General features: G+C 52.1%; 397 protein-coding genes, 9 tRNA genes, 3 rRNA genes, 1 other RNA gene, 12 pseudogenes and 1 other annotated feature (1 of these 423 cut by a window edge). Of the genes and pseudogenes, 162 read left to right on the top strand and 260 right to left on the bottom strand.

The features are described from left to right. Positions 1 to 1,073, bottom strand: the 5' portion of a protein-coding gene (gene lysP / locus SBG_RS10335; protein WP_000535002.1) for a lysine-specific permease. The gene continues 397 nt to the left of window position 1, outside the view; 1,073 of the gene's 1,470 nt are visible here — the first part of the coding sequence; it begins with the start codon at positions 1,071 to 1,073; its stop codon lies beyond the left edge, outside the window. Between the two features lie 188 nt (positions 1,074 to 1,261). Further along, positions 1,262 to 2,125: a DNA-binding transcriptional regulator YeiE gene (yieE, locus tag SBG_RS10340; RefSeq protein WP_000548309.1), complete on the bottom strand. Its 864-nt coding sequence runs from the start codon at positions 2,123 to 2,125 to the stop codon at positions 1,262 to 1,264. Positions 2,126 to 2,245: 120 nt separating this feature from the next. Between yieE and SBG_RS10345 the strand changes: the two genes are divergently transcribed. Continuing rightward, complete coding sequence (locus SBG_RS10345; RefSeq protein ID WP_000136266.1) at positions 2,246 to 3,295, top strand: YeiH family protein; 1,050 nt, start codon at positions 2,246 to 2,248, stop codon at positions 3,293 to 3,295. 79 nt (positions 3,296 to 3,374) lie between these two features. Then, the gene (nfo, locus tag SBG_RS10350; RefSeq protein WP_000873903.1) at positions 3,375 to 4,232 is read left to right on the top strand and encodes a deoxyribonuclease IV; all 858 of its coding nucleotides are present in this window, start codon (positions 3,375 to 3,377) and stop codon (positions 4,230 to 4,232) included. A gap of 62 nt (positions 4,233 to 4,294) precedes the next feature. Here the strand turns inward: nfo and fruA are convergent, their stop codons facing one another. From fruA to fruB, 3 genes are read right to left on the bottom strand one after another with little or no spacing between them, the layout of a single operon-like run. Beyond that, complete coding sequence (gene fruA, locus SBG_RS10355; RefSeq protein WP_000854420.1) at positions 4,295 to 5,983, bottom strand: PTS fructose transporter subunit IIBC; 1,689 nt, start codon at positions 5,981 to 5,983, stop codon at positions 4,295 to 4,297. Between the two features lie 16 nt (positions 5,984 to 5,999). Beyond that, positions 6,000 to 6,938, bottom strand: coding sequence for a 1-phosphofructokinase (gene fruK, locus SBG_RS10360; protein WP_000091251.1), 939 nt, complete (start codon positions 6,936 to 6,938; stop codon positions 6,000 to 6,002). Further along, positions 6,938 to 8,068, bottom strand: coding sequence for a fused PTS fructose transporter subunit IIA/HPr protein (gene fruB / locus SBG_RS10365; RefSeq protein WP_000487290.1), 1,131 nt, complete (start codon positions 8,066 to 8,068; stop codon positions 6,938 to 6,940). Before fruB ends, fruK begins: the two co-directional genes overlap by 1 nt. Before the next feature lie 369 nt (positions 8,069 to 8,437). Between fruB and setB the strand changes: the two genes are divergently transcribed. Beyond that, a complete protein-coding gene (gene setB, locus SBG_RS10370) occupies positions 8,438 to 9,619 on the top strand; it encodes a sugar efflux transporter SetB (protein WP_000551927.1) in 1,182 nt (393 codons plus the stop codon). Between the two features lie 244 nt (positions 9,620 to 9,863). Here setB and SBG_RS10375 read toward each other — a convergent pair whose 3' ends face one another. After that, a complete protein-coding gene (locus tag SBG_RS10375) occupies positions 9,864 to 10,118 on the bottom strand; it encodes a YkgJ family cysteine cluster protein (RefSeq protein ID WP_015702931.1) in 255 nt (84 codons plus the stop codon). A gap of 310 nt (positions 10,119 to 10,428) precedes the next feature. On the opposite strand from SBG_RS10375, the gene yeiP reads away from it, so the two are divergent. After that, positions 10,429 to 11,001: an elongation factor P-like protein YeiP gene (gene yeiP, locus SBG_RS10380; RefSeq protein WP_001136822.1), complete on the top strand. Its 573-nt coding sequence runs from the start codon at positions 10,429 to 10,431 to the stop codon at positions 10,999 to 11,001. A 70-nt stretch (positions 11,002 to 11,071) separates the two neighbouring features. Here the strand turns inward: yeiP and torD are convergent, their stop codons facing one another. The 3 genes from torD to torC are packed head-to-tail and all read right to left on the bottom strand — an operon-like array spanning position 11,072 to position 15,326. After that, positions 11,072 to 11,701: a molecular chaperone TorD gene (gene torD, locus SBG_RS10385; RefSeq protein ID WP_001164840.1), complete on the bottom strand. Its 630-nt coding sequence runs from the start codon at positions 11,699 to 11,701 to the stop codon at positions 11,072 to 11,074. After that, a complete protein-coding gene (gene torA / locus SBG_RS10390) occupies positions 11,691 to 14,183 on the bottom strand; it encodes a trimethylamine-N-oxide reductase TorA (RefSeq protein WP_000380891.1) in 2,493 nt (830 codons plus the stop codon). Before torA ends, torD begins: the two co-directional genes overlap by 11 nt. 9 nt (positions 14,184 to 14,192) lie before the next feature. Further along, the gene (torC, locus tag SBG_RS10395) at positions 14,193 to 15,326 is read right to left on the bottom strand and encodes a pentaheme c-type cytochrome TorC (protein WP_000118493.1); all 1,134 of its coding nucleotides are present in this window, start codon (positions 15,324 to 15,326) and stop codon (positions 14,193 to 14,195) included. Between the two features lie 166 nt (positions 15,327 to 15,492). On the opposite strand from torC, the gene pdxR reads away from it, so the two are divergent. The 9 genes from pdxR to yejF all read left to right on the top strand — a co-directional run bounded on the left by pdxR (position 15,493) and on the right by yejF (position 27,334). After that, on the top strand, positions 15,493 to 16,974 hold the full coding sequence (gene pdxR, locus SBG_RS10400) for a MocR-like pyridoxine biosynthesis transcription factor PdxR (RefSeq protein WP_000937176.1): 1,482 nt from the start codon (positions 15,493 to 15,495) through the stop codon (positions 16,972 to 16,974). Between the two features lie 119 nt (positions 16,975 to 17,093). Further along, positions 17,094 to 18,080: a CobW family GTP-binding protein gene (locus SBG_RS10405; protein ID WP_000169357.1), complete on the top strand. Its 987-nt coding sequence runs from the start codon at positions 17,094 to 17,096 to the stop codon at positions 18,078 to 18,080. A gap of 28 nt (positions 18,081 to 18,108) precedes the next feature. Continuing rightward, positions 18,109 to 18,828, top strand: coding sequence for a phosphatase PAP2 family protein (locus SBG_RS10410; protein WP_000178085.1), 720 nt, complete (start codon positions 18,109 to 18,111; stop codon positions 18,826 to 18,828). A 413-nt stretch (positions 18,829 to 19,241) separates the two neighbouring features. Further along, the gene (gene mepS, locus SBG_RS10415) at positions 19,242 to 19,814 is read left to right on the top strand and encodes a bifunctional murein DD-endopeptidase/murein LD-carboxypeptidase (RefSeq protein WP_000241016.1); all 573 of its coding nucleotides are present in this window, start codon (positions 19,242 to 19,244) and stop codon (positions 19,812 to 19,814) included. 330 nt (positions 19,815 to 20,144) lie between these two features. Next, positions 20,145 to 21,701, top strand: a complete 1,557-nt coding sequence (locus tag SBG_RS10420; RefSeq protein WP_000957769.1) for a cyclic di-GMP phosphodiesterase — start codon at positions 20,145 to 20,147, stop codon at positions 21,699 to 21,701. Between the two features lie 107 nt (positions 21,702 to 21,808). Continuing rightward, entirely contained in the window at positions 21,809 to 23,614 is a 1,806-nt protein-coding gene (locus SBG_RS10425; RefSeq protein ID WP_000561733.1) for an extracellular solute-binding protein, read from the top strand. Positions 23,615 to 23,623: 9 nt separating this feature from the next. Then, entirely contained in the window at positions 23,624 to 24,718 is a 1,095-nt protein-coding gene (locus SBG_RS10430; protein ID WP_000501628.1) for a microcin C ABC transporter permease YejB, read from the top strand. Beyond that, positions 24,718 to 25,743, top strand: coding sequence for an ABC transporter permease (locus SBG_RS10435; RefSeq protein ID WP_001137745.1), 1,026 nt, complete (start codon positions 24,718 to 24,720; stop codon positions 25,741 to 25,743). The genes SBG_RS10430 and SBG_RS10435 overlap by 1 nt, the downstream gene beginning before the upstream one ends. A 1-nt stretch (position 25,744) precedes the next feature. Beyond that, positions 25,745 to 27,334, top strand: a complete 1,590-nt coding sequence (gene yejF / locus SBG_RS10440; RefSeq protein ID WP_000203602.1) for a microcin C ABC transporter ATP-binding protein YejF — start codon at positions 25,745 to 25,747, stop codon at positions 27,332 to 27,334. Positions 27,335 to 27,337: 3 nt separating this feature from the next. Here the strand turns inward: yejF and SBG_RS10445 are convergent, their stop codons facing one another. The 3 genes from SBG_RS10445 to rsuA all read right to left on the bottom strand — a co-directional run bounded on the left by SBG_RS10445 (position 27,338) and on the right by rsuA (position 29,985). Further along, positions 27,338 to 27,682 (bottom strand): YejG family protein, encoded by a 345-nt coding sequence (locus SBG_RS10445; RefSeq protein WP_001094639.1) that lies wholly within the window; start codon positions 27,680 to 27,682, stop codon positions 27,338 to 27,340. Positions 27,683 to 28,071: 389 nt separating this feature from the next. After that, complete coding sequence (locus SBG_RS10450) at positions 28,072 to 29,262, bottom strand: Bcr/CflA family multidrug efflux MFS transporter (protein ID WP_000213350.1); 1,191 nt, start codon at positions 29,260 to 29,262, stop codon at positions 28,072 to 28,074. A gap of 27 nt (positions 29,263 to 29,289) precedes the next feature. After that, complete coding sequence (gene rsuA, locus SBG_RS10455; protein ID WP_001234845.1) at positions 29,290 to 29,985, bottom strand: 16S rRNA pseudouridine(516) synthase RsuA; 696 nt, start codon at positions 29,983 to 29,985, stop codon at positions 29,290 to 29,292. 151 nt (positions 29,986 to 30,136) lie between these two features. Between rsuA and SBG_RS10460 the strand changes: the two genes are divergently transcribed. Both SBG_RS10460 and rplY read left to right on the top strand, forming a co-directional pair. After that, the gene (locus SBG_RS10460; protein WP_000578105.1) at positions 30,137 to 31,897 is read left to right on the top strand and encodes a DEAD/DEAH box helicase; all 1,761 of its coding nucleotides are present in this window, start codon (positions 30,137 to 30,139) and stop codon (positions 31,895 to 31,897) included. 124 nt (positions 31,898 to 32,021) lie between these two features. Further along, entirely contained in the window at positions 32,022 to 32,306 is a 285-nt protein-coding gene (gene rplY, locus SBG_RS10465; RefSeq protein WP_000494190.1) for a 50S ribosomal protein L25, read from the top strand. 150 nt (positions 32,307 to 32,456) lie between these two features. On the opposite strand, the gene yejK is transcribed toward rplY, so the two are convergent. Next, entirely contained in the window at positions 32,457 to 33,464 is a 1,008-nt protein-coding gene (gene yejK, locus SBG_RS10470; protein WP_000050810.1) for a nucleoid-associated protein YejK, read from the bottom strand. 180 nt (positions 33,465 to 33,644) lie between these two features. Between yejK and SBG_RS10475 the strand changes: the two genes are divergently transcribed. The 5 genes from SBG_RS10475 to narP all read left to right on the top strand — a co-directional run bounded on the left by SBG_RS10475 (position 33,645) and on the right by narP (position 38,525). Further along, positions 33,645 to 33,872, top strand: coding sequence for a YejL family protein (locus SBG_RS10475; protein WP_001135903.1), 228 nt, complete (start codon positions 33,645 to 33,647; stop codon positions 33,870 to 33,872). Positions 33,873 to 33,904: 32 nt separating this feature from the next. After that, positions 33,905 to 35,665 carry an LPS biosynthesis-modulating metalloenzyme YejM gene (yejM, locus tag SBG_RS10480; RefSeq protein ID WP_000256148.1) on the top strand — a complete coding sequence of 587 codons (1,761 nt, stop codon included), beginning with the start codon at positions 33,905 to 33,907 and terminating at the stop codon, positions 35,663 to 35,665. Positions 35,666 to 35,738: 73 nt separating this feature from the next. Then, positions 35,739 to 35,815: transfer RNA gene (locus SBG_RS10485), tRNA-Pro, on the top strand. 535 nt (positions 35,816 to 36,350) lie between these two features. Then, entirely contained in the window at positions 36,351 to 37,016 is a 666-nt protein-coding gene (locus SBG_RS10490) for a T3SS effector NleG family protein (protein WP_000480170.1), read from the top strand. Between the two features lie 864 nt (positions 37,017 to 37,880). Next, a complete protein-coding gene (narP, locus tag SBG_RS10495; RefSeq protein WP_001115492.1) occupies positions 37,881 to 38,525 on the top strand; it encodes a nitrate/nitrite response regulator protein NarP in 645 nt (214 codons plus the stop codon). Between the two features lie 103 nt (positions 38,526 to 38,628). Here narP and SBG_RS10500 read toward each other — a convergent pair whose 3' ends face one another. From SBG_RS10500 to napF, 15 genes are all read right to left on the bottom strand, one after another. Next, positions 38,629 to 39,669 (bottom strand): cytochrome c-type biogenesis protein CcmH, encoded by a 1,041-nt coding sequence (locus SBG_RS10500; protein ID WP_001211605.1) that lies wholly within the window; start codon positions 39,667 to 39,669, stop codon positions 38,629 to 38,631. Continuing rightward, positions 39,666 to 40,223, bottom strand: coding sequence for a thiol:disulfide interchange protein DsbE (dsbE, locus tag SBG_RS10505; RefSeq protein WP_000828282.1), 558 nt, complete (start codon positions 40,221 to 40,223; stop codon positions 39,666 to 39,668). The genes SBG_RS10500 and dsbE overlap by 4 nt, the downstream gene beginning before the upstream one ends. After that, positions 40,220 to 42,151 carry a heme lyase CcmF/NrfE family subunit gene (locus SBG_RS10510; protein ID WP_000982402.1) on the bottom strand — a complete coding sequence of 644 codons (1,932 nt, stop codon included), beginning with the start codon at positions 42,149 to 42,151 and terminating at the stop codon, positions 40,220 to 40,222. Before SBG_RS10510 ends, dsbE begins: the two co-directional genes overlap by 4 nt. Continuing rightward, on the bottom strand, positions 42,148 to 42,627 hold the full coding sequence (ccmE, locus tag SBG_RS10515; protein ID WP_001026423.1) for a cytochrome c maturation protein CcmE: 480 nt from the start codon (positions 42,625 to 42,627) through the stop codon (positions 42,148 to 42,150). Before ccmE ends, SBG_RS10510 begins: the two co-directional genes overlap by 4 nt. Then, positions 42,624 to 42,836, bottom strand: coding sequence for a heme exporter protein CcmD (ccmD, locus tag SBG_RS10520; protein WP_000074115.1), 213 nt, complete (start codon positions 42,834 to 42,836; stop codon positions 42,624 to 42,626). The genes ccmE and ccmD overlap by 4 nt, the downstream gene beginning before the upstream one ends. Next, complete coding sequence (locus tag SBG_RS10525; RefSeq protein ID WP_000266014.1) at positions 42,833 to 43,570, bottom strand: heme ABC transporter permease; 738 nt, start codon at positions 43,568 to 43,570, stop codon at positions 42,833 to 42,835. The genes ccmD and SBG_RS10525 overlap by 4 nt, the downstream gene beginning before the upstream one ends. Positions 43,571 to 43,653: 83 nt before the next feature. Continuing rightward, on the bottom strand, positions 43,654 to 44,313 hold the full coding sequence (gene ccmB / locus SBG_RS10530) for a heme exporter protein CcmB (RefSeq protein WP_000990021.1): 660 nt from the start codon (positions 44,311 to 44,313) through the stop codon (positions 43,654 to 43,656). Beyond that, entirely contained in the window at positions 44,310 to 44,930 is a 621-nt protein-coding gene (ccmA, locus tag SBG_RS10535; RefSeq protein ID WP_000888553.1) for a cytochrome c biogenesis heme-transporting ATPase CcmA, read from the bottom strand. The genes ccmB and ccmA overlap by 4 nt, the downstream gene beginning before the upstream one ends. 20 nt (positions 44,931 to 44,950) lie before the next feature. Beyond that, positions 44,951 to 45,553 (bottom strand): cytochrome c-type protein NapC, encoded by a 603-nt coding sequence (gene napC, locus SBG_RS10540; RefSeq protein WP_000431771.1) that lies wholly within the window; start codon positions 45,551 to 45,553, stop codon positions 44,951 to 44,953. A 9-nt stretch (positions 45,554 to 45,562) separates the two neighbouring features. Further along, positions 45,563 to 46,012, bottom strand: coding sequence for a nitrate reductase cytochrome c-type subunit (napB, locus tag SBG_RS10545; protein ID WP_000835296.1), 450 nt, complete (start codon positions 46,010 to 46,012; stop codon positions 45,563 to 45,565). A 90-nt stretch (positions 46,013 to 46,102) separates the two neighbouring features. Beyond that, the gene (gene napH / locus SBG_RS10550; RefSeq protein WP_000013522.1) at positions 46,103 to 46,996 is read right to left on the bottom strand and encodes a quinol dehydrogenase ferredoxin subunit NapH; all 894 of its coding nucleotides are present in this window, start codon (positions 46,994 to 46,996) and stop codon (positions 46,103 to 46,105) included. Beyond that, positions 46,983 to 47,678, bottom strand: coding sequence for a ferredoxin-type protein NapG (napG, locus tag SBG_RS10555; RefSeq protein ID WP_000091675.1), 696 nt, complete (start codon positions 47,676 to 47,678; stop codon positions 46,983 to 46,985). Before napG ends, napH begins: the two co-directional genes overlap by 14 nt. Positions 47,679 to 47,684: 6 nt before the next feature. Further along, positions 47,685 to 50,171, bottom strand: coding sequence for a nitrate reductase catalytic subunit NapA (gene napA, locus SBG_RS10560; protein WP_000778086.1), 2,487 nt, complete (start codon positions 50,169 to 50,171; stop codon positions 47,685 to 47,687). Continuing rightward, complete coding sequence (gene napD / locus SBG_RS10565; RefSeq protein WP_000557369.1) at positions 50,168 to 50,431, bottom strand: chaperone NapD; 264 nt, start codon at positions 50,429 to 50,431, stop codon at positions 50,168 to 50,170. The genes napA and napD overlap by 4 nt, the downstream gene beginning before the upstream one ends. Continuing rightward, complete coding sequence (napF, locus tag SBG_RS10570) at positions 50,421 to 50,912, bottom strand: ferredoxin-type protein NapF (protein WP_000228077.1); 492 nt, start codon at positions 50,910 to 50,912, stop codon at positions 50,421 to 50,423. Before napF ends, napD begins: the two co-directional genes overlap by 11 nt. Positions 50,913 to 51,337: 425 nt before the next feature. Here napF and eco point away from each other — a divergent pair, with 425 nt between their 5' ends. Both eco and SBG_RS10580 read left to right on the top strand, forming a co-directional pair. After that, positions 51,338 to 51,832: a serine protease inhibitor ecotin gene (gene eco, locus SBG_RS10575; protein WP_024135067.1), complete on the top strand. Its 495-nt coding sequence runs from the start codon at positions 51,338 to 51,340 to the stop codon at positions 51,830 to 51,832. 184 nt (positions 51,833 to 52,016) lie between these two features. After that, positions 52,017 to 53,264, top strand: a complete 1,248-nt coding sequence (locus SBG_RS10580; RefSeq protein WP_015702934.1) for a SulP family inorganic anion transporter — start codon at positions 52,017 to 52,019, stop codon at positions 53,262 to 53,264. Positions 53,265 to 53,405: 141 nt separating this feature from the next. Here SBG_RS10580 and SBG_RS10585 read toward each other — a convergent pair whose 3' ends face one another. From SBG_RS10585 to SBG_RS10605, 5 genes are all read right to left on the bottom strand, one after another. Continuing rightward, a complete protein-coding gene (locus SBG_RS10585; protein WP_000421578.1) occupies positions 53,406 to 55,049 on the bottom strand; it encodes a multidrug ABC transporter permease/ATP-binding protein in 1,644 nt (547 codons plus the stop codon). A 75-nt stretch (positions 55,050 to 55,124) separates the two neighbouring features. Further along, positions 55,125 to 55,775, bottom strand: coding sequence for a DNA oxidative demethylase AlkB (gene alkB / locus SBG_RS10590; protein WP_000885004.1), 651 nt, complete (start codon positions 55,773 to 55,775; stop codon positions 55,125 to 55,127). 2 nt (positions 55,776 to 55,777) lie between these two features. After that, complete coding sequence (ada, locus tag SBG_RS10595; RefSeq protein ID WP_000976376.1) at positions 55,778 to 56,839, bottom strand: bifunctional DNA-binding transcriptional regulator/O6-methylguanine-DNA methyltransferase Ada; 1,062 nt, start codon at positions 56,837 to 56,839, stop codon at positions 55,778 to 55,780. 80 nt (positions 56,840 to 56,919) lie between these two features. Beyond that, positions 56,920 to 57,972, bottom strand: coding sequence for an FAD:protein FMN transferase ApbE (apbE, locus tag SBG_RS10600; protein WP_000426098.1), 1,053 nt, complete (start codon positions 57,970 to 57,972; stop codon positions 56,920 to 56,922). A gap of 115 nt (positions 57,973 to 58,087) precedes the next feature. Next, a complete protein-coding gene (locus SBG_RS10605) occupies positions 58,088 to 59,224 on the bottom strand; it encodes a porin OmpC (protein WP_000865516.1) in 1,137 nt (378 codons plus the stop codon). A 713-nt stretch (positions 59,225 to 59,937) separates the two neighbouring features. Between SBG_RS10605 and rcsD the strand changes: the two genes are divergently transcribed. Both rcsD and rcsB read left to right on the top strand, forming a co-directional pair. Continuing rightward, the gene (gene rcsD / locus SBG_RS10610; protein ID WP_000083211.1) at positions 59,938 to 62,607 is read left to right on the top strand and encodes a phosphotransferase RcsD; all 2,670 of its coding nucleotides are present in this window, start codon (positions 59,938 to 59,940) and stop codon (positions 62,605 to 62,607) included. Between the two features lie 16 nt (positions 62,608 to 62,623). Continuing rightward, entirely contained in the window at positions 62,624 to 63,274 is a 651-nt protein-coding gene (rcsB, locus tag SBG_RS10615) for a response regulator transcription factor RcsB (RefSeq protein ID WP_001061918.1), read from the top strand. Positions 63,275 to 63,377: 103 nt separating this feature from the next. Here rcsB and rcsC read toward each other — a convergent pair whose 3' ends face one another. Both rcsC and gyrA read right to left on the bottom strand, forming a co-directional pair. Beyond that, the gene (gene rcsC / locus SBG_RS10620) at positions 63,378 to 66,224 is read right to left on the bottom strand and encodes a two-component system sensor histidine kinase RcsC (RefSeq protein ID WP_000876067.1); all 2,847 of its coding nucleotides are present in this window, start codon (positions 66,222 to 66,224) and stop codon (positions 63,378 to 63,380) included. A 117-nt stretch (positions 66,225 to 66,341) separates the two neighbouring features. Further along, entirely contained in the window at positions 66,342 to 68,978 is a 2,637-nt protein-coding gene (gyrA, locus tag SBG_RS10625; RefSeq protein WP_001281277.1) for a DNA topoisomerase (ATP-hydrolyzing) subunit A, read from the bottom strand. A gap of 146 nt (positions 68,979 to 69,124) precedes the next feature. On the opposite strand from gyrA, the gene ubiG reads away from it, so the two are divergent. The 4 genes from ubiG (at position 69,125) to yfaE (ending at position 73,998) form a co-directional block, all read left to right on the top strand. Continuing rightward, positions 69,125 to 69,853: a bifunctional 2-polyprenyl-6-hydroxyphenol methylase/3-demethylubiquinol 3-O-methyltransferase UbiG gene (gene ubiG, locus SBG_RS10630; protein ID WP_000990740.1), complete on the top strand. Its 729-nt coding sequence runs from the start codon at positions 69,125 to 69,127 to the stop codon at positions 69,851 to 69,853. A gap of 356 nt (positions 69,854 to 70,209) precedes the next feature. Continuing rightward, positions 70,210 to 72,495, top strand: coding sequence for a class 1a ribonucleoside-diphosphate reductase subunit alpha (gene nrdA / locus SBG_RS10635; protein ID WP_001076505.1), 2,286 nt, complete (start codon positions 70,210 to 70,212; stop codon positions 72,493 to 72,495). Positions 72,496 to 72,613: 118 nt separating this feature from the next. After that, a complete protein-coding gene (gene nrdB, locus SBG_RS10640; RefSeq protein ID WP_000332021.1) occupies positions 72,614 to 73,744 on the top strand; it encodes a class Ia ribonucleoside-diphosphate reductase subunit beta in 1,131 nt (376 codons plus the stop codon). After that, positions 73,744 to 73,998, top strand: a complete 255-nt coding sequence (gene yfaE, locus SBG_RS10645; RefSeq protein ID WP_000533924.1) for a ferredoxin-like diferric-tyrosyl radical cofactor maintenance protein YfaE — start codon at positions 73,744 to 73,746, stop codon at positions 73,996 to 73,998. Before nrdB ends, yfaE begins: the two co-directional genes overlap by 1 nt. 3 nt (positions 73,999 to 74,001) lie before the next feature. Here yfaE and SBG_RS10650 read toward each other — a convergent pair whose 3' ends face one another. After that, entirely contained in the window at positions 74,002 to 75,192 is a 1,191-nt protein-coding gene (locus SBG_RS10650; RefSeq protein ID WP_000660254.1) for an MFS transporter, read from the bottom strand. A gap of 161 nt (positions 75,193 to 75,353) precedes the next feature. Between SBG_RS10650 and SBG_RS10655 the strand changes: the two genes are divergently transcribed. Further along, positions 75,354 to 76,232 (top strand): LysR family transcriptional regulator, encoded by an 879-nt coding sequence (locus SBG_RS10655; RefSeq protein WP_000176715.1) that lies wholly within the window; start codon positions 75,354 to 75,356, stop codon positions 76,230 to 76,232. Between the two features lie 116 nt (positions 76,233 to 76,348). Here SBG_RS10655 and glpQ read toward each other — a convergent pair whose 3' ends face one another. Both glpQ and glpT read right to left on the bottom strand, forming a co-directional pair. Continuing rightward, a complete protein-coding gene (glpQ, locus tag SBG_RS10660; RefSeq protein ID WP_000858956.1) occupies positions 76,349 to 77,419 on the bottom strand; it encodes a glycerophosphodiester phosphodiesterase in 1,071 nt (356 codons plus the stop codon). A gap of 4 nt (positions 77,420 to 77,423) precedes the next feature. Continuing rightward, a complete protein-coding gene (glpT, locus tag SBG_RS10665; protein WP_000948741.1) occupies positions 77,424 to 78,782 on the bottom strand; it encodes a glycerol-3-phosphate transporter in 1,359 nt (452 codons plus the stop codon). Between the two features lie 272 nt (positions 78,783 to 79,054). Here glpT and glpA point away from each other — a divergent pair, with 272 nt between their 5' ends. The 4 genes from glpA (at position 79,055) to SBG_RS10685 (ending at position 84,311) form a co-directional block, all read left to right on the top strand. After that, positions 79,055 to 80,683: an anaerobic glycerol-3-phosphate dehydrogenase subunit A gene (glpA, locus tag SBG_RS10670; RefSeq protein ID WP_000857212.1), complete on the top strand. Its 1,629-nt coding sequence runs from the start codon at positions 79,055 to 79,057 to the stop codon at positions 80,681 to 80,683. Then, positions 80,673 to 81,932 (top strand): glycerol-3-phosphate dehydrogenase subunit GlpB, encoded by a 1,260-nt coding sequence (glpB, locus tag SBG_RS10675; protein WP_000667164.1) that lies wholly within the window; start codon positions 80,673 to 80,675, stop codon positions 81,930 to 81,932. The genes glpA and glpB overlap by 11 nt, the downstream gene beginning before the upstream one ends. After that, positions 81,929 to 83,119, top strand: a complete 1,191-nt coding sequence (gene glpC, locus SBG_RS10680) for an anaerobic glycerol-3-phosphate dehydrogenase subunit GlpC (RefSeq protein ID WP_001285719.1) — start codon at positions 81,929 to 81,931, stop codon at positions 83,117 to 83,119. The genes glpB and glpC overlap by 4 nt, the downstream gene beginning before the upstream one ends. Positions 83,120 to 83,348: 229 nt before the next feature. Continuing rightward, on the top strand, positions 83,349 to 84,311 hold the full coding sequence (locus tag SBG_RS10685) for an Rpn family recombination-promoting nuclease/putative transposase (protein ID WP_001140150.1): 963 nt from the start codon (positions 83,349 to 83,351) through the stop codon (positions 84,309 to 84,311). Positions 84,312 to 84,451: 140 nt separating this feature from the next. On the opposite strand, the gene SBG_RS10690 is transcribed toward SBG_RS10685, so the two are convergent. After that, on the bottom strand, positions 84,452 to 85,648 hold the full coding sequence (locus SBG_RS10690) for a nicotinamide mononucleotide deamidase-related protein YfaY (protein ID WP_000935698.1): 1,197 nt from the start codon (positions 85,646 to 85,648) through the stop codon (positions 84,452 to 84,454). Positions 85,649 to 85,762: 114 nt separating this feature from the next. Beyond that, on the bottom strand, positions 85,763 to 86,305 hold the full coding sequence (locus SBG_RS10695; RefSeq protein ID WP_000748512.1) for a YfaZ family protein: 543 nt from the start codon (positions 86,303 to 86,305) through the stop codon (positions 85,763 to 85,765). A 277-nt stretch (positions 86,306 to 86,582) separates the two neighbouring features. Between SBG_RS10695 and nudI the strand changes: the two genes are divergently transcribed. After that, a complete protein-coding gene (gene nudI / locus SBG_RS10700; RefSeq protein WP_001249894.1) occupies positions 86,583 to 87,008 on the top strand; it encodes a nucleoside triphosphatase NudI in 426 nt (141 codons plus the stop codon). A gap of 37 nt (positions 87,009 to 87,045) precedes the next feature. Here nudI and pmrG read toward each other — a convergent pair whose 3' ends face one another. Further along, positions 87,046 to 87,660, bottom strand: a complete 615-nt coding sequence (gene pmrG / locus SBG_RS10705; protein WP_000879251.1) for a lipopolysaccharide core heptose(II)-phosphate phosphatase PmrG — start codon at positions 87,658 to 87,660, stop codon at positions 87,046 to 87,048. Positions 87,661 to 87,966: 306 nt separating this feature from the next. Here pmrG and arnB point away from each other — a divergent pair, with 306 nt between their 5' ends. The 7 genes from arnB to arnF are packed head-to-tail and all read left to right on the top strand — an operon-like array spanning position 87,967 to position 95,316. Then, on the top strand, positions 87,967 to 89,106 hold the full coding sequence (gene arnB / locus SBG_RS10710) for a UDP-4-amino-4-deoxy-L-arabinose aminotransferase (protein WP_001279298.1): 1,140 nt from the start codon (positions 87,967 to 87,969) through the stop codon (positions 89,104 to 89,106). A 2-nt stretch (positions 89,107 to 89,108) separates the two neighbouring features. Next, positions 89,109 to 90,092, top strand: coding sequence for an undecaprenyl-phosphate 4-deoxy-4-formamido-L-arabinose transferase (gene arnC / locus SBG_RS10715; RefSeq protein WP_000458884.1), 984 nt, complete (start codon positions 89,109 to 89,111; stop codon positions 90,090 to 90,092). Next, the gene (arnA, locus tag SBG_RS10720; RefSeq protein ID WP_000648756.1) at positions 90,089 to 92,071 is read left to right on the top strand and encodes a bifunctional UDP-4-amino-4-deoxy-L-arabinose formyltransferase/UDP-glucuronic acid oxidase ArnA; all 1,983 of its coding nucleotides are present in this window, start codon (positions 90,089 to 90,091) and stop codon (positions 92,069 to 92,071) included. The genes arnC and arnA overlap by 4 nt, the downstream gene beginning before the upstream one ends. Then, entirely contained in the window at positions 92,068 to 92,967 is a 900-nt protein-coding gene (gene arnD / locus SBG_RS10725) for a 4-deoxy-4-formamido-L-arabinose-phosphoundecaprenol deformylase (RefSeq protein ID WP_000169702.1), read from the top strand. Before arnA ends, arnD begins: the two co-directional genes overlap by 4 nt. Then, the gene (arnT, locus tag SBG_RS10730; protein WP_000978033.1) at positions 92,964 to 94,610 is read left to right on the top strand and encodes a lipid IV(A) 4-amino-4-deoxy-L-arabinosyltransferase; all 1,647 of its coding nucleotides are present in this window, start codon (positions 92,964 to 92,966) and stop codon (positions 94,608 to 94,610) included. Before arnD ends, arnT begins: the two co-directional genes overlap by 4 nt. Beyond that, positions 94,607 to 94,942, top strand: coding sequence for a 4-amino-4-deoxy-L-arabinose-phosphoundecaprenol flippase subunit ArnE (arnE, locus tag SBG_RS10735; RefSeq protein ID WP_000579107.1), 336 nt, complete (start codon positions 94,607 to 94,609; stop codon positions 94,940 to 94,942). Before arnT ends, arnE begins: the two co-directional genes overlap by 4 nt. Then, the gene (gene arnF, locus SBG_RS10740) at positions 94,942 to 95,316 is read left to right on the top strand and encodes a 4-amino-4-deoxy-L-arabinose-phosphoundecaprenol flippase subunit ArnF (protein ID WP_000511437.1); all 375 of its coding nucleotides are present in this window, start codon (positions 94,942 to 94,944) and stop codon (positions 95,314 to 95,316) included. Before arnE ends, arnF begins: the two co-directional genes overlap by 1 nt. 3 nt (positions 95,317 to 95,319) lie before the next feature. On the opposite strand, the gene pmrD is transcribed toward arnF, so the two are convergent. The 9 genes from pmrD to SBG_RS10785 form a co-directional block, all read right to left on the bottom strand. Continuing rightward, on the bottom strand, positions 95,320 to 95,568 hold the full coding sequence (gene pmrD, locus SBG_RS10745) for a signal transduction protein PmrD (RefSeq protein ID WP_000455129.1): 249 nt from the start codon (positions 95,566 to 95,568) through the stop codon (positions 95,320 to 95,322). Between the two features lie 97 nt (positions 95,569 to 95,665). Beyond that, positions 95,666 to 97,033, bottom strand: a complete 1,368-nt coding sequence (gene menE, locus SBG_RS10750) for an o-succinylbenzoate--CoA ligase (protein ID WP_000176299.1) — start codon at positions 97,031 to 97,033, stop codon at positions 95,666 to 95,668. Further along, complete coding sequence (gene menC, locus SBG_RS10755) at positions 97,030 to 97,992, bottom strand: o-succinylbenzoate synthase (protein ID WP_001255549.1); 963 nt, start codon at positions 97,990 to 97,992, stop codon at positions 97,030 to 97,032. Before menC ends, menE begins: the two co-directional genes overlap by 4 nt. Further along, complete coding sequence (gene menB / locus SBG_RS10760) at positions 97,992 to 98,849, bottom strand: 1,4-dihydroxy-2-naphthoyl-CoA synthase (protein ID WP_000640015.1); 858 nt, start codon at positions 98,847 to 98,849, stop codon at positions 97,992 to 97,994. The genes menC and menB overlap by 1 nt, the downstream gene beginning before the upstream one ends. A gap of 14 nt (positions 98,850 to 98,863) precedes the next feature. Beyond that, complete coding sequence (menH, locus tag SBG_RS10765; RefSeq protein ID WP_000600550.1) at positions 98,864 to 99,622, bottom strand: 2-succinyl-6-hydroxy-2,4-cyclohexadiene-1-carboxylate synthase; 759 nt, start codon at positions 99,620 to 99,622, stop codon at positions 98,864 to 98,866. Further along, entirely contained in the window at positions 99,619 to 101,289 is a 1,671-nt protein-coding gene (menD, locus tag SBG_RS10770) for a 2-succinyl-5-enolpyruvyl-6-hydroxy-3-cyclohexene-1-carboxylic-acid synthase (RefSeq protein WP_000116378.1), read from the bottom strand. Before menD ends, menH begins: the two co-directional genes overlap by 4 nt. Before the next feature lie 85 nt (positions 101,290 to 101,374). Continuing rightward, positions 101,375 to 102,670 carry an isochorismate synthase MenF gene (gene menF / locus SBG_RS10775; protein ID WP_000555665.1) on the bottom strand — a complete coding sequence of 432 codons (1,296 nt, stop codon included), beginning with the start codon at positions 102,668 to 102,670 and terminating at the stop codon, positions 101,375 to 101,377. Positions 102,671 to 102,772: 102 nt separating this feature from the next. After that, positions 102,773 to 103,078, bottom strand: coding sequence for a stress response protein ElaB (gene elaB, locus SBG_RS10780; RefSeq protein ID WP_020844804.1), 306 nt, complete (start codon positions 103,076 to 103,078; stop codon positions 102,773 to 102,775). Positions 103,079 to 103,132: 54 nt separating this feature from the next. Beyond that, on the bottom strand, positions 103,133 to 103,594 hold the full coding sequence (locus tag SBG_RS10785) for a GNAT family N-acetyltransferase (protein ID WP_000582215.1): 462 nt from the start codon (positions 103,592 to 103,594) through the stop codon (positions 103,133 to 103,135). Between the two features lie 61 nt (positions 103,595 to 103,655). On the opposite strand from SBG_RS10785, the gene rbn reads away from it, so the two are divergent. Further along, positions 103,656 to 104,573 carry a ribonuclease BN gene (rbn, locus tag SBG_RS10790; protein ID WP_000394339.1) on the top strand — a complete coding sequence of 306 codons (918 nt, stop codon included), beginning with the start codon at positions 103,656 to 103,658 and terminating at the stop codon, positions 104,571 to 104,573. Positions 104,574 to 104,638: 65 nt separating this feature from the next. Further along, positions 104,639 to 105,643, top strand: coding sequence for a chemotaxis protein (locus SBG_RS10795; protein WP_000368550.1), 1,005 nt, complete (start codon positions 104,639 to 104,641; stop codon positions 105,641 to 105,643). A gap of 109 nt (positions 105,644 to 105,752) precedes the next feature. Here the strand turns inward: SBG_RS10795 and nuoN are convergent, their stop codons facing one another. The 14 genes from nuoN to lrhA form a co-directional block, all read right to left on the bottom strand. Then, the gene (nuoN, locus tag SBG_RS10800) at positions 105,753 to 107,210 is read right to left on the bottom strand and encodes an NADH-quinone oxidoreductase subunit NuoN (protein ID WP_000156670.1); all 1,458 of its coding nucleotides are present in this window, start codon (positions 107,208 to 107,210) and stop codon (positions 105,753 to 105,755) included. Between the two features lie 6 nt (positions 107,211 to 107,216). Then, positions 107,217 to 108,746 carry an NADH-quinone oxidoreductase subunit M gene (gene nuoM / locus SBG_RS10805; RefSeq protein WP_015702938.1) on the bottom strand — a complete coding sequence of 510 codons (1,530 nt, stop codon included), beginning with the start codon at positions 108,744 to 108,746 and terminating at the stop codon, positions 107,217 to 107,219. A 194-nt stretch (positions 108,747 to 108,940) separates the two neighbouring features. Continuing rightward, positions 108,941 to 110,782, bottom strand: a complete 1,842-nt coding sequence (gene nuoL / locus SBG_RS10810; RefSeq protein ID WP_001056591.1) for an NADH-quinone oxidoreductase subunit L — start codon at positions 110,780 to 110,782, stop codon at positions 108,941 to 108,943. Then, positions 110,779 to 111,081, bottom strand: coding sequence for an NADH-quinone oxidoreductase subunit NuoK (nuoK, locus tag SBG_RS10815; protein WP_000612644.1), 303 nt, complete (start codon positions 111,079 to 111,081; stop codon positions 110,779 to 110,781). The genes nuoL and nuoK overlap by 4 nt, the downstream gene beginning before the upstream one ends. Then, positions 111,078 to 111,632 carry an NADH-quinone oxidoreductase subunit J gene (gene nuoJ / locus SBG_RS10820; protein ID WP_000393526.1) on the bottom strand — a complete coding sequence of 185 codons (555 nt, stop codon included), beginning with the start codon at positions 111,630 to 111,632 and terminating at the stop codon, positions 111,078 to 111,080. The genes nuoK and nuoJ overlap by 4 nt, the downstream gene beginning before the upstream one ends. A gap of 10 nt (positions 111,633 to 111,642) precedes the next feature. Continuing rightward, positions 111,643 to 112,185, bottom strand: coding sequence for an NADH-quinone oxidoreductase subunit NuoI (gene nuoI, locus SBG_RS10825; RefSeq protein WP_000172742.1), 543 nt, complete (start codon positions 112,183 to 112,185; stop codon positions 111,643 to 111,645). Positions 112,186 to 112,199: 14 nt separating this feature from the next. Next, complete coding sequence (gene nuoH, locus SBG_RS10830) at positions 112,200 to 113,177, bottom strand: NADH-quinone oxidoreductase subunit NuoH (RefSeq protein WP_000118515.1); 978 nt, start codon at positions 113,175 to 113,177, stop codon at positions 112,200 to 112,202. Beyond that, positions 113,174 to 115,900, bottom strand: a complete 2,727-nt coding sequence (nuoG, locus tag SBG_RS10835; protein WP_024135072.1) for an NADH-quinone oxidoreductase subunit NuoG — start codon at positions 115,898 to 115,900, stop codon at positions 113,174 to 113,176. The genes nuoH and nuoG overlap by 4 nt, the downstream gene beginning before the upstream one ends. Positions 115,901 to 115,930: 30 nt before the next feature. Next, positions 115,931 to 117,268: an NADH-quinone oxidoreductase subunit NuoF gene (gene nuoF / locus SBG_RS10840; RefSeq protein ID WP_000789510.1), complete on the bottom strand. Its 1,338-nt coding sequence runs from the start codon at positions 117,266 to 117,268 to the stop codon at positions 115,931 to 115,933. After that, positions 117,265 to 117,765 carry an NADH-quinone oxidoreductase subunit NuoE gene (gene nuoE, locus SBG_RS10845; protein WP_000545036.1) on the bottom strand — a complete coding sequence of 167 codons (501 nt, stop codon included), beginning with the start codon at positions 117,763 to 117,765 and terminating at the stop codon, positions 117,265 to 117,267. Before nuoE ends, nuoF begins: the two co-directional genes overlap by 4 nt. Before the next feature lie 2 nt (positions 117,766 to 117,767). After that, positions 117,768 to 119,570 (bottom strand): NADH-quinone oxidoreductase subunit C/D, encoded by a 1,803-nt coding sequence (gene nuoC, locus SBG_RS10850; RefSeq protein ID WP_000247863.1) that lies wholly within the window; start codon positions 119,568 to 119,570, stop codon positions 117,768 to 117,770. A gap of 86 nt (positions 119,571 to 119,656) precedes the next feature. Continuing rightward, the gene (gene nuoB, locus SBG_RS10855) at positions 119,657 to 120,319 is read right to left on the bottom strand and encodes an NADH-quinone oxidoreductase subunit NuoB (protein WP_000386729.1); all 663 of its coding nucleotides are present in this window, start codon (positions 120,317 to 120,319) and stop codon (positions 119,657 to 119,659) included. A gap of 15 nt (positions 120,320 to 120,334) precedes the next feature. Next, a complete protein-coding gene (nuoA, locus tag SBG_RS10860; RefSeq protein WP_000062993.1) occupies positions 120,335 to 120,778 on the bottom strand; it encodes an NADH-quinone oxidoreductase subunit NuoA in 444 nt (147 codons plus the stop codon). A gap of 627 nt (positions 120,779 to 121,405) precedes the next feature. Continuing rightward, positions 121,406 to 122,344, bottom strand: a complete 939-nt coding sequence (gene lrhA / locus SBG_RS10870; protein WP_000606284.1) for a transcriptional regulator LrhA — start codon at positions 122,342 to 122,344, stop codon at positions 121,406 to 121,408. A gap of 932 nt (positions 122,345 to 123,276) precedes the next feature. On the opposite strand from lrhA, the gene alaA reads away from it, so the two are divergent. Further along, complete coding sequence (gene alaA, locus SBG_RS10875) at positions 123,277 to 124,491, top strand: alanine transaminase AlaA (protein WP_000074538.1); 1,215 nt, start codon at positions 123,277 to 123,279, stop codon at positions 124,489 to 124,491. A 93-nt stretch (positions 124,492 to 124,584) separates the two neighbouring features. Then, positions 124,585 to 125,184 (top strand): 5'-deoxynucleotidase, encoded by a 600-nt coding sequence (yfbR, locus tag SBG_RS10880; RefSeq protein ID WP_000813870.1) that lies wholly within the window; start codon positions 124,585 to 124,587, stop codon positions 125,182 to 125,184. Positions 125,185 to 125,286: 102 nt separating this feature from the next. Here yfbR and SBG_RS10885 read toward each other — a convergent pair whose 3' ends face one another. From SBG_RS10885 to yfbV, 4 genes and pseudogenes are all read right to left on the bottom strand, one after another. After that, positions 125,287 to 127,113 (bottom strand): SLC13 family permease, encoded by a 1,827-nt coding sequence (locus tag SBG_RS10885; protein WP_001012862.1) that lies wholly within the window; start codon positions 127,111 to 127,113, stop codon positions 125,287 to 125,289. A gap of 76 nt (positions 127,114 to 127,189) precedes the next feature. Further along, positions 127,190 to 127,895, bottom strand: a pseudogene (locus SBG_RS10890) (sugar phosphatase). Then, the gene (locus SBG_RS10895) at positions 127,888 to 128,382 is read right to left on the bottom strand and encodes a YfbU family protein (RefSeq protein WP_000426136.1); all 495 of its coding nucleotides are present in this window, start codon (positions 128,380 to 128,382) and stop codon (positions 127,888 to 127,890) included. The pseudogene SBG_RS10890 and the gene SBG_RS10895 overlap by 8 nt, the downstream one beginning before the upstream one ends. A gap of 83 nt (positions 128,383 to 128,465) precedes the next feature. Continuing rightward, positions 128,466 to 128,921 carry a terminus macrodomain insulation protein YfbV gene (gene yfbV / locus SBG_RS10900; protein ID WP_015702940.1) on the bottom strand — a complete coding sequence of 152 codons (456 nt, stop codon included), beginning with the start codon at positions 128,919 to 128,921 and terminating at the stop codon, positions 128,466 to 128,468. Positions 128,922 to 129,260: 339 nt separating this feature from the next. Here yfbV and ackA point away from each other — a divergent pair, with 339 nt between their 5' ends. The 3 genes from ackA (at position 129,261) to yfcC (ending at position 134,411) form a co-directional block, all read left to right on the top strand. Continuing rightward, positions 129,261 to 130,463 carry an acetate kinase gene (gene ackA, locus SBG_RS10905; RefSeq protein ID WP_000095691.1) on the top strand — a complete coding sequence of 401 codons (1,203 nt, stop codon included), beginning with the start codon at positions 129,261 to 129,263 and terminating at the stop codon, positions 130,461 to 130,463. A gap of 75 nt (positions 130,464 to 130,538) precedes the next feature. After that, the gene (pta, locus tag SBG_RS10910) at positions 130,539 to 132,680 is read left to right on the top strand and encodes a phosphate acetyltransferase (RefSeq protein WP_000086685.1); all 2,142 of its coding nucleotides are present in this window, start codon (positions 130,539 to 130,541) and stop codon (positions 132,678 to 132,680) included. Between the two features lie 210 nt (positions 132,681 to 132,890). Continuing rightward, positions 132,891 to 134,411 carry a putative basic amino acid antiporter YfcC gene (gene yfcC, locus SBG_RS10915; protein ID WP_000111523.1) on the top strand — a complete coding sequence of 507 codons (1,521 nt, stop codon included), beginning with the start codon at positions 132,891 to 132,893 and terminating at the stop codon, positions 134,409 to 134,411. A gap of 100 nt (positions 134,412 to 134,511) precedes the next feature. Here the strand turns inward: yfcC and SBG_RS10920 are convergent, their stop codons facing one another. The 5 genes from SBG_RS10920 to SBG_RS10940 all read right to left on the bottom strand — a co-directional run bounded on the left by SBG_RS10920 (position 134,512) and on the right by SBG_RS10940 (position 138,492). Then, complete coding sequence (locus SBG_RS10920) at positions 134,512 to 135,465, bottom strand: transketolase family protein (RefSeq protein WP_000593021.1); 954 nt, start codon at positions 135,463 to 135,465, stop codon at positions 134,512 to 134,514. Further along, the gene (locus SBG_RS10925) at positions 135,458 to 136,288 is read right to left on the bottom strand and encodes a transketolase (RefSeq protein ID WP_001102819.1); all 831 of its coding nucleotides are present in this window, start codon (positions 136,286 to 136,288) and stop codon (positions 135,458 to 135,460) included. The genes SBG_RS10920 and SBG_RS10925 overlap by 8 nt, the downstream gene beginning before the upstream one ends. After that, positions 136,285 to 137,676: a PTS ascorbate transporter subunit IIC gene (locus SBG_RS10930; RefSeq protein ID WP_015702941.1), complete on the bottom strand. Its 1,392-nt coding sequence runs from the start codon at positions 137,674 to 137,676 to the stop codon at positions 136,285 to 136,287. Before SBG_RS10930 ends, SBG_RS10925 begins: the two co-directional genes overlap by 4 nt. Before the next feature lie 20 nt (positions 137,677 to 137,696). Then, on the bottom strand, positions 137,697 to 137,969 hold the full coding sequence (locus SBG_RS10935; protein ID WP_000699819.1) for a PTS sugar transporter subunit IIB: 273 nt from the start codon (positions 137,967 to 137,969) through the stop codon (positions 137,697 to 137,699). A 79-nt stretch (positions 137,970 to 138,048) separates the two neighbouring features. Further along, positions 138,049 to 138,492 (bottom strand): PTS sugar transporter subunit IIA, encoded by a 444-nt coding sequence (locus SBG_RS10940; protein WP_000900719.1) that lies wholly within the window; start codon positions 138,490 to 138,492, stop codon positions 138,049 to 138,051. 251 nt (positions 138,493 to 138,743) lie between these two features. Between SBG_RS10940 and SBG_RS10950 the strand changes: the two genes are divergently transcribed. Next, complete coding sequence (locus SBG_RS10950) at positions 138,744 to 139,763, top strand: LacI family DNA-binding transcriptional regulator (RefSeq protein ID WP_000026947.1); 1,020 nt, start codon at positions 138,744 to 138,746, stop codon at positions 139,761 to 139,763. 5 nt (positions 139,764 to 139,768) lie between these two features. Here SBG_RS10950 and yfcD read toward each other — a convergent pair whose 3' ends face one another. The 3 genes from yfcD to yfcF are packed head-to-tail and all read right to left on the bottom strand — an operon-like array spanning position 139,769 to position 141,631. After that, a complete protein-coding gene (gene yfcD / locus SBG_RS10955) occupies positions 139,769 to 140,323 on the bottom strand; it encodes an NUDIX hydrolase YfcD (protein ID WP_000230213.1) in 555 nt (184 codons plus the stop codon). A 56-nt stretch (positions 140,324 to 140,379) separates the two neighbouring features. Further along, entirely contained in the window at positions 140,380 to 140,931 is a 552-nt protein-coding gene (gene yfcE, locus SBG_RS10960; protein ID WP_000772463.1) for a phosphodiesterase, read from the bottom strand. Positions 140,932 to 140,986: 55 nt separating this feature from the next. After that, positions 140,987 to 141,631, bottom strand: a complete 645-nt coding sequence (gene yfcF / locus SBG_RS10965; RefSeq protein WP_000043016.1) for a glutathione transferase — start codon at positions 141,629 to 141,631, stop codon at positions 140,987 to 140,989. Positions 141,632 to 141,771: 140 nt separating this feature from the next. Here yfcF and yfcG point away from each other — a divergent pair, with 140 nt between their 5' ends. Both yfcG and SBG_RS10975 read left to right on the top strand, forming a co-directional pair. Continuing rightward, positions 141,772 to 142,419 (top strand): GSH-dependent disulfide bond oxidoreductase, encoded by a 648-nt coding sequence (yfcG, locus tag SBG_RS10970; RefSeq protein ID WP_000566565.1) that lies wholly within the window; start codon positions 141,772 to 141,774, stop codon positions 142,417 to 142,419. A 130-nt stretch (positions 142,420 to 142,549) separates the two neighbouring features. After that, positions 142,550 to 143,443, top strand: coding sequence for a TIGR01777 family oxidoreductase (locus SBG_RS10975; protein ID WP_001166267.1), 894 nt, complete (start codon positions 142,550 to 142,552; stop codon positions 143,441 to 143,443). Between the two features lie 61 nt (positions 143,444 to 143,504). On the opposite strand, the gene hisP is transcribed toward SBG_RS10975, so the two are convergent. The 7 genes and pseudogenes from hisP to SBG_RS21830 all read right to left on the bottom strand — a co-directional run. Next, entirely contained in the window at positions 143,505 to 144,278 is a 774-nt protein-coding gene (gene hisP / locus SBG_RS10980; protein ID WP_024135075.1) for a histidine ABC transporter ATP-binding protein HisP, read from the bottom strand. A 13-nt stretch (positions 144,279 to 144,291) separates the two neighbouring features. Continuing rightward, a complete protein-coding gene (gene hisM / locus SBG_RS10985; protein ID WP_000569773.1) occupies positions 144,292 to 144,999 on the bottom strand; it encodes a histidine ABC transporter permease HisM in 708 nt (235 codons plus the stop codon). After that, positions 144,996 to 145,682, bottom strand: a complete 687-nt coding sequence (locus SBG_RS10990; RefSeq protein ID WP_000965503.1) for a histidine ABC transporter permease HisQ — start codon at positions 145,680 to 145,682, stop codon at positions 144,996 to 144,998. The genes hisM and SBG_RS10990 overlap by 4 nt, the downstream gene beginning before the upstream one ends. 139 nt (positions 145,683 to 145,821) lie before the next feature. After that, positions 145,822 to 146,604, bottom strand: a complete 783-nt coding sequence (hisJ, locus tag SBG_RS10995; RefSeq protein WP_000731862.1) for a histidine ABC transporter substrate-binding protein HisJ — start codon at positions 146,602 to 146,604, stop codon at positions 145,822 to 145,824. A 237-nt stretch (positions 146,605 to 146,841) separates the two neighbouring features. Beyond that, the gene (gene argT / locus SBG_RS11000) at positions 146,842 to 147,624 is read right to left on the bottom strand and encodes a lysine/arginine/ornithine ABC transporter substrate-binding protein ArgT (RefSeq protein WP_000754417.1); all 783 of its coding nucleotides are present in this window, start codon (positions 147,622 to 147,624) and stop codon (positions 146,842 to 146,844) included. 284 nt (positions 147,625 to 147,908) lie between these two features. Beyond that, positions 147,909 to 148,478, bottom strand: coding sequence for a UbiX family flavin prenyltransferase (locus tag SBG_RS11005; protein ID WP_000825686.1), 570 nt, complete (start codon positions 148,476 to 148,478; stop codon positions 147,909 to 147,911). 44 nt (positions 148,479 to 148,522) lie between these two features. Next, positions 148,523 to 148,788 (bottom strand): annotated as a pseudogene (locus SBG_RS21830) (amino acid permease); the annotation flags it as partial. 1 nt (position 148,789) lies between these two features. Between SBG_RS21830 and SBG_RS21835 the strand changes: the two are divergent. After that, positions 148,790 to 148,912, top strand: a pseudogene (locus SBG_RS21835) (helix-turn-helix domain-containing protein); the annotation flags it as partial. A gap of 52 nt (positions 148,913 to 148,964) precedes the next feature. Here the strand turns inward: SBG_RS21835 and purF are convergent. The 10 genes from purF to pdxB form a co-directional block, all read right to left on the bottom strand. After that, positions 148,965 to 150,482, bottom strand: coding sequence for an amidophosphoribosyltransferase (gene purF / locus SBG_RS11010; RefSeq protein ID WP_000334203.1), 1,518 nt, complete (start codon positions 150,480 to 150,482; stop codon positions 148,965 to 148,967). Between the two features lie 34 nt (positions 150,483 to 150,516). After that, positions 150,517 to 151,005: a colicin V production protein gene (cvpA, locus tag SBG_RS11015; RefSeq protein WP_000262101.1), complete on the bottom strand. Its 489-nt coding sequence runs from the start codon at positions 151,003 to 151,005 to the stop codon at positions 150,517 to 150,519. A gap of 15 nt (positions 151,006 to 151,020) precedes the next feature. After that, on the bottom strand, positions 151,021 to 151,245 hold the full coding sequence (locus SBG_RS22615; protein WP_141024926.1) for a hypothetical protein: 225 nt from the start codon (positions 151,243 to 151,245) through the stop codon (positions 151,021 to 151,023). Between the two features lie 8 nt (positions 151,246 to 151,253). Continuing rightward, on the bottom strand, positions 151,254 to 151,928 hold the full coding sequence (dedD, locus tag SBG_RS11020; RefSeq protein WP_000157044.1) for a cell division protein DedD: 675 nt from the start codon (positions 151,926 to 151,928) through the stop codon (positions 151,254 to 151,256). Then, complete coding sequence (gene folC / locus SBG_RS11025) at positions 151,918 to 153,186, bottom strand: bifunctional tetrahydrofolate synthase/dihydrofolate synthase (protein ID WP_000792266.1); 1,269 nt, start codon at positions 153,184 to 153,186, stop codon at positions 151,918 to 151,920. The genes dedD and folC overlap by 11 nt, the downstream gene beginning before the upstream one ends. A 67-nt stretch (positions 153,187 to 153,253) precedes the next feature. Beyond that, entirely contained in the window at positions 153,254 to 154,168 is a 915-nt protein-coding gene (accD, locus tag SBG_RS11030) for an acetyl-CoA carboxylase, carboxyltransferase subunit beta (protein WP_000118388.1), read from the bottom strand. Positions 154,169 to 154,317: 149 nt separating this feature from the next. Continuing rightward, positions 154,318 to 154,977: a DedA family protein gene (locus SBG_RS11035; protein ID WP_000364313.1), complete on the bottom strand. Its 660-nt coding sequence runs from the start codon at positions 154,975 to 154,977 to the stop codon at positions 154,318 to 154,320. 48 nt (positions 154,978 to 155,025) lie between these two features. Continuing rightward, the gene (gene truA / locus SBG_RS11040; RefSeq protein WP_000016625.1) at positions 155,026 to 155,838 is read right to left on the bottom strand and encodes a tRNA pseudouridine(38-40) synthase TruA; all 813 of its coding nucleotides are present in this window, start codon (positions 155,836 to 155,838) and stop codon (positions 155,026 to 155,028) included. Continuing rightward, positions 155,838 to 156,851: an aspartate-semialdehyde dehydrogenase gene (locus SBG_RS11045; RefSeq protein ID WP_001289151.1), complete on the bottom strand. Its 1,014-nt coding sequence runs from the start codon at positions 156,849 to 156,851 to the stop codon at positions 155,838 to 155,840. The genes truA and SBG_RS11045 overlap by 1 nt, the downstream gene beginning before the upstream one ends. Before the next feature lie 60 nt (positions 156,852 to 156,911). Further along, positions 156,912 to 158,048, bottom strand: coding sequence for a 4-phosphoerythronate dehydrogenase PdxB (gene pdxB / locus SBG_RS11050; protein ID WP_000699172.1), 1,137 nt, complete (start codon positions 158,046 to 158,048; stop codon positions 156,912 to 156,914). A gap of 103 nt (positions 158,049 to 158,151) precedes the next feature. On the opposite strand from pdxB, the gene flk reads away from it, so the two are divergent. Next, positions 158,152 to 159,153: a flagella biosynthesis regulator Flk gene (flk, locus tag SBG_RS11055; protein ID WP_000553387.1), complete on the top strand. Its 1,002-nt coding sequence runs from the start codon at positions 158,152 to 158,154 to the stop codon at positions 159,151 to 159,153. Here flk and SBG_RS11060 read toward each other — a convergent pair. Both SBG_RS11060 and SBG_RS23170 read right to left on the bottom strand, forming a co-directional pair. Beyond that, positions 159,150 to 160,328: an MFS transporter gene (locus SBG_RS11060; protein ID WP_000123009.1), complete on the bottom strand. Its 1,179-nt coding sequence runs from the start codon at positions 160,326 to 160,328 to the stop codon at positions 159,150 to 159,152. The two genes, flk and SBG_RS11060, sit on opposite strands and share 4 nt — an antisense overlap. Before the next feature lie 179 nt (positions 160,329 to 160,507). Beyond that, a pseudogene (locus tag SBG_RS23170) lies at positions 160,508 to 160,759 on the bottom strand (hypothetical protein); the annotation flags it as partial. A 206-nt stretch (positions 160,760 to 160,965) separates the two neighbouring features. On the opposite strand from SBG_RS23170, the pseudogene SBG_RS11070 reads away from it, so the two are divergent. Both SBG_RS11070 and SBG_RS21840 read left to right on the top strand, forming a co-directional pair. Beyond that, positions 160,966 to 161,238, top strand: a pseudogene (locus SBG_RS11070) (CHAP domain-containing protein); the annotation flags it as partial. Further along, positions 161,238 to 161,473 (top strand): annotated as a pseudogene (locus SBG_RS21840) (DUF3828 domain-containing protein); the annotation flags it as partial. The pseudogenes SBG_RS11070 and SBG_RS21840, both read left to right, overlap by 1 nt. Before the next feature lie 69 nt (positions 161,474 to 161,542). Here the strand turns inward: SBG_RS21840 and fabB are convergent. Then, positions 161,543 to 162,763 (bottom strand): beta-ketoacyl-ACP synthase I, encoded by a 1,221-nt coding sequence (gene fabB, locus SBG_RS11080; protein WP_000817157.1) that lies wholly within the window; start codon positions 162,761 to 162,763, stop codon positions 161,543 to 161,545. Positions 162,764 to 162,921: 158 nt separating this feature from the next. Between fabB and mnmC the strand changes: the two genes are divergently transcribed. Beyond that, complete coding sequence (gene mnmC / locus SBG_RS11085) at positions 162,922 to 164,922, top strand: bifunctional tRNA (5-methylaminomethyl-2-thiouridine)(34)-methyltransferase MnmD/FAD-dependent 5-carboxymethylaminomethyl-2-thiouridine(34) oxidoreductase MnmC (RefSeq protein WP_000816106.1); 2,001 nt, start codon at positions 162,922 to 162,924, stop codon at positions 164,920 to 164,922. A gap of 47 nt (positions 164,923 to 164,969) precedes the next feature. Here mnmC and SBG_RS11090 read toward each other — a convergent pair whose 3' ends face one another. The 6 genes from SBG_RS11090 to prmB are packed head-to-tail and all read right to left on the bottom strand — an operon-like array spanning position 164,970 to position 169,517. After that, positions 164,970 to 165,245 (bottom strand): YfcL family protein, encoded by a 276-nt coding sequence (locus tag SBG_RS11090; RefSeq protein ID WP_000559752.1) that lies wholly within the window; start codon positions 165,243 to 165,245, stop codon positions 164,970 to 164,972. 32 nt (positions 165,246 to 165,277) lie between these two features. Continuing rightward, a complete protein-coding gene (locus SBG_RS11095; RefSeq protein ID WP_001066343.1) occupies positions 165,278 to 165,826 on the bottom strand; it encodes an elongation factor P hydroxylase in 549 nt (182 codons plus the stop codon). Next, positions 165,826 to 166,635 carry a sulfite exporter TauE/SafE family protein gene (locus tag SBG_RS11100; protein WP_000368533.1) on the bottom strand — a complete coding sequence of 270 codons (810 nt, stop codon included), beginning with the start codon at positions 166,633 to 166,635 and terminating at the stop codon, positions 165,826 to 165,828. Before SBG_RS11100 ends, SBG_RS11095 begins: the two co-directional genes overlap by 1 nt. Beyond that, a complete protein-coding gene (gene mepA, locus SBG_RS11105; protein WP_000753846.1) occupies positions 166,635 to 167,459 on the bottom strand; it encodes a penicillin-insensitive murein endopeptidase in 825 nt (274 codons plus the stop codon). Before mepA ends, SBG_RS11100 begins: the two co-directional genes overlap by 1 nt. Before the next feature lie 3 nt (positions 167,460 to 167,462). Beyond that, on the bottom strand, positions 167,463 to 168,548 hold the full coding sequence (aroC, locus tag SBG_RS11110; RefSeq protein WP_000918459.1) for a chorismate synthase: 1,086 nt from the start codon (positions 168,546 to 168,548) through the stop codon (positions 167,463 to 167,465). Between the two features lie 36 nt (positions 168,549 to 168,584). After that, positions 168,585 to 169,517, bottom strand: coding sequence for a 50S ribosomal protein L3 N(5)-glutamine methyltransferase (gene prmB / locus SBG_RS11115; protein WP_015702944.1), 933 nt, complete (start codon positions 169,515 to 169,517; stop codon positions 168,585 to 168,587). 165 nt (positions 169,518 to 169,682) lie between these two features. Here prmB and smrB point away from each other — a divergent pair, with 165 nt between their 5' ends. Both smrB and SBG_RS23350 read left to right on the top strand, forming a co-directional pair. Then, entirely contained in the window at positions 169,683 to 170,234 is a 552-nt protein-coding gene (smrB, locus tag SBG_RS11120; RefSeq protein WP_000725942.1) for an endonuclease SmrB, read from the top strand. Continuing rightward, positions 170,210 to 170,338: a hypothetical protein gene (locus tag SBG_RS23350; protein WP_020844842.1), complete on the top strand. Its 129-nt coding sequence runs from the start codon at positions 170,210 to 170,212 to the stop codon at positions 170,336 to 170,338. The genes smrB and SBG_RS23350 overlap by 25 nt, the downstream gene beginning before the upstream one ends. On the opposite strand, the gene sixA is transcribed toward SBG_RS23350, so the two are convergent. The 4 genes from sixA to SBG_RS11140 all read right to left on the bottom strand — a co-directional run bounded on the left by sixA (position 170,335) and on the right by SBG_RS11140 (position 174,946). Beyond that, the gene (gene sixA / locus SBG_RS11125; RefSeq protein WP_001195804.1) at positions 170,335 to 170,820 is read right to left on the bottom strand and encodes a phosphohistidine phosphatase SixA; all 486 of its coding nucleotides are present in this window, start codon (positions 170,818 to 170,820) and stop codon (positions 170,335 to 170,337) included. The genes SBG_RS23350 and sixA overlap by 4 nt on opposite strands. 208 nt (positions 170,821 to 171,028) lie before the next feature. Beyond that, complete coding sequence (fadJ, locus tag SBG_RS11130; protein ID WP_000211154.1) at positions 171,029 to 173,176, bottom strand: fatty acid oxidation complex subunit alpha FadJ; 2,148 nt, start codon at positions 173,174 to 173,176, stop codon at positions 171,029 to 171,031. Beyond that, complete coding sequence (gene fadI / locus SBG_RS11135) at positions 173,176 to 174,486, bottom strand: acetyl-CoA C-acyltransferase FadI (protein ID WP_001248138.1); 1,311 nt, start codon at positions 174,484 to 174,486, stop codon at positions 173,176 to 173,178. Before fadI ends, fadJ begins: the two co-directional genes overlap by 1 nt. 175 nt (positions 174,487 to 174,661) lie before the next feature. Further along, positions 174,662 to 174,946 carry a YfcZ/YiiS family protein gene (locus tag SBG_RS11140; RefSeq protein WP_000030905.1) on the bottom strand — a complete coding sequence of 95 codons (285 nt, stop codon included), beginning with the start codon at positions 174,944 to 174,946 and terminating at the stop codon, positions 174,662 to 174,664. Positions 174,947 to 175,316: 370 nt separating this feature from the next. Between SBG_RS11140 and fadL the strand changes: the two genes are divergently transcribed. After that, on the top strand, positions 175,317 to 176,624 hold the full coding sequence (fadL, locus tag SBG_RS11145) for a long-chain fatty acid transporter FadL (RefSeq protein ID WP_001664355.1): 1,308 nt from the start codon (positions 175,317 to 175,319) through the stop codon (positions 176,622 to 176,624). Between the two features lie 56 nt (positions 176,625 to 176,680). On the opposite strand, the gene mlaA is transcribed toward fadL, so the two are convergent. Beyond that, a complete protein-coding gene (gene mlaA / locus SBG_RS11150) occupies positions 176,681 to 177,436 on the bottom strand; it encodes a phospholipid-binding lipoprotein MlaA (protein WP_000776792.1) in 756 nt (251 codons plus the stop codon). A gap of 289 nt (positions 177,437 to 177,725) precedes the next feature. Here mlaA and SBG_RS11155 point away from each other — a divergent pair, with 289 nt between their 5' ends. The 14 genes and pseudogenes from SBG_RS11155 to SBG_RS21845 form a co-directional block, all read left to right on the top strand. Then, on the top strand, positions 177,726 to 178,667 hold the full coding sequence (locus tag SBG_RS11155; RefSeq protein ID WP_000377762.1) for a formate/nitrite transporter family protein: 942 nt from the start codon (positions 177,726 to 177,728) through the stop codon (positions 178,665 to 178,667). A gap of 75 nt (positions 178,668 to 178,742) precedes the next feature. Next, positions 178,743 to 178,817 (top strand) — tRNA-Arg (locus SBG_RS11160). Positions 178,818 to 178,982: 165 nt separating this feature from the next. Continuing rightward, on the top strand, positions 178,983 to 180,155 hold the full coding sequence (locus SBG_RS11165; protein ID WP_001229363.1) for a tyrosine-type recombinase/integrase: 1,173 nt from the start codon (positions 178,983 to 178,985) through the stop codon (positions 180,153 to 180,155). 27 nt (positions 180,156 to 180,182) lie between these two features. Continuing rightward, entirely contained in the window at positions 180,183 to 181,190 is a 1,008-nt protein-coding gene (locus SBG_RS11170) for a hypothetical protein (protein ID WP_000132670.1), read from the top strand. A gap of 92 nt (positions 181,191 to 181,282) precedes the next feature. Further along, positions 181,283 to 181,756: a host cell division inhibitor Icd-like protein gene (locus SBG_RS23175; RefSeq protein WP_000956739.1), complete on the top strand. Its 474-nt coding sequence runs from the start codon at positions 181,283 to 181,285 to the stop codon at positions 181,754 to 181,756. Further along, entirely contained in the window at positions 181,756 to 182,010 is a 255-nt protein-coding gene (locus tag SBG_RS11180; RefSeq protein WP_000741566.1) for a helix-turn-helix transcriptional regulator, read from the top strand. Before SBG_RS23175 ends, SBG_RS11180 begins: the two co-directional genes overlap by 1 nt. Beyond that, entirely contained in the window at positions 182,007 to 182,453 is a 447-nt protein-coding gene (locus SBG_RS11185) for a hypothetical protein (RefSeq protein ID WP_001065274.1), read from the top strand. The genes SBG_RS11180 and SBG_RS11185 overlap by 4 nt, the downstream gene beginning before the upstream one ends. Beyond that, positions 182,450 to 185,572: a DUF927 domain-containing protein gene (locus SBG_RS11190; RefSeq protein WP_001274943.1), complete on the top strand. Its 3,123-nt coding sequence runs from the start codon at positions 182,450 to 182,452 to the stop codon at positions 185,570 to 185,572. The genes SBG_RS11185 and SBG_RS11190 overlap by 4 nt, the downstream gene beginning before the upstream one ends. Before the next feature lie 727 nt (positions 185,573 to 186,299). After that, positions 186,300 to 186,533, top strand: a complete 234-nt coding sequence (locus SBG_RS11195; protein WP_000401815.1) for a hypothetical protein — start codon at positions 186,300 to 186,302, stop codon at positions 186,531 to 186,533. Between the two features lie 195 nt (positions 186,534 to 186,728). After that, on the top strand, positions 186,729 to 187,301 hold the full coding sequence (locus tag SBG_RS11200; RefSeq protein ID WP_000268496.1) for a recombinase family protein: 573 nt from the start codon (positions 186,729 to 186,731) through the stop codon (positions 187,299 to 187,301). 32 nt (positions 187,302 to 187,333) lie between these two features. After that, entirely contained in the window at positions 187,334 to 188,224 is an 891-nt protein-coding gene (locus SBG_RS11205) for a hypothetical protein (RefSeq protein ID WP_000954542.1), read from the top strand. Positions 188,225 to 188,245: 21 nt separating this feature from the next. After that, entirely contained in the window at positions 188,246 to 188,488 is a 243-nt protein-coding gene (locus SBG_RS11210; protein ID WP_015702947.1) for a DUF4160 domain-containing protein, read from the top strand. Next, complete coding sequence (locus SBG_RS11215) at positions 188,472 to 188,720, top strand: DUF2442 domain-containing protein (protein WP_000155975.1); 249 nt, start codon at positions 188,472 to 188,474, stop codon at positions 188,718 to 188,720. The genes SBG_RS11210 and SBG_RS11215 overlap by 17 nt, the downstream gene beginning before the upstream one ends. Positions 188,721 to 189,123: 403 nt before the next feature. After that, positions 189,124 to 189,770, top strand: a pseudogene (locus SBG_RS21845) (IS3 family transposase); the annotation flags it as partial. Positions 189,771 to 189,807: 37 nt separating this feature from the next. Here SBG_RS21845 and SBG_RS23470 read toward each other — a convergent pair. The 14 genes and pseudogenes from SBG_RS23470 to SBG_RS23180 form a co-directional block, all read right to left on the bottom strand. Continuing rightward, a complete protein-coding gene (locus SBG_RS23470) occupies positions 189,808 to 190,089 on the bottom strand; it encodes a hypothetical protein (protein WP_043942397.1) in 282 nt (93 codons plus the stop codon). Between the two features lie 61 nt (positions 190,090 to 190,150). After that, positions 190,151 to 190,705 (bottom strand): type 1 fimbrial protein, encoded by a 555-nt coding sequence (locus SBG_RS11235; protein ID WP_000619784.1) that lies wholly within the window; start codon positions 190,703 to 190,705, stop codon positions 190,151 to 190,153. Continuing rightward, a complete protein-coding gene (locus SBG_RS11240; protein ID WP_001115870.1) occupies positions 190,698 to 191,186 on the bottom strand; it encodes a fimbrial protein in 489 nt (162 codons plus the stop codon). Before SBG_RS11240 ends, SBG_RS11235 begins: the two co-directional genes overlap by 8 nt. Positions 191,187 to 191,210: 24 nt before the next feature. Beyond that, complete coding sequence (locus SBG_RS11245) at positions 191,211 to 191,714, bottom strand: fimbrial protein (protein WP_015702949.1); 504 nt, start codon at positions 191,712 to 191,714, stop codon at positions 191,211 to 191,213. Between the two features lie 9 nt (positions 191,715 to 191,723). Further along, positions 191,724 to 192,245 (bottom strand): fimbrial protein, encoded by a 522-nt coding sequence (locus tag SBG_RS11250; RefSeq protein WP_000789492.1) that lies wholly within the window; start codon positions 192,243 to 192,245, stop codon positions 191,724 to 191,726. Positions 192,246 to 192,259: 14 nt separating this feature from the next. After that, positions 192,260 to 192,739: a fimbrial protein gene (locus tag SBG_RS21850; protein ID WP_024135077.1), complete on the bottom strand. Its 480-nt coding sequence runs from the start codon at positions 192,737 to 192,739 to the stop codon at positions 192,260 to 192,262. Between the two features lie 9 nt (positions 192,740 to 192,748). After that, on the bottom strand, positions 192,749 to 193,282 hold the full coding sequence (locus tag SBG_RS11255) for a hypothetical protein (protein ID WP_001265512.1): 534 nt from the start codon (positions 193,280 to 193,282) through the stop codon (positions 192,749 to 192,751). A gap of 14 nt (positions 193,283 to 193,296) precedes the next feature. Further along, complete coding sequence (locus SBG_RS11260; RefSeq protein WP_015702951.1) at positions 193,297 to 194,361, bottom strand: hypothetical protein; 1,065 nt, start codon at positions 194,359 to 194,361, stop codon at positions 193,297 to 193,299. Beyond that, complete coding sequence (locus SBG_RS11265) at positions 194,358 to 195,053, bottom strand: fimbrial chaperone (protein WP_000495562.1); 696 nt, start codon at positions 195,051 to 195,053, stop codon at positions 194,358 to 194,360. The genes SBG_RS11260 and SBG_RS11265 overlap by 4 nt, the downstream gene beginning before the upstream one ends. Further along, positions 195,040 to 197,439 carry a PefC/AfrB family outer membrane usher protein gene (gene pefC / locus SBG_RS11270; protein ID WP_001183328.1) on the bottom strand — a complete coding sequence of 800 codons (2,400 nt, stop codon included), beginning with the start codon at positions 197,437 to 197,439 and terminating at the stop codon, positions 195,040 to 195,042. Before pefC ends, SBG_RS11265 begins: the two co-directional genes overlap by 14 nt. Before the next feature lie 37 nt (positions 197,440 to 197,476). Next, on the bottom strand, positions 197,477 to 198,019 hold the full coding sequence (locus SBG_RS11275; protein ID WP_001233234.1) for a fimbrial protein: 543 nt from the start codon (positions 198,017 to 198,019) through the stop codon (positions 197,477 to 197,479). 1,023 nt (positions 198,020 to 199,042) lie between these two features. Beyond that, complete coding sequence (locus SBG_RS11290) at positions 199,043 to 199,954, bottom strand: helix-turn-helix domain-containing protein (protein WP_001256593.1); 912 nt, start codon at positions 199,952 to 199,954, stop codon at positions 199,043 to 199,045. Between the two features lie 905 nt (positions 199,955 to 200,859). After that, on the bottom strand, positions 200,860 to 201,798 hold the full coding sequence (gene pgtE, locus SBG_RS11295; RefSeq protein ID WP_000745062.1) for an omptin family outer membrane protease PgtE: 939 nt from the start codon (positions 201,796 to 201,798) through the stop codon (positions 200,860 to 200,862). A 298-nt stretch (positions 201,799 to 202,096) separates the two neighbouring features. Next, a pseudogene (locus SBG_RS23180) lies at positions 202,097 to 202,394 on the bottom strand (two-component system response regulator PgtA); the annotation flags it as partial. A 50-nt stretch (positions 202,395 to 202,444) separates the two neighbouring features. On the opposite strand from SBG_RS23180, the pseudogene SBG_RS23185 reads away from it, so the two are divergent. Beyond that, positions 202,445 to 202,591, top strand: a pseudogene (locus SBG_RS23185) (MFS transporter); the annotation flags it as partial. A gap of 25 nt (positions 202,592 to 202,616) precedes the next feature. On the opposite strand, the gene SBG_RS11305 reads toward SBG_RS23185, so the two are convergent. Further along, a complete protein-coding gene (locus SBG_RS11305) occupies positions 202,617 to 202,859 on the bottom strand; it encodes a YfdY family protein (protein WP_000639888.1) in 243 nt (80 codons plus the stop codon). 434 nt (positions 202,860 to 203,293) lie between these two features. Between SBG_RS11305 and lpxP the strand changes: the two genes are divergently transcribed. Together lpxP and ypdK are read left to right on the top strand one after the other, a co-directional pair. After that, a complete protein-coding gene (gene lpxP / locus SBG_RS11315) occupies positions 203,294 to 204,214 on the top strand; it encodes a kdo(2)-lipid IV(A) palmitoleoyltransferase (RefSeq protein ID WP_000484422.1) in 921 nt (306 codons plus the stop codon). 530 nt (positions 204,215 to 204,744) lie between these two features. Next, positions 204,745 to 204,816, top strand: coding sequence for a membrane protein YpdK (gene ypdK / locus SBG_RS21855; protein WP_010723117.1), 72 nt, complete (start codon positions 204,745 to 204,747; stop codon positions 204,814 to 204,816). Positions 204,817 to 204,865: 49 nt separating this feature from the next. Here ypdK and alaC read toward each other — a convergent pair whose 3' ends face one another. Next, positions 204,866 to 206,104, bottom strand: coding sequence for an alanine transaminase (alaC, locus tag SBG_RS11320; protein ID WP_000763113.1), 1,239 nt, complete (start codon positions 206,102 to 206,104; stop codon positions 204,866 to 204,868). Positions 206,105 to 206,669: 565 nt separating this feature from the next. Between alaC and SBG_RS11325 the strand changes: the two genes are divergently transcribed. Continuing rightward, positions 206,670 to 207,524, top strand: coding sequence for an AraC family transcriptional regulator (locus tag SBG_RS11325; protein WP_000795147.1), 855 nt, complete (start codon positions 206,670 to 206,672; stop codon positions 207,522 to 207,524). Positions 207,525 to 207,626: 102 nt separating this feature from the next. On the opposite strand, the gene ptsP is transcribed toward SBG_RS11325, so the two are convergent. The 6 genes from ptsP to glk all read right to left on the bottom strand — a co-directional run bounded on the left by ptsP (position 207,627) and on the right by glk (position 215,132). Beyond that, positions 207,627 to 210,122, bottom strand: coding sequence for a phosphoenolpyruvate--protein phosphotransferase (gene ptsP / locus SBG_RS11330; RefSeq protein WP_000955499.1), 2,496 nt, complete (start codon positions 210,120 to 210,122; stop codon positions 207,627 to 207,629). 21 nt (positions 210,123 to 210,143) lie between these two features. Next, positions 210,144 to 211,184, bottom strand: coding sequence for an aminopeptidase (gene ypdE / locus SBG_RS11335; protein WP_000365991.1), 1,041 nt, complete (start codon positions 211,182 to 211,184; stop codon positions 210,144 to 210,146). Continuing rightward, a complete protein-coding gene (ypdF, locus tag SBG_RS11340; RefSeq protein ID WP_000173852.1) occupies positions 211,184 to 212,266 on the bottom strand; it encodes an aminopeptidase in 1,083 nt (360 codons plus the stop codon). Before ypdF ends, ypdE begins: the two co-directional genes overlap by 1 nt. A 16-nt stretch (positions 212,267 to 212,282) precedes the next feature. After that, on the bottom strand, positions 212,283 to 213,530 hold the full coding sequence (locus SBG_RS11345) for a PTS fructose transporter subunit IIC (RefSeq protein WP_000985299.1): 1,248 nt from the start codon (positions 213,528 to 213,530) through the stop codon (positions 212,283 to 212,285). A gap of 20 nt (positions 213,531 to 213,550) precedes the next feature. Then, complete coding sequence (locus SBG_RS11350) at positions 213,551 to 213,877, bottom strand: PTS fructose transporter subunit IIB (RefSeq protein ID WP_000162761.1); 327 nt, start codon at positions 213,875 to 213,877, stop codon at positions 213,551 to 213,553. Between the two features lie 289 nt (positions 213,878 to 214,166). Further along, entirely contained in the window at positions 214,167 to 215,132 is a 966-nt protein-coding gene (gene glk / locus SBG_RS11355) for a glucokinase (RefSeq protein ID WP_000170382.1), read from the bottom strand. A gap of 203 nt (positions 215,133 to 215,335) precedes the next feature. Between glk and SBG_RS11360 the strand changes: the two genes are divergently transcribed. Continuing rightward, positions 215,336 to 216,571 carry an ion channel protein gene (locus SBG_RS11360; protein ID WP_000903090.1) on the top strand — a complete coding sequence of 412 codons (1,236 nt, stop codon included), beginning with the start codon at positions 215,336 to 215,338 and terminating at the stop codon, positions 216,569 to 216,571. Positions 216,572 to 216,591: 20 nt separating this feature from the next. Here SBG_RS11360 and SBG_RS11365 read toward each other — a convergent pair whose 3' ends face one another. Next, entirely contained in the window at positions 216,592 to 218,244 is a 1,653-nt protein-coding gene (locus SBG_RS11365; RefSeq protein WP_001194433.1) for an alpha-keto acid decarboxylase family protein, read from the bottom strand. Positions 218,245 to 218,422: 178 nt separating this feature from the next. On the opposite strand from SBG_RS11365, the gene mgrA reads away from it, so the two are divergent. Beyond that, positions 218,423 to 219,421, top strand: coding sequence for an L-glyceraldehyde 3-phosphate reductase (mgrA, locus tag SBG_RS11370; protein WP_000262987.1), 999 nt, complete (start codon positions 218,423 to 218,425; stop codon positions 219,419 to 219,421). Between the two features lie 113 nt (positions 219,422 to 219,534). Then, positions 219,535 to 219,861, top strand: coding sequence for a DUF2502 domain-containing protein YpeC (ypeC, locus tag SBG_RS11375; protein ID WP_000490092.1), 327 nt, complete (start codon positions 219,535 to 219,537; stop codon positions 219,859 to 219,861). Between the two features lie 48 nt (positions 219,862 to 219,909). On the opposite strand, the gene SBG_RS11380 is transcribed toward ypeC, so the two are convergent. Continuing rightward, positions 219,910 to 221,151 carry an Nramp family divalent metal transporter gene (locus tag SBG_RS11380; protein ID WP_000131728.1) on the bottom strand — a complete coding sequence of 414 codons (1,242 nt, stop codon included), beginning with the start codon at positions 221,149 to 221,151 and terminating at the stop codon, positions 219,910 to 219,912. Next, the gene (locus SBG_RS23575) at positions 221,144 to 221,221 is read right to left on the bottom strand and encodes a hypothetical protein (protein WP_423825296.1); all 78 of its coding nucleotides are present in this window, start codon (positions 221,219 to 221,221) and stop codon (positions 221,144 to 221,146) included. Before SBG_RS23575 ends, SBG_RS11380 begins: the two co-directional genes overlap by 8 nt. A gap of 271 nt (positions 221,222 to 221,492) precedes the next feature. Here SBG_RS23575 and nupC point away from each other — a divergent pair, with 271 nt between their 5' ends. Continuing rightward, positions 221,493 to 222,695 (top strand): nucleoside permease NupC, encoded by a 1,203-nt coding sequence (nupC, locus tag SBG_RS11385; protein WP_000376354.1) that lies wholly within the window; start codon positions 221,493 to 221,495, stop codon positions 222,693 to 222,695. 80 nt (positions 222,696 to 222,775) lie between these two features. Here the strand turns inward: nupC and SBG_RS11390 are convergent, their stop codons facing one another. The 3 genes from SBG_RS11390 to SBG_RS11400 form a co-directional block, all read right to left on the bottom strand. Continuing rightward, the gene (locus tag SBG_RS11390) at positions 222,776 to 224,965 is read right to left on the bottom strand and encodes an EAL domain-containing protein (protein ID WP_001113011.1); all 2,190 of its coding nucleotides are present in this window, start codon (positions 224,963 to 224,965) and stop codon (positions 222,776 to 222,778) included. A 188-nt stretch (positions 224,966 to 225,153) separates the two neighbouring features. After that, positions 225,154 to 225,229 (bottom strand) — tRNA-Ala (locus SBG_RS11395). A gap of 41 nt (positions 225,230 to 225,270) precedes the next feature. Next, positions 225,271 to 225,346, bottom strand: a tRNA-Ala gene (locus tag SBG_RS11400). Between the two features lie 221 nt (positions 225,347 to 225,567). Between SBG_RS11400 and SBG_RS11405 the strand changes: the two genes are divergently transcribed. Continuing rightward, a complete protein-coding gene (locus SBG_RS11405) occupies positions 225,568 to 225,930 on the top strand; it encodes a MerR family transcriptional regulator (RefSeq protein WP_000472038.1) in 363 nt (120 codons plus the stop codon). Between the two features lies 1 nt (position 225,931). Next, positions 225,932 to 226,324 carry a MerR family transcriptional regulator gene (locus tag SBG_RS11410; protein WP_000826516.1) on the top strand — a complete coding sequence of 131 codons (393 nt, stop codon included), beginning with the start codon at positions 225,932 to 225,934 and terminating at the stop codon, positions 226,322 to 226,324. Positions 226,325 to 226,376: 52 nt separating this feature from the next. On the opposite strand, the gene gltX is transcribed toward SBG_RS11410, so the two are convergent. Next, complete coding sequence (gene gltX, locus SBG_RS11415) at positions 226,377 to 227,792, bottom strand: glutamate--tRNA ligase (RefSeq protein WP_000695612.1); 1,416 nt, start codon at positions 227,790 to 227,792, stop codon at positions 226,377 to 226,379. A gap of 258 nt (positions 227,793 to 228,050) precedes the next feature. Between gltX and SBG_RS11420 the strand changes: the two genes are divergently transcribed. The 4 genes from SBG_RS11420 (at position 228,051) to SBG_RS11435 (ending at position 228,444) form a co-directional block, all read left to right on the top strand. Beyond that, a tRNA-Val gene (locus SBG_RS11420) sits at positions 228,051 to 228,126 on the top strand. A gap of 45 nt (positions 228,127 to 228,171) precedes the next feature. Further along, positions 228,172 to 228,247, top strand: a tRNA-Val gene (locus SBG_RS11425). Between the two features lie 41 nt (positions 228,248 to 228,288). Continuing rightward, positions 228,289 to 228,364, top strand: a tRNA-Val gene (locus tag SBG_RS11430). Positions 228,365 to 228,368: 4 nt separating this feature from the next. Next, a tRNA-Lys gene (locus SBG_RS11435) sits at positions 228,369 to 228,444 on the top strand. Positions 228,445 to 229,038: 594 nt separating this feature from the next. On the opposite strand, the gene SBG_RS11440 is transcribed toward SBG_RS11435, so the two are convergent. Next, the gene (locus SBG_RS11440) at positions 229,039 to 229,965 is read right to left on the bottom strand and encodes a LysR family transcriptional regulator (protein ID WP_001109839.1); all 927 of its coding nucleotides are present in this window, start codon (positions 229,963 to 229,965) and stop codon (positions 229,039 to 229,041) included. A gap of 89 nt (positions 229,966 to 230,054) precedes the next feature. Here SBG_RS11440 and SBG_RS11445 point away from each other — a divergent pair, with 89 nt between their 5' ends. Continuing rightward, positions 230,055 to 231,050, top strand: a complete 996-nt coding sequence (locus SBG_RS11445) for a bile acid:sodium symporter family protein (protein WP_000765575.1) — start codon at positions 230,055 to 230,057, stop codon at positions 231,048 to 231,050. On the opposite strand, the gene SBG_RS11450 is transcribed toward SBG_RS11445, so the two are convergent. The 3 genes from SBG_RS11450 to zipA form a co-directional block, all read right to left on the bottom strand. Continuing rightward, positions 231,047 to 231,265, bottom strand: a complete 219-nt coding sequence (locus SBG_RS11450) for a DUF3820 family protein (protein WP_015702956.1) — start codon at positions 231,263 to 231,265, stop codon at positions 231,047 to 231,049. The genes SBG_RS11445 and SBG_RS11450 overlap by 4 nt on opposite strands. Position 231,266: 1 nt before the next feature. Continuing rightward, positions 231,267 to 233,282, bottom strand: coding sequence for an NAD-dependent DNA ligase LigA (gene ligA / locus SBG_RS11455; protein ID WP_000433260.1), 2,016 nt, complete (start codon positions 233,280 to 233,282; stop codon positions 231,267 to 231,269). 71 nt (positions 233,283 to 233,353) lie between these two features. Continuing rightward, positions 233,354 to 234,310: a cell division protein ZipA gene (gene zipA / locus SBG_RS11460; RefSeq protein ID WP_000983112.1), complete on the bottom strand. Its 957-nt coding sequence runs from the start codon at positions 234,308 to 234,310 to the stop codon at positions 233,354 to 233,356. A 229-nt stretch (positions 234,311 to 234,539) separates the two neighbouring features. Here zipA and cysZ point away from each other — a divergent pair, with 229 nt between their 5' ends. The 5 genes from cysZ (at position 234,540) to crr (ending at position 239,407) form a co-directional block, all read left to right on the top strand. Further along, entirely contained in the window at positions 234,540 to 235,304 is a 765-nt protein-coding gene (gene cysZ, locus SBG_RS11465) for a sulfate transporter CysZ (protein ID WP_015702958.1), read from the top strand. A 163-nt stretch (positions 235,305 to 235,467) separates the two neighbouring features. Continuing rightward, a complete protein-coding gene (gene cysK / locus SBG_RS11470) occupies positions 235,468 to 236,439 on the top strand; it encodes a cysteine synthase A (RefSeq protein ID WP_000036907.1) in 972 nt (323 codons plus the stop codon). Between the two features lie 383 nt (positions 236,440 to 236,822). Then, positions 236,823 to 237,080, top strand: coding sequence for a phosphocarrier protein Hpr (gene ptsH, locus SBG_RS11480; protein ID WP_000487600.1), 258 nt, complete (start codon positions 236,823 to 236,825; stop codon positions 237,078 to 237,080). Positions 237,081 to 237,129: 49 nt separating this feature from the next. Next, positions 237,130 to 238,857 (top strand): phosphoenolpyruvate-protein phosphotransferase PtsI, encoded by a 1,728-nt coding sequence (gene ptsI / locus SBG_RS11485; RefSeq protein WP_000623111.1) that lies wholly within the window; start codon positions 237,130 to 237,132, stop codon positions 238,855 to 238,857. 40 nt (positions 238,858 to 238,897) lie between these two features. Beyond that, a complete protein-coding gene (crr, locus tag SBG_RS11490; RefSeq protein ID WP_000522253.1) occupies positions 238,898 to 239,407 on the top strand; it encodes a PTS glucose transporter subunit IIA in 510 nt (169 codons plus the stop codon). Positions 239,408 to 239,536: 129 nt separating this feature from the next. On the opposite strand, the gene SBG_RS11495 is transcribed toward crr, so the two are convergent. Together SBG_RS11495 and pdxK are read right to left on the bottom strand one after the other, a co-directional pair. Beyond that, entirely contained in the window at positions 239,537 to 239,776 is a 240-nt protein-coding gene (locus SBG_RS11495) for a hypothetical protein (RefSeq protein WP_000844546.1), read from the bottom strand. Then, complete coding sequence (pdxK, locus tag SBG_RS11500) at positions 239,773 to 240,642, bottom strand: pyridoxine/pyridoxal/pyridoxamine kinase (RefSeq protein ID WP_000529625.1); 870 nt, start codon at positions 240,640 to 240,642, stop codon at positions 239,773 to 239,775. Before pdxK ends, SBG_RS11495 begins: the two co-directional genes overlap by 4 nt. An 82-nt stretch (positions 240,643 to 240,724) precedes the next feature. Here pdxK and ptsJ point away from each other — a divergent pair, with 82 nt between their 5' ends. Together ptsJ and SBG_RS11510 are read left to right on the top strand one after the other, a co-directional pair. Then, a complete protein-coding gene (gene ptsJ, locus SBG_RS11505; protein ID WP_000565131.1) occupies positions 240,725 to 242,017 on the top strand; it encodes a MocR-like B6 salvage transcription factor PtsJ in 1,293 nt (430 codons plus the stop codon). A 14-nt stretch (positions 242,018 to 242,031) separates the two neighbouring features. Next, a complete protein-coding gene (locus SBG_RS11510; protein WP_001263742.1) occupies positions 242,032 to 242,748 on the top strand; it encodes a type 1 glutamine amidotransferase in 717 nt (238 codons plus the stop codon). An 89-nt stretch (positions 242,749 to 242,837) separates the two neighbouring features. Here the strand turns inward: SBG_RS11510 and cysM are convergent, their stop codons facing one another. The 10 genes from cysM to SBG_RS11560 all read right to left on the bottom strand — a co-directional run bounded on the left by cysM (position 242,838) and on the right by SBG_RS11560 (position 251,248). Continuing rightward, positions 242,838 to 243,749 (bottom strand): cysteine synthase CysM, encoded by a 912-nt coding sequence (gene cysM, locus SBG_RS11515; RefSeq protein WP_000853550.1) that lies wholly within the window; start codon positions 243,747 to 243,749, stop codon positions 242,838 to 242,840. A gap of 50 nt (positions 243,750 to 243,799) precedes the next feature. Beyond that, the gene (gene cysA / locus SBG_RS11520; RefSeq protein ID WP_000021014.1) at positions 243,800 to 244,894 is read right to left on the bottom strand and encodes a sulfate/thiosulfate ABC transporter ATP-binding protein CysA; all 1,095 of its coding nucleotides are present in this window, start codon (positions 244,892 to 244,894) and stop codon (positions 243,800 to 243,802) included. Continuing rightward, the gene (gene cysW / locus SBG_RS11525) at positions 244,884 to 245,759 is read right to left on the bottom strand and encodes a sulfate/thiosulfate ABC transporter permease CysW (RefSeq protein WP_000763710.1); all 876 of its coding nucleotides are present in this window, start codon (positions 245,757 to 245,759) and stop codon (positions 244,884 to 244,886) included. Before cysW ends, cysA begins: the two co-directional genes overlap by 11 nt. Then, entirely contained in the window at positions 245,759 to 246,592 is an 834-nt protein-coding gene (gene cysT / locus SBG_RS11530; protein ID WP_000458397.1) for a sulfate/thiosulfate ABC transporter permease CysT, read from the bottom strand. Before cysT ends, cysW begins: the two co-directional genes overlap by 1 nt. Next, positions 246,592 to 247,608: a sulfate ABC transporter substrate-binding protein gene (locus SBG_RS11535; RefSeq protein ID WP_000290288.1), complete on the bottom strand. Its 1,017-nt coding sequence runs from the start codon at positions 247,606 to 247,608 to the stop codon at positions 246,592 to 246,594. Before SBG_RS11535 ends, cysT begins: the two co-directional genes overlap by 1 nt. A gap of 159 nt (positions 247,609 to 247,767) precedes the next feature. Further along, on the bottom strand, positions 247,768 to 248,559 hold the full coding sequence (gene ucpA / locus SBG_RS11540) for an SDR family oxidoreductase UcpA (protein ID WP_000517456.1): 792 nt from the start codon (positions 248,557 to 248,559) through the stop codon (positions 247,768 to 247,770). A gap of 198 nt (positions 248,560 to 248,757) precedes the next feature. Then, positions 248,758 to 249,657: a Dyp-type peroxidase gene (locus tag SBG_RS11545; RefSeq protein WP_000084580.1), complete on the bottom strand. Its 900-nt coding sequence runs from the start codon at positions 249,655 to 249,657 to the stop codon at positions 248,758 to 248,760. A 93-nt stretch (positions 249,658 to 249,750) separates the two neighbouring features. Further along, on the bottom strand, positions 249,751 to 250,326 hold the full coding sequence (locus SBG_RS11550; RefSeq protein ID WP_000838974.1) for an RpoE-regulated lipoprotein: 576 nt from the start codon (positions 250,324 to 250,326) through the stop codon (positions 249,751 to 249,753). 60 nt (positions 250,327 to 250,386) lie between these two features. After that, positions 250,387 to 250,836, bottom strand: coding sequence for a DUF2919 domain-containing protein (locus SBG_RS11555; protein ID WP_000842926.1), 450 nt, complete (start codon positions 250,834 to 250,836; stop codon positions 250,387 to 250,389). Continuing rightward, entirely contained in the window at positions 250,823 to 251,248 is a 426-nt protein-coding gene (locus tag SBG_RS11560) for a GNAT family acetyltransferase (RefSeq protein ID WP_000406009.1), read from the bottom strand. The genes SBG_RS11555 and SBG_RS11560 overlap by 14 nt, the downstream gene beginning before the upstream one ends. Before the next feature lie 212 nt (positions 251,249 to 251,460). Between SBG_RS11560 and amiA the strand changes: the two genes are divergently transcribed. Next, complete coding sequence (amiA, locus tag SBG_RS11565) at positions 251,461 to 252,330, top strand: N-acetylmuramoyl-L-alanine amidase AmiA (RefSeq protein WP_000102884.1); 870 nt, start codon at positions 251,461 to 251,463, stop codon at positions 252,328 to 252,330. A gap of 2 nt (positions 252,331 to 252,332) precedes the next feature. Then, complete coding sequence (gene hemF, locus SBG_RS11570) at positions 252,333 to 253,232, top strand: oxygen-dependent coproporphyrinogen oxidase (protein ID WP_000801392.1); 900 nt, start codon at positions 252,333 to 252,335, stop codon at positions 253,230 to 253,232. 83 nt (positions 253,233 to 253,315) lie between these two features. On the opposite strand, the gene maeB is transcribed toward hemF, so the two are convergent. Continuing rightward, a complete protein-coding gene (gene maeB, locus SBG_RS11575; RefSeq protein WP_000344304.1) occupies positions 253,316 to 255,595 on the bottom strand; it encodes an NADP-dependent oxaloacetate-decarboxylating malate dehydrogenase in 2,280 nt (759 codons plus the stop codon). Positions 255,596 to 255,866: 271 nt separating this feature from the next. Here maeB and tal point away from each other — a divergent pair, with 271 nt between their 5' ends. Together tal and tkt are read left to right on the top strand one after the other, a co-directional pair. Continuing rightward, positions 255,867 to 256,817 (top strand): transaldolase, encoded by a 951-nt coding sequence (tal, locus tag SBG_RS11580; protein WP_001072432.1) that lies wholly within the window; start codon positions 255,867 to 255,869, stop codon positions 256,815 to 256,817. A gap of 13 nt (positions 256,818 to 256,830) precedes the next feature. Beyond that, positions 256,831 to 258,831 (top strand): transketolase, encoded by a 2,001-nt coding sequence (gene tkt, locus SBG_RS11585; RefSeq protein ID WP_000087246.1) that lies wholly within the window; start codon positions 256,831 to 256,833, stop codon positions 258,829 to 258,831. A 62-nt stretch (positions 258,832 to 258,893) separates the two neighbouring features. Here tkt and SBG_RS11590 read toward each other — a convergent pair whose 3' ends face one another. The 3 genes from SBG_RS11590 to nudK all read right to left on the bottom strand — a co-directional run bounded on the left by SBG_RS11590 (position 258,894) and on the right by nudK (position 260,988). Beyond that, entirely contained in the window at positions 258,894 to 259,115 is a 222-nt protein-coding gene (locus SBG_RS11590; RefSeq protein WP_000700633.1) for a hypothetical protein, read from the bottom strand. Positions 259,116 to 259,243: 128 nt separating this feature from the next. Beyond that, the gene (locus tag SBG_RS11595; RefSeq protein WP_001270683.1) at positions 259,244 to 260,287 is read right to left on the bottom strand and encodes a DUF1176 domain-containing protein; all 1,044 of its coding nucleotides are present in this window, start codon (positions 260,285 to 260,287) and stop codon (positions 259,244 to 259,246) included. Positions 260,288 to 260,412: 125 nt separating this feature from the next. Further along, a complete protein-coding gene (gene nudK, locus SBG_RS11600) occupies positions 260,413 to 260,988 on the bottom strand; it encodes a GDP-mannose pyrophosphatase NudK (RefSeq protein ID WP_000081184.1) in 576 nt (191 codons plus the stop codon). Between the two features lie 209 nt (positions 260,989 to 261,197). Between nudK and pbp4b the strand changes: the two genes are divergently transcribed. Beyond that, on the top strand, positions 261,198 to 262,499 hold the full coding sequence (gene pbp4b / locus SBG_RS11605; RefSeq protein WP_000843106.1) for a penicillin binding protein PBP4B: 1,302 nt from the start codon (positions 261,198 to 261,200) through the stop codon (positions 262,497 to 262,499). A 34-nt stretch (positions 262,500 to 262,533) separates the two neighbouring features. Here pbp4b and SBG_RS11610 read toward each other — a convergent pair whose 3' ends face one another. The 5 genes from SBG_RS11610 to aegA all read right to left on the bottom strand — a co-directional run bounded on the left by SBG_RS11610 (position 262,534) and on the right by aegA (position 267,914). Next, entirely contained in the window at positions 262,534 to 262,971 is a 438-nt protein-coding gene (locus SBG_RS11610; RefSeq protein WP_024135082.1) for a hypothetical protein, read from the bottom strand. Next, complete coding sequence (locus tag SBG_RS22960; protein WP_015702959.1) at positions 262,943 to 264,811, bottom strand: PAAR domain-containing protein; 1,869 nt, start codon at positions 264,809 to 264,811, stop codon at positions 262,943 to 262,945. The genes SBG_RS11610 and SBG_RS22960 overlap by 29 nt, the downstream gene beginning before the upstream one ends. Positions 264,812 to 264,967: 156 nt before the next feature. Beyond that, a complete protein-coding gene (locus SBG_RS11620) occupies positions 264,968 to 265,255 on the bottom strand; it encodes a hypothetical protein (RefSeq protein ID WP_000458470.1) in 288 nt (95 codons plus the stop codon). Positions 265,256 to 265,609: 354 nt separating this feature from the next. Continuing rightward, positions 265,610 to 265,747 (bottom strand): hypothetical protein, encoded by a 138-nt coding sequence (locus SBG_RS22830; protein ID WP_020844897.1) that lies wholly within the window; start codon positions 265,745 to 265,747, stop codon positions 265,610 to 265,612. A 205-nt stretch (positions 265,748 to 265,952) separates the two neighbouring features. Beyond that, a complete protein-coding gene (aegA, locus tag SBG_RS11625) occupies positions 265,953 to 267,914 on the bottom strand; it encodes a formate-dependent uric acid utilization protein AegA (RefSeq protein WP_001078916.1) in 1,962 nt (653 codons plus the stop codon). A gap of 185 nt (positions 267,915 to 268,099) precedes the next feature. On the opposite strand from aegA, the gene narQ reads away from it, so the two are divergent. Together narQ and acrD are read left to right on the top strand one after the other, a co-directional pair. After that, the gene (gene narQ / locus SBG_RS11630; protein ID WP_000216807.1) at positions 268,100 to 269,800 is read left to right on the top strand and encodes a nitrate/nitrite two-component system sensor histidine kinase NarQ; all 1,701 of its coding nucleotides are present in this window, start codon (positions 268,100 to 268,102) and stop codon (positions 269,798 to 269,800) included. Positions 269,801 to 269,984: 184 nt separating this feature from the next. Next, positions 269,985 to 273,098, top strand: coding sequence for a multidrug efflux RND transporter permease AcrD (gene acrD / locus SBG_RS11635; protein ID WP_001263057.1), 3,114 nt, complete (start codon positions 269,985 to 269,987; stop codon positions 273,096 to 273,098). Between the two features lie 99 nt (positions 273,099 to 273,197). Here the strand turns inward: acrD and ypfM are convergent, their stop codons facing one another. Next, positions 273,198 to 273,257, bottom strand: coding sequence for a protein YpfM (ypfM, locus tag SBG_RS22630; protein WP_001386977.1), 60 nt, complete (start codon positions 273,255 to 273,257; stop codon positions 273,198 to 273,200). A gap of 412 nt (positions 273,258 to 273,669) precedes the next feature. On the opposite strand from ypfM, the gene SBG_RS11640 reads away from it, so the two are divergent. From SBG_RS11640 to SBG_RS11650, 3 genes are read left to right on the top strand one after another with little or no spacing between them, the layout of a single operon-like run. Then, positions 273,670 to 274,026, top strand: coding sequence for an ArsC family reductase (locus SBG_RS11640; protein WP_000631931.1), 357 nt, complete (start codon positions 273,670 to 273,672; stop codon positions 274,024 to 274,026). 3 nt (positions 274,027 to 274,029) lie between these two features. After that, entirely contained in the window at positions 274,030 to 275,157 is a 1,128-nt protein-coding gene (gene dapE, locus SBG_RS11645; RefSeq protein WP_001277819.1) for a succinyl-diaminopimelate desuccinylase, read from the top strand. 27 nt (positions 275,158 to 275,184) lie between these two features. Further along, the gene (locus SBG_RS11650; protein ID WP_000383839.1) at positions 275,185 to 275,385 is read left to right on the top strand and encodes a YpfN family protein; all 201 of its coding nucleotides are present in this window, start codon (positions 275,185 to 275,187) and stop codon (positions 275,383 to 275,385) included. A 26-nt stretch (positions 275,386 to 275,411) separates the two neighbouring features. Here SBG_RS11650 and tmcA read toward each other — a convergent pair whose 3' ends face one another. From tmcA to dapA, 5 genes are all read right to left on the bottom strand, one after another. Continuing rightward, complete coding sequence (gene tmcA, locus SBG_RS11655; RefSeq protein WP_000129600.1) at positions 275,412 to 277,430, bottom strand: tRNA cytosine(34) acetyltransferase TmcA; 2,019 nt, start codon at positions 277,428 to 277,430, stop codon at positions 275,412 to 275,414. 15 nt (positions 277,431 to 277,445) lie between these two features. Continuing rightward, entirely contained in the window at positions 277,446 to 278,309 is an 864-nt protein-coding gene (gene ypfJ / locus SBG_RS11660; protein ID WP_001267518.1) for a KPN_02809 family neutral zinc metallopeptidase, read from the bottom strand. Positions 278,310 to 278,439: 130 nt separating this feature from the next. Further along, complete coding sequence (purC, locus tag SBG_RS11665) at positions 278,440 to 279,153, bottom strand: phosphoribosylaminoimidazolesuccinocarboxamide synthase (protein WP_001171631.1); 714 nt, start codon at positions 279,151 to 279,153, stop codon at positions 278,440 to 278,442. A gap of 186 nt (positions 279,154 to 279,339) precedes the next feature. Continuing rightward, positions 279,340 to 280,374, bottom strand: a complete 1,035-nt coding sequence (gene bamC, locus SBG_RS11670) for an outer membrane protein assembly factor BamC (RefSeq protein ID WP_000331883.1) — start codon at positions 280,372 to 280,374, stop codon at positions 279,340 to 279,342. Between the two features lie 16 nt (positions 280,375 to 280,390). Then, positions 280,391 to 281,269, bottom strand: a complete 879-nt coding sequence (dapA, locus tag SBG_RS11675) for a 4-hydroxy-tetrahydrodipicolinate synthase (RefSeq protein WP_000494013.1) — start codon at positions 281,267 to 281,269, stop codon at positions 280,391 to 280,393. A gap of 145 nt (positions 281,270 to 281,414) precedes the next feature. On the opposite strand from dapA, the gene SBG_RS11680 reads away from it, so the two are divergent. Continuing rightward, on the top strand, positions 281,415 to 281,987 hold the full coding sequence (locus SBG_RS11680; protein ID WP_000189058.1) for a glycine cleavage system transcriptional repressor: 573 nt from the start codon (positions 281,415 to 281,417) through the stop codon (positions 281,985 to 281,987). Further along, entirely contained in the window at positions 281,987 to 282,457 is a 471-nt protein-coding gene (gene bcp / locus SBG_RS11685; protein WP_001068686.1) for a thioredoxin-dependent thiol peroxidase, read from the top strand. The genes SBG_RS11680 and bcp overlap by 1 nt, the downstream gene beginning before the upstream one ends. 48 nt (positions 282,458 to 282,505) lie before the next feature. On the opposite strand, the gene SBG_RS11690 is transcribed toward bcp, so the two are convergent. From SBG_RS11690 to SBG_RS11705, 4 genes are all read right to left on the bottom strand, one after another. Then, positions 282,506 to 283,645 carry a glycerate kinase gene (locus SBG_RS11690; RefSeq protein WP_000706366.1) on the bottom strand — a complete coding sequence of 380 codons (1,140 nt, stop codon included), beginning with the start codon at positions 283,643 to 283,645 and terminating at the stop codon, positions 282,506 to 282,508. 5 nt (positions 283,646 to 283,650) lie between these two features. Beyond that, on the bottom strand, positions 283,651 to 284,919 hold the full coding sequence (locus tag SBG_RS11695) for a GntP family permease (protein WP_000200853.1): 1,269 nt from the start codon (positions 284,917 to 284,919) through the stop codon (positions 283,651 to 283,653). Between the two features lie 67 nt (positions 284,920 to 284,986). Continuing rightward, positions 284,987 to 286,174: a sugar diacid recognition domain-containing protein gene (locus tag SBG_RS11700; RefSeq protein ID WP_001265349.1), complete on the bottom strand. Its 1,188-nt coding sequence runs from the start codon at positions 286,172 to 286,174 to the stop codon at positions 284,987 to 284,989. A 275-nt stretch (positions 286,175 to 286,449) separates the two neighbouring features. Then, positions 286,450 to 287,517 (bottom strand): AI-2E family transporter, encoded by a 1,068-nt coding sequence (locus SBG_RS11705; RefSeq protein WP_000892061.1) that lies wholly within the window; start codon positions 287,515 to 287,517, stop codon positions 286,450 to 286,452. 206 nt (positions 287,518 to 287,723) lie between these two features. Between SBG_RS11705 and bepA the strand changes: the two genes are divergently transcribed. Both bepA and arsC read left to right on the top strand, forming a co-directional pair. Then, a complete protein-coding gene (bepA, locus tag SBG_RS11710) occupies positions 287,724 to 289,187 on the top strand; it encodes a beta-barrel assembly-enhancing protease (protein ID WP_000489637.1) in 1,464 nt (487 codons plus the stop codon). Positions 289,188 to 289,225: 38 nt separating this feature from the next. After that, complete coding sequence (gene arsC, locus SBG_RS11715) at positions 289,226 to 289,585, top strand: arsenate reductase (glutaredoxin) (protein WP_000185575.1); 360 nt, start codon at positions 289,226 to 289,228, stop codon at positions 289,583 to 289,585. A 26-nt stretch (positions 289,586 to 289,611) separates the two neighbouring features. On the opposite strand, the gene SBG_RS11720 is transcribed toward arsC, so the two are convergent. From SBG_RS11720 to upp, 3 genes are all read right to left on the bottom strand, one after another. Continuing rightward, positions 289,612 to 290,313 (bottom strand): DnaA inactivator Hda, encoded by a 702-nt coding sequence (locus SBG_RS11720; RefSeq protein ID WP_212578730.1) that lies wholly within the window; start codon positions 290,311 to 290,313, stop codon positions 289,612 to 289,614. 94 nt (positions 290,314 to 290,407) lie between these two features. Next, a complete protein-coding gene (gene uraA, locus SBG_RS11725; protein ID WP_000198340.1) occupies positions 290,408 to 291,697 on the bottom strand; it encodes a uracil permease in 1,290 nt (429 codons plus the stop codon). 88 nt (positions 291,698 to 291,785) lie between these two features. Continuing rightward, a complete protein-coding gene (upp, locus tag SBG_RS11730; protein WP_000706207.1) occupies positions 291,786 to 292,412 on the bottom strand; it encodes a uracil phosphoribosyltransferase in 627 nt (208 codons plus the stop codon). Positions 292,413 to 292,821: 409 nt separating this feature from the next. On the opposite strand from upp, the gene purM reads away from it, so the two are divergent. The 4 genes from purM (at position 292,822) to ppx (ending at position 298,299) form a co-directional block, all read left to right on the top strand. Further along, a complete protein-coding gene (gene purM / locus SBG_RS11735) occupies positions 292,822 to 293,859 on the top strand; it encodes a phosphoribosylformylglycinamidine cyclo-ligase (RefSeq protein WP_000130474.1) in 1,038 nt (345 codons plus the stop codon). Then, positions 293,859 to 294,497 (top strand): phosphoribosylglycinamide formyltransferase, encoded by a 639-nt coding sequence (gene purN / locus SBG_RS11740; protein ID WP_001028595.1) that lies wholly within the window; start codon positions 293,859 to 293,861, stop codon positions 294,495 to 294,497. The genes purM and purN overlap by 1 nt, the downstream gene beginning before the upstream one ends. Before the next feature lie 189 nt (positions 294,498 to 294,686). Next, positions 294,687 to 296,753, top strand: coding sequence for a polyphosphate kinase 1 (gene ppk1, locus SBG_RS11745; protein WP_000529551.1), 2,067 nt, complete (start codon positions 294,687 to 294,689; stop codon positions 296,751 to 296,753). Positions 296,754 to 296,757: 4 nt separating this feature from the next. Beyond that, positions 296,758 to 298,299, top strand: coding sequence for an exopolyphosphatase (gene ppx, locus SBG_RS11750; protein WP_001123337.1), 1,542 nt, complete (start codon positions 296,758 to 296,760; stop codon positions 298,297 to 298,299). Positions 298,300 to 298,333: 34 nt separating this feature from the next. On the opposite strand, the gene SBG_RS11755 is transcribed toward ppx, so the two are convergent. Both SBG_RS11755 and SBG_RS11760 read right to left on the bottom strand, forming a co-directional pair. Continuing rightward, positions 298,334 to 300,547 carry a bifunctional diguanylate cyclase/phosphodiesterase gene (locus SBG_RS11755; RefSeq protein WP_000773664.1) on the bottom strand — a complete coding sequence of 738 codons (2,214 nt, stop codon included), beginning with the start codon at positions 300,545 to 300,547 and terminating at the stop codon, positions 298,334 to 298,336. Between the two features lie 96 nt (positions 300,548 to 300,643). After that, positions 300,644 to 300,781, bottom strand: coding sequence for a hypothetical protein (locus SBG_RS11760; protein ID WP_020844914.1), 138 nt, complete (start codon positions 300,779 to 300,781; stop codon positions 300,644 to 300,646). 179 nt (positions 300,782 to 300,960) lie between these two features. On the opposite strand from SBG_RS11760, the gene SBG_RS11765 reads away from it, so the two are divergent. The 3 genes from SBG_RS11765 (at position 300,961) to SBG_RS11775 (ending at position 302,472) form a co-directional block, all read left to right on the top strand. Continuing rightward, a complete protein-coding gene (locus SBG_RS11765) occupies positions 300,961 to 301,152 on the top strand; it encodes a YfgG family protein (protein WP_000075922.1) in 192 nt (63 codons plus the stop codon). A gap of 246 nt (positions 301,153 to 301,398) precedes the next feature. After that, complete coding sequence (locus SBG_RS11770) at positions 301,399 to 301,917, top strand: outer membrane lipoprotein (protein ID WP_085928824.1); 519 nt, start codon at positions 301,399 to 301,401, stop codon at positions 301,915 to 301,917. A gap of 15 nt (positions 301,918 to 301,932) precedes the next feature. After that, on the top strand, positions 301,933 to 302,472 hold the full coding sequence (locus SBG_RS11775; protein WP_000755799.1) for a DUF5384 family protein: 540 nt from the start codon (positions 301,933 to 301,935) through the stop codon (positions 302,470 to 302,472). Between the two features lie 325 nt (positions 302,473 to 302,797). Here the strand turns inward: SBG_RS11775 and guaA are convergent, their stop codons facing one another. Both guaA and guaB read right to left on the bottom strand, forming a co-directional pair. Continuing rightward, positions 302,798 to 304,375 carry a glutamine-hydrolyzing GMP synthase gene (gene guaA, locus SBG_RS11780; RefSeq protein WP_000131515.1) on the bottom strand — a complete coding sequence of 526 codons (1,578 nt, stop codon included), beginning with the start codon at positions 304,373 to 304,375 and terminating at the stop codon, positions 302,798 to 302,800. A gap of 69 nt (positions 304,376 to 304,444) precedes the next feature. Continuing rightward, on the bottom strand, positions 304,445 to 305,911 hold the full coding sequence (gene guaB, locus SBG_RS11785) for an IMP dehydrogenase (RefSeq protein WP_024135084.1): 1,467 nt from the start codon (positions 305,909 to 305,911) through the stop codon (positions 304,445 to 304,447). Positions 305,912 to 306,071: 160 nt separating this feature from the next. Here guaB and xseA point away from each other — a divergent pair, with 160 nt between their 5' ends. Next, the gene (gene xseA, locus SBG_RS11790; RefSeq protein WP_000953184.1) at positions 306,072 to 307,445 is read left to right on the top strand and encodes an exodeoxyribonuclease VII large subunit; all 1,374 of its coding nucleotides are present in this window, start codon (positions 306,072 to 306,074) and stop codon (positions 307,443 to 307,445) included. Positions 307,446 to 307,453: 8 nt separating this feature from the next. On the opposite strand, the gene SBG_RS11795 is transcribed toward xseA, so the two are convergent. The 18 genes from SBG_RS11795 to SBG_RS11880 form a co-directional block, all read right to left on the bottom strand. Then, positions 307,454 to 313,846: an adhesion domain-containing protein gene (locus tag SBG_RS11795; protein ID WP_000348781.1), complete on the bottom strand. Its 6,393-nt coding sequence runs from the start codon at positions 313,844 to 313,846 to the stop codon at positions 307,454 to 307,456. A gap of 115 nt (positions 313,847 to 313,961) precedes the next feature. Further along, entirely contained in the window at positions 313,962 to 314,924 is a 963-nt protein-coding gene (locus tag SBG_RS11800; RefSeq protein ID WP_000550451.1) for a SinI family autotransporter-associated protein, read from the bottom strand. A 38-nt stretch (positions 314,925 to 314,962) separates the two neighbouring features. After that, positions 314,963 to 317,158, bottom strand: coding sequence for an intimin-like inverse autotransporter SinH (gene sinH / locus SBG_RS11805; protein WP_000252247.1), 2,196 nt, complete (start codon positions 317,156 to 317,158; stop codon positions 314,963 to 314,965). A 329-nt stretch (positions 317,159 to 317,487) separates the two neighbouring features. Further along, a complete protein-coding gene (locus tag SBG_RS11810) occupies positions 317,488 to 317,709 on the bottom strand; it encodes a zinc ribbon domain-containing protein (RefSeq protein WP_000426038.1) in 222 nt (73 codons plus the stop codon). Between the two features lie 120 nt (positions 317,710 to 317,829). Further along, positions 317,830 to 319,302, bottom strand: a complete 1,473-nt coding sequence (der, locus tag SBG_RS11815; protein ID WP_015702964.1) for a ribosome biogenesis GTPase Der — start codon at positions 319,300 to 319,302, stop codon at positions 317,830 to 317,832. A 116-nt stretch (positions 319,303 to 319,418) separates the two neighbouring features. Beyond that, positions 319,419 to 320,597, bottom strand: coding sequence for an outer membrane protein assembly factor BamB (gene bamB / locus SBG_RS11820; RefSeq protein ID WP_001177064.1), 1,179 nt, complete (start codon positions 320,595 to 320,597; stop codon positions 319,419 to 319,421). Positions 320,598 to 320,607: 10 nt separating this feature from the next. Then, complete coding sequence (locus SBG_RS11825) at positions 320,608 to 321,228, bottom strand: YfgM family protein (protein ID WP_000409193.1); 621 nt, start codon at positions 321,226 to 321,228, stop codon at positions 320,608 to 320,610. 13 nt (positions 321,229 to 321,241) lie between these two features. Next, a complete protein-coding gene (gene hisS, locus SBG_RS11830) occupies positions 321,242 to 322,516 on the bottom strand; it encodes a histidine--tRNA ligase (protein ID WP_001107145.1) in 1,275 nt (424 codons plus the stop codon). A 110-nt stretch (positions 322,517 to 322,626) separates the two neighbouring features. Further along, positions 322,627 to 323,745, bottom strand: coding sequence for a flavodoxin-dependent (E)-4-hydroxy-3-methylbut-2-enyl-diphosphate synthase (ispG, locus tag SBG_RS11835; RefSeq protein ID WP_000551826.1), 1,119 nt, complete (start codon positions 323,743 to 323,745; stop codon positions 322,627 to 322,629). Positions 323,746 to 323,771: 26 nt separating this feature from the next. Next, the gene (rodZ, locus tag SBG_RS11840) at positions 323,772 to 324,776 is read right to left on the bottom strand and encodes a cytoskeleton protein RodZ (protein ID WP_001090887.1); all 1,005 of its coding nucleotides are present in this window, start codon (positions 324,774 to 324,776) and stop codon (positions 323,772 to 323,774) included. A gap of 292 nt (positions 324,777 to 325,068) precedes the next feature. Further along, positions 325,069 to 326,235 carry a bifunctional tRNA (adenosine(37)-C2)-methyltransferase TrmG/ribosomal RNA large subunit methyltransferase RlmN gene (locus tag SBG_RS11845; protein ID WP_000003209.1) on the bottom strand — a complete coding sequence of 389 codons (1,167 nt, stop codon included), beginning with the start codon at positions 326,233 to 326,235 and terminating at the stop codon, positions 325,069 to 325,071. A gap of 365 nt (positions 326,236 to 326,600) precedes the next feature. Next, complete coding sequence (ndk, locus tag SBG_RS11850) at positions 326,601 to 327,032, bottom strand: nucleoside-diphosphate kinase (RefSeq protein ID WP_000963844.1); 432 nt, start codon at positions 327,030 to 327,032, stop codon at positions 326,601 to 326,603. Between the two features lie 120 nt (positions 327,033 to 327,152). Beyond that, positions 327,153 to 328,016, bottom strand: coding sequence for a 4Fe-4S binding protein (locus tag SBG_RS11855; protein WP_000247799.1), 864 nt, complete (start codon positions 328,014 to 328,016; stop codon positions 327,153 to 327,155). After that, on the bottom strand, positions 328,016 to 328,825 hold the full coding sequence (locus SBG_RS11860; RefSeq protein WP_000544890.1) for a dimethyl sulfoxide reductase anchor subunit family protein: 810 nt from the start codon (positions 328,823 to 328,825) through the stop codon (positions 328,016 to 328,018). The genes SBG_RS11855 and SBG_RS11860 overlap by 1 nt, the downstream gene beginning before the upstream one ends. Beyond that, positions 328,818 to 329,447, bottom strand: coding sequence for a DMSO/selenate family reductase complex B subunit (locus SBG_RS11865; protein ID WP_000077447.1), 630 nt, complete (start codon positions 329,445 to 329,447; stop codon positions 328,818 to 328,820). Before SBG_RS11865 ends, SBG_RS11860 begins: the two co-directional genes overlap by 8 nt. Next, positions 329,444 to 331,822 (bottom strand): DMSO/selenate family reductase complex A subunit, encoded by a 2,379-nt coding sequence (locus SBG_RS11870; protein ID WP_024135086.1) that lies wholly within the window; start codon positions 331,820 to 331,822, stop codon positions 329,444 to 329,446. The genes SBG_RS11865 and SBG_RS11870 overlap by 4 nt, the downstream gene beginning before the upstream one ends. A gap of 155 nt (positions 331,823 to 331,977) precedes the next feature. Beyond that, positions 331,978 to 334,293 carry a peptidoglycan glycosyltransferase PbpC gene (gene pbpC, locus SBG_RS11875; protein ID WP_001014236.1) on the bottom strand — a complete coding sequence of 772 codons (2,316 nt, stop codon included), beginning with the start codon at positions 334,291 to 334,293 and terminating at the stop codon, positions 331,978 to 331,980. After that, positions 334,294 to 339,228: an alpha-2-macroglobulin family protein gene (locus SBG_RS11880; RefSeq protein WP_000681891.1), complete on the bottom strand. Its 4,935-nt coding sequence runs from the start codon at positions 339,226 to 339,228 to the stop codon at positions 334,294 to 334,296. A 208-nt stretch (positions 339,229 to 339,436) separates the two neighbouring features. Here SBG_RS11880 and sseA point away from each other — a divergent pair, with 208 nt between their 5' ends. Both sseA and timP read left to right on the top strand, forming a co-directional pair. Next, complete coding sequence (sseA, locus tag SBG_RS11885; protein ID WP_000205256.1) at positions 339,437 to 340,279, top strand: 3-mercaptopyruvate sulfurtransferase; 843 nt, start codon at positions 339,437 to 339,439, stop codon at positions 340,277 to 340,279. Positions 340,280 to 340,294: 15 nt separating this feature from the next. After that, a complete protein-coding gene (gene timP / locus SBG_RS23475) occupies positions 340,295 to 340,423 on the top strand; it encodes a small toxic inner membrane protein TimP (protein ID WP_370626422.1) in 129 nt (42 codons plus the stop codon). Between the two features lie 36 nt (positions 340,424 to 340,459). Here timP and sseB read toward each other — a convergent pair whose 3' ends face one another. From sseB to trmJ, 11 genes are all read right to left on the bottom strand, one after another. After that, the gene (gene sseB / locus SBG_RS11890; protein WP_024135087.1) at positions 340,460 to 341,236 is read right to left on the bottom strand and encodes an enhanced serine sensitivity protein SseB; all 777 of its coding nucleotides are present in this window, start codon (positions 341,234 to 341,236) and stop codon (positions 340,460 to 340,462) included. Positions 341,237 to 341,349: 113 nt separating this feature from the next. Next, on the bottom strand, positions 341,350 to 342,633 hold the full coding sequence (gene pepB / locus SBG_RS11895; RefSeq protein ID WP_000133550.1) for an aminopeptidase PepB: 1,284 nt from the start codon (positions 342,631 to 342,633) through the stop codon (positions 341,350 to 341,352). 53 nt (positions 342,634 to 342,686) lie between these two features. After that, on the bottom strand, positions 342,687 to 342,887 hold the full coding sequence (iscX, locus tag SBG_RS11900; protein ID WP_000523622.1) for a Fe-S cluster assembly protein IscX: 201 nt from the start codon (positions 342,885 to 342,887) through the stop codon (positions 342,687 to 342,689). Between the two features lie 11 nt (positions 342,888 to 342,898). Further along, positions 342,899 to 343,234, bottom strand: a complete 336-nt coding sequence (gene fdx / locus SBG_RS11905; RefSeq protein WP_001124466.1) for an ISC system 2Fe-2S type ferredoxin — start codon at positions 343,232 to 343,234, stop codon at positions 342,899 to 342,901. A 1-nt stretch (position 343,235) separates the two neighbouring features. After that, positions 343,236 to 345,086, bottom strand: a complete 1,851-nt coding sequence (hscA, locus tag SBG_RS11910) for a Fe-S protein assembly chaperone HscA (RefSeq protein ID WP_001196675.1) — start codon at positions 345,084 to 345,086, stop codon at positions 343,236 to 343,238. Positions 345,087 to 345,098: 12 nt separating this feature from the next. Next, entirely contained in the window at positions 345,099 to 345,614 is a 516-nt protein-coding gene (gene hscB, locus SBG_RS11915; RefSeq protein ID WP_000384426.1) for a co-chaperone HscB, read from the bottom strand. Between the two features lie 196 nt (positions 345,615 to 345,810). After that, positions 345,811 to 346,134 (bottom strand): iron-sulfur cluster assembly protein IscA, encoded by a 324-nt coding sequence (gene iscA / locus SBG_RS11920; protein WP_000028952.1) that lies wholly within the window; start codon positions 346,132 to 346,134, stop codon positions 345,811 to 345,813. 28 nt (positions 346,135 to 346,162) lie between these two features. Beyond that, positions 346,163 to 346,549: a Fe-S cluster assembly scaffold IscU gene (gene iscU / locus SBG_RS11925; RefSeq protein ID WP_000331704.1), complete on the bottom strand. Its 387-nt coding sequence runs from the start codon at positions 346,547 to 346,549 to the stop codon at positions 346,163 to 346,165. Between the two features lie 27 nt (positions 346,550 to 346,576). Continuing rightward, positions 346,577 to 347,791, bottom strand: a complete 1,215-nt coding sequence (gene iscS / locus SBG_RS11930) for a cysteine desulfurase (RefSeq protein ID WP_000775264.1) — start codon at positions 347,789 to 347,791, stop codon at positions 346,577 to 346,579. A gap of 180 nt (positions 347,792 to 347,971) precedes the next feature. Beyond that, positions 347,972 to 348,466, bottom strand: a complete 495-nt coding sequence (gene iscR / locus SBG_RS11935) for a Fe-S cluster assembly transcriptional regulator IscR (RefSeq protein ID WP_001241344.1) — start codon at positions 348,464 to 348,466, stop codon at positions 347,972 to 347,974. Positions 348,467 to 348,679: 213 nt separating this feature from the next. Then, positions 348,680 to 349,411 (bottom strand): tRNA (cytosine(32)/uridine(32)-2'-O)-methyltransferase TrmJ, encoded by a 732-nt coding sequence (gene trmJ, locus SBG_RS11940; protein WP_000940029.1) that lies wholly within the window; start codon positions 349,409 to 349,411, stop codon positions 348,680 to 348,682. 118 nt (positions 349,412 to 349,529) lie between these two features. On the opposite strand from trmJ, the gene suhB reads away from it, so the two are divergent. From suhB to asrC, 4 genes are all read left to right on the top strand, one after another. Then, positions 349,530 to 350,333, top strand: a complete 804-nt coding sequence (gene suhB, locus SBG_RS11945; protein ID WP_000553469.1) for an inositol-1-monophosphatase — start codon at positions 349,530 to 349,532, stop codon at positions 350,331 to 350,333. 500 nt (positions 350,334 to 350,833) lie between these two features. Continuing rightward, complete coding sequence (gene asrA / locus SBG_RS11950) at positions 350,834 to 351,877, top strand: anaerobic sulfite reductase subunit AsrA (protein WP_000985222.1); 1,044 nt, start codon at positions 350,834 to 350,836, stop codon at positions 351,875 to 351,877. A gap of 3 nt (positions 351,878 to 351,880) precedes the next feature. Then, on the top strand, positions 351,881 to 352,699 hold the full coding sequence (gene asrB, locus SBG_RS11955) for an anaerobic sulfite reductase subunit AsrB (RefSeq protein ID WP_000017591.1): 819 nt from the start codon (positions 351,881 to 351,883) through the stop codon (positions 352,697 to 352,699). A gap of 11 nt (positions 352,700 to 352,710) precedes the next feature. Continuing rightward, on the top strand, positions 352,711 to 353,724 hold the full coding sequence (gene asrC / locus SBG_RS11960) for a sulfite reductase subunit C (protein WP_000020691.1): 1,014 nt from the start codon (positions 352,711 to 352,713) through the stop codon (positions 353,722 to 353,724). On the opposite strand, the gene SBG_RS11965 is transcribed toward asrC, so the two are convergent. After that, entirely contained in the window at positions 353,725 to 354,711 is a 987-nt protein-coding gene (locus SBG_RS11965; protein WP_000111001.1) for a nickel/cobalt transporter, read from the bottom strand. Beyond that, positions 354,702 to 355,340: a DUF1007 family protein gene (locus tag SBG_RS11970; RefSeq protein ID WP_015702967.1), complete on the bottom strand. Its 639-nt coding sequence runs from the start codon at positions 355,338 to 355,340 to the stop codon at positions 354,702 to 354,704. Before SBG_RS11970 ends, SBG_RS11965 begins: the two co-directional genes overlap by 10 nt. 125 nt (positions 355,341 to 355,465) lie before the next feature. On the opposite strand from SBG_RS11970, the gene csiE reads away from it, so the two are divergent. Then, entirely contained in the window at positions 355,466 to 356,743 is a 1,278-nt protein-coding gene (csiE, locus tag SBG_RS11975; RefSeq protein ID WP_000982973.1) for a stationary phase inducible protein CsiE, read from the top strand. Here the strand turns inward: csiE and SBG_RS11980 are convergent. Both SBG_RS11980 and glyA read right to left on the bottom strand, forming a co-directional pair. Next, positions 356,738 to 357,877, bottom strand: coding sequence for a 3-phenylpropionate MFS transporter (locus SBG_RS11980; RefSeq protein WP_001173722.1), 1,140 nt, complete (start codon positions 357,875 to 357,877; stop codon positions 356,738 to 356,740). The genes csiE and SBG_RS11980 overlap by 6 nt on opposite strands. A 195-nt stretch (positions 357,878 to 358,072) precedes the next feature. Beyond that, positions 358,073 to 359,326, bottom strand: coding sequence for a serine hydroxymethyltransferase (glyA, locus tag SBG_RS11985; RefSeq protein ID WP_000919172.1), 1,254 nt, complete (start codon positions 359,324 to 359,326; stop codon positions 358,073 to 358,075). 324 nt (positions 359,327 to 359,650) lie between these two features. Between glyA and hmpA the strand changes: the two genes are divergently transcribed. The 5 genes from hmpA (at position 359,651) to SBG_RS12010 (ending at position 368,006) form a co-directional block, all read left to right on the top strand. Next, positions 359,651 to 360,841 (top strand): NO-inducible flavohemoprotein, encoded by a 1,191-nt coding sequence (gene hmpA, locus SBG_RS11990; protein WP_000883160.1) that lies wholly within the window; start codon positions 359,651 to 359,653, stop codon positions 360,839 to 360,841. Positions 360,842 to 361,023: 182 nt separating this feature from the next. Continuing rightward, on the top strand, positions 361,024 to 362,562 hold the full coding sequence (gene cadC / locus SBG_RS11995) for a lysine decarboxylation/transport transcriptional activator CadC (RefSeq protein WP_001187158.1): 1,539 nt from the start codon (positions 361,024 to 361,026) through the stop codon (positions 362,560 to 362,562). Between the two features lie 360 nt (positions 362,563 to 362,922). Next, the gene (cadB, locus tag SBG_RS12000; protein WP_000100011.1) at positions 362,923 to 364,254 is read left to right on the top strand and encodes a cadaverine/lysine antiporter; all 1,332 of its coding nucleotides are present in this window, start codon (positions 362,923 to 362,925) and stop codon (positions 364,252 to 364,254) included. Between the two features lie 82 nt (positions 364,255 to 364,336). Beyond that, positions 364,337 to 366,481, top strand: coding sequence for a lysine decarboxylase CadA (gene cadA, locus SBG_RS12005; RefSeq protein WP_001100654.1), 2,145 nt, complete (start codon positions 364,337 to 364,339; stop codon positions 366,479 to 366,481). Positions 366,482 to 366,536: 55 nt separating this feature from the next. Continuing rightward, the gene (locus SBG_RS12010; RefSeq protein WP_000856787.1) at positions 366,537 to 368,006 is read left to right on the top strand and encodes a POT-type proton-dependent oligopeptide transporter; all 1,470 of its coding nucleotides are present in this window, start codon (positions 366,537 to 366,539) and stop codon (positions 368,004 to 368,006) included. A 48-nt stretch (positions 368,007 to 368,054) separates the two neighbouring features. Here the strand turns inward: SBG_RS12010 and glnB are convergent, their stop codons facing one another. The 5 genes from glnB to purL all read right to left on the bottom strand — a co-directional run bounded on the left by glnB (position 368,055) and on the right by purL (position 376,402). Next, a complete protein-coding gene (glnB, locus tag SBG_RS12015) occupies positions 368,055 to 368,393 on the bottom strand; it encodes a nitrogen regulatory protein P-II (protein ID WP_000717694.1) in 339 nt (112 codons plus the stop codon). 76 nt (positions 368,394 to 368,469) lie between these two features. After that, positions 368,470 to 369,804: a two-component system response regulator GlrR gene (gene glrR, locus SBG_RS12020; RefSeq protein ID WP_024135089.1), complete on the bottom strand. Its 1,335-nt coding sequence runs from the start codon at positions 369,802 to 369,804 to the stop codon at positions 368,470 to 368,472. Further along, positions 369,804 to 370,568, bottom strand: a complete 765-nt coding sequence (gene qseG, locus SBG_RS12025; RefSeq protein ID WP_001054251.1) for a two-component system QseEF-associated lipoprotein QseG — start codon at positions 370,566 to 370,568, stop codon at positions 369,804 to 369,806. The genes glrR and qseG overlap by 1 nt, the downstream gene beginning before the upstream one ends. Before the next feature lies 1 nt (position 370,569). Then, entirely contained in the window at positions 370,570 to 372,000 is a 1,431-nt protein-coding gene (gene qseE / locus SBG_RS12030; RefSeq protein ID WP_162470501.1) for a two component system sensor histidine kinase QseE/GlrK, read from the bottom strand. A 514-nt stretch (positions 372,001 to 372,514) separates the two neighbouring features. After that, on the bottom strand, positions 372,515 to 376,402 hold the full coding sequence (gene purL, locus SBG_RS12035) for a phosphoribosylformylglycinamidine synthase (protein WP_000970023.1): 3,888 nt from the start codon (positions 376,400 to 376,402) through the stop codon (positions 372,515 to 372,517). 24 nt (positions 376,403 to 376,426) lie between these two features. Here purL and SBG_RS12040 point away from each other — a divergent pair, with 24 nt between their 5' ends. Together SBG_RS12040 and mltF are read left to right on the top strand one after the other, a co-directional pair. Further along, positions 376,427 to 376,657 carry a hypothetical protein gene (locus SBG_RS12040; RefSeq protein WP_024135092.1) on the top strand — a complete coding sequence of 77 codons (231 nt, stop codon included), beginning with the start codon at positions 376,427 to 376,429 and terminating at the stop codon, positions 376,655 to 376,657. Next, positions 376,658 to 378,202 carry a membrane-bound lytic murein transglycosylase MltF gene (gene mltF / locus SBG_RS12045; protein ID WP_000734256.1) on the top strand — a complete coding sequence of 515 codons (1,545 nt, stop codon included), beginning with the start codon at positions 376,658 to 376,660 and terminating at the stop codon, positions 378,200 to 378,202. 96 nt (positions 378,203 to 378,298) lie between these two features. Here the strand turns inward: mltF and tadA are convergent, their stop codons facing one another. Genes tadA through murQ form a run of 4 tightly spaced genes read right to left on the bottom strand, consistent with a single transcriptional unit; the run spans position 378,299 to position 381,761 of the window. Beyond that, positions 378,299 to 378,829 carry a tRNA adenosine(34) deaminase TadA gene (gene tadA / locus SBG_RS12050; protein ID WP_001134571.1) on the bottom strand — a complete coding sequence of 177 codons (531 nt, stop codon included), beginning with the start codon at positions 378,827 to 378,829 and terminating at the stop codon, positions 378,299 to 378,301. A gap of 24 nt (positions 378,830 to 378,853) precedes the next feature. Further along, the gene (gene yfhb / locus SBG_RS12055; protein ID WP_000146397.1) at positions 378,854 to 379,489 is read right to left on the bottom strand and encodes a phosphatidylglycerophosphatase C; all 636 of its coding nucleotides are present in this window, start codon (positions 379,487 to 379,489) and stop codon (positions 378,854 to 378,856) included. A gap of 3 nt (positions 379,490 to 379,492) precedes the next feature. Then, complete coding sequence (locus SBG_RS12060) at positions 379,493 to 380,857, bottom strand: PTS transporter subunit EIIC (RefSeq protein ID WP_000361645.1); 1,365 nt, start codon at positions 380,855 to 380,857, stop codon at positions 379,493 to 379,495. Between the two features lie 10 nt (positions 380,858 to 380,867). Continuing rightward, positions 380,868 to 381,761 (bottom strand): N-acetylmuramic acid 6-phosphate etherase, encoded by an 894-nt coding sequence (gene murQ, locus SBG_RS12065; protein ID WP_001048376.1) that lies wholly within the window; start codon positions 381,759 to 381,761, stop codon positions 380,868 to 380,870. 117 nt (positions 381,762 to 381,878) lie between these two features. Here murQ and SBG_RS12070 point away from each other — a divergent pair, with 117 nt between their 5' ends. Both SBG_RS12070 and SBG_RS12075 read left to right on the top strand, forming a co-directional pair. Then, a complete protein-coding gene (locus SBG_RS12070; protein ID WP_000995685.1) occupies positions 381,879 to 382,727 on the top strand; it encodes a MurR/RpiR family transcriptional regulator in 849 nt (282 codons plus the stop codon). A 55-nt stretch (positions 382,728 to 382,782) separates the two neighbouring features. After that, positions 382,783 to 383,052, top strand: coding sequence for a YfhL family 4Fe-4S dicluster ferredoxin (locus SBG_RS12075; RefSeq protein ID WP_001196289.1), 270 nt, complete (start codon positions 382,783 to 382,785; stop codon positions 383,050 to 383,052). A gap of 130 nt (positions 383,053 to 383,182) precedes the next feature. Here SBG_RS12075 and acpS read toward each other — a convergent pair whose 3' ends face one another. The 12 genes from acpS to rseD all read right to left on the bottom strand — a co-directional run bounded on the left by acpS (position 383,183) and on the right by rseD (position 392,999). Continuing rightward, positions 383,183 to 383,563: a holo-ACP synthase gene (acpS, locus tag SBG_RS12080; RefSeq protein ID WP_000986043.1), complete on the bottom strand. Its 381-nt coding sequence runs from the start codon at positions 383,561 to 383,563 to the stop codon at positions 383,183 to 383,185. Further along, entirely contained in the window at positions 383,563 to 384,294 is a 732-nt protein-coding gene (gene pdxJ, locus SBG_RS12085) for a pyridoxine 5'-phosphate synthase (protein ID WP_000818963.1), read from the bottom strand. Before pdxJ ends, acpS begins: the two co-directional genes overlap by 1 nt. An 11-nt stretch (positions 384,295 to 384,305) precedes the next feature. After that, the gene (recO, locus tag SBG_RS12090) at positions 384,306 to 385,034 is read right to left on the bottom strand and encodes a DNA repair protein RecO (protein ID WP_015702969.1); all 729 of its coding nucleotides are present in this window, start codon (positions 385,032 to 385,034) and stop codon (positions 384,306 to 384,308) included. 177 nt (positions 385,035 to 385,211) lie between these two features. Beyond that, positions 385,212 to 386,117, bottom strand: coding sequence for a GTPase Era (era, locus tag SBG_RS12095; RefSeq protein WP_000020756.1), 906 nt, complete (start codon positions 386,115 to 386,117; stop codon positions 385,212 to 385,214). Continuing rightward, entirely contained in the window at positions 386,114 to 386,794 is a 681-nt protein-coding gene (rnc, locus tag SBG_RS12100; RefSeq protein WP_001068341.1) for a ribonuclease III, read from the bottom strand. The genes era and rnc overlap by 4 nt, the downstream gene beginning before the upstream one ends. A gap of 272 nt (positions 386,795 to 387,066) precedes the next feature. After that, on the bottom strand, positions 387,067 to 388,041 hold the full coding sequence (gene lepB, locus SBG_RS12105) for a signal peptidase I (protein WP_000002565.1): 975 nt from the start codon (positions 388,039 to 388,041) through the stop codon (positions 387,067 to 387,069). A 16-nt stretch (positions 388,042 to 388,057) separates the two neighbouring features. Continuing rightward, positions 388,058 to 389,857, bottom strand: coding sequence for a translation elongation factor 4 (gene lepA / locus SBG_RS12110; protein WP_000790152.1), 1,800 nt, complete (start codon positions 389,855 to 389,857; stop codon positions 388,058 to 388,060). A 291-nt stretch (positions 389,858 to 390,148) separates the two neighbouring features. Continuing rightward, the gene (gene rseC / locus SBG_RS12115) at positions 390,149 to 390,628 is read right to left on the bottom strand and encodes a SoxR-reducing system protein RseC (protein WP_000589091.1); all 480 of its coding nucleotides are present in this window, start codon (positions 390,626 to 390,628) and stop codon (positions 390,149 to 390,151) included. Beyond that, positions 390,625 to 391,581: a sigma-E factor regulatory protein RseB gene (rseB, locus tag SBG_RS12120; protein WP_000812026.1), complete on the bottom strand. Its 957-nt coding sequence runs from the start codon at positions 391,579 to 391,581 to the stop codon at positions 390,625 to 390,627. The genes rseC and rseB overlap by 4 nt, the downstream gene beginning before the upstream one ends. Continuing rightward, complete coding sequence (gene rseA, locus SBG_RS12125) at positions 391,581 to 392,231, bottom strand: anti-sigma-E factor RseA (RefSeq protein ID WP_001168371.1); 651 nt, start codon at positions 392,229 to 392,231, stop codon at positions 391,581 to 391,583. Before rseA ends, rseB begins: the two co-directional genes overlap by 1 nt. A 31-nt stretch (positions 392,232 to 392,262) precedes the next feature. Further along, on the bottom strand, positions 392,263 to 392,838 hold the full coding sequence (gene rpoE, locus SBG_RS12130; RefSeq protein ID WP_000003307.1) for an RNA polymerase sigma factor RpoE: 576 nt from the start codon (positions 392,836 to 392,838) through the stop codon (positions 392,263 to 392,265). Then, positions 392,835 to 392,999: a rpoE leader peptide RseD gene (gene rseD / locus SBG_RS22635; RefSeq protein WP_014344135.1), complete on the bottom strand. Its 165-nt coding sequence runs from the start codon at positions 392,997 to 392,999 to the stop codon at positions 392,835 to 392,837. The genes rpoE and rseD overlap by 4 nt, the downstream gene beginning before the upstream one ends. 266 nt (positions 393,000 to 393,265) lie before the next feature. Between rseD and nadB the strand changes: the two genes are divergently transcribed. Continuing rightward, on the top strand, positions 393,266 to 394,885 hold the full coding sequence (gene nadB / locus SBG_RS12135) for an L-aspartate oxidase (protein ID WP_000213494.1): 1,620 nt from the start codon (positions 393,266 to 393,268) through the stop codon (positions 394,883 to 394,885). Here nadB and trmN read toward each other — a convergent pair. Beyond that, positions 394,870 to 395,607 (bottom strand): tRNA(1)(Val) (adenine(37)-N(6))-methyltransferase TrmN, encoded by a 738-nt coding sequence (trmN, locus tag SBG_RS12140; RefSeq protein WP_000083188.1) that lies wholly within the window; start codon positions 395,605 to 395,607, stop codon positions 394,870 to 394,872. The two genes, nadB and trmN, sit on opposite strands and share 16 nt — an antisense overlap. A gap of 129 nt (positions 395,608 to 395,736) precedes the next feature. On the opposite strand from trmN, the gene srmB reads away from it, so the two are divergent. Continuing rightward, positions 395,737 to 397,071: an ATP-dependent RNA helicase SrmB gene (srmB, locus tag SBG_RS12145; RefSeq protein WP_000219179.1), complete on the top strand. Its 1,335-nt coding sequence runs from the start codon at positions 395,737 to 395,739 to the stop codon at positions 397,069 to 397,071. A 17-nt stretch (positions 397,072 to 397,088) separates the two neighbouring features. Here srmB and SBG_RS12150 read toward each other — a convergent pair whose 3' ends face one another. After that, positions 397,089 to 397,988, bottom strand: a complete 900-nt coding sequence (locus SBG_RS12150; RefSeq protein ID WP_020844964.1) for a LysR family transcriptional regulator — start codon at positions 397,986 to 397,988, stop codon at positions 397,089 to 397,091. A 102-nt stretch (positions 397,989 to 398,090) separates the two neighbouring features. On the opposite strand from SBG_RS12150, the gene eamB reads away from it, so the two are divergent. Beyond that, positions 398,091 to 398,678: a cysteine/O-acetylserine transporter gene (gene eamB, locus SBG_RS12155; protein ID WP_000188409.1), complete on the top strand. Its 588-nt coding sequence runs from the start codon at positions 398,091 to 398,093 to the stop codon at positions 398,676 to 398,678. Positions 398,679 to 398,739: 61 nt separating this feature from the next. Here the strand turns inward: eamB and grcA are convergent, their stop codons facing one another. Next, on the bottom strand, positions 398,740 to 399,123 hold the full coding sequence (grcA, locus tag SBG_RS12160; protein ID WP_000627811.1) for an autonomous glycyl radical cofactor GrcA: 384 nt from the start codon (positions 399,121 to 399,123) through the stop codon (positions 398,740 to 398,742). A gap of 318 nt (positions 399,124 to 399,441) precedes the next feature. Here grcA and ung point away from each other — a divergent pair, with 318 nt between their 5' ends. Beyond that, positions 399,442 to 400,131, top strand: coding sequence for a uracil-DNA glycosylase (gene ung / locus SBG_RS12165; RefSeq protein ID WP_000179979.1), 690 nt, complete (start codon positions 399,442 to 399,444; stop codon positions 400,129 to 400,131). 105 nt (positions 400,132 to 400,236) lie between these two features. Here ung and SBG_RS12170 read toward each other — a convergent pair whose 3' ends face one another. Then, positions 400,237 to 401,274 carry a tRNA/rRNA methyltransferase gene (locus SBG_RS12170; RefSeq protein WP_000997356.1) on the bottom strand — a complete coding sequence of 346 codons (1,038 nt, stop codon included), beginning with the start codon at positions 401,272 to 401,274 and terminating at the stop codon, positions 400,237 to 400,239. 203 nt (positions 401,275 to 401,477) lie between these two features. Here SBG_RS12170 and trxC point away from each other — a divergent pair, with 203 nt between their 5' ends. The 5 genes from trxC to SBG_RS12195 all read left to right on the top strand — a co-directional run bounded on the left by trxC (position 401,478) and on the right by SBG_RS12195 (position 407,202). Further along, the gene (gene trxC / locus SBG_RS12175; protein WP_001098730.1) at positions 401,478 to 401,897 is read left to right on the top strand and encodes a thioredoxin TrxC; all 420 of its coding nucleotides are present in this window, start codon (positions 401,478 to 401,480) and stop codon (positions 401,895 to 401,897) included. 72 nt (positions 401,898 to 401,969) lie between these two features. Then, positions 401,970 to 402,668, top strand: coding sequence for a tRNA-uridine aminocarboxypropyltransferase (gene tapT, locus SBG_RS12180; protein WP_000131406.1), 699 nt, complete (start codon positions 401,970 to 401,972; stop codon positions 402,666 to 402,668). 35 nt (positions 402,669 to 402,703) lie between these two features. Next, entirely contained in the window at positions 402,704 to 405,364 is a 2,661-nt protein-coding gene (gene pat / locus SBG_RS12185) for a protein lysine acetyltransferase (RefSeq protein WP_000082661.1), read from the top strand. A 114-nt stretch (positions 405,365 to 405,478) separates the two neighbouring features. Further along, positions 405,479 to 406,834, top strand: a complete 1,356-nt coding sequence (pssA, locus tag SBG_RS12190; protein ID WP_000949280.1) for a CDP-diacylglycerol--serine O-phosphatidyltransferase — start codon at positions 405,479 to 405,481, stop codon at positions 406,832 to 406,834. A 44-nt stretch (positions 406,835 to 406,878) separates the two neighbouring features. Next, positions 406,879 to 407,202, top strand: a complete 324-nt coding sequence (locus SBG_RS12195; protein ID WP_001264479.1) for a YfiM family lipoprotein — start codon at positions 406,879 to 406,881, stop codon at positions 407,200 to 407,202. Here SBG_RS12195 and SBG_RS12200 read toward each other — a convergent pair. The 9 genes from SBG_RS12200 to rluD form a co-directional block, all read right to left on the bottom strand. Continuing rightward, positions 407,199 to 408,500: an MFS transporter gene (locus tag SBG_RS12200; RefSeq protein ID WP_000268376.1), complete on the bottom strand. Its 1,302-nt coding sequence runs from the start codon at positions 408,498 to 408,500 to the stop codon at positions 407,199 to 407,201. The two genes, SBG_RS12195 and SBG_RS12200, sit on opposite strands and share 4 nt — an antisense overlap. A gap of 103 nt (positions 408,501 to 408,603) precedes the next feature. After that, positions 408,604 to 409,059, bottom strand: a complete 456-nt coding sequence (locus tag SBG_RS12205) for a DUF4385 domain-containing protein (protein ID WP_000985646.1) — start codon at positions 409,057 to 409,059, stop codon at positions 408,604 to 408,606. Between the two features lie 252 nt (positions 409,060 to 409,311). Then, a 5S ribosomal RNA gene (gene rrf / locus SBG_RS12210) occupies positions 409,312 to 409,427 on the bottom strand. 198 nt (positions 409,428 to 409,625) lie between these two features. Continuing rightward, positions 409,626 to 412,532 (bottom strand): 23S ribosomal RNA (locus SBG_RS12215). Positions 412,533 to 412,714: 182 nt separating this feature from the next. After that, a tRNA-Glu gene (locus tag SBG_RS12220) sits at positions 412,715 to 412,790 on the bottom strand. 85 nt (positions 412,791 to 412,875) lie between these two features. Further along, positions 412,876 to 414,417, bottom strand: a 16S ribosomal RNA gene (locus tag SBG_RS12225). Together the 16S, 23S and 5S rRNA genes with 1 tRNA gene alongside form the textbook arrangement of a ribosomal RNA operon. 450 nt (positions 414,418 to 414,867) lie before the next feature. Next, a complete protein-coding gene (clpB, locus tag SBG_RS12230) occupies positions 414,868 to 417,441 on the bottom strand; it encodes an ATP-dependent chaperone ClpB (protein ID WP_001235097.1) in 2,574 nt (857 codons plus the stop codon). Positions 417,442 to 417,570: 129 nt separating this feature from the next. Continuing rightward, positions 417,571 to 418,302, bottom strand: coding sequence for a purine nucleoside phosphorylase YfiH (yfiH, locus tag SBG_RS12235; RefSeq protein WP_000202425.1), 732 nt, complete (start codon positions 418,300 to 418,302; stop codon positions 417,571 to 417,573). Then, positions 418,299 to 419,279 carry a 23S rRNA pseudouridine(1911/1915/1917) synthase RluD gene (gene rluD / locus SBG_RS12240; protein ID WP_000079125.1) on the bottom strand — a complete coding sequence of 327 codons (981 nt, stop codon included), beginning with the start codon at positions 419,277 to 419,279 and terminating at the stop codon, positions 418,299 to 418,301. The genes yfiH and rluD overlap by 4 nt, the downstream gene beginning before the upstream one ends. A 131-nt stretch (positions 419,280 to 419,410) precedes the next feature. On the opposite strand from rluD, the gene bamD reads away from it, so the two are divergent. The 3 genes from bamD (at position 419,411) to SBG_RS22640 (ending at position 421,107) form a co-directional block, all read left to right on the top strand. Continuing rightward, positions 419,411 to 420,148 (top strand): outer membrane protein assembly factor BamD, encoded by a 738-nt coding sequence (bamD, locus tag SBG_RS12245; RefSeq protein WP_000197658.1) that lies wholly within the window; start codon positions 419,411 to 419,413, stop codon positions 420,146 to 420,148. Positions 420,149 to 420,416: 268 nt separating this feature from the next. Continuing rightward, positions 420,417 to 420,755 (top strand): ribosome-associated translation inhibitor RaiA, encoded by a 339-nt coding sequence (gene raiA / locus SBG_RS12250; RefSeq protein ID WP_000178448.1) that lies wholly within the window; start codon positions 420,417 to 420,419, stop codon positions 420,753 to 420,755. A gap of 160 nt (positions 420,756 to 420,915) precedes the next feature. After that, the gene (locus tag SBG_RS22640; protein WP_020844974.1) at positions 420,916 to 421,107 is read left to right on the top strand and encodes a hypothetical protein; all 192 of its coding nucleotides are present in this window, start codon (positions 420,916 to 420,918) and stop codon (positions 421,105 to 421,107) included. Between the two features lie 150 nt (positions 421,108 to 421,257). Here the strand turns inward: SBG_RS22640 and SBG_RS12255 are convergent, their stop codons facing one another. From SBG_RS12255 to SBG_RS23485, 3 genes and pseudogenes are all read right to left on the bottom strand, one after another. Then, positions 421,258 to 421,911: an EspJ family T3SS effector ADP-ribosyltransferase gene (locus SBG_RS12255; protein WP_015702972.1), complete on the bottom strand. Its 654-nt coding sequence runs from the start codon at positions 421,909 to 421,911 to the stop codon at positions 421,258 to 421,260. A 222-nt stretch (positions 421,912 to 422,133) separates the two neighbouring features. Further along, positions 422,134 to 422,406: pseudogene (locus SBG_RS23480) on the bottom strand (IS3 family transposase); the annotation flags it as partial. Positions 422,407 to 422,416: 10 nt separating this feature from the next. Further along, positions 422,417 to 422,560, bottom strand: a pseudogene (locus SBG_RS23485) (IS3 family transposase); the annotation flags it as partial. A gap of 269 nt (positions 422,561 to 422,829) precedes the next feature. Here SBG_RS23485 and SBG_RS21910 point away from each other — a divergent pair. From SBG_RS21910 to pheA, 3 genes are all read left to right on the top strand, one after another. After that, entirely contained in the window at positions 422,830 to 423,258 is a 429-nt protein-coding gene (locus SBG_RS21910) for a subtilase family AB5 toxin binding subunit (RefSeq protein ID WP_015702973.1), read from the top strand. 321 nt (positions 423,259 to 423,579) lie between these two features. Next, positions 423,580 to 423,705 (top strand) — a sequence feature (Phe leader region). Then, a complete protein-coding gene (pheL, locus tag SBG_RS22965; protein ID WP_179124424.1) occupies positions 423,581 to 423,628 on the top strand; it encodes a pheA operon leader peptide PheL in 48 nt (15 codons plus the stop codon). It overlaps the preceding feature by 48 nt. 22 nt (positions 423,706 to 423,727) lie before the next feature. Continuing rightward, positions 423,728 to 424,888 carry a bifunctional chorismate mutase/prephenate dehydratase gene (gene pheA / locus SBG_RS12265; protein WP_000200073.1) on the top strand — a complete coding sequence of 387 codons (1,161 nt, stop codon included), beginning with the start codon at positions 423,728 to 423,730 and terminating at the stop codon, positions 424,886 to 424,888. Here pheA and SBG_RS12270 read toward each other — a convergent pair. Genes SBG_RS12270 through aroF form a run of 3 tightly spaced genes read right to left on the bottom strand, consistent with a single transcriptional unit; the run spans position 424,849 to position 428,018 of the window. Further along, a complete protein-coding gene (locus SBG_RS12270; RefSeq protein WP_000211000.1) occupies positions 424,849 to 425,757 on the bottom strand; it encodes an SMP-30/gluconolactonase/LRE family protein in 909 nt (302 codons plus the stop codon). The genes pheA and SBG_RS12270 overlap by 40 nt on opposite strands. A gap of 59 nt (positions 425,758 to 425,816) precedes the next feature. Beyond that, entirely contained in the window at positions 425,817 to 426,938 is a 1,122-nt protein-coding gene (gene tyrA / locus SBG_RS12275) for a bifunctional chorismate mutase/prephenate dehydrogenase (RefSeq protein WP_000225195.1), read from the bottom strand. A gap of 9 nt (positions 426,939 to 426,947) precedes the next feature. Beyond that, on the bottom strand, positions 426,948 to 428,018 hold the full coding sequence (gene aroF, locus SBG_RS12280) for a 3-deoxy-7-phosphoheptulonate synthase AroF (protein WP_001168064.1): 1,071 nt from the start codon (positions 428,016 to 428,018) through the stop codon (positions 426,948 to 426,950). A gap of 435 nt (positions 428,019 to 428,453) precedes the next feature. On the opposite strand from aroF, the pseudogene SBG_RS12285 reads away from it, so the two are divergent. The 3 genes and pseudogenes from SBG_RS12285 (at position 428,454) to SBG_RS12295 (ending at position 431,737) form a co-directional block, all read left to right on the top strand. Continuing rightward, positions 428,454 to 428,972 (top strand): annotated as a pseudogene (locus SBG_RS12285) (YfiR family protein). After that, on the top strand, positions 428,965 to 430,185 hold the full coding sequence (gene dgcN, locus SBG_RS12290; protein ID WP_001031456.1) for a diguanylate cyclase DgcN: 1,221 nt from the start codon (positions 428,965 to 428,967) through the stop codon (positions 430,183 to 430,185). Before SBG_RS12285 ends, dgcN begins: the two are co-directional and overlap by 8 nt. Positions 430,186 to 430,648: 463 nt before the next feature. Next, complete coding sequence (locus tag SBG_RS12295; protein ID WP_000714749.1) at positions 430,649 to 431,737, top strand: hypothetical protein; 1,089 nt, start codon at positions 430,649 to 430,651, stop codon at positions 431,735 to 431,737. Positions 431,738 to 431,868: 131 nt separating this feature from the next. Here the strand turns inward: SBG_RS12295 and tnpA are convergent, their stop codons facing one another. The 6 genes from tnpA to ffh form a co-directional block, all read right to left on the bottom strand. Beyond that, positions 431,869 to 432,327, bottom strand: coding sequence for an IS200/IS605-like element IS200F family transposase (tnpA, locus tag SBG_RS12300; protein ID WP_000502115.1), 459 nt, complete (start codon positions 432,325 to 432,327; stop codon positions 431,869 to 431,871). 212 nt (positions 432,328 to 432,539) lie between these two features. Beyond that, complete coding sequence (gene rplS, locus SBG_RS12305; RefSeq protein WP_000065256.1) at positions 432,540 to 432,887, bottom strand: 50S ribosomal protein L19; 348 nt, start codon at positions 432,885 to 432,887, stop codon at positions 432,540 to 432,542. Between the two features lie 41 nt (positions 432,888 to 432,928). Further along, complete coding sequence (gene trmD / locus SBG_RS12310; protein WP_000469808.1) at positions 432,929 to 433,696, bottom strand: tRNA (guanosine(37)-N1)-methyltransferase TrmD; 768 nt, start codon at positions 433,694 to 433,696, stop codon at positions 432,929 to 432,931. 44 nt (positions 433,697 to 433,740) lie between these two features. Then, complete coding sequence (rimM, locus tag SBG_RS12315) at positions 433,741 to 434,289, bottom strand: ribosome maturation factor RimM (protein WP_000043339.1); 549 nt, start codon at positions 434,287 to 434,289, stop codon at positions 433,741 to 433,743. An 18-nt stretch (positions 434,290 to 434,307) separates the two neighbouring features. Further along, positions 434,308 to 434,556, bottom strand: a complete 249-nt coding sequence (gene rpsP, locus SBG_RS12320) for a 30S ribosomal protein S16 (RefSeq protein WP_000256452.1) — start codon at positions 434,554 to 434,556, stop codon at positions 434,308 to 434,310. A 269-nt stretch (positions 434,557 to 434,825) separates the two neighbouring features. Next, complete coding sequence (gene ffh, locus SBG_RS12325) at positions 434,826 to 436,187, bottom strand: signal recognition particle protein (protein WP_000460058.1); 1,362 nt, start codon at positions 436,185 to 436,187, stop codon at positions 434,826 to 434,828. A 165-nt stretch (positions 436,188 to 436,352) separates the two neighbouring features. Between ffh and SBG_RS12330 the strand changes: the two genes are divergently transcribed. Continuing rightward, a complete protein-coding gene (locus SBG_RS12330; protein WP_015702975.1) occupies positions 436,353 to 437,144 on the top strand; it encodes a cytochrome C assembly family protein in 792 nt (263 codons plus the stop codon). A gap of 19 nt (positions 437,145 to 437,163) precedes the next feature. Further along, positions 437,164 to 438,450 (top strand): HlyC/CorC family transporter, encoded by a 1,287-nt coding sequence (locus SBG_RS12335; protein ID WP_138993401.1) that lies wholly within the window; start codon positions 437,164 to 437,166, stop codon positions 438,448 to 438,450. Between the two features lie 59 nt (positions 438,451 to 438,509). Here the strand turns inward: SBG_RS12335 and grpE are convergent, their stop codons facing one another. After that, positions 438,510 to 439,103, bottom strand: a complete 594-nt coding sequence (grpE, locus tag SBG_RS12340) for a nucleotide exchange factor GrpE (RefSeq protein WP_015702976.1) — start codon at positions 439,101 to 439,103, stop codon at positions 438,510 to 438,512. Between the two features lie 122 nt (positions 439,104 to 439,225). Here grpE and nadK point away from each other — a divergent pair, with 122 nt between their 5' ends. From nadK to bamE, 3 genes are all read left to right on the top strand, one after another. Then, a complete protein-coding gene (nadK, locus tag SBG_RS12345; protein WP_001059147.1) occupies positions 439,226 to 440,104 on the top strand; it encodes an NAD(+) kinase in 879 nt (292 codons plus the stop codon). Between the two features lie 85 nt (positions 440,105 to 440,189). Next, positions 440,190 to 441,851 carry a DNA repair protein RecN gene (recN, locus tag SBG_RS12350; RefSeq protein ID WP_000880957.1) on the top strand — a complete coding sequence of 554 codons (1,662 nt, stop codon included), beginning with the start codon at positions 440,190 to 440,192 and terminating at the stop codon, positions 441,849 to 441,851. Positions 441,852 to 442,000: 149 nt separating this feature from the next. Next, entirely contained in the window at positions 442,001 to 442,339 is a 339-nt protein-coding gene (bamE, locus tag SBG_RS12355) for an outer membrane protein assembly factor BamE (protein WP_001203441.1), read from the top strand. A gap of 166 nt (positions 442,340 to 442,505) precedes the next feature. Here bamE and SBG_RS12360 read toward each other — a convergent pair whose 3' ends face one another. Next, a complete protein-coding gene (locus tag SBG_RS12360) occupies positions 442,506 to 442,796 on the bottom strand; it encodes an RnfH family protein (protein WP_001112989.1) in 291 nt (96 codons plus the stop codon). Continuing rightward, positions 442,786 to 443,223: a type II toxin-antitoxin system RatA family toxin gene (locus SBG_RS12365; RefSeq protein WP_024135096.1), complete on the bottom strand. Its 438-nt coding sequence runs from the start codon at positions 443,221 to 443,223 to the stop codon at positions 442,786 to 442,788. The genes SBG_RS12360 and SBG_RS12365 overlap by 11 nt, the downstream gene beginning before the upstream one ends. 188 nt (positions 443,224 to 443,411) lie before the next feature. Between SBG_RS12365 and smpB the strand changes: the two genes are divergently transcribed. From smpB to ssrA, 6 genes are all read left to right on the top strand, one after another. Continuing rightward, positions 443,412 to 443,894 (top strand): SsrA-binding protein SmpB, encoded by a 483-nt coding sequence (smpB, locus tag SBG_RS12370; RefSeq protein WP_001518569.1) that lies wholly within the window; start codon positions 443,412 to 443,414, stop codon positions 443,892 to 443,894. 618 nt (positions 443,895 to 444,512) lie between these two features. Then, positions 444,513 to 455,984, top strand: coding sequence for a biofilm-associated protein BapA (gene bapA, locus SBG_RS12375; protein ID WP_001237703.1), 11,472 nt, complete (start codon positions 444,513 to 444,515; stop codon positions 455,982 to 455,984). Between the two features lie 65 nt (positions 455,985 to 456,049). Next, positions 456,050 to 457,459, top strand: a complete 1,410-nt coding sequence (locus SBG_RS12380; RefSeq protein ID WP_000533844.1) for a TolC family outer membrane protein — start codon at positions 456,050 to 456,052, stop codon at positions 457,457 to 457,459. Continuing rightward, positions 457,456 to 459,636 (top strand): type I secretion system permease/ATPase, encoded by a 2,181-nt coding sequence (locus SBG_RS12385; protein WP_000196144.1) that lies wholly within the window; start codon positions 457,456 to 457,458, stop codon positions 459,634 to 459,636. Before SBG_RS12380 ends, SBG_RS12385 begins: the two co-directional genes overlap by 4 nt. Positions 459,637 to 459,643: 7 nt before the next feature. Beyond that, positions 459,644 to 460,807: an HlyD family type I secretion periplasmic adaptor subunit gene (locus SBG_RS12390; protein WP_015702977.1), complete on the top strand. Its 1,164-nt coding sequence runs from the start codon at positions 459,644 to 459,646 to the stop codon at positions 460,805 to 460,807. A gap of 71 nt (positions 460,808 to 460,878) precedes the next feature. Continuing rightward, positions 460,879 to 461,241, top strand: a transfer-messenger RNA (tmRNA) gene (gene ssrA / locus SBG_RS21930). The last annotated feature ends 132 nt before the right edge of the window (positions 461,242 to 461,373 follow it).

Below are 461,373 nucleotides of genomic sequence, written 5' to 3' on the forward strand. Positions count from 1 at the left end.
AGACCAGCAATCACGGTGGTGGCATAAAGCGCGTTGCGTGGTACGCCGCCACGAGACAATTTAGCAAAAATACGCGGCGCTTTACCGTCACAAGCCAGGGTATACAGCATACGGGTGGAGGCATACATTCCGGAGTTTCCTGCAGACAGTACCGCCGTCAGGATAACCGCATTCATTACCGCCGCCGCAGACAGCAAGCCCGCATGCTGGAAAACTAAGGTAAACGGACTAACGCTAATGTCTTTGACATCGTTGCGCAGCAGGTTCGGATCGGTATAAGGGATGATCAAACTGATAATCAAAATCGCAAAGACATAAAACAGCAGGATACGCCAGAATACCTGACGCACCGCGCGCGGAATATTCTTCTCCGGATTTTCGGACTCTCCGGCAGCAATACCAATCAGCTCGGTTCCCTGGAAAGAGAAGCCCACGATCATCGCGACGCCAATCATTGCCGCAAAACCGCCAGCGAAAGGCGCATCGCCCGTCGTCCAGTTGCTCCAGCCCACCGGCTCCACGCCTTTAAAAATACCGATAATCATTGCTACGCCAACAATGATGAAGATGATAACGGTCGCCACTTTAATTAACGAGAACCAGTATTCCGCCTCGCCAAAACCACGCACAGAAATGTAGTTCAATAAGAAAATGACACAGAGGAATAGCGCACTCCAGATCCACCCCGGTGTGTCCGGAAACCACCAGCCCATGACCAGTTGCGCGGCAACCAGGTCTACAGCAATGGTTACCGCCCAGTTGTACCAGTAGTTCCAGCCCAGAGCAAAACCAAAACCTTCTTCCACGTAGTTCTGGCCATACGTCGCAAACGAGCCGGATACAGGCATATACGCCGCCAGCTCGCCAAGACTGGTCATCAGGAAGTAGACCATCAAACCAATCAGAATATAAGAAAACAGCGCGCCGCCCGGCCCCGCCTGAGAAATTGTCGCACCAGATGCAACGAAAAGACCTGTCCCGATAGAGCCACCAATGGCAATCATCGTCAGGTGACGCGCCTTTAATTCGCGACGTAGCGCGGGCGCTTCTGTGGTTTTAGTTTTGGAACCCATGTGAAAATGCTATCCATCCAAAAAATGAGGCGCGATTGTAACAGACGAAATGCTATCCTTCCGGCACAAATGCGCGGTTATAAGAGACCTTCATGACCGGCCATGGATTATAAGTAAAGCAGAGAATAACGTATACGCATGCGGATACTAAAATGCTGATACCGCCCGGGCTGCCCTCCTCTTCATCCTTATTCACAGTAACTCAAAAAACGTTGCAACGCGTTAGAAAGATGTTTCTGCCGGTGATGAACACGCCACAACGTGCGTACCAGGCGCGGTAACGGCACGGCGACTTCACTCAGGGTTCCCGCCTGGAGTTGTTCGGCAATCACCCGACGTGACAAACAGCTTATTCCCAGCCCATGACGCACAGCATGTTTAATCGCTTCTGAGTTCCCCAGCTCCATCGCCATATGAAAACGCGGCAAATGCGACAACAGCAAATAATCCACAATTTCCCGCGTACCGGAACCGCGCTCGCGTAAAATCCATGGGGACGCCGCCAGCTGTTCCAGCGTAACCGGTCCTTGTGTGAGCGGCGAGGATGGCGCGGCAAAAACGACCAACTCATCTTCCAGCCACGGCTCGGAGATAATCTCTGTACTGTGACATGGCCCTTCAATCAGCCCGATATCGACCCGAAAATCCAATACGGCGTTAATGACGTCCTGGCTATTCCCTACGCTTAACTCCAGCGGCAATGCCGGGTAATGCTGACGATAGCGCGCAATCATCGCGGGCAAAATATAATTGCCGATAGTGCTACTGGCATAAATCCGTATCGCGCCATTATCTTCACGAAACAACTGCTCAATTTCTACCGCCTGCTCCAGCAATGCCAGTGCGCGCGGATACAACAGGCGACCATGTTCATTGACGACCAGCCGTTTTCCCACCCGGTCAAATAACTGCACGCCAAGCTGACCTTCCAGATCGGTGAGCGCAGCGCTAACAGCAGACTGCGATAATGACAGCATAACCGACGCCTGGGTTGTAGAGCCGCTTTTCAGTACTTCAGCAAATACTTCAAGTTGTCGTAGCGTAATATGCATAGTCGTATCCTACCGGTAGCGTGTCGCTTACCACTTATAAAGATTAATTATAAATATATAATCAATTTTATTTTTAAACCAGATCGCCGTAACCTTATTGCCCATATACAGGAGAAGGTTATGACAGAAATCACCTTGCAGAATCGTCGTCGTACAGTGTGGCATTTTATACCCGGGCTCGCTCTGAGCGCCGTTATTACAGGAGTCGCCCTGTGGGGCGGCGCAATCCCTGCCGTAGCAGGTGCGGGATTTAGCGCCCTGACCCTGGCTATCCTGCTGGGTATGGTTATCGGCAATACCGTTTATCCTCATATATGGAAACAATGCGACGGCGGCGTGCTGTTTGCAAAACAACATTTGCTACGTTTAGGGATTATCCTTTACGGTTTTCGCCTGACCTTTTCACAAATTGCCGATGTGGGCATTAGCGGTATTGTGATTGATGTATTAACGCTTTCCAGCACATTCATGCTGGCCTGCTTCCTGGGCCAAAAAGTCTTTGGCCTGGACAGACACACCAGTTGGCTGATTGGCGCGGGCAGCAGTATCTGCGGCGCGGCAGCGGTGCTGGCGACAGAACCGGTCGTCAAAGCGGAAGCCAGTAAAGTTACTGTCGCCGTGGCGACCGTTGTTATCTTCGGTACCATTGCCATTTTCCTTTACCCGGCGATATACCCGCTTCTGGCGCACTGGTTTAGCCCGGAAACCTACGGCATCTATATTGGTTCAACCGTGCATGAAGTGGCACAAGTGGTCGCGGCAGGTCACGCCATTAGCCCGGATGCGGAAAATGCGGCAGTGATCGCTAAAATGCTGCGCGTCATGATGTTGGCACCGTTCCTGATTATTCTGGCGGCCCGCGTTAAACAGCTTTCCCCGGCGACCGGCGCGGAAAAAAGCAAAATTACTATTCCATGGTTTGCTATTTTCTTCATCGTGGTTGCGATTTTCAACTCTTTCCACCTGCTGCCGAAAAGCGTAGTGGATATGCTGGTCACGCTGGACACGGTACTGCTGGCAATGGCAATGGCGGCGCTGGGGCTGACCACTCACGTTAGCGCATTGAAAAAAGCGGGGGCGAAACCGCTGCTAATGGCGCTGGCATTATTCGCCTGGCTGATTATTGGCGGCGGAGCCATTAACGTACTGATCCATCGTCTCATCGCATAAACCATTACGTTTCACTCCTGTTAACCCGTTATCATAGCGTCAGCAATGAACCATATAGCGGGTTTAACAGGAGTTTTTTATGAAATATATCGGAGCGCACGTCAGCGCTGCTGGCGGTCTGGCTAATGCCCCTGCCCGCGCGGCTGAAATTGGCGCCACCGCCTTTGCACTTTTCACCAAAAACCAGCGTCAGTGGCGTGCAGCCCCCCTTACCCCTCAAGTTATTGATGATTTTAAAGCCGCCTGTGAGCAGTATCATTTCTCCGCAGCGCAAATTCTTCCTCACGATAGCTACTTGATTAATCTGGGCCATCCGGTCAGCGAAGCGCTGGAAAAATCACGCGATGCCTTCCTCGATGAAATGCAGCGCTGCGAACAGCTTGGTTTAACCTTGCTTAATTTTCATCCGGGTAGCCATCTGACACAAATTGCGCAGGAGGAGTGCCTGGCGCGGATCGCTGAATCTATCAATATTGCCCTCTCGCAGACCCGTGGCGTAACCGCTGTCATTGAAAACACAGCCGGTCAGGGTAGTAATCTGGGCTTCCAGTTTGAGCAATTAGCCGCCATTATCGACGGCGTAGAAGATAAGTCCCGCGTCGGCGTCTGTATTGATACCTGCCATGCCTTCGCCGCTGGATACGATCTGCGTACGCCGGAGGCCTGTGAAAAAACGTTCGCCGAGTTTGGGCAAATTGTCGGTTTTCAGTATTTACGCGGAATGCACCTTAACGATGCCAAAAGCGCCTTCGGTAGTCGCGTTGACCGCCATCACAGCCTGGGTGAAGGTAATATCGGCCATGAAGCGTTTCGCTGGATTATGCAGAATGCGCGTTTTGACGGTATTCCGCTGATACTGGAGACCATCAATCCTGATATCTGGGCCGAAGAGATTGCGTGGTTAAAAGCGCAACAACTTGCCGAAGCGACAGCCTGACACGGCCCCTTTCAGACAAGAAAAAAGGCAGAGCGTACTCTGCCTTTTTTAGTGTGGTTGTATTATGCCGCTTTTGCCGTAACTTCCGTTTCCGGACGTTTTACAAAGGCATAAGCCAGCCCTGCTACCAGCGTACCCGCCACAATCGCCAGCAGGTATCCCAATACCGGCGTAATTGCGCCTGGGATAAGCAGAACAAACAGACCGCCATGCGGCGCCATTAATTTTGCCCCTACCGCCATAGAAATGGCCCCGGTCAACGCGCCGCCAACGATACAGCACGGCAGTACACGCATCGGGTCACGGGCCGCAAACGGAATTGCGCCTTCGGTAATAAAGCACAGTCCCAGCACCAGCGCCGCTTTACCGCCTTCCTGCTGCGCCTTGTCGAATTTACGACGCGCCACCATTGTCGCCAGCCCCAGCGCTAACGGCGGAACCATACCTGCGGCCATAATCGCCGCCATCGGCGCGTAAGTTTGCGTACTCAGCAGACCAACGCCAAACGCATATGCCGCTTTGTTCACCGGGCCACCCATGTCGGTACACATCATTCCGCCCAGAATCGCGCCCAGCAGCACCGCATTTGCGGTTCCCATGGTTTGCAGCCAGTGCGTCAGTCCTTCCAGAATGCCGGCGACCGGTTTACCAATCAGATAAATCATCGCCAGGCCTACCACCAGGCTGGAAATTAACGGAATGATCAAAATTGGCTTCAGCGCTTCCATACTTTGCGGCAGTTTCAGTTTCGTGCTGATAAGCTTCGCCATATAACCGGCAAGAAAACCAGCAATGATCCCGCCAATAAAGCCGGAACCGGTACTCACCGCCAGCATACCGCCAATCAGACCCGGAGTGAGGCCTGGGCGATCCGCAATGGAGAAAGCGATATAGCCTGCCAGTACCGGCACCATCAGCGCAAACGCCGAACCGCCGCCAATCTGCATCAGCGCCGCCGCCAGCGTGCCCGGCTCCTTAAATGCTTCAATACCAAAGGCGAAGGAAAGCGCGATGCATAGCCCGCCGGCAACCACCATCGGCAACATGTAAGAAACACCTGTCAACAAATGGCGATACGCGCCAGCGCTCTCTTTCTTCCCTTCCGTCGCCGTCTGCGACGCCTTCCCTGCCGGCTGATACGGCGTTGCTTCCGCCACGGCTTTATCCAGTTCCTGCGCCGTCTTTTTCAACGCCAGACCCGTAGAGGTCCGGTACATCGGAAGGCCGGCGAACTTCGCCAGATCGACTTCAATATCTGCCGCTACAATCACCAAATCGGCTTCCGCCACCTCTTCTGGCGTGATGGCATTGCCCGCCCCCACGGAGCCGCGAGTTTCCACTTTTACCCACCAGCCACGTTTTTTCGCTTCGGTTTCAATTGCTTCAGCCGCCATGAAGGTATGCGCCACGCCAGTCGGACATGCCGTTACCGCCACCACGCGTTTTGGACCACCGCTCACTACAGGCACTGCCGTAGTAGGCGCGCTATAGGGTGTCGCATGGCTTTTGGCTTCGCTCAGAAACAGCTCCGGATGCGCAACGGCGCGGCCAATATCGCCCAGCCAGACCTTTTTGCCGTTCAGAGCATTGTCGCTCGGCAGAGATTCGCCCAGTACAATTGCCAGTTCAGCATCATTCGGATTATCGATAATTTCCAGATTCGCTTTATGCGCCGCCGCTCCAAGCAGGGTTTTCGCCATGTAAGCGCGAGCCTGGCCGAGATTAGCGTCAATTATCAGCAGCGTTTTCATTATGCCTCTCCTGCTGTCAGTTAAACGGTTGTAAGTCGACACGCGCCATCATTGCGGCCAACTGCGGACGATCGGTAATACCGACATTGCTCTGGCTGACCGCCAGCGCGGCAACCGCCGTCGCCAGACGCAGCGTATGTTCGCTGGATTCGCGCATCAGCAGTCCGTAAATCAGCCCGCCGACCATCGAGTCTCCCGCGCCGACAGTACTTACCACGTCAACTGCCGGTGGTTTGGCGATCCATTCTCCGGAGGCGTTTACCCATAGCGCCCCTTCCGCTCCCAGCGAAATGACCACATGGGCGATCCCCTGCTCGCGTAACGCGTGCGCCGCCTCAATCACGTCTTTCATTTCCGGTAACTTACGACCCGCCCAAATCTCCAGTTCGCGGCGATTCGGTTTCACCAGCCACGGCGCGGCTTTAAGACCAGCCACTAACGCTTCACGACTACTATCAAAGATAATGCATGGACACTGGCTGCGCAGACGCGTCATCCAGTCGGTGAATGCTTCCGGACTCACGCCAGCCGGTAAGCTGCCGCTGACGCAAACCATATCGAACTGCCCCAGCCAGCTCAGGGAGTCGTTCACAAACCGCTCCCAGTCTGCAGGGGTCACGTCAAAACCGGAGAAGTTAAAATCAGTCACTTCGCCATCTTTTTCCGTCAGTTTCACGTTGATGCGGGTCCGCCCCTGCACCACCTGAAAGCGGTTGGCGATACCCAACTCACTGAACAATTGCTGAAAACCATCCTGGTTATCTTTACCAAGGAAACCACCGACCGTGACGTCGATACCTAAGTCTTTCAGCACTTTAGCAACATTGATACCTTTGCCCGCTGCGTGCAGGCCTGTGGTCTTCACCAGGTTCACTTCGCCGCGTTCAATTTCAGGACAAAACCCGACCAAATCGTAAGCCGGATTAAGGGTAATAGTGGCAACACGTCTGCTCATTATGCGCCCTCCCCCAGACCGGCGGCGATCGCTTCGCCAATCGCTTTCAGCGCTTGTTCAGCATCTTCACCCTGCGCGGTAAAACGCAGACGATGGCCTTTCTTCACGCCTAACGCCACCACTTTCATCAGACTACGTCCATTTGCCGGTTTGCCGGTTCCATCAAGGTTTGTCACGGTAATTTCACTGTTAAATTGTTTAATCGTATTCACCAGCATGGTGCCCGGACGGGCATGAAGACCATGCTCATTGCGCACCACAAACTCCGCGCTCAGTACATCATCGGTCAACGCATCATCACTGGTCAGCAGCGCCAGCAGAGTGGCGGCGTCCGCGTTCAGCAAGCGGTCCGCTTTATTGTTCAGCAACAAATCGCCGAGACGCTTCAGCACAGCAATGGGTTGGTCGTCTTTCATCGCGACGGTCACCAATAGCGCCGCTTTTTCGCCCTCGGCATCAAATGCCTGAGACGCACGACTTACCGCGACAGCGCTGCGCAGATTGCCCTCTGCGCTGTCGTTCAGCCAGATCCCCTGCCCCAGATTCATCGGGCGCTCGTTAATCGTTTTTGCGACGAACGCCGCGTCAACAGCTCCCGTCTCCTTCAGACGCGCCGCATTCAGCGCCTGTAGGGTGACCAGCGAACTGGCGCTGACATCCAGCGTCATCGTCTCGTTATCGAGTTTTAACTGTTCGCTCTGCTTTTCCCCCATCAGCAGCGCCCGCAACTCTTCCGCCGTTGTTGCGGATTTCAACTGTTCAGCCACGGAATCATCGCTCAATACATGCGTCAGCTGACGCAGCAGACCGAGGTGTTCGTCTGAGCTGGCGGCAATACCGATTGCCACATAGGCTACCTGATCTTCTCCCCAGGTAATGCCCTGCGGGAATTGAAAAACCTGTACACCAGTTTTCAACACCTGATCGCGTGTATCCGTTGTGCCATGGGGAATAGCAATACCATTGCCAAGAAAGGTAGAGGTTTGCTGTTCACGGGCCAGCATACCGTTAACATAGCCGTCCGCTACATTCCCCGCCTGCACTAACGCGGCGGCAATTTGCCGAATGGCCTCTTCTTTATTTCCGGCCTGCTCGCCCGGATGAATGTCCTGAACAGATAACTGAAACATGAGTCTCCTCTCCTGCCGAATTGAAACGATTCAGCTAACATGAGAAAAAAGGCGCCAATCTGGCTTGTAACAAAAACAAGATAGCGCTGAAACGTTTCAAGAAGTCTGGATCTTTCTGCTTCATCACGCAAGAAAAGATACCGTTTTTATGATAATTTTTTGAGGTGAAGCACATTTTTTCCCCAACGAGAAATCAATAGCTGACGCAAAAATGGCTTCAGCTTTTCTCTTTCAGCTACCGTCAGCTTGATATTGTAACAACCTGAAATGCTATTTTGATTTTTCGTGTCGATCTTGATTCAGACATCTGTTTATTTACTGACGGGCAGCGTACACTCCGGCCTCTCTTCACATCACCGATACAGAAACATGCATAACAGTCCTGCCGCTGCAGCCCCGAAATCATTTGATCTGACGTCTGCCGCCTTTTTGATCGTGGCTTTTCTCACCGGCATTGCCGGTGCGTTACAGACGCCGACACTCAGTATTTTCCTGACGGATGAGGTTCACGCCCGCCCCGGCATGGTGGGATTCTTTTTTACCGGCAGCGCAGTCATCGGCATTATCGTGAGCCAGTTTCTGGCGGGACGCTCGGATAAAAAAGGCGATCGTAAAAAACTGATCGTTTTCTGTTGCGTACTGGGTATGCTGGCCTGTGTACTCTTTGCCTGGAATCGCAACTACTTTATTTTGCTGTTTATCGGGGTGCTACTCAGTAGCTTCGGCTCTACCGCCAACCCGCAGATGTTTGCACTCGCTCGTGAACATGCCGATCGCACAGGACGCGAAGCGGTCATGTTCAGTTCAATTCTGCGCGCCCAGGTGTCGTTAGCCTGGGTCATTGGACCACCGTTGGCTTATGCGCTGGCGATGGGTTTTAGCTTTACGGTAATGTATTTAAGCGCGGCGGTTGCTTTTATCGTCTGCGGCGCAATGGTGTGGTTCTTTTTACCGTCAATGCGCAAAGATACGCCACTGGCGATCGGCTCGCTGGAGGCGCCGCGCCGCAATCGACGCGATACGCTGTTGCTGTTTGTCATCTGTACGCTGATGTGGGGTACTAACAGCTTGTATATCATTAATATGCCGCTGTTTATCATCAATGAGTTACATCTGCCGGAAAAACTCGCTGGCGTGATGATGGGCACTGCCGCCGGGCTGGAAATTCCCACCATGCTAATTGCAGGCTACTTCGCAAAACGGCTGGGAAAACGCCTATTGATGCGCATTGCCGTTGTCGCCGGGCTGTGTTTTTATGCCGGGATGCTGTTGGCGCACACGCCGGCGGCATTGCTCGGCTTACAGTTGCTGAACGCGATTTACATCGGCATTCTCGGCGGGATTGGGATGCTCTATTTTCAGGATCTTATGCCTGGTCAGGCGGGGGCTGCCACGACTCTGTATACTAATACCATTCGTGTGGGCTGGATTATTGCTGGTTCACTGGCAGGCATTGCCGCTGAAATCTGGAATTACCATGCGGTCTTCTGGTTTGCGCTGGTGATGATTGTCGCGACGATGTTCTGCCTGGCACGAATTAAAGATGTTTAACTCGCGAGCCTACTACTTTTGCTATCCGGGAGATTTCAGCGCAGAGATTATCTCTGCGCAATGTTCCAGCGACTGCTCTTCATTGTTTTTTTGAAGACAGTATTCTAATAGTGACCTCTTACCGACTAAGAGCGTCGCGCTATTACGCTAAATTTACCGATACAAGAGGGCATCTGATAACAGGCTTTGTAAACTATTCAGGATAGAGCATGAGCCTAATCATGTTTAGCAAACGAGGCTGAGTTTATGGTGCAGTTTGCTGTTCGAGCTCCAGTAAATAGACCATCGCCTCTTCCCGGCTCGTTAAGCACATGTCGCTTGCCGGTTGCAGGCCGGAACAGACTTTCGGACGTAACGGCGAGCCAAAAATAAGGCACAAGTTATCATCCGAGAGCTGCACGCATCGGGTATTCATCGGTTTACCCTTCGGCATTCCGGGTATTGGCGACGAAATAGAAGGCGCGATACAGCACGCCCCACAACCGCTACGGCACTCCATCTTCGCACCTTTTTTATAACTCTATGAGATAAAATAAAAATTTATCCAGACCACATTCCGGACGTAAAATATGGACGTCATTATGATCAGGTCTGCACGCAGGTACTACGGGAGCAGGCTGGAAACAGAAAGGGCAGCACACTCCGGGCAACATGCCATAACGTATTCTTATCAGAACGCCGGAGATGAAGCGGGTGAACAATATCACTTTTTTTGCACCAGCAAAAGTGACAATTCCACTTGCCTGAACGGCCCGGCGCGAGTAGTTTGACGCGATATTTTAGATAATCTCTACAACAGGATCTCCGCGATGCCAAGAGCGAATGAAATCAAAAAGGGTATGGTACTGAACTACAACGGCAAATTGCTGATTGTGAAAGATATCGACATTCAGTCACCTACCGCCCGTGGCGCCGCCACGCTGTATAAAATGCGCTTCTCCGATGTCCGTACCGGTCTGAAAGTGGAAGAACGTTTCAAAGGCGACGATATCGTTGATACCGTTACCCTGAGCCGCCGCGGCGTTGACTTCTCCTATGTCGATGGCAACGAATATGTATTCATGGATAAAGAAGACTATACGCCATATACCTTCACCAAAGATCAGATTGAAGAAGAACTGCTGTTTATGCCCGAAGGTGGAATGCCGGATATGCAGGTTCTGACCTGGGACGGTCAGTTGCTGGCGCTCGAGCTTCCGCAGACTGTGGATCTGGAGATCGTCGAAACAGCACCGGGTATTAAAGGGGCGTCAGCCAGCGCGCGTAACAAACCGGCGACGCTGAGTACGGGTCTGGTTATTCAGGTTCCCGAATACCTGAGCGCCGGTGAGAAAATTCGCATTCATATTGAAGAGCGTCGCTATATGGGGCGTGCAGATTAAGTTTCGTGTTTTTCGAGAGTGCCTGGGCCACAAACTGTCAGGGACAGCGCTGGCTGTCCCTTTGCTATTTTTAGTGGTTTCGGCAGTACACGTTATCCATCAGCAGTGATTCCAGATACTGCGCGTCCTCGTGCATAAAATGCACTATCATCGCGACGGCCAGAACATAAAACCCCTCCGCTTCCCGTTGCTGGCAGCTCGCCATGAAAAGCGGTGCCCAACACAGAATATGGTGTTGCAAAAAATAGTATTGCGTCGCCACAGACGCTTCCCTGCTTATCTGTTCCGCCATTAATGCCAGTTGGATCGCAATGTGATCAGAGGCTTCATTCTCTCGCGGCGCCAGTGCTTGTTCCACCAGTAGCGCATTCATCTGCCGCCGCTCCTGAGCCGGCGTAGTATGAGGATAATGTCCGGCATACGGCGAGACACCCACTGGCGGTGCCAGCAAAAACAGCGAGGCGAAGTCCGCAGCCAGTTCCTGCTCCCTCGCCTCACGGTGCAACACACGCGTCAGGCTACGTTCAAATCGTTTAACGTCGGAAGCCAGACCAGGAATAGTGGAAAGCGAGGCAATCCAGGCCCGGCTTTCCCGGCCGCCAAGCGTAACTAACTGTGCCTCAGTCAGTTCCTGAAACAGCAATTGCGAAAACCACTGATATATCGCCGCACGCGGCGAAGTAACAGAACTATGCTGCATTTTCACCCTCCTCTTTTACCGTTTCCGGGCCGCCGAATCCCGTCACATCCGGTGCCTGTGACTGATAGCGTTCCACCTCCACCAGAACCGTGTGGGCAGAAGGCCCCTGCGCCAGTTGCGATGTGGCGATATCTGCGCTCAGTACATTAGGATCGCCATAAGTACACAGCGCTCCGGCCTTACCGCCTGTCTGTGGCGAGTACCATGCTCCTTCGTGAATACGAATCACGCCGGGAGCATAATCAGGGCTTATCACCACCCCCGCCAGCACCTGGCCGCGGTCATTAAAAACACGAGCGATGTCACCGGATTTCAGCCCACGCGCCCGGGCATCCTGCTCACACATATAAAGCGGCTCTCTTCCTGCGACGGCATAGCTTTTACGAAACGCTTCGCTGGAGCAAAGTTGCGAGTGAAGCCGTTTATCCGGATGGCAGGATTGCAGATGAAGCGGATATTTCGCCTTGCTGTGGATACGCTCGAACGGTTCCATCCAGACGGGGTGCCCCGGGCAGTCCGCGTAGCCAAACCCGGCGATAGTTTTACTGAAGATTTCGATTAATCCCGATGGCGTGCCCAGCGGGTTCAGGTCAGGTTGTTCGCGAAACTCGCTGTGACGCACCCACGGCTGTCCCGCCGGGTATTCAATATAGCCTTCGCCCTGCCAGAAGCTGGCAAAATCCGGCAGATTAACGCCCAGCGACGCCCCGGTTTTTACCCCTTCATCATAAATAGCATTGATCCATTGCATTTCATCGCGATTCTCACGATACGTCGCCTCGCGATCGAAGCGTTTGCACAACCCGGCGAAAATATCAAAATCATGCCGCGCCTCGAACTGCGGTTTGACCACCTGATGCAACGCTATCAGTCCTTTATTCGAATGCGTGCCAAACTGTTCAATATCGTTACGTTCAAAGCGTGTGGTGACAGGCAATACGATATCGGCGAAACGACAGGAAGCGGTCCACTGATGGTCCAGCACAACGACGGTTTCCAGCTTCTTCCAGGCTTCAATCATGCGGTTGCGATCCTGCTGCGCATGAAAAGGATTCGCCGCGCTATAAATCGCCATTTTGATATCCGGGTACGTTAATGCCTCACCGTTAAAAGCGATTTTTTTACCTAGCGCCAGCAGACAGTCGACAATTCGCGAGGTGGGAATATGTTCTGACGCGCCGCGGAAATCCGGCTTGTACTTTGCCGCTGGCGGCCTGGCGATACTGCCAAGCCCGGACAGTACAGGTCCGGTGGAGGTCACTGTCCCGCCGCCATTATAGTGCCAGCCAAATCCGACGCCGCCGCCGGGCAGACCAATTTGCCCAACCATGCTGGCGAGCACGACCATCATCCATGGATACTGCTCGCCGTGGTGCATCCGCTGTACACACCAGCCGCCCATAAACTGAGTGCGTCCTTTTACCAACAAACGGGCGAAGTTCTGAATGTTTTCCGCGCTCAGGCCGCAAATTTCCGCTGCCCACTGCGCATCTTTCGGCTGCTTGTCCGTCGTTCCCAGTAAATAAGGCAGAAATTGCTCAAACCCGACAGTGTAATCATTAATAAAATTCATGTCGTAGCGATGCTCAACATACAGGGTATGCGCTATACCCAACATCAGCGCGACATCGGTTTGTGGGCGCAACGACAACTGTTCACAGTTAAGGTAATTTTGCGTCTTGCTGCGCACCGGATCGACGCTAATCACACGCATTTTTCCTTGCGCCACCGCCTCTTTTATCTGCGCCCAGTAGCCGAACGCATCGTGATCGGGTACCAGAAACTCGATCTGCAAATTTTTGATCGGATCGCATCCCCACAGCACAATAGTCTGGCTATGTTCAATCACCAGCGGCAGCGACGTTTGTTGCTCATAGACCTCCAGCGAGCCGATGACATGCGGCAAAATAACCTGTGCCGCCGCGGCGGAGTAGTCGCCGATAGTGGTCACATAGCTGCCATGTAACCCCAGTCCCCGATCCATCGCCCCACCAGCCTTGTGATATTTTCCCACCATTTGCCAGTCAGCGAGGCCGGTAAATACCCCGGAAGAACCGTATGTTTTTTGTACCCGCTCCAGTTCTTCATAAAAAAGATCTAATGCCCGATCCCAACTGACGCGCACAAAACGGTTATCGCCCCGCTGGCGACGGTCGGATTTTTCACGCTGACGCAGCCAGTCAAGCCGGACCATCGGATAGCGAACGCGCGAAGGGTTATACACGACCTCCCGAACAGCACTAAGCATATCGCAGGGATAGTTATCATGTTTAAAAGGCCGGGTCTCAACCCACTCGCCATTCACCACTTTTGCTTCAAAAGCGCCAAAATGCGAGCCAGACTGAATCCATTGTTCAGCGTTTACACCGACAGCCCATGCTTTTTTCATCAGCGGGGACGGTGCCAGCGCGCTGGCGGCGCCGACCGCCAGCATAGCGATCAGAAAACGTCGACGCGACGCGTTAATCTCTTGGGTATCCATAAACTCTCCTCATTTTTTCTCGGATGCGGGCACATCGCTGGCATGGGTCTGGAGATATTTCAGCAACGTGCGCTCTTCCACCGGGCTAAGCCGGTAATAGGTGGACATGGCTTTCAATCCGGCTATCCAGCCGTTGGCGGTATAACGGGTCGGCGGCGGCGTGCTATGGCAGGCGCTACAGGTGGATTGCAGCATTTGGTCGGCGTACCGCCAAAGCGGATCGATGTTATTGATATATCCCGTTGCGGGACTCCACGCGGTGACGCTTACCTGCTGCCATTGCTGATGAGACTCAGGATCGACTTGCGTTTGTAATACGTTGACGTTATCCATCAGCGAAGCATCAAGCACAGCGGAAAACACGCGTTTGCCCCTGAACTGCGTGATCACCCGTCCACGGCCTTTGCTTTCCCGCCAGCCGGTCACTTCCACCAGAAGGTAATCTTTCTCTCTTTTCAGCACTTTCACCGGCGTGGCCGGGAACAGCATCGCTTTCCCGAAAGGTGCCCCTGGCGCGACGGTAAGCGCGTTTTCACTTAGCGTATACAGCACATCATTACCCGTCGGAGCTTCTCCCTGACGCAGCAACTGCTTATAGCGCTCGCGAAAGCCACTGCTCATATCCGGTTTGTGATGGGCGATGCCTTTGTGGCAATCAATACAATTGCTGTTTTTCGCCATGGCAGCAGACATTTGTGCCGCCGCGTTAGCAGATTGCTTGGCGTGATCCATCGCCTCATAGCGATGACAGGATTTACAGGTCGCTGAATTGCTGGCACTCATCCGCTGCCATTCGCGCTGCGCCAACTCCGCCCGCTTGCTGGCAAATTTTTCAGGGGTATCAATCGAAGGGGAAATAAAAGTGTGATAGAGATCATTTAGCGCTTCAGTTTTACGTAGCAGCGTCGGCATAATGCCAGGGGGAATATGGCAGTCCTTACATTCAGCACGCACGCCAGAAGCATTACGAAAATGCGTACTGCTGCGATATTCTTCTCCAACAGTACGCATTGCATGGCACGATAAACAAAACTCCGTCGTACTGGTATAGTGTACGCCCTGCCAGGTTCCCATTATCACAAGCGCCATCGCTACCGCGCCGCCAAATCCCCACCAGAGCGCGCTTTTTTTTATCCACGACATATCTGCCTCCGTTATTTTAATATCGGCACGCTAAGCGATATTAAAAAATGAAAATAGAGACACCCACGGTGAATGATAGGAACACGCTTCACTCTATGAGGCGTATCAAAATACCCGTCCAGAGTCATTTGTAATATATGGCTATCGCCAAAATAAGGAATTTCTTATGCTGCCATTATCGCTTAACAGGGAAAGCATCACGCCATTACAATTGCAAATATTTCAATACTATTTTCAGGCTATTCAGCAGGGGGGTTTACTTTGCGGCGATAAGCTTCCCTCTATTCGTGAACTGGCGCTCCGATTAAACGTAGCGAAAATAACGGTCGTGATGGCTTATGAAAAACTGACAGCGGCAGGATATATCAAAAGCCGACAGGGAGTTGGCTATGAAGTCATATTTACAGCCCCATTACGCAGTATCCCGCCATCCCCCCTTGCTGTTGCGGGTTCCCCGCCACCGCCCGTGCCAGACCCGGCGGGCACAGCCAGCGATGTGTATAGCGAGCAGGGACAGGAGATCTATTGTCGTATGGGTATTCCTGACCCAAATGCATTTCCATGGTCGAGCTGGCAGAAATGGAATAATGTACCGGCACTACAAAAAGAACAATTAATGACCAGATATCATTCACCAAATGGATTGTTTTCCCTGCGTGAACAAGTGGTTCGCTACCTTAATTTGTCCAGGGGCATAAATACGACGCCGGATAATATCATTATTACCAATGGTATTCAGGAGGGACTCGCCCTTCTCGGGCAAATTTTTATTCTGCACCAGGCACAACAGCGGCAAGAAAAATGTCATATTGTGACGGAGTCCCCTTGTTATTCCGGCGCCTGGTATCTTTTTAATTATTATGGCGCCGCCGTTACTCCTGTCTCGGTAGATCGACAAGGGATCTGTACCGATAAATTACCTGAATGTAACACTCACCTTTGTTATGTCACGCCAGCACACCAGTATCCGCTGGGCTACACACTTTCTCTGGCGCGGCGAGAGGCCTTGCTACGCTGGGCACTACGCGTTGGCGCTTATATTATCGAAGACGATTATGACGCGGTCTTCACTTATAGCGATAATCCATTGCCTGCGCTAAAGGCGATGGATTATCACGATCGCGTTATCTATACCGGCACATTTTCTAAAACGCTTGGGCCAGGGGTACGTCTGGGCTATCTCGTCTGTCCGGACGCACTGCTTCCCGCCCTGCAAAATATGAAAGCGTTGAGCAATAATGGCAGCCAGTGGCTGCTACAACAGTTTTTAGCGGAATTGATGCAAAACCAGGTGTTTTATACCCATATCAGTAAGCTTGCCTGCCAGTATGCCGCCCGCCAGGCGCTATTACGTACCGGCCTGGCAGCACTTTTTAGCGAAGGTGAACTCGGCGGCGTATCCGCAGGACTACATCTGTCATTGCGCATCCCGTGGCCCCCCTCACGCGTTGCACAACTACGCCAACGCTGTCTCCATGCGGGTATTCGCTTCGATACCATAACGGAGATAGAAAACGGGTCTGAAATCATCTGGCAGAAAGAGAACCGCGAGACGGTCATGCTGTTTGGCTTCGGCGGTCTGCCGATACAACAAATCCATAGGGTGCTGGCCGTCCTTGAGCGAGAAATAGAGACGTTAAAAAGTTAACATTTTCTGCGTTTAAGACGGAAGAGGGGCAAGTTCGCCGACTCGCCTCTTCTCTTTTTGGCATTTATTCGCCAGGATTATTTAAAGTCGTTATGTTGTAGCAATATCCTGGAGCTGACGTGACCAAAACCAATCTTATCACCGGATTTCTCGGTAGCGGGAAAACAACCTCTATCCTTCATTTATTAGCCCACAAAGATCCGGCTGAAAAGTGGGCCGTCCTGGTTAATGAATTTGGCGAAGTGGGTATTGACGGCGCGCTGCTTGCCGATAGCGGCGCCTTGCTAAAAGAGATCCCCGGCGGCTGCATGTGCTGCGTCAACGGATTACCCATGCAGGTTGGACTCAACACATTACTACGTCAGGGCAAGCCTGACCGGCTGTTGATTGAACCGACCGGACTGGGACATCCAAAACAAATTCTGGATTTATTGACTGCGCCGGTTTATGAACCGTGGATTGATTTACGCGCCACGGTCTGTATTCTGGATCCCCGCCTGCTGCTGGACGAACAGAGTCTTGCCAATGAAAACTTCCGCGATCAGCTCGCCTCAGCGGATATCATCATCGCCAATAAAACCGACCGCGCCACAGCGCAAAGCGATGCCGCGCTGCAACAGTGGTGGCGGCAGTACGGCGGTGATCGTCTGCTGGTCCGCGCCGAACATGGGCGAATAGACGGTAAACTTCTGGATTTGCCGCGACAGAATCTTGCGGAGCTCCCGACGAGCACCGCGCACGCTCACGCTCACGCCAGCAAAAAAGGGCTCGCCGCGCTCAATCTTCCCGCGCACCAACGCTGGCGACGCAGCCTCAATAATGGTCAGGGCCATCAGGCCTGCGGCTGGATTTTCGATGCCGATACCGTGTTTGACACCATTGGACTCCTCGAATGGGCGCGTCTGGCGCCAGTAGGGCGGGTGAAAGGCGTTATGCGTATAAAAGAGGGGCTGGTACGTATCAATCGCCAGGGCGAGGATCTGCACATCGAAACGCAGAGTGTCGCGCCACCGGACAGCCGGATTGAACTAATTTCAAGCACAGAAACCGACTGGAATGTGTTACAGACGGCCTTGTTGAAGCTTCGTTTAGCTACGCACGCGTAAGGTTGCCACCGTTTAAATCTATGGCGAAATGACGATGAAAACCCGCTACCCTTTGATACTTCTGCTTAATGCCGCCGGTCTGCTGCTATTTTTGTCATGGTATCTTCCCGTCAATCACGGTTTCTGGTTTCCCATTGATTCCAGTATATTCCATTTTTTTAATCAGAAATTGGTCGAAAGTCACACGTTCCTGTGGTGGGTCGCCATTACGAATAATCGGGCCTTTGACGGCTGTTCGCTGCTGGCGATGGGCGGTCTGATGTTCAGTTTCTGGCTAAAAGAAAATGCCCCTGGACGACGACGTATTGTGATAATCGGGCTGGTAATGCTGTTAACGGCGGTGGTGCTCAACCAGCTTGGTCAGGCGCTAATTCCTGTTAAACGCGCCAGCCCGACGCTCTCTTTTGAGCATATTTATCGCGTCAGCGAGTTATTGCACGTGCCGACTAAAGACGCGTCAAAAGATAGTTTTCCGGGCGATCACGGTATGATGCTACTGATATTTTCCGCCTTTATGCTGCGCTATTTCGGCAAAACGGCGGGGATCGTCGCCCTTATAATATTTGTGGTTTTCGCGTTTCCGCGCGTCATGATTGGTGCTCACTGGTTCACCGATATCGTCGTCGGTTCGCTCACGGTTATTTTAATTGGTCTCCCCTGGTGGCTCATGACGCCGCTCAGCGACCGAATGATAGCCCTTTTTGAGAATTACCTTCCCGGTAAAAATAAACAAGTTTTAAACAAATAAACCATATAATTAACATTACCTTCAGCGATAGTTATGCATCGCTGAAGGTCATTTATGATGACATTCTCCAGATCCATTATCTTTTGGTCATATTATTCTCATGGGAAATGAGCAACTTGCCTGCTTCTTGAGCAGTTTGTACTTAATTTAACCACTCCTGATGTCTCGATTTTCATATCATAAATTCTTATAAAAAATCACGCGAAATCGCTCGCAATGACAACAACGATCGGGTAATCTCAAACTCGTTTTGCCTCGCCGGAAAATTATTCTCATTGCGAATAAATTTGTGCGTTCTGCCACAGATTTACGCTCAAAGAATTGTCTCAAGGTGTACAGGTAATTAGTCTCATCACGTTTGGCATTTTTATAACGATATTTATCGTTAAGGACTTCAAGGGAAAACAAACAACATGGTCAAATCTCAACCGATTTTGAGATATATCTTGCGCGGGATCCCCGCGATTGCAGTTGCGGTTCTGCTTTCTGCATGTAGCACAACCACCAATACCGCAAAGAATGTGCATTCTGAGACGCATGCTGTGGGCAATAACGATAGCTCTTCACTGCAAGCTTCTCAGGATGAATTTGAAAATATGGTACGTAACCTCGACGTTAAGTCGCGGATTATGGATCAGTATGCTGACTGGAAAGGCGTGCGTTACCGCCTGGGGGGCAGCACCAAAAAAGGTATCGACTGTTCCAGCTTTGTACAGCGTACCTTCCGTGAACAGTTTGGTTTAGAGCTTCCGCGCTCAACTTATGAGCAGCAGGAAATGGGCAAAGCGGTTTCACGCAACAATTTGCGTACGGGCGATTTGGTCCTGTTCCGCGCGGGCTCCACCGGACGACATGTCGGTATTTACATCGGTAATAATCAGTTTGTCCACGCCTCAACCAGCAGCGGCGTCATTATCTCCAGCATGAACGAACCGTACTGGAAAAAGCGCTACAACGAAGCGCGACGCGTTCTGAGCCGCAGTTAATTTTTCGTCAGGTAGTACTTCCCTTGACTTACCTGGTGAGACGACGTAAAAAGCACTGCTTCGGCAGTGCATTGCTTATTATCTCTTCGGAATCCGTTTTGCCAAATCATTACGCGACGCATGGCGTCTTACCCGTTCTACCACACACGGGCGTAGGTTGGATAAGCGTAGCCCCACTGGCATTCAGGTCGTTGCCCCTCATCCACCGCTGCGGCAATACGTTCTCCTGCACACCACAGAAAAGCATGACTATACGAGGTAATCCAGGCTATAGTCTTATAAATCAGCCAGTTTAATCGGCATCCGCCCTTTCAGGTTATACCAGGAATTATGCTTACACGCGACTCCTCTTCCGGTCGGAAAATCCTGCTTACCTGTATTATTACGGGAATGGCGACGGCAATACTCATTGGTAGTCTGCAATTTTTCCTGTCGTGGCATAAGCGGGATGTTAAGTACGATACACTGCTCTCTGATGTACAACATTATCTGGGCAGTTACTTCGCTGACCTGAAAGCCACCACCGATCTCCTTCAACCGTTGACAATCAATAGCTGTCAGCAGGTCGGCGCGGAGCTCACTTCAAGAGCCGCATTTAGCCTCAATGTCCGCGCCTTCTTACTGATTAAAGATAAAAAAGTCTTCTGCTCTTCTGCCACTGGCGCTATGAATATGCCGCTTCAGCAACTGGTGCCGGATATCGATATTCGCAGAGACATTGATATGGCCATCCTGTCCGGCACGCCAATGATGCCCAACAAACCGGCAATGGTGATTTGGTATCGCAACCCATTATTAAAGGATAGCGGCGTATTTACATCGCTGAATATTAACCTGACGCCCTACTTACTCTATACCACTCGCCAGGAAGATTTTAACGGTATCGCGCTGATTGTCGGCAATACCGTGTTATCGACCTTTTCTTCACGCCTGCTGACCGTCGCGGAACTGCCCGACGCGCCATCACGCCAGGCGATTATTAGTGGCCTACCGCTAAAACTACAGCTTTATGCTGATAGCTGGACCTACAATGATTTGTGGTATGCGCTGATGCTGGGCTGCATCAGCGGCATCGTGGCGGGATTAATCTGTTACTTCATCTATGCTGTCCGTACGCGGCCAGGCAAAGAGATTCTGACGGCCATTAAGCATGAGCAGTTTTATGTCGTTTATCAGCCCGTCGTCGATACCCGCACGCTGAGCGTCACCGGGCTTGAAGTGTTACTGCGCTGGCGTCACCCTACCGCCGGAGAGATTCCGCCGGATGCTTTTATCCACTATGCCGAAGCGCAGCAGCTTATCGTACCGTTAACACAGCATCTGTTCGAGCTGATCGCCCGCGACGCCCCCACCCTACAGGAGGTGATGCCCGTCGGCGCTAAATTTGGTATTAACATCGCGCCAGAGCATCTGCACAGCGACAGTTTTAAAGAAGATATTCATCGGCTGAGGAACGCTCTGCCCGCGCACCACTTTCATATCGTGCTGGAAATCACTGAACGCGATATGCTTCATCAACAGGAAGCGGTAAAACTGTTCGAATGGCTGCATTGCGCCGGATTTGAGATTGCCGTGGATGATTTCGGTACAGGCCATAGCGCTCTGATCTATCTGGAACGATTTACTTTAGATTATCTGAAAATTGATCGCGGCTTTATCCAGGCGATCGGCACTGAAACCGTCACGTCGCCGGTTCTGGATGCTGTACTGACTCTTTCTCACCGCCTGAATATGCTAACGGTAGCCGAAGGGGTAGAAACGCCGGAACAGGCTCGCTGGCTACGCGAGCGTGGTGTTAATTACTTACAGGGGTACTGGATTAGTCGCCCTCTTCCGCTGAAAGATTTCGTTTTGTGGATGTCGGCGCCTTCTGTGCCTGAATGGTAACAACCTGACGGGTTTAATGGATTCACATCAGACGCAACGTCACTTATTATTCAGCGAGACGCCTGCCGGTTTGCAGCAGACGATACGATAAGGAAACGGCCTCCAAGATGATTGCGCGCGTACTGCTTCTGCTTGTCGCACTGGTTAGCGCTGGCGCCCAGGCGCAGGAAATTAAAGAAAGCGACGCTTTTGCCGTACTCGGCGAGCCTAAGTATGCTTTCAATTTCGAAAGCTTCGATTATGTGGATCCTGCCGCGCCAAAAGGTGGCCAAATAACGCTTTCCGCCATTGGCACGTTCGATAATTTCAATCGCTACTCGCTACGCGGTAATCCCGGCGTACGTACTGAAGCCCTCTACGATACGCTTTTTACCACCTCCGATGATGAACCCGGCAGTTATTACCCGCTGATTGCCGATCATGCCCGCTATGCCGCCGACTATTCCTGGGTGGAAATTACGATTAATCCCCGCGCCCGTTTTCACGATGGCACGCCCATTACCGCCCGCGATGTCGCCTTTACTTTTCATAAGTTTATGACAGAAGGCGTCCCGCAATTTCGCCTGGTCTATAAAGGCACCACCGTGAAGGCGATTGCACCTTTAACCGTAAGAATCGAGCTGGCGAAACCCGGGAAAGAGGATATGCTTAGTCTGTTTACATTACCGATTATGCCGGAAAAGTTCTGGAAATATCACAAACTCAGCGATCCACTTTCGACGCCCCCCTTAGCCAGTGGGCCATACCGGATTACCCAGTGGAAAATGGGTCAGTACATCGTTTATTCACGCGTTAAAAACTACTGGGCGGCTAATCTGCCGGTCAATCGTGGGCGCTTTAACTTCGACACTATCCGTTACGATTACTATCTTGATGACAACGTCGCCTTTGAAGCGTTTAAAGCTGGCGCATTTGATCTCCGTCTGGAAAACGATGCCAAAAACTGGGCGACACGCTATATCGGTAAAAACTTCGACAACCATTACATCATTAAAGAAGAGCAGAAAAACGAGTCGGCGCAGGACACGCGCTGGCTGGCATTTAACATTCAGCGCCCGGTGTTTAAAGACCGTCGCGTACGTGAAGCCGTCACCCTGGCTTTCGATTTTGAGTGGATGAATAAGGCGCTGTTCTACAATGCCTGGAGTCGAACCAACAGCTACTTCCAGAACACCGAGTATGCCGCCAGAAACTACCCTGACGCCGACGAACTGGTGTTACTCGCGCCGATGAAAAAAGATCTTCCTCCTGAAGTCTTCACTCAAATCTATCAACCGCCGGTATCTAACGGCGACGGTTACGATCGTGAAAATCTTCTCAAAGCGGACGCTTTGCTAACACAGGCCGGATGGGTGATCAACGGACAGCAACGGGTCAATCGCGTTACCGGTAAGCCCCTGACGTTTGAACTTCTCCTTCCCGCCAGCAGCAACAGTCAGTGGGTTCTGCCCTTCCAGCACAATCTTCAGCGTCTGGGCATTACGATGACTATCCGCCAGGTTGATAATTCTCAGCTCACCAATCGGATGCGTAGCCGCGACTATGACATGATGCCACGATTATGGCGAGCAATGCCCTGGCCCAGTTCCGATCTACAAATCTCATGGGCGTCGGAATACATTAACTCCAGTTATAACGCTCCCGGCGTACAAAGCCCGGTGGTTGATAAACTGATCGCGCAAATTATCGCGGCGCAGGGTGATAAAGCGAAACTGGTACCGCTGGGGCGGGCGCTGGATCGCGTACTGACCTGGAACTATTACATGCTGCCGATGTGGTATATGGCGCAAGACAGGCTCGCCTGGTGGGATAAATTCTCCCATCCGGCGATTCGTCCGGTATATACCCTCGGGTTAGATACCTGGTGGTATGATGTTAACAAAGCCGCCAAACTGCCAGCAGCCAGGAGGTAGCGAGAATCAATGGGCGCCTATCTTATTCGCCGTCTGTTACTGGTGATCCCTACGCTATGGGCCATTATTACCATTAACTTTTTTATCGTGCAGATCGCTCCCGGCGGCCCTGTCGATCAGGCGATTGCCGCGATTGAATTTGGTCAGGGCAGCGCGTTGCCAGGCGCTGGCGGCGAAGGCGTTCGCGCCAGCCATGCGCAAACCGGCGTCGGCAATATCAGCGACAGCCATTACCGCGGCGGTCGCGGGCTTGATCCGGAGGTGATCGCGGAGATCACCCATCGCTACGGCTTCGACAAACCGCTGCATGAGCGTTATTTCAAGATGCTACGGGACTATCTCTCTTTTGACTTCGGCGACAGTCTGTTTCGCAGCGCGTCCGTGCTAACGCTTATCAAAGATAGTCTTCCCGTCTCCGTTACCTTAGGTTTATGGAGTACGCTGATTATTTATCTGGTGTCAATCCCGCTGGGGATTCGCAAAGCCGTCCATAACGGTAGCCACTTTGATGTATGGAGCAGCGCGTTTATCATTATCGGTTATGCGATCCCTGCCTTCCTGTTCGCTATTTTATTAATCGTCTTTTTTGCCGGCGGCAGCTACTACGATATCTTCCCGCTGCGCGGTCTGGTGTCCGCCAACTTCGATACATTACCGTGGTACCAGAAAATCACCGACTATTTATGGCATATTACGCTACCGGTGCTGGCGACCGTCATTGGCGGTTTTGCCGCCCTGACAATGCTGACGAAAAATGCGTTTCTGGATGAAGTACGTAAACAGTATGTCGTTACCGCACGCGCCAAAGGTGTTAGCGAAAAGAACATTCTCTGGAAACACATTTTTCGTAACGCCATGCTGCTGGTTATCGCCGGTTTTCCCGCCACCTTTATCAGCATGTTTTTCACCGGTTCGCTGCTGATTGAAGTGATGTTTTCACTTAACGGACTGGGGCTCCTGGGCTACGAGGCCACCGTATCGCGCGACTATCCGGTGATGTTTGGTACGCTTTATATCTTTACCCTGATTGGCTTATTACTGAATATCCTGAGCGATATCAGCTATACGCTGGTCGATCCACGCATTGATTTTGAGGGACGATAATGCCGCGATTAAGCCCGGTCAATCAGGCCCGCTGGGCGCGTTTCCGCCATCATCGCCGGGGCTACTGGTCGCTATGGATTTTCCTGGCCGTGTTCAGCCTGAGCTTGTGCGCGGAACTGATTGCTAACGATAAACCGTTACTGGTGCGCTATGAAGGTCAGTGGTATTTTCCACTGGTGAAAAATTACAGTGAACGTGACTTCGGCGGCCCGCTGGCGACAAAAGCAGATTATAAGGATCCCTGGCTACAACAGCAGCTTGAGAATCGGGGGTGGGTATTGTGGGCGCCTGTTCGTTTTGGCGCTAATACCATTAACTTTTCCACCACGCAACCCTTCCCCTCTCCGCCTTCGGCGAGCAACTGGCTGGGCACCGATGCAAATGGCGGCGACGTTTTCGCCCGTATTCTGTACGGCACCCGTATTTCTATTTTATTCGGCCTGATGTTAACGATCTGCTCCAGCGTCATGGGTGTGCTGGCGGGCGCACTGCAGGGCTATTATGGCGGCAAAGTCGATTTATGGGGGCAACGTCTCATCGAAGTCTGGTCGGGGATGCCGACCCTGTTTCTGATCATTTTACTTTCCAGCGTGGTACAGCCTAACTTCTGGTGGCTGCTGGCCATTACCGTACTGTTTGGCTGGATGAGTCTGGTGGGCGTCGTACGCGCTGAGTTTTTACGTACCCGCAATTTTGACTATATCCGCGCCGCGCAGGCGCTTGGCGTCAGCGATCGCGACATTATCCTGCGTCATATGTTGCCTAACGCGATGGTCGCCACCCTGACATTTTTACCGTTCATTTTATGCAGTTCTATCACCACCCTGACATCGCTGGATTTCCTGGGTTTTGGCCTGCCGCTTGGCTCTCCTTCTCTTGGTGAACTGCTCTTACAGGGGAAAAATAATTTACAGGCGCCCTGGCTGGGAATTACTGCCTTTCTGTCCGTCGCCATTCTGTTATCGCTGCTGATTTTTATTGGCGAAGCGGTACGCGACGCCTTTGATCCTGCTAAGGCGGTATAAGATGACATCACCATTGCTTGCGATTGAAAATTTATCGATAGGCTTCCGTCAGCAACAGAACGTACGCCCTGTTGTTAACGCTATTTCACTCCAGGTAAACGCCGGGGAAACGCTGGCGTTGGTTGGCGAGTCAGGGTCAGGAAAAAGCGTCACGGCACTTTCCATTCTGCGTCTTTTGCCTACACCTCCGGCCGTTTATCTTTCCGGTGATATTCGCTTCCACGGCGAATCATTGCTTCATGCCAGCGAGCAGACGCTACGTGGCGTACGCGGGAATAAAATCGCCATGATTTTTCAGGAACCGATGGTTTCACTCAACCCGTTACATACGCTGGAAAAACAACTCTATGAGGTGCTGTCATTGCACCGGGGGATGCGTCGGGAGGCGGCAAAAGCCGAGATTATCAGTTGTCTGGATCGCGTCGGCATTCGCCAGGCAGCCCAACGGCTGCGTGATTATCCTCACCAGCTTTCCGGCGGCGAACGTCAGCGGGTCATGATTGCCATGGCGCTGTTAACGAGGCCAGAGCTGCTTATCGCTGATGAACCGACGACGGCCCTCGACGTCTCAGTGCAGGCGCAGATTTTACACCTGCTGCGGGACCTCCAGCGCGAGCTCAATATGGGATTACTGTTTATTACCCATAATCTCAGCATTGTAAAAAAACTGGCGGATTCGGTAGCCGTGATGCAACACGGACAGTGCGTAGAGTACCATCGCGCCAATACGCTACTATCCGCGCCAGCCCATCCGTACACACAAAAATTACTCAACAGCGAACCTGCAGGCGATCCGGTTCCGCTTCCCGCCGGACAGCCGCCGTTGCTGGAAGTGGACAGGCTACGTGTGGCCTTCCCGATCCGCAAAGGCATTCTGAAGCGTGTCGTGGACCATAATGTGGTAGTTAACAACGTCAGTTTTACCTTGCATCCCGGCGAAACGCTGGGGCTGGTCGGCGAATCAGGTTCGGGAAAAAGTACCACCGGTCTGGCATTATTACGGCTTATCCGCTCCGAAGGCCGCATCGTGTTTGACGGTCAGTCGCTGGATACGTTAAACCGCCGCCAACTGTTACCTGTTCGTCACCGTATCCAGGTCGTATTTCAGGACCCGAACTCTTCACTAAACCCGCGTTTAAATGTATTGCAAATTATCGAAGAAGGATTACTTGTCCACCAGCCTACGCTTTCCAGCGCACAGCGCGAACAGCAGGTGAAAGCCGTCATGATGGAAGTAGGACTCGATCCTGAAACACGACATCGTTATCCCGCGGAATTTTCCGGCGGCCAGCGTCAACGTATTGCCGTCGCCAGGGCGTTGATTTTAAAACCGTCGCTTATTATCCTCGACGAACCAACCTCATCGCTGGACAAAACGGTTCAGGCGCAGATTCTTGCACTCCTTAAGTCACTACAGCAAAAGCATCGTCTGGCCTATATCTTCATCAGCCACGATCTGCATGTTGTACGCGCGCTGTGCCATCAGGTTATCGTACTGCGGCAGGGAGAAGTGGTTGAACAGGGACAATGTGAGCGCGTGTTTACCGCACCTCAACAAGCGTATACGCGTCAGCTACTCGCGTTAAGCTGACGCTTAAAAAGGATTATTGTTAGAAAACGGTTCTGCTATCGCCACGCCAAAATTTTTCAGGCGACAGGTAGCGGCAAATTCATCCTGGCGATTGACAAACAGGCATGGCTCCCCTTCGCATTCCAGTACGGAGCAAGGAACTTCAATATCGCTTAGCGCCTGGCTGAGTTTGTGCATCACTGACCACGCGCTATCTCCTGCCGGGCTCAACAGTTTAAGCGCCACCAGACTGTTTTCGGTGCTCTGCCCATTTTGCGGAATCGGTTCAACTTTTGAACCTGCGAAACCTGCCGACCAGCGATAATTTTGCGGCAGGCGATGAACAATTGAGAGCTGTAATGTATTCACTTTCTTTCCCCGGAAGCACAATTACTTCACAATCTATTTACATTAATATTAACACATCATTGACAATCCGTCCTTAAACAGATTGTGAACGTCCGCATCCCCGTCTGCGGCTCTACCGTGGGCTGGGGTTAAAATATTTTTACCGGCGCGGCGATAGCGGCGGGCTATATGTACCCGTTTCTGCGATCTAACTCAACCTTTTTAACTACAATGATGTGACTTTTTACACAAATGGATTTTACATAAAATAAACATAAAGAAGGAAAATGATGAATTGGTAATTGATATACATCAACTATGAAAGCCGTTTGACCTGGCCTGCGTGTCGCTGACAGCGTCCCTCATTGGTATGCAGCGCGCTAAGTCGCCGTTGAGGGACACTGCGCCAGTTACCGTTTTTTAGGACGGCTGGCGTAAAGATAAAACAGAATGGAACCAGTGGCGCAAAGCGCAATCGACCAGATCATCGGCCATGCGCTGGTAAAGGTAGCTAACGACAGCAGTGCGCCGACGATAGCGCCAATGCCAAAGCGGAATGTGCCGGCCAGCGAAGACGCTGTCCCGGCCATATGCGGAAATTCATCCAGAATAACCGCCATCGCATTGGACGAAACCATCGACACACAACCGACAAACGCCGCAACGCCGACCACCAGCGCCCAGAATCCAACCCCCATCAGCGCACTGAAAACCATCCACGCCGCCATCGCAAACTGAATCCAAAGTCCGGCCCGAAACATCTTCAGCGCCCCTACCCGTCTAACAAAACGGCTGTTGATAATGGTCATCACAAACAGAAATACGATGTTCAGGGCGAAGTAGTAGCCGAAATCCTGTGGCGCAACATGATTAATTTCGATATAGACAAACGGCCCTGCGCTCAAAAAGGAGAACATACCGGCAAAGCTAAATCCGCTTGCCAGCATATAGCTCAGTACGCGCTTATGGCGAAATAACGCGGCGAAGTTACCTATCGTAGTACGAATATGAAAAGGTTGGCGCCGCTCCACGGGAAGCGTCTCTTTGATCAGTGTAAAAATCATGACGGATGCCAGAAGCGCCGCGATGGCCAGGATCCAGAAGATGTAATGCCAGCTCAGCCATACCAATACCCAGCCACCGACAATCGGCGCCATTAACGGCGCAATTGTCGTCACCAGCATGACAAACGACATCATGCGCGAAAACTCTTCCTTTGGATAAATATCCCGCATTAGCGCATTGATGACGACGCTTGCCGCTGCAGCCGCCAGACCGTGAAAGAAACGCATTACAATCAGCTGATCGATAGTCTGCGCCAACGCACAGGCGACCGCCGCCGCGGCAAACACCAGCGTTCCTCCCAGAATAACCGGCTTACGCCCAAGGCTATCCGCCATCGGACCATAGATAAGCTGGCCCAGCGCAAAGCCCAAAATATAAGTGCTGAGCGTCATCTGCGCGCTACCGGCAGGCACGCCGAATTGGGCGGAAATCACCGGCAGCGCCGGAAGATACATATCAATCGACAGCGGCATTAACATGGCCAACAGGCCAAGAATAAAGACAATGGCAAAGGAAGAGTGCTGCCGGGTGGTCACATCAAACTCCTGAATTTTATGAGATAGTTAGCCGACGCTGGCGATTTCTTCTTTAGTCAACGGACGATACTCGCCGGGAGCCAGATCCTCATCCAGAGTAATGGCGCCAATCCGTTCGCGGTGCAGTTCCACTACATGATTACCTACTGCGGCAAACATCCGCTTCACCTGGTGATAACGCCCTTCGCTAATGGTCAGACGGACTTGCACAGGCGTGATCACCTCCAGCGTAGCGGGCCTGGTAAGATCTTTTTCATTATGCAATTGCACGCCTTTAGCAAACTGCGCCGCCGTATCGTCTGCAACAGGAGATTCAAGAGTCACCAGATAAGTTTTTTCGCAGTGGTGGCGTGGCGACGTAATACGATGCGACCACTGGCCATCATCCGTCATTAACACCAGACCGGTAGTATCAATATCCAGACGTCCTGCCGCATGCAGCTTGTACGCCACTGGCTCATCCAGGAAGTACAGTACTGTGGGATGATCGGGGTCATCAGTCGAGCAGACGTACCCCTGCGGCTTATTAAGCATAAAATAGCGTGGGCCATGTTGCTGCACTAAAGGATTACCGTCATACGCTACCGCATGTTCCGGGAGCAGCTTGAAAGCTGAATTTTTAATGATTTCGCCATCAACGGTAACACGGTTACCACGAATTTCACGCCCGGCAATAGCGCGGCTGACGCCAAGCTGCTGAGCGATAAATTTATCAAGTCGCATGTGTGTGATTTAGCCTGTAATAATACGGAAATCGGGCATTCTACCCGAAAAAGGGAAGTTGCTATCCGTCCAGTATAGCGGGCTAACTATATCCCTCAAGGGAAATGATTCATGGCATACTATCCCCGGAACCGTTTAATGTTGTGAGACGATGATTTTTACACTCCGCCCCTACCAGCAAGAAGCCGTAGACGCCACGCTAAACCATTTTCGCCGCCACCGTACGCCCGCCGTCATTGTTCTGCCGACCGGCGCGGGTAAGAGTCTGGTGATCGCCGAACTGGCGCGACTGGCTCGAGGCCGCGTATTGGTACTGGCCCACGTGAAGGAACTGGTGGCGCAGAACCACGCTAAATATTGTGCGTTGGGTCTGGAGGCTGATATCTTCGCCGCTGGTCTCAAGCGAAAAGAGAGTCACGGCAAGGTGGTTTTTGGCAGCGTTCAGTCGGTAGCGCGTAATCTTGACGCCTTCCAGGAGGAGTTTTCGCTGTTGATTGTCGATGAATGCCACCGCATCGGTGACGATGCGGACAGTCAATATCAGCAAATCCTCACTCATCTGAGTAACGTTAATCCTCACTTACGGCTACTGGGGCTAACCGCCACGCCTTTTCGCCTCGGAAAAGGCTGGATTTATCAATTTCACTATCATGGTATGGTGCGCGGCGACGAAAAAGCCCTGTTTCGCGACTGCATTTATGAACTGCCGCTGCGTTATATGATTAAACACGGTTATCTGACGCCACCGGAACGTCTTGATATGCCCGTGGTACAATATGATTTCAGCCGCCTGCAGGCCCAAAGCAATGGACTGTTCAGCGAAGCCGACCTGAACCGCGAGCTGAAAAAGCAGCAGCGGATTACGCCGCACATCATCAGCCAAATTATGGAATTTGCGCAAACGCGCAAAGGCGTGATGATGTTCGCCGCTACGGTCGAACACGCCAAAGAGATTGTCGGTCTGCTTCCGGCAGACGACGCGGCGCTGATTACCGGCGATACGCCAGGGCCCGAGCGCGACGCGCTGATTGATGATTTTAAGGCGCAGCGTTATCGCTATCTGGTTAACGTCTCGGTGCTGACCACCGGTTTTGACGCCCCGCACGTTGATCTCATCGCGATTCTACGTCCCACCGAGTCAGTTAGTCTTTACCAACAAATTGTCGGGCGTGGTCTGCGCCTTGCGCCGGGAAAGACCGATTGCCTGATTCTGGATTATGCTGGCAACCCGCACGACCTGTATGCCCCGGAGGTCGGTAGCCCGAAGGGAAAAAGCGATAACGTCCCTGTCCAGGTATTTTGTCCGGCCTGCGGCTTTGCTAACACCTTCTGGGGGAAAACCACTGCCGACGGCACGCTGATTGAACACTTTGGCCGTCGCTGCCAGGGCTGGTTTGAGGATGATGACGGCCATCGCGAGCAGTGCGATTTTCGCTTTCGCTTCAAAAACTGCCCGCAGTGTAATGCCGAAAACGATATTGCCGCCCGACGCTGCCGGGAATGTGACGCCATTCTGGTTGACCCGGACGATATGTTAAAAGCGGCGCTCAGGCTCAAGGATGCGTTAGTCCTGCGCTGTAGCGGAATGACAATGCAGCATGGGCAGGATGAGAAAGGCGAATGGCTGAAAATCACTTACTATGACGAGGACGGCGCGGATGTCAGTGAGCGCTTCCGCTTGCACACGCCCGCCCAGCGTACCGCTTTCGAACAGCTATTTATTCGCCCACATACCCGCACGCCCGGCGTTTCTTTACGCTGGAAAGCCGCGGCGGATATTGTCGCGCAGCAGGCACTGTTGCGGCATCCCGATTTTGTGGTCGCGCGGATGAAAGGCCAGTACTGGCAGGTGCGTGAAAAAGTGTTCGATTATGAAGGCCGTTTCCGCCGGGCGTATGAATTACGCGGTTAATCGCACTTTTCATTGATGTGGCGATGATTTGAGTATAGAATCTCGCCCGCTTTTGCATACGCAAAGCAGATCACTTACCTGTTGCTGGGTCGCCTGTAGCAGGAATTATTAAAGAGAGATTTAAATGTTTACTATCAACGCAGAAGTACGTAAAGAGCAGGGTAAGGGTGCGAGCCGCCGCCTGCGCGCCGCTAACAAGTTCCCGGCAATCATCTACGGTGGCTCTGAAGCGCCGATTGCTATCGAACTGGATCACGATCAGGTTATGAACATGCAAGCTAAAGCTGAATTCTACAGCGAAGTTCTGACCATCGTTGTTGACGGTAAAGAAGTAAAAGTTAAAGCTCAGGCTGTACAGCGTCACGCTTACAAGCCGAAGCTGCAGCACATCGACTTCGTTCGCGCGTAATCGTCGACATGTTGCAAAAAAACCCCGCTCCGGCGGGGTTTTTTTGTGGTATTTTTGGCTCTGCCTCATGACAATTCGCAGGCCGGATAAGGTGTTTGCGCCGCCATCCGCCATTGTCTGATGACGCTACGCTTATCAGGCCTGTACCGATTATTTCCCGCCCGACGTGCGACGTTGCAACTGATCGCGCAAATTCGGCGGCGTCCCCTTGATCGTCAGCGTATCGGTCGCCGGATCCCAGAAAATCCGCTCGCCCAGCAGCATTGCATCAAAATTAATGGTTAACCCGCCGCCACTGCCCGCATATTTCGTTAGCTGGCGCAGCGTACTCCGATCCGCCGGGAAGCTCTCTTCCAGCTCATAGCCTTTTTCAGCGGTAAATTCGCTGAAGCTTACTTCACTGACGCCGGCAAGCTCCTTCGACAGCGATTCCAGTTCAATCTCTTCCCCGGCCTGCAATTGCTCGTTACAGTAGCTATAAACCTGCTGACGCACATTCTGGCGTTCTGCTTTATCCAGTTGCGCTTCGGCAGTGAAATCATCCACCGCCTGGAGCAAGCCGCGGTTTTGCGCTTTGGCGTTCAGTCCTTCGCTGGCGCCGAGAAAATCCATAAAGAAGTCAGCTACCTTGCGCCCTACCCGGCCTTTCAGGAATGTCAGATAACGGGTCGACTCCGGATTAGTTTCCCACTCAGTAAGATCAATACGCGCCACGATATCCGCATGGTTGATATCAAGATAATGCGTTGGGTTAATGTCCAGATTTTCGTTCACCCGCATACTACTCAGGTTGTTCAGTACCGCAACCAACAGATACTCCACTGCCAGATAGCGATAATGACAGAACAGTACAATGCCGCCATCCGCAAAAGGGTATTTTGCCAGTTCATCGCGCAGGCGTCCGGTCGCCGCCCGGCTAAAGGCAAGAAAATCTTCTTCTCCCTGACGTTGCAACCGCAGCGCTTGCGCCAGTTCACTCTCTTCGCTAAACAGGCCATACGCCTTATTCTTGGCGCTATAGACCCGATGCAGTTCAGCCACCATTTCGACAACGGTGGTTGTCGGCTCCAGCAATGAATCGCGCAAGACCAGCTCAAGATTTTGCTCATCGCGCTTGATAAGCTGGTGCAGGGCAATCTGGTTGATATCCAGACTCATGATAAACTCTCCTTTAAGACCGGGCAGTATTCAACCACCGCCTGCCAGAAGACGCAAGCCGATCGCCCTGTCATTTCAAGCGTAATCCGTAACGCGAATGATTTAGGGGATAAAAATGCAGAAAAAAAACTGTTGCTACGGTAATATGTTGCCCTTTCATGAACAAACAGATTTTGATTTATGCCACAACTCTCCCGCTATAGTGATGAACATGTTGAACAATTACTGAGCGAGCTGCTCAGCGTACTGGAAAAACATAAGGCGCCGACCGATCTTTCCCTGATGGTGCTGGGAAACATGGTCACCAACCTTATCAATACCAGCGTTGCGCCGGCTCAGCGTCAGGCGATTGCGAACTCTTTTGCCCGCGCGTTGCAGTCTTCGATTAGCGAAGACAAAGCGCACTAAGAAGCCGATTCCGGAGAAACAAGCGACAGGTTATGGTAACTCATCGTCAGCGCTACCGTGAAAAAGTCTCCCAGATGGTTAGCTGGGGGCACTGGTTCGCTCTGTTCAATATACTGTTGGCTACGTTGCTCGGCAGCCGTTACCTGTTTGTCGCTGACTGGCCGACAACGCTTGCGGGTCGTATTTACTCTTACCTGAGCATTGTTGGACACTTTAGCTTTCTGGTGTTCGCGACCTATTTACTGATTCTTTTTCCGCTCACGTTTATCGTGATGTCTCAGCGGCTGATGCGGTTTTTATCCGCTATTCTGGCGACAGCGGGTATGACGCTGCTGTTGATTGATAGCGAAGTCTTTACCCGTTTTCACCTGCATCTTAACCCCATTGTCTGGGAACTGGTCATCAACCCTGACCAGAACGAAATGGCGCGCGACTGGCAGATTATGTTTATTAGCGTGCCGGTTATCTTATTGATTGAGATGCTGTTTGCGACATGGAGTTGGCAAAAGCTGCGCAGTCTCACGCGCCGTCGCCATTTCGCAAGGCCGCTGGCGGCTTTCTTTTTCGTTTCCTTTATCGCGTCGCACATTATCTATATCTGGGCAGATGCTAATTTTTACCGTCCGATCACTATGCAACGGGCGAATCTGCCGCTTTCCTATCCGATGACAGCGCGGCGTTTTCTTGAAAAACACGGCCTGCTGGATGCGCAAGAATATCAGCGCCGCCTGGTAGAGCAAGGTAATCCGGAAGCGGTTTCCGTACAGTATCCACTCAGCGATTTGCGCTATCGCGACATGGGTACCGGCCAGAATGTATTACTCATTACCGTAGACGGCCTGAACTATTCTCGTTTTGAGCAGCAAATGCCTGAGCTCGCGACATTCGCCGGGCAAAACATCGAATTCACCCATCACATGAGTTCAGGGAATACGACCGACAACGGTATTTTCGGCCTGTTCTATGGCGTTTCGCCTGGCTATATGGATGGCATTTTATCCACCAGAACGCCTGCCGCGCTCATTACTGCATTGAATCAACAAGGCTACCAGCTAGGACTATTTTCTTCGGATGGTTTTACCAGCCCGCTTTACCGTCAGGCTTTACTGTCCGATTTTTCGATGCCGGCAGCACGAACGCAGTCTGATGCGCAAACAGCCAGCCAGTGGATAGACTGGCTTGGGCGCTATGCACAGGAAGATAACCGCTGGTTCTCATGGGTCTCGTTTAACGGTACTAACATTGACGACAGCAACCAGAAGAATTTTGTTAAACGCTATGCCAACGCTGCCAACGAGGTCGATGCGCAAATCAACCGGGTGCTGAATGCATTGCGTGAAGCCGGTAAATTCGATAATACCGTCGTGATTATTACGGCCGGCCACGGCATACCACTGACGCCAGAAGAGAACCGTTTCAACTGGTCGCGAGGGCATCTGCAAGTGCCGCTGGTGATACACTGGCCGGGGACGCCAGCGCAGCGTATTAACGTGCTTACCGACCATACTGATGTGATGACGACGTTAATGCAGCGCCTGCTGCACGTTAGCACGCCGGCAAACGAATATTCGCAGGGTCAGGATATCTTTACCGTTCCACGTCGCCATAATTGGGTAACGGCGGCAGATGGCAGTACGCTGGCAATTACAACGCCACAGATGACCCTGGTGCTCAATAATAACGGTAATTATCAGACATATGACTTACATGGTGAGAAGATTAAAGATCAGAAGCCGCAACTCAGTCTGCTATTGCAAGTGCTAACGGATGAGAAACGTTTTATCGCTAACTGATTAATTATAAATCAGTTAGCACCACTTCCCCTTGCATTCGCGATGGAAAACGGTAGTATTAGCACCCATAAGTCGGCACGTAGCGCAGCCTGGTAGCGCACCGTCATGGGGTGTCGGGGGTCGGAGGTTCAAATCCTCTCGTGCCGACCAAACTCGCTTAGAAAAACCAACCTCTTACGGTTGGTTTTTTTATGTCTGTTTTTTGTACGAGGAAGATTTGAGGAGCTATCGGGGAAAAAACCGACGCTATCCCTCCATTACAGTACATTCATTTTGCAGGCTATATCACCTGACTCCCGTCAATCTCCCCGGATTATGCATCGTTGATGATGTAAGTGATCACCCAAATACCAACGGCGTGGAACGAGGGATTCAGTGATGCATCAGCGATAACAATACACTGTTCAGAATACCATCACGTACAGGCGGGCACGATGCCCGTATAGAGAGCATTGGCAACGCGTGGTAAAGCATCGAATCTGGTAGCCCGGACAGCTCCCAACCTTGCAGTCATTTGTTGACATGGGGTGGGGTCCTGCCTACCACGCGTAAGATAATCTTCTAACATTATAAAATTCTAATGGAATTTGTCTTAATATACGCATGGATTATTGCTTTTAACAAATAAACGCTTTCAATATAGGCGCGCATTGATAGCAATAATTTTTTAAAGGAGTAGCAAAGTATGTTCTTAACCTTCCCTAATGTGGCTATAACGTCATATAACAGGATAGATAAACTCTCTGAAAATGATTTAGAGCTCATTCGTGACACTGTTACACAGAATGGCGGAAGAAAAGTACAGGTAGAAATACGTCAGGTATTATATGAAGTAAGTAATCGTCCTGTTGATGGCGATGGTCATACGTTCCAGGTTAGCACAGGTCGAGCCATGACTGTGGAGCGTAATATGGAATTAACAGGAAACGCCATAAGGCTGGAAAGACAATTGAATAATATGTGGGATTTTTCGCATAGAGATTTCACACCATTTTCAAATAGCCGTCAGGCGTTAGCTTCTCAAAGTTCACCAAGGGTACCTGCTTCTAATAAGCAGCAATTAGTGGACAAGGTTGATTTATGCAGCTTCCGACCATGTGTTGATGAACTTTCATGTTCGGAAGACAATTTAATGTGCCCTGTAATGTTAGCGGTTCCTGAAAAAGGGGTTTTTGTGAAAACGAGTTCGCAGTCAGATATATGTCAATTATTTGATGAAGCAGCGCTTATCCAGCTTATTATTGACGGTGCCGTACATCCTGTTAGCAGGGCTCCGCTATCAGCAGATATGATAATAAGTAAAGATGAATGTTGTTTTGATAGTACCAAAGGTAGTTTTATAATTCCATAATCTAAATATTGTCTTTATTAACATATTGACTGTAAAAAATCACATCTGCAATTAATATTTTTATAGATAGAACAGCTCTATTGGAGTTATGGATATATACTGCCCCTAACTCCAGACTACAAACCCGCTTTACTCAGTACTTCTGTGATCCCAACCTGGTAGCAGAAACGTAGCAACTATTAAAATTGCTGTAATAACCAGAATATATATTACCTTCCACATCAATCTCGATACTACCGTCTAATCTGCGCTGGCTGTAAAAATGCCCTTTCTGGTCGTCACTCAGTTCAATAATATCCTGGCGTTTAGCGCTATTTCCCCACTGGCTGAGCCAGCAAGACAGATGTTGCCACAGTCAGTGTTGATAACCATTTTTTCGCCATAATACCCCCCCTCTTCCACATCCAGTATGGGTGGTTAAATGCGCCCTTCGATTCCAGCCATGCGATAAAATCTGCCCTCGTCCACGAATTGCTGTCCCCGGCGACGGTCAAAACGGCGCCAAAACAGGAGAGAGAAAAAATATAACTTATTGATATATATTTTTAAATGAAACCCTTTTTATTTATACATACAATCGGGACGTTACGCCTGTCGCGCACGGCTTATGGTGATTTTTAATCAGTGTCATGGGGTCGGAGATTTACATCCTCTCGCGCCGACCAAAATTCCTTAGAAAAACTACCCCATTAGAGTGGGTTTTTCTATTCTTGCCATTCTTCTGGAATCCTTTCTCGCTTACAGGTTTTACTACTTACCCATGCACTAATTAGGGTAAAATTTACGCTCCCGGCAATGTGGTGAATCTGGACGATTTCCGCGCTGAAAACAATAATCATTCTAATAAAACTCAGGAGATATACTATGCCTGAAGTAACACCTTTTCAGGTGCTTATTGTGGACGATCATCCACTTATGCGGCGAGGTATTCGTCAATTACTGGAACTAGACCCGGCATTTCATGTCGTTGCCGAAGCAGGCGATGGGGCGAGCGCGATCGATCTGGCGAATCGCATTGAGCCTGATTTGATCCTGCTGGATCTGAATATGAAAGGTCTGAGCGGGCTGGATACCCTGAATGCGCTACGTCGTGATGGCGTGACGGCGCAAATTATTATTCTTACCGTTTCGGATTCCGCCAACGACATCTATGCTCTGATCGACGCCGGCGCTGACGGCTATCTACTCAAAGATAGCGATCCGGAAGTGCTGCTGGAAGCTATTCGCAAAGGCGCTAACGGCGGTAAAGTCTTTAGCGATCGGGTTAACGACTATCTGCGTGAACGCGAACGATTTGGCGTACAGGAAGATCCATTTATTCTCCTGACCGAACGAGAGCTGGATGTCCTGCATGAGCTGGCGCAGGGGCTTTCTAACAAACAGATTGCATCAGTACTGAATATTTCCGAACAGACGGTTAAGGTACATATCCGCAACCTGCTGCGCAAGCTCAACGTCCGCTCTCGCGTGGCAGCGACCATCCTGTTTTTACAGACGCGCGGCATGTAATAACAAAATATGCCTGATGGCGCTACGCTTATCGGGATGACAAGTCACGGGTATAGGCAGGCCGGATAAGAGGCTTTACGCCTCCCTCCGGCGCCTTCCACGCTTACCTGCCCTGCTGCGCCATCGCCTGCCGGATACTGCGCTCAATCACCGCGCGCCGGGTATCGCCTGCCGGCAGCAGTTTCAGCATCATCTTCCAGGCCGCCACCGCCTCGCCAAAGCGCTGCTGCTCAAAGGCGTTAAATGCATACAGGCTTAACACCCGCACGCTGGCGTGGTCACTTCTCACCAGCTGGCGCAGCAACTCCCCGCCGCGCCGGTTATCCTCCGGGTCGGACGACCGCGTCAGGGCTTCAGCATAGCCTGACGCCGCATCGCTGTTTTTCGGATCCAGGCGGTAGGCGTTCGCATAAGCCTCTGTGGCGGTACTGGCATTACCCAGTACCATACCGGTGCGCCCCAGCATGAGCCAGCCCTCAACGTTGCCGGCATCCTTTTGCAGGCGGGTCCGCAGCCCCAGCGCCAGCCGCGCCATCTCCTCTTCATCCAGCGGCTGCGCCTGCGGGTCCAGCGCCCGCGCCAGCAGCCCCGGCGTCTGCGCCGTTGCCTGCTGCCAGTTCCTGACCTGCTGATAGCTGCCGGTCAGGGAGTAACTGGTGGCGGCCACCCCCAGCGCGATAACCACGCCCGGAAGATACATCCCCACGCCTGCGCGTGGTCCCGCCGCAGGAATGCCGCCGGCAAAGACGTCCTGCCGGATACGTACCCGGCGTCGCGTCCGGGCGAAAATCACCCAGCCGCCAGCGCCCGTCGCCACCAGTGGCAATACCCATAACAGAACAGTCAGCGGAGTTAATGGCGGATCATAAGTAATGAAGTTGCCGTAGCGGGCCACCATATAATCGACAATTTCCTGCCTGCTCCTGCCTTCCTGCATCAGTTCATAGACTTTTTGCCGCAGGTCGGTCGCAATCATGGAATCAGAGTCCGCAATGCTGTTGTTCTGGCATTTCGGGCAGCGCAGCTGCTCCGTGAGCTGGCGGAACTGCTGCTCCTGCGCCTCGTCTTTAAACGGCATCACGTCGATGGTTGCCAGCGCTGACCCGGAGATAACCAGCATCAGCACGCCCAGTAAAAACCTCATTGCGCGGCCTCCCGGCTGTATTTATCCCACAGCGGTTTCAGTTCACTTTCCCATACCCGGGCGTTCAAATCGCCGGCATGGCGATAGCGGATAATCCCGTTGCCGTCGATGAGGAAGGTTTCCGGCGCGCCGTACACGCCCAGGTCCAGCCCCAGCATCCCGTCGCTGTCAGACAGGCTCAGCGCATACGGGTTACCTAACTCCTTTAACCAGACGATGGCCTTTTGCCGGTCATCCTTATAGTTAAGCCCGACCACCCGCACGCCCTGCGCTGCAAGCTGGTTAAGGTACTGGTGTTCAGCGCGGCAGGTGGGGCACCAGGTCGCCCAGACGTTAAGCAGCACCGGTTTCCCCTGCGTCAGCACCTCCGCCTGATAGTACCGGCCTGGTGTCTCCAGCGACTCCAGGCGGAACGCCGGCACCGGCCTGCCAACCAGCGCCGATTCGAGATGCGCCGGATCATCCCCCTCAGCGTTGCGCGCTAACTGCCACAGCAGCGCCGCGGCAATCAGCAGAAAAATCAGTAACGGCAATAACAGTACGTTGCGTTTCATACGGCCTCCGGCGACGGTTTACGGCGGCGGTAGCGCGGGTCCGCCAGGCACAGCAGCCCGCCCAGCGCCATCAGTATGCCACCAGCCCAAATCCAGCGAATAAACGGTTTGTAATACAGGCGTACGGCCCATGCGCCGTTATCCAGCTCCTCGCCGAGCGCGGCGTACAGGTCGCGGGTCAGCCCGCCGTCAATCGCCGCCTCGGTCATCACCATCCGGCTGGTGTTGTAGAGGCGTTTCTCCGCATGGAGCACCGCCTCCGGCTCCCCGTCGCGCGTCACCCCGATAATGGCCACCCCGCCGCGGTAGTTGGGCCCGGTGATGTCCCGCACCTCCCGGAAGGTGAACCGGTAGTGGTGGATATCCACGCTGTCGCCCGCCCGCATCCGCACGTCCCGCTCCACGCTGTAATTCTGGCTGAAGGCGATGCCGGTAATCGTCACCGCCAGCCCGAGGTGCGCCGCCACCATCCCCCAGTAGCTGAGGGGCGTTTTCGTGCCGCGGGACAGGCGCTGTACGGCTTCGGCCACCGCCAGCACAACAATCCAGCAGGCCATCGCCATCCCCACCGCCGTCATGGCGATGATGTTATCTTCCAGTAGCCATGGCAAAAGTACCGACAGCGCCAGGGTAGTGACAACGGCAGCCAGCAGCAGCGTTCTGATTTTACGTGGCCTGTCACGGCCCCAGCGCACCAGAGGCCCAATCCCCAGCAGCAGGGCAAACGGCGCCATCAGCCAGGTGAACATGGTATTGAAAAACGGTTCGCCAATCGAAATGCTGCCCAGCCCCAGCTGTTTGTGTACCAGCGGCAGCAGCGTGCCCAGCAGCACCACCAGCATGGCGGCCATCAGCAGCACGTTATTAGCCAGCAGCAGCGACTCCCGCGACCACAGGGCATTGTTTACCCGGGAACGCACCTTATGTCCGCGCGCGGCGAACAGCAGCAGCGAACCGCCTGTCACCAGCACCATAAAGGCGAGGATGAACATGCCGCGCGACGGGTCGGAGGCGAAGGCGTGGACCGACACCAGCACGCCCGAGCGCACCAGGAAGGTGCCCAGCAGACAGAGCGAGAAGGCGCAGATGGCCAGCAGCAGCGTCCACGCCTTAAAGCTGGCGCGCTGTTCGGTGACCGCCAGCGAGTGTATCAGCGCGGTGCCTGCCAGCCACGGCATAAAGGAGGCGTTTTCAACCGGGTCCCAGAACCACCAGCCGCCCCAGCCGAGCTCGTAATAGGCCCATGCGGAGCCGAGCACGATACCCAGCGTCAGGAAAATCCACGCCGCCAGCGTCCAGGGACGCGAGAAACGGGCAAAGGTGCTGTCCAGCCGCCCGCTCAGCAACGCGGCAATGGCAAAGGCAAAGGCCACCGAGAAGCCGACATAGCCCATATACAGCAGCGGCGGGTGGAAAATCAGCCCCGGATCCTGCAGCAGAGGATTCAGATCGCGCCCTTCCACCGGAAAGTCCGGCAACGTGCGGGCGAACGGGCTGGAGGTAAAGAGGATGAACAGCAGAAACCCGGCGCTCACCATCCCCATCACCGCCAGTACGCGGGCCACAATATCCGGCGGCATGGACTTGCTGAACAACGCCACCGCAAACGTCCAGCCGCTCATCAGCAAGACCCATAACAGCAGCGAACCTTCGTGCGCCCCCCAGGTGGCGGCCACCCGGTACCAGACAGGAAGCTGCGTGTTCGAGTTGCTGGCGACGTAGAGCACCGTGAAGTCGTTAACCACAAAGGCGTGTACCAGCACGGCAAACGCGCCCGCCACACAAAGAAACAGCAGCCAGGAAAACAGCCTGGCTGACGCCATCATGCGCGCATCGCCGCGCGCCACGCCCCATAACGGATACACGGACAGCAGTAACGCCACCCCGAGCGCCAGGCACAGCAGCCCGTTGCCGGCTTCAGGCATCATGATGATTTATCCTTATAAACGCCCTGCGGACGGCGGTGGTTTTCCTGCATCGCTTTTTCCACCTCGGGCGGGGTGTAGTTCTCGTCGTGTTTGGCGAGCACCTCCTGCGCCTGTATGTGGTTACCCTTCTCCAGTGTGCCCTGCACCACCACGCCCTGCCCTTCGCGGAACAGGTCCGGCAGAATGCCTTCATAGCTCACCGTCACCGCCCCTTCGGCGTCATAGATACTGAAATTCACCTTCAGCGAGTCCGGGTCGCGCCGGACGCTGCCGGGCATCACCATACCGCCGACGCGCAGGCGCTGGCCGGTTTCCGGCATCTGCTGCGTTTCGCGCTTACCGTAAAGGATTTCGCCCGGGGTATAAAACAGGTCGATGTTCGAACGCAGCGCGTACAGGATAAGCGCCAGGGTCAGAGCCAGGCCTGCCAGGATACCGCAGGCTATCCATAACCGGTTTTTACGTCGGATATTCACGCGGCCTCCCGTTGCGCCTGCGCCGCACGCATCCGGGCTTCCCGGGCGCGCTGCTGCGCCACGCCGCGTAAAATGGCGCGGTGCTGAAAAAAGGTATGCAGGACCAGCGCCGCCAGCGGGACCACGGTCATTGCCACGGCCAGCCAGACAAAAAAGGCGTACCCGCCCATGGCGAAAAACTCGCTCCACGATGAAAATGCCGGACTCACTGGCGCCCCCTTTTCAGTATCAGTTCGCTCACCCACGGGCGGCGTTTTTCCATCATTAAAATCAGGTTGCGCATACGCATCAGCGCAAGCGTCATGAACAGCAGCAGGCAGCCGGCTATCGCCCAGCGCAGCGGCGAGCGCATCGCCGGGTCGATGCTCTGCTGCATCCGCGTCGACCCCTGATGCAGCGTGTTCCACCACTCAACGGAGTAATGAATGACAGGCAGGTTCACCACGCCAATCAGCACCAGGATCCCCGCCGCACGCCCCGCCAGTTTGCGGTCATCAAAGGCCTGCCACAGGGCAATAACGCCGGCGTAGAGGAACAACAGCACCAGCTCCGAGGTCAGCCGCGCATCCCACACCCACCAGGTGCCCCACATTGGTTTTCCCCATGCGGAACCGGTAACCAGCGCGATAAAGGTAAACACGGCGCCAGCCGGCGCCATCGCCGCAACGGCAAGGCTGGCCATTTTCATCTGCCAGACCAGCCCGGTAAACGCGGCGACAGCCATCGAGGCGTAAATGCCCATCGACAGGATGGCCGCCGGAACGTGCAGGTAGATGATGCGGTAGCTTTGCCCCTGCTGATAATCCGCCGGCGCAAAGCCAAAGCCCCAGACCCAGCCGATGCCCAGCGCAACCGCGCCGGCCACCGCCAGCCAGGGGATGAGCCAGCCACAGATCTGATAGAGCCGGGGAGGCATCGCCAGTTGATGAAGTGTTTTCCACATAGTTCAGTCACCAGACTCCATTAATGAACATTCATTTTGCCGGAGGGGCGGCTTCGCCCTGCGGCCTGTAAATCCTGTGCACATTACTGCACGCTGACCCGTAACGCCGCCGCCGTGGCAAAGGGGCTTAACGTGGCGCTGCCTGCCAGCAGCGCCCCCAAAACCGCCAGGTAGCCGTCAGCGGGTAAATGCATCGACGCCGCCTCCATCGCCGCGGTGGCAAAAATCAGCACCGGGATGGCCAGCGGCAGGACCAGGACGCTCAGCAGCACACCGCCGCGTTTCAGCCCCACCGTCAGCCCGGCGCCCGGCGCGCCGAGGAAACTCAGCGTCGGGGTGCCGAGCAGCAGCGTCAGCGCCATCATTTTCCAGCCGCCGGTATCCATCCCCAGCAGCAGCGCCACCAGCGGGGAGAGCAGTATCAGCGGCAGGCCGGCCACCACCCAGTGCGCCAGCACCTTTGCCAGCACCACCGCCGGCAGCGGCAACGGCAGCAGCATCAGCTGCTCCAGGCTGCCGTCCTGCAGGTCGTCACGGAACAGGCGCTCCAGCGCCAGCAGGGAAGCCAGCAGCGCCGCCACCTGGATAATTCCCGGCGCAATCCGCGCCAGAAGCTGCGGCTCCGGGCCAACGCTCAGCGGAAACAGGGTGATGACAATCAGAAAGAACCACAGCGGATTGGCGATTTCGGCGCGGTGGCGAAACGCCACGCGCAGTTCGAGGCGGAAGATGCGCCACATCATTGCCCGGCCCCCTCAGTGGCCAGCGCAATACGGCGGATTTTATCCGCGGCAGCGTTTAACGGCTGGTGGGTGGTCAGCATGACGCTCCCGCCCTGCCCGACGTGCTGCGCCATCCGCCGGGTGAGCCGTTCCACGCCGTTAACATCGATGGCGGTGAAAGGTTCATCAAGGATCCAAAGCGTGGCACGGGTCAGCCAGAGACGGGCCAGCGCCACCCGGCGCTGCTGGCCGGCAGAAAGCTGATTCACGGGAATATCTTCGTATCCGGCGAGCCCGGCCTGCGCCAGCGCCTCCAGACACTGCGCCGTGTTGCCGTCGTGATGATAAAAGCGCAGGTTTTCCAGCGCGGAAAGCCGGGTTTTTATCCCCGGCTGGTGGCCAATCCACAGCAGGTTCTGGTGATAGCTGTCGCGCACACGGTGCAGGGGTTCGCCCTGCCAGTACACCCCGCCGCTGTCGGGGCGCGCCAGCCCGGCAAGCAGGCGCAGGAGGGTGGTTTTCCCGGCGCCGTTACCGCCGGTAATTTGCACCCACTCCCCGGCGCCCACGGTGAATGACAGCCCGCAAAACAGCGTCCTCTCGTCCCGCTCGCAGTGCAGTTCTCTGGCTTCAAGCATTCCCACTCATCAACGTCCTGTTAGAAACCGGGTTTAACATCACGCATATCCGGCAGTTTGTGCGCGATTCCTTTATGACAATCGATACAGGTCTGTCCGTCTTTTACCGCTTGATCGTGCATTTTCGCCGCAACGCCTTTTTGCGCCGTCAGATCCATAAAGTCGAAATTATGACAATTTCGGCATTCCTGAGAATTGTTGTCTTTCATACGCCGCCACTCATTTTGCGCCATCGTCAGACGATGATCTTCAAATTTCTGCGGTGTATCTATCAGTCCAAAGACCTTAGCGTACAGTTCCTTACTGGCTTTGATCTTACGGATCATCTTCGGCCCCCACTCATGCGGCACATGGCAATCAGGGCAAGTAGCGCGCACCCCGCTACGGTTGTTGTAGTGGACGGTTTCCATATATTCCTGATACACCGTGTTGCGCATTTCATGGCAGCTAATACAAAATTCTTCGGTGTTGGCCTTCTCCATTCCGGTGTTGAAGCCCCCCCAGAAGATAATTCCGCCAATAAAGCCGATTAACAGCAACGTCCCCAGCGCCAGTCGGCTGGGACTACGCCACCATCGCCAGATACGCTTTATCCAGCCGGGTTTATGGTTAGAATTTTCCATAATGACCTCTTATTTCCCGTAACCTTTCGAGGGGGTAAAGGTGTTATCAACAATCGGCGCAGCATCAGACTGCGGTACATGGCACTGCAGGCAGAAATAACGACGCGGCGCGACGTTGCTCGACACTTTACCGTCGCTGTCCATAAAGTGCGTTGGGCTGATGCGCGGCGCCCCGGTGGTTCGATAACTTTCCACGCCGTGGCACTGCAGGCAGCGGTTGGTATTGGTGGTCACCTGGTAGCCCTCGACGCTGTGCGGGATCATCGGCGGCTGGTTGACGTAATTCAGCGGCATACGCTCCTGCTCTTTCGGCATACGAATCGCCCCTTCCTGCGTCCCGGATACTTCCGGCGACTGGCTCAGATCCACTCCGTTTGCCGCCCAAACCGCACCACTTACCACCAGGGCAAGCGCGGCCATCCATTGACACAGCGCTTTCATCAGGTTATGGCTTTTCATTGTTTCGCTCCCGAACTCCATCGTATTTACACTTCATTCTTCGAGCTGCCTCTTTGTTGGCTGCGCTCCAAACCCCAGTCACATCGTTATCTATGCTCCTGGGGATTTCCTCGCTTGCCGCCGCGATGCATCACGAATGATTTTGTGTATCGTTATTGTAAAAACATCCTCAGAACAGACATCCACGCAACGGCCACAGATCATGCAGTCGCGGTGGATTACCTGCACCGGGCTTTGTTCATCCAGCACCGGCGCACGTAGCACATGCGGTTCCGGGCAAACATGAAAACAATCCATACAGCGATTACATTTCTCCCGTTTTTTTGCCGCTACGGTCAGTACGCCATGGCTTCCCAGCACACCATACAGCGCCCCCATCGGGCAAAGATGGCCGCACCAGCCGTGCTCAACGACTAATAAATCAAATAAAAACAAGGCAATAATCAGTAGCGCGCCGCTACTAAACCCCATAATCAAACTGCGGCCTAACAGCGACACGGGATTAACCCACTCCCACAACAGCGTGCCGGTCAATGCTGAACCGATTAACACCATCGCCAGAAGCACGTAACGTATATAGCGCGGAATCGTCGCAGACTGATTCAGGTCAAATTTCCTGCGCATCCAGTTCGCCAAATCGGTCACGGGATTCAGCGGACAAACCCAACTGCAAAATAATCGCTTTCCCGCCAGCGCATACAGCACAGTGATAATTACCGCCCCCGTCAGCGCCACGCTGGCGGGAAGATGGCCACTGGCGAGGCTTTCCAGGGTAATCAGCGGATCGGTCAGCGGAAGAGTATCGAACAGCAAACTACTGCTGTAGTTGCCATGTAATACCCAGAAGCCCAGCCACGGGCCGCTAAGAAACATCCCCAGCACCATAAACTGGCTAATACGACGTAAAACCAGCCAGCGGTGGCTGCGCCACCAGCCTTTTTTCACCTGAGCTTCACGTCCTGCGTCACGTTTACGATTTGCCATTGTTTCCCTCCAGCCAGCCGAAGCGATAATGGTGCCCTAACTCCCCTTTCGCCAATGACAATGGCAGCACTTTGATCGCCGGTTGCTCCAGTACGCAAACTTTTTCGCATTTGCCGCAGCCGGTACAGGCGTCGCTGTGTACGGTGGGCAAAAAACGCGCATGTTTACCGGTGCGCATGTTGCGGTCCAGCTCCAGCGTAATCGCCTCATCAATTTTCGGGCATTCGCGATAGCAAACGTCGCAACGCAACCCCTGAAAGTTGAGGCAGTTTTCCTGATCCAGCAGTACCGCCAGCCCCATGCGCGAGTCATCAATGGAGGCAATATCTTTATCCAGCGCCCCGCTGGGACAAACTTTGGCGCACGGAATGTCTTCACACATCTCACAAGGGATGTCGCGCGCGACAAAATAGGGCGTGCCAGCCGACAGCCCTGAAGCCAGCGTCGCCAGTTTTAGCGTGTCGTACGGACATGCCTGAACACACTGGCCGCAGCGCACACAGGCACTGGCGAAGGCGTTTTCATTCAGCGCGCCAGGCGGACGCAGCCGCACGCCCGTTGCGCGCGCGGTTTGCTGTTGTAAGCCCAGCGCCACGCCAACGGCCGCCAGCCCACCCGCGGTGCGCACAACATCGCGCAGAAAGCGGCGGCGGCCATTCTGGGGTTTCGCTGTACGGGACATAATGCGTTACACCTTCGCCAGTTTAACGGCGCACTTCTTGAAATCCGTCTCTTTAGAGAGCGGGTCCGTCGCGTCCAGTGTCAGGTTATTCACCAGCTGCGCGGCGTCAAAGAACGGCATATACACCAGTCCCTGCGGTGGACGGTTACGTCCGCGCGTCTCAACGATAGAGATCACTTCGCCACGGCGGGAAATCACCTTCACCTTGTCGCCACGGCGCAGATCACGGGCTTTTGCATCCAGCGGGTGGATAAAGACCACCGCTTCCGGGAAGGCACGGTGTAGTTCTGGCACACGGCGCGTCATACTGCCGGTATGCCAGTGCTCCAGTACGCGACCGGTAGACAGCCACAGATCGTACTCGTTATCCGGTGACTCCGCCGCGGGTTCAAACGGCAGCGCGAAGATCACCGCCTTGCCATCCGGTTTACCGTAGAATTTGTATCCTTCTCCCGCTTTTACGTACGGGTCGTTGCCTTCGCTGTAACGCCACTGCGTCTCTTTACCTTTGACGACCGGCCAGCGCAGACCACGCGCGTTGTGGTAATCGTCGAACGGCGCCAGATCGTGACCGTGGCCACGTCCAAACCAGGCGTATTCTTCAAACAGCCCTTTTTGCAGATAGAAGCCCAGTTCACGGGATTCATCGTTTAATTGCTCTTCTTTCAGCTCGCTTAGTGGAAATTTGCTGACCGCAGGCGTGGCGAACAGAACGTCATACAGCGTTTTACCGCGCAGTTCCGGCTTCTGCGCCAACAATTCTTCCGGCCAGACGTCTTCAGTTTTGAAGCGGCGTGAGAACTGCACCAGCTGCCAGAGATCGGATTTTGCCTCGCCCGGCGCTTTAATTTGCTGACGCCAGAACTGCGTACGGCGTTCGGCGTTGCCGTAAGCGCCTTCTTTCTCGACCCACATGGCGGTCGGCAGGATCAGATCCGCCGACAGCGCGCTAACGGTGGGGTATGGATCGGAGACAATGATAAAGTTACGTGGATCGCGCCAGCCCGGCATCCGATCTTCATTGATGTTCGGTCCGGCTTGCATGTTGTTGTTACACATTACCCAGTAGACGTTCAGCTTGCCGTCTTTCAGCGCACGATCCTGCGCCACGGCATGCAGGCCAACTTTCGCCGGAATCGTACCGGTTGGGATCTGCCAGTGTTTCTCGCAGATATCACGGTGTTTTTCATTGGTCACCACCATGTCCGCAGGCAGACGATGGGAGAAGGTTCCTACTTCACGCGCGGTACCGCAGGCGGAAGGCTGGCCGGTCAGCGAGAACGGCCCGCAGCCTGGCTGGGAGATTTTTCCGGTCAGCAGATGCAGGTTGTAGACCAGGTTATTCGCCCACACGCCGCGGGTATGCTGGTTAAAACCCATCGTCCAGTAGGAGAGCACTCTTTTCTTCGGATCGGCATACAGCTGCGCCAGTTGTTCAAGCTGATCTTTCGGTACGCCGGTCATTTCGGCAGTCTTGTCCAGGGTATATTCCGCCACGAACGCTTTATACTCGTCGAAGCTCATCGGCTCGGAAGCATCGGAGCCTGGATTCTTCGCCGCTTTTTCCAGCGGGTGCGTCGGACGCAGGCCATAGCCGATATCCGTCGCCCCTTTACGCAGATTAACGTGTTTATTAAAGAAGTCCTGATTCACCGCATTATTTTGAATAATATAGTTTGCGATATAGTTCAGGATTACCAGGTCGCTTTGCGGGGTAAAGACAATACCGTTGTCCGCCAGTTCAAAGCTACGGTGCTGGAAGGTGGAGAGTACCGCGACCTTCACATTCGGATCGGATAGGCGGCGGTTGGTGATGCGCGACCACAGAATCGGGTGCATTTCCGCCATGTTGGATCCCCACAGCACAAACGCATCGGCCTGCTCAATATCGTCATAGCAGCCCATCGGCTCATCCATACCGAAGGTACGCATAAAGCCCACTACCGCCGACGCCATACAGTGACGTGCATTCGGGTCGATGTTGTTAGAACGGAACCCGGCCTTGAACAGCTTGGCCGCCGCATAACCTTCCCAAATCGTCCACTGACCGGAACCAAACATACCGATCGCCTCTGGTCCCTTCTCTTTTAAAGAGGCTTTGAACTTTTCCTCCATCACATCAAAGGCCTGATCCCAGCTAACGGGGGTGAACTCGCCATCTTTGTGATACTTACCGTCTTTCATGCGTAGCATCGGCTGGGTCAGACGATCTTTTCCGTACATAATTTTGGGCAGGAAGTAGCCTTTAATGCAGTTCAGACCACGGTTGACTGGCGCATCGGGGTCGCCCTGACAGGCCACCACGCGGCCCTGCTGCGTGCCCACCAACACACCACAACCGGTTCCACAAAAACGGCACGGCGCTTTGTCCCACTTGATGGCTTCCTGCTGCCCTACAACGGCGCGGGCGACGCCCGGCACGCTCAGACCGGCAGCCGCCGCAGCGGCCGCAACAGCGTTAGCTTTCATAAAGCTACGACGACTGAGTTTCATGGTGTTTCCTCACCTTGTTCATCCTGCTGGTGATAAACCAGCGACACCGCCAGTACGCCTTCAACATTGCGTACTGACTCAATGGCTTGCATCAGCGCTTCGCCCTGATCTGCTTCCACCACCACAATCAGCTGACCGCTTTCAACATCGCTTAACGCGACTTCGCAACCTGGCAAGGTATTCAACTGTGTGCGAATGGCAGCAATATTCTGACTTTTGGCCTGCGCGACCAGGCTACAGACCTGCCAATTAGTGTGCATGGTTGTTCTCCGCATTGATGGCTGAAACTGGACAAATAGCCACACACGCCCCGCACCCATTACAGGCCTGTTGGTCAAGCTGCGGCTGGTAAATGCCGGATAACGTGGGACGAAAGGTAATAGCCATAGGCTCACAGCTGTCCTGGCAGCGATGGCACTCAACGGATTGCCTGGCGAGGCAGTTTTCTGCAAGCGTAAAAATCAGATCCCAGGCCCTGGTGTGGCGCGGAAGAAAAAGTGACTCGGTACAGGCCTGCGCGCAGGCATAGCAGAAACTGCACTCGCCCTGTTTAAAATTTACGCCCGGATATCCTCCTGGCCCTCGCTGCAGGATGTTGGACTCGCACGCCTGGATACAAGCGTCACAGCGGAGACAATGAGTGAGAAAATAGGAGGCTTCCCTGGCCCACGGCGGAAAGATCGCTTTACTGGCAGTGCGCCAGCTGCCGGTCAACATGCTTCGACGGGATAAATCAACCATGATAACGTCCTTCCGTAACGACACACTTCCACCGGAGGTGAACAACAATAAAAACCGCACAATCTATAAGTAGTTATTTTTGTAAATAAGATATTTCAGGATGTGTACAAGGTGCATACCCCGATAGAGGTAAATGCTGTTGCCGGATCAAAAGAGTGCCGGGTAAAGGTAAAAAAACGTGCTTTTTCTCACATTTCAATGAGTTATATACTGTTTTATATAACGAAAAAATCAATCAGTGCATAATATCATCATTGACATGAACATCAGAATATTCCGCTATTTATTTGGTTTTTGGTTTATTAATAAGCTCTCAAATATATAAAAATGCAGATTAATAGATAAAATGAATATGTTAATCTATGGTCTGAGCACCCAGATCAGCCGAACAGAAACAGCAGAAAGGAAATACTGTGAACAATAAGATAAAGACATTAGTCCCTGCCATCCTCTTCACCGCGCTCACCAGCCCCTCTGTCTGGGCCGCCAACCTTGCCAACACTCAACCGCTGGAGAAAATCGCCCCATATCCTCAGGCGGAAAAAGGAATGAAGCGGCAAGTCATTACGCTTACCCCTCAGCAGGATGAATCTACTCTCAAAGTGGAACTGTTAATTGGCCAGACTTTGAACGTAGATTGTAACCAGCATCGCCTCGGCGGTAAGCTGGAAACAAAAACGCTGGAAGGCTGGGGTTATGACTACTATGTTTTTGATAAGGTCACTTCTCCGGTATCGACCATGATGGCTTGTCCGGAGGGGAAAAAAGAGCAGAAATTCGTCACCGCCTGGCTGGGTGAAAACGGGATGCTGCGCTACAACAGTAAATTACCGATTGTGGTATATACCCCAGCGAATGTAGACGTGAAATACCGTATCTGGAAAGCGGACGATAACGTACAGAACGCCGTTGTGCGTTAATTTTCCGGTGCCCGGTCACGCTTATCGGGCATCTCCCTCCTGGCTTATCCCGTGATCCGGGGTTCTTTTTAAAACACGTCTGGAAACTCACTCTCGGGACAGGTACTATGCGGCCCTTTACTATTTGCCGCACGGACGCCAGTCAGGCTGCTGTAATCAGGCCTGATTTGACCTGAGAGTATTTATGTCTGTAACTTCTCCCCCCTCCACTGCCACTATGGAATATACCGTTAGTCATGTAGTACGTTCTCCACGCCTGTTGCTCCGTGAAACGCTGGCTGGCGTGATTACTGCGCTGGCGCTGATTCCGGAAGTCATCTCTTTTTCGGTGATTGCGGGTGTGGACCCTAAAGTCAGTCTGATCGCCTCCGTGGTACTGTGTCTGGCGATGTCTGTATTAGGCGGACGTCCGGCAATGGTCACTGCGGCGGCAGGCTCCGTGGCGTTGGTCATTGGTCCAATGGTCAGCCAGCATGGTGTACAGTATATTTTGCCAGCGGTAGTCATGGCGGGCGTTATCCAGATTCTGTTCGGCGTGCTGGGAATGGCGAGACTTATGCGCTTTATTCCTGCCGCCGTAATGACCGGGTTTGTTAACGCGCTCGGCATTTTGATTTTCTTCGCCCAGGTGCCACATTTCTGGAGTAAAAGCCCGTTAATCTGGGGGCTGTTTATCCTGACTCTGCTGATTGTTTTGTGGGCGCCGCGCGTGATTAAAAGCATTCCCGCACCGCTGATTGCCATCGTCCTGCTGACCATGTTTACCGTAACGACCGGACAGCTTTTGCCCACGGTGGGCGATGAGGGGCCGATGAACAGCAGTCTGCCAGGCCTGACGTTACTGTCCGTTCCGATAACCTGGCAAACACTGGCGATTATCTGGCCCTGCGCCTTGAGCATCGCCTTTGTTGGCCTGATGGAGTCGCTGCTAACGGCGAAGTTAGTGGACGATTTAACGGCGACGCCTTCAAATAAAAAACGGGAAAGCGCCGGGCTGGGCATCGCGAATATCCTGGCCGGGTTTTATGGCGGTATTGCTGGCTGTGCGATGATTGGCCAGACGATTGTCAACGTTGAGATGGGGAAAGGCCGCAGTCGCGTCTCGACGCTAACCGCCGGGGTCGTGTTGTTACTGCTGGTCACGGCGCTAAGCGAGGTGATGGCCAAGATCCCAATGACGGTGTTAGCGGGGATTATGGTGATTGTGGCGGTGAAAACCTTTAGCTGGCGCAGTCTTCAGCCCGCTACGCTGGCGCGTTTGCCGGTAACGGAAACGCTAGTAATGTTGACGACTGTGGCGGCAACGGTCTGTACGGCAAATCTGGCGATCGGCGTCGTTGCAGGGGTTATCGCTATGCTGCTGCTTCCGCGCCTGGCCAGACGGAAAAACGCGGCGGCAACAGAGGCACCTTCGCCAGCCCCGGAAAAATAAGTCAGGCGTTACGCGCTTATTTATGCAGGATGTCCGGCCTACAAAGCGTGTTTGCAGGCCGGACGCGACGCTCAAGAAAAAGTTGTAGACCTGATAAGCAGAGAAGCGCCATCAGGCAGTTCATGCAGTTCAATAACTATATTATGCAGTACGCGCTACCGCGTCGCGCGAGGCGGCGTCACGCTCATCGCCAGTGAGTTCGGTCAGTTGCCCACTACGCATCTCCAACAGGCGATCGGCGTGAATAAAATAGTGGTCGTCATGACTGATGGCAAAAATGGTTTTCCCCATTTTTTGCATCAGCGGCAGCAGTACCTGATAAAACTCCCGACGGAAGTGAGGATCCTGATCGGCTGCCCACTCGTCCAGCAAAATAATGTCGCGCTCTTCCGCCAGCGCCAACAGCAGCGCAATGCGCTTTTTTTGCCCTTTCGACAGTTTAAGATTTAAAATACGCCCGTCGTTTAGCTCCAGCTTGTGCGTCATTTTCAGGTGTTCAAGCCACTTATCGACCAGCGCGGGATTCGCGGGTTTCCCCTCCGGCCCCAGCAGGCGGTCGAATAACCAGACATCGGTAAACACGGCAGAGAAAAGTTGACGATACGCTTCCGGTTGCCCGGCAGCAATAGGCTTACCATCAAGTAAAATCTCTCCCGATTGCGGCTGGTACAAGCCGGTCAATAGCATGGCCAGCGTCGATTTCCCGCTACCGTTGCCACCAATTAAAAACAGCAATTCGCCGCGGTGAATCGTCAGGTTGATGGGCCCCACGGAAAACGCGTTATCCTGATAGTGAAAAACCACGTTGCGCAGCTCCAGCGTCTTCCAGTCCGGAAAGGCTTTCGGCTGCGGAAAATCAGGCTTATACGGGGCGAGCGCGAATTTATTCAGTTTATTAAACGCCACTTGCGCGGTCAGTAGCGTTGGCAATGCGCCCACCGCAGATAGCAGCGGCGTGCGCAGGAACAGCAACGTCAGCGAATAAGTCGCCGCGACGTTGGTATCCGCCCAGCCGAGACCATTCGCCATCCAGAAGACCAGGCCTATCGCCCCCAGCATCATGATATTCGACCAGTTAACGGCGCTCAGGTGAAAAGTATCGGCGCGGATAATGTGATGACGGTACTCTTTGGCGTCCGGGGTATAGCATTGCTGAAAAATCTGCTCCGCACGTTCGCGGTTTAGCGTCAGTTCCTTGCGTCCTTCCAGCACCGTCTGATAGTCGTTGTACAGCTTATCTTCGGTCTCGCGCAGGGTCGCCATATGCTGGTAGACCCGCGCCACCAGCATAAATCCGCCCCAGATAGTCACCGCCATCCAGATAGTCGTCACCAACAACATTTTTGTCGATAGCATCGCCAGATAGGCCGCCGAACCAAGAGTGAGGATAATACCCTGCACCAGTTCAGGCAGACGTACAAAAGCAATAGTTATATTACGGATATCGCTGGTCAAACCGGCCAGTAAAGAGGCGCTACCCAATTGCTCAATACGTTCAACGCGGGTATCCAGAATACGTTTGATAAATTCGCTGCGCAGACGGTAAACGAAATGGTGTCCCAGAGTGGTTAACGCCAGTTGGGAACCCAGCGTTACGGCCATTAATAACAGGAGCAGGCCAAGGAATTCCGGTAGTACCATGATTGTCGTGTCCACCGTTTCAATCAGGCGTTGATTGATAAACGCAATCAGGCCAATCCCCAGTGCCGCGCTGGCGAGGCTTAGCGCCATCACGCTAATAAATGGCCAGCGGTACTGCCGCCAGACAAGAATAAGAAGTTCCATGCAAACAACCCGGACAGATAATAACAGCCCGCAGTTTAACTAACTCCATCCGCACAGCAATAATAATTCTTATTTTTATTCTTTTTCAGCCGCCTGACGGAAGGTAAGATTGTAGCGAAATTCACCGGTCATGGGATGGAATCCCGCTTTAAGCGGCTGGATACCATGATAAAACAGCCGGGACTCTCCGCCCCAGACCACGATGTCGCCATGCTCCAGTAAGATCCGCCTCAGCGGATCGCTGCGACGCAGACCGCCAAACTGAAAAATGGCCGCTACTCCCAGCGAAACGGAGACGATAGGCGCACGCAAATCGGGCTCATCCTTATCCTGATGCAACGACAGTTTTGCGCCGGGCATATAGCGATTGATCAGGCAGGCGTCCGGTTGAAAGTTTTCATACCCTGCCGCGAGCGCCGCCTGACGGCATACGTCGGCAAACGATAGCGGTAACGCTGGCCAGGGCTTATCCGTTAGCGGATCGCACGCAGAATAGCAATAACCGTGACGATCGGTGGTCCAACCCAGCTCACCGCAGTTGGTCATCGCCACGGACATGGTATACCCGCCCGGCGTTACCATCTGACGAAATGGAGACTGGCTGGCGACACCCCCGATATCGTCTAACAGCGACTGCGCCGCGCGAAAAGCAAAACGGCGCAGCACCACCGCGCCGGGCGCCAGAGATTCTTGCCAGGGCTCTTCATCAGCAAACAGATCCAGCATCGCTACTCCTCTTTTTGCGATTCCCGCTTTAATAACTGCGCTTTTCGACTTGCCCCCCAGCGATAGCCCGAGAGCGAGCCGTCGCGGCGCACGACCCGATGACACGGGATGACTATTGCCAGTTTATTCGCACCGCATGCGCTGGCGACCGCACGCACTGCCGTAGGTTTACCGATAGTCCCGGCAAGCTGTTGATAACTGACGGTTTCACCACAGGGAATCGCACGTAACGCCTGCCAGACTTGTTGCTGAAATGCGGTTCCCTGGATATCCAGCGGCAGTGATAGCAGCACCTCGCGCGTGTTAATTGCAGCGACCACCTGTTGTACTCGCTGCTGAAAAGTCTCGTCGGCAGGTTCATGGCGGGCTGCCGGGAAAAGGGTATATAATTCCGCCAGCAGCACATCATCGCTATCGCCCGGAAAAATCGCGCAAATCCCCCGCTCGCTCTCCGCCACCAGACACCGTCCGTAAACCCAGTCGGTCAGCGCATAGCGAACAGAGACACTGTCGCCCCCTTTGCGAAACTGTTTTGCTGTCATGCCCAACGTCTGGTCGGCATGACGGTAGTAGCTACTGCTATCCGGGAAGCCAGCGCGGTAAATAGCCGCCGTGACCCGCTCTCCTTTCGCCAACGCTTCGCGCAACCGACGGGCTCGCCATGCCTGCTGCCACCCTTTCGGCGTCATTCCGGTGCTCGCTTTAAACAGACGGTGCAGATGAAACGGACTCATCGCCACCGCCTGTGCCAGAGACGCCAGCGTCACTGGCGTCTCCTGCTCAAGCAAACGGCAGGCGCAGGCAATCTTATCCACCCACCGTTGTTGCGCGCGCGCGTTATCTGGCTGGCAACGCTTGCAGGGGCGAAAACCAGCGGCCAGCGCCTGCGGCGCAGTGGCAAAAAAGCGGACATTTTTGCGTAACGCCCGTTTCGAGCGACAAGAAGGACGGCAAAAGATCCCCGTGGTCTGTACCGCAAAAACGAAACGGCCATCCGCGCTGGCATCGCGCGCCAGCACACGCTGCCAGCATTCATCATCGGTGAGTAACGGTTTTTTCATCATAGACTCCTTCATTAAGCATAGTGCTTGCTTCAATGCAGTGTGTCCGTAAATCAGCCCATAAAAACCCGCAATCTTGCGTTTTAATTCTCTTCGCTCACCAGGAACGTTTTGAACTGCGGCGACATCCAGGTTTTAAAGCCTTCGCCCTCTTTTATGATCATAAAAACCGCCAGCCCTTCCCGCCGTACCACCTCTTTCGCCTTTTCTGTACCAAGTACCATCAGCCCGGTATCCCAGCCATCCGCTTCCAGCGCCGTTGGCGCGATAACCGTCACCGATACCAAATGATGTTCGATGGGGCGCCCCGTTTGCGGATCGATAACATGTGATACACGTTTGCCATCCAGTTCATAATAGTTGCGGTAACTGCCGGAAGTACTGATACCATGTCCGTTAATATCCACAATCGCCTGTACCGCGTTTTCACGGTCGGTCGGCTTCTGAATCGCGACGCGCCACGGTTGCCCTTGCGCATTCATTCCACGACTACTTAATGCGCCGCCCACCGAGACCAGATAACGCGCAATGCCCTCCTTCTCCATCAAGCGCGCGAGATGGTCCGCGGCATAGCCCTCTCCGACTGTTGAAAGATCGACGTACAGCTCTGGCAAATCTTTTTGCAGGTACTGATGTTTAGCCCTGTCGATAACCTGTAAATGTTGCAGGCCCGTTTTCGCTTTTGCCGCATCGATTTGCGCTTGAGTGGGGATATGCAGCGGCTGCCGATCCGGCCCAAATCCCCACAAATTGACCAGCGGGCCTACGGTAATATCCATAGCGCCATCCGTCTTTGCGCCGATACGCAGCGCCGAGGTTACGATATCCGCCATAGCTTCGCTGACCGGCCAGGGTGCCAGGCTGCGTGAATGGTTAAAACGCATCAGCGCGGAGTCTTTTTTGTAAGTCGAGAGCAATTGATCGTCAGCATCAAGCTGGGTCTGGATTTTTGTCTGTAGCATTGCGGCGCGTTTCGCATCAATGCCAACCACGCTTACACGCCAGAAGGTGCCCATTGTTTTGCCTTCCAGTACCTGAGCGGCAGGCGTCGCTACTGCCGTTTTGGGTGCTTCATCGCAGCCCATGAATAAAAAAGTTATTGCCAGAAGCACAGCCCGGCAAAAAGTCATTTCCATCGGTGATTATCCTCATTCGAATGGAAACAAGCGTACACTAAAACCTCTTATTTGTACGCCGGAATAAGGCATGAAAAAAGGGCCCGCAGGCCCTTTAGCAACATCTTTTTGCTGATTAGAACTGGTAAACCAGACCCAGAGCGACGATGTCGTCAGTATTGATGCCCGCGTCGCGGGTAAAGTCGTTTTTATCCAGCAGGTTGATTTTGTAATCAACATAAGTGGACATGTTTTTGTTGAAGTAGTAAGTCGCGCCAACATCAACATATTTTACGATGTCCTGGTCGCCATAGCTGGCGCCGTAACCGTTGCTGATGTCCTTACCTTTAGATTGCAGGTAAGCCAGGGACGGACGCAGACCAAAGTCGAACTGGTACTGGGCAACCACTTCAAAGTTCTGCGCTTTGTTGGCAAAACCGTAAGAGGTGGACGGGCTGCTGCCGTTAGAGGTACCAAAACGGGTCGCGTTATAGGTCTGAGAGTACTGCGCCGCCAGGTAGATGTTGTTAGCGTCGTATTTCAGGCCGCCAGTGTAGACCGTGGCGCGATCGCCGTTACCATACAGGCGAGCGTTAGCAGTGTTGTTCTGATCGGCAGTACGTTTGGAGGTGGTGATCGCGCCGCCGACAGAGAAGCCTTCGCCGATTTCATAGGTCAGAGATCCACCGTAACCGTCGCCGTTCTGGTTCAGCAGGCTGCGACCGTTGGTGTTTTCACCGCTCACGCTGCCGTTTTTACCCTGATACTGCAAGGCGAAGTCCAGGCCATCAACCAGACCGAAGAAGTCGGTGTTACGGTAGGTAGCGTAGCCATTGCCACGCTGCTGCATGAAGTTGTCAGCGCCGTAGGTGTCACCGCCGAATTCCGGCAGAACGTCGGTCCAGGAGGTAACGTCATAAGTTACGCCGTAGTTACGACCATAATCGAAAGAGCCTGCATCAGCGAATTTCAGACCAGCAAACGCTACACGCGTCCAGGAGTCATTGTTGCCTTCAGTCTGGTTACCCTGAATCTGATATTCCCACTGGCCATAGCCGGTCAGCTGATCGTTAACCTGCGTTTCGCCTTTGAAGCCAATACGCATATAGGTCTGGTCGCCGTCGCTACCTTTATCGTCAGAGAAGTAGTGCAGACCATCGACTTTACCAAACAGGTCTAATTTGTTGCCGTCTTTGTTATAAATTTCAGCCGCATTCGCTGCGCCCGCCACCAGCAGAGCTGGTACCAGGAGGGACAGTACTTTAACTTTCATGTTATTAACCCTCTGTTATATGCCTTTATTGCTTTTTTATGCCACTGCTTACTGGTTAACCCTCATTAACCAATCGGCAAGTCCATTCTCCGCAAAAATACAGAATAATCCAACACGAATATGATACTAAAACTTTTAAGATGTTACATTTATCCATATAGATGTTTCAGGATATGAATTTTATGGAACTTTTTTAAAGCAAAAATCAAGCAAAAATAAGCACGAATAGATAAAATATATTTTCAATTCTTTTTAAATCAATCAGTTAAATCCATTAACTCCATAGCACTGAATGATAAAACAAAATCTTCATTCGCAACTAAAATAGCGCTTGCTATCATCATTAACTTTATTTATTACCGTCATTCATTTCTGAATGTCTGTTTACCCCTATTTCAACCGAATGCTTCGCATTCGGTTTTTTTTCGCCAAACTGACTGCGCAATTCTTCCCGCATAAAACTATCACGGTTATTCACTACCCGCGTTCTCTACCGCTTTTAGGCATTCTCAAAGCATTTCTTGATAGTTAGTGCTAATCATCGATAAGCAATCTTTATCTTTGTACGGACCGACAAATATTGTACGCTTTTCCTGCCGCGCCGACGGAGCGCGTTTAAGTTGCACTGCATGAGGTAAGAGTCTGGAAATTCATTCATTACCCTTTATACTGCCCTTTCACCTTCAGCGTTGTTTAACAGGTCTTAAACATAAATGAGTCAGTCTGACACAACGGTTTCTACCCGATTCTCCCTTCTCCCGGGAAGCATTACCCGTTTCTTCTTATTGCTGATCATTGTGCTGCTGGTAACCATGGGCGTTATGGTACAGAGTGCCGTCAATGCCTGGTTGAAAGACAAAAGCTATCAAATTGTTGATATTACCCACGCTATCCATAAACGTGTGGATACCTGGCGGTATGTGACCTGGCAAATTTATGACAACATTGCTGCGACCACTACGCCATCAACAGGCGAAGGGCTTCAGGAAACGCGCCTGAAGCAGGATGTGTACTATCTTGAAAAGCCCCGGCGTAAAACTGAAGCGCTGATTTTCGGCTCCCATGATAGTGCCACGCTGGAAATGACACAGCGTATGTCAACTTATCTGGATACGCTATGGGGCGCGGAAAACGTACCGTGGTCAATGTATTACCTCAACGGGCAGGATAACAGCCTGATTCTTATCTCCACGCTTCCGTTGAAGGATCTCTCTTCCGGCTTTAAAGAGTCTACCATCGGCACTATCGTCGACTCCCGCCGGGCAGAGATGCTGCAACAGGCGAATGCACTGGATGAGCGAGAAAGTTTCTCCTCCTTACGAAAACTGGCATGGCAGAACGGTCACTATTTTACGCTGCGCACAACCTTCAATCAGCCGGGGCATCTGGCAACCGTGGTGGCGTTTGATCTCCCTATTAATGATTTAATCCCGCCAGGAATGCCGCTGGACAGTTTTCGAATAGAGCCTGATGCAGCCCAGACAACAGGACGAAACAGTGAAAAGGAGTCGCCTGATAGTGTCAGTATTAGCTTTAACGGTTCAAAAATAGAGATTTCTTCAGCTCTGAACTCCACCGGAATGCGTCTGATCTGGCAGGTGCCGTTCGGAACGCTTTTACTTGATACGCTACAAAATATTTTGCTGCCTTTACTGCTGAACATCGGGTTGCTGGCGTTGGCGTTATTTGGTTATGCCACATTCCGCCATCAGCCAGGACGGTCAACGGAACCAGCATCCACCAGCGCGGCGAATAACGAATTACGTATATTACGGGCAATTAATGAAGAGATTGTTTCTCTGCTGCCGCTGGGTCTGCTGGTTTACGATCAGGAAGGTAACCGCACCGTCATTAGCAATAAAATCGCCGATCATTTATTGCCGCATCTGAACCTGCAAAATATCACCAGTATGGCCGAACAGCATCAGGGCGTGATTCAGGCGACGATTAACAACGAGTTGTATGAAATCCGTCTGTTCCGCAGCCAGGTCGCGCCCCGCACGCAAATTTTTATTATTCGCGATCAAGACCGGGAAGTGCTGGTGAACAAAAAACTTAAGCAGGCGCAGCGTCTGTATGAAAAGAACCAGCAAGGCCGCGCCGCCTTTATGCAAAATATCAGCAATACACTCAAAGAGCCCGTACGCCAACTGGCGGTTACTGCCGCAGCAGTCACAACACCCGAGAGCCTGAAGCTGGCGGATCAAGCGGATGTATTAGTCCGTATGATCGATGAAATCCAGCTGGCAAATATGCTGGAAAATGACGCATGGAAAAGCGAAGCCACTCTGTTCTCTCTCCAGGATCTTATTGACGAAGTCGTGCCAGAAGTGCTGCCTGCCATTAAGCGTAAGGGACTGCAATTGTTGATTAATAATCATTTGAGCGGCAACGATGCACGCTGGGGCGATCGCGATGCGCTACGCCGGATTTTGCTATTGTTAATTCAGTACGCTGTCACCACGACTTCTCTCGGTAAAATTACGCTTGAGGTTGAGCAGGACGAATCCATAGAGGAACGTTTGACTTTCCGCATTCTGGATACCGGCGAAGGCGTAACGTTGAACGAGATCGATAATCTGCATTTCCCGTATATGAATGAAACGCAGAGCGATCGTTACGGCAAAGCAAATCCACTCACTTTCTGGCTGTGCAATCAACTGGCGCGTAAACTGGGCGGTCATCTCAACATTAAAGCGCGTGAAACGCTGGGCACGCGTTATACCGTTCATGTCAAAATGCTTCCCCACGATCAGCACACCCAGGTTGAAGAACGCTTGCTGGATGATGTTAGCGTGATGGTCGACGTGACGTCCAATGAGGTGCGTGCGATTGTGCTGCGTCAGTTAGAAAACTGGGGCGCTACCTGCCTCACGCCCGACGAACGGCAGGTAAGTCAAGAATATGATCTCTTTTTAACGGATAATCCGTCTAATCTTACTGCCTCCGGCTTACTTTTAAGCGATGATGAGTCAGGCGTGCGAAAAATTGGCCCTGGTCAGTTGCGCGTCAACTTTAATATGAGTAATGCTATGCAGGAGGCTGTACTACAACTTATCGAAGAGCAACTGGCGCAGGAAGAAATTCCAGCCTCCCCGCTCGGCGGAGATGAAAATGCCGAACTTCATGCCAGCGGTTATTATGCACTATTTGTAGACACAGTACCGGAGGATGTTAAGAGGTTGTATACTGAAGCGGCAACCAGCGATTTCGCTGCGCTGGCCCAAACGGCCCACCGCCTGAAAGGGGTGTTTGCCATGCTTAATCTGGTACCCGGCAAGCAGTTATGTGAAACGCTGGAACATCTGATTCGCGAAAAAGATGCTCCAGGTATAGAAAAATATATCAGCGACATTGACGCCTACGTCAAAAGCTTGCTGTAGCAAGGTAGCCCAATACATGAACAATATGAACGTAATTATTGCCGATGACCACCCGATTGTACTGTTCGGTATTCGCAAATCACTTGAACAGATCGAGTGGGTGAATGTTGTCGGCGAATTTGAGGATTCCACAGCATTGATCAACAACCTGCCAAAATTAGATGCGCATGTGTTGATCACCGACCTCTCTATGCCGGGAGATAAATACGGTGATGGGATCACCTTGATCAAGTACATCAAGCGTCATTTTCCGAGCCTGTCGATCATTGTTTTGACCATGAATAACAACCCGGCGATCCTGAGCGCCGTGTTGGATCTGGATATTGAAGGGATCGTACTTAAGCAGGGGGCGCCAACCGATCTGCCGAAGGCGTTGGCCGCGCTGCAAAAAGGCAAAAAATTCACGCCGGAAAGCGTCTCTCGTCTGCTGGAAAAAATCAGCGCAGGCGGCTACGGCGACAAACGCCTGTCGCCGAAAGAGAGCGAAGTATTACGCCTGTTTGCCGAAGGTTTTCTGGTCACCGAAATCGCCAAGAAACTCAACCGCAGTATTAAAACCATCAGTAGCCAGAAGAAATCGGCGATGATGAAACTGGGCGTAGAAAACGATATTGCGCTGCTTAATTATCTCTCTTCCGTGACACTGAGTCCGAGCGACAAAGAGTAAATCTCTTTCACGTTACCCTGCCTGATGGCGCTACGCTTATCAGGCCTGCAAACCGACTCACCTTTTACAGGCCGGATAAGGCGACGCCGCCATCCGGCATTTTTTATGTCCGCGTTTTACGCACCCGCTCGGCATACACCGCCAGCGTCTGTTTTAACACATCCAGCGTTACGGGTTTAGACAAACAGCTGTCCATCCCGGACTCCAGGCAACGTTGTTTTTCTTCCGCCAACGCGTTCGCCGTCACCCCCACTACTGGTAGCGTCAGCCCTAGCTGGCGAATACGCTGCGTCAGACGATAACCATCCATATTGGGCATGTTGACGTCGCTTAATACAATATCGATAGCATTTTTACTCAGCACATTCAGAGCATCTACGCCATCATTGGCAGTCTTACATTGATACCCCAGCGACCCAAGCTGATCGGCCAACAGACGGCGATTGATCGGATGGTCGTCAACCACCAGAATCATCATATCGTCATTTGAATATGCGGTTTTATCGACTGCCGGTAAGGCGGTGGAAAGCGCTTCACTATCCAGTTCAATACTATAGATACGCGCCAGCAGCGCAGGCAACTCATGCACCGACGCCACGCTATGCACCCACTCGCCCGGCGCTCTTTCCAGCGGAATTCCAATATGGCGACGGCAAAAGACCACTGCCGCCCTCCCCTGCCAGGTATGTTCCAGCGCGTCATCGACAATCAGGATATCATCCGCTGTGGGCGCTTGTCCTTCGTAACGCTGTGTATGAATGCCGCTACGCGCCAGGCTGGTCTCAATAAATTGACATAGTGAAGTATTGCGCACCGCCAACCAACAGCAGGTTCCGGCGAGACCTTCCATACCTTTTTTCACTGGATACTGAGCGCCATAAAGCGGAATACGCAGCGTAAACTGGCTTCCCATTCCGGGTTCCGAGTCAACGGAAATATCGCCGTCCATCATGCTGATCAATTTTTCGCAAATCGCCAGGCCCAGGCCAGTGCCCTGAAAGTTACGCTGTACGCCGGTTCCCACCTGGAAGAAAGGATCGAACAGGCGGACGACCTCTTTCGCCGGGATCCCGACCCCGGTATCCCGCACACGAATGCTGAGATAATCGCCGTCACAGCGCACATGCAGTACAATACAGCCAATATCGGTAAATTTAATGGCGTTGCTCAACAGGTTTGAAATGACCTGCTGCAAACGCATCGGATCGCCATTCAGAGATACCGGCACATCAGGCTCAATAAAGCAATACAGACCGAGCTGCTTACGTACCACCAGCGGCAGGTAGTTGGCGGTGATATGATTCATCACTTCCCGCGGCGAAAATTCGCGTGGCTCAATCTTCAGTTGTTCCGACTCGATTTTCGAGAAGTCGAGAATGTCGCTGATAATTTTCAGCAACAGACTGGAGGAGTTATTCATCGCCGTGACCAGGCGATCCACCCCTTTTGGCAGTTCCTTAGTTTGCAGCAGATCGAGATTACCGATGATACCGTACAGCGGCGTACGTAATTCATGGCTGACGGTCGCAAGGAACATCGATTTCGACTGGCTTGCCTGCTCCGCCGCCTGGGCCATTTCCTGCAATGACTCTTCCATTTTGACGCGTGTGCTCACATCTACCAGCACGCAGATCGCGACGTTTTCATTACGATAGCGGGAATGTACGAAGCTGATTTGCAAATTGGTATTGTTGCTGGTCAATACATCCACAAAATTGACCTGCTGGCCACAAATAATTTGCGTCAGCCGCTGCCTGTCTTCATGCGTCAGCATATTCAGATACGTATGTGCCAACTCGTTACTCAAGATGTTGACGCCATCAATAGTCCGCAGAATACAGATCCCCACCGGCGCGGAGGCGACGATTTTACGGTTAAACTGTTCGTGTTCTTCCAGGCGCTGGGCATCGCTTTCCGCCGGAATAAAAATTCGCCGCTCATACATTCTCGCAAGCGTAAATAGCCCCGCCCCCACCAGCACGTTCAGCAGGATAGCATTCAGGATAAGGATACGAATCCGCTCCAGCACTAAATCCACCGGCACAGAATAGACAATACTGAGCGAAGATGGCGGCAAACTCTTTTTAAGTATCAGCTCGCGAAAACCCGGCGTATAACCAAACCAGGTGCGCTCCTGCATCCAGCGCGGCTCCGCTTTAATATTGCCATCAGGGCCGGTTAACGAAATCAGCGCATGACCGTTCTCATCAATAATGGTGACGCCCATCGGCAAACTTCCCGGCGTGAAAAAATTTTCCATGCGGATGGACTGCTCAACGCCCAGCAGCGCCTGCAGACGGTTGGCCAGATACACCGGCGTCAGCGCATAAAAATAGCCCACGCCCTGACGCGCCCCCTGGCTTATCCAGAAAAGGTTATTCCCGCTTTCTTCCTGCGGCGCGTTGCGGTATTTCATAATGCGCTCATGCAGTGCCTTCAGCGCGTCATCGCGCTCTACAGGCATTTCGCGCAGGCCGAAATTCGCCATACAGAGATTATCGCTGCCAATCAGGAAAACGCGATTAAGATCATACGCCGCGGAAAAGTTATCGCGCCAGTAGCGCATAAACCAGGCCAGCGACTCCAGCGATCCGCGCCAGGCGGAACCCATCGCTGCACAGTCAGAGTCGGCAAATAGCGGTTCAAAATCCGGCACCACCATTTTGTCATCACGCGCACGCGACGACATCACGCCGTTTTCCGCGGTTAAACGGTTCTCGGCGATATATTTGAGCTCTTTCATCACATCCGACGTACGCTGGATAAAACGCTGCGCCTGATCGGAGCTAAGGTTAAACTCCTGACGAATTTCAGACTCCCGCTGGTGCAGGGCATTGACGATGTAAAACACCGAAACAAAGGCGATTAAAAGCCAGATAAGTAACGCCAACGCTCTGAATAAGTAGCGAGAGACTTTCAGCGTGGTTCGAAAGGAAGCCAGGTATTTCAAAGGGGCGAAGCTCCGCCTCAGTATGTAAATAGAGTGTGACTAAGGTAGCGGTAAATGACGTAACCCGCAACGGCAAAGAAAAAGGGCCGGAGATCCGGCCCTCGCATAGCAATCACATTACTCGTCAGCGTCATCCGCAACGTCGTCATCGCTTTCCGCTTCCGGGGCAATATCCTCATCCCCTTCCGCTGCGCTGCCGTCGATAGCGTCGAGTTCTTCGTCGTCTACCGGTTCAGCAACGCGCTGCAGACCCACCACGTTTTCATCTTCCGCTGTACGAATAAGAATAACGCCCTGGGTATTACGCCCCACCACGCTGATCTCAGATACACGGGTACGCACCAACGTACCAGCATCGGTGATCATCATAATCTGGTCGCAATCATCTACCTGCACCGCGCCAACCACAGAACCATTGCGCTCGGTCACTTTAATAGAGATCACGCCCTGCGTCGCACGAGACTTAGTCGGGTACTCGTCCGCCGCCGTACGCTTACCGTAACCGTTTTGCGTTACGGTCAGAATGGCGCCTTCGCCGCGTGGGATAATCAGGGAAACCACTTTATCTTCCCCTGCCAGCTTGATGCCACGTACGCCAGTTGCGGTACGGCCCATCGCACGAACGGCGTCTTCTTTGAAGCGCACCACTTTACCGGCGGCAGAGAACAACATCACTTCGTCAGAACCGGACGTCAGGTCAACGCCAATCAGCTCGTCGCCGTCGTTCAGGTTCACCGCGATAATCCCGGCGGAACGTGGACGGCTGAACTCAGTCAGCGCGGTTTTCTTCACCGTACCACTGGCGGTCGCCATAAAGACGTTCACGCCCTCTTCGTACTCGCGTACTGGCAGGATGGCGGTGATACGTTCGTCAGCTTCCAGCGGCAACAGGTTAACGATCGGGCGACCACGTGCGCCGCGGCTCGCTTCCGGCAGTTGATAAACTTTCATCCAGTACAGACGACCGCGGCTGGAGAAGCAGAGGATCGTGTCATGGGTGTTGGCCACCAGCAGGCGGTCAATAAAGTCTTCTTCTTTAATACGCGCGGCGGATTTACCTTTCCCGCCACGGCGCTGAGCTTCGTAATCCGTCAGCGGTTGATACTTGACATACCCCTGGTGAGACAGAGTGACGACAACATCTTCCTGACTGATCAGATCTTCGATATTGATATCAGCGCTGTTAGCGGTGATTTCGGTACGACGCGCATCGCCGAACTGTTCACGCACCAGCTCCAGCTCTTCACGAATCACTTCCATCAGACGATCGGCGCTGCCCAGAATTTGCAGAAGTTCAGCGATCTGCTCCAGCAACTCTTTGTATTCGTCGAGCAGTTTTTCATGCTCAAGACCGGTCAGTTTCTGCAAACGCAGATCCAGAATCGCCTGCGCCTGCTGTTCAGTCAGATAGTACAGACCGTCGCGCACGCCAAATTCCGGCTCCAGCCATTCCGGGCGCGCGGCATCATCACCGGCACGTTCCAGCATCGCCGCAACGTTGCCTAACTGCCACGGTTGTGCGACCAACGCCGCTTTCGCTTCCGCCGGGGTCGGCGCACGACGAATCAGTTCGATGATCGGGTCGATATTAGCCAGCGCAACCGCCAGCGCTTCGAGGATATGTGCACGATCGCGCGCTTTACGCAGTTCGAAAATGGTACGACGCGTCACCACTTCACGACGGTGGCGAACGAACGCAGAAAGAATATCTTTCAGGTTCATGATCTTCGGCTGACCATGGTGCAATGCCACCATGTTAATACCAAAGGAAACTTGCAGTTGGGTCTGGGAGTAGAGATTGTTAAGCACCACTTCGCCCACGGCATCGCGTTTCACTTCAATCACGATGCGCATCCCGTCTTTGTCAGACTCATCACGCAGCGCACTGATGCCTTCAACGCGTTTTTCTTTCACCAGCTCAGCGATTTTCTCGATCAGGCGCGCTTTGTTCACCTGATACGGAATTTCATGCACGATGATGGTTTCACGGCCCGTTTTCGCATCCGCTTCCACTTCCGCGCGGGCGCGGATGTACACTTTGCCGCGACCGGTACGGTAAGCCTCTTCGATACCGCGACGACCGTTGATAATCGCCGCCGTCGGGAAATCTGGCCCTGGAATATATTCCATCAGCCCTTCAATGCTGATGTCTTCGTTATCAATATACGCCAGGCAGCCGTTGATCACTTCCGTCAGGTTGTGCGGCGGAATATTCGTCGCCATACCGACTGCGATACCGGAAGAACCGTTCACCAGCAGATTCGGAATTTTGGTCGGCATGACGTCCGGAATTTTTTCCGTACCGTCATAGTTATCCACGAAATCCACCGTCTCTTTTTCGAGATCGGCCATCAGTTCGTGGGCGATTTTCGCCAGACGGATCTCCGTATAACGCATTGCCGCCGCGGAGTCGCCGTCAATAGAACCGAAGTTACCCTGACCATCCACCAGCATGTAACGCAGCGAGAACGGCTGCGCCATACGAACGATGGTGTCATACACTGCGGAATCGCCGTGGGGATGGTATTTACCGATTACGTCACCAACGACACGGGCAGATTTTTTATAGGCTTTGTTCCAGTCATTGCCCAATACGTTCATGGCGTAAAGTACGCGACGGTGTACCGGCTTCAGGCCATCTCGGACATCCGGTAGCGCACGGCCAACAATGACCGACATCGCATAATCCAGATAAGAGCTCTTCAGCTCCTCCTCAATGTTGACCGGTGTAATTTCTCTCGCAAGGTCGCTCATCTAACCGCTATCCCTCTACTGTATCCCGGATTCAAAGGTCGCAAATTATAACACAACCGCGTTGATTGAGGTAAACCAATACCGTTTATTCGCCGGGAATGCCTGATATACTTATTCGTCTTGCTAAATAAGGAGTAGAAGCCCCTATGAATGCCGAAAAAGCGCCGGAACGCCATAACGTTGACCATGAAGAAATTGCCAAATTTGAAGCAGTCGCGTCGCGCTGGTGGGATCTGGAAGGCGAGTTTAAGCCGCTGCACCGAATTAACCCGCTGCGTCTGGGCTATATTGCCGAACGCTCCGGCGGCTTGTTCGGTAAAAAGGTGCTCGATGTCGGTTGTGGCGGCGGTATTCTGGCGGAGAGCATGGCACGAGAAGGCGCCACCGTTACCGGGCTGGATATGGGCTTTGAACCTTTGCAGGTCGCCAGACTACACGCACTGGAAAGCAGCATTGAGGTAGAGTATGTGCAGGAGACGGTTGAAGAGCACGCGGCGAAACACGCTCAGCAGTACGATATCGTCACCTGTATGGAAATGCTGGAGCACGTTCCCGATCCGCGATCGGTCGTCCACGCCTGCGCCCGTCTGGTTAAACCTGGCGGCGAGGTGTTCTTCTCAACGTTGAACCGCAATGGAAAATCCTGGCTGATGGCGGTCGTCGGTGCGGAATATATTCTGCGCATGGTGCCAAAAGGCACGCACGACGTAAAGAAATTCATTAAGCCTGCTGAACTGTTAAGCTGGGTAGATGAAACCGTCCTGAAGGAGCAACATATCACCGGGCTGCACTACAATCCGGTGACGAATACGTTCAAACTCGGTCCGGGAGTAGACGTTAACTACATGTTGCATACCCGCGCGCAAAAAGCGTGACACCAAAGAATTTTCCTATAAAAGGTTGCGTCAGATCAGCGGGCGCAATCTTTCACTTCGATGAAGAAATCAGCACTCGATCAAATTTTGATTTTTTTTTATGGAATGTTGACATCGCCTCTAGCCCTTATCAGACGCGCATTTAGCGATTCTTACTCTTTTGCAACCGCAATTTAACGCCAAAATCAACTCTTGTACTCAAAAGAATCCCTACTAGAATACTCACCATATAGCGTTTCACTTATCGATCACCCCCTATATATAGTATTTATCCACAGAGTTAGTCACAACGTGGCGTTGTGGATAAATGGGGGATATTTTTTCTTTCACGGACAGGTAAACAGGTAGAAAACCACATGAATCAGAGTCTGCTGGTGACAAAGCGTGACGGCCGTACTGAGCGTATCAATCTCGACAAAATTCATCGCGTTCTTGATTGGGCGGCAGAAGGACTGAATAACGTATCGGTTTCTCAGGTCGAGCTACGCTCGCATATTCAGTTTTATGATGGGATTAAGACCTCCGATATCCATGAAACTATTATTAAGGCTGCCGCAGACCTGATCTCTCGCGATGCCCCGGATTATCAATACCTGGCCGCGCGCCTGGCAATTTTCCACCTGCGTAAGAAAGCCTTCGGCCAGTTTGAGCCGCCAGCGCTCTATCAACATGTGGTAAAAATGGTTGAGCTTGGCAAATACGACAATCATCTGCTGGAAGACTACACGGAGGAAGAGTTCAAGCAGATGGATTCGTTTATCGTTCACGACCGCGATATGACCTTCTCCTACGCTGCCGTTAAGCAGCTGGAAGGTAAATATCTGGTGCAGAACCGCGTGACCGGCGAAATCTATGAAAGCGCCCAGTTCCTTTATATCCTGGTCGCCGCCTGCCTGTTTTCTAACTATCCGCGTGAAACACGTCTTGATTATGTAAAACGTTTTTACGATGCGGTCTCTACGTTCAAAATCTCACTGCCGACGCCTATTATGTCCGGCGTGCGTACTCCAACCCGTCAGTTTAGCTCCTGCGTACTGATCGAGTGCGGCGACAGCCTGGATTCCATCAACGCCACCTCCAGCGCTATTGTGAAATACGTTTCCCAGCGCGCGGGGATCGGTATCAACGCCGGTCGTATTCGCGCGCTGGGCAGCCCAATTCGCGGCGGCGAAGCGTTCCACACTGGTTGTATCCCGTTCTACAAGCACTTCCAGACGGCGGTGAAATCCTGCTCTCAGGGTGGCGTACGCGGCGGTGCAGCAACGCTGTTCTATCCGATGTGGCATCTGGAAGTGGAAAGTCTGCTGGTGCTGAAAAACAACCGTGGCGTGGAAGGCAACCGCGTACGTCACATGGATTACGGCGTACAGATCAACAAGCTGATGTACACCCGCCTGCTGAAGGGTGGCGATATTACGCTGTTCAGCCCGTCCGACGTCCCGGGGCTGTACGATGCATTTTTCGCCGACCAGGACGAATTTGAACGTCTGTATGTGAAATACGAAAACGACGACAGCATCCGCAAGCAGCGTGTGAAAGCCGTCGAACTGTTCTCGCTGATGATGCAGGAACGTGCCTCTACCGGCCGTATTTATATCCAGAACGTCGACCACTGCAATACTCACAGCCCGTTCGATCCGGTTGTCGCGCCAGTGCGTCAGTCTAATTTGTGCCTGGAGATCGCCCTGCCGACCAAACCGCTACACGATGTTAACGATGAAAACGGTGAAATTGCGTTGTGTACGCTGTCTGCCTTCAACCTGGGCGCCATTAAGACTCTGGATGAGCTGGAAGAGCTGGCCATTCTGGCAGTACGCGCTTTGGATGCTCTGCTCGATTATCAGGATTACCCGATTCCGGCCGCCAAACGCGGCGCAATGGGCCGTCGTACGCTGGGCATTGGCGTGATTAACTTCGCCTACTGGCTGGCGAAAAACGGTAAACGTTATTCCGACGGCAGCGCCAATAATCTGACGCATAAAACCTTCGAAGCCATTCAGTACTATCTGCTTAAAGCGTCCAACGAACTGGCGAAAGAGCAAGGCGCGTGCCCATGGTTCAACGAAACCACCTATGCAAAAGGCATTCTGCCGATCGACACCTACAAAAAAGATCTGGATGCGATCGTCAACGAACCACTGCACTATGACTGGGAACAACTGCGTGAATCAATCAAGACCCACGGTTTACGTAACTCGACGCTATCAGCGCTAATGCCGTCTGAAACGTCGTCCCAGATTTCCAACGCCACCAACGGGATCGAACCCCCGCGCGGCTACGTCAGCATCAAGGCGTCGAAAGACGGTATTCTGCGTCAGGTCGTGCCCGATTATGAGCATCTGAAGGACGCTTACGAACTGTTGTGGGAGATGCCGAACAACGACGGTTACCTGCAACTGGTGGGTATTATGCAGAAGTTTATCGACCAGTCGATTTCCGCCAATACCAACTACGATCCGTCGCGTTTCCCGTCAGGAAAAGTGCCGATGCAGCAGCTGCTGAAAGATTTGCTCACCGCGTATAAGTTTGGTGTGAAAACTCTGTACTATCAAAATACCCGCGATGGTGCGGAAGATGCGCAGGACGATCTGGCGCCTTCGATTCAGGACGATGGTTGCGAAAGCGGCGCTTGTAAGATTTGATGATCAATTGCCGGATGGCGCTTCGCTTATCCGGCCTGCAATACCGCGATGAATTTGTAGGCCGGATAAGCCGTTCACGCCGCCATCCGGCATTACACTCCAGACAGGATCCATTTCAATGGCATATACCACTTTTTCACAGACGAAAAACGATCAGCTCAAAGAGCCGATGTTCTTTGGCCAGCCGGTCAACGTGGCGCGCTACGACCAGCAGAAATATGACATCTTCGAAAAACTGATCGAAAAACAGCTCTCTTTCTTCTGGCGTCCGGAAGAGGTCGACGTCTCCCGCGACCGTATCGACTATCAGGCGTTGCCGGAGCACGAAAAGCATATCTTCATCAGCAACCTCAAGTACCAGACTCTTCTGGATTCCATCCAGGGGCGGAGTCCGAACGTGGCCTTGCTGCCGCTCATCTCCATCCCGGAGCTGGAGACGTGGGTAGAAACCTGGGCATTTTCCGAGACGATTCATTCGCGCTCTTATACGCATATCATTCGTAACATCGTCAACGATCCGGCGGTCGTTTTTGACGATATCGTGACCAATGCGCAAATTCAGAAGCGCGCCGAAGGCATCTCCGCCTACTACGATGAACTTATCGAGATGACCAGCTATTGGCATCTGCTCGGCGAAGGCACGCACACAGTGAACGGCAAAACGATTACCGTGAGCCTGCGCGAACTCAAGAAAAAGCTCTATCTGTGCCTGATGAGCGTCAATGCGCTTGAAGCCATTCGCTTTTATGTCAGCTTCGCCTGCTCTTTCGCATTTGCCGAGCGTGAACTGATGGAAGGCAATGCCAAAATCATTCGCCTGATCGCCCGTGACGAAGCTCTGCATCTGACTGGTACGCAACACATGTTGAACCTGTTGCGTAGCGGCGTGGACGATCCGGAGATGGCGGAAATTGCCGAAGAGTGTAAACAGGAATGTTATGACCTGTTTGTACAGGCAGCGCAGCAGGAAAAAGAGTGGGCAGACTATTTATTCCGGGATGGTTCGATGATCGGCCTGAATAAAGATATTCTGTGTCAATACGTTGAATATATCACCAATATTCGTATGCAGGCGGTAGGGCTGGATCTACCGTTCCAGACTCGCTCCAACCCGATCCCGTGGATCAATACCTGGCTGGTGTCCGATAACGTTCAGGTTGCGCCACAGGAAGTGGAAGTTAGCTCTTATCTGGTCGGACAAATCGATTCGGAAGTCGATACCGACGATCTGAGCAATTTCCAGCTCTGATGGGACGCGTCACGCTGCGCATCACTGGCACACAACTGCTGTGCCAGGATGAACACCCTTCTCTGCTGGCCGCGCTGGAATCGCATAACGTTAAGGTGGAGTATCAGTGCCGTGAGGGATATTGTGGTTCCTGTCGCACACGACTGGTCGCCGGACAGGTAGACTGGCTGACCGAGCCACTGGCCTTCATCCAGCCAGGGGAAATTTTGCCCTGCTGTTGCAGGGCAAAGGGTGATATCGAAATTGAAATGTAAGGGTTAGTGCACTTCGTGTGCGCTAACTAACGGCATCGTGCCGCGACGTTTCATCTGCACGATATACAACGCGCCGGCCAGCATGACCAGCACCGCCCCTACCAGATAAATCGCCCGATAGCCCACGCCTTCGACCATTAATCCCATCACGAATGCCCCCAGTGCCAGTCCTGCATCCATCGCATTAAAGAACAGCGAGTTCGCCACGCCGATTTTATGTGGTTCTACCGAGCTGATAATCTGTGTCTGGAAGATAGGTGTCACTGAACCGTAACCGATACCAATCAAGGCGCCGGACAGGATCATCATCACGCTGCCGTGGGTATACCCCAGCACGACCAGACCAACGGTAAAGGCCAGCAGGCAAGGATAGACTACGTATTTCGGCCCTTTTTTGTCACAGACGTTGCCAGTAAAGGCGCGGCAAATCATCAGAAAAATGGCGTAGCACAGCAGGAAGTTACTGGCGGCCGCCATGAGATCCAGTTCACGAGCGTACAACGCAAGAAATGCGGAAACCCCGGCATAAGAGAAGGTCATAAAGAAAGTCACCAACGCAAACGGCATTGCGGCTTTATCGAACATAGCAGAGAAACCGAGCTTCGGCTGCGAGCCATCAGCATGGCGAATTACCGGAGGGACAGCCACAATCAGGCAAAGCACAATTCCTAATAACGCCACGCCGGTACAGAGCCAGAATGCAGCAGCGAACGCGTTCCAGCGGGCCATATTAAGCCCAATCCACGGACCGACCACCATCGCAAGGCCCATCGCTAAAGAGAAAAAGCTGATGCCCTCTCCACGTCGGGAGGCCGGAATCAACCGCGCTGAAATTGTTCCTTTTACCGTGGTAATAACACCAAACGTAATTCCATGAAGCACGCGGATAAAGAGCAGCGACTCAATAGAATGGCAAACCGGATACAGCGCGGTAATCACCAAAAAGGCCAGAGAAGAGAGCACCAGAATCTTTTTATTTGAATATTTTCCCACCCACTGTCCAGCAAATGGCCGAATAACAATTGCCGCAACCAGGAAACAGGTCACTAGTAAGCCAGCCTTATCTGCAGTGGCGTGCAGGCGATCAGCGATATAGATCGGTAATAAGGTCAACAGTACATAAAAGACAAAAAAGATGATAAAGCTGACTATGGTTATTGCCCAAAAATCCTTCGTCCATAATTTTTCTTTCATTCTTAACGACCCGTTCAGATGGCGCACGCAGGCAACGCTCAGCTCAACTGAACACCTAACAGGTGCGTCAAAATGTGATGTATTCGATAGAACGGCAGTATAAACAAGCGCACTCTATTAGAGAAATTAATCGTTTTAATTATATTAATTAGGTTTTACTAATGACATTAACCCAAATCCACGCCCTGCTTGCCGTACTGGAGTACGGCGGATTTACCGAGGCCGGCAAACGGCTATACATGACGCAATCCGCGGTCAGTCAGGCTATCTCCGCGCTTGAGGAGGAACTCGGCGTTGATATATTGATTCGCGAGCGTCGTAAAGAGATTGAACTGACCGCCGCCGGTAGCCGCATCGTCAGGCACTTACGCGCGATCCAGCGCGATGTCAACGCGGTAAAAGAGATTGCCGAACAAGAAAAAAAGAACCCAACACGAACCCTACGGATTGGCTGTTTTCCCAGCGCCTGCGCCTGTATTTTGCCCGGTGTGATTCGTTATTTTGAAAGCCACCATCCACATGTAAAAATTATTCCCTATGAAGAGAACAGCACGGCGATTATTGATTCTCTACAGGATGAAAGTATTGATGCCGGTTTTGTTCATTTTCCAGTCAACGGTATGTATTGCGTCCCCATCTACCGGGATAAATTCACCGTAGTAGTGCCTGAAAATCATCCTCTGGCAAGCAATAATACAGTCACAGTCGAAGAACTAATGGGCGAGCCGCTTATTGTCAGTAAAGGTCGTTATGAACTAAGTATTATGGCGTTGTTTAAAGAAAAAAGTATTGAACCGATGGTGAAATATGAATTTAACCATCCAGATACCGCATTAAGTTTTATTCGACAGGGATTAGGTATTGCCCTATTGCCAGAATTAACATTAAAAGCCACGGCAGGAAAATTATGCTCCGTGGCGCTGGAACCCACCTTTTATCGACAAATTTCCCTGTTAGCAAAAGAACCACCAGTAGAAGGAAGCCCGCTATTTTTATTGCAGAAATGTATGGAAACCCTGACCGATGAGGGCTTGCTATAAAATAACATCGCCTGATGGCATTACGCTTACCAGGTCTACGCTGGCGAACGTTGCGCCAGGCCGGATGAGGCGTTTAATGCCGCCATCCGGCGCTTCACTCCTACTATGTCATACCCTTAGTCATTATTTTGCAGAAACATGACCGCTTTATCCGGGAAGTCGGTGAACAGCCCGTCGACCCCCGCTTTGTTATACAGGATATCGTACAGCTGATTGACGTCCGTGGCATAGTCCGGCAATTGATCGGCCCGCACAGTGTAAGGATGCACGACCATCTTATTCTGATGCGCGTCTTGCACCATTCCGGTCAGCTTGATATTCCCTTTGGTAGAACCTTCCGCGACCAACATATGATAATCCGGGCCAATGCCGTCCGCATATTCCGCCACCTGCTTCATAGCGCCCGGCTTAAACATCCAGTCGTAGTTGTAATTTACCCAACGACCGTCCGGCTGTTTCTGCTGTGTTTCATTCCAGTCGGTATACGCAATAAGTTGAACCAGATTGAGATCCATCCCCATTTTAGGTTCCAGTTCATTCTTAATTCGTTTCAGTTCAGCGACATCAAAACACTGCAAATAGACATTATCCTGTTTGCCGGTGTAACCATACTTCTTCAGCACTTCCAGCGTTTTCGCAGCAATATCTTTCCCTTCCTGATGATGGAACCACGGCGCTTTAATTTCCGGATAAATACCGATATTTTTACCGGTAGAGTGATTTAATCCCTGAACGAATTCAATTTCCTCTTCAAAGGTATGAATGCGGAAATCAGATTTCCCCATCGGGAAACGGCCCGGGTAAGTCTGGACTTTTTTGCCGTTTTCAATATCAAACCCTTCGGTAAACTTCAGGGATTTAATTTCATCCAGCGTAAAATCGATAGCGTAATAGCGCCCATCTTTACGCGCCCGATCCGGAAAACGGTCAGCGACGTCCGTCACCCGGTCAAGGTAATGGTCATGGAGGACGACCAGATGGTCGTCTTTTGTCATTACCAAATCCTGTTCAAGGTAATCTGCTCCTTGCGCATACGCCATCGCTTTCGCAGGTAGCGTATGCTCCGGTAGATAACCGCTGGCGCCACGGTGGGCAATGACGACTTTTTCAGCCGCCACGGCGCCGCTTCCGATTACCATTCCTGCCAACATCAACGCCACGCTCAGGTTTTTCAGTGTGGTTTTCATGTTATTAGCCTCCGTTGCGTTTTAACTGCAGCTCATCATGATGGCGTTTTTCGCCAATCATCACGACCACCAGCAGGATTACCGCCAGAATGCTGCCGCCAATCATCACCATAAAGCCGCCATCCCAACCGAAGAAATCAACGGTATAACCCACAATGGCGCTTGCAGCGACAGAACCGCCCAGATAGCCAAACAGACCGGTAAAGCCCGCCGCCGTACCCGCCGCTTTTTTCGGCGCCAGTTCCAGCGCATGAAGACCTATCAGCATCACCGGGCCGTAAATCAGGAAGCCGATAACGATCATACAAATCATATCAACGGTTGGGTTGCCAGCCGGGTTCATCCAGTAAACGATGGTCGCAATAGTCACCAGGGTCATAAAGAAGACGCCCGTCGCGCCACGGTTGCCACGGAATACTTTGTCTGACATCCAGCCACACAGCAGAGTGCCTGGAATACCGGCATATTCATAGAGGAAATATGCCCATGAGGATTTATCCAGAGCGAAGTGCTTCACTTCTTTCAGATAGGTCGGTGACCAGTCGAGGATACCGTAGCGCAGTAAGTAAACAAACACGTTCGCAATAGCGATATACCACAGTAATTTGTTCGGCAGTACGTACTGCATGAAGATTTGCTTCGCCGTAAGCTCTTCTTCTGCTTTTTCGTTGTAGTCGTCCGGATAGTCGTTTTTATACTCTTCGATAGGCGGCAAACCGCAGGATTGCGGTGTATCGCGCATCATCGCGAAAGCGAACAGCGCCACGACGATGGCGCCAAACGCCGGCATATAAAGCGCCGCTTTCCAGTCGTTAAACCAGGCCATCCCCAGCAGGAATAACAGTGGCGGGATCCCACCGCCGACGTTATGCGCACAGTTCCAGACCGATACAATCCCGCCGCGCTCTTTCTGCGACCACCAGTGTACCATCGTGCGGCCACACGGCGGCCACCCCATCCCCTGGAACCAACCGCAAAGGAATAGCAGCACAAACATCACGGCGATGCTGGACGTCGCCCACGGCACAAAGCCCATAAACAACATCACAGCGGCGGCCAGAATCAACCCTGCCGGTAAGAAAACGCGCGGATTCGAGCGATCGGACACCGAACCCATAATAAATTTCGAAAAACCATAAGCGATGGAAATTCCGGACAACGCAAAGCCCAGATCGCCGCGCGAAAAACCCTGTTCTACCAGATAGGGCATGGCGAGAGCAAAGTTCTTGCGCACCAGATAATACGCGGCATAGCCAAAGAATATCCCCAGGAAAATTTGCCAACGTAGCCGACGATAGGTCGGATCAATCTCCGCCGCTGGCAAGCGCGCTTTATGCGGCGCTGGTTTAAAAATACTCAACATATTGTAGCCTCCGTGGCCCGTCTTTTATTTAGAGGTAAACACCGCAGTTCGTTCAAACAATCCCGCTGCTCCCAGTGTGGCCGCGATGTTAAGTAAAGTTTTGTCTCATGAATGTGAATTAGAGCACATATTGTTACAGATTTATGAATAATGTTCAGAAAGGCGCACGAAATCACGTTTCATTTTCGAATAATGAGCGATTATGCGCGAAATCAAACATTCCATATGTTTTGTATGGCTAAATGATAAAAAACGAACTGTGAGGAAAAACAATGAAAACTCGTGACTCGCAAGCAAGTGACGTGATTATCATTGGCGGTGGAGCAACAGGCGCAGGGATCGCCCGTGACTGCGCGTTACGCGGTTTACGCGTCATCCTGGTGGAACGGCATGATATTGCGACCGGCGCGACCGGGCGTAATCACGGGTTGCTGCACAGTGGCGCTCGTTATGCAGTTACTGACGCGGAATCCGCCCGCGAGTGCATTAGCGAAAATCAGATCCTGAAACGAATCGCCCGTCATTGCGTCGAACCGACGGATGGTCTGTTTATCACATTACCAGAAGACGATCTTACGTTTCAGGCTACCTTTATTCGCGCCTGTGAAACGGCAGGCATTCGCGCTGAAGCTATCGATCCGCAACAGGCTCGCCTTATTGAGCCTTCCGTCAACCCTGCGCTTATCGGCGCGGTAAAAGTGCCGGACGGCACGGTGGACCCTTTCCGCCTCACCGCCGCCAATATGCTGGACGCCAGAGAACATAGCGCCATCGTGTTGACGGCGCATGAAGTGACCGGACTTATTCGCGAAGGCGCAACAATCTGTGGCGTTCATGTGCGCAACTCTCTCACTGGCGAAACCCAGACGTTCCATGCGCCAGTGGTGGTTAATGCGGCTGGTATCTGGGGTCAACGAATTGCTGAATATGCCGATTTAAACATTCGCATGTTCCCGGCAAAAGGGTCGTTGTTGATCATGGATCACCGAATCAATCAGCATGTGATTAACCGCTGCCGGAAGCCGTCGGATGCCGACATTCTGGTGCCCGGCGATACAATTTCGCTGATTGGCACCACGTCTACCCATATTGATTATAACGAGATAGACAGCAACCGCGTCACCGCCGAGGAAGTCGATATACTGTTACGTGAAGGGGAAAAACTGGCCCCCATCATGGCTAAGACGCGTATTCTGCGTGCTTATTCCGGCGTCCGCCCGCTGGTAGCCAGTGACGACGATCCCAGCGGCCGTAACGTCAGCCGCGGTATTGTCCTGTTCGACCACGCCGAGCGCGATGGACTTGAAGGCTTCATTACCATTACCGGCGGGAAGCTAATGACTTATCGCCTGATGGCAGAATGGGCTACCGACGCTGTATGCCGCAAGCTGGGCAATACCCGCCCCTGCACCACGGCGGATACGCCGCTGCCTGGCTCAAAAGAGTCTACAGAACGTACACTGAAACGTATTATCTCGCTTCCCGCGCCACTACGCGGATCGGCGGTTTATCGGCACGGCGATCGCACGCCGGAATGGCTAAGCGAAGGCCGCCAGCATCGTAGTCTGGTCTGTGAATGTGAGGCCGTCACGGCGGGTGAAGTACAGTATGCCGTCGAAAACTTAACCGTGAATAGCCTGCTGGATCTACGTCGTCGCACCCGCGTAGGCATGGGCACTTGCCAGGGCGAATTGTGCGCCTGCCGCGCCGCCGGGCTATTGCAGCGTTTTAATGTGACGACCGCCGCGCAATCTATTACACAACTCTCTGAATTCCTGAATGAACGCTGGAAGGGCGTGCAGCCGATCGCCTGGGGAGACGCGCTGCGCGAAAGTGAATTCACGCGCTGGGTTTACCAGGGATTATGCGGTCTGGAGAAGGAGCATCAGGATGAAATTTGATACGGTTATAATGGGTGGCGGCCTCGCCGGTTTGCTGTGCGGGTTGCAACTCCAGCAGCATGGATTACGCTGCGCTATCGTCACCCGCGGGCAAAGCGCGCTGCATTTTTCTTCCGGCTCTTTGGATCTCCTCAGCACGTTGCCTGACGGCCAACCGGTGACGGAAATTACCGCCGGGCTTGATGCGCTGCGCAGTCAGGCGCCGGAACATCCTTATTCGCGGTTAGGCACGCAAAAAGTCCTTACGCTGGCACAGCAGGCGCAAACGCTACTTAATGCCAGCGGCGCGCAGTTATACGGCGATGTTCAACAGGCGCATCAGCGCGTGACGCCGCTTGGCACATTGCGCTCAACCTGGCTTAGCTCGCCGGAAGTTCCGATCTGGCCGCTGTCAGCGCAACGAATTTGCGTCGTCGGTATTAGCGGGTTACTGGATTTCCAGGCGCACCTTGCGGCAGCGTCGCTACGCCAATACGCTCTCAACGTTGAAACCGCAGAAATCGACCTTCCGGAACTGGACGTACTGCGCGATAACCCAACAGAATTTCGGGCAGTCACTATTGCGCGCCTGCTCGATAATGAAGAAAAATGGCCGCTGCTTTACGACGCGCTGTCGCCGATAGCCGCAAACTGCGACATGATCATCATGCCCGCCTGTTTCGGGCTGGCGAACGATACGCTGTGGCGCTGGCTTAACGAGCGTCTGCCTAGCGCACTCACGCTATTGCCGACGCTGCCACCGTCGGTGCTCGGTATTCGTCTGCACAATCAGCTCCAGCGCCAGTTTGTCCGTCAGGGCGGTATCTGGATGCCCGGCGATGAAGTGAAGAAAGTCACCTGCCGCCACGGTATCGTGAGCGAAATATGGACCCGCAATCATGCCGATATCCCGCTGCGTCCGCGTTTTGCTGTACTCGCCAGCGGTAGCTTCTTTAGTGGTGGTCTGGTTGCAGAGCGAAAAGGGATCCTCGAACCGATTTTAGGACTGGACGTACAACAAACGGCTACCCGCGCCGAATGGTATCAACAAAATTTCTTCGACCCACAGCCATGGCAACAGTTTGGCGTTATGACGGATAACGCTTTCCGCCCTTCCCTTGCGGGCAACACGATAGAAAATCTGTATGCAATAGGATCTGTACTGGCGGGGTTCGATCCTATAGCCCAGGGATGCGGCGGCGGCGTCTGCGCAGTCAGCGCCCTTCAGGCCGCCCATCATATCGCCGAGCGTGCAGGAGAACAGCAATGAGCGACACACGTTTTGAAAGTTGTATTAAATGCACGGTGTGCACCACGGCGTGCCCGGTCAGCCGCGTTAATCCTGGCTACCCTGGCCCTAAACAGGCTGGACCGGATGGCGAACGCCTGCGTCTGAAAGACGGCGCACTGTATGACGAGGCGCTGAAATATTGCATTAACTGCAAACGGTGTGAGGTCGCCTGTCCGTCGGACGTGAAGATTGGCGATATTATCCAGCGCGCCCGCGCGAAATACGATACGACGCGCCCGTCATTGCGTAACTTTATTCTCAGCCATACCGATCTGATGGGCAGCGTTTCAACGCCGTTCGCGCCGGTGGTCAATACCGCCACCGCCTTAAAGCCAGTGCGCCAGTTGCTTGATTACGCGCTGAAAATCGATCATCGCCGCACCTTACCAAAATACGCTTTTGGCACGTTTCGTCGCTGGTATCGTAGCGTGGCGCAGCAGCAGGCCAGATACAAAGATCAGGTCGCCTTTTTCCACGGTTGCTTTGTGAATTACAACCATCCGCAGCTCGGTAAAGACCTTATTAAGGTACTGAACGCCATGGGTACTGGCGTACAACTCCTGCGTAAAGAGAAGTGTTGCGGCGTGCCGCTTATTGCCAACGGTTTTACGGATAAGGCCCGCAAACAGGCTATCAGCAATGTGGAATCGCTACGCGAAGCGATTGGCGTCAAAGGTATTCCGGTCATCGCCACCTCCTCCACCTGTACGTTTGCGTTGCGTGATGAATATCCTGAAGTACTGGACGTAGACAACACCGGGCTGCGCGAACATATCGAGCTGGCCACCCGCTGGCTGTGGCGCAAACTGGATACCGGCCAAACGCTACCGCTGAACCCTCTGCCGCTGAAAGTGGTTTACCATACGCCGTGTCATATGGAAAAAATGGGCTGGACGCTTTACACGCTTGAACTGTTGCGTCAAATCCCCGGGCTTGAGCTGACAGTGCTTGATTCACAGTGTTGCGGCATTGCCGGTACGTACGGCTTTAAAAAGGAAAACTATCCGGCATCTCAGTCCATCGGGGCACCGCTGTTCCGCCAGATCGAAGAAAGTGGCGCCGACCTGGTCGTCACCGATTGTGAAACCTGTAAGTGGCAAATTGAAATGTCCACAAGCAAACGCTGTGAACATCCAATTACTCTGCTGGCAAAAGCGCTGGGTTAAAGAATTTCCGGGTGGCGGCTTACACCTATCCGCTCTGTAAAGCCTACAGATGCTGATAAGGGTAAGCTGCACCCCGCTTTATTGCGTTTCCCCTTCCACAAAATTGCACCTGTTGCAATATGACGTATTTATTCCTCACTGCTCTTCGCAAAGAGAAAATTCTGCACATGCCATCGGCGTCTTAGACGCGTACCGTCATGCTAACTTATGCTGAAGGTGACGGATTACCATGGCCAAATCAACCACTTCAACACCCCACGATGCAATTTTTAAAAAAATGATGTCTTATCCTGAGATAGCTCGAGATTTTTTGGATATTCATCTTCCTGCGCCATTACGCGCCATTTGTGATTTAACTACGCTTAGCCTGGAGTCAACGTCTTTTATTGAAGAAGACCTTCGCGCCTATTATTCCGACATAGTGTGGTCGCTGAAAACCAGTAAAGGTGAAGGGTATATTTATTGCGTTATAGAGCATCAGAGTACGGCAGTGCCACATATGGCGTTCCGGCTGATGCGTTATGCCACCGCCGCAATGCAACACCATCTTGATGCAGGAAATAAAACATTGCCTTTAGTCATCCCGGTGCTCTTTTATCATGGTGAACAGAGCCCTTATCCATTTTCGCTTAACTGGCTGGATGAGTTTGACTATCCGCAACTCGCGCGGCAACTTTATTCGCAAACCTTTCCACTGGTAGACATTACGGTAATTCCAGACGATGACATCATGCAACATCAGCGCGTCGCACTGCTGGAACTGATGCAAAAACATATCCGTGATCGTGACTGGATGAGTATGGTTGACAAACTTACTTCCCTTTTAATTGCCGATATCGCTAATGACAGCCAACTGCAAACGCTGTTTAATTATCTGGTACAGTACGGCGATACTTCCCGGGTGAGCGAGTTTATCCGTGAAGTTGCTGAACGTTCCCCCCATCACAAGGAGAGCTTGATGACAATTGCTGAGAGGCTGCGACAGGAAGGCCATCACAATGGGCTACAGGAAGGATTACAACAAGGAATACAGCAAGGAATACAGCAAGGAATACAGCAAGGTCGGCACCAAGGAACGCAAGAAGAAGCGTTGCGAATCGCGCGCATGATGCTGGAAAAAGGAATCGATCGTGATGCGATTTTGGCCATTACCGGGTTTTCCGTCGAGGAAGCTATGGCGAACAGCCATTAATAAATAGCGCCAGCACGCAGGCCGGATAAGCGAAGTGAACTGAGATCCAAATGTTAGACACAATCTGACATCTGAGAGAGCCGTTCACATCACCTGTCCGGCCCAGTGTGTATTTTCTACCGCCAATAAGCGAAATATCACTATGCCGTCAGGGACTCGACCACGTCTATCCAGCCGTGTTCGCTGACAATATCCTCGCCATTAAGCCAGCGGCGCAGCATATTTAGCGCCATCATCGCGCAGACCTCCTGACGTATTGCCAGACTGTAGCGGTTGGCGCTAAAACGCACACGTAAAGCATACGTGCCATCCGGCGTCGCCAGCGCGAAATTAAGATGTTCATTTTCCAGCCCCGACACGGCCAGCGCCAGGCCGGCATAATGATTGCTGCGCCGTTCTGTTGTCCAGTGTGCCGTTTGCGCCAGCGTCTCCTCCTGAGAGGGAACCACTTCGCTGGCAAGAACAGGTGCTCCGGCGCGAGAAAGTTGCAGTGCCAGTAAGCCACTGGTGTACTGTTCACTCAACGTCACGCTCAGTTGCCTTTCCTGCAGGCAACGGGTGATTTGCGCCGGCAAGTCTTCCGTACCTTCAAAAATCATATTCTGCCCGGCCACCCGCCTGATCTCTGGCCACAACGCCAGCATAGCCTCCCGCTGCGTGGCTGGACCGGTCAACTTCAACTCAATGATCGGCATTGATGAGCGATATCCCATCGTCACGCCTGGCGGCAATGACAGCGAGTCCAGGGCCTGTGCCAGATCGCTTTCTGAACGTCCGAAAGTGGTTAAACGTAGACACAGCGGCGGCTGCGGCAGCGAAAAACGCGCGCGCAGCCGCGGCAAAATTTCATGCTCGACCATCACCTTAAATTCAGACGGCACGCCTGGAGTAAAAAATATCAGGCAGCGGTTTAGCTGCACGGCAAAACCGCAGGCGGTGCCAACCGGATTATGGATAAACTCTGCGCTGGCGGGCAGTTCAGCCTGTTTACGATTGCTCGGGGCCATCACGCGACCGCGTTCCTGAAAGTAACGTTCCATTTCGGTCAGCCACGCGTCGTGAAGTATCAATCCTTCGCCTTTTGCCGTTGCAGCAGCGAGCGCGCTTAAATCATCGCTTGTCGGCCCTAATCCACCATTAACAATCAAAACATCAGCATGTTGGCTACGTTCACGCAAGATTGCGACCAGATCGTTCAGGTTATCGCCTACTGTATTTCGCCGCGATAACGGAACGCCCTGATTAAAGAAAAAATCAGCCAGCCAGGCGGCATTGGTATCGACGATTTGTCCATGTAATACCTCATCCCCGGTGGACAGCATTTCCACATTTAGCATCGTGTTCTCCTGCTCTTATGATGAAAACACTATAACGCAAAGCCGGATATGACGTAGAAAGAAGAATAAAACAAAGAGAGGAATATGACGCGACGATTGTCGCGCCATTTATCATCAGAAGCTGGCGCTTACGCCAACGTAAGGGCCATCAGCAATCGCATTATCACGGTTACCGTCTTTACCCGCCAGGTTAAGGTAGCGATAACCGGCTTCAATGCTCAGCGGACGCATAATGGTGAAACGCGCGCCTGCATTAGCTTCTTCATAACTATCGATACCGCTGGACAGCGAATCAGGTGAATAATAATACTCGCCGAACAGACGGAAGCTGTTGCCGATTTTCCATTGTAACCCACCGCCGACAGCCGCCGCATAGCCTTCATCGCCGTCTTTCGGGTTGGTATAAATACCTTTACCGCCGACAGTCGCCAGCAGCGGTCCCACCGGAATGTTCAGCCCCAGGCCGACGCCCGCGGCATCGCCATCATCATCGTTATGCATCCAGTTGCCGCTTAGCGCCAGTCCGGTAGATTCGGTACCAAAACCCACGCCAATATTGGTGTAATCTTCGCCCGCCTGGCCGCTAATACTTATCGCGTGCGCCGATGCAGAAACAAACAGCATTCCGGCAAAACCTAATACTATACTTTTTTTCATTTTTACCCTTTCCAGCAAGCACATAAAGAAAAACGCCCCAAAACTGCAGAATTGTACTGCCAGACGCTGAGGAATCAATGTACTAAAAAACCATTACAAAAACATATTGTAACTAAATACTACTTACGTCAGGCGCCTCGTTACGCGATCGCATAACACCTCTTGTGAAGAAAAGACTCGCCACAATCACGCTCTGCGTTTTCGCTCCCATTTCTGGCAAAGAATTTCGCAGCGCGATTTGTTAAGCTTATAATTTATTTCTTTAAGGAACCGACTTATGCGTCAACGAACCATAGTTTGCCCATTAATTCAAAATGATGGCTGTTACCTGCTGTGCAAAATGGCCGACAACCGCGGTGTCTTTCCCGGTCAGTGGGCGCTAGCGGGCGGCGGTGTTGAACCCGGCGAGCGTATTGAAGAGGCTTTGCGGCGCGAAATTCGGGAAGAACTTGGCGAACAACTGATTTTAGACGATATCACACCGTGGACCTTCCGCGATGATATTCGTATTAAAACCTATGCTGACGGCAGCCAGGAAGAGATTTATATGATTTATCTGATCTTCGATTGTCTCTCCGCCAATCGCGATATCCGACTTAACGATGAGTTTCAGGACTATGCCTGGGTTAAGCCAGAAGAACTTGCCCTGTATGATTTAAACGTAGCGACACGCCACACCTTCGCGTTGAAAGGACTATTATAATGCTACGACAGCCGAATAAGGCTGTCTCTGTGCTTTATTAACCCCGCAGTTCCGGAACGAATTCGCCATCTAAAAAGAGTTTCCCGTTTTCCACATGCATCACAAGTGCATTCAGGTAGTCCGGTTCAAACTTTACGCCGCGTTTATTTTCTGCAATATAAGTCAAACAATGATTATGGGTAAAAATAACGATATTTTTATTCGGCGAGCTTTTCAATAACGTATTGATTGAAGCATAAATACCGCTGCCACAATCCATCATTTTTTTATCTACCGTAAGCGGTCTGCCTGCGGAAAACCAGGTCGCCGACTGGATGGTACGTACTGTATTACTGGAATAGAGATTATAATTTTGTATATCCGCGCTAAAGACTTTACCAAGCGCTCTGGCATCCTGCGCGCCATTAACTGTAATCCCCGTACTGTCTGACAGGCAGGTATTATCGGAACGATCACAACGCTCGGCATGGCGGAATAACACCACCACCTGATGCTGCTTCGCCAGCATTGCCAGTGTTTTACCATTAATCTGTGGCAGACCATTACCGCTCCAGGCATGTTGTGAGGTTAACCCGGCGAGAATAACCAACGCTCCTGCAAGGATCGCAAAGTAGCGTTTGTTTTTTATAAAACGTAGGGTAAATGCCAGCACATTAACCTCTCAGGCCTCAGGCGAACAGCGTAACTACCTTAATAGCAGTACGATTAAATGAAATTCCACAAGCAAAAACGTAAACCCGAAACATAAAAAGAGGTTCCGGGCGTGCATAAAATGCCTTAAACTTTTGGTGAAAGCAAAGCATAATTCCATTAAAGAGTATATTTTTACTTCATCTTAATTTCTTAATGTTAATTTAATCTTCATTCAGTAGGGTTTAGATAAATGCGTTAAAAAATAAGCCCTTTTCTATTCTCCGAATATTTGAAAAGCGGCTTTCAATGGCTGAAGGTAAAAATGATGTCGGACTTCTTGCCGTTCTCCCGCCCGGCGATGGGCGCGGAAGAACTCGCTGCAGTTAAGACCGTACTGGACTCCGGTTGGATAACAACCGGTCCTAAAAATCAGGAACTGGAAGCGGAATTTTGCCAGTTAACAGGCAACCAGTATGCTGTGGCCGTCTGTTCAGCCACCGCCGGGATGCACATTACGTTGATGGCGCTGGGCATTGGCGAAGGCGATGAAGTCATTACACCGTCAATGACGTGGGTTTCTACGCTAAATATGATTGTTTTACTCGGCGCGAAACCCGTCATGGTCGATGTTGATCGCGACACCTTAATGGTCACGCCAGAGCATATTGAAGCCGCTATAACGCCGCGAACAAAAGCGATCATCCCCGTCCATTACGCTGGCGCACCTGCCGATCTGGACGCTATTTATGCCCTTGGCGAGCGTTATGGTATTACGGTGATTGAAGATGCGGCGCATGCAACAGGAACCGGATACAAAGGCCGCCACGTAGGTGCCCGCGGTACCGCGATTTTTTCCTTCCACGCCATTAAAAATATTACCTGCGCCGAAGGCGGCATCGTTGTCACAGATAATGCGCAGTTGGCGGATAAACTGCGTAGTCTCAAGTTTCACGGACTTGGTGTGGATGCCTGGGATCGACAAAGCTGGGGGCGCACGCCGCAAGCGGAAGTTCTGGCGCCGGGCTACAAATATAATCTGACCGATCTCAACGCCGCTATCGCGCTTGCTCAATTACAAAAACGGGATGCCCTTAACGCTCGTCGCGCCGCCATTGCAGCCCAGTACCACCAGGCGATGACGGCCCTGCCCTTTCAACCCTTGAGCCTTCCGCCATGGGAACATATCCATGCCTGGCATCTGTTTATTATCCGGGTTGATGAAACACGCTGCGGCATCAATCGGGATGCTCTGATGGCATCGCTGAAAACAAAAGGCATTGGCACGGGTCTGCATTTCCGCGCCGCGCATACGCAAAAATATTATCGCGAACGTTTTACGACGCTCACGCTGCCCAATACTGAATGGAACAGCGAACGAATTTGCTCGCTGCCGCTCTTTCCCGACATGACCGGGAGTGACCTTGAACGGGTCATTACCGCACTTCATCAGATAGCCGGACAATAAGCATGTTTGACGCCGCACCAATAAAAAAAGTCTCGGTGGTAATTCCTGTCTATAACGAACAGGAAAGCCTACCGGAGCTGATAAAACGTACCACTGCCGCCTGCGAAAATCTGGGAAAAGCGTGGGAGCTGATATTGATAGACGACGGTAGCAGTGATAGATCGGCGGAGCTGTTGGTCAACGCGTCTAAAGAGGCCGGCAGCCATATCATCACTGTCTTACTCAATCGTAACTATGGTCAACATGCGGCGATCATGGCGGGGTTCAGTCATGTAAACGGCGATCTTATCATTACGCTTGATGCCGATCTGCAAAATCCGCCGGAGGAGATCCCACGTCTGGTAGCAAAGGCCGATGAAGGGTTCGACGTTGTGGGTACCGTGCGACAAAATCGACAGGACAGTCTGTTTCGCAAATCGGCGTCGAAAATTATTAATCTTCTGATCCAGCGCACAACGGGCAAAGCCATGGGCGATTACGGCTGTATGTTACGCGCCTATCGCCGTCATATTATTGATGCCATGTTGAGCTGCCATGAGCGAAGCACTTTTATCCCTATTCTGGCCAATATTTTCGCCCGTCGCGCTACCGAGATTCCCGTTCACCATGCCGAACGTGAATTTGGTGATTCCAAATACAGTTTTATGCGGCTCATTAACCTGATGTATGACCTGGTAACCTGCCTGACCACTACGCCTCTGCGTTTGTTAAGCCTGCTGGGCAGCGTCATCGCCATCGGCGGATTTAGCCTGTCAGTATTGCTCGTTGTACTTCGCCTGGCGCTGGGACCACAGTGGGCGGCGGAAGGTGTATTTATGCTCTTTGCCGTCCTGTTTACTTTTATTGGCGCGCAATTCATTGGTATGGGGCTACTGGGCGAATATATAGGCCGCATCTATAACGATGTCCGCGCCCGCCCCCGCTATTTTATTCAGCAAGTTATCTATCCGGAAAACACGCCATTCACTGAGGAAAATCACCAATGAAAGCCGTCATTTTTGCCTATCATGATATGGGATGTCAGGGCGTGCAGGCCGTACTGGATGCCGGATATGAGATTGCCGCGATTTTCACCCACGCCGACAACCCAGCGGAAAACGCTTTTTTTGGCTCCGTCTCCCGACAGGCGGCAGGACTGGGAATACCTGTTTATGCGCCGGATAATGTCAATCATCCTGTCTGGGTTGACCGTATCGCTGAGCTTGCCCCGGATATTATTTTTTCGTTCTATTATCGTCATCTGTTAAGCGAAGAAATTCTGCAACTCGCCCCGGCTGGCGCATTCAATCTACATGGTTCGCTATTGCCTAAATATCGTGGCCGCGCACCACTAAACTGGGTTCTGGTCAACGGCGAAAGCGAAACGGGCGTAACGCTACATCGTATGGTCAAACGTGCCGACGCCGGTGAAATTGTCGCCAACCAGCGCGTCGCTATTGCCCAGGACGACATGGCGATTACCCTGCATCATAAGCTGTGCCAGGCCGCGCGCCAGATGCTTGATCGCATTTTACCAGCCATGAAATGCGGTGATATATCTTCCGTTCCCCAGTGTGAATCTGACGCCACGTATTATGGCCGCCGCAGGCCGGAAGATGGTCTTATCGACTGGAATAAACCGGTTTCCACGGCGCATAACCTGGTGCGTGCGGTAGCCGCCCCCTGGCCCGGCGCCTTCAGCTATAGCGGCTCACAGAAATTTACTATCTGGTCCTCCCGTATATGTCCCGATGCTCCCGGCGCGCTTCCCGGTTCGGTGATTTCTGTCTCTCCGCTACGGATAGCCTGCGCAGATGGCGCACTGGAGATTATCACCGGTCAGGCCGGAGATGGCATTACGGTACAGGGTTCGCAGCTCGCGCAAACGCTGGGTCTGGTGGTGGGCGCGCGTTTAAACCGTCCGTCAGCAGCTGGCACTAAACGTCGCATTCGGGTTCTCATCCTCGGCGTTAACGGCTTTATCGGTAATCATCTGACCGAACGGCTGTTAAATGAAGAGAATTACGAGGTTTACGGTATGGATATCGGCAGTAACGCGATTGGCAGATTCCTGCTTCATCCGCGTTTTCATTTCGTGGAGGGCGATATTAGCATCCACTCGGAATGGATCGAATATCATGTCAAAAAATGCGATGTCGTACTGCCGCTGGTGGCGATTGCCACCCCGATTGAATACACGCGTAACCCGCTGCGCGTCTTTGAACTTGATTTCGAAGAGAACCTGCGGATTATTCGTTACTGCGTGAAATATCATAAACGTGTGGTTTTTCCATCCACCTCTGAAGTGTACGGCATGTGTACGGACACCTCTTTTGATGAAGATAAATCGAATCTGATCGTCGGACCGGTGAATAAACCGCGCTGGATTTACTCTGTTTCCAAACAGCTTCTCGACCGGGTAATTTGGGCCTATGGCGAAAAAGAGGGGCTACGTTTTACGCTTTTCCGTCCCTTTAACTGGATGGGGCCGCGGCTGGATAGCCTGAACGCGGCACGTATCGGCAGTTCACGCGCCATTACGCAATTGATCCTCAATCTGGTAGAAGGGACGCCGATCAAGCTTATCGACGGCGGTCAGCAGAAGCGCTGTTTCACCGATATTCGTGACGGGATCGAAGCATTATTCCGCATTATTGTGAATGATGGTGATCGGTGCGATGGCAAAATCATTAATATCGGTAATCCTGAAAACGAAGCCAGTATTCAGGAGCTGGCGACGCTGTTGCTCGACAGTTTTGATAAACATCCGCTGCGCCGTCATTTTCCGCCGTTTGCCGGTTTCCAGATCGTCGAAAGCGGTAGCTATTACGGCAAGGGGTATCAGGATGTCGCGCACCGGAAACCTAATATCAACAATGCCAGACGCTGTCTGGACTGGGAGCCGTCGATTACAATGCGCGATACGGTTGAAGAGACGCTGGATTTCTTTCTGCGCAGCGTCGAGATCGCGGATCGCGCATCATGACGAAAGTCGGTTTACGCATTGACGTGGATACCTTTAGGGGAACGCGTGAGGGCGTCCCCCGATTGCTGGCGACGTTACACCGCCACGGCGTTCAGGCCAGCTTTTTCTTCAGCGTCGGGCCGGACAATATGGGACGACATCTTTGGCGTCTGATCAGGCCGCAATTTTTATGGAAAATGCTACGTTCTAACGCCGCTTCGCTCTACGGCTGGGATATTTTGCTGGCGGGTACCGCATGGCCCGGAAAAAATATCGGCTACGCCAATGCCGATATTATTCGCGAAACAGCAACACACCATGAAACGGGACTACATGCCTGGGATCACTATGCGTGGCAGGCCCATAGCGGCCACTGGTGCATCCAGCAGCTTGAAAAAGATATCGCGCGCGGCATGACGGCGCTTGAAGCCATCACCGGAAAACCTGTCACCTGCTCAGCCGCGGCTGGCTGGCGCGCGGATGGGCGCGTTGTTCGCGCAAAAGAACCGTTCAACCTGCGGTATAACAGCGATTGCCGTGGGACTACCTTATTTCGGCCGGTACTGATGCCGAACCAGACAGGGACGCCGCAAATCCCCGTCACCTTACCTACATGGGATGAGGTTATCGGCCCCGCCGTACAGGCGCAGGCGTTCAATGCCTGGATTATCTCTCGCATGTTGCAGGATAAAGGCACGCCGGTCTACACCATCCATGCGGAAGTAGAAGGTATTGTTCATCAGCCACTGTTTGAAGATTTGCTCGTTCGCGCACGCGACGCCGGGGTCACCTTTTGTCCTCTGGGCGACCTGTTGCCGGCATCGCCCGATACCCTGCCGTTGGGGCAAATTGTACGTGGTCAGATCCCGGGCCGGGAAGGCTGGCTGGGGTGTCAGCAGCCAGTGAGCGCCTCATGATGAAATCGATACGCTATTATCTGGCTTTCGCCGCGTTTATCGCGCTCTACTATATTATTCCTGTCAACAGCCGCCTGCTCTGGCAGCCGGATGAAACGCGCTATGCTGAAATAAGCCGGGAGATGCTGGCATCTGGTGACTGGATCGTTCCACACTTTCTGGGATTACGTTATTTTGAAAAGCCGATAGCCGGTTACTGGATAAACAGTCTGGGTCAGTGGCTTTTTGGCGCCACTAATTTTGGCGTGCGGGCTGGCGCTATCTTAACGACATTGCTGACCGCAGTGCTGGTGGCGTGGCTGACGTTCCGCTTATGGCGGGATAAACGTACCGCATTGCTTGCCTCCGTTATCTTTCTAACTCTCTTTGCCGTTTATAGCATAGGGACGTATGCGGTGCTCGATCCGATGCTCGCACTTTGGCTTACCGCCGGTATGTGCTGTTTCTGGCAGGGGATACAGGCCAGGACCCGCACGGGTAAGATGGGAATGTTTTTGCTGCTGGGCGTCACCTGCGGGTTGGGCGTACTGACTAAAGGCTTCATCGCCCTGGCCGTACCGGTGGTGAGCGTACTGCCGTGGGTTGTTGTCCAGAAACGCTGGAAAGATTTTTTACTTTACGGCTGGCTGGCGGTATTGAGCTGTGTGGTGGTTGTTTTTCCCTGGGCACTTGCCATTGCCCGACGCGAAGCTGATTTCTGGCACTACTTTTTCTGGGTGGAACATATTCAGCGGTTCGCCATGAGCGATGCCCAGCATAAAGCCCCTTTCTGGTACTATCTGCCCGTACTTATCGTGGGGTGTTTACCCTGGTTAGGGTTATTGCCCGGCGCGCTTAAACTGGGCTGGCGCGATCGAAACAGCGCATTCTATTTGCTGGGATGGACGATTATGCCGATTTTCTTTTTCAGCATCGCGAAGGGGAAACTGCCCACCTATATTCTCTCCTGCTTCGCTCCAATAGCGATGCTGATGGCGCGTTTCGTCCTGTATAACGTGAAACAAGGGGTTGCTGCACTGCGTATCAACGGTGGACTCAATCTGGGGTTTGGCTTAATCGGGATCATCGCAACGTTTGTGGTCTCCTCATGGGGACCACTAAAATCGCCAGTCTGGACGCATATTGAAACGTACAAAGTTTTTTGTGCCTGGGGTGCCTTTACCGTTTGGGCGTTTGTGGGCTGGTATAGCCGCTTTAATAGCCAAAAATATCTATTACCCGCGCTTTGTCCGCTGGGGCTGGCGCTGCTGTTCGGCTTTTCCATTCCCGATAGGGTCATGGAATCCAAACAGCCGCAATTTTTTGTCGACATGACCTGGGCACCTTTGGCATCAAGCCGCTATATTCTTGCCGACAGCGTCGGCGTCGGAGCCGGACTCGCCTGGAGCCTGAAACGGGACGATATTATATTATATGGACACGCGGGAGAGCTCAGGTATGGTCTTAACTACCCGGATGTCCATAATAAATTCGTTAACGCCGGTGATTTTAAGCACTGGCTCAATCAGCACCGTCAGGAGGGCATTATTACCCTGGTACTCTCGCCGGACAAAGATGAAGACATTAGCACTCTTGCCATTCCCCCTGCGGACAATATTGATTATCTGGGGCGTCTGGTATTGATTCAGTATCGGCCTAAATGATCGGTATCGCTCTGGTGTTCGCCAGTCTGCTTAGCGTTGGCGGTCAGCTCTGCCAGAAGCAAGCAACGCGGCCACTGGCGGCGGCCATACGCCGTCGCCACCTGATATTGTGGCTGGGATTAGCTCTCGTATGCATGGGCGTCGCAATGGTGCTGTGGCTTCTGGTGTTGCAAACTTTGCCGGTGGGTATTGCCTATCCCATGTTAAGCCTGAATTTTGTCTGGGTCACGCTGGCGGCATGGAAAATCTGGCATGAACATGTTCCGCCCCGCCACTGGTTTGGCGTTGCCTTGATTATCAGCGGCATTATCATTCTGGGAAGCGCCGCATAGTGGGCATAATATGGGGACTGCTCAGCGTTGCGATTGCTTCTCTCGCCCAACTGAGCCTGGGGTTCGCCATGATGCGGTTGCCAGCCATAGCGCATCCGTTGGCGTTTATTTCCGGGTTGGGTGCTAATGCCGCAACCTCGGCGCTCTTCGCCGGTTTAACGGGATATCTCGTTTCCGTCTTCTGCTGGCATAAGACGTTGCATACCCTAGCACTCAGTAAAGCCTACGCGCTACTGAGTCTCAGCTACGTGCTTGTCTGGGTAGCCTCAATGCTGTTACCCGGCCTGCAAGGCGCTTTCAGCCTCAAAGCGATGCTCGGCGTATTGTGTATTATGGCAGGGGTCATGCTGATTTTCTTGCCCGCTAAATCATGATAGCTATCGTGTTAGCCGCTGCCATTCGTCGCAGGTATAACACCGCGCATCAAGGATTTTTAGCGTCTGGTGCTTTTTCCGATTGATACAATACTGCGCGTCTTTTAAAGGCGACAGGATATCGCCGGGACTCAGCAATATCATGGAGTTTGCCTCGGCGATCATTTTTAGCGAACCGCCGCTATCGCAAAGCACCAGGACATGACGCGCCATCTTTTTGACGTAATGCGATTTTTTAACCAACCATTCCATAGCGCCCCCGTTTCATGCTTAATGTCCATAGCACGTTACACATCAACGGATAAACAAAACGGCAATAGCAATGGAATGGTTGTATATTAACCCAACATTAATTTTTACAGGTTTCACATACCCATTGCTGAAGCGCGCGGCGCGCTATTTTTATCCCCCCGGTCTTCAGCTCTGACGGCAACGTCAGCCAGCGCACCGGCTGTTGAAAACGCGCCAGCTTATCGCTGACCCATTCGGCAAGGTTCACCTCCCCGGCTTGTGGGGCATATTCCACCACCGCAACAGGGCGGTGACCAAACTCTTTATCTTCCACCGGTACCACGAAGGCTTGCTGCACAAGCGGATGCGCGTTAATCACGCGTTCGACTTCCTCAGGCTGTATCCCCTCGCCGCCGCTGAAAAACAGATTATCCAGGCGCCCTGCTATGGTCAGCTTACCGTGGTTCAGTTCGCCACGATCGCGCGTGGCAAACCACCCTTCATGATTAACTAACGGAATGAGTTTGCCGTCACGCCAGTAGCCTTCAGCCATGCTGGCGGCACGCAGCCAGACTTCATTATTAACAATCCTGACCTCTCTGCCGGGCAGCGGCGCACCGACATCCTCCGATCCATCGGCCTCTTTGGCGCATACTGTAGAAGCGAACTCTGTGAGTCCATATCCGCACCAACAACGAATCCCCTGTCTACTGGCCTGGTCGGTTAGCTCAACCGGAATCACCGCCCCGCCCAGCAAGACGGCTTTCAACGTCACCACCGACTGGCTCATCAACAACCGCCACAATTGCGTCGGTACCAGAGAAGCATGGGTACACCCCGCCAGCATCTGCTCCAGAGGTTGCTTATCACGCACCGTCATTCGTGCCCCGGCGAAGAGCCAGCGCCACATAATGCCCTGTCCGGAAACGTGGAATAGTGGCAGCGACAGCAGCCAGTCATCCTGTGGGCCAAAAGGCATTAGCGAAAGCACGCCCTGCGCGCTGGCAAGATGCGCCTGGTACGTATGTACGGCGGCTTTTGGCAATCCAGTGGAGCCCGACGTCAGCGTCATAGAAACCAGACGCTGCGGTTGCCAGATCACGGCATACGCCCCGGTACGCTTCTGCATCTGCAACGCGCTTAACCCAGGAAACGCATCGTCGCCTTCCAGCATCAACGCAAAACGCAGCGTTAAATTCGGCGTCAGCGCCTCCAGCAGAGTCTGGGGCAACTGCGGGTTGATGGGCAGTACCCTCGCGCCGCACTGCATCAGGGCAAGCCATGCCAACAAGGTATGCGGATGATTCCTGGCGCGCAACAGGACGCCGTCGCCCTCGCGTACCCCCTGCGCGGCAAACCCGCCAGCCAGCGCATCAATACGTTCACAGAGCGCTCGCCAGCTTAGCACCTCATCGTTCAGCCGCAGTGCGGACGCAGGGCCGCGAACCTGACGCCAGTGGCGCCACGGCCAGTCCGTCAATGTCATAACAGTCGTTCCAGCTTATCACACATCAGACAGGGTAACGCGTTGCCGGGCCAGGCGCGAACTTGCTGAACCTGCATCAGATTCAATGTATCCAGTCCAGGCAGCGTGCCCGGCGTCAGCCAGGCGGCAATACGCGCCAATTGCGTCAGGCCGAGGCTCGACTCAATTGAAGAACTGATGACTGCCGTCAGGCCCAGCGCATGGGCGGCGGCGACTTGCTCACGCACTTTATCGATCGCGCCGGTCAACGTAGGCTTGATCACCACGGCGCTGACGCCCGTTTCGGCGTCGAAGACAAAGCCCGGCTCACGCAGGCTTTCATCCCAGGCAATCGCAATACCGGTTTCACGGGCAAATGCGCGGGAGTCATCGCGGGTCTTACAAGGCTCTTCGAGAAACGCGATACGCGAGCGGTGCGCTGGATTAACATATTTGGCAAACTGCTGCGCTTTCAACGGCGTCCAGGCGCGGTTAGCATCCAGACGCAGATGCAGATCCGGGATCACCTCCAGCAGCAAATTAACCACCATGCCGTCACGTACCGCTTCATAGAGACCCACTTTGACCTTAGCGATTTTCTCGCCGGGCATATCGGCAAGCCGCAGCACCAAATCGTCAGGATCGCCGGTACACAGCGGCGCAACGCGGTAATCCGCCGCCTCCGGCAACACGCCGGTCAGTTCCGCCAGCGCGCAGCTTGCGCCAAACGCGACCGAAGGCATCTCCGGTAACGTGTCGTTTCCCTGAAGCCAGTCACTTACCCATGCCAGCAGCGTTGTCTGCGCCTCTTCCCTGGTTTCCTGACTGAACCCAGGTAGCGGAGAGATTTCTCCCCATCCCTCACGCTCGCCGTCACGCAGACAGACGTACAGTCCGTCGCGGGTTTTTAACCGCCTGTCGCGCAGAACCACCCCCGCGTCCATGGGGATCTGCCAGCGGTATACCTGCGCGCTACGCATTATGGGTTCCGTTTGAATTTGCTGAAATCAGGCTGACGTTTCTGGTTAAAGGCGTTACGGCCTTCCTGTCCTTCTTCCGTCATGTAGAACAGCATAGTGGCATTGCCCGCCAGCTCCTGCAGCCCCGCCTGGCCATCGCAGTCGGCATTCAACGCGGCTTTCAGGCAACGCAGCGCCATCGGACTATTTTGCAGCATTTCACGGCACCAGCGAACCGTCTCTTTTTCGAGGTCGGCCAGCGGTACCACTGTATTCACCAGCCCCATATCCAGCGCCTGTTTTGCGTCGTACTGACGGCACAGGAACCAGATTTCACGTGCTTTTTTCTGCCCGACAATACGCGCCATGTAAGAGGCGCCCCAGCCGCCGTCAAAGGAACCGACTTTCGGTCCCGTCTGGCCGAAGATGGCATTTTCCGCCGCGATGGTCAGATCACACATCATATGCAGCACATGACCGCCGCCGATCGAGTAACCCGCGACCATCGCGACAACCGGTTTTGGACAGGTTCGAATCTGACGCTGGAAGTCCAGCACGTTCAGGTGATGCACGCCGGAATCATCCTGATATCCACCGTAATCGCCGCGTACCTTCTGGTCTCCGCCCGCACAAAACGCTTTCTCGCCTTCGCCGGTCAGAATAATAACGCCCACGTTGTCGTCGTAACGGGCATCCGCCAGCGCCTGAATCATCTCTTTAACGGTCAACGGACGGAATGCATTGCGCACCTGTGGACGGTTAATGGTGATTTTCGCAATACCGTCGGTGGATTTTTCATAACAAATGTCGGTGTAACCTTCCGAACAATCGTTCCATTCTACCGGTGCGTAAAGCATTGTTTCATCAGGATAGATCATAGTGTGTCCTTTAGTCAGAGACGCAGAATCTGAGCCAGACTGTCTACCACGCCAGCGGGATTTTCCCGATGCGCGTTGTGTCCGGCGTTACGAATAATATGGCCAGTCGCCGCTATTTCCTGCGCCAGGGCGCGGAATTTGCTGTCGCGTTCGCCACATAAATAATAAAACGGAAAGGTCAACGCGTTGAGCGCCTCACGCAAATCTGGCTGGACGGCAAGCGACGTCGCTTCCAGCATCGCCGCCAGCGTCTCGCCGTTATTCTGACTACGCAGCGCTGTTAACGCCAGCCGCTCCTGCGCCGTCAACGAGGCGAAAACCGGCTGTTTATACCAGTCGTGAAAAACTTCGCGCAATGGTTCACAACGAAAACGCGCTGCCCAATGCCCGTCGGCCTGGCGTCTTTCGGCACGCGCCTGTTCATTTTGCAACCCCGGATGCCCACCTTCGACCACCAGTCCGCACAGACCGGGGATTCCCTGGCAGGCCGCCATCATCGCCACCCGTCCGCCAAGAGAGTATCCCACTAACCAAAATTTAAGTATGTTGTAACTAAGCAAGGTCGTACGTAATAAAGTAATAACATCGGCAAATCCGCTGGCCGGGATTGCCGCAGACCCACCATGCCCCGGCAGGTCAATATAGAGCCGCGAACAGGAATGAAACTGTTCGCCCACTGGTTGCCATTCGCGGCAATCGCCAGAAAAACCGTGCAGAAAAACCAGCCAGGGCGCTCCGGGCTGCCCCTGCATTTTTTGCGCATGTAAAATCATAGATGGCTTACCTGCGCCAGCAACTGCTGTAACGTCTGCGCGCCGTCTGTATCATTGACCACCAGCTCAATCACCGTCGCTACCGGGGTTCGCCACGCATCAGACAATGCCGACTCCAGTTCTTCCCAGTTTTCCGGTCGATGATAGCGCAAATTAAACATCGCGGCCGCATGGTCAAAATGAACGTTCTGCGGCATCAGATAAAAACGTTCACGCTGGCTTTGTGGCGTCGGCAGCAGGGAGAAGATCTGCCCGCCGTTATTGTTGACCACAATCAACACAAACGGCGCAGACACCTCGCGTAGTAACGCCAGCGCGTTAAGATCGTACAGCGCGGATAAATCGCCCACAATGGCCAGCGTCGATTTAGCGCTGGCGCGCTGCACGCCTGCTGCCGTTGAGAGCAGGCCATCAATACCGCTCGCCCCGCGATTGCTGTATACCGGATACCCGACCGGAAGCTGCGACAGCGCGTCGATCAGACGTACCACCAGGCTGTTACCCACAAACAGTTGCCCCTGTTCCGGCAGATAGTCGCGGATACGGTGCGCCAGTTGCGCTTCGCCAAAGATGTCGCGCTGCGCGACTACCCGTTTCCATGCCTGTTCCGCCAGGTGTGGAATATCCACACACCACGGCTGACGTTTTTCCGCCGGATGCCATTCCAGCCAGTCGGCGATATTCGCCACCAGCCTGCGTCCACGATGGTGCGCCGGATCGAGACGGCCTTCGATATTATCGATTACCCAGTATTCTTCCGGCGCGCAGGTCGCCTGCCATTGCAATAATCGTTTTCCGGTCAGACCACTACCAAGCTGGACAACAATCTGCGCCTGTTGCAGCTCGGTCACCGCTTTAGCGTTGCCGAGCCACAGGTCAGCGCACGGCAGCGGCTGCCCGGTTTGCGATAATACGTCGCCAATTAATGGCCAGCCCAAAGTCTGCGCCCATAGCGCAACTTTTTTGCCCTCTTCCGCGCTCATGCGCCCGGCGACGACAACACCGCGTTTTTGCCGCCAGAAAAACCAGTCGCGTTGTTTGTCGCTTTCCAGCCGGCACGATTCGCGCAGCCAGGGTTTTTCATCCTGCCACCAGTCGCCGAGACGCTGCTGCCAGACCAGACCGGTATCATCCATATCGCCGTATAGCGGTTCGGCAAAAGGACAGTTAATGTGCAGCGCGCCCGCATGAAGCATGGCGAGCGCATTATCGATGGTCGACACCAGCCAGCGCGCCGGAATGTCCTGCGTGGGACGCGGCAATGACAAGGTTTGGGAGGGGTGCGAAGCAAACATGCCCACCTGGCGAATCGCCTGGTTGGCGCCGCAGTCAATCAGCTCCGGCGGACGATCAGCGGTAAGTAAAATGAGTTTCTCACCCGTTAGCCCCGCCTCAATTAACGCCGGATAGAGGTTCGCCACGGCGGTGCCTGAGGTCACAATAACGGCAACTGGTTGCTTGCTAACTTTCGCCAGCCCTAACGCCAGGTGTCCAAGCCCACGCTCATCAAAGTGCGTATGGTGAATAAAAGCTGGATTCTCTGCCGCCGCCAACGTGAGCGGCGTAGAACGGGAACCAGGGGCGATACAAACATGCCTGACGCCATGACGGGTTAAGGCTTCCAGGATGACCGCCGCCCAGCGCCGGTTAAATGCACTTACTGACATGAGTTTGTCCGGTATCAATCATTGGGACTAAGTATAAAGAGCTGCAAAAATGGATTATTGATATGGGTCGGGAATATGTGACTCATTACGCATCCATCTGCAATAATGTCCGTAACCCGGCCGCTTTATTATCTATTTCCTGCCATTCTTGTTCTGGATCGGAACCCCGGACGATTCCCGCACCGGCATATAATCGCACCACGTTCGCCGTCACTTTGGCTGAACGTAGCGTCACGCAAAACTCACTTTGCCGCGTAGAGAGATAGCCTGCCGACCCGGCATACCATTCGCGTTCAAACGGTTCATATTGTTCTATGAAACAACGTGCAGGTTCTCGAGGGAGTCCTGCGACCGCTGCGGTGGGCTGTAACTGATGCAGGCAGAGCGTGTCGTCCGCCTGATTAAGCGCCGTCCAGATGCAGCGGCGTAAATGCTGTACTTTACGCAGCCGGAGTACCTGTGGCGGCAACACATCCAGCGAATGAGTACAATTCTGCAGCCGCTGGCAAATGTCCTCAACAACCAGCATATTTTCTCGCTGGTTTTTATCGTCTTTCATTAACCATTCGCCAAGTTGCCAGGCTTTATGGTTATCCGGATGGTTCGCCACCGTCCCGGCCAGCGCTTCGGTGCGCAGCGCGGTTTCACGCCGCCGCCAGAGACGTTCCGGCGACGACCCCAGAAAAGCGGAGTCAGAGGAAAAGGCCATAAAAAAATGGTAACAGTTGAGATTTAAACGGCGGCTGGACGCCATCATCGCGCCGGCATTGACCGGACGGGAAAAGTGTAAGTCAGTGGCCCTTGCCAGCACGACTTTATCAAACGCCTCTTGCGCAATGGTATGGGTGGCCTGTTGAATCAGCTTCACCCAGCCGTCTTTATCCGGCCAGTGCCGCTCATCCGTTAAAGAGAGGCGTAGCGCCGGAAGGGGCTTAATGGCAACCAACGAAGTAAGAAACACTCTCGCCTGACGTGCATCATCACGTAGCGAAATATCGCTATAAAGATGTAATCGTAAGACCGCCGTCCCCCCATTTCGCCGCCACTCCAGCCGTGGCAACAATAAATAGCCCTCTTTCGGTTCAAACGCATTTAGCCCCCAAATACGCAGGTCGGGCTGTTGATGCTGACGTAAAAACTGTTGCGCCAGATCAAGTGATGAAAATACCGTGGCCGCCCCGAGAATGGCAGCCTCTTCGTCACCATTGCGCTGCTGCCAATAAAATTGGGGAAAGGATGACTGACTTGCCAGCCAGCTCAATGCATCAAAGGCATCGTTTAAAGGGAAAGGCGCATCGAAAACGCAAATGCCTGGCGCTGCCGGTATCTCTTGCGATAGCTGACGCGTCAGATTTTCCAGCGCAGTAGTAATTGAATGCACGCGGACCCTCCCTGTTAAAAACCCCACATTATACGGGGTACTGCCCTAAAAAAGCAGTACCTCGTTTAGGGAGGGTTGCGATTCTGTTCAGACAGCGGAAATTTAGCGTCGTGCCAGCAGCAATCCAAGTACCAGTCCTACCGCCGCGCCTACGCCAATACCCTGCCAGGGTTTTTCATGAACGTAGTCATCTGCTTTATAAACGGCCTGTTTTGCCCGGTAATAATAGCTGTCCGACGCATGGCTTACGCGGTTTTTCACCTCTTCCAGCGCCTTTTCCGCGCGTGCTTTCAGTTCAATGTATTTTTGATCGGCGGGATCGCCTGAGGAACGTAAAATCTCTTCCAGCGTTTCGCTGAGCAAAGTCAGATCATCATCAACGCGTGATTCACCAAATTGATATGACATTCTCATTCTCCGTTGTGTTAACACCTGCCCCTAACTATAGTCAACGGTTTCGGTTTATGCCTGATGAACCTCCCGCGCCATTCCCCGATGCGGAATGCCGTCTTCGTCATATACATCGGTGACCGGGATAAAACCAAAACGCGCATAAAAATGTTGCAGATGTGCCTGCGCGCCCAGATACAGCGGCTTATCCGGCCAATACTGCCTACAGGACTCCAGCGTTTTTGTCATTAGTTGTTGGCCCACTTGCGCCCCTCGCCAGGCGTCGCTGACTATCACCCGGCCAATGACAACCGGGTCTGACTCATTATCGCTTTTCAGAATCCTCGCATACGCTATCAATTCATCCTGATACCACCCCAGAATATGACGATTGTCACCGACCAAATCATCGCCATCCACATCCAGGTAAGGACAGCGCTGTTCTACCACAAAAACCGCACAGCGCAATTTAAGTAACGCATAAAGTTGAGGAACGGTAAGTTCGCTATGATGAAGATCCTGCCAGTGAATCATGATGCGCTCCTGTGTTGTGGTAACCTTGGGCTAAACAATAACCAAACGTGTTAAGGACAAGATGGAATTCATTTTTTTAGGCACGTCCGCAGGCGTTCCCACTCGTTCACGCAATGTAACGGCAATTTTATTACACCTGCAACATCCCACACAGCCAGGAGTATGGCTTTTTGATTGCGGCGAAGGGACACAGCATCAAATGCTTAATACCGCATTTCATCCCGGTAAGCTTGAGCGCATTTTTATTAGTCACCTTCACGGGGATCATGTGTTTGGTCTGCCGGGGCTGTTATGCAGCCGTTCGATGGCGGGCAATCCCCATCCGCTAACCGTGTACGGCCCTAAAGGCGTACGCGAGTTTATTGAAACCACGCTACGCCTTAGCGGTTCATGGACTGATTTTCCGTTGCACATAGAAGAGATTAGCGAGGGGGAGATCCTTGACGATGGCCTGCATAAAGTCACTGCATTCAGGCTGGCGCATCCACTGGAGTGCTACGGATATCGCATTGTTGAACATGACAAACCTGGTGCGCTGAATGCCAAAGCGTTAAAAGCCGCGGGTGTCACGCCCGGCCCACTGTTTCAAACGTTAAAAGCCGGGAAAACCGTCACACTTGCCGATGGGCGTCAGATCAACGGTGCCGATTATCTTGCTCCCGCCGTGGCCGGGAAATCAGTGGCGATTTTCGGCGATACCGCGCCCTGTGACGCCGCCCTCGCGCTGGCACAAGGTGTGGATGTAATGGTGCATGAAACAACGCTGGATGCCTCAATGGAAGCCAGGGCCAACAGTCGCGGACACAGCTCTACGCGTCAGGCGGCGACGCTGGCGCGGGAGGCCGCCGTCGGTCGACTGATCATGACCCACATTAGCTCACGCTATGACGATAAAGGCTGTCAGCGATTACTGGCGGAATGCCGCGCCATTTTCCCGGCGACAGAACTGGCTTACGATTTTTCTGTTTTCCCGGTTTAGCGCTCCATTTTTTGTCCTCTTTGCCGATAACACTAAAAAAGGCAGGCTTTCATAATGAGGTTAGGATGGACAATTTCCAGAAAGATATTGATGACAGGGCGAATTTAACCCTGTCAAACCGGTTTGAATTGCTGTTATTCCGTCTTGGGACATCGCTGCATGAACAGAAGTCAGAGCTGTTCGGCATTAATGTCTTTAAGCTGCGCGAAATCGTACCCATGCCCGCCTTTACACGCCCGGCAGGCATGAAGGCGCCACTGTTGGGCATGGTCAATATTCGCGATCAGGTCATTCCGGTGATTGATTTACCGGCGGTGGCTGGCTGCAAACCGGAGACCGGGCTGAATATTTTGCTGATCACCGAATATGCGCGCAGCGTACAGGCGTTTGCCGTCGAATCGGTAGAGAATATTATGCGTCTTGACTGGAAGCAGGTACATACCGCCGAGAAAGCCGTCAACGGGCGTTATATCACCAGCATTGCCTGCCTGGACGAAGACAAAGAGACCAATAATCTGGCGCTGGTGCTGGATGTCGAACAGATCCTCTATGATATTGTGCCTTCCAGCCACGATCTGCGTGCCACCAATCTGAAGACCAACAAATTTACGATTACCCCAGGTGCGGTAGCGATTGTAGCGGAAGACTCAAAAGTGGCGCGAGCCATGCTGGAAAAAGGACTGAACGCGATGGAGATTCCGCATCAGATGCATGTCACCGGCAAAGATGCCTGGGAAAAAATCCAGCAACTGGCGCAGGAAGCGGAAACCGAAGGTAAACCCATTAGCGAAAAAATCGCTCTGGTCCTGACGGATCTCGAAATGCCGGAGATGGATGGCTTTACGTTAACACGCAAAATTAAAACCGACGAACGGCTGAAGAAGATCCCGGTCGTCATTCATTCTTCCCTTTCCGGTAGCGCTAACGAAGATCACGTCCGCAAGGTGAAGGCCGACGGCTATGTGGCCAAGTTTGAAGTTAACGAGCTGTCATCGGTGATTCAGGAAGTGATGGAGCGCGCGGCGCAAAATATCAGCGGCCCGTTAGTGAGTCGGCAGTTGCCTGGTTAAGTTCTGCCGAATACCTGAGGATGCTCCACTTATCAGTCCTACAGAAGATCCTTATAACTCTCTTTATTAGCAATAAAAAAACCCGCTTCGTAAAGCGGGTTTTTGTCTTTTACATCAGCGGCATTGCCAACTGTACAATGCTGATGAGCGGCTGCGGCCAGACGCCCAGCACCAGCACCAGCAGCGCGGAAATCAACACCACAATACCGCCGGCACTGTACTGCCAGTTTGTCGGCGCATCGCGGTTCAGTTTCTGCGGGGCATGTAGGTAGAGGCTCACCGCTACGCGCAGGTAGTAGTACAGGCCAATCGCGGAACCCACTACCACAGCGGCAACCAACCACCACAGGCTAGCCTGGACGCCCACCGCCAGCACATAGAATTTGCCGATAAAGCCCAGCGTCATCGGGATACCGGCCAGCGACAGCATCATCACTGTCATTACCGCGGCCAGTACAGGACGGTGCCAGAACAAACCACGGTAAGAGAACAGCGAATCAGCATCCGGACCGCGGAACGGACTGGACATCAGGCTGACCACACCAAATGCGCCCAGACTGCTGAACAGATAACCGGCCAGATATACCCCTACCGCTTCCATCGACATCTCGCCGCTTTGCATGGCAATCAGCGCGACTAACAGATAGCCAAGATGAGAGATGGAGGAGTAACCGAGCAGACGTTTGATATTGGTCTGGCTCAGCGCCATCAGGTTACCGAAGAGGATAGAAGCAAAGGCGATGATGCCCAGCACCACACGTACCGCTTCGCTATCGCCCACTGGTGCATACAGGAACAGACGCATTACCACACTGAAGATGGCGATTTTACTTGCCGTCGCCAGGAAAGTGGAAACCGGCGCAGGCGCGCCCTGATAAACGTCCGGCGTCCACAGGTGGAACGGCACCAGAGAGAGTTTAAAGCCCAGCCCGACAATCATCAGGCCAAAGCCCGCCAGCAGCAACGGCTCGTGCAGCATACCATCGCCAAGGCTCTTACCGAGCGCTTCAAACGACAGATTGCCAGACTGCGCATAGACCAGCGCCATCCCGAACAGCAGGAAAGACGAGGCGGCAGCAGAGAGGATGGTGTATTTAATGCTGGCTTCCAGCGAACGTTTCTGACGGAAGGCGTAACCAATCAGGCCAAACAGCGGCAGCGAGATCAGTTCAATACCGAGGAACAGTGCCGCCAGATGATTAGCGTTCGCCAACAAAATGCCGCCCAGCGAGGCAATCAGTACCAGAAGATAGAACTCTTCCTGGTTATCGTTATAACCTTCCAGCCACGGGTAGGCAAAGGTACAGGTCGCGAGGCTCGCCAGCAGAACCAGTCCGGTATAGAGCATCGCGAAACCGTCAACGCGCATCAATGGCGTGACGTCCATGGCGCCAGCCTGGCCAACAAACCAAAGCGAAACCAGCGCAGCGTTAAGCCCAATGACCGACAGCGTGGCATTGAGGAAATGATTGCGTCGCCACGCAATGGAGAGCATCACAACCACCACCGTCAAGCCGACGATCAGCAGCGGTAGCAGCGCAATCAGGTGTTGTGGAGTTATTGTCATGGCGATTTACGGCCTTGTAGTAGTAACAGAATTAACAAACCACTGCTGGATGTTGCTCATCGCGGAATGCGAGGTATCCAGAATCGGCTGCGGATAGAAGCCAAGCAGTACCAGAAGCACGACCAGCAACAGGATGATAAACAGCTCACGCAGCGACATCCCTGGCAGTTCCTGACTGGCAATTTGGCTTTTCGCTTTACCAAAGTAAGCGCGATGCAGCATCGCCAGCGAGTAAACCGAGGCAAATACCAGCCCAAAGGTCGAGATCACGGTAATTGCCGGAACCACCTGGTAGCTGCCGAACAAGATCATGAATTCGCCGACGAAGTTACCGGTGCCCGGCATACCGAGCGTCGCCACAGCGAAGAACATTGACAGCGCAGGCAGCCATTTCATTTTGCCCCACAGACCGCCCATCATACGCATATCGCGGGTGTGCAGACGCTCGTACAATTGGCCGCACAGGATGAACAGACCCGCCGCGGACAGACCGTGCGCAATCATCTGGATCACCGCCCCCTGGTACGCCAGTTGGCTACCGGTGTAGATAGCAATCAGCACGAAGCCCATATGGGAAACGGAGGTATAAGCGATCAAACGCTTAATGTCGTACTGAGTGAAGGCCATCCACGCGCCATAGAAGATTCCGATCACACCCAGCCACATGGCGATGGGTGCGAACTCCGCCGATGCGTTGGGGAACAACGGCAGCGAGAAGCGCAGCAGACCGTAAGCGGCAGTTTTCAACAAGATACCGGCCAGGTCGACGGAACCTGCCGTCGGTGCCTGGGAGTGCGCGTCAGGCAGCCAGCCGTGTAGCGGAACCACCGGCATTTTCACCGCGAAGGCAATGAAGAAGCCCAGCATCAGCAGGTATTCCACGCCGTGAGACATCGGCGTATTCAAGAGCTCTTCGTAATTGAAGGTCCAGACGCCGGTCGCGTTGTAATGCACAAAAACCAGCGCCAGGATAGCAATCAGCATCACCAGACCGCTTGCCTGGGTATAAATGAAAAACTTGGTCGCCGCCGTGATACGCGTTTTACCATCGGACGCTTTATGCCCCCAGAGCGCGATCAGGAAGTACATCGGCACCAGCATCATTTCCCAGAAGAAAAAGAACAGGAACATGTCGATGGCAAGGAACACGCCGATCACGCCGCCCAGGATCCACATCAGGTTCAGATGAAAGAAACCCTGATATTTTTCAATTTCGCGCCAGGAGCAAAGCACCGCCAGCACACCCAGCAGACCGGTCAGCACCACCATCAGCAGCGACAGTCCGTCGAGCGCCAGATGGATAGAAATGCCAAAGCGCGGGATCCACGGCAGAACAAACTCAGATTGCCACTGTGGAATACCGGCAGATTGCGTCAGTGAATAGCCGCCCTGCAACCACAGCTGCAAGCCAAGCGCGAGCGTCAATCCCATGGTGATCAGGGCAATCCAGCGCGGTACCTTCACGCCAAAGCGTTCGGTCTGCCAGCACAGGAAGCCGCCGATAAAGGGGATTAGTATCAACCAAGGTAATAACATGGTGATCATTGTTCCTTGTTTTAGTCCGGGTCAGGCCGCTTTACTCATTAAACGCCTGTCCTTTTGGACCTGATTTTCAACGAATTTTACAAATTCTCTTTGAGTTCTGTCGGATGGCGCTAACGCTTACCCGACCTTCGGTCTTGTAAGCCCGGTAAGCGTTATCGCCACCGGGCAAAGACGTCATCTCAAACTCAACGCAGTACCATCAGCAGAGCCAGCACCACCACCGCGCCAATGCTCATTGATGCCACATACCAGCGCAGATAACCGTTCTCGCTCAGTACCAGGCCTTTGCCTGCATAGCGGGAAAGGAAAGCCGGAATGTTCATCAGCGCATTAAGCGGATCGCGTTTCAGCAACCAGGCGATACCGAGGAACGGTTTCACAAACACTTTGTCGTACAGCCAGTCAAAGCCCCAGGCGTTATACCACCAGGTCCCCAGCAAGCGGCCCGGCGCACTGTTGGCGATAGCGGTCACGAGCGTGCGTTTGCCCAGCCACAGCCATGCCGCAATCAGAATGCCCGCAATTGCCACCACGCCAGAAGTGATTTCCAGGGTCAGTACGCGACCATGCGCAAGTTCTGTTGTCTGCGGCAGTACACCCTGCAACGGCGGCACAATCAGTGCGCCAATAAAGGTGGACAGAATCATCAACACAATCAGCGGCAGATGGTGGGTAATCCCCTTCCCTGCATGAGCGTGAATTTGTTCTTTACCGTGGAAGACGATGAAAATCATCCGGAAGGTATACAGAGAGGTCATGAACGCGCCGACCAGCCCCGCCACCATCAGGTTGATATGACCATTCGCCATGGCGCCCGCCAGAATTTCATCCTTACTGAAGAAGCCAGCAGTGACGAGCGGTAGCGCCGACAACGCCGCGCCCCCCACCAGGAAGCAGGCATACACCAGCGGAATAGATTTGCGCAGGCCGCCCATCTTGAAGATGTTCTGTTCGTGATGGCAGGCGAGGATCACCGAGCCGGATGCCAGGAACAGCAACGCTTTAAAGAAGGCGTGGGTCATCAGGTGAAAAATCGCCGCGTCCCAGGCCTGTACGCCCAGCGCGAGGAACATGTAGCCTATCTGACTCATCGTTGAGTAAGCGAGCACGCGTTTGATGTCGGTCTGAACCAACGCGGCAAAACCGGCCATCACCAGGGTGATCGCCCCGATAATACCCACCAGATGGAGAATTTCCGGTGTCATCAGGAACAGGCCATGCGTGCGCGCAATGAGGTAGACGCCCGCGGTCACCATGGTGGCCGCGTGGATAAGCGCAGAGACAGGCGTCGGGCCGGCCATCGCGTCAGCAAGCCAGGTCTGCAACGGTAGCTGCGCAGACTTACCTACCGCACCGCCCAACAGCATCAGCGTCGCCCACATCAGCATGTTATTGCCGTCGGCAAAGTGCGCTGGCGCCAGTTCAACCATTTCGCGGAAGTTCAGGGTGCCCAGTTCGTTGTACAGAATGAACAGCGCGAAGGCGAGAAAGACGTCACCCACACGGGTGACGACAAACGCTTTCATTGCCGCTGCGCCATTCTTCGGATCGCTGTAATAGAAGCCAATCAGCAAGTAAGAGCACAGGCCCACGCCTTCCCAGCCGAGGTACATCAACAGCAGGTTATCCGACAGCACCAAAACTACCATGCTGGCGATAAACAAGTTGGTGTAAGCGAAGAAGCGGGAGTACCCCTCTTCGCCGCGCATGTACCAGGAAGCAAACATGTGGATCAGGAAGCCTACACCGGTCACCACGGAAAGCATGGTCAGCGACAGGCCGTCCAGCACCAGGTTGAAACCGATGTTGAAGTTTCCGACTGACATCCAGGTCCACAGCGGCTGGCTGAACGCCTGTTTGCCGTTCGCGAAGAAGTCCATCCCGACAAACGCGGTCACCAGCGCCGCCAGCCCAACAGACCCCACGCCCACGGTGGCGGAGAGGTTTTCAGACCAGCGACCGCGAGAGAACGCCAGTAATACAAAGCCAATCAATGGCAAAATAATGGTTAAGGCAAGCATGTTCATCCACGCATCTCACTTACTGAATCGATGTTCAGGTTCTGGCGACGGCGATGGAGTTGCAGCAACAGCGCAAGACCAATACTCGCTTCCGCCGCCGCAAGGCTGATAGCGAGAATATACATCACCTGACCATCCGTCTGGCCCCAGTAGCTTCCGGCGACCACAAAAGCCAGCGCAGAAGCGTTAATCATGATTTCCAGCCCAATCAGCATAAACAGCAGATTGCGGCGGATAACCAGACCGGTTAAGCCAAGGACAAATAAAATCGCAGCGAGGATCAGTCCATGTTGTAAGGGGATCATGCGTGCTCCTCCGTTTTTCTTTTCGCGCGGTCATCGGCGCGATTGCTCAGCACTTCGCCAGGACGCTCTTCACGCCCAACGTGGAAGGCGACAACCAGGCCTGCCAACAGCAGCATAGAGGCCAGCTCGACCGCCAGAACATACGGCCCGAACAGCGTAATACCGACCGCTTTCGCGCTAATCGGCGTGCCGTCGATTCCCTGATCGTTGACACCCAGAATGGCGTAAATAATCACCGCCAGCATGATGGCCGATAAAATCGACGGTCCAATCCACACCTGCGGTTTCAACCACTGGCGTTCCTGTTCGATTTCACTCCCACCGAGGTTAAGCATCATCACCACGAACACGAACAACACCATAATGGCGCCTGCGTAGACGATGATTTCCAGCGCACCAGCGAAGTAAGCGCCCAGCGAAAAGAACACCCCGGAAATCGCCAGCAGCGACGTTACCAGATACAACAGCGCATGCACCGGATTGGTATGGGTGATAACCCGCAGGGTTGCGAGGATGGCTATCAGGCCACAGATATAAAAAGCGAATTCCATTGCCCTCTCCTTACGGTAACAGGCTCTTGACGTCGATAGGCTTGGCTTCGTTCTCTGCTTCGCCCTTATCTTTGCCGTCGATTGCCATACCCGCCATCCGGTAGAAGTTATATTCCGGGTATTTGCCCGGACCGGAAATCAGCAGATCCTCTTTTTCGTACACCAAATCCTGACGTTTGTATTCACCCAGTTCAAAGTCCGGGGTCAACTGAATCGCCGTGGTCGGGCACGCCTCTTCGCACAGGCCGCAAAAAATGCAGCGCGAGAAGTTGATGCGGAAAAATTCCGGATACCAGCGGCCATCTTTGGTCTCAGCTTTTTGCAGAGAAATACAGCCAACCGGACACGCTACCGCACATAAGTTGCAGGCTACGCAGCGCTCTTCGCCGTCCGGGTCGCGCGTCAGCACGATACGGCCACGGTAACGGGGCGGCAGGTAGACCGGTTCTTCCGGATACATCTGCGTTTCGCGCTTGGCGAACGCATGTAGGCCGATCATCCAGATACTGCGTACCTGAGTGCCGAAACCTACTAATAATTCTTTTAAGGTCATGGTCTTTGTGTCCCTTATTGCGCCTGCCACAAGATGACAGCCGCCGTTACCAACAAGTTGATGAGCGTCAGCGGCAGGCAGACTTTCCAGCCGAAGGACATTACCTGGTCATAACGAGGACGCGGTAACGACGCACGAATCAAAATGAACATCATCATGAAGAACGCAGTTTTCAGAGCGAACCAGACGAAAGGCGGTAAGAACGGGCCATGCCAGCCACCGAAGAACAACGTAACCATCAGCGCGGAAACGGTGACGATACCGATGTACTCCCCCACGAAGAACAGACCGAATTTCATACCGGAATATTCGATGTGGTAACCATCCGCCAGTTCCTGCTCGGCTTCCGGCTGGTCAAACGGATGACGGTGACAGACCGCCACGCCTGCGATGGCAAAAGTGACAAAACCAAAGAATTGCGGAATGACGTTCCACAGATGCGCCTGGTTATTGACGATGTCGGTCATATTGAATGAACCGGCCTGCGCCACCACGCCCATCAGGGAAAGTCCGAGGAACACTTCGTAGCTCACCGTCTGGGCAGAGGCACGCATCGCCCCCAACAGAGAGTATTTGTTGTTGCTCGACCAACCGGCAAACAACACCGCATAAACCGCCAGACCGGCCATCATCAGGAAGAACAAAATCCCGATGTTCAGATCAGCAACGACCCAGTTGGGGCTAACCGGCACAATGGCGAAGGACAGCAACAACGAAGTAAAAGCGATCATCGGCGCCAGGGTAAAGATGACGCGATCCGAGAATTTCGGGATCCAGTCTTCTTTAAAGAACATTTTGATCATGTCCGCGACCAGCTGGAGCGAGCCGCCCCAACCCACGCGGTTTGGTCCATAACGGTTCTGGAACAGACCCAGCAGACGACGTTCGCCAAAGCTCATGAATGCCCCGCAGGTGACGACCACCAGCAGGATCACGACCGCTTTGAGAATGCTGAGCAGGATCTCAATCAGATCCGGTGTAATCCAACTCATTGTTGTGCCTCCCGCAGATCCTCAAGTCGCGCACCCGCCAGAACCGGCGCGATACCGGGCATACCCATCGGCAAACCGACCTGCCCTGCCGTTAACCCTTCTGAAATGTCGACCGGCAGCGTTACGGTATAACCGTCATAACTGAAGGAAACGTGCGTCCCCGCATTCACCCCCAGTTTCGCGGCATCCGCCGGGTTGAGTTTGATGTACGGTTGCGGCATACGACTCTGGAATACCGGCGAGCGCTGAGACAATTCATCACTGCCGAACAGATGATAGTAAGGCGCGATACGCCACTCCCCTTCCTGCGCCTGGAAGCTCGCCGGAACGCTGGTGAAATAATCCAGACCGTTTGCGGAGGCTTCAATCAGACGGACACCCGGATCGCCATGACGCAGTTTGCCACCAACTTCATCCTGGAACTTGTTCCACGCCTGCGGCGAGTTCCAGCCTGGCGCCCAGGCAAACGGAATTTGTGAACGCGGCGCCGACGGCTGGTTGTTACCTTCCATTGAGAAGGCGAACATGGTGTCTTTGTCCTGTGGCTGACGCGGTTCGTGCACGCTGATGTTGGCGCGCATCGCCGTGCGACCACTGTAGCGGTGCGGTTCACGCGCCAGTTTCTGGCCGCGAATACGGAATGTTGCATCCGGCGCCGCATCTTTAATGCCCGCAAACTCAGGCATTGCGGCAATCACCGCGTCGATAACATGGTCAAGTTGCGTCCAGTCTACTTCGCGGTTTTCGACAGTACTGTGCAGGGAATGCAGCCAGCGCCAGCTTTCCAGCATAATAGTGCTGCTGTCATAATAGGCTGGATCATAGACCTGGAAGAAACGCTGGGCGCGGCCTTCATTATTGATCACCGTACCGTCACTCTCGGCAAAGCTTGCCGCCGATAGCACCAGATGCGCGTTTTCCATGATCGCGGTACGCTGATGGTCAACCACCATTACCAGCGGCGCTTTAGAGAGCGCGGCATTAACGCGGGTAGCGGAAGCGTGACGATGCAGGTCATTTTCCAGTACCACGACGGCATCCGCACGCCCGGTTTCCAGCTCGGTCAGCGCATCGTCAAGCGAACCACCGCCCATCATGCCCAGCCCCATGCTATTTACGGAACGGGCAATCATAGTGATGCCAACGTCCGCGCCGCGACCTTTCAGCGCCTTCGCCACGTTAGCCGCTGCCTGAATCATCTCCAGGCTACCAGCGTTAGTGCCGGAAATAATCAGCGGTTTCTTCGCCCCGGCTAACGCCTGCACGATCACATCAATTTTGTTTTGCAGGTCGCTGCTGATACCGTCAACCGCCGGTGCCGTATTATCCAGCGCATGAGCAATCGCAAAACCTAAGCGCGCCTGATCTTCAACCGGCGCGCAGTAGGTCCACGCAGCGATGTCATCCAGACGGGTGTTATCCACGTTGGTGACAAATAACGGATGCTTCGCCCGCTGACCGATGTTAAGAATTGCCGCTATCTGCCAGTCAGCCACTTTCTGCGCCGCCGCCATTTCGCGCGCTTTGCCTTTTACCGCCTGGCGCACCGCCAGCGCAACGCGCGCCCCGGTTTGCGTCACGTCTTCACCCAATACCAGCACCGCATCGTAAGATTCAATCTCACGCAGCGCCGGCGTATGAATTCCCCCCTCGCGCAGTACTTTCAGCGACAGCTGCAGGCGTTCCTGCTCACCCTGGGCGATACCGGTATAGAAGTTTTCCGCCCCAACCAGCTCACGTAGAGCAAAGTTGCTTTCCACGCTGGCGCGCGGAGAACCGATGCCAATGACTTTCTTCGACTGACGCAGAATATCTGCCGCGCCCTGCATCGCCTGTTCAGCGTTCAGGGTGATGAAGTCATCGCCACGACGCTGTATCGGCTGACGTGGACGATCTTTCAGGTTCACATAGCCATAGCCGAAACGACCGCGGTCACAGAGGAAGTAGTGGTTTACCGTACCGTTATAGCGGTTTTCAATACGACGCAATTCACCATAGCGCTCGCCCGGGCTGATGTTACAGCCGATGGAACACTGTTGGCAGATGCTTGGCGCAAACTGCATATCCCATTTACGGTTATAGCGCTCGGAGTGCGTTTTATCGGTGAAGACACCGGTCGGACAAATTTCCACCAGGTTACCAGAGAATTCGCTCTCCAGCGTACCGTCTTCCGGACGCCCGAAGTAGACGTTGTCATGCGCGCCATAGACGCCCAGATCGGTGCCGTCGGCATAATCTTTGTAGTAACGCACACAGCGGTAACAGGCGATGCAGCGGTTCATTTCATGAGAGATGAACGGCCCCAGATCCTGATTGCGGTGGGTACGTTTGGTGAAACGGTAACGGCGGAAGCTGTGACCGGTCATGACGGTCATATCCTGAAGATGGCAGTTACCGCCCTCTTCACACACCGGACAGTCGTGCGGATGGTTAGTCATTAGCCACTCCACCACGCTTTCACGGAACTGTTTCGCTTCTTCGTCGTCAATAGAGATAAAGGTACCGTCGGTGGCCGGTGTCATACAGGACATCACCAGGCGACCACGCGTATCTTCCGCGTTTTGGTATTGCTTCACCGCACACTGGCGGCAAGCACCGACGCTTCCCAGCGCCGGGTGCCAGCAAAAATACGGAATATCAAGGCCGAGGGACAGACATGCCTGTAGCAGGTTGTCCGCGCCGTTGACCTCGTATTCTTTGCCGTCTACATGAATCGTAGCCATTAGCATGCTTCCAAATTAAAAATCGTTAACTCACCAGCGCTCTTTAAGCAGGTTCGGCTGAATCCCATTGATCACATGAGTATTGCTGAACGGCTGCCTGATGCCAGCTTCGAATTCTTCGCGGAAATACTTAATTGCGCTTTGCAGTGGCTCAACCGCGCCCGGCGCATGCGCACAGAAGGTTTTACCCGGTCCGAGGAAACGACACAGTTGCTCAAGTGTCTCGATATCCCCCGGCTGGCCTTCGCCGCGCTCCAGCGCGCGCAGAATTTTCACGCTCCACGGCAAACCATCGCGACACGGTGTACACCAGCCGCACGATTCACGGGCAAAGAACTCTTCCAGGTTACGCACCAGCGATACCATACCGATTTCGTGGTCAACGGCCATCGCCAGCGCGGTTCCCAGACGGCTACCCGCTTTACCAATGCTTTCAAATTCCATCGGCAAATCAAGGTGCGCTTCGGTCAGGAAGTCAGTGCCCGCACCGCCTGGCTGCCAGGCCTTGAATTTCAGGCCATCACGCATACCGCCCGCGTAATCTTCGAGGATCTCGCGCGCGGTAGTGCCAAACGGTAATTCCCACAGGCCCGGATTCTTCACGCGTCCCGAGAACCCCATCAGCTTGGTGCCCGCATCTTTGCTTTTCGAAATGTTCTGGTACCACTCTACGCCGTTGGCGAGGATTGCCGGGACGTTGCACAACGTTTCCACGTTGTTAACGCAGGTCGGTTTACCCCATACACCGGAAGTTGCCGGGAACGGTGGCTTAGAGCGCGGATTGGCGCGGCGGCCTTCGAGAGAGTTAATCAGCGCCGTTTCTTCGCCGCAGATGTAACGCCCAGCCCCGGTATGAACAAACAGTTCAAAATCAAAACCGGTGCCCATGATATTTTTGCCAAGCAAACCCGCTTCAGTCGCTTCGGCAATCGCGCGGCGCAGATGTACAGCCGCTTCGATATATTCGCCACGCAGGAAGATATAGCCGCGGTACGCTTTCAGCGCGAACGCGGAGATCAGCATCCCTTCCACCAGCAGGTGCGGCAGTTGTTCCATCAGCAGACGATCTTTATAAGTGCCCGGCTCCATTTCATCGGCATTACACAGCAGGTAACGGATGTTCATGGATTCGTCTTTCGGCATCAGACTCCACTTGAGACCGGTGGAAAAGCCCGCGCCGCCTCGCCCTTTCAGACCGGCGTCTTTCACCTGGCTGACAATCTCATCAGGTGACAGACCGGTTAAGGCTTTGCGCGCACCTTCATAGCCGTTTTTGCTACGATATTCGTCCAGCCATACCGGCTGTTTGTCATCGCGCAGACGCCAGGTTAGCGGATGAGTTTCGGGAGTACGGATAATATTTTTCATTTATACCGCTCCAGCAGTTCAGGAATCGCTTCCGGCGTCAAATGGCTGTGAGTGTCCTCATCAATCATCATATTCGGCCCTTTGTCGCAGTTGCCCAGACAACAGGTTGGCAATAACGTAAAGCGACCATCAAAGGTTGTCTGCCCCGGCTTGATATTGAGGTTTTTCTCCAGCGCGGCCTGAATCCCCTGATAGCCGGTGATATGGCACACCACACTGTCGCAGTAGCGAATCACGTGACGACCCACCGGTTGACGGAAGATCTGGCTGTAGAAGGTTGCGACCCCTTCGACGTCGCTCGCCGGGATACCCAGCACATCCGCGATCGCATAGATCGCGCCATCCGGCACCCAGCCACGCTGTTTTTGAACGATTTTCAGCGCTTCAATGGACGCCGCACGCGGGTCTTCGTAGTGGTGCTTCTCGTGCTCAATCGCCTCACGCTCTGCCGCACTCAGCTCAAAAGCCTCGATTTGTGGTTGTTGATTCTCGTGCATAATTAGCGGTCCACATCTGACATAACAAAATCGATACTACCCAGATAGACGATCAGGTCGGAAACCAGGCTACCGCGAATCGCCGACGGAATCTGCTGCAGATGCGCAAAGCTCGGCGTGCGCACACGGGTACGATAGCTCATGGTGCTACCGTCGCTGGTCAGGTAGTAACTGTTAATCCCCTTAGTCGCTTCCACCATCTGGAAAGACTCCTGTGCCGGCATCACCGGGCCCCAGGAAACCTGCAGGAAGTGGGTGATCAGGGTTTCGATATGTTGCAGCGTACGCTCTTTCGGCGGCGGCGTGGTCAGCGGGTGATCCGCTTTAAACGGCCCTTCCGGCATATTATCGAGGCACTGCTGGAGTATGCGCAGACTCTGACGCAGTTCTTCCACTTTTAGCATTACGCGGGTATAGCAGTCGGAAACGCCGCCGCCGACCGGGATTTCAAAGTCGAAGTTTTCATAGCCAGAATACGGACGCGCTTTACGCACATCGAAGTTGATACCCGTGGCACGCAGGCCAGCCCCGGTGGTGCCCCACTCCAGCGCTTCTTTTGCGCCGTAAGCGGCCACGCCCTGCGAACGTCCCTTCAGAATGGTGTTGCGCAGCGCGGCTTTCTCATAAGAATCCAGACGTTTCGGCATCCACTCCAGGAATTCACGCAGCAGACGATCCCAGCCACGCGGCAAATCGTGCGCCACGCCGCCAATGCGGAACCAGGCCGGGTGCATACGGAAACCGGTAATCGCTTCGACCAGATCGTAGATTTTCTGACGATCGGTAAAGGCGAAGAAGACCGGGGTCATGGCGCCAACGTCCTGAATGAACGTGGAGATATACAGCAGATGACTGTTAATGCGGAACAGTTCAGAAAGCATGACGCGAATCACGTTAACGCGGTCCGGCACGGTAATGCCGGCGAGTTTTTCTACTGCCAGCACATAAGGCATTTCGTTGACGCAGCCGCCGAGATATTCGATACGGTCGGTATACGGAATGTAGCTGTGCCAGGACTGACGCTCGCCCATCTTCTCGGCGCCACGATGGTGATAGCCGATGTCAGGCACGCAGTCGACGATCTCTTCGCCGTCAAGCTGAAGAATAATACGGAATGCACCGTGCGCAGACGGGTGGTTTGGACCGAGGTTAAGGAACATGAAGTCCTCGTTTTCGGTGCCGCGCTTCATGCCCCAGTCTTCCGGCTTGAAGGTTAATGCTTCCATTTCCAGATCCTGTTTGGCTTTGGTCAGCTCAAACGGGTCGAATTCGGTCGCGCGCGCCGGATAATCTTTACGCAGCGGATGGCCTTCCCAGGTTTGCGGCATCATGATGCGCGTCAGGTGCGGGTGGCCTTCGATATCAATACCAAACATTTCCCAGGTCTCACGCTCATACCAGTTAGCGTTCGGGAAAAGTTTGGTGAAGGTCGGCACGCGCAGGTCATTTTCAGACAGCGCCACCTTGAGCATGATATCGCGATTGCGCTCGATGGAAATCAGGTGATAGAAAACGGAAAAATCCGCGGCGGGTAATCCGTCACGGTGCGTACGCAGGCGTTCATCCATGCCGTGTAAGTCAAACAGCATGACATAAGGTTTCGGCAGTTTCTTTAAGAAATCGCCAACTTCCAGTAATTGTTCACGCTTGACCCAAACAACGGGTACGCCAGTGCGGGTCGCCTGAACAGTAAAGGCATCCGGCCCAAAACGGTTGCGCAGTTCGCCGATGACCGGATCATCAAGATGATCTCGGGTACTCCATGCAGCGTCTTGCGCGGTTAAGTCGGTCATATTGTTCACCATTGCAAATGGTCCGTGGTGGTCGGCAGTACTTCGCGCTATTGATATAGTGGTTAGCGAAGTGAAGTGCTGCTGCCGACAGGCGCAAATTAAATCTCGTCCGGGGTACGCAGGTTCGTGACGGCAATACGCTCGCCGCGTTTACGCTCGCGTTCTGACTGCATATTGGCGCGATACACGCCCTGATCGCCAACCACCCATGAAAGCGGACGGCGCTCTTTGCCAATCGACTCCTGCAGCAGCATCAGCGCCTGCATATACGCTTCCGGACGCGGCGGACAGCCAGGGATATACACATCCACCGGGATAAATTTATCAACGCCCTGTACAACCGAATAAATATCGTACATGCCGCCGGAGTTAGCGCAGGCGCCCATGGAAATGACCCATTTTGGCTCCAGCATCTGGTCATAGAGACGCTGAATAACCGGAGCCATTTTGGTAAAGCAGGTACCGGCTACCACCATCAGGTCAGCCTGACGTGGAGACGCACGCAGAACTTCCGCGCCGAAACGGGCGACATCATGCACTGCGGTAAAAGAGGTCACCATCTCTACATAGCAGCAAGAAAGGCCGAAGTTGTAGGGCCAAATCGAATTTTTACGGCCCCAGTTAACCATGTCATGCAGCTTGCCCATGAACACGTTTTTGTTAACTTCCTGCTCCAGGGGGTCAGTTACGATCTCCTGTTTTTGCAGGGGGTAACGGTCATTCTCACCGTTAGGATCTATGCGGGTGAGCGTATAATCCATCTTAATGCCTCGCGGTTAGCGTTGACGATTAGCGATACTGTTCGTTTCCGGGTTCATACGCTCGCGGCGTGAACGCGCGGGCGTCCAGTCCAACGCGCCAATACGCGCCAGATAAACCAGACCAGCCAGTAACACAAAAATAAAAATTGCAGCTTCCACAAAACCAACCCAACCGCTTTCGCGGATAGAAGTTGACCATGCGAACAGATACAGCGCTTCAACGTCGAAGATAACGAAGAACATGGCTACCAGATAAAACTTGGCAGACAGGCGTAAGCGGGCGGTGCCGACCGAGTCGATACCTGATTCAAACGGAACGTTTTTGTGCCTCGCGCGTGCGCGACCACCCAAAAACCAACCGCCTACCAGCATCAGACAACACAGGCCAATGGCAACGATAAGAAAGATAGCGAATGCCCAGTGATGAGCGATGACTTCAGTGGATGTTGACATACTCATTGCTTACTCATCAAAAGTAGCGCCAGTTTCTCTGCTCTTTACGGCAAATGGACGCCACATCGATTCATGGGGAGGAATAAAAAAAACCCTACAATTACTGTAGAAAATGATAAAAACAGCTAATTGATGTGGTTTTTTACTCCTTTCTATAACCTTTTGTCAACTTTAACAAAAGTTCCTTCACATTATTTTACATCAATTCATTATCATTAACATTAAATGCCATCCCGGGGAAAAATACACCTCCGACCAGGCGGAATTTTATGTTGTTGAATCGTGTCCGTTGTGAAGCAAAAGAAATAACACCCTCCTATTTTGACAGGAATTTGTGAAGATGCCTCCCCCTAAATAGGAGTATTTTCTTGATCTGTGACACGCTTTTGTTAATTCACCCCATAAAACAGCAACAATTTCTCTAGTTTTTTAACATGCAAATCCATAAAATGGATGTTCTGGCTATTTTTTACCCAGTTTAATAAGCGGCTCGCTACTCGCTGATTTGCCATATCTTTTACGATTTGTGCCATTAAGACGATAGCGATGGGCGTAAAAAAAGAGCCACTGAACGTTTTTTCATCGTCAGCGGCTCTTTTTTACATTTACTGTTTAGCACATTTTTGTAATGGACTATTCGAAACCGCCTTCCACCATCAGGGAATCATCTCCACCTTCCGCAGAATACGGGTTGTAATGCCATGGATTTTGGTAGCTTTCCATCGCGTGGAAAATCACCATCGCCAGTTCATTCTGGCTGTCAGGGTCGCGGCACAACAGATATTCCGTGTCTGGCAGAGGTGGTAACCCGTCTGCCGCGCCCAGCACGCGAAGGTCAGGACTCATCATCTCGACAGGCCGGGCCGTAACGCCCAGACCGGCTTTGACAGCCGCGCGAACCGCTGGCAATGTCGAGGCCACATAGGCCAGTCGCCATGCAACACCCGCAGCATTTAACGTTTCCAGTACCATATCGCGGAATGGACTGGGATCGTCCAGCAGTACTAATGGTATGGGTTCTCCCCTTTGCAAAACATATTCAGCCGCACAATACCAATGGGTAGGCGATGTCCGCAGATTCAGACAATCCAGCGAATGAGGTTGGTTAGTCGTCACCACCAAATCCACTTCCTGCGATTTAATCATGTCCACCATATAAGCGTTACGTTTTACCCGCACATCAAGCGCGAGTTTCGGATACACTGCGCTTATCCGGCTAAGTAAAAAAGGCAGGATAGTGTCTGCTGATTCATCAGACGCGCCGATGGTTAGCACCCCCTGAAGATTACTAAACATTAATGATGAACATGCTTCATCATTAAAACGTAGAATTTTTCTGGCATACCCCAGAAGCTGGATACCGTGTTCGGTCAAGAGTTTGTTACGCCCATGACGAGCGAACAATTCCTTTCCTACGAGTTGCTCAAGACGCTGCATTTGCTGACTCACCGCAGACTGAGTACGGCATACCGCAGCAGCCGCCGCGGCAAAGGTGTTCAGATCGGCAACAGCCACGAACGTTCTCAGCAGATCGAGGTCGAGATTAATGATCGGACGATTTGCATTTATCATAATTTTTCACTTACTGGCGGGTCATATCGGGCTGACCTGGTTAATGCTGTGCATACAGAAACAAGCAATTCCATTTGTAATGTGCATCCCTCGCAGTACCACCTGGTACCCCAGGTAAATGTGAGAATGTAATTGAAAAAACGGCCAAAACACTTCTCTCACACACCGATATAATACCGAATGCAACTTATCGGGATATATCGAAGAGAAGGTCTCATACCTTTAGGCGTCTACAGATTTCTGCTAATGATGGACGTGTAAATTTTGTAACGGCGTCAAATAGTTTACCGACACGTACTAATACAAAAAACAATATTCTGAACAATAGGTTATGTATAAACTCGCGTCATGAAAATTAGCAGATAACGCAGACTACGCCCCCGTTTCGGATCATTATCTTAACCTAAAACCGCTATATTTATAAGTATTATTACGAATAATCTTAACCCTCGATATGTTATACTAATCGGACCAGCGAGATATTATTACGATTTTAGTAAATGCTTTTTAAATATTAAATAATAATTAATTAAGATTTCCACCATTCATTAATTCTACTTAACAATAGTTTCACACCAGCCGTTGCCGGAAGGGTCTAACCTTATCATTTCCTCGCTAATACTCAGTATTTTCGAAATAGTCGACGCCACACTAATGACGAATGCTTATCTCTCATAAAACTAATAATTTTTAACAAAACAAAACACCACCAAAAAGGTGAATCATAAGAACAAAACGCCATGCAAATAAATAAAAATAGAAAATACATCTAAATAAATAGCATCACAAAGTTTTAAACAACAAAGAAGCGCATGAAAAATAAACGAAATCTTCTTCTGCCTACTCTTCAAAACTCCCCATCGTGGGAGTACATTGTTCCGTGCTGACTTCCACGGCAGGGAGTGGCAATAACAGCTAAAAGGTCAAGATTCATGTCCCCCATTGAAAAATCCAGCAAACTCGAAAATGTCTGTTATGACATACGTGGCCCCGTTCTGAAAGAAGCGAAACGCCTGGAAGAAGAAGGTAATAAAGTTCTTAAACTGAATATCGGCAACCCCGCCCCCTTCGGATTCGAAGCGCCGGACGAAATTCTGGTCGATGTCATTCGTAATCTGCCGACAGCGCAAGGCTATTGCGACTCGAAAGGGCTCTATTCCGCCCGTAAAGCAATTATGCAGCATTACCAGGCCCGGGGAATGCGCGATGTGACCGTGGAAGATATTTATATTGGTAATGGTGTTTCCGAACTGATCGTTCAGGCGATGCAAGCGTTGCTTAACAGCGGCGATGAAATGCTGGTTCCTGCGCCCGATTATCCGTTGTGGACAGCAGCGGTATCGCTCTCCGGCGGTAACGCAGTACACTATCTTTGTGATGAATCTTCCGACTGGTTCCCGGACCTTGACGATATCCGCGCCAAAATTACCCCGCGTACGCGTGGCATTGTGATTATTAATCCAAACAACCCTACCGGCGCCGTTTATTCTAAAGAATTGTTGATGGAAATTGTTAGCATTGCGCGCGAGCATAATCTCATCATCTTCGCCGATGAAATTTATGACAAGATCCTCTACGACGATGCCGAACATCACTCCATCGCCGCACTGGCGCCGGACCTGTTGACCGTCACCTTTAATGGTTTGTCTAAAACCTATCGTGTTGCCGGTTTTCGCCAGGGCTGGATGGTATTAAACGGGCCTAAAAAACATGCGAAGGGTTATATCGAAGGCCTGGAGATGTTGGCTTCAATGCGCCTGTGCGCCAATGTCCCGGCGCAACATGCCATTCAGACCGCGCTCGGCGGTTATCAAAGCATTAGTGAATTTATCCTGCCTGGTGGCCGTCTGTATGAACAGCGTAACCGCGCCTGGGAGTTGATTAACGATATTCCCGGCGTCTCCTGTGTAAAACCGCGCGGCGCGTTATACATGTTCCCGAAGATCGACGCTAAACGCTTTACTATCCATGATGACCAGAAGATGGTGCTGGATTTCCTGCTACAGGAAAAAGTGCTACTGGTGCAAGGCAGCGCCTTTAACTGGCCGTGGCCGGACCACTTCCGTATTGTGACACTACCGCGTGAAGATGACCTGGAGATGGCTATCAACCGCTTTGGGCGTTTTCTCTCAGGCTACCATCAATAATCTTAAATTCAGGCTGCTTCGGTAGCCTGAATTGCATCTTTGCCGCCCTCCCCGCACAATAAAGTCTGCCGCAGTGAAGATAAAAGGTAATTTATGAAGCAGAGCCATTTTTTCGCCCATCTCTCCCGCCTGAAACTGATTAACCGCTGGCCGCTGATGCGTAACGTGCGCACGGAAAACGTCTCCGAACATAGTTTGCAGGTAGCGATGGTCGCTCATGCTCTGGCGGCGATAAAAAACCGTAAATTCGGCGGACAGCTCAACGCTGAACGCATCGCGCTTCTGGCAATGTACCATGATGCTTCTGAAGTACTGACAGGCGATCTGCCGACGCCGGTAAAATATTTTAACTCCCAGATAGCCCAGGAATATAAAGCGATCGAAAAAATCGCCCAACAAAAGCTGGTTGATATGGTACCGGATGAACTGCGCGATATTTTTGCGCCGCTTATCGATGAGAATACCTGGAGCGAAGAAGAACAGTCGATTGTGAAACAGGCCGATGCGCTTTGTGCCTACCTGAAATGTCTGGAAGAGCTGGCAGCGGGAAATAATGAGTTTGGGCTTGCGAAAACACGGCTGGAAAAAACTCTGGAATTACGCCGCAGTCAGGAGATGGATTATTTTATGGCGGTGTTCGTACCAAGTTTCCATCTTTCTCTTGATGAGATTAGTCAGGACTCGCCGCTTTAGTTGCCGGATAGCGGCTGCGCCTCATCCGGCCTACTGTTTCCGACCGATACATTCCTGTAGGCCTGATAAGCATAGCGCCATCAGGCCGTTCACGGCGTAGCGTTAAAAGGGGAACAACACTGGTATCATCACAATACAAACCGCCATCACAATAAGCGTGAACGGCACCCCAAGCTTCACAAAGTCACTAAAACTATAATTTCCCGGCCCCAGAACCAGCGTATTGACTGGCGAAGACACTGGCGTCATAAAGGCGGCTGATGCCGCCATCGCCACCGCCATCGCAAACGGATAAGGCGATACGCCCATTGATTTCGCCGCCGCCAGCGCAATAGGCGCCATCAGTACCGCCGTTGCCGTATTGGAAATAAACAACCCGATAACGGCGCACAGCACAAACAGGCATCCCAGCATCATGTACGGCCCGTAGCCCCCGCCAATATCCATTAATCCTTTCACCACCAGCGAGACGCCGCCGGTTTTTTGCAGCGCCAGCGCAAATGGCATCATGCCGACAATCAAAATAATACTGGGCCAGTGGATCGCTTTGTAGGCGCTTTCAGCATCAATACAACGAAATTTTCCCATCAACAGGCAAGCAATAATTGCCGCAATCGGGTTGGGGATTTCGTCAGTCAGCATCAGCGCCACCATCAGTACCAGACAAAAAATGGCGTGCGGCGCCTGACTGTGTGCAGGAGAGGCTTCACTGACCTCAACCGGCATATTCAGCACCACAAAGTCGCGGCCTTTTTGCCCAAGCTGGCTGATCAGTTTCCAGTTACCCACCACCAGAATGATATCGCCCATCAGCAGCGGTTCATCGGCAAGTGAGCCCTCGAGCGCAACGCCGTCACGTTTCAGACCCACCACATTCAGCCCATAACGGGTACGGAAGGCGATTTCGCGCACCGACTTGCCTATCAATTCGGATTCCGGAATCAAAGAAATTTCCGCCATCCCGACATCCAGCGCCTGATCGGAAAAATATTCTCCCCGCAATACCATCGGTTCCAGCAGTTGCTCGCCGCAGAACTCCCTGAGGTCAACCTCCGCTGCCGACATATCAATCAGCAGCACGTCGCGAGCGCGAAACTCCGATACGCCGTTCACATTGACGATAACTCGTCGAAAGCGCCGCCAACGTTCAACGCCGATAACGTTCGCACCGTAACGTTCGCGAAGTTTAAGGTCGTCCAGTCGCTGCCCCACCATCGGCGAACCGGGACGAATCGCCAGACGGCGCGCGCGCCCCGTCAGACGGTACTCACGGATAAGATCGCGGAAAGTACGCCGCTTCCCTCCCTGCACGCCTGGCGTATCGCCTTTCAGCATAAAGCGCATGAGCAGCATATAAACTATACCGAGCGCCAGTACCACCAGTCCCAACGGCGTAACGCTAAAAAAGCTGAAACCGTGAAGCCCTTCACGCAGCAGCTCACTGTTAACCACCAGGTTCGGCGGGGTCGCCACCAGCGTCATCATTCCACTGATAAGCCCCGCAAAGCTAAGCGGCATCATCAGACGAGAAGGCGAGGTCTGCATATGCATAGAAACGCTCAGAACGACGGGGATGAAAATCGCCACCACGCCGGTTGAACTCATAAATGCACCAAGCCCGGCGACAGTAATCATGAGCAAAACCAGCATCTTGATTTCGCTGCTGCCCGCCATTTTAACCAGCCAGGTGCCAACCACCGTCGCGACACCGGTACGCACAAGACCATCACCGATAATAAATAAGGCAGCAATAAGAATGACGTTCGGATCGCTAAAGCCGGAAAAGGCTTCCGGAAGGGTCAAAGTGCCACTAAGGACAAAAGCGACAATGACGAATAAAGCAACCGCATCCATACGTACTTTGCCTGTCGCAAACAATACGACGGCAATCGCCAGTAAAGAGAGAACCCAAATCAATTCACCGTTCACAACATATCCTTGTCAGATGAGAAGATAACGTGATTCTGTCATAAATATGCCCCGCCAGGGCGGGGCAATATCATGATCAGGTCTTTCTTGACACGACCACATCGCCATTTGGCTGTTTAGCAACCGACAATTGCGTCAGGCTATCCAATGCAAAATCAACGTCCTTCAGGCGCGGCGTGTCGGCTGGCGCATTGACCGCAATGACATGACAACCGGCAGCCAGCCCCGACAGCACGCCTGCCGGGGCGTCCTCGACCACAGCGCACTCCCGGGGCGTCCTCGACCACAGCGCACTCCCGGGGCGCCAGGCCAAGTAACTGCGCGCCGAGCAAATACGCATCCGGCTCCGGTTTGCCACGTTTCACCCGCTCGGCGGTGACAAACACTTCAGGCGCCGGAAGGCCTGCAACCTGATGGCGCGCACGCGCAACCGGCATCGAACCGGAGGTGACAATGGCCCACGGTATTCCCGCTTTATTCAGGTGATTGAGTAAATCGATAGCCCCTGGCAACGCGGTGATCCCTGCAGTCTCAGTAGCTTCTATTTGCTCCAGGCGCGTAAACTCAGCAGCAATTTCCGCCTCCGGTTTCCCTGCCATAAAATGCCGCAGCGAGGTGATCGCCTGTTTGCCATGAATAAAGCCCAGCACCTCATCATGAGCAAGGTTAAAACGATCGGCCCAGTTACACCACGCGCGTTCAACGGCAGGCAATGAGTCAACCAGCGTACCATCCAGATCAAACAGAAAGCCTTTACACTGCACGCGGACCTCCTCAGGCATTAATGATTTGGTTAATTTCATTCGCACTCAGGTGGTACTGACGCGGGCAGGCGTGCCAGACCTTCAACATACGCTGATATTTTTCCCACATCGGCGTCTGGGCATTAAAGCCGTGCGTCCCGGCGTCAAAGTGGGTGTAACGCCCTTCGACATTCACCATAAAACGGACATAGCCCAGATAACGAGCCTCCGTCGCGGCATCAAATCCAAGGAAGGTAACGCGACGTTCGTCGATGGCTTGCGTATCTTTGAGGTTGGTCCAGGAGACGTGCAAAGCATGATACATCTCCATAATATCAATGATGGTACGACAGGTCTCTTCCGTCAGCTCGCCGAACTCGCGATCCAACTCACGCATCTGCAGGCCATAACCGCGTTCTATAATTGTCTGTAAGCGGCGGTAGCGCTCGGCGTTAGTGGGATCGAGCATTGTCATCATTTTGTACTGGTTAGACAAAATCAAACGTTGAGCGTTGGTCATTTCCATTTTGAACTCCTGTATCACGCCAGGGTGATGAAAAAAAAGAAGGCATTGGTATGCCTTCTTTTATATGCGTAATCCGGGGTCAATTACAAATCATCAAGGAAAGTTTTATCCAGTTGTTTGAAGGCGCGCTTAAGCGTGTCAGCTAATGCCTGATAATCCGGCTTGCCTTCTACTGGCGCCATCGCTTGTCCGGCCTCCTGCAATTTCCCCCGGACTTCATAAAACCAGTTGAGGATCGAAGGCGGCAATGGCGTCACAGAACGTTTCCCTAACCACCAGAGTCCCTGCATGGGTAAACTCAGCGCGAACAGTGCGGTCGCCACAGCCGGACCCAGCTGACCACCCAGAGCGATTTGCCAGCATAACGTAAAGACCGCGATAGGCGGCATAAACCGTATGGCATAGCGCGTCATACGAATAACGCGGTTTTCGACGAAAACGGGCGCCAGCCGCTTTTCCATCGGCCACGTCTTCGCGTAGTGCTGCCCCCGGCGAAATAAGCTAAAAAAATTTACGGAGCGATGATCCGGTGTCGACATGACCTACCTCAACTTCACATATAAAATTTAAAAAATTTGTGCAAAACAACAACTGAGAGGGACAACGTTCAAAACATTTTGTCTTCAAGACCCACTATCAGGTATCCTGTGTCGGCCTGTCAAAGGCCGGTAGTTTAAAATCGATGAGTCGTCAATATTACACATAGTATGCCATTGGCTGAAAAATACGCAAAATGGCATAGACTCAAAGGTATTTCTTCCATCATGCCAAAAAAGACTCCTGCGCATGATGTTAATCATAAATGTCAGGGCTATCATGCGCTACGCTCTATGGCTCATTGACGTTTTTTTAGCCACGTATCATAAATAGGTACTTCCATGTCGAGTAAGTTAGTACTGGTTCTGAACTGCGGTAGTTCTTCACTGAAATTTGCAATTATTGATGCAGTTAATGGTGATGAATACCTTTCTGGTTTAGCCGAATGTTTCCATCTGCCAGAAGCGCGTATCAAATGGAAAATGGACGGCAGTAAACAAGAAGCGGCTTTAGGTGCAGGCGCCGCTCACAGTGAAGCGCTGAACTTTATCGTTAACACTATTCTGGCACAAAAACCAGAACTGTCTGCGCAGTTAACTGCAATTGGTCACCGTATCGTACACGGCGGCGAGAAGTATACCAGTTCCGTCGTCATTGATGAGTCTGTTATTCAGGGCATCAAAGACTCCGCCTCTTTCGCACCGCTGCATAACCCGGCTCACCTGATTGGTATCGCCGAAGCGCTGAAATCCTTCCCGCAGCTGAAAGACAAAAACGTTGCCGTCTTTGATACCGCCTTCCATCAGACCATGCCGGAAGAGTCTTACCTGTATGCCCTGCCGTACAGCCTGTACAAAGAGCACGGCGTTCGCCGCTATGGCGCGCACGGTACCAGCCACTTCTATGTGACTCAGGAAGCGGCAAAAATGCTGAACAAACCGGTGGAAGAACTGAACATCATTACCTGCCACCTGGGCAACGGGGGCTCTGTTTCCGCTATCCGTAACGGTAAATGCGTCGATACCTCAATGGGTCTGACCCCGCTGGAAGGTCTGGTGATGGGTACCCGTTCCGGCGACATCGACCCGGCAATTATCTTCCACCTGCATGACACTCTGGGCATGAGCGTGGATCAGATCAACAAAATGCTGACCAAAGAATCCGGCCTGTTAGGTCTGACCGAAGTCACCAGCGACTGTCGTTATGTTGAAGACAACTACGCGACGAAGGAAGACGCGAAACGCGCGATGGACGTTTACTGCCACCGCCTGGCGAAATACATCGGTTCTTACACTGCGCTGATGGAGGGTCGCCTGGACGCAGTGGTGTTCACCGGTGGTATCGGTGAAAACGCCGCAATGGTTCGTGAACTGTCCCTGGGCAAACTGGGTGTGCTGGGCTTTGAAGTCGACCACGAACGTAACCTGGCCGCTCGTTTCGGCAAATCTGGTTTCATCAACAAAGAAGGTACCCGTCCGGCGGTGGTGATCCCAACCAACGAAGAACTGGTTATCGCGCAGGACGCGAGCCGTCTGACTGCCTGATTTCACACCGCCAGCTTCGCTGGCGGTGCTGTTTTGTAACCCGTCCCAAAAGACGGTAACGAAAGAGGATAAACCGTGTCCCGTATTATTATGCTGATCCCTACCGGAACCAGCGTCGGCCTGACCAGCGTCAGCCTCGGCGTCATCCGTGCTATGGAACGCAAAGGCGTTCGTCTGAGCGTCTTTAAACCTATCGCCCAACCGCGCGCTGGCGGCGATGCGCCTGACCAGACCACCACTATTGTTCGCGCAAACTCTAATTTGCCGGCGGCTGAACCGCTGAAAATGAGCCACGTTGAATCTCTGCTGTCCAGCAATCAGAAAGATGTGCTGATGGAAGAGATCATCGCCAACTACCATGCGAATACCAAAGACGCAGAAGTGGTGCTGGTTGAAGGTCTGGTTCCGACCCGTAAACACCAGTTCGCTCAGTCACTGAACTACGAAATCGCGAAAACGCTGAACGCGGAAATCGTTTTTGTCATGTCTCAGGGCACCGATACGCCAGAACAATTGAACGAGCGTATCGAACTGACGCGCAGCAGCTTCGGCGGCGCGAAAAACACCAATATTACTGGCGTCATTGTCAACAAACTGAATGCGCCGGTTGATGAACAAGGCCGTACTCGCCCGGATCTGTCAGAGATTTTTGACGACTCTTCCAAAGCGCAGGTCATCAAAATCGATCCTGCTAAACTGCAGGGATCCAGCCCGTTGCCGGTACTTGGCGCGGTGCCGTGGAGCTTCGATTTGATCGCTACCCGCGCTATCGATATGGCACGTCACCTGAACGCAACCATCATTAACGAAGGCGATATCAAAACCCGCCGCGTTAAATCCGTCACGTTCTGCGCGCGTAGCATTCCGCATATGTTGGAACACTTCCGTGCAGGGTCTCTGCTAGTGACCTCCGCAGACCGTCCGGACGTGCTGGTTGCTGCCTGTCTGGCCGCGATGAACGGCGTAGAAATCGGCGCCCTGCTGTTAACCGGCGGCTATGAAATGGACGCGCGTATTTCTAAACTGTGTGAGCGGGCTTTCGCCACCGGCCTGCCGGTATTTATGGTGAACACCAACACATGGCAGACCTCGCTAAGCCTGCAGAGCTTCAATCTGGAAGTCCCGGTTGATGACCACGAGCGCATTGAAAAAGTTCAGGAATACGTCGCGAATTACATTAACGCTGACTGGATCGAGTCGCTGACCGCGACCTCTGAGCGTAGCCGTCGCCTCTCTCCGCCAGCGTTCCGCTATCAGCTGACCGAGCTGGCGCGCAAAGCCGGCAAACGTGTGGTGCTGCCGGAAGGCGACGAACCGCGTACCGTGAAAGCGGCGGCCATTTGCGCTGAACGCGGTATCGCCACCTGCGTACTGTTAGGCAACCCGGATGAAATTAACCGCGTTGCGGCATCCCAGGGCGTTGAGCTGGGCGCGGGTATCGAAATTGTCGATCCGGAAGTGGTCCGTGAAAGCTACGTCGCCCGTCTGGTGGAATTGCGTAAGAGCAAAGGCATGACCGAACCCGTTGCCCGCGAACAGCTGGAAGACAACGTAGTACTCGGTACGCTAATGCTGGAGCAGGACGAAGTCGACGGTCTGGTTTCCGGTGCGGTTCACACTACTGCTAACACCATCCGTCCACCGCTGCAGCTGATCAAAACGGCGCCGGGCAGCTCTCTGGTTTCTTCTGTGTTCTTCATGCTGCTGCCGGAACAGGTTTACGTTTATGGCGACTGCGCGATCAACCCGGATCCGACCGCAGAACAACTGGCTGAAATCGCGATTCAGTCCGCAGACTCCGCTATTGCTTTCGGTATCGAACCGCGCGTAGCAATGCTCTCCTACTCCACCGGCACTTCTGGCGCAGGCAGCGACGTAGAGAAAGTCCGTGAAGCAACCCGTCTGGCGCAGGAAAAACGTCCTGACCTGATGATCGACGGTCCGTTGCAGTATGATGCCGCGGTGATGGCTGACGTGGCGAAGTCCAAAGCACCGAACTCACCGGTGGCTGGCCGCGCTACCGTGTTCATCTTCCCGGATCTGAACACCGGTAACACCACTTACAAAGCGGTACAGCGTTCTGCCGACCTGATCTCCATCGGGCCGATGCTACAGGGTATGCGCAAGCCGGTGAACGACCTGTCCCGTGGCGCGCTGGTTGACGATATCGTCTATACCATCGCCCTGACCGCGATTCAGGCTTCCCAACAGCAGTAACAGCAAATGCCGGATGGCGGCGTGAATGCTTTATCCGGCCTACAGGTACGATGCCAGTGTAGGCCGGACAGGAGGCATTAGCATCGCTATCCGGCATGCTATTATTTACCGCGCACTCTGAATTTTTTGCTTAGCTGCGCTGCATCAATGAATAACTATTCCCTTCTTCGCATACTTAGTCTCTTTGCTTTGCAACAGGGATAGTCTGTCATGTCTGTCATCACAGAATCAAAGCCAGCCAAAAAATGGGCGATGCCCGATACGCTGGTCATCATCTTTTTTGTCGCCATTTTAACCAGTATCGCCACCTGGGTAGTGCCCGTAGGGATGTTTGATAGCCAGGAGGTGCAATATCAGGTCGATGGCCAGACAAAAACCCGAAAAGTCGTCGATCCACATTCTTTCCGCATTGTAACCAATGAGGCCGGTGAAGCGCAGTATCACCGCGTACAATTTTTCACCACTGGCGATGAAAGACCGGGGCTGATGAATTTTCCCTTTGAAGGGTTAACGTCCGGCTCAAAATTCGGCACTGCCGTCGGTATCATCATGTTTATGCTGGTAATCGGCGGCGCATTCGGCATCGTCATGCGTACCGGTACTGTGGATAACGGTATTCTGGCGCTCATTCGCCACACGCGCGGTAACGAAGTCTTGTTTATTCCGGTGCTATTTATCCTCTTTTCGTTAGGGGGGGCAGTATTTGGCATGGGCGAAGAGGCGGTCGCCTTTGCGATTATCATTGCCCCACTCATGGTCAGGCTGGGCTATGACAGCATTACCACCGTTCTGGTGACCTATATCGCCACTCAAATTGGCTTTGCCAGTTCGTGGATGAACCCCTTCTGCGTGGTCGTCGCCCAGGGGATCGCTGGCGTGCCAGTGCTGTCCGGTTCCGGGCTACGTATTGGGGTCTGGGTTGTCGCCACACTGATTGGGCTGATTTTTACGCTGGTCTACGCTTCACGCGTGAAAAAGAATCCGCAGCTCTCCCGCGTTCACGAATCCGATCATTATTTCCGCGAACAGCAGGATGAAGTCGTGCAGCGCCCTTTCACTGTTGGTGACTGGCTGGTACTGCTGGTGCTGACCGGAGTAATGGTTTGGGTCATCTGGGGTGTAATCGTCCACGCCTGGTTTATTCCGGAGATCGCCAGCCAGTTTTTCACCATGGGCGTGGTGACAGGCCTTATCGGCGTCATCTTCCGCCTCAACGGGATGACGCTTAACGTGATGGCATCCTCATTTACCGAAGGAGCAAGAATGATGATCGCTCCGGCGTTACTGGTCGGTTTTGCTAAAGGCATTCTGCTACTGGCAGGCAACGGCGAAGCAGGGGAGCCCAGCGTACTCAATACACTGCTTAACAGTATCGCTCACGGTATAAGCGGGCTTAATAATGCCATCGCTGCCTGGTTTATGCTGCTTTTTCAGGCCGTATTTAATTTCTTTGTGACCTCCGGTTCGGGTCAGGCGGCATTGACCATGCCACTGCTGGCGCCGCTTGGCGATCTGGTCGGCGTTAACCGCCAGGTGACTGTTCTGGCCTTCCAGTTTGGTGATGGCTTCAGCCATATTATCTATCCGACCTCGGCCTCGCTGATGGCGACACTGGGCGTGTGCCGGGTCGACTTTCGCAATTGGCTGAAAGTGGGGGCATCACTCCTGGGGCTGCTGTTTATTATGTCCAGCATAGTGGTCATTGGCGCACAGATGATGGGATATCATTGATCTACAATGCCTGATGGAAACACCAGTGCGTCTTATCCGGCCTCGAAGGTTTTTCCCTGAGGGCCGGATAAGCATCAGCACCATCTGGCAATGGCTATATTTAACACATTGATTTCGCTGCCTCTACAATCGCATCTGCGGTGAGTCCATACTCCTGCTGTAAGAAATCCTGCGTTCCTACCTGCCCATAACGTTCTTTGACGCCGACACGACGCATCGGCACCGGGCAATTTTCGACCAGCACTTCCGCCACCGCAGACCCCAGCCCATTATGGATACTGTGGTTTTCACAAGTGACAATACGTTTGGTTTTTTCCGCGTAATTTTTCACTAACATGCGATCGATAGGCTTTAAGGTAAACATATCGATGACTGCGGCGCTGATGCCCTCCTGCTCCAGCTGGCGCGCCGCCTCCAGCGCCTCCGCCACCATAATGCCATTAGCGATAAGCGTAATATCATTCCCCTCGCGCAGTACGTTGCCTTTACCAATGGTGAAAGTAGAGCCCGGCGCATAGATACTCGGCGCCTGCTTACGAATGGTACGCAGCCAGTAAAAGCCGTCCAGGTCCATGAGCTGGCGCAAAATATCCGCGAACATCACCGCATCCGTTACCTCCAGTACTACGGAATGCGCCAGCCCGCGAATAATACCCATATCTTCAAAAGACATGTGAGTGCCGCCATTATGACAGGCCGTCACCCCGGCATCGGAGGCAATCACTTTGACGTTGTTACGCTGATAATCCAGCGCCATAAAGAGCTGATCAAAACAACGACGACTGGCAAAGGCGGTAAAGGTATGGACAAACGGCTTGCGTCCAGTCAACGCCAGTCCAGCCGCGGTGCCAATCACATTCGCTTCCATAATGCCGCAGTTAATGACATGCTGCGGGTAGTCACGCGCTACGCTGTCCATCGCCATTGAGCTCATTAAATCGGCCTCAAGTGCAATAATCGGGCTGCCAGCCTCAATCTGTCCGGCGACAAAACCAGCGTAAACTTTGCGCATTTCGATATCATCTTTAAGCCCTGCGGGCGCAAGCTTAATCATGCGTGACCTCCAGTTGCTGAATGGCCTCATTGAGCGTCTGCTTCATGTCAGCCGTCAGGCGTAAGTGGTGAGAATTCGTTAATTGTTCCAGGCACGGCACCCCCTGCCCTTTAATACTGTCGAGGATCACCACCCGTGGTCGAGCCCCGGCGGGCGGCACAGGCCCAACCACTTCCAGTAGCCCGGCGATATCATCGCCTTTGACAGTAGCGACATCGAAACCGAACGCGCGGAATTTCCCTTCCAGATCAAAAGGGTTAATAATGTCATCCAGTTCGCCGTCAAGTTGCTGCTTGTTCCAGTCGATGAAAACTGTCAGATTGTGTAGTCGGTGGTGGGCAATAAACTGGAATGCCTCCCAGCACTGCCCTTCATTCAATTCTCCATCGCCGACAATACAAAATACCCGATTGGGTCGCCCCGCCAGCTTATGCGACAGCGCCATACCTCCGGCGATAGAAATGCCCTGCCCCAGTGAGCCAGTTGTGGCGTCCACGCCGCGCGTTTTTAGTCGATCAGGATGGCTGGGCAGGCGCGTACCGTTCTGGTTAAGCGTGTTCAGCTCTTCCAGCGGAAAATAGCCTTTAATGGCCAGGGTACTGTACAAAGCGGGCCCCGCATGGCCTTTCGACAGTACGAAGTAATCGCGCTCCGGCCAGTCTGGATCGGCAGGATCGATTTTCATTACCCCGCCATACAGGACTGCCAGGGTCTCCACTACCGACATGCTGCCACCATAGTGCCCAAAGCCCAGATGAGTTAAGGATTTGAGCGTAGCGACGCGAATGTCGCGCGCCAGTTGGGTGATTTCTCTTACGTTCATTCTTTCGCTCCGCTGTTTTCCTGCGCATTGCCGTTGACTGATTTGTTTTTAGCAAACACGTTGTATGCCACCAGTAGCGCAAACAACGCCACCACCAGCCCCGTGATAGCCATCGGCGACAGATAACGCGCCAGGTTACCCAACAAAATACCGATCGCACCAAAGTCAGCATCCGAGAAGGTGGTATTGGCAAAACCGATCGCCCCCAGAACTGGCAGTAACAGCACTGGCAGGAAAGTGATCAACAAACCATTAGCAAACGCGCCAATCATCGCGCCGCGACGACCGCCAGTAGCATTGCCAAAGACGCCAGCGGTCGCGCCGGTAAAGAAGTGCGGCACTACGCCTGGCAGAATCAGTACCAGCTTCATCTGCCCAAGCAGGAATAACCCTACCAACCCGCCAAGGAAGCTAAACAAGAAGCCAATCAACACCGCGTTAGGGGCATAGGGATACACCACCGGACAGTCCAGAGCCGGACGTGCGTTTGGCACCAGCTTTTCAGAAAAGCCGGTAAAGGCCGGCACAATTTCCGCCAGAATCAGACGGACGCCTTGCAGAATGATGAATACGCCTGCAGCGAAAGTAATTGCCATGATGATGGCGTACACCAGATAGTTTTGCCCGCCGCTAAACGTCGCCTCCACATAGTCACGCCCTGCGCTAATGGCCATGATCAGATAGATAATCATCATGGTCAGCGAGATCGAGATAGAACTGTCGCGCAAAAAACTGAGATTCTTCGGCAGGTTCATCTCTTCTGTAGAACGGGAACCTTTACCACACAAGCTGCCAATCCAGCCGGAAAGCACATATCCCAGCGTGCCAAAGTGACCAAACGCAATATCGTCAGTGCCGGTAATCCGCTTCATGTAACGCTGAGCCAGGGCCGGGAAGAACGCCATGACTAACCCCAGGATCAGCGATCCGGTAAATACCAGTCCTACGCCCTCGAAACCCGCAACGGTCAGGATCACGCCAATCATACAGGCCATATAAAAAGTGTGATGCCCGGTCAAAAAGATATATTTAAGACGCGTAAAGCGTGCCACGACAATATTGGCTACCATGCCAAATGCCATAATTAATGCAGTAGAGGCACCATATTTCTCTAGCGCAATTGAGACTATCGCTTCATTATTGGGAATGATGCCCTGAATATTAAAGGCATGTTCAAACATACCGCCCAGCGGATTTAATGAGCCGACCAGTACGGTTGCGCCACCGCCAAGGACAATAAAGCCCAAAATAGTTTTAATCGTGCCTTTTACTACATCGGAAAAAGCTTTTTTCTGCGCCACTAAACCAATCAGGGCAATGAGGCCCACAAGGACCGATGGCACTTTTAAAATATCAACAACAAAATTCAGCGTTTCAAGGATAAACATATCCACCTCGCCAGCAAAAATTATTGTTTATCGAACCATGCGCGCAGTTGCGTTTCCAGTTCGTTGATGTCGATGATGTTATTGATCACCACCAATTGGCTTTCCGGTACGCTGGCGCTGGCAGCGATATCTTTTGCCATCACAAAAAGATCGGCAGCCCCGGGTACCGCCGACGAGAGATCGGAATGTTCCACCTCAGCATCAATATTGAGTTTTTTTAATACTTTTTTAATATTCATTTCTACCATAAAACTACTACCCAGGCCGGAACCGCAAATTGCCATGATTTTCATTATTGTCACCTTTTAAAAGTAGAGTTGGTCTGCATCACGCGTGGGCGTAATGTTTTGTACAGCAAAAAACAGAATAAGATCAGAAGCGGGCAATAATCGTTTTAATGTCCTCCACAGTTTTTGCCTGATGTAATTTTTCCATATCTGCATCACTGGAAAATAATTCTGCCAGCGCCGATATCATTTCGATATGGCTGTGTTTATCAGGAGCCGCCAGCATAATAATAACGTCAACCGGATCGAACTCTTCTGCGTCAAATGAAACACCGTGCTGTAGTTTCAATAACGACAAACCTAACCCTTTCGCCCCCTCTTCCGGTCTCGCATGGGGCATCGCTAATCCTGGCGCCAACACATAATACGGCCCAAGCTTTTGGTGCTGCTGAACAATAGCCGTGATGTACTCGGGTGCGATAATGCCCGCGTCCAGCAATGGCTTACCACATATTTCCAACGCCTGTGGCCACGTTTCCACACTCTCCTGAAGCGTGATGGTTGCGTCAGATAACCAGATTCCCAGCATGTTATTCGCCCCACTGTGTATCAAATTATGAACAAACTTTATTCAAGCCATTCGATATTAGCTGCGATCGTTATCACAAAGATAGCGCTACCAGAGACTATTACTCAGAATTGTGATAGCGCTATCAAATTAAAATCATCGTGTGAAATCACAGCAAAAAAGAGGATTTAAGGCGTATACTGCCCGTTATGCGAAGCAAAGAACGACAATAAAAAAGCATCTCAACATGTTGTAATGACGCAGGAATTTGTATGTCGATACCCCGTAAACGGCGCAGTACCGGTAAAGTCACTATCGCCGATGTAGCCCAACTTGCCGGTGTAGGCACGATGACCGTGTCGCGAGCCTTACGTACGCCGGAACAGGTTTCCGATAAACTCCGGGAAAAAATTGAAGCGGCAGTGCATGAGCTGGGTTATATGCCCAATCTCGCCGCCAGCGCGCTGGCGTCGGCCTCGTCGCACACCATCGCGATGGTCGTCCCAAATCTTGCAGAAGCGGGATGTTCTGAAATGTTCGCCGGCCTGCAACAGATCTTACAGCCCGCGGGCTATCAGATTATGCTGGCGGAGTCGCAGCATCGGGTAGAACAAGAGGAGAAGCTGCTCGAAACGCTGCTGGCGTCCAACATTGCCGCGGCGATTCTGCTTAGCGTCGAACATAGCGATACGGTGCGTCAGTGGCTGAAAAATGCCTCTATCCCGGTGATGGAGATGGGCGCGATTCGCAGCGATCCTATTGATATGAATATCGGTATTGATAACGTTGCGGCAATGTATGAGCTGACGGAAATGCTGATTCAGCGCGGTTACCAGAATATCGGACTGCTGTGCGCCAATCAGGAGCAGTGGATTTTTCAGCAACATCTGCACGGCTGGTACAAAGCGATGCTGCGCCACCACATGTCGCCCAACCGGGTCATTAACGCCGCCCTGCCGCCCAATTTTTCTACCGGCGCATCACAACTGCCGGAGTTTTTACTGGCGTGGCCAGAGTTGGATGCGCTGGTATGCGTATCAGATGAGCTGGCCTGCGGCGCGTTATACGAGTGCCAACGGCGGCGTATTAAAGTTCCGGACGAGTTGGCGGTTGTCGGATTTGGCGATAGCGATGTCAGCCGGGTATGTCAGCCGCCGCTAACGACAATGGCCGTACCGCATCGCAAAATTGGTAGCGAAGCCGGACGGGCGCTGCTGGAAAGGTTAAATCAGGGAAACTGGAGCGATCAAAAATCCATCGCTTCCAGTTTATGTATGCGGGAAAGTTGTTAAGACGCTTATTCTGTCTCTTCCGGTTTTTCCTGAAGCGCGGCTTCATTTTTGGCGTTGCGGGTCATCCACAACGCCAGCGCTTTCAGGGAGTCCGGGGTAAATTCATCACAGCGCGCAGTGATCTCTTCCGGAGTCAACCAGCAGACTTCGCTAACTTCATCTTCCTGAAGCGCAAAAGGCCCATGGGACACACAGCTAAACAACGCCCCCCAGACCCGGCAATGCTCGTCTTCAAAGTAAAACAGACCGTGTTCGGCAAACGGCACGCCTGCAATTCCCAACTCTTCTTCCGCTTCGCGGCGGGCAGATTCCAGTAGCGGTTCATCGGCCTGGACTACGCCGCCTGCGGTAGCATCTAACATACCGGGCAAAAAATCTTTTGTTTCGGTACGCCGCTGCACCAGAATTTTACCCATACCATCGTGAACAACGATATACGTCGCACGATGTCGTAAGCGTTGCGCACGCATCTGTTCCCGGCTGGACTGTGCAATGACTTCATTATCTTCATTCACAATATCCACCCATTCCGTACTTGCCAAACGACGCTGTTCCACCATCAGGAAACCTTCTTATTTCTGGCGCTCTTACGGCGCATTTACGTTTGTGGGGTAAATTACGAATTAATCGCGACCTGCGCAATGATACTTTGATCATTGAGTGCGATTACGCTCAACATATTATCATCCAGAATACCGTAGCTTGCCGCATATCCACCTTTCGGGATACTCACCGAACCGGGATTAAAGTGATATAGCCCTTCTTGCTGTTGCGCCACCGGCAAATGAGTATGACCGTAAACCAACACATCGCCGGTATTCAAAGCAGGCAGGTTTGTCGGCCCGAAGAGATGCCCATGCGTCAAAAAGAGCCGTCTCTCTTCCATCAATATTTGCTGCCACGGCGCCGTTATCGGGAAATGCAGCAACATCTGATCCACTTCGCTATCGCAGTTGCCGCGCACGGCAATAATCTGTGTCGCCACCGCGTTCAGGCGGTCAGCAACCTGGGCTGGCGCATAGCCTTCAGGTAACGCATTTCGCGGCCCGTGGTTAAGCACATCACCCAATATTACCAGCCAACGCGCGCCGCTTTGCCCAAACCGTTCAAGCACACGTTCCGTGGCGGGTAAAGAACCATGAATGTCCGATGCGAACATCAGTTTCATCGCTCACTCCTCGTTGTGAAAAACGACGTTATCATACTGGAATATGAATAGATTTTCAGCCTGAACGCTTCGCGGAAAGCGCAATAAAACGCTGTACGGAAGCACGTTGCCACTGGAATGCTGCATACTCCGTCAACGGCGCCGGCACGTCATCGCCATGCAGCGCCAGGCGATTGATCATCAAAGCCAAATCGGTATCGGCAATGCACCACTCGCCAAATAAATTTTGCATCCCTTGTCCCAATAGCGCTTCAGCTGTAGCAAACAATTTTGCCGCGCTGGCTTTTCCAGCCTCGCTTAGCGGCGCTTTTTTCGCCCCGGCAAATACCACGTCGGTAGACCGTTCTTCGCGAAGCGGCAGTAAATCGCTGCGTAGCCACGCCTGAATCTGTCGCGCGCGGGCCCGTTTTTGTAAATCGTGCGGATAGATACGCTCCCACTGTGGCGGTGCAAAACGCTCCTCCAGGTATTCCGCAATAGCAGACGATTCGCTCAGCTCAAAATCGTCTGTTTCCAGCACCGGTACGCGCTGCGTCAGCGCATATCCCCGCCAGGAAGGTTGCAGATGTTCTCCTTTACCCAAATCGCGGGTTTTCAGCGTAAAGGAAAGCCCTTTTTCTTGTAACGCCACCCAGGCGGACAATACGTAGGGAGAGAAAAAATTCGCATCAGACCACAGCACAATAACAGGCTTACTCATAATGTCCTCTTGAGAGCATATGGGGGCTTCCCAAAATATAGCGTCTTTCGCCTGCTGTCACCTGATGAAAACTCACACACATCGGGAGGCTTTCTATACTTAATTAAGCCCAGATTATTCACGGAAATGCAGGAGCCAAAATGATTGATCTTTACTACGCCCCTACGCCCAACGGGCATAAGATTACGCTGTTTCTGGAAGAGGCAGAGCTGGCGTATCGTTTGTTAAAAGTGGATATCAGTAAGGGCAACCAGTTTCGCCCTGACTTTTTGGCTATCTCTCCCAATAATAAAATTCCTGCCATCGTCGATCACACTCCGGCAGACGGTGGTCAACCGCTTAGCCTTTTTGAATCTGGTGAAATTCTTCTCTATCTGGCGGAAAAAAGCGGCAAACTGCTTAGCGGAGAGCTGCGTGAACGCCATACCACGCTGCAGTGGCTCTTCTGGCAGGTCAGCGGATTGGGACCGATGTTGGGCCAGAACCATCACTTTAATCACTTTGCGCCGCAAACTATTCCTTATGCGATTGAACGTTATCAGGTTGAAACACAACGCTTATATAACGTGTTGAATAAGCGGCTGGAAGCTTCTCCCTGGCTGGGCGGCGACCACTACAGTATTGCCGATATCGCCAGTTGGCCGTGGGTCAACGCCCACCAGCGTCAGCGAATCGACCTTGATACCTATCCGGCGGTGTATAACTGGTTTGAACGTATCCGCACGCGCCCTGCGACAGCGCGCGCCATGTTACAAGCGCAACTGCACTGTAACAGTACGAAAGAGTAACGCGGCCCTATTCTCATGTATGATGCGGAGGTTTATACAAGGAAAAACCAGCAATGGCGTTCTGACACGGTGACTGATATTAAAACCCTGGCATTAAGGGAGAGGAAATCCTCAATACTCTGGAGGTGATATGCAAATTCTGATTACCGGCGGTACGGGCCTGATTGGGCGTCATCTTATTCCTCGTCTGTTAACGCTGGGGCATCAGGTGATGGTCGTGACACGCAACCCTGATAAAGCGCGTCAGATCCTCGATTCCAGGGTCACATTATGGAGAGGGCTGGCGGATAAAACTCACTTCAATGAGATTGACGCTATCGTTAATCTGGCTGGTGAACCGATTGCAGATAAACGCTGGACGTCGCAGCAAAAAGAACAGTTATGCCAAAGCCGCTGGACTATCACGCAAAAGCTGGTGGATTTAATTCATGCCAGCGCAACACCGCCCGCGGTGTTGATATCCGGTTCCGCCACGGGCTATTACGGCGATTTAGGCGACGTTGTCGTCACGGAAGACGAACCGCCACACAATGAATTTACGCATAAACTTTGCGCTCGCTGGGAGCAGATTGCCTTGAGCGCGCAAAGTGAGCGGACCCGTGTCTGTCTGCTACGTACCGGCGTCGTGCTGGCTCCACAAGGTGGGATTCTGGGGAAAATGGTTCCGCCATTCCGCCTTGGCCTCGGCGGCCCTGTGGGTAATGGTCGGCAATACCTGGCCTGGATTCATATTGACGATATGGTCAACGGTATCCTGTGGCTGCTGGATAACGATCTTCGCGGTCCCTTCAATATGGTCTCGCCGTATCCCGTCCATAATGAGCATTTTGCTCATGCGCTGGGGCGCGTGCTGCGCCGCCCGGCGATTATCCGTATTCCGGCGACGGCAATCCGCGTATTGATGGGAGAGTCGTCAGTGCTGGTGCTGGGCGGACAGCGGGCGCTGCCGAAACGTCTTGAAGCGGCCGGATTCGCGTTTCGCTGGTATGACGTAGAAGAGGCACTGGCGGATGTGATTCGGTAATTGCCGAAGCGCCTAATCCAGCCTTTCCTCGCCCGGTAAGCGACGCGCCGCCGGGCCTCTTTTATTTCAACGAGCCTTTCAGGAATTGCTGTAAACGCGGGCTTTGCGGATTGCCGAACAGCTGCTCCGGATTGCCCTCTTCTTCAATTTTCCCCTGATGCAGAAAAATAACGTGCGAAGAAACATGGCGGGCAAAACCCATTTCATGCGTGACCACCACCATCGTTTTTCCCTCTTCCGCCAGTTGCTGCATAATGCGCAACACTTCACCGACCAGTTCAGGATCGAGCGCCGAAGTGGGTTCATCGAACAGTAAAACGTCAGGTTCCATCGCCAGCGCGCGCGCAATAGACACGCGTTGTTGTTGGCCGCCGGAAAGGTGAACAGGATATTTACCCTGGGCGCGTTCATCAATCCCCACCTTCGCCAGATATTTCAGCGCCCGCTCCCGCGATTCATGCTTGCTCAATCCCAGTACCTGAATCGGTGCCTCCATGACATTTTCCAGCACCGTCATATGGCTCCAGAGATTAAAGTGCTGAAACACCATCGTCAGGCGGGTACGTAACAGACGTAGCTGGTTTTTATCCGCCACTTTGAGCTGCCAGTCCTGGTCGCGCACCAGATTAATATTCTGGCCATTCACGATTATCGTGCCTTCGCTCGGTTTTTCGAGGAAGTTAATGCAGCGCAAAAAAGTGCTTTTACCGGAACCGGACGAGCCGATAATGCTAATCACATCTCCGGCGCGGGCCTGCAGCGATACCCCTTTCAGCACTTCATGACCGCCGTAGCGTTTGTGCAAATCGATAACGTGTAATTTATTTTCTGACATCATGTTACTCGAATTATTTAGAGGAAACGTGCTGCAACCAGCGTCTTTCCGCCCGACGGAACAGGCTTATCAGGACATACGAAATGAGTAAATACAACACGGCGGCAATGCCAAACGCGGTAAACGGCTGGTAAGTCGCAGAGTTGATATCACGGGCGATTTTCAACAAATCCGGCACCGTCGCGGTAAACGCCAGCGCCGTAGAGTGCAGCATTAAAATCACTTCGTTGCTGTAGGCAGGCAAGGCGATACGTAATGCCGACGGCAAGATAATGCAGCGATACATTTTAAACGATGAGAAACCGTACGCCCGCGCCGCTTCAATTTCACCATGCGGCACCGAGCGAATCGCGCCAGCGAAAATCTCCGTAGTGTATGCGCAGGTATTTAGCGTCAGCGCCAATACGGTACAATTCAGCCCGCTGCGAAAAAACGCATTAAGAAGGTCGGTACCTTTGACAATTTCCAGCGTATACATTCCCGAATAGAACACCAGCAGTTGTACGTACAGCGGCGTGCCGCGAAAAACATACGTAAACAGCCAGATGGGAAAACGGATGAATTTATTGCCGGACACGCGGCCCACTGCCAGAATCACCGCCAGAACGCCGCCCATCACCACCGATGAGATTAACAGCCACAACGTAATCGCCACGCCGGTAAAACGATAGCCATCCGTCCACAGCAGGGATTTCCAGTACTCCTGAATAATCTCAATCACAGATCGGCCCTCTTCACGCCCACGGAATAACGACGCTCAAGTAAGAGCAAAACGCCATTGGAGACGGTGGTAAATACCAGGTAGATGAGTCCGCACACGACAGCGAAATAGAAAGGCTCCCAGGTACTTTTACCGGCAAGCTGCGTGGCCTTGACAACATCTTCCAGGCCCAGCAGCGACACCAGTGCCGTCGCTTTGAGTATCACTTGCCAGTTATTGCCGATCCCCGGCAGGGCGTAACGCATCATTGCCGGAAACATAATCCGCCGGAACGTTTGCCCGCGGGTAAAACCAAATGCTGTCGCAGCTTCAATATGGCCTTTCGGCACCGCCATAAAGGCGCCGCGGAAGGTTTCCGTAAAATAGGCCCCGTAGATGAAACCGAGAGTGATAATACCGGCCACCATCGGATCTATATCAATCTGATTAAGACCCAACGAATCAGTTACTGCGTTAAGCGCAATTTGCAATCCGTAAAATATCAGCAGCATTAATACCAGATCCGGTATCCCACGAATCAGAGTGGTATACCCTTCAAAGATGAGCCCCGTCACCCGGCTTTGCGAAAGCTTCGCCCCCGCGCCGACAAGGCCGATAAGCACAGCCAGCACTACGGAACTGAGCGCCAGTTCCAGCGTGACGATAGCGCCCTGTAAAATTACGCCTGAAAACCCGTACAGCATGCACCCTGTCCTGTTATAAGTGGTGTGTAAGAAGCCTCTTTTGCATTTTTGCCTCGCATCATGCCGGATGGCGGCTTGCCTTATCCGGCCTCACTTCAGCGCGTCAAAAATCTACGGGCTTTATCTGCACCGGCGGTGATTAACCGCCATAAACATCAAAATCAAAATATTTTTTCGCCAGCTTTTCATAAGTGCCATCAGCGCGCATTTCCGCAAACGCTTTGTTCAGCGCTTCACGCAATTCATTATCTTCTTTGCGCAGCCCCATACCGGTTCCTACGCCGAATAGCTTCTCATCTTTCACCGACGGGCCGCCGAATTTATAGCCTTTACCGATAGGCTGTTTCAGAAAGCCTTCGCTGGCCGCAACCTCATCCTGAAACGCTGCATCAATGCGTCCAGCCGTCAGATCGGAATAAATATTGTCCTGCCCCTGGTAGGAGACGATCTCAATCCCTTTCGGCGCCCAGTGTTCGTTGCCGAAGGTTTCCTGCGTTGTCCCCTGCAGCACACCGACACGCTTGCCTTTCAGCGATGCGACGGTCGGCTGGATATCCGCGTTTTTCGCCACCACCAGACGTGAATCGGCGGCGTAAAGCTTGTCGGTAAACGCGATCTCTTGCTGGCGCTTTTCAGTAATGGACAGCGAGGACATGATGGCATCAATTTTCTTCGCTTTTAAAGAAGGAATCAGCGCATCCAGCGGATTTTCCACAAATGTACACTGTGTGTTGATACGTTTGCACAGTTCTTTGGCCAGATCGATGTCGAAGCCGACCAATTCACCCTGTGCATTTTTAGATTCAAACGGCGCGTAAGTCGGATCAGTACCGATACGAATCTTTTGCGGAATAGCGGCAAATGCTGCGGTAGCGCTGGAAAATGCCAGCACCAGAGAAAGAGATAACGCCAGTTTTTTCATAACTATCCTCAACAGACTGTCTTTATAAGAGATCTTTACAGACCCGATGCGGCTATCGTGCCATTAATCAGGCCGACAAGGCAAAGCATTCTACCTCACCAGCCGGTTTATTTTGCATAAATATCGCTTAACTATGCATTTATACCCGTATTCCGCAACGGCTTATGCACCTAAAAAGTGCAAAGCATCTATTTTGCACCGTGATAGCTCCCACACACAGTGCACTATCCCCTTATCTCAATCGCCATAAACATTAAAATCGAAGTACTTTTTGGCCATCTTGTCGTAAGTGCCGTCCTGGCGCAGATCGGCCAATGCTTTATCAAACGCGGCTTTTAGCCCGGTATCGTCTTTGCGCAACCCAACGCCCGTCCCGTCGCCAAAGTATTTTTTATCCTTAACAGAAGGACCGGCAAACGTATACTCTTTCCCCGCAGGCTGTTTCAAAAAGCCTTCGCTGGCGGCAACTTCATCTTGTAATGCGGCATCCAGGCGACCGGCGGCTAAATCGGAATAAATAAGGTCCTGATTGGCGTAAGCCACTACATCCACCCCTTTGCTGCGCCAGTTATCATTGGCGTAAGCCTCTTGCGTAGATCCCTGCAACACGCCGACATGCTTGCCTTTTAACGATTCCAGCGTCGGCTGAATGGGAGACCCTTTCGCCGCAATCAGGCGCGAATCCGCCGCATAAAGTTTGTCAGAGAAGGCGATTTCCTGCTGGCGTTTATCCGTGATGGAGAGCGATGAAATAATGGCGTCGATTTTTTTTGCTTTCAGTGAGGGAATCAGCGCATCAAAGTCGCTGGCGACCCAGGTACATTTCACTTGCATACGCTTACACATTTCATTACCGAGATCGATATCAAAGCCGATGAAGTCGCCTTTGGCATCTTTCGATGAGAAAGGTGCATAGGTGGTGTCCGTTCCAATGCGAATCGTTTGTGGAAGCGCGGCGTAACTGGCCGCTGTCGCGCCCAGACCTATCAGCAAAGACAAAGCGAGAACGGTCTTCTTCATACATCCCCCTCAAGTGGCATCATTTTCTTATGTTTTACGTGGTGGTGTGTTTGCAGGCTTTTTCATGCAGGTTTTATACCATTTTCACGTCAACGGAACGATTTGACGTTAAATTTGTTAATAAAACGTTGCAACATTGTCCTGATGTTGAAGATAGCAGGTATGACGGTTGAACCGCAGCGTTTCGGTAGCTTTTAACGAATTAAATGTTGAGGATATGATCACGGTTACAAAATTGCCCTGAAACAGGGCAACAGAGAGCATAGCATGCCAGACAGGTAATTCTATGCGCCTTGCCAGCGAGCGAATAGATCGTGAGGAAGAGGAATATCAAACTGATCCAGAACGCGGTTAACCGTTTGATTTATAATATCATCGAGTGTCCTGGGAAGATGATAAAAGGCCGGAACTGGCGGCATAATGACTGCGCCTATCTCGGCGGCCTGGGTCATTAAACGCAAATGCCCAATGTGCAGCGGCGTTTCCCGTACACACAGCACCAGAGGCCTCCGCTCTTTCAATATGACATCCGCCGCACGGGTAAGCAGTCCGTCAGTATAACTATGGACGATCCCCGAAAGCGTTTTAATCGAACAGGGCAGGATCACCATGCCCGCCGTCGGGTAAGAGCCCGATGAAATACTGGCGGCAATATCGCGCGCATCGTGCGTAACATCGGCCAGCGCCTGTACCTCGCGCAATGAAAAGTGGGTCTCCAGCGCTAAAGTCTGGCGGGCCGCCTGGCTCATCACCAGATGGGTTTCGACGTTTTCGACATCGCGCAAAATTTGTAATAAGCGCACGCCATAAATCGCGCCGCTGGCACCGCTAATCCCTACAATGAGTCGTTTCATATTCTCTTACCGTTTACGAGCGCCGTTCATCCCATCATGTCATATTATCGGCTCAAAGTGGGTCTGAAGAGATACCAGGAGACCAGAATCCCTGTCATAAAAGCCAGCTCAACCAACATTATCACTCCCCCCTGCTCACTAAACCAGGTCCGACCATAATGGCAAAGTTGGCGATAATGACAAATCGGGCCGTCCGGGGGAAAAGTGGCGATCGATAGCGTAGCAAATCAGTGGCGTACGTTCTATTACGCACCGATTGCCGGAAACGATACTGGCACCATCCTATGGTTATCCATGCCAGGCAGACCACCGCTCACTACGAAAGACATTTAATAGAAACCACGCTGGATACGCACCAGGGAAATATTGCCGCCGCTGCGCGCAGCCTTAACGTATCCCGCACCACATTACAATATAAAGTACAAAAATACGCGGCATGGTGCGTAATTGAAATCGGCCAGCGGCATCGCGCCGCTGGCAAAGCCATTAGCCTTCATTATGCATTTCCAGGTTTTCCATTTCGTTCTGGAACAGTACCGCTTTGGCGTCGTCATTACGTAATGAATCCAGGAAGTCGAGGTATTGCTGGTCTACGTCTTTGGTGACATATACTCCATTAAACACCGAACATTCAAACTGCTGGATATCCGGATTTTCCGCACGAACAGCGTCGATCAGATCGTTTAAATCCTGAAAGATAAGCCCGTCAGCGCCAATGATCTGACGAATCTCATCCACCTCGCGGCCATGCGCGATCAGTTCATTGGCGGTTGGCATATCAATGCCATAGACGTTCGGAAAACGAATTTCCGGCGCAGCAGACGCCAGATAAACCTTCTTCGCACCCGCTTCTCTGGCCATCTCAATAATCTGCTCTGACGTAGTGCCGCGAACAATAGAATCATCAACCAGCAGAACATTCTTATCACGGAACTCCGCACGATTGGCATTGAGCTTGCGGCGCACCGATTTCCGGCGTAACTGCTGACCCGGCATGATAAAAGTACGTCCTACGTAGCGATTTTTGACAAATCCCTGGCGGTACGGCTTGCCGAGAATGCGGGCGATTTCCAGTGCAATATCGCAGGAAGTTTCCGGGATAGGGATCACCACGTCGATGTCCAGATCTTCCCATTCACGAGCGATTTTCTCGCCCAGTTTGGTGCCCATGTTCACACGAGCGCTGTAGACGGAAATCTTGTCGATAAAGGAATCCGGACGGGCAAAGTAAACGTACTCGAACAGACATGGGTTACTGACCGGATTATCCGCGCACTGGCGCGTGAACAACTGACCTTTTTCGGTAATGTAGATAGCCTCGCCCGGCGCGACATCACGCAGAAACTCAAAGCCCAGGGTATCCAGCGCCACGCTTTCAGAGGCAACCATATACTCCGTACGACCATCGCCAACGTCACGCTTACCCAGCACTAATGGGCGAATACCGTGTGGATCGCGAAAAGCCACCATACCGTGGCCAATAATCATCGCCACGCACGCATAGGCGCCACGAATTTGACGGTTAGTCGCGGCAATCGCAGCAAAAATATTGTCGGCTTCCAGCGGATAGTGCCGGAAATTGTCAAGTTCGCTGGCGAAAATATTGAGCAGAATTTCGGAATCGGAAGTGGTGTTGATGTGACGGCGTTTCTCTTCAAACAGCTTTTTACGCAGCTCGTGAGCGTTCGTCAGATTGCCATTATGCGCCAACGTGATGCCATATGGCGAGTTGACGTAAAATGGCTGCGCTTCAGAAGCGCTGGAGCTACCTGCGGTAGGGTAACGCACGTGGCCGATCCCCATATTGCCCTGCAAACGCTGCATATGGCGAGCTTCAAAAATATCGTTCACCAGCCCGTTTGCTTTACGCAAGCGGAAGCAGTTATTCGCATCAATGGTGATGATACCGGCAGCATCCTGACCACGATGCTGGAGCACTGTTAACGCGTCATAAATCGACTGGTTGACCGGCATAACACCGGCGATACCGACAATACCGCACATACGTCATTTTCCTCGTTAAGCTACAACCCAACGCTTAAGCCCTGGGCAAGAAACTCGACGAGCTTTGCAGATAGTCAAAGAACCATCTGATGATGAAGCTGAACTGTGGGATAAGCTGTGACTTGCTCCAGTCTTCGCTTTTCGACAGGCCGGTAAAGGTATCAAGGAAGAACAAAATGGCGGCGACAATTAATGCTCCTCGCAACGCGCCGAAGCAGATCCCCAATACCCTGTCCGTACCCGACAGCCCGGTTTTTTCTACCAGCTGACCTATCACAAAATTCACGATAGCGCCGACGATAAGCGTCGCGATAAACAGTACCGCGATAGCAATCCCATTACGAACCAGTTCGTCTTCAAAGCCCGTAAACCAGACAGACAGGTAAGTGTAGTAGTGACTGGCGACAAAGAAAGCACACCCCCATGTCACCAGCGATAACGCTTCACGAACAAAGCCGCGGATCAGGCTAACCAGACAGGAAAAAGCAATCACCGCGATAATGGCGTAATCAATCCAGACCATAGATGTCCCACGATTTTACGCCCTGTCGTCCTGTTCGGGGCGCATTCTAACAGAAAAAGAAAACGTTTGCGTAGGGATTTCCTTCCCTCGCGTAAATAAAAATGGCGCTGAAAAAATATTCAACGCCATCACTTTTTTTACCTCATCAGGCATTGCCGGATGGCGGCGCAAACGCTTCACCCGACCTACAGAAGGTAAAACACAATGTGTAGATCTGATTAACGCAGCGCCATCAGACAAAACGCGCCTTAGTTCGGGGTATAACCCATCACCACGCCGCTTAGCCCGGAAATCTGCCTGAGCTCGCCAAGCGATCCTTTCATCTTATCTTTCGACGCATCCGGCCCGACGAGAATACGGGTTATTTTACCCTGTACTGGCGTTGAGGGGGAAGTATAAACCCGGAACCCGGCAGCACGAAGTTTGCCGACTATCTCATTGACCTTATCGGCATTTTTTAGCGCGCCCAACTGTACAACATAGGCTTTGCCGGTCGGCGCGGGCTTATCATCGACAACAGGTTTTGGTGCTGGCGTTGGCGTGGAAGCGGCGACAACCGGCTGTTGCGGCTTAGGCTGCGCCTGCGGTTTTTCAACCGGCTTCGGTTTAGGCGCCTCTACCGGCATAGGGTCGAGCTCAACATTGTTGGCCGTCATACGCGACGGGTCCAGCGACGGCGCCGCCGCATCTCCCGCCCGCACCTCTTCAGCCGCCCCTTCCGGCGGCTGGGTCGGCAGCGCCTGCGTTGCCGCGGGCATCATATCTGGTTCATCGCGATCGCCAGGTTTCGGCACCAAAGGAATCGCAGCAAATTCATCCTGATAATGTTTTTTCTGTCCGTCCAGCAGACCGGGAAGCACAATGACTCCCAGCGCGACCAACACAATCGTGCCGACTAAACGATTCTGAAACTTACTCGCCACCGATTCTCCCCGCGTCTATGACTTCCATTACATGTGCGACGGTGTGGAACGATCCGCACACCAGCACGGTATCTTCTGGCCGCGCCGCATCGATAGCGGCCAGCCATGCCTGCGCGACATTATCATAGACCTTCCCTTTTCCCAGATGTTCCAGAAGTTGTTCTGCCGTCGCGCCGCGTGGCCCTTCTAACGGAGCACAATACCAGTCGTCAACCACGCTTTTCAACCAGGCTAACGTTCCGGCGATATCTTTATCGTGCAGCATACCGATCACTGCAAGCACGCGTCCACTTTTTGGCAATGTTTTCAGACGCCCCGTCAGATATTCCGCCGCATGGGGATTGTGGGCGACATCAAAGATAACACGCGGCGACTCGCTCACGATTTGAAAACGTCCTGGCAAGGTAGCCTGCGCAATACCATCCCGGATTGCTTGCTCGTCAATAGTCAACCCGCTGGCGCGCAGCGCAGCCAGAGCCGTAGCGGCATTGGGCTGGGGAACCTGCGGCAGCGGCAATCCAATAAGCGTACCGCGGCTATCGGTAAAGGACCAATCGGTCGCTGACACCTCATAGCGCCAGTCAACGCCACGACGTCGCAGCAGCGCGCCGGTCTCCTGTGCGACATCCGCGATGGTCGCGGGCATTTCAGGTTCGCCGACAATCGCGGGTTTTTCCGCACGAAAAATACCGGCCTTCTCACGGCCAATACTTTCGCGATCCGGCCCCAGCCAGTCGGTATGGTCAAGCGCGATGCTGGTGATCACGGCTACATCCGCCTCCACCATGTTTGTGGCGTCCAGTCGTCCGCCCAGCCCCACTTCCAGAATCACTACGTCAAGATTAGCCTGCTTAAACAGCCACAGCGCCGACAGCGTGCCATATTCAAAATAGGTCAATGAAATATCGCCGCGCGCCGCTTCTATTTGCGCAAAGGACGCGGTATGCGCGGATTCCGCTAATTCCTGGCCCTGGATACGCACGCGCTCGGTATAACGAACCAGATGCGGCGAGCTATAGACGCCCACACGATATCCCGCCGCCATCAATACCGACTCCAGCGTCCGGCAGGTTGTGCCTTTACCGTTAGTGCCCGCAACGGTAAAAACGAACGGCGCAGGTTTAAGGACATCCAGACGTGCTGCTACCAGGCTTACGCGCTCAAGACCTAAATCGATACTCTTGCTGTGCAGGTTTTCCAGATAAGAAAGCCACGAGGCCAGAGGCGACGCAGCTTGAGGTATAGATTTATTTTTCATTGATTCCGCTGCTTCTTTACGGTGAAAAGCAAAAGGGCAGAGCCTGCGGCCCTGCCCTTTTCAGTTATCAGGCCTCAGACTCCTGATCCGGTGCCGGGGGCACCACCACGCCTTCACGCGGCGTATCCGGGTTTGGCGCAGGTAGATTCATCAGCTTCGCCAGAATGCTTGCCAGTTTCAGGCGCATTTCCGGGCGACGCACGATCATATCGATAGCCCCTTTTTCGATCAAAAACTCACTACGCTGGAATCCCGGCGGGAGTTTCTCACGGACAGTTTGTTCAATAACGCGCGGACCAGCAAAGCCAATCAGGGCTTTTGGTTCCGCGATATTGAGATCGCCCAGCATCGCAAAACTGGCGGAAACACCGCCCATGGTCGGATCGGTCAACACCGAAATATAGGGCAGACCACGCTCCTGCATTTTTGCCAGCGCCGCCGACGTTTTCGCCATCTGCATCAGCGACATCAGCGCTTCTTGCATACGTGCCCCGCCGGAAGCGGAAAAACACACTAACGGGCAGTTGTCTTCCAGTGCCTGTTCAACGGCACGGACAAAACGTGCGCCAACGACAGAGCCCATCGATCCGCCCATGAACGCGAATTCAAACGCGGCGGCGACAACCGGCATACCGTGAAGCGTTCCTTTCATGACCACCAGCGCGTCTTTCTCGCCGGTTTCTTTCTGTGCGGACGCCAGTCTGTCTTTATATTTTTTAGAATCGCGGAACTTGAGCACGTCTTTTGGCTCAAGCTCGCTGCCCAACTCGACAAGGGAACCTTCATCTAACAGGCTATGCAGGCGATTGCGCGCCGACATGCGCATATGATGGTCACACTTAGGACAGACCTCAAGATTACGTTCCAGCTCAGCGCGGTATAAAACCTGACCGCAGCTATCACACTTGGTCCACACCCCTTCAGGAATGCTTGCCTTGCGGGTGGGAGTAATGTTGCTTTTAATTCGTTCAATCCAGCTCATTGGTGACCTTTCTGCCTGAACCTTAGTCAGCTTTATTATAAGGGGCGCATAATGCCATTTTTGCCCCCAACAGACCATGAATGTTGCACATTAAAACATAACAGCCCGAAACTTTGGATAAAAAAGTGGTCGAACCGCTGAGTTACTTTCTATTTTGCGGCACGCGACGCTGCACGCTTATGCCGCACAATCTCAATGACGCCAGGTAATATAGAAACCACGATAATCCCGACAATCAGCAGCTTAAGGTTATCCTGAATCAACGGTATCGTACCGAAGAAATAACCGGCGTAGGTAAAGAGCAGTACCCACAACAACGCGCCAATCACGTTATAGGCGGCAAAATGACGATAGGACATGTGCCCCATCCCCGCGACAAATGGCGCAAAAGTTCTGACGATCGGCACAAAACGGGCAAGAATAATGGTTTTGCCGCCGTGCTTTTCATAGAACTGATGGGTTTTATCCAGGTAGCTGCGACGGAAAATTTTCGAATTCGGATTACTGAACAGTTTTTCACCAAATAGCCGCCCGATAGTATAATTCACGGCATCGCCCACAATCGCAGCAACCAACATTAACGCCACCATGATGTGCACGTTAAGATCGTTGGTTTCCAGCGACGCCAGCGCCCCCGCCACGAACAGCAGTGAGTCGCCCGGCAGGAACGGCGTGACCACCAGACCTGTTTCACAAAACAGAATCAAAAACAAAATGGCATATACCCAAACGCCGTACTCCGCGACCAGTTCCGCCAGATGCACGTCGATGTGCAGGATAAAATCAATAATAAAATAGATCAGGTCCATAGTTGCCTTTGCCTTTCTACCCGAAACGTTTCGGGTATGCGATTCGGATTAGTCCGCCAGAAATAGCGGGCCCATTGGCGGTTTTGGAAGGTCAAACCGGTCAGGGTAATCTACCGCAACCAAATATAATCCTTCCGCCTTCGCCGTTGCTGCTGCCAGCGTTCTGTCCTTCGCCACTAACAGCTCTGCGATCCAGCTCTCCGGCTGGTTGTGGGCGCCTACTTCCAGCAGGCTGCCGACAATATTCCTGACCATATGATGAACAAAGGCATTCGCTTTGATATCGACCACCACATACGGGCCGTGACGGGTTACGTTGATGTGCATCACATTACGCCACGGCGTGCGCGACTGGCACTGTACCGCGCGAAACGAGGTAAAATCATTTTCGCCAATCAAGCATTGTGCCGCGCGATGCATTCGCTCTGCATCCAGCGGCTCATAATAGTGCGTCACACCTTTCGCCAAAACCGCCGGACGCAGCCGATGATTGTAAATGATATAGCGATAACGGCGAGCCGTAGCGCTAAAGCGCGCGTGAAAATCTTCTGGTACAGTTTTCACCCAACGCACAGCAATGTCACCAGGCAAATTCGCATTTACGCCCAGCGTCCACGCCGCATCTTTACGCAAGGCGGTAGTTTCAAAATGGACAACCTGCCCGGTACCGTGAACGCCGGCATCGGTACGCCCGGCGCAAAACACGTTAATGGGTTCATTCGCGACCTGTGAGAGCGCCTTTTCCAGCTTTTCCTGCACACTACGCACTTCGTTCTGACGCTGCCAGCCATAATATTTACTGCCGTCGTACTCAATACCCAGCGCAATTTTATAGACCGGCGATGGTTGCTGTCCGGACATCAGTACAGATACTCCTGCACCAGCTTCTCCGCAATTTTAACGGCCATCAGCGCGCCGCCGAAACGAACGTTGTCCGCCACCGACCAGAACTGAATTTGTTCCGGCATACCGTAATCATTATGCACGCAGCCAATAGAAAGCTGTGGACTACCGGAAGCGTCGCCTACCTGCGTCGGGTAATCCGTTTCTTCTGACAGTACGATATCTTCGCCACGGGAAAATGCCTCTCGCGCCTCCTCCGCGGCCAGTGGACGAAGCGCTTCAAAGCTCACCATCTGCGCATGGCCATAAAACACGGGCGACTGCACGACACTGGCGGAGATCATCACGCCATCATCTTGCAAAATTTTACGTACTTCATCGACGATCCGACGCTCCTGGCGCACGCTTCCTTCACGATCTGGCAGCAACGGCAACATATTAAACGCCAGTTGGCGGCCAAAAAAATCATCTTCATCGATTGGAATACCATTAAGCAGCTTCGCACTTTGCCCGGCCAGCGCATCGACAGCTTTTTTCCCCTGCGCGGAGGCTGACAAAATACTGGTGACAGCGATGCGTGAAAGCCCCCCTTGATCGATCAACGGCTTGAGCGCCGCCAGCAGTTGGCAGGTCAGGCTATCGGCAACCGCAATGACATTACGGTTACGGTAATCCGCCAGTACATATGGGTTCACGTCCGGCACGACCAACGGTACATCAGGCTCCAGCGCGAACAGACCGCTGGAATCAATGACCAGGCAACCGGCGTTGGTCGCCTCTTCTACCCAGGCTGCTGATGCCTCTGCGCCCGCGACGAAAAATGCCAACTGTGCCTGCGTCCAGTCAAAGTCTGCCGCATCCTGCACAATGACCGACTTGCCACCAAAACGGAGGTGCTCGCCCGCGCTTTCATGACGCGCCAATGCATAAATTTCACCGACCGGGAACTGGCGTTCAGCCAGTGTTTCAAGCAGGGCTTCGCCTACGGCGCCCGTTGCGCCCAGAACGGCAATATTCCAGCCTTCAGACATGGTGGTTTACTCCAGAAAAGCGTAAGCTCCCCGCTCTGGCAGGGAGCGATAAAAAAGAGATTAACGAGCCGGGTGATGGACTGCGTTAAAACCGAGCTTTTGCAATAAAGCGGCTGCGCTGGCATCATCGCACATGACATACAGCGACGACCATTCGCGGCGCTCAAGATAGTTTTTACGCAACTTATCGAACTCGCCCGGTATTCCGGCGACCTTGCGCAGCGGCGCATCGTCGCGGCGCACATCATACACCAAATGCACCAGTCTTTTCAGCGTCGCTTGATCCAGCGGACCGTGGAGGGTGATACGGCCAAACTCAGGCGCTGGCAGTAACGTCTCAAGCGCGACACTCTGCTCGCGACCGATAAACGCGCTGTATGCCTCAAAGACCTGTGTAGTGCCACGCGCTTTGCCTTCCAGCGTATAGCCGGCAATATGCGATGTGCCAATATCCACGGCTTCCAGCAAAGCGACGTTAAGATCCGGTTCGCCCTCCCACACATCAAGCACCACACTAAGCGACTGCCCGGCATTAAGTCGCGCCAGCAACGCGGCGTTATCCACCACCGGGCCGCGGCAGGCGTTAATGAGGATAGCACCAGGTTTCAGCCGGCGGATCAACGTCTCATCGGCCAGATGCAGCGTTTTGTACGGGCCGTCTTTATAGAGCGGCGTGTGGAAAGTCAGGACATCCGCCTGCACCACCACCTCATCCAGCGTGCGAAAATCGCCCTCGTCCCCGCGATCGGCGCGTGGAGGATCGCACAGCAACGTACGGATACCCAATGCCTCAAGCCTCGCCTGCAGACGGCTTCCGACGTTACCCACGCCGATAATCCCAACGGTCCGATCGCGCAACGAAAAACTGTCACGCTCAGCCAGCATCAACAGCGCAGAAAACACATACTCCACCACCGCGATGGCATTACAGCCGGGCGCGGCTGAAAAACCGATTCCCGCCTGCTTTAACCATGCCTCATCCACATGATCGGTGCCTGCCGTAGCAGTACCGACGAAGTTAATCGGCTTGCCGCTCAGCAGCGATTCATTCACTTTCGTCACCGAACGCACCATTAACGCATCGGCATGATTCAATTCTTCAACGGGGATCGGACGCCCCGGCACCGCTTTAACCTCGCCCAGGCGGCTAAATAATTCGCGGGCATAAGGCATATTTTCATCAACGAGAATTTTCACGGCTGTCGTACCTGTTTGAGAACGAGAGTTAACCGGGCAAGTGTGCCATAATCTGGCCGCCAGGCATACATTGCTCAGATTTATGGTTAAAGGATAATTAATTATGCATCCCATCTCCGGCGCCCCCGCCCAGCCTCCAGGCGAAGGGCAAACTCCTCTTTCCACTGTGGGCGAGCAGCCGCTTTCCATGCAACAGCGTACGGTGCTGGAAAGACTGATCACGCGCCTGATTTCCCTGACCCAGCAACAAAGCGCGGAGGTGTGGGCCGGAATGAAACACGACCTGGGAATAAAAAATGATGCGCCGCTACTGTCGCGCCATTTCCCTGCCGCGGAGCAGAACCTCGCCCGGCGTCTGGGTGTAGCGCAGCAAAATCACGCGAACCGTCAGGTGCTCTCGCAACTCACAGAACTGCTTGGCGTAGGGAATAATCGTCAGGCCGTCAGCGATTTTATTCGTCAGCAATACGGTCAAACCGCCCTTAGTCAACTTACGCCCGACCAACTCAAAAATGTGCTGACGCTGCTGCAACAGGGACAGCTTTCCATTCCGCAGCCACAGCAACGTCCGGCAACGGACCGGCCATTACTGCCTGCTGAACACAATACGTTAAATCAGTTGGTGACGAAGCTGGCAGCTGCGACTGGCGAGTCAAGCAAACTTATCTGGCAATCGATGCTGGAGCTTTCCGGCGTGAAAAGCGGCGAACTGATTCCGGCAAAACAGTTTACGCACCTGGTGACATGGCTACAGGCGCGGCAGACGCTGTCGCTACAGCATACCCCCACTCTGCATACCCTTCAGGCTGCGTTAAAACAGCCACTTGAGCCGGACGAGTTCACGGCGATCAAAGAGTATGCGCTGCACACTTATCAAATTCAGCCGCAAACGGTGCTGACCACCGCTCAGGTACAGGATTTACTTAACCATATATTCCTGCGTCGCGTAGAGCGCGAAACCAATGCGCTGGAGCCGCTCTCTATACAGCCCATCTATCGCCCATTCGCACCGATGATAGAAACCGTGAAGAGCCTGTCAGCGCGGCCTGGCCTGCTGTTTATCGCGCTGATGATTGTGCTGGCGCTTTTCTGGCTGGTGTCTTAGCCGCGCCGGAAGGATAAAAGCGTCACCAGAATGCCCGCTACAGCGGAAATGGCTCCCGCGAGGAAGACGGAAGGATAGCCGCATGAGGTGGCCAGCATACCCGCCAGCGGGCCGGTCACGCCGTAGGAGATGTCCTGAAACGCGGCGTAACCGCCGAGCGCCGTGCCGCGAACCTGGGAAGGGACGCGCTTTACCACCTCTACGCCCAGCGCCGGGAAAATCAATGAACACCCGGCCCCGGTCAACGCCGCGCCTGACAGCGCTATCCAGGCGGTCGGCGCCAGCCACAAGAGCAGCAGCCCTGTCATCTCAACCAGTAAAGAGATAATTGCCACCTTTACACCGCCATAGCGGTCCGGCATCCAGCCAAACAGCACGCGTATCAGTACAAACGCGCCGCCAAAGGCCGTCAACGTAAAGCCCGCCATCGCCCAACCGTTACTGGCAAAATAAAGTGAAATAAAGGTGCCGATAACAGCAAACCCAACGCCCTGTAGCGCCAGACCCAGCCCGGGCTGCCAGATAAGCCCGACAACACTCCACAGTGATGGCCGCTCACCTGCATGAGCGGGCACTTTGCGCACCGTACCGTTAAAGGCCCATGCCAGCAACGGCAACGCCATGGTTGTTCCCGCCAGAGCAGCAAAACCGAAATGACTGTGAATCAATAATCCCAGCGGTGCTCCGGCGGCCAGCGCACCGTATATCGCCATTCCGTTCCACGACATCACCTTCCCGGAGCGTGCCGGCCCCACCAGCCCCAGCCCCCAGGTTAATGTGCCGGTCAGTAACTGACTTTCGCCGAAGCCGAGAATTAAACGCCCGATAATAAGTAACGCGAATTTTACCGGCGCGGAAACCGGCAATAGCGCAGCCAACAGCCAGGCGGCGCCCGCCAGCCCACAGGCAAGCATTCCCTGTAGCGCCGATCGTTTAGCGCCATATTGATCCGCCAGCCGTCCGGCATAGCCGCGCGTCAATACCGTCGCCAAAAACTGAATGCCCACGGCGATCCCAACCATCGTATTGCTATAGCCCAGTTCGTGATGGACAAAAAGCGGAATGACCGGTAACGGCAGGCCGACCGTCATATAAGTCAGAAAAACCGCAAAGGCGATGCGAAAAAGCGAAACATTCGCTGGCGAGCTGTTGGGTGTTTGGCTTGCTGCTGTCATGCATTACTCCAGAATGCAGAGTAAGGCGGGGAAATGCCACGCCCCCTCTACCTGAATGTCAGGGTTAAGGTGCGTTGGATAACGTTAAACGCGTACGCATTATCAGAAGGATAATGTAGAGCGTGAAGTCTGCCTGTGAGACGCGAAACTTGTCAACCCCGGAATTACAGGCCGTGGTATCAATAGGGCGACTTATCATCAAACAGAAAAGGGAAAACGGCTTTCATCCCTTTGACTTTAAACAATCCGGTCATTTGCTGACGCTGTTCTGGCATGAGTAGCCTGAACATCATATGCCAGATATCTCCAGGCTCTGCTTCCTGTGCAGACGCCACTTCTGTCTCTGACGGTTCCCCGTTTTCGCTCAGGTAATGACGGACATAGAGAGGGAAAACAGAGACAGGGAACTCCCCGGCCTTCGCGTTATGCCGATATACAGATGAAAAATGATGCTAACAGGGATAAGTAATCTTTAACTCTGAATAAATCAGCCTTAATTTATCAATCTCATTAATTAATAAATAATGTAGTTAATTTTATTGAGAATAGTAATAGCACTAGCTGTCATGCCCCTCAAACAAAAGACTGTTAAAGCAGTACGTAATTATTATTACGTGGTTTATTAACAGGAGCCATTATGAGCCGGGACAAAAGGACGGCCATTAATTATGCCAAAGCACACGCGGGCTCACATTCTCAAGGACGGTGTGCGGAGTTCACCCGAAAAGCAATTCAGGCGGACGGTATCACGCTGGGGCATACCTGGCATGACAAAGATTATGGCCCCATGTTAAGAAGCGCCGGATTCACCGCTATTGGCATCTATGAAACGCCGCGAGAGGGAGATGTGATCATTATTCAACCTTACGCTGGTGGAAACCCGAGCGGTCACATGGCGATATACGATGGTTACGGGTTGGAAAAGCGCGCCCTTTTCTCGGGGGCGAAAAAGTAGAGGTCCAACTGGGGACGGCGTCGACGCCCATTCGCCTGGAGGTTTATACGCGTCGGGAAGAGGGAGCTGGAAAATTTACCGCGTTCGGGATGCAGGCAATCGTTATGAACAGCCGATTTATGATGCAGGCGCAATTACTCAGGCAAAGGTCTGGTCAGCGAAAATCGCGCCAGAATATGAGAAGCATTAAAAAAGGGAACCAACAGGCTCCCTCGTAGATTAATCGGGTAATTATACCGCTATCCCGCGATATATCGCTTTACGCTTTTAGCTTACGCATGACCAGCGTCGCGTTAGTGCCGCCGAAACCGAAGCTGTTAGACATTACCGTGGTCAGTTCACGCTCGGTCGTTTCGGTTACGATATTCAAACCAACGGCCTGTTCATCCATCTCTTCAATGTTAATGCTCGGTGCGATAAAACCATGCTCCAGCATCAGCAGAGAATAGATAGCTTCCTGCACGCCTGCCGCGCCCAGCGAATGGCCAGTCATGGCCTTGGTCGCGGAGATGGCCGGGCTCTTATCACCAAACACTTCACGGATAGCACCCAGTTCTTTTACATCGCCTACTGGTGTGGACGTACCGTGGGAGTTGAGGTAATCGATCGGCGTATCAACGCCGTGCATGGCCATTTGCATACAGCGAACCGCGCCTTCGCCTGACGGAGCAACCATATCGGCGCCGTCAGACGTCGCACCATAGCCGACGATTTCCGCATAGATATGCGCACCGCGTGCCAGAGCGTGCTCCAGCTCTTCGACAACCACCATACCGCCACCGCCTGCAATCACAAACCCATCGCGGTGCGCATCATAGGTACGGGACGCTTTTTCAGGCGTATCGTTATATTTTGTGGACAGCGCGCCCATCGCGTCGAACTCACAGGCCATTTCCCAGCACAGCTCTTCGCCGCCGCCAGCAAAAACAATATCCTGCTTACCCAGTTGGATCTGCTCAACCGCATTGCCGATACAGTGTGCGGAGGTCGCGCAAGCGGAGCTAATGGAATAGTTCACACCATAAATTTTAAACGGCGTTGCGAGGCAGGCGGAAACACCGGATGCCATTGCTTTCGTAACCACGTAAGGTCCCACGGCTTTCAGACCACGCGGGCTACGCATGGCGTCTGCGCCAAAGACCTGGAATTTCGGGGAGCCGCCGCCGGAACCTGCAATCAGGCCGACACGCGGGTTATTCTGATAGACTTCCGGCGCCAGACCGGCGTCAGCCACTGCCTGCTCCATAGACAGATAAGCATAAATGGATGCGTCACTCATAAAGCGCACAACTTTGCGGTCAATGAGCCCAGTGGTATCCAGTTTTACGTTGCCCCATACCTGGCTACGCATGCCGGCGTCCTTCAGCTCCTGAGAGAAAGTGATCCCTGAACGTCCTTCACGCAGAGATGCCAGGACTTCCTGCTGGTTATTACCGATGCTGGAAACGATGCCCAGGCCAGTAATCACTGCACGTTTCATTCAATACCTCTGTAATTCGCACTATTTTAAGTTTCGATTGGCACAATAGCGTACACTTGTACGCCGAACAAGTCCGATCAGCCATTTAGTACGGAAATTTGCGCCGTCAGGCACACATCGTTAAGATCGCGATACCGCCTGTCAGACGAGTAACTTACGTGAAACAATACGCCATACAACCCGCCACACTCGAATTTAACGCTGAGGGTACACCTGTTTCCCGAGATTTTGATGATGTCTATTTTTCTAATGACAATGGACTCGAAGAGACACGCTACGTTTTTCTTGGCGGCAATCGTCTTGCGGAGCGATTTCCCGTACATTCACATCCATTATTTATAGTCGCGGAAAGCGGTTTTGGCACCGGGCTCAACTTCCTGACGCTGTGGCAGGCATTTGATAGCTTTCGGTCTGAGCATCCGCAGGCGACACTGCAAAGGCTGCATTTCGTCAGCTTTGAGAAATTTCCGTTAACGCGCGAGGACCTGGCGCTGGCGCACCAACACTGGCCGGAGCTCACCCCCTGGGCGGAGCAGTTACAGGCACAATGGCCGCAGCCGCTCCCAGGATGTCATCGGTTATTGTTAGATCAGGGCCGGGTGACGCTGGATTTATGGTTTGGCGATATTAATGAACTGATCGGCCAACTGGACGCCACGTTGAATCAGAAAGTAGATGCCTGGTTTCTCGACGGTTTCGCTCCGGCGAAAAACCCGGACATGTGGACGCAAAACCTGTTTAACGCGATGGCGCGACTGGCCCGGCCCGGCGCAACACTGGCGACGTTCACCTCGGCGGGTTTTGTACGCAGGGGATTACAGGAAGCTGGTTTTACCATGCAAAAACGCAAGGGCTTCGGGCGTAAACGCGAAATGCTTTGCGGCATGATGCAACACCCCCTCACGCCAACGCTTTCCACCCCCTGGTTTTACCGTAGCGGGAGCGAAAAACGTGAAACAGCAATCGTTGGCGGCGGCATCGCCAGCGCGCTGTTATCACTGGCGTTACTGCGTCGCGGCTGGCAGGTGACGCTTTATTGCGCGGACGACAACCCCGCCGGGGGCGCTTCCGGTAATCGGCAAGGTGCGCTTTATCCGCTCCTTAGCAAACATGACGCTGCTATTAATCGCTTTTTCCCGACCGCGTTCACTTTTGCCCGCCGACTGTATGACGTCCTGCCCGTCTCTTTTGATCATGACTGGTGCGGCGTGACGCAACTTGGATGGGATGAGAAAAGCCAGCAGAAAATTGCTCAGATGCTTTCACTGGCGCTACCCGATGGACTGGCCTCGGCGCTCAACGCCGAAGAGGTGGAACAGGCGGTTGGCGTTACCACACACTGCGGCGGTATTACCTATCCGGCAGGCGGCTGGCTGTGTCCGGCACAATTAACCCGCGCCGTCCTCGCCCTGGCGACCGAACAGGGTTTACAAACGCGCTTTCGGTATACGCTCACGTCTCTCGTTACGCAGGAGTCGCACTGGCAACTTCACTTTGCGTCAGGCGAAACGGCCAGCCATGATACCGTGGTTCTGGCGAATGGCCATCAGATTAACCGTTTTGATCAAACCCGGTCATTGCCGGTTTATGCGGTCAGCGGTCAGGTCAGTCATATTCCCACCACGCCCGCTCTCTCCGCGTTGCGTCAGGTATTGTGCTATGACGGCTATCTCACGCCGCAGAATCCCCATAATCATCAGCATTGCATTGGCGCCAGCTATCATCGGGGGGACGAAAGCGCCATCTGGCGTGCAGAAGATCAATACCAAAACCGACAGCGTCTGCTTGATTGTTTTCCGGATGCTGACTGGGCCAAAGAGGTTGACGTCAGCGATAACAGCGCCCGCTGCGGCGTGCGCTGCGCCACTCGCGATCATCTGCCGATGGTGGGGAATGTCCCGGATTACCAGGCTACGCTGACGCACTACGCCGATTTAGCAAATCATAAAACCTCGGCGGCGCCTGCTCCGGTATATGACGGGTTATTTATGCTCGGCGCGCTGGGATCACGTGGTTTGTGCTCGGCGCCATTATGTGCAGAGATTCTGGCGGCACAGATGAGCAATGAACCTATTCCTCTGGATGCCAGTACGCTGGCGGCGTTAAATCCCAATCGGTTATGGGTGAGGAAGCTACTGAAGGGTAAAATGGTGAAATAAGAGGGTAATGGCGGAAGGCGGCGAACGTCGCCTTCCGGCTTGCGGCATTATTGTTTTGCCCTGGCAAACAAATTGTCCCACATCGCTTTAACTAACGCCTGGTCGCGCGGCGACAGCTCGCCGGCGCCGATCGCTTTTTCCAGGCTTTGGCTCACATTGGCATAGACCGCCTCAACAGAGTGGTCATCAACGCTTTCCAGCTCGGCAATGGCTAACGTCAGGTGGCCACGCAGGTATCCACTGGCAAAAAGCTCATCATCACTGGCGTGCTCTACCATATCGTCAATTAATGCCAGAATGCGTGATTCAAACTCCGCGATCATCTTCTTTCCTCATTGTAAACGTGGCTCTGGCTTCAGTTGAGTGCTTCCGGCCACGGGAACTGTTCCGCCTTAAGTTCGGGCGTGTGATAATAATTCTGTAGCGCTTTGATGAAGCGGGCCGGGCGTTCAGGAATGCCCTGCTCCAGATACGCCATTACCTGCGCATGAACCCGGCGCTGAAACGCCACACGATCGGGCTCGAAATCCCCTTCCAGATTGTCGCAACTGACGTTAAAGGGATACCCCGCCGCCACGCAAAATAGCCAGTCTAGCGCCTGCGGCTTCACCTCAACATCTTCAAACCGACTCTGGGTCTGCGCATCGCGGCCATCCGGGCAATACCAGTAACCAAAGTCGACCAGCTCACGCCGCGCTTTTCCGGCGATACACCAGTGCGATATCTCATGAATCGCACTGGCATAAAAGCCATGAGCAAAGACAATGCGGTGATACGGCACCTGCGCGTCAGCAGGAAGATAGATCGGTTCGTCGTCGCCTTTAATCAGACGGGTATTAAATTCTTCAGCAAAGCAGCCGTTAAAAATCTCAATTAACTGTTCGTAGTGATGCGTATTGTTCATCAATTCATCCCCAACCAGTGGAGGATCTCCTGTCCGTGGCTATCATAAAGTAATTTAGCGCTCATCACCGCCGAGACAACGACAATCATCGGTCTGATGAGTTTTTGGCCTTTACTCAGTACCAGACGCGACCCCATTCGCGCCCCCAGAAACTGACCAACCAGCATCACGAAACCCGTCGCCCAGATCACTTTACCGCCGATAATGAATAACAGCAGGCCGCCAACGTTAGATGTAGCGTTAAGCACTTTGGCATGTGCCGTGGATTTCGCCAGGTTATAGCCACACAAGGTGACAAACGCCAGCGCGTAAAACGACCCGGCGGCAGGGCCGAAAAAGCCGTCGTAAAATCCGACGCATCCTCCGGCAATCAATGCGAAAGGTAATCCATACAGGCGGCGCTGGCGATCTTCCTCACCCAATTTCGGCATCAATAAAAAATAGAGGCCGATGCAAATCACCAGTATGGGCAGGATCTGGCGCAAAATATCCGCCTGAACGTGCTGCACCAGCAGCGCACCGCTCATCGAACCAATGAAAGTCATCAGGATATTGAGTTTTTGTTCGGCCAGGTTCACCACTTTGCGGCGAATAAAGTAGAGCGAAGATGAAAGGGAACCACCGCACGCCTGTAATTTATTGGTCGCCAGCGCGTTTGCCGGCGACATTCCGGCGGCCATCAGCGCAGGAATGGTAAGCAACCCTCCGCCCCCGGCGATAGAATCGATAAATCCTGCCAACACGGCGACAAAAAATAGCACAACCAGCAGCAGCGGGGAGACCATAAACAGATCAAGAAAATTGTCCATCAGAGTACATGCTCGTCCAGTAGCGCCTGACAGGAAGGCGGCAACGGCGGCGGTGTCTTCTTCTCAGGCTTTGTGGCGCCAGGTTTTGGTGGTTCGAACCAGCTTTGCAGTTCAGCGCCGCATCCATCACCTGGCGGGGGTAAAGGTTGATCTTCGCACTCCAGGCTATCGGCAGGACAGCGTAAACGCACATGCATATGTGCACGATGCTGGAACCAGGGGCGCACTTTGCGTAGCCAGTCGCGATCGCTTCCGGCATCAAGACAAAGCTGCTGTTTAATGGCAGGGTTGACGAAAATACGCGTAACGTCATTGTCCTCCGCCGCCAGTTTAATCAGACTGGCGATATCCGGCGACCAGCGAGACAGCACGACATGTTTACCATCACGGGACACCAGATCTAACGCCTGTGGGCGCAATAGCTGCGCCTGGCTCCAGCGCGTTTTCGGCAACTGCAAGAAAATATCCACATCCAGCCCGGTCTGATGACTGGCGTGCCCACCATTAAAACGGCCTCCGGCAGGCATCCCCATATCACCTATCAGGACGGTTCCAAGCCCCCGTTGATGCGCCTGATGGCTCAAGCGCTGGATAAACATCACTAAATCCGGGTGACCGAAATAACGGCGTTGATCGGTGCGCATCACCTGATAAGTGTCGGACTGTACCGGCAGCGTGTCGGCACCGATGATACATCCGTTGGCAAAGCTACCGATAGACTGCGCGCTACCGGGAACAGGATGGGTTATTTTCTGCCACGGCGTTGCCGCCAGGCTGGCGCTACTGACAAGCCATGCCAGCAGCGCAATCGTGGTTTTTTTCATCTCTTACCAGCGTGGAATCTCTGTCTTTACGTCCGCATTCTGTGCCCGATGGCGCAGCAGGTGATCCATCAGTACGATGGCCATCATGGCTTCTGCGATCGGTACCGCGCGGATCCCCACACATGGATCGTGACGCCCTTTGGTGATCATCTCGACTTCTTCACCCATCCGGTTAATCGTACGACCCGGCACGGTAATGCTGGACGTAGGTTTTAGCGCCATATGCGCTACAATATGTTGCCCACTACTGATGCCACCGAGGATGCCGCCCGCGTGGTTGCTCTGAAAACCCTGCGCCGTAATCTCATCACGATTCTGGCTGCCGCGTAGCGCCACCACGTTAAATCCTTCGCCGATCTCCACGCCTTTCACCGCATTGATACTCATCAACGCATGAGCGATATCCGCATCCAGCCGATCAAATACCGGCTCACCAAGCCCTGCCGGCACGCCGCTCGCCACCACCGTCACTTTCGCGCCAATAGAATCGCCCTCTTTTTTCAGCGCGCGCATCAGTTCGTCCAGCGCGTCGAGTTTATCCGGATCGGGACAAAAGAACGGATTAAGCTCAACCTGTTGCCAGTCTTTCATCTCCAGCGGAATGTCGCCCATCTGAGTCAGGCAGCCACGGACGTCGATACCACACTTTTTCGCCAGGTATTTTTTGGCGATCGCCCCCGCCGCTACGCGCATGGCGGTTTCACGTGCGGAAGAACGCCCGCCGCCGCGGTAATCGCGCAGGCCGTATTTCTGCTCATAGGTGTAATCCGCGTGCCCCGGACGAAAAACATCCTTAATCGCGCTATAGTCCTGCGAGCGTTGATCGGTATTTTCAATCAGCAAGCCAATGCTGGTACCGGTCGTTACGCCGTCAAACACGCCGGAAAGAATTTTTACCTGGTCCGGTTCGCGACGCTGGGTAGTATAGCGCGAGGTGCCGGGGCGACGTCTGTCGAGATCGTGCTGCAGATCGGCCTCTGTCAAAGGGATGCCCGGCGGTACGCCATCGACGATACACCCAAGCGCCAGCCCGTGTGATTCGCCGAAAGTCGTTACGCGAAAGAGTTGTCCAATTGTGTTTCCTGCCATCACGGCTCCGTTATCGTTGTTGTCGGTTTGCGTGTTTTAATCTTTATAAATGCTGAAATGTTCATGGGCCGCAAGTAACTGCGCTTTGGTCAACATAAAGACGCCATCGCCGCCGTTGTCAAATTCCAGCCAGGTGAACGGTACATCCGGATACTGCTCCATCAGATGTACCATGCTGTTTCCGACTTCACAAATCAGAACGCCGTCATCGGACAGATAATCTGGCGCGTTCCCCAGAATACGGCGGGTTAGTTTAAGACCATCACTCCCCGACGCCAGTCCCAACTCAGGTTCGTGGCGATATTCGTTCGGCAGATCGGACATATCTTCCGCGTCGACATAAGGCGGGTTAGTGACGATAAGGTCATACTGGACTTTCGGCAGATCACGGAACAGATCGGAGCGGATTGGCGTCACATGATGGATAAGACCGTGTTCTTCGATGTTATGTTCGGCAACGGCCAGCGCATCCGGCGAAATATCTACCGCATCTACCTCCGCATCCGGGAAGGCATAAGCACAGGCAATGGCGATACAACCGCTGCCGGTACACATATCCAGAACATATTTCGGCGGTTGATTAATAAGCCCGGCAAAGTGGTTATTAATAAGCTCGCCAATAGGCGAACGCGGCACCAGGACCCGCTCATCAACATAAAACTCATGGCCGCAGAACCAGGCTTTATTGGTCAGGTAAGCTACCGGGATACGATCGTTGATGCGACGAATAACCCGTTCGACAATACGATGTTTCTCGCTGGATGTCAGACGCGCGGTCCGCATATCTTCCGGAATATCCAGCGGCAAATAAAGAGACGGCAGCACCAGTTGCACCGCTTCATCCCACGGGTTATCGGTGCCATGTCCATACCAGATATTCGCCGCGCTAAAACGGCTTACCGCCCAGCGCAACATGTCCTGAATGGTATGCAGTTCATTCACTGCTTCATCGACGAAAATTTTATCCACGTATTCCTCCAGGCCATGCTCGCATTAAATTCGGCGGCTAGTTTGCCACGAAGACAGGGATAAATCAGCATTGACGCGGCGGGAGAATACGAAAAATCCGTTTTAGCCGTTCGGATATCCTCCGGGTCGGGTAAACTAAGGCAAAAAATCAGACGAGACACCCGAATGAAAAAGAAAGCATCGCTCAGCGAGGAGGATCAGGCGCTGTTCCGTCAGCTGATGGCTGGCACCCGACAGATTAAACAGGACACTATCGTCCATCGACCACAGCGCAAAAAAATCACGGAAGTGCCTGCCCGAAGGTTAATTCAGGAACAGGCGGACGCCAGCCACTATTTTTCCGATGAGTTCCAGCCGCTGTTAAATACAGAAGGGCCGGTAAAATATGTCCGTGAAGATGTCAGCCATTTTGAGCTAAAAAAAATGCGCCGCGGCGACTATTCGCCGGAGCTGTTTCTTGATTTGCACGGTTTAACGCAGATCCAGGCTAAGCAGGAACTGGGGGCGCTGATTGCCGCCTGCCGCCGGGAGCATATTTTCTGCGCCTGCGTCATGCATGGACACGGTAAACATATCCTGAAACAGCAGACACCATTATGGCTGGCGCAGCATCCGCATGTAATGGCTTTTCATCAGGCGCCAAAAGAGTACGGCGGCGACGCCGCGCTGCTGGTGTTGATTGAAGTAGAAGAGTGGCAACCACCCGAATTGCCCTGATGCGAGGTTGCCAGATGGCGGCGCAAGCGCTTTATCCGGCCTACGAAACATACAACGTTATCGCAGGCCTGATAAGCGAAGCGCCATCCGGCAGCAAAGATTAAATGGCTTTCGCCATTTTCAGATTGCAGGGGCTCATTTGCCAGTTGAATGTCCCTTTGCCACTTTCATCAAGCGTGACGTTAGCAATCGCGGACGTTGTGAACATTGGCGGCGTTTCGCCCGGACAAAGCTCAGATACCAGATATCCAACCAGGGGTAAGTGAGAGATCACCAGTACTGCGCCGATCTCTTCATTGGCCAGTGCCTGAAGATAGGCGCTGACCAGACCAACATCGCCGCAGGGGGTCAGCTCCGGCAGGACATCCACCTGAGCCGGCAGATTCATACAATCGCCGACCACATCTAATGTCTGTTCAGCCCGAAGAAACGGACTCACCAGAACACGTTCGATATCCACTTTTTGACCTTTCAGCCAGTTCGCCATCAGGCGAGACTCGTCACAACCACATGAGGTTAAGGGACGAACCGAATCACTGGCGGCATCGAGGGCTGCGTCGCCGTGACGCATGATAAAAACTTGCATATTGCACCGCTTTTGTTAACCAGTTTCACCAGCACGCTTACCACATACCCCTATTGGTTGCGGCAAAAATGCGGTGGCCGGCATTGTGCCTTATCCATTCACCGAATGAAACGCTGTTTTTTACCTCAATGGCGTAAGTATAGTCAATCCTTGATTATTATTTCGCCATTAAAGAAGCATTCAGTGCGGATTCATACTTTCTTTGACCTCATTTTCTCTGGTCAGTTTCCTCATTCGTCCAGAAATACTCCCTGCGCTCCGCCATGCGCACCAGTTGCTCACACGGCGCGTACCGGGGCCCGTATAACGTAGCCAGGCGCCGCAACGCCGCCACTACTTCACCCGCGCCAAGCGTATCCATATAACGGAACGGGCCGCCAAGAAACGGCGGAAAACCAATACCAAATACAGCGCCGATATCACCATCGCGCGCACTGCGAATCACCCTTTCGTCGAAACAGCGTGCCGCTTCATTGAGCATTAACATGACACAGCGCTCCGCCACCTGCTGTGCAGATAGTCGACTCTGCCCTTGCACGTTAATAAGCTTATAAATAGCAGGGTCAACCTGTTTTTTGCTTTTACGCCCTTTTTTGCCATAAAGATAGAAACCGCGACCATTTTTTCTACCTTTGCGATCGTCATTCAAAATTGAAGCAACAACATTTGCAGGCGCGCTAAAACGTTCTCCATACGCCGCCTCAAGCACAGGAATAATTTTAGTGCCCGTGTCGATTCCTACCTCATCCAAAAGTTGGATTGGCCCGACCGGAAAACCAAATTTTACCAGCGCGGTATCAATATGTTCGATACGTTCCCCTTCGGTGAGCATACGAATCGCCTCGTTGATGTACGGCGCCAATATTCGGTTAACATAAAAACCGGCTTTATCACTGACGACTATCGGGGTTTTACCCTGTTTTTTCGCCAGTTGAACGGTCGTAGCGATCGTCTGCGCGGAAGTAGACGCGTGGGGAATGACCTCAACCAGCGGCATTTTTTCAACCGGGCTAAAAAAGTGCAGTCCAATCACCTGCTGCGGTCTGGCCGCGTTTGCCGCAATATCGCTAATCGGCAAGGAAGACGTATTGGAGGCGAAAATAGTGTGAGGGGCGCAATGTTGTTCCACTTCCGCCACCATCTGTTGTTTTAACGCCAGATCTTCAAATACCGCTTCAATTACCACGTCGCGATGACTAAAACCGCGATAATCGGTCGAGCCTGAAATCAATGACAGTTGTTTATCACGTTGACTGGCTTTGATATGGCGTCGGCGTACTTTAGTTTCAAGTTGATCCCAGCTGTACTTCAGTGCATGGTTGATTCCCTTAGCATTTATATCCTTAATGCGTACTGGCAAGCCGCCTTTACAGGCGGTGACCCAGGCGATACCGCCGCCCATTAATCCGCCGCCCAATATGCCTACGCTATGCAGCGGGCCGGGCGGCGCATCGCTACCGGGATCTTTTTTCACCTGGGTGCTGGCAAAGAAAATAGCGCGCAGCGCCTGCGATTGAGGCGTCATCGCCAGCTCGCCGAAAGCGCGGGCTTCCGCGTCATAACCACTACTGCTTCCCTGCGCCAGTCCGGTTTCAATCACGTCAATGATTCGTTCTGTTGCAGGATAATTACCCTGCGTTTTTTGCGCTGTCTTTTTACGCACCAGGCGAAATAGCAGCGCGCGCCCCAACGGGCCCGCCAGGATACGCTCGCGTACGGGTAATCTCCGCTGCGCCAGACGTTCTTTTTTAGCCAGCTCAACCGCCGCTTCCAGTAAAATGGACTGTGGTACCACGTCATCAACCAGCCCGGTCTTCAGCGCCTGTCTGGCACGAAGCTGCTTCCCCGTCAGGATCATATCCAACGCGGTACTGATCCCCACCAGCCGTGGAAGTCGTTGCGTTCCCCCTGATCCGGGTAAAAGCCCTAACTGCACTTCCGGCAGGCCGAGAACGGTTTTAGCATCATCTGTACAGATACGCCGGTGACAGGCCAGCGCCATTTCGAGTCCGCCCCCCAGACAGGCTCCGTGAATGGCGGCGATGACCGGAACAGGCAATGCCTGAATCTCCGCCATCAGTTGCTGCCCTTGACGCGCCAGCGTTTCCGCCTCTTGCGCGCTTTGACAGGCATCTATCATGTTGATATCGGCACCAGCAATAAAGTTATCCGCCTTAGCCGAGATAAAAACGACGCCTTGTAACGTTTTATTTTCCCGGATCTGCTTCAGAAGGGCACGTACCTGAGCGGCAAACTCCGTTTTCAGGGTGTTCATCTTTTCCCCAGGGACATCTATAGCGACAACCGCGACATTATCCGGGCGCACGTTAAGCGTAAAAGCTGATGGAGTAGTCATTATTCCGCCTCCAGAACCATTGCCGCGCCAAGCCCACCAGCCGCGCAGGCCGTTACCAGGCCAAAACCGCCTCCCCGACGCCGTAATTCATGCAAGGTTTGAGTTATCATCCGCGCGCCCGTTGCGGCAAAAGGATGCCCATAGGCGATCGAGCCGCCGAGCACGTTGAATTTATTGTCATCTACCTCCCCGGTCGCATGTGCGCGCCCAAGCACGTCGCGGGCAAATCGCTCGCTGCCAAGCAGTTGCAAATTCGCCAGAGTCTGCGCAGCAAATGCTTCGTGCATATCAAAAAGCGTTAGATCGGCCATCGTCAGTCCGGCCCGTTCCAGCGCCAGCGGCGTTGACCAGGCCGGCCCCAACAGCATATCCTGCCAGACATCAATGGCAGTAAACGCATAACTGCGAAGATAGCCCAGCGGACGTAGCTCCAGCTCTTTGGCGCGCGATTCAGTCATCAGGATAACGGCAGCAGCGCCGTCGGTCAGCGGCGTACTATTGGCGGCCGTCACGGAACCATGTTTTCTGTCAAAAGCGGGACGTAGTTTGGCGTAGTCTGCCAGCGTGGAATTGCCGCGAATGTTGTTGTCTTCTGAAAAGGGATTTTTATACGGTGGCGCATAGGTCGTCATCACCTCTTCCGCCAGTTTGCCCTCCGCCCATGCCTGCGCGGCGCGCTGATGTGAACGATGCGCCAGCGCGTCCTGCTGCTCACGCGTAATACCATACGTTTTCGCCATCTGTTCGGCGGTATCGCCCATGCGCAAACCGGTAGAATATTCGGCAACAGCGGGAGGAACCGGCAACAGATCACGTAAGCGCAGGCGAGAGAAAAGCGTTAGCCGTTGACGAATCGTACGGGCTTTATTGACATCCACCAATACGCGCGCCAGGGTTTTACTCACGCCTATCGGCAGCACCGACGACGAGTCCGCGCCGCCGGCGATACCCGCGCGTATCGTGCCAGCCATCAGGCTTTCCGCCACATTCGCTACCGCCTGAAAACTGGTGGCGCAGGCGCGGCTTACGCTATAGGCATCGGTATGAACGTTCATCCCCGTACCCAGTACAATTTCACGCGCAATATTGGGCGCCTCCGGCATTTGTACAACCTGGCCGAAAACCAGTTGCTCGATCGTATCAGCGGGAATTTCACTACGCGCCAGCAACTCGCCGACGACCATCTTACCGAGATCAACCGCGGGAATACCATGAAATGCCGTCGCCTGCCGGGCAAAGGGGGTTCGCAATCCACTGACAATAGCAATGCGGTCGCCCTGACGGGTAACCAACGGTAAAGCCTGACGCATAGTACTCCCCTGTAAAAAAATATTTAGTGGTCTGACCTGATCACAGTCTTAACCAATTTTTTACATTTAGCCAAGCAGAGAGAAAAGAAAGTGGGAGCTATGGCACAGTGAAGGGAAGCGATAAAAAAGAAAACGCCCCCGCCAGACAATGACGGAGGCGTTGTGAATAAATGAATTAACGCAGACCAAGCTGGAAGATAAGCGTTTCTGCTTCACAAGCGAAAACAAAGTCAATATCCAGACGAACGCCACCAGACTCCTCAGTAAAGGTTGGCGTAATTTGGCAAGGTTCGGACTCCACGCTACGCGCTTTTTCCGTTAACGCCGCCAGCGTCTCTTCAGCTTCTGCGCGGGTAGCGAATACGCGGCTGTATGACGCGGTGCAATCGGAGTTGTCCATGATGGTTCCAACGTCCATACAGCAGCAAACCGGGGTTTCATCAGCACTGCATTTACTCATTGTAGATTTCCTCTGTATTTGCACCCAGGGTGCCAGATAAACGATGAGGGTATTTTACGCTCCCGGCATTCGCCTCTCCAGTCGTTAATGGTGGGAAACGCGTTAAGTGACCGAAATCACACTTAAAAATGATCTAAAACAAAAATCACGCGATCGGGTGACCGTTAAGCCCACCGATTTTGCCAACCAGATCTCGTTTCTAAGATCACAATTGAAAAAACTTATAAACATACTTGCAACATTCTAGCTGGTCAGACCTATACTCTCGCCACTGGTCTGATTTCTAAGTCGTACCGCAGACCCTACACTTCGCGCTCCTGTTACAGCATGTAACATAGTTTGTATAAAAATAATCAATGAGGTTATGGTCATGAGCCAGAAAACCCTGTTTACAAAGTCTGCTCTCGCAGTCGCAGTGGCAATCATCTCCACCCAGGCCTGGTCTGCAGGCTTTCAGTTAAACGAATTTTCTTCCTCTGGCCTTGGCCGGGCCTATTCGGGTGAAGGCGCAATCGCAGATGATGCGGGTAACGTTAGCCGCAACCCGGCGTTAATTACGATGTTTGACCGCCCGACATTTTCAGCGGGCGCGGTTTATATAGATCCTGATGTCAATATTAGCGGGACATCGCCATCTCGCCGGACGCTGGATGCAGATAATATCGCACCGACGGCATGGGTGCCGAACGTTCACTTTGTCGCCCCGATTAACGATCAGTTTGGCTGGGGGGCTTCGATTACCTCCAATTATGGTCTGGCGACAGAGTTTAACGACACATACGCAGGCGGCTCGGTTGGCGGTACGACCGATCTTCAAACCATGAACCTGAATTTAAGCGGCGCTTATCGCTTAAATGAGGCCTGGAGCTTCGGCCTCGGCTTTGATGCGGTATACGCGCGCGCGAAAATCGAACGTTATGCGGGCGATTTAGGCCAGTTGGTCGCGGCACAGAATCCGGCGCTGGCGCCCGTCGCCAGTCAGATTACCAGCGATACCAAAATCGCCCACCTGAACGGTAACCAGTGGGGCTTTGGCTGGAATGCCGGTATCCTTTATGAGCTGGATAAAAATAACCGCTACGCTCTGACCTATCGCTCGGAAGTCAAAATTGACTTTAAAGGTAATTACAGCAGCGATCTTCCCATCGGCATTAACCGATATAACCTGCCCATCCCAACGGCAACCGGCGGCGCGACGCAGTCGGGCTACCTGACACTAAACCTGCCGGAAATGTGGGAAGTGTCCGGTTATAACCGCGTGGCGCCGCAATGGGCCATCCACTATAGCCTGGCCTATACCAGCTGGAGTCAGTTCCAGGAATTGAAGGCAAAATCGACCGCAGGCGATACGCTCTTCGAGAAGCATGAAGGCTTTAAAGATGCTTACCGCATTGCGTTAGGGACCACCTATTACTACGATGATAACTGGACGTTCCGTACCGGTATCGCCTTCGATGACAGCCCGGTTCCGGCGCAAAACCGTTCTATCTCTATTCCCGATCAGGACCGTTTCTGGCTGAGCGCCGGTACGACTTACGCCTTTAATAAAGATGCGTCTGTCGACGTTGGGGTCTCTTATATGCATGGTCAGAGCGTGAAAATTAATGAAGGCCCCTATCAGTTTGAATCTGAAGGGAAGGCATGGCTGTTTGGGACTAACTTCAACTACGCGTTCTAATTCCTTCTTTGAAGGGATCAAAAAGGTGAGCATTGCGCTCACCTTTTTATTATCGTTTATTCAGAGTCGATTTCTTTGAGCTCGTCCTGAATCGCCTGCGCGTTCGGATTTTCCTGCGGCTTAAGTTTTCCGCCACTGGCAATAAAATCATGACGCTGGAAGTACGCCTCGCGCACCATAATATAAGGATCGGAAGACTGACGAAGGAGGCCGTCGGAATCCAGCAACTGCGCGCGGGTTTCTATCCCTTCGATAGTCCATTTCCCCACAGACATCGGCCAGGTCAGCCATGAGAGCACCGGATACAAGGTATCCACCATATCCCCACCATCTTCACGCAGCGTGAAACTGCCGTAGAACGGAAGTTGCACATAAGGTCCATAACCCACGCCATAATGGCCCAACGTACTGCCAAAACGATGCGGTTCAACGCGCTGCAGTTTCGGATTCGCCATTCCTGCTACATCAATAAAGCCGCCCATCCCTAATAAGGTATTGAGGAAGAAACGGGTGAAATGGACCATGCCCTGATAAGGATCGCCCTGCAGGAAATAGTTCACCATGATCGCAGGTTCTTCGAGGTTGCCGGTGAAATTGCTTAAACCGTTGCGTGCAGGCTGTGGAACATAATCACGCCAGGCAACGGCGACCGGCCGAACAACATACGGGTCCAGCACATTAAAGTTGAAGTTATACATGGTGCGGTTAAACCCTTCTAGCGGGTCTGAACGCCCCTGCTGTTCTGTACCGGAACTTGCACACCCGACCAGCAATGTGGTTCCCAGCGCCAGCGCCGACAGGCGAAGCTTCATAGATGTCTCCCTGTGAATTATGGCTATCGCTGATTGCCATCCATGACGGAACGCTACCGTATCCGCCTGTTTAGGTGTGAGCGATTTTAACAGCACGTCAAACGATGTCTATATGCGTGATCTCATTGCTCTGAGCATAGCCTGGTAACGCCAACAGCGTGACGGTGTCATTCTAACGAAACAGATAAAAACGGGCGTGATTATTTTTATTTTTTCGGAGAATGACCCCGCCTGGGTAAATCAAAAGCCGCTACGCTTTATCAATATATGTTAATCACAAGAGAGCATCATGGATAGCCTTAACGACGACAAAATTCACCAACACAGCAGCGATCTGGAAGTAGAAAGTGAAGAAAAACAAAGTGGAAAAAAAATAGAGGTGGATGAAGATCGTCTCCCCTCCCGCGCCATGGCGATTCATGAACATATTCGCCAGGATGGTGAAAAAGAGATGGAACGCGATGCGATGGCCTTGCTCTGGTCAGCCATTGCCGCAGGCCTTTCGATGGGGGCGTCACTGCTGGCAAAAGGGATTTTTCACGTGCAGCTTGAAGGCGTTCCCGGCGGTTTTTTGCTGGAAAATCTCGGTTACACCTTTGGCTTTATTATTGTCATCATGGCCCGCCAGCAATTATTTACTGAAAATACCGTTACCGCTGTACTTCCGGTAATGCAAAATCCCACACTGAGTAATATTGGATTGCTGATGCGCTTATGGGGTGTGGTCCTGTTAGGCAACCTGATTGGTACCGGGATTGCGGCCTGGGCGTTTGAATATATGCCCATATTTAATGAGGAAACCCGCGACGCCTTCGTCAAAATTGGTATGGAGGTCATGAAAAATAGCCCAACGGAGATGTTTGCTAACGCAATTATTTCAGGCTGGATCATCGCAACCATGGTGTGGATGTTTCCTGCTGCAGGCGGAGCAAAGATTGTGGTCATTATTTTGATGACCTGGCTTATCGCATTAGGCGATACCACCCATATCGTCGTAGGATCTGTTGAAATTTTGTATCTGGTTTTCAACGGCACGCTGCCCTGGAGCGACTTTCTCTGGCCCTTCGCCCTTCCCACACTTGCCGGAAATATCTGCGGCGGCACTTTTATTTTCGCCTTGATGAGCCACGCGCAGATCCGCAACGATATGAGCAATAAGCGTAAGGAAGAAGCGAGGCGGCGCGGTGAACGCCTGGAGCAGGAACGGAAAAAAGCGGAAAAGCAGGGCTGAGTGGCGACGGTTTAACCAGTCAGGTGGTGCCAGACTTACTCCGGGAAACAAAAAACGCTATACTGGCGCCGCGTTGTCCCCTTAGTTAAATGGATATAACGAGCCCCTCCTAAGGGCTAGTTGCAGGTTCGATTCCTGCAGGGGACACCATGACCGCTTTTACCCGCCTCTCACAAATCCCAGCAAACCCGCACCACACAAGGCTTTACAGCGTTTTTGATGTCTAACGATTTCCAGCGAATAGCACCTTAAGCCACGATCAAAAGTATCTCTTTTCGTTACTCTCATCCTGTTAGAACTTCGGGAGAGATACTTATGGCCTTAACTAATGTTCAGATTAAAAATGCAGCTCCCGGTGAGACGGACTACACCCTTTCAGATGGTTCCGGTTTGTTCATTATCATAAAACCTCAGGGTTCCAAGCTCTGGCGCTTTCGTTACCGTCGTGAAGGTAAGTTACGCCGTCTATCTTTGGGTGCCTACCCTGAGATATCCCTCTCGCAAGCGCGTATTAAAGCCGCTGAGGCTCGCGCAAAGCTGGCGCAAGGTATCAGCCCTGTAGACGAACGCCGGGAACAGAAAGAGGCCAGTAAGGTTATCAATTCCTTTGAGGGCGTTTGCCTTGAATGGCAGGCCACGCGAAAGGCTACATGGTCGGAAAGCTATGCTGACGATACAAAACGCCTGTTTGAGCGCAACGTGTTCCCAGTGCTGGGCGCACGCCCTATCGGGGATATTCAGCCGCTGGAACTGTTAGACCTGCTGCGTAAGATAGAAGATCGCGGCGCTAATGAACTCGCCACCAAAGTACGCCGCCGCTGTGGTGAGGTGTACGCCTACGCCATTGTGACCGGGAGAGCCAAGTATAATCCGGCACGCGACTTAGCCACCGCTATGCAACGCTTTCAGCGCGGGCATTATGCTTCTCTCGATACCGCCGATCTTCCTGCATTCCTCACAGCACTGGAGGCAACCACCGGGAACATTATGGTTAACCTTGCCGTTCGCCTGCTGATGCTTACCGGCTTACGCCCCGGCGAACTACGCAAAGGGGAATGGAAAGAGATTGATATAGATAACGCCCTGTGGGAGATCCCTGCCGAACGTATGAAGGCTCGCCGCCCTCACCTCGTGCCGCTGTCTAAACAGGCTATAGAACTGCTTCGCTCCGTTAAAGCCATCAGTGGTAATTACAGCCTGATGTTCCCCGGTAGAAATGACGTTACCCGCCCCATGTCTGATATGGCTATGAACCAGCTTATTAAGCGATGCGGTTACGGAGAAAAGCTCACCGGGCATGGATTCCGTCACATGATGAGCACCATTCTGCATGAGAAAGGCTTTAACAGCGCGTGGATAGAGCTACAGCTCGCTCACGTCGATAAAAATACCATTCGCGGCACGTACAACCGGGCGCAGTATCTGGAAGGCCGTAGAGAGATGATGCAGTGGTATGCAGATCACTTACAAAGCCTCAAAACCCAATAACCACCCTATTCCGTAACAGCGAATACTATGACCGATACATTAAAAACACTGAAAGAAACAGCGGAACAAAAAAAACTGGTGGCTGTAAACCTTCGCGTGCAAATGAGAGCTGCATATGCAGCAGCAGTACGTGCGCAAGAAGCATACAACACTGAAGAAAAGAGACTGAATGCAGGGAGCAAGGATAAATCAACCAACTCAGCCTACGCCGCCAATGTCGACGATGCTACGCATTCTCATGGCAATCAGATCTCCACACCCGAAGATTATCATAGAGACAGAATAGCCCAATCGGAGGTGAAAATTGCCAACCTTAAGTATGAGCTTTCGGAAGAAAAAGACAGGCTCGACGTATACAAACAAAATCTGCACGAATGCCAAAGCGGAGAGGACTTAAACAGACACGTTGAAAGAGATTGCCGTGCTGAGTTCTGGCTTGAACAGCTACAGACCAAATATCGCCATTATCCTGATTACGAAGTAGCTATGATTCTGGACGAGGCGGGATTCTCGTCTATCGACCTGTGCTGTCTGGTTGTCGATATGGCGAAGATAATCAAAGTTGAGAACAGGAAAAATATTGAAGCCATATTCAAGCTGGTGGACTGCAACGGTATGGTAACAACCCCCGGATTTGACCCCAAAAGCGCCGCAATTCTTCAGCAAATTTGGAACAGGCCATTTGATACCAATAGCCGAACCATCAAGCCTGTAAACATCCAAGATATGACAGACAGATTTGCACTTGAATTATCATTCCAAAAAACGCTAGACATCATCCGGCATTGCGCTACGGTAGAGCACATCAGGAGATCGACTAAAAATAAAACAGCAAAGCAAAATGAGAGGGATAGGCTAATTATTGAATTGTGGGAGGCACATCCAGAATTTCATAGTCCTATCAATTTGGAAGCATTTTGTAAATGCATACTTGTGATTGACTCCGGTGAAACTAAAGAATCAATACGAGATACCAATATTAAGGTAAGCTCATCAACGGTAAAACGTATCATAAATGCCATTAAAAACAGATGATTATACTTTTCACGCCAGTGGTGAAAACTGTTCCATAAAATAATAATTGAGAATATCCCCCATCGAATTGGAATTAGAAAGAGGGGTATTCAATGTTGACACTTCACCTGCGCTTAGCGCATCATAATCAAGCACCTGCAAAATCAGGTGTCGGGATTGGTCTCCCGGAAAATGTCAAAGGCGATAACACACGCGCCAAAGCGTGTTTTTTATTGTCTAATCATCAGCACGCCTTCAATGGTGGGCTGGTTGTGGAGCTTCTCACGAAGCGCCGGGATCCTTTGACACCGGTAAGACCAATCTGCAATCAGTTCACCACCAATCGATTGGTCTCGATTTGTGGTGATTTAAAATCACTGTCAAAGGAGATCGCCTCTATGGCTATCAACGCCCACTCACGCCTTAAAACCTTTATTTTTGCCGCCGTTGAGCGTGCAAACCTCAAATCAAGCCGCCCGGTAATGCTGCACATCACAGCCGCAACCGAACGCCTTGCCCGCCAGTCTGCAAGCCGCCAATACGTGCTCTCTTTCGCTGGTGTTATCCAGAACGGGGGGACTTTGTAATGGCTGCTACCGCTATCAACTTCAAACACAAACCTTTTGACCCCACTAAAAAACATATTCGCATTAACGAAGTTCGTGAAATGGTCTGGCGCTCTACTTCATGGATTTATGCCGAAATGAAAAAGGGCAACTTTCCGGCGTCGGTAAAGATTTCTCCTTGCCTGTGCGTATGGCGCACCGAGGACGTAGAAAACTACCTGATTGAAACAGCAAAGCGTATCGGTTCCGGCGTAGTAGAAGGGGCATCCAAATGAATAACCGCCCTTCTTCCGTATCAGCAAGCCCAAAAAAACATGCTCAAAACGGTAAAGCACCGGGGGTGGTTGTATCGCTGGTTGGTGAGTTCGTAGGTAAAACCTCCCCGGCCTCTGATGGTGTGACCCGCCGCTTTCGTGTGGATTCGTACTGTATCGCTGGTGGTTGTGCGGGCGAGACCATTACTCTGTACGCCAAAAATCTCCATGTTGCGGCGATTGATGCAGTCCCAGACGGAGTACCCGTTGAACTGCGTGAGGTGTATGTTGTGAACAAGGGGACGCACTCCTACGCATCAGCAAATTATAATTTCACCACTGATTACGAGCCAAAAACGGGAGAGAAGCGGAGTCAGAAAAAGAGTCGTCGCAACCAGCAAAAAAGAGCTGGCGTTACCATAAGAACTCCGAAAATCAAACCCGTTCGGGGGAAATGCAAATGAGCGCCCTCGATAACGTTAAGCACTGGATGAAAACCAACTACGCCGCCGCTTGCGCGGCGTTTTCAATCCCCTGCGAACAATCCACTAAAGAACATGAGTGCCCATTGTGCGGCAAAGCTAAGTTCCGGGTTCATATGACCGGCGCAGCCGCAGGCACTTACATTTGTACGTGCGGCGTTAAGGGCTACGGATTCGGCGTACTCGACTTAATTGCACGTAAAGAGCTAGGTGCACCATCTGATGAGCGTGTATCCGGATCGTTAATACGTCAGGCCGCTAAGCTGGTGGATGAGCGTATGGGATTAGGCTTCTTCTCTGCCGATGATAGCTATTCGCCCCCAACGGCCGAGGAGCGAGCCAAAAGAGAGCGGGAACAGAAAGAAGCCCTTGAACAGCGCCAGCGCGAATCCGCAGAACTGGAGAAGCAGCAAATTGCAGCCGCCACGCCGCGAGTTCGGGACGTTCTGGACAAAGCAAAACTATCGGAATGCGAGTACCTCAAGGATAAAGGCTTTGAAGATTGCGTTCTTCCCGTTACCGCGCGGGGTGATGGTGTAGTACGTCTGACGGACATTGATAATCGTGACCGTTCAGTGCAATACCTACCCGCACCAAACGCTGTAGATAATGAAGGACAGCCACGACACAAAAGCCTAATGAAGAATGCGCCAATTTCCGGTGCGTTTATCGACATACAGCCAAATGACAAAGCAAACACCCTCATCATTACCGAGGGATACGCCACAGGACGATCTGTGTCGATCTGTGCGCCATTTTCACGTGTAGTAGCTGCCATATCTGCTTCAAACCTTAAAAACGTCGCTACGGCCTTTATAGATCGTTTCCCGGCGCTTGAGATTGTTATAGCCGCAGATAACGACTACCACGCGCCCAGCGATGTAGACGCGAACGGCAAGCCAAAACCTAACACGGGACTAGTAAAAGCTAATGAAGCCGCTAAAGCCGTTGGTGGGCTGGTGGTTGCCCCGCTATGCCTTGGCAGAAAGAAACAGGATTGGGACGATGTACGCATGGAACTAGGGGTGGAACGGATGGCGGAGGAATTTAACCGCGCACTGGAGAAGGCCAAAAAAGAAAAAGCCTCCGGGCAAGAGGCTTTATCGGGTACAGCTCAAAATAACGGTGCAAATAGTAATCCATATCCATGGGATAGCAATACTTCAAATGTAACGACAGGAAAATCACCAGTAAGCCTTCCCGTTGCTAGTGTTCCGCGCATCCCTGCCACGGTAAACATTGCAAAATTCCGTATTCCCGATCACTACAAAAAATACTATTCCGACAAGGTTACGCCGCAAGACCAGCAACCAGACGGCACGGATTTCATCGTCGAACGTGAGGATAAATCAATCGCGCTGGTAGACCCGACAACCGGACGCGGTGAGGACGGACAATCCGGGGTATTTAAACACGCCAGAACCTCCGAGATTTTACGTGGAGTTAGGCCAGTGCTGAGGGGATACAAAGAGCATGAAGCGTATATCACCTTTGAAAATATCGGCAATTCTTCGCGCCGCGTTTCTTTGCCATGGTCAAGCGATGCTAAACGCCTCGCCGCCGCTTTAAGGTCGCTCGGCTCAGAAGTCGTTGTGGATGGGGCTTACATTGATTTCTATCGCAACGCTTATCTTGTTGAGCAAAATTTGCCATCCGCAATATATGGATCCGCTCCCGGATGGCATGAACACGATGGAGTAAAGTTTTATGTCTCACAAGCAGGCAAGACATATCTGTCTGAAAATGTACTGTTTGAGTTAGATAACCCTATCGATAGCAAATACAAATGCGTCCCCGCAGGAAATATTGAGGATTATCGGTCTAATGTCATTAATCTGACCAAAGACAATGCAGGCTTCGTATTTCAAATCCTGCTAGAGCTGGCGTCCGTTCTGTTTCCTGTCCGTAACGGCTCAATCAAGGCCGAGGGCATCACCGTAAATATTTACGGGCATTCCGGTAAAGGTAAAACACTGGCTATGAAGCTTGGCGCAAGCTTATGGGGCAACCCTGACCAGCTCACCGAAAGTGCGAACGCCACTTATACAGCGATAATTAACAGCGCGGTGAACTCCAGTGGCTCCGCGATGCGGATTGATGACCTGTCGGCAATGCCCAATCTTCGCGGGGCCGATTTTGAGAACCTTGTTTACTCAATTGCCAACGGTAAGGCCAAAGGCCGTAGCGGTCAGGACGGGAAAAATCTGCCAGTAACTTCGTTTAGTACCATTTGCCTGATGACTGCGGAAAAGACGATTGCTGACGAACTGTGGCAAAAAGAAAAACACCGCTTTAAAGCTGGCGCGGAAGGGCGTCTGATTGAGCAACCGTTTATTGAACCGCAAGACCTTAAAGGTTGTTGTGACATAAGGAGTTACGCCAGCACGCTAACGTCTGCAATGCTGTTATACAACGGCGTAGCGGGCGTGGAATGGCTAAATCATTTGAGCAAGCTTGGATGGGACGGCGTTCAAGCTAACTTAAAAACCTACTCAATGCAGTTTGAAGACTTGATGCGCGAGCAGTATTCCGAAGCAATGAACGCACGTGAGGGACATAAAGTCAGGGCGCATTCCCTGTACAGCGTAGTTTATGCGGCCGGGATTATGTCAGCAGGTATCACCGGTTACACCGAAGATGAAATTTTTGAAGCTGTACAGGAAAACATGATTGCAGAGATGGCAAGCAATGATGTAGGCCATGCGCGGGACATGGCCGCGGCTGTCGAGCTTTGGGACTATCTGACGGGCGCAATCAACCGCATGGGAGCTATAGCCAGAGAGGGCAATAAGGCCAACCTTCAGCGCGGCGGCGATGAGTCAGCAGGATGGCTTGATATGGTTGAATCTGGCGACGATGATGAATGCCGCCCGGTTTTCTATCTCAATAAGCGACAACTTAATAACGCGGCAAAAGAGGCTTGTGGTATGTCTGGTGGAGACCTGCTATCGATACTCACCAAGTACGGCTATCACGAAACACCAACGGATGCGCGTGGCGAAAGAGATGGAACAGTGCAGCGAAGAGTTAGAAGCGGATCAGCGACGACTAATGTAAGGGTGATAAAAATATCAGCCCCAGAGGAAATAACAGAGGCTTAACCCTCTATCTTGTCGGCTGACTCCCCCTAACAACCTCACCTCTATAAAACACCCAAAAGAAAAATACAGCCCTAACGGAATGGGGCTGAATTTTCGCGCTGCGCTACATCCATATCTGTTCGGTTCGCCAAAAAATATTTTTTCGGTCGCTTTGCATACAAAACAGCGAGCATATCTGTTCATTTAATATGCGCTTGTCTGCACAGGAGCTGTTTTGTCTGCATGATGTCTGCATAAAAAAAAGCTTAACATAATGTTATATATACATATTTAATACAATGCAGACATGCAGACAATGCAGACAATGCAGACATGCGTTTTTCCGTGTTTGAGAAAACTATCGCGACGTGCTCCATGTATTTTTAATACAGCGCCACACTATCGCTTGTACGTATATAGGTATTTTTTGTTGTCTGCATTGTCTGCATGTCTGCATGTAGAATTGAGTGTTATTCAAAAGATCTAATTGGAAATCAATTCTTGCAGACAAAAACGCCCGCTATGCAGACAAAACAGCTCCTGTGCAGACAAATGGCATACTGAGCCAATGCCTTACCCCCCCTTTTCCGTTCCCGCCACTGACTTAACGAATATTTGCGGCGCTGAGTTCCAACGCTGTGTGTGGGTAAAAGGGGAAGAACATAATCTTATTTTTACAAGGCTAATTGCTGAAGCGTAAGCACTGGTGCTAACCTGCCGATGCATAATTCAAAAAGGATCGGAACAAATGGAAATTGATGAGCAAGAGCAAATCGTAACCGAACAGCTTCAGGAACTGGCGTTACAAGAGATAGAGGGTGTTGCCGCAGGGCTTATCATTGCAGGAGAGTATTTAGATCACATTCTTCATAAAGATGACGCAGCCTCACTAGAGAAACAAAAAGCCATGTCTTCCATATTAGCGTGTTTTGCCCTGTTTGCTGGGCGCGATATTATGCGCAGCCTCGGAGCGTTTCGCTAAAGTTCTAAGCAAGACTAGCGTCCTTCTGAATTTTAATTAACAGCCGCTTTCTTCCTCAATTAAATCATGAGTTCGTAAAGGAACCCCTTTACGAACAGCATAATAAATCCATACCGCATCGTTCGTAAAGATTGATTTAGCATTTATGAACTCATATAATTTACGGAATGACTTTACGAACAAAAGGCAAATGAAATGGCTGTTATCTCTTACCTACGCGTATCCACTGACGAACAGAACGCAAAAAACCAGATTCAGCAAATAGAGGCGGCTGGTTACGCGGTAGAAGCAGACTTTCAATTTTGCGACGAAGGATTAAGCGGTAGCATTCCTGCCAGCAAGCGCCCCGCACTGAATGAAGCAATAAAAATGGCGCGTAAGGGGGATGTATTCGTGGTGGTTGCAATTGACCGCCTCGGTCGCGATGCCGTTGACGTGCTGACAACGGTCAAGACGCTGGCAGATAAAGGCGTGAAAGTCGTCAGCCTCCGGGAGGGGTTCGATCTCAGCACGCCAGCCGGAAAAATGATGCTTCACATGATGGCCGGTTTTGCTGAGATGGAAAAAAGTATCATCGCCGAACGCCGCGATGCGGGGATCGCTCGCGCAAAGTCTGAGGGCGTGCATTGTGGTCGGCCTCAATTCGAACACGGTGATTTAATCGCTTCTCTTTGGGCGGATGGCCTGAGTTATCCGCAAATCGTTTCCGAGCTGGCGTCCAAAGGCATTAAAGCCGGGAAAACTACCATTTACCGCTTTAAGAATTGAACGTCCTTTTCCGTCACCGCCAAGGAAGTACCATGCTGACTGATAGCCCCAAATATATGAGCGATACCAGATTCACAAAATCAACCACCGAAGCAGCGCAAAAACTCAAAGTCTCAATGCGGCAACTTCGCGAAATTCAGGAAAATGCACGAGCGTTTGCCGTCCGTGAGTTCGATGCGGCACCTAATAATGCGCTCGGTATCCGCGCCCACGCCATCAAAGCTTTTTTCAGTAACCGTAATACAGAAATGTTAGCGGAGTACCTTTCAGGGTTAGGATTCGTCAGGCAGAACCTTATAGCCGCTCGTGATGTGCTTAATGCTGAGGGTAAAAAGAAATATGAGGCATACATAAAAAACGCCGTAGAAACGCTACCAGCTCGATTTAGCGGGCTTAAGCCTTACTTTTTGAATATCCTTACCGACCTGATGTCTATCCCCTTCAGGAGAAGTGCAGAGAAGGACAGGCGCGAGATTTCTGACTCACTTTGCCTGATTGCTGACTTTATTGAAGAATACAGATACCGTGGCACTGACGAACGCTATAGAGAATACGCGCAGACAATCATCAACGGTATAGATACAGAACGATTACCAACGATGATCGCCGGGCTTATCATTCAGGAAGTGACGGCGCTGATAGATGCCGCTTGCATTACCAATGTGATGACCTTTGCGAATTCTGGTATAACACATGAAGAATTCTGGCGGTTTACAGACCCAGACGACTACGCCGAAGCCTATCCTGATGGCGAGATACCTGAAGATGCTTCGCCTCTTGAAACCCTTGATATTTATCCTTTACATGAAGGGATAGCACAGCAAAGCCTGTGGTACGGGCTTGATGATTATGTTGATGATTTCATTGTGTCGATAGCTGGTGGTCTGCTGTATGCGAAGCAGTCCCTGAATCGAATCAATTAACCAAATATTAAGAGCTTATTTATGCCTGTCATACTAAGATTTAAGGGGTATCGGTTCTTTTTCTATTCGAATGAGGGAGACCCCCGCGAACCGGCACACATTCACGTTCGCGGTACTGATGGTGAGGCAAAATTCTGGCTAACACCTGAAGTGCTGCTGGCGCGTAATGATGGTTTTAATGCTCGCGATCTGAAGGAACTGGTGGGCGTGGTTGAAGAAAATCGCAAACGACTAATGGAGGCGTGGAATGACTATTTCGCCTAAGAACGTAAAGTTCGACGAATACAATATGTGGGTAGAGTTAAGCGATGCCCGCACGCTGGGTGTTCCGTTGGCATGGTTTCCCAAATTAATGCACGCCAGCGCTGATGAGCGAAACGACTTTGAGTTAAGCCGCCGTGGTATTCACTGGGATAGCCTCAATGAGGATATTTCTATTGAAGGACTCCTGGCCGGGCGTGGCGATGTGACATTCAGGCCACACAGCGCCGCATAAAATTCCACTGGCGGTAATGCCCTTCCTTCCGTTACCGCCATTCTGCTTAATATCCCTCAATGTATCCCATTCAAACACACAACTCATAAATATCATTAGTAGTCATGATGTTACCTTGCTTAATCATTCCTGCAGGGGACACCATGACCGCTTTTACCCGCCTCTCACAAATCCCAGCAAACCCGCACCACACAAGGCCTTGCAGCGTTTTTGATGTCTAACGATTTCCAGCGAATAGCACCTATAAACACTACGATATGTTGGTACGTCGATGAACATATCGTCGCGGTACTCTCTTACCAGCCAGCAATGTGTATATTGCGGTCATAACACAAAAGTGATCTTACCCAGCAATAGTGGACATGCGACTAAGTGAGTAAACTCTCAACCAGAGGTGACTCACATGACAAAGCCTGTATCGACTACCAAAAAGCCACGCAAACAGCACACGCCTGAGTTTCGTCAGGAAGCACTGAAACTGTCTGAACACATTGGGGTGACCGCTGCCGTCCGCGAACTTAGCCTGTATGAATCACAGCTCTACAACTGGCGAAGCAAACAGCAAAATCAGCTCTCTTCTTCTGAACGCGAACAGGAAATGTCCGCTGAAATCGCCCGTCTGAAACGTTAACTGGCAGAACGGGAGGAGGAACTGGCCATTCTCCAAAAGGCCGCGACATACTTCGTGAAACGCCTGAAATGAGGTATGTCTTCATCGAAAAACATCAGGCTGAGTTCACTATCAAGGCTATGTGCCGTGTACTTCAGGTCGCCCGTAGTGGCTGGTACGTCTGGCATCAGCGTCGTCATCAGATAAACCGGCGTCAGCAGTTCCGCCTTGTCTGTGATAACGTCGTCCGGGAAGCATTCAGTAACGCAAAACAGCGCTATGGTGCGCCACGCCTGACGGATGAGCTTCGTGCTCAGGGGCGGGTGTATAACATAAAAACCGTGGCGGCCAGCTTGCATCGACAGGGACTGTGGGCAAAAGCCTCGCGCCGGTTCTGCCCGTTCAGTTACCGTGAGTATGGTCTGTCAGTATTAGAGGATCCTCGTCTTTCAGGGCACCAAATATTTATATGAAATATCATAAAGCAAGCGCTTTCCACTCCGTAGAATTTAGTTCAGTTGTACTAATAATTTTAACTAGTTTAGTAGTAGTGTAGTTTATGACATAATGACCTCCTCTAATTGGAGATAAGATATCAGTAGCGTTGACAGGGTGTGTTGATAATACCATGGCCATTATTTTCAGCAGTCTACTGTCAAGAGTAAGAAGATAATATCCTTCATCTATACATACTGATTGAGTGACTCGCCATTTTATATCATAGTTCTTACTCATAAATATACCACATATATAATCCATCTAAGTTTTGCTTTTCCTTCCCTGGCCGGGAATTATTTAATAACATTACACTTAAAACAAATTAGTAATACGTGATATTAACTGTCAAGTCAGCCTGATAACGTCCCGGTGCTAATGAGGTGGCACTTGGATTTAAGTTTAATGGGTAAACCTTTAGCGAACTGTCGTATACGCCCGATCGCACCTCTGCATCTTTCATCGCCAGCAAATCTGTAGTGTTAGATAAATCGATTATCCGCTCACCATTACGCTTCCATCGGATAAGAAGGGCGATGTTTGCCATAGTAGTATTTATTAAACCATTCGCTGCATTCTGAAAGCCAGGTTTGGCTGATGTAAATGAAATCGTTAACGCACCGAGCTTAGCACCTTTAGTGCAATCGATTATCAGTGGTACATCCGTGTAACTGATGCGGTCAATGATCTTCCCCTGGTCATTCATTAGCGGCAAATTATATGTCCCAGAAAAACCTGTTCCGCCATTAACAATACAATTGGCATGTGTAATTCTCATTTTCACCCCAATATTTGATGTCGTACCACCGGCAACCGCGGCTAGCGAATACATTGATAACAGTACAATCATTGAGCAAAACAAAAGCAGTTTTCTAATCATAGGTCAGCCTTAAAATAATGGATGTGTTAATTTTCCCTGCTGCTATTTCCTCTGCCTGGATGGGCAATAACTTAAACCTTAAATCAATGACTTTTTCACCATATGGATAATCCTGATTAAAATTCAGGACACCATAAAGCCCCATTTTCACTATACCGATACCAATACCATTCAACCCTGATTTCATTATTGACTTACCATAGTGAGTTTGACCTGACACGATTCCCAGCGTAGGAACGAACCTCATCTGAGTATTTGCCTCCGTCAAATCACAGTTGCGTGTAAAGTTAATTGATTTCTCTATATTACCAGCAACTATATCATGTGTAGTGATGGGACCAAAGTTGACCTCAGAAGAGATACTAATAGAGCAGGTCGCTTCTGTAATTGCGCCATTTATATTCACGACAGTATCCGTCGCCCTGGCATTTACGCTGTGAACAAAAAGTACCACGACAAAAAAACACATAATAAATGGCATTATTTAAACTCCCGTAAAATATAACTAATCGTAAGATAATCGAATAATTAGCGTTGTATCAATATTACCAATAGCAATATTTTCTGAAGGTATAGCTACAGGCTTTATTTTAAGCCGCAGAGCTTTCATACCGCCACCATTAGGTATTTCAGTGGCAGGCAAGGTATGTTCAGTATTGAATGATAAGTTTTGTAAACCCAACCACTGCAGTAAGGGCAATTTAAAACCGACCCCAGCCAGGCCTGATTGCATCGTTTTATTGTCACCCACAACGATCGCACGGGGAATAAACGAGAGTTTCATGTTCGTTGCCTTCCAGTCACAATCAATCTTCATATTGATATCTTTTTCCGGAACGGTGTTATTATTAATGTCTAACGCGGTGACAGAACCAAAATTCACTACTGTATCAGCCATAAAAGAGCAGGTCGATGACGTTATGGTTCCCTTAATTGGGACATTAACCATTGCCGTTGATGCCATTAAACAGGGAGAAAAGACTGACATTAATAGTAGGATTCTTTTCATATTTTAACCTTAATCATACTGAACGCTGATCGCCAGGCTGGTATTAACATTACCTGCCGCAATATCTTCGCCAGTAATATAGAAAGGTTTAAGCGCAATTTTGCCCCCTAAGCCATAAGGTGATGCCGTTGACGACGTATTTGCCCAGGTTTGCTGTACACCAAAAGGTGTATCAGTCAATGTGCCCGAAGTGGTGTTAGCAAACTGTAACTTAAATCCTAACCCCGTCTTACCTGAGCGCATCACACTGGCATTACCGGTAACGGTTCCGTCAGTAGGGGTGAATGTCACTTTGACCTGTTTAGCAATCCAGTCACAGTTCAGTGCAAGGCTAACTTCTTTGGCATTAATTTTGTTGTGGCCAATGTCCGCTGCGGTCAGAGTATTAAAGTTAATTTCTGTCGGTGTTGGTACAATGGTACAGGTTGCTCCTGTAACGTTGGCTTTAATCGCTACAGACGTATCTGCAGTTTTTGCATATACATTTGTTGCTGCACTCAACAAAACAACAGCTGGAATGATATTTTTCATATAACACCTTTAATTTAAATATAAGTTAACTGAATCGTCATAGAGGTATTGAAACCCCCTTTGGTTAAGGTACCGTTCGTACCCAGGACCATCCTGACGGATGTCGTTCCTGGCGATGGCCAAACTATTTTATTATTAAAATCGATATTATTACTCCCTAAACCAGGTAATGAAATTGTGTACATTACACTGGCGTTACTGGTTAATGCAGCATTATTTCTACCACTTACCGTGCCATTTCGCGGAACGAACATCAGCTCAACTCGTGAAACATTATGGCAAGAAGCAGTAATATCAAAAGCTCTGGTTCTTAAATTCTGGCTACCGTTTAAAAAATCATTTCTGTTGATATCTCCAAAATTAAGTTCTGTGGGAGCATTTAATGTACATGTGGGATTAATAAGATTTGCCCCCACGATTATGCTTAAACTACTATTCTTAGCTAATACACCATGACTACATAGCAGTAATATAAACATAATTGTTTTTAGCATCACTGTATCCTATGTATAGGTCAACTCAGCATTAAGCACTACGGATACTGTCCCTGAGGAGATTGTTCCGTTGCTGCTTTTTTTTACGAGTTTAAATTTTATTTTGTATCCAGAACCACTCAGGTTTTTTAAATTATAGTCGGCGTTGAATTGCATCCGGGCGTTATTAAAAAAAGGAAGAATAGCAACGTTATGCCCAGCATCTAAAAAATCACCTCCAGTACCCGCCGTACTCGCGGGGGAAGAGAAACGTAAATTCGCTGACTGTAAAGCACTAATCGCATTATTCCCGATTAACTCTGGCATGGAGGTATCAAGACGACATGTTAGCGTCAGATCGGATTCGATTTCAGGCCCCTCAGTAAGAGTTAAAGTTGTGATATTAACATTACCAAAACTTAAATTACTTCCCCTGCTGGATGCAATATTACATGTAAACTCGCGAAACTTAACAGAGAGATTAATCGTCGTACTTGTTATTTTAGCGGCTGCCTCAACAGTAACGAAGCATAGTAAAGACAAACAAACAAGCATTACGCGCATTACATCAACTCCGTTTAGTTATAGCTAATCTCAAAAGTTACCGCACCATTCCAGTCGGCACTATTTCCTTGAGACGTTCCGTACTTGTATGGATAAATAGGTATAGGAATATTATTTAATGTATTAATATTTAAAGCACTGCCCGTCTGGAACCTTAACCCCCAGCCATTTCCGATGCGCAAGCCAAAACTATTAGATGATGCAAGCCATTCATTATTTGCAGTTGTCGATGATACTGCATTCATTCTGGCAGAACCTGAAATAATAAATGATGGATAATTTGAAGTCATATTCCCGCCCCCAACTCCCAACCCACACTTCATTGACAAAACGATAGTCGCCAACGGCGTATTGAGATCTTTATGAATATTAACAACTCCTAAGTCAAGGTTACTTACATTACTTGTAACAGAGCATGTTACCGTATTTGTATATTTCAATGTAAAGCTGTTATTTATTATAGTAGGTGTAATATTCCTATTACCCATAGACTTTACTCCACCAGGGGTATAGACGACTGGGTTATTAAAGAGAGAAACAACTTCGTTTTTTGATGGCACATTCCCCGCCATTTTTTTGCTATATATAGCATATTTGTGTTTAATACTCTTTTGATTTGTCATAAATCCCCCCTCCATCACCTTACTGAATCCTGTGAAACTTATGTTTGGAAATCCCCATGAATTTCCATTTGCTGGTGAGAAAGAACTGGCGGTATTACCACTGTCTGGGGCTATATAAATCAATCCATTGCGATGATCCATTCTTCTGGAGTTTGTGTAGTTAAATTCGTTCAATGCTATAAACACTCTCCCGACATCTCCACCGTCGATATCATCCTCTCCCCAATATCCCCCCATCAAACTGTAGGGACAGGTAAACTCTATCGCTACTGAACCTATTCTCTCATTGTCCATAGTTTCCGTTGTAATGTTGCTCTGGAGGATATTTACCTCTATGGCTACGGAAGGTGGGAAGAAATAATTATTATTCATATTGCTGGAGCTTATACATCCTGCATATGCGGAAGGCAGTATTAATATTGATAAAAAAACACTTAATACAGATATGTTTCTCATTTGCTTACCTGATATTCATTATTTGCACCGTAATCGTCAATCGTATTTATTGTCACATTTCCGTTTAACGCGTTACTGATTTGCACGTTACTGAACGGTGCGAATTTGGCTAACTGTGGTCCTTCCTTCTTGTTGAGTTTCACTTCTGTGCCATTCACTTTTATACCGGTAATTGCAAAATAATAGGGAGTCGGATTCTCAAGAAAATATTTACCATTGTTTTTTAATAGCCTAATTTTTCTTTCCGCCTCTTTACGCCCATCAGCTAAGGTTTGTGGACGATAAATCAGCTTAACACGTGTGTTCAGCGCAATAGCCAAAACATTACCGCCTGCTTTAGGTGCCGGTGGAATTTCCTGAACGTTGAGCCACGTTAACGTTTCACGATCTTGCGGCAGGTCAGGGTTGATATCCAGAATCCTGATTGTCTGCTTACTTTTAGGGTCTACTTTAAAAAATGTCGGACTGGTTGTGAAATACACGTTTTTATCTTTTGCATTATCATTATCAATCCACACTTGTCCGGCATACTTTTGTTCACTTTCATTAGAAACCATCACCGACAAGCTTTTTTTGCCACCTTCATAAACATAGCGGGTACCATTCAGACTAAAAGCGGCATTACTGCTCAGACTAATGGAAATCATAGCAATAGTAATACAGGCTTTAATTTTGCTATTAACAGTAAACATCTTGGATTGTTCTCCTGGTTAGACTCAGTTTTTCTAAATTAATGACACACTGATCGAGTGTGATGTTTTTTAATTTGCTATCAACGTTAAGCAACAATACGCCACCATTACTGACAAAACCCACTTCCTTATCTGCCTCATCCTTTGCAACGGTTCCCATTGGAATAACGTATTTATTTTTTCCGAACACGCGTAATATATAGTGATGAACACGCCGATACTTTATCTTCCTGTAGATAATAGCTTTCTCTGTCGGTACAACATTAATCACATTACCCTGTATTTCAATATCTGTTGGTAAATTATCGACATCAATATTAATAGCATTTGCGGAATAGCTCGCCAGAGATATCACCGCTCTCCCACTACTGTCTGTCGGAAGACTGCCATTAATCACCGCGCCGCTGATCCCATCCATATCAATCACTGCCAGCGTACTACCACTGTTTTGTGATAACATTAGGCCGCCACCATAGACACCCAATATAGAACCGCTCAGTTGCAAGCTCAGGTTTTGGCTACTTGAACCTTTTGAATACATGCTGTTTAATTGGGCATAATCTGATGCGTAGCCAGTTGATAACGAAATATTATTCCCATTATTGTCTCTGTTCATACTAACATTGTAGCTCAGTCGATCGTTAAGATTTGCTGAACTACCTGCCATATAACTCATTCCACCTCCACGGGTATATGTCATCGAGGTATTACTGTAATGCATCACATCAAACGCACTAAATGGAATGTTAAAGGATAGACTGGTCATATATTCTCCACCGCCCTCCCCTTTCTTATTGTAATTTCCGATCAGCGATGCCGAAAACAGGCTAAATGATTTGCTGAACATGAAACTAACTCCGCTTTCCTGCGGCTTGTTCCAATATTGTTGTATCCATCCACTCATACTCAGATAGATATTTTGTTCCGGTATACGGTGAGCCAGGATCGCCTCATAGCGATTTTTCGATTTGAGCCCATTCGTGCTGTCACTCACATAATCATAATTAGCGTACTCTACATATCCGCGGTCTGTGAACCGATAGCCTATTAGCTGTAAATCCGTTGTATCAGTGAGTGAGCGAGCATATTTAACGGACGCACTGTAGCCTTGTTGTTCATTTTTCCGTTTAAAACTGGCTTTTGACAGGTTCAAACTGGTTGATAATGCCCCAAACCATCCGAGAGAATGTGTACTGCCAATACCTATATTTTGATAGTTCTGACTCAGCAATAATGCAGAGTTAAACGTTACATAGTTAAAGCCATAATCTAAGCTACCTAGCACAAAAGTACCGTCAGCGGAGCTTTTATTCGTGCCCGCTATTTTTTTACCCACGGCGAATCCGTAATCCATGGCACCAGGACGAAGGAGGGTACCCATCACGGTCACAGGAAAACGTTCCGTTCTTTTACTGCCATTTTCCTCTGTAATGGTCATCACCAGATCACCGCTGCTAATAGCCCCAAGATCGCTAATTTCAAATGGCCCCGGTGGCACTACAATAGATTCTAATACGCGCCCATTTTGTTCTACCGTTACTCTGGCATTACTGGTAGCAATCCCCTGCAGCTTAGGTGCGTAGGTTCTGCTTAACCATGACGACATGTTCGCATTCGAGGTTAATTGAATACCGCAAAAGCTAAATCCATTCATTAATGGACTATAGGTACTCTGTGTCTGCCCAATACTCAGATCGGCCTTAATCGATTCCAGCGCCCGCGTTAAACGTAGATCGTTGGTGTTAAAACCGCCTTCATTGGTTGCATTCGTAGTGAATGAAAATACCCATTTGCCAATATTCACATTACCATTCACGCCCAGATAGTTGGTACGTTGCTGTCCTGAGCTTTTGCTGGTATTCGCGTTGTACGCTAATTGAAAACCGGGAGCGCCATAATCCCAGGGACGCTGACTATGCTCCCCAGACAACAAGGCAGCCTGGGGAATATGAAATCTTAGCGTTTGCGTACCATTATCCAACTCAACTTTTGTGTTTTTATTATTGCTTAAGACATAACATCTTTTATTTACATTAAATTCCTGCTCATAAAAATCCTCCTTGATAAAAATGCCTTGGCTGGTTAGCCATTCTGTTGTCAGACAAAGGGCCTGCTTATCATTGTCGGTAACGGTAAGAAAACCGTTACCGATCTTTTCACCATTAAGCTCAACGTCAAGCAAATATTCACCAGGTACAAAGTTAACGTTTTTATCAAAGACTTCTGGTAATTTATCCTGTGCACCACCACGAATAAAACTCATGTTAAATTCGTCGTCGGCCATTACAGCACATACAGGCTGTAAAAATGTACCAATCAGTATTAATAATATTTTCTTTTTAAACATATTATATATTATTTCAACTGCAAAATAGACAGGCTGCATAAAATATGCAGCCCGGAGGCGCATGAGGATAATACGATTACTTATAGGCTACGGTATAGGATGCTGAAGTCGCAAAACTACCGGCGCTAACCTTACCACTCTTAACTGTTTTAACCAGCTGAGCTTCGTACTCAAAAGAGGTCAATGGCGAAGCTGGTGAACCAGTATTTGTATATGTAATAGTGCGGTGGGTGTCGGTCACCAGTTCGTCAGCGGTAGCAGCATTCTTAGCTTTCAACTGCAGCGATACGCCGGTTGCCGAACCACCACTATTTCCCAGTCCCGCCGCATCCATATTTGGTGCGCTCCAGCTTATATCCGCAGCCGTTTTAGCCAGACATCCGGCGGCAGTGGGGCCGGCTGGCGCCAGTGAAAATTGTACAGATTTAGCCGCTGATAAATCCGTACCCGGTGTACCCAAGTCGATTGTGCTTGCTACCCCACCGCCAACAACAGGACTAACCGTACAGGTGGCAGACGTGATAGTACCGGTAAAATTAATGGTGCCACTGTTTGCTGCTGCGACAGATGAAAATACTACCGCAGAAGCCAGTACACCCCAAATAAATACTTTTCTCATTTTAACTCCATTTTTTATATTACATCGCTGCCAGCAAATAAAATCTGGTGCCGTTAAGGAACACGACTATATTAACTTTTAAATGGAACTCAGCAATCCGCAAAACATATGATTGAGCCAAATATGAAATAAATATAATCTCTTAATAGTACGTTTTATTACAATAAAACGCTGTTACTTATAAATTAGCCAATAGTTCATCAAACACATCATCTTTTTTAAATAGGAGGTTGCCCCAAGAACCTTGGTATCCAGAGAGGTTGAGGTACAGCGATTAAGAAAAACTGCCAGTGCACGCCAACCGTTGTATTTGTTGTCAGCCAACAACTGCGGAAATAAAAACGATATGGTTAAGCAATGCAACCGGAAACTAATGGAAAGTCTGATGCGCGAAAAAAATGTACATCTGGCGAAGAAGGGAGAGGCAGGGAAAGAGTCCGACTCCCCCCTGCTTATTGCTCTCTCAGTCCTTACAAAAGGAAGGAAATTGTTGGTCTGGCCCCCAAATTTATCGGCTGGTCAATACATCGTAAACGTACAGCCCGATCAAGCCGCAGACTCATCCACCTGCGTCAATGAACTATAATGTGGCGATCATTTGGAGGAAGCTGCTTGCTGGACGTATGTCCGCCGCAAAATAAAAAGAGTGTATTTCCATCGTAGTGAGAAACAGTTTCAGTTTCATTTTCATTTTGCATTTCGTGAGCCACTTATTCTGCAAGCATTCCCTTTTAGTTACCCCAATGACGTTCAACTCGCCGACTGGCTTCATACTTCCTCATCAGGGCCAAGGCTGATTTATTATGCGGAAGACAGCTGGGCCTAAGCGGATAATAGCACCGAAGAAAATTTCCTGCGGATGGTCAGTCTGGAAATTGGCCGTTCTTCGATTCGGACATTATGGCCAACCTTATGCGCTCGTCGTCAATACGGTTCTCGCTGTACGCTTACGATGAAATCACTACAGATACATTTTCCGGGCGGAAATTACTGTCTAAATATTATATATATGTGACCATAACTTCAGTGATTAGTCAGTTTCATAAATGTATATGGTGTCATCTGAAAATATTTTCTGAATGTGGTGATAAAAAAAGAGGGGCGATTGTACCCGCACATCACGGCAACCTGGTTAATATTATGGTCTCCTGTACGCAATAATCTTGCAGCCCTGTGCATCCTGGCATTAAGATAGATTTCACTAAATGATGTTCCCTCTGCAGCGAGCTTACGCTTGAGCGTAGAGCGACTCATGTACAGGTTCATCGCAACATCATCAAGATTCCAGTGTCTGGAGGGGTCGCTGTTAATGATGTTAAATGTTTTCTCCCTTAAACTTGATTTTAACGTTCGGGACAGTATACCAATACCATCTTCATGAGTAGTAAAAGCAGAAAGCAGGAACATTAGCGTGAAATCCAGCGGAGAGCCTTCGGATTCTGAATGACAGCCAGTACAATCTCCACATTCACTGCGCTCTACTTTTCGAAGACAGTCAAACACATTGTCAAAGGCTTCATTCATTCCCGGGCTTAGTGGTGACGAAAGCATACGGGAACTAATGTCTTTTTTCATATTTAACATAGTTCCCGGTTTACTCTCAGAAAGAAACAATGAGTACATTTTACTCATTAGGTTATATGGAATATCAATTACCTTAAAATCCAGATGGTTATCAATCTCACTGCAACTTATACTTAAGGTTTGATTTTTCTCGATAAGAATAAGACATTCTCCGGAGCAATTCAGCACCTCATTCCAACTGGAAGCAATATTCAATGATCCTGCACTTAATTTGATAAGTGTAGTGTTAGTAACATAGATATGATTAAGTGAAACCCCGGTATCTGACTGACACAGAAGGACACTATTAATATTTTTTTGTTTACAATTTACCACGCCTGCACACTTCGTGTTATTAATAATGCTTCTCATAAAACAACCTTTTCTTTTGGTGCCGATTGACAGTATTACCTAAATTTTACTATTTTTAATCTTTTTTACGTAAAACAGTCCAATAGTGTTAAAATTCTAACCCATCCTAATATATTAGCGATCGATGATATTAATTACGGCGGTTATTAAATCACAAGGGGAGAATTAGAATATCATAGGCAAGAGTCAGATCACTACAACAATTGATAATAATAATCATACTTATATAGTTTCAGTAATGTCGTACTATCCTTATCACATCTGCATTTAATGTTAGAATATAACAATACAGGTAAAAAGCTCATGACACCGATTATTTTGCTGATTTATATAAATTTATTTATTCGCTTACGCTTCAATTATTGAAAAAGATTTCAGACCTAACATTTTATTTTACCGGAAGTTTTTACCGCTTTTTAAGCGAATGCTACTACTTTTATGTGTTGGTGAATTTTCAGTACTGAGAAAGTTCGTATCCCCCATATTAGCTTCGTCAATTACAGTCAGAGTGACAGGTCGTTGCTCCTGTGCCGAAGCATCGCTTCCCAGCCTCCTGCCGACCATTCTGGTCAGTGGTAAAAATGCACATAAGCAAGCGTCATTTCATACAGTGACATCCAACACCACCTCCTCTCACTTGCCCTGCGTTATAGTGTGAGGTATGGCGTGGCAGATAAAAAATAGTGGTATTAAATATGGTAAAAGTCTGATTAAAAATGATGACTGACGCGTTGCGCTGCCAGCTTTAAGTATGAATCACACGGCACCAAAACCTTTCCATTCCAGGTATGAAGTGATTAAATTTGAAGATTCTAATAGCCAGATGAAGTATCTTTTTCAGCGGATAATGATGAAGTAAGAAGAAGTCATCGTCCTTTTTCTGGCCGATGACTTCCTGTTGTATTCTAGAAGCGGTACTGAAGTCCCGCGGTAACCGTGTAGTTATTATTAGCGATACCTGCGGCATCACCACCAAAATACGCCGTATCACCGTTGGTTTTATCTATAATTTGCGTACCGCCCTTACCTTCTTCATATTTACTGTAAGCGAAATCGGCAAAGATTTTTGCATTACTGGTAATATAATACCCTGTATTGATAGAGGCACCATAATACCGTGAGTTTTCCGTTTTTTCACGAAAAGTAAGGTCGCGCATGTAGTGTTCGTCATTATCATGCGCCTGTACCCAATCACTGTATTTAAACAATATATTACACTCAAAATCATTAATACGATATTGCCCTGCCAGTCCAATATAGGGCATTTCAAAACGCTGACTATAGCCTATGCCGCGTTCGCCGCGAGGAAAGTTACCAATGTATTGACCATTATCATAACTATACGATCCACCTCTTGCCGTCCAGCTAAAACGGGTTTCCTGATAACCCACTGTGACACCCGCTTTATAGTTATCGCCCTGCCATAACCAGCCTTTTACGTTGAAATCGTATTCATTAGCATAATTGGCGCTGGTGTCCGGATGAATTGAACGATCGGTCCAGCCTGACTGCTCACTGCTCATCCAGTCGCGGTCAACCATATGACCCGACCCCGACGCCAGAGAAGTCCAACCGCGGGCATTCAGCGTCAAAAACGAATAGGGCTCCCATGAAACATCCCCCTGCAAAATGGCGATATTTTTTATTTTCCAGTCCAGTTGACTAATCTTCCGCCCGGTGTCGGTGTCATAAACCAGTTCCCTGGATTTGCCATTTAACACGCCCGCGGAAAGGGATGTCGTGACGCTATCAGGAGAGAAGTTCGGTATAAATAAGGTGGACGCCGCATAAGCCGATTCAGAAAATACGGCAATCATCATTACAGCAATAACCTGTTTTTTCATTTCTCTTGCCCTCATATTCAGATTTTATCTGGAGAGGTGATGACAATTTCATCCTGGCAAATTGACGGACAAGAGTACATTCATCCTAATGGGAAATATGTCTGATTTTTACCTTATATTTAAGTTGCGCAGCATAATTCTATGCTCAGGTTAATAATAAGGAGCCTATACTAAAGATAAAACAACTTGCCTGAACAATTCTTCAGCGTTATCAGACGAACGATATCACTGCCGATGGTCGCCAGTCAGATGTAAGGCACCAGAAGCCTCATAATTTTTAATGCTCTTTACTTAAACCCTATTTTTTCATGCGTAAGTAACGTTTTTTACGGCGGAATTGTAGATACTCCATCACTTCATTCATTCGTCCCGGATGAATATTTTATGCTTCGGTAATAAGTTGCCGCTCATATTCTTCAACGCGCTGCTTAATCTGGGTTGGCTCCTGAAGGAGCAACTGCGGGTTGACTATGTCCGCCAGCACAATGCACCAACAGCAAAAACTCCGCTGCATTGACCAGTTCGCGTATAGTGTTATGCCATGTGCACCGCATTATACCTTTCCGTACTTCCCCGCTCATTTCCGGTACTGGATGGAGTGCATAGCGTACCACCGGGCCTTTCGCGTTACGCCCCGGTGGTGGAAATTTTCTCGCCTATTGTCGATGCAGCTTTCGCCATACCGGGCAGCGAACACTGGCAAAGCGCCAGTTATATTGTTCTGGCCTGCGCCGCCGTCTTTTTTGCTTTAATTATTCTGGTATTGGGAAAGGAAGCGCCGACGCTGCCGGGCTTCCTGTTAACCAGCATGATGTGTACTAACGCTTGCCGTCCCCCACCATAAAGCGAATGATTAACCCACACGCTGGCGCAAGGAAGAGCAATAATCCACTAACGAATTCATCGCCATCCTGCAACCACACATTGAGTAAATAAATCAGTGCGGCAAGGATAACCATTCCCGTAAAAGATAAAACCGCAGAAAAAGCGCCCATCACCTGGCCGATATAGCCACTCACGGCAAGTATACTTATTGCAAGAAATGTCCATAAATAGATCATCTATAATACTCCTGTTGTAACAAGGCTTTCGTATTGCCTTACTGTCTTTCTCCTTTCACCTTTAAGATAAACCTTATTAATAAGTCATTTCTATAACATTTATCTCACATTTTGTTTTTCTTATCATTTTTCAATGACCTTCGTCTGAAATAAAATTAATACAGAAAAAACAATAAATTAAAAATAGATTTTGCGTTATTTTTATTGTCAGCGAAATATTTACGCTTCTTGATGAAGATTTTCTGGGCGCAAGTAAATATCTGATGGTACATTAAGCGGCCAGGCATTCATGCCCCTCGTGGTTTAGTACTGACTTAGCTTTACACTCTTTACGGGAACCATTGTCGTACATGATAACCTAACTATCAGAGTGTACCGCTGTGGATAATGACTCTTCTGCGATACATTGTTTTCGTATCTACAGAAGGTATTTTATGTTTCCTCAAAGCAAATTTTCATGCGCGTTTTTGCATCCGCGCTACTGGCTGACATGGTTTGGCGTCGGCGTCCTCTGGTTACTGGTGCAACTCCCCTATCCTGTTTTACGTTTTCTGGGCACCCGTACCGGTAAGTTGGCCCGCCCCTTCCTGAAACGGCGCGAATCGATCGCCCAGAAAAATATTGAGCTCTGTTTTCCAACGCTCTCCCGGGAAGAAAGAGAAACACTGATCGCCGAAAACTTCCATTCTCTTGGCATGGCATTGCTTGAAACAGGCATGGCCTGGTTCTGGCCAGATAACCGGGTCCGAAAATGGTTTGATGTAGACGGGCTGGATAACCTTACCCGCGCGCAGGCGCAAAATCGCGGCGTCATGGTGGTCGGCGTGCATTTTATGTCGCTGGAATTAGGAGGCCGGGTGATGGGTCTGTGTCAGCCGATGATGGCTACCTATCGTCCACATAACAATCCGCTCATGGAGTGGGTGCAAACGCGCGGCCGTATGCGTTCAAACAAAGCGATGATCGGCAGAAATAATCTGCGCGGCATCGTGGGAGCGCTGAAAAAAGGCGAAGCCGTTTGGTTTGCTCCCGATCAGGACTATGGCCCTAAAGGCAGCTCCTTTGCCCCCTTTTTCGCAGTTGAAAACGTCGCCACCACAAACGGTACCTATGTGCTATCCAGACTGTCTGGCGCCGCTATGTTGACCGTCACGATGGTGAGAAAAAGCGATAATACGGGCTATCGTTTATTTATTACGCCTGAAATGGAAGGTTACCCGGCCGATGAAAGCCAGGCCGCCGCTTACATGAATAAAATTATTGAGAAAGAGATCATGCGCGCGCCGGAGCAGTATCTCTGGATCCATCGCCGTTTCAAGACTCGCCCGCTGGGAGAAGCGTCGCTCTATATCTGAAAATAATGGCAAATTCGAGGATGCCTGATGGCGCAACGCGTATCAGGCCTGCATTCGTAAACGATACGGTAAGCCGGATAAGGTATTTATGCCGCCATCCGGCAAAATGAATCCAGGTTTGTCATCAACCTCAGGCTGAAAGGCCCTTTATTTTGCCCTGCTGTATTTTAGCGAGGTATTCATACCGTAACTCATTTATCTTCGCTTTCAGTACCCCCCTCCTGCTTAGTGTCTATTTTTAATACTTTATAGCGTCGCTCAATAACGATTCATCACTGTCAGAAATTAAACTGTCGCCGTTCCACGACACCTGTAAGTTACTAAAAGTAAATAAGAAAATGCCTCTTGTTTCACCTCATTTTTAGGCGTACATTAGCGCCGTCTGGAGCAATGAAGCACAGAATTCTGAGGTGATGCAGGCAATCGAAACACGAATAATTCTCAATTTCGTATTGTCCGGCATCAGCTCTCTATAATCAGGTAAGTGTAAGTTCATTTAGGCGTACGACAGGTACGCGGAGAGATGAAACGTGAAATATTTCTTTATGGGCATTTCATTTATGGTCATCGTTTGGGCCGGTACTTTCGCCCTGATGATTTAAACGTACAACGCAGAGAAAAACAGGAGCCCAGAGGCTCCTGTTTGCTTTTCTATTCCGCACGCGCTTCAGCGGGTCTGGAATGCGCCGGTAACAGGCCATCGGCACGAAACATCGCTTTAATTCCTCTGACGGCTTGCCGAATACGATCGCGATTCTCTATTAATGCAAAACGTACATGCGTGTCGCCATAGTCACCAAAGCCTATCCCTGGCGAAACGCATACCTTCGCCTCATTCAATAGCTTTTTAGCAAACTCAAGCGAGCCCATTGCCGCATATTGCGCAGGAATTTTCGCCCAGACATACATTGAGGCTTTCGGCATTTCAACCATCCAGCCCGCCTCATGCAGCCCTTTTACCAGCACATCACGGCGACGTTTATACTGTGCTGCGATATCGCGCACACATTGCTGATCGCCTTCCAGAGCAGCGATAGCCGCCACCTGAAGCGGGGTAAACGTACCATAATCGTGATAACTTTTGATTCGCGCCAGCGCGCTGACCAGGGTTTTATTTCCCACCATAAACCCGATACGCCAGCCTGCCATATTATAACTTTTCGACAGGGTGAAAAATTCGACCGCCACGTCACGCGCGCCGGGGACCTGCATAATCGATGGTGCTTTCCAGCCGTCGTATACGATGTCGGCATAAGCCAGATCGTGCACTACCAACACATCATAACGTTTAGCCAGAGCGACCACTTTTTCAAAAAATTCCAGCTCGACGCACTGGGCCGTTGGGTTAGACGGAAACCCAAGAATCATCATCTTCGGTTTCGGATAACTTTCGCGGATGGCACGCTCCAGCTCGTTGAAGAAATCAACGCCCTCCACTAAAGGAACCGAACGCACCTGCGCTCCGGCGATAACGGCGCCATAAATATGAATCGGGTAACTGGGATTCGGCACCAGTACTGTATCGCCATGATCCAGCGTCGCTAACATCAGATGCGCCAGCCCCTCTTTAGAGCCGATGGTCACAATCGCTTCGGTTTCCGGATCGATATCGACATCATAACGTTCCTGATACCAGTGAGAAATTGCGCGGCGTAAACGCGGTATCCCGCGAGACGTTGAATAACCATGCGTATCCGGACGCTGCGCGACGGTGCAAAGTTTTTCGACAATGTGAGGCGGGGTTGCGCCATCAGGATTACCCATACTGAAATCAATAATATCTTCACCGCGCCGACGCGCAGCCATTTTGAGTTCAGCGGTGATGTTAAAAACATAGGGTGGAAGGCGATCGATACGCGTAAAGCGACGTTCAGGGCGGAAGTCAGCCATATTATCCTCAGATTCACGTTAGCGCCCGGACCGTCCGAGCGACGCTGCCACGATGGTGGCTCCTTTAGAAAATAGCCTGAAAAATTTCTTTCTGTCGAGAGGGTAACAAAAATATTTTTGGTGACATAAAAGAGGAACAAGAGAAAAAAAACCTCATTTAGTCTGGTCAGATATAGCACGTGACGAAGCAATTCATTAACAAATCAACATCATAGATATTACCAAACGTCCTGTTACTCAGCGATAATTTCCTGTAAGTAAACCTTCTATTCACTCATCCCCTTTTGGTTTTGTGGTTTTTCCTCATTAGCCAATACCCACGTCAATATAAAGGGTATTCTTCAGGTACATTTTATTGAGAACGGCTCTCGGTTCAGACACTCTGACGTGATGAAACAGTAAATAAGGCAGTAAACCGGACACGGGCAGTAAAAAAAATCCCTATTTTTCTGCGTTGCCGTCACCGTTATGGTAGGGTTTAACACGCTGGCGTTTGACCTTTCGCCCGGCAAGAGTAAAGTGAGTTAATTCAGTCAGTTGATGTCGTTATGGCGCAGAAATGGCAATGAAAAACCCAGACTTACCGGCAGACCAACAATTTTTTGCCGATCTGTTCAGCGGTCTGGTATTTAATCCACAACGGTTAGGGCATGTGTGGTTTGCCAGTCAACCCTCCTCTCTACCCTCCGGTAGCTTATGCATCGACCTGCCCCGGTTGGATATCGTGCTGCGTGGAGAATATGGTAATCAACTGGAAAAAACGCAGCATCGGCTGGCAGAAGGCGAAATGTTGTTTATTCCCGCGCGTGCGGCCAACCTGCCGGTAAGCGAAAAGCCAGTGATGTTGCTCAGTCTGGTATTCGCGCCTTCCTGGCTGGGGTTATCATTTTACGAGAATCGTTCAGCGTCGCTTTTGCGTCCGGTACGCCGTATTGAATTACCACATTTACAACGTGGCGAAGGCGAGGCAATACTGACCGCGCTTACTCATCTAAGCCGGTCGCCTCAGGAGCAGAATATTATCCAACCGCTGGTGCTCAGCCTGCTGCATATGTGCCGGAACGTGGTGAATACACGCCCTGATACCTGCCGTCCACGCACCGAATTTCTCTATCATAGTATCTGTAATTGGGTACAAGATAATTACGCCCAGCCGTTAAGCAGAGAAAGCGTGGCGCAGTTTTTTAATATCACCGCCAACCATCTGTCTAAACTTTTTACACAGCATGGCACAATGAGCTTTGTAGAGTATGTACGCTGGGTACGAATGGCAAAGGCGCGCATTATGCTGCAAAAATACCACTTGCCGATTAACGAAGTGGCGCTGCGTTGCGGATATCAGGATAGCGATTATTTTTGCCGCCTTTTCCGGCGTCAGTTTGGCCTGACGCCGGGGGATTACAGCGCGCGGTTTCAGTAACAGGCCGCTCGCCGGATGGCGGCGTAAACGCCCTATCTGACCTACCATATTACCCAGGAACGTAAGCCTGATAGCACAGCACCATCAGGCTATTAATTCACGTCAGAACGTTAATTCCGCCTCCAGTAATGCCAGAATACTTTCGGCATCATCGGCGGCAAACAACGACTGACGGAAGCTTTTATTCACCAGCTTACGGGCGAGCTGCGAAAAAACCTTCACATGATTTATCCCTTCCTCCGCCCCGAGCGTCAGCATAATGACCAACTCCACGTCTCCCATCTCCGACTGCCAGTCTACAGGTTGTGTGAGGCGCGCAATGCTGATCGACGAGTGGCGGATCCATTGCGATTTCGTATGAGGAATAGCCACACCAAAACCGACAGCAGTAGTCACAATCTCCTCACGCTGCCAGACATCTTCTTCGAGTTCAAAGGGGTGTTCAGTACGCCCGTTAACGCCAAGGTTGCCGCACAGAAACTGGATAACCTGCTCTTTATTACTGAGCGACTCACCGACAACAATATTTTCCAGCGCCAACAGCGGACGCACCTCTTTTTCCGGCGCGAATTGATTCAGTAGCGCTTCTATCTCCTGGGCGCTGCGACACTCGCACGCCTGACGCGCCAGCGCCCGACATGCCTGGCTATTCAGATAGCGTAGCTGGCTTTTCACCGCCGGGATACGTGGACTGCTCATACTCAATTCATCCAGACCCAGCCCCAAAAGTAACGGCAAATAGCGACCTTCTCCCCCCAGTTCTCCGCAAATACCGACCCACTTCCCCCGTTCATGAGCAACATGGATAATCTGCTGCAGCATCCGTAAAAACGATGGTGTAATTGGATTATACAGCGGCGAGACCCGCGGATTATTACGATCAACCGCGTACAGATATTGCGTCATATCATTCGAACCGATGCTAAAAAAATCCACTTCATCACAGAAGTGGTCGATGATGTAACAAACCGACGGCACTTCAACCATAATCCCCAGTGGAATAGACTGCACATGGCGCAACCTTTCCTCTTTCAGCTCCTCAATCGCTTTTTTCAGTTCGCTTTTTACCCATAAAATCTGGTCAAGACTATGTACCATCGGAATCATCAACTGTGCATTGCCGGAAACAGCAGCCCGCAAAATAGCGCGAAGTTGAGTGCGAAAAAGTCCGGAAAATTCAGGGTAGATGCGCACCGCACGATAGCCAAGGAAAGGGTTTTCTTCCTGCGGGATATTGAGATAGCGGATATTTTTATCGCCGCCAATATCCATTGTACGGAAAATCACAGGTTTCTCGCCCGCCGCCAGCAATACCTGTTGGTAGGCTTCAAACTGCTCCTGCTCATCCGGCGCGCTGTCGCGATCCATAAACAACATTTCTGTACGAAACAGACCTATTCCTTCCGCACCGTTGGCAAAGGCGCCAGGCGCCTCCAAAGCAGTGCCAATATTCGCCGCGATATCGATACGCTGGTTATCCTGCGTACAGGCAAGCAGCGCCGCATCACGCGCCTGCCGTTGTTGCTGTTTATCCGCCAGTTTCTGCGCTACGGCGTAATAGCCGAGCACTGCTGCATTTGGGCTAATGGCCAGTACGCCGCACTGCGCATCCAGGACAGCAGGCCGGGTTGCATAGCGGCCAATGGACTCGGCAGACAGCCCGCTAAGCACCGGGATCGCGGAGGAGCGCGCCAGAATCAAGGTATGTGACGTCCGCCCGGTTTTTTCCAGGATCATGCCGGACAAGTACTGTAAATCAAGGCTTAAAAACTGGCTGGGCGTCAAGTCTTCCGCCACCAGAATAGTGGGACGTGTTAACACCAGCGCATTACGCGGCTGCCTTTCAGGCCAGGTAATATGCAGCAGTTGCTCGCTAATATCACGAATGTCGCTCACCCGCTCGCGCAGATAGTCACTTGCCGAGGCCGAAAGCTGGCTGCAAACCTGCTCCATATTGGCAATAATCGCCGCGCCCAGCGCCAGATGGCGTTCAACCATTAAGCGCCTGATATTCCCTACGAACTCATCGTCCTGAATCAGCGAAAGATGAGCGCTTAAAATGGTTTTACTCTCGCCGTCACGCTCGCGAAGCTGTTGATTAAGCTGTTCCGCCAGCGTCGCCAGACTATTTTCCAGCCGGGTAAGATCCTCCGCGCTTACAGGAATGGTGCGGTAGCCCTCCAGGTTATCGCTCTGCCACAGCGTCAGAATCCCTTCGCCAACGCCGCTTGCCAGTACTTCACCGTAAAGCAAATCCGGGTTCAGGCGAAGCAACGATCGGGGCAGCGGATGCGCCGCCAGTTCGGCGGGCCCAGGCTGTACGCTATCGCTGTCGATAAACTGGTGCGTAAGCCAGGCCTCCAGTGTTCGTTTAGCCTGTTCTTCGTCACGCCCACTGATGTGCAACGCACAACTGTCATTGAACAACGTACTCGTGCCGATAAGTGCCAACGAGCTTTTCGCGTCCGCCCGCGTGTTATGGCGATAATTAATAAAAGTAATATCGCTTTGCCACTGGCTACACTGCTCTTTCAACTCCCACGCGGGACGTGCATGAATACCATTAGGCAGCGGGCAGAGAAATTCAATCGTTAACATAACTACTCCTTTAGCGCAAAATCAGCATCTGAAATCCGTCAGGCGAGCCACTGTATCGCGCGTAAGATCGGTAATCAGCGCCGACAACAGCTGCTGTGTTTGCAGAATGTCGCGGCAGTCGGCAATCGAGGCGGCACAGTGTCCGTAGCGAGTGGCGGGGCCGAGCACCACTGTCGGGACGCCCGTTCCGCTTACATGTACCGCCCCGCCATCCGTGCCACCATTGCTGAACATATCCAGCTGTAGCGGTATCCCCGCCTGCGCCGCAACGTTCTCAATCCAGGCGGTCAGTTTTGGCGGCGCTATAAGCGATTTATCGCTGAGCACCAGCATTGGCCCCTTACCAATTTGCCGATGATTAGCCGCACCATAGTCAAAATTTTTCGCCCAACAGGCGGTATCCAGCACAATGGCTAAATCCGGCGCAACGGCGCGGGCCGCCGTTTGACCGCCGCGTAATCCCACCTCTTCGCTGGAACTGGCTGCCAGCCAGATCTCCGCCGGTAACTCCGCGTCATACCATTCACGCAGCAAGGCTATCAGCAGATAACACCCCAGTCGGTCATCAAAAGCTTTGCCCATCACCCGCTGATGCGGCAGCACCTGAAACGCGCTATCAAACGTCACACGATCACCAGGACGAACTCCCGCCTCTATCACCTCGTCACAGGAACGCGCGCCGATATCTACCCGCAATCCACTCACCTCATTACCGTTGCGATCGCCGTCAAGCAGGCCGGGGATTTTGCATTCCTCCCGCGTGGTGATACGGACCGGCTGGAGCTGCCGCGCCGCCATCCGTACATTGCCTACTGGCAGCACATCAATCGCCCCCGCGGTGGAAATACTGCGCACGATAAATCCCACTTCATCCATGTGCGCGCAGATCATGACTTTCGGACCATCCGAGACATTAAGCCGGATCAGTACCGATCCTAAGCCATCGAAGCGCACCTCTTTATGCAGGCGATCTGCTTCGTCAAGTAAGATCTGACGAACCTCCTGTTCTGACGCGGCGATCGCATCCGCCTCGCATAGCGCTTTTAATAGCGATAAATCCATCATGCGGCTCCTGTCAGTAATACGGTTTTTGGCATGGAATAGAGCACCTCCGCGCCTTCCGGCGTGACCAGCACAATATCTTCTATCCGTACCCCGCCCTGCTCCGGTAGATAAATGCCCGGTTCCACAGTCAGTAACATCCCTGACTCAAGCACCGTGTGGTCCTCAGGCGAAAAGCGTGGATCTTCATGTACCTCAATGCCGATAGAATGGCCTGTGTTATGGGCGAAAAACTCGCCATATCCCGCCCGGTCAATAACGTCGCGCGCGGCGGCATCCACCGCCAGACAGCGCACGCCGGGACGAATAGCCGCAATGGCGGCAAGCTGCGCCTCAAGGACAATGTGGTAAACGGAAAACAGCGGATGCTCCTGCGGGACGCTGGCGCCGGGTACCAAAAAGGTGCGGGTCATGTCGGAACAATATCCCTGATACACCGCGCCGAAATCGAGGGTTATCCATTCCCCCGCCGCCACGATTTTACGGCTGGCTTTACCGTGCGGCAGCGCGCCGCGCCAGCCGCTGGCGACAATCGTATCGAAAGAGGCTTTCTCTGCGCCGCGTTGACACATAAACCACTCCAGCTCAGCGGCAATCTCCCGCTCGCTTTGGCCTGGCGCGATAAAGCGGCGAATATGCTCCGCCCCCGCATCGGCAATGCGACACGCCTCACGGATGCAGTCGATTTCCGCCGCCGTTTTAATGTGCCGTAGAGCGTCAATGGAGACGCTGGTCATGGTCACCTGTAATTCCGTCTGCCAGAGACGCGCCGTCTCCCAACTGACCTGCGCGCCTTCAAACCCCATCGTTTGCAGATTTTCCGCAGCGATAATGTGGTTCACCAGCGACGTCAGCGTCTGTCCTCCACCAAGCAGATGGATGCAATATCCGTTTGTGCGCGCTTTTACATCAGCGTAATAACGAGCATCGACCAAAATATGTGCGTGGCGATGGCTGATCAGTACGAACCCTGACCCGCTGGAAATGCCAAGATGCGGCTGCTTGTTTGGGCGCGAGGAGATCAGTATCGCATCCAGTTGGCGCTCGCTAAGCCATTGGCGAAGCGAAGTCAATAGTGTCATGATATGGATCCTTTTTTCACAAGCTTTCGATCAGTAATTTGCCCCGGCGGTACATCAAGTGACGCAGGAAAACGACCATTAGCGCCGTAATAACCGCGCCCAATAAAATGCCCGCGATATAGACGCCGAGATGGCTTACCAGCGGCCACGCCCAGATAGCCGATTCAGGAAACCACTGCACTGCGCCCAGCCAGACGGCAACCGACGACCCCACGATAGCGCCAACCATATAAGACGGGATCGCGGTGATGGGGCTTTCCAGCGCAAATGGAATTGCCCCTTCACTGATCCCCATAAATGCCAGGAACATTGCTGTTTTGCCCTGCGGATAAAGCTGGGCGCTGAACAGACGTTTGCCGGTCAGACGGTGGTCGAGCAGCGTCGCCAGCCCCAGCCCAATCGGCGGGATTACGATTGCAATGGAACGCGCCGTCACCGGTAACACATGGTCAGTGGTAAAACTGAAGGCAACAAATCCTGCGGCTTTGTTAATAGGGCCGCCGAGGTCGATAGCGGTCGCGGCGGCGATCCCCATCGCGTACATTAATGCCCCTTTTTCACCTGCCGCGGTGAGCAGAGTGCGAATCCCGCCGTTGATCCAGCCACCAAAGGGCGTAATGACGTAGTACATCGCCAGCATGACAAAAATGGCGGAGAGGATCGGCAGTAAAAAGGTCGTCTTAAAGGCCAGCAGAAAGTCAGGCAACTGGATTTTTTGGTTCATCCACTTCACCAGGTATCCCGCGACAATAGAAATAATCAGCGCGCCGATAAACGTTGACGGAACCGGCGCGGTTGTTACCCAATGCAGGCTGGCCGGATCAAAGTTCAGCACCTGTGTTGGCTGAGTGGACATTAATCCACCGATAAAGCCGGCGGGAAACGCCAGTTTGCCGCCAATGGAATTAGCGACAAAGGCGGCAAACATCGGGATGGCGAAACCAAACAGCACACCACCGAAAGATTGTGACAACCAGGCGAACTTCAGTAAGGAGAGGTTAAAGCCAGTGAATTTGCCACTGTTCAGCGCCTCCATGATGCCAGCGTCGGCTGGGATTTCCAGCCAGCTATAAGCGATTAACTGCGAGAAAGCGAGGATCACCCCGCCCATGATTAACGTCGGCACCATGCGCGAAATACCGGACATGACGTGCTGTGGTAACTCGCCCCAGAAACTGTTGCGGGAGGCCTCGGCTTTTTTAATTGTCGCTGCCGCGCCGGATGCACCGGGCGCAATGGTCGCACTGCGTTTTTTAATGGCCATATCTGTATCCCTGTCGAGAATTACTGTTGATCGGCGGCAATCATCTCTTCTATTTCTTTGATAATGCCCGTTGCGTTTTTAATGGCATCCTGGAGCGTAATCTCATATACATCGCGCGATTCAAAACGCTCGTTATCTTCCGGCGTTACCGCCACGGAATGGATAATTAACGTTGCTTCAGCAATGTCCTGTGCCGTAAGACGGTTTTGAATACCATCGGCACCCTGAGTTTCGATTTTGACTTCATATCCCGCTTCCACAGCCGCCTCTTCCAGCGCCTGCGCCGCCATAAAGGTGTGGGCCAGCCCCATCGGACATGCACAGACAGCAATTAATTTTTTAGTCATAACGTTTTCCTCATAATAGTTAACGTGTGAAATTATGACGGCGAGAACCCAGGGATTGTTACCAGACGAATAATGCTTTCACTGGATAAATAATCCCGCTAAGCAAAAATGTGACGTATGTCGGCATGACGAGTGACGGGCGAAAAAAAACCGCGTGAGGCACGCGGTTAGAGACTGATAATAAATGTGGAAACCACCTGATGGCGCTGCGCTGACCAGGCTTACAGTAGGGATACTTTTCCAGGCTGGATAACGCTTTTACACCGCCATCCGGCAATGCTCATCTTACTTATAGAATATGGCCTAACGCCTGGCGCAGATGTGCCCCGGCTCCCAACAGGCCTGGGTTGTCATGTACAATCAAATAAACTGGAATAGTGTGTACATAATCTTTAAACCGGCCTTTATCTTCAAAACCACCGCGGAAACCAGACGCTTTAAAGAATTCCAGGAAACGCGGAACAATGCCGCCAGCAATATAAACGCCGCCGAATGTCCCCATCGTTAAGGCCAGATCGCCGCCAAATCGCCCTAAAATAACGCAAAAGAGCGACAAAGCACGGCGACAATCGATACAGCTATCGGCCAGGGCGCGCTCGGTAATATCTTTCGGACGCAGATTTTCCGGCAGACGGTCATCGGATTTCACAATCGCGCGGTAAAGATTCACCAGTCCCGGTCCGGAAAGAACACGTTCGGCGGAAACATGGCCAATTTCGGCGCGCAATATCTCCAGAATCATAGCCTCTTCTTCGCTGTTAGGCGCAAAATCGACATGTCCGCCTTCGCCTGGAAGGCTAATCCAGCGTCTGTCCACATGTACCAGATGCGCCACGCCCAGCCCGGTTCCCGCACCGTAGACCGCAATGGGTTTGCCGTCTACCGGTTCGCCGCCGCCGAACTGAATGACATGCTCTTTTTTCAGCATCGGGATCGCCATCGATACGGCGGTGAAATCGTTGATAATTTCCAGATGGCTAAAGCCGAGGTTTTTTTTCATTTCTGCAATAGAAAATGCCCAGGTATGGTTAGTCATCGCTACCCAGTCACCGGTAATCGGACAGGCAATAGCGATACAACCATCTTCCACACTGACGCTATGCTCATCGAGATAAACGCGCACCACGGCCTCAAGACTGGGATAATCCAGACCGGAATACGTTTTGGCCTGCGAGATTTCTCCACTGGCGATATCACACAGGGCAAGCCGTGCGTTAGTGCCGCCTACATCTCCTACTAAAGCATACTTTGTCATTCTTCTACTGCTCCGCTAAAGTCAAAATAAGTCTTTGTCACACTGTAAATTCATGGGGGCATAACAACAACGGCCATCAGGCTGACTGCCTATAAATATAGATCTTCATCACAAAATTACTTTCTTGTTTCAGCACCAATTGCAGCAATGTTGTTGGGCAGGCTGTGCAAAATAGGCATACGACCCCGTGTAAGGAAGAGATTATGCTCCATCCGCGTGCCCGAACGATGCTGTTACTGTCGCTCCCCGCACTGATTATTGGCGTAGCGTCAAGTTTACTTTTAATTGCCGCGATGAAAATCGCGTCAGTTTTTCAGCAATTTCTTTGGCAACGCCTGCCTGCCAGTATCGGCATCGCTTATGATTCGCCATTCTGGATGGTGGGTATACTTACGCTGACCGGGATCGTGGTTGGTTTGATTATCCGTTACAGTCCAGGCCATGCTGGCCCCGATCCGGCTATCGAACCACTAATCAGTATGCCTGTCTCGCCCTCGGCTCTGCCTGGATTGCTTCTCGCTTTAATCATTGGCCTTGCCGGTGGGGTCAGCCTGGGACCGGAGCATCCGATAATGACAGTGAATATTGCGTTGGCGGTCGCGTTTGGATCCCGTCTGTTCCCTCGCATCACGGCGTTAGACTGGACGATTCTGGCCTCGGCAGGCACCATCGGCGCGCTATTCGGCACGCCCGTCGCCGCCGCACTGATTTTCTCGCAAACGCTTAGCGGCGCTAACGATGTTCCCGTGTGGGATCGCCTGTTTGCGCCCTTAATGGCGGCAGCGGCGGGGTCATTAACCACCAGTCTGTTCTTCCAGCCGCATTTTTCGTTGCCCATTGCCCATTATACGCAGATGCGGCTGGTGGATATTGCCAGCGGTGCGATTGTCGCAACGATAGCCATTGCCGCAGGGATGGTCGCCGTCTGGTGCCTCCCACGTCTGCATGAGTTGCTGCATCGGCTGAAAAATCCGGTCCTTATTCTCGGCATAGGTGGTTTTATGCTGGGTATACTGGGCCTCATTGGCGGGCCGCTGACCTTGTTTAAAGGGCTGGACGAAATGCAACAAATGGCATTTAGCCAGACGCTGGGCGCGGGGGATTATTTTACCTTAGCCATCGTCAAACTGGCCGCGCTGGTTATCGCAGCCGCGAGCGGCTTTCGCGGCGGGCGCATTTTTCCGGCTGTGTTTATCGGCGCGGCGCTGGGGCTCATGCTCCATGCCCATGTCGACGCCGTTCCGGCGGCCATCACGGTTTCCTGCGCGATACTTGGGTTAGTACTGGTGGTAACGCGCGACGGCTGGCTCAGCCTGTTTATGGCGGCAGTCGTCGTACCGGATACCAACCTGTTGCCGCTGCTGTGTATCGTTATGCTCCCCGCATGGCTATTGCTGGCGGGTAAACCGTTACTGGCCGCCAACCATCACGAGCCTTAATCCGGGGCAACGGGGAAACATTATCCCCCGTTGCGCATTTCCAGTGCGCGGGTCACGGTACGCAATAGTTCAGGCAGGTCGGCTTTTGGCAGCATCACTTCAATCAATGACAAACGCTGCGGACGCGCCAGTCGTGCGAGTATTTCTTCCAGTTGAATAGCCTGCGTCACCCGCCAGCACTCCGCCTGTTGCGCCGCGCTTAGCGCCTGCGGTATCTGCGTCCAGTTCCAGCTCGCGATGTCGTTATATCGCTGAGCGGCGCCGTGAATGGCACGTTCTACGGTATAACCCTCATTGTTGAGCAGCAGGATGATCGGCGCCTGTTCGTCGCGTAACATCGAGCCCATTTCCTGAATCGTTAGCTGAGCCGCACCATCGCCAATAATCAATATCACCCGTCGATCAGGGCAGGCCGTTTGGGCGCCAAACGCAGCCGGCAAGGAATAGCCAATAGACCCCCACAGTGGCTGCACCAGAACTTCCGCGCCATCAGGCAGCGACAGCGCGGCGGCGCCAAAGGCAGCGGTGCCCTGATCGACCAGAATAATATCGCCGGGTTTGATAAATTGCTGTAAGGTTTGCCAGAAGTTTTCCTGGGTTAGTGCCCCCTTTTCAACCGGAATAGATTGCCCGGAGGAACGCGTCGGCGATGGGGCGAAGGCGCATTCAAGACACAGTTCACGCAATATAGATACCGCCAGCTCCATAGGGAGGGTGAACCAGGAATCGCCAATACGCGACGCGTAAGGCTGGATCTCCAACGTTCGCTCCGCTGGCAACTGTTGGGTAAACCCGGCAGTAAGCGTATCGACAAAACGGGTACCAACACAGATGACCATATCGGCATCTTCTATGGCCTGACGGACCTCTTTGCTGCTGGCGCCGGCGCTGTAGGTGCCGACAAAGTTCGGATGCTGCTCATTAAAAAGCCCCTTCCCCATCAGTAGCGTCGCATGGGCAATAGGCGTTTCCACCATCCAGCGTTGTAGCAGAGGTCGTAAGCCAAAACGCCGGGCGAGAAAGTCGGCCAATAGCGCAATGCGCCGGCTGTTCATCAGACACTGGCGAGCATGGTAACGAAATGCCGTCTCCACGCTGCTTTGCGCTTTATTCGCGGGTAACATCAGAGTTTCTGTGGGTGGAATGGCCGGTTTTTTCGCCACATCAGCGGGCAACAGGATGTAGCACGGTCTGTGGGCAGTAAGCATCTCACCCAATACACGGTCAATCTCGTAACAGGCATTCTGCTCATTTAAAACAGCGCTGGCGGCAGATATCGCCTGACTCATGCGATAAAAATGACGAAAGTCGCCATCGCCAAGCGTGTGATGCATCAGTTCACCGCGCTGCTGCGCATCGCTACAGGGCGCGCCGACGATATGCAATACGGGTACGTATTCCGCGTAACTGCCCGCGATACCGTTAATGGCGCTAAGCTCTCCGACGCCAAAGGTCGTTAGCAACGCGCCAGCACCCGACATACGGGCATAACCGTCAGCAGCGTAAGCAGCGTTCAGTTCATTGGCGCATCCCACCCAACGAAGGGTTGGGTGGTCAATAACATGGTCAAGAAACTGCAAATTATAATCGCCCGGCACGCCAAAAAGGTGGTCAATGCCGCATCCTGCCAGTCTGTCCAGCAAATAATCGGCCACAGTATAGGGGGTTTGCATGACAGCTTTCCTTCTGACGTTAATATTATGTTGAGTATTAAGGAACCGTTGTGGCTGTCCAGCATGACGGGTATGAAAGCCTGGAAAACAATGTTTACAGCCGCGAACCGTGAAATCCTGTTGCCTGCTGCTGAGTGTAACCGTATACACTATTTATTCATGCCATAGGGGGAATATTATGGTTTATCAGCCCGATGAGAATCGTTATCACACAATGGAATATCGTCGCTGCGGGCGCAGTGGCATCAAACTCCCCGCCATTTCGTTGGGGTTATGGCACAACTTCGGCGATGCAACACGGGCAGAAAACAGCCGCGCGCTGCTGCAACGCGCGTTCGATCTGGGCATTACCCACTTCGACCTCGCCAATAATTACGGTCCGCCGCCGGGATCTGCAGAATATAATTTTGGCCGCATTTTGCAGGAAGATTTTTTACCGTGGCGCGATGAGTTGATTATCTCCACCAAAGCGGGCTACACCATGTGGGATGGCCCTTATGGCGACTGGGGGTCACGGAAATATCTGATAGCCAGCCTCGATCAAAGTCTGAAACGTATGGGGCTGGAGTATGTCGATATCTTTTATCACCATCGCCCCGATCCCGAAACACCGCTGGAAGAGACCATGAAAGCGTTGGATCACCTTGTCCGTCAGGGCAAAGCATTGTACGTGGGGATTTCTAACTATCCTGCTGAACGAGCCAGACAGGCTATTGATATCCTGGAGGATCTCGGCACGCCTTGTCTGATTCATCAGCCTAAATATTCACTTTTTGAACGTTGGGTGGAAGATGAGCTCCTGGCATTGTTACAGGAAAAGGGCGTCGGCAGTATTGCGTTCTCGCCGCTGGCTGGCGGGCAACTCACTGACCGTTATCTGAATGGTATTCCACAAGATTCCCGCGCGGCAAGCGGAAGTCGTTTTCTTAAACCGGAACACATTACCGCCGACAAACTGGAAAAAGTCCGTCAATTGAATGATCTGGCTGCGCGGCGGGGACAAAAATTAGCCCAGATGGCGCTCGCCTGGGTACTACGTAACGATAATGTTACCTCGGTGCTGATTGGCGCCAGTAAACCGTCGCAAATTGAAGATGCGGTCGGTATGCTGGCGAACCGGCACTTTTCATCGACAGAATGCGCAGAAATTGACGCTATCCTGAACACGGAGCTTTAGCAAAAAATGCTCTCCTTCCTGATTTAAGAGTTAGGGCGATGAAACAAACCTTTACTGATTTGTAATATTGCATTAACAGGCCGGCGACGGCTCGATCGTGAAGGAGAGAAAGTATGTTCAGGTCACTGATTCTGGCGGCAGCCTTGCTGGCTTTTACACCGCTTGCCGCGAATGCGGGTGAAATCACCCTGTTACCCTCGATAAAATTACAAATTGGCGATCGCGATGATTACGGTAACTACTGGGATGGCGGTCGCTGGCGCGATCGTGACTACTGGCACAACCATTATGAATGGCGTAAAAATCGCTGGTGGCGCCATGACAACGGGTATCATCGCGGCTGGGATAAACGTAAAGCGTATGAACGCGGTTATCGGGAAGGCTGGCGCGATCGCAACGATCATCGCGGGCGAGGACGCGGGCATAAACATCACCACTAATCCCCGCAGAATGATAGCCCGATGACGCCACCGCATCGGGCCTGTCCGCTATGACAAGCCCATCACCGTTCCGACCAGTAACCAGAGGTTCAGGGCGACGACCAGCGCCACAATCATCCAGCCAATCTGTTTCACCCGGCGCGTATTCACCAGTTCCCCCATCAGTGCGCGGTTACTGGTGAAAATCAGTAACGGCACCAATGCCAGCGCAATGCCGAAACTCAACAGCACCTGGCTCATCACCAGTATTCGGGTAGGGTCCAGTCCCAGCAGAATCACAATAAATGATGGCAGCATGGTAATAGTGCGCCGCACCCACAGCGGGATATGAAAATGAACAAACCCCTGCATAACCACCTGCCCCGCCAGCGTGCCGACAACGGTAGAAGAAAGCCCGGCCGCCACCAGGCTAAGGCCAAATACCGTTGCCGCTGCATGGCTAAGCAAAGGTTCCAGCGTCAGGTATGCCTGATCGAGATCGGCGATGCCAGTGTGTCCGCTGAAATGAAACGCCGCGGCGGCGGTGGCCATCATTGCCAGATTAACAAAACCGGCAATAGTCATGGCAATAGCCACATCCCATTTTGTAGCTGAATAGCGCTGTTGCCGCGTTCCGCCATGCAGATGCTGCGTTAAGGAAGAGTGTAAATAAATGACATGCGGCATAATCGTCGCACCAAGCACGCCGGCGGCTAAGAATACCGCTTCCGAGTCAGGCAGCGCCGGAATAACCATCCCTTTGCCGAGTTGTGCTATATCAGGCTGAGAGAAAAACAGCTCCACAATGTAAGCGGCAGCGACAAAAAGTAGTAAGCCGCCAATCACTTTTTCAAGCGGCTTTTGACCATGACGCTGTAACATTAAAATCAGAAACGTCGCAATACCGGTCAATACCGCCCCCTGTAATAAAGAGACGCCAAGAATCAGCTTAAAACCAATTGCCGCGCCGATAAATTCCGCCAAGTCGGTGGCCATCGCGATGATTTCTGCCTGTACCCAGTAAAACCAGACTACCGGGCGCGGATAATGGTCGCGAATTTGCTCTGCCAGATTCTTACCGGTGGCGATTCCAAGCTTTGCTGAGAGGATTTGAATCAGCATTGCCATCAGGTTCGCCCACACCACGACCCAAAGCAGCTGATAGCCAAAGCTGGCGCCGGCCTGAATATTGGTTGCGAAGTTACCTGGGTCGATATAACCAATCGCGGCAATGAACGCAGGTCCCATTAATGCGAGCCTTAACTTGCGCGCCGCCCGTCCGCTGCTATTCTCTACGCGATTGTCAGTCATCTTGTGCCTCAAAAACATAGCATTTGCTATGTTTTATGCTATGTTCATTGATAATGATTATCAAGTGCATTTCAATGGATACGGGTGATTACATTAATAGTGTGAAACGATAGACCGATATCATGACGATCTGCATCGGAACAGTTGGATTAACATTACAAGATTAGCACACTGACATAACTTTTCATTTTCATATTCAGTATAGTAAAAGTGTATTACAGATCACTAATTTTGAATCTCGTCACAGCTCCTTATTATTGTGTGTGTTGGATCTCGTTTTCTTTACGGTTGTTACATAGAATGTGCACGAAAATTAAACCTGCCTCATATTTGGAGCAAATATGGACCGCGTCCTTCATTTTGTCCTGGCGCTTGCCGTTGTTGCGGTACTCGCACTGCTGGTTAGCAGCGACCGTAAAAAAATTCGCATTCGTTACGTCATTCAGTTACTCGTTATCGAAGTGTTACTGGCCTGGTTCTTCCTGAACTCTAATGTGGGTCTTGGCTTCGTGAAAGGTTTCTCCGAGATGTTTGAAAAACTCCTCGGATTTGCCAACGAAGGGACAAACTTCGTCTTCGGTAGTATGAACGATCAAGGTTTGGCGTTCTTCTTCCTGAAAGTTTTGTGTCCGATCGTTTTTATTTCCGCTCTGATCGGTATTCTCCAGCATATCCGCGTTCTGCCAGTGGTCATTCGCGCAATTGGTTTCCTGCTGTCCAAAGTTAACGGGATGGGTAAACTGGAATCCTTTAACGCCGTCAGCTCGCTGATCCTGGGCCAGTCCGAGAACTTTATCGCGTATAAAGATATTCTCGGTAAAATGTCCCGCAACCGTATGTACACCATGGCGGCTACCGCAATGTCTACCGTTTCCATGTCTATCGTGGGCGCATACATGACGATGCTGGATCCTAAGTATGTGGTGGCTGCACTGGTTCTGAACATGTTCAGCACCTTTATCGTTCTGTCGCTGATCAACCCGTACCGCGTGGATGCCAGCGAAGAAAATATCCAGATGTCGAACCTACACGAAGGCCAAAGCTTCTTCGAAATGCTGGGCGAATACATTCTGGCAGGTTTTAAAGTGGCCATTATCGTCGCGGCGATGCTTATCGGCTTTATCGCGCTGATCGCGGCGCTGAACGCTCTGTTCGCTACAGTGACTGGCTGGTTTGGCTACAGCATTTCCTTCCAGGGCATTCTGGGCTACATTTTCTACCCGGTGGCGTGGGTGATGGGCGTACCGTCCAGCGAAGCGCTACAGGTAGGAAGCATCATGGCGACTAAACTGGTTTCTAACGAATTCGTGGCGATGATGGATCTGCAGAAAATTGCCTCTACTCTTTCTCCGCGCGCAGAAGGCATTATCTCCGTCTTCCTGGTGTCCTTCGCGAACTTCTCTTCTATCGGGATTATCGCAGGTGCGATTAAAGGCCTGAACGAAGAACAGGGCAATGTGGTTTCCCGTTTTGGCCTGAAACTGGTTTATGGCTCCACGTTAGTGAGCGTCCTGTCCGCCTCTATCGCTGCGCTGGTACTGTAAAGCACTACGCTTATCAGGCCTCCAGATTCAGGCGTATCAATTCAGAAACCGGGGAGGTATCCCCGGTTTTTTTATACTACTTACTCACCTAGCGGGCGCGGACGGCCAATCAGGTATCCCTGCAAACTGTGGACGCCCAGTTGTAATAACAAGTCGCGCTGCGCCGGCGTCTCAACAAACTCGGCGACAACACTCAGCGATTTCGCTTTTGCTAAATCAGTGATTGATTTCACAATCATCGCATCCAGGGAGTCCGTCAGAATATCTTTTACGAAACAGCCGTCGATTTTAATAATATCGGCCTTAAGGCGTTTAAGGCGCTCATAGTTTGCATAACCGGTGCCGAAATCATCAATCGCGATTTTTAAGCCAAACTTACGCAATTGGTTGATATTATGCATACTGGCTTCTGAATGAGAAAACGCCTGTTCTTCGGTAATTTCTATGATGACCGAAGCAGGTGGAACGCCATAGCGTTTAAAGAGCTGAATAATGCGCGGCGCCGTCTCTTTTTGCAGCAGAGTCAGCGGCATCAGGTTAACCGAGAAACGCGCCCCCTGATCTGCCGAAGGATGTGCGGAGAGCCATTGCAAAAGCGCTTCCATCACCTGCATATCGAACCGCACGCTCAGGTTAAATTGGGCAATAAGCGGAATAAATTGGTTCGGCATCATCATGCCGTCGTCACATCTGAGCCGCGTCAAAATCTCGTCATACCCTTTCCCCTGCGCATCGCGGATAGGTTGCGCGTACAGCACAAGCGCGCCGCGCTCCAGCGCCTGACGGATTTTCTGTAACCGTAACACTCGCTCAGTAGTCTGACCTGAAGCAGCTTCAACGCTATGCGTCAGTGAAAGTACCCGATGGTGTGAACAGGATTGTTCCGCCAACCAGCTTAGCTGGCCCAGCAACGGTTGTAAGGTTTCCTGGCGGCCATCAAACGTTCCCCACGCCGCGCCATACTCCATTTCCAGACCGGTATTGTTCCAGTAAATTTTCCGGTTATTAAGCACATTGAGCATATGTTGCAGGCGGGCTTCGGTCTCCGGTCCGGTTAACACCAGCAGCAATTCACTACCCGGTAGATGAAAAATCTTCTCCTTTTCCAGTAGCAGCGGCTGTAACTCACGAAACACCGCGCGTTCACAATGAACACGCATCTGCATACCATAATGTCGACTCAGAAACTCCAGGTTTTCCATGCGTAAATAGCACACACTTTGCCCGGCCCCCTGCAAAAGAAACTGTTCCAGCGCACGTAAATTAGGCAGCCGTGTCAGCGGATCGGTCAGTGCCTGCGTGTGCCACTGCCGGTTCAACCATTCGCTGCGCTGGTTAATCCGCGCCATATACAACAAACAAATACTAAAAGAAATGAGAACCGAAAGAATAAATGCCAGCGAATATTCTGATCCTACGCCCTGCAGAAAATTGCGGTTATAGCTAAGCAGGAACAGCGCAGTGATAGCCCAGCTTAAATTCAGCAATGGATAACGGATTTTTCCCACGCCAAGTGTAAATCCGATAAACAATACCGGCACCAGGTAACCAGCAATATACTTCGTCTCGAAAGGCGTACACAGCACCGCTAACAGCGTTGCCAATGATCCAAACCAGAGAAACGTAAACAGACGCTTTTCTCTGGCGAGATAAGGGGAAACATTCCTGCGCCAGAAAATACGAATATAGTGCGGACTGGCCATCATTCGCATAGGATAATAAAAAAAGAAGGTAAAAATGAGCGCAGCAGAAATCAGACTCAGTGTATCGACAATAGAGAAAATAGCAGTGCCGGTACCAAAAAAAGTAGAGATCGTTACCGGAAAAGCGAGGTAGTGCCCCGCCAGATGCATACTGATTTTTATTCCGAATGGCGTCATCAGTCCTAACCAGAAGACGCGTAGCCAGATACCTTTATTGAGTATGCCATAGCGCCAGCGCGTCCCCAACAACCAGCGCACAATGGCGCAAACCACCAACACGGGAAACGTCTGGCAAAATAGCAGTACCATCGCCTGCGGCAGGGGTAAATGAAAATTCCACTCATTGGTCAACGTCATTGCGACTATCATCGGCGCGACGCCGCGGCGGCCAAATAAGAACAAAACGGCAAACATGACGCAAAGAGGTAGCCAGGCCAAAAAAATGTAGCTGGAATCAATAGTAGCGCGAGGAGAAATGGCACGGGAAACAAGAATAGCCGGAACGGTCAGGCATAAAGCCAGTAAAAATATTTTTATATTTTTTAGGAGATTATACTTATCCGGCATTACGTTAATGCTCACATCATTATATAAGGCACATGAATAATAAGTATATTCACATCATGAAGCAATCTAACAAAAGCTCATATTGACAGACAGAGTAGTACCAACAAACGAAAGTAAAGAACAGGCTGGAAGCAATAAAGTCAGTAGCATAAAGCAAAAACCCCCGCTTTGCAGCGAGGGTTTGAAAGTGGTGGAGCTAAGCGGGATCGAACCGCTGACCTCTTGCATGCCATGCAAGCGCTCTCCCAGCTGAGCTATAGCCCCACATTGCTTTACGTACAAACCAAATTTATTGGGAGTAAATTTGGTGGAGCTAAGCGGGATCGAACCGCTGACCTCTTGCATGCCATGCAAGCGCTCTCCCAGCTGAGCTATAGCCCCACTACGTAAAGCTTGTCGAGTTGACGGGCGGCATCATATGAATTCCCTTCGCATGTGTCAACGGCAAAATGAACTTGTCGAATTCAATCGCTGAAAAAGCATTCAAATAAAAGACAATGCGGCACAACTCGCATTCAGTAGTTAAACACGTCACGGTTTCGACTAAAATGGTGCTATAAAATAAACCCCTAATTAACCCCACGTCTATTCAGGGAATCGTTATGTTCAAGGAACGGATGACGCCAGAAGAACTCGCTAATCTCACCGGTTACAGCCGACAAACCATCAATAAATGGGTACGGAAAGAAGGCTGGGCGACGTCACCCAAACCCGGCGTCCAGGGCGGTAAAGCCCGCCTGGTTCATGTAAACGAACAGGTTCGTGAATATATCCGCAGCGCTGAGCGTTCGGTTGACCACCAGGCAGACACATTCACGCCTGCCGGCGACGCGTCACTTGAAGCGCTACTCATGACGCTCGCCAAAGAGATGACATTATCCGAGCAGAAACAGCTTACCTCTCTCCTCGTTCGTGAAGGGATTACAGGTTTGTTACAACGCTTAGGGATACGCGATAGCAAATAATATGAAAAGATTACGCAGTAAAATGACCACAGAAGAGCTGGCTGAATGCCTCGGCGTGGCCAGACAGACCGTCAATCGCTGGATCAGAGAACAACACTGGAAAACCGAAAAATTCCCGGGTGTTAAAGGCGGACGCGCAAGACTCATTCACATTGATGCCAGCGTGCGGGAGTTTATTCTGAACATTCCGGCTTTTCGCAAACTGCCTGCTTTTTATCAGGCTGAAGAGCCTTTTGCAGAATATGCGAACGCGGTACACAGCCACGCTTATCGGCAAATCATTGATGCTGTTGAAAACATGTCTGCTCAGGAACAGGAAAAACTGGCGCTATTTTTATCGCGGGAAGGCATTCGTGGTTTTCTGACGCGCTTAGGTATCAATGAGTCGGACTAAAAGGTAAAAACGGCAGGTGTTTTTCCTGCCGTGTCGTCTATTTCAGCTCTTGCTACTGCTGATGTTCACGCTCTGCAATAAAAGCCAGAGCTTTATTGATACGATCGATGCTGCGTGATTTGCCAATGGCATGTACGGTGACGTCCAGCGCCGGAGACTGCCCGGCGCCAGTGACGGCTACGCGCAACGGCATCCCCACTTTCCCCATACCGACTTCCAGCTCATCGGCAGTCGCCTGAATCGCATGGTGGATGTTTTCTGCGGTCCATTCGCCAATAGCGGCCAGTTTGTCACGCACCACCTCCAACGGCTGACGGGCCACCGGACGGAGATGTTTTTTCGCCGCATCAGCGTCAAACTCAGCAAAATCTTCATAGAAGTAGCGGCAGCTTTGCGCCATCTCTTTTAGCGTTTTGCAGCGTTCGCCCAGTAGTTTCACCAGTTCCGCAAGCTGCGGCCCATTCCGGGTATCAATATTTTCTTGCTCAATATGCCACTGCAGATGTGTCGCCACATATTCCGGCGCCAGCGTATTAATGTAGTGGTGGTTCAGCCACAGCAGTTTATCCGTGTTAAAGGCGCTGGCAGATTTACTTACAGCCCCCAAAGAGAACAGTTTAATCATCTCTTCACGGGTGAAGATCTCTTGATCGCCGCTGGACCAGCCCAGGCGAACCAGGTAGTTCAGCAATGCTTCCGGCAGATAACCATCGTCGCGATACTGCATTACACTAACCGCGCCGTGGCGTTTAGACAGTTTTTTACCGTCGTCGCCGTTAATCATCGACACATGCGCGTACAGCGGCACCGGCGCGTTCAGCGCTTTCAGGATATTGATCTGCCGCGGGGTGTTATTGATGTGGTCTTCACCACGAATCACGTGGGTGATTTCCATATCCCAGTCATCCACCACCACACAGAAATTGTAGGTCGGAGAACCGTCTGTACGGCGAATGATCAGATCGTCCAGCTCCTGGTTACTGAACTCAATCGGGCCACGGATCTGATCGTCAAAAATAACGGAACCGTCTTGCGGGTTGGCAAAACGCACCACGCACGGCTCATCGTCGGCATGATGTTCATGGCTATGACGGCAACGTCCGTCATAACGCGGTTTCTCGCCCTTCGCCATCTGCTCTTCACGCAGTTGCTCCAGACGCTCTTTAGAGCAATAACATTTATAGGCCGTTCCCGCTGCCAGCATCTCGTCAATAACCGCATTATAGCGATCAAAGCGTTTGGTCTGGAAATACGGGCCCTCGTCCCATTCCAGGTTCAGCCAGTTCATACCATCCATAATGGCTTCGATGGCTTCCGGCGTGGAACGCTCAAGATCGGTGTCTTCAATACGCAGCACGAACTCACCGCCGTGGTGACGTGCGAAAAGCCAGGAATAAAGAGCAGTACGCGCGCCGCCGACATGCAGATATCCTGTCGGGCTAGGCGCGAAGCGAGTTTTGATTTTCATGAAATGGCCTTACGTTTATAAAGATGCCGACAACCGGCAAATCCTGGAAAGATGAATAGCCTTGTATTCTATCACTGTGGCTTGATTCCTCAATGTTGATCCGGTCAGAACGCTGCGCTTTGCTATTTCCGTATAGAAATCATGCAGCGCGGGGCAATTCACGATCGTTTTGTTTAATTTTACGACGAACAAACAAAAACTTTAGAAAATGCGTTGACTCATTTTCAACTCTCCCTATAATGCGACTCCACACAGCGGGGGTGATTAGCTCAGCTGGGAGAGCACCTCCCTTACAAGGAGGGGGTCGGCGGTTCGATCCCGTCATCACCCACCAACTACTTTATGTAGTCTCCGCCGTGTAGATAAGAAATTGAGAAGTGGGTGATTAGCTCAGCTGGGAGAGCACCTCCCTTACAAGGAGGGGGTCGGCGGTTCGATCCCGTCATCACCCACCACTTTCTCGCCAGCTAAATTTCTTATTATGAAGTACCGAAGTGGGTGATTAGCTCAGCTGGGAGAGCACCTCCCTTACAAGGAGGGGGTCGGCGGTTCGATCCCGTCATCACCCACCACTTCGGGTCGTTAGCTCAGTTGGTAGAGCAGTTGACTTTTAATCAATTGGTCGCAGGTTCGAATCCTGCACGACCCACCAATGCAAAAAAGCGCCCTAAAGGCGCTTTTTTGCTATCTGCGATTTATAAGATTCGGACCTGCGGTAGGGTCGGGTCTCACGCAGTGAGACAACGGAGCCGTTTACGGCGACGGCCAGAAGGGCGAGCAAAGCGAGTCATCCTGCACAACCCACCAACACCTGTTCCCGGGGTATCTCAGGAAATCAGAGAAAGTAAGAAACTGTATCACTGTCAAAGCGATACGTTTTTTTCGTCCGTATATATTCCTTATTGTATCGGGGAAAGCCAGAGCAAAAGGGCCTGCGCTTCTGGTGGTGGAGATCCTGTAGGCCCATTTTCATTTTCTGGCTGAAAAAATCCCAAAATAAACAGAATATTGCACAACTACGTCAATATCGTTTTTAACTGACATTGAAGGCGTGTTTTATGGCCCTCCCCTCCCGTATTCAGAGACGCGTTATATAGCATTTTTTGAGGATGGCACGCAAACGCATGGGGAAACTGATAAAGAAATACAGAACTATTTACTACCAGGAAATGCGCTTATTGAGTCAACGCGGCGAAGCCGCCACCCGGCATAAATACCGTAGCAACGCTACCGGCTCACTTACAGTCTACATCTGATACAGCGGATCTTTCTCCCTTGCGGCGGTTAATTCGCTGGCCTGGGTACGTACTACATCCCATAATGCCTGCGCCGCCGTGGAGAGCGATCGGTTTTTTCGCCGCGCCAGCATGAGCTGTCTTTCAACGACGGGCGTCAGCCGTTTAACCAGCAAGTGGCTGCCTTGCGGGAGTGGTAACGCCAGCGCGGGCAGCACGCTGATGCCGATTCCCGCTTCCACCATTGGAAAGAGCGTAGCGGGATGGCCAATCTCCTGCACGATATCCGCCTCAATTGCAAAATGGGCAAGCGCCGCATCAATCAGTGGTCGGCTACCGGACGCATAATCCTGTAAGACCAGCCGCGCCTGTTTAAGATCCTGCCAGCTCACCCATTCCTGTCGCGCCAGCGGATGATCCTGGCGACACAATAGTAAAAAAGGCTCTGATAAGATGGCTTCACACTGTAAATCCACCGCTGCGCCGGGATCGATAACGATCCCAAAATCCACTTCCCCCTGACGGATACTCTCCAGTACCCACTGCTGCGGGCGATCGTGCAGTACAAAATCAATAGCGGGGTAGAGTAAGTCGCTTTGGGCAATGCACTGCGGAATAAGGTGCGCAGAAATGGTCTGGCTGGCGGCAACGCGCACGGTGCCGGTTAATTGTGTCCCTACTCTGCCTGCATCGCGCAGTATACTGTTCAGTTCATCAAGCACCCGCTCCAGACGCGTCGCCAGCTGTTGCCCCGCCTCGGTCAGCACCACCTCACGTGTGGTGCGATCCAGCAATCTGACGCCGGTTTGCCGCTCCAGCTCTTTTACGCTATGACTAACCGCAGACTGGCTCAGCCCAATCATATCCCCTGCCCGGCTAAAACTTTTTGCCCGGGCGACGGTAATAAAAATACGCAGTTGACGCAGTGAATAATTCATCGATTAGATTCATATATAGATGCAATAAATCAATTTTATTTCTCAAAATGAAAAACGCAAAATAGCTGCACCGACTTTCAGGAGTTTTTATGAAACTTTTTCGTATTCTTGACCCTTTTACTCTGACGCTTATTACGGTGGTATTGCTGGCCTCTTTTTTCCCGGCGGAAGGCGGCTTTGTGCCTGTCGTTGAAGGCATCACGACAGCAGCCATCGCCCTGCTGTTTTTTATGCATGGCGCAAAGCTGTCACGTGAGGCGATTATCGCTGGCGGCAGCCACTGGCGATTACATTTGTGGGTCATGTGCAGCACTTTTGTGCTCTTTCCTGTCCTCGGCGTGCTGTTTGCCTGGTGGGCGCCTGTCAATGTCGACCCGATGCTCTACAGCGGCTTCCTGTATCTGTGTATTTTGCCCGCCACCGTGCAGTCTGCGATTGCGTTTACCTCGCTTGCAGGCGGCAACGTCGCGGCTGCGGTGTGCTCAGCGTCTGCGTCCAGTCTGCTGGGCATTTTCCTGTCACCTCTACTGGTCGGTCTGGTAATGAATATTCACGGCGCACAGGGCAGCCTGGAAGAGGTAGGCAAAATTATGCTGCAACTGCTACTGCCTTTCGTGCTGGGACACCTGTCTCGTCCGTGGATCGGCAACTGGGTCGCGCGCAACAAAAAGTGGATAGCGAAAACGGATCAGACCTCTATTTTGCTGGTGGTCTACTCGGCGTTCAGCGAAGCGGTGGTTAATGGTATCTGGCACAAAGTCGGCTGGGGTTCTCTACTGTTTATTGTCGTGGTCAGCCTCGTACTGCTGGCGATCGTCATAGCCATTAACGTCTTTGTCGCCCGTCAATGCGGCTTCAATAAAGCCGACGAAATCACTATCGTCTTCTGTGGTTCGAAAAAGAGTCTGGCTAACGGGATTCCGATGGCCAATATTCTGTTTCCGACGTCAGTGCTGGGTATGATGGTATTACCGCTGATGATCTTCCACCAGATCCAACTGATGGTCTGCGCGGGGCTGGCGCGACGCTACAAACGCCAGACTGAAAAATTGGCACGGCAGGAAGGCCGTGCCGCGAAAGCTTAAATCGGGCGTTTCAGGGGCTGTACCAGTTGCGTCAGCCCCTCGGTTTTAATGAGCAGCGTAATTTGCATCAGTTCCCCGAGCTTACCCGCCGGAAATTGATCCTTACGGGCAAACCACAACAAATATTCTTCCGGAAGGTCGATCAATCGACGTCCCTGATATTTGCCGAACGGCATCAGCGTATTCGCGATGGCAATCAGTTGCTCTTTCTCCATATCAGACGCCCAGCAAACGGAGCATTTCCGCTTCATCAATGACATTGATGCCCAGTTCCTGCGCTTTAGCAAGTTTGGAACCCGCCGCTTCACCCGCAATCACCAGATCGGTTTTCTTCGATACGCTACCTGCCACTTTCGCGCCCAGTTCCACTAAACGCGCTTTAGCGTCATCACGGGACATCTGGCTTAAGCTACCGGTTAGCACCACAGTTTTACCGGCAAACGGACTGTCGATCTCTTGCGCATTAATCACTACCGGCGCTGGCCAGTGAACCCCTTCCGCCAGTAGCTGACCGATCACGTCACGATTGCTCTCTTCGGCAAAAAAGTTAAAGACGTGCGTAGCGACTACAATTCCTACATCAGGCACTTTTTGCAATTCGTCAATAGAGGCGGCCTGCAGCGCCTCCAGCGTACCGAAATACGCCGCCAGCCCTGCCGCCGTTGCTTCACCGACTTCTCGAATACCCAATGCATAAAGAAAGCGGGCAAAGGTCGTTTCTTTGGCTTTTTCCAACGCGTTAACGACATTTTGCGCAGACTTTGGCCCCATTCGGTCCAGGCCGGTCAGTTTACCCGCCGTGAGACGGAATAAATCCGCGGGTGTATGGACATACTCCCTTTCCACCAATTGGTCGATAATCTTATCTCCCATCCCGTCTACGTCCATCGCCCGGCGCGACACAAAGTGTTTGAGCGACTCTTTACGCTGCGCGCCACAAATCAGTCCGCCAGTACAACGGGTAACGGCCTCGCCTTCAACGCGTTCTACGTCAGACCCGCATACCGGACAATGCGCCGGAAACACAACCGGACGCGTCGCGTCAGGACGTTCCGAAAGGACTACGTTCACCACCTGGGGAATAACATCCCCAGCCCTACGGATAACCACCTTATCGCCGATGCGCAAGCCAAGACGCTCAATTTCATCGGCATTATGCAGCGTGGCGTTACTGACTAATACACCTGCTACCTGAACCGGTTCCAGACGCGCTACCGGCGTAATCGCCCCGGTGCGTCCAACCTGAAACTCAACCTCGCGTACAAAAGTCATCTGCTCCTGGGCTGGAAATTTAAACGCCACCGCCCAGCGCGGCGCGCGGGCCACAAAGCCAAGTTGTTCCTGCAAGACCAGCGAGTTGACTTTAATGACCACGCCGTCGATATCAAAGCCCAGCGTCGGGCGGTCTGCCTCGACTTTATGGTAAAAATCCAGCACCGCTTGCGGAGAATCGCACAGCGTCACGCGATCGCTGACCGGTAGTCCCCACGCTTTAAATTGCAGCAAACGCCCCAGATGCGTATCCGGCAACTCGCCGCCTTCAAGGATACCGACGCCGTAGCAGAAGAACGTCAGCGGTCGCTTCGCGGTAATGCGCGGGTCGAGTTGACGCAGTGAACCCGCCGCCGCGTTACGCGGGTTGGCAAACACTTTGCCGCCAGTACGACGCGCTTCGTCATTGATCTTTTCAAACCCGGCCTGCGGTAAAAATACCTCTCCGCGAACCTCAAGGCGCGCCGGAATGTTATCGCCGTGAAGTTTTAACGGAATAGCGCGAATCGTGCGCACGTTCGCGGTAATATCCTCACCGGTGGTACCATCGCCACGCGTCGCAGCCCTTACCAGAACGCCGTTTTCATACAGAATGCTAACCGCCAGACCATCCAGCTTCAGCTCACAGCACCAGGTCACTTTTTCCTTACTTTTTAAGCGATCCTGTACCCGTTTGTTAAACGCCAGAAAGCTCTCTTCATCAAACACGTTATCAAGCGACAGCATCGGCACTTCATGGCGAATCTGCCTGAATGCCGTCAGCGGCGCCGCGCCAACGCGTTGCGTGGGCGAATCCGCCGTAATCAGATCCGGACGCTGCGCCTCCAACTCCCGCAGCTCCCGCATCAGGCGGTCATATTCGGCGTCGGGAATCTCTGGTGCATCCATCACATGATACAGATACTCATGATGGCGAAGCGTGGTTCGCAGTTCTGTCAATTGTTGTTCGATTGGTTCCATATCACACCATCAATGATAAAAAACCCCCGACAGGCGGGGGTTACGTTAAAAATGTCACACCTGGGTTAACCTCAGGCGTTAGCGTCCATCACCTCGCGGATGCGGTCCTGATATTCGCGTAATTTCTGCGGCGTCATCATCCGACGCTGGTCATCCAGCACAACGCCGCCGACCTCATCCGCGATATGTTGCGCGGATTGCAGCATCAGCTTGAAGTTCTGCAGCGCATCGCCATAAGACGGCACCTGCATAAAAATGGTGACGCCAGGCGTAGTGAAGTCCGTCATTTCAGGATCGAACGTTCCCGGATTGACCATATTCGCGAGACTGAACAAGGCCGGGCCGCTGCCGTCCGGGCTTAAATGACGATGGAAGATGTTCATATCGCCAAATTTAAAACCAGATTGCTGAATACTGTTCAATAAAACTTCACCATTAAGTTCGCTGCCATGATGGGCCGCAACGTTCATAATGATGACCGCCTCTTTACGCTGCGGCTTTTCAACAACCGGCGTTTCTTCCCTCACCGGTTCTGTCTCAACGACAGGTTCCGCAGGCTGGAGGGTTTGCGCTGTTGCTGGCTGTACGGGCTGCGCGACAGGCTGCGGCGCTTGCGGCGGCTGTTGCACAGGCGACGCAGGCGGCTGGACCGGTTGCGGCTGCGGCACAGGCGGTGCAGGTTGCTGGACCGGCGCCGCTGGCGCTTGCGGCGGAGCTGCTGAACGCGGCTGCGCAGACGCATAAGGCGGCTGGTACTGGTGTTGCGGCGGCTGACGAGGGGCGTCATGCTCCTGCGGCTGGCCGGGGGCATGATTCACGCGGTGAACACGAACTTCACCTACGCCTTCGTCTTCTTCGACATCGTCGTCATACGAGTCGTCGTCGCGTTTTGATTTCATGCGTTTTAGTGGACGATCGCGGAACATAGAAGATCGTTCTTTACGGCTGGTCCAGAAACCATGTACCAGTAAAGCGATTATGGCGATCGCGCCAACAATGATTAATATCAGACGCAAATCCTGCATCATTATATTCTCTGTTGTTCTAACACCTTGCCACCACGGCAAACATTTACTCACTAAGAGTATTTGCCGATTACGTCAAGTGCAAGTGTACTGTTGGCTTTCGCCGCATAAAGATGAAGGAAAATGTGCTTTTTGCTGTTTTTTCGAACATTTCCGAACTATCCACCGTCTGATAACCGGGTAAGATATCTACGTTTACCCAGGGCTTTAAGAAAAGGAGTATGTCCTGAATATGGTTTCATCATCATCTACAACCGTACCACGCAGCGGCGTTTATTATTTCTCGCAAGGATGGAAACTGGTTACTCTACCAGGCATCCGTCGCTTTGTTATTTTACCTTTGCTGGTCAATATTGTGCTGATGGGCGGCGCATTCTGGTGGCTGTTTACACAGCTTGACGCCTGGATACCTGCGTTGATGCGGTATGTGCCAGACTGGCTGCAATGGCTAAGCTATCTGCTGTGGCCGATTGCCGTTATCTCTGTACTACTGGTCTTTGGTTACTTTTTCTCGACTCTCGCCAACTGGATTGCCGCACCGTTTAACGGCCTTTTAGCTGAACAACTTGAGGCGCGGTTAACCGGCGCCACGCCGCCAGATGCCGGTGTACTCGGCATCATGAAAGATATACCGCGTATTATGAAGCGTGAATGGCAAAAACTGGCGTGGTATCTACCGCGCGCTATTGTGCTGCTGATTCTCTATTTCATTCCTGGTATTGGCCAAACCATCGCGCCAGTGCTGTGGTTTTTGTTCAGCGCCTGGATGCTGGCGATCCAGTACTGCGATTATCCTTTCGATAACCATAAAGTCCCCTTTAAAGAGATGCGCGTCGCCCTGCGCGGACGCAAGGTTGCAAATATGCAGTTTGGTGCGCTCACCAGCCTCTTCACAATGATTCCAGTGCTTAACCTTTTCATTATGCCTGTCGCCGTTTGCGGCGCAACGGCAATGTGGGTGGATTGCTGGCGTGCTAAGCACGCGTTATGGAAATAAAGTAAAAATGTATAAATAAGGGATGGCTTATGCGGTCTCTTATTCCATACTGATAACCATTATTTCCCATCAGCATATAGATATGCGAATTCCTTACTTCCCCATATCTGGCTGGAAGGTATGCTGGGAAGGTATCCCAATTTCATACAGTTAAGGACAGGCCATGAGTAAGATTTATGAAGATAACTCGCTGACTATCGGTCATACGCCGCTGGTTCGACTGAACCGTATCGGTAACGGACGCATTCTGGCAAAGGTGGAATCACGCAACCCAAGCTTTAGCGTTAAGTGCCGTATCGGCGCCAATATGATTTGGGATGCGGAAAAACGCGGCGTACTGAAGCCCGGCGTGGAACTGGTAGAGCCAACCAGCGGTAACACCGGTATTGCGCTGGCATATGTGGCCGCCGCACGCGGTTATAAGCTCACCCTAACCATGCCGGAGACCATGAGCATCGAACGCCGCAAACTGCTTAAAGCACTGGGCGCGAATCTGGTGCTGACCGAAGGCGCAAAGGGGATGAAGGGCGCCATTCAGAAGGCCGAAGAAATTGTCGCCAGCGACCCGCAAAAATATCTCCTGCTTCAGCAGTTCAGCAACCCGGCCAACCCGGAAATCCACGAAAAAACCACCGGCCCGGAAATCTGGGAAGATACTGATGGCCAGGTTGACGTCTTTATCTCAGGTGTCGGCACTGGCGGTACGTTGACTGGCGTCACACGTTACATCAAAGGGACTAAGGGTAAAACGGATTTAATCACCGTTGCGGTCGAACCTACCGACTCTCCGGTTATCGCTCAGGCGCTGGCAGGCGTTGAGCTGAAGCCCGGCCCACACAAAATTCAGGGGATCGGTGCAGGCTTCATTCCTGGCAACCTGGACCTGAAGCTCATTGATAAAGTGGTGGGTATTACTAACGATGAGGCTATTTCTACCGCACGCCGCCTGATGGAAGAAGAAGGCATTCTGGCGGGAATCTCTTCCGGCGCGGCGGTGGCGGCAGCGCTTAAGCTGCAGGAAGATGAAAGCTTTACCAATAAGAACATTGTGGTTATCCTACCCTCATCAGGTGAGCGTTATCTGAGCACCGCGCTGTTCGCCGATCTCTTTACCGAGAAAGAACTGCAACAGTGATGCCAGAATGTTAAAACTGCGTAAAAAAGCACCTTTTCAGGTGCTTTTTTGTGGTCTGCTTCAAAGTTTCACCTCTCCTGGCATTGATTCACCCTGCCGGAACTGGTATTTAACCAGACTAATTATTTTGATGCGCGAAATTAATCGTTACAGGAAAAGCGTTAGCTGAATCGATTTTATGATTTGGTTCAAATCTTCCTTTCGCGGCATAATGTTTAATGACGAGCGAAACGTCAGCGGCCAGAAGTTGCCGGCAACGGATTGCGTAGAACACCTTTTGTGTCGCGTCCCGTTTACGTCGGCGCTAACAATACAGGCTAAAGTTGAGCCGCCAGGCTAGACTTTAGTTCCACAACACTAAACCTATAAGTTGGGGAAATACAATGTTCCAGCAAGAAGTTACCATTACCGCTCCGAACGGTCTGCACACCCGCCCTGCTGCTCAGTTTGTTAAAGAAGCAAAAGGCTTCACTTCTGAGATTACTGTGACTTCCAACGGCAAAAGCGCCAGCGCAAAAAGCCTGTTTAAACTGCAGACTCTGGGCCTGACTCAAGGCACCGTCGTCACCATCTCCGCAGAGGGTGAAGATGAGCAGAAAGCGGTTGAACATCTGGTCAAACTGATGGCGGAACTCGAATAAGTCTTTTTTCCGGGTTCTTTTAAAAATCAGTCACAAGTAAGGTAGGGTTATGATTTCAGGCATTTTAGCATCCCCGGGTATCGCTTTCGGCAAAGCACTATTGCTGAAAGAAGACGAAATCGTCATTGACCGGAAAAAAATTTCTGCCGACAAGGTTGATCAGGAAGTTGAACGTTTTCTGAGCGGTCGTGCCAAGGCATCTGCGCAACTGGAAGCGATCAAAACAAAAGCTGGTGAAACGTTCGGTGAAGAAAAAGAAGCCATTTTCGAAGGGCATATTATGCTGCTCGAAGATGAGGAGCTGGAGCAGGAAATCATAGCCCTGATTAAAGATAAGCATATGACGGCTGACGCAGCCGCGCATGAAGTTATCGAAGGTCAGGCCACTGCCCTGGAAGAACTGGATGACGAATACCTGAAAGAGCGTGCGGCTGACGTGCGCGATATCGGTAAGCGCCTGCTGCGCAACATCCTGGGTCTGGCAATTATCGACCTGAGTGCAATCCAGGACGAAGTCATCCTGGTAGCTGCTGATTTGACCCCGTCTGAAACCGCACAGTTAAACCTGCAGAAGGTGCTGGGCTTTATCACCGACGCGGGCGGCCGCACTTCCCATACCTCTATCATGGCGCGTTCCCTGGAACTGCCAGCGATCGTAGGGACAGGTAGCGTTACGTCTCAGGTGAAAAACGGCGACTTTATTATTCTGGATGCCGTAAACAATCAGGTTTACGTCAACCCGACCAACGAGGTAATCGACCAGCTGCGCGCCGTTCAGGAGCAGGTGGCAACCGAGAAAGCAGAACTTGCTAAACTGAAAGATTTGCCCGCTATTACGCTGGATGGACATCAGGTAGAAGTCTGCGCCAACATCGGTACCGTTCGTGACGTTGAAGGCGCTGAGCGCAACGGCGCGGAAGGTGTTGGTCTGTATCGTACTGAATTCCTGTTCATGGACCGCGACGCACTGCCGACAGAAGAAGAACAATTTGCGGCGTATAAAGCGGTGGCTGAAGCGTGCGGCTCGCAGGCGGTTATCGTGCGTACCATGGACATCGGCGGCGACAAAGAACTGCCGTACATGAACTTCCCGAAAGAAGAGAACCCGTTCCTGGGCTGGCGCGCCGTACGTATCGCTATGGATCGTAAAGAAATCCTGCGTGATCAGGTGCGCGCCATCCTGCGTGCGTCCGCTTTCGGTAAATTGCGCATCATGTTCCCAATGATCATCTCTGTTGAAGAAGTGCGCGCACTGCGCAAAGAGATTGAAATCTACAAGCAGGAACTGCGTGATGAAGGCAAAGCATTTGACGAGTCAATTGAAATTGGCGTGATGGTCGAAACTCCGGCTGCGGCGACCATTGCTCGTCATTTAGCCAAAGAAGTTGATTTCTTTAGTATCGGCACCAATGATTTAACGCAGTACACCCTGGCAGTTGACCGTGGTAATGATATGATTTCACATCTTTACCAGCCAATGTCACCGTCCGTACTGAACTTGATTAAGCAAGTTATTGATGCTTCTCACGCAGAAGGTAAATGGACTGGCATGTGTGGTGAGCTTGCAGGCGACGAACGTGCTACACTTCTGTTGCTGGGGATGGGTCTGGACGAATTCTCTATGAGCGCCATTTCTATCCCGCGCATTAAGAAGATTATCCGTAACACGAACTTCGAAGATGCGAAGGTGTTAGCAGAGCAGGCTCTTGCTCAACCGACAACGGACGAGTTAATGACGCTGGTTAACAAGTTCATTGAAGAAAAAACAATCTGCTAATCCACGAGATGCGGCCCAATTTACTGCTTAGGAGAAGATCATGGGTTTGTTCGATAAACTAAAATCTCTGGTTTCTGATGATAAGAAAGACACCGGAACTATTGAGATTGTTGCCCCGCTCTCTGGCGAGATCGTCAACATCGAAGACGTGCCGGATGTAGTTTTTGCTGAAAAAATCGTTGGTGATGGCATCGCTATCAAACCGACCGGTAATAAAATGGTAGCGCCTGTTGACGGTACCATCGGCAAAATCTTTGAAACCAACCATGCGTTCTCTATTGAATCTGATAGCGGCATTGAACTGTTCGTTCACTTCGGCATCGACACCGTTGAGCTGAAAGGCGAAGGCTTCAAACGTATCGCTGAAGAAGGCCAGCGCGTGAAAGTTGGCGATCCGGTCATTGAGTTCGATTTGCCGCTGCTGGAAGAAAAAGCCAAGTCTACCCTGACTCCGGTGGTTATCTCCAACATGGACGAAATTAAAGAACTGATCAAACTGTCCGGTAGCGTAACTGTGGGTGAAACCCCGGTTATCCGTATTAAGAAGTAATTTTTGCGTAGGCCGGATGAGGCGTTTATGCCGGCATCCGGCAATCGGGCAGTACCTTGCCGGATGATACTGCGTTTATCTGGCCTACAAGACGTAGGCCGGATAAGACGGTTATGCCGCCATCTGGCATTAAATTTGCGAAGTGAGTGGACGATAACACTTCTCCTGCATCAGGATTTTCATCCCTTCCGGCCCGCTCTCCAGCACGCGTCTTTCTGAATCGGACACCAATAGTTCACACTGATACCCACCCGCCATACCAAACATTGCTCGCGCCACGCAAATATCCTCCAGCGCATCCCGTCCGCTGGTTTCAAAATGCCCTACGATACGTCCCTGCTGACGAACCACCAACCGATAACTCTTCATCGCCGCCCCTCCTTTGCTGGTGGCAGAATTAACTCATCGCCCCCACATTGCTGTGTCCACATCATGACCTCCAGTACGCGTTGCGCAGCATCTTTTGCCGCGGTTATCAGTTTTTTACCCCGCACAAGACCACTGACCAGTTCGGCGCAAAAGAGATCTCCCGTCCCTTTTAACTCCGTCGCTACCCGCGGATGCGCAAAGACTTCCACGGCCTGCGCAGTCACGACAGCAACTGTTATTGTTTCCGGCGACTCACCTGGCGCGCTGGTAATAACGACCCATTTTAGCGTGTCGGAAAGCAACGATTGCGCCGCCGCTACCGCCTCTTCCAGCGTGCGGCACGGTTTGCCGCTTAGCATTTCCAGTTCGAACACGTTTGGTGTTACTCCCTGCGCCTGCGGCAGTAAATGCGTACGGTAGGCTTGTGGAATCTCTGCTTTCACATACATTCCGCTGTCGGTATCCCCCATCACCGGATCCACAAGAATACACACATCCGGATGCGAAGCCCGTACCGCCTTCAACCATTCCGAGAGCGTGACAATTTGCTCAGAGCTGCCCATATAACCGGTCGTTACCGCTTTTACTTCGCGTAATGCATCGCGCTCATTCAGCGCCGTAAGGTAGCCAGCAAACCACTCAACGGGAATAATGCCGCCATAAAACGTTTTATAGTGTGGTGTATTGCTAAACAGGACCGTCGGGACTGCCGTCACCCGTAACCCCTGGGCTTTAATCGCCGGGACGGCAATACTGTTACCGACGCTGCCATATACCACTTGTGACTGAACGGCGACAATGTCGGTCTGTAATGCCCGATGGTTATCGTCGAAGAGTACTGACTGGATATCACTCTCTTGCCCCATAAATTTTCCCTCTCGCTGGACAGCAGGCTATCGCCTCATTATTATCGTCATATGCTAAAATTCATTTTGTCATAGGTCAATAATGATCGACGGAAAAACCGCCAGCGAAATTTTTAACAGTATTCGTCAGCACATTATCGCAGGCACGTTACAGGCGGAAGATGCGCTTCCACCGGTGCGAGAGCTGGCGAGCGAACTAAATGTGAACCGCAATACCGTCGCCGCGGCCTACAAAAGGCTGATAACCGCGGGACTGGCGCAAAGTTTAGGCCGCAATGGCACAGTGATTAAAGGCAATCCGTCTCCCGTTGCTCTGGAAGGGGGCAATCCGGATACGCTGCTGCACGACCTTTCCGGCGGCAACCCCGACCCACAGCGTCTGCCAGACCTCAGCCGTTATTTTGCCCGGCTTAGCCGTACGCCGCATTTATACGGCGATGCGCCCGTTTCACCTGAACTTCACGCGTGGGCGCTACGCTGGTTACAGGAGGCCATGCCAGGCCCAGGTGAAATTGATATTACCAGCGGGGCGCTCGATGCTATTGAAAGACTGCTTTGGGCGCATTTGTTACCAGGCGACAGCGTAGCAGTGGAAGATCCCTGTTTTTTAAGCAGTATCAACATGCTGCGATATGCCGGTTTTAATGCCAGCCCGGTCAGCGTGGATAGCGAAGGTATGCAGCCTGAAAAACTGGAACAGGCGCTAAGTCAGGGTGCGCGGGCAGTTATCTTAACCCCACGAGCGCACAACCCGACCGGATGTAGCCTGAGCGCTCGCCGCGCTGCTACGTTGCAAAATATCCTGGCGCGTTATCCTCAGGTACTGGTGATTGTTGATGATCACTTTGCCCTGCTTTCTTCGTCGTCCTGGCAGCCAGTTATTGCGCAGACAACGCAGCACTGGGCGGTGATACGCTCTGTTTCCAAGACTCTTGGCCCCGATTTGCGTCTCGCCGTTGTCGCCAGCGATAGCGTGACGTCAGCAAAACTTCGGCTACGGCTAAATGCCGGTAGCCAGTGGGTTAGTCATCTTCTACAGGATCTGGTCTGCGCCTGCCTGACCGATCCTGATTATCAGCACAGGCTGGCGCAAACACGACAGTTTTATGCCGCCCGGCAACAAAAATTCGCCAGCGCCCTGCTGCAGCATGGTATCGCCATTTCCCCCGGCGACGGACTGAATGCCTGGCTCCCGCTGGAAGCCCATAGCCAGGCGACGGCTTTTACCCTGGCAAAAGCCGGCTGGCTGGTGCGTGAGGGAGAAGCCTTTGGCGTAAGCGGGCCATCTCACGGCCTGCGAATTACGCTGTCGACATTAAGCGACAGTGAAATCAACACGCTGGCGGCTGATATCTATCAGGCGCTACACCGATAACAGGAGTAAATGACATGCGAGTGCATTTTGTTGTCCATGAGTCGTTTGAATCCGCTGGCGCTTACCTGAAATGGGCTGAAGATCGCGGTTATGCCATTTCATGGTCGCGCGTCTATGACGGAGAAGCGTTGCCGGTCAATGCCGATGGGTTCGATATGCTTGTCGTATTTGGCGGTCCGCAGTCGCCGCGCACCACCCGCGAAGAGTGCCCCTATTTTGACTCTCGCGCCGAACAGCATTTAATTAATCAGGCTATCGTTGCCCGGCGAATCGTCGTCGGCATCTGTCTTGGTTCGCAGCTCATTGGCGAGGCGCTGGGCGCCAGAGTGTGTCAAAGCCCGGAAAAAGAGATTGGGCATTACCCTATTACGCTTACCGACGCAGGTCGGCGACATCCGTTAATCGCCCACTTTGGTTCCCCGTTAATCGTCGGCCACTGGCACAACGATATGCCGGGACTCACCGATCAGGCGATAGTATTAGCAGAAAGCGAAGGCTGTCCGCGCCAGATAGTGCAGTATGGCAACATTGTCTATGGCTTCCAGTGTCATATGGAATTTACCACAGAGGCGGTGGAAGAGTTAATCCAACATTCGCAACAGGAACTGGCCGATGCACAAGGGAAGCGTTTTATCCGCTCGGTCACCGAGATGCGCGCATGGAATTATCAGGAGATGAATGAAAAACTGTGGGGATTCCTTGATAAGCTAGTGGAAAAACGTAACGACTAAACATTGTAGGCCGGATAAGACGCGTTGCGTCGATCCGGCGATCGTACCGTACGTTTGCCTGATGGCGCTATGCTTATCAGGCCTACACGCTAAATCCCTGCCCCCTGGCTGAAATGCTCTTCGCCAAAAACGCCAGTGGAAAGATAGCGATCGCCGCGATCGCAGATCATTGCCACTACCACTGCGCCCGGATTAGCCTGCGCCACGTGAAGTGCACCAGCAACCGCGCCGCCGGAGCTGACACCGCAGAAAATACCTTCCCGCACAGCCAGTGCACGCATGGTGTTTTCAGCCTCCTGCTGGTAAATATCCAGTACCTCATCCACCAGGCTGGCGTTGAAAATCCCTGGCATATATTCCGCCGGCCAGCGGCGAATACCAGGAATACTGCTCCCTTCCTGCGGCTGTAAACCAACAATTGTCACCGCTTTTGCCTGCTCACGTAGAAAACGCGCCACCCCGGTAATGGTGCCAGTGGTGCCCATACTGGAGACAAAATGGCTGATCCGCCCGTCGGTTTGCTGCCAGATCTCAGGCCCGGTGGTAGTGTAGTGCGCGTAAGGGTTATCAGGATTATTGAACTGGTCGAGCAGTTTTCCTTCGCCGCGTTCAGACATCGACAGCGCCAGATCGCGTGCCCCTTCCATTCCCTGCGCTTTGCTCACCAGAATCAACTCTGCACCGTAGGCGCGCATGGCGGCGCGGCGTTCCTGGCTCATATTTTCAGGCATCAGCAGTTTCATACGGTAGCCTTTGAGCGCGGCTATCATCGCCAGCGCTATACCGGTATTACCACTGGTCGCCTCAATCAGAACGTCGCCGGGCTTAATCTCACCGCGTTTTTCCGCCTGCACAATCATCGACAACGCGGCCCTGTCTTTCACCGAACCCGCCGGATTATTGCCTTCCAGTTTGAGCCAAATTTCACTGCCGTTATCCGGCCCCAGACGTTGTAATTTGACCAGCGGCGTGTTGCCGATCGTTTGTTCTAATGTCTTCACTGTCTCTTTCCAACAAAATGCCTGATAGCGTTTCGCTTATCAGGCCTACATTACGCTATTTCCGCGAAAAGGGTATCATCATGACGCTCAATACGCTGGTCGCCGTTATACAAACGTGCGTTCTGCAAACCGACAAACAGCCGCGCGCCGCGCTGCGGCGCATCATCGCCCGTCATTACTACCGTCAGCGGCTCGTGATACCAGCCGAGAGGTTGCACCACTAATTGGGTGTAGTGCCCCTTCGGACTCGCTTCCAGCACCTGTACCGGCAACGGCGAATCAAGACTGGTGCGACGGCTGATATCCACTTCCCACGGACGCAGGAACAGATCGACCGGCCCCTGATACCCAGGCGTATAGCCTAACGGCCAGCGATGTGCGCCAACGTGGAACTGTCCGCCGCGAATCGTTCCTTTCAGGCGATTGACCTCGCCCATAAACTCCAGCACGAAGCGGGTGGCGGGCTCGCGCCATACCCGGTCCGGCGCATCGGCCTGCTCAATATTACCCTGACTCATCACCACCACGCGATCCGCTACTTCGGTCGCTTCTTCCTGATCGTGGGTGACAAAAACGCTGGTGAACTTCAGTTCTTCGTGCAACTGACGCAGCCAGCGGCGTAATTCTTTTCGAACCTGCGCATCCAGTGCACCAAACGGTTCATCCAGCAACAGGATCTGCGGTTCCACGGCCAGCGCCCGCGCCAGGGCAACACGTTGTTTCTGCCCACCGGAGAGCTGCGCCGGGAAACGATCTGCCATAGCGCTAAGCTGCACCATCTCCAGTAACTTCATCACTTTCGCTTTAATCGCTGCCGCGTTCGGACGCTCGCGCCGGGGCAGTACCGTCAGACCAAATGCAATATTGTCGAATACCGTCATATGGCGAAACAGGGCATAGTGCTGAAACACAAAGCCGACTTTACGTTCACGCGCATGAAGGCGGCTGACGTCGGTACCATGAAAGCGAATATGGCCGCTGGACTGATGCTCCAGCCCGGCAATAATACGCAGCAATGTGGTTTTACCCGATCCCGACGGCCCCAGTAGCGCGACCATTTGACCGGAAGGAATATCCAGAGAGATATCGTTCAACACCTGAGTGCGGCCAAAGGACTTCTTAATATTAGCAATCTCAATGCTCATGATTTACCTCCTGTCGCGCGCGTTTTTCCTGGTTTTCCAGACGCCATTGCAACATGCTCTTCAAAAACAGGGTAATAATCGCCATCAGCGTCAACAGCGCGGCGGCGGTAAAGGAGCCAACGGTGTTATAGTCCTGTTCCAGCAGTTCAATTTGTAACGGCAGCGACAGGGTTTCGCCGCGAATCGAGCCAGAAACCACCGACACCGCGCCAAACTCACCGATGGCGCGGGCGTTGGTCAGTACCACGCCATATAACAGCGCCCAGCGGATATTCGGCAGTGTTACCCGACGGAACATTTGCCAGCCCGAGGCGCCAAGTAAAACTGCCGCCTCATCTTCCTGGCTCCCCTGGCTTAGCATCACGGGCACCAGTTCGCGCACCACGAATGGACAGGTGACAAAAATTGTCACCAGCACCATGCCCGGCCAGGAGAACATAATTTGCAGATTATGCGCATCCAGCCAGCCGCCCAGCGGCCCGTTGGAACCGTAAAACAGCAGATAAACCAGCCCCGCCACTACCGGCGAAACGGCAAAGGGAATATCCAGCAGCGTCAGCAATAACTGACGTCCGGGAAAGTTAAACCGCGTCACCAGCCAGGCCAACAGAATACCGAACACCAGATTGACCGGCACCGCGATCAGCGCAATCAATACCGTCAGCCAGATGGCATGCAGCATGTCTGGATCGGCCAGATTCTGCAGAACCGGCATCAGACCCAGGCTAAACGCCTGGACAAAGATATAAACCATCGGCACCAGCAGGATAAATGCCGAAACCAGCATTCCGGTGCCAATCAAAAACCATTTCCCCCCGTTAAAACGGGGCACGTCATAGCGTTTCAAGTGCGTAATATCCGCCATTAGTGACCTACCACACGTCGGCCAAAGCGACTTTGCAGAGTGTTAATTGAGAACAGAAGCAGCAGCGAAGCCGCGAGGATCACCGAAGCAATCGCGCTGGCAGCGGGATAATCAAACTCCTGCAAGCGGACAAAAATCATCAGCGAGGTGACTTCCGTTTTCCACGCAATGTTGCCGGCAATAAAAATCACCGCGCCAAACTCGCCGAGGCTGCGGGTAAATGAGAGCGCGATGCCGGCGATCAATGCCGGTGATAACTCCGGCAATACCACTTTACGAAAGCTTTGCAGGCGGGTCGCGCCAAGGGTTTGTGCCGCTTCTTCATATTCCGGCCCCAACTCTTCCAGTACCGGCTGGACGGTGCGCACCACAAACGGAATACTGGTGAAAGCCATCGCCACCGCAATGCCGAGCCAGGTATAGGTCACTTTGATGTCAAACTGTGCGAGAAAGTGACCATAAAAACCGTTTACCGAAAACAGCGACGCCAGCGTCAAACCTGCCACCGCCGTTGGCAACGCAAAGGGCAGATCCATCAGCGCATCAAGCAGAGTACGTCCTGGAAAACGGTAACGGGTCAGGATCCACGCCATCAGCAGACCAAAAACACCGTTAAAAATCGACGCCACAAATGCCGCCAGCAGCGTCACTTTGTAGGCCGCCACCACCTGAGCATTGGTAATAACGTCCCAGTATTGCGCCCAGCTCATCTGTGCTAACTGCATCACCAACGCGCTAAGCGGCAGCAGCAATATCAGGCAGACAAACAGCAGGCTGGTGCCGAGGCTTAACGTAAAGCCCGGCAGCACCCGCCTGGAGGAAACGGCAAACATCACTTACGCCCCGCCGCCAGCAGTTTGTCCAGCTCGCCGCCGCTGGCAAAGTGAGTTTTCATCACCTCAGGCCAGGAGCCGAACTTGTCTTCTACACGAAACAGTTCAGTCCGCGGGAATTTATCCTGCTGCTTGTCCATCACCTGAGGATTATTCACACGGTAGTAATAATCGGTGATGATGGTTTGCGCCTGTGGGCTGTACAGGTAGTTGAGGTAGGCTTTCGCCGCTTTTTCCGTTCCGTTAGCCTTGACGTTTTTATCGACCCACGCCACCGGGAATTCCGCCAGGATATTGGTTTTCGGGATCACGACCTCAAATCCCTGCGCTTCGTACTGCTTACGGATGTTATTGACTTCCGATTCGAAGCTTATCAGCACATCGCCCAGCCCACGCTCAGCAAAGGTGGTCGTTGCCCCACGTCCGCCGGTATCAAATACCTCGACGTTTTTCAGAAACTGAGTCATGAACTGTTCTGTTTTCGCTTTATCGCCGCCGTCCGCTTTATCCGCCGCGCCCCACGCCGCCAGGTACGTATACCGGGCGTTACCGGATGTTTTTGGATTAGGGAAAATCAGCTTCACATCAGAACGCACGAGATCGTTCCAGTCATGTATATTTTTCGGATTCCCTTTACGTACCAGGAATCCCATCGTGGAATAGAACGGCGAGCTATTATTGGGCAAACGGCTTTGCCAGTTAGCCGGGAGCAGCTTACCCCTATCGTGAAGAATTTGTACATCCGCCACCTGGTTATAGGTGACAACATCAGCCTTCAGGCCCTGTAAAATAGCCAGCGCCTGTTTTGATGAACCTGCGTGAGACTGTTTTATCGTCAGTTTATCGCCCGCATTCTCTTTCGCCCACTGCTGCTCAAATGGCGGGTTAAGGGCGGCAAACAGCTCGCGGGAGACATCGTAAGAGCTGTTAAGCAGCTCCGTCGCCTGCGCCTGACCAACCAATAACAGCATTGCAGCCAGCGTCAGCGGGCTTTTTTTCAGTAAGTTAACGGCCATTGCACACTCTTATAAATTTAATGACTTTCTTAGGGTCATCATATTTATAACCAGTGCTAAAGGAGTAACGGTTTTATATACCGTTTGATGATTTGAAAGTTGAAAAGAGAATAAGGGGTATCTCCTCCCCACTCGGCGTGAGGAGGAGACTGGCATCAATCAGACGCCTACACTCACGCTTTCAGGCAGGGTACTACCGCCATCAATGACGTTTTGCGTTCCGGTAAGATAGCTGGACTCATCGGAGGCCAGAAATGCCGCCAGTTCCCCTACTTCCAGCGGGCAGGCAAGACGGCGTAGCGGAATAGCTTTTGCCATCTCAGTTAATACCGATTCCGGATCGTCAGGGTTAGACTGACGGGCGATACTTTCTGCCATTGGCGTTCTTACATAACCCGGACAAATAGCGTTGACGCGAACGCCGCACTGCGCATACTCGACCGCCAGCGACTTAGTTAAACCCACAATCGCGGCTTTCGACAGCGCATAGGCGGACTCCCCCGGATCGGCGACCATATCCCCGGTGACGGAAGACATCATCACAATACGACCATCTTTACGTTTGATCATCTCTGGCAGCACGGCTTTGGTGACGTTCCATACGCCTTTGATGTTGATATCTATGTGAAAATCGCGATCTTCATCACTCATTTCAAGGAAGTTGCCCAGACGACATACGCCCGCGTTATTCACCAGGATATCAATTTTCCCTTCGGTTTTTTTAGCGCGCGCAATCGCCGCCTGCACCGAAGCAAAATCTCTGACGTCAGCCTTCACGGCTGTACAGCGGTGACCGCGCCCGCCCAGTTCATCCGCCAGCTTTTCAATCTCATCGGCGATATCCAGCAAGATCAGGTTGGCGCCATGACGGGCAAACACTCTGGCGATCCCTTCGCCAATGCCCTGTGATGCGCCCGTAATCAGTGCCGTCTTGCCTGTGAGTTTACCCATTTCAATGTTCTCCTTTTGAATATGAAGCCTTACACTCCATTAACACTGAAAATACAGCAATAACAAATAAGTGCTGAGGAACCGGTCACTAATTCAGGTAAATCTTAAGTAAAAAAATCCCCGCTAAGACGGGGATGGGTTTTGATGCTTTTCTGCCTGGGGCGCTGCGTTTGCGCCGCCATCCGACAGGATTTTAGCTTACAGCGCTAACAGGCGATCCAACGACGGCGCAAAGTAATAGCCGCCAGTCACCGGTTTGGTGAACCGCAGCATTGCGTCACGTTTACCATCGGTATCGCCGAACATGCTCAGCAACTGTTGCTCAATGTTGTGCAAACGAGCACAGTAGGCACAGAAATAGAGGCCATGGGTGCCGCTGGCCGTTCCGTACGGCAGGCTCTGGCGCACAATCTTCAAACCTTTGCCGTCCTCTTTCAGATCGACACGGCTCAGGTGAGAAGTCGCCGGACGCGCATCGCCGTCGATCTCTTCGTTGGCCACTTTGGTACGGCCAATCATCATCTCCTGGTCATGAATGCTCATGCGGTTAAGCTGCTTGAGGTTGTGCTCCCAACGTTGAACGAACACATAACTCCCACCAGCATCCACGCCGTCTTTAATTACCGCCACTTCACGACGGGTTTCTTCGCCTGCCGGATTTTCCGTACCGTCAACAAAGCCGCTCAGATCGCGCTCTTCCACCCAGCGGAAACCATGCGTTTCTTCTTTAACGTCGATGCAATCACCAAAGGCTTCCATCGCCGCCTGGGCAACGGAGAAGTTGATGTCGTGACGCAGGGAGAGAATATGGATCAAAACGTCATACTGCGTTGCTGGTGCCAGTCCTTTCCCATAAGGGATGAAATCTTTCAGTTCTGTCGCCCCTGCGCCGCCGCTCAGCGCACGCCAGGTATCATGACCAAACGCAACTACTGCGCCTAAGTGTGCCTCAGGGAATTTCGCTTCGAAGGTGGCAAGTTTATCGGCAAAAACCTTACTGGCCGTCCGCAGGGCGTTCACATCCCCTTTGATATTGGCTTCAATCCAAATCGCCGCACGGCAATGTTCCGGCAAAATGCCACTCTGAACCTGAGACATAATTCCTCCTGAAAAAAAGATGCCACGACGTCGTGGCATTGATGGAAGTTATTTTACCTTGTTTTTAAGCGAAGCGGTTTGTCCGGACGCAAATTAACGACGCCAGATAATTTTGCTCACTTTCCAGTTTTTCAGGGTATCGTCAGACGGCATTAAGCCTTCAGGACCGCTCCACTCGCCGGAGAAAACATAGCTAATGTGCTGACTTCCCTCGGCTTTACATTCAACATTTGTATGGTTATCGCTGGAAACTGACTCGCAGTGACCAAAGGCCTTGCTGTAAAGGTCACTAAACGGTGTACCGATGTCGACACCCGCGGCGGAAGGGATATCGCTATCCAGCACATCAATACGGCTTATTGTTCCCTGCTCTCCGTTGATAACCATCGCTACCTTGTCGTCTTTCATCGCTTCGAAAAAACGCACCACATTGCCGTTATCGGTTTTCATCCCGCTACGCAGGCGATAATCACCGTCTAATGCGTCAGCGATAGCCTGTTCCTCCAGCGGCGTGGCGGCGGTCAGCTCACCTACGCCTTGTTCAGTGACTTTTGTCGAGGAACCAAACCAGTTCCATGGATTTGCGGCAGACCAGTTGACCGATGAGAGCGTCGAACAGCCGGTCAGAGCCAGTGGCAGCGCGAGTAAAGTCAAACGCAGCGATTTCATCTCACTTCCTTTCTTTAATCATCAACGTTGGTTGGAGTGCGGCGTCGGCAAAAAGTGCCGTTATTCTTTTCCGGCAACAAAACAAGCGCGGCAGCGACGGTGGGTGGCCAGCCAGATAAGCGCGGCGATATCCACCACGAACAGCGCGATCCCTGAACCACTCACCGCTTCACCCGTCAGCCATAACACGGGTTGCCAGCAGAGCAAAACCCATTGCGCCAGAATGAGCCATCCACGCAACATACGCCACAGAACAGGATATGCCTCCCGCCGCCCGCAGAGCAAAAACGCCGCTACCGCCGGAATGCCCGGCAGCAACCCCAGCCAAAAATGATTATGGTCGGGATAAAAAAAGTTTAACAGAGTATTACCCTGTTCACGTGAGGCACCGGCAATCACAAAGAGTATCCAGGCGCGCGCCTGAAGCAACAGCACACACCAGAAAAGAAACGGCAAGCGTAAACGCCCATGTGCATCATAATCGGCTGGATGAAACTCAGTACTCTTCATCTTCAATCAGACGCTTACCTAAGCTCAGGGCGTCTGAATGCTCATATCCCAGACGTTCATACATGCCGAGCACCACGTCGTTATCTTCCCGCACCATAATTTGAATTTTCGGGCAACCACGGGCAATGAGCTTTTTTTCCAGCCGGTTAAGCAGCGCATTAGCAATGCCACGCCCGCGGAACTCCGGGTGAACACCCAGGTAATACGCCGAACCGCGATGCCCGTCATAACCGCCCATCACCGTACCGACCACTTCGCCGCTCACTTCCGCCACGAGGAACAAACTGACGTCGTGATTCACTTTGCGCTCAATATCCATTTCAGGATCGTTCCATGGACGCAGCAGATCGCAACGCTCCCAGAGGGTGATCACCTCTTCGAAATCTTCCTGGCGAAAAACGCGTATTTCCATGGTCTTCGTTGCCTTTTTGGGTGGAAAAAACCAGATTATGGCGCAAACATCTGATTCAGCCAATATCTGACGCGATGTAGCGGAAAAAATGGCATAATGGCGACGCACCACGTATTGAAATGAAAAGTAAAACAATTCTCATCACGAACCGTCGTAACGGATGACGCGATACGATATAACATCTTGAACTTAATTTTCACAACTCAGGCCGTATGAGCACTTTTAAACTCCTAAAAACTCTCACATCGCGCCGCCAGGTACTCAAAACAGGTCTGGCGGCCCTGACGCTGTCAGGTATGTCACAGGCATTAGCCAAAGAAGAAGCGCTAAAAACCAACAATGGTCACAGCAAACCCAAAACTAAAAAAGCCGGCAGTAAACGGCTGGTAATGCTTGATCCCGGACACGGCGGTATCGATACCGGCGCGATTGGCCGCAACGGTTCTCAGGAAAAACATGTGGTGCTGGCCATCGCCAAAAACGTGCGTGCGATTTTGCGCAATCACGGAATCGATGCGCGTTTAACCAGGACCGGAGATACCTTTATTCCGCTGTACGATCGGGTGGAAATCGCCCACAAACACGGCGCAGATCTGTTTATGTCGATTCATGCCGATGGATTTACTAACCCGAAAGCGGCGGGCGCATCCGTTTTTGCCCTTTCCAACCGCGGAGCCAGTAGCGCTATGGCGAAGTATCTGTCTGAGCGTGAAAACCGCGCCGATGAAGTGGCCGGTAAAAAAACCACCGATCGCGATCACCTACTACAACAAGTCCTGTTCGATCTGGTACAGACCGATACCATTAAAAACAGTCTGACTCTGGGGTCGCATATTCTTAAAAAAATTAAGCCAGTGCATAAATTGCACAGCCGCACGACCGAACAAGCAGCCTTTGTAGTGCTAAAATCACCATCAATTCCGTCGGTATTGGTGGAAACGTCGTTCATTACTAACCCGGAAGAAGAACGGCTGCTGGGAACAACGGCATTTCGCCAGAAAATCGCTACGGCGATTGCCAACGGCATCATCAGCTATTTTCACTGGTTTGATAACCAGAAAGCGCATACGAAGAAACGGTAATCATGAAACCCGATGCACAGCACGTAAAACAGTTTCTGCTACGCCTGCAGGATGATATTTGCCAGCAGCTCTCTGCGGTTGATGGCGGCCGCTTTGTTGAGGATAGCTGGCAGCGTGAGGCCGGCGGCGGAGGGCGCAGCCGGGTTCTGCGTAACGGCGCTATTTTCGAACAGGCTGGGGTGAATTTTTCTCACGTTCACGGCGATGCCATGCCCGCGTCGGCCACTGCGCATCGCCCCGAGCTTGCCGGACGTAGCTTCGAGGCAATGGGCGTTTCGCTGGTGGTGCATCCTGAAACCCCCTACATCCCCACCAGTCATGCTAATGTGCGCTTTTTTATCGCCGAGAAACCAGGCGCTGATCCGGTGTGGTGGTTTGGCGGTGGGTTCGATTTAACGCCCTATTACGGTTTTGAAGAAGATGCCGTTCACTGGCATCGAACCGCCCGCTCTCTATGCCAGCCGTTTGGCGAAGATGTCTATCCACGTTACAAAAAGTGGTGCGATGATTATTTTTTCCTGAAGCATCGCAACGAGCAGCGTGGTATTGGCGGACTATTCTTTGACGATTTAAACACCCCGGACTTCGATCACTGTTTCGCCTTTATGAAGGCGGTGGGTAATGGTTACATCAAGGCGTATTTGCCGATTGTTGAACGCCGTAAAGCGATGCGCTGGGGTGAGCGCGAGCGCAGTTTCCAACTTTATCGGCGCGGCCGCTATGTGGAATTCAACCTGGTCTGGGACAGAGGCACACTGTTCGGTTTACAGACCGGTGGGCGTACCGAATCGATCCTGATGTCGATGCCGCCGCTGGTACGCTGGGAGTATGACTGGCAACCCGAGGCGGGCAGTCCGGAAGCAGCACTAAGTGAATTTATCCAGGTGCGCGATTGGGTGTAATTGCCTGATGGCGCTACGCGGTAGACCGGATAAGAGATAAAAAGGCGCGGGAGAAATCCGCGCCGAAATGAATTAAAGCGAAGTTACAGCGGATGCGTTTGCGCTTCCACGACCGCCAGCGCCACCATATTTACGATACGACGAACAGATGCAATCGGCGTTAATACGTGAACCGGTTTGGAAACGCCCATTAATACCGGGCCAACCGTTACCCCTTCGGAACTGGAAACGCGTAGTAAGTTGTAACTAATACGGGCCGCTTCCATATTTGGCATCACCAGAATATTGGCGCATCCTTTTAACGGACTGTCTGGCATACGATCATTGCGAATACTTTCGACCAGCGCTGCATCGCCATGCATCTCACCATCAATCATCAGATCCGGCGCGCGGGACTTAATCAGCGCCAGGGCATCGCGCATTTTGCTGGCAGATGGGCCGTTAGACGAACCAAAGTTGGAATGTGACAACAGCGCCACCTTCGGCTCAATACCAAAACGACGCACCGTTTCCGCCGCCATAACGGTAATTTCCGCCAGTTGTTCCGGCGTCGGGTCGTCATTAACGTAGGTATCGGCAATAAAGGTGTTACCGCTCGGCAGCAGCAACGCGTTCATTGCCCCTGCCGTATGAACGCCGTCACGATAGCCAAAGACTTGTTTCACCACGCTGAAATGCTCGTGATAATCGCCGATGGTACCGCAGATCATCGCATCGGCCTCGCCACGTTGTACCATGATAGCGCCAATGGCGGTATGGTTGCCGATCATCGCGCGCTGCGCCTGCTCCTGGGTGATCCCCCGGCGTTTCATAATCTGATAGTATTCGCTCCAGTACTCTTTAAAGCGCGGATCGGATTCATTATTAACGATCTCAAAATCCACCCCCGATCGGATCTGCAGTCCCAGTTTCTGGATGCGCATTTCGATTACGCTCGGACGACCGATGAGAATGGGTTTCGCCAGCCCCAGGGTAATCAATTCCTGAGTCGCGTGCAGAACACGCGCCTCTTCCCCTTCCGGCAGCACGACGCGCTTCGGCGCTTTGCGCGCCTGCGAGAAAATCGGCTTCATGAACAGGTTGGTTTTGTAGACAAACTCGGTCAGCTTATCTACATAGGCATCGAAGTCTTCGATAGGACGCGTCGCCACGCCGGAATCCATCGCCGCTTTCGCCACCGCCGGCGCAATCTTCACAATGAGGCGCGGGTCGAACGGTTTCGGAATAATGTACTCCGGGCCAAAACTCAGATCCTGATCGCCGTAGGCGGAGGCCACCACTTCGCTCTGCTCGGCGTGCGCCAGTTCGGCAATCGCATGCACCGCCGCCAGTTTCATCTCTTCGTTAATCGCCGTCGCCCCTACGTCAAGCGCACCACGGAAGATGAACGGGAAGCACAGCACGTTGTTGACCTGGTTGGGATAGTCAGAACGCCCGGTACAGATAATGGCATCGGAACGAACCTCTTTCGCCAGCGGCGGCAGAATTTCCGGCTCCGGGTTAGCCAGCGCCAGAATCATGGGCGCGCGCGCCATTTTTTTCACCATCTCCTGGGTAAGTACTTTCGGACCGGAACAACCCAGGAAGATATCCGCGCCGTCGATCACATCATCCAGCGTACGTTTACCGTTATCTTCGACCGCGTAGGCAGCTTTGGTTTCCGCCATGTTTGGCTCACGACCTTTGTAAATAACGCCTTTCGAATCGCAAACCACAATGTTGTGCTTCTGCATCCCCAGCGCCACCAGCAGGTTCATACAGGCGATAGCCGCCGCACCTGCTCCGGAAACCACCATCCGTACGTCGGAAATATTCTTTTCGACCACCCGCAAACCGTTAAGGATCGCCGCCGTACTGATAATCGCCGTCCCGTGCTGGTCGTCATGGAAAACCGGAATATTCATTCGTTCGCGCAGTTTCTGCTCAATATAGAAACATTCCGGCGCTTTAATGTCCTCCAGGTTGATACCGCCAAACGTCGGTTCCAGAGCCGCAACAACATCAATAAATTTATCCGGGTTAAGCTCGTCTACTTCGATATCGAAGACGTCAATCCCGGCGAATTTTTTAAACAGAACCCCCTTCCCTTCCATCACCGGCTTCCCGGCTAACGCGCCGATATTGCCTAATCCCAGAACTGCCGTTCCGTTGGAAACCACTGCCACCAGATTTCCACGCGCGGTGTATTTGTAGGCCGCCAATGGGTCTTTTTCGATTTCAAGACACGGCGCGGCAACACCCGGCGAATAGGCCAGCGCCAGATCGCGCTGGGTCGCTAACGGTTTGGTGGGTGAAACCTGGATTTTGCCTGGTACCGGAAATTCGTGGAAATCAAGGGCGCTTTGTTTTAACTGCTCATCCATCTTGTTGTTCCTTTCACGTATCGTTCAAAAAGTGACGCGGCCTGGTGCGCCGTACATTATTACCCTACGGCGCAACACAAACGTTGAAGGTCTGCAAACTCTCACAACGCGGCGCAAGAGTTTGTTATCAACTTATAACGACCATGTTACCTGCTTATACCAGCAATACCATGCCTGTCTGCTATGCTTTTTGGTTATGCAGGAGATGAATTTTTCAGAAGTGTGAATCAACACACTCATCTAACACTTTACTTTTCAAGGAGTATTTCCTATGAACCAGCTAGACGGCATCAAACAATTCACTACCGTCGTCGCCGACAGCGGCGATATTGAGTCCATTCGCCACTATCAGCCGCAGGACGCCACCACCAATCCCTCGTTACTGCTAAAAGCCGCCGGACTTGAGCAGTATGGCCATTTGATTGAGGATGCCATTGCCTGGGGGAAAAAACATGGCGGCACGCAGGAGCAGCAGGTCGCAGCAGCCTGTGACAAGCTGGCGGTCAATTTTGGTGCGGAAATTCTGAAAAGCATCCCTGGTCGCGTCTCGACGGAAGTGGACGCACGACTGTCGTTTGATAAGGCGAAAAGCATCGAAAAAGCCCGCCACCTGGTTGACCTTTACCAGCAACAAGGCATCGACAAATCACGCATTTTGATCAAGCTGGCCTCCACCTGGGAGGGCATTCGCGCCGCCGAAGAACTGGAAAAAGAAGGCATTCACTGCAACCTGACGCTGCTGTTCTCTTTTGCCCAGGCGCGCGCCTGCGCCGAAGCCGGGGTATACCTGATTTCGCCGTTTGTCGGGCGTATTTACGACTGGTATCAGGCCCGTAGCCCAATGGATCCCTACGTGGTGGATGAGGACCCCGGCGTGAAATCAGTGCGTAATATTTACGATTACTACAAGCAACACCGCTACGAAACCATTGTGATGGGCGCCAGCTTCCGCCGCACCGAGCAAATCCTCGCCCTGACCGGCTGCGATCGCCTGACCATCTCCCCTAACCTGCTCAAAGAGCTGCAAGAAAAAGAGGAGACCGTGATCCGTAAACTGGTGCCCTCATCACAGCTGTTCCACCGCCCTGAGCCAATGAGCGAAGCGGAATTCCGCTGGGAACATAATCAGGACGCGATGGCCGTCGAAAAACTGTCGGAAGGTATCCGTCTGTTCGCCATTGACCAGCGCAAGCTGGAAGACCTGCTCGCCGCCAAACTATAAAACGGAGTGATTTATGTCCCGTAAAGACCTTGCTAATGCGATTCGTGCCCTCAGCATGGACGCCGTCCAGAAAGCCAATTCCGGCCACCCCGGCGCGCCAATGGGCATGGCGGATATCGCCGAAGTGCTTTGGAATGACTTTCTGAAGCATAACCCAAACGACCCGACCTGGTATGACCGCGACCGTTTTATTCTGTCGAACGGTCACGCCTCAATGCTGCTCTACAGCCTGTTACACCTTACGGGTTACGATTTGCCGCTTGAGGAACTGAAAAACTTCCGCCAGCTACACTCTAAAACCCCCGGACACCCGGAGATTGGCTACACGCCAGGCGTCGAAACCACCACCGGCCCGTTGGGACAGGGGCTGGCGAATGCCGTAGGCCTGGCAATTGCCGAACGCACGCTGGCTGCCCAGTTTAACCAGCCGGAGCATGAGATTGTCGATCATTACACCTATGTGTTTATGGGCGACGGCTGTTTGATGGAAGGCATTTCTCACGAGGTGTGTTCTTTAGCCGGTACATTAGGACTCGGCAAGCTCATCGGCTTTTACGATCACAACGGTATTTCGATTGATGGCGAAACCGAAGGCTGGTTTACCGACGATACCGCCAAACGTTTTGAAGCCTACCACTGGCACGTCGTGCACGAGATAGACGGCCACGATCCGGAGGCGGTCAAACGGGCCATTCTCGAAGCCCAAAGCGTGAAAGATAAACCGTCGCTGATTATCTGCCGCACAGTGATTGGCTTTGGTTCGCCCAATAAAGCCGGCAAAGAAGAGTCTCACGGCGCAGCGCTTGGCGAAGAAGAGGTGGCGCTGACCCGCCAGAAGCTGGGCTGGCATCATCCGGCATTTGAAATCCCGAAAGACATTTATCGGGCGTGGGACGCTCGTGAAAAAGGCGAGAAAGCGCAGCAAGGCTGGAAGGAAAAATTTGCCGCTTATGAACAGGCTTATCCTGAGCTGGCAGCAGAATTTACCCGGCGGATGACCGGTGGCCTGCCGGAGAACTGGCAGCAGGCCACCGAAAAATATATTAACGACTTACAGGCTACCCCGGCGAAAATCGCCACTCGTAAAGCCTCACAAAATACACTGAACGCCTATGGTCCACTGCTGCCGGAACTGCTCGGCGGATCGGCGGATCTCGCGCCCAGCAACCTGACTATCTGGAAAGGGTCAACCTCACTGAAAGAGAACCCGGCAGGAAATTATATTCATTACGGCGTACGTGAGTTTGGTATGACTGCGATTGCCAACGGCATTGCCCACCACGGCGGCTTTGTCCCTTATACCGCTACCTTCCTGATGTTTGTAGAATATGCGCGCAACGCGGCGCGTATGGCGGCGCTGATGAAAGCGCGGCAGATTATGGTATATACCCACGACTCGATTGGTCTGGGAGAAGATGGTCCGACGCACCAGGCCGTGGAGCAACTGGCAAGTCTGCGCTTAACGCCTAACTTCAGCACCTGGCGGCCCTGCGATCAGGTGGAAGCGGCGGTGGGCTGGAAGCTGGCGATAGAGCGACATAATGGCCCGACCGCCCTGATTCTGTCTCGACAGAATCTGGCGCAGATTGAGCGTACGCCGCAGCAGGTTAAAGAGATTGCGCGTGGCGGCTACATTCTCAAAGACAGCGGCGGCAAACCGGATATTATTCTGATTGCCACCGGCTCAGAGATGGAGATTACGCTTCAGGCCGCTGAAAAACTGACTGGTGAAGGGCGAAACGTGCGCGTGGTGTCGCTCCCCTCAACCGATATTTTCGATGCTCAGGATGAGGCATACCGGGAATCGGTGCTACCCTCGCATGTCACCGCCCGCGTTGCGGTAGAAGCGGGTATAGCTGACTACTGGTATAAATATGTTGGCTTAAAAGGCGCCATTATTGGCATGACAGGATACGGAGAATCCGCCCCGGCAGATAAACTGTTCCCGTACTTTGGCTTTACCGTAGACAATATTGTCGAAAAAGCCCACCGGGTACTCAGCGTCAAAGGCTAAGGACGAGCATCAGAAAGCCGAATTTGTGCAGTCTGCAGACGTATTCTGTAGGCTGTGCAAAATTACGTTGTAGACTCAGATTTCCCGATGATGGTCTCGTCAATAGATTTATGGCACATCAGGCAAAATGCCTTTTTTTTATGCGCCTGCAATGTCGAATTCCATGCCTTTGGGCCTCCTTCTTTATTCACCTTTTCTCTTATCGCCGCCAAACGATCTATTTCATAATAAGCGCTCAGGCAGCCGCAATGGGGACATAATATAGGGCCATTATTTATTTTCATGCTATATCCTGCCGTAGTGAAGCTCACTGGTAAAGTAGCAATCTTACCGTAACGGAGCAATCTCTATACCATAAATGGAGCCTCAACAGGCGTATCCCCATTCCGAAAATAGCAATAATGACCGTGGTTCAACGCGTAATCCATAGCGTGGGCCAGGCATCCGGTCCGTGCCAGTTATCACAGCTCGGTTCTTCGGCATAACGTACCAGGCGAAAACGATCGCCATCAAAACGCCAGCGCGTCTGGATACCGCAGTCCGTTAATCCGCGCCCTTTTGCCAACGTCACCAACTCGCGTGTTTGCTGATCAAAAAAGGCGTTCATCAGTTCCATGTCATTATTTTCGACGCCGCGATTAAACGGTAGCCGCAGGCGTACGGCGCGCGAGGCAAGCGGTTTTTTACGCGAAACTATCCAGGCGAGATCGATAGTGTTATAGGCTCCGGCTTCGCAGTTAACAATCAATAACGCTTTGTCATCCGTCAGCGCACTGATCTGCACCTCGCGACGCATCGGATCGAGCGAACAACGAATCCCTTTTATCCGCCATGTCGCGTACTCCAGCAGATCATTACGTTCTGCCTCACTAAGCGGCGCAGGCGTTGGGTTGATGACGGCGATCCCCTTTAATGCCGGTGCCGGGGGAACACTTAGCGGCGGCTCGTTACCTTTTTCAATCCAGGCGGTTTCGCTCCCCACTCGCTTTTGCTGTGCGTCAATGAACAGCAATGCGGCTTTTAATCCCGCCAGCGAAAGCATCTGGGCGCCATTTTTTAAAGTGATGGCTTGCGCATCCTGAATAGTCTGTAAAAACGCGGTGATAGTGGCGGGATCGTCTGTCATGAGGTGCCAGGGCAACACATGCCAGTGAGGATTGCTTAAGAAAAGCGGCTTTCCATCCAACAATAAACGAGGCGCAATAGCGGCTTCATTAACGTCGGGCGGTGCCAGACCGCCGCGGTCGATACGCAACACCGCATCAGTACGCGCTCCAGCGCTACGGCTTAACGTCATCACCAGTCCATGATGTTCGCCGGTATTGCGCGCTACGCAAAAATTTTGGTTGTTGCAGGTGACCTGCCAGTCAGAAAAAGTCCGTTGTGCTGGCGCGGCCCACAATAGCTGGGTCGGTAACAGGCCAAGCAGACAAAAAAGAATAACGCGGTAGCGCATGAACAGTACAATCCCAGATTCAGAACAACACAGCTAAGGCGGTATCTTCCTTGCGCGCTTCAGGGTTCTCAATCAGATTTATCGGATTGGTCGTTTTTTGTGTAAAGAAATATATTTCTTTTTTTTCAGTCCATTAGATGAGAATTCTGTAAATAGTTAAGTAATAACACCGCCTTACCGTCCCGAATCTCACCTGACCTCACCATTTCCAGTGCCCTGGAAAACGGCAGTTCAAGCACTTCAATATCTTCGTCCTCTATACCACCGCCAGTACTGGCGCGCTGGCTATCACGGTATTCGGCAATAAAGAAATGAATCAGCTCCGTAACGCCGCCAGGCGACATATAAAGCTCAAATACTTTACGTACCTCACCGACTTCATACCCTGTCTCTTCAATGGCTTCTTTGCGAATACAGACCTCCGGCTCGTCGTTATCCAGCAAGCCAGCGCAGGTCTCAATTAACATGCCGTCGTCATTACCATTTACCCATGTCGCCACACGAAACTGACGAACCAGAACCACGGTTTTTTGGGTTGAGTTGTACAGCAAAATGGTGGCACCATTCCCGCGATCATAAACTTCACGCTTGTGACGGATGACCTCACCATTACGACGGGTCAGGTCATAAGTGATGTTACGTAGAGTAAAATAATTATCAGAAAGAATTTTGTCCTTAATAAGCGTAATATTTTGCGACATACCGGCTCCACGGTGTAAAAGAAGCATTAATAATACGCCGTGAAACCCGTTTTGTCTGCCGAAGAGGCTGGCCCTCTATACCGACTGAACAGATGTACAACCGTATTCTTTCTGTCCTTGCCCTTTCTGCGGATATTCTGCTGCTATAGATACCACAGCCCTTAATCGCGGCATGAACTAACGACTGAATTGAGACCGAGGAAAGAATGATGAAATCTACTATCGTTACGGTAGCGTTACTTACTTTTTCCATTTCAGCTTTTGCCGTTGAGTATCCGGTATTGACCACCGCCAGCCCTGACCTGGTGGGTTTTGATAGCCACAAACTTAACCGACTTGATGGCTGGATCCAAAATCAAATTGATGCCGGATATCCCAGTATTAATCTTCTGGTGATCAAAGATAATCATATCGTGATGCAAAAAGCCTGGGGCTATGCGAAAAAATATGAAGGATCGACTCTGTTAGCCGATCCCATTCTGGCAACCACAACTACGATGTATGACCTGGCGTCAAATACAAAAATGTATGCCACTAATTTTGCATTGCAAAAACTGGTGTATGAAGGAAAAATCAATGCCAATGATTTAGTATCAAAATACATACCCGGTTTTAAGGATGCGCCTGGTGATAAAATTAAGGGAAAAGACAGGCTCCGTATCATTGACATTCTTCATCATGAAGCTGGCTTTCCCGCCGACCCGCAATATCCCAATCCAAACGTAGCCGGTAAATTATTCTCACAAAATAAAAGCACCACGCTGGAGATGATTAAAAAGACTCCGCTGGAATATCACCCCGGGTCGAAGCATATCTATAGCGATGTGGATTATATGATTCTTGGTTTTATCATTGAATCAGTAACGGCAATGCCATTAGATCGCTATGTCGAAACAACGATTTATAAACCGCTCGGATTAAAACATACCGTCTTTAACCCGCTAATGAAAGGGTTCACGCCGCCACAAATCGCCGCAACGGAACTCAATGGCAACACACGTGACGGCGAGATCCATTTCCCTAATATTCGCACCAGTACAGTATGGGGGCAGGCACATGATGAAAAGGCCTGGTACTCGATGAGCGGCGTATCAGGACACGCCGGACTCTTTTCTAACACTCATGATATGGCTGTGTTAATGCAAGTCATGCTCAATGGCGGCGGATACGGTAATGTGAAGCTCTTCGATGAGAAAACGGTTGAACAGTTTACTCGCCGTTCGCCAGAAGAGGCTACCTTTGGCTTAGGGTGGCGCATAAACAGCAACGCCTCGATGACGCCAACGTTTGGGGTATTAGCCAGTCCAGAAACGTATGGTCATACCGGATGGACTGGAACGCTAACGTCTATCGATCCGGTTAACCATATGGCTATCGTGATTTTAGGTAACAGGCCACACTCGCCAGTGGCAGATCCTAAAGTGAATCCAAACGTTTTTGTCAGTGGGTTATTACCTGCGGCGACGTATGGCTGGATTGTTGATCAGATATATGGCGCATTGAAAAAATAAATATGCTAAAGCCCTCTAAGTGGAGGGCTTTTTATTAAAAACTAAAAATATCAGGACCAAAAAATATATTAAGAAATACAAAACAAGCAAATACCATAAAACCTAGCAACCAAAATACCGCTTCAACTTTAAAACCTATTGTTAATTCCCCCGGTAAGTTTCTGATAAAATTATATGCCTCGATACTCATATCATGATTTGTAACTCTATTATAGGGATAAATTAAGCTCCCCATAATAAAACCGATCTTTGCATGATATACAGCAGGTGAACCGATTAAACTAGCTCCTTTTGTCATTCTTGCTGTTTGAGGAAGACAACCAAATTTATTCTCATACAGTGATACTATTTTTTTATAATTTTCACTGTTAATAACATATGACATAAAAATTAGAATCAAAAGTATAAAAATAAGTAATGTAATTAAGATTACATTAACTTTTTCAAAATTTTCCATTAAATAATTTTTCATATATAAGCCTACCAGCCTCTTCATTGAAAGTGTCAGGATCATGTATGAACTCATCTGAATTTTCAATTTTGTTGTATATTACTTTCCCCAACGATTCACCTGCATTTTCTCCAAACCTTTCTACAATTTTTCCCCCGGCAATACCTGAACCAATACCCACGACTAAACACAACCCAGCACCAATACCTCCACCTTCTGATGTGAGTAGTCCCATTACCCACATACATGCGCTCCTTCCGATAGCCCCTCCAGCAATTCCTCCAAATGCACTCGCTGTTTGTTTACCACCAAATTTGCTGTATTCTATTATAGCCGCTTTTCTACATTCGCTCTCTCGGCCCTTTGCGCAAGCCTCATAGACGTTAGTTGTATAACTTGAAAAATCAAGTCCAATACCTACATAGCCTGTTGTTCTCATTACTTTCATCAGTTTGGCAGATTTTTCTATGTAACTTGCATAACCTTCAATATCTCTCACACCTGTTTGATCCCACTTATGCATAATGGATTTTGTAGATAAACCCAATGCTTGTTTTATTTGTTCGTATTGTTTTAAATTCAATTGTTCTTTTGAAAATTTATTCAAAATACCATCAAGCTGTTTAAACAATCTTTCTCGCTGACCAAAAAACTCCTCTCCAGAAATGCGTCCAGAATTTTGGCTATATGTTTTTTTATAAAGCTCCTGAATTTCATTTAGTATTTTATTTATCTCTTCATAATAACCTCCTCCAGCATCTTTTATATAACCAAAAATATCCCCACTTTGTCCTAAAGCATCACTGTATATATTAGATGAAAACATATCTATTGGGGTTCTGTTTTCATATAGTAATTTAGCTTCCTCATTAGTCAGTGGTTCAAGTGCTTTATCAATTTTGTCCCTTGCTGTTTGTATTTGCGCAATTTTTTCAGGTGACCTGGATAGTGGATCAGCAACAACTAAGATTGAACCTGGTTTTTTCTTTTTTTCCGGATTCAACTGATGATATAACTCTTTTACTCCTGATGGTGGATTAACCATTAACTCACATTCATATGATTTAGGTGTCGTCAATTCTGGTACTACACAAAAGCCCGGTTCAACTGATTGCCTGGACTCTGAAATTTGTCTTGTTGTGTGAGCCAGAGGTGTGGAATTTTGAGGCCTATTTGCTGCTTCATAGCGTGCTAAAATATAATTATCATATCTGTATGTAATATTCAAATGGGGTATAAATCGACATTGGCACGGACATGTACCTCTGCTATGTGCTGAACCAGCCAGTAAACAGATAATTTCAGTCTCATATTGAGACATATCATGTCCCATTATTAAGTAATGATCGTATAAATCTTTACTTATTCTTTCCCGGAATAGGAAATTAGAATTCCTATGAGAAAATATATCTTCGTTTTCATCGTTACCGATTATTTTTTTCCTGAGATTTATCGTCCCCCCCGCACTTCCGAGAAACCTACAATGTTCATTTATTTTTTCACCCCCCCGAAGATAATCGAGTTGACGCTTATACAAAGAAGTTTCTTCTTTGAGTCGCTTTATCCTTGATGATGGTGATTCTACTTTTCGCCCCTCCGAGTCAATATCACTATCCCAGGAACTTACGCTTGTTCGACGAAATAAATTTTTCCCTCTTTCAATCCATGAACCTTTCGGTACGCCACCTCTTATTTTATATGTTTTACCATTAACTCCGCATACATATTCATCCATTTCATATACTATTTCCATTCCTTCGATAGTATGGCATTCCTTACTCCTTTTTATAAAGCCGCCACAACTTGTTCGATCTCCTGGCGATAATAAAAATCCTTCAGAACGCTTATCAGAAAAGCGCATAATTTAAGTTCTCACATGTAATGTCAAAGTTTGATATCAAACTATTTTCATTGCTTTTATTGTGATGCTACTCTCAAACCTCAAAAAAAAATTTGAATCTTCATATTGAAGATTCAGGATGTAAATATCATGCAGGTGATTCATTTGCCTGGTGTGTTAAAGCTCTCGTTCCTTTTCAATTATCAATTGAATCTCAGCAATCCCATCATTTGTTAGCAGGTTCTGCATTGCTTTCTTCCATTTTATTGTTACCTCACGTTCTTCAATGATATAATAGGATCTATCATAATGTTTTTTACCTATATTTTTATTTGCATTCTGATTAACAATATCTTTCTCATTTTGAATGTTAGTTGTTGGATTATGAGGGATGTTGAATTCGATTCTATTTGCGACAGAAGCTCCTGGTGAATCATTGTCAGCAACTATTCCATAAGCGAACACTGCATAAAGTTTTTTCTTATCTTATCAGATTGTGCCAGAAAACCATTTTTAGCCCAACTTTGAAGTCATTGCGTGACTTGTGCGGGTGTGATTTCGTTTGCTGTTTCATTTCCAGTTTTCAACTTTCATTTGATTAGTTGATCCAGCAATGTTTTGTGCATCTATGTCCCTCTCTTTCTTTGTATGCGATAAAGGCTACAAATAACTCTCTTAATGTCCCATAGCGCATTTTTTTAACGAAATTTTCACTTCTTACTTTGTGCATCATCCCTGCTAGCTCGGCGTAACGCTGACTTGCCTGATCAAGTGTGTAGCGAGGCCAGTTTCCTCATGTTTTGAAGTTACGTTTACCCTCTAACTGGAGCCGATAGCGACCAGAAGGAAACATCTTGCTCCCTGGTCGCCCGGTTCCGCGAGTACCGTCGTTTCTGAAAACATAGTAAGATTGGTCGGTAGTTTAAGGTTTTTAATAACACTATCATTTAACCGCATGTTGATCTCCTTTGCATAATGATTGCATACAATCTGCATAACAGCGGGTGATGTTGTGAGTGCTGTTACTGTAAAATCGTATGCACGTATTTGAGATTTCACAACTGTTAAATAACCATAAAATCATAGAGTTATGGCTAATTTGCGATTAAATTATAGTCAATAATTTTGAACAATGTAGGCCTTAACCGGCCTACAGATACGATTATTTACCAAACCAGTCGAGCATCCCTTGCGCGGCATGTCGGCCTTCTGCCATCGCCGTCACCACCAGATCGGCGCCACGTACCGCATCGCCGCCGGCAAAAATTTTCGGGTTAGACGTCTGGTAACGAAACGCACTTTCAACACTGGCGGCAATACGTCCCCGGTTATCTACCTTCACGCCATGCGATTCCAGCCATGGCATATCGTGCGGATGAAAACCAAATGCCATAATGACCGCATCCGCCGGCATGACGAACTCGCTGCCAGCGACAGGAACCGGTCGCCGCCGCCCCTGGCTATCCGGTTCGCCAAGCCGCGTACGTAAAAAACGAATACCGCTGACACGCCCTTGCACATTTAGCATCAGTTCAACCGGCTGAACGTTAAATTCAAAGTGCGCGCCCTCTTCCCGCGCGTTTTTCACCTCTTTTTTCGCCCCCGGCATGTTGGCCTCATCGCGGCGATAAGCGCAGGTGACGTTTGCCGCACCTTGACGCAGCGCCGTACGTACACAATCCATTGCGGTATCACCGCCGCCCAGCACGACCACGTTAAGGCCCGCAGTATCGATAAACGGCGCCTCAGGCGATGCCGGAAGCCCCATTACCTGTTTGGTATTGGCGATAAGGAATGGCAACGCATCATACACGCCCGGCGCATCTTCATTCGGCAAATCAGCCTTCATAGATCGGTAGGTTCCCACACCGACAAACACGGCATCATAGCTCTCCAGCAGCGTCCCGAGCGAAATATCTTTCCCCACGTCGCAGTTGAGTTCGAAGTGAATCCCCATTGCGCTAAAAATCTCCCGACGACGCGCCAGCAGAGATTTATCCAGTTTGAAAGCCGGAATACCAAACGTCAGCAAACCGCCGATTTCCGGATGACGATCGTAGACGGTGGCGCTTACGCCATTACGCGCCAGTACGTCCGCGCAGGCCAGCCCCGCCGGCCCCGCACCGATAATCGCCACGCGCTTGTCAATCTTCTGTACAGCCGATAAGTCAGGACGCCAGCCTTTGCTCAGAGCACGATCGGAGATATAGCGTTCAATATTACCGATGGTCACTGCGCCATACTCATCACGGAGCGTACATGCGCCTTCGCATAGCCTGTCCTGTGGACAGACGCGCCCGGTAATTTCCGGCAGACAGTTAGTCTGGTGAGAAAGCTCCACCGCCGCATCAATATCACCGGCTTTCACCAGTTCGATCCACTGGGGAATATGATTATGCAACGGACAAGTCCATTCGCAGATACTATGTTCGCCGCACGTAAGGCAACGTGCCGCTTCATGCTCTGCCTGTACTGTGCGAAACGGCAAATAAATTTCGTCAAAGGTGATTTTACGCGCCTCAATCGCCAGCTTATCCGGTTCGCCGCGCGGCGGCGTTGCCTGCATACGCTCGGCTTTGCTTCTCTTCGCCGGACGGCGTTCCATATCAACGGTATGCCAGGGATGACTCTCCTGACGAGCGGAACGCAACCGCCGCGCTTTAGCAAGACGGGTTAACGACGCTTCAGTGACCAGTTGCAGCGCATCCGCCGGGCAATTCTCCACACAGGCGGGGCCATTTTCACGCCCCTGACATAGATCGCATTTATGCGCGCTGGCTTTAAGCTGATTCGGCGCAACAGGGGTTAATACTATCTGCATGGTACCGAACGGGCAGGCAATAACGCAGGATTTACAGCCGATACACTGCTGCGCATTGACCTGTATGCTGTCGTTAATATGACGGATGGCGCCGTTCGGACAGCTACGGGCACAGGGCGCATCTTCACAATGATGGCATGTTACCGCGCTGCGCTGATGCTGATGTTTGATGACGGTAATTCGGGGCTGATAGCGCTCTGGTGTCAGTACATGCCGCTCATCATTGTGGGCCATTACGCAGGCGACCTCGCAGGCGTGGCATCCCAGGCACTGCTGGCTATTGGCCATAATAAAACGATTCATGGCGTCCTTCTGTTTTGGTTACAAAAACCTTATTCTTTATACGAGCATTGTTATTAACTGACGAAGGCGGGGTCGGCAATGTTCATTTGCCCAGAAAGCACAACTATCTATCCAGAACCTGTGGCAGATCAATTTATTTCATAACCAATGAAATTGCGGTTCAGTTAATTGTGGGGAGTACCAGTGTGACGGTTAAACGCCCGGTCTCGGCCAGTCTGGCTAAGGCTTTTTTCTATATTGTGCTGTTGTCTATTTTGTCCACTGGTAGCGCATTACTGACGCTAACCAGCAGTTTACGGGATGCCGAGGCGATCAATATTGCCGGTTCGCTGCGGATGCAGAGCTATCGGCTGGGTTACGATCTGCAAAGTCGTAGCCCGCAGATTAATGCGCATCGTCAGCTTTTCCAGCACGCGCTAAATTCGCCAGTACTGCAAAATCTCAACGCCTGGTATGTGCCGCAGGCGGTAAAAAATCGCTATGCGCACCTGCACGCAAACTGGCTGGAGATGAATACTCGCCTACAGAACGGCGATATCACCTGGTATCAGGCGAATATCAACAGTTACGTCGATCAGATTGATCTCTTCGTTCTGGCGTTACAGCATTACGCTGAGCGTAAAGTCATGCTGGTCGTCGCCATTTCACTGGCGGGCGGTATCGGCATATTTACGTTGGTCTTTTTTACCCTACGGCGTATTCGCCAGCAGGTCGTTCGCCCGCTCAATCAACTGGTGACTGCCAGTCAACGTATTGAACACGGTCAGTTTGACCTACTGCCGCTGGATACCAGTTTACCCAATGAGCTGGGTTTACTGGCGAAGACGTTTAGCCAAATGTCGAGCGAGCTACATAAACTTTACCGTTCGCTGGAAGCCTCGGTGGAGGAAAAAACGCACGATCTTCATGAAGCTCACCGCCGTCTGGAGGTGTTATACCAGTGCTCTCAGGCGCTGAATACCAGCCAAATCGATGTCCACTGTTTTCGTCATATTCTGCAAATCGTCCGTGAACATGACGCTGCCTGGTACCTGGAGTTAACCGTGGGCGATAACTGGCGGATTAGCGAAGGCATGCAAAGCCCCGATCTGCCGGTGCAAATCCTGCCGGTTACGATGCAGGATACGGTCTATGGCGAACTTCGCTGGCAAAGCCCCAATACTCATGCCTCCACGCCGCTATTGAACAGCGTTTCCACGATGCTGGGCCGCGGTCTGTACTTTAATCAGGCGCAAAAACACTTCCAGCAGCTTTTATTAATGGAAGAACGCGCGACGATTGCTCGTGAACTGCACGACTCGTTGGCACAGGTACTTTCTTATTTACGCATTCAGTTAACCCTTTTAAAGCGCGCCATTCCAGAAGATAACGCCTGCGCGCAAAGCATCATGGCGGATTTCTCAAGAGCACTGAACGACGCCTACCGTCAACTTCGTGAGCTGCTCACTACGTTCCGTCTGACGCTGCAGCAAGCCGATTTGCCCTGCGCACTCCACGAAATGCTGGAAGACTTACAGAGCCAGACCCCGGCCAAACTCACGCTGGATTGCCGTTTACCCACGCTGGCGCTGGATGCGCAAATGCAAGTGCATTTATTACAAATTGTGCGTGAAGCGGTACTGAACGCGATTAAACACGCCAACGCAACAGAAATCGCAGTAAGTTGTGTCACTGCGCCTGATGGCGACCATACTGTTTATATTCGTGATAATGGCATTGGTATCGGCGAGCCGCATGAGCCTGTCGGGCATTATGGTCTGAACATTATGCGCGAGCGCGCGGAGCGGCTTGGCGGCACGCTAAATTTTTCGCAGCCTTCCGGCGGCGGCACGCTTGTCAGCATCAGTTTTCGCTCCTCAAGCGATGAGGAGAGTCAGTTAACGTAAAGAATGGCAAAGCGCCGGAAGGCCTGATATCAGGTTTTCCGGCGTTGACACAAAAAGTATGCTGTAAAAGCGCATGATAATTTACATTATCTCCTTTATTTCTCCACGTTTGGCTCGTAGCTTGCCGCTACAGTGAAGCAGGTCATACCTATAACGATACGTAGAAACACGAGGTTTCCCTTTAATGGCGAATTTTTTTATCGATCGCCCCATCTTTGCCTGGGTGCTGGCTATCCTGTTGTGTCTGACAGGAGCATTAGCCATTTTTTCATTACCCGTTGAACAATATCCCGATCTGGCACCGCCCAACGTACGTATTACCGCTAACTATCCGGGAGCGTCGGCGCAAACGCTGGAAAATACGGTAACGCAGGTTATTGAGCAGAATATGACAGGTCTCGATAATCTGATGTACATGTCATCACAAAGCAGCGGAACCGGACAGGCGACCATCACGCTGAGCTTTATTGCAGGTACTGACCCTGATGAGGCGGTTCAGCAGGTGCAAAACCAGCTGCAATCCGCAATGCGCAAACTGCCGCAAGCGGTCCAGGATCAGGGCGTGACGGTCCGTAAAACGGGCGATACCAACATTTTGACTATCGCCTTCGTTTCTACCGACGGCTCTATGGACAAGCAGGATATTGCCGACTACGTCGCCAGTAATATTCAGGACCCGCTCAGTCGCGTTAACGGCGTGGGCGATATTGACGCCTATGGTTCCCAGTACTCTATGCGTATCTGGCTCGATCCGGCCAAATTAAACAGTTTTCAGATGACCGCTAAAGACGTGACCGACGCGATCGAGTCGCAGAATGCGCAAATCGCCGTCGGGCAGCTTGGCGGTACGCCTTCGGTCGACAAGCAGGCGCTGAACGCCACCATTAATGCGCAGTCTCTGCTGCAAACGCCGCAACAATTTCGCGATATCACCCTGCGCGTTAATCAGGATGGTTCCGAGGTAAAACTGGGCGATGTCGCCACCGTGGAGCTGGGGGCGGAAAAATATGACTACCTCAGCCGTTTTAACGGCAATCCGGCCTCCGGCCTCGGCGTTAAGCTGGCCTCAGGCGCGAATGAAATGGCAACCGCGAAGCTGGTGCTGGATCGACTTAACGAGCTGGCGCAGTACTTCCCTCACGGTCTGGAATACAAAATCGCGTATGAAACCACCTCCTTTGTCAAAGCATCGATTATCGACGTGGTCAAAACATTGCTGGAAGCCATCGCGCTGGTTTTCCTGGTGATGTATCTGTTCCTGCAAAACTTCCGCGCCACGCTTATCCCAACCATCGCTGTACCCGTCGTATTGATGGGCACCTTCTCCGTGCTTTATGCGTTCGGCTACAGTATTAACACGTTAACGATGTTTGCCATGGTGCTGGCGATCGGGCTATTGGTCGATGACGCCATCGTGGTGGTGGAAAACGTCGAACGTATCATGAGCGAAGAAGGCCTCACGCCGCGTGAAGCGACGCGCAAGTCCATGGGGCAAATCCAGGGCGCGCTGGTCGGCATCGCGATGGTGCTTTCTGCGGTATTCGTGCCGATGGCGTTCTTTGGCGGCACAACCGGCGCTATTTATCGCCAGTTTTCTATTACCATTGTCTCAGCGATGGTGCTTTCCGTCCTGGTCGCTATGATTCTGACGCCGGCGCTGTGCTCAACGTTGTTAAAACCGCTGCATAAAGGCGAGCTGCACGGACAAACCGGTTTTTTCGGCTGGTTTAACCGTACCTTCAATCGTAATGCCGAACGCTATGAGAAAGGCGTGGCAAAAATTTTGCATCGTAGCCTGCGCTGGATCCTGATTTATGTTCTACTGCTCGGTGGCATGGTGTTCCTGTTTCTGCGCCTCCCTACCTCCTTCCTGCCGCAGGAAGACCGCGGCATGTTTACCACCTCCATCCAGCTACCGAGCGGTTCTACGCAGCAGCAGACGTTGAAAGTGGTTGAAAAAGTTGAAAACTATTATTTCACCCATGAGAAAGACAACATTATGTCGGTCTTCTCGACGGTAGGCTCCGGGCCTGGCGGGAATGGGCAAAACGTCGCGCGTATGTTTATCCGCTTAAAAGACTGGGATGCGCGCGATCCTACCACCGGTAGCTCGTTCGCCATTATTGAACGCGCGACAAAAGCATTTAATCAGATTAAAGAAGCTCGCGTCTTCGCCAGCAGTCCGCCGGCCATCAGCGGTCTGGGCAGCTCCGCCGGGTTTGATATGGAGTTGCAGGATCACGCCGGAGCAGGTCATGACGCACTGATGGCGGCACGAGACCAACTCATTGAACTTGCCGGGAAAAATAGCGCATTGACCCGCGTACGCCATAATGGTCTGGACGATAGCCCACAGTTACAAATTGATATCGATCAGCGTAAAGCACAGGCGCTTGGCGTATCGATTGACGATATCAACGACACCCTGCAAACGGCCTGGGGGTCGAGTTACGTCAACGACTTTATGGACCGGGGCCGCGTGAAAAAGGTTTATGTTCAGGCGGCGGCAAAATACCGTATGCTGCCGGATGACATTAACCTCTGGTACGTCCGCAATAAAGACGGCGGCATGGTGCCATTCTCTGCCTTCGCCACCTCGCGCTGGGAAACCGGATCACCACGTCTGGAGCGTTATAACGGCTATTCGGCGGTAGAAATTGTCGGGGAGGCCGCACCGGGCGTCAGTACCGGTACGGCTATGGACATTATGGAGTCGTTAGTACACCAGCTACCGGGCGGCTTTGGCCTGGAATGGACGGCCATGTCTTACCAGGAACGGCTCTCCGGCGCACAGGCGCCTGCACTGTACGCCATCTCGCTATTAGTGGTCTTCTTGTGTCTGGCGGCATTGTATGAAAGCTGGTCGGTGCCCTTCTCAGTAATGCTGGTTGTGCCGCTTGGCGTCATTGGCGCGCTGCTCGCCACCTGGATGCGTGGACTGGAAAACGATGTTTACTTCCAGGTGGGATTGTTGACCGTTATCGGCCTTTCAGCGAAAAACGCCATCCTGATTGTGGAATTCGCCAATGAAATGAATCAGAAGGGGCACGATCTTTTAGATGCCACGCTGCACGCCAGCCGTCAGCGACTGCGCCCGATACTGATGACATCTCTGGCGTTTATCTTCGGCGTATTGCCGATGGCGACCAGTAACGGCGCAGGATCGGGTAGCCAACATGCTGTGGGAACCGGCGTGATGGGGGGAATGATCTCCGCAACGGTACTGGCTATCTTCTTTGTACCGCTGTTCTTCGTGCTGGTGCGCCGCCGTTTCCCGCTGAAGCCGCGCCCGGAGTAAGAGAGTTGAATGCCTGGCTGGCAATATCAGGCACGAAAAAGGCGACTTTCGTTGAGTCGCCTTTTTTATCCCTATGGGATCGTAGTGCCTTCCAGACGTTTATTTACGAAGCATAACTTCGATAAAATCTTTCCAGTTCCCCAGTTCACGTTCAATCATATTAACCTCTCTTATTATTATGAGTATTCTACGTTGCTGGCAGTATAGAGAGAAGTTCATTTAACCGATTGTTGCGATATCCTCCGGTCATGCTGTTTATGATATTACTATGGCGCTGAAGCTATAAATTTTATGTGACTTACTGCAATATTTAGCAACATTAATACCTTTTCTACTACTCTTACAAATACGAATAAAAAACAGTCAGTTGCATGCTTGAGAAATGTGATTCATTCAATAAATCATAAATAGCTCTTTCTGGAACGTTTTAGAAACATTATTCACATTTACTGAACAATGTTATATTGAGCTCCAGCCAGTGTTGGGTAAATAACCATTCACGGCCATACTTAATTATCCCGCAGACGATACCATTGATTATTTATTCGAATTTTGCGTTAAAGGATTCAATATGATTACCCTCTATGGCATTAAAAATTGCGACACTATCAAAAAAGCGCGCCGCTGGCTGGAGGAGCAAGGCATTGATTATCGTTTTCACGACTACCGCCTGGATGGAATAGACCTCTCTCTGATTAACACCTTTATTGCCGAACTCGGCTGGCAGCCTTTACTGAATACACGCGGCACAACATGGCGCAAGCTGGATGAAGCCGCCCGCAGCAGGATTACCGATGCCGACTCCGCCGCCGCCTTACTGGTTGAACAGCCGGCAATCATTAAACGCCCATTGCTCTGTGCGCCCGGGAAGCCTATGCTGCTTGGTTTCAGTGAATCCCGTTATCAGCAGTTTTTTGATGAGGTGTAGTCTATGTCGTGCCCGGTTATTGAGCTGACACAGCAACTTATTCGTCGCCCCTCCCTGAGTCCGGATGACGCAGGCTGCCAGGCATTAATGATTGATCGCCTGCGTAAAATTGGTTTTACCATTGAGCACATGGATTTTGGCGACACGCAAAACTTTTGGGCATGGCGTGGACGTGGTGAAACACTGGCATTCGCCGGGCATACTGATGTCGTGCCAGCAGGCGATGTCGATCGCTGGATCAACCCACCGTTTGAGCCTACGATTCGCGATGGAATGCTGTTTGGTCGCGGCGCGGCGGATATGAAAGGTTCACTGGCGGCCATGGTGGTGGCAGCTGAGCGTTTTGTCGCGCAGCATCCTCATCACCGCGGTCGCCTGGCATTTTTGATTACTTCTGATGAAGAAGCCAGCGCGAAAAATGGCACTGTAAAGGTGGTTGAGGCGCTGATGGCCCGTAACGAGCGGCTGGATTACTGTCTGGTTGGCGAACCTTCCAGTACTGAAATTGTGGGCGATGTCGTCAAAAATGGGCGTCGTGGCTCACTTACCTGCAACCTCACTATTCATGGCGTTCAGGGACACGTCGCGTATCCGCATCTGGCGGACAACCCCGTTCATCGCGCCGCGCCTTTTCTCCATGAACTGGTCGCCATTGAATGGGATCGCGGCAATGACTTTTTCCCGGCCACCAGTATGCAGGTAGCCAATATCCAGGCAGGCACCGGCAGCAATAACGTCATTCCCGGTGAACTGTTCGTGCAGTTTAACTTTCGTTTCAGCACGGAACTGACCGATCAAATGATCAAAGATCAGGTCCATGCGCTGCTTGAGAAGTATCAGCTACGCTATACCGTAGACTGGTGGCTTTCCGGTCAGCCGTTCCTGACCGCGCGCGGCAAGCTGGTGGACGCGGTGGTGAATGCTATTGAGCACTATAATGAAATTAAACCGCAATTACTGACGACGGGCGGTACGTCTGACGGACGTTTTATCGCTCGTATGGGAGCACAGGTGGTAGAACTGGGGCCGGTAAACGCCACGATTCATAAAATTAATGAATGTGTGAATGCCGCCGATCTCCAGCTACTGGCCCGTATGTATCAACGTATTATGGAACAACTCGTCGCCTGATGAGCGTTCCTGTAAGAGGAAATAAGCATGGACTGGCTGGCAAAATATTGGTGGATTTTGGTTCTGGTATTTCTGGTAGGCGTACTGCTGAATGTGATCAAAGATCTCAAGCGTATCGACCATAAGAAATTCCTGGCCAATAAACCTGAGTTGCCCCCACATCGTGATTTTAATGATAAGTGGGATGATGAAGACGACTGGCCGAAGAAGGATCAGCCGAAAAAGTAAGCTGATAACATGCCGGAAAGACGCCGCTATCCGGCATGTTGCCTCCCGTCGGGCATAGCATCACGCAGACGTTGCGTTCGCCCGGCATCCAGTACAATCAACGCCTGCGCCGCCTGCGCGCGCTGCAACGCCAGCAGCGCTTTACGCCCTGTAATCTGAAGCCGGGCGCACAGTTCGGCATCACTGGCTTTTGCTTCCAGCCGCCCCCGCAGCGCCGGTAGCGGCAGTGTGCTGTATTGTAGCAAACGATGCAGGCAGCCTAACGATGTCAGTAGTGGGCGATGCGCAAAGGCAAAACCGACCAGTTCACGCCAGTCCTCATCATTCAGCGCCTCGTCGGTTAACGGTGCCAGCGGCATCGCCTCGCCGTTCCACTGCGCCAGAATGTCCGCATCGCGACGTAAACGTCGGTGTTCCTGCCAGGCCAGTCGTTTTCCCGCCTCGCTCAAGGGCAATAACGCCATCGCCGTATAGCAACCACTGCTCGCTTCCCGATGGTTACCCATCCGCACCAGCACAAAGCCGCAGCGTTGCCAGAAGCGCCACAACTCCGCTGTATAGCCGAAGCTAACGGAAAGATAATCACACTGCGCCGCCTGCAGGCAGGCACAGGCAATTAATTGCTGGCCAATGCCTTCGCGTTGGCGGGCGGGATGCACCGCAATACGGCTGACACGACGCCCGACAAGCGTCGCGGCTAAGGGGTCACTCCCATGCGCCGCCAGCGACTGTGCGACCAGATTCCCGCGCGGACGCCGAAAACCGCCCCAGATTGCCTGGCTGAGTTCGGCGGATAACCCCCCCTCTTCGACCAACCAGAGAGCGCCCGCAACACGGCTACTCACCGAAACCTGTAAGAAATGCTGCCCCGGCGCATCCATCATCCGACGCAAATCCAGCGGTGAAGTACGATAGTGCGCCCCCGACAGTAACTGATACACGGCCCTCGGCAAAGCAGGATTCTCCCGCCACGCCTGCTGATGAAACGCTGAAATTGACATCGTGCCATGCGGCGCCTGCGCAAGCGCTTCATCGTCGAATATCAGCGCCTCGCTGACGATATGTTCCAGCGGGCATCCCCGTGCCCAGCGGATGGGTTGGCTAAGCACAAAACGGTGAAGATAAGGGAAATGGGCGCAAAACTTGAGTAAAAAACCACGTCCGGTGCCTTCGTACCCCTGAACGGTTGTAGTCAATAATGTACGCGGAAAGCGCGAGACCAGTTTTAGCAGCATCGGCGCGGGTATTGCTGCCGCCTCGTCAACCACCAGCCAGTCAGCCGATGCATCGCTTGCCAGCAGCGCATCCGGCGCCATAAAACAGAATCGCGCGCCTGCATACGTTGCCAGTATGTCTGTTGCCGCTTTCGCTGGCGCAGTCACAATGGCTGTTCCCGTCATCTGTGAGATTAATTGCCCGGCCAGCGCGGATTTGCCGCGCCCACGAGCGGCTGTCACCGTCGCCACGCCGGGCGGCATCTCAAGCAGATGCGCCAAAATGGCAGCCTGCGCCGGCTGCGGCTCGCCGGTAGCGGGTCGCCAGCGTTCACGAGGGGAATAAGACGGCCAGTCGAACGGTTCATGCTGCCGCCAAATCAGCGTTTGCGGATCGCAACCGATCGTTCGTTTAAGATGCTGTACAAATTGCGGCGTGGGGATCGGCTGCGCACAGTCGCTCCAGCGCAATGAATCCCTGTCAGGGCTGTTTTCCCAGACCTCATACGGCGGCGTTAACAAAAGCAGCCAGCTGCCAGCCTGCAGGGTGCCACTCAGGGCGGCAAACGCCGCAGCGTCAAAGCCTTGTCTGGCGTCAAATATCGCATGGCGGAATTCACGCCCCAGCAGTGTTTGTAGTGCCTGCGGCGTACAGCGCGGTTCGGCGGGCGCGTCTGGCGAGACCCATAGCCAGTCACCGGGCAGCGCAGCGCGCATTGTTTCAGCCCGTTCCCGGCACCAGTTCGCGTCGCCACTGATAACCAGTAAACGACGAATACCTTCCTGTGTCATTTGCGACGTTAAGGTCTTTAACGCATCGATATCAGTCATCCCTGCTCCGATCTATCAAAAATTTTTGCCAAACGTATTACATTGCGCCGGATCGCCACTGTCAAATCCACGCTTAAACCAGCTATAGCGCTGTTCTGACGTGCCGTGAGTAAAGCTGTCCGGCACCACGCGTCCCTGTCCCTGCTGCTGTAAGCGATCGTCGCCAATGGCCTGCGCAGCGTTGAGCGCCTCTTCCAGGTCCCCCGCCTCCAGTACGCCTTGCTGCTGCATACTGTGTCCCCACACGCCGGCAAAGCAATCTGCTTGCAGCTCCATGCGCACTGAAAGACGGTTTGCCTCCGTTTGCGACGCATTTTGCTGTAGCTGGCGCACTTTAGGCTCGATACCTAACAATTTTTGTACATGATGACCGACTTCGTGGGCGATGACATAGCCCTGGGCAAAATCACCGTCCGCGCCCAGTTTATTTTTCATGTCATCATAAAAAGAGAGATCGATATAGACAGTTCCATCTGCCGGGCAGTAGAACGGCCCCATCACAGATTGTCCCGCGCCGCAACCGGTGCGCGTCATGCCGCGGTACATCACCAGTTTTGGCTGCTGGTAGCCACGCCCCATTTTTTCAAAGAGCTGCCCCCAGGTATCTTCAGTTGTCGCCAGGATCACCGAAGTAAATTTCGCGGCCTCGTCATCATTCGGGCTTATCGAGCGCGTTGACTGCTGCTGCGAAACCGGCTGGCCAGTTAACAGTCCCGTTAAATCCACTCCGTAGTATCCTGCCACCAGCACCACTATCAGCAAAATGATGCCACCTTTACCACTCGGGATACGGAAGCCAGGACCGCCCAGCGAAGGCCCGCCTGACTGATTACGTCTGTCTTCTACATTGTTACTTTCACGACGCCCTTGCCAGCGCATAATCACCTCATTCTTTATTTGTTATACAGATGATCGTAGGCGGTCAGGCGCAGGATTACCACAGGTAAACGTGATCAGAATGAGGAAAGGAGGAGACCGGAGAGCGGTTACCCCCCGGTCAGAAACAGAATTAATCTAATTTCACGCCCAGACGATGCGCGACGGCTTCATAGGCTTCTATCAGGCCGCCCAATTCCTGACGGAAACGGTCTTTGTCCATTTTATCCAGCGTCTCTTTATCCCACAGGCGGCTGCCGTCCGGCGAAAACTCATCGCCCAGCACCACTTCGCCTTTATACAGGCCAAACTCCAGCTTGAAATCCACCAGGATCAGACCTGCGTCATCAAACAGTTTTTTCAGTACGTCGTTGGCTTTGTAGGTTAATTCTTTCATCCGCGCCAGATTTTGCTGACTTACCCAGCCGAAGGTTTCACAGTAGGAGCCATTCACCATCGGGTCGTGCAGGGCATCATTTTTCAGAAACAGATCGAAGATCGGTGGGTTTAACTCCATACCTTCTTCTACCCCCAGACGCTTAACCAGCGACCCCGCCGCCCGGTTGCGTACCACGCATTCAACCGGCACCATTTCCAGCTTTTTCACCAGACACTCCGTATCAGACAGCAGACGTTCCATCTGGGTCGGGATACCCGCCTCTTCGAGTTTGGTCATAATGAAATGGTTGAACTTATTATTTACCATACCTTTGCGATCAAACTGTTCAATACGCGCGCCATCCCCTGCTGACGTATCATTGCGGAATTCGAGCACCAACAGGTCCGGGTTTTCCGTGCTGTATACGGTTTTCGCTTTACCACGATACAACTCAGCTTGCTTTTGCATCTTTAACACTCCTGGGTGTGAATTAATGATAAATATTCATTTCCTGATACGCCTTGCCGGAAGGAGCTGTGCTTATCCGACCTGTGATTCTGGCGTGAAATAACGGTAAAATCGCGTTTTTCCGCTGACGCACACGTTTGCGTATCCTATCAGAAAAAAGGGCCGGATTACTCCGGCCCTGATAAATTACTTGTTAAACGCCGCCTGGAAAACGGCAACCAGCGCATCGTTCTGGCTTTGCGTCAGGGTATGCCCCTTAGGATCGATAAATTGCAAACTGCTGCGATTATCTAAATCGCCGACCTGCAATTTATAGTCTCCGGACACCAGACCCGGGTCGCTCGCGCCCAGCTCCCGCCAGTCGCTGTCAGACAGCGGTTTGTAAGTTACCGCCATGCTGCCCTGCGAACGCGTACTGTCAGTGACTTTCATGCCCACTTTCTCCAGTGCGGCTGGCAGACGCTGCCATACCACATTGAACGGACCGCGAACGACCAGCATTGGTAAGCCGGTGTCATCAGCGGCGCTCTGTACGTCCATCGTTGCGGCGGAACGGCTTTGCGCGGCCTTCGCCGCATCCGTTGCGGTTTTATCCAGACCAGCGGAAATGACGTTCATCATTTCCGTGCTGTAACGCTGCAGCGACGCCGCATCGGCGACCGGCTTGCCAGCCTGTTCCAGATTAACCAGTTTTACTGTTACTGCCTGCTGGTAACCCTGCGGCTTCACCGAGATTTGATAACGTCCGCGATACTGTTCGTCTTCATCCAGACGGTTCCAGTTCACCCAATCGGTCGTCAGAGTCTGGCCGGCATCATCACGTTTTTCAATCGGATAATTTTTTTCCTGAATCACACTGACCACTTGCGGCCACAGCGTGTTGCCACGGCCATTTTCCACCAACAGAGTCGTGGTATCGCCAGAGAACTGGGTACGCGCACCGCTCACCAACGCTAACGGCTGCGCCGGTGGACGGATATCCAACGCCTTACCAACCGCGCCGCTCCCCTTCGTAACCGGGATAACGTAGTCGCCGGTCGTTATGGGCAGAATCATTCCTGCCGGGGCGTGAAGCTCAGCAAGCGGCGCGGCATCCAGATAGGATTCATCGCCGCTTACCTGGCGCTTGTAGCGCGAATCGGAACTACAGGCAGCGAGCAACAAAACAAGCGAAACACCCGCAACCTTCGCCAGGCGCGACTTTTGTACTGAGTAAGCCATCAAATCTCCCTAAACTTTACAGCAGGCCAGCATGCTGAAGCGCTGCTTTAACGATGTCACGACCCTTATCTGTGATAGGCGTCATTGGCAGGCGCAGCGTGTCGGTCGCCACAAGACCCAATGCCTTACATGCCCATTTCACCGGGATAGGATTGGGTTCGACAAATAATTTGTTGTGTAACGGCATCAGACGCTGATTGATGAGACGCGCCTCGGCAAATCGCCCTTCCGCCGCCAGTTTGCACATTTCAGCCATATCGCGTGCCGCTACGTTAGCCGTAACGGAAATCACGCCATGACCACCGAGTTGCATAAAGTCCAGCGCAGACGCATCATCGCCGCTCAGCAAAATAAAATCGTCTGAAACCAGCTCTTTGATCTGGTGAACACGACTTAAGTTCCCTGTCGCCTCTTTAATAGCGATAATATTTTTTATTTCCGCCAGACGACCCACGGTTTCCGGCAACATATCGCAACCGGTACGGGACGGCACATTATACAGAATTTGCGGCAAGTCAGTGTGTTCCGCGATGGCTTTGAAATGCTGGAACAAACCTTCCTGCGTAGGGCGATTGTAGTACGGCGTTACTGTCAGGCAGCCAACAACGCCGCTGTCATTAAAACGCTGCGTCAGGCTAATCGCTTCCGCGGTCGCATTCGCACCCGTGCCGGCGATAACCGGAATACGTCCGTCAGCCAGCTCCAGCGTCATCATAACGACGTCGCCATGTTCATCATGACTTAGCGTGGCGGACTCGCCGGTCGTACCAACCGAAACAATCGCCGAGGTACCGTTGGCGACATGATAATCAATCAGTTTTTTCAGGCTCGACCGGCAGACATTACCTTTTTCATCCATCGGTGTAACAAGCGCGACAATACTTCCCGTGAACATGGGCCATCCTCTGTGCAAACAAGTCCCTCAATGGTACGTTTGGTATGGCAATAAAAGCAAGCGACCAGAGCCGTTCTGATTGTTGTATGCAGGTTTTTTTTATGCTTTCCTTATGATTACCTCACCGCTCAAAGGAAGAACTGGTTTGACACCGTCATCACAACACTATCTGGTTATCACTGCTCTGGGTGCCGACAGGCCCGGTATTGTGAATACCATTACTCGCCACGTCAGTAGTTGCGGTTGTAATATCGAAGACAGCCGACTGGCGATGCTGGGCGATGAATTCACATTTATTATGTTGTTGTCCGGCACGTGGAACGCGATTACCCTGATTGAATCGACGCTGCCGCTGAAGGGCGCTGAACTGGATCTGCTGATTGTGATGAAACGGACATCCGACCGCCCCCGCCCGGCAATGCCTGCGACGGTATGGGTACAGGTTGAGGTCGCCGACTCCCCGCATTTAATTGAGCGATTCACTGCATTGTTTGATAGTCATGAAATGAATATTGCGGAGCTGGTCTCCCGTACGCAGCCGGCTGAAGACGATAAGGCCGCGCAGCTATTTATTCAGATCACCGCACATAGCCCGGCGTCGCAAAATTCCGCAAATATTGAGCAAGCCTTTAAAGCACTATGTACAGAACTCAATGCGCAAGGCAGTATAAACGTCGTCAATTACTCACAACATGATGAACAGGATGGAGTTAAGTAATGAATCCACTGAAAGCCGGTGATATCGCACCGAAATTTAGCTTGCCGGATCAAGACGGAGAACAAGTAAATTTGACCGACTTCCAGGGACAGCGCGTTCTGGTTTACTTCTACCCAAAAGCCATGACACCCGGCTGTACCGTGCAGGCCTGCGGCTTACGCGATAACATGGACGAACTTAAAAAAGCAGGCGTGGACGTGCTGGGTATCAGCACCGATAAACCTGAAAAACTCTCCCGTTTCGCTGAAAAAGAGCTGCTGAATTTTACCCTTTTGTCCGATGAAAACCATCAGGTGTGCGAACAATTCGGCGTCTGGGGTGAAAAATCATTTATGGGCAAAACCTATGACGGCATTCACCGTATTAGTTTTTTGATTGACGCTGACGGTAAAATTGAGCATGTCTTTAATGATTTTAAAACCAGCAATCACCACGATGTGGTGCTGAACTGGCTGAAAGAAAACGCGTAATAAGCCTCAGGCCGCGCTGATGTGCGGCCTGGAAAAGAGGAGATGCCGTCAGGCTTGCCGCGCCAGACGCCATATCGCCGCCACATTCCGCGCCGACAGGCTCAGGTTATATTCCGCCTCATGTAAGGCTTCCGGTAGCGTAACGATATGCGACAAGATAGATAACGCCGCATCGATCCCTTGTTGATACACAACATAATGATCATGTTGCAGTCCGCCAGCGAGCGCAATAACCGGTTTATGATACCGCTTAGCCACTCTGGCGACGCCAATCGGCGTCTTGCCGCAAATACTTTGACTGTCCAGACGCCCTTCCCCGGTAATCACCAGATCGGCATCTTTAACGGCCTGTTCAAGCTGTAGCGTTTCCACGACGATCTCTACACCAGCCCGTAATTCCGCATTGAGCAATCCTAAAAGCGCGGCGCCCATCCCGCCTGCCGCGCCTGCACCGGGAGCGTTAACCACTTCACGTCCCGTAGCCTGATAAATATGTCGGCCCCAGTTTTCCAGCGCCGCATCCAGCGTACGCACCATTTCAGCGGTCGCTCCTTTTTGGGGGCCAAAAACAGCCGACGCTCCCTGAGGTCCACACAGCGGATTGTTGACATCACACGCCACGGTTATCGCTACATTACGTAGTAACGGGTGACAACCGGCCAGATCGATAGAGGCCAACGCCGCCAGCGCCTCACCGCCCCTGGGAAGCAAGCGGCCCTCCTTATCGCGCAATATAACGCCAAGCGCCTGCATCATCCCCGCACCGCCGTCATTCGTCGCGCTGCCGCCAATCCCCAGAATAATATGCTTTACGCCATGCTCCAGCGCCGCGACGATTAACTCGCCGGTCCCATAGCTGGTAGTATGAAGCGGGTTGCGCAATTCAGGTGAAACATGATGCAACCCGGATGCCGCTGCCATTTCAATCACGGCAGTATCGCTATCGCCCAGCATTCCCCAACGTGCGGTCACTGGTTGCCCCAGTGGCCCTTGTACCCCCTGGTCGATATAGCGCCCGCCGCTGGCTTCCACCATTGATTGCACCGTTCCTTCCCCACCATCTGCCATAGGTACCTTGATGTAGTCGGCATCGGGATAAATTTCACGGAACCCTTTTTCTATCGCCTCGGCGACCGCCATTGCGGACAAACTTTCTTTAAATGAATCAGGAGCAATAACAATTTTCATAGGGATTATCCTGCAAAACCGAAGAAGCCGAACATCAGGGTAGAAATAAAGGTAATGGTTAAACCCACCAGCGTTTCATACGGCATTAGCTTTAACCGCTCATGAATTTGCATATTAACGCTGCCGCCCGTCGCATGGAAAAAGCTACCGTGTGGTAAATGGTCCAGCACCGTGGCGCCCGCGTGGATCATGGCGGCGCCCGCCAGGGCAGAAACGCCAAGTTCAAGCAATGTGGGAGAGAAAACGCCGGAGGCTACCGCCGTTCCCGCGGTGGTTGAGGCCGTCGCCATTGACATCATTGCGCCAGACACAGGCGCCAGCAGCCAGGAAGGTAATCCCGACGCAGTAAGGCCGTGAATCAGAACATCTTTAAGTTCGGAGTTAGCGATAATTCCGGCCAGCGTGCCGGTTCCCAACAACATAATAGCAACCGGGGCCATACGCATCAGACCGGCGACCATATACTGATTACAATGGCGCGCTCGTCCCATAAACAGCAGACCGACGAGCCCCCCAAGGGGTAGCGCTATTAACGGGTCAATGGAAATGCCGGCAAATGGGCGTAAAGAAAGCAGCAGAATAGCGACCAGCGGCGCGCTAATTGCTACCAGAAAGCCGGGCCTGGCGACGGTGTCATCATGGTGAGTGACTTCGTGTTCGGCAACGCCTACGCCTTTTTTATTCAACCGTTTCGCTAACAGATAGGCGATAATAAGACCAATGACGCCCGGAATAACGCCCGCCAGCATAATAGAGGTAAGAGGGACATGAAACGCATCGGAGGCAGCAATAGCATTCGGGTTGGGAGACATTACGTTACCCGCTTTACCTCCACCGATCATCGCCAGCAAAATAGCGCTTTTTGACAGCCCCGCATTACGCGCAATCGACAGCGCAATCGGCGCGACGGTAATCACCGCCACATCAATAAATACGCCGACGGCGGTCAGACATAGCGTTGCAATGGCTAATGCCAATAACGCCCGGGTCTCTCCCACCTTGCGAACAACCGTTTCGGCAATCGTATTCGCCGCGCCGGACTCTATCAATACGCCAGCCAGTACGCCTGCAGCCAGAATACGTAATACGGCATTAACGATGCCCTGCGCGCCTGACACCATCAGAGAAACGGTTTGCAGAAGATCGGCACCGCCAATCAAACCGCCGGCCAGTGCCCCCGCCATCATGCCGTAAGCCGGCGACACTTTTCTTAAAATTAATACGATGGCCACCACCAATGCGGCAATGGCTCCCAGCGTGGATATCGACGTCATATACTGCGCCTCCTTTAACATGGAGCGCGCAGTATGGAAAAACCAGCCTGGAAATCCGCTGGAGCTTTCAACAAATTTCGGTCCGGCCAGACTGAGGTAACTTGTCGGACGGTACAGATTCGGTTTGGAGTTCCATACCGATATAAAGCCAAAGTGTATTTTTTAACTCGTTGATTTTTATATGTGTAATATCTTCACAACGCTGTAAGCGGTAGCGCAATGTATTCACATGAATATGCAATGCTTTGGCCGTTTGCGTCAGGTCACAATTATGTTCAAACCAGGCCCGAAGGGTCTGTTGCAATACGCCTTTCGCATCATGTTGGACCAGTTGCAGCCACAAACGCGATAACTCCTGCACTTGCCAGCTTTCAGACAGCCCGCTTAGCAGCGCCGGAAGCGCGTAGTCATGATAAAAAATATACTGGCTGCGCAGCTTTTGTCTTTTCGCCATCGCTTGTGTGGCTCTGGCGGTAAGCAAAGAACGATGCAGTCCCGTCTCACCGGCAAAAAAACCGCCAACCAAAATACGGCTGAAACCTGATGACGCGGCCCATGATTTAAAAATCTGCAACTCCCCCATTTCCTGGCGGGTATTCCATTTCCCGTCCTTTAACGTGATAGGCTTGATAATGATTAATTCGTTAAATTCGGTAAACGTCACCAAATGGTTACGCGCATGGTTCTCGAAATAATCCATCACATTGCGCAGCGCTTCACGATCCGGCTGGGAAAGTTCAATGATGAGCACCACCCTGGGCACTGCCAAATCGATCCCCAGATAGGCCGCCATGGAACGCAACGATTCTGTCGAGTTTTCCCGTAAAATTAATTGGTTGATTAACTCTTCGCGATAACGTTTATCCCACTGTCTCTGTTCAATCAGCACCATATGCTCGATCACCAGTTCCGCTGCCATTTTGACCAGCTCCGCATAAGCGCGAACCTGCTCCGGCTCTCCGGTAATGCCGACCACACCAATGAGCTGTTCATGAAAGGAGATGGGAAGATTAATACCAGATCGCACGCCTTTGAGTTGATTTGCGGTAGCGGAGTCAATTTCTACTATACGGTTTTCCTTCAGCGCCAGAATCGCCCCTTCGTGACGCTGCTGAAGCCGTGAAGGTTCACCAGACGCGATAATGACGCCATGTTCATCCATAACGTTTACCGAGTAAGGAATAATTTTCATGGCACGCTGTACAATTTGCCGCGCGGTATACCCTTTCAAGTAATGTTTTCTCAACACACGCATTCCCTGTTTCGTTATTGCTTTACCTTAAAAAAGCAATCTCGCCTTAATGATGTCATTTCTTAACGAATTTCACAGAAGAATGCTTAGGCTAAGTCACCAAATTTTGGCGGCTTTACACGAAGAGATTTGTAGGTTTCAACAATAAAAATGCCGCAACACGGTGCGGCATTAAAAAAAGATCGGCTTTCTAAGCGCTTGTCCTGCATCGGGGATGCGCAAAATGACAACAGGGCACTATGATGCCGTTCACGCTTTACGACTTTCGTACCGGCGGCTCAGGATGAAGTGTCCGTCACCTGACTATCCGGCCAGGCGTGGACGACGGCTTTAATCAGCGTCGCCAATGGGATAGCGAAAAATACACCCCAGAACCCCCACAAACCGCCAAAAATCACCACCGACAGGATAATGACCAGCGGATGCAAATTCACCGCTTCGGAAAAGAGTACCGGTACCAGCAGATTGCCGTCCAGCGCCTGAATAATCAGATAAACGGCAAAGCAGCTCCAGAACTCCGTCCCCAGGCCAAACTGAAACAGCGCGACGCCCACCACCGGAATTGTCACCACAAAGGCGCCGATATACGGGATCAGGACCGAAAAGCCCACCAGTACCGCCAGCAGTAGCGAATAGTTGAGGCCAAACAACAAAAAGCCCAGCCAGGTTGCCACGCCCACCACCACCATCTCCAGCACTTTTCCGCGGATATAGTTGGTGATCTGCTGGTTCATCTCATTCCACACCTGCCCCGCCAGCCCACGGTTGCGCGGCAGCACGCGACGTACAGCGTTCAGCATCTGTTCTTTATCTTTTACCAGGAAAAAGACCATCAGCGGCACCAGAACCAGATAAACTGCCAGCGTCAGTAGCCCAACCAACGATGCCAATGAATACTTCACCACCGAATCGCCCATATTGAGCATTCGGGTTCGCATATTTTCCGCCATTGCATCAATAATGCCCGCATCCATTAGCGCCGGATAACGTCGCGGCAAGGTTGCGGCAAAGTCGGATAGTTTATTCAGCATACCGGGCATATCCCGAATCAGATAAATGCCCTGCTGCCAGGCAATCGGCATGACCACAAACGCCATTAATAACAGAATGCCGACAAAGAGGATAAGAACAATGGAGGTCGCCCAACGTCGGGAACAGCCGATCGCCTGCAAACGCGCCGTCGGCCACTCCAGAAGATAGGCCAGTACGATGGCGACCAGTAGCGGCGCCAACAGGCCGCTAAAGAAAAAGAGAATGCTAAAACCAGCCACCAGAATAACCAGCAAGGCAATCGCCTCCGGGTCGCTGAAGCGACGGCGATACCATTGCATTAACATTTCGAGCATAAAACCCTTCCCAGAACTCAACCGCGGGATTGTGATGCCGAATTGTATCGAAATGTCACAAAAAAGACTTCGCTTTTTATCGTTGATTCAGGAAACTAAAACAGTGCGTCTGTGCTCATCACAGTTACACTTCTGAAGTGTCGGAGCGTGGAACGATATTTCACGGTATTGGTCAAAGGGCTATCTCAAATAACAGGATAGAGGTTATGTTCAGGCAGTTGAAAAAAAACCTGGTAGCAACCCTCATTGCAGCATTGGCTCTCGGTCAGGTGGCACCATCATTTGCTGACCCTGCGGACACGCTGCCCGATATGGGAACCTCAGCAGGAAGCACGCTTTCTATTGCGCAAGAGATGCAAATGGGCGACTTTTATGTGCGCCAACTGCGTGGTAGCGCGCCATTAATCAACGATCCGCTACTGGTGCAATATATCAATGCGCTGGGTATGCGACTGGTCTCGCACGCCGACTCCGTCAAAACGCCTTTCCATTTCTTCTTGATCAATAATGACGAAATTAATGCCTTCGCGTTCTTTGGCGGCAATGTGGTGTTGCATTCGGCGCTTTTCCGCTACGCGGACAACGAAAGCCAACTGGCCTCGGTCATGGCGCATGAAATCTCCCACGTTACACAGCGCCATCTGGCGCGCGCGATGGAAGATCAAAAACGCAGCGCACCGCTCACCTGGGTGGGCGCGCTCGGTTCCATTCTGTTGGCAATGGCCAGCCCACAGGCCGGTATGGCGGCGCTGACCGGCACCCTGGCAGGAACGCGCCAGGGGATGATAAGTTTCACGCAACAAAACGAGCAAGAAGCCGACCGTATTGGAATTCAGGTGCTGCAACGCGCCGGATTTGACCCACAGGCGATGCCCTCTTTCCTCGAAAAGCTGCTCGACCAGGCGCGTTATTCCACGCGTCCGCCTGAAATCTTGCTCACTCACCCCTTACCGGAAAGCCGTCTTGCGGATGCCCGCAACCGCGCGAACCAGATGCGGCCTGTCGTGGTACAATCCTCTGCCGACTTTTATCTCGCCAAAGCGCGTACGCTGGGAATGTACAATTCTGGTCGTAATCAACTTACCAGCGACCTGTTGGAGCAGTGGTCTAAAGGCAACGTGCGTCAGCAACATGCAGCGCAATATGGCCGGGCGCTACAAGCCATGGAGGCGAGCAAGTACGATGAAGCGCGCAAAACCTTGCAGCCGCTATTAAGCGCAGAACCGAACAATGCCTGGTATCTTGACCTCGCCACCGATATTGACCTGGGGCAGAAGAGAGCCAACGACGCGATTAATCGCCTGAAAAATGCCCGCGATCTGCGCGTTAACCCGGTATTGCAGCTAAACCTCGCCAACGCGTACCTCCAGGGAGGCCAGCCGAAAGCGGCGGAAACCATTCTGAATCGCTATACCTTTAGCCATAAAGATGACGGCAACGGTTGGGATCTGCTGGCACAGGCGGAAGCCGCGCTGAACAACCGCGATCAGGAGCTGGCGGCGCGCGCCGAAGGTTATGCGCTGGCGGGACGGTTGGATCAGGCAATCTCATTGCTTAGCAGTGCCAGCTCACAGGCAAAACTGGGCAGCCAGCAACAGGCGCGTTACGATGCGCGCATAGACCAGTTGCGCCAGTTACAAGAGCGCTTCAAGCCATACACGAAAATGTAATGCCGTTTATTAGCCGGATAGCGTCATAAGGAGAACGCATGACCAATACGATTAAAATTTATCATAACCCACGTTGCTCGAAGAGCCGCGACACGCTGAACCTGCTGAAGTCGAATGGCGTGGAACCGGAAGTGGTGCTTTATCTGGATACGCCTGCCGATGCCGCCACAGTGCGTGAACTACTGCGTATGTTGGGCATGTCGAGCGCTCGAGAACTGATGCGCCAGAAAGAAGACCTTTATCAAACGCTTCACCTGGCGGACAGCCAGCTCAGCGAAGAGGCATTGATCCAGGCGCTGGTTGATCACCCCAGACTGATGGAGCGCCCCATTGTCGTGGCGAATGGTCAGGCACGCATCGGCCGACCGCCTGAGCAAGTGCTGGACATCCTCGGCTAATCTTTTAACGCCGCTGTCGCGGCGTATTACAGTTTCAGAATCTCTTTAACAAAAGGGATCGTCAGTTTCCGCTGGGCAGAGATCGAAGCGTGATCGAGCTGATCCAGCGTCATAAACAACGTACGCATTTCGCGATCGAGCCGTTTGAGCAAAAAACGTCCGACATCTTCCGGCAGTTCAAATCCTCGCAACCGGGCGCGCAACTGCAATGCCTGAAGTTTATCCTCATCCGAGAGAGGCTGGAGTTTATAGATTTGCCCCCAGTCCAGACGGGAAGCGAGATCCGGCAATCCCAGGTTTAACTGTCTGGGCGGGCGATCGCCGGTAATGAGTAACCGCGTTTTACCGGACTCCAGAATGCGGTTATAGAGATCAAAGATCGCCATCTCCCACAATTCATCGCCAGCGACACACTCAATGTTATCAATACACACCAGCGAGAGGTGTTCCATACCGTCGAGCACTTCTGGCACGAACCAGGTGCGTTTATCAAGCGGTACGTAGCCTACCGCATCTCCGCGCTGCGACAATTCCGCACAGGCGGCGTGCAGTAAATGGCTGCGGCCTGCGCCTTCACGCGCCCAAAGATAGATATATCCACTATGTTCCTGGCGCAACACGTTTTGTAACGCGGCCAGTAGAGAGGCGTTATCCCCCGGCCAGAAACTTGCGAAAGTTTCGTCGTCAGGAAGATACAGTGGCAAAGAGAGCTGTGCCGGTGTGTTCAGAGATACCTCAACCCAGGATTGCATAAAATCGCGCTGAGTTTACCACATAATTCCATCGAGATAGAACCGGGCAGCATCGCTGCCCGGCAACCCATTAGCGATGCGGCGGCTCCGCATCGTTTGCCTCCAGCACGACTTCTTCCGGGCGCAACAGACTTATCAGTTTAAAAATCAGGCTCAGGCCAATTCCGACGATAGTCGCCAGCGCCATCCCCTTCAATTCTGCCGCGCCGATATGCACTTTCGCGCCGCTCACGCCGATGATCAAAATCACTGAGGTAAGGATCAGGTTTTGTGCTTTGTTATAGTCAACTTTTGATTCGATCAATACGCGAATCCCCGACGCGCCGATGACGCCGTACAGCAGCAGCGAAACGCCGCCCATCACCGGTAACGGGATAATCTGAATCGCCGCCGCCAGTTTACCGACGCAGGAAAGCAGAATGGCGAAAATCGCCGCACCGCCGATAACCCAGGTACTGTAAACGCGAGTTATCGCCATGACGCCAATATTCTCACCATAGGTGGTGTTAGGCGTGGAGCCGAAGAAGCCGGAGATGATCGTCGACAATCCATTGGCGAACATGGAACGGTGCAAACCGGGATCGCGCACTAAATCTTTTTTGACGATATTCGCCGTCACGACCAGATGCCCGACATGTTCGGCAATTACCACCAGCGCCGCGGGCAGGATTGTCAGGATCGCAAACCATTCAAAACGCGGTGTATAGAAGGTCGGCAGCGCAAACCAGTGCGCCTGGGCAATCGGCGTGGTATCGACCACTCCCAGCGCGAACGACAGCGCATAGCCCGCCAGCACGCCAATCAAAATAGGAATGATCGCCAGGAAACCACGAAACAGTACGGAGCCAAACACCGTCACCGCCAGCGTAACCATGGAGATAATAATCGTTTTTGTGTCCGGCGACTGCCCTTGCGCAGGCAGCAATCCGGCCATCCCCGCCGCGACGCCTGCCAGCTCCAGACCAATGACGGCAACGATTGCCCCCATTGCCGCAGGCGGGAACATCACATCCAGCCAACCTGTGCCCGCTTTTTTAACGATGAAAGAGACCAGACAGAACAACACGCCGCACATAATAAAACCGCCCAGCGCCACTTCATAACCCAGCGGTAACAGCAGTAATACCGGCGAAATAAAGGCAAAGCTCGACCCCAGGTAAGCAGGAATTTTACCTTTGCAGATAAAGAGATACAGCAACGTTCCGATACCGTTAAAGAGCAGAACCGTCGCGGGGTTAATATGAAACAGAACCGGCACCAGCACGGTCGCGCCAAACATGGCGAAAAGGTGCTGCAAACTAAGCGGGATTGTTTGTAAAAGCGGCGGTCTTTCACTCACCCCGATAGCACGGCGCGTCATAGTATATTCCTCTGAGTGTGTTTGTTATGAGTTGTTTTATTCAAAAAAAAGCCGACTCTTAAAGTCGGCTTTTTATTTACTTATTCACTTATTTAGTACCAAAAATCTTATCGCCGGCATCGCCAAGCCCCGGAATAATGTATCCGTGTTCGTTCAGCCCCTTATCGATAGAAGCGGTGTACAGTTCAACGTCCGGGTGGGCTTTTTCCAGCGCCGCAATGCCTTCCGGGGCAGCCACCAGCACCAATACCTTAATACTGCTACAGCCCGCTTTTTTCAACAGGTCGATGGTCGCGATGACGGAACCGCCGGTTGCCAGCATCGGGTCGACGATCAACGCCATGCGTTCATCAATATTCGATACCAGCTTCTGGAAATAAGGCACCGGCTCAAGCGTCTCTTCGTTACGGTACATCCCTACCACGCTGATGCGCGCGCTCGGTACATTTTCCAGTACGCCTTCCATCATGCCCAGGCCCGCACGCAAGATCGGCACAACGGTAATTTTTTTGCCTTTAATCTGGTCGATTTCTACCGGGCCGTTCCAGCCTTCAATGGTGACTTTTTCCGTTTCCAGATCGGCTGTCGCTTCATACGTCAGCAGGCTGCCTACTTCTGAGGCGAGTTCACGAAAGCGTTTAGTGCTAATGTCGTTTTCACGCATCAGACCCAGCTTGTGTTTGACGAGTGGGTGTTTGACTTCCACGATCTTCATACTCTTCTCCTATCCTCAGATGACTGGCAACCACAAAAAAATCGCCGGATTATACCGCTTTTCCTCTCTGGCGCAACACCGCGTGTAGTTGATCTGGATCAACTAAAGCCGCTGATATCTGAAAAATGAGTATAAATCACTCTCGTTAAAACAGGCGACCTCCGCTGACAACGCATTGAATTTTTGAAGTTAAACTGATTATTTTGTCTGTCTGCCGTGTGAGGTAATCCGGGTAAGGGATACCCTTTTCTTTTTTTACACGCCGGGAGCATGTTCAGGCGATAACCAAATCCATGGCAAAAAATCCCCCGGGCATACAGGACGCAGACCACGCTCGCAAACGTTTGCTTTCCCTGTTAGAATTGCGCCGAATTTAACTTTTACCGCAAAAAACGTGGGGAACCAGGCAGTGACCGATAAAACCTCTCTTAGCTATAAAGATGCCGGCGTCGATATTGATGCGGGTAATGCTCTGGTTGATCGAATCAAAGGCGTAGTGAAGAAAACTCGCCGCCCGGAAGTTATGGGAGGTCTGGGCGGTTTCGGTGCTCTGTGCGCATTGCCGCAAAAATATCGTGAACCGGTACTGGTTTCCGGCACTGACGGCGTAGGCACCAAACTTCGCCTGGCGATGGATTTAAAGCGTCACGATGCTATCGGCATTGATCTGGTGGCAATGTGTGTAAACGATCTGGTCGTGCAGGGCGCAGAACCGCTGTTTTTCCTGGATTACTACGCTACCGGTAAGCTGGATGTCGATACCGCCGCCAGCGTGATCAACGGTATTGCCGAAGGCTGTCTGCAATCCGGTTGCGCGCTGGTAGGCGGTGAAACCGCGGAAATGCCGGGCATGTACCATGGCGAAGATTACGACGTGGCGGGTTTCTGCGTCGGCGTGGTAGAAAAATCAGAAATTATCGACGGTTCCCGGGTTGCCGACGGCGACGTGCTGATTGCACTCGGCTCCAGCGGCCCACACTCGAACGGCTATTCGCTGGTGCGTAAAATTATTGAGGTCAGCGGCTGCGATCCGCAAACCACGCAGCTGGAAGGAAAATCACTGGCCGATCATCTGCTTGCACCGACGCGTATCTACGTAAAATCAGTTCTGGAGCTGATTGAAAAAGTCGATGTACACGCTATTGCGCACCTCACCGGCGGCGGCTTCTGGGAAAATATCCCGCGCGTTCTGCCGGAGAATACCCAGGCAGTCATTGACGAATCCTCCTGGCAGTGGCCTGCCGTTTTTACCTGGCTGCAAACTGCCGGTAACGTCAGTCGACATGAAATGTACCGTACCTTTAACTGCGGCGTCGGCATGGTGATTGCGCTATCCGCTCCGGAAGCGGACAAAGCGCTTGCTCTGCTAAGCGAGAAAGGTGAAACCGCGTGGAAAATCGGTATCATCAAAACCTCTGATTCCGAACAGCGTGTGGTTATTGAATAATGAATATTGTGGTGCTGATTTCCGGCAACGGAAGCAATTTACAGGCGATTATTGATGCCTGCGAAGCAAAAAAAATTAAAGGCACCCTCCGGGCAGTATTCAGCAACAAGGCCGACGCGTTCGGCCTTGAGCGCGCCAGGGAAGCCGGAATTCCGGCGTATGCACTGACTGCCGATCGATTTGACAGCCGCGACGCCTTTGATCGCGAGCTGATTCGCGAAATCGACGCCTGGGCGCCCAACGTTGTTGTACTGGCCGGTTTTATGCGTATTCTGAGTCCCGCGTTTGTCGCGCATTACCACGGACGTCTGCTGAACATACACCCTTCCCTGCTGCCAAAATATCCGGGGTTGCATACTCATCGCCAGGCGCTGGTAAACGGCGATGAGGAACACGGTACGTCGGTGCATTTCGTCACAGACGAACTTGATGGCGGTCCGGTTATTCTCCAGGCGAAAGTGCCGGTTTTCGCCAACGACAGCGAAGATGATATCACCGCACGCGTACAGACTCAGGAACACGCGATTTATCCATTGGTGCTCAGCTGGTTTGTCGAGGGGCGGTTGAAGATGCGCGAGAACGCCGCCTGGCTGGACGGGCATCGTCTGCCGCCGCAGGGTTATGCGTCCGACGAATAATATGTCATCTGCCATTGCAGTGTCTGATTGCCGGATGGCGGCATAAATGCCTTATCCGGCCTACTCTTCTTCCCTCCTTTATGCTAACAGTTTATTGTCATACTTTTCTGGCGCAATTGGACATTAACGCGTAATGCTCGCCATAATAATCAGGCAGTGTCCCGTGAATAAAACGGAGTATAAGTAGTAATGGGTCAGGAAAAGCTATATATCGAGAAAGAGCTGAGCTGGTTAGCATTTAACGAACGCGTGTTACAGGAAGCAGCGGACAAATCCAACCCGTTGATTGAGAGAATGCGGTTCTTGGGCATCTATTCCAATAACCTCGACGAGTTCTACAAGGTTCGTTTCGCCGAGCTGAAGCGACGCATTATTATCAGCGAAGAGCAGGGCTCAAATTCACATTCACGCCATCTGTTAGGCAAAATTCAGTCCCGTGTTCTGAAAGCAGACCAGGAGTTCGACGGGCTGTACAATGAATTACTGCTGGAGATGGCGCGGAACCAAATTTTCCTGATCAACGAGCGTCAACTCTCGGTGAATCAGCAAAGCTGGCTGCGCCACTATTTTAAACACTATTTGCGCCAGCATATCACCCCAATACTCATTAATCGGGAAACGGACCTTGTTCAGTTTTTGAAAGATGATTACACCTATCTGGCAGTAGAGATTATCCGCGGCGACGCTATTAGCTATGCGTTGCTGGAGATACCGTCCGATAAAGTGCCGCGCTTCGTCAATCTGCCGCCGGAGACACCGCGCAGACGCAAGCCGATGATTCTTCTGGATAATATCCTCCGCTACTGCCTGGATGACATCTTCAAAGGGTTCTTCGACTATGATGTACTTAACGCCTATTCGATGAAAATGACCCGCGACGCCGAATATGACCTGGTGCATGAAATGGAATCCAGTCTGATGGAACTGATGTCTTCCAGCCTGAAGCAGCGTCTAACCGCCGAACCGGTGCGCTTTGTCTATCAGCGCGATATGCCCGCCGCCCTGGTTGACGTACTGCGGGAAAAACTGACTATTTCCCGCTATGACTCAATCGTGCCTGGCGGACGCTACCATAACTTCAAAGACTTTATTAACTTTCCGAATGTTGGTAAAGCCAATCTGGTCAACAAGCCGTTACCGCGATTACGCCATCTCTGGTTCGATAAAGAGAAGTTTCGCAACGGTTTCGATGCGATTCGCGAGCGTGATGTGCTGCTTTATTATCCGTATCATACGTTCGAGCATGTACTGGAGTTGCTGCGCCAGGCATCGTTTGACCCAAGTGTACTGGCGATCAAAATCAATATTTATCGCGTGGCGAAAGACTCGCGCATTATTGACTCTATGATCCATGCCGCCCACAACGGCAAAAAAGTCACCGTCGTGGTGGAATTGCAAGCGCGCTTCGACGAAGAAGCGAATATCCATTGGGCCAAGCGATTAACTGAAGCGGGCGTACATGTGATTTTCTCTGCGCCGGGGTTAAAAATTCACGCCAAGCTCTTTCTTATTTCACGCAAAGAGGGCGATGACGTAGTGCGTTATGCGCATATCGGCACCGGTAACTTCAACGAAAAAACGGCGCGGCTGTATACCGATTATTCGCTGCTGACTGCCGATGCGCGCATCACTAATGAAGTACGTCGGGTCTTTAATTTTATCGAAAACCCTTATCGTCCAGTCACGTTCGATTATCTGATGGTCTCTCCGCAAAACTCACGGCGTCTGCTTTATGAGATGATCGATCGTGAAATCGCCAATGCACAGCAAGGTTTGCCGTCAGGGATCACGTTAAAACTTAATAACCTGGTCGACAAAGGACTGGTCGACAGGCTATACGCCGCCTCAGGTTCAGGTGTGCCGGTCAATTTGCTGGTACGCGGCATGTGCTCTCTTATCCCATTACTGGAAGGCATTAGCGATAATATTCGCGCGATTAGTATTGTGGATCGCTATCTTGAACACGATCGGGTTTATATTTTTGAAAATGGCGGCGATAAGCAAGTTTGGCTCTCTTCAGCTGACTGGATGACGCGTAATATTGACTATCGCATCGAAGTCGCTACGCCTATCCTCGACCCGCGTCTTAAACAACGCGTGTTGGATATCATTGACATTTTGTTTAGCGACACGGTAAAAGCGCGTTTTATCGATAAAGAACTCAGCAATCGCTACGTACCGCGCGGCAATCGCCGCAAAGTCCGGGCGCAGCTGGCGATTTATGACTACATTAAATCACTCGAGCAACCAGACTAACGCTATGCCAATTTATGACAAATCCCCTCGCCCGCAGGAGTTCGCCGCGGTCGATCTCGGCTCAAACAGCTTTCATATGGTTATTGCCCGCGTGGTTGACGGCGCAATGCAGATTATTGGGCGATTAAAGCAGCGCGTCCATCTGGCGGATGGGCTGGGCGCCGATAACATGCTCAGCGAAGAAGCCATGGCGCGAGGGCTTAGCTGTCTGTCGCTATTTGCCGAACGCTTGCAAGGCTTTTCCCCTTCGAGTGTCTGTATTGTGGGTACCCACACGTTACGTCAGGCGCGAAATGCCGCGGATTTTCTCAAACGCGCGGAAAAGGTTATTCCCTATCCGATCGAGATTATTTCCGGCAACGAAGAGGCACGTCTGATTTTTATGGGCGTGGAGCATACGCAGCCGGAAAAAGGCCGCAAACTGGTGATCGATATCGGTGGCGGTTCAACTGAGCTGGTCATTGGTGAAAACTTCGAACCTAAGCTGGTTGAAAGTCGTCGTATGGGCTGCGTGAGCTTCGCGCAAATGTACTTTCCCGGCGGCGTTATCAATAAAGAAAACTTCCAGCGCGCCCGCATGGCGGCGGCTCAAAAACTGGAAACCTTAACCTGGCAGTATCGCATTCAGGGATGGAACGTAGCAATGGGTGCCTCCGGTACGATCAAGGCGGCTCATGAGGTACTGCTGGCACTGGGCGAGAAAGATGGTTTTATTACCCCGGAACGCCTCGACAAACTCAGGTCGGAGGTGCTGAAGCATCGTACCTTTAATGCATTAAGCCTGCCGGGCCTCTCTGAAGAACGAAAAGCGGTCTTTGTACCAGGCCTGGCAATTCTGTGCGGTGTCTTTGACGCGTTGGCTATCCGCGAACTCCGCCTTTCCGACGGCGCACTACGCGAAGGCGTGCTATATGAAATGGAGGGCCGCTTTCGCCATCAGGATGTCCGCAGCCGTACAGCGAAAAGTCTGGCAAATCAATATAACATCGACAGAGAACAGGCCCGGCGCGTGCTGGAAACCACTATGCAGATGTACGAACAGTGGCAGGCCCAGCAGCCTAAGCTGGCGCATCCGCAACTCGAAGCGTTGCTTCGCTGGGCGGCGATGCTGCATGAGGTCGGGTTGAATATTAATCACAGCGGCCTACATCGTCACTCGGCTTATATTCTGCAACACAGCGATTTGCCCGGTTTCAATCAGGAACAGCAGATGATGATGGCGACACTGGTACGTTATCACCGTAAAGCCATAAAGCTCGACGATTTACCCCGCTTTACGTTATTTAAAAAGAAACAATATCTGCCGTTAATTCAGTTGCTACGCCTGGGCGTACTGTTGAATAACCAGCGGCAGGCGACCACCACGCCGCCGACTCTGCAACTGATTACCGATGACAGCCACTGGACGTTACGTTTTCCGCATGACTGGTTCAACCAAAATGCGTTGGTACTGCTCGATCTGGAAAAAGAACAGCAGTACTGGGAAGCGGTCACTGGCTGGCAGCTCAACATTGAAGAAGAACGTTCGCCGGAGATTGCAGCGTAAAACCCCAATCAGACGCCGGGCTACGGCGTCTGCTTTACTGAATCCCGGATAATAGCTGTGGCTCGCCAATTAAATATCCCTGAAGATAATCGATCCCCAGGGCAAGCACCGCGCTACGTATTTCTTCGCTCTCGACATACTCCGCTACCACCTGCATTTTTTTCATTCGCGCTAAATGGCAAATGGAAGCCACAATCTGATAATCGAGACTGTTAGACACAATATTTCGGATAAAACTGCCATCAATTTTAAGAATATCAGCGTTAACGTTTTTCAGGCGCGCATAGCTGGCGTAGCCGGTGCCAAAATCATCAATCGCTATCTGACAACCAAATTGCTGTAACTGCCCCAGTGTCAGTTGCGCCTGCTCAGCACTGGTAAGAGCGTTGCTTTCCGTCACCTCAAAAACCAGTTGCCAGGGCTCAACCTGGTATTGGTTAAGTAACTGGCTGACTTCGGCAGGGAAACGGGCCCGGCATACCGACGTTGGCGACAGATTGATGGCAAAGCGATGTGCGGGCATATATTCCCGGCTGGCCGCCATAAACCGCAGGGTATTTTCAATAACCCAGAGATCGATAGCGGAGGACAAACCAAACTCATGCGCAACGGGCAAAAAACGCTCCGGATTAATGACGTCGCCGTTATCATCCTTGAGCCGCAGTAAAATTTCGTGGTAAACATCGCCACGCACACCGGAAATAGGCTGCGCCATCAGGAAAAAATGATCGTGCTCCAGCGCCTGTTGCAGGCGGTTCATCATCGCAATTTTTCCCTTCAAATCGCGTTGCAGGTGTACCGCGCCGCGCCGCTGTAAATCTTCCGGCGCATTAGTCGTTAGTGACAGATCGGAACTGGTGCTTAACTCGCCCAGCAAAAGATAAAGATGACTAACCGGGGAACGCACACAACAGTAGCTCACGCCGACGGGCGGCTGTAGCGGCATTCCGTCCCAGATAAAACGAAATTGCTTAATATGTTTATCCAGCGCTTCAATACGTTGCTGATGCGATTCGGTATTAAGGCGCAGCACCAAATCGTGCCCTGACATCTGATAGACACACTCATTCGAAGCCAGCATCGGCGTGATCCAGTGAGAAAGCTTCTGCTTATACTGAATGCGCAACATGACGCCATAATTTTTACCCAGTAACTCCAGCCCCGGTACGTGTAAAAAACAGATCGTGGACCAGGGCGTGTTTTTGAGCGCGCGGTTTAGTGCGCGTAAATTAGGAAGATGTACCACCGGGTCCAGATAGGCCAGTCGCCGCGCACGGCCGCTCACAACCCGCTGCCGCGTAGCCAGTACGGCCATATAATTGACAATAAAAGAAAAAACCAGATAGCTCGAAGAGGTAATCGCTAATTGCGTATCATAGCCTGAATACCAGGGCGTATAGCGCTGATAATAATGGATGGAGGTAATCAGTACGACAGCCCAGATGATTGAAATAAATTTATAGCCATAACGCATCGCGCCCCACAGCATGACCGGCAATAATAACGAAAGCATATAGTTAGTACTAAATATTGAGCTATTATCGGTCAATGGCATACACAGTATAAACATCAGCATAATCAATACGGCCAGCCAAATAACAATCTCCTTTTTGGTGACCTTACTGTCAATTTGCAACTTTAATTGCTGATAATACCCCCGCAGGTGCAGCGGATTACGGATAGTACGGATAATAAAATAGCACAGCGGCACACCGATAAGATTACCGACCAGTAATGCCTGGTAATTAATTAGCGTGTTGATATTAAAGGGCATTACTCCCATCAGGCTGACTTTACTTTCGTACATCCCAACAAAAACGGCAAACTGGTAGATAACCAGGAATAATGTTGCCGAGCAAAATACCTGCCAGAACATTCGTTGAAACATCAGATGGGCGTCGCCGTGAGAAACATTGTTACGCCGGGGGGAAAAGACGCGGTAGCCGCCCCAACTGAGCACGATGGTAATGATAAAATGCATCGCTACGGAGAGCGTTTCATATAATCCTGTTTGCGAGTATCTGCGCCAGAAAATAGCAGCCACAATGCCTGGCAGCGCTGCCCAACCGAAAAACAACATCAGGCTAAGCGTAAAAGCTAAAGGCAGATAAAACAGAACCACATTTCCGGTGCTGGTATGCGCATAAGTATTTGCGCTGCTTAAAACAGGTAATAGAATTGAGGGCAGCACGAGTGGGAGTCCCCACCATTTATCTCTGATATTTATATAAGTTTTATTTAGCTTCATAGATGCTCAGCAGAACCCCCCAATCCCAAAGGGGCGTTAACAGACAGGCATCCCACCTGACCTTAAATTGATGATGAGATATACATCACACTATAGTCATCGATTGTAATTATTAAATAAAAGTAACATTTGATTTAAGTCAATTATTACCCTTCTCTCGATGCCTTTATTCACCTTTTTATCCTTCGTTATCATTAATTTATTATTAATGTAAATACTAAAATTATTTTCCATAACAATATAAGATAAATTAACTGACGCAATTTTACATCATGAGGAATTGACCAGCGGTTCGCAGTATGCCTTAATGTAGATTGAACGCAGGCTCGTTACGTTCTTCGCCTTGAGAACATTCTCTGAAGATCCCAGCCTGATACCGCCCACGACGCTGGGCATACTTTAAGGAACCCTTTGTGAGTCAGGCCAACAGTATGCGAAAACGACATCGATTTAACAGTCGCATGACCCGTATCGTACTGCTTATCAGCTTTATCTTCTTCTTTGGACGTTTTGTCTACTCTTCTATCGGTGCCTGGCACCACCACCAGGATAAAAAAGAAGCGCAACAGTCAACGCTCTCTGTTGACACGCCAGTCCAGCGTTAAATGGCTTTCATCCGTTAAATAAAAGAGCGATCGTGGTACTATCGCACAGGCCTGCTATGTGTTATCCAGCCCTTCCTTCCTGTTCCCTGCTTGTCTTATTAACAGAATAAAAACAAAGCATAAAGCCAATTAATGCTTTGTTTTTTAATGAAAAAACACAATCAACTACAAGAAAGGATAGTTTACTTTTTTTAGGATTACTCTTAAATACATCCTTTTTTATGCTATTAATTTTTACAAGGATTAGTGATGTATTTTAAAAAAAATGCTTTGCCTCTGGTTATTATCGCCTCTTTTTCTCTTGCTGGATGCCAGTCCAATGCGGATGACTACGCCGCAGATGTTTATCAAACCGGGCAGTTAAACGCAAAACAAGAGACCAGGACGGTGAATATAATTTCTGTTTTGCCCGCTAAAGTCGCCGTAGATAATACGGCCAACAAAAAGGCTGCTCAGACCTTTGGCGCAATACTTGGCGCCGTGGCTGGTGGTGTTACCGGTCATAATGTCGGATCGGGCAGCGGTTTAGGTACAACCGCCGGGGCTGTGGGCGGTGGAGCCGTTGGCGCGGCAGCCGGTTCATTGGTGAAAGATAAAACGTTAGTTGAAGGCGTCTCTCTGACGTACAAAGAAGGAACGAAGATTTATACCTCCACCCAGGTGGGAAAATCTTGCCAGTTTACAACGGGTCTGGCCATCGTTATCTCTACTAAAGATAATGAAACGCGAATTCAGCCGAATACGAAATGCCCTGAAAAAAGCTAAATATCAGGAGATTTCATGAAGAAGGTTATTTTAGGCGCTATTTTATTCACGATAAGCGGGTCGGCGTTATCTTCTTCCTTACAGGATCAGCTCGCGGCGGTCGCCCAGGCTGAACAGCAGGGAAAAAATGAAGAAAACAGACAACGTGACTCTTTGCAAGCCAAACGAGACAGAGAGGCTCAGCAGGAACGACAAAGGCAAGCCAATGCAGCGGCGCTTGCTCAACAGCGAGCAAAAGCGGCAGAAGCTGAAAGAAAAGCACGGCGAGCAAAATTAGATGCAGAAGCCGCTCAGGATAAACAGCGCGATCAGAGCTACGAGGATGAGCTTCGTCAATTAGAAATTCAGAAGCAAAAACTGGCGCTGGCCAGAGAAGAAGCCAGGGTTAAACGAGAAAATGAATTTATCGATCAGGAGCTTAAAAGTCAGGCTGCCCGGACAGATGTGATTCAATCTCACGCTGACGCAAACAGGAATCTATCTGAAGGCAGCCGCGATCTGTTGCAAAGTGAAGGTAAAGCCCGTGAGGAGAAGGCCAGCGGTTGGTTTAACTGATTAATTATTTCTGACCTGTAAAAAAACCTCTGTGCGAGCAGAGGTTTCTGCCTGAAAATGGGAGGATATCGGTCCTGACAGCGTGCGGCATAACTCGTTTCAATAAATAATAAAGTCGACACTACACTGTAGTAACTTGCATTTTAAAATAAATGGAAGGCGCTAATAATGCCCTTATTATAATACCCGCCTGCATATTAACGCATAGTTATAATACCCCAACACTATTTTAGTCACGATTTTATTCCCGAAAACTTATTATTGAGATAAAAAAACCCGCTGAGAAGCGGGTTGTGTATCAACGTTCTAATTTAACAAGGGAAAATCATTCCCACTCAATGGTTGCCGGCGGCTTACCGCTGATGTCATACACCACGCGGGAAATGCCGTTGACTTCATTGATAATGCGGTTCGAAACGCGCCCCAGGAAGTCATAAGGCAGGTGTGCCCAGTGTGCGGTCATAAAGTCAATGGTTTCAACAGCACGTAGGGATACAACCCAGTCGTATTTACGCCCATCGCCCATCACGCCGACGGAACGTACCGGCAGGAAGACGGTGAATGCCTGGCTTACTTTGTCGTACAGATCGGCTTTGCGTAGCTCTTCAATGAAAATGGCATCAGCGCGACGCAGCAGGTCGCAGTACTCTTTCTTCACTTCTCCCAACACACGAACGCCCAGACCCGGTCCCGGGAATGGATGACGGTACAGCATGTCATACGGCAGGCCCAACTCCAGACCAATCTTACGCACTTCGTCTTTGAACAGCTCTTTCAGCGGCTCAACCAGCCCCATCTTCATCTCTTTCGGCAGTCCGCCGACGTTGTGGTGAGATTTGATGACGTGTGCTTTACCGGTGGCAGAAGCAGCAGATTCGATCACGTCAGGGTAGATAGTCCCCTGCGCCAGCCATTTCACATCTTCCAGTTTCAGCGCTTCTTCATCGAACACTTCGACGAACACACGACCGATGATCTTACGTTTCGCTTCCGGATCATTCTCTCCTGCCAGCGCAGACAGGAAGCGATCTTCTGCCGGAACGTGCACAATGTTCAGACCAAAGTGGTCGCCGAACATGTCCATCACCTGCTCCGCTTCGTTTAAACGCAGCAGACCGTTATCAACGAACACGCAGGTCAGGTTTTTGCCGATAGCACGGTGCAGCAGCATGGCGGTGACGGAGGAGTCAACGCCACCGGACAAGCCGAGAATAACGTTGTCTTCACCGACCTGCTCACGAATACGCGCTACCGCGTCGTCGATAATCTTCGCCGGCGTCCAGAGGGCTTCACACTGGCAGATATCGCGCACAAAACGCTCCAGCATACGCATTCCCTGGCGGGTATGGGTTACTTCCGGGTGGAACTGTACGCCATAGAAACGTTTTTCTTCATTCGCCATAATGGCAAACGGACAACTCTCGGTGCTGGCAACGGTAACGAAATCCGCCGGGATCGCCGTCACTTTATCGCCGTGGCTCATCCAGACATCCAGCAGAGGTTTGCCATCGGCAGTCAGGGAGTCTTCAATGCCGCGCACCAGCGCGCTGTCATTGACCACTTCAACCTGCGCATAGCCAAACTCACGCTCGTTAGAGCCTTCCACATGACCACCCAACTGCATAGCCATGGTCTGCATGCCGTAACATACGCCAAATACCGGCACGCCAGCTTCAAAAACATACTGTGGTGCGCGCGGGCTGTTTTCTTCAGTGGTGCTTTCCGGGCCGCCGGAAAGAATAATACCGCTTGGATTGAATTCGCGAATTTGTGCTTCCGTCACATCCCATGCCCACAGTTCGCAATAAACGCCCAGTTCACGCACGCGGCGTGCGACTAACTGTGTGTATTGCGATCCGAAATCAAGAATGAGAATGCGATGTTTATGAATATTGTCTGTCATTGACGCTAATTCCGAGGCAAGTGAAACAGATTAAATAAATCGCCCGACGCGAAGGTCGGGCGAAGAAAATCAGGAACCCAGACGGTAGTTCGGGGACTCTTTGGTAATGGTCACGTCGTGAACGTGGCTTTCCTGAATGCCCGCACCGCTGATACGTACGAACTCTGCTTTAGTACGAAGCTCGTCGATGGTAGCACAACCGGTCAGCCCCATACAGGAACGCAGGCCGCCCATCTGCTGGTGAATGATCTCTTTCAGGCGGCCTTTATAGGCCACGCGCCCTTCAATGCCTTCCGGGACCAGTTTGTCCGCGGCGTTATCGCTCTGGAAATAACGGTCAGAAGAACCTTTGGACATTGCGCCCAGCGAGCCCATCCCACGGTAAGATTTGTAAGAGCGTCCCTGATACAGTTCGATTTCGCCCGGAGATTCTTCGGTACCGGCCAGCATGGAACCCACCATTACCGCGCTGGCACCAGCAGCAATTGCTTTCGCGATATCGCCGGAGAAACGGATACCACCATCGGCGATAACCGGAATACCGGTGCCTTCCAGCGCTTCAACCGCATCAGAAACGGCGGTGATCTGCGGTACGCCGACGCCGGTTACAATACGCGTGGTACAGATGGAGCCCGGGCCGATACCCACTTTCACCGCGCTGCAACCCGCTTCCGCCAGCGCGCGTGCGCCTGCGCCCGTTGCGATATTGCCGCCGATGATTTGCAGATCCGGATATTTAGCGCGCGTTTCACGAATACGTTGCAGAACCCCTTCGGAATGACCATGAGATGAGTCAATCAACAGCACGTCCACACCTGCCGCCACCAGCGCGTCGACACGCTCCTCGTTACCCGCTCCTGCGCCAACTGCCGCGCCGACTCGCAACCGGCCCTGCTCATCTTTACAGGAATTGGGTTTACGTTCCGCTTTCTGGAAATCTTTTACAGTAATCATGCCGAGCAGATGAAAATTATCATCAACGACCAGCGCTTTTTCCACGCGCTTTTCGTGCATCTTTGCCAGAACCACTTCGCGGGCTTCGCCTTCGCGAACAGTCACCAGACGCGCTTTCGGCGTCATATATACGCTCACCGGCTGGCTCAGATCGGTGACAAAACGCACGTCACGACCGGTAATAATCCCGACCAGTTCATTATCTTCGGTCACTACCGGATAGCCAGCAAAGCCGTTACGTTCGGTCAGTTCTTTTACTTCACGCAGGGTGGTGGTCGGCAGCACGGTCTGCGGATCGGTGACGACGCCTGATTCATGTTTTTTCACCCGGCGAACTTCTTCCGCCTGACGCGCAATAGACATGTTTTTGTGGATAAAACCGATGCCGCCTTCCTGGGCCAGAGCAATAGCCAGGCGCGCTTCCGTCACGGTGTCCATCGCCGCAGAGAGCATAGGAATGTTCAGACGAATGGTTTTCGTTAACTGCGTGCTGAGATCGGCAGTATTCGGCAGAACGGTGGAATGAGCGGGAACGAGGAGGACGTCGTCAAACGTCAGGGCTTCTTTAGCGATACGTAGCATGGGCAATATCTCACCTGGGAGGTTAATAAATATTGCCGCGGCATTATACAGAACGTAATCGGTTGCATCTACATTTTTTTGCAAATAGTGCTTGCGATCCCCTGTGAGCAGGTTACTATCGATTGAATAACCTGCTGATTTAGAATTTGATCCCGCTCACATGTTATCCTCTCAGACCTCCTCAATTTTTACTGTAAGCCGCCTCAACCAGACGGTTCGTCTGCTGTTAGAACAGGAGATGGGACAGGTGTGGCTCAGCGGCGAGATCTCTAATTTTACACAGCCCGCGTCTGGCCATTGGTACTTCACTTTAAAAGACGATAACGCCCAGGTACGCTGCGCGATGTTTCGCAACAGCAATCGCCGGGTAACCTTTCGGCCACTGCATGGTCAGCAGGTACTGGTTCGCGCCAATATCACCTTATACGAACCGCGCGGCGACTATCAGATCATTGTTGAGAGTATGCAGCCGGCGGGTGAAGGTCTCTTACAGCAAAAATATGAGCAGCTAAAGGCCAAATTGCAGGCTGAGGGGCTGTTCGATCAGCAGTTCAAACAAGCTCTTCCCTCCCCAGCGCACTGCGTGGGGATTATCACCTCAAAAACCGGTGCGGCGTTGCACGATATTCTGCATGTGCTGAAACGGCGCGACCCTTCTCTGCCAGTGATGATTTACCCTACCGCCGTTCAGGGCGACGATGCGCCAGGACAGATTGTGCGCGCCATAGAACTGGCAAACCATCGCAATGAATGCGACGTATTAATTGTCGGTCGCGGCGGCGGTTCGCTGGAAGATTTATGGAGTTTTAACGACGAGCGCGTCGCCCGGGCGATTTTTGCAAGTGCCATCCCGGTGGTGAGTGCCGTCGGCCATGAAACTGATGTCACAATTGCCGATTTTGTCGCTGACCTGCGTGCGCCCACGCCGTCGGCAGCAGCGGAAATAGTCAGCCGCAACCAACAGGAGTTACTGCGCCAGATTCAGTCTACACAGCAACGTCTGGGGATGGCGATGGACTATTATCTCGCCAGCCGCAGCCGTCGCTTTACGCAGATTTTTCACCGCCTGCAACAACAGCATCCGCAGTTGCGTCTGGCACGTCAACAAACGGCACTGGAGAAACTGCAGCAGCGGATGCGTGTTGCACTGGATAGCCAGCTTAAACGGGCCGATCAGCGTCAGTTGCGATTAGTCCAGCGGCTGAGGCAGCATAACCCACAGCCGCGCATTCATCGTGCGCAAACCCGTATTCAGCAGCTTGAATATCGTCTGGCAGAAAATATCCGCGCGCGCTTAAGCGAACGGCGCGAACGCTTCGGCAATGCGGTTACCCATCTGGAAGCGGTCAGCCCACTGGCAACGCTGGCGCGCGGCTACAGCGTTACAGCCACCGCCGATGGCAATGTACTTAAACAGCGCAAGCAGGTTAACGCCGGCGATAGGCTCACCACCCGTCTGGCAGATGGCTGGATAGAAAGCGAGGTTACCGCTGTAACGCCGCTTAAAAAGACGCGCTCCCGTAAGGCGGGGTAAGCGCGCCTTTATCGTACACAAACCGCAAAACCGGGCGTTGTTTTACTATCAATAATGCAGCTATCATGCCCGGTAGTCTGATTAAATCCGCAATAATATTTACCGCTCGGCGATTGAGATAAATAGCTATAACTGGACGAGGTCGGCCACCCCGTATCACTGAAAATAGTATGTAACTCTTCCAGGTCTTTCAGCACCGGCGCTTTGGCAAGACTGCCGCACTGCGCCGCCAGATCCCATGTACTGGCATCAATAGTATGTGCCATCGACCAGACCTCATTATTCATGGTGATATGCAGCGGCGGCGTAATTCCCGCAGGCAATTCGGCTAATAAAAGCGGACGCTGTAGCGTCTTACCGTTGGCCTGCACGGTTTCCGGCATGTGTCCCCAATAGTTCGCCTTATCGCTATCGGGACTGGTCAGCACGGTAAAAATCGTATCCAGCGACGTCTGAATCGCTGTCTTGCTCGCGAGCTGCGCCGTTAACGTCGTTTTCAGCCCAATACTGTTATCCTGATGCAGTGCAAATGTCGCTGTGCCGTCTGCACCCGTGGTTGCACTTATTTTGCTGCCCTTAATGGCCATCGTACTGGTGACGCTGGACGGAGACTGCTCGATAAGCTTAAGGTCGTCCTCGTTGTTAGCGGTTACGACAATGCCGGACCGACTCAGAGCATCGCCACGCATTAACGTAAAGGATTGATTAGCCAAAGGCTTGCCTGACGCATCGGTAATCGTAACGGTCAACGGCATGGCAGCCCCTTTTTTCACTACTGCTGCCTTTTTCGTGGCGTCCATCGCTGTCGATGTCAGTGTAATCGTTGCAGGATCGGAAACATGTGGCTCCACTAAACAAACCTGCCGATAGTACGTCGTCGGTGAGGTAGTATTGTGCTTAGCACCATTGCTCAGATTGATAGTCTGGTAGGTAGACGTAACGGCATCTTCATCCGACGCCCACCAGTAGTTGTTCGTCCCGTCAATTGGCCAACCATAGGTTGTACCTAGCGCACCGTCTGGATTAGCGTCATACAGCGATTGCAGATCGCTATAACGAGGCTGATAATCGCTATCACAGCCCGTTTTGCCCGTTTTCTGCATATTGGTGGCGGTCACCGATGACCACGATTCGTTATTAATGCTATAGCTGCCGTTACCTGACGGTGCCTCCACAGCCAGTAGCGGACGGTGAAATTTCACGCCGCCATTCCCGGTGACCGTTTCCGGCATATGGCCCCACATCACGGCCTTGTCGCTGTCCGGACTGGTAAGAACGGTAAAGATGACATCCTTACTTATCAGCGACGAACTGTCATCTGTCAGGACGACGTTGAGGGGGGTTTTAAGGCCCACGGTGTTATCTTGCGACACGGTAAACGTTATCTTCCCCTGGGCGTCCGTTTGCGCGTAGAGATAGGATGTTAGATCCTTCAGGAGCGTCGATGACCCGGAGGGCTGAACGTTATTTAAGGTAATATCGTCCGCGCCGTTTGCGGTATACGTGTTCCCTTCACGCGTCTGCGCATTGCCTCGGGTAATCTTCACCGCCGCGTTGCTAACCGGCTTCCCGGTGCTGTCCGTTACCGTGATGGTCGCCGCTATCTGCTCACCTTTTTTCGCCACTGCCGCAGATTTACTGTCATCCCACGGCGTCAGGCTAAGCGCAATTTTATCTTTCGGGCGCGGCGCGGTCAGGCAAAGCTGATAATAAAAGTTACCGTTTGCCGATATGGAACTCGCGACACCGCTTTTCAAATTGATGTACTGCCAGTAAAGCGCCTGGCCTTTTAGTATCCGATCCGCAGCCCACCAGGTTTTAGCGACCGGTAAGCCAAGATCCGTCGTCACCGCTCCGCCAGGGTGCGCAGCGTATAGCGACTGATAATCCGCCATTGTTGCCATCTGTTCCCAGGAACATGCGCCGGAATCACTGGTATCAAAATAGTTGATGGTATACCAGGACTCGTTTGATTCCGTAGATGAATACACTTCACCTGAGTCGATACTCTTCTGCGGCAGTTCCTTATACAGCAGAGGCCGCTTAAATTCCGCGCCGTTCCCTGCGCTAAAGGTTTCCGGCATATGGCCCCACATATTCGCCTGGTCGCTGTCCGGACTGGTAATGGTGGTAAATATCACCGGTAGCGCCGACGTTACCGTGGGCGTTTTTGACAAACTCGCCGTCAACACGTTTTTAATCCCCGGCCCATTGGTTTCAGTGAGATCAAGTGTGTAGGTGCCATCAGCGCCGGTGACGCCGTAAACCGTAGTGGCAGAAGTGAACGAAATCGCTGAACCCGAAGCGGGCGTCAACGTCATGGCAGGCATTGACCATTTTGTATAGGTAGCGTTGCGCGCCGTTCCCGCGTCCCGCGTAAGCATAAACGGAACATTGCCGACCGGATTGCCCGCCGCATCGGTGGTGGTCACCGTCAGCGGTAGAGTTTCACTGTTTTTCACCTTCACAGCCTGTGCGACAGCATCCGTCGCCAGGGGCGAGGTCAGCGCAATTTGCATGGCCTGTACGGTTGGCGTTGCCCGACAAATTTGATACTGCATATCGCCAGGCGCACGGTTCGACAGGCTCCGATGCGCGCCATCGCCCAGGTCAACAGTCACATAGTTATAAGGCTCTGAGGTAGAGAACGCGCTGGCTGGCGTTCCGCTCCAGTAGCTGTGATTGACAGGCCAGCCCTGGGTCGTTTTTATCGCCTGCCCTGGGTATTTGCTGTAGAGCGAATCCAGGTCACTGGCCGTGGGATAGTAGCCGTTGCCGCAGGACTCTGGATTGGTTTTGTCGCTATTCGGCCCATAAAAACCCGCCCAGACCTCATTATCTTCGTTAAACGTGACGGCATTCGTCGTACTGCTTAGCTCGTTGTAGAGCAACGGACGCTGATATTGCGAGCCGTCTGCCGCCGTCAACGAAGGCGGCATATGCCCCCACATCTCTGCTTTATCGCTGTCCGGACTGGTAATAACGGTAAAAATGGTATCAATGCTGGCGCTGACGGCAGGATTATCATACAGCGTGGCGGTGAGAGCCGTCAGGGTGCCATGGGTGTCCGGGCGCGTAACGTTGATAATTATCGTACCGTCAGCGCCTGTCACCATTCCCATTTTCGTTGTATTCCAGGCCAGTGATTTTCCGTCAATAACGACCGGGGTAACAATGTTCTGCGCACCTTCTTTGGCGACGTATTTGTCACCATCACGGCCATAACCGTCGCCACGCGTTAACACGAAGGGCGCCTGGGGAACCGGTTTACCGCTGGCGTCTTTTACCGTTACTTTCAACTTCAGCGTATCGCCCTTTTTCACCTTTACTGCGTGAACCTTGCCATTGTCATACCACACAGATGCATCCACCGGTTCCAGGGTAATGGATGCCGCCGCAGGATTATCGCTGGCCAGACAGGTGACGTAATCAGAATCGCTGCTGCCACCAGCCACCTCATTGCCGTTAGCCAAAGAAAGCTGTTGCCAACTACTGGCGCTCTGGAACGTAGCCGACCAGTACTCCATCGACACCGGCCAGCCCTTGACGTTATGTATGTCACCACCACTGTTGGCGCTATACAACGCCGCAAGCTGATCGGCGCGCGGCAGACGATTTGCCGCACAGCCGCCCGCCGCCGTATTCCCTGCGGCATCGGCATGAATCACACGCGCCCAGTTTTCATTCGCCTCCTCCTGCAGACCGATAGCGGAGACTTCATCGGCCAGCTTCGGCCGCTCAAAGGTCAGATCACCAACGGTAATCGTCTCAGGCATATGGCCCCACATTCGCGCCGTCGCCACGTCCGGGCTGGTAGCGACGGTGAACTTCACGCTACGGGAGACTGGCCTGGTTATCAGCGAATTAACCGGCACAATGCTAAGCGGTGTCAGAACCCCCACGCCACGCGGCTGTTCAATGATAACTTCGGCGTTTCCCTGCGCATCCGTCATCCCTTTATAGGTCATTGAGGCTTCTCCGGCACCGTAAGCCACACCGTCAATAATCAGTTGCCCGTGGCTGGGATCGGTAAACCCGGTCGCCAGCCCGTCACGCCGTCTGGCGGGCGACAGGGTGATGGTGAATTCGGCATTCGGCACCGTCAGGTTGTTGAGCGCGTTGAACGAACGCACATTCATTTTGATTTGCTGACCGACTTCAGCCGCCATCGAATTGTCCTCTGCGGGATCGTCGTTAAAGTAGACGCTGAGCATCGCAACTTTCTCGTTCGCCGAGCAGGTCAGGTAGTTATCAGCCTGGGTAAACAGACCGTCATCACCGGTCGACAGGTTGACGTGCGCGGTCTGCGTCCCGTCACTATCTCCCGAAATATAAGACAGCTTCTGCGTCGGCCAGCCGTGCACCGTTTCCATCGCATTCTCTGAGTTTTCACTGTACAAATGGTCAAGCGACAGCTGATCCGGTACCTGTCCTGCGCCGCACTGGAGATTAGCAGCCTCTACAGAATTAAATGTTGCCCAGTCTTCGTTATTCTCGCTTTGTTGTCCGGTCTTGTGGCTGGCTTCAACCGCCAGCAGCGGGCGTTTATACAGGTTACCAGCGTCCACCACGCCCTGCATGTGACCGTACATGTTAGCGCCGTCCACGTCCGGGCTGGTTTCTACGGTAAAAATAACGCTGAATGGCAGCTCGGTTTTTTCGCCTTCATCATCCGTCATCACGATACGAATCGGCGTCTCCACGCCCATCCCGTTATCGTGCTTCAACGTCAGGTGCGCCTGACCGTTGCCATCGGTTATACCGGTGTAGTGTTCCGGCGAAGAGGCACGCATATCTGCACTTTCAATAGTGACGCGCAGATTATCCCAGACGTCTTCATGATTGCCCTTACGGTTAGTCGCCGGATCGACAAACAGCTCCATATAACGATAAGGCAGTGGTTTTTTCGTGTCCCGGTCGACCACGGTCATCACTAAGTCAATGGACTCCCCTACCTGTGCTTTATAGGGGCCAGCCGGAGAGAGCGAGATTTGCGGGTGCGCCGCTGGTAAGGCCTTATCCACACAGCTCACCAGAAAAGCTGAACTGTTGCTTTCCCGCTCGACCGTACCCGAACGGGTATGAACGGCATAGTGATACGTATCCAGCTGATCGTTGGTCGACGACCAGTACTCCGCATCGTTAGAGACCGGCCAGCCTGGATAGGTTGCCATCGTGCTCAACGCGTTACGCAGTGCCACCAGTTGTTCGGCGGCGGGCAAGATATCGCAGTGTTCATCTGCGCCGCTCCAGTTAAACTGCGCCCAGGTTTCGTTAACGTCGACCACCGTCCCGCTGGTTCCACGGGTTTCTGCCGCCAGCGCAGGCCGGGTGAACGTATAGGTTACGCCATCCACCACCGCGCTGGCATGTTCCGGCATATGGCCATACATATTCGCCTGCTCGCTGTCGGGGCTGGTCAGCACGGTAAAAATGACATCGGTACCGGCAACCAACTTCGGATAGTTTTCTGAACTGACGATAAGGTGTGTTTTGACACCGGGGCCCTCGGGTTGCGTCACGGCCACAGTTGCCTTGCCCTGTGCATCCGTTACTCCGCGATAAAGCGTCTGCGTGGTGGTCAACTCAGTATTGCCAACATGGACTGGCGCATTGTTATTCACCGCGCCTTTACGTGTCAGCGCATCCTCCCGGCGAATAACAAAAGGAGCATTGCCAACAGGCTGGCCATCGCAACCACGAGTGGTCACCGTCAGGGTAATGCTCTCTCCAACTTTCACTTTTGACGCCTTCAATGTGTCATCAACGTGATCGGCGCTTACCGCCACCGGATCGCCTTCGGCAGGTGCGATATCAATAACGATTTTTTGCTGTAGCAGCGGCAACGCATTTTTCGCTGGCGTGCCGGTAGCAGTCCAAAGATAGAGCGCAGGCGTGGGTGAGGCATCATCAGTCTCAATTTCCGGCCAGGCCACCAGATGGCGCCCGGCCAGATTCTGCGTACAAAATGACAGGTTCGGCGACGGTTGAGGAGAGAGCGGCGTGTCCGGAGTCTCCGCATCGGCCCACAGCAGCCCTACCGTCGGCGGCTGCTGGTTTTCCCAGCGCAGCGGCGTGGCCGTAAAAATATCGCCTTCCGTATCCAGTTCGTTAACGGCCTGCATCGCGCTGTCGGAGGCATCAACACTAAAATCGCGCGGCATTGCGGTATAGGCGACCAAATGCGTCTGCCCAGGCTGCAACAGCGTGCTTCCCTGATACACCGGCACCGCCGCACCGTCGGCTTGCGGTACGGTACCATTAACCGCCGCGGTAGACGAACTCAGCTCCTGCCAGGTTCCCCCCTTGCGGCTTGCAGAAGCAGGGGCTACACACATTCCCACCATCAGCAGTAAAGCCAGTGAAAAGCGGTATAAATTATTATGCAGTTTCCCATCCATGAGTCACATCCATCCGATTTTCGTCTTAATATTGCTTCAACACACTTTGCTTAACGACGGGCTAAGCAAAATGCACGGAAAATACCACTCCCCGCAGGGAGTGGTAAGGCCTGAGTTATTTGCGTTTGTAGTCGATAGACAAGCCAAAACCTTGTACGCCATCGGTACCGATGGTAACGCCGCCGTCTGCGCCTTCGAAAGCCGCCTTCGCTTCGGCGTTGGTAAGCGGAATAACGAGGTCGTGGTTGTTGTAACTTTCGTTGACAATACCGGCCTTCCCTGTATTGGCAATTGCGCTGCTGCCGGTAAATTTCCAGCGGTAGTCGTACTGGTCGGTAACATCCTCGCCAGTATCGTATTTGCTGTTGCCGTTTTTATCGCTCCACAGCAGAACTTTATAGGTGGTGTTTGTTTTAAGTTTGGTGTCAGTGCCCAACAGGTTAGTGGTAGTACCATCCTCGTAAATCGACACTTTCACGCTTTCGTTGACCACTGGACCTTCCGGAATATCATCGTCATCAGAGCCACCGCCTGCGTTGGTAGACAGGTCGTTCAGCAACAGTTCTGTCGCAACAGCAGGGTCACCGGTGGTGGTGGTCGGCGTGATTTTGATACCAATGTAACGATCGGCATCATCCGCCTGAATCTCATAGGTATCGCTCCCCCTGGTACCAATCTCTTTTGCATCACTGCCGTTCTGATCGCTGTAGCTCATCCACTGAATGGTACCTTTAGTTGCCGCGTTGCCCGCATCCAGGTCGCCTTCCGTATCGCCAATCGCCCAGTTGACCGTGACCTTATCGCCAATGTGAAACTGTTTTTCGCCATCGGTGCTGGCAGCGCGGCCACCGCGATCGACACTCACTGTGACGTGGTTTTTATCCGTGTCGGCAATTTTATTCTCGTCACGAGTGATCCAGGGCACCGTCCCCTGAATAGTGCCTGTTGTTTCACTGACACTTTGCCACTGTCCCGATTTCAGCTTCGCGTCCGCCGCTACCGCAGGCATGGTGCAGTACCCGGCGAAAGCTAACGCCAGTGCGACTTTGGTCAGTCGCTGCTTAGTTAACAAATGCATTAAGATTCTCCTTTTTCTTTACTCTTCAGCGACTGGCGCTATTTCTTTTGGCTATACGCCACGCGTATGCCATAGCCCTGCACGCCATCTTCTTCATTCGCGGCAAACTTCTGCGCCGCTTCCCGGTTGGTAACGGGCAGAACTAAATCTTCATTGCGGGTATTGGCCTGTGCGCCGGTATGCCCGTTAGTACTCTGCCCGGTAAACTCCCACTGGTAGTCGTATTGCGCCATCTCCTCAACGCTTAACTGCTCCGACATCTGAAACACGCCATCTTTGTTTTTGTCACGCCAGAGCAAGAAACGATAAGTGTTATTTACCGTCGGGTGTTTATCTTCTTTGCCGATGAGATTGACGGGATTTTTAGTCTTGACCTGATAAATCAAGGTATTGAGCGGTTCGAGCGCCTCACCGGTAAACGTCACGTCAACATAGTTACTGTCACCGTAAGCATCCTCTTTTGCTTTCCAGCGGAAAGTGCCCGGTAGCGTGCTGGAGAGTGTGACCGTCCCGGCCGCTTTATCGCGCTTCGCGATAAATACGCACGGCGCCTGCGTACTGCAAGGCGTCTGCGCCAGCGTCACTTTTTTATCGTTGCTGTCGTACAATTCCGGTGCCATGGTGTCATCCACCAGTTCATTACCATTACGATCTGTAGAATCGCCGAAAGCGTCCGTTAACAGCAGATCCATCACGACGCCATCTTCGCCGTCTGCCAGGGCGCTGGCAGTATGGCTGTGATCGGTACGATCGGGGTCGGCGATATTATCGACAATCAGCTCAATTTTGCGGTTCTGCTGAACGGTAATCTCTACGACACCAGAGTTCTGCTTGTTGCCTTTTTCATCTTCCAGTGTCATCCGCACTTTCCAGGTATTCAATGCGATACGCTGCGCGTCGGTGTCCGCATTGACCCACGCCGGTAATATCAAATTCCAGCGGTTATTATTACCTTCGGTTAACGCATCGGCTTTTACCACCGGCATTACCAGCGTACGGGCAGCGTTGTTTTTCGCCTGCCAGGAGGCAGAGACAATTTTGTAGTGATGATTGATCAGCGCATTGACGGTCCACTTACATTTTTCAAGACCGACTGCCGCCTCTGGCGTATCCTGGATGACGCACTCCGGGTGTTCATTGGTGGCGTCTGCTTTCAGCCACAGAGTGACATCTAATGGATCTTTCTCGCGGTATTCGAGCACGATAAAATTATTACGATCGACGAAATCAGTACGGCTGCCCATCAGGGAGTGCTGGATATTGACATTGTCCGGGTCGAGCTGCGCCGCAAGTGGCGTGCCTGGCTGATAAGTCACGGTCGCATTAACGCTAAAATCGTTACTATCGCCCGTACCGGCTTTGTAATCAGCCCCCAGCGTCAATAGTGGCACCGGCGTGTAATTGAGCCCTACAGTAACGGCATGAGGATCTTTTTGTAAGTTGTCCGTTCCGAACAGCGCCACCTCATCACCGTAGTACTGTTCGTAGACTAATTTAGCGCCAAGTTGCGGATAAAACGGTAGCCAGCTTTCTGCCCGGATATCCCAACCGCGTGCCGGTCGCTCTTCATAAAAATCGAAATCTTTGGAATCTTTCCAGTCAGAAAGAGGATGATAATAGTTGCCTGAGAATTTCAGGTAATTCGTCCAGGCTTCAGTTCCCAGACCGAGACGCCGATGACCACGGGTAAAATCGTAATCATAAAATAGATTGCCGCCCAGCAGCCAGTTGCCGACATTTTGCCGCAGGCCAAAACCCAGGTTACCGATGGATCTGTCTTCTTTACGCTGGGCCGAAATCTGACTAAAGAAAAGCGTGCTCTGATTGTCATACCAGGGGATAAAATAATCCAGCGAACTGCCGTCCAGATCGCCGCCTTCGCCGACAGATAAACTGGTACGAACTTTGCCATAAGGTGAAAGCATACCTTCGAGATATGATTGCGCAGAAGACGTTATTTTCCCCTGAATATAATTACGCGCCTCGGATTGCAACGCTTCCGGGGTTAAATTATCAAAACCCTGGGTGGCGGAATTAATAAAATAATCCGTCCCCTGTTCGTTAAGCGTTTTTCCTTTATTCTCCTGTTCTTCTTTTTTTACGGATTCACTGGCTAAATCAGGCAGGGAGGCTTGGCTTTCATCGTTTGCAGACACAGAAACAGCTGCACCAGAAGCCGCAACTGACGCTCCCGACACCAACAGTAAAACCAGAACGCGAATCCTTCGCACCATATAGTATCCCTGTCTGTAAACAATCACACCTCCATAAAGAAATATTATAGGGATGACGCACATGAATTATAGTCAACAAGCCTAAATATATTCCTAAAAAGAGCCAGTTAATATGAAACCATCTAATAGTATTGATATAATAAATAAGAAAGTCAGCCATTATTTATTTTAAATATTAATTCCAGGAAGCAATATAAAAAATATATAATAAAAAGTGGGTAAGTGGATAATACGCGGATGATTAATTGAGTATTACTGGAATAGCGAATAACTATTTTGTTATCGCCGGATAAGACATCTGTCTTTCTCCGGCGTAAGGTTGTCACAAGTTATGGATTGGTAATGATGAAACTAACCCGTTTTTTGGAAATTAAACCATGGCCGTTCTGGCAAAAGTAGTCGACCGCGCCGCAGGCTTTCAAAACCTGTAACGGCTGGCGACAGTCGGGACAGATCGCCTGTAATGCAAAATGTTTGTTACATGTTGCACAATGCGCGGTATCGCCATTACGCTCCAGCGCGTGATGACAAACGGGACAGCTCATTTCCATAACTCCCTCCTTAACCGGCTGGTGCATTTGCATTTTGAATAAAAATGCCTGATGGCGCTATGCTTTCAGGCTGGTCCCGCTAAGCATAACACCATCGGACCAGAAGGCGCTTTGTAGTGATTACTTACTTTTCTTGATGTGCTTCATCAGACGCTTACGCTTGCGCATCTGCGTTGGCGTCAGCGTGTTGCGCTTGTTCGCATACGGGTTTTCCCCTTCTTTGAACTGAATACGAATCGGCGTTCCCATTACTTCCAGCGATTTGCGGAAATAGTTCATCAGGTAGCGCTTGTAGGAATCTGGCAGATCTTTTACCTGATTGCCATGGATGACCACAATCGGCGGGTTATAACCGCCAGCATGGGCATATTTCAGCTTCACGCGGCGACCACGCACCAGCGGCGGCTGGTGATCTTCTACCGCCATCGTCATGATGCGGGTCAGCATCGCGGTGCTTACGCGACGGGTGGAACTGTCATATGCTTCACGTACCGATTCAAACAGGTTACCAACACCACTACCGTGCAGAGCAGAGATAAAGTGGACGCGGGCAAAATCGATAAAGCCCAGACGGAAATCCAGCGTCTCTTTTACCTGCTCTTTCACTTCCTGGCTCAGACCGTCCCATTTATTAACTACAATAACAAGTGAGCGCCCACTATTGAGGATAAAACCCAGCAGCGACAAATCCTGGTCAGAAATCCCCTCACGGGCGTCAATCACCAGCAGCACAACGTTAGCGTCTTCAATAGCCTGTAATGTTTTAATTACCGAGAACTTTTCTACCGCATCAGTGATTTTGCCGCGCTTACGCACTCCCGCCGTGTCAATCAGCACATACTCACGCTCGTCGCGCTCCATCGGGATATAGATGCTGTCACGCGTGGTGCCAGGCATGTCATACACCACCACGCGCTCTTCGCCAAGAATACGGTTAGTAAGCGTAGACTTACCGACGTTCGGGCGGCCAACAATCGCCAGCTTAATCGGCAGATCCTGTGGATTGAAATTATCTTCAGGTTCTTCTTCGCCGTTTTCTTCTGCCTCTAATTGCGCCCAATATGCCGCGTCTTCATCCACCTCTTCCTGCGGCGCGACGTCTTCCATCCACGGCAGAAGCACATGTTCCAGCAGACTCAATACGCCGCGGCCATGCGATGCGGCGATCGGGTAAATTTCGCCTAATCCCAGTGAATAAAAATCAACAACAGCCTGGTCCGGATCGAGGCCATCAGTTTTATTCGCCACAAGGAAGGTCGGTTTTTCACGGGAACGCAGATGTTTGGCAATTGCTTCATCTGCCGGCATCAGGCCAGCGCGCGCGTCCACCATAAACAGCACCACATCCGCTTCTTCAATCGCCAGCAGCGACTGTTCTGCCATCCGCGTTTCAACGCCATCTTCGGTGCCGTCGATACCGCCGGTGTCGATACAGATAAACTCGCGGCCTTCAATCTCCGCACGACCGTACTTACGGTCACGAGTCAGACCCGGGAAATCCGCAACCAGCGCATCTCGGGTGCGGGTCAGACGGTTAAATAGCGTGGATTTTCCGACGTTAGGGCGCCCGACAAGCGCGACCACAGGTACCATGTTTAAAGCCTCATTTAAAAAATCATCAGACAACGCGCGCCTTTTGCGCCGTTGTTAAAAACAGGAAAACGGCCCCTACACCAGGAGCCGTTTTTTAAAACACACAACCGTGACGATTAACGCGTCATCGCGTAGACCGTACCATCTTTGGCCTGGATGAACAGTTTACCATCCGCTACCGTCGGTTCGGTCAGGAAACCAGAGCTGTCTACTTTTTGTTGGGCAACAAAACGCCCGTCATCGACATTAATCCAGTGCAGATAACCTTCGCTATCGCCGACGACTAAGTCTCCATTATACAGTACCGGAGAAGTCAGCAAACGGTGCAGCAGATCGCTTTGCGTCCACAGCGTTACGCCACCGTCGGTGGTCAACGCCAGCACGCGATCGTTCTGATCAACCAGGTAGATACGGTCACCTTCGACGATAAAGTCATTGACCGAACCCAGCTCCCGTTTCCACATAATCTGACCGCTACGCAGATCCAGAGCCGTTAAATTACCATTGTAAGCCAACGCATAGACAACGCCATTCACTACTACCGGCGTAGTATCGACGTCACTCAGACGGTCAATTTCCGTTGGGCCAGTAGCCTGTGAGATACGCTGTTGCCAAATCATCTGCCCCTGCTGCATCAACACGGCACTGACGCGGCCATTATCCCCACCGACGATAGCCGCGCCGAACGCGGTAGCTGGCGCAGATTCGCCGCGCAGAGACAGCGAAGGCATATCCAGGTTCACGGTCCATTTAATCGCACCATCTGCCTGGTTTAGCGCCTGCAACTGACCGTTGCTGGTATGGATAAGTACAATGCCATCACTGACGACCGGGCGAGACAACGCTTCTCCAGCGACCTTCGTCTGCCATGCCGTCGTCCCGTCGCTGGTGTTCAGCGCATACACCTCGGCCTTTTCACTGCCAATATAGACGTGACCACCTGCGACCGTGACGCCGCCGGATAACAGCGCAGACGAACGGGAGAACCAGCCGTCTTTCTCGCCCAGGTTCACAGACCAGATCTCTTTGCCATCATCCGCATTGAGCGCTTTTACCACGCCGGCGCGATCGGCTGCATAGACCACATTATCTGCCATTACCGGATGGAGGTTAGAATAAAAGTCGCCAATTCCGTTACCGACAGAGGTGCTCCAGGCGGTCGTCGGAGTGAACTGATTTTCAACTTCCGGTAATGGTGACATCTTGACGACATCTTCTTCGCCGCTAAATAGTGAACAGCCACTGAGCAGGGTAACGGAAAGCAACCCTGGCAGAAGTAATTTACGCAATTGCATCGGGTCCCTCTCAGATGGACAAATTATTGATTTTCATCTGCATCATTTCACTCAACGCTGGAGAAGCGTCGCTATTAACGCCCGCTTCCCATGCGCTGCGCGCGCCTTTTTTATCACCCTTACTCAGTAACGCTTCGCCGCGCAAATCAGCGACAATTGCCGTCCACCCTTCGCCTTTAATGGCGTCCAGAGTTTTCAGCGCGGCGTCAGCTTGCTTGAGTTGTACCTGAACGCGAGCAAGACGCAGATTAATCACCGCTTTAAGATTCTCATCACTGGTGGCCGCCAGCCCTTGCTGCAACTGGGCTTCGGCTTTTTTCAGTTCATTCTTATCCACAAACTGCTGCGCCAGTTCCATAGACGCCAGCGCACCATAGGTATTTTTATTCTCAGCCGCGAATTTTTCAGCAGCAGGAATGCTATCCGGCTTATCGGCGCTTACCGCCGCCACCGCATTTTGGTATGCCAGAGAGGTTGTACGCGCGGACTCCGTCTGATGGCTGTTCCAGTAACGCCAGCCAATCAGCGCGCCAACCCCTAAAATCACGCCGACGACCAGGGCTTTGCCATTTTCAGCAAAGAAACGTTTAATCGCGTCTACCTGGTCGTGTTCGTTCTCGTAAATTTCCACGCTGTCCTTCTCCTTAGCCCAATAAAGTGCGCAAATGCGCGGCAACGCTGTCCTGCGCCACTGCCGTTTGCTCACCGGAGCGTAAATCCTTCACTACAACAGTCCCATCGGCGACCTCAGATTCGCCAAGAACCAGTGCAATACGGGCGCCCCACTTATCAGCGCGGGCAAACTGTTTTTTAAAGTTGCCGCCGCCGTGGTTCGTCATTAGCTTCACGCCAGGCATTTCATCACGCAACCGTTCTGCTAACGTCATTGCCGCAGACTGCGTTTGTGCGCCAGCAGCAACCAGGTATATATCGACAACAGGAGATGCAATAAATTCCGGATTAACTGCCTGAACCAACAAAACAAGTCGCTCCAGGCCCATCGCAAAACCCACTGCTGGCGTTGCGCGCCCCCCCAGTTGTTCCACCAGCCCGTCATAACGACCGCCGGCACAGACGGTGCCCTGTGACCCCAGACTGTTAGTAACCCATTCAAATACAGTACGATTGTAGTAGTCAAGACCGCGTACCAGACGCTGGTTGACAGTGTAGGCAATCCCTGCGGCCTCCAGCAGTTGGCAAAGGCCCGCAAAGTGCTCGCGTGAATCGTCGTCCAGATAGTCGCCCAAAGCAGGCGCGTCATTAAGCAACGCCTGTACGTCCGGATTTTTTGAATCCAGCACGCGCAGCGGATTGGTATACATACGGCGTTTACAGTCTTCGTCCAGAGTCTCTTTATGTTGTTCGAGGAACGCCACCAGAGCATCACGATAATTTGCTCGCGCTTCCAACGACCCAATAGAGTTCAGCTCCAGGCGAACATGTTCAGAGATACCCAGCGCACGCCACCAGCGCGCAGTCAGCATAATTAATTCCGCGTCAATATCCGGGCCTTGTAAGCCAAAGACTTCAGCGCCTAGCTGGTGGAACTGACGGTAACGACCTTTTTGCGGACGTTCGTGACGGAACATCGGCCCGATATACCACAAACGCTGTTCCTGATTGTACAGGAGACCATGTTCGATGCCGGCGCGTACACAGCCCGCCGTACCTTCAGGACGCAATGTCAGACTATCGCCGTTGCGATCCTCAAAGGTGTACATCTCTTTTTCAACCACGTCAGTAACTTCACCGATCGCACGTTTGAATAACGGGGTCTGCTCTACAATCGGCAAGCGGATTTCACTGTAACCGTAGCTGCCGAGCACGTTTTTGAGTGTGCCTTCAATGCGCTGCCAGATGGCGGTTTCGCCAGGCAGATAATCGTTCATGCCGCGAATGGCTTGAATGTTTTTTGCCACGTTTATTCTCTTTCTGAATATAAAAATGAACCCTCAGCGCTTCCCCAAACCATGCGGGAGCCATGCGGGTTCAATCATACACGGGAAGGCGGTTACTTCCCATCACGTTATTATTTTTCAACCTGCAGCACGTCAATCCGACGCATTTCATCAAGTTGGCTGGCTTTTGCGCGAATACGCGCTTCAAGCTGGGCAATCATATCGTCGTTGTCGAGGCGATCTTTACGTACGCCGTCTTCATACAGGCCGCTTTTCTTATTACCGCCCGTCACGCCCAGCGTCGATACCAGCGCTTCGCCCGGCCCGTTCACGACACAGCCAATGATCGAGACGTCCATCGGGGTGATGATATCTTCCAGACGCTGCTCCAGCGCGTTTACCGTGCCGATAACGTCAAATTCCTGGCGAGAGCAGGTCGGGCAGGCAATGAAGTTAATGCCGCGCGAACGAATGCGCAACGACTTCAGAATATCAAACCCCACTTTGATCTCTTCCACCGGGTCAGCAGCTAACGACACTCGCAACGTATCGCCGATACCTTCCGAGAGCAGAAGGCCCAGACCGATCGCAGATTTCACCGCCCCGCTCCGCGCGCCCCCTGCTTCAGTGATCCCCAGATGCAGCGGCTGATCGATCTGTTTAGCCAACAAACGATAAGATTCCACGGCAAGGAAGACATCAGATGCTTTTACGCTGACTTTGAACTGATCGAAGTTCAGGCGATCGAGATGATCCACATGACGCATGGCAGATTCCAGCAGCGCCTGCGGCGTAGGTTCCCCATACCTTTCTTGCAGATCTTTTTCCAGCGATCCGGCGTTAACGCCGATACGGATAGGAATATTTTTGTCGCGTGCGCAATCTACCACCATGCGGATGCGTTCTTCGTTACCAATGTTGCCGGGGTTGATGCGCAAACAGTCAACGCCGTATTCCGCCACTTTCAGCGCAATACGGTAGTCGAAGTGAATATCGGCGACCAATGGGACGCTCACCTGCTGTTTAATGAGCTTAAAGGCTTCGGCGGCGTCCATGGTTGGCACGGAAACACGCACAATATCCGCGCCTACGCGCTCAAGCGCTTTAATTTGACTCACTGTCGCTTCCACATCAGTGGTGCGCGTGTTAGTCATAGACTGTACGGCGATGGGGGCGCCATCACCGATCGGCACATTCCCAACGTAAATACGTGTCGATTTTCTACGTTGAATCGGAGCCTGGTTATGCATGTAAAATCTCCCGCGTTACCCGTCTGTTACTGTGCCGGTGTTGGTTCGGCATTGAGGGTCAGACGCGCAACCTGATTAGTTCTGATAAAGCGGCTCAGATCGACTGGTTTTCCTTGATACTGAATCTGCACCGCTGCCGGCGCGCCAATTTTAAGCTTATAAGGCGCCTGACCGGTAAGGTTTAAATTGCCATCTTTACGCTGCATACCGCTGAACAATTTTTTACCCGTGGCATCGGTCACCTCAAGCCAGCAGTCGGCGGTAAAATTCATCACCAGCGCGTTAGGATCGGCAGCAGGTGCCGCTACGCCAGCCTGATCGGTCGGCAGCGCGGATGGTGTCTCCGTTGCCGCTGAGGCGGCCGATGTGGCAGCCGTATCGACATTAGCCTGGGAAGGCGCGACGACAGTATTCTGCGACGCCGCCGGGGTTGATGTTGGCGCCGGTGGCGTCACCGCCGCCGTCGAATCCGCAGACGTCGCCGGAGCCGTTTGCGCAAGCGTCGTATCCTGACTTGCCGCGGCGCTGGCATCCAGCGGTACGCTTTGGCCGCTGTCTTTATCGGCATTCAGTTCAGCCGTGCTTTGATCGGCCATCGTGGTAATCTCTTCCTGCTGTGCCTTATGGTTTTGCCACCACCAGGCACCGGTCAACCCCACCACCACAAACAGTACCAGCCAGGTAAAAGACATTAACCAGCCGTCGCGTTTTTTACGGCGTTTACCTAACGAGAAACTCTGCATTGGAGCAACTTTCGCAGCGCGTAACGGAGCCTGTTTTTCCAGTCCCGGCAGCAGTTCCTCTTCAGGAACATGCACCAGCCGCGCATAAGAGCGGATATATCCGCGCAGAAAAGTTGAGGCAAGATCGGACGGCGCCTTATCTTCTTCAATATCGCGTACCGTAGAAACCTTCAGGCAAAGTCGCTCAGCGACAGCCTGCTGGCTGAGTCCGAGTTGTTCACGGGCATTGCGCAGACGAACGCCGGTGGTTTGTGCTTCATTTTGGTCGTGCGTGGCTTCAGTATTCATTCGCTACAGCTACAGGTACGTGTAAATTAGGATTCAGGCGCCGGCGAGCTATAATACCCGCCCACACCGCGAAAACATCAGGTTACTAACCTTAGTCAGACAGTATAAGCCTGTCGGACTGCAGATGACAAAACTGCTTAAGACATAAGGCTAACTTCTTGTTGCACCGCTACATACTGCCTTAAAGTCGACAAAAACGCACCGTTAATATTGACCAGACGAGTGCAACGCAAGACATTATTCAACTGGCATTGCGCCACGGTATAATGAACGTACCATAGCGCAACGGCCATCAGACAGCCCTGATATCGATGGCTTCTCCCTGCATACGCTTACGCAGAGTGCGCTTGGTACGGTCAATGACATCGCCTGCCAGCTGTCCGCACGCCGCATCGATATCATCGCCGCGCGTCTTACGCACGATAGTCGTGAAACCATAGCTCATCAACACCTTAGAAAAGCGATCGATACGGCTGTTGGAGCTGCGGCCATACGGCGCGCCAGGGAACGGGTTCCATGGAATCAGATTGATCTTACAAGGCGTATCTTTTAATAGCTCCGCCAGCTGGTGCGCGTGCTCGGTGCCGTCGTTAACGTGATCGAGCATCACATACTCAATCGTTACGCGCCCCTGGTTGGCATTGGATTTCTCCAGGTAGCGGCGAACCGCGCCGAGGAACGTGTCGATATTGTATTTTTTGTTGATCGGGACGATTTCATCACGAATCGCGTCATTTGGCGCGTGCAAAGAGATAGCCAGCGCAACGTCGATCATATCGCCCAGTTTATCCAGCGCAGGCACCACGCCGGACGTTGAGAGTGTTACACGGCGTTTGGACAGACCGAAACCGAAGTCATCAAGCATAATTTCCATCGCCGGAACAACGTTGGTCAGGTTAAGCAACGGTTCGCCCATTCCCATCATGACCACATTGGTGATCGGGCGCTGGCCGGTGACTTTAGCCGCGCCGACAATTTTTGCCGCACGCCAGACCTGACCGATAATTTCCGATACGCGCAGGTTGCGGTTAAATCCCTGCTGCGCGGTTGAACAAAACTTGCATTCCAGTGCGCATCCCACCTGTGAGGAGACGCACAACGTAGCGCGGTCATCCTCGGGAATGTATACCGTTTCAACACGCTGATCGCCAACGGCAATCGCCCACTTAATGGTACCGTCTGAGGAACGCTGCTCTTCCACTACCTCCGGCGCACGGATTTCCGCGACCTCTTTTAATTTGCCGCGCAGCACTTTATTGATGTCGGTCATCTCATCAAAATTATCGCAGCAATAGTGATACATCCATTTCATCACCTGATCGGCGCGGAAAGGTTTTTCACCTAAGTTTTTAAAAAACTCGCGCATCTGCTGACGATTCAAATCCAGCAGGTTGATTTTTGCTTCTTTATTAGGAACTACCGGGGTACTGCTTTCAGGTGTGACAATTTGTTCAGACATATTCTATTCCGGCCTCGTTATTACACGTTATGGCCCCTGGAGGGTTGAAAAAAGAAACGCCCCGGCTGAGCACGCTGCTCGTCCGGGGGCGCTGCATTGTACAAATTCTGGCGCAAGGATGCCACGCCTGCACGCGGCATTAGCGAAAATAATATTTGAATCGATAATTTATCTCCAAAGGATTTCGCGTTGCAAAAAGGCGGCAAGTTCGTGACAAATTCGTCGTGAACGAATTTGCACAGCCAAAGGCTGACCTTCGGTGAGAGACATGGATGTCTCTCATCAATCCCCGGGAGCATAGATAACTATGTGACCGGGGTGAACGAACGCAGCCAACGCATTTGCAGCGTGAAAGACGAAGGAGATTAACGGGTGCGCGGGCACACTTCGCCTTCACCAAAGAAAAAAGCGATTTCGCGTTGCGCCGACTCCAGCGAATCCGAACCGTGGGTACCGTTTTCAGTAAAGCTGTCAGCGTAGTCGGCGCGCAGCGTCCCCGCCAGTGCGTTCGCCGGATTAGTAGCGCCGAGCAGATCGCGGTGACGCTGTACTGCATTTTCACTTTCCAGCACAGATACCACGATAGGACCAGAGGTCATGAACTCCACCAGACCGTCAAAGAATGGCTTACCGTCATGCTCAGCATAGAAGCCGCGAGCCTGCTCAACGGTCAGGTGCAACATTTTAGTACCGACAATTTTGAACCCTGCTGCTTCAAAGCGCGCAAAGATACTGCCAATAACGTTTTTTGCCACCGCGTTAGGTTTAATGATGGAAAAAGTCCGTTCAATAGCCATGTTTACCTCTGAAATAAGTTCTGGTGTGATGTCAGGCGCGGATTATAAAGAGCATCCCATCAATTGCCTATGGATATAGGTAACATTTTTTTAAAATAAAATGAGCATTAGCAACAAAAGTTAAAGGCGCATACCAAACTCATGGTACTGACACAGTACGCAGTGCGTGTGTCCAGGCGTGAGAGCATTGAAAGTACGTTTGCAGCTTTCGCAGGTGAGCGTATGCGCCGCAATATGCCTCGTTTGCGCAGGTTCTGTTTCAAACCGTAGCTGCAGTGCCTGGTGCGGGCATACCGCCGCACAGACCCCACATCCCGTACAGCGTGCCGCCGCTATCGTCAGCGTATCGTCGGCAAACCGGAGAACGTTTTCCGGGCAGCTTCGCCAACAGGCGCCGCACATCCTACACTTCTCCGGACTGATGTCGGGTACGCATTCACTGAGTGTAGAAAACGCCTGCCTGAGACGCCGTTTACCTGGTTCGACGGCGCAAGGAGTAACGGCATCGCGCGGGACATGGAACAGTGTGCGCCGCGAAGCATTAATTTCAGCCCCAACACTATATTTAAAAGACCAGCACGGCTCTCCATAGCGGCGTAGCGCCAGATTGAGTCCCGCCAGCGCTATCAGCCACTGCGCCGACCGCTCTACCGCAATGTCAATAAAGTGAATGCCATATTGGTGATGCCAGAGGAGCAGTTCATCAACCTCTGGCGCCTGTAGCGAAAACGGCCCCACCAGCGTATCTCCCTGCACAAAGCGCTTAACCGGTTTGATACCCGTAATGGCGTCCACCGGACAGACAAACAGGCAGTGACCACATGCAATACAGCGTGTCGCATCAACACTGACCTGCCCTTGCATTAGTGAAAACGCCTGCGCCGGACAAACGTCGGCGCAGGCACGGCAGGAAGAGAAACGAAAGCGACGGCGGACGCAAGCTTGCGTCACGTCTACCGTCGGTTCGCTCGTCAGATTGACCATCAGCCAATACTAAAAAAGACGTAGCGCAGCACAATCTCGCCGATAAGCAGCAGTATGCCGCCCGCCACCAGAGTGCCTCTGACGTTTCGCAGTCCCCCAGCGGCAAAGCAGACCATGCCCGCGGCCGAGACGCACCAACCGAGAAGATACACGTCTCGCAACTGTGCCAGCATCTGTAGTGGGCGATGCGGGAACGTCACGCCCGCCGTATCCACCGCATTGATATACGCCAGCCATGCCGGCTGCATGATGAGACGCATCAGCACTAACAGGGCGACCGCCACCACGGCGCAGCGCATTGCGATACCAGCACTACGCAGGCAGGTCAATGCGATGATTACTGAACCGATAATGCCTACTGAGCCAAAGAAAAGCGCCAGCGTATTGCCATGCTGCCAGGTCACCACCGAGGCATGAATATAGATCTGCGCCATGCAGAATACATCCACCAGCCCAAGCGCTGCCGCCAGCATCAGCAGCGGCTGCCAACCCGGTTTGCGAAAGAACAGTAGCACAACGCCCAGTCCCAGCGCCGCCAGATAAAGGCTGGCAAAGACGATTTCTCGGCTCAGCCACGAACTGGCAATATGACGTAACGCGTTCAGTGCATTCAATGGATAGCCCATGTGCAGCGCTGAGGCGAGCAGGCCCACGCAGGCCATTAAGAATGCGCCCGCCATTACAGGTAGTGCGCCACGCCGGGGCTCTCGTCCGTCTACGGCGTACCGGCGCCCCAGGGCCAGCCACAGCGTCACGCCTACAGATCCCTGCAAACAGAGCGTAAAAATCAGCAGCGGTAATTCATGCATGGTGTTTACCCTCTTTTTCGGCACCCTGATGCGCTTTGACAACCAGGTTAGGCTTAGTAATTGATGAATCTGGCAGCCCGTTAACATCGCATACGCTGCCGTATTTCGCGCGCAGCTCATCAATAGGGCCAAACTTGATGGCCTCCAGCGGACAGGTCGCGACGCAGACGGGCTGTTCACCTTGCGTTTGCAAATCAACGCACATGTCGCATTTGGACATTTGTCCGGTCTTCTCATTAAGTTGCGGCGCGCCGTAGGGGCAAGACCAGGCGCAATAACCACAACCGACGCATTTGTCGGTGTCAACACGTACAATGCCATCGCCAGGACGTTTATGCATCGCGGTGGTCGGACAGTTTTTAGTGCAGATCGGGTCCGCACAGTGGTTGCAGGAAATGGAAAGCGTATAAGCAAATACATTGTTGCTGGCCCCGCCCTGCCCGGTCGGGATGAAACTCCCGCCGGTGACTTCGTACACGCGGCGGAAACGACGGCCCACCTCCAGATTATTTTTATCTTTACAGGCCACCTGGCAGGCTTTGCAGCCGGAGCAGCGCGAGGAGTCAATGAAAAATCCCAGTTGCTTATCGCTCACGGGCGGATAATGTGTAAACTGACTCATGCTTTTGCCACCTCCACCAGCATGGTTTGATGTGAATTTCCTTTCGCCAGTGCGGTGATGCGGGCCGAACTGAGCACGTTCGCACAGCCGCCTTTATCTACACCGTTCTCATCCGGCTGCCACCATGCACCAGCCTGCATCGCGACAACACCGGGAATCACGCGCGGAGTGACTTCCGCCGGGATTTCACATATCCCGCGTTGATTATGAATGCGCACCATATCGCCCTGCGTAATGCCACGCTTTTGTGCATCCTGCGGGTTAATCCACACTTTCTGCTGCTGAACTTCAATCAGCCACGGGTTAGCGTATTGCGTCGAGTTGGCGCGGTTTTTCCCTTTCCACGTAATTAACTGGAGCGGAAAGTCTTTTACCAGCGCATCTTCCGGTCCTTCATGGGCGGGAACGTAGTGCGATAGCGCCGGGATTTCCGGATGCTTCATGTCGTACAGGCGCTTCGAGAAGATCTCAATTTTTCCTGACGGCGTCGGGAAAGGATGATTTTCCGGATCGCGAATATTGTCTTCAAAAGCGACAAACGGCGCGCTTTTGAACAGATGCTGACGTGTCTTTTGCAGCGTCGCAAAATCCGGCAAATTCTCGTCCGGCATCGCCAGGCGAGTCTGTTCCCAGATGTGCTCAATCCACGCTTTTTCATCGCGTCCCTGGCTAAAGTCGTCCTCAATACCTAATTTCGCCGCCACCTCACGCAGCCAGTCATAGTCAGAACGACGTTCAAACTCAGGCTCGATCAGTTTTTCAGAGAGGATCAGGTAGTTTGCCGTCCCCCAGGTTTCGCCGATATTCCAGCGTTCCATGAAGCTGGTTTCCGGTAGCAGCAGATCGGCGTATTTCGCGCTCGGCGTCATAAACAGATCGCTGGCGACGATAAACTGGATTTTTGATTCATCCTCCAGCACGCGTACCGCCTGATGCAGATCGGGGTTCTGATTCGCCAGATAATTTCCAGCCAGCGAGAACAGAATACGAATATTGCTGTCCAGCTTATTGGCCTCTTTCAGTCCAACCTCCGGGGTCACCAGGCTGGCGTCGTCTGCGGCCTGCACCCAGTTCATCACTGAAATTTTGGCTTTCACCGGGTTATCCGGCATTTCCGGGCCGGCCGCGAATTTACGATTTGGGCAGCCGCCATAACCCGCCGCCCAGCCGCCCTTGACGCCCACATTACCGGTAATGGTCGCCAGCAGAGTCGAGCCCCGCGCCGTGCGTTCGCCACAATTATGGCGCTGGGGTCCCCAGCCCTGGATAAGCGCGGCAGGTTTGGTATTCGCGTAATCACGCGCCAGCTGGCGAATGGTTTGCGCCGGAACATGGGTAATCTTTTCTGCCCACTCGGGTGTCTTAACGACACCGTCTTTCGCGCCGGTCAAATAGGCTACCAGCGATTCGTTAGCTGGTACGCCTTCTGGCATTGAGGCTTCATCAAAACCTATCGCGTAGCGTTCAATAAACGCGCGATCGTGCAGATTCTCACTGATGATGACGTACATCATCGCGTCCATCAGGGCGTTGTCGGTAGTAGGCAACAGCGGGATCCACTGATCGGCAAGTGACGCAACCGTATCAGAATAGCGCGGATCGACCACAATAAACCGCGTACCATTCTGCTTCATCTGCTGGAAAAAATAGTTGGTATGACCAAAAATGGTCTCCGTCGGGTTATGGCCCCACAGAATCACCAGTTTGGTATCTAAAAGCGTATCCAGCGAACTGCCGCTGGCGGCGGTGCCGTACGTATACGGCGTCGCGGCCGCCGTGTTGCCCATACTCACAGAATGGTAGCTTTCCAGATAGCCGCCAGTCAGATTCAGCAGGCGACGCACCATTTTATCACCAGAAAACGTGCCGCCGGAAACAGCGGTACCAACATGCACATACCGTGAAGCCGGGCCATATTTTTCAGTAATGGATGTTAAATTATTGGCGATTAACGTTGTCGCTTCATCCCATGAAATTCGCTCAAATTTTCCTTCCCCGCGTTTTCCTACGCGCTTCATGGGATATTTAAGTCTGTCAGGATGATAAACAAATTTCCGGTATGCACGTCCACGAACACAGGCACGCATCACCGGCATTTGCGGGTCCAGCGCATTATCAGGCCGCGTTGAAATTCGTGTTACTATACCTTCACTGACATGCGCCCGAATATCGCATTTGCCCCCACAGTCAAATGTGCTGCATGTCTGTACAACGGTTTCTGTCGACATATTTTCAGCCGCAGGTGCCGTTCGCGCCCGTGCTGTAGCTGTGGAAGAGATAAATGGTAGCGCAATCATCGCGGAACTGGCCTGTATAAAATTACGCCGGGAAATAGCGGGCTGATCGCCATTTCCCTGGCTTTTTATTTTTTTCATGATCCGACTCTGTAAATAAAAACGCATTCTCGCGTTTTTAAGTGTTAGATCTCTTGATATTTATCAAGCTCCCTCATTAAGGGTAATTCCGGAAAAATTAATAATTCTCATTAACTTTAAATTAAATGAAATTCGTAATTTATTCTGAAGAGTTGTTAACGTATTAATTCAAAATTAACCGCAGCAACCTGACCTGACTCATCCATTACGACAAGTTGATAACGCCCCGGCGTATTTAATAATAAAGAAAGGCGATGATTTTCACTGTTAACAGGTTCGCCATTCAGAAACCACCAACGGCGCCCCTTACCGCCAGTCGTTGAGACCGGCAGCGTGGCGTTTTCCTGGCCTGGTAATTGCCTGATAACCGCGCCTTCCCTTACGCCTGACACGATTAACGGCGCAGCATCACTGCCCTGTAACGGCGGGCAGTGGGCTGATGCCTCAGGCAACAGGGCGCTACGTCTTTCCGCTGGCGGCAGCCAGAGCTCCAGCGGTTGCGGCCACACGATAAAAGTCTGCTCCCGCGCCTGCGGGCAGTCGGCAGCGACTCGCTGTCCTGTATCATCCAGCCAGACCGGGAAGCGAATACCGTTTATGCCTTCCTGCTCAGGCAACAGTAAGGTGGGCGGCTGACTGTCGTCCAGTAGCCAGGTCGTCAGCCGACGGCGACAATTGCTGTCGCCAGCGGGCAATGATTGTCCGCCCGGCCAACAAATCACGCCGCGGCTTACCGCTTGCGGACGCGGATCTTCCGGTAGGCGTCCCGTGTGCGCCAGCAGCAGGTTATTAACCTGGTTAAGCAGTGGTACCGCGCTGGCAAAACCAAACTGCCCCACAACGGGTGTGCCATCGGGTCTGCCTGTCCAGATACCGATAATATAGCGCGCGTTAACGCCAATGGCCCACGCATCACGATAGCCGTAGCTGGTGCCAGTTTTCCACGCCAGCGGCACAATGCGCGGCAATGCGTTATCCGGTAAGGGTTGCGCTTCATCCGCCATAATTCGTCGAATGATCCATGCAGCCCCCGGCGACATTAAGGGTCTTTCCAGGAGTGGATCACGCGGCTGCAAGCGCAATTTCGCCGCTTTTCCATGACGAGCGAATGCACTGTACGCCGCCACCATATCATCAAGTCGCGCGCCCGCGCCGCCCAGTATTAGCGAAAGATTCGGCGCCGCCCCAGCAGGCAAATATAGCGGCAGACCGATATTACGTAGTTTCGCCGCAAACCGTTTCGGCCCATAGGCTTCGAGTACCTGAACAGCAGGCAAATTCAGCGAGCGTACCAGCGCATCGCTCATGCTAACCGGCCCATGAAATCCGCTGTCGAAGTTTCCCGGACGATAATCTCCGGTACGGCGTGGAACATCCTGTAATAATGATGCGGGGTGGATCAGAGCGTCATCCAGCGCCAGGCCGTAAACAAATGGCTTGAGTACCGATCCCGGCGATCGGATCGCTGTTACCATATCGACATGGCCAAAACGGCTGTCGTCAATAAGGTCTACCGATCCTACCCAACCACGCACGCTCATGTCGGTATGATCGACCACGATCATTGCCAGAGAACTGCGTGCAGGTAACCGACCTTTCCACGTCCGCGCCAGATCTTCCAACCGGCGCTGCAACCCGGCGTCCAGCGTGGTCATAATCTTGTCGTTCTGGCTTTTCCCCAGCATCATGCGGGAAAAAAGCGGCGCCAGTTGCGGCATTTGACGGGGTGCCAGCCAGACCGGTTCTTCACGCGACTCGCGTACCGTTTCTGCAGACCAGACTCCCTGCGCCGCCATCCGATCCAGCACTTTATTTCGTGCCGCTTCGGCTCTTGCTGGCCAGCGGTCAGGGCGTAACCGGCTTGGCGCCTGCGGTAACACGGCCAGTAACGCCGCGTCAGCGTAGCTGAGGTGCGCTGGCGGCTTGCCGAAGTAGGCCCAGCTTGCGGCGCCAATGCCTTGTAGCGTGCCGCCGAACGGCGCGCGGTTAAGGTACAGAGTCAGGATATCGCGCTTTGACAAGTGCCATTCAAGCTGGAGGGCGCGCCATAGCTGGCGAACTTTGCCGCCGAAGGTGCGTGGATGCGGGTCCAGCAATCTCGCCACCTGCATGGTCAGCGTACTGCCGCCGGAAATGATGCGTCCGGCGGTGAGATCCTGCCATGCCGCGCGTGCAACGGAAAAAGGATTCACGCCGGGGTGTTTCCAGAACCAGCGATCCTCGTAATTGATCAACGCCTCAAGGTAACGGGGAGAGACTTCGTCAATCGTGACCGGATAACGCCAGATCCCCCCGGCGTCGGCAAAGCGCCAGAGCGGTGTACCGTCATGGGCTACCACCACCCGCGCCGGATTGACCTCATTGAGCGGCAGCGGCCAGAGGTTATCCGCTGCCCATAGCGCCAGAATAATAAAAAAGGGCGCAACCGCCAGCCACAGCCAGCGGCCACGTTGACCACGGGGACCGTTCATTTACGGCGTCACAATCAATAGCCCCTCGCTCGCGCCAGTCGCCCGCCACTGCGGAACGTACATCGACTCCACCTGAGGCTGCGAAAGCTGATACGTTCCCGGCGTTACCGCGCGCGCCAGGTAGACCAGCGTAACGGGCTGGCCTTCATTGACGGCGACGGCAGCTACAAAGCGATCGTCGCGGAATTCTATATGCTGAATATCCGCCTGCTGCATCTGATTAAGCAGATTTTGTACTTCGCTACCGCTTTCCGACAGGCTGGCGCTGCTGTCAGCCAGATTTTGATTTTCCAGCTCCAGCCCGGCAGGGAGTAGATCGACCACCAGCGCATCCGGTACATTACGATCGGCCAGCACCGTTAACCAGACCAGCACCAGATCGCCGCTATGCAACGAGGAGAGCGATTTGCGTTGTCCATCAGTCCCCAGTATTTGTCGTTCAATCTGCAAAACGTTGCTGGCAGGCTCAGGCGCGGAGGATGGATAACCGCTGCTATCCAGACGCAGCCATAGCGGCTGGCTGCCAGAGTTCGTCACCGTAAGGGCGGCCAGTTGGTCAGCATCCAGATTACGGGTGAGCGCCTTGTCGCCCGATAACGGCTGCGCCGCAAACGATGTCTGCGCCTGCCAGGCCCCCGCGCTGGCCTGTAGCGAATGCGCGGCGAGGAACAAAGCATTATTTTCCTGGGTGGAGAGCCAACGCTGACCGAAGGCCTGTTCGGAAAGCGAGCTTAATAGCGCGTTTTGCGCGTCCGGCCTGAGGTTATTCTCTTCCAGCAGCGATAGCATGAGGGCATTATCGCGTAAGGCGCTGCCGTAATCCGCCGTCCATTGACGCTCGTCCTGACGGGGCGTGTTCAGGGCCTGAGTGATGGCCTCTTCGCCACGCCTGGCGTCTCCCGACATTTTTAACGCAATACCCAATTGCATCAGCGGCAATCCTGATGCAGCCTGGCGATGTCGTTCCCAGATTTCACGCAGCGCGCCGAGCGGAGCTTTCTGCTGGCGCGCCAGCACCAGAGCGGCGTATGTCTGCGCGGCAAATTTACCGGCTTGTGTATTATCGCTATAACGAATCAACATCATGCCGGGATCTTGCAGATAACGCAGCAGTCGCGCATTACCCTCGTTAATCGCCTCCGGCGGAACACTGTACCCCTGTTCGCCCGCGCGAATCAGGAAATCCATCGCGTAGGCTGTCAGCCAATACTCTTCCGGCCCATTTTTATCCCATAGCGCAAAACCGCCGTCATCACGCTGCATCTGCAGTATCCGGGAAATGCCGATATCCACCGCGGCGCGACGTTTTTCATCGCTATCGCCGACAATTCCGAGCGTCTGCAACTGGGCTGCGTTGGTATAAAGCGCCGGGAATAATCCACTGACAGTTTGTTCCAGGCATCCGTACGGATACGCTTTCAGCTCGCGAATATAGCGCGCCAGATTTAATGGCGGTTTTCCACTCAACAACAGTTGTCCCTGTAGTGTGGCAGGCGAGAGGTTTGCCAGATGCTGCGCTGGCGCACGCCAGCTCTCTCCCGGCGCCAGCGCAACGCCGCTATTCACCGTTTGGGCAGGCCAGGCCGGACGCACGCCGATTTTCCACTGTTTATGCTGCGCGGCGAACGTTTCTCCTGGCAAATTCAGACCGGTAATGGTCGCCTGAAGTTCGCCTTCACCAAAACCGTCCAGCGCACGTACCGGAACAAATAACGTGGTGCGCACACCCGGCGCCAGCTTAACCGGCTGCGGCTGTTGGCTCAGCAGTTCCAACAGTCCACTGGCGGCGAGTGTAATATTGAGCGTCTGTGGACGATCGGTGAGGTTGGTGACGTCAAGAACCAGTCGCGAAACATCGCCTCCCGCCAGAAAACGCGGCATATTCAGCTCAGCAATCACCGGCGCGGCGACAACCACCTTGCTTTCACCGCTACCAAAATCTTCCGCTGTCCAGGCCTGCGCCATAACCCGTAGCTCACCGTTAAAGTCGCCAATCGGCAGCGTTACGACACCCTCGCCCTGGTCATTAAGTGTAACCGGTTGCGCCTGCTGCGCGATGATATTGATATGGTTTACCGGCGGTTTTCCACCGCGCTTAAGCGCGTCGCCGTCACCGCCAAAACGTAACGCCGCCAGACGGCCCTGCCCTTCAATGACCTGACCGTAAATATCATAGATATCCGCGCCATAACGTTTTTGTCCAAAGAATGCCTGCCACGGGTCCGGCGTGGCATAATCAGTGATATTTAATACGCCGCTATCGACTGCGGAGACCAGGACATTGATCTGTTTTGGCATGTCGCCGTGGTTAGCCCGGGCCTTCACCCTGACAGTGAGAGGCTGATTCGGACGCATTTTTGCCGGACTTTCCAGCGCCAGATCCAGACGGCGGTTTTCATCCCCCAGCGGTAGGTGCAGCAGCCCGACAGCGCGTTTTGGCGTCGCGGAACGGGATTTATCGCCAGGACGCACCACCAGCGCGCTGAGATAAAGATCGTGGCGATTCCAGGTTTTACCCACCGGAATCGTGAGATCCAGCCCCTGCGCCGGCACATCGATCTCCTGCCACCAGAGCGGACCATCGCTCGACTCCACCATGGCATAGCCTTTCCCGGCGACCGGCGCGGCGATATGCAATTTCATGGTGTCGCCTGGACGATAATTCGGTTTATCCAGTTTAAGGGTGACGCGATCCGGACGCACTGCGCCGCTACCGTCGCTGTTATCCTGCCAACGGTATCCCGCCCAGAAACGGACGCTGCTGACCGTCTCATTCGGCGCTTTGACCTCCAGACGGTAAGCGCCCCATTCCACCGGGAAGCTTATTTTGCCGATTTCATCCGCGTTCAGATCCAGCGTCTGTTCACCTTCCACCAGATCTTTTTGATCAAATTGCGATTGCCAACCCTCACTTTCTGACCAGTTCCAGTAATAGTCACGACGCTCGCGGATAAGCCGCACCTGCAGGCCGGACACCGCTTTTTTCTCGCCCTGCGCATTGATATAAATAATATCAAACGCAGCATTGCTGTCTTCGTCGACAATCGGTTGGTTGACGGTGGTGTCCGTACGGTAGTCGTATACCGCTTTAGCGGCAAATTGTGGACGGATCCCCGGTAAAGTATCGGCAGGCCAAATCGCCTGTTCTACGCGGCGGGTGACCGGGCGACCGCCAGATTCCAGCAGGCTGGCCTGTAAAATTACCTGCAACGGCGAATGCGTTTCCGACCATTGGCTTGCGGCGCTCACTTCACCACGTCCGCTTTTATCCAGCGTAAGCTGAACTTCATCCAGACTGCGTGAAAGGTTCTCTTCGGCAATATTGCCAAACTGGAAGCCTGGTAACGTCGCGACAGCATCGCGCAGCGGGCGCAGGAAAAGCTGCCCTTGAAGGGTATTGCCGTTAGCTGGCGCGCCATACAGGTAATAACCGACCACAGAGAATTTCACCGCATCCGCAGGCGTTAGCGGCGTTTTTTGCGCCGTCAGGTTGAGCGCCATCCGCTCCGGCATAAAATCTTCAACATGGAAATCCCACGTCCGCAGCACGTTATCGCCGGTATTGGCGCGGACATGCCACAAACCGGTCGGCGCGCTGCTATCCAGTGGATAATTCAAACGGTATAGCCCGTTTTCCGGCTGGCTGACGATGGTCCGCATCACTTGTCCATCTGGTTTTATCACCTCCAGCTTAACGGGCTGATCGGGCAGCGTTTTACCGTCGCTATCACGCAGTAATCCGTTAAGGATTACCGTTTCGCCGGGTCGGTAGAGATCACGCGGGCCGAACATAAAGAACTGTTTGCTATAACCCGGCGCGCCAGCGATATTAAATTCCGAAAGATCCAGCGCCGGAAGTTTGAGATCGAGCAGCGTAGTCTGCCCCTCTTTTCGCGCCAGTAATAACGCTGCCGCTTTATCCGTCTCCAGTTGCACATGGCCCTGAGCATCGCTTGTCGCTTGCGCCAGCGTCTGCCCTTTATCATTCAGAAGAACGATCTCAATTCCCGACTGCGCTGCGCCGTTTTCCAGACTTTGCGTAAAAACGTCCAGCCGGTTATGGTAGCGATGCGCCGACACACCGATATCACTAAGCGTAAACAGCGTGGCGGCATTGCTATAATTGTAGTGTCCGGCCTGATTCATTACCGCCACGTATACGCCCGCCTGTTGCAGCGGTTTAATCTTGCTGAGTGGTAACAGCAATTTCTCACGCGTATTGCGCGCCGGATTAAGATCAAAACGCCCGGTATAGACCAGATCCGCCATTTTCAGCAGATTGTCGGATTCCCAGTTAGACAGCGAGCTACGGTACTCCCACTGACTGACGAATGCCGCCAGCGATTCAGGTTTTACGCGAAAGAAGTTCACATCGACATGGTTGACGTTGAGCGCCATGATCGGCAGTCCTTCCACCATTTTTCCCGGCAACAGCGATCCCCGACTGGCAAAACCGACGCCTGGCTGAACATCACGTGTGGTAATCGTTTTTTCATATGGCTTACCAAAAGTGGCGTTATTCAGCGCCTTAATGCCGGGATCTACCGTGACTACCAGTACGCGCTCAGGTTCCAGATGACGTAACCTAAGCTCTTTTAAATTTGGCGCCAGTTCCCATGCACCGTCAACGCTGCCGCTTTTCTTATCGACAACATGAACTACACGGGAGAAATCTTGTTCGGGATCTAACGGAATAGAGAACGTCAGCACCAGCGTCGCCGCACCGTCGAGTTGCGCTTCGGAAGCGTCTAATAGCGTGAGCGCTTTCCCCTGGCTTTGCTGCGCCAGCTTTTGCAGCTGTACCGGATCTTGTGCCTGTGAGGTTTGCGCCGCGGCTGGCGCCTCATTTCTTGTCGTCGGGGCGGTTTTATCGTTGTTATCGCATCCCGCCAGCGCCAGCATGATCATGCAGGCCACTACGCGTAAATGTTTCATCTTTCATCCCTGGCCTTAATGGCCTGTCAGCAACCGTTGATGAGATATTATGCGCGAGAAATTTTATTGTGTAAGTCCGTATTGCAACTATGAAGAGAGATTTTTGCGCAGAAACGTGGGGTCACCAGCCAAATTAGTCTCCTTGACTTGTTCCTTTTCGGGAAACATCCGACAATTTGACCATAATCTGGTAACAATGGAGATCCCCATGACCACCGCCTTTTTTGTCGCCACCGACTGGCTTGCCGAACATATTGATGATCCGGAAATACAGATTCTTGATGCCCGTATGGCGCCTCCAGGACAGGAAGATCGTGATATGGCAGGCGAATATCGCGCCGGGCATATTCCCGGCGCTCTGTTTTTTGATATTGAAGCGCTTTCCGATCGCACATCGCCGCTACCGCATATGATGCCGCGCCCGGAAGCGTTTGCAGTGGCCATGCGTGAACTGGGCGTTCGCCAGGACAAACACCTGGTTATATATGATGAAGGCAATTTGTTCTCCGCTCCCCGGGCATGGTGGATGCTACGCACGTTCGGCGCTGAGAATATTTCCATTCTGGCAGGCGGACTGGCTGGCTGGCAGCGCGACGAATGGCTATTGCGCGAAGGCAATGAAGCGCATGAAGAAGGCGAGTTTGAAGCGAAATTCGCGCCGAAAGCCGTGGTACGGCTAACCGATGTATTGCTGGCAAGCCATGAAAAAACCGCGCAGATCGTCGACGCGCGCCCGGCGGCGCGTTTTAACGCGCAGGCTGATGAACCACGTCCGGGACTGAGACGCGGACACATTCCCGGCGCGCTCAACGTACCGTGGACGGAGCTGGTGTATGAGGGCGAATTAAAGACCACTGACGAACTGAATGAGGTTTTTTTCAGCCATGGCGTCAGTTTCGACAGACCCATTATCGCCAGCTGCGGTTCCGGCGTGACGGCTGCGGTGGTGGTGCTGGCGCTCGCCACGCTGGACGTGCCTGACGTCACACTTTACGACGGCGCGTGGAGCGAATGGGGCGCGCGTACTGATTTACTGGTTGAACCCGCTTAATATTTGCCATGCCGGATGGCGCTTACACGTATCCTACAATGCTTTTGTAACGTGCTTCTTGTTTCTGGCACGTTGTGTCTCCACGCAGACAGAAGCTATCAGGATAATTCTGCTCCCGTAACGCTCAACGTCGAGAGCAGGTAAGCCAGGAGGCCGCCCTGTTGGGCGGCTTTCTTTTCTTCAGATGATGCGGTTCTGTTTAAAATCGCGCAGAAACCCACCCCAGCGGCGCTCGTAGAACGGCGTGATATGCTCGGTGATAAAGTGGCTGATACCCTGCTCGCCCTTTCTCACCTGACAAATATCGATCGGTTCGTCACCCGGTAACGTGTCGGTCGCCACGCTGCCCGCCGCGTGAATGATCTCTTCAATATCGCCGTCAGCTTCAATACCAATTAGCAGGTTAGGTTCTGCCTCGGCGCGCTCTTTAATCGAACACAAAAACGCGCGTTTCACCGGTTTGATGGTTTTAAACAGAGTGGTAAGGGAGTCAATCATCTGCGCTGGCGGCTCAGCCACTTCGGATAAAATCAGCGACTCGCCCCCCTCCAGCACTTCCTGTGTATATAACGGGCTGCCTTCCTCACCAAGAAGCAAACGGATTTCACGCGGCATAAACTCTTTGCCGGTCGGCAGCTTAGCGTTGAGGAATAACGTTTCGCCAGGCGTCATTTCAAACAGCGTACGTACCGGCATCACCACAAATGCCTGTTCGTCTTCCACCGCCTGTTGCAGCGCCTCCAAAGAGGTAAAGAAGGGAATAACAGTCGTACCGTCTTCTTTTTCCCAGTGCTGCAAATCCAGCGCGCTGTCTTCCACTATCGCCTCGCCTTCGGCAGCACTGCCCGGCACCCAGACGGTAGACTCCAGTAAGATACGGAAAAATGCCGGACGATGCGCGGGTTCAGTCGCCGCTTTCTCCAACAGGGTTTCTAATTCGTTTTTAGTTTCGGACATAGGCATCACAAATTGATATACGTGTAACATGCAGGCCTGATAAGACACATCCGCGTCACCATCAGGCAAAATGCCGGGTAGCGCTTCGCTTACCCGGACAACAAGAACGCCATTCAGGCGGTCAGCAAATTAGCAATCGTGCGAACACCCAAACCGGTGGCACCAGCAGACCACTGTTCAACCGGCGCTTTGCGATAAGTGGCGGAACAGTCAATGTGCAACCAGCCTTCACGGTAGTTCTCGACAAAGTGCGACAGGAAACCGGCTGCGGTACTTGCCCCGGCAGGATAAGCCGCGCTACCAGTGTTGTTCAGTTCGGCAAAGTTAGAGGGGAGTTGATTACGGTGGAACTCCGCCAGCGGTAGACGCCAGAACGGTTCATTCTCTTGCGCCGCACTTGCCAGCAAACGCGCCGCCAACGCATCGTCAAAACTGAACAAAGCATGGTAGTCGTTACCCAGCGCCGTTTTCGCCGCGCCGGTTAACGTCGCCATGTCAATGATTAGCTGCGGGTGTTGCGCGCTGGCGTCAATCAAACCATCCGCCAGCACCAGCCGACCTTCCGCATCAGTATTCATTACTTCAACATTCTTACCATTACGGTAGTGAATAATATCGCCCAGCTTGAAAGCATTGCCGCTGATCAAATTGTCGGCGCAACACAGGAACAGTTTCACGCGTTTATTCAATCCACGGGTAATAGCAAATGCCAGCGCGCCCGTTACCGTCGCCGCGCCGCCCATATCGGATTTCATCGAGTCCATAAAGGCACTTTGTTTGATGCTGTAACCGCCAGAGTCAAAGGTGATGCCTTTGCCGACCAGACAAGCATAAACAGGCGCTTCTTTGTCGCCCGTCGGGTTGTAATCCAGCGCCAACAGTACCGGCGGACGCTCCGAACCACGGCCTACGGTGTGCAGCCCCATATAATTCTGCTCACGAAGGTCTTCACCTTTGGTGATGCGGTAAGTGACGCTATCGCACGCGACGCTACACAACAGATCCACAGCGCGCTGCGCCAATTGCTCCGGACCAAGCTCTTCCGCCGGGGCGTTAATGGTGTCGCGTACCCAGTCAATAATGGTCAGGCGGTTATCCAGTTCCTGGCGTTGGGCATCATCTAAATCCGGCCACATCACTGTACGGGTGCCTTTTGGCCCTTTGTAACCCGCCCAGAATGCCCAGCAACGCTCGGTATCCCACCCTTCGCCAGCCAGCGCGACGTGTTTTATTCCCAGACCGTCAATTTTACGCGCCGCGCGCTGGATTAACCCCGGATCGTCTTTACCGTTAAGATGCAGGGTAATACCATCGTTATTAATACTGTACGTTGCTGTGTCGCCCCAGCGCGCATCGGCTGGCTGGGTAGACAGGGTAATTTTCATCGCTTCTGTCATTTTATTTATCCTTATTAGCAAACGGGCCGCCGAATGGCAGCCCGTTATTTGACTTACTCTGCCTCATCCAACCAGACTAGCAGAATCGCCTCCAGAATTTTTTCATTGGATGCGTTAGGGTCGTCATCAAAGTCTTCCAGTTCGCAAATCCACTGATGCAGATCGGTGAAACGTACGGTTTTCGGATCGACATCAGGATATGCGTCATATAACGCTTCGCCGATCTCGCGGCTATCGGTCCACTTGAGTCCCATACTACCCTCTGTTAATGCTCGCGAGCATGGTTGATTGTGTAACGTGGAATTTCGATAACCAGATCGTCATCGGTAACGCGAGCCTGGCAGCTCAGGCGGCTTTCCGGCTCCAGCCCCCAGGCTTTATCCAGCATATCGTCTTCTTCTTCCGAGCTTTCCGGCAGGGAGTCGAAGCCTTCACGTACAATACAGTGACAGGTGGTGCAGGCGCATGATTTCTCACAGGCGTGTTCAATCTCGATCCCGTTGCGCAGAGCAACGTCAAGAATGGTTTCGCCGGTCTCAGCTTCCAGAACTGCGCCATCCGGACAAAGATCCTGATGAGGCAGAATAACAATCTTCGGCATGTTAAACCTCGTCTACGGAATGGCCTTTCAGCGCGCGACGAACCGACTGGTCCATGCGGCGAGCGGCAAATTCCTGGGTTTGTTTATCTACGTTTTTAATCGCTTGTTCTATGGCGTCAACATCATCACCCTGCGCAACCGCGTTCAAATGTGCGGTGGCATCATCAATGCATTGACGTTCTGCGGCGCTTAACAGCGCGGCGTCAGCAGCCAGCGCGCCGGCCAAACTTTCCAGCACGCGCGCAGCTTCGACTTTTTGCTCCGCCAGCATACGTGCTTTCACGTCCTGCTCGGCAAAACTCATGGAATCCTTGATCATCGAGGCGATTTCGCTATCGGTCAGGCCATAGGAAGGCTTAACCTGTATGGAGGCCTCAACACCGGTGGATTTCTCCATGGCGGTAACGCTCAACAGGCCGTCGGCATCCACCTGGAAGGTCACGCGAATATGCGCCCCGCCAGCTGGCAGCGCCGGAATACCGCGCAACGCAAAGCGCGCCAGAGAGCGGCAGTCCTGCACCAGTTCGCGTTCGCCCTGCATTACATGGATAGACATCGCGGTCTGGCCATCTTTGAAGGTGGTGAAATCCTGCGCGCGAGCCACCGGGATGGTAGTGTTGCGCGGAATGACTTTTTCCACCAGCCCACCCATCGTCTCCAGCCCAAGAGAGAGCGGAATCACGTCCAGCAGCAGCATTTCGCTGTCCGGCTTGTTGCCAACCAGAATATCGGCCTGAATGGCCGCACCGATGGCGACCACTTTATCCGGGTCAATGGCGGTTAGCGGCGTGCGACGAAAAAATTCGCCCACGCGCTCACGCACCAGCGGCACACGGGTCGAACCGCCAACCATGACCACTTCCAGAACCTCCTGCGCCTCAACGCCCGCATCTTTCAAAGCGCGGCGGCAGGCCAGCAGCGTACGCTTAACCAGCGCGGAGATCAGTTCGTTAAACTGGTCGCGGGTAATTTCCCCCTGCCAGCCTGCAACATTGACGTTGACCACATCGACATCACTTAGCGCAATTTTTGCCGCGATCGCCGCATCCAGCAGCTCGCGCTGAACGCGATTATCGCTACGATCGGCAATCCCCGCCTGCTCACGAATGTAGTCCGCCAGCAGATGGTCGAAGTCATCGCCGCCCAGCGCGGAATCGCCCCCCGTCGCCAGCACTTCAAAAACGCCACGGCTGAGACGTAAAATCGAAATATCGAAAGTACCGCCGCCAAGGTCATACACCGCAATAATGCCTTCCTGACCTGAGTCCAGGCCATAAGCAATGGCGGCTGCGGTAGGCTCATTGAGCAGACGCAGCACATGCAGCCCGGCCAGTCGCGCGGCGTCTTTCGTCCCCTGACGCTGGGCATCATCGAAATAGGCGGGAACGGTAATGACCACGCCATCCAGTTCGCCGGACAGCGATTCGCTCGCCCGCGCCGCCAGCGCCTTCAGAATATCCGCAGAAACGCGCACCGGATTGAGTAACCCTGCTGCCGTTTCAATCATCGGCAGTCCATTAACGCTTGCTTTAAACTGGTAAGGTAAATGCGGATAACGCGCCTGGATATCCGCCAACGAGCGTCCCATCATGCGTTTCACAGAGCTGATCGTGTTGGCGGTATCCTGCGCGGCATTGTCACGCGCAGCATAACCGACCATGTGGCCCTGCGGTTGATAGTGAACGACTGACGGCAACAGGTGACGCCCTTCGTGGTCAGGCAGCGTTTCCGCCTGGCCGCTGCGAACCGTCGCAACCAGTGAGTTGGTAGTGCCTAAGTCGATGCCCACCGCCAGACGGCGCTGATGCGGCGCAGCGCTCAGACCAGGCTCACTAATTTGTAATAAGGCCATGTTAGATTCCAGTTAAAAATCGAGCAGCTTTTCTTCGAGTTGTTCTGCACTGCTTCGCAGTTTATCGAGAAACCGCAGTTTGCGCACCGTATCGGCCGCCGCGTCCCAGGCCGCGTTGTCCAGTTGCTCCACCATCTGCTGATGGCGAGTATCAAACATCTTACGCACACGTTGGATAAAGCTTTCCAGGCGTACGTCGTCCTTTGTCTGTTCGATATCGTCCAGCTCTTCGCGAAGCGTAAGCTGCTCCATCAGAAACGCAGTGTCGCGCACCGTATGCTGCTCACTGGCCAAATCGAACCCGTGTAAGGAAAGCAGATATTCTGCACGTAATAACGGATGGCGCAACGTCTGCCAGGCCTGGTTGATCGTGGCGGATTGCTGGACAGCGGCAAGCTGCTGCGCCTGAGTGCCGCTGGCGAATTTATCAGGGTGATACTGGCGTTGCAGATCCTGAAAACGGAGGCTCAGCGCCTGCGTATCAAGTTGATAACGGGCCGGTAAGCCAAAGAGGGTGAAGTAATCCATAACATTCTCAGGAGTAGCCTGTCAAAACAAACCCCACACGCAGGCGACCACGGTGGGGTTATACCTTCTTACTTCGCGCCGCAGAGACGTGGTCTGCGCTGGCTCCCCCGGTCACTTACTTAAATAAGCGCCAGGGGACTCACTCGCTTGCCATCTTTCTGCACCACGAATTACCTGGTATAACAGCGGAACACGGTTACACGTGGAAGCTTTCGCCGCAACCACACTCATCTTTCACATTCGGGTTGGAGAACTTAAACCCTTCGTTCAGGCCTTCTTTTACGAAGTCCAGTTGTGTACCGTCCAGAAATTGCAGACTCTTGCCGTCAACCACTACCTTAACGCCTTTGTCTTCAAACACGGTGTCTTCCGCCGTCGGTTCGTCAACAAATTCCAGTACATATGCCATACCTGAACAGCCGGAGGTTCTCACGCCCAGACGCAGACCAAACCCTTTACCACGGTTGGCCAGGAAGGTATTGACTCGCGCTGCTGCACTGTCGCTAAGTGTAATCGACATAACAAAACCTCAAATTTAACGTTCTATTTTATTTCGCTTCGCGTTTGCTTTTGTAATCTGCAATAGCGGCTTTAATCGCGTCTTCCGCCAGAATCGAGCAGTGGATTTTCACCGGCGGCAGCTCAAGTTCATCTGCGATGTCGGTGTTTTTAATCGCCTGCGCTTCATCCAGCGATTTTCCTTTCACCCACTCCGTGACCAGAGAGCTGGAAGCGATGGCGGAGCCGCAACCGTAAGTCTTGAAGCGCGCGTCCTCAATGATACCTTCATCATTCACTTTAATCTGCAACTTCATGACGTCACCGCAGGCTGGGGCGCCAACCATGCCGCTTCCCACGTTATCGTCGTTATTGTCAAACGACCCTACGTTACGCGGATTCTCATAGTGATCGATTACTTTTTCGCTGTAAGCCATTATAAATTCTCCTGATTCCGATACCGATTAATGATGAGCCCATTCGATGCTGTTCAGATCCACGCCCTGCTTGTACATTTCCCACAGCGGAGAAAGGTCACGCAGACGACCAATGGATTTACGCACCAGCTCAATGGTGTAGTCGATCTCTTCTTCAGTGGTAAAACGACCTAAAGAGAAACGGATAGAGCTATGTGCCAGCTCGTCATTCATGCCCAGCGCGCGCAGCACGTAGGACGGTTCCAGACTGGCGGAGGTACAGGCAGATCCGGAAGAGACCGCCAGGTCTTTCAGCGCCATAATCAGCGACTCGCCTTCAACGTAGTTAAAGCTCACGTTGAGAATATTTGGCGCGCCCTGCTCAAGGTCGCCGTTCAGGTAAACTTCTTCGATATCCTTGATGCCGTTCCACAAACGATTACGCAGACCGCGCAGACGAGCCATTTCGGTCTCCATCTCTTCCTTCGCGATACGATAAGCTTCGCCCATGCCAACGATCTGGTGAACGGGCAGCGTACCAGAACGCATACCGCGTTCGTGACCGCCGCCGTGCATCTGCGCTTCAATACGAATACGCGGCTTACGACGCACATACAGCGCACCGATGCCTTTCGGGCCGTAAATTTTATGACCGGAAAAAGACATCAGATCCACTTTCAACTGGCTCAGGTCGATAGGCAGTTTCCCCACGCTCTGGGTGGCGTCAACGTGGTAGATGATACCGCGCGCGCGGCACATTTCGCCGATGGTCGCGATGTCCTGCACCACGCCAATCTCGTTATTCACGTGCATAATAGAAACGAGAATGGTGTCATCACGCATCGCCGCTTCAAGTTCGTTAAGATCGATAATCCCGTTACGTTGCGGCGCCAGGTAGGTCACTTCAAACCCTTCGCGCTCTAACTGACGGCAGGTGTCCAGTACCGCTTTGTGTTCGGTCTTGCTGGTGATGATGTGCTTGCCTTTTTTCTGATAAAAGTTGGCTGCGCCTTTAATCGCCAGGTTGTCGGACTCCGTCGCGCCGGACGTAAAAACGATTTCACGCGGGTCGGCGCCAACCAGCTCAGCTATCTGGTTACGGGCGATATCGACCGCTTCCTCAGCCTGCCAGCCGAAACGGTGTGAACGAGACGCCGGGTTCCCAAAGGTTCCGTCCAGGGTCAGAAACTGCATCATTTTCTCGGCAACACGCGGGTCCACCGGCGTGGTTGCGGAGTAGTCGAGATAAATCGGTAATTTCATTGCTCTTAAACTCCGTACATCACTCAATGCAAGGAATCAGGCAACCGGCTGGATGTACGACCGTGTTGACGGGACGTCCACGTCCCGGCCTGATTCTGAATTCTTTTTTACGCTTCCTCCTTCCGACGCTCTGTGTATTAACCGCATGAGGCTGCCAGAAGAAACGGCGTACTATTTTAATTAAGCGCGTAATTTAACGTCGATAGCGTCCTGCGTACGGCCATTGGCGCGTGGCGCATCATGCGTATGCTGACGGCCAGAGACATCCAGAACTTCCTGGTTATTCACCAACTCGCCTAACGTAATATTGTTGAGGAATCCGGTCAGACGATCGCTTAAATCACGCCACAGCGCATGGGTCAGGCACTTATCACCGCCCTGACACCCACCTTTTCCCTGGCAACGGGTCGCGTCAACGGATTCATCAACCGCGCTGATCACCTCGCCGACCGCGATACTACCGGCATCTTTGCCGAGCAGATAACCGCCGCCTGGCCCGCGTACACTGGAAACCAGACCGTTTTTACGTAAGCGAGAAAACAGCTGTTCCAGATAAGAAAGGGAAATACCCTGACGTTCAGAAATATCAGCCAACGGTACCGGGCCCGCTTCGGAGTTGAGCGCAACGTCCAACATTGCGGTCACGGCATAACGCCCTTTAGATGTCAGTCTCATGTCTTACTTAACCTCAAACTCGCCCCTGCCCGGGGTTTTTTATTGTAAATAGGGATGTTGCATAGCAGGGATAAGTCTGACATTCCTGAGTAATTTGGTCAACTATTTACTTGACTGTTTTAGTCAGGTATTTGACGTTCAGTGCCATTTTTGTTTTACCGGATAACGCTTCGCTTATGGGCCTACAATGAGCGCTATCAGTCATCACATTGACTACTTTCCTTTATTCTGCTGCTCAATCGACGCCAGCATTCCACGCAGAATATTCAACTCCTGGCTTTCCGGGCGCGCGCGCGTAAACAGGCGGCGTAATTTATTCATCACCTGCCCCGGATGGTTTTCGCGAATAAAACCGGTAGAGAGTAACGTTTGCTCCAGATGCCCATAAAAACGCTCCAGATCATCTACCAGCGGATATGGCGTCTCTTCATGCGCCGCCGCGTCGCCATTTTCCTGCGCGGCAAGCCAGGCCATACGAACTTCATATGCGATGACCTGTACCGCCATCGCCAGATTCAACGAACTGTATTCCGGATTAGCGGCGATGGCGACGTGATAATGGCATTTTTGCAACTCGTCATTAGTCAACCCGACACGCTCACGGCCAAAAACTAAGGCGACTGGCGTATTTGCCGCTTCTGCCACGCTTTTTAAACCGCACTCGCGCGGATCAAGCATTGGCCACGGCAGAGTACGGGAACGCGCGCTGGTACCAACCACCAGGCTACAGCCAGCCAGTGCCTCGTCGAGTGTATCGACGATCTGCGCGTTTCCAATCACATCGCTGGCGCCCGCCGCCAAAGCAATGGCCTGAGAGTCCGGTTTCACCAGCGGGTTCACCAGCCACAGATTGGTTAAGCCCATGGTTTTCATGGCCCGGGCCACCGAGCCCATATTGCCGGTGTGAGAAGTTTCTACCAGCACAATTCGAATGTTTTGCAGCATTGTCTTTCTTCAGCTAAAGATTATTCAGACATCTTACCATAAAACCAAGACAGATTCCGATCTCGCTGCTATACTCTGCGCCGTTTTCCCGTTCTTTAACATCCAGTGAGAGAGACCGATGCATCCGATGCTGACCATCGCCGTGCGCGCAGCGCGCAAGGCGGGTAATGTAATTGCCAAAAACTATGAAACTCCGGACGCTGTTGAAGCGAGCCAAAAAGGCAGTAACGATTTTGTGACTAACGTAGATAAAGCCGCTGAAGCGGTGATTATCGACACGATTCGTAAATCTTACCCGCAACATACTATTATCACCGAAGAAAGCGGTGAACACGTTGGCACAGATCAGGATGTTCAATGGGTTATCGATCCACTGGATGGCACCACCAATTTCATCAAACGCCTGCCGCACTTTGCAGTATCCATCGCAGTACGTATTAAAGGCCGTACTGAGGTTGCCGTGGTTTACGATCCGATGCGTAACGAACTGTTCACCGCCACCCGCGGTCAGGGCGCACAGTTGAACGGTTACCGCCTGCGCGGCAGCACTGCTCGCGATCTGGACGGTACCATCCTTGCCACCGGTTTCCCGTTTAAAGCCAAACAATACGCGACAACCTACATTAATGTTATCGGCAAACTGTTCACCGAATGCGCCGATTTCCGCCGCACCGGTTCCGCCGCGCTGGATCTGGCGTATGTGGCGGCAGGTCGCGTCGATGGTTTCTTTGAAATTGGCCTGCGTCCGTGGGATTTCGCCGCGGGCGAGCTGCTGGTTCGTGAAGCAGGCGGTATTGTCAGCGATTTTACCGGCGGGCATAACTACATGATGACCGGTAATATCGTGGCGGGTAACCCTCGCGTCGTTAAAGCCATGCTGGCGAACATGCGCGATGAACTGAGCGATGCGCTGAAGCGTTAATGTATGTTGGCGGGTGTGCTTTGCGCATCCGCCCTCCCTCTTTCAGGCCAAATGCCGAGACCGACGTCCACCGTTTGACTTCCCTCTGACACTTTCGCACTCGCCTCTCCGCGCTTTATTGCAGCACGCCCACTCCCGGTGAATACCTATAAACCTTTCCTGACAGGAGAGTGAAACAGGGAATGGCTTCGCCCTGGCGCTAAAACTAAAAAATTCGCTTTTCCTCCGCAAATGCAGTGATGCATTTAGCGGATATTATGCCATCCTGTACTGCGATACGGTGATTAAGTTTACTCAGCCCGCGCTGTTGTATGAATAGCGTGGTGCAGTCTATATGCATGTTTTATGATTAAGAATATATTTATTATACAGATATCAAGAACCATTTTTTCCCGTTAGCGAACATGACGCATTAGCGCTAGCGTAACAGTAATATTCTTCTGATTTTTATAACAATTTATTTTCATTTGTTTTTCCTGAATATTACTGTGGAGTATGTGATGGCTATCAAAATTACGCCAGAGGAGTTTAGTCTGCTTATCCAGCGATTAAGCAAAAAGTGGCGCGTGTTTGCCCCATCCGCAGAGTTTCGCGGCGGACGTTTTTCCGATACTGACAACATTATTTATCAACAAATTCGCAGTTGGCGCGATCTCATCTGGCGAGAGAAATCACACATGTCGCCGAATACTATTATCGCCCCTATCACCGAAACGCTCTTTTATTTTGATAAAGACACAATTCAAATTGCCGGGACGGATACCTCCCCAATATTAATCTTTGCCCGCGCCTGCGATATTCACGCTATGTCGCGACTGGATTATATGTATTTATCAAATGGGAATAACTCCGATTACAGTTATCAACTATTACGGAAACAGATTCGTTTCATCCTTATTGAATGCGAAGAAAGCTTCGAAAATTGTTTCTGCGTCTCAATGGGCACTAATAAAACCGAGCGCTATAGCGCCGCAATGCGCTTTAGCGAGGAGGGCGCGCTTGTCAGCATTCGCGATCCTTTTGTTGAGGCGGCGATTCAAGGGCTGGGGCAGAATATCGACTATGCTCCCTCTTTTGTCAGCGAAAATCGGGAAACCGTCATCACACCGGACAGTGTTTGCCAGGATCCGCAAAAAATTCGCGACATTCTCACTCGCCACCCACTATGGGACGCTTACGACAGCCGTTGTATCAGCTGTGGACGCTGCACCACCGGATGCCCAACCTGCACCTGCTATAGCGTCTTTGACGTCGCCTATGATGAAAATCCGCAGCGCGGCGAACGTCGTCGCCAGTGGGCCAGTTGCATGGTGCCAGGTTTTAGCGATATGGCCGGCGGTCATGGCTTTCGCGAAAAACCCGGCGAACGTCTGCGCTACCGCGCCCTACATAAGGTCAATGACTACAAAGCGCGCAACGGCATTGAGCATATGTGCGTTGGCTGCGGGCGCTGTGACGATCGTTGTCCGCAATACATCAAGTTCTCTCTCATTATTAACAAAATGACCGCCGCCGTTCGCCAGGCGCTGGCTGAGGAGGCATAACGCATGTCACATTGTTCCTGTCATGATAAACCGCAGCACAGCTTGCTTCCTGCGGCGTACCGCATCCTCAGCATTACCCGCCACACGCCGCAGGAGTGGAACTTCCGTGTGGCGGTTGATTTTCCCGCGCACTGGGGGCAATTTGTTGAAATTTCGTTGCCGCGCGTCGGCGAAGCGCCAATCTCTGTTTCCGACTACGGCGATGGCTGGATAGATCTGTTGATTCGTAACGTCGGAAAAGTGACCGGCGCCCTCTTTACTCTGAAGGAAGGCGATAACGTGTGGCTGCGCGGCTGCTATGGCAACGGTTATCCGGTTGATACGTTACGTCATAAACCCTTACTGGTTGTCGCAGGCGGCACCGGCGTCGCGCCAGTGAAAGGATTGATGCGCTATTTCGTTGAGAATCCGCAGGAAATTGGTCAGTTGGATATGATTCTCGGCTATAAAAACCACGACGGCGTGCTGTACAAAGAAGAGATGGCAGCATGGCATGGCAAACATAATCTGGTGCTCACGCTGGATGAAGGTGAGGCCGATGACCGCTTCCAGATTGGTCGGGTGACCGATCGCCTTGCCGAAATGGCACTTAGCGATATCGACACGATGCAGGCTATCGTCGTTGGCCCACCGATAATGATCGCCTTTACCGTAAAAATGTTGCTGCAAAAAGGGCTGAAACCAGAGCACATCTGGGTGGACTACGAACGCCGGATGGCCTGCTCCGTCGGGAAGTGCGGCCACTGCCGTATGGGCGAGGTCTATGTCTGTACCGACGGCCCTGTATTTAACTATGCCGTCGCGCAACATTTTGCCGATTGAGGAGAAACATCATGAGCATTGATATTGATATCATTAAAGCCCGTGCGAAAAACGAATATCGCCTGTCAAAAGTACGTGGCGAAGCCATGATCAGCGTCCGTATTCCTGGCGGTATTTTACCTGCGCATTTGCTGACGGTAGCGCGTGATATCGCCGAAACCTGGGGTAATGGGCAAATCCACCTCACTACCCGCCAGAAACTGGCTATGCCGGGCATCCGGTACGAAGATATCGACAGTGTCAACGCCGCGCTGGAACCGTTTCTTCGCGAAATTGAAATGGAACTGTGCGACGTTCAGGTTGAGGATACCAAAGCGGGATACCTCGCTATTGGCGGGCGAAATATTGTCGCCTGCCAGGGGAACCGCATCTGCCAGAAAGCCAACACCGATACCACCGGCCTGGCGCGCCGTCTTGAAAAACTGGTCTATCCCAGCCCTTATCATCTCAAAACGGTAATCGTCGGCTGTCCGAATGACTGCGCAAAAGCATCAATGGCCGATCTGGGGATTATTGGCGTGGCGAAAATACGCTTCACGGCCGAGCGCTGTATCGGCTGCGGCGCCTGCGTGAAGGCCTGTAGCCACCATGCCGTCGGCTGTCTGGCGCTGAAAAATGGCAAAGCGGTCAAAGAAGAATCTGCCTGTATCGGCTGCGGCGAATGCGTGCTGGCCTGCCCGACGCTGGCCTGGCAGCGTAAACCGGACCAGCTCTGGCAGGTGCGTCTGGGCGGACGCACCAGTAAAAAAACGCCGCGCGTTGGCAAACTCTTTCTTAACTGGGTGACCGAAGAGGTCATAAGCCAGGTGATCGTTAACCTGTATGAGTTTGAAAAAGAGATGCTCGGCGGAAAACCAATCTATCTGCATATGGGGCACCTGATTGACAAAGGCGGTTATCTGCGTTTTAAAGAACGGGTACTACGCGATGTTCAGCTTAACCCGGAAGCGATGGTTGCCGAGCGAATTTACTGGGCCGAAGACGAATCCGTCGCGCGGATGCATCTTAAACCCGCCGGACACTAATCAACCGCGAAATGGCCGCAGCCCTGCCACCGGCTGCGGCACACTAAACCACATGACCAGGGCGGCGATGAGCAGTACGACTCCACCGGCCAACGCCAGCGTTGACCAGCCCACCTGCCGCCATAATGCAGGCGCATTGTTTCCGCTACATCTCACCACCAGGGAGCGAAAACTCTGTATCAGCAGCGCCAGCGAAGTAATCGTCAGTGAGGTTCCTGCCGCCATCGCCAATACCGAGGCCATTCCCCAGCTAAAAACACCAATAACTTTACTGAATAACAGCACCATTATCGCGCCAGAACAGGGACGCATCCCCATAGACAGCACAATCATCAGTCGCGCGCGCCAGTCATCGCTACTGTGTAACTGTTCCCGGGTCGGGAAGTGCTGATGTCCGCAGCCACATTTTTTATGGGGAACAGGGTACGGCGTGAAGGTGATAACCTCAGGTTTACGTAGCAACGTGCGTAATTTTTTTGCTGCCCGCCAGCACAACAAAGCACCCAGTACGCCGACCAGCGCATAGCTACCCTTCTCGAGCCAGAAGCCGCTCAGATGCAACTGCCTTGCCGGAAGTTGTAATACCGTCAATACAACCACCACCAGCACGATAGCCACCAGCCCCTGCAATAACGCGGCGGCCAGAGTTAACGCAATGCTGGATTTCAGCTTCGAAGGATGCGTTGCCAGCCAGGTCGCAATCACCACTTTGCCATGTCCTGGCCCCAGAGCATGAAGTACGCCATAAATGAAACTCAGCAGGAGCAGCGAACCGCCCGCCCGATCGGGATGCATCGCTACCACTTTAAGCAATGCGCTCAACTGTTGATGTACCTCCCGCTGCCAAAGGGCGCTTTTTATTATCACCTGCGGCCAGGCCTGCCAAATCCACAGACCGCCAACCAGTATTAGCAGCAGTAATAGCGCCAGTGGCCACAAAGATAGCCAGCGGCGCACCGGAGCCTGTTGAGAAAAAATTACTGACATTGCAGCGTCACCCTTTGTGCAAATTGTTTACCTAAATCCATATCCTCTGGCGGCGCGTCCTCTTTATCCAGCGACCGGGCGAAACGTAATGTCTCTTCGCCGGGCACAGGCGTATGGACCTGAATCCGACACCTTTCGCGCAGCGGCTCCGGCATGGTGACATCATTGTCCTGGTCATAATACATATCGACATAATAAGAAGGATCAAATGTTGAAAAGGTATAGGTTTGCCCGCTTAACGCCTGCGGTTCAGCCAGCGGCAGCGTAAAAGTCAATACTGCCTGATGCGCCTCGCGTGTCATGCCGTATTCCGTCGGACGATTTTTAAATTTCACCTTTTGTCCGTTATGCCACACTTCGGTGAAATAGTACTGCCCCAGTACGTTAGCCATTACCTCCGCCGCCAGTTTTTTCCATATTTCCGATCCCGGTGCAGCGTTTCCGGCGTCATACAGCAGATCCGCTGATGTCAACTCGTCCATTGTCCAGCGCATTTTTAACGCCACGAATTGCTGATTTTCACTGACCACCTGCGTTTGCAGACGGATAAAGCTGTGCGGATGCGCCACCGCAGCAGAAGATAAAACGGCGAGAAAAAGCGTTAAGGCGCTGCGTTTCACTGGCTTCATCTGATCCTCACGATAAAAATTCTGTGACGCTCCCCAGCATTCCTGGCCTAAAAGCACGCTTATAACATTTTTCACTCGCAAACTTTAGCTATCCTTACCAGACAAACTAACGGGGGACCTGACAGATGATGCCGACAATTGCCTCACCATCTGTGCTTTCCGCTCCCCAGCGCCGTTGCCAGGTATTGCTGACGCTTTTCCAGCCAGGGCAAATCGCCACGGTGGAAGGTTTCAGCGCGCTTAATGGCGTTGATGATGATATTGCCCGTGAGGATATCACTGAAATCAGTCTGGAGATCCAGCGCTATCATCGCCTTGCCATCACAACATGCCAGAACGGTTGCTACCGGATCGAAGGTACAGCACTCGATCAACGCCTTTGCCTTTTACACTGGCTCAGGCGTGGCCTGCGTTTATGTCCAACCTTTGTCACGCAACAGTTTACGCCGGCATTAAAAAATGCGCTCAGGCAGCGCGGTATTGCACGCCCGCTGTATGACGATATCAATCTGCACGCACTCATCAACCTTTGCGCCCGGCGGCTGCAAAAACCTTTTGAAAACCGCGATGTGCAGTTCCTGCGTCTCTTTTTACAATATTGTCTGCTACAACACCATGCGGGTATCACCCCGGCATTTACCCCTGCACAGCAGATCTGGGCCCAGTCGTGTGCGGAATATCCGCTCGCACAGGAGATTGGCCGTCACTGGCAGCGCCATGTGATGCAGGCCGCGCCGCTGAATGAAGCGCTGTTTATGGCGTTACTATTTTCAATGATTCGTATCCCGGATCCGATTCGCGACACACATCAACGGGCGCAAAAGTTGCGACTGGAGGTTGCGCGACTGGTACTGCGCTTTAAAGAAACAGGAAATGTACGCTTCAGCGATGAACAAGGGCTTAACGATCAGCTGTATGTCCATCTCGCCCAGGCGCTGAACCGAAGTTTATTCACCATTGGCATTGATAATACGCTACCGGAGGAGTTCAACCGGCTTTATCCGCGTCTGGTACGCACTACGCGTGAGGCGCTCGCCGGGTTTGAAGCCGAATACGGCGTCCGCTTTTCTGACGAAGAAACGGGACTGGTGGCGGTAATTTTTGGTGCCTGGCTGATGCAGGATAACGATCTGCATGAAAAACAAATCGTATTATTAGCGGATAAAAATGACGCGCTGGAAACCTATATTGAGCAGCAACTGCGTGAGCTGACCCTGTTGCCGCTCAATATTAAACGGGTATCAACCCGGGCGTTTCAAAAAGAGGGATGTCCGCGCGGCGTAGCGCTCATTGTCACACCTTACGCTACGCCGCTACCGCTCTTCTCACCGCCATTGATTCATGCGGACCACGCTCTCACGGCGCACCAGCAGCAACAGATCCGCAAGATCCTGGAGTCATGAGGCCGCAATCACTTTGGGTCGCAGGAAGATTGCCGGCAATGCCACCAGCGCCATAATCCAGAATACGCCGCTGCCCAGATGTTGGTACAGAAAACCGGCAAATACCGTCATGATAGCAATACTGCCGCCCATCGCCACAGCGGAATAGACGGCTTGCAAACGAATCACTTCACTTCCCTGACGCGCAGCGATATAACGCATGGCGGCCAGGTGGCACACGGTAAACGTGCCACAGTGCAGGATTTGTATCACAATCAGCCACGGTAGCGCCGTACTCCAGCCCATTAGCCCCCAACGTACCACGCCACAGACGGCGGAAAGCAGCAGTAAGTCGCGGGCGCTAAATCGGCGGAATAACTTTTTGCTCAGGGCGAAGATGATCACCTCCGCCACCACGCCCAGTGACCATAAATAGCCGACCGCCGACGCTGAATAGCCTGCCCCTTGCCAGTATATAGCGCTAAAACCGTAGTAGGCAGCGTGCGCCCCTTGCAGCAAACAAACACAGGCGAGAAAACGCCAGCTTTGTGTCACCAGCATACGCCAGGCGGGAAAGCCTGCGCTTTCCTGCTGACGAGTTTCCCCCTGGGGCGGTACGCTGGGACGTAACAGCATACCCAGCAACATTGAGGCGACGCCGAGAGACAACAGCGTCAGAATCGCCTGGTAATCAAACAGGCTAACCAGCTTACCGGTAAGGGCCGAACCAATCACGAAAGCAACAGACCCCCACAGCCGCACCCGGCCATAATCAAGGGTGATTTGCTTTTGCCAGGTATTGGCCAGCGCATCAGTCAGCGGTACCAGGGGTGAAAAAAAGAGGTTAAAACCGACCATCACCACCATGAGCCACGCGACATACGTTCCCGCCCAGAATGCCAGCGCAAACACCAGCGTCAGCAACGCCAGGACACGCAACGCGAAAATCAACCGTGAGGGATCGCTCACGCGGGGAGCAATGAGCAGGCTACCGAGAAAACGCGCGACCAGACCCACGCCCAGCAGAAGGCCAATGGTTTCCGGCGTTAGCCCAAGACCTTTGAGCCAGACGCTCCAGAATGGCAGAAAAATACCGTAACTAAAGAAGTAGGTGAAATAACTGAGCGCCAGCCAGCGCGTGGAATGCAATGCCATGATTCCCTCCCGTTTGGAGGCGATAGTCTGGCGATAAACGATTGCGCTGGCAAGAGTAACATAAGATTCACAAGCGGAGGGAGAAGTTCAAACGGCAACGCCGCCGGATAATGGCTTCCGGCGGTGTCACGTTATGGCGCATAAGTAATGCCCGACAGACGCAGCGCCATCGGGCCATTTTCACAACACAAGCGCTTACGCGTAAACCGGGAAGCGTGCGCAGATATCCAGCACTTTCGCTTTCACGCGTTCAATGGTGGCGTCATCATTGATGTTGTCCAGCACGTCGCACATCCAGCCAGCCAGCTCTTTCACTTCCGCTTCTTTGAAGCCGCGACGAGTGACCGCCGGAGAACCGATACGGATACCGGAGGTTACGAACGGGCTCTTCGGATCGTTGGGCACGCTGTTTTTGTTCACGGTGATATTGGCACGGCCCAGGGCGGCGTCGGCTTCTTTACCGGTCAGGTTTTTATCCACCAGGTCCAGCAGGAACAGGTGGTTTTCAGTGCCGCCAGACACCACTTTGTAGCCGCGGTTCAGGAACACTTCCACCATCGCTTTGGCGTTTTTCGCAACCTGCTGCTGGTAAACTTTGAATTCCGGCTCCATCGCTTCTTTCAGCGCCACCGCTTTACCGGCGATCACGTGCATCAGCGGGCCGCCCTGCGCGCTTGGGAAGACGGCGGAGTTCAGTTTTTTGTACAGTTCTTCGTCGCCGCCCTTCGCCAGAATCAGGCCGCCGCGCGGACCCGCCAGGGTTTTATGGGTGGTGGTAGTGACCACATGCGCATGGGGAACTGGGTTCGGGTAAACGCCTGCGGCAATCAGGCCCGCCACGTGCGCCATGTCGACAAACAGGTATGCGCCGATGCTGTCAGCGATTTCACGCATTTTTGCCCAGTCAACCACGCCGGAGTAGGCAGAGAAGCCACCGATAATCATCTTCGGCTTGTGCTCTTTGGCCAGCTTCGCCATCTCGTCATAGTCAATTTTACCGGACTCATCAATACCGTAAGGTACGATGTTGTACAGTTTACCGGAGAAGTTAACCGGGGAGCCGTGAGTCAGGTGGCCGCCCTGCGCCAAATTCATACCCAAAACGGTATCGCCCGGTTGCAGTAGCGCGGTATAGACCGCAAAGTTAGCCTGAGAGCCAGAATGCGGCTGGACGTTAGCATAGTCGGCGCCGAACAGTTCTTTTGCGCGATCGATAGCCAGTTGCTCAACGATATCCACATATTCGCAACCACCGTAGTAGCGCTTACCCGGATACCCTTCAGCGTATTTGTTGGTCAGCTGAGACCCCTGCGCCTGCATCACGCGCGGGCTGGTGTAGTTTTCGGAGGCGATCAGTTCAATGTGCTCTTCCTGACGTACTTTTTCCTGCTCCATAGCCTGCCACAATTCGGCATCATAATCGGCAATGTTCATTTCACGCTTTAACATCCGCATCTCCTGACTCAGCTAACAATAAAATTTGTGCCTGAAACGGCAGTCCGTGGGACTTCGGCCAACAGTATAACCGAATCATTCTTCGATAACAGGTCTTGACAAAGGTTTTTACGCAAACGTTTACCTACGCGCCAAATCAGACTTTCTTGATACAAAGCCTTGTGAATTTCAATGGATTTCTTTTCAGCTTTGTGATGCAGATTTTTCACGTTGTTACGTTCGCAACGTAAAGCTATGAAGAACCATTTACAATGCAAGGGTATTTTTATAAGATGTATTTGATATACATCATTAGATTTTCACATAAAGGAAGCACGTATGCTTGACGCACAAACCATCGCTACAGTAAAGGCTACCATTCCCCTGCTGGTTGAAACGGGGCCGAAGCTTACCGCCCACTTTTACGACCGCATGTTTACGCATAACCCAGAGCTCAAAGAAATCTTTAATATGAGCAACCAGCGTAACGGCGATCAGCGAGAAGCCCTGTTTAACGCCATCGCAGCCTATGCCAGCAATATCGAAAATTTACCGGCGCTGCTGCCAGCGGTAGAAAAAATCGCGCAGAAGCACACCAGTTTCCAGATTAAGCCAGAGCAGTACACTATCGTTGGGACGCATCTGCTGGCGACACTGGACGAAATGTTCAGCCCGGGTCAGGAAGTGCTGGACGCGTGGGGCAAGGCTTATGGCGTACTGGCTAATGTCTTTATCAACCGGGAAGCCGAGATTTATCACGAAAATGCCAGTAAAGAGGGTGGCTGGGAAGGCACGCGTCCGTTCCGCATCGTCGCGAAAACCCCACGCAGCGCATTGATTACCAGCTTTGAGTTTGAGCCGGTCGACGGCGGTACGGTGGCGGAATACCGTCCCGGGCAGTATCTGGGCGTCTGGCTGAAGCCGGAAGGTTTTGCGCATCAGGAGATCCGCCAATATTCACTGACCCGTAAACCGGATGGCAAAGGTTATCGTATTGCCGTGAAGCGCGAAGACGGCGGCCAGGTATCAAACTGGTTGCACAACCATGCCAGCGTTGGTGATGTGGTGCATCTGGCCGCGCCAGCAGGCGATTTCTTTATGGATGTCGTTACCGATACCCCCGTGTCACTGATTTCCGCAGGCGTCGGCCAGACGCCAATGCTGGCGATGCTTGATACGCTGGCGAAAGCGCGCCATACCGCGCAGGTGAACTGGTTCCACGCGGCGGAAAATGGTGACGTTCATGCGTTTGCTGACGAAGTGAGCGAACTGGGTCGCACCCTGCCGCGTTTCACCGCACATACCTGGTATCGCGAGCCGACCGAGGCCGATCGCGCTCAGGGGGGATTTGACAGCGAAGGTCTGATGGATTTCAGCAAACTGGAAACAGCCATCAGCGATCCGACAATGCAGTTCTATCTTTGTGGTCCGGTGGGTTTTATGCAGTTTGCCGCAAAACAGTTGGTATCCCTTGGCGTGAATAACGAAAACATTCATTACGAATGCTTCGGCCCGCATAAAGTACTGTAATCGCAAAAAATCATCTGTAAACACGGGCGTTGTCGCCATGGCGAACGCCCGTTTACCTCTCAGTCCTCCGGCTTAATTGCGCTGCTTTTTACGCCCTTCTTTTACAAAAAAGGAGAATAAAAAAAGTCTGTGCAAATCGTGTTATTATTAACGTTTGACTTAGCTCGTTAGGGCATCTTTTTATGCAGCAACCTGTTGTACGCATTGGAGAGTGGCTGGTTACACCTTCTGTTAATCAAATCAGTCGTCAGGGACGCCAGATTACCCTTGAACCACGACTGATCGATCTTCTGATGTATTTTGCGCACCATCCGGATGAAGTGTTGAGCCGGGATAACATTATTGATCATGTCTGGATGCGCACCATCGTGACCAACCATGTTGTCACCCAAAGCATTTCTGAACTGCGCAAATCGTTAAGAGACGGCGGAGACAGCAATGCAGAATACATCGTTACCGTACCCAAACGCGGCTACAAGCTAACGGCACCTGTCATCTGGTGCGAAGAAAATAGCGATGAAATCGATAATTCATCGACATCGCCGCCAGTCGTAGCAACGTATACAGAACCGACGGACGTTGTGCCTGCCGCGACGCCTGCACAGCCCGCACTTCCACAAGTGTCCGCTAAAAAGACGAAGAAGCCGCGTATCGCCGCCTTCTGGACATGGTTTATGTTTCTGCTCTCGCTGGCGACTCTGGTCGTGTTTATCGTCATGTCGGTCGTGGACCATAATGCCGCGGTAACCAAAACGCGGTTATTGCTTAACCCACGAGATATAGATGTTCGTTTTGAAGGCGGTAATTCCTGTAATAACTGGGTCTCGCAGGAGTCTTACGCCATCGGTCTGGGCGGCTTAATTACCGACCTGCTGAACACCTACTCGACCTTTATGGTGCATGATAAAACTAATTACCGGGTCAATGAGCCAAGCAGTTCCGGTAAGACGTTAACCATTCAGTTTGTCAATCAGCGCCACTACCGGGCACAACAATGCTTTATGTCTGTGGTGTTAATCGATAACGCCGATGGCTCAACCATGCTGGATAAGCGCTATTTCGTGACCAATACTAACCAGTTGTCCATCCAGGATGATCTGTTCAACAGCCTCTCTTTCGTTTTAACCCAGCCCTGGCCTGATCGTATGCGGGAACAACTGGCCCTGTTCAGAACACCGCAGAATACTGCGCTAATGCATTTCTATGAAGCGCGTCAGCTTATCCTGAGTGGAGATGCACAGGCGCTAGGTAAAGCCAGCGATATTCTGAATGGCATTATTAAGGAAACGCCTGATTTCAACTATGCCTATGAATATAAAGTGCTGGTAGATGTATTACGGCAATCGCAACAGCCGTTTGATAAAGAGCAAGTGGCTGCGCTGAACGAAGAGTTTAAAAAAATAGATCAAATTCCTGGTGTGGAGAAAACGTCCGTTTATTATAAGATCAAGACCGTCGATCTGTTAGGCAAAGGTGATATTGATGCCGCGTATGAGGAAATTAATAAAAGTATTGAGCTTGAAATGTCATGGTTTAACTATGTCCTGTTAGGCAAAGTTTATGAGATGAAAGGTGAGAATCGTCTGGCGGCAGATGCCTATCTGACAGCATTTAATTTGCGCCCCGGAGAAAACACTCTGTACTGGATTGAGAATGGTGTATTTCAGACATCTGTTCAGAAAATCGTACCTTACCTGAATAGTTTTTTGGCTGAAGATTAACTTCGATGCTGAAACATGACAAATAAAAGCGAAAATATATTAAAATTTTCGCTTTTAAATTGTAAATCACATGTTGCCAAAAATAGATTATGTTAACTTTGGCAACATGCTAAACGCAAAGAATCGTAAATATAACCCTTTGTAATTAAAGAATGTTTATACTTTCATGATATTTTCCATGATATTTATATGTTAATTCGAAAATATCAATCTATCAATTTTCCGGTGTTTGTTTTTATTTCACTTTTTCTTTAGGACTTATCTCACTCAATTCATTAATCTTATCGACAGTTGAACGGGCACGCAGCATATATGAAGCATAAGCCCGGTTCTTAAAAATACAGCTCAGGAGAAATGAACATGAGTTCTGTCAAAAAGATCGGGCTATTTGCCTGTACTGGCGTCGTTGCCGGTAATATGATGGGGAGCGGGATTGCATTATTACCTGCCAACCTTGCCAGTATTGGTGGCATTGCCATCTGGGGCTGGGTAATTTCTATTATTGGGGCAATGTCGCTGGCTTATGTCTATGCGAGGCTGGCGACCAAAAACCCTCAGCAGGGTGGACCTATCGCCTATGCCGGGGAAATATCTCCGGCGTTTGGTTTCCAGACCGGGGTGCTTTATTATCATGCAAACTGGATTGGTAATTTAGCCATCGGTATTACCGCCGTTTCTTATCTTTCTACATTCTTCCCGGCATTAAATAATCCAATACCGGCAGGTATTGCCTGTATTGCCATCGTGTGGCTGTTTACCTTTATTAATATGCTGGGTGGAGCATGGGTCAGCCGCTTGACGACTATTGGTCTGTTCCTGGTTTTGATCCCGGTAGTATTGACCGCCGTGGCCGGCTGGCATTGGTTTGATATTGCCACCTACCACGCGAACTGGAATACCTCTACGACGACCGATTCTCACGCCATTGTCAAAAGTATTCTGCTCTGCCTGTGGGCGTTCGTTGGCGTTGAATCTGCTGCCGTCAGCACTGGCATGGTAAAAAACCCGAAACGTACCGTACCGCTGGCAACCATGCTGGGTACCGCACTGGCAGGCATCATTTATATCGCCGCAACTCAGGTTATCGCCGGGATGTTCCCTGCATCCGTTATGGCCTCTTCCGGCGCGCCGTTTGCTATCAGTACCTCCACTATTTTGGGTAACTGGGCCGCGCCGCTGGTTTCCGCCTTTACCGCTTTCGCCTGCCTGACGTCTCTGGGCTCGTGGATGATGCTGGTAGGCCAGGCTGGGGTTCGTGCCGCCAATGACGGTAACTTCCCGAAAATTTATGGCGAAATGGATAAAAACGGTATTCCGAAAAAAGGTCTGCTGTTAGCTGCGGTGAAAATGACTGCGCTGATGATTCTGATCACTATCATGAACTCCAGCGGCGGTAAAGCGTCCGACCTGTTCGGTGAACTGACCGGGATCGCCGTACTGCTTACCATGTTACCGTACTTCTACTCTTGTGTTGACCTGATTCGCTTCGAAGGGTTCAACATCCGTAACTCAGTAAGCCTGATCTGTTCTGTGCTGGGCTGCGCGTTTTGTTTCATCGCGCTGATGGGAGCAAGCTCTTTCGAACTCTCCGGCACCTTTATCGTCAGTCTGATCATCCTGATGTTCTATGGCCGCAAAATGCACCAGCGCCAGAACAACGACAGCGAAAACAATACGGCTGAAGCGCTTTAATCGCTAACTCCTTTTTCTTAAAGCCCCTTTCGTCACCTGCTATAGCGTAGCGGGAGGGGCCCACTTTACCAGGAACAAGACTATGAACGTTATTGCTATCATGAACCACATGGGCGTCTACTTTAAAGAAGAGCCTATTCGTGAACTGCATCGTGCACTGGAAGGTTTAAATTTCCGTATCGTCTATCCAAACGACCGGGAAGACCTGCTGAAGCTGATTGAAAATAACTCTCGCCTTTGCGGCGTCATTTTCGACTGGGACAAATATAACCTTGAGCTTTGCGAAGAGATTAGCAAGCTGAACGAATATATGCCGCTGTACGCCTTTGCCAACAGCTACTCTACTCTGGACGTCAGCCTCAACGATCTGAGAATGCAGGTTCGCTTCTTTGAATATGCTTTAGGCGCCGCGGCTGATATCGCAGCGAAAATTCGCCAGAATACCGATGAGTATATCGACAACATTCTGCCTCCTCTGACAAAAGCCCTGTTTAAATATGTACGTGAAGGAAAATACACCTTCTGTACGCCAGGCCACATGGGCGGGACCGCTTTCCAGAAAAGCCCGGTCGGCAGCATCTTTTATGATTTCTTCGGCCCGAACACGATGAAATCTGATATTTCGATTTCCGTTTCCGAACTCGGTTCGCTGCTGGACCACTCTGGCCCACATAAAGAAGCGGAAGAGTATATCGCTCGCGTCTTTAATGCCGAACGTAGCTATATGGTCACTAACGGCACCTCTACGGCGAACAAAATCGTTGGTATGTACTCCGCGCCGGCAGGCAGCACAGTGCTGATTGACCGTAACTGCCATAAATCGCTGACGCATCTGATGATGATGAGCGACATTACGCCGATTTATTTCCGCCCAACCCGTAATGCTTACGGTATTCTTGGCGGTATTCCACAAAGCGAGTTCCAGCACGCCACTATCGCTAAACGGGTCAAAGAGACGCCAAACGCAACCTGGCCAGTCCATGCTGTTATTACTAACTCAACCTATGACGGTCTGTTATATAACACTGATTACATCAAGAAAACGCTGGATGTGAAGTCCATTCATTTTGACTCCGCCTGGGTGCCTTACACCAATTTCTCCCCTATTTATCAGGGTAAATGCGGTATGAGCGGCGACCGTGTAGAAGGCAAAATCATTTATGAAACCCAGTCAACGCATAAACTGCTGGCGGCGTTTTCACAGGCATCCATGATTCATGTTAAAGGTGACATCAACGAAGAAACCTTTAACGAAGCCTACATGATGCATACCACGACCTCTCCGCACTACGGTATTGTAGCCTCGACGGAAACCGCAGCGGCGATGATGAAAGGCAATGCCGGTAAGCGTCTGATTAATGGTTCTATCGAACGTGCGATTAAGTTCCGTAAAGAAATTAAACGCCTGAAAAGCGAATCCGACGGCTGGTTCTTTGACGTATGGCAGCCGGAACATATCGATGGGGCTGAATGTTGGCCGCTGCGTTCAGACAGCGCATGGCACGGCTTCAAAAATATCGATAACGAACACATGTACCTCGACCCGATCAAAGTCACTATCCTGACCCCGGGGATGAAAAAAGACGGTACGATGGATGAATTCGGTATTCCGGCAAGTCTGGTCGCCAAATACCTTGATGAACGCGGCATCATCGTAGAAAAAACCGGCCCGTACAATCTGTTGTTCCTGTTCAGCATTGGTATCGATAAAACTAAAGCATTGAGCCTGCTGCGCGCGCTCACTGAATTTAAACGCGCCTTTGACCTGAACCTGCGCGTCAAAAACATTCTGCCGGCACTGTACCGCGAAGCGCCTGAGTTCTATGAAAATATGCGAATCCAGGAACTGGCGCAGAATATTCATAAACTGGTCGAACACCATAATCTGCCGGACTTAATGTACCGTGCGTTTGAAGTACTGCCGACAATGGTGATGACGCCGTATACCGCGTTCCAGAAAGAGCTGCATGGCGAAACGGAAGAGGTTTACCTTGAAGAGATGGTTGGACGCGTCAACGCCAACATGATCCTTCCTTACCCGCCGGGAGTACCGCTGGTGATGCCTGGTGAAATGATCACCGAGGAAAGCCGTCCGGTACTGGAATTCCTGCAAATGCTGTGCGAAATCGGCGCTCACTATCCGGGCTTCGAAACCGATATCCATGGCGCTTATCGTCAGGCGAACGGACGTTACACCGTTAAGGTGCTGAAAGAAAATACGAAATAAGCACCAAAGGGAAGTGGCTTGCCACTTCCCTTTTTTCACGCTGCAAGGAGACTTTATGAAAACACCCTCACAACCGCGCGCGATTTTTTATATCGTGGCGATTCAAATTTGGGAATACTTCAGCTTTTACGGCATGCGTGCCTTACTCATTCTTTATCTCACCCACCAGCTTGGTTTTAACGACAGTCACGCGATCAACCTCTTCAGTGCTTACGCATCCTTAGTTTACGTTACCCCTATTCTCGGCGGCTGGATTGCCGACCGCCTGCTTGGCAACCGCGTGGCGGTTATCACCGGCGCTTTATTAATGACGCTGGGTCACGTGGTATTAGGCTTAGAATCTGATTCAACCCTGAGTTTATATGCGGCGCTGGCCATTATTATCTGTGGCTACGGCTTATTTAAATCCAATATTAGCTGTCTGCTGGGCGAACTTTACGCACCTGATGACAACCGCCGCGACGGGGGATTCTCGCTGCTCTACGCCGCCGGGAATATTGGATCGATAGCCGCACCGATCGCCTGTGGTCTGGCGGCGCAGTGGTACGGCTGGCACGTTGGCTTTGCGCTGGCGGGCGTGGGGATGTTCATCGGCCTGCTCATCTTTTTAAGCGGTCATCGCCACTTTCAGCAGACGCGCGGCGTTAACCGCCCGGCGCTGCGGGCGGTTAAATTCGTCCTTCCAACCTGGGGTTGGCTGGTATTAATGCTGTGCATCGCGCCGGTGTTCTTCACACTTCTGCTGGAAAATAACTGGTCTGGCTATGTGCTGGCCATCGTCTGCGTCTTCGCGGCGCAACTCATCGCCCGTATTATGGTTAAATTTCCCGAACACCGTCGCGCCTTGTGGCAAATCGTTCTGTTAATGATCACCGGCACGCTCTTCTGGGTTCTGGCGCAGCAGGGCGGAAGTTCAATAAGCCTATTTATCGACCGTTTTGTTAACCGTCACTGGTTACACATGACCGTTCCCACTGCCCTGTTTCAGTCGGTCAATGCGATTGCGGTGATGGCGGCAGGCGTGATGCTGGCGTGGCTGAGCAGCCCGAAAGAGAGTGCCCGCCCGGTACTGCTCGTCTGGCTTAAATTTGCTGTTGGGCTGCTGTTAATGGGCGGGGGCTTTATGCTGCTGGCGCTAAACGCGCATCAGGCCCGGTTAGACGGGCAGGCATCAATGGGAATGATGATCGCAGGGCTGGCGCTGATGGGCTTTGCGGAGCTGTTTATTGATCCGGTCGCGATGGCGCAAATTACCCGCCTCAACCTGCCTGGCGTCACGGGCGTACTGACCGGTATTTATATGCTGGCCACCGGCGCGGTTGCTAACTGGCTGGCTGGCGTCGTCGCGCAACAAACAACAGAGTCACAAATTAGCGATACGGCAGTTGCCGCTTACGGACACTTTTTCTCGCAAATGGGAGAGTGGACGCTGAGTTGCGTGGCGCTGATTATAGCCGTTGTCGGCCTGAGATGGCTGTGTAATCGTACTACTGCACCAGCGCTACCGCAGGCGCGTCGCGATTAAGCGGTTGAACGCTGCCCACAAGGAAGAGACGGGCAGCGCATCGGCACATCAGATAGCCGCGTCGTCTTCTTCGCCAGTACGGATACGAATAACGCGGGCGACATCAAAGACAAAAATCTTACCGTCACCGATTTTCCCCGTCTGCGCGGTGCGAATGATGGTATCAACACAGGTATCCACGATGTCGTCAGGGACCACGATTTCAATTTTTACCTTCGGCAAAAAATCCACCATATATTCCGCGCCGCGATACAGCTCGGTATGGCCCTTTTGACGGCCAAAGCCTTTAACTTCAGTTACCGTCATCCCGGTAATACCTACCTCGGCCAGAGCTTCACGGACGTCGTCCAGCTTGAAGGGTTTAATAATCGCATCAATCTTTTTCATGCTATTCCTTGAAAAGGTCGCCTGTATTTTGATCGGTTAAACGTAACATATTTCGCACTACGTTACGGCATGGAAACTACTCTTTGAAATCATTCGCATCAAGTTCGTGACGGGAGAGTAGCTTGTAGAATTCTGTGCGGTTGCGCCCCGCCATTCTTGCCGCATGCGTCACATTACCTTTGGTAATTTGCAGCAACTTGCGCAGATAATTCAGTTCAAATTGATTCCGCGCTTCGGCAAAGGTTGGCAACGCGGTATTTTCCCCTTCCAGCGCTTGCTCAACCAGCGCATCGCTGATCACTGGCGAGGAGGTTAACGCCACACATTGTTCAATGACATTGACCAGTTGGCGCACATTACCCGGCCAGCTTGCCGTCATCAGCCGCTTCATCGCGTCGGTAGAAAAGGCGCGGACAAAGGGCTTATGTCGCTGTGCCGACTGCCTTAGCAGGTGATTAGCCAGTAGCGGAATATCCTCAGTACGCTCGGCCAGCGACGGAATCTTCAGGCTGACTACATTCAGACGGTAGTACAAATCTTCCCGAAATTCGCCCCGCGTCATCGCTTTCGGCAAATCGCGGTGCGTTGCAGAGATAATCCGCACGTCAATATCGATATCGCGATTACTGCCCAGGGGTCTGACTTTACGCTCCTGCAGCACCCGTAACAACTTCACCTGTAACGGCGCAGGCATATCGCCAATTTCATCCAGAAACAGCGTCCCGCCCTCTGCCGCCTGGAACAGCCCTTCGCGATTACTCACCGCCCCGGTAAAGGCGCCGCGCGCGTGGCCGAATAATTCAGACTCCAGCAACTGTTCCGGCAACGCGCCGCAGTTGATGGCGATAAACGGCTTGTTACTGCGCGGGCTGGCGTTATGAATGGCCTGGGCGAAAATTTCTTTCCCGGTACCGCTTTGGCCATGAATCAGCACGCTGACATCCGACTGTGCGACCATACGCGCCTGTTCAAGCAACCGCAGCATCAGTGGGCTGCGGGTAACGATAGATTTTCGCCAGCTATCGTCCGTCGCGGGAGCGGACTGTTCAAGCGCTTCATCTATCGCTTTATACAGCGCGTCTCTGTCAATCGGTTTCGTCAGAAAGCTGAATACGCCCTTCTGGGTGGCTGCCACCGCATCAGGGATGGAACCGTGCGCCGTCAGGATGATAACGGGCATTCCCGGCTGCACTTTCTGGATTTCCGTGAACAGTTGCATACCGTCCATTTCATCCATGCGCAGATCACTTATCACCAAATCCACTTTTTCCCGATTCAGTACCCGTAGCCCCTCCTGACCGTTTTCTGCGGTAACCACACTGTATCCTTCGCTGGTCAGGCGCATACCGAGTAATTTCAGTAATCCGGGATCATCATCCACCAACAGCAAGTGTGCTGGTTTACGGCTTATCATGGCGTTACCTCATCTTGTGACGGCGACGGCGCTGCGCCATCTCCGGAGATGGCGGGTTTATCATCCGTATGCGGCGTATCGGCATTGTAATTCCCTGCGGGTTTACGCGTAGACAGCTGCCGTTCAATATCGGTTAAATTCTCCAGTTTACGGGTGGTAAGATCGAGCTGCGTTTGCAGGGCCTGTTGCTGCTGGCGCAACGCATCCAGCTCACTATCTGACGTTTGCTGAAGTTTGCTATAGCGCTGACGTTCAGCAGAAAGTGCTAATTGCAGCGTCTGGCCGTCATGCCAGATTTGGTAGACAGGCCGCACCTGAGCGGGTATTTGCGCGCTTAATGCCTCCAGACGCGTCACCATCGCGCGGCGTTCCGGCGGCGTAATTTTTGCGTCCGCCAGTAAGATCCCACGTCTGAAGGCATTCTGCCAGCCATTGTCCGTTAGCGCGCGCGCCTCTGCACGCGACTGAACCGGCATCAGACGATCGGCACAATCAATCGCGCGTAACCAGTAAAGCGGATTCGTCTCCACCGCCTGTCCGCGTAGCGACCAAATATCCGCGCATGCCGTCGGGAGATAATCTGCCAGTTGATAATGAGGAAGTTTATCCTGCGCCGGGCCGCCGGGCCGTTGCTGTGCAGCATGAGGAACGCAGGCGGTCAGCGCCAGACACGATATGCTCGCCGGTATTCCCCAGCGGGAAAGGAATCGTTTAACAATCAGGAATAAAACGTGTGGCATACTCACCAGGCTTAAATTCATATTAGTGTTTGTCAGGTGCAGGGATCGGCAGTGAGATACGAAAACAGACTTCTTGCGCATTGTCATCTACCAGCCAGAGCTCTCCCTGCATTCGACGCATACAATCTCTGGCAATACTCAGCCCTAATCCACTGCCTTTTACCGCCCCTTTTCGCTGGTGGCTTCCCTGGAAAAAAGGTTCAAAGATCATTTCCCTTTCCGTTTGTGGAATCGGCTCGCCGCTATTAGTCACATCAATATAGACCGTGGAATCCTGACAGCGACTACGGATACAAATGTTACCGGATTCAGCGCCATAGTGCACCGCGTTGGAATAGAGATTGTCCAGTACGCTCATCAGCAGCATGGGCTCCGCCAGACAGCGCCCGGCCTCCAGGTCGACATCGGTATGCATCATTTTCGCGCGGGCAGGTAAACTGTGGGCGGCAACGACCATATCCACAAGCGGTGCAATTTCAACCGCCTCCAGCTTTGTGGGAGAGTCCACTAATTTCCGGTTGTAATCAAGTAATTGCTCAATCAATTTTTGTAAATTGCGGCTACTGTCATCCAGAATGCCGACCACCTCTTTTTGCTCCGGCGTCAACGGCCCAACCACCTGATCGGCCAGCAGCTCGGTTCCCTCGCGCATACTGGCTAGCGGGGTTTTCAGCTCATGGGACAGATGGCGTAAAAATTGATGCCGCTGAGACTCCAGCCACGCCAGACGCTCGCTCAGCCAGATAATGCGCTGCCCTACCGATCGCAATTCACGCGGGCCGGTAAAGGAGACGGTATTACCTAAAGAACGTCCTTCGCCGAGGCGATTGATCATCCGTTCAATCCCTTTCACCGGGCCGATAATCATACGGGTAAAAAGCAGCACCATTGCCAGGCTCACCAGAAATAACACCAGCGCCTGCCAACCGAAAAATTGCCCGCGCTCGGCGATCTCTTGTTGTAACTGCTGCCCGCGCGAATAAACAACGGTGCGCGTCGCCTGTACCATTTCCGTATTGGCGTTAGCAAAGGCTTCCAGACGCGCGGCAGCGGCGGCCTCCGGGCCGCTATCTTTACACTGCAATTGCGCCAGAGCGTTTAAATCCTGACGTAACGCCTGATACAGCTTATCATCTGGCAGCACACCGGCATGCGCATCCAGCATATCGCTGTAGCGCTTACGCTGGCTCTGGTACACCTTTGCCAGCGTCGGATCGTCAAGCACGCAATATTGTCGATAGCTTCGCTCCATCTCCAGCGCGACGTTAGTCATTGCCTCACTGCGTCGGGCGTCAATAAGTGTGCTGCGGTTAGTCACCGCAGCTTGATCGCTTAATGCGTTAAGGCTTTGCCATGCCTGCCAGGCCAGAACCAGCAGCGGCAGCAGGATCAGCAAAAAGGCCAGCATGACCAGTTGCCGTAGCGATCGGGGGAAAACGGACCAGCGCTTCAACGTGTCGCTCACCTAAAAGAACCATAAAAAGATGCTAACCGAGGGAAGCGTCAGATACAACAAAGCCGGGTTAAACCCGGCTTTGTTGTGGAATAAGGCGGTGCCTAACTCGACGTTTCGCCCGGAGGTTGATAAAGCGACGCTATTATCAGAAGTTGGACGGCAGGCACCTTGTTGTGCGTCATTCGAAGTTTATGTAGCGCGTCCCTAAGGGGCTGACATAAGAAGGTGAATGAGCCACTGATTACTATTATGCATTTATTGTGCCAACAAATGAAACATTTTAATAACTAATTGATTTGTTTTTATTTTATATGTTTTTCTGTATAACACCTTTATGAACAAAAATTCACCTTAACGTCGCCAAAAGGAGACACTTCATCACAACATCAAAAAAACAAATGGAAATCAACAGGTTAAATGTCTCTTTTTGGAGACACCCATAAACATACACTGTCGCAAATTGCAGACATAAAAAAACGCCCGTACATCGGGCGCTTCTTTAGATGAAATATTAACCCAGTTGCTTACGCGCGTTGCGGAAAATGCGCATCCACGGGCCATCCTCACCCCAGTTTTCCGGATGCCAGGAGTTAGCGACAGTGCGGAATACCCGTTCCGGGTGCGGCATCATAATCGTCACCCGACCGCTTTCTGTCGTCACCGCCGTGATGCCGTTCGGCGAACCGTTCGGGTTAGCCGGGTAACGTTCGGTCACGTAACCGAAATTGTCTACGTAGCGCAGGGCAACCAGGCCTTTGCTCTCAAGTGCTGCAAGATGCGCATCGTCACGGACTTCAACACGCCCTTCCCCATGGGACACCGCAATGGGCATCTGTGAACCTGCCATTCCTTGCAGCAGTAAAGATGGACTTTGTGTCACCTCTACCAGACTGAAGCGGGCTTCAAAACGGTCAGAATGGTTACGTACAAACCGTGGCCACAACTCGCTGCCCGGGATCAGCTCGCGCAGATTCGACATCATCTGGCAACCGTTGCACACGCCCAGCGCCAGCGTCTGCGGACGATGGAAGAAGGTTTCGAATTCGTCGCGCACGCGATGGTTAAACAGAATGGATTTCGCCCAGCCTTCGCCCGCGCCCAGCACGTCGCCGTAGGAAAAGCCACCGCAAGCCACCAACGCCTGGAAGTTCCCCAGACCGATACGACCGCCGAGCAGGTCGCTCATATGGACGTCAATGGCGTCAAAGCCCGCACGGTGAAACGCCGCCGCCATCTCCACGTGAGAGTTCACCCCCTGCTCGCGCAGTACAGCGACTTTCGGTCGTGCGCCAGTTGCGATGTACGGCGCGGCGATATCGTCATTTATATCAAATGACAACTTCACATTGAGGCCGGGATCGGCATCGTTAGCTTTCGCCTCGTGTTCCTGATCGGCACATTGCGGATTGTCGCGCAGACGCTGCATCTGCCAGGTGGTTTCCGCCCACCAGACACGCAGCGTGGTACGGCTTTCGGTGTATACCGTCTGATCATTAGCGGTAATCACAAAGCGATCGCCAGCCAGCGCCTGACCAAGGTAGTGGACGCAATCCGCAAGGCCGTACTGCGCCAACAGCGCTTCTACTGCTTCTCTGTCTTCAGCGCGTACCTGAATCACGCCGCCCAGTTCCTCGTTAAACAGCGCAGCCAGATGATCATCGCCCAACGCGGCGATATCGACCGCCACACCGCAGTGCCCGGCAAAGGCCATCTCGGCCAGCGTCACCAACAGACCGCCATCGGAACGGTCGTGCCAGGCTAACAATTTGCGCTGCGCCACCAGCGCCTGCATGGCGTCGTAGAAGCCTTTCAGTTGCGCGACGTCACGCACGTCTGCCGGCTTATCACCAAGCTGACGGTACACCTGCGCCAACGCTGTTGCGCCCAGTGCGTTATGCCCCTTGCCGAGATCGATCAGTATCAGGGCGTTATCTTCCGTTGAAAGCTGCGGCGTAATGGTATGACGCACATCTTCCACGCGGGCAAACGCGGAAATCACCAGCGACAGCGGCGAGGTCATTTCACGTTGCTCGTTACCTTCCTGCCAGCGGGTTTTCATCGACATCGAGTCTTTACCCACCGGGATAGTCAGCCCCAACTGCGGACACATCTCTTCACCGATGGCTTTCACCGCCTCATACAAACCGGCATCTTCGCCCGGATGACCAGCTGCCGCCATCCAGTTAGCGGAAAGTTTAATGCGCCTGATATCACCAATCTGAGTGGCAGCAATATTAGTCAGCGCTTCGCCGACAGCCAGACGGGCGGAAGCAGCAAAATCAAGCAAGGCGACTGGGGCACGCTCGCCAATCGACATTGCCTCGCCGTAGTAGCTGTCGAGGCTGGCGGTAGTGACCGCACAGTTAGCCACCGGAACCTGCCACGGGCCAACCATCTGATCACGCGCCACCATGCCGGTGACGGTACGGTCGCCAATAGTGACGAGGAAGGTTTTCTCCGCCACGGTTGGCAGATGCAACACGCGATTTACGGCGTCGGCAATGGTGATCTCCGCGCGGTTCAGCGCTTCGCCTTTTGCCTTCAATGTTTGCACGTCGCGGGTCATTTTTGGCGTTTTGCCCAGAAGAACATCCAGCGGCAGATCGATCGGCTGATTGTCGAAATGGTTATCATGCAACGAGAGATGCTGTTCTTCGGTAGCGTCGCCAATGACCGCATACGGCGCGCGTTCGCGCTTGCACAGTTCATCGAACAGCGGCAACTGATCGGCAGCAACTGCCAGTACATACCGCTCCTGCGATTCGTTACACCAGATTTCCAGCGGACTCATACCCGGCTCGTCGCTCAGAATGTCGCGCAGTTCGAACTTCCCGCCGCGCCCGCCGTCGCTCACCAATTCCGGCATCGCATTAGAGAGACCGCCCGCGCCCACGTCGTGAATAAACAGGATGGGGTTAGCGTCGCCCAGCTGCCAGCAGCGGTCGATCACTTCCTGGCAGCGGCGTTCCATTTCCGGGTTATCGCGCTGAACAGAGGCAAAATCAAGATCGGCATCGGACTGGCCGGACGCCATCGACGATGCCGCGCCACCGCCGAGGCCGATATTCATCGCCGGGCCGCCGAGGACAATCAGCTTCGCGCCCACGACGATCTCGCCTTTCTGCACGTGATCGGCGCGGATATTACCGATCCCGCCCGCCAGCATGACAGGCTTGTGATAACCGCGCAGCTCTTCACCGTTGTGGCTGTTCACTTTCTCTTCATAAGTACGGAAGTAGCCGGTCAATGCCGGGCGACCAAATTCGTTGTTAAACGCCGCGCCGCCCAGCGGACCTTCGGTCATGATATCCAGCGCGGTGACTATACGTTCCGGCTTGCCAAAATCCTCTTCCCACGGCTGTTCAAAGCCTGGGATGCGCAGGTTAGAAACCGAGAACCCCACCAGACCCGCTTTGGGCTTAGCGCCCCGCCCGGTGGCGCCTTCATCACGAATTTCGCCGCCGGAACCGGTCGCCGCCCCCGGCCACGGAGAGATGGCGGTGGGGTGGTTATGCGTTTCAACCTTCATCAGAATGTGCGCGGGCTCCTGATGAAAATCGTAACGGCCAGTATTGTGGTCGGCGAAGTAGCGCCCCACCGCAGATCCTTCCATCACTGCGGCATTATCTTTATAGGCGGAGAGCACATAATCCGGCGTGGTTTCGAAGGTGTTTTTTATCATTTTAAACAGCGATTTCGGCTGCGGTTTACCGTCGATAATCCAGTCGGCGTTAAAAATCTTGTGGCGACAGTGCTCAGAATTTGCCTGGGCAAACATATACAGTTCGATATCGTTCGGGTTGCGCCCCAGTTCGGTAAACGCCGCCTGTAGATAATCAATTTCATCCTCCGCCAGTGCCAGACCGAGACGCTGATTCGCATCAATCAGCGCCTGGCGGCCTTTCCCCAGCAGATCGACGCTGGAAACCGGCGTAGGCTGATGATGGATAAACAATTTTTCCGCATCGGTTAATGAAGAGAACACCGTCTCCATCATACGGTCGTGCAGTTCTGCGGCAACCTGTCGCCACTGTTCAGCCGTCAACGTAGAAGCCTCAATATAATACGCTACGCCGCGCTCCAGACGGTCAACCTGTTGCAAACCGCAGTTGTGGGCGATATCCGTTGCTTTTGAAGACCAGGGGGAGATGGTACCGGGACGCGGCGTGACCAGCAGGAGTTTTCCCGTCGGCGTATGACTGCTAAGCGCCGGGCCGTATTGCAACAGACGGATAAGCTGCGCCTGCTCGCGATCATTTAATGGGGCGTTCAGGTCAGCAAAATGGACATACTCAGCGTATATATTGTGGACCTGGAGGTTGGCAGCCTGAAAGCGCGCCAGCAGTTTATTGATACGGAATGCAGACAGTGCAGGCGAACCACGCAGAATTTCCATCATAAGTCTCTCGTCTTCTAAGCTTCGGTGTGCGCAAGGGGGGAAACGGGCGTCATTATAAAGAATCTGACGCGCCGACGAAACCGTTTGCGTCGAAATAAAATCACCGCGTTTTCTTATCATACGGTGCGGCTATCGTTGCGAATAAGTTGCCAACTGGCGCATTGTTACGCAAAATGCCGCTCATTAATGACTTATCGATTGCAGCAAAACATCTTTTTCAGCCCGAGGCAACGCACGATTCAGAGAATTAACTAATTGAAAAAATTAAAGATTAATTATCTGTTCATCGGCATATTGACGCTGCTGCTGGCAGCAGCCCTTTGGCCTTCTATCCCCTGGTTCGGCAAAACCGAAAATTCTGTCGCCGCGATTCAAGCCCGGGGGGTACTGCGCGTCAGTACGATCGACTCGCCATTAACCTATTCCGTCATCAACGGTAAAAAATATGGTCTGGACTATGAGCTGGCAAAACAGTTCGCCAACTATCTGGGGGTAAAACTGCAAGTGACGGTACGCCAGAATATCAGCCAGTTGTTTGACGATCTGGACAATGGCAACGCCGACTTGCTCGCGGCAGGGCTGGTCTACGACAGCGCGCGCGTTAAAAATTATCAGCCCGGTCCCATGTATTACTCGGTTTCGCAACAGCTCGTCTACCGGGTCGGACAATATCGCCCACGTTCGCTGGCGACCGTTAACGAAAATCAGCTTACCATTGCGCCAGGGCACGTCGTGGTCAATGATTTACAGCGTTTAAAAGAGACAAAATTTCCCGACCTCAGCTGGAAGGTGGATGATAAAAAAGGCTCGACGACGCTGCTGGAAGAGGTCATCAGCGGCAAACTGGATTATACCATTGCCGATTCAGTGGCGATCAGTCTGTTTCAACGCGTCCATCCCGAACTGGCCGTGGCGCTGGATGTCACGGATGAACAGCCTGTGACCTGGTTTAGCCGACTGGACGACGATAATACGCTCTCCGCCGCGCTGCTCGATTTTTTCAATTCGATCAATGAAGATGGTTCGCTGGCACGGGTAGAAGAGAAATACCTGGGGCACGGCGATGATTTCGATTACGTTGATACCCGCTCTTTTCTGCGGGCGGTGGATAACGTTCTGCCGGAGCTGGAGCCCTTATTTAAGAAGTACGCCAAAGCGATAGACTGGCGTTTGCTGGCGGCGATTTCTTATCAGGAATCACACTGGGACCCACTGGCAACATCACCCACTGGCGTGCGCGGCCTGATGATGTTGACGAAAAATACGGCCCAAAGTCTGGGGCTGACCGATCGTACCGACGCGGAACAAAGTATCAGCGGTGGCGCTCGCTATCTTGAAGATATGATGGCTAAAGTTCCTGAAACCGTTCCGGAAGACGAGCGTATCTGGTTTGCTTTAGCCGCCTACAATATGGGGTACGCGCATATGCTTGACGCCAGGGCGCTGACGGTAAAAACCAAAGGTAATCCGGATAGCTGGACCGATGTGAAGCAACGTTTGCCGCTATTAAGCCAAAAACCGTATTACAGTAAGTTAACCTACGGTTACGCGCGTGGGCATGAGGCTTATGCTTATGTGGAAAATATCCGTAAATACCAGATAAGCCTGGTGGGATATTTGCAGGAAAAAGAGAAACAGAAAGCAGAAGCGATGAAACTGGCGCAGAATTATCCGATCGTCTCCCCGGAAGAACTGGATAAAGCTCCCTTCCCCTTCCTGTCGTTTTTAACACAGTCATCGGGTTATCTGGCGCATTCACCGTCTTTACTGTTTACCTCACAGAAAAAAGAAGAAAAATAGCGGGTGGTCTTGCCGGAGACGACGTGCAATGTTTTATCCAGCCTACCGCCCGCAGGCCTGATAAGCGCAGCGCCACCAGGCATTGCGTCTTGTACATTACGCGCGTGCAGATTTCTTCAGAGCTTTAATTTCCTGACGACGCATCCGGAAAAAATCACTGAGCAGTGTCGCACATTCATCGCGCAGCACCCCTTCAATAATCTCGACCCGGTGATTCATTCCCGGATGGTGCAGCACATCAATTAGCGATCCGGCCGCACCAGTCTTTGCATCACGCGCACCAAAGACGACACGTCCAATACGGCTATGTATCATTGCGCCTGCGCACATCACACACGGTTCCAGAGTGACATACAGCGTGGCGTCCAGTAACCGGTAATTCTGCAGCACCAGGCCGCCCTGACGCAGCGCCATAATTTCGGCATGCGCAGTAGGATCGTGGCGGCTAATGGGCCGATTCCAGCCCTCTCCAATGACACAATGGTTATGCACCAATACTGCGCCAACCGGAACCTCACGCTCATCCCATGCACGTTTCGCCAGCGTCAGCGCGTGGCGCATCCAGTATTCGTGATTTAATTCAACATCAGACAAAGAGGTGACTCCGGTAATAAAAGCGGGCGGCATTATACACAGACGCTATGCTTTACACTATTCGAGCTGCTGCAACTCACCGTGTGGCGTCACCCGCCAGCGATGCTGGCAAAAATAGAGCAGCGGGTTATCCTGTTTACTGTCGCTGTAGCCACTATAAAGACGCAGCGGCGTACCAATTTTTCGCTCCAGTTGAGCAACTTTTTCATGGCCCAGACAGCGCACGGTCAATACCCAGCCGCCATATCCTCGCGCCATCTGGCTGGCAATAAGGTTCACGCGCGGCAGCCACGGCGTATCAAAATAGACCTGCTCCACCAGGGATTGTGGAGAGCCGGTAATCAGCCAGATATCCGCATCAGAGCTCAACAGATAGGTGGTCAGACGCTCCTGCACGACCGGAAACGCCGTAACGTTAGCGCGAAACCAGCGGACAAAATCTGCCTGATGCGCCTGTAATCGCGTTTCACTATGGCCGAAAGTACATCCCCACAACAACAGACTCATTGGCCAGCGGGCCGCACGGCCTTTTACCAGTAAACCGATACCGATAATGGGCAACAGCGGCAGTACGAGCAGCGCATTGAGCGGCTGGCGGCGCAACAAATAGCGCAGAAAACTGCCGAACATATCCTGTTGATGTAACGTTCCATCCAAATCAAAAAAGACGACACGACGCTCGTGGCTGGCCAAACCTTACTCCTCTGGATCGTTGAACCCCAGCAGCCAGGTAAAAATAAACCCGGCAATTACCGCTACTAAATAGCCTAACAGATAGAACACGACTTTTCCGGCAACAATTGTTAATGCCAGCGGTAAACCGGAAATGCCAAAGGTAATTACCGTCGCCACTTTCCAGTAGCTGATCAATGCTCCCCCTACCGCGCCGCCAAGACAAGCGCCAATAAATGGCTTACCCAAGGGTAAGGTCACGCCAAAAATCAGCGGCTCGCCAATACCCAGCAGCCCGACCGGAAGCGCGCCTTTAATCACCTTTTTGAGTCGCGCGTTGCGGGTTTTCATCAATACGGCAATAGCGGCGCCTATCTGACCAACGCCCGCCATCGCCAGGATGGGAAACAGCGCGTTATAGCCGTGCGCTTGCACCAGTTCCACATGAATAGGTACCAGTCCCTGATGTAATCCAGTCAGTACCAATGGCAGAAATGCTCCGGCTAACACCGCCCCCACCAGAAAACCGCCACGATCAATAGCCCAGGACGCGCCATGAGCGATCGCATCTGAGATCCAGCCCCCAAGCGGTTGCAGCGCGACAATCGCTATCGCCCCGGTGATCATGGTCGTCAACAAAGGGTTAAGAATTAACTCCAGCGACCCGGGCAGCAGTTTACGGAACTGACGCTCAATCCAGCACATTAACGCCACCACCAGCAGAACAGCGATAACGCCGCCCCGTCCCGGCTGGAGCACCTCGCCGAAGAGGGTAATCTGCGCCAATTGTGGGCTGGAGAGTATCCCCGCCATCACGCCGCCTAACGCCTGCGATCCGCCAAAGACTTTCGCGGTATTGACGCCGACCAGAATGTTCATGATAGCGAACACCGCGCTACCGAATATCCCCATCAGGCCCAGCAGATTAGGATAGTGGACGGCAACATCGCCGACGATATCCGGGCGTTTAAGAATGTTGATAATGCCGGTAATCAAACCGGATGCAATAAAAGCAGGGATAAGTGGGATAAAAACATTCGCCAGCTTACGCAACGCATCGCTCATTGGCGCTTTATACTTCGCTTTCGCTTCGGATTTGGTACGTTCTATCTCGTTGACATCCGGCATTTCGCCGCCTGCGGCAATCTGGACGCGCATCGCATCCACCACCTGGGCTGCTTTCCCTGGCCCCACGATCAGCTGATGTTGCGCCCCTTGCTTGATATATCCACTAACGCCGGGCAGCGTTTTTAAGCGTGGAATATCCAGTTGGCTATCGTCTTGCACCTCAACTCTGACACGTGTCATACAGTTTTCCAAGCGTTGAATGTTTTTCACTCCACCGATACCACGTAAAATATCGCTGGCGAACGCTGCCGTCTTATCCATACACACCTCTTTAGTGCTGTAACGCCGCTCTTAAAAATCCCTGATGAGCAGCGAGTTTTTCCCTTGCGGCTGCGGCATCCAGCCCCGTAAGCGCCATCAAAATGGCGGGCTTAACCTCAAAATCGGTCTGCTTCAGCAGAGTTTCCGCCTCCTCACGACCTATTCCCGTCGCTTCGACGACCATTCGACACGCGCGATCGATCAGCTTGATATTGGTGGCTTTCATATCCACCATCAGGTTTTGATAGACCTTGCCGAACTTCACCATGGCGCCGGTAGAGATCATATTGAGCACCATTTTCTGCGCCGTGCCGGATTTCAGCCGCGTGGAGCCAGTAAGCGCTTCCGGCCCGACGACCGGCGAAATAGCGATATCAGCTTCCCGGGCAACAGGAGAATCCGGATTGCAGGAAACGGCAACGGTGGTGCAACCTGATTGACGCGCATAGCGCAGACCGCCAATCACATAGGGCGTACGACCCGACGCCGCCAGCCCTACCACCAGATCCTGTCGTTGCAGGTTTAGCGCGATAAGATCGTCTTCGCCAGCCTGTAGGCTGTCTTCCGCACCTTCAACCGCCTTCAACAGCGCGCCTGGCCCGCCGGCAATCAGCCCGACGACCAGGCCGTGCGGGACACCAAACGTTGGTGGGCATTCAGAGGCATCCAGTACGCCAAGCCGACCGCTGGTGCCCGCCCCCATATAAATGATACGTCCACCAGACTTCAGCGCTTCCGCTGCGGCATCTACCGCACGCGCAATCTCCGGCAAAGTGGCTTTTACTGCTTCCGCTACCAGCGTATCCTGTTCATTAAAACGCTTAACTAATTCACAGGTGGATAGCGCATCCAGATCCATTGTTTGCGGGTTACGGGTTTCAGACACTAGCGCACCAAGATTCATTTTTTGTCCCTCTGGAATTTTTAATTCATAATAAGCGTCTATGATGGAATAGAATATTCCCCCAGGCGAGTGAAATTTTATTTTGTTGTCGCCATCACGTTTTCGCAGGAGTCGCCCATGAACTGTTTGATTCGTATTCGTCAGCGTTATCCGGATCTTGCGCAAAGCGACAAGAAACTGGCGGATTATCTCCTTGCGCAGCCGGACACAGCGCGCCATCTGAGCTCTCAGCAACTGGCGGCGGAATCGGGAGTCAGTCAGTCCAGCGTAGTAAAGTTTGCGCAAAAACTGGGATTTAAAGGTTTTCCGGCGTTGAAACTGGCCATCAGCGAAGCACTGGTCAGCAATCCGGACCCACATTCTGTGCCCGTTCATAATCAGATTCGCGGTGACGACCCGATGCGCCTGGTCGGGGAAAAATTAATTAAAGAGAATGTGGCGGCGATGCATGCCACGCTGGACGTTAACAGCGAAGAAAAGCTGTCTGAGAGTGTCGCAATGCTGCGCCACGCCCGGCGTATTGTTATTACAGGGATTGGCGCTTCGGGGCTGGTGGCGCAAAACTTTGCCTGGAAGCTGCTGAAGATTGGCATTAACGCGGTGGTTGAACGTGATATGCACGCGCTACTGGCGACGGTGCAGGCGCTGGCGCCAGAAGATCTGTTGCTGGCGATCTCTTATTCCGGGGAACGGCGGGAGCTGAATCTGGCGGCAGACGAAACATTACGTACAGGCGCGAAGATCCTGGCCATCACCGGTTTTTCACCCAACGCTCTACAACAACGCGCCACACGCTGCCTGTATACCATTGCTGAAGAGCAGGCTACGCGTAGCGCCGCCATCTCCTCCACACATGCGCAAATGATGCTGACCGATTTATTATTCATGGCTCTGGTGCAGCAGGATTTAGAGCGGGCACCGGATCGTATTCGCCATAGTGAGGCGCTGGTAAAAAAACTGGTTTGAGTAAAGAATGCGCGTATAATGCCCGCCCGGTTTATGATGTTTTGAGAGTTTCCTGATGGCCCTGTTAATCACCAAAAAATGTATCAATTGCGATATGTGCGAGCCTGAATGCCCCAATGAGGCGATTTCAATGGGCGACAGCATTTATGAGATTAACAGCGACAAGTGTACCGAATGCGTAGGCCATTACGAAACGCCGACATGCCAGAAAGTTTGCCCAATCCCCAATACGATTTTGCAGGATCCTGCCCATATCGAAACCGAAGAACAATTGTGGGATAAATTTGTTCTGATGCATCACGCGGATAAGCTGCAGACCGAATAAGGCTTTTCCGGTGCAACACAAGAGCCTGATGGCACTACGCTTATCAGGCCTACAAGATGTCGGCCCGTAGACCGGATAAGGCCTTTCCGCCGCCATCCGGCCAAACCAAACAACGCCTGAACAGGAAAAGCTAACTTTCCAGAATAACCGTGGCACAGGCATAGTGCCGTTCATCAGCCAGGGTGACATGCATATGCGCCACACCTAATTTTTCCGCCAGTGTTAGTGCCTCTCCCCACAACCGTAAACGTGGTTTTCCCAGCTCATCGTTAAATACTTCGAACTGATTAAACGCCAGACCATTACGGATACCGGTGCCAAAAGCTTTCGCTGCTGCTTCTTTCACCGCAAAACGCTTGGCGAGAAAACGTACCGGTTGCTGATGCGTCTCCCAGATAGCCCACTCGTTATCGCTGAGCACGCGCCTTGCCAGACGTTCCCCGGAACGGGAAATCACCGCCTCAATTCGGGCAATCTCTACAATATCCGTCCCCAAACCGAGAATCGCCATTAGCCGCGCGCTTCCAGCATCAGACGTTTCATTTCAGCCACTGCCTCTTGCAGGCCAGTCATCACCGCCCGACCAATAATGGCATGACCGATATTGAGTTCGTGCATTTGCGGCAACGCGGCAATGGCTTTTACGTTATGGTAGGTCAGGCCATGGCCAGCATTTACTTTTAGACCGAGGCTGGCGGCCAGGGCCGCGGCGCTGGCAATACGTGCCAGCTCTTCTGCCTGTTCCGCCTCGGTTTTTGCGTTGGCATAGCAGCCGGTATGAATTTCGATAAACGGCGCGCCCACTTCCGCCGCAGCGTTGATTTGCGCTTCATCGGCATCAATAAAGAGCGAAACCTGGATACCAGCCGCCGCCAGACGCGCGCAGGCATCACGCATTTTTTCGCGCTGCCCGGCCACATCCAGACCGCCTTCAGTGGTGACTTCCTGACGTTTTTCCGGCACCAGACAGCAGAAATACGGCTTTGTTTCTACGGCGATCGCCAGCATCTCTTCGGTCACCGCCATCTCCAGATTCATGCGCGTGTGCAGCGTCTGCCGCAGAATACGCACATCGCGGTCGGTAATATGACGACGATCTTCGCGCAGGTGAACGGTAATACCATCTGCTCCCGCCTGTTCAGCAATAAACGCCGCCTGTACCGGGTCCGGATAGTCGGTGCCGCGTGCGTTACGTAACGTGGCAATGTGGTCAATATTGACGCCTAACAGTAATTCAGCCATGACAATCCTCGTTAATCTTTCTTCGGTTTTACGGTGCGTTTGGGCATAAATTGCCGGAACAGTTCCCGGCTTTTTAACGGTTTTCCCCCAAGATACGGCTTTAACGCCATACGGGTAAAGCGTTTCGCAGCACGCAGGGTATCCACATCCGGAAACTCCCGCGCCTCCAGCGCCTTCAGGTGCCGGCCGGTAAAGGTATTGTTATCAATGACGACACTGGCAATAAAACCTTTTTCTTCGCGGTAACGATAGGTCATCGTGTCATCCACACGCTCACCGCTTCCCGCACAGTGGGTGAAATTGACGCCATAGCCCAGATGTCCCAGCAGCGCCAGTTCGAAACGTCGCAATGCCGGTTCAGGCGAGCCGGTCGTACCTGCCAGCGTCTGAATGCAGTTCAAATAATCAAAAAAGAGTTCGGAGAAGCGCGTTTCATATTCCAGCACGCGAGAGAGAAGTTCATTGATATACAGGCCGCTATAGAGCGTAATACCGCTTAACGGCAGCGCCAGAGAAACTGCCTCGGCGCTGCGCAGGGTTTTGACCTCGCCACGTCCGCTATAGCGTAACAATAACGGCGTAAAAGGCTGTAGCGCGCCTTTCAGGCTGGAACGTTTAGACCGTGCGCCTTTGGCGACAAGGCGCACGCGCCCCGACTCTTCCGTAAAGACGTCCAGCATCAGGCTGGTTTCGCTCCAGGGGCGACTATGCAGGACAAATGCGCGCTGCCACCCTTCCATCATACCCGGCACCTTTCAGGTTGCAGGTGCGCTGGCCGCCAGGCTACCCGGTGCTGCTGGCAGCGTTCAAATGTGTTCCGAACAAATTCGTCCTTCCAGAAAGCAATCTGAGCCAGTTTCTGAAAGTTCACGGTCGTGCCGCCTGCCTGCCCCCTGAAAGCCATAGAGTATGTACAATTACAGGTCGTCTACGTAACCGAGACTGCGCAGTGCGCGTTCGTCATCGGCCCAGCCGGATTTCACTTTTACCCACAGCTCCAGATGGACCGGCGCTTCAAACATCTCCTGCATGTCTTTGCGCGCTTCAATACCGATGGTTTTGATTTTGGCGCCTTTGTTGCCAATGACCATTTTCTTCTGCCCTTCGCGCTCGACGAGGATCAACCCGTTGATGTCATAGCCGCCACGCTCGTTGGTAATAAAACGCTCAATCTCAACGGTAACGGAATATGGCAGCTCCGCGCCGAGAAAACGCATCAGCTTTTCGCGGATGATCTCAGACGCCATAAAGCGCTGGGAGCGATCGGTAATGTAATCTTCCGGGAAGTGGTGAATAGCTTCCGGCAAATGTTTACGCACGATGTTGGCAATAGTATCGACGTTCATGCCGGTTTCTGCTGAGATCGGCACGATGTCGAGAAAATTCATCTGGCCAGACAGAAATTGCAAATGTGGTAACAACTCCGCTTTTTCTTGCACGTTATCTACTTTATTAACAGCAAGAATAACCGGCGCTTTGCCGTCGCGCAGTTTGTTCAGTACCATCTCATCATCAGGGGTCCAGCGGGTGCCTTCCACAACGAAAATCACCAACTCAACGTCGCCAATTGAACTACTTGCTGCTTTATTCATCAGGCGGTTGATGGCGCGCTTTTCTTCCATGTGCAAACCCGGCGTATCGACATAGATTGCCTGATACGGGCCTTCGGTATGAATACCGACAATGCGGTGACGTGTGGTCTGCGCTTTACGGGACGTAATTGAAATTTTCTGCCCGAGCAGCTTGTTAAGCAGAGTGGATTTGCCAACGTTGGGACGCCCGACGATGGCGATAAATCCGCAATAAGTTTTGTCGATGCTCATTCCAGCTCCAGTTTTTTCAGCGCCTGTTCGGCGGCAGCCTGCTCCGCCTTACGGCGGCTGGAACCCGTGCCAACCACCGGTTCACTGAGGCCACTGACCTGGCAGTGGATAGTAAACTCCTGATCGTGCGCCTCACCGCGTACCTGCACCACCAGATAAGACGGCAGCGGCAGATGGCGACCCTGCAAATACTCCTGCAAGCGCGTTTTCGGGTCTTTTTGTTTGTCGCCCGGACTGATTTCATCCAGACGGGTTTTATACCAGTTCAGGATAAGCTGCTCGACGGTCTGAATATTGCTATCAAGAAATACCCCGCCAATTAACGCTTCAACAGTATCCGCCAGAATAGACTCACGACGGAATCCGCCGCTTTTCAATTCGCCCGGTCCTAAACGCAGACACTCGCCTAAGTCAAATTCTCGGGCTAATTCTGCCAGCGTATTCCCACGCACCAGCGTAGCGCGCATACGGCTCATATCTCCCTCATCCACACGCGGAAAACGGTGATAAAGCGCGTTAGCGATAACGAAGCTCAAGATGGAGTCGCCTAAAAATTCCAGACGTTCGTTATGCTTACTGCTGGCGCTGCGGTGAGTTAATGCCTGCTGCAACAGCTCCTGATGATTAAAAGTGTAGCCCAGCTTCCGTTGAAGCCGATTAATTACGATGGGGTTCATGCGATACCAATAAATGAATGCGTCAACAATCCAGCACACGAAACAGACCTGATATACGTCATCTATTCTGCCGCATCGCCGCAGCGGGAAAATGATGTATATAACCAACGCGGTTTCGTGTGCCGTGGCGACCCAATGGCGCCAACCTAAAACTTCGGGGGAATATTCTATACACAACGACAGGGGATGTCGTTAGTCTAAGGGAATTTATCCAGGAAATAATTCACGCTGCCACCAAAAAGTCGGCAGCGTGAATGATCATTTCGCCACAGTTAGTGAATGCCGCCGATACGACTCAGGCGTACGCCTGTCGGCCACTCCCCTTCCTGCTTATCAAAACTCATCCAGATAGCAACTGCTTTACCAACCAGGTTCGCTTCCGGAACAAATCCCCAGTATCGGCTATCCGCGCTATTATCGCGGTTATCACCCATCATGAAATATTGTCCCGGCGGTACAACCCACGTCGCCAGCGGTTGCCCCGGCTGTTGATAATACATGCCTAACTGATCCTGAGCGATCGGCACCATCAGGATACGATGCGTCACATCACCCAGAGTCTCTTTACGTTCGGTCAGACGTATGCCGTTTTCTTTCGTCTCGTTTAACGGGACTTCAAAGAAACCACTGGTCGCTTCTCCGCCGTTACGACGGGCAAAAGTTTGCACAAAATCGCTCGGTTCAACATTAGAGTAGGTCACTGGCAGAGCATTTTCACACGCCTGCCCTGAACGACAACCAGGCTGAATGGTCACCTCTTTCGCAACCGGATCATAAGTGATCTTATCGCCCGGCAAGCCCACTGCGCGTTTGATGTAATCTAACTTAGGGTCTTCCGGGTATTTAAATACCACTATATCCCCGCGTTTTGGGTGACCGGTTTCAATCAGCGTTTTCTGGTAGATCGGATCTTTAATACCATAGGCAAATTTTTCCACCAGAATAAAATCGCCAATGAGCAATGTCGGCATCATCGAGCCTGACGGTATCTGAAAGGGTTCATAAATAAAAGAACGCACGATCAGCACGATCGCCAGCACCGGGAAAACAGATGCGCCCGTCTCCAGCCAGCCTGGCTTGGGCTCGACTTTTTCCAGCGTCGCTTTATCCAGGGCTTCTCCCGTCGCCGTTTGCGCAGCGGCCTGACGCGCCCGACGTTTTGGCGCGAAAACAAACTTATCTACGCACCATAAAATGCCCGTCACCAGTGTGGCTATCACCAGAATCAGGGCAAACATGTTCGCCATGCCAACTCCTTAGGGATTATTTATTGTCTTTACCGACATGCAGAATGGCGAGGAACGCTTCCTGAGGCAGCTCAACGTTACCGATTTGCTTCATGCGTTTCTTACCTTCTTTCTGTTTCTGCAGCAGTTTTTTCTTACGACTAATATCACCGCCATAGCACTTCGCCAGAACGTTTTTACGTAACTGTTTTACCGTCGAACGGGCAATAATATGCGTACCAATCGCCGCCTGAATCGCGATATCAAACTGCTGGCGCGGAATCAGATCTTTCATTTTATCAACCAGTTCACGGCCACGATTCTGAGCGTTATCACGGTGGGTAATCAGCGCCAGAGCGTCCACACGTTCATTGTTTATCAACACATCGACACGCACCATGTCAGATGCCTGGAAGCGCTTGAAGTTGTAATCCAAAGACGCATAGCCGCGCGACGTTGATTTCAGGCGATCAAAGAAATCAAGCACCACTTCCGCCATCGGGATTTCATAGGTCAGCGCGACCTGGTTGCCGTGGTACACCATATTAGTTTGTACGCCGCGTTTCTCAATACACAGAGTAATAACGTTGCCTAAATAAGCTTGCGGCAACAGCATATGACATTCGGCGATAGGCTCGCGCAATTCATAAATGTTATTCAGCGGCGGCAGCTTGGAGGGACTATCGACATAGACAATCTCTTTCGCCGTCGTTTCTACTTCATAAACTACAGTCGGCGCGGTGGTTATCAGATCCAGATCGTATTCGCGCTCAAGACGTTCCTGAATGATCTCCATGTGCAGCAGACCGAGGAATCCGCAGCGGAAGCCAAAACCCAGCGCCGAGGAACTTTCCGGCTCATAAAACAGTGAAGCATCATTCAGACTCAGCTTGCCGAGCGCGTCGCGGAAACTTTCATAATCGTCGGAGCTGACCGGGAACAGCCCTGCATAGACCTGCGGTTTCACTTTTTTAAATCCTGGCAGCGCTTTTTCTGCCGGATTACGCGCCTGAGTCAGGGTATCGCCAACCGGTGCGCCAAGAATGTCTTTAATCGCACAGACCAGCCAGCCTACCTCGCCACATTTAAGTTCGGTACGGTCAACCTGTTTCGGCGTGAAGATCCCCAGGCGGTCAGCGTTGTAGGTCTGCCCGGTGCTCATCACTTTAATTTTGTCGCCTTTACGCATCGTACCGTTTTTAATGCGCACCAGTGAGACCACGCCCAGGTAATTATCGAACCAGGAGTCAATAATCAGCGCCTGCAACGGTCCGTCCGGATCACCCTGCGGCGGCGGGATATCGCGCACCAGGCGTTCCAGGACATCGGTCACGCCAACACCGGTTTTAGCGGAGCAACGTACGGCATCCGTCGCATCAATGCCGACAATATCTTCAATTTCTTCGGCCACACGCTCCGGATCGGCAGCCGGCAAATCAATTTTGTTAAGCACCGGCACCACTTCAAGATCCATTTCCATCGCGGTGTAGCAGTTCGCCAATGTTTGCGCTTCTACGCCCTGCCCGGCATCAACGACCAGCAGAGCGCCCTCGCAGGCTGCCAACGAGCGGGAGACTTCATAGGAAAAGTCAACGTGACCCGGCGTGTCGATAAAGTTCAGTTGATAAGTTTCACCATCAGACGCTTTAAAATCCAGCGTCACACTCTGGGCTTTAATAGTGATGCCGCGCTCACGTTCAAGATCCATAGAATCAAGTACCTGAGCTTCCATTTCACGGTCAGACAGGCCACCGCAGATCTGGATAATACGGTCAGACAGCGTCGATTTACCGTGGTCAATGTGAGCAATGATCGAAAAGTTACGTATGTTCTTCATAGAGATAAATTATTATGCCTTACGCCTGGTTGACCAGACTTTAGAGGTCGCTGTTCTGAGCTTAACGTCTGTTTTAACTGAAACGCCGCATTCTACACTACAACGCTAAGGCGAGGAAATGTTCATAATGTAAGGAGAGCGGGAACTGGCAAGCGTCTCACTTTTTACGTAAGTCACTGTAACGCCGAAAAAGCCCCTGATAGCGCAAGCTTATCGGCCCGACATCTCCTGCATGGCAGGAAAAAATGACCTTAGCAGACCAGCTAAACGCAGCGCTATCCGGCACAGCGTCTACTGGCGCGTTTCGATTGATGTGGTTTCGACGCGAACAAGCTCGGACGGGAGGGCAACGCTTAAAATCACCGGTTGCCAGGTATCGCGCTCCGCCAGTTTCCGGGAATAGCCTCGGGCAAGCAAAAAACCGCCAACGCCACCTAAAACAGCGCCGCTTAATGCCGCAAGGTCAGATCCAAACAATACCTGGAAAAGCACTGCAAAGAGAAATAACCCCGCTAAAGGCGACATATAGACCAACAATGCCGACCCTAAGAGGCTTTTTTCGGCGATGCCAAGCTCAACTTTCTGCCCCGGCGACAGCGGCTCCACGCTTGGCACCACAATTGTATGAGTCGTTTGCGGCCCTAATTTATTCAGCACGCGGCTGCCGCATCCCGCCCGGGAGGCGCAGTTGCTGCACGATGTTTTAACATCACAACTCACGACCGCCTGGCCATTCCGCCAGGAGACGACCGTCGCCCACTCTTTAATCATTGTACTGCCCTGAACTTGATACTGTCTGCAATACGCTTCGCCGTTTGTGGCGGAAGCTCGCCGACAACGGTAATTTCCGCATTGTCGCGTACGCTGCTATACACTGTCCGGCGTCCGGTACGCAACATCTGATCGCTGCTGTTCTGCGTCGCCCGGTTAACGTTGACGGAAAAGCTGAACAGACCATCCGAATAAAGCCGCGATTCAATCGGTAAATTATCCATCGTTGGCAATGGACGACGACTGCTGGAAACCTCGCTAAAGCCTTGCGGCACCCAGGACGGACTCCAGTTAAATTTCATTTTCTCGCCGCCAGGAACGGAGAGCAGCGGTGGAAGGTTAGCCTTTGCCAGTGTTTGCATAGTGCTGCCGATATCCTGGCTCACCGTGAATGCGATAACGCGGAACTGCTCCAGCGTTTCTCCATCGCGGTCCAGCAAATCGACGCGCATCGGTAGTTTGGTGTCCATATCCATCCAGACAATATAGCTGTACCGCGTACCATCGCGTGCCACGACGCGGATCACTTCGCATAACCGGTCTGCGATACGGGTACGTCCGACCGAAATAAAGTCGTAGTAAGGCGCCAGACGTTTAAAGTCGGTGTAGATCAGGGAAGGCAGGGAATCAACAATATAATCACCGTTCAGGGTGAACGGCTCAAGGCCAGGTTCAAAATAGCTGATTTCATTACCACGCTGTACGACCTCCCGGCGAGGACCATCCAACTGCAGTAATTGCGCAAGCGGGCGGCTATCCAGGCGTGCGTGTCGATAACGCAGAGATTCAACGCCTTGTTTCGTGATGCTGACAAATGACAGCTCGTAATTCAGTGACTGGCTGGCGATGTTCATCTGCTGCAATAACGCCCCGGACGCAGGGTCGGCCGAGGCGTTTACGGAGAAGAACAGGCTACCCGCCACAAGGGACATGGCAAACCAAAGTTGCTTCATTACTGCGATTGCGTTCCTAAAGTTTGGATTCCTGGCACCTGTACCGCGGCTTGCTGGGTTTGCGCCTGCTCAAACTGAAGCTGTTCAGAGTGCAGTCGGCGTTGCAGTTCGTAGTCCTGCAACATGGCGTTGATGCGACGACGCTGCTCCTGTACCTGCTGTTGCTGACTGCCGACAGGCGTTGCTTCAGAAGGTACTCCCAGACTTACCGGGCTGGCTTTTCCCATCATCGGCAGGGTATTGAAAACCGGCGTTTCAGGTTGCTGGGATGTTTCAGATTGTCCATTATAGTGCTGGACGCCGACAATAACTGCAAGTGAAACGCACGCCGCCACCCCCATTTGGGTAAGCTGCGCCGCCCACGGACGTACTTTTTTCCAGAACGGCATTTTCTGCCACTGGTGCGGAGCGGGCTGGGCCTCAGGAATTAATGGCGCAACCTGACGTACTGGCTCGTTTTCAATAGCGGCCATCACGCGAGCAGATATATCGAAATGGAGAACGTCAGGCGTATCCCCTCGCATTGAATCGCGGATCAGGTGATAACCCTCCCACGTTTTCTGCATTTCCGGGTCGTGCGTAAGCGCTTTGAGCAGCTCACTGTCCAACGTTTCGCCATCCATCAAAGCGGAAAGTTTTTCTTTCTGCATGCCTAATACCTTTTCCAGTATCCCGCTATCGTCAACGCCTGATAAGCGGTTGAACTTTATTATCAATAGCTTCCCGCGCCCGGAAGATACGTGAACGCACCGTCCCCACCGGACAATCCATGATAGCCGCTATCTCTTCATAACTCAGGCCATCCAACTCCCGTAAGGTAATTGCCATACGTAAATCTTCCGGGAGGGATTCAATAGTTCGGAAAACTATCTGTCTCAGTTCTTCTGACAACATTAAGTTCTCAGGGTTCGAAATTTCTTTCAGCGCGCCGCCGCTTTCAAAGTTTTCTGCTTCAATCGCGTCTACATCACTGGAAGGCGGACGACGCCCCTGAGCAACCAGGTAGTTCTTCGCGGTATTAACCGCAATACGATACAACCAGGTATAAAAAGCGCTATCCCCCCGGAAAGAATCCAGCGCGCGATAGGCCTTAATAAAAGATTCTTGTACCACATCGGGAACGTCGCCCGATGGCACATAGCGGGAAACCAGACTCGCCACTTTATGCTGGTAGCGCACTACCAGTAAATTAAAGGCTTTCTGATCTCCCTTCTGGACCCGCTCAACCAGGACCTGGTCCGTTAACTGCTCGCTCATCCGAGGTAATGTCTCCCCAAACCAAATTTCCACGCGCTTTCGAAACGCCACTCCATAAGCCGCACTATGAGCAAGCAACAGGTTAGAGTGTCTATGTTTCGTAAAGTTCCGTTACGCATTTGTTTTTGTTTGTCATGTTGTAGACAGGTCTTATCTTCCATTATAAGTCTACAGATACTGAACAACGCACTATCTGCACAGAAATGCCCATTTCGTTGTTTGCAGAGTAACCCAACAGCATCTTTATTTCACTACAAAATCTGACGCTAACACCCTGCCCTACAAAATATTTTTTGCCGTTTATCTCCTATTCTGTTTTTATTTTATGTTTAATAAGCGCAACAAAAATGCAATCAGATCGTGCTTTTTACTCTCTGATAGTGCTAATCTGCCGCAACACTGTTTAGTAAATTAAACAAAGACTCTAATGACAACTTCCGAACTGTCCTGTGATGTGTTGATTATCGGCAGTGGCGCAGCCGGGCTCTCGCTGGCGCTGCGTCTGGCTGAACAACATAAGGTCATCGTCCTCAGTAAAGGGTCGGTGAATGAAGGTTCCACGTTTTATGCACAAGGCGGTATTGCCGCCGTGTTCGATGATACCGACAGTATTGCGTCTCATGTCGAAGATACACTGATTGCTGGCGCCGGGATTTGCGATCGCCATGCGGTGGAATTTGTCGCCAGCAACGCCCGTGCCTGCGTGCAGTGGCTTATCGATCAGGGCGTTTTGTTTGATACCTACGTCCAGCCAAACGGCGAGGAGAGCTATCATCTCACGCGTGAAGGTGGCCATAGCCATCGACGAATCCTTCATGCTGCCGACGCCACCGGAAAAGAAGTTGAGACCACTCTGGTCAGCCGGGCACAAAATCATCCTAATATTCAGGTGCTGGAACGCAGCAACGCCGTTGATTTAATTATCTCCGATAAAATTGGCCTGCCGGGGCCTCGCCGGGTCGTCGGCGCATGGAGTTGGAACCGCAATAAAGCGTTAGTTGAAACCTGTAATGCAAAGTCGGTGGTGCTGGCGACAGGCGGTGCATCAAAAGTTTATCAATATACGACTAATCCGGATATTTCCTCGGGTGACGGTATCGCCATGGCCTGGCGCGCTGGCTGTCGGGTCGCTAATCTGGAGTTTAACCAGTTTCATCCGACCGCACTTTATCATCCACAGGCGCGCAATTTTTTACTCACCGAAGCGCTACGCGGCGAAGGTGCGTATCTTAAACGCCCGGATGGAACACGGTTTATGCCGGACTTTGATGAACGCGGCGAACTGGCGCCGCGCGATATTGTCGCCCGCGCCATCGATCATGAGATGAAACGACTCGGCGCAGATTGCATGTTTCTTGATATTAGTCATAAGCCTGAATATTTTGTCCGCCAGCACTTCCCGATGATCTATGAAAAATTGCTCGGACTGGGCCTCGATCTAACGAAAGACCGGGTTCCCGTCGTTCCCGCAGCACACTATACCTGCGGCGGCGTAATGGTTGATGACTTTGGCCGTACTGACGTTGACGGGCTGTATGCTATTGGCGAAGTGAGCTATACCGGCCTGCACGGCGCTAACCGTATGGCGTCCAACTCGCTGCTGGAATGCCTGGTCTATAGTTGGTCAGCCGCAGAAGATATCGACAGACGTATGCCTTATACCCACGGCGTTGACGCCCTTCCCGCCTGGGATGAAAGTCAGGTGGAGAACGCGGACGAACAAGTGGTGATTCAACATAACTGGCATGAGCTGCGGCTGTTGATGTGGGACTATGTCGGGATTGTGCGCACCACCAAACGTCTGGAGCGCGCCCTGCGGCGCATCACTATGCTGCAACAGGAGATCGATGAGTACTATGCGAACTTTCGCGTATCGAATAACCTGCTGGAGTTGCGTAACCTGGTGCAGGTTGCAGAGCTTATCGTACGTTGTGCGATGATGCGTAAAGAGAGTCGCGGCCTGCATTACACCCTGGATTATCCGGATCTGCAGGCCGAATCCGGACCGTCAGTGCTCACGCCGTCAAACGTTCACATAAACAGATAAAATGCCTGGGTCAGCGCCGTGTAGCCTTCTGAGTATCGCTGGTCTGGCCCACGAATCACTACACGGTCGCTGTAGCACTCCCCTGCTTGCGGTGAAAAAGCTAACAGTACCCGGTGAGGCGGTCGGGCGTCGGTTTCCGCAACGTCAGTACGTAGCCGCAAATGCCACCCTATGTTAAGCGCTTGCTGCGTAAAAGCATTACCGATTTGTTCCGGCAACACCACGCAAAAAAAACCGTCTTCTGTAATACAATCCGCCGCAATAGCCAGTAATGTCTGGTGATCCAACGTAGCGGTATAGCGCGCCTGCTCCCGCTGCGGCGTAGCGCATTCCACGCCGGGTTCATAATACGGCGGGTTGCTAATAATAAGATCAAAACGCACTGTCTGACGAGGCGCCCAGCGCTGAATATCATCAGTATGCACCATTATTCGATGGGACCAGGGAGACCGGGTGACGTTTTCCTGCGCTTGCATTGCAGCCCCGGCATCCAGTTCCACGGCGTCAATAGGCACATTGTCATCTGTTCTCTGCGCCAGCATTAACGCCAGAAGACCGCTTCCAGTACCGATATCCAGAATTCGCTTTACATCCGCGACTGGCGCCCACGCCCCAAGTAAAATACCGTCAGTTCCTACTTTCATCGCACACCGATCGTGCGCAACAAAAAACTGCTTAAACGTAAATCCGTTACGACGGAGAACGGAGTCAGACTGAGACATGTAAAAACAACCTTGCAAAAAACGGCGACAGCGCCGGGTGAAAACAATACCTGAGAAGGGATATCCATACAAACAGATGAAGATTGCGGCCGTAACGTCTATAATCAGCGCCCCACACAGAGGTAGAACATGACTGTAACGACTTTTTCCGAACTTGAACTCGACGAAAGCCTGCTGGATGCCCTCCAGGATAAAGGATTCACTCGCCCGACCGCCATTCAGGCTGCCGCCATTCCGCCTGCGCTCGATGGCCGCGATGTACTCGGTTCTGCGCCGACAGGCACCGGTAAAACGGCGGCATATCTGCTGCCGGCGTTGCAGCACTTGCTCGACTTCCCGCGTAAAAAATCCGGGCCGCCGCGTATTCTGATCCTGACGCCAACCCGCGAGCTGGCAATGCAGGTGGCCGATCACGCCCGCGAACTGGCGAAGCATACCCATCTGGATATCGCCACCATTACTGGCGGCGTCGCGTACATGAACCATGCCGAAGTATTCAGCGAAAACCAGGATATCGTGGTCGCCACCACGGGCCGTCTGCTGCAATATATTAAAGAAGAGAACTTTGACTGCCGCGCGGTTGAAACACTGATCCTCGACGAGGCCGACCGGATGCTGGACATGGGCTTTGCTCAGGACATTGAACATATCGCCGGGGAAACCCGTTGGCGTAAGCAGACCATGCTGTTCTCCGCGACACTGGAAGGCGATGCGATCAAAGATTTTGCCGAGCGTCTGCTGAAAGATCCGGTCGAAGTTTCCGCCACCCCATCCATTCGTGAGCGTAAAAAGATTCATCAGTGGTATTACCGTGCGGATAACTACGAGCATAAGTTCGAACTGCTTAAGCACTTACTGAAGCAGGATGATGCCACCCGTACCATCGTGTTTGTGCGTAAGCGCGAGCGTGTCCATGAACTGGCTGAGCAACTGCGTCTGGCGGGGATCAACAACTGCTATCTCGAAGGCGAGATGGCGCAGATCAAACGCAACGAAGGCATTAAGCGTCTCACCGATGGCCGCGTTAACGTGCTGGTCGCGACCGACGTTGCCGCGCGCGGGATCGATATTCCTGACGTAAGCCACGTTATTAACTTCGACATGCCGCGCAGTGGCGATACCTACCTGCATCGCATTGGTCGTACAGGCCGTGCGGGGCGCAAAGGCACCGCTATTTCTCTGGTCGAAGCCCACGACCATCTCCTGCTGTTGAAGATTGGCCGCTACATCGAAGAGCCGCTGAAAGCGCGTGTTATTGACGAGCTACGCCCGATTACGCGTGCACCCAGTGAAAAGATGACCGGTAAACCATCGAAGAAAGTGCTGGCAAAACGCGCCGAGAAGAAAAAAGAGAAAGAAAAAGAGAAACCGCGCGTGAAGAAACGTCACCGCGATACTAAAAACATCGGTAAGCGCCGCAAGCCAAGCGGTACGCAGACGCTGGAGCAATCCAGCGAAGAGTAATAATAATGCCGGGTTCGTTAACCCGGCATTTTTTTATCTTCCACGGTAAAACACGCCTCCATACACTGCATAAATATCTGCATTGCCGGGCTGACCGCTTTCCCGGCATGATGGGCGCACAGCGCCATGATCGACGGCGGCGGCGCGCCAAACGGCAGCTCTTTCAACTGACCGGTACTAAGTTCTCGTTCAACGGTAAAACGTGGTAAAAAGCTGATGCCCAGGTTAGCAGCCACACACTGTTTAATGCTTTCAATACTCCACAGTTCAATCGTGTTTTCCAGCGTAATCCGCCTCTGCCGTAGCGTACTTTCAAACAGCTGGCGGAAGACACATTGCGGTTCATTGATGATGAAGCTGCAGGGGATATGCTGATCTGGCTGCGTAAAATCAGCATCCTGTAGCAGTGGAGAGGCCACCAGCGCCAGCGACTGCTCCCCCAGTTGCTGCATCGTGAGCGCATCATCATTACCTACGCGATAAAAAACGCCCAGATCGACCTCGTCATTCAGCAACGCATCACGTATCACATAGCAATTCAGCGACTGTAGCGACAATCTGACATTCGGCGCTCGCAGCTTAAAACGTTGTAAAACCTGCGGCATTTTGTACGCCAGTAAGGTTTCACCTGTCGCCACGCGCAGCTCTCCGCCTGGTTCCGCATCCTGTCTTGCGGCTTCACGAATCGACTCCATCACACGCGTCAGTTCATGGATATGCGGCATCAGCTTTTTCCCCTCAGTGGTCAGGCACATTCGGCGCCCTATTTTCTCGAACAGTTGCAGGGAAAACTCACGTTCAAGCTGTTGAATATGAAAAGTTACCGTCGACTGAGTACAGCACAGCTTTTGCGAAGCCCGCAGAAACGAGCCCTCTTCCACTACCGTTTTCAGCGTAATAAACCGACGCAGATCCATGACCACCAACCTATCGAAAATCTCGAATTCAGAATTAAAAAACATTCATTTTTTTAAATATTTCATATCGGGTACTGTCTGCTAAAACAGAGGAGATGACAAGTGACACCGATGCTTTTAAGCGCTTTCTGGACTTACACATTAATCACCGCCCTTACCCCCGGCCCTAACAATATTCTCGCGCTTAGCGCAGCAACTGCACATGGTTTTCGGCAGAGTATTCGTGTACTGGCAGGTATGAGTCTGGGATTTTTGGTCGTCATGCTGCTGTGCGCCGGGATCGCGTTTTCCCTTGCGGTTATCGATCCGGCAATCATTCATTTACTCAGTTGGGTGGGGGCTGCGTATATCCTGTGGCTGGCGTGGAAAATTGCCACCGGTCCAGCGGCGGATGAGAACGCCAGACCAAAACCGGTTGGCTTTTGGGTAAGCTTTGTCCTGCAGTTTGTGAACGTCAAAATTATTCTGTACGGCATTACCGCTCTGTCTACATTTGTTTTACCGCAAACGCAGGCGCTGAATTGGGTCATCGGCGTCAGTATATTGCTGGCATTGATCGGCACGTTCGGTAATGTGTGTTGGGCGCTGGCGGGACATCTGTTTCAGCGGGCGTTTCGCCATTATGGTCGCCAGTTAAATATCATTCTGGCGTTACTGCTGGTGTACTGCGCGGTGCGGATTTTTTACTGACACAAATAAAACAAAAGCGGAAAAGGCCCGGCCTCTTCCGCTTGTTATTACCGGATAAGCCTTACAGGCTTTCGGTAAAGGTACGAGCGATAACGTCGCGCTGCTGTTCCGGCGTCAGGGAGTTAAAACGCACCGCATACCCAGAAACACGAATAGTCAGCTGCGGGTATTTTTCCGGATGCTTAACCGCGTCTTCCAGAGTTTCACGACGCAGAACGTTAACGTTCAGATGCTGACCGCCTTCAACGCGTACTTCCGGTTTAACTTCCATCGGAATTTCACGGTATTCAATCTCGCCCAGTTTGCTGACAGCCACAACTTCATCTTCAGCAAAGCCGGATTTTGCAACGATGCAGCGCGCTTCGCCTTTTTCGCTGTCCAGCAGCCAGAAGGAATTCAGCAGGTCGTCGTTAGCGGCTTTAGTAATCTGGATACCTGTAATCATGTGATGCCTCCCCAGGCAAAATTATTTGATTTCGGTCGGCCTAATCCCGGCCAATTGGTAAAACCATTGTTGCTTGAGTGTATATATACCCCTCGACCACCCTTCATTCTTTGATTTAAATCAATAAAAACCACACCATAAAAAGGGTGATACGAGGAATATATTGTTTTACATCAACTTACACCATCCAATCCCATAAACTTTTTACATAAACTTTCAACTATCTTTTGTGGGTAACGTTGTTGATGGCACAGAGAATTTTGCACAGCAGAAAGAAGCAGTTAAGCTAAGGAGACTGGAAATTCGCAGGAGAGCGAGATGGCGACTGAGTTAACCTGGCACGATGTACTGGCTGATGAGAAACAGCAACCTTACTTTATCAATACGCTTCACACTGTTGCTGGCGAGCGTCAGTCGGGTATCACGGTCTACCCGCCGCAAAAAGATGTGTTTAACGCCTTTCGCTTCACGGAACTGGGCGACGTTAAGGTGGTGATCCTGGGACAAGATCCTTACCACGGCCCGGGTCAGGCACACGGTCTGGCGTTCTCCGTGCGTCCTGGGATCGCCCCCCCGCCGTCATTAGTGAATATGTACAAAGAGCTGGAAGCCTCCATTCCCGGCTTTGTTCGCCCCGCGCACGGTTATCTGGAAAGCTGGGCGCGCCAGGGCGTACTGTTACTGAATACGGTGCTCACGGTACGGGCAGGCCAGGCGCACTCTCATGCCAGCCTGGGGTGGGAAACCTTTACGGATAAAGTGATAAGCCTGATTAACCAACACCGCGAAGGGGTTGTCTTCTTGCTGTGGGGCTCGCACGCCCAGAAGAAAGGCGCGATTATTGATCCGCAGCGCCACCATATTCTGAAAGCCCCGCATCCCTCACCACTTTCTGCACACCGCGGATTTTTTGGTTGCAACCACTTTGTGTTAACGAATCAATGGCTGGAACAACACGGCGAGAAAACTATCGACTGGACGCCAGTATTACCGGCTGAGAGTGAATAACATTGGCGGCTCGCCATGTTAATGCCGAATGACGGCGCGAGACTGAGCGCTGAAAACGTGTCCCTACTTTGGCCCAGCGCGCGTTATGCGACCGGGCCGTATCCGTTACGCTTTATTCTGCCGCCACCACTCGGCGAGCAGCACGCCTGTCGCAACCGACACATTCAGGCTTTCCACGTTCCCTGTGCCGTTAATTTTCACGCACAGATCGCCGGGTTCGCGCGCCGCTTCCGGCAGGAAATCATATTCCCGGCCTAATACCAGTACCATTTTTTCCGGTAGCGTCGTGCTAAACAACGCCTGGCCGCGTTCGCTGGACGTCGTTACCACGGTGTACCCCGCCTGGCGAAAATCATCCAGTACATCGACAATATTTTCGCCAGTGATTGGCTGGACATGTTCCGCGCCGCCTTCCGCCGTACGAATCGCCGCGCCGGATTCCAGCAACGCTGCATCCTGTACCACCACACCCTTCACGCCGAAGTGCGCACAGCTACGCATCATGCCGCCAAGATTATGCGGGTTAGCGACATCTTCCAGCGCCAGCACGCAGTCTTTATCCGCCGCCTGACTGACCCATTGCTTAACTGTTGTGCCATTACGCTTTTTAATCAGGAAGCACACGCCGCCATGGTGCTCAGTACCGGAAGCTTTTGCCAGTTCGGTCTCATCGACAACATGGTAGGCTTTACGATTTGCTGCCATCCAACGCAGCGCCTCTTTAAAACGCGGCGTCACGCTCTGGATAAACCAGGCGCGCACAATGGCATCTGGACGACTCTGGAATAACGCCTGGCAAGCATTTTCGCCATAGACGCGGGTCTCTTCCGCCCGCTGGCGACGCAACACTTCAGGATCGATAAAACTTTTACCGCTAATACCACCGTGATCGGCTTTTTCCGGCGTCTCGTCTCCCGGCGCGCGGGATATTGTACGCCATGGCGAGGTTTCATGTTTACGGTCACGGCTCTGATTATTTCGCTCATCACGGGCGGGGCGACGTCCGCCATCAGTGCGAGACTTTGCCGGGCGGCCTCCCCCTTTCCCGGTACGTGGGTTATGGGTGCGTTTATCAGAGTCATCGTCACTACGGACATACATCACTTTAACTTTGCCGCTTTTATTTTTTAATTCATCGTTCATGCTTTTCTCCACCAGCGCTGCGCGAAGCGCGAAGATTACCCGATGTGCATCTGGTTAGCCATGATTTCGTTTAAAAGCCTGCGACTATTATAACCATTGAATAAAACACATTGTTGTTTAGCACCGACTCTTCGATAATATGTAACATTATAGAAACATCCTGCACTTGGTGGGATGCCTTCCGACGTATTCAGAGGTTAGCTATGAACACCGTTTGTACCCATTGCCAGGCCATCAACCGCATCCCTGACGATCGGCTTCAGGATGCGGCAAAATGTGGACGTTGCGGTCATGAGTTGTTTGACGGAGAAGTCATTAATGCAACCGGCGAAACGCTGGACAAACTGTTAAAAGACGATCTGCCCGTGGTGATCGACTTCTGGGCGCCATGGTGCGGCCCCTGTCGTAACTTTGCGCCTATTTTTGAGGATGTCGCTGAAGAACGCAGCGGTAAAGTCCGTTTTGTTAAAGTAAATACTGAGGCAGAGCGCGAACTTAGCGCCCGTTTCGGTATCCGTAGCATTCCGACGATTATGATCTTTAAGCACGGGCAAATGGTCGATATGCTCAATGGCGCAGTGCCTAAAGCCCCTTTTGACAGTTGGCTGAACGAATCGCTATAAACGCCACGGGGCATATCTTGTGCCCCGTTTTCACCTCTGCCACAATAGCGTTTTTCGCCACTCACGCTTTCTATGACCGATAACGCTGTCCTTCAACTACGCGCCGAACGACTTGCGCGCGCTACGCGTCCTTTTCTTGCCCGAGGTAATCGGGTTCGCCGCTGCCAGCGTTGCCTGCTGCCGCAAAAACTTTGCTTGTGTGATACGCTAACGCCTTCTCAGGCGAAAAGCCGTTTTTGTCTGGTGATGTTTGACACTGAACCGTTGAAACCCAGCAATACTGGCCGCCTGATAGCCGATATCTTGCCGGACACTGCCGCATTTCAGTGGTCGCGCACCGAGCCGCCGCAGGCGCTGCTGGAGTTAGTACAACATCCGGATTACCAGCCGATGGTGGTTTTTCCCGCCTCCTACGCAGACGAAACGCGAGATGTCATTTTTACTCCCCCCACAGGAAAACCGCCGCTGTTTATCATGCTCGATGGCACCTGGCCCGAAGCGCGAAAAATGTTTCGGAAAAGCCCTTATCTGGATAACCTGCCCGTGATCTCCGTCGACTTGTCACGTCTTTCTGCTTATCGGCTGCGTGAAATGCACGCCGAAGGACAATACTGTACCGCCGAAGTCGCAATCGCCCTGTTAGACATGGCGGGAGATACCGAGGCCGCAAGCGGCTTAGGCGAACATTTCACACGTTTTAAAACACGTTATCTGGCAGGAAAAACGCAACATCCGGGAAACATCACAGCAGAAAATAGAGAAAACGTTTAAAATCATCCGGTCACTTCTGCGTAAGGGAGACCGGTATGAGCCAGCAAGGACTGGAAGCACTGCTACGACCAAAATCGATCGCGGTGATTGGCGCTTCAATGAAAACCCACCGAGCGGGTTACCTGATGATGCGTAACTTGTTGGCGGGAGGATTCAATGGTCCCGTCCTGCCCGTGACGCCCGCCTGGAAAGCTGTTTTAGGCGTTATGGCCTGGCCGGATATCGCTAGCCTCCCTTTTACCCCCGATCTGGCTATTTTATGCACCAACGCCAGCCGTAATCTGGCGCTACTGGACGCGCTTGGCGCGAAAGGCTGTAAGACGTGCATTATTCTCTCAGCTCCCGCGTCTCAACATGCAGAACTTCTTGCCTGCGCCCGGCGTTATAAAATGCGTCTGCTGGGCCCAAACAGTCTTGGGCTCCTCGCGCCATGGCAAGGACTAAACGCCAGCTTTTCGCCGGTCCCGATTAAACAGGGCAAGCTCGCCTTTATTTCCCAGTCTGCCGCCGTATCCAATACTATTCTTGACTGGGCGCAACAGCGTGAAATGGGCTTTTCCTATTTTATCGCGCTGGGCGATAGTCTGGATATTGACGTCGATGAACTGCTGGACTACCTGGCGCGCGACGGCAAGACCAGCGCGATTTTGCTCTATCTGGAACAGTTAAGTGACGCCCGTCGTTTTGTTTCCGCTGCCCGTAGCGCTTCACGTAACAAACCGATTCTGGTAATTAAAAGCGGCCGAAGCCCGGCAGCCCAGCGTTTACTCAATACCAGCGCAGGGATGGACCCGGCATGGGATGCGGCAATACAGCGCGCAGGTCTGCTGCGAGTCCAGGATACGCACGAGCTTTTTTCCGCCGTCGAAACGCTCAGCCATATGCGTCCGCTACGCGGCGACAGATTGATGATCATCAGCAATGGCGCCGCGCCTGCTGCGCTGGCGTTGGATGAGCTATGGTCGCGCAATGGCAAACTGGCAACGTTAAGTGAAGAAACCTGTTTTCAGCTACGGCAGGCGCTTCCCGTTCATATTGATATCGCTAACCCATTGGATCTGCGTGATGATGCCAGCAGCGAACATTACGTTAAAGCTCTGGATATCCTGCTCGCCTGCCAGGATTTTGATGCGCTTATGGTCATTCACTCTCCCAGCGCTGCCGCGCCAGGGACAGAAAGCGCCCATGCGCTGATCGAAACCCTTAAACGCCATCCCAGAGGCAAATTCGTTACACTGCTAACAAACTGGTGCGGCGAGTTCTCGTCTCAGGAGGCAAGACGGCTGTTCAGCGAAGCTGGATTACCGACCTACCGCACGCCAGAAGGCACGATTACCGCGTTTATGCATATGGTGGAATATCGGCGTAACCAGAAGCAGTTGCGGGAAACGCCAGCGTTGCCGAGTAATCTGACGTCTAATACCTCAGACGCGCATAACTTGTTGCAACAAGCAATTGCGGAAGGCGCCACCTCACTGGATACCCATGAAGTACAGCCGATTTTACACGCCTATGGGCTGCATACACTCCCAACCTGGATTGCCAGCGACAGCGCTGAAGCGGTGCATATCGCCGAACAAATAGGTTATCCGGTAGCTCTCAAGCTACGTTCGCCCGACATTCCGCATAAATCTGAAGTCCAGGGGGTCATGCTTTACCTGCGGACCGCAAACGAGGTACAACAGGCCGCGAACGCTATTTTCGACCGTGTGAAGATGGCCTGGCCGCAGGCGCGTATCCATGGTTTGCTGGTACAAAGCATGGCTAACCGCGCCGGAGCGCAGGAGCTTCGCGTTGTGGTCGAGCACGATCCGGTGTTCGGCCCTTTAATTATGCTGGGTGAAGGTGGCGTGGAGTGGCGTCCGGAAGAGCAGGCCGTCGTCGCGCTGCCGCCACTCAACATGAATCTGGCACGCTACCTGGTGATTCAGGGCATAAAACAACGAAAAATTCGCGCCCGTAGCGCGCTGCGTCCTCTGGATATCGTCGGATTAAGCCAGCTACTGGTCCAGGTTTCAAACCTGATTGTCGATTGTCCGGAAATTCAGCGTCTGGATATCCATCCACTGTTGGCTTCCGCCAGTGAGTTTACCGCGCTGGATGTGACACTGGATATCGCTCCGTTTGACGGCGATAACGAAAGCCGACTTGCTGTACGCCCCTACCCTCACCAGCTTGAAGAGTGGGTAGAGATGAAAAATGGCGATCGCTGCTTGTTCCGTCCGATCCTGCCGGAAGATGAACCCCAACTACGACAATTCATCGCACAGGTCACCAAAGAAGATCTCTACTACCGTTATTTCAGCGAGATCAACGAATTCACCCATGAAGATTTAGCCAACATGACGCAGATCGACTACGATCGAGAAATGGCCTTTGTGGCCGTGAGGCGGATGGACAACGCTGAAGAGATCCTCGGCGTAACGCGCGCGATCTCCGATCCTGACAACGTAGATGCCGAATTTGCCGTATTGGTGCGTTCAGATCTCAAAGGGTTAGGTTTAGGACGCCGTTTAATGGAGAAATTGATTACCTATACTCGCGATCACGGATTGAGACGGCTGAACGGTATTACGATGCCCAACAATCGCGGCATGGTCGCGCTGGCCAGAAAATTAGGATTTCAGGTCGATATTCAGCTCGAAGAGGGTATCGTTGGATTAACGCTAAATCTGGCTCAATATGATGAATCGTGAGTAATGCACTGGAAATGTTGACCACTTTAACAGGGACTGGTGTTATTATTGCTCGCTTATGTCGTCTGCATAGCACAGAGGACCCTTCAATGAACAGAGAAGAAATGCACTGTGATGTTGTCAAAATTTAAGCGTAATAAACATCAACAACACCTTGCCCAACTCCCTAAGATTTCTCAGTCAGTTGATGATGTAGATTTCTTTTATACTCCCGCCGCTTTCCGGGAGACACTGCTGGAGAAAATCGCCAGCGCGACGCAGCGTATTTGTATCGTTGCCCTGTATCTGGAACAGGACGATGGGGGTAAAGGCATACTCGACGCGCTCTATGCGGCTAAACGGCAGCGTCCTGAGCTGGACGTACGGGTGCTGGTCGACTGGCATCGCGCACAGCGTGGGCGCATTGGCGCTGCGGCCTCTAATACTAACGCAGACTGGTATTGCCGACTGGCGCAGGAAAATCCAGGAATTGATGTCCCGGTCTACGGCGTACCGATCAATACGCGAGAAGCGCTTGGCGTACTGCATTTTAAAGGCTTTATCATTGATGATAGCGTCCTGTACAGCGGTGCCAGCCTGAACGATGTTTATCTGCATCAGCATGATAAATACCGTTACGACCGCTATCAGCTGATTCGTAATCCGCAAATGGCTGACATCATGTTTGACTGGGTTACGCGGAATCTGATGAAGGGTCGCGGCGTGAATCGTCTGGATAATACCCAACGACCGAAAAGCCCGGAGATTAAAAATGATATCCGCTTATACCGCCAGGAACTGCGCGATGCGTCATATCATTTTCAGGGCGACGCTAATGATGAACAACTCTCCGTTACGCCGCTGGTCGGGCTTGGTAAATCCAGTCTGCTGAACAAAACCATTTTCCATCTTATGCCCTGTGCAGAGCAGAAGCTTACCATTTGCACGCCTTACTTTAATCTGCCAGCGATACTGGTACGGAATATTATTCAGCTATTGCGCGACGGTAAGAAAGTCGAAATCATTGTTGGCGATAAAACCGCGAATGATTTTTATATTCCGGAAGATGAACCGTTCAAGATCATTGGCGCACTACCCTATCTCTATGAGATTAATCTGCGCCGCTTCCTGAGCCGTTTACAGTATTACGTCAATACCGATCAACTTGTGGTGCGTCTGTGGAAAGACGACGACAATACCTATCATCTGAAAGGGATGTGGGTAGATGATAAATGGATGCTGCTCACTGGCAACAATCTGAATCCCCGCGCCTGGCGTCTGGATCTGGAAAACGCCATTCTGATCCACGATCCTAAGCAGGAACTTGCCCCTCAGCGGGAAAAAGAGTTGGAGCTTATCCGGACGCACACGACTATTGTAAAACACTATCGCGACCTGCAGAGCATTGCCGACTATCCGGTAAAAGTGCGTAAATTGATTCGCCGTCTGCGCCGGATCCGCATCGACAGATTAATTAGCCGTATCCTGTAATCGAAGCCCCGTCCTGTACGGGGTTTTCTCTTAGGAGTGAACTGGTGCGCGTGTTGATTCCTTTTACGGTGTTGTTTCTCTCCGGCTGTAGCCACCTGGCTAACGACCGCTGGAGTGGTCAGGATAAAGCCCAGCATTTTATGGCATCAGCGATGTTATCAGCAGCGGGTAATGAGTATGCGCGCCAACAGGGAGAGAACTCCGACCGCAGCGCAGCGATAGGGCTGATGTTTTCTTTGAGTCTCGGAGCTTCAAAAGAATTCTGGGACAGCCGCCCGCAAGGAAGCGGCTGGAGCTGGAAAGATTTTGCCTGGGATGTCGCTGGCGCTACAGCCGGTTACGCTATCTGGCAGATAGCACAGCACTAAAGACGCAGACCCTTTCCTTTACGATGCAACATCAGTGAAACCAGGAAGGCCAGGATAGCCATCGCGGTTACATACCAGAAGAACGAGCTCTCCATACCGACAGATTTTAGCGACAATGCGACATATTCCGCTGAACCGCCGAATAACGCATTGGCAACTGCGTAAGATAAACCGACGCCCAGCGCACGAACTTGTGCCGGAAACATTTCCGCTTTCAGGATCCCGCTAATCGACGTGTAAAAGCTCACTATCAATAACGCACACATGACCAAAGCGAATGCGGCATAAGGCGACGTGACATTCTGCAATGCCGACAGAATCGGAACGGTAAAAAAGGTCGCGAGCGCACCAAAACATAGCATTGAGGTACGTCTGCCTATCTTATCGGATAACGCGCCAAAAAGCGGCTGCACTAACATAAAGACACACAGCGCGGCCGTCATAATGCCACTGGCGACATTGGCATGGATACCCGCCGTATTCACCAGATATTTCTGCATATAGGTTGTAAAGGTGTAAAAACACAGCGACCCCGCAGCGGTAAATCCGAGTACGATTAAAAAGGCTTTGCGATTACGCCACAGTCCTTTCAACGAACCGGCTTCTTTCAACGCACGAGTCTCATGTTTTGAGGTCTCATCCAACTGGCGACGTAACCATAACGCCACAATCGCCAGCACGGCACCCAACGCAAAGGGAATACGCCAGCCCCAGGCACGAAGCGCAGCGTCCTCCATAACTTGCTGCAAAACCACAACGACCAGCAGTGCCAGGAGTTGTCCACCGATCAGCGTGACATACTGAAACGAGGCGAAGAATCCTTTATGTCCTTCAAGCGCAACTTCACTCATATACGTTGCACTGGTTCCGTACTCACCACCCACCGAAAGTCCCTGAAAGAGGCGAGCAATAAGTAACAGCGCCGGAGCCCAGGTACCGATAGTATCGTAACCAGGTAGACAAGCAATCATTAGCGACCCCATGCACATCATGCACACCGAAATCAACATTGAGGCTTTACGACCACGCCGGTCGGCAATACGTCCAAATAACCAACCACCGATAGGCCGCATTAAAAAACCCGCTGCAAAAACACCTGCCGTTTGCAAAAGTTGAGTAGTAGTGTTACCGGAAGGAAAAAAGATATGAGCAAAATAGAGCGAGCAAAAGGAGTAAACATAGAAATCAAACCATTCCACTAAGTTCCCGGAAGATGCTCCTACGATAGCCCACACGCGACGTCGAACCTCCGGAACCTCAGCGTTGTTTTTATCTATGTGCTGAATAATTACTGCCATACTGTTCTCCTTATTACCAGGCTTGCTGAGCCTTTTATTTTGGAGATCCAGATTACGCGAGCCACAAAAGTAAATAAAGTGTTAATTATTTGTTTGATAATTTTTAACCCCAACGTGCCTGATGCTCGCGTTTTCTTTTTAAATAGTCTTCATCCTGACGAATTTTATCCCACCAACCTTTGAAAACAGTTGCTGCTGCTGCTTTGGTAGGATCATTACCTCGTGTATTCAAACTACCGTCTTCTGCATACTTTTTGCCGCCTTTATAGTTAGCGTAACGCCTGGCACGGGTATATCCCATCTGAATAAATTTACGCGCCATATCCATACCAACGAAATCATCCTGCTGGCGGTAAGTTTCAAACAGTTGGTAGATCTGTTCTGCTGATGTAACCGCAGATGCTTCATCTTTGTATCGCCAGAAAGGAAGAATTTCGCTTTTGTAGGGCTCAACCAGTAAAACCCCCTGTTCCCCCCGTCCAACCTGATACAATTCAGGATGCTGACGGAAGTCGATACTGGAGAAATCCTGTTGGTAGTTGAAAGGTTTAATAGCCAATGGAGATCCTCACCGCTTACATAAGCGAATTTAAGGATAGCTCATCATTGATAATGAGACAGTTTTTACCTGGTGGCACTAAAGTTACCGGCTTACAATAGCGTCGGTTTCGTAAGTCGGATAGGGAAAAGTCGCCATCCGGCAACGCCGGAAAGGTGCAGACAGACTGCCTGATGACGCTACGCTTACCTGGTCTGCGGGACACAGACGCAAAAAAGCCCATCCGTCAGGATGGGCTTCTTCTTGTTTGGTGCCTGGCAGTTCCCTACTCTCGCATGGGGAGACCCCACACTACCATCGGCGCTACGGCGTTTCACTTCTGAGTTCGGCATGGGGTCAGGTGGGACCACCGCGCTAGTGCCGCCAGGCAAATTCTTTGTGCTCTGAAAACGAATCTTTTCCACTGATACGGCGTTGGCTGCTCGTGCGGGCGTCAGTCACATACTTCTGTATGCTCCTTCCTTTCCTTCGCTTGCCGCCTTGTCTCAGCGTAAAATCTTTCGTTTTTGCAAATTCTGAATCAGGCTGAAAAATCTCTCAATCCGCCAAAACATCTTCGGCGTTGTAAGGTTAAGCCTCACGGTTCATTAGTACCGGTTAGCTCAACGCATCGCTGCGCTTACACACCCGGCCTATCAACGTCGTCGTCTTCAACGTTCCTTCAGGAGACTTAAAGTCTCAGGGAAGATTCATCTCGGGGCAAGTTTCGTGCTTAGATGCTTTCAGCACTTATCTCTTCCGCATTTAGCTACCGGGCAGTGCCATTGGCATGACAACCCGAACACCAGTGATGCGTCCACTCCGGTCCTCTCGTACTAGGAGCAGCCCCCCTCAATCTTCCAGCGCCCACGGCAGATAGGGACCGAACTGTCTCACGACGTTCTAAACCCAGCTCGCGTACCACTTTAAATGGCGAACAGCCATACCCTTGGGACCTACTTCAGCCCCAGGATGTGATGAGCCGACATCGAGGTGCCAAACACCGCCGTCGATATGAACTCTTGGGCGGTATCAGCCTGTTATCCCCGGAGTACCTTTTATCCGTTGAGCGATGGCCCTTCCATTCAGAACCACCGGATCACTATGACCTGCTTTCGCACCTGCTCGCGCCGTCACGCTCGCAGTCAAGCTGGCTTATGCCATTGCACTAACCTCCTGATGTCCGACCAGGATTAGCCAACCTTCGTGCTCCTCCGTTACTCTTTGGGAGGAGACCGCCCCAGTCAAACTACCCACCAGACACTGTCCGCAACCCCGGTCAGGGGCCCACGTTAGAACACCAGCCATTAAAGGGTGGTATTTCAAGGATGGCTCCACGCAGACTGGCGTCCACGCTTCAAAGCCTCCCACCTATCCTGCACATCAAGGACCAGTGTTCAGTGTCAAGCTATAGTAAAGGTTCACGGGGTCTTTCCGTCTTGCCGCGGGTACACTGCATCTTCACAGCGAGTTCAATTTCACTGAGTCTCGGGTGGAGACAGCCTGGCCATCATTACGCCATTCGTGCAGGTCGGAACTTACCCGACAAGGAATTTCGCTACCTTAGGACCGTTATAGTTACGGCCGCCGTTTACCGGGGCTTCGATCAGGAGCTTCGCGTTACCGCTGACCCCATCAATTAACCTTCCGGCACCGGGCAGGCGTCACACCGTATACGTCCACTTTCGTGTTTGCACAGTGCTGTGTTTTTAATAAACAGTTGCAGCCAGCTGGTATCTTCGACTGACTTCAGCTCCACGGGTAAACCGCTTCACCTACATGTCAGCGTGCCTTCTCCCGAAGTTACGGCACCATTTTGCCTAGTTCCTTCACCCGAGTTCTCTCAAGCGCCTTGGTATTCTCTACCTGACCACCTGTGTCGGTTTGGGGTACGATTTGATGTTACCTGACGCTTAGAGGCTTTTCCTGGAAGCAGGGCATTTGTTGCTTCAGCACCGTGGTGCCTCGTCGTCACGCCTCAGCCTTGATTTTCCGGATTTGCCTGGAAAACCAGCCTACACGCTTAAACCGGGACAACCGTCGCCCGGCCAACATAGCCTTCTCCGTCCCCCCTTCGCAGTAACACCAAGTACGGGAATATTAACCCGTTTCCCATCGACTACGCCTTTCGGCCTCGCCTTAGGGGTCGACTCACCCTGCCCCGATTAACGTTGGACAGGAACCCTTGGTCTTCCGGCGAGCGGGCTTTTCACCCGCTTTATCGTTACTTATGTCAGCATTCGCACTTCTGATACCTCCAGCATGCCTCACAGCACACCTTCAACGGCTTACAGAACGCTCCCCTACCCAACAACACTTGCGTGCCGCTGCCGCAGCTTCGGTGCATGGTTTAGCCCCGTTACATCTTCCGCGCAGGCCGACTCGACCAGTGAGCTATTACGCTTTCTTTAAATGATGGCTGCTTCTAAGCCAACATCCTGGCTGTCTGGGCCTTCCCACATCGTTTCCCACTTAACCATGACTTTGGGACCTTAGCTGGCGGTCTGGGTTGTTTCCCTCTTCACGACGGACGTTAGCACCCGCCGTGTGTCTCCCGTGATAACATTCTCCGGTATTCGCAGTTTGCATCGGGTTGGTAAGCCGGGATGGCCCCCTAGCCGAAACAGTGCTCTACCCCCGGAGATGAGTTCACGAGGCGCTACCTAAATAGCTTTCGGGGAGAACCAGCTATCTCCCGGTTTGATTGGCCTTTCACCCCCAGCCACAGGTCATCCGCTAATTTTTCAACATTAGTCGGTTCGGTCCTCCAGTTAGTGTTACCCAACCTTCAACCTGCCCATGGCTAGATCACCGGGTTTCGGGTCTATACCCTGCAACTTAACGCCCAATTAAGACTCGGTTTCCCTCCGGCTCCCCTATTCGGTTAACCTTGCTACAGAATATAAGTCGCTGACCCATTATACAAAAGGTACGCAGTCACACAGGTAAACCTGTGCTCCCACTGCTTGTACGTACACGGTTTCAGGTTCTTTTTCACTCCCCTCGCCGGGGTTCTTTTCGCCTTTCCCTCACGGTACTGGTTCACTATCGGTCAGTCAGGAGTATTTAGCCTTGGAGGATGGTCCCCCCATATTCAGACAGGATACCACGTGTCCCGCCCTACTCATCGAGCTCACACCAGGTGCATTTTCGTGTACGGGGCTCTCACCCTGTATCGCGCGCCTTTCCAGACGCTTCCACTAACACACCTGCTGATTCAGGCTCTGGGCTCCTCCCCGTTCGCTCGCCGCTACTGGGGGAATCTCGGTTGATTTCTTTTCCTCGGGGTACTTAGATGTTTCAGTTCCCCCGGTTCGCCTCATTAACCTATGGATTCAGTTAATGATAGTGTGACGAGTCACACTGGGTTTCCCCATTCGGACATCGCCGGGTCAAGGGTTCATATCACCTCGCCGGCGCTTTTCGCAGATTAGCACGTCCTTCATCGCCTCTGACTGCCAGGGCATCCACCGTGTACGCTTGGTCGCTTAACCTCACAACCCGAAGATGTTTCTCTTCGTGTTGCGATAATTGAGAGACTCACGAACAACTTTCGTTGTTCTGTGTTTCAATTTTCAGCTTGATCCAGATTTTTAAAGAGCAAATATCTCAAACGTGACTCGTAAGTCAGTTTTGAGATATTAAGGCCGGTGACTTTCACTCACAAACCAGCAAGTGGCGTCCCCTAGGGGATTCGAACCCCTGTTACCGCCGTGAAAGGGCGGTGTCCTGGGCCTCTAGACGAAGGGGACACTGAAGTCTCAATCGCAAGACGCCTTGCTTTTCACTTTTCATCAGACAATCTGTGTGAGCACTGCAAAGACCGTTTCTTTCAGGTAAGGAGGTGATCCAACCGCAGGTTCCCCTACGGTTACCTTGTTACGACTTCACCCCAGTCATGAATCACAAAGTGGTAAGCGCCCTCCCGGAGGTTAAGCTACCTACTTCTTTTGCAACCCACTCCCATGGTGTGACGGGCGGTGTGTACAAGGCCCGGGAACGTATTCACCGTGGCATTCTGATCCACGATTACTAGCGATTCCGACTTCATGGAGTCGAGTTGCAGACTCCAATCCGGACTACGACGCACTTTATGAGGTCCGCTTGCTCTCGCGAGGTCGCTTCTCTTTGTATGCGCCATTGTAGCACGTGTGTAGCCCTGGTCGTAAGGGCCATGATGACTTGACGTCATCCCCACCTTCCTCCAGTTTATCACTGGCAGTCTCCTTTGAGTTCCCGACCTAATCGCTGGCAACAAAGGATAAGGGTTGCGCTCGTTGCGGGACTTAACCCAACATTTCACAACACGAGCTGACGACAGCCATGCAGCACCTGTCTCACAGTTCCCGAAGGCACCCTCGTATCTCTACAAGGTTCTGTGGATGTCAAGACCAGGTAAGGTTCTTCGCGTTGCATCGAATTAAACCACATGCTCCACCGCTTGTGCGGGCCCCCGTCAATTCATTTGAGTTTTAACCTTGCGGCCGTACTCCCCAGGCGGTCGACTTAACGCGTTAGCTCCGGAAGCCACGCCTCAAGGGCACAACCTCCAAGTCGACATCGTTTACGGCGTGGACTACCAGGGTATCTAATCCTGTTTGCTCCCCACGCTTTCGCACCTGAGCGTCAGTCTTCGTCCAGGGGGCCGCCTTCGCCACCGGTATTCCTCCAGATCTCTACGCATTTCACCGCTACACCTGGAATTCTACCCCCCTCTACGAGACTCAAGCCTGCCAGTTTCGGATGCAGTTCCCAGGTTGAGCCCGGGGATTTCACATCCGACTTGACAGACCGCCTGCGTGCGCTTTACGCCCAGTAATTCCGATTAACGCTTGCACCCTCCGTATTACCGCGGCTGCTGGCACGGAGTTAGCCGGTGCTTCTTCTGCGGGTAACGTCAATCAACAAGGTTATTAACCTTGTCGCCTTCCTCCCCGCTGAAAGTACTTTACAACCCGAAGGCCTTCTTCATACACGCGGCATGGCTGCATCAGGCTTGCGCCCATTGTGCAATATTCCCCACTGCTGCCTCCCGTAGGAGTCTGGACCGTGTCTCAGTTCCAGTGTGGCTGGTCATCCTCTCAGACCAGCTAGGGATCGTCGCCTTGGTGGGCCGTTACCCCACCAACAAGCTAATCCCATCTGGGCACATCTGATGGCAAGAGGCCCGAAGGTCCCCCTCTTTGGTCTTGCGACGTTATGCGGTATTAGCCACCGTTTCCAGTAGTTATCCCCCTCCACCAGGCAGTTTCCCAGACATTACTCACCCGTCCGCCACTCGTCAGCAAAGCAGCAAGCTGCTTCCTGTTACCGTTCGACTTGCATGTGTTAGGCCTGCCGCCAGCGTTCAATCTGAGCCATGATCAAACTCTTCAATTTAAAAGTTTGATGCTCGTGAATTAAACTTCGTAATGAATTACGTGTTCACTCAGAGACTTGGTATTCATTTTTCGTCCGAGGACGTTAAGAATCCGTATCTTCGAGTGCCCACACAGATTGTCTGATAAATTGTTAAAGAGCAGTGCCGCTGCGCTTTTCTCAGCGGCGCGGGGTGTGCATATTACGCTTTCCCGCTTCAGAGTCAAGCGTTTGTTTTCGCTTTTCTCCGTGAGGTTCTGGTCTGAACCCCGCTGACCCGGCGGCCTGTGTGCCGTTGTTCCGTGTCAGTGGTGGCGCATTATAGGGAGTTATTTGGGTCTGACAAGGCTTAAATACAAAAAAAAGCTCAACCGCTCATTTTTCAGACAAAATATGCGCTGATAGTTTATTTCCGCCTGGATTTTAAACAAAAACGGGCCCTGGCGGGCCCGTTTTATTCAAATTTGCGACTTACTGCACTGCCACAATTCGATTATCGTTGGCTTCCAGACGAATAACTTTCCCTGGCACCAGCTCACCAGACAGGATTTGCTGTGCCAGTGGGTTTTCGATCTGTTGCTGGATAGCGCGTTTCAGTGGCCGCGCCCCGTAGACTGGATCGTAACCGTTAGCGCTCAGCAGTTTCAGCGCCTCGTCAGAAATGTGGATTTCATAACCGCGCTCTTCCAGACGTTTGTACAGACGTTGCAACTGGATCCGGGCAATAGAGGCAATGTGTTGTTCACCCAGCGGATGGAACACAACGACTTCATCTATACGGTTAATAAATTCCGGACGGAAGTTATGGCTCACCACGCCCAATACCATTTCTTTCATCCGACCATAATCCAGTTCGCCAAAGCGTTCCTGAATTAAATCAGAGCCGAGGTTAGACGTCATAATGACGACCGTATTACGGAAGTCGACCGTACGCCCCTGTCCGTCAGTCAGACGACCATCATCCAGCACCTGCAACAGGATGTTAAAGACATCCGGATGCGCTTTTTCAACTTCATCCAGCAGGATGACGGAGTAAGGCCGACGGCGCACCGCCTCCGTTAAATAACCGCCCTCTTCATAGCCGACATATCCCGGAGGCGCACCAACCAGACGAGACACGGAGTGTTTCTCCATAAATTCGGACATGTCGATACGCACCATGGCGTCATCGCTATCAAACATAAAGTTTGCCAATGCCTTACACAGCTCGGTTTTACCAACGCCAGTCGGCCCAAGGAACAGGAAAGAACCGATCGGTCGATTTGGATCTGCAAGACCAGCACGGCTACGACGGATGGCGTTTGATACCGCTTCTACCGCTTCGTTCTGACCAATCACCCGGCTATGTAATTCCTGCTCCATGCGCAACAGCTTTTCACGCTCGCCTTCCAGCATTCTGGAAACAGGAATGCCCGTCCAGCGCGCCAGCACTTCGGCAATTTCCGCATCCGTCACTTTATTACGCAGCAAACGCATGGTCTTCCCTTCGGACTGGGTTGCCGCTTCAAGCTGCTTTTCCAGCTCCGGGATTTTCCCGTATTGCAACTCAGACATCCGCGCCAGATCACCCACGCGACGCGCCTGTTCAATCGCAATTTTCGCCTGTTCCAGCTCGGCCTTAATTGTTTGTGTGCCGGAGAGCGAGGCTTTTTCCGCTTTCCACTCTTCTTCTAACTCAGAGTATTGACGTTCTTTGTCGTTCAGTTCTTCGTTCAGCATATCGAGACGTTTTTTACTCGCCTCGTCAGACTCTTTCATCAGCGCCTGCTGTTCCAGTTTGAGCTGGATAATGCGACGGTCAAGTCTGTCCAGTTCCTCCGGTTTGGAGTCAATCTGCATACGAATGCTGGATGCGGCTTCATCGATCAAGTCAATGGCTTTATCCGGCAGCTGGCGGTCAGCAATATAGCGATGCGATAAGGTTGCCGCCGCAACGATTGCCGGGTCCGTGATCTGCACATGGTGGTGTAGCTCATAGCGTTCTTTCAGACCGCGCAGGATGGCGATGGTATCTTCCACTGAGGGTTCGGCAACGAATACTTTCTGGAAACGGCGTTCCAGCGCAGCATCCTTCTCAATGTACTGACGATACTCATCAAGCGTTGTGGCGCCGACGCAGTGCAGTTCCCCGCGCGCCAGCGCCGGTTTCAGCATGTTGCCGGCATCCATTGCGCCATCGGCCTTACCGGCCCCGACCATGGTGTGCAATTCGTCAATAAACAGGATGACGTTGCCTTCCTGTTTGGCGAGATCGTTAAGGACGCCTTTCAGACGCTCTTCAAATTCACCACGATATTTCGCTCCGGCCACCAGCGCGCCCATATCCAGCGCCAGTACACGGCGGCCTTTTAACCCCTCCGGCACTTCGCCATTAATGATCCGTTGCGCCAGCCCTTCAACGATGGCAGTTTTACCCACGCCTGGCTCCCCGATTAACACCGGGTTGTTTTTAGTACGGCGTTGCAGTACCTGAATAGTACGGCGAATTTCTTCGTCACGACCAATTACCGGGTCGAGCTTACCCTGCTCGGCCCGTTCAGTCAGATCGACGGTATATTTTTTCAAGGCCTGGCGCTGGTCTTCAGCCCCTTGATCGTTCACGCTTTCACCTCCACGCATTTGTTCAATTGCCTGCGTCATATTAGCGGTCGTCGCACCGGCTGATTTCAGCAAATCGGCTAACGTGCCGCGAGACTCAAGCGCTGCCAGAACGAATAGCTCTGACGAGATAAAGTTGTCCCCCCGTTTTTGCGCCAGCTTGTCGCAAAGATTCAATACACGCACTAGATCCTGTGACGGCTGCACGTCGCCACCGGTACCTTCCACCTGAGGTAATCGACTCAACGCCTGATCAATGGCGGTGCGTAGCTGGCCTGCATTGATGCCAGCAGAGGTTAATAAAGGACGAACCGATCCCCCTTCCTGGTTCAGCAAGGCGCTCATTAAATGAAGAGGTTCGATGAATTGGTTGTCGTGCCCCAGCGCGAGAGACTGGGCATCGGCAAGAGCAAGCTGGAATTTATTAGTAAGACGATCCAGACGCATAACTCCTCCCATAACAGGTCAAAATTGCTACTGGAGATTAAATGAGGTCATCCCTCAATTATTCAAGGTGAATGACCTGAATTATGTGAAAAGAAAGTTACCCGTACCGGATCGTCTTGATTCTTTAGGTTATATCAGCCAAATAAAACTTGCCATACGGCCTGTCGTCTTGTCACGACGATAAGAGAAGAAAGTCTCACTTTCGCTGAAAGTACAGCGCTCCCCGCCATAGACGTGTTCAACCCCGGTATTCGCCAGACGTTGGCGTGCAAGCTGATAAATATCCGCCAGAAATTTATCCCTGCGCGGCAAAAATGCGCGATTGGCTTGCGCATCTTTTGCTAAAAATGCCTCGCGCACTTCCGGTCCTACTTCAAAAGCAGCGGGGCCGATCGCCGGACCTAACCAGGCGATAATATTTTCTGGCTTATCAGCAAAGCAGGCGACAGTTTCCTCCAGTACGCCTTCACATAATCCGCGCCAGCCCGCATGGGCCGCCGCCACTTCTGTTCCCTCTCGATTACAGAATAGCACAGGCAAACAGTCTGCTGTCATTACTGCGCAGACGGTTCCCGGCGTATTGCTGTAAGACGCATCCGCACGCCTGGAGTCATAGGGTTCGCCGGTAAGTCTCAATACATTTTTACCGTGAACCTGTTCAAGCCAGACGGGTTTTGAAGGCAGATTGCCCGCCGCAAACAGACGTTTGCGATTCTCGTCAACATGCTCCGGATTATCGCCACAATGCGCGCCCAGATTCAGCGAGTCGTAAGGCGGTAAACTTACGCCGCCAACACGGGTAGAACTACAGGCAGCAACGCCTTTCGGCAGCGGCCACTGCGGGACAATCAGCGAAGTCATAACCAATCCACATTATCTTTATGTTCGTCGAAATCAGCGCGCATCGCGTCGATAAGTTCCACCATATCCTGGGGAATCGGCGCGTGCCATTCCATTTCGATACCTGATACAGGGTGGTAAAGGCGAAGCATCGTTGCATGGAGCGCCTGACGGTCGAACTTACGCAGCGTAGAGATAAATTCTTCCGATGCGCCTTTTGGCGGGCGTGGACGACCACCATATACCGGGTCTCCGACCAGCGGATGCGTGATGTGCGCCATATGCACGCGGATCTGGTGCGTGCGGCCAGTTTCCAGACGCAATCTAAGACGCGTGTGCACACGAAAATGCTCCATAATACGGTAATGGGTCACCGCCGGCTTGCCCATCGGGTGTACCGACATATGGGTTCGTTTGGTCGGGTGACGACTGATAGGTTCATTCACTGTTCCTCCCGCCGTCATATGGCCAATCGCGACCGCTTCATATTCGCGAGTAATCTCGCGCAGCTGTAAAGACTCCACCAGACGTGTTTGCGCCGGAACCGTTTTCGCCACCACCATCAGCCCTGTCGTGTCCTTATCCAGACGATGCACAATACCCGCACGGGGCACATCAGCAATCGGCGGATAATAGTGCAGCAACGCGTTCAATACCGTCCCGTCCGGGTTACCAGCACCTGGGTGTACGACCAGATCGCGGGGTTTGTTGATAACAATGATATCGTCATCTTCATAAACGATGTCCAGCGGGATATCCTGGGGCTCGAAGCGACTCTCTTCGTCGATCTCCGCATCGATGGCCACCAGCTCGCCGCCTAACATTTTTTCTTTTGGTTTATCGCAAAGCTGACCATTAACCAGCACGCGCTGGTTCAAAATCCATTCTTTTATACGTGAACGTGAATAATCCGGGAACATTTCGGCCAAAGCCTGATCTAAGCGTTGACCGAGTTGGTTTTCGGAGACCGTTGCGGTGAGTTGTACTCGTTGTGCCATATACAGCTTCTTCGTTTAACGTTGGGTTTTACGGCTTTGCCGTTTAATATAGTGTGCTATTGTAGCTGGTCTTAACCGGGAGCAGGAACAGAGAATCTCCCGTAAAACATTTTGAGGAAAGTCAAAACGTCATGACGCGCATGAAATATCTGGTGGCAGCAGCCACGTTGAGCCTGTTTCTGGCGGGTTGCTCGGGTTCAAAGGAAGAGGTGCCCGATAATCCGCCTAATGAAATCTACGCGACTGCTCAGCAAAAGCTGCAGGACGGTAACTGGAAACAGGCGATAACGCAATTGGAAGCGTTAGATAACCGCTATCCATTTGGACCGTATTCTCAGCAGGTGCAGTTGGATCTTATCTACGCCTATTATAAAAACGCCGATTTGCCGCTCGCGCAGGCCGCCATCGATCGTTTTATGCGCCTTAACCCAACGCACCCCAACATTGACTACGTCATGTACATGCGTGGCCTGACGAACATGGCGCTGGATGATAGCGCGTTGCAAGGTTTCTTTGGCGTCGATCGCAGCGATCGCGATCCGCAACATGCGCGGGCGGCGTTCAATGACTTTTCGAAACTGGTACGCAATTATCCTAATAGCCAGTATACGACCGACGCCACTAAGCGCCTGGTATTCCTGAAAGACCGTCTGGCAAAATATGAATATTCCGTCGCGGAGTACTATACCGCACGCGGCGCATGGGTCGCAGTAGTTAACCGGGTAGAAGGTATGCTGCGTAATTATCCGGATACGCAGGCCACACGCGATGCGTTACCGCTGATGGAAAACGCCTATCGTCAGATGCAGCTCAATGCGCAGGCTGACAAAGTGGCAAAAATCATTGCCGCCAACAGCAAAAACACGTGATGTCATGCAGACAAGCAAAACGGCAGCCTCCTGGCTGCCGTTTTTTTCGGTATCAAGCGTTACAGAGACGAGTTTACTGCAACATATCCAGTCAACTATGGCCTCCTTTCAGGCTTTCCTCAAGTAAAAAATCGCCTCTTCCTGCGATGCCTCACAAAATGTTCTCCTTGACAAAAAGTGACAAAATAATGTGATTTACATCACACATTTTGACATTAGGAACGGTATGCTGGAATTACCAAGACGGGAAAGACAAGAGGTAAAATTTATGACAATGAACATTACCAGTAAACAAATGGAAATTACTCCGGCAATCCGCCAACATGTCGCAGACCGTCTCGCCAAACTGGAAAAATGGCAAACTCACCTGATTAATCCGCATATCATTCTGTCTAAAGAGCCACAGGGCTTTATTGCCGATGCGACCATCAATACGCCAAACGGTCACCTGGTCGCCAGTGCAAAACACGAAGATATGTACACCGCTATTAATGAATTGATCAATAAGCTGGAACGCCAGCTCAATAAAGTGCAGCACAAAGGCGAAGCCCGTCGGGCCACCGCGTCGGTGAAAGACGCTAACTTCGTCGAAGCAGAAGAAGAGTAGTCCCTTACATTGAGTGTATCGCCAACGCGCCTTCGGGCGCGTTTCATTTACGTGTAAAGCATCAAAAGAATAGGTTTTATTTTAAACCGTATCCATATATTGACCACATCGACAATAAAATCCCCGTCTTCCGTTGTTTTCATCGTTAGAAGGAGAACCCTTGCATCAGACACCATTTGACGGCGATAGGCTTACTTCTGCTCCTGAATTCCCCTCGGTAATAGAAGAATACTTTAAAATTAACGGCTTTGATGTTAGCCATGCTTTTTACTTTTCTACCAACCCCCCGGATAAACTCAATTTTATCTTTGAACTGGCCACTCAGGTCAGTAAATTAACAGTGGCTATATGAGACTACTGAACAGAAGCTAAATGAGTCTGATATAAATTTTAAAGCCCCGGCGAGCGAGGCTTTATTTTCTGGTTTAAAACTAATTAAACCGCTATAAATTTTAATATCATCCGAATCGTGTTTAGCCCCATCCAGATGATACAGGCATATCTATTTTTTGTTCACTGGATAGATATCAACATTGACCTTTGCCGTTTCCGGAAGAGTTATGATAAACGGCTCTCCTAATCTTAATGCACAAGATTCATCCGGATAAACTTTCGCACCTTTCTCAAGGAGCTCTGTCAACGGTGCAACCACCCAGCTTTTATTTACATTACCTCCATATTGTTTCTGTAAATTATCAGCATTTAATACTTTTTCATCAAAGACATTTTTTTCCATCAACATGACATTCATGGCATTTCTACACTCTTTTTTTGCCACATCGGATGATGACTCAAGTCGCCCCATAGGAATACCAAGATAATTTTCATATGGATTATACCAATCTCTTACTTTTGCCACCGTCTCCTTATGACCTTGTATCTCTTTGTTTTTAAAATCTGTAAATTTATCCTCCTGAACTCTTACTGCAACAAAATCTTTGCGAATTCCGAAATTTGACAAGACGCTCTGTGTAATAAAACGCTCTTTTGATAAATCTGCATTTCTATGTGTAAGCAATTCTACAGGTGAATTTTTTACAGCTAATACCCCTCCCAAAAATTTACTTGCCACATGTCCTTCTGAAACCGCATATGACCTACAACTTATACCTAAAAGATTGTTGAGTGATGAAAGACAGTTTTTTATAACATTCATTTTAACTAATCCGGTTTAAAATAATGAAATAACATCAAGTATCTGTATCAAGTTAAAATAATATTTACAAGATACGACACCCTTATATAACACATAACTGGACTTAATGGATGTCAATAAAAGCTTAAAAAATATATATACCAAAAATAGTTGCATGCGGCCTCTCCTTCATTGAATCGCCACGGAGAATACAGACGCTTCTGAGCCGTTGATAATAGGGGGTCACATATTCAGCTGTTGGCATTTGGTAGCCGAACCATGCCAACGCTTACAGTTATAAAAAATTTCGATGGAATAAAAGTATTACTGCGATTTTCTTCCCGCCTTACGTAGATTTTTTCTTTATCCGCTCGCATTTCAGTAGCCGGAAAAGCTTTCTACAACCGCATTATCGTGACAGTCACCACGGCGACTCATGCTATCTTACAGGCCACGTGATTTAAGGAATGATACCCACTCATCGCTTGTGTACTGACAGTCCTGATCCGGGTGAACCTTGCTCCTGCTTTCGGGGAGTACGCCGCGGCTTTTTTAATATGCTCTGTTCGTCCGTAACCCGCTTCAGTTCCTTCTGGAGTCGCCATATCTCCGTCTGAGCATCTGACTGCTCTTTGCCAGTGGAAGAATCCGGCCCGTACTTTTTTATCCAAAAGGAGCAGACCGACCTGACATTCACTTACTCTATTGGGCGGTTCCCCTTAAAATAAAGAGATTAACGCGATACGCTAACCTGAGTTGCCATATGGTTAACCACCAGCACCCTACCTCAGATTAAATGCCGGGTTGGTGAGCTTTGGTTGATATGTTTCATGTTATATCCATAGATATCAAATGAAAACAGAGATCAGAAAAAGAAGATAATACCCAGATAAAAGACGTTTTATTACATATCACATCTGAGATAATCGGAGGAATTTCATGAAAAAGAAGATTTTTTCTATTTGTGCTTTCCTTAGTTTGATTGGTTCATATGATTCAAATGCAGCAGTAAATAGCTGGTATCTTAAAGACACCGTAAAATATGAACATATGAGAATCACTAATGTTTTTTATGCCCCGTACTTACATTCGCCAAGAATTTGTGCCTTTTTCACTGCCCAACCGGGAAAACAAAACGTTACCGGATGCGCTGTAGCTGACAATAGTTACTATGCAAAAAATAATGCAGGCACATCTCCTTTTGATGAAATATTTAATACACTACGATATTTCTATGCCACAGGCGAAGACATATCAGTTTATATCCGAAGTAATGCTTTTAGTGATTTTGATACTTCCATATCAAGAAACGAGATCGTAGCAATTGGCACGTGTAATGGCTGGTGCTTTGGTGAAACAATACGGTAAGTGCTCTATCCGTTAACAACTTATTGCTATGGCAAAACAATAAAAATGAGATGCCTTTTTCAAAATGGCTTTGATCACCCTATTGTCCAGCAGAATTATGCCACTGCAGGAGGACATTTCATGGTTACCATGGCGGGCGGCATCGTTACACGCAAAATCAGGAAAGTTGACAAGGTCAAATTGGATATCATAGAGATAACCAATTGATTGAATTAAAAATAATTTATTTTGTACCTATTTAAATCTCGCATTCTGGCACGTTTTGTGTTGACAGGGTTAAAACAGTACGGGTACTGTACTGACGTACACAAAGGAAACAGTTATGCAGCTATCCCGGTTTTTCTTCGCATTCTTTTTTACCTTCCCCTGACAGGGAGGCGTTTCGTCGTATGATAAAGAATGCGAAGACGAACAAGAAGGCCTCCCCCATCGGGAGGCCTTTTTTATTGATAACAAAAAAGGCAACACTATGACATCTGAAAATCCGTTACTGGCGCTGCGAGATAAGATAAGCGCGTTAGACGAAGAGTTACTGGCCTTACTGGCGAAACGACGTGCGCTGGCGATCGAAGTAGGAAAAGCGAAACTCCTCTCACATCGGCCGGTTCGGGATATCGATCGTGAACGTGCACTACTGGACAGACTTATTTATCTTGGTAAAGCCCACCATCTCGACGCTCACTACATTACCCGCCTGTTCCAGCTCGTTATTGAAGACTCCGTGCTAACCCAGCAAGCGCTGCTGCAGCAGCATCTGAATAATACTTACCCTCATTCGGCGCGCGTTGCGTTTCTCGGACCGAAAGGGTCTTATTCTCATCTCGCAGCACGCCAGTACGCCGCACGCCATTTTGAACAATTTATTGAACGTGGCTGCGCAAAATTTGCCGACATTTTTCAACAGGTCGAAACCGGGCAGGCAGATTACGCCGTAGTCCCTATCGAGAACACCAGTTCTGGTGCCATCAACGATGTGTACGATTTGCTACAACATACCAGCCTGTCGATTGTCGGCGAAATGACTGTGACTATCGATCACTGCGTACTGGTGTCCGGCACCACGGATCTGAATACCATCGAAACGGTATACAGCCATCCGCAGCCTTTTCAGCAGTGCAGTAAATTTTTGAGCCGCTATCCGCACTGGAAAATCAACTATACCGAAAGTACGTCGGCTGCGATGGAAAAAGTCGCGCAGGAAAACTCTCCGCGCGTCGCAGCGCTTGGCAGCGAGGCGGGAGGTATGTTACATGGTTTACAGGTACTGGAACGTATAGCCGCGAACCAAACACAGAACATCACCCGCTTCCTGGTGCTGGCGCGCAAAGCCATTAACGTCTCCGCTCAGGTTCCCGCTAAAACCACACTGTTAATCGCGACAGGCCAGCAGGCTGGCGCGCTGGTCGAAGCGCTGCTGGTGCTGCGTAACCACAATCTCATCATGACGAAACTGGAGTCGCGCCCAATTCACGGCAATCCGTGGGAAGAGATGTTTTATCTCGATATTCAGGCGAACCTGGAGTCGCAGGTCATGCAAAGCGCGCTAAAAGAATTGGGCGAGATCACGCGCTCCATGAAAGTGCTTGGTTGTTACCCCAGCGAAAACGTCGTGCCGGTAGAACCTGCCTGACGCTCAATAAAACAGCTTTTCTTCATTCCTGCAACGTTGACCTGCAGGGTGAAGATAGCGCCTGAGAGCGGATAATCCGCCACTTCCTGGGCAGACATATTTTCTCTGGCGGTTGTAATGAACAGCGTTTTCATGTCTGCGCCGCCAAAGCAAACCATTGTCGGACAACGTACCGGCAATCGGTACTCCTGCAGTTGTTCCCCTTGCGGTGAGAAACGCGCCACGCGCCAGCCGTCAAACATCGCGCTCCAGTAGCACCCTTCGCTATCCATCGCTGCGCCGTCAGGAAGCCCTTCTTCTGCGCCAAAATGCCGAAAAAGTTCCCGCTTACCAGGCTCACCATGCTTATCAAGTAACGAGCGGTAAATCACGCCATTTGGCGTATCAGACGTATACATCCACCTTTTATCCGGACTGAATGCCAGGCCGTTGTGTCCCTGAATATCGCACTGAATCACTTTTACCGTCAGGTCATGTTCAATTCGCATCAGCAACGCGCCATTATAATCACCCGGCGCCCAGAACGTCCCGGCATAAAAACGCCCATCGCTATCGGTGCCGCCATCGTTAAAACGCGCCAGTTTCGGGTTAGAGGGATTGTCGCAAACCTTACGCTGCAATAATCCGTTTTTATCAGCCAGCCAGATGGCATTACGCATTGCCACAATAAACCCGCCCTGCTCACGTAAGGCAAAACAACCTACCTCTTCCGGAAATGCCAGCACGCTATGCGCCCCGCTCGCCAGATGATAACGATGAATCTCTTGTTCCAGGATGTCGGCCCAATACAGCGCGCCTTCATCCTCGTTCCAGGTAGGGCATTCTGGTAAATGTCCGACATAATCCAATAAAACGTGCGGCGTAGTCATAATGGTTCCTTAAACAAAAAAAGCCAGCAGTGCTGGCTTTTAGTATATACAGCATTTTATTACTGTCGGCTGTCGTTAGCCTGGCGTAACAACACGCGGCTTTCATTGTGGAAGCGTTTAGCATAATCGCCAAACCAGTGTTCAACTTTGCGAAAACTGTCGATAAAAGCCTGCTTATCGCCCTGCTCCAGTAAGTCGATCGCATCGCCAAAACGTTTATAGTAACGCTTAATAAGCGCCAGATTACGCTCTGAGGACATTATAATGTCAGCATATAGTTGTGGATCCTGGGCAAACAGCCGCCCGACCATCGCCAGTTCCAGTCGATAAATGGGCGATGAGAGCGCCAGAAGCTGTTCAAGCTGAACGTTCTCCTCCGCCAGATGCAGCCCATAAGCGAAGGTGGCAAAATGGCGCAGCGCCTGTATAAACGCCATGTTCTGATCATGCTCAACGGCGCTAATCCGGTGTAACCGTGCCCCCCAAACCTGGATCTGCTCCAGGAACCACTGATAAGCCTCCGGTTGACGACCATCGCACCAGACTACGACCTGTTTCGCCAGGCTGCCGCTATCCGGGCCAAACATCGGATGCAAGCCCAGCACAGGGCCATCGTGAGCCGCCAGCATTGCCTGCAACGGGCCGCTTTTCACCGAGGCCAGATCGACCAAAATACAATCAGACGGCAGGCGCGGTAGTTGGGCAATAACCTGTTCGGTGACATGTATTGGCACGCTGACGATCACCATTCCAGCATCGGAGACGATATCTCCGGCGTGCGGCCAGTCCTGTTGTTCCAGAATACGCACCTGATAGCCCGACAGGGTGAGCATTTTTTCAAACAGTCTCCCCATCTGCCCACCGCCGCCCACAATGACGACGGGACGCAGAGAAGGACAAAGCGTTTTGAATCCCCTCTCATTTTCGCTGGAGTATGATTCACGCATTACCCGGCGCAAGACATCTTCAATGAGATCGGGCGGAACGCCGATCGCTTCCGCCTCTGCCCGACGCGAAGCCAGCATAGAGGCCTCACGCTCCGGTACGTAAATAGGCAGACCAAAGCGACTTTTCACCTCGCCGACTTCAGCAACCAGTTCCATGCGCTTAGCCAGTAAATTCAGCAGCGCTTTATCGACATCATCTATTTGATCGCGTAATGCGGTCAATTCTGCAACCATAACAACCTCTCATGCCACACGCACCGCCAGCTGGCCGCTTAAATCGTTATGAATCTCACGTAGTAGGGCATCCGTCATTTCCCAGCTAATACAAGCGTCAGTAACGGAGACGCCATATTTCATTTCACTGCGCGGTTGCTCAGAAGACTGATTACCCTCGTGAATGTTACTTTCAATCATTAAGCCGATGATTGAACGATTACCATCTTTAATCTGCGCAACCACAGATTCGGCAACGGCAGGCTGGCGGCGATAATCTTTATTGGAGTTACCATGACTGCAATCTACCATCAGAGAAGGACGTAGTCCTGCCTGTTCCATCTCTTTTTCACACTGAGCGACATCTGCCGGGCTATAATTTGGCGCCTTGCCGCCACGCAGAATTACGTGGCCATGCGGATTCCCCTGGGTTTGTAATAATGCCACTTGCCCGGCCTGGTTAATGCCAACAAAACGGTGGGGCTGAGCAGCGGCGCGCATAGCGTTAATCGCTGTCGCCAGACTGCCGTCCGTTCCGTTTTTAAAGCCGACCGGCATAGAAAGGCCGGACGCCATTTCGCGGTGGGTTTGCGATTCAGTTGTACGCGCGCCAATCGCTGACCAACTAAACAGATCGCCCAGATATTGTGGACTATTCGGATCCAGCGCTTCGGTCGCCAGCGGTAGCCCCATACTCACCAGTTCCACCAGTAACTGACGCGCTATCTTCAACCCGGTTTCAACATCAAATGAGCCATCCATGTGGGGATCGTTAATCAGCCCCTTCCAGCCAACCGTAGTCCGGGGTTTTTCAAAATAGACGCGCATGACCAGATAGAGGCTATCGCTGACCTCTGCGGCAAGGGCTTTAAATCGACGAGCATATTCCAGAGCGGTTTCAGGATCGTGAATAGAACAAGGACCACATACCACCAAAAGACGCGGATCACGCCCGGCAATAATGTCAGAAATGATTCCTCGGGACTGCGCTATCTGCGCTTCCTGCGCCAGGCTCAGCGGAAAGGCCGCTTTAAGCTGCTCCGGCGTCATTAATACCTGTTCATCGGTGATACGTACGTTATTCAGCGCGTCTTTTTGCATGATGGCGATCCTGTCTTTTCTCGTTTGCGATAGTTGATCCTCTGCGAGGATGTTTAAACCATACCACAAAAAGTAAAGATTTCAATCCACATTTCGTAATACAAACTTTACACGCACATTAAAATGCGATTTATGATACCAAAATCGTATCAAAAAGTTTACAACAGCAAAAAATCATTTGATTCCCTTATCAAGAAGAGCAATAAGGTAGGAATGGCTGCCATTTTTGATTATTTTTCCCACACCTGTACAATTTTCTTCCTGATATATGACAATTAATACCGTTATCACAAAAAATTAAGAGTAGAATTTCATTTTAGTTATTCATATTATCAATAAGGTGTAATGACGACAGGGCAAAATAATGTTATTTTGCTACAAACATATCATAGATGTATTTAATGCCTTACGACTGAAGATGGTGGGGACTTGTTAATGCGTTTTTCTCACCGGGTTCTCCTTCTGTTATTGCTATTATTAGCAGGCTTGCCTTTATATGCTCAACGCATCACAGCAGAGGAAAAATCCGTACGCGCCATCGTCTCCGGCATCGTTAGCTATACACACTGGCCAGAACTTTCAGGTCCACCGCGGTTATGCCTATTTTCTTCTTCGCGTTTTACCAGGGTACTTAGCGAGGACGTTGACTGGGTTTTTCCTTATCAACCTGTCGTCATCCGTACAACGCAAGAGGCATTGAGTGCCCGTTGTGATGGTTTTTACTTTGGAAATGAATCGCCATCTTATCAGGTGGAATGAATGAGCCATTATCCAGTTAAAGCCTTGTTATTAATTGCTGAGCAAAATATTAAATGTATTATCGGTAGCGCTTTTTGTCTGACCATTAACAATAATGAAGTCAGATTTTCCGTTAATCTGGACTCGCTTTCGCGTAGCGGCGTTAGGGTCAGTCCAGAAGTATTAATGCTTGCACGGAATCAAAAGCATGAATAAGGAACGTTCTCTATCCAGGCCAACATTTAAGCGCACATTACGGCGAATTAGTATAATCAGCGTATTGCTTACTATGACATTGATCTGGCTAGTCATTTGTATAGCGTCTGTTCTTACACTCAAACAGTATGCGCAAAAAAATCTCGATTTAACCGCCGCTACGATGACCCATAGCCTTGAAGCCGCTCTGGTATTTTCCGATAACGCGGCTGTAGCAGACACGCTGGCTACTTTGGGGCGACAAGGACAGTTTGCGGCAGCAGAAGTCCGCAACAAAAATGGCCACATCATTGCCTCATGGCGTTATAACGCGCAAGCTGCGGATGATAAATTCATTGGTTTAATTAGCCAGTGGCTTTTCCCCTTACCAGTGTCACAACCGATCTGGCACAACGGCAGGGCTATTGGCGAGGTACAGCTTGTCGCCCGTGATAGCCTTATTGGCCATTTTATCTGGCTATCTCTGGCCGTACTGACAGGGTGTATTCTTCTGGCATCCGCTATTGCCTTGCTTCTCACGCGCTATTTGCACAACGGCGTTGTGGATGCGCTGCAAAATATAACTGAAGTCGTACACGACGCTCGCATTAATCGGAATTTTTCACGTCGGGTGCCTGATGAACCTATCGAAGAGTTTCACCTGTTTGCCCAGGATTTCAATAGCCTTCTGGATGAGATGGAAGAATGGCAGCTACATCTCCAGGCCAAAAATGCGCAGCTGCTTCGTACCGCCCTGCACGATCCGCTGACGGGGCTCGCCAATCGAGCAGCGTTTCGCAACTGTATTAACGCGCTGATGAAGGATAGTTCTGCCCGTAGCAGTTCGGCATTGCTGTTTCTGGATGGGGATAACTTTAAATATATTAACGATACCTGGGGGCACCCGGCAGGCGATCGCGTACTTATGGATATTGCCAAAAGATTAGTAGAATTCGGTGGTAATCGTTATCAGACTTACCGACTCGGCGGCGATGAATTTGCCATGGTACTTTACGATGTACATTCAAAGTATGAAGTACAACGTATTTGCGCGGCGTTGTCACAAGAATTCAATCGTCCTTTTGAACTACATAACGGTAAGCAGGTAAAGATGACGCTCAGTATTGGCTTCGCCCTGGCATGGGAGCATACCTCTACTGAGAAGCTTCAGGAACTGGCCGATCGGAATATGTATCAGGCTAAACATCGGCGTACAAAACGTTTGTTAAAATAAACAATATTTTTAGCGTATTTTGTTTCACATTATTTCTCCTCTGTCAGATTACCAGACGCTGAGTGCGTCTATTCATTACGTCACCTGACCACTCAGGAACAGGATAAAAACGTTCTGTCACCAGACATTTCCCGGTGACGGGACAGGCGAAAAACCGTCGCGTAGCGATAGTTAGCAGTACAATTTTCCGCTTCCCTGACTAATGGCACGTTACCGTAGTCAAAAAAACGTCTAATTACTGCTTCTGTTATATTATTAAGAAAGTTATTTATTTTATTTTCAACTATCAAATATCACTGCGAATTTTACCATAGCCACTTTTCATGATTAAACCATTTTAACGTATCATTAAATATTGGTATAACTTCTCTATTTATAAATATAATTACTGTATGTTTAATATCCATCAACATTATATGAATTAACCTCAAAATGCCAACTGTGGCGCTAATTTGAGGAAATTATGAAAAAGTTTACAGGCCAACAACAGGAAAAGATTTTAGCATTGGTATGTGGCGATGTAAAAATACTTCCCCCTCTTGTCGTCGGAAAGCTGGTACGGGCTGCATTACGCGCATTACGATGCCAGGAGTCCTATGGTGTAAAAGCAGTACTGGAACCTGATCAGGACGAATTGCAATTACTGTTAGGTAAGAAAAACGCGTCATACTACCCACCCGGTGAACGGGCTAACTGGAAGCTGTCCGCCTTACTAAGCATCAATGCCTCTTATGGTGCGGTAAAAATTGTCGGCTCACACAGTTATAACCATCACCTTGGATTACCGCGTTCAACATCGACAATATTGCTTTACGATAAACTTAGTATGCGTCCTGTATCGATTATGGATGGTACAACGTTGTCTGCACAGCGTACTGGCGCTTACGCCTCTATTGTCATCGACCGTTTAATGCAGCATTGTGAAACATTTTCTGTTTTTCTTTTCGGCGCAGGCTGTGTCGCCAACGCTATTATTGAGGATCTCCTTGCCCATCATGCAGACCGAATAAATACAATATACGTACGTAGCCGTACGCAAAAAGGGGCTGAAACTTTAGCTGCACATTTTGTGGATCGGATAACTTTTCCCATTATTGCAGTAGAAAACCTGGATCATTTAAGTGATTGTATGCTCGTTATTACAGCCTCTAATGCGGAAGCTCCCCTCTTCGACGCCTCACAAATCAATAGCGCCTCGGTTATATTACATCTTGGTGGCAATGAAATTCCTGGCGAATGGGTGCGTTATATTCTGGAAAAAGGTACTGTCATATGTGACGACATCGCCTCCGTTTCACATCGAGGCTCTCAAAGCCTGGCTATCTTTTTTCAACAGACAGGACATTCACTGAAAAGCATGGCTGAGGTCTACCAGATAAAAAACCTGTGGCAAATTCTTGATGAAAGCACAGCTTACCCGCTTCCTGCTCTGGTGACGTGTGTAGGGCTACCCGTATTAGATTTGTATTTGGCCCAATATATATATGAAACAACCCCCTCCATTTCCAGCAAACCAGTCCCCTCCAATGGGGACTTCCTCTCATGTAAGTAAGCCACTATTTTCTTTAATGAGCAATAAATATCCTCCGGCATAGCCGGAGGTTTTTCTGATGCGCCTGTAAGGCTCTCTTACCAGCCGCGCCCTAACAGGCGCATACGATCTGACATTTGCATCAAACTTCGTTACTTACGGCCCGTAAACGGGCTACCCGGATAAGGGATCGATAACTGCTCTCCCATTTTATCCTCTTCAAGCTGGTGCTTTATGTATTCCTGTATCTTCGCTGTGTTCTTACCCACCGTATCAACGTAGTATCCGCGGCACCAGAACTCCCTGTTCCTGTATTTGAATTTCAAATCCCCAAACTGCTCATACAGCATCAGGCTGCTTTTACCCTTCAGATAGCCCATGAAGCCCGACACACTCATCTTCGGCGGGATCTCCAGAAGCATGTGGATATGATCTGCGCAACATTCTGCTTCCAGAATTCGTACGTTTTTCCATTCACACAATTTTCTTAATATGCTGCCTACTGCCCTACGCTTCTCTCCATAGAACGCTTGTCTTCGGTATTTGGGCGCGAAAACTATGTGATATTTACAGTTCCATCGGGTGTGCGCTAAGCTCTTTTCGTCCCCCATTGGGACCCCCTTTTGATTTCTTGTTGAACTTTTGCAGTTGCCAGGCCGCAAGATGTTTTAACAAATCAAAAGGGGTTTTAATAACTGGCTTAAAGCTGAAAGCTTTCCGGAACCCCCAGCCTAGCTGGGGGTTTTCCATAGACAAAAAAAGGGCTGGCGCAATGCCAGCCCCTTGTCTTTTACAAGCTTTCGGATGTTGCGAAAGCGCGTTCTTAGTTAAGACGCTCTTTAATACGAGCTGCTTTACCAGTACGCTCACGCAGGTAGTACAGTTTAGCTTTACGAACAGCACCACGACGTTTAACAGCAATGCTGTCAACTACCGGAGAGTGAGTCTGGAACACACGCTCAACGCCTTCGCCGTTGGAAATTTTACGAACAGTGAATGCAGAGTGCAGACCGCGGTTACGAATAGCGATAACCACGCCCTCGAATGCCTGCAGACGTTTCTTGGTACCTTCAACAACCCATACTTTCACTTCCACGGTATCGCCCGGACGGAAGGAAGGTACGTCCTGCTTCATCTGCTCTTGTTCAAGTTGCTTAATAATGTTGCTCATAATTTAATCTCTTATCCTGGGTAAACTGATATTCGGGGGTCTCAGACCAACCCATCATGTTTATGTTGCTGTCGCGCGTGTTCCGTTTTGAACTCCGCCAGCAACCTTGCTTGCTCTTCAGTCAGAGCCAGGTTTTCCAGAAGTTCAGGTCTTCTAAGCCAGGTTCGGCCCAGCGACTGTTTCAAACGCCAGCGACGTATCTCGGCATGGTTTCCCGACAGCAATACCGACGGTACCTCCATCCCTTCCAACACTTCAGGGCGCGTATAGTGCGGACAATCCAGCAACCCATCGGCAAACGAGTCTTCGATCGCTGATGCCTCATGCCCCAGAACCCCCGGAATAAACCGGGCAACGGAGTCAATCAGCGTCATTGCCGGGAGTTCGCCACCGCTAAGAACGTAATCGCCAATTGACCACTCTTCGTCAATCTCGGTCTGAATTACGCGCTCGTCTACGCCTTCATAGCGACCACACACCAGAATCAGCTTCTGATTGGTGGCCAGCTCGCTAACGCCAGCTTGATCAAGCTTGCGTCCCTGAGGTGACAGATAAATCACCTTTGCGCCTTCACCCGCCGCGCTTTTTGCTGCATGAATGGCATCCCGTAAGGGTTGTACCATCATTAACATCCCCGGTCCGCCGCCGTAAGGACGATCGTCCACGGTACGGTGCCTGTCATGCGTGAAGTCACGAGGACTCCAGCTTTGGATGTTCAGCAGGCCTTTTTTTACTGCCCGGCCAGTTACCCCGTAATCGGTAATTGCACGAAACATTTCTGGAAAAAGGCTAACGATACCTATAAACACAAGCCAATCCCCATCACGCCGTCATTTACCGCTTATCCGGTGGTTTAAAAACCAGGATCCCAATCTACTTCGATAGTACGAGTAGCGAGATCGACTTTCTTGATAACCTGCCCATCGAGGAACGGCACAAGACGTTCCTTGATACCAAACGCATCTTTCAGGTTCGCCTTAATGACGAGAACGTCATTCGATCCGGTTTCCATCATATCGATGACCTTACCAAGATCGTAGCCTTCTGTGGTCACTACCTGGCAGCCCATCAGGTCTTTCCAGTAATAGTCACCTTCTTCCAGCGCAGGCAACTGCGAAGAATCCACGACAATTTCGCAATTGGTCAGCAGATTCGCGGCATCTCGATCGTCAACGCCCTTGAGCTTGATGATCAGATCCTGATTGTGGTGCTTCCAGCTTTCCAGCTGTACTTGCTGCCACTGACCCGCCCTCTGGATAAACCAGGGCTGATAGTCAAAAATGCTTTCGGCGTCTTCAGTGGAGGAAAACACTCTGAGCCAACCACGGATACCGTATGAAGAACCCATTTTCCCCAGTACAACCGGTTCAGCAGGTACTTGTGCGGTGAGTTGCTTGCTCATCATGACCACCGTGACAGATTAAGCTGCTTTTTTTGCTTCTTTGATCAGCGCCGCAACGCGATCAGAAATGGTTGCGCCCTGGCCAACCCAGTGAGCGATGCGATCCAGATCCAGGCGAGTGCCTTCTTCTTTTTCGCTGGCGATCGGGTTGAAGAAACCAACGCGCTCAATGAAGCGACCGTTACGTGCATTACGGCTGTCGGTGACAACAACCTGGTAGAACGGACGCTTTTTAGCGCCGTGACGAGCTAAACGAATAGTTACCATAACATCCTCTTGTGTGAATAAAACAACCGGGCCCCATCGAGGAACGGAGCCCGGTGTCATATTAAAAGCCCGAAAATTTTACTGATTTCTGGGGAAAATGCAATCAGCATCTTGCTACTGAGCACGAAACAAGGGATAGAAGGCGTATATCGGTGCAGCCAGTTTAGTTCCGGCGTGCGCGCAGAAAGCGGAGCGTACACGCAGTACGTGAGCATTTCGAGCACACCCCGGGACTAAAATGGCAAACAAGATAGCCTTATACCCTTGTTTTAGCGGCCTGGAAAACCAGGCGGCATCATCCCCTTCATACTTCTCATCATCTTCGCCATCCCACCTTTCTTCATTTTCTTCATCATGCGCTGCATGTCATCGAACTGTTTCAGAAGGCGGTTTACGTCCTGCACCTGCATACCACAGCCCTGGGCGATACGACGCTTGCGAGAACCTTTGATAATTTCCGGCTTCGCGCGCTCTTTCAGCGTCATCGAGTTGATGATCGCTTCCATGCGCACCAGCACTTTATCGTCCATCTGCGATTTGACGTTGTCCGGAATCTGGCCCATGCCCGGCAGCTTGCCCATCAGGCTCGCCATGCCGCCCATATTTTTCATCTGTTTGAGCTGTTCGAGGAAGTCGTTCAGGTCGAAACCGTCCCCCTTCTTCAGTTTGGTCGCCAGTTTTTCAGCCTGCGCGCGATCAACTTTGCTTTCGATATCTTCGATAAGCGACAGCACGTCACCCATACCGAGAATACGCGAAGCGATACGATCGGGATGGAACGGCTCCAGCGCGTCAGTCTTCTCACCGACGCCAAGGAATTTGATCGGTTTGCCGGTAATATGACGAATAGAGAGCGCCGCACCACCACGGGCATCACCGTCAACTTTGGTCAGCACAACACCGGTTAACGGCAGCGCTTCGTTAAACGCCTTCGCAGTATTCGCCGCATCCTGGCCGGTCATGGCGTCGACCACAAACAGCGTTTCTACCGGGTTTATGGACGCATGAACCTGCTTAATTTCGTCCATCATTGCTTCGTCAACGTGCAGACGACCGGCAGTATCCACCAGCAGCACGTCGTAGAATTTGAGCTTCGCTTCTTTCAGAGCAGCGTTGACGATATCAACGGGTTTCTGGCCGACATCTGACGGGAAGAAATCGACGCCAACCTGCTCAGCCAACGTTTCAAGTTGTTTAATCGCCGCCGGGCGATACACGTCGGCAGAAACGACCAGCACTTTTTTCTTGTGCTTCTCGCGCAAAAACTTACCCAGTTTACCGACGCTGGTGGTTTTACCCGCCCCCTGCAACCCCGCCATTAACACCACGGCAGGCGGCTGCGCGGCCAGATTCAGAGTCTGATTCTCTTCGCCCATCGCCGCAACCAGTTCGCTACGGACAATCTTGACAAACTCCTGCCCTGGGGTCAGGCTCTTGTTAACTTCATGACCAACCGCTTTCTCTTTTACGCGATTGATAAACTCACGCACTACCGGCAGCGCAACGTCAGCCTCCAGCAGCGCCATGCGCACTTCGCGCAGCGTCTCTTTAACGTTGTCTTCAGTAAGGCGCCCACGGCCACTGATATTGCGCAGCGTGCGCGACAAACGATCGGTTAAATTATCAAACATTGTCTCTCGCCTGGGGTGGAAACGGTTGGTCGCCGCAGCGACACAGTTACAGAATTTCGCCACAGTATACCATGAAGCCGCCTTTGTTGTTATGCAACGGTTGGAGCGACGGTCACGTAACGCTATACTGCTTCTCTTTCTCACTGGTCAACTGTCGACACAACTATGCCCGTTTTTGCTTTACTTGCCCTTGTCGCCTACTCCTTCAGCCTCGCGCTGATCGTTCCCGGACTGTTGCAAAAAAACAGCGGCTGGCGGCGTATGGCTATCCTTTCTGCAGTTATCGCGCTGGTGTGCCACGCTGTCGCTCTGGAATCGCGTATTCTGCCCGGCGGCGACAGTGGACAAAACCTCAGCCTGCTGAACGTCGGTTCGTTGGTCAGCCTGATGATCTGCACGGTGATGACTATTGTCGCTTCACGTAACCGCGGCTGGCTACTTCTGCCTATCGTCTACGCCTTCGCGTTGATTAACCTGGCCTTCGCCACGTTTATGCCTAATGAATACATTACGCATCTGGAAGCGACGCCGGGCATGATGGTGCATATCGGGCTGTCGCTTTTCTCTTACGCGACGCTGATAATCGCCGCTCTGTATGCGCTGCAACTAGCGTGGATCGACTATCAATTGAAAAATAAAAAGCTGGCATTCAGTAATGAGATGCCGCCATTGATGAGCATCGAGCGTAAAATGTTCCATATTACGCAGATTGGCGTCGTACTGCTGACCCTTACCCTGTGTACCGGTCTGTTTTACATGCATAATCTGTTCAGCATGGAAAATATCGATAAAGCAGTGCTCTCTATCGTGGCATGGTTTGTCTATATTGTTCTGCTGTGGGGACATTATCACGAGGGCTGGCGCGGACGTCGGGTCGTGTGGTTTAACGTCGCGGGCGCGGGTATTCTGACGCTGGCCTACTTTGGTAGCCGCATACTGCAACAATTATTAAGTTAAGCTTTGAAAGGAGTTTCCCCTGGAACACATCTCCACCACCACGCTGATTATCACCCTAATCATCATGGTGGTCATCTCGGCCTATTTTTCCGGCTCCGAAACCGGAATGATGACATTAAACCGTTACCGGTTACGCCATATGGCGAAGCAAGGTAACCGCTCGGCAAAGCGAGTAGAAAAACTGCTACGTAAGCCTGACCGACTGATAAGCCTGGTACTCATCGGCAACAATCTGGTCAACATTCTTGCCTCAGCGCTCGGCACGATTGTGGGTATGCGGCTATACGGCGACGCTGGCGTGGCGATCGCTACCGGCGTACTGACTTTCGTCGTACTGGTATTCGCCGAAGTCCTGCCCAAAACTATCGCTGCGCTCTATCCAGAAAAAGTGGCCTATCCCAGCAGTTTCCTGCTTGCCCCGTTGCAGATACTGATGATGCCGCTGGTCTGGCTGCTTAATACTATTACCCGTCTGTTAATGCGTCTGATGGGAATTAAGGCGGACATTGTGGTCAGCGGATCGCTAAGCAAAGAGGAGTTACGCACTATCGTGCATGAATCCCGTTCGCAAATTTCCCGCCGCAATCAGGATATGTTGCTGTCAGTGCTGGATCTGGAAAAGGTCAGCGTGGATGACATTATGGTGCCGCGTAATGAAATTATTGGGATTGATATTAATGATGACTGGAAGTCTATCGAGAGACAGCTTACCCACTCGCCGCACGGGCGCATTGTGCTCTATCGCGACTCGCTGGACGACGCCATCAGTATGCTGCGCGTGCGTGAAGCCTGGCGGTTAATGGCCGAAAAAAAAGAGTTCACCAAAGAAATGATGCTGCGTGCAGCCGATGAAATCTACTACGTCCCGGAAGGGACGCCGCTCAGTACACAGCTAATTAAATTCCAGCGCAATAAAAAGAAAGTCGGGCTGGTCGTTAACGAATATGGCGATATCCAGGGGTTGGTCACCGTCGAAGATATTCTCGAAGAGATCGTCGGCGACTTTACCACATCAATGTCGCCAACTCTGGCTGAAGAGGTTACGCCGCAAAACGACGGCTCGGTTATCATTGACGGCACCGCTAACGTTCGGGAAATTAACAAAGCCTTTAACTGGCATCTGCCAGAAGATGACGCCAGAACGGTTAACGGCGTCATTCTGGAAGCACTGGAAGAGATTCCGATTGCAGGAACTCGCGTGCGCATTGACCAGTACGATATCGATATTCTTGACGTCCAGGAAAATATGATTAAGCAGGTGAAGGTGATACCGGTAAAACCGTTGCGGGAAAGCGTAGCGGAATAAATATATTGAGATAGTAGGCCGGGTAAGGCGTCATCCGCCGCCCGGCCTACCAGAAGCAATTAACCTTTCGCTTTCGCGACCGTCACCATCGCCGCGCGAATAGTACGACCGTTCAGCGTATAGCCTTTCTGCATAATACCCAGCACATTGCCTGCCGGAACCTCTTCCGATTCCACCATCGCAATCGCCTGATGCACGTTGGGGTCCAGCGGCACGTTGGTTTCAGCAATCACTTCAACGCCGAACTTACGCACCACATCCAGCATGGATTTGAGCGTCAGCTCAATACCTTCGACCATGGCCGCCATATCCGGATTAGCTTTGTCTGCGACTTCCAGCGCGCGATCCAGGCTATCAATCACCGGCAGCAATTCGTTAACGAACTTCTCCAGCGCAAATTTATGCGCTTTTTCGATATCCTGTTCGGTACGACGGCGCAGGTTTTCCATTTCCGCTTTGATACGCAACACGGCGTCGCGCTCGCGAGTCTGGGCTTCGGCAAGCTGAACTTCCAGATTCGCAATTTTTTCATCGCGCGGATCCACCTGCTCAGCAGAATCGTTTGGTTCAACTGCCTCAACCTCTTCGTGCTGATCCATGATAATTTCTTCCGGGGCTTGCCCCTCAGGCGTTTTCTGTTCTTTACTACTCATGAATTTCTCCGCGTTTTTTTCGCATTCATCTCGCTAACTTCGCTTATTATGGGGATCAGATTCAGGGTTTCAAGGGAAGCACTCACATTGTCATCAATCTTCGCTACAAGGACCTCAGAAAAATGAACAATCATTTCAAGTGTATCGGCATTGTGGGACATCCGCGTCATCCCACCGCACTCACGACACATGAAATGCTCTACCGGTGGCTATGCGCTCAGGGTTATGAGGTCATTGTGGAGCAACAAATCGCCCACGAATTGCAGCTAAAAAATGTGGAGACCGGCACGCTGGCGGAAATTGGTCAACAGGCGGATCTGGCTGTGGTGGTCGGCGGTGACGGCAATATGCTTGGCGCGGCGCGAACGCTGGCGCGCTATGACATCAATGTCATTGGCATTAACCGCGGTAATCTTGGTTTTCTGACCGATCTCGATCCGGATAACGCCCTGCAACAGTTATCCGATGTGCTGGAAGGACGCTATATTTCAGAAAAACGTTTTTTGCTGGAAGCGCAGGTTTGCCAACAGGATCGCCAAAAGCGGATTAGCACCGCCATTAATGAAGTGGTACTGCATCCGGGAAAAGTGGCGCATATGATTGAGTTCGAAGTGTATATTGATGAAACCTTTGCTTTCTCGCAGCGCTCTGATGGACTGATTATCTCTACGCCAACGGGTTCTACTGCCTATTCCCTTTCCGCGGGCGGCCCCATTCTGACTCCTTCACTGGATGCGATCACGCTGGTGCCCATGTTCCCGCACACCCTTTCGGCGCGCCCGCTGGTCATTAATAGCAGCAGCACAATTCGCCTGCGCTTCTCACATCGTCGTAGCGATCTGGAAATTAGCTGCGACAGTCAGATAGCATTGCCTATTCAGGAAGGAGAAGATGTGCTGATCCGTCGCTGCGATTACCATCTCAACCTGATACATCCCAAGGATTACAACTATTTCAACACATTAAGCACTAAGCTCGGCTGGTCAAAAAAATTATTCTAATTTTACGTCGGCCTCTTTACTGTATATAAAACCAGTTTATACTGTATTTAATTACAGTTATGGTTTTTCATACAGGAAAACAGCTATGTTGGCGCAACTGACCATCAGCAATTTTGCTATCGTTCGTGAGCTTGAGATCGATTTCCAGAGCGGAATGACCGTCATCACCGGTGAAACCGGTGCGGGCAAATCTATTGCAATCGATGCCCTGGGCTTGTGCCTGGGCGGTCGCGCTGAGGCCGATATGGTGCGCATTGGCGCGACCCGCGCCGATTTATGCGCCCGCTTTTCTCTGAAAGACACGCCAGCGGCATTACGCTGGCTGGAAGAAAATCAGCTCGAAGAAGGCCGTGAATGTTTACTTCGCCGCGTCATCAGCAGCGATGGCCGCTCACGGGGCTTTATTAATGGTACCGCCGTTCCCCTGTCCCAATTGCGTGAGCTCGGCCAGTTGCTGATTCAAATTCATGGTCAACATGCGCATCAGCTACTTATCAAACCCGAACACCAGAAAACGCTGTTGGATAGCTATGCCAACGAATCCGCTTTAGCGCAGCAGATGGCCGCCCGCTACCAATTATGGCATCAAAGCTGCCGCGATCTCGCCCATCACCAGCAACAAAGCCAGGAACGTGCTGCACGCGCGGAATTGTTGCAATATCAGTTAAAAGAACTGAATGATTTCAATCCACAGGCTGGTGAATTTGAGCATATTGATGAAGAGTACAAACGGCTGGCCAACAGCGGGCAGTTGCTCACGACCAGTCAGAACGCTCTGGCGCTACTGGCGGACGGCGAAGACGTTAACCTGCAGAGCCAGTTGTATAGCGCAAAACAGCTGGTTGGCGAACTGGTGGGGATGGACAGCAAGCTTTCCGGCATTCTGGATATGCTGGAAGAGGCCACTATCCAACTCACCGAAGCCAGCGATGAATTGCGCCACTATTGCGACCGTCTGGATCTGGACCCCAATCGTCTGTTTGAGCTTGAACAGCGCATTGCTAAACAAATTTCGCTGGCGCGCAAGCATCACGTCAGCCCGGAGGCGCTGCCGCAGCTCCATCAGTCATTGCTCGAGGAACAACAGCAGCTCGACGATCAGGCCGACTCGCTGGAAACTCTGACGCTGGCGGTCAATAAACATCGCCAGCAGGCGTTGGAAACGGCGAAAGCCCTACACCAGCAGCGGCAATTTTACGCTCAGGAGCTGGGGCAGTTGATTACCGACAGTATGCATTTACTTTCGATGCCGCACGGTCTGTTTACTATTGATGTGACGTTTGATGAACATCATCTCAACCATGACGGTGCCGATCGGGTGGAGTTTAAAGTAACCACTAACCCAGGCCAACCGCTGCAACCTATCGCCAAAGTGGCGTCCGGTGGCGAACTGTCGCGTATTGCGCTGGCTATTCAAGTGATTACTGCGCGCAAAATGGAAACACCGGCGCTAATTTTTGACGAAGTGGATGTGGGTATCAGCGGACCAACCGCCGCCGTCGTCGGTAAGCTGCTGCGTCAGCTCGGTGAATCGACCCAGGTCATGTGTGTCACTCACCTGCCACAGGTGGCCGGTTGTGGTCATCAACACTTCTTCGTGAGCAAAGAAACGGATGGTGCAATGACCGAAACACATATGCAGCCATTGGATAAACGTGCGCGTCTACAGGAGCTGGCCCGCCTGTTGGGAGGAAGTGAAGTCACGCGTAATACGCTGGCAAACGCAAAAGAACTGCTGGCGGCATAAACTTTTTTAACTCCCGAAGGTCTGAGTTCACAACAAAAACGCCGTAAGACCCGTCAGCAAAAGGTTTTAAAGTGATGAAAGGTCTATTATCATCGGCATATTACATATGAGCCACGTACTGCTCAGGCCCGAAAAGGAACCCAATCACTATGCGCTGTAAAACGCTGACTGCTGCCGCAGCAGTACTCCTGATGTTGACCGCAGGCTGTTCCACTCTGGAGCGAGTGGTTTACCGTCCTGACATCAATCAGGGGAACTATCTTACACCTACAGATGTCGCCAAAGTGCGTGTTGGTATGACGCAGCAACAGGTTGCGTATGCTTTAGGCACACCGATGATGTCCGATCCATTTGGTACAAATACCTGGTTTTATGTCTTCCGCCAGCAGCCAGGGCATGAGAACGTGACCCAGCAGACGCTGACGCTTACCTTTAACAGTAACGGCGTGTTGACGCATATCGATAATAAACCGGCGTTGACGAAGTAATATTTTGATACCGCCTGATAGCGCTGCGTTTATCAGGCCGGCAACATGTTCCCCGTCATTCGGTTCAGTTTGACTGATGGCGTTACGCTGATCAGAACTACAGGCTTATGCCCCGTCGTCCAGGCCGGATGAGGTATTCACGCTGCTATCCTGCAAAAGGGGCCTTTTACCTGCCTGCCGATTTTTCGGCACGCTGGCGGCGTAATACCTTTGGATCGGCGATTAAGGGACGGTAAATTTCAACCCGATCGCCATCCTGCACCGTATCGGTAAGTTTTACCGGTCGACTGTAAATACCCACCTTATTTTTCGCCAGATCGATATCCGAGCGTAGCTCCAGCAAGCCGGAAGCACGAATCGCCTCTTCGACCGTCGCGCCCTCCTCAAGCATTACGCGTTGCAAATACTGCCTTTCCGGCAGCGCATAAGCCACTTCAACCTCGAGTTTATCCGGCACGGTAAACCTCTTTGGCCCGGACCGTAAATGCCTGTACCATATTGGATGCTAACTCTTTGAATACACGCCCAAACGCCAGCTCAATGAGTTTATTAGTAAATTCAAAATCAAGCTGAAACTCAATACGGCACGCTTCGGGGCTGAGCGGCGTAAATTTCCAGCCACCAATCAGCTTTTTAAAGGGGCCATCCACCAGGTGCATCAAAATGCTCTGGTTGCGGGTAAGCTGATTACGTGTCGTAAACGTTTTGCTGATACCCGCCTTAGACACATCAACAGCCGCGGTCATTTGTGCTGGCGTAGACTCCAGTACACGGCTACCCACACACCCCGGCAAAAACTGGGGATACGACTGAACGTCATTCACTAACTGATACATCTGTTCTGCACTGTAGGGGACTAAAGCAGTCCGACTAATCTGAGGCATAGCAATTCCCATCAACATAAATCGTGTAAATAATACCACTTATCAGCGGGTAAAAAAAATGCTGTCCCCAACCGTCATGCCTTAATTGTGCGTGCATACCCCAACTCATGCTAAGATAGATTTTTGCACCTCGTCAGGACGCCATGGGGTGTTTTCGATATCAGATTATCTATGAATTCACGACACTTATGACGAAGAAAAAAGCACATAAACCGGGCTCAGCCACCATCGCGCTTAATAAGCGCGCCCGGCACGAATACTTTATCGAAGAAGAGTTCGAGGCTGGTCTCGCCCTGCAAGGCTGGGAGGTAAAATCTCTGCGCGCAGGTAAAGCCAATATCGGTGACAGTTACGTTATCCTCAAAGATGGCGAGGCCTGGCTGTTTGGCGCGAACTTTACACCGATGGCGGTAGCCTCGACACATGTTGTATGCGACCCAACCCGAACCCGCAAACTGTTGCTAAATCAACGTGAGCTTGATTCGCTGTATGGCCGCATAAACCGTGAGGGTTATACCGTTGTCGCGCTTTCACTGTACTGGAAAAACGCCTGGTGCAAAGTGAAGATCGGTGTGGCGAAAGGTAAAAAACAGCATGATAAACGTTCCGATCTTAAAGAACGTGAGTGGCAACTGGATAAAGCACGCATTATGAAAAATGCAGGCCGATAATATCTATTTTCGTGACCAGTTTCTCATTTTGAAGCTGGTCACATAAGTATCTCATTAATACATAGAAAATATATCCTCTGTCCCGGCATTTTCTATTATCAATTATCACCACCATTTATTAAAAATATATTCTTTGTTTAGAAAATGTTTATAGCCTAATAATGCAATACTTCAAATGAAATTTTTTTTAATTTTTACACCATTAAATACCTTTACAAAATGTATTGTTTTACGTTAAAAAAGAAAAAAAACAAAAACAAATAAACACTATTAAAAACAATAAAGTAATCACTACCACCATTCTTAAAAGTTAATCCCCTACTCTCCCCTTAACACAAATTACGTTATATTTCAGAAACGCTAACACCTCTATCAATACATCTTAATTTGCAGAAAAATCCCTTTCTGTCTATATCATCTAATACGAAAGCACTAGTCAGGCACAAAAAACAAAGGGTTATTCGGCGAGAAAACTAAACCTTCACCTACGCTCATAAAAAACAATATGGCTACGGAAATTCATCTCTCACGATGAATGGGAGGACTCGTCTACGCATTTTGCCCTGAAAGGTGTGCCCGTTAATAACTACACAGAGCAAATCCATCAGGAGCAAATGTATGCGTCTACTCGCCGTGGTTTCGAAATTGACTGGCGTCTCCACCACTGTGGAATCCTCAGAGATCACTCTTAACGCCCCGTCAATTGTTAAATTATCAGTCGCCCGGGGGGAAATTAGTCAACTCTCGCGTATTAATCAGGACCTGGTGGTCACACTTCATTCCGGCGAAACAATCACGATTAAAAATTTTTACGTTACCAACGATCTGGGCACAAGCCAGCTGGTACTGGCGGAAAGTGATGGTACGCTGTGGTGGGTGGATAATCCACAAGCCGGGCTACATGTCGAACAAATCACTGATGTTAACGCGCTGTTGGTCACTTCCGACGCCTCTCACGAAACAGGCGGCGCCATTTGGCCGTGGGTGCTGGCAGGCGCTGTAGCGGCAGGCGGTATTGCCGCTGTCGCATCTTCCGGCGGCGGCGATTCTCATCATTCCGGTAGTAATAATCCGCCCTCCGATACCCCCAGTCCTGGCGATAATCCCCCTGATAATAATCTTCCCGGCAGCAATAACCCCGACGGCAATAATCCGGGTAGCAGTAACCCTGTCGATACTACGCCGCCCCTCGCCCCCCGCGAGTTATTGGTTTCACCGGACGGAAAAACGGTAAGCGGGCAAGCCGAAGCGGGCAGTACCATAGTCATTAAAGATCCTACAGGGAATGTCGTTGGCGAAGGAAAAGCGGATAGCGACGGCAAATTTAGTGTTGACCTGACCACGCCGCAGCTCAGCGGCGAACAACTGACGGTTACCGCTACTGACGATGCCGGTAATACAGGCCCATCTGCAACCATTGAAGCCCCCAACGTTCCTCTCCCTGAGACGCCGACTATTACCGCCGCTATCGATGACGCCACACCGCTCACCGGCACGCTCAGCAATAACCAGTTTACCAATGACAGTACTCCAACCTTGCAGGGAACGGGCAGTGCAGGCGCAATTATCCATATTTATGCCAATGGTCAGGAGATAGGCACAACAGCGGTTGATGCCAGTGGTAACTGGCGTTTTGCCATTACCAGCGCACTAACGGAAGGAGAAAATCATTTCACCGCCATTGCGGCAAATCTTAAAGGCGAAAGTAGCGAATCGACCACCTTTACCCTGATTATCGACACCCTCATCCCCGATGCGCCTGTCGTTGAACTGATTGCCGATAACACCGGTTTGCTCACCGGGCCGCTACTGGATAACAACCGGACTGATGAGGCAAAACCGCGCTTTTCCGGGCGGGGTGAGGCAGGCAATACCATCACGATTAAAGAGGGATCAACCGTTATCGGTAGCGCTACCGTAGACGAAAATGGGCGCTGGGCCTTTATCCCAACCACGCCGTTAATCGATGGAGAACACACATTTACCCTCGAACAGAGCGACAAGGCCGGAAACGTGAGCCGCGTGACGACGCCCCCCACTATCATTGTGGACACCACGCCGCCTGACGCCGCTACCATTGATAATGTCGCGAAAGACGGCACAACCGTTAGCGGCAGCGCTGAGGCCGGCAGCACCGTCTCAATTTATGACAACGCAGGCAATTATCTGGGCTCCGCGATTGCCGCAGAAAATAACCAATTCAGCATCACCCTGTATCCGGCTCAGACTCATGGCGAACGCCTGGAAGCGCATATTCAGGACACTGCCGGCAACATTGGCCCCGTCACCCCCTTTACCGCCCCGGACTCACGATATCCTGTCCAGCCAGTTATCCTTACCGTAATGGATGATACAGGCGACGTCACTGGCCTGTTGAAAAATGGCGATGCGACAGATGATAACCGCCCGACCCTTAGCGGTACTGCCGAACCTGGTAGTACAATATTGATTAGTGACAACGGTTTTCCGATAGCGGTTCTTCCTCCCGTCGTCGCGGATGCTGATGGCAAATGGAGCTTTACCCCCTCGCTTGCGCTTGCCGATGGCGACCATGTTTTTACCGCTACCGCCACAAACGAACACGGCACCAGCGGGCAGTCCGTCTCCTTTACCATTGATATCGACACGCAGCCGCCGGTGCTGGAAGGCCTGGCGGTTAGCGACGCCGGCGACAGACTTACTGGCACGACGGAAGCTGGCAGTACTGTCGTTATCAAAGATAGTCTGGGAAATACGCTCGGTAGCGGGACGGCAGGCGAAGACGGCACCTTCTCCATAGGTATTAGCCCGGCGAAAATTAACGGCGAAACATTAAGCATTAGCGTTACCGATAGAGCCGCGAATAGCGGTCCGGTAGAAACGCTGAACGCGCCGGATAAAACTGCACCTGCGGCACCGGACGGTCTTATCGTGGCGACCGACGGTCTGTCCGTAAGCGGTCAGGCGGAAGCCGGGGCAACGGTCACTATCCGCGACAGTAGCAACACCCTACTTGGCAGCGCCGTCGCTAATGGTAACGGGCAATTTATCGTTCCGTTAGATACCGCGCAAACTAACGGCCAGGCGCTTATCGCTACCGCTACCGATGTCGCGAAAAACGAAAGCGCCGCCGCAACGGTCATCGCGCCGGACAGTACCGCGCCGGAAATGCCGAAAAACGTGGTAATTAGTGAGGATGGCGCCAGTATCAGCGGCACCGCCGAACCGGGCAGCACCATCACGATCACCACGCCGGAAGGCACGCCGCTCGGTAGCGGCAAAGCGGATGGCGAAGGTCACTTTACCCTTCCTCTCGTCCCCGCACAGACCAACGGCGAACAGGTTACCGTCACCGCCACCGACAACGCCAACAACGTCAGCTCGCCAACCACAGCGCAAGCGCCCGATATCACCGCCCCGGACAGGCCCATTATCACTCAGGTGCTGGACGATGTTGAAAGCTTCACCGGGCCGCTGGTTAACGGACAAACCACCAACGACAACCGCCCCACCCTTAGCGGTACGGCGGAGGCCGGCGCGCGTGTCGAAGTCTTTGATAACGGTGTTTCGCTGGGACTCGCCACGCTACAACCCAACGGCAGCTGGACATTTACACCAGCGCAAAACTTAAGCGAAGGCGCGCATCGACTGACCGTAATAGCCACCGACGCGAAAGGCAATGCAAGTCCGGCCGCGTCATTCGACCTGGTGGTCGATACCCAATCGCCGCAGCAGCCGGTAATCACCTTCATTACAGATGATGCGCCGGGTATTCTCGGTAGCGTCGCGCATTTGGGGCTGACTAACGACAGCACACCAACGATTAACGGTACAGGCGAACCGGGCTCCACTGTACACCTGTACCAGAATGGCGCCCGGATAGCCGATATTATCGTCGGTAATTCTGGCGTCTGGAGCTACGCCTACACCACGACCTCGCCACTGGCGGACGACACCTATACCTTTACCGTGACGGCCAGCGACAGTAACGGCAACACCACGCCTTTTTCCGCCGATTTTACGATTACCATTGATACCCAGGCCCCTGCCGCACCCGGCGTCATCGGCGTGACTGACGGCGACGGAAATACGATTGATACCAATCAAATTACCCAGGAATCCCAGCCCCGGTTGAGCGGTAACGGCACCACAGGCGACACTATCACCCTCTACGACAACGGCAATGCCATCGGGGAAGCGCTTGTTGGCGTAGATGGCCGCTGGCAGTTTACGCCGCCTGCCGCACTGGGCGACGGCACCCACCTTCTGACCGCCCGCGCCAGCGATCCGGCAGGAAACGAAAGCCCCGATTCCATCAGCTTTATCCTGCGCGTCGATACCCAGGCACCTGATGCGCCACAAATCCTGTCCGCCACTATTGCAAGTGAAGCTGGCGATGTTCTGTTGGCAAATGGCAGTATTACCAATCAGCGTATGCCGACCCTCAGCGGCACCGGCGAACCCGGCGCTCTCATCACCCTGTATAATAATGGCGCAATACTGGATACCGTCCTGGTCAACCCACAGGGTATCTGGAGCTATCCGCTAACCCGTAATCTGAGCGAAGGGTTAAACATCCTGACGGCCACCGCCACGGATGCCGCAGGAAATAGTAGCCCAATCTCCGGCGTCTTCTCTGTGACGCTTGATACCCAGCCGCCAGCGCAGCCTGATGCGCCGCTGGTGAGTGATAATGCCGCCCCCGTTATCGGCAACATCGGCAATAATGGCGCAACGAACGACACCACGCCGACCTTCAGCGGCATGGGAGAGAGCGGCAGCACGATTATTCTCTACAATAATGGCAGTGAAATTGGCCGCACAACGGTAGGCGATAATGGTAGCTGGAACTTTACCCCTGCGGCATTAGCGTCAGGAACGTATATCATCTCCGTCACGGAAACCGATGTGGCGGGCAATATCAGCCCACCTTCCGCCTCAGTCACTTTTACGATAGACACTACTGCGCCCGCCAATCCGGTTATCACTTTTGCCGAAGATAACGTCGGCGATGTACAGGACAATGTTATCAGCGGCGCAACCACTGACGACAATACACCGATCGTTCACGGCACTGGCGACATCGGCAGCATTATTACGCTCTATAACGGCAGCAGCGTTTTAGGCGTGGTTACCGTCGATGAGACCGGCGCCTGGACGCTGCCAGTGACCAGCGCGTTGCCGGATGGTGTCTACACCCTGACCGCCATCGCCACCGACGCCGCCGGAAACAACAGCGGCCTATCAAACAGCTTTACCTTTACCGTCGATACCGTTCCGTTGCAGCCGCCCGTCATCAATGAAATCCTTGATGATGTTGCGCCAGTGATCGGGCCCTTAACCGATGGCGCCTTTACTAACGATCGGACGTTGACTATCAACGGCAGCGGCGAAAACGGCAGCACCGTCACGATTTACGACAATGGCGTGGAAATTGGTACAGCGGTCGTCACCGACGGGGTCTGGATATTCACTACGCCAGAATTGTCAGAGGCCAGTCATGCGCTAACCTTCAGCGCGACTGACGGCGCCGGAAACACGACGGCGCAAACTCAGCCAGTTACCATCACCGTGGACATCACCGCCCCGCCCGCGCCAACGATTCAGACGGTGGCCGACGATGGCACGCGCGTCGCCGGACTTGCCGATCCTTACGCTACCGTTGAAATTCGTCATGCCGACGGCACCCTGGTCGGCAGCGCTGTCGCTAATGGCACCGGTGAATTCGTCGTCACGCTCAGTCCGGCGCAAACCGATGGCGGTACACTGACGGCGATCGCTATCGATCGCGCAGGAAATAACGGCCCGGCTACGCATTTCCTCTCCTCTGATAGCGGTCTGCCCACCGTCCCAACCATCACGGCGATTGAAGATAATGTCGGGAGCGTACAGGGGAATATTGCGGCGGGCGGCGCCACGGACGATACCACGCCGACGCTGCGCGGAACCACGGATGTCGACTCTACTGTTGAAGTCTTCATTGATGGCGATTCGGCAGGCTTTGCCACCGTTGACGCCAGTGGGAACTGGATCTTTGAGATCGCGACGCCATTAAGCGAAAGCACACATCTCTTCACCGTCCAGGCAACCAATACGAAGGGCCAGGGCGGCCTGTCCGCACCGGTCGGGATCACTGTCGATCTTAGCGCGCCGGCGCAACCGGTTATTACCAGCGCAACGGATGATGTCCCCGGCGTGACCGGTACGCTGGTTAACGGCGCGCTCACTAATGATTCACGCCCGACGCTCAACGGAACGGGAGAAGCAGGCGCCACGATCCACATTCTGGATAACGGCGTAGAAATCGGCTCCGCTACGGTAGATCAAAGCGGCAACTGGCGCTTCACCCCGAACGCGCCGCTGGAGAGCAACGCGCACATATTTACCGCCGTAGCAACCGATCCCGCCGGCAATAGCAGCCAGCCTTCGGACGGCTTTACGCTGAATATTGACGCACAAGCGCCAGATGTGCCGGTTATCACTTCCGTGATTGATGATAACAATCAACCGACCGTCCCGGTGTTACCAGGGCAAGCAACCGACGATCGGCAGCCAATACTGAACGGAACTGGCGAACCTGGCGCGACAATCACCATTTTTGATAACGGTACGCCGCTTGGCACAGCTCAGGTAGGCGAAAACGGTAGCTGGAGCTTCCCGGTGACCCGCGATTTGTCAGAGGGAAGCCATAATCTGACGGTTAGCGCTACCGATCCGGCGGGCAATACCAGCGCTGTCTCCGCGCCGTGGACGATCGTGGTCGATATTACACCTCCGGCGATCCCGGTTCTCACCTCTGTTGTAGATGACCAGCCCGGTATTACCGGCAACCTGGTCAGCGGGCAGCTAACGAACGATACGACCCCTACCCTGAACGGACGTGGAGAGGCAGGCGCGACGATTAATGTCTATCTTGACGGTAATCCAGCGTCCATCGGTACCACGACGGTGAATAGCGACGGCACGTGGAGTTTCACGCCGCAGACGCCGCTTGCAAACGGCAACCACACACTCACCCTTAGCGCCACCGATCCGGCAGGTAATAACAGCGCAGTTTCCAGCGGATTTGTGCTGACGATTGACGCCACACCGCCTGCCGCGCCGGTTATCACCAGCGTGGCAGACAATACGGCGCCAGTCACAGGCACCGTCCCCAACGGCGGTTCCACGAACGACACCCGACCGACACTCTCGGGTACCGGTGAGGCGGGTTCAACCATCTCAATTTATAATGGCAGCGAACTGGTCGGCACCGCGCAAGTTCAGACCAACGGTAGCTGGAGCTTTACGCCGTCTACCTCGCTGGGCGCTGGCGTCTGGAATCTGACGGCGACAGCAACCGATGCGGCGGGAAATACCAGCGCCGCGTCCGAAACACGCTCGTTTACTATTGATACCACGGCTCCCGCCGCGCCTGTTATTGACACGGTCTACGACGGTACAGGCCCCATTACCGGCAATCTGAGTTCAGGACAGATCACAGACGAGGCGCGCCCTGTCATTAGCGGTACCCGTGAAGCCAATACCACCATTCGTCTCTACGATAACGGCACGCTACTGGCTGAAATTCCCGCCGACAATAGCAGTAACTGGCGCTACACGCCCGACGCCTCTCTGGCGACGGGCAACCATGTGATTACCGTGATTGCCATCGATGCCGCAGGCAACGCCAGCCCCGTTTCGGACAGCGTTAATTTCGTCGTCGATACTACACCGCCGCTGGCACCGGTCATCACGTCAGTCAGTGACGATCAGGCACCAGGCCTCGGCACGATCGCGACTGGCCAAAATACCAACGATCCTACGCCAACCTTCAGCGGAACCGCAGAAGCCGGAGCCACCATCACGCTCTATGAAAATGGTACGGTCATTGGCACGACAACGGCTCAACCTGATGGCGCGTGGAGCGTACCTACATCAACTCTGGCAAGCGGAACGCACGTCATCACCGCCGTCGCCACCGATACCGCCGGAAACGACAGCCCGAACAGTACGGCTTTCACCCTGACGGTCGATACCACCGCGCCGCAGACGCCGATCCTGACGTCCGTAGTGGATGACGTCGCGGGCGGGGTAACAGGAAATCTCGCTAATGGTCAGATAACCAATGATAACCGCCCCACTCTGAACGGCACGGCCGAAGCGGGCAGTGTGGTCAGTATCTATGATGGCGACACGCTGCTTGGCGTCACCTCAGCTAACACAGGCGGCGCGTGGAGCTTCACGCCGACGACAGGGTTAAACGACGGCACGCACACATTAAAAGTGACCGCCACCGACCCGGCAGGCAACGTTAGCCCGGCAACCAGCGGCTTTACTATCGTGGTCGATACCCTTGCGCCAACGCTTCCGCTCATAACCAGCATCATTGATGATGTACTGAACAACACCGGCGCCATTAGCAATGGACAATCGACCAATGACACACAACCTACGCTCAACGGTACCGCGGAAGCCAACAGCGCGGTAAATATCTTCGATAATGGCACGCTGGTCGCGACCGTGAACGCCAGCGCCAACGGCAACTGGAGCTGGACGCCCACTGTCGAGCTCGGCCAGGGGAGTCATGCCTATAGCGTTAGCGCCGCTGATGCGGCAGGCAACATTAGCGCCGCTTCGCAACTGACAACGATTATCGTGGATACCCTTGCGCCCGGCACGCCCGGTAACCTGGTCATCAATGCTACCGGTAATCGCGTGACGGGTACCGCGGAAGCGGGCAGTATGGTGACGATTACCTCTGATACCGGTGTGGTGCTGGGAACCGCCACCGCCGACGGTACAGGCAGCTTCACCGCCACACTCACGCCCGCGCAGACTAACGGTCAGCCGCTGCTGGCATTTGCCCAGGATAAAGCAGGCAACACGGGTATTGCCGCCCGGTTTACCGCGCCCGATACACGCGTGCCTGAAGCGCCGGTCATCACCAACATAGTGGATGATGTGGGTATTTATACTGGCGTTATCGCCAACGGCCAGGTCACTAATGACGCGCGCCCCACATTGAATGGTACCGCTCAGGCGGGCGCCACGGTGAGCATTTATAACAACGGGGCGCTGCTCGGCATCACCACGGCAAATGCCAGCGGGAACTGGAGCTTTACCCCGACAGGCAATTTGACCGAAGGCAGCCACGCCTTCACCGCCACCGCGACTAACGCCAACGGAACAGGCAGCGTCTCCACCGCCGCGACGGTGATGGTTGATACGCTGGCGCCCGGTACGCCGTCAGGTACGCTCAGCGCCGATGGCGGTTCGCTTTCCGGACTGGCAGAGGCAAACAGCACCGTAACCGTCACGCTGGCGGGCGGCGTGACGCTCACGACCACTGCCGGCAGCAACGGCGCATGGTCTCTTACCCTGCCGACAAAACAAATTGAAGGTCAACTCATTAACGTGACGGCCACTGACGCTGCGGGTAACGCCTCCGGCACGTTAGGCATTACCGCGCCGGTTCTGCCGCTGGCGGCAAGGGATAACATCACCAGCCTTGATCTGACTTCTACTGCCGCCACCAGCACACAACACTATTCGGATTACGGCCTGCTGCTGGTTGGCGCGCTTGGCAATGTCGCCTCGGTTCTGGGTAACGATACCGCTCAGGTTGAGTTCACCATTGCTGAAGGTGGTACGGGAGACGTCACCATTGATGCTGCCGCAACGGGAATCGTGCTTTCGCTGCTCAGTACTCAGGAGATTGTGGTACAGCGCTACGACACCAGCCTCGGCGCCTGGACGACGATAGTCAACACCGCCGTTGGCGACTTTGCGAATTTACTGACTCTGACCGGGAGTGGCGTCACCCTGAACCTGAGCGGGCTGAGCGAAGGCCAGTACCGGGTACTCACTTATAACACCAGCCTGCTCGCCACCGGGTCGTATACCAGCCTCGATGTCGATGTACACCAGACCAGCGCCGGTATTATTAGTGGGCCAACCATCAATACTGGCAACGTCATGGCCGATGACACCGCGCCGACAGGCACTACGGTTACTGCCATCACCAATGCCAGCGGCATAAGTTCGCCGGTCGGCGCGGGCGGCGTGGATATCCAGGGGCAATACGGCACGCTGCATATTAATCAGGATGGCAGTTACACCTACACGCTGACTAACCCTACGGCAGGATACGGACATAAAGAGAACTTCACCTATACCATCACCCAGAATGGCGTCGGTAGCAGCACCGCGCAACTGGTGATCAATCTGGGTCCTGCGCCAGTACCGGGCAGTGTCGTGGCAACAGATAACAACGCCTCGCTGGTCTTTGACACGCACGTTAACTATGTCAACAACGGTCCTTCAACACAGAGCGGCGTCACAGTATTAAGCGTTGGGCTGGGGAATGTACTGAGCGCGAATCTGCTTGATGACATGACCAATCCAATCCTCTTTAACGTTGAAGAAGGCGCTACACGCACCCTGACGTTACAGGGAACTGTCGGCGGCGTCTCCCTGGTTTCCACGTTCGATCTGTACGTTTATCGCTTCAACGATGTCATTCAGCAATATGAACAGTTCCGGGTACAAAAAGGCTGGATTAACACTCTGTTGTTGGCTGGACAGTCCCAGCCGCTGACCCTGACCTTGCCTGGCGGCGAGTACCTGTTTGTGCTGAATACCGCCAGCGGTATTAGCGTTCTCACTGGCTATACGTTGACCGTCTCGCAGGACCACACCTACGCCGTTGACAGCATGACTGCTAATACCACCGGAAATGTGCTAACCAACGATATTGCCCCTGCGGACGCGCTTCTCACTGAAGTGAACGGCGTGGCGATTTCTGCGACCGGCACGACGGAGATAAACGGGCTGTATGGCACGCTCACCATTGACGCGAAAGGCAACTATACCTACACGTTGAAGAACGGTGTCGGTGCCGACGGCATTAAAACGCCGGACAGCTTTATCTATACGGTTAAAGCGCCAAACGGCGATACCGATACGGCCTCGCTCAATATCACGCCAACCGCCAGGGATCTGGATGCAATTAATGATGTCAGCGATACCCTTAGCGTCGCCACACTTCAGGATACCGCCGCCTGGCTGGATTCCAGCGTCGGTAGCGCCAGTTGGGGGCTACTCGGCAAATCGGGCAGCGGGAGCGGCACCTTCGACGTTGCGACAGGTACTGTGCTTAAAGGCGCGTCACTGGTCTTTGATGTCTCCACGCTTATTACGCTTGGCAATCTGAATATTAGCTGGACCATTCAGGAGAACGGGACGGTTATTCGCAACGGAACTGTTCCGGTGGCAAATATCACGTTGGGCGGCGCAACGGTGACCGTCAACCTGAGCGGCCTGGAACTGGATGCCGGAACGTACACGCTTAACTTTACCGGCACCAATACCCTGGCCGGGGCGGCGACGATCACGCCACGCGTCATCGGCACCACTGTCGATCTGGATAATTTTGAAACGTCCGGAACGCATACCGTTCCCGGCAATATTTTTGACGGCAGCGATGCGGCGGGGGCGATGGATCAGCTTAATACGGTGAATACCCGCCTGAGCATTAGCGGGTATAACGGCAGCGCCGCCACGCTGGACGCCGCGGCGAATACTACCAGCGCCACGATTCAGGGACATTACGGCACATTGCAAATTAACCTTGATGGTGCCTACACCTACACCCTGAATAACGGCGTCGCGATATCGTCCATCACCCATAAAGAGGTCTTTACTTATCAATTAGATGACAAGAATGGTCACACGGATAGCGCCACATTGACCATTGATATGGCACCGCAAATCGTCAGTACCAACCAAAACGATGTTCTCATCGGCTCCGCCTATGGCGATACACTGATTTACCATCTGTTAAACAGCGCAGACGCGACCGGCGGCAACGGTGCCGATCGCTGGCAGAACTTCTCTACCGCCCAGGGCGACAAGATCGATATCCACGAGCTGCTGACCGGCTGGGATCACCAGACGGCGACGCTGGGCAACTTTATTCAGGTGAGTACCAGCGGCGCCAATACAGTGATATCCGTCGATCGCGACGGCGCTGGTAGCGCGTTTAAAGCAACTGACCTTGTCACTCTGGAGAACGTGCAACTCTCGCTAAATGATCTGTTGCAGAACAACCACCTGATAACCGGCGGTTGATGAAAAAAGCCCCGGACGCCACGACGTTCGGGGCAACAAGCGGTGATATTTAAAAGGGATAAACTATGGGAAGAGTCGCGCCTGTCGCCATCGTACTGGCATTTGCTTTGTTTCATCACCAGATCCGGGGCGCAGAAGCGCCACCGGTCATTACATCCGAAGGATTAGCCACTGACCAGATGCTTCCTTCGCTGGATGGCTCCGCCGCCGGGTTGCCGCTCAGCGCCGCCGCACCGGGCAACCTGACGCTCAATGACGCGGTCAATCGCGCCGTTAACTGGCATCCTTCTATTCGCGAAGCCGTCGGCAAACTGCTCACGCAGAATGAACAAATAGAGGTCGCCAGGTCGAAATATTATCCGCAAGTCAGCGCTGGCATGAACAATGGGTACAGCAATACCTACACCGATCACGGATATAGCCCCTCGCTGGTGCTGTCGGTATCGCAAATGCTTTATGACTTCGGCAAAGTGGCAAGCCAGGTCCGCGCCGAAACTGCAGGCGCAGCGCAGCAACAGGCCAATGTGTTGCTCAGTATTGATACCGTCGCGCACGAAACCGCCAATGCCCTTGTTCAAACACAGAGCTGGCAGCAAATGGTAGAGGCGGCAGAAGAACAGCTCGTCGCGCTGGACAGCATTGGCAAACTCACCCGACAGCGCAGCGACGAAGGTGCCACGTCGCTATCTGACGTCGTGCAAACCGAAGCCAGAATCGAATCCGCCCGCTCGCAACTGGCGCAGTATCAGGCCAATCTCGACAGTGCGAAAGCCTCACTGATGAGCTGGCTGGGCTGGAATTCGCTTAACGGCATCAGTAATGACTTCCCGGCAAAGCTTGCTCGCAGCTGTGAGACGGCAACGCCCGACGATCGGCTGGTGCCCGCGGTACTGGCTGCCTGGGCGCAGGCCAACGTTGCGCAGGCAAATCTGGAGTATGCCAACGCGCAAATGACGCCGACGATTTCGCTCGAACCTTCCGTGCAGCATTATCTCAATAATAACTATCCCAGCCACGACGTGCTCGATAAAACTCAGTATTCCACCTGGGTGAAAGTTGAGATGCCGCTTTACCAGGGCGGAGGGCTGACTGCCCGGCGCAATGCCGCCAGCCATGCGGTAGACGCAGCTCAATCGACCATTCAGCGTACCCGGCTTGATGTCCGCCAAAAACTGATGGAGGCGCGCAGCCAGGCAATAAGCCTTGCCAGCGCGTTACAAATCCTTCGTCGGCAACAGCAACTTAGCGAACGCACGCGCGAACTGTATCAGCAGCAATATCTTGACCTCGGCTCCCGCCCGCTGCTCGACGTGCTGAATGCGGAGCAGGAAGTTTACCAGGCGCGCTTTGCTGAACTGCAAACGGAAAGCCAGTTGCATCAGTTGCAGCTGAACTGTCTGTATAACACCGGCGCGCTTCGTCAGGCGTTCGCGTTAAATCATCGCAGCATTCAATCTGTGGAGATCCAGCCATGACCCGCGCCGCCCCCGATGTAGAAGAGGTACTCAGTGAGCGCGCCCTGAGCCAATGGGCGCAGGCTATCAGCCATGTCGCCAGTCATTATCGCGTTGCCTGTTCTCCCGGTTCAATTCAGGCTAATGCCCCGTGGTTTAAAGGTAAAAGCAAAACGACAGCCTTAACGCAACTCTCGCGACAGGCGGGTTTATCCTTTCACACTCCTGAGGTAGACAAAACGGCATTTAGCCCGTGGCGGCTGCCGCTGGTCGCCGAACTCCGGGACGGGCAGTTGCTGGTCATCGAACAGGTTAACGGCGAAGATGCGGCAGACGTTTTTATCATTGAAGAAGAGGGTCAGCGTAACCGCCTGACGTTCAGCGAGTTATTGCCGGAGATCCTCTATGTTGCCGCGCTACGCCCGTTATCGGCGCTCAAAGATAGTCGCGTTGACCGCTATATCTCCCGCTTTAAACCCGACTGGATGCGCGAGCTGGTTCTGCAGGATATCCGTCCTTATTTACCGGTCATGGTCGCCGCCTTTCTGATTAACGTGCTGTCACTGGCCGGGATTGTATTTTCTATGCAGGTTTATGATCGGGTGATCCCTGCGCAGTCGTATCCTACCCTGTACGTTCTCTCCTTCGGTGTGCTGGTGGCGGTGCTGTTCGGTTTTCTGCTACGCGAAGCGCGTACGCATATTATGGATGTGCTCGGTAAACGCGCCGATATGCGCATTTCCGATCGGGTATTCGGTCATGCGTTAAGGCTGCGCAACAGCGCTATCCCCCGCTCCACCGGCAGTTTTATTTCGCAGTTACGCGAACTGGAGCAGATTCGCGAGATGATCACCTCTTCAACGCTGGCGACCATTGTCGATCTGCCTTTCTTTTTCCTTTTTATGATAGTCCTGGCGGTTATCGCCCCACCACTGGCATGGATAGCGCCAGTGGCGGCTCTGCTGATGATCCTGCCGGGCGTCGCATTGCAAAAAAAACTGGCTGTCCTCGCCAACCAGGCCGCCCACGAAGCGACGCTACGCAATGCGGTTTTGGTGGAAAGCGTTCAGGGGCTGGAAGATATTAAACTGATGCAGGCGGAGAACCGCTTTCTCCAACAGTGGAACAGTTATATTCGCATTACCGGCGAGTCGGGTTTACGCACCCGCAAGCTCACGCAAGGGCTTATCGGTTGGGGGATGTCGGTACAGAGTCTGGTCTATGCCGCGGTCATTATGTTCGGCGCGCCAATGGTCATTGAAGGCAATATGACTACCGGCGCCGTGGTCGCCGCGTCGATGCTCGGCTCACGGATGATCGCGCCAATGGCTAACTTGTGCGGCGTGCTGGCACGCTGGCAGCAGGTGAAAGCGGCGAAAATGGGGCTCGATAATATTATGCAACTGCCAACCGAGACTCAGTATGACGATAGCCTGGTACACCGTGACATTCTCCACGGGCATTATCTCATTGAAAACGCCCAGTTTCGCTACCACAGCGACGATCAACGTATACCACTGCGCCTGACCCGTCTGGAGATCATGCCCGGCGAGCGGGTGGCCATTCTGGGCCGTAACGGTGCGGGTAAATCTACGCTTTTACAGGCGCTGGCGGGCGGCATGGAAATGCTCCAGGGCCACGCCCGACTTGATAATCTCAGCCTGTCGCACATCGATATGGCGGACTTACGTCGTAATATTGGTTTTCTTAGCCAGAATGCGCGACTTTTTTTCGGCACCCTGCGTGAGAACCTGACACTCGGCGCGCCACACGCCAGCGATGAACAGATTTTTGACGCACTGGAGGTCAGCGGCGGCGCTGCCTTCGTCAGGCGGCTGGCAAAAGGATTGGATCATCCCATTATGGAAGGCGGTAACGGCCTGTCCGGCGGGCAGCGTCAGTCCCTGCTGTTGGCAAGAATGCTGCTGCGCTCCCCCAATATTGTGCTGCTTGACGAACCCAGCGCCTCGCTGGACGAGCATACAGAGCGAGAGTTTATTCAGCGGCTACATCAATGGCTTGGTAACCGTACGCTAATCGTCGCGACACACCGGGTACCAGTACTGGAGCTGGTTGAGCGTGTCATTGTCCTGAAAGAAGGACAACTGGTGATGGATGCGCCAAAAGCGCAGGCGCTTAACGCGGATCGGATGCAAAGTCACCGTCGGGAGTGGAAAAATGAAAATCAATCAGCATGATGCCGCGATGGACGATTTCGATATTCAGCGTGAACGGGCGTTTTCCGGCGCGGGTCGTATTGTTCTGATCTGCTCACTGTTATTTCTCATTCTCGGCATCTGGGCGTGGTTTGGCCGACTGGATGAGGTTTCCACTGGCAATGGGAAGGTTATCCCCAGTTCACGCGAACAGGTTCTGCAGTCGCTGGATGGCGGCATTCTGGCGCAATTGACGGTGCGGGAAGGCGACAGGGTTCAGGCTAACCAGATTGTCGCCCGGCTTGATCCGACGCGTCTGGCCTCCAATGTGGGTGAAAGTGCGGCAAAATATCGCGCTTCACTCGCCTCCAGCGCACGGTTAACCGCGGAAGTCAACGACTTACTTCTCTCCTTCCCCGCTGAGCTGAACGGCTGGCCGGATCTGATTGCCGCAGAGACGCGTCTCTATAAAAGCCGCCGCGCGCAGCTGGCCGATACCGAAGCCGAGCTACGGGATGCGCTGGCATCAGTGAATAAAGAATTGGCCATTACCCAGCGGCTGGAGAAAAGCGGCGCGGCCAGTCATGTTGAAGTGCTGCGTCTGCAACGGCAAAAAAGCGATTTAGGCTTAAAAATCACCGATCTGCGCTCACAATATTATGTCCAGGCACGCGAAGCGTTATCAAAAGCGAACGCTGAAGTAGACATGCTCTCCGCCATTTTAAAAGGACGCGAGGATTCCGTCACCCGACTTACTGTGCGTTCGCCGGTGCGCGGTATCGTTAAAAATATTCAGGTTACGACGATTGGTGGCGTCATTCCGCCTAACGGCGAGATGATGGAGATAGTGCCGGTAGACGATCGCCTGCTGATTGAGACCCGCCTTTCACCGCGCGATATCGCTTTTATCCACCCCGGTCAGCGCGCGTTGGTTAAAATTACCGCCTACGATTATGCCATTTATGGCGGGCTGGAAGGCGTAGTGGAGACCATTTCACCCGACACCATTCAGGACAAAGTCAAACCCGAAATATTCTACTACCGCGTCTTTATCCGCACTCACCAGGACTATCTACAAAACAAATCAGGCCGCCGTTTCTCCATTGTTCCGGGTATGATTGCCACGGTGGATATCAAAACCGGTGAAAAAACCATCGTTGATTATCTAATCAAACCGTTTAACCGGGCTAAAGAAGCGCTACGCGAGCGGTAACTTGTTGAGGATAAGCAAAAACGGGGACTGGTCACGCGTGTCACAAGTCTGTTATACTTATCTCACACATTGGGGCTGATTCTGGATTCGACGGGATTTGCGAAACCCAAGGTGCATGCCGAGGGGCGGTTGGCCTCGTAAAAAGCCGCAAAAAAATAGTCGCAAACGACGAAAACTACGCTTTAGCAGCTTAATAACCTGCTTAGAGCCCTCTCTCCCTAGCCTCCGCTCTTAGGACGGGGATCAAGAGAGGTCAAACCCAAAAGAGATCGCGTGGAGACCCTGCCTGGGGTTGAAGCGTTAAAACGAATCAGGCTAGTCTGGTAGTGGCGTGTCGGTCCGCAGGTGCCAGGCGAATGTAAAGACTGACTAAGCATGTAGTACCGAGGATGTAGGAATTTCGGACGCGGGTTCAACTCCCGCCAGCTCCACCAAATAAACATTCATTCATGATGCATCATGAAACTTAAAAAAGCCTGTAACTTTAATGAGTTGCAGGCTTTTTTGTTGCATGTGTGGTCATAATATTTGTATAAATCTTGAGCATTATGTATCTTATTTTGCAC

Source organism: Salmonella bongori NCTC 12419, from assembly GCF_000252995.1.
In the GTDB taxonomy this organism is placed as follows: Bacteria; Pseudomonadota; Gammaproteobacteria; order Enterobacterales; family Enterobacteriaceae; genus Salmonella; species Salmonella bongori.

Excerpts from the sequence above, each read along its gene's own strand:
- rcsD (WP_000083211.1), top strand. The coding sequence starts at position 59,938 with ATGAGTCAGTCTGACACAACGGTTTCTACCCGATTCTCCCTTCTCCCG.
- flk (WP_000553387.1), top strand. The coding sequence starts at position 158,152 with ATGCATCCCATCTCCGGCGCCCCCGCCCAGCCTCCAGGCGAAGGGCAA.
- SBG_RS11140 (WP_000030905.1), bottom strand. The coding sequence starts at position 174,946 with ATGAGTAAATGCAGTGCTGATGAAACCCCGGTTTGCTGCTGTATGGAC.
- aegA (WP_001078916.1), bottom strand. The coding sequence starts at position 267,914 with ATGAATCGTTTTATTATGGCCAATAGCCAGCAGTGCCTGGGATGCCAC.
- yfcC (WP_000111523.1), top strand. The coding sequence starts at position 132,891 with ATGTCTGTCATCACAGAATCAAAGCCAGCCAAAAAATGGGCGATGCCC.
- SBG_RS11035 (WP_000364313.1), bottom strand. The coding sequence starts at position 154,977 with ATGGACCTGATCTATTTTATTATTGATTTTATCCTGCACATCGACGTG.
- SBG_RS11965 (WP_000111001.1), bottom strand. The coding sequence starts at position 354,711 with ATGTCAGTAATTTTTTCTCAACAGGCTCCGGTGCGCCGCTGGCTATCT.
- bapA (WP_001237703.1), top strand. The coding sequence starts at position 444,513 with ATGCGTCTACTCGCCGTGGTTTCGAAATTGACTGGCGTCTCCACCACT.
- hscB (WP_000384426.1), bottom strand. The coding sequence starts at position 345,614 with ATGGATTACTTCACCCTCTTTGGCTTACCGGCCCGTTATCAACTTGAT.
- SBG_RS11045 (WP_001289151.1), bottom strand. The coding sequence starts at position 156,851 with ATGTCTGAAGGCTGGAATATTGCCGTTCTGGGCGCAACGGGCGCCGTA.
- fruA (WP_000854420.1), bottom strand. The coding sequence starts at position 5,983 with ATGAAAACGCTGCTGATAATTGACGCTAATCTCGGCCAGGCTCGCGCT.
- SBG_RS11275 (WP_001233234.1), bottom strand. The coding sequence starts at position 198,019 with ATGAGAAAAGTATTTATTTGGGGTGTACTGGCTTCTGCGGTAGTATTT.
- SBG_RS11510 (WP_001263742.1), top strand. The coding sequence starts at position 242,032 with ATGCGAGTGCATTTTGTTGTCCATGAGTCGTTTGAATCCGCTGGCGCT.
- pmrD (WP_000455129.1), bottom strand. The coding sequence starts at position 95,568 with ATGGAATGGTTGGTTAAAAAATCGCATTACGTCAAAAAGATGGCGCGT.
- SBG_RS11250 (WP_000789492.1), bottom strand. The coding sequence starts at position 192,245 with ATGAAAAATATCATTCCAGCTGTTGTTTTGTTGAGTGCAGCAACAAAT.
- yejK (WP_000050810.1), bottom strand. The coding sequence starts at position 33,464 with ATGAGTCTGGATATCAACCAGATTGCCCTGCACCAGCTTATCAAGCGC.
- ligA (WP_000433260.1), bottom strand. The coding sequence starts at position 233,282 with ATGGAACCAATCGAACAACAATTGACAGAACTGCGAACCACGCTTCGC.
- hmpA (WP_000883160.1), top strand. The coding sequence starts at position 359,651 with ATGCTTGACGCACAAACCATCGCTACAGTAAAGGCTACCATTCCCCTG.
- SBG_RS12255 (WP_015702972.1), bottom strand. The coding sequence starts at position 421,911 with ATGAATGTTATAAAAAACTGTCTTTCATCACTCAACAATCTTTTAGGT.
- arnB (WP_001279298.1), top strand. The coding sequence starts at position 87,967 with ATGTCGGACTTCTTGCCGTTCTCCCGCCCGGCGATGGGCGCGGAAGAA.
- iscA (WP_000028952.1), bottom strand. The coding sequence starts at position 346,134 with ATGTCGATTACACTTAGCGACAGTGCAGCAGCGCGAGTCAATACCTTC.
- pdxR (WP_000937176.1), top strand. The coding sequence starts at position 15,493 with ATGCTGCCATTATCGCTTAACAGGGAAAGCATCACGCCATTACAATTG.
- nuoJ (WP_000393526.1), bottom strand. The coding sequence starts at position 111,632 with ATGGAATTCGCTTTTTATATCTGTGGCCTGATAGCCATCCTCGCAACC.
- smpB (WP_001518569.1), top strand. The coding sequence starts at position 443,412 with ATGACGAAGAAAAAAGCACATAAACCGGGCTCAGCCACCATCGCGCTT.
- SBG_RS11325 (WP_000795147.1), top strand. The coding sequence starts at position 206,670 with ATGAAAAACCCAGACTTACCGGCAGACCAACAATTTTTTGCCGATCTG.
- SBG_RS11210 (WP_015702947.1), top strand. The coding sequence starts at position 188,246 with ATGCCTGTCATACTAAGATTTAAGGGGTATCGGTTCTTTTTCTATTCG.
- SBG_RS11550 (WP_000838974.1), bottom strand. The coding sequence starts at position 250,326 with ATGAAATCGCTGCGTTTGACTTTACTCGCGCTGCCACTGGCTCTGACC.
- cysK (WP_000036907.1), top strand. The coding sequence starts at position 235,468 with ATGAGTAAGATTTATGAAGATAACTCGCTGACTATCGGTCATACGCCG.
- napB (WP_000835296.1), bottom strand. The coding sequence starts at position 46,012 with ATGAAAAGCCATAACCTGATGAAAGCGCTGTGTCAATGGATGGCCGCG.
- menB (WP_000640015.1), bottom strand. The coding sequence starts at position 98,849 with ATGATCTATCCTGATGAAACAATGCTTTACGCACCGGTAGAATGGAAC.
- SBG_RS10650 (WP_000660254.1), bottom strand. The coding sequence starts at position 75,192 with ATGAAAGAAAAATTATGGACGAAGGATTTTTGGGCAATAACCATAGTC.
- rplY (WP_000494190.1), top strand. The coding sequence starts at position 32,022 with ATGTTTACTATCAACGCAGAAGTACGTAAAGAGCAGGGTAAGGGTGCG.
- ypfJ (WP_001267518.1), bottom strand. The coding sequence starts at position 278,309 with ATGCGCTGGCAAGGGCGTCGTGAAAGTAACAATGTAGAAGACAGACGT.
- SBG_RS11980 (WP_001173722.1), bottom strand. The coding sequence starts at position 357,877 with ATGGCATTGCATTCCACGCGCTGGCTGGCGCTCAGTTATTTCACCTAC.
- timP (WP_370626422.1), top strand. The coding sequence starts at position 340,295 with ATGGCGCTTACACGTATCCTACAATGCTTTTGTAACGTGCTTCTTGTT.
- SBG_RS11880 (WP_000681891.1), bottom strand. The coding sequence starts at position 339,228 with ATGAAACATTTACGCGTAGTGGCCTGCATGATCATGCTGGCGCTGGCG.
- rseA (WP_001168371.1), bottom strand. The coding sequence starts at position 392,231 with ATGCAGAAAGAAAAACTTTCCGCTTTGATGGATGGCGAAACGTTGGAC.
- nuoI (WP_000172742.1), bottom strand. The coding sequence starts at position 112,185 with ATGACCTTAAAAGAATTATTAGTAGGTTTCGGCACTCAGGTACGCAGT.
- SBG_RS10585 (WP_000421578.1), bottom strand. The coding sequence starts at position 55,049 with ATGGAACTTCTTATTCTTGTCTGGCGGCAGTACCGCTGGCCATTTATT.
- SBG_RS12330 (WP_015702975.1), top strand. The coding sequence starts at position 436,353 with ATGCCCGTTTTTGCTTTACTTGCCCTTGTCGCCTACTCCTTCAGCCTC.
- fruK (WP_000091251.1), bottom strand. The coding sequence starts at position 6,938 with ATGAGCAGACGTGTTGCCACTATTACCCTTAATCCGGCTTACGATTTG.
- SBG_RS11555 (WP_000842926.1), bottom strand. The coding sequence starts at position 250,836 with ATGAAGAGTACTGAGTTTCATCCAGCCGATTATGATGCACATGGGCGT.
- suhB (WP_000553469.1), top strand. The coding sequence starts at position 349,530 with ATGCATCCGATGCTGACCATCGCCGTGCGCGCAGCGCGCAAGGCGGGT.
- pdxK (WP_000529625.1), bottom strand. The coding sequence starts at position 240,642 with ATGGGGCAAGAGAGTGATATCCAGTCAGTACTCTTCGACGATAACCAT.
- der (WP_015702964.1), bottom strand. The coding sequence starts at position 319,302 with ATGGTACCTGTGGTCGCGCTTGTCGGGCGCCCTAACGTCGGAAAATCC.
- SBG_RS10895 (WP_000426136.1), bottom strand. The coding sequence starts at position 128,382 with ATGGAAATGACCAACGCTCAACGTTTGATTTTGTCTAACCAGTACAAA.
- lepA (WP_000790152.1), bottom strand. The coding sequence starts at position 389,857 with ATGAAGAACATACGTAACTTTTCGATCATTGCTCACATTGACCACGGT.
- ada (WP_000976376.1), bottom strand. The coding sequence starts at position 56,839 with ATGATGAAAAAACCGTTACTCACCGATGATGAATGCTGGCAGCGTGTG.
- tkt (WP_000087246.1), top strand. The coding sequence starts at position 256,831 with ATGTCCCGTAAAGACCTTGCTAATGCGATTCGTGCCCTCAGCATGGAC.
- torA (WP_000380891.1), bottom strand. The coding sequence starts at position 14,183 with ATGGATACCCAAGAGATTAACGCGTCGCGTCGACGTTTTCTGATCGCT.
- arnD (WP_000169702.1), top strand. The coding sequence starts at position 92,068 with ATGACGAAAGTCGGTTTACGCATTGACGTGGATACCTTTAGGGGAACG.
- nuoC (WP_000247863.1), bottom strand. The coding sequence starts at position 119,570 with ATGGTGAACAATATGACCGACTTAACCGCGCAAGACGCTGCATGGAGT.
- SBG_RS11640 (WP_000631931.1), top strand. The coding sequence starts at position 273,670 with ATGATTACCCTCTATGGCATTAAAAATTGCGACACTATCAAAAAAGCG.
- grpE (WP_015702976.1), bottom strand. The coding sequence starts at position 439,103 with ATGAGTAGTAAAGAACAGAAAACGCCTGAGGGGCAAGCCCCGGAAGAA.
- hscA (WP_001196675.1), bottom strand. The coding sequence starts at position 345,086 with ATGGCCTTATTACAAATTAGTGAGCCTGGTCTGAGCGCTGCGCCGCAT.
- alaC (WP_000763113.1), bottom strand. The coding sequence starts at position 206,104 with ATGGCTGACTTCCGCCCTGAACGTCGCTTTACGCGTATCGATCGCCTT.
- raiA (WP_000178448.1), top strand. The coding sequence starts at position 420,417 with ATGACAATGAACATTACCAGTAAACAAATGGAAATTACTCCGGCAATC.
- acrD (WP_001263057.1), top strand. The coding sequence starts at position 269,985 with ATGGCGAATTTTTTTATCGATCGCCCCATCTTTGCCTGGGTGCTGGCT.
- lepB (WP_000002565.1), bottom strand. The coding sequence starts at position 388,041 with ATGGCGAACATGTTTGCCCTGATTCTGGTGATAGCCACACTGGTGACG.
- SBG_RS11545 (WP_000084580.1), bottom strand. The coding sequence starts at position 249,657 with ATGTCTCAGGTTCAGAGTGGCATTTTGCCGGAACATTGCCGTGCGGCG.
- aroF (WP_001168064.1), bottom strand. The coding sequence starts at position 428,018 with ATGCAAAAAGACGCGCTGAATAACGTACGTATCACCGATGAACAGGTA.
- yieE (WP_000548309.1), bottom strand. The coding sequence starts at position 2,125 with ATGCATATTACGCTACGACAACTTGAAGTATTTGCTGAAGTACTGAAA.
- bcp (WP_001068686.1), top strand. The coding sequence starts at position 281,987 with ATGAATCCACTGAAAGCCGGTGATATCGCACCGAAATTTAGCTTGCCG.
- mlaA (WP_000776792.1), bottom strand. The coding sequence starts at position 177,436 with ATGAAGCTTCGCCTGTCGGCGCTGGCGCTGGGAACCACATTGCTGGTC.
- rimM (WP_000043339.1), bottom strand. The coding sequence starts at position 434,289 with ATGAGCAAGCAACTCACCGCACAAGTACCTGCTGAACCGGTTGTACTG.
- SBG_RS11760 (WP_020844914.1), bottom strand. The coding sequence starts at position 300,781 with ATGGAAAATAATTTTAGTATTTACATTAATAATAAATTAATGATAACG.
- pssA (WP_000949280.1), top strand. The coding sequence starts at position 405,479 with ATGTTGTCAAAATTTAAGCGTAATAAACATCAACAACACCTTGCCCAA.
- tapT (WP_000131406.1), top strand. The coding sequence starts at position 401,970 with ATGACCGATAACGCTGTCCTTCAACTACGCGCCGAACGACTTGCGCGC.
- ptsI (WP_000623111.1), top strand. The coding sequence starts at position 237,130 with ATGATTTCAGGCATTTTAGCATCCCCGGGTATCGCTTTCGGCAAAGCA.
- yfbV (WP_015702940.1), bottom strand. The coding sequence starts at position 128,921 with ATGTCGACACCGGATCATCGCTCCGTAAATTTTTTTAGCTTATTTCGC.
- SBG_RS11405 (WP_000472038.1), top strand. The coding sequence starts at position 225,568 with ATGTTCAAGGAACGGATGACGCCAGAAGAACTCGCTAATCTCACCGGT.
- mgrA (WP_000262987.1), top strand. The coding sequence starts at position 218,423 with ATGGTTTATCAGCCCGATGAGAATCGTTATCACACAATGGAATATCGT.
- ucpA (WP_000517456.1), bottom strand. The coding sequence starts at position 248,559 with ATGGGTAAACTCACAGGCAAGACGGCACTGATTACGGGCGCATCACAG.
- nuoG (WP_024135072.1), bottom strand. The coding sequence starts at position 115,900 with ATGGCTACGATTCATGTAGACGGCAAAGAATACGAGGTCAACGGCGCG.
- srmB (WP_000219179.1), top strand. The coding sequence starts at position 395,737 with ATGACTGTAACGACTTTTTCCGAACTTGAACTCGACGAAAGCCTGCTG.
- SBG_RS11170 (WP_000132670.1), top strand. The coding sequence starts at position 180,183 with ATGACCGATACATTAAAAACACTGAAAGAAACAGCGGAACAAAAAAAA.
- purC (WP_001171631.1), bottom strand. The coding sequence starts at position 279,153 with ATGCAAAAGCAAGCTGAGTTGTATCGTGGTAAAGCGAAAACCGTATAC.
- lrhA (WP_000606284.1), bottom strand. The coding sequence starts at position 122,344 with ATGATAAATGCAAATCGTCCGATCATTAATCTCGACCTCGATCTGCTG.
- pat (WP_000082661.1), top strand. The coding sequence starts at position 402,704 with ATGAGCCAGCAAGGACTGGAAGCACTGCTACGACCAAAATCGATCGCG.
- dgcN (WP_001031456.1), top strand. The coding sequence starts at position 428,965 with ATGAATAAGGAACGTTCTCTATCCAGGCCAACATTTAAGCGCACATTA.
- alaA (WP_000074538.1), top strand. The coding sequence starts at position 123,277 with ATGTCCCCCATTGAAAAATCCAGCAAACTCGAAAATGTCTGTTATGAC.
- rsuA (WP_001234845.1), bottom strand. The coding sequence starts at position 29,985 with ATGCGACTTGATAAATTTATCGCTCAGCAGCTTGGCGTCAGCCGCGCT.
- SBG_RS11860 (WP_000544890.1), bottom strand. The coding sequence starts at position 328,825 with ATGCATGAATTACCGCTGCTGATTTTTACGCTCTGTTTGCAGGGATCT.
- SBG_RS10795 (WP_000368550.1), top strand. The coding sequence starts at position 104,639 with ATGGACAATTTCCAGAAAGATATTGATGACAGGGCGAATTTAACCCTG.
- SBG_RS11535 (WP_000290288.1), bottom strand. The coding sequence starts at position 247,608 with ATGGCCGTTAACTTACTGAAAAAAAGCCCGCTGACGCTGGCTGCAATG.
- arnC (WP_000458884.1), top strand. The coding sequence starts at position 89,109 with ATGTTTGACGCCGCACCAATAAAAAAAGTCTCGGTGGTAATTCCTGTC.
- SBG_RS10510 (WP_000982402.1), bottom strand. The coding sequence starts at position 42,151 with ATGATGCCTGAAGCCGGCAACGGGCTGCTGTGCCTGGCGCTCGGGGTG.
- SBG_RS11290 (WP_001256593.1), bottom strand. The coding sequence starts at position 199,954 with ATGAGAAGCATTATTAATAACACGAAGTGTGCAGGCGTGGTAAATTGT.
- bamE (WP_001203441.1), top strand. The coding sequence starts at position 442,001 with ATGCGCTGTAAAACGCTGACTGCTGCCGCAGCAGTACTCCTGATGTTG.
- rcsB (WP_001061918.1), top strand. The coding sequence starts at position 62,624 with ATGAACAATATGAACGTAATTATTGCCGATGACCACCCGATTGTACTG.
- bamB (WP_001177064.1), bottom strand. The coding sequence starts at position 320,597 with ATGCAATTGCGTAAATTACTTCTGCCAGGGTTGCTTTCCGTTACCCTG.
- SBG_RS23575 (WP_423825296.1), bottom strand. The coding sequence starts at position 221,221 with ATGCACTTGATAATCATTATCAATGAACATAGCATAAAACATAGCAAA.
- alkB (WP_000885004.1), bottom strand. The coding sequence starts at position 55,775 with ATGCTGGATCTGTTTGCTGATGAAGAGCCCTGGCAAGAATCTCTGGCG.
- nadB (WP_000213494.1), top strand. The coding sequence starts at position 393,266 with ATGACAACTTCCGAACTGTCCTGTGATGTGTTGATTATCGGCAGTGGC.
- ffh (WP_000460058.1), bottom strand. The coding sequence starts at position 436,187 with ATGTTTGATAATTTAACCGATCGTTTGTCGCGCACGCTGCGCAATATC.
- SBG_RS11060 (WP_000123009.1), bottom strand. The coding sequence starts at position 160,328 with ATGACAGCAGCAAGCCAAACACCCAACAGCTCGCCAGCGAATGTTTCG.
- fabB (WP_000817157.1), bottom strand. The coding sequence starts at position 162,763 with ATGAAACGTGCAGTGATTACTGGCCTGGGCATCGTTTCCAGCATCGGT.
- SBG_RS12170 (WP_000997356.1), bottom strand. The coding sequence starts at position 401,274 with ATGAACGATGAATTAAAAAATAAAAGCGGCAAAGTTAAAGTGATGTAT.
- rpoE (WP_000003307.1), bottom strand. The coding sequence starts at position 392,838 with ATGAGCGAGCAGTTAACGGACCAGGTCCTGGTTGAGCGGGTCCAGAAG.
- SBG_RS12380 (WP_000533844.1), top strand. The coding sequence starts at position 456,050 with ATGGGAAGAGTCGCGCCTGTCGCCATCGTACTGGCATTTGCTTTGTTT.
- ptsH (WP_000487600.1), top strand. The coding sequence starts at position 236,823 with ATGTTCCAGCAAGAAGTTACCATTACCGCTCCGAACGGTCTGCACACC.
- ypdF (WP_000173852.1), bottom strand. The coding sequence starts at position 212,266 with ATGACACTATTGACTTCGCTTCGCCAATGGCTTAGCGAGCGCCAACTG.
- ptsJ (WP_000565131.1), top strand. The coding sequence starts at position 240,725 with ATGATCGACGGAAAAACCGCCAGCGAAATTTTTAACAGTATTCGTCAG.
- SBG_RS22830 (WP_020844897.1), bottom strand. The coding sequence starts at position 265,747 with ATGCGGTTAAATGATAGTGTTATTAAAAACCTTAAACTACCGACCAAT.
- SBG_RS10345 (WP_000136266.1), top strand. The coding sequence starts at position 2,246 with ATGACAGAAATCACCTTGCAGAATCGTCGTCGTACAGTGTGGCATTTT.
- rnc (WP_001068341.1), bottom strand. The coding sequence starts at position 386,794 with ATGAACCCCATCGTAATTAATCGGCTTCAACGGAAGCTGGGCTACACT.
- amiA (WP_000102884.1), top strand. The coding sequence starts at position 251,461 with ATGAGCACTTTTAAACTCCTAAAAACTCTCACATCGCGCCGCCAGGTA.
- narP (WP_001115492.1), top strand. The coding sequence starts at position 37,881 with ATGCCTGAAGTAACACCTTTTCAGGTGCTTATTGTGGACGATCATCCA.
- SBG_RS11245 (WP_015702949.1), bottom strand. The coding sequence starts at position 191,714 with ATGAAAAGAATCCTACTATTAATGTCAGTCTTTTCTCCCTGTTTAATG.
- pgtE (WP_000745062.1), bottom strand. The coding sequence starts at position 201,798 with ATGAAAAAACAGGTTATTGCTGTAATGATGATTGCCGTATTTTCTGAA.
- SBG_RS11165 (WP_001229363.1), top strand. The coding sequence starts at position 178,983 with ATGGCCTTAACTAATGTTCAGATTAAAAATGCAGCTCCCGGTGAGACG.
- trxC (WP_001098730.1), top strand. The coding sequence starts at position 401,478 with ATGAACACCGTTTGTACCCATTGCCAGGCCATCAACCGCATCCCTGAC.
- cysA (WP_000021014.1), bottom strand. The coding sequence starts at position 244,894 with ATGAGCATTGAGATTGCTAATATTAAGAAGTCCTTTGGCCGCACTCAG.
- napD (WP_000557369.1), bottom strand. The coding sequence starts at position 50,431 with ATGCACACTAATTGGCAGGTCTGTAGCCTGGTCGCGCAGGCCAAAAGT.
- SBG_RS11200 (WP_000268496.1), top strand. The coding sequence starts at position 186,729 with ATGGCTGTTATCTCTTACCTACGCGTATCCACTGACGAACAGAACGCA.
- yejM (WP_000256148.1), top strand. The coding sequence starts at position 33,905 with ATGGTAACTCATCGTCAGCGCTACCGTGAAAAAGTCTCCCAGATGGTT.
- trmJ (WP_000940029.1), bottom strand. The coding sequence starts at position 349,411 with ATGCTGCAAAACATTCGAATTGTGCTGGTAGAAACTTCTCACACCGGC.
- cysT (WP_000458397.1), bottom strand. The coding sequence starts at position 246,592 with ATGTTTGCCGTTTCCTCCAGGCGGGTGCTGCCGGGCTTTACGTTAAGC.
- arsC (WP_000185575.1), top strand. The coding sequence starts at position 289,226 with ATGACCAATACGATTAAAATTTATCATAACCCACGTTGCTCGAAGAGC.
- dapA (WP_000494013.1), bottom strand. The coding sequence starts at position 281,269 with ATGTTCACGGGAAGTATTGTCGCGCTTGTTACACCGATGGATGAAAAA.
- iscR (WP_001241344.1), bottom strand. The coding sequence starts at position 348,466 with ATGAGACTGACATCTAAAGGGCGTTATGCCGTGACCGCAATGTTGGAC.
- guaB (WP_024135084.1), bottom strand. The coding sequence starts at position 305,911 with ATGCTACGTATCGCTAAAGAAGCCCTGACGTTTGACGACGTCCTCCTC.
- SBG_RS11410 (WP_000826516.1), top strand. The coding sequence starts at position 225,932 with ATGAAAAGATTACGCAGTAAAATGACCACAGAAGAGCTGGCTGAATGC.
- cvpA (WP_000262101.1), bottom strand. The coding sequence starts at position 151,005 with ATGGTCTGGATTGATTACGCCATTATCGCGGTGATTGCTTTTTCCTGT.
- SBG_RS11440 (WP_001109839.1), bottom strand. The coding sequence starts at position 229,965 with ATGAATTATTCACTGCGTCAACTGCGTATTTTTATTACCGTCGCCCGG.
- yfcD (WP_000230213.1), bottom strand. The coding sequence starts at position 140,323 with ATGGTGGAACAGCGTCGTTTGGCAAGTACGGAATGGGTGGATATTGTG.
- SBG_RS11155 (WP_000377762.1), top strand. The coding sequence starts at position 177,726 with ATGGATAGCCTTAACGACGACAAAATTCACCAACACAGCAGCGATCTG.
- glyA (WP_000919172.1), bottom strand. The coding sequence starts at position 359,326 with ATGTTAAAGCGTGAAATGAACATTGCCGATTATGATGCCGAATTGTGG.
- SBG_RS22960 (WP_015702959.1), bottom strand. The coding sequence starts at position 264,811 with ATGCGCTTTTCTGATAAGCGTTCTGAAGGATTTTTATTATCGCCAGGA.
- yeiP (WP_001136822.1), top strand. The coding sequence starts at position 10,429 with ATGCCAAGAGCGAATGAAATCAAAAAGGGTATGGTACTGAACTACAAC.
- SBG_RS12295 (WP_000714749.1), top strand. The coding sequence starts at position 430,649 with ATGAAAAAGTTTACAGGCCAACAACAGGAAAAGATTTTAGCATTGGTA.
- menH (WP_000600550.1), bottom strand. The coding sequence starts at position 99,622 with ATGATTTTACATGCGCAAAAAATGCAGGGGCAGCCCGGAGCGCCCTGG.
- menD (WP_000116378.1), bottom strand. The coding sequence starts at position 101,289 with ATGTCAGTAAGTGCATTTAACCGGCGCTGGGCGGCGGTCATCCTGGAA.
- iscS (WP_000775264.1), bottom strand. The coding sequence starts at position 347,791 with ATGAAATTACCGATTTATCTCGACTACTCCGCAACCACGCCGGTGGAC.
- SBG_RS11185 (WP_001065274.1), top strand. The coding sequence starts at position 182,007 with ATGAATAACCGCCCTTCTTCCGTATCAGCAAGCCCAAAAAAACATGCT.
- SBG_RS10690 (WP_000935698.1), bottom strand. The coding sequence starts at position 85,648 with ATGCTAAATGTGGAAATGCTGTCCACCGGGGATGAGGTATTACATGGA.
- asrA (WP_000985222.1), top strand. The coding sequence starts at position 350,834 with ATGGCTATCAAAATTACGCCAGAGGAGTTTAGTCTGCTTATCCAGCGA.
- recO (WP_015702969.1), bottom strand. The coding sequence starts at position 385,034 with ATGGAAGGGTGGCAGCGCGCATTTGTCCTGCATAGTCGCCCCTGGAGC.
- SBG_RS12010 (WP_000856787.1), top strand. The coding sequence starts at position 366,537 with ATGAAAACACCCTCACAACCGCGCGCGATTTTTTATATCGTGGCGATT.
- ypdE (WP_000365991.1), bottom strand. The coding sequence starts at position 211,184 with ATGGATTTATCGCTATTAAAAGCGCTATGCGAGGCGGATGCGATCGCC.
- asrC (WP_000020691.1), top strand. The coding sequence starts at position 352,711 with ATGAGCATTGATATTGATATCATTAAAGCCCGTGCGAAAAACGAATAT.
- SBG_RS11260 (WP_015702951.1), bottom strand. The coding sequence starts at position 194,361 with ATGAGAAACATATCTGTATTAAGTGTTTTTTTATCAATATTAATACTG.
- sinH (WP_000252247.1), bottom strand. The coding sequence starts at position 317,158 with ATGGTGCGAAGGATTCGCGTTCTGGTTTTACTGTTGGTGTCGGGAGCG.
- SBG_RS11095 (WP_001066343.1), bottom strand. The coding sequence starts at position 165,826 with ATGAACAATACGCATCACTACGAACAGTTAATTGAGATTTTTAACGGC.
- SBG_RS11195 (WP_000401815.1), top strand. The coding sequence starts at position 186,300 with ATGGAAATTGATGAGCAAGAGCAAATCGTAACCGAACAGCTTCAGGAA.
- xseA (WP_000953184.1), top strand. The coding sequence starts at position 306,072 with ATGTTATCCTCTCAGACCTCCTCAATTTTTACTGTAAGCCGCCTCAAC.
- fadI (WP_001248138.1), bottom strand. The coding sequence starts at position 174,486 with ATGCGTCAGGCTTTACCGTTGGTTACCCGTCAGGGCGACCGCATTGCT.
- SBG_RS11255 (WP_001265512.1), bottom strand. The coding sequence starts at position 193,282 with ATGCGCGTAATGCTTGTTTGTTTGTCTTTACTATGCTTCGTTACTGTT.
- SBG_RS11865 (WP_000077447.1), bottom strand. The coding sequence starts at position 329,447 with ATGAGTCAGTTTACACATTATCCGCCCGTGAGCGATAAGCAACTGGGA.
- SBG_RS11360 (WP_000903090.1), top strand. The coding sequence starts at position 215,336 with ATGCTCCATCCGCGTGCCCGAACGATGCTGTTACTGTCGCTCCCCGCA.
- rodZ (WP_001090887.1), bottom strand. The coding sequence starts at position 324,776 with ATGAATACTGAAGCCACGCACGACCAAAATGAAGCACAAACCACCGGC.
- accD (WP_000118388.1), bottom strand. The coding sequence starts at position 154,168 with ATGAGCTGGATTGAACGAATTAAAAGCAACATTACTCCCACCCGCAAG.
- SBG_RS11845 (WP_000003209.1), bottom strand. The coding sequence starts at position 326,235 with ATGTCTGAACAAATTGTCACACCTGAAAGCAGTACCCCGGTAGTTCCT.
- nuoE (WP_000545036.1), bottom strand. The coding sequence starts at position 117,765 with ATGCACGAGAATCAACAACCACAAATCGAGGCTTTTGAGCTGAGTGCG.
- SBG_RS21910 (WP_015702973.1), top strand. The coding sequence starts at position 422,830 with ATGAAAAAGAAGATTTTTTCTATTTGTGCTTTCCTTAGTTTGATTGGT.
- era (WP_000020756.1), bottom strand. The coding sequence starts at position 386,117 with ATGAGCATCGACAAAACTTATTGCGGATTTATCGCCATCGTCGGGCGT.
- SBG_RS10475 (WP_001135903.1), top strand. The coding sequence starts at position 33,645 with ATGCCACAACTCTCCCGCTATAGTGATGAACATGTTGAACAATTACTG.
- bepA (WP_000489637.1), top strand. The coding sequence starts at position 287,724 with ATGTTCAGGCAGTTGAAAAAAAACCTGGTAGCAACCCTCATTGCAGCA.
- SBG_RS12390 (WP_015702977.1), top strand. The coding sequence starts at position 459,644 with ATGGACGATTTCGATATTCAGCGTGAACGGGCGTTTTCCGGCGCGGGT.
- SBG_RS11705 (WP_000892061.1), bottom strand. The coding sequence starts at position 287,517 with ATGCTCGAAATGTTAATGCAATGGTATCGCCGTCGCTTCAGCGACCCG.
- nuoK (WP_000612644.1), bottom strand. The coding sequence starts at position 111,081 with ATGATCCCCTTACAACATGGACTGATCCTCGCTGCGATTTTATTTGTC.
- napA (WP_000778086.1), bottom strand. The coding sequence starts at position 50,171 with ATGAAACTCAGTCGTCGTAGCTTTATGAAAGCTAACGCTGTTGCGGCC.
- SBG_RS23175 (WP_000956739.1), top strand. The coding sequence starts at position 181,283 with ATGTTGACACTTCACCTGCGCTTAGCGCATCATAATCAAGCACCTGCA.
- SBG_RS11390 (WP_001113011.1), bottom strand. The coding sequence starts at position 224,965 with ATGCCGGATAAGTATAATCTCCTAAAAAATATAAAAATATTTTTACTG.
- cadB (WP_000100011.1), top strand. The coding sequence starts at position 362,923 with ATGAGTTCTGTCAAAAAGATCGGGCTATTTGCCTGTACTGGCGTCGTT.
- csiE (WP_000982973.1), top strand. The coding sequence starts at position 355,466 with ATGATGCCGACAATTGCCTCACCATCTGTGCTTTCCGCTCCCCAGCGC.
- rseD (WP_014344135.1), bottom strand. The coding sequence starts at position 392,999 with ATGGAAGATAAGACCTGTCTACAACATGACAAACAAAAACAAATGCGT.
- SBG_RS11690 (WP_000706366.1), bottom strand. The coding sequence starts at position 283,645 with ATGAAAATTGTTATTGCTCCTGATTCATTTAAAGAAAGTTTGTCCGCA.
- rluD (WP_000079125.1), bottom strand. The coding sequence starts at position 419,279 with ATGGCACAACGAGTACAACTCACCGCAACGGTCTCCGAAAACCAACTC.
- tal (WP_001072432.1), top strand. The coding sequence starts at position 255,867 with ATGAACCAGCTAGACGGCATCAAACAATTCACTACCGTCGTCGCCGAC.
- SBG_RS12075 (WP_001196289.1), top strand. The coding sequence starts at position 382,783 with ATGGCCCTGTTAATCACCAAAAAATGTATCAATTGCGATATGTGCGAG.
- trmN (WP_000083188.1), bottom strand. The coding sequence starts at position 395,607 with ATGTCTCAGTCTGACTCCGTTCTCCGTCGTAACGGATTTACGTTTAAG.
- pepB (WP_000133550.1), bottom strand. The coding sequence starts at position 342,633 with ATGACAGAAGCGATGAAAATTACCCTGTCTACCCAGCCAGCCGATGCG.
- mepA (WP_000753846.1), bottom strand. The coding sequence starts at position 167,459 with ATGAAAAAAACCACGATTGCGCTGCTGGCATGGCTTGTCAGTAGCGCC.
- SBG_RS11870 (WP_024135086.1), bottom strand. The coding sequence starts at position 331,822 with ATGAAAAAAATAAAAAGCCAGGGAAATGGCGATCAGCCCGCTATTTCC.
- iscU (WP_000331704.1), bottom strand. The coding sequence starts at position 346,549 with ATGGCTTACAGCGAAAAAGTAATCGATCACTATGAGAATCCGCGTAAC.
- grcA (WP_000627811.1), bottom strand. The coding sequence starts at position 399,123 with ATGATTACAGGTATCCAGATTACTAAAGCCGCTAACGACGACCTGCTG.
- ptsP (WP_000955499.1), bottom strand. The coding sequence starts at position 210,122 with ATGTTAACGATTGAATTTCTCTGCCCGCTGCCTAATGGTATTCATGCA.
- SBG_RS11595 (WP_001270683.1), bottom strand. The coding sequence starts at position 260,287 with ATGCGCTACCGCGTTATTCTTTTTTGTCTGCTTGGCCTGTTACCGACC.
- napC (WP_000431771.1), bottom strand. The coding sequence starts at position 45,553 with ATGGAAAATTCTAACCATAAACCCGGCTGGATAAAGCGTATCTGGCGA.
- SBG_RS11560 (WP_000406009.1), bottom strand. The coding sequence starts at position 251,248 with ATGGAAATACGCGTTTTTCGCCAGGAAGATTTCGAAGAGGTGATCACC.
- napF (WP_000228077.1), bottom strand. The coding sequence starts at position 50,912 with ATGGTTGATTTATCCCGTCGAAGCATGTTGACCGGCAGCTGGCGCACT.
- yfcE (WP_000772463.1), bottom strand. The coding sequence starts at position 140,931 with ATGAAACTGATGTTCGCATCGGACATTCATGGTTCTTTACCCGCCACG.
- sixA (WP_001195804.1), bottom strand. The coding sequence starts at position 170,820 with ATGCAAGTTTTTATCATGCGTCACGGCGACGCAGCCCTCGATGCCGCC.
- SBG_RS11445 (WP_000765575.1), top strand. The coding sequence starts at position 230,055 with ATGAAACTTTTTCGTATTCTTGACCCTTTTACTCTGACGCTTATTACG.
- ispG (WP_000551826.1), bottom strand. The coding sequence starts at position 323,745 with ATGCATAACCAGGCTCCGATTCAACGTAGAAAATCGACACGTATTTAC.
- SBG_RS10940 (WP_000900719.1), bottom strand. The coding sequence starts at position 138,492 with ATGCTGGGAATCTGGTTATCTGACGCAACCATCACGCTTCAGGAGAGT.
- SBG_RS12385 (WP_000196144.1), top strand. The coding sequence starts at position 457,456 with ATGACCCGCGCCGCCCCCGATGTAGAAGAGGTACTCAGTGAGCGCGCC.
- nuoN (WP_000156670.1), bottom strand. The coding sequence starts at position 107,210 with ATGACAATAACTCCACAACACCTGATTGCGCTGCTACCGCTGCTGATC.
- SBG_RS10375 (WP_015702931.1), bottom strand. The coding sequence starts at position 10,118 with ATGGAGTGCCGTAGCGGTTGTGGGGCGTGCTGTATCGCGCCTTCTATT.
- torD (WP_001164840.1), bottom strand. The coding sequence starts at position 11,701 with ATGCAGCATAGTTCTGTTACTTCGCCGCGTGCGGCGATATATCAGTGG.
- SBG_RS11205 (WP_000954542.1), top strand. The coding sequence starts at position 187,334 with ATGCTGACTGATAGCCCCAAATATATGAGCGATACCAGATTCACAAAA.
- bamC (WP_000331883.1), bottom strand. The coding sequence starts at position 280,374 with ATGGCTTACTCAGTACAAAAGTCGCGCCTGGCGAAGGTTGCGGGTGTT.
- SBG_RS11610 (WP_024135082.1), bottom strand. The coding sequence starts at position 262,971 with ATGAAAAATTATTTAATGGAAAATTTTGAAAAAGTTAATGTAATCTTA.
- SBG_RS10785 (WP_000582215.1), bottom strand. The coding sequence starts at position 103,594 with ATGATTCACTGGCAGGATCTTCATCATAGCGAACTTACCGTTCCTCAA.
- rbn (WP_000394339.1), top strand. The coding sequence starts at position 103,656 with ATGGAATTCATTTTTTTAGGCACGTCCGCAGGCGTTCCCACTCGTTCA.
- nudK (WP_000081184.1), bottom strand. The coding sequence starts at position 260,988 with ATGTCGCAAAATATTACGCTTATTAAGGACAAAATTCTTTCTGATAAT.
- dapE (WP_001277819.1), top strand. The coding sequence starts at position 274,030 with ATGTCGTGCCCGGTTATTGAGCTGACACAGCAACTTATTCGTCGCCCC.
- SBG_RS11810 (WP_000426038.1), bottom strand. The coding sequence starts at position 317,709 with ATGGAAATGAGCTGTCCCGTTTGTCATCACGCGCTGGAGCGTAATGGC.
- SBG_RS10920 (WP_000593021.1), bottom strand. The coding sequence starts at position 135,465 with ATGATTAAGCTTGCGCCCGCAGGGCTTAAAGATGATATCGAAATGCGC.
- SBG_RS10490 (WP_000480170.1), top strand. The coding sequence starts at position 36,351 with ATGTTCTTAACCTTCCCTAATGTGGCTATAACGTCATATAACAGGATA.
- SBG_RS10950 (WP_000026947.1), top strand. The coding sequence starts at position 138,744 with ATGTCGATACCCCGTAAACGGCGCAGTACCGGTAAAGTCACTATCGCC.
- SBG_RS11755 (WP_000773664.1), bottom strand. The coding sequence starts at position 300,547 with ATGAAGCTAAATAAAACTTATATAAATATCAGAGATAAATGGTGGGGA.
- truA (WP_000016625.1), bottom strand. The coding sequence starts at position 155,838 with ATGTCCGGACAGCAACCATCGCCGGTCTATAAAATTGCGCTGGGTATT.
- yfcG (WP_000566565.1), top strand. The coding sequence starts at position 141,772 with ATGATTGATCTTTACTACGCCCCTACGCCCAACGGGCATAAGATTACG.
- SBG_RS10605 (WP_000865516.1), bottom strand. The coding sequence starts at position 59,224 with ATGAAAGTTAAAGTACTGTCCCTCCTGGTACCAGCTCTGCTGGTGGCG.
- cysW (WP_000763710.1), bottom strand. The coding sequence starts at position 245,759 with ATGGCGGATATTACGCACTTGAAACGCTATGACGTGCCCCGTTTTAAC.
- maeB (WP_000344304.1), bottom strand. The coding sequence starts at position 255,595 with ATGGATGAGCAGTTAAAACAAAGCGCCCTTGATTTCCACGAATTTCCG.
- SBG_RS10525 (WP_000266014.1), bottom strand. The coding sequence starts at position 43,570 with ATGTGGAAAACACTTCATCAACTGGCGATGCCTCCCCGGCTCTATCAG.
- SBG_RS11450 (WP_015702956.1), bottom strand. The coding sequence starts at position 231,265 with ATGGAGAAAGAGCAACTGATTGCCATCGCGAATACGCTGATGCCGTTC.
- cadC (WP_001187158.1), top strand. The coding sequence starts at position 361,024 with ATGCAGCAACCTGTTGTACGCATTGGAGAGTGGCTGGTTACACCTTCT.
- SBG_RS11190 (WP_001274943.1), top strand. The coding sequence starts at position 182,450 with ATGAGCGCCCTCGATAACGTTAAGCACTGGATGAAAACCAACTACGCC.
- acpS (WP_000986043.1), bottom strand. The coding sequence starts at position 383,563 with ATGGCGATTCTCGGTTTGGGGACGGATATTGTAGAGATTGCCCGAATT.
- ndk (WP_000963844.1), bottom strand. The coding sequence starts at position 327,032 with ATGGCTATTGAACGGACTTTTTCCATCATTAAACCTAACGCGGTGGCA.
- SBG_RS10460 (WP_000578105.1), top strand. The coding sequence starts at position 30,137 with ATGATTTTTACACTCCGCCCCTACCAGCAAGAAGCCGTAGACGCCACG.
- yfbR (WP_000813870.1), top strand. The coding sequence starts at position 124,585 with ATGAAGCAGAGCCATTTTTTCGCCCATCTCTCCCGCCTGAAACTGATT.
- SBG_RS12270 (WP_000211000.1), bottom strand. The coding sequence starts at position 425,757 with ATGACTACGCCGCACGTTTTATTGGATTATGTCGGACATTTACCAGAA.
- hisJ (WP_000731862.1), bottom strand. The coding sequence starts at position 146,604 with ATGAAAAAACTGGCGTTATCTCTTTCTCTGGTGCTGGCATTTTCCAGC.
- folC (WP_000792266.1), bottom strand. The coding sequence starts at position 153,186 with ATGAAAAATAAATCTATACCTCAAGCTGCGTCGCCTCTGGCCTCGTGG.
- arnE (WP_000579107.1), top strand. The coding sequence starts at position 94,607 with ATGATCGGTATCGCTCTGGTGTTCGCCAGTCTGCTTAGCGTTGGCGGT.
- ypeC (WP_000490092.1), top strand. The coding sequence starts at position 219,535 with ATGTTCAGGTCACTGATTCTGGCGGCAGCCTTGCTGGCTTTTACACCG.
- nupC (WP_000376354.1), top strand. The coding sequence starts at position 221,493 with ATGGACCGCGTCCTTCATTTTGTCCTGGCGCTTGCCGTTGTTGCGGTA.
- uraA (WP_000198340.1), bottom strand. The coding sequence starts at position 291,697 with ATGACGCGCCGTGCTATCGGGGTGAGTGAAAGACCGCCGCTTTTACAA.
- crr (WP_000522253.1), top strand. The coding sequence starts at position 238,898 with ATGGGTTTGTTCGATAAACTAAAATCTCTGGTTTCTGATGATAAGAAA.
- apbE (WP_000426098.1), bottom strand. The coding sequence starts at position 57,972 with ATGGAAATGACTTTTTGCCGGGCTGTGCTTCTGGCAATAACTTTTTTA.
- lpxP (WP_000484422.1), top strand. The coding sequence starts at position 203,294 with ATGTTTCCTCAAAGCAAATTTTCATGCGCGTTTTTGCATCCGCGCTAC.
- glpB (WP_000667164.1), top strand. The coding sequence starts at position 80,673 with ATGAAATTTGATACGGTTATAATGGGTGGCGGCCTCGCCGGTTTGCTG.
- SBG_RS11695 (WP_000200853.1), bottom strand. The coding sequence starts at position 284,919 with ATGACGTCGATATCCACGCTGGGAGCCATTGCCGCATTGGTGGTGGCC.
- gltX (WP_000695612.1), bottom strand. The coding sequence starts at position 227,792 with ATGAAAATCAAAACTCGCTTCGCGCCTAGCCCGACAGGATATCTGCAT.
- guaA (WP_000131515.1), bottom strand. The coding sequence starts at position 304,375 with ATGACAGACAATATTCATAAACATCGCATTCTCATTCTTGATTTCGGA.
- SBG_RS11350 (WP_000162761.1), bottom strand. The coding sequence starts at position 213,877 with ATGACTAAAAAATTAATTGCTGTCTGTGCATGTCCGATGGGGCTGGCC.
- SBG_RS11380 (WP_000131728.1), bottom strand. The coding sequence starts at position 221,151 with ATGACTGACAATCGCGTAGAGAATAGCAGCGGACGGGCGGCGCGCAAG.
- smrB (WP_000725942.1), top strand. The coding sequence starts at position 169,683 with ATGAAAAAGAAAGCATCGCTCAGCGAGGAGGATCAGGCGCTGTTCCGT.
- pbp4b (WP_000843106.1), top strand. The coding sequence starts at position 261,198 with ATGAAATCTACTATCGTTACGGTAGCGTTACTTACTTTTTCCATTTCA.
- SBG_RS10435 (WP_001137745.1), top strand. The coding sequence starts at position 24,718 with ATGCCGCGATTAAGCCCGGTCAATCAGGCCCGCTGGGCGCGTTTCCGC.
- clpB (WP_001235097.1), bottom strand. The coding sequence starts at position 417,441 with ATGCGTCTGGATCGTCTTACTAATAAATTCCAGCTTGCTCTTGCCGAT.
- SBG_RS10655 (WP_000176715.1), top strand. The coding sequence starts at position 75,354 with ATGACATTAACCCAAATCCACGCCCTGCTTGCCGTACTGGAGTACGGC.
- SBG_RS23470 (WP_043942397.1), bottom strand. The coding sequence starts at position 190,089 with ATGGATTATATATGTGGTATATTTATGAGTAAGAACTATGATATAAAA.
- napH (WP_000013522.1), bottom strand. The coding sequence starts at position 46,996 with ATGGCAAATCGTAAACGTGACGCAGGACGTGAAGCTCAGGTGAAAAAA.
- SBG_RS10975 (WP_001166267.1), top strand. The coding sequence starts at position 142,550 with ATGCAAATTCTGATTACCGGCGGTACGGGCCTGATTGGGCGTCATCTT.
- tyrA (WP_000225195.1), bottom strand. The coding sequence starts at position 426,938 with ATGGTTGCAGAATTGACCGCATTACGCGATCAAATAGATGATGTCGAT.
- yfaE (WP_000533924.1), top strand. The coding sequence starts at position 73,744 with ATGGGACGCGTCACGCTGCGCATCACTGGCACACAACTGCTGTGCCAG.
- SBG_RS11855 (WP_000247799.1), bottom strand. The coding sequence starts at position 328,016 with ATGGTCAATCTGACGAGCGAACCGACGGTAGACGTGACGCAAGCTTGC.
- rpsP (WP_000256452.1), bottom strand. The coding sequence starts at position 434,556 with ATGGTAACTATTCGTTTAGCTCGTCACGGCGCTAAAAAGCGTCCGTTC.
- SBG_RS10580 (WP_015702934.1), top strand. The coding sequence starts at position 52,017 with ATGTCTGTAACTTCTCCCCCCTCCACTGCCACTATGGAATATACCGTT.
- glnB (WP_000717694.1), bottom strand. The coding sequence starts at position 368,393 with ATGAAAAAGATTGATGCGATTATTAAACCCTTCAAGCTGGACGACGTC.
- SBG_RS10410 (WP_000178085.1), top strand. The coding sequence starts at position 18,109 with ATGACGATGAAAACCCGCTACCCTTTGATACTTCTGCTTAATGCCGCC.
- glpA (WP_000857212.1), top strand. The coding sequence starts at position 79,055 with ATGAAAACTCGTGACTCGCAAGCAAGTGACGTGATTATCATTGGCGGT.
- SBG_RS11005 (WP_000825686.1), bottom strand. The coding sequence starts at position 148,478 with ATGAAACGACTCATTGTAGGGATTAGCGGTGCCAGCGGCGCGATTTAT.
- hemF (WP_000801392.1), top strand. The coding sequence starts at position 252,333 with ATGAAACCCGATGCACAGCACGTAAAACAGTTTCTGCTACGCCTGCAG.
- ackA (WP_000095691.1), top strand. The coding sequence starts at position 129,261 with ATGTCGAGTAAGTTAGTACTGGTTCTGAACTGCGGTAGTTCTTCACTG.
- fadJ (WP_000211154.1), bottom strand. The coding sequence starts at position 173,176 with ATGACTACTCCATCAGCTTTTACGCTTAACGTGCGCCCGGATAATGTC.
- SBG_RS11795 (WP_000348781.1), bottom strand. The coding sequence starts at position 313,846 with ATGGATGGGAAACTGCATAATAATTTATACCGCTTTTCACTGGCTTTA.
- dsbE (WP_000828282.1), bottom strand. The coding sequence starts at position 40,223 with ATGAAACGCAACGTACTGTTATTGCCGTTACTGATTTTTCTGCTGATT.
- SBG_RS11240 (WP_001115870.1), bottom strand. The coding sequence starts at position 191,186 with ATGCCATTTATTATGTGTTTTTTTGTCGTGGTACTTTTTGTTCACAGC.
- SBG_RS10425 (WP_000561733.1), top strand. The coding sequence starts at position 21,809 with ATGATTGCGCGCGTACTGCTTCTGCTTGTCGCACTGGTTAGCGCTGGC.
- nuoB (WP_000386729.1), bottom strand. The coding sequence starts at position 120,319 with ATGGATTATACGCTCACCCGCATAGATCCTAACGGTGAGAATGACCGT.
- glk (WP_000170382.1), bottom strand. The coding sequence starts at position 215,132 with ATGACAAAGTATGCTTTAGTAGGAGATGTAGGCGGCACTAACGCACGG.
- cysZ (WP_015702958.1), top strand. The coding sequence starts at position 234,540 with ATGGTTTCATCATCATCTACAACCGTACCACGCAGCGGCGTTTATTAT.
- asrB (WP_000017591.1), top strand. The coding sequence starts at position 351,881 with ATGTCACATTGTTCCTGTCATGATAAACCGCAGCACAGCTTGCTTCCT.
- torC (WP_000118493.1), bottom strand. The coding sequence starts at position 15,326 with ATGTCGTGGATAAAAAAAAGCGCGCTCTGGTGGGGATTTGGCGGCGCG.
- mepS (WP_000241016.1), top strand. The coding sequence starts at position 19,242 with ATGGTCAAATCTCAACCGATTTTGAGATATATCTTGCGCGGGATCCCC.
- pheA (WP_000200073.1), top strand. The coding sequence starts at position 423,728 with ATGACATCTGAAAATCCGTTACTGGCGCTGCGAGATAAGATAAGCGCG.
- ccmA (WP_000888553.1), bottom strand. The coding sequence starts at position 44,930 with ATGCTTGAAGCCAGAGAACTGCACTGCGAGCGGGACGAGAGGACGCTG.
- tnpA (WP_000502115.1), bottom strand. The coding sequence starts at position 432,327 with ATGGGGGACGAAAAGAGCTTAGCGCACACCCGATGGAACTGTAAATAT.
- sseA (WP_000205256.1), top strand. The coding sequence starts at position 339,437 with ATGACCACCGCCTTTTTTGTCGCCACCGACTGGCTTGCCGAACATATT.
- elaB (WP_020844804.1), bottom strand. The coding sequence starts at position 103,078 with ATGTCATATCAATTTGGTGAATCACGCGTTGATGATGATCTGACTTTG.
- nuoH (WP_000118515.1), bottom strand. The coding sequence starts at position 113,177 with ATGAGTTGGATTACACCGGATCTGATTGAGATCCTGCTCAGCATTCTC.
- SBG_RS11235 (WP_000619784.1), bottom strand. The coding sequence starts at position 190,705 with ATGATTAGAAAACTGCTTTTGTTTTGCTCAATGATTGTACTGTTATCA.
- pdxJ (WP_000818963.1), bottom strand. The coding sequence starts at position 384,294 with ATGGCTGAATTACTGTTAGGCGTCAATATTGACCACATTGCCACGTTA.
- pefC (WP_001183328.1), bottom strand. The coding sequence starts at position 197,439 with ATGCAGCCTGTCTATTTTGCAGTTGAAATAATATATAATATGTTTAAA.
- SBG_RS11775 (WP_000755799.1), top strand. The coding sequence starts at position 301,933 with ATGAAGAAGGTTATTTTAGGCGCTATTTTATTCACGATAAGCGGGTCG.
- glpC (WP_001285719.1), top strand. The coding sequence starts at position 81,929 with ATGAGCGACACACGTTTTGAAAGTTGTATTAAATGCACGGTGTGCACC.
- yfcF (WP_000043016.1), bottom strand. The coding sequence starts at position 141,631 with ATGAGTAAGCCTGTTATTGTGCTGTGGTCTGATGCGAATTTTTTCTCT.
- glpT (WP_000948741.1), bottom strand. The coding sequence starts at position 78,782 with ATGTTGAGTATTTTTAAACCAGCGCCGCATAAAGCGCGCTTGCCAGCG.
- arnA (WP_000648756.1), top strand. The coding sequence starts at position 90,089 with ATGAAAGCCGTCATTTTTGCCTATCATGATATGGGATGTCAGGGCGTG.
- cadA (WP_001100654.1), top strand. The coding sequence starts at position 364,337 with ATGAACGTTATTGCTATCATGAACCACATGGGCGTCTACTTTAAAGAA.
- upp (WP_000706207.1), bottom strand. The coding sequence starts at position 292,412 with ATGAAGATCGTGGAAGTCAAACACCCACTCGTCAAACACAAGCTGGGT.
- nfo (WP_000873903.1), top strand. The coding sequence starts at position 3,375 with ATGAAATATATCGGAGCGCACGTCAGCGCTGCTGGCGGTCTGGCTAAT.
- SBG_RS11345 (WP_000985299.1), bottom strand. The coding sequence starts at position 213,530 with ATGGCCATTAAAAAACGCAGTGCGACCATTGCGCCCGGTGCATCCGGC.
- SBG_RS11090 (WP_000559752.1), bottom strand. The coding sequence starts at position 165,245 with ATGATCGCGGAGTTTGAATCACGCATTCTGGCATTAATTGACGATATG.
- SBG_RS10930 (WP_015702941.1), bottom strand. The coding sequence starts at position 137,676 with ATGTTTATCCTTGAAACGCTGAATTTTGTTGTTGATATTTTAAAAGTG.
- pbpC (WP_001014236.1), bottom strand. The coding sequence starts at position 334,293 with ATGAACGGTCCCCGTGGTCAACGTGGCCGCTGGCTGTGGCTGGCGGTT.
- SBG_RS12150 (WP_020844964.1), bottom strand. The coding sequence starts at position 397,988 with ATGGATCTGCGTCGGTTTATTACGCTGAAAACGGTAGTGGAAGAGGGC.
- sseB (WP_024135087.1), bottom strand. The coding sequence starts at position 341,236 with ATGTCCGAAACTAAAAACGAATTAGAAACCCTGTTGGAGAAAGCGGCG.
- SBG_RS10990 (WP_000965503.1), bottom strand. The coding sequence starts at position 145,682 with ATGCTGTACGGGTTTTCAGGCGTAATTTTACAGGGCGCTATCGTCACG.
- nuoL (WP_001056591.1), bottom strand. The coding sequence starts at position 110,782 with ATGAACATGCTTGCCTTAACCATTATTTTGCCATTGATTGGCTTTGTA.
- nuoF (WP_000789510.1), bottom strand. The coding sequence starts at position 117,268 with ATGAAAAATATTATCCGTACTCCCGAAACTCATCCGCTAACCTGGCGT.
- ccmB (WP_000990021.1), bottom strand. The coding sequence starts at position 44,313 with ATGATGTGGCGCATCTTCCGCCTCGAACTGCGCGTGGCGTTTCGCCAC.
- SBG_RS11265 (WP_000495562.1), bottom strand. The coding sequence starts at position 195,053 with ATGTTTACTGTTAATAGCAAAATTAAAGCCTGTATTACTATTGCTATG.
- SBG_RS11700 (WP_001265349.1), bottom strand. The coding sequence starts at position 286,174 with ATGCGTGTGTTGAGAAAACATTACTTGAAAGGGTATACCGCGCGGCAA.
- SBG_RS11305 (WP_000639888.1), bottom strand. The coding sequence starts at position 202,859 with ATGATCTATTTATGGACATTTCTTGCAATAAGTATACTTGCCGTGAGT.
- qseG (WP_001054251.1), bottom strand. The coding sequence starts at position 370,568 with ATGAATTTAAGCCTGGTGAGTATGCCACACGTTTTATTCCTGATTGTT.
- rseB (WP_000812026.1), bottom strand. The coding sequence starts at position 391,581 with ATGAAGCAACTTTGGTTTGCCATGTCCCTTGTGGCGGGTAGCCTGTTC.
- rplS (WP_000065256.1), bottom strand. The coding sequence starts at position 432,887 with ATGAGCAACATTATTAAGCAACTTGAACAAGAGCAGATGAAGCAGGAC.
- SBG_RS21850 (WP_024135077.1), bottom strand. The coding sequence starts at position 192,739 with ATGCTAAAAACAATTATGTTTATATTACTGCTATGTAGTCATGGTGTA.
- ubiG (WP_000990740.1), top strand. The coding sequence starts at position 69,125 with ATGAATGCCGAAAAAGCGCCGGAACGCCATAACGTTGACCATGAAGAA.
- nrdA (WP_001076505.1), top strand. The coding sequence starts at position 70,210 with ATGAATCAGAGTCTGCTGGTGACAAAGCGTGACGGCCGTACTGAGCGT.
- nadK (WP_001059147.1), top strand. The coding sequence starts at position 439,226 with ATGAACAATCATTTCAAGTGTATCGGCATTGTGGGACATCCGCGTCAT.
- SBG_RS11215 (WP_000155975.1), top strand. The coding sequence starts at position 188,472 with ATGACTATTTCGCCTAAGAACGTAAAGTTCGACGAATACAATATGTGG.
- SBG_RS11495 (WP_000844546.1), bottom strand. The coding sequence starts at position 239,776 with ATGAAGAGTTATCGGTTGGTGGTTCGTCAGCAGGGACGTATCGTAGGG.
- recN (WP_000880957.1), top strand. The coding sequence starts at position 440,190 with ATGTTGGCGCAACTGACCATCAGCAATTTTGCTATCGTTCGTGAGCTT.
- yejF (WP_000203602.1), top strand. The coding sequence starts at position 25,745 with ATGACATCACCATTGCTTGCGATTGAAAATTTATCGATAGGCTTCCGT.
- zipA (WP_000983112.1), bottom strand. The coding sequence starts at position 234,310 with ATGATGCAGGATTTGCGTCTGATATTAATCATTGTTGGCGCGATCGCC.
- tadA (WP_001134571.1), bottom strand. The coding sequence starts at position 378,829 with ATGCCGCCCGCTTTTATTACCGGAGTCACCTCTTTGTCTGATGTTGAA.
- murQ (WP_001048376.1), bottom strand. The coding sequence starts at position 381,761 with ATGAATCTTGGTGCGCTAGTGTCTGAAACCCGTAACCCGCAAACAATG.
- nudI (WP_001249894.1), top strand. The coding sequence starts at position 86,583 with ATGCGTCAACGAACCATAGTTTGCCCATTAATTCAAAATGATGGCTGT.
- SBG_RS11180 (WP_000741566.1), top strand. The coding sequence starts at position 181,756 with ATGGCTGCTACCGCTATCAACTTCAAACACAAACCTTTTGACCCCACT.
- SBG_RS10420 (WP_000957769.1), top strand. The coding sequence starts at position 20,145 with ATGCTTACACGCGACTCCTCTTCCGGTCGGAAAATCCTGCTTACCTGT.
- purL (WP_000970023.1), bottom strand. The coding sequence starts at position 376,402 with ATGATGGAAATTCTGCGTGGTTCGCCTGCACTGTCTGCATTCCGTATC.
- fadL (WP_001664355.1), top strand. The coding sequence starts at position 175,317 with ATGAGCCAGAAAACCCTGTTTACAAAGTCTGCTCTCGCAGTCGCAGTG.
- ppk1 (WP_000529551.1), top strand. The coding sequence starts at position 294,687 with ATGGGTCAGGAAAAGCTATATATCGAGAAAGAGCTGAGCTGGTTAGCA.
- fruB (WP_000487290.1), bottom strand. The coding sequence starts at position 8,068 with ATGTTTCAGTTATCTGTTCAGGACATTCATCCGGGCGAGCAGGCCGGA.
- SBG_RS12070 (WP_000995685.1), top strand. The coding sequence starts at position 381,879 with ATGAACTGTTTGATTCGTATTCGTCAGCGTTATCCGGATCTTGCGCAA.
- menE (WP_000176299.1), bottom strand. The coding sequence starts at position 97,033 with ATGACATTGACGGACTGGCCGTGGCGCCACTGGCGTCAGGTTCGCGGC.
- rseC (WP_000589091.1), bottom strand. The coding sequence starts at position 390,628 with ATGATTAAAGAGTGGGCGACGGTCGTCTCCTGGCGGAATGGCCAGGCG.
- SBG_RS11650 (WP_000383839.1), top strand. The coding sequence starts at position 275,185 with ATGGACTGGCTGGCAAAATATTGGTGGATTTTGGTTCTGGTATTTCTG.
- SBG_RS10695 (WP_000748512.1), bottom strand. The coding sequence starts at position 86,305 with ATGAAAAAAAGTATAGTATTAGGTTTTGCCGGAATGCTGTTTGTTTCT.
- gyrA (WP_001281277.1), bottom strand. The coding sequence starts at position 68,978 with ATGAGCGACCTTGCGAGAGAAATTACACCGGTCAACATTGAGGAGGAG.
- menC (WP_001255549.1), bottom strand. The coding sequence starts at position 97,992 with ATGCGTAGCGCGCAGGTATACCGCTGGCAGATCCCCATGGACGCGGGG.
- nuoA (WP_000062993.1), bottom strand. The coding sequence starts at position 120,778 with ATGAGTATGTCAACATCCACTGAAGTCATCGCTCATCACTGGGCATTC.
- SBG_RS10935 (WP_000699819.1), bottom strand. The coding sequence starts at position 137,969 with ATGAAAATCATGGCAATTTGCGGTTCCGGCCTGGGTAGTAGTTTTATG.
- argT (WP_000754417.1), bottom strand. The coding sequence starts at position 147,624 with ATGAAGAAGACCGTTCTCGCTTTGTCTTTGCTGATAGGTCTGGGCGCG.
- tmcA (WP_000129600.1), bottom strand. The coding sequence starts at position 277,430 with ATGACTGATATCGATGCGTTAAAGACCTTAACGTCGCAAATGACACAG.
- arnT (WP_000978033.1), top strand. The coding sequence starts at position 92,964 with ATGATGAAATCGATACGCTATTATCTGGCTTTCGCCGCGTTTATCGCG.
- SBG_RS10430 (WP_000501628.1), top strand. The coding sequence starts at position 23,624 with ATGGGCGCCTATCTTATTCGCCGTCTGTTACTGGTGATCCCTACGCTA.
- fdx (WP_001124466.1), bottom strand. The coding sequence starts at position 343,234 with ATGCCGAAGATTGTTATTCTGCCTCATCAGGATCTTTGTCCGGATGGC.
- SBG_RS11970 (WP_015702967.1), bottom strand. The coding sequence starts at position 355,340 with ATGAAGCCAGTGAAACGCAGCGCCTTAACGCTTTTTCTCGCCGTTTTA.
- SBG_RS12060 (WP_000361645.1), bottom strand. The coding sequence starts at position 380,857 with ATGGATAAGACGGCAGCGTTCGCCAGCGATATTTTACGTGGTATCGGT.
- SBG_RS11100 (WP_000368533.1), bottom strand. The coding sequence starts at position 166,635 with ATGGACAATTTTCTTGATCTGTTTATGGTCTCCCCGCTGCTGCTGGTT.
- napG (WP_000091675.1), bottom strand. The coding sequence starts at position 47,678 with ATGTCCCGTACAGCGAAACCCCAGAATGGCCGCCGCCGCTTTCTGCGC.
- hisP (WP_024135075.1), bottom strand. The coding sequence starts at position 144,278 with ATGTCAGAAAATAAATTACACGTTATCGATTTGCACAAACGCTACGGC.
- SBG_RS10925 (WP_001102819.1), bottom strand. The coding sequence starts at position 136,288 with ATGAACGTAAGAGAAATCACCCAACTGGCGCGCGACATTCGCGTCGCT.
- purF (WP_000334203.1), bottom strand. The coding sequence starts at position 150,482 with ATGTGCGGTATTGTCGGTATCGCCGGTGTTATGCCGGTCAACCAGTCG.
- setB (WP_000551927.1), top strand. The coding sequence starts at position 8,438 with ATGCATAACAGTCCTGCCGCTGCAGCCCCGAAATCATTTGATCTGACG.
- SBG_RS11365 (WP_001194433.1), bottom strand. The coding sequence starts at position 218,244 with ATGCAAACCCCCTATACTGTGGCCGATTATTTGCTGGACAGACTGGCA.
- iscX (WP_000523622.1), bottom strand. The coding sequence starts at position 342,887 with ATGGGACTCAAGTGGACCGATAGCCGCGAGATCGGCGAAGCGTTATAT.
- glpQ (WP_000858956.1), bottom strand. The coding sequence starts at position 77,419 with ATGAAAACCACACTGAAAAACCTGAGCGTGGCGTTGATGTTGGCAGGA.
- bamD (WP_000197658.1), top strand. The coding sequence starts at position 419,411 with ATGACGCGCATGAAATATCTGGTGGCAGCAGCCACGTTGAGCCTGTTT.
- SBG_RS12365 (WP_024135096.1), bottom strand. The coding sequence starts at position 443,223 with ATGCCTCAGATTAGTCGGACTGCTTTAGTCCCCTACAGTGCAGAACAG.
- SBG_RS12200 (WP_000268376.1), bottom strand. The coding sequence starts at position 408,500 with ATGGCAGTAATTATTCAGCACATAGATAAAAACAACGCTGAGGTTCCG.
- SBG_RS11590 (WP_000700633.1), bottom strand. The coding sequence starts at position 259,115 with ATGAAAATAAATAATGGCCCTATATTATGTCCCCATTGCGGCTGCCTG.
- SBG_RS10500 (WP_001211605.1), bottom strand. The coding sequence starts at position 39,669 with ATGAGGTTTTTACTGGGCGTGCTGATGCTGGTTATCTCCGGGTCAGCG.
- SBG_RS10685 (WP_001140150.1), top strand. The coding sequence starts at position 83,349 with ATGGCCAAATCAACCACTTCAACACCCCACGATGCAATTTTTAAAAAA.
- aroC (WP_000918459.1), bottom strand. The coding sequence starts at position 168,548 with ATGGCAGGAAACACAATTGGACAACTCTTTCGCGTAACGACTTTCGGC.
- SBG_RS11800 (WP_000550451.1), bottom strand. The coding sequence starts at position 314,924 with ATGCATTTGTTAACTAAGCAGCGACTGACCAAAGTCGCACTGGCGTTA.
- purN (WP_001028595.1), top strand. The coding sequence starts at position 293,859 with ATGAATATTGTGGTGCTGATTTCCGGCAACGGAAGCAATTTACAGGCG.
- ung (WP_000179979.1), top strand. The coding sequence starts at position 399,442 with ATGGCGACTGAGTTAACCTGGCACGATGTACTGGCTGATGAGAAACAG.
- yfiH (WP_000202425.1), bottom strand. The coding sequence starts at position 418,302 with ATGACTTCGCTGATTGTCCCGCAGTGGCCGCTGCCGAAAGGCGTTGCT.
- ppx (WP_001123337.1), top strand. The coding sequence starts at position 296,758 with ATGCCAATTTATGACAAATCCCCTCGCCCGCAGGAGTTCGCCGCGGTC.
- nrdB (WP_000332021.1), top strand. The coding sequence starts at position 72,614 with ATGGCATATACCACTTTTTCACAGACGAAAAACGATCAGCTCAAAGAG.
- nuoM (WP_015702938.1), bottom strand. The coding sequence starts at position 108,746 with ATGTTATTACCTTGGTTGATACTAATCCCCTTTATCGGCGGCTTCCTG.